Source organism: Mycobacterium sp. IDUB_39, assembly GCF_055419205.1.
This window is the reverse complement of the sequence record NZ_JBVAXF010000004.1, coordinates 230,080-673,833: the sequence shown is the minus strand read 5'-3', so window position 1 is coordinate 673,833 and position 443,754 is coordinate 230,080. Positions and strand designations below refer to the sequence as shown.

At 66.4% G+C, this 443,754-nt stretch carries 426 protein-coding genes, 12 tRNA genes, 1 other RNA gene, 5 pseudogenes and 1 riboswitch (1 of these 445 only partly in view); of the genes and pseudogenes, 202 read left to right on the top strand and 242 right to left on the bottom strand.

Going from position 1 to position 443,754, the window contains the following annotated elements:
- Positions 1-175: 175 nt before the first annotated feature.
- Positions 176-460, bottom strand: a pseudogene (locus ACZY0X_RS18640) (HNH endonuclease family protein); the annotation flags it as partial.
- 186 nt (positions 461-646) lie between these two features.
- Here ACZY0X_RS18640 and ACZY0X_RS18635 point away from each other — a divergent pair.
- From ACZY0X_RS18635 to ACZY0X_RS18620, 4 genes are all read left to right on the top strand, one after another.
- Positions 647-1,822: a tyrosine-type recombinase/integrase gene (locus tag ACZY0X_RS18635; protein ID WP_463772441.1), complete on the top strand. Its 1,176-nt coding sequence runs from the start codon at positions 647-649 to the stop codon at positions 1,820-1,822.
- A 73-nt stretch (positions 1,823-1,895) separates the two neighbouring features.
- Positions 1,896-4,001, top strand: coding sequence for a tyrosine-type recombinase/integrase (locus ACZY0X_RS18630; protein WP_463772439.1), 2,106 nt, complete (start codon positions 1,896-1,898; stop codon positions 3,999-4,001).
- A gap of 8 nt (positions 4,002-4,009) precedes the next feature.
- Entirely contained in the window at positions 4,010-4,396 is a 387-nt protein-coding gene (locus ACZY0X_RS18625; RefSeq protein ID WP_463772438.1) for a DUF6262 family protein, read from the top strand.
- A gap of 23 nt (positions 4,397-4,419) precedes the next feature.
- Positions 4,420-5,424: a hypothetical protein gene (locus ACZY0X_RS18620; protein ID WP_463772436.1), complete on the top strand. Its 1,005-nt coding sequence runs from the start codon at positions 4,420-4,422 to the stop codon at positions 5,422-5,424.
- A gap of 157 nt (positions 5,425-5,581) precedes the next feature.
- Here ACZY0X_RS18620 and ACZY0X_RS18615 read toward each other — a convergent pair whose 3' ends face one another.
- The 8 genes and pseudogenes from ACZY0X_RS18615 to ACZY0X_RS18580 all read right to left on the bottom strand — a co-directional run bounded on the left by ACZY0X_RS18615 (position 5,582) and on the right by ACZY0X_RS18580 (position 12,884).
- Positions 5,582-6,010 (bottom strand): hypothetical protein, encoded by a 429-nt coding sequence (locus ACZY0X_RS18615; RefSeq protein ID WP_463772507.1) that lies wholly within the window; start codon positions 6,008-6,010, stop codon positions 5,582-5,584.
- A gap of 93 nt (positions 6,011-6,103) precedes the next feature.
- Positions 6,104-6,169, bottom strand: a pseudogene (locus tag ACZY0X_RS18610) (DUF2510 domain-containing protein); the annotation flags it as partial.
- A 50-nt stretch (positions 6,170-6,219) separates the two neighbouring features.
- Positions 6,220-6,678, bottom strand: a complete 459-nt coding sequence (locus tag ACZY0X_RS18605) for a hypothetical protein (protein ID WP_463772434.1) — start codon at positions 6,676-6,678, stop codon at positions 6,220-6,222.
- 143 nt (positions 6,679-6,821) lie between these two features.
- On the bottom strand, positions 6,822-7,382 hold the full coding sequence (locus ACZY0X_RS18600; protein ID WP_463772433.1) for an LppP/LprE family lipoprotein: 561 nt from the start codon (positions 7,380-7,382) through the stop codon (positions 6,822-6,824).
- Between the two features lie 357 nt (positions 7,383-7,739).
- On the bottom strand, positions 7,740-8,450 hold the full coding sequence (locus ACZY0X_RS18595; RefSeq protein WP_463772431.1) for an HNH endonuclease family protein: 711 nt from the start codon (positions 8,448-8,450) through the stop codon (positions 7,740-7,742).
- A 92-nt stretch (positions 8,451-8,542) separates the two neighbouring features.
- A pseudogene (locus tag ACZY0X_RS18590) lies at positions 8,543-8,980 on the bottom strand (hypothetical protein); the annotation flags it as partial.
- The gene (gene recG / locus ACZY0X_RS18585; RefSeq protein WP_463772430.1) at positions 8,977-11,226 is read right to left on the bottom strand and encodes an ATP-dependent DNA helicase RecG; all 2,250 of its coding nucleotides are present in this window, start codon (positions 11,224-11,226) and stop codon (positions 8,977-8,979) included. The gene recG and the pseudogene ACZY0X_RS18590, both read right to left, overlap by 4 nt.
- Positions 11,227-11,228: 2 nt before the next feature.
- Positions 11,229-12,884: a DAK2 domain-containing protein gene (locus ACZY0X_RS18580; protein WP_463772429.1), complete on the bottom strand. Its 1,656-nt coding sequence runs from the start codon at positions 12,882-12,884 to the stop codon at positions 11,229-11,231.
- A 191-nt stretch (positions 12,885-13,075) separates the two neighbouring features.
- Here ACZY0X_RS18580 and rpmB point away from each other — a divergent pair, with 191 nt between their 5' ends.
- Complete coding sequence (gene rpmB, locus ACZY0X_RS18575) at positions 13,076-13,270, top strand: 50S ribosomal protein L28 (protein WP_241399851.1); 195 nt, start codon at positions 13,076-13,078, stop codon at positions 13,268-13,270.
- A 54-nt stretch (positions 13,271-13,324) separates the two neighbouring features.
- On the opposite strand, the gene ACZY0X_RS18570 is transcribed toward rpmB, so the two are convergent.
- Together ACZY0X_RS18570 and ACZY0X_RS18565 are read right to left on the bottom strand one after the other, a co-directional pair.
- A complete protein-coding gene (locus ACZY0X_RS18570; protein ID WP_463772427.1) occupies positions 13,325-14,008 on the bottom strand; it encodes a uracil-DNA glycosylase in 684 nt (227 codons plus the stop codon).
- 28 nt (positions 14,009-14,036) lie between these two features.
- The gene (locus ACZY0X_RS18565) at positions 14,037-15,026 is read right to left on the bottom strand and encodes a thiamine-phosphate kinase (RefSeq protein ID WP_463772426.1); all 990 of its coding nucleotides are present in this window, start codon (positions 15,024-15,026) and stop codon (positions 14,037-14,039) included.
- Between the two features lie 105 nt (positions 15,027-15,131).
- On the opposite strand from ACZY0X_RS18565, the gene ACZY0X_RS18560 reads away from it, so the two are divergent.
- Positions 15,132-15,374 (top strand): Lrp/AsnC ligand binding domain-containing protein, encoded by a 243-nt coding sequence (locus tag ACZY0X_RS18560; RefSeq protein WP_463772424.1) that lies wholly within the window; start codon positions 15,132-15,134, stop codon positions 15,372-15,374.
- Between the two features lie 68 nt (positions 15,375-15,442).
- The gene (locus tag ACZY0X_RS18555) at positions 15,443-15,943 is read left to right on the top strand and encodes a DUF3515 domain-containing protein (protein ID WP_463772506.1); all 501 of its coding nucleotides are present in this window, start codon (positions 15,443-15,445) and stop codon (positions 15,941-15,943) included.
- Here the strand turns inward: ACZY0X_RS18555 and ACZY0X_RS18550 are convergent.
- Genes ACZY0X_RS18550 through ACZY0X_RS18540 form a run of 3 tightly spaced genes read right to left on the bottom strand, consistent with a single transcriptional unit; the run spans position 15,940 to position 19,201 of the window.
- Entirely contained in the window at positions 15,940-17,043 is a 1,104-nt protein-coding gene (locus tag ACZY0X_RS18550; protein WP_463772422.1) for a D-alanine--D-alanine ligase family protein, read from the bottom strand. The two genes, ACZY0X_RS18555 and ACZY0X_RS18550, sit on opposite strands and share 4 nt — an antisense overlap.
- A 20-nt stretch (positions 17,044-17,063) precedes the next feature.
- Entirely contained in the window at positions 17,064-18,173 is a 1,110-nt protein-coding gene (locus tag ACZY0X_RS18545; protein WP_463772421.1) for a cystathionine gamma-lyase, read from the bottom strand.
- Positions 18,174-18,175: 2 nt separating this feature from the next.
- Complete coding sequence (locus ACZY0X_RS18540) at positions 18,176-19,201, bottom strand: NAD(P)H-dependent glycerol-3-phosphate dehydrogenase (RefSeq protein WP_463772420.1); 1,026 nt, start codon at positions 19,199-19,201, stop codon at positions 18,176-18,178.
- 40 nt (positions 19,202-19,241) lie between these two features.
- On the opposite strand from ACZY0X_RS18540, the gene cofC reads away from it, so the two are divergent.
- The 3 genes from cofC (at position 19,242) to mutT1 (ending at position 23,147) form a co-directional block, all read left to right on the top strand.
- Entirely contained in the window at positions 19,242-19,922 is a 681-nt protein-coding gene (cofC, locus tag ACZY0X_RS18535; protein ID WP_463772418.1) for a 2-phospho-L-lactate guanylyltransferase, read from the top strand.
- 36 nt (positions 19,923-19,958) lie between these two features.
- Positions 19,959-22,133, top strand: a complete 2,175-nt coding sequence (locus tag ACZY0X_RS18530) for an RNA degradosome polyphosphate kinase (protein WP_463772417.1) — start codon at positions 19,959-19,961, stop codon at positions 22,131-22,133.
- A gap of 72 nt (positions 22,134-22,205) precedes the next feature.
- Complete coding sequence (gene mutT1 / locus ACZY0X_RS18525; protein WP_463772416.1) at positions 22,206-23,147, top strand: 8-oxo-(d)GTP phosphatase MutT1; 942 nt, start codon at positions 22,206-22,208, stop codon at positions 23,145-23,147.
- 87 nt (positions 23,148-23,234) lie between these two features.
- Here mutT1 and ACZY0X_RS18520 read toward each other — a convergent pair whose 3' ends face one another.
- The 3 genes from ACZY0X_RS18520 to leuC form a co-directional block, all read right to left on the bottom strand.
- Entirely contained in the window at positions 23,235-23,861 is a 627-nt protein-coding gene (locus tag ACZY0X_RS18520) for an HU family DNA-binding protein (RefSeq protein WP_463772414.1), read from the bottom strand.
- A gap of 203 nt (positions 23,862-24,064) precedes the next feature.
- The gene (gene leuD, locus ACZY0X_RS18515) at positions 24,065-24,658 is read right to left on the bottom strand and encodes a 3-isopropylmalate dehydratase small subunit (RefSeq protein ID WP_463772413.1); all 594 of its coding nucleotides are present in this window, start codon (positions 24,656-24,658) and stop codon (positions 24,065-24,067) included.
- A 10-nt stretch (positions 24,659-24,668) separates the two neighbouring features.
- Positions 24,669-26,102: a 3-isopropylmalate dehydratase large subunit gene (gene leuC / locus ACZY0X_RS18510; protein WP_463772411.1), complete on the bottom strand. Its 1,434-nt coding sequence runs from the start codon at positions 26,100-26,102 to the stop codon at positions 24,669-24,671.
- Positions 26,103-26,191: 89 nt separating this feature from the next.
- Here leuC and ACZY0X_RS18505 point away from each other — a divergent pair, with 89 nt between their 5' ends.
- The gene (locus ACZY0X_RS18505; protein WP_241399869.1) at positions 26,192-26,893 is read left to right on the top strand and encodes an IclR family transcriptional regulator; all 702 of its coding nucleotides are present in this window, start codon (positions 26,192-26,194) and stop codon (positions 26,891-26,893) included.
- 60 nt (positions 26,894-26,953) lie between these two features.
- On the opposite strand, the gene ACZY0X_RS18500 is transcribed toward ACZY0X_RS18505, so the two are convergent.
- The 5 genes from ACZY0X_RS18500 to ACZY0X_RS18480 form a co-directional block, all read right to left on the bottom strand.
- A tRNA-Glu gene (locus tag ACZY0X_RS18500) sits at positions 26,954-27,026 on the bottom strand.
- A gap of 61 nt (positions 27,027-27,087) precedes the next feature.
- Positions 27,088-27,162, bottom strand: a tRNA-Gln gene (locus tag ACZY0X_RS18495).
- A gap of 118 nt (positions 27,163-27,280) precedes the next feature.
- Positions 27,281-28,762 carry a glutamate--tRNA ligase gene (gene gltX / locus ACZY0X_RS18490; RefSeq protein WP_463772410.1) on the bottom strand — a complete coding sequence of 494 codons (1,482 nt, stop codon included), beginning with the start codon at positions 28,760-28,762 and terminating at the stop codon, positions 27,281-27,283.
- Between the two features lie 32 nt (positions 28,763-28,794).
- A complete protein-coding gene (locus tag ACZY0X_RS18485) occupies positions 28,795-29,577 on the bottom strand; it encodes a fumarylacetoacetate hydrolase family protein (RefSeq protein ID WP_463772408.1) in 783 nt (260 codons plus the stop codon).
- A 36-nt stretch (positions 29,578-29,613) separates the two neighbouring features.
- Positions 29,614-30,792: an alpha/beta hydrolase family protein gene (locus ACZY0X_RS18480; protein ID WP_463772407.1), complete on the bottom strand. Its 1,179-nt coding sequence runs from the start codon at positions 30,790-30,792 to the stop codon at positions 29,614-29,616.
- A gap of 86 nt (positions 30,793-30,878) precedes the next feature.
- Between ACZY0X_RS18480 and ACZY0X_RS18475 the strand changes: the two genes are divergently transcribed.
- The 3 genes from ACZY0X_RS18475 to ahpD all read left to right on the top strand — a co-directional run bounded on the left by ACZY0X_RS18475 (position 30,879) and on the right by ahpD (position 33,361).
- Positions 30,879-32,066 carry an MFS transporter gene (locus ACZY0X_RS18475; protein WP_463772406.1) on the top strand — a complete coding sequence of 396 codons (1,188 nt, stop codon included), beginning with the start codon at positions 30,879-30,881 and terminating at the stop codon, positions 32,064-32,066.
- Positions 32,067-32,201: 135 nt separating this feature from the next.
- A complete protein-coding gene (locus ACZY0X_RS18470; protein WP_241405742.1) occupies positions 32,202-32,789 on the top strand; it encodes a peroxiredoxin in 588 nt (195 codons plus the stop codon).
- Between the two features lie 38 nt (positions 32,790-32,827).
- Positions 32,828-33,361, top strand: a complete 534-nt coding sequence (gene ahpD, locus ACZY0X_RS18465) for an alkyl hydroperoxide reductase AhpD (protein ID WP_463772405.1) — start codon at positions 32,828-32,830, stop codon at positions 33,359-33,361.
- Between the two features lie 46 nt (positions 33,362-33,407).
- On the opposite strand, the gene ACZY0X_RS18460 is transcribed toward ahpD, so the two are convergent.
- The 3 genes from ACZY0X_RS18460 to serA are packed head-to-tail and all read right to left on the bottom strand — an operon-like array spanning position 33,408 to position 36,625.
- On the bottom strand, positions 33,408-34,019 hold the full coding sequence (locus ACZY0X_RS18460) for a hypothetical protein (RefSeq protein WP_463772404.1): 612 nt from the start codon (positions 34,017-34,019) through the stop codon (positions 33,408-33,410).
- Positions 34,020-34,031: 12 nt separating this feature from the next.
- A complete protein-coding gene (locus ACZY0X_RS18455; RefSeq protein ID WP_463772403.1) occupies positions 34,032-35,042 on the bottom strand; it encodes a 3-isopropylmalate dehydrogenase in 1,011 nt (336 codons plus the stop codon).
- Positions 35,039-36,625 carry a phosphoglycerate dehydrogenase gene (gene serA / locus ACZY0X_RS18450; protein WP_463772401.1) on the bottom strand — a complete coding sequence of 529 codons (1,587 nt, stop codon included), beginning with the start codon at positions 36,623-36,625 and terminating at the stop codon, positions 35,039-35,041. The genes ACZY0X_RS18455 and serA overlap by 4 nt, the downstream gene beginning before the upstream one ends.
- A gap of 30 nt (positions 36,626-36,655) precedes the next feature.
- Between serA and ACZY0X_RS18445 the strand changes: the two genes are divergently transcribed.
- Together ACZY0X_RS18445 and wrbA are read left to right on the top strand one after the other, a co-directional pair.
- Entirely contained in the window at positions 36,656-38,086 is a 1,431-nt protein-coding gene (locus tag ACZY0X_RS18445) for a phytoene desaturase family protein (protein ID WP_463772400.1), read from the top strand.
- Between the two features lie 27 nt (positions 38,087-38,113).
- Positions 38,114-38,713 carry an NAD(P)H:quinone oxidoreductase gene (gene wrbA / locus ACZY0X_RS18440; protein WP_463772398.1) on the top strand — a complete coding sequence of 200 codons (600 nt, stop codon included), beginning with the start codon at positions 38,114-38,116 and terminating at the stop codon, positions 38,711-38,713.
- Positions 38,714-38,776: 63 nt separating this feature from the next.
- On the opposite strand, the gene ilvC is transcribed toward wrbA, so the two are convergent.
- The 3 genes from ilvC to ACZY0X_RS18425 all read right to left on the bottom strand — a co-directional run bounded on the left by ilvC (position 38,777) and on the right by ACZY0X_RS18425 (position 42,200).
- Positions 38,777-39,778: a ketol-acid reductoisomerase gene (ilvC, locus tag ACZY0X_RS18435; RefSeq protein WP_463772504.1), complete on the bottom strand. Its 1,002-nt coding sequence runs from the start codon at positions 39,776-39,778 to the stop codon at positions 38,777-38,779.
- Positions 39,779-39,846: 68 nt separating this feature from the next.
- On the bottom strand, positions 39,847-40,350 hold the full coding sequence (ilvN, locus tag ACZY0X_RS18430; protein WP_463772397.1) for an acetolactate synthase small subunit: 504 nt from the start codon (positions 40,348-40,350) through the stop codon (positions 39,847-39,849).
- Complete coding sequence (locus ACZY0X_RS18425; RefSeq protein WP_463772395.1) at positions 40,350-42,200, bottom strand: acetolactate synthase large subunit; 1,851 nt, start codon at positions 42,198-42,200, stop codon at positions 40,350-40,352. The genes ilvN and ACZY0X_RS18425 overlap by 1 nt, the downstream gene beginning before the upstream one ends.
- A 321-nt stretch (positions 42,201-42,521) precedes the next feature.
- On the opposite strand from ACZY0X_RS18425, the gene ACZY0X_RS18420 reads away from it, so the two are divergent.
- On the top strand, positions 42,522-42,863 hold the full coding sequence (locus ACZY0X_RS18420; protein ID WP_463772503.1) for a PH domain-containing protein: 342 nt from the start codon (positions 42,522-42,524) through the stop codon (positions 42,861-42,863).
- Positions 42,864-42,874: 11 nt separating this feature from the next.
- Here the strand turns inward: ACZY0X_RS18420 and ACZY0X_RS18415 are convergent, their stop codons facing one another.
- Positions 42,875-43,753 (bottom strand): DoxX family protein, encoded by an 879-nt coding sequence (locus ACZY0X_RS18415; RefSeq protein ID WP_463772394.1) that lies wholly within the window; start codon positions 43,751-43,753, stop codon positions 42,875-42,877.
- A 138-nt stretch (positions 43,754-43,891) separates the two neighbouring features.
- Between ACZY0X_RS18415 and ACZY0X_RS18410 the strand changes: the two genes are divergently transcribed.
- Complete coding sequence (locus ACZY0X_RS18410; protein WP_463772501.1) at positions 43,892-45,010, top strand: PQQ-dependent sugar dehydrogenase; 1,119 nt, start codon at positions 43,892-43,894, stop codon at positions 45,008-45,010.
- A 13-nt stretch (positions 45,011-45,023) separates the two neighbouring features.
- On the opposite strand, the gene ACZY0X_RS18405 is transcribed toward ACZY0X_RS18410, so the two are convergent.
- From ACZY0X_RS18405 to ACZY0X_RS18365, 9 genes are all read right to left on the bottom strand, one after another.
- A complete protein-coding gene (locus tag ACZY0X_RS18405; protein WP_463772393.1) occupies positions 45,024-46,403 on the bottom strand; it encodes a sensor histidine kinase in 1,380 nt (459 codons plus the stop codon).
- A complete protein-coding gene (locus tag ACZY0X_RS18400) occupies positions 46,400-47,161 on the bottom strand; it encodes a pyrimidine reductase family protein (RefSeq protein WP_463772391.1) in 762 nt (253 codons plus the stop codon). The genes ACZY0X_RS18405 and ACZY0X_RS18400 overlap by 4 nt, the downstream gene beginning before the upstream one ends.
- A 2-nt stretch (positions 47,162-47,163) precedes the next feature.
- Positions 47,164-48,666 carry an Asp-tRNA(Asn)/Glu-tRNA(Gln) amidotransferase subunit GatB gene (gene gatB, locus ACZY0X_RS18395; protein ID WP_463772389.1) on the bottom strand — a complete coding sequence of 501 codons (1,503 nt, stop codon included), beginning with the start codon at positions 48,664-48,666 and terminating at the stop codon, positions 47,164-47,166.
- A 61-nt stretch (positions 48,667-48,727) separates the two neighbouring features.
- Positions 48,728-49,759 carry an ATP-dependent 6-phosphofructokinase gene (locus tag ACZY0X_RS18390; RefSeq protein WP_463772388.1) on the bottom strand — a complete coding sequence of 344 codons (1,032 nt, stop codon included), beginning with the start codon at positions 49,757-49,759 and terminating at the stop codon, positions 48,728-48,730.
- A gap of 72 nt (positions 49,760-49,831) precedes the next feature.
- Entirely contained in the window at positions 49,832-50,488 is a 657-nt protein-coding gene (locus tag ACZY0X_RS18385) for a response regulator (protein ID WP_463772500.1), read from the bottom strand.
- Positions 50,489-50,537: 49 nt separating this feature from the next.
- Entirely contained in the window at positions 50,538-51,695 is a 1,158-nt protein-coding gene (locus ACZY0X_RS18380; protein WP_463772387.1) for a sensor histidine kinase, read from the bottom strand.
- A gap of 101 nt (positions 51,696-51,796) precedes the next feature.
- Positions 51,797-51,988: a hypothetical protein gene (locus tag ACZY0X_RS18375; protein WP_463772386.1), complete on the bottom strand. Its 192-nt coding sequence runs from the start codon at positions 51,986-51,988 to the stop codon at positions 51,797-51,799.
- On the bottom strand, positions 51,985-52,851 hold the full coding sequence (locus tag ACZY0X_RS18370; RefSeq protein WP_463772385.1) for an MbnB/TglH/ChrH family RiPP precursor modification enzyme: 867 nt from the start codon (positions 52,849-52,851) through the stop codon (positions 51,985-51,987). Before ACZY0X_RS18370 ends, ACZY0X_RS18375 begins: the two co-directional genes overlap by 4 nt.
- Entirely contained in the window at positions 52,848-53,756 is a 909-nt protein-coding gene (locus ACZY0X_RS18365) for a TIGR04222 domain-containing membrane protein (protein WP_463772498.1), read from the bottom strand. Before ACZY0X_RS18365 ends, ACZY0X_RS18370 begins: the two co-directional genes overlap by 4 nt.
- 164 nt (positions 53,757-53,920) lie before the next feature.
- Between ACZY0X_RS18365 and ACZY0X_RS18360 the strand changes: the two genes are divergently transcribed.
- Entirely contained in the window at positions 53,921-55,180 is a 1,260-nt protein-coding gene (locus ACZY0X_RS18360) for an HNH endonuclease signature motif containing protein (RefSeq protein WP_463772384.1), read from the top strand.
- Between the two features lie 49 nt (positions 55,181-55,229).
- Here the strand turns inward: ACZY0X_RS18360 and gatA are convergent, their stop codons facing one another.
- Together gatA and gatC are read right to left on the bottom strand one after the other, a co-directional pair.
- Entirely contained in the window at positions 55,230-56,714 is a 1,485-nt protein-coding gene (gene gatA, locus ACZY0X_RS18355; RefSeq protein WP_463772383.1) for an Asp-tRNA(Asn)/Glu-tRNA(Gln) amidotransferase subunit GatA, read from the bottom strand.
- Positions 56,711-57,046: an Asp-tRNA(Asn)/Glu-tRNA(Gln) amidotransferase subunit GatC gene (gatC, locus tag ACZY0X_RS18350; RefSeq protein WP_463772381.1), complete on the bottom strand. Its 336-nt coding sequence runs from the start codon at positions 57,044-57,046 to the stop codon at positions 56,711-56,713. The genes gatA and gatC overlap by 4 nt, the downstream gene beginning before the upstream one ends.
- A 105-nt stretch (positions 57,047-57,151) precedes the next feature.
- Between gatC and ACZY0X_RS18345 the strand changes: the two genes are divergently transcribed.
- The 6 genes from ACZY0X_RS18345 (at position 57,152) to ACZY0X_RS18320 (ending at position 61,502) form a co-directional block, all read left to right on the top strand.
- Entirely contained in the window at positions 57,152-57,811 is a 660-nt protein-coding gene (locus tag ACZY0X_RS18345; protein ID WP_463772380.1) for an ACT domain-containing protein, read from the top strand.
- Between the two features lie 69 nt (positions 57,812-57,880).
- The gene (locus tag ACZY0X_RS18340) at positions 57,881-58,492 is read left to right on the top strand and encodes a DUF4178 domain-containing protein (RefSeq protein ID WP_463772378.1); all 612 of its coding nucleotides are present in this window, start codon (positions 57,881-57,883) and stop codon (positions 58,490-58,492) included.
- 9 nt (positions 58,493-58,501) lie between these two features.
- Positions 58,502-59,005, top strand: a complete 504-nt coding sequence (locus ACZY0X_RS18335) for a DUF2617 family protein (RefSeq protein ID WP_463772377.1) — start codon at positions 58,502-58,504, stop codon at positions 59,003-59,005.
- Positions 59,002-59,430 (top strand): DUF4247 domain-containing protein, encoded by a 429-nt coding sequence (locus ACZY0X_RS18330; protein WP_463772375.1) that lies wholly within the window; start codon positions 59,002-59,004, stop codon positions 59,428-59,430. The genes ACZY0X_RS18335 and ACZY0X_RS18330 overlap by 4 nt, the downstream gene beginning before the upstream one ends.
- 33 nt (positions 59,431-59,463) lie before the next feature.
- Positions 59,464-59,922 (top strand): DUF350 domain-containing protein, encoded by a 459-nt coding sequence (locus ACZY0X_RS18325; protein ID WP_463772374.1) that lies wholly within the window; start codon positions 59,464-59,466, stop codon positions 59,920-59,922.
- Positions 59,919-61,502 carry a polyamine aminopropyltransferase gene (locus ACZY0X_RS18320; RefSeq protein ID WP_463772373.1) on the top strand — a complete coding sequence of 528 codons (1,584 nt, stop codon included), beginning with the start codon at positions 59,919-59,921 and terminating at the stop codon, positions 61,500-61,502. Before ACZY0X_RS18325 ends, ACZY0X_RS18320 begins: the two co-directional genes overlap by 4 nt.
- A gap of 3 nt (positions 61,503-61,505) precedes the next feature.
- Here ACZY0X_RS18320 and ligA read toward each other — a convergent pair whose 3' ends face one another.
- The 3 genes from ligA to ACZY0X_RS18305 all read right to left on the bottom strand — a co-directional run bounded on the left by ligA (position 61,506) and on the right by ACZY0X_RS18305 (position 64,828).
- Positions 61,506-63,569 (bottom strand): NAD-dependent DNA ligase LigA, encoded by a 2,064-nt coding sequence (gene ligA / locus ACZY0X_RS18315; RefSeq protein ID WP_463772497.1) that lies wholly within the window; start codon positions 63,567-63,569, stop codon positions 61,506-61,508.
- Positions 63,570-63,629: 60 nt separating this feature from the next.
- On the bottom strand, positions 63,630-64,157 hold the full coding sequence (locus ACZY0X_RS18310) for a class I SAM-dependent methyltransferase (RefSeq protein WP_463772495.1): 528 nt from the start codon (positions 64,155-64,157) through the stop codon (positions 63,630-63,632).
- A gap of 68 nt (positions 64,158-64,225) precedes the next feature.
- Positions 64,226-64,828 carry a class I SAM-dependent methyltransferase gene (locus ACZY0X_RS18305; protein WP_463772494.1) on the bottom strand — a complete coding sequence of 201 codons (603 nt, stop codon included), beginning with the start codon at positions 64,826-64,828 and terminating at the stop codon, positions 64,226-64,228.
- An 86-nt stretch (positions 64,829-64,914) separates the two neighbouring features.
- Here ACZY0X_RS18305 and ACZY0X_RS18300 point away from each other — a divergent pair, with 86 nt between their 5' ends.
- Together ACZY0X_RS18300 and ACZY0X_RS18295 are read left to right on the top strand one after the other, a co-directional pair.
- Entirely contained in the window at positions 64,915-65,340 is a 426-nt protein-coding gene (locus ACZY0X_RS18300; RefSeq protein ID WP_463772371.1) for an MmcQ/YjbR family DNA-binding protein, read from the top strand.
- A gap of 52 nt (positions 65,341-65,392) precedes the next feature.
- Entirely contained in the window at positions 65,393-67,003 is a 1,611-nt protein-coding gene (locus ACZY0X_RS18295) for a 4-coumarate--CoA ligase family protein (protein ID WP_463772370.1), read from the top strand.
- 70 nt (positions 67,004-67,073) lie between these two features.
- On the opposite strand, the gene ACZY0X_RS18290 is transcribed toward ACZY0X_RS18295, so the two are convergent.
- Together ACZY0X_RS18290 and ACZY0X_RS18285 are read right to left on the bottom strand one after the other, a co-directional pair.
- On the bottom strand, positions 67,074-67,952 hold the full coding sequence (locus ACZY0X_RS18290; RefSeq protein ID WP_463772369.1) for a hypothetical protein: 879 nt from the start codon (positions 67,950-67,952) through the stop codon (positions 67,074-67,076).
- A 133-nt stretch (positions 67,953-68,085) separates the two neighbouring features.
- A complete protein-coding gene (locus ACZY0X_RS18285) occupies positions 68,086-69,096 on the bottom strand; it encodes a uroporphyrinogen decarboxylase/cobalamine-independent methonine synthase family protein (protein WP_463772367.1) in 1,011 nt (336 codons plus the stop codon).
- Positions 69,097-69,143: 47 nt separating this feature from the next.
- Between ACZY0X_RS18285 and ACZY0X_RS18280 the strand changes: the two genes are divergently transcribed.
- Complete coding sequence (locus ACZY0X_RS18280) at positions 69,144-69,785, top strand: sensor domain-containing protein (RefSeq protein WP_463772366.1); 642 nt, start codon at positions 69,144-69,146, stop codon at positions 69,783-69,785.
- A gap of 8 nt (positions 69,786-69,793) precedes the next feature.
- On the opposite strand, the gene ACZY0X_RS18275 is transcribed toward ACZY0X_RS18280, so the two are convergent.
- Entirely contained in the window at positions 69,794-70,474 is a 681-nt protein-coding gene (locus ACZY0X_RS18275; protein ID WP_463772364.1) for a TetR/AcrR family transcriptional regulator, read from the bottom strand.
- Between the two features lie 2 nt (positions 70,475-70,476).
- Positions 70,477-71,574 carry a TIGR03857 family LLM class F420-dependent oxidoreductase gene (locus ACZY0X_RS18270; protein ID WP_463772363.1) on the bottom strand — a complete coding sequence of 366 codons (1,098 nt, stop codon included), beginning with the start codon at positions 71,572-71,574 and terminating at the stop codon, positions 70,477-70,479.
- Between the two features lie 218 nt (positions 71,575-71,792).
- Here ACZY0X_RS18270 and ACZY0X_RS18265 point away from each other — a divergent pair, with 218 nt between their 5' ends.
- The 3 genes from ACZY0X_RS18265 (at position 71,793) to ACZY0X_RS18255 (ending at position 74,970) form a co-directional block, all read left to right on the top strand.
- Positions 71,793-72,830, top strand: a complete 1,038-nt coding sequence (locus ACZY0X_RS18265; RefSeq protein ID WP_463772493.1) for an alpha/beta hydrolase family protein — start codon at positions 71,793-71,795, stop codon at positions 72,828-72,830.
- A complete protein-coding gene (locus tag ACZY0X_RS18260; protein ID WP_463772362.1) occupies positions 72,827-74,065 on the top strand; it encodes a saccharopine dehydrogenase family protein in 1,239 nt (412 codons plus the stop codon). Before ACZY0X_RS18265 ends, ACZY0X_RS18260 begins: the two co-directional genes overlap by 4 nt.
- An 80-nt stretch (positions 74,066-74,145) precedes the next feature.
- Positions 74,146-74,970: a PaaX family transcriptional regulator C-terminal domain-containing protein gene (locus ACZY0X_RS18255; RefSeq protein WP_463772491.1), complete on the top strand. Its 825-nt coding sequence runs from the start codon at positions 74,146-74,148 to the stop codon at positions 74,968-74,970.
- A 10-nt stretch (positions 74,971-74,980) separates the two neighbouring features.
- Here the strand turns inward: ACZY0X_RS18255 and mnmA are convergent, their stop codons facing one another.
- The 9 genes from mnmA to ACZY0X_RS18210 form a co-directional block, all read right to left on the bottom strand.
- Positions 74,981-76,057 (bottom strand): tRNA 2-thiouridine(34) synthase MnmA, encoded by a 1,077-nt coding sequence (gene mnmA, locus ACZY0X_RS18250; protein ID WP_463772360.1) that lies wholly within the window; start codon positions 76,055-76,057, stop codon positions 74,981-74,983.
- 2 nt (positions 76,058-76,059) lie between these two features.
- On the bottom strand, positions 76,060-77,247 hold the full coding sequence (locus tag ACZY0X_RS18245) for a cysteine desulfurase family protein (protein ID WP_463772359.1): 1,188 nt from the start codon (positions 77,245-77,247) through the stop codon (positions 76,060-76,062).
- A gap of 33 nt (positions 77,248-77,280) precedes the next feature.
- Positions 77,281-78,138, bottom strand: a complete 858-nt coding sequence (locus tag ACZY0X_RS18240; RefSeq protein ID WP_463772357.1) for a lysophospholipid acyltransferase family protein — start codon at positions 78,136-78,138, stop codon at positions 77,281-77,283.
- On the bottom strand, positions 78,135-78,977 hold the full coding sequence (locus ACZY0X_RS18235; RefSeq protein WP_463772356.1) for a GNAT family N-acetyltransferase: 843 nt from the start codon (positions 78,975-78,977) through the stop codon (positions 78,135-78,137). The genes ACZY0X_RS18240 and ACZY0X_RS18235 overlap by 4 nt, the downstream gene beginning before the upstream one ends.
- A 96-nt stretch (positions 78,978-79,073) precedes the next feature.
- Entirely contained in the window at positions 79,074-79,730 is a 657-nt protein-coding gene (locus ACZY0X_RS18230; RefSeq protein ID WP_463772489.1) for a nitroreductase, read from the bottom strand.
- A gap of 5 nt (positions 79,731-79,735) precedes the next feature.
- Positions 79,736-80,461 (bottom strand): SDR family NAD(P)-dependent oxidoreductase, encoded by a 726-nt coding sequence (locus ACZY0X_RS18225; RefSeq protein ID WP_463772354.1) that lies wholly within the window; start codon positions 80,459-80,461, stop codon positions 79,736-79,738.
- On the bottom strand, positions 80,458-81,204 hold the full coding sequence (locus ACZY0X_RS18220) for an SDR family oxidoreductase (RefSeq protein ID WP_463772352.1): 747 nt from the start codon (positions 81,202-81,204) through the stop codon (positions 80,458-80,460). Before ACZY0X_RS18220 ends, ACZY0X_RS18225 begins: the two co-directional genes overlap by 4 nt.
- Before the next feature lie 131 nt (positions 81,205-81,335).
- Positions 81,336-82,289, bottom strand: coding sequence for an electron transfer flavoprotein subunit alpha/FixB family protein (locus ACZY0X_RS18215; RefSeq protein WP_463772351.1), 954 nt, complete (start codon positions 82,287-82,289; stop codon positions 81,336-81,338).
- A 36-nt stretch (positions 82,290-82,325) separates the two neighbouring features.
- Positions 82,326-83,117 carry an electron transfer flavoprotein subunit beta/FixA family protein gene (locus tag ACZY0X_RS18210; protein WP_463772349.1) on the bottom strand — a complete coding sequence of 264 codons (792 nt, stop codon included), beginning with the start codon at positions 83,115-83,117 and terminating at the stop codon, positions 82,326-82,328.
- A 218-nt stretch (positions 83,118-83,335) separates the two neighbouring features.
- Here ACZY0X_RS18210 and ACZY0X_RS18205 point away from each other — a divergent pair, with 218 nt between their 5' ends.
- The 3 genes from ACZY0X_RS18205 to ACZY0X_RS18195 are packed head-to-tail and all read left to right on the top strand — an operon-like array spanning position 83,336 to position 86,953.
- Positions 83,336-84,130, top strand: a complete 795-nt coding sequence (locus tag ACZY0X_RS18205) for a class I SAM-dependent methyltransferase (protein WP_463772348.1) — start codon at positions 83,336-83,338, stop codon at positions 84,128-84,130.
- Entirely contained in the window at positions 84,123-85,706 is a 1,584-nt protein-coding gene (locus ACZY0X_RS18200; RefSeq protein WP_463772346.1) for a 1,4-alpha-glucan branching protein domain-containing protein, read from the top strand. The genes ACZY0X_RS18205 and ACZY0X_RS18200 overlap by 8 nt, the downstream gene beginning before the upstream one ends.
- Positions 85,703-86,953 carry a glycosyltransferase family 4 protein gene (locus ACZY0X_RS18195; RefSeq protein ID WP_463772344.1) on the top strand — a complete coding sequence of 417 codons (1,251 nt, stop codon included), beginning with the start codon at positions 85,703-85,705 and terminating at the stop codon, positions 86,951-86,953. Before ACZY0X_RS18200 ends, ACZY0X_RS18195 begins: the two co-directional genes overlap by 4 nt.
- Before the next feature lie 148 nt (positions 86,954-87,101).
- Here ACZY0X_RS18195 and ACZY0X_RS18190 read toward each other — a convergent pair whose 3' ends face one another.
- Positions 87,102-87,839, bottom strand: a complete 738-nt coding sequence (locus ACZY0X_RS18190; RefSeq protein WP_463772343.1) for an acyltransferase — start codon at positions 87,837-87,839, stop codon at positions 87,102-87,104.
- 170 nt (positions 87,840-88,009) lie between these two features.
- Between ACZY0X_RS18190 and ACZY0X_RS18185 the strand changes: the two genes are divergently transcribed.
- Entirely contained in the window at positions 88,010-89,287 is a 1,278-nt protein-coding gene (locus ACZY0X_RS18185; RefSeq protein WP_463772341.1) for an outer membrane protein assembly factor BamB family protein, read from the top strand.
- 18 nt (positions 89,288-89,305) lie between these two features.
- On the opposite strand, the gene ACZY0X_RS18180 is transcribed toward ACZY0X_RS18185, so the two are convergent.
- Genes ACZY0X_RS18180 through ACZY0X_RS18145 form a run of 8 tightly spaced genes read right to left on the bottom strand, consistent with a single transcriptional unit; the run spans position 89,306 to position 95,402 of the window.
- Positions 89,306-90,001, bottom strand: a complete 696-nt coding sequence (locus ACZY0X_RS18180; protein ID WP_463772339.1) for an esterase — start codon at positions 89,999-90,001, stop codon at positions 89,306-89,308.
- A 59-nt stretch (positions 90,002-90,060) separates the two neighbouring features.
- Positions 90,061-91,230, bottom strand: a complete 1,170-nt coding sequence (locus tag ACZY0X_RS18175; protein ID WP_463772488.1) for a THUMP-like domain-containing protein — start codon at positions 91,228-91,230, stop codon at positions 90,061-90,063.
- Positions 91,227-92,195: a class I SAM-dependent methyltransferase gene (locus ACZY0X_RS18170; RefSeq protein ID WP_241399944.1), complete on the bottom strand. Its 969-nt coding sequence runs from the start codon at positions 92,193-92,195 to the stop codon at positions 91,227-91,229. The genes ACZY0X_RS18175 and ACZY0X_RS18170 overlap by 4 nt, the downstream gene beginning before the upstream one ends.
- A 10-nt stretch (positions 92,196-92,205) precedes the next feature.
- Positions 92,206-92,862, bottom strand: a complete 657-nt coding sequence (locus tag ACZY0X_RS18165; protein WP_463772337.1) for an enoyl-CoA hydratase — start codon at positions 92,860-92,862, stop codon at positions 92,206-92,208.
- Positions 92,859-93,752 carry an NUDIX hydrolase gene (locus ACZY0X_RS18160; protein WP_463772336.1) on the bottom strand — a complete coding sequence of 298 codons (894 nt, stop codon included), beginning with the start codon at positions 93,750-93,752 and terminating at the stop codon, positions 92,859-92,861. The genes ACZY0X_RS18165 and ACZY0X_RS18160 overlap by 4 nt, the downstream gene beginning before the upstream one ends.
- On the bottom strand, positions 93,749-94,639 hold the full coding sequence (locus ACZY0X_RS18155; protein ID WP_463772334.1) for an ABC transporter ATP-binding protein: 891 nt from the start codon (positions 94,637-94,639) through the stop codon (positions 93,749-93,751). The genes ACZY0X_RS18160 and ACZY0X_RS18155 overlap by 4 nt, the downstream gene beginning before the upstream one ends.
- The gene (yczE, locus tag ACZY0X_RS18150; protein WP_463772332.1) at positions 94,549-95,235 is read right to left on the bottom strand and encodes a membrane protein YczE; all 687 of its coding nucleotides are present in this window, start codon (positions 95,233-95,235) and stop codon (positions 94,549-94,551) included. The genes ACZY0X_RS18155 and yczE overlap by 91 nt, the downstream gene beginning before the upstream one ends.
- Positions 95,232-95,402 carry a hypothetical protein gene (locus ACZY0X_RS18145; RefSeq protein ID WP_463772331.1) on the bottom strand — a complete coding sequence of 57 codons (171 nt, stop codon included), beginning with the start codon at positions 95,400-95,402 and terminating at the stop codon, positions 95,232-95,234. Before ACZY0X_RS18145 ends, yczE begins: the two co-directional genes overlap by 4 nt.
- 61 nt (positions 95,403-95,463) lie before the next feature.
- Between ACZY0X_RS18145 and yczR the strand changes: the two genes are divergently transcribed.
- The gene (gene yczR, locus ACZY0X_RS18140) at positions 95,464-96,906 is read left to right on the top strand and encodes a MocR-like transcription factor YczR (RefSeq protein WP_463772329.1); all 1,443 of its coding nucleotides are present in this window, start codon (positions 95,464-95,466) and stop codon (positions 96,904-96,906) included.
- 8 nt (positions 96,907-96,914) lie between these two features.
- On the opposite strand, the gene serB is transcribed toward yczR, so the two are convergent.
- The gene (serB, locus tag ACZY0X_RS18135; RefSeq protein ID WP_463772328.1) at positions 96,915-98,147 is read right to left on the bottom strand and encodes a phosphoserine phosphatase SerB; all 1,233 of its coding nucleotides are present in this window, start codon (positions 98,145-98,147) and stop codon (positions 96,915-96,917) included.
- 26 nt (positions 98,148-98,173) lie between these two features.
- Complete coding sequence (ctaD, locus tag ACZY0X_RS18130; RefSeq protein ID WP_241399956.1) at positions 98,174-99,919, bottom strand: aa3-type cytochrome oxidase subunit I; 1,746 nt, start codon at positions 99,917-99,919, stop codon at positions 98,174-98,176.
- Positions 99,920-100,099: 180 nt separating this feature from the next.
- Between ctaD and ACZY0X_RS18125 the strand changes: the two genes are divergently transcribed.
- Positions 100,100-101,200, top strand: a complete 1,101-nt coding sequence (locus ACZY0X_RS18125) for an iron-siderophore ABC transporter substrate-binding protein (RefSeq protein ID WP_463772326.1) — start codon at positions 100,100-100,102, stop codon at positions 101,198-101,200.
- Positions 101,201-101,292: 92 nt separating this feature from the next.
- Positions 101,293-101,925: a dihydrofolate reductase family protein gene (locus tag ACZY0X_RS18120; protein WP_463772325.1), complete on the top strand. Its 633-nt coding sequence runs from the start codon at positions 101,293-101,295 to the stop codon at positions 101,923-101,925.
- 19 nt (positions 101,926-101,944) lie between these two features.
- Here ACZY0X_RS18120 and ACZY0X_RS18115 read toward each other — a convergent pair whose 3' ends face one another.
- Genes ACZY0X_RS18115 through ACZY0X_RS18080 form a run of 8 tightly spaced genes read right to left on the bottom strand, consistent with a single transcriptional unit; the run spans position 101,945 to position 110,541 of the window.
- On the bottom strand, positions 101,945-102,991 hold the full coding sequence (locus ACZY0X_RS18115) for an isopenicillin N synthase family dioxygenase (protein WP_463772324.1): 1,047 nt from the start codon (positions 102,989-102,991) through the stop codon (positions 101,945-101,947).
- Positions 102,988-103,521: a hypothetical protein gene (locus ACZY0X_RS18110; protein ID WP_463772323.1), complete on the bottom strand. Its 534-nt coding sequence runs from the start codon at positions 103,519-103,521 to the stop codon at positions 102,988-102,990. The genes ACZY0X_RS18115 and ACZY0X_RS18110 overlap by 4 nt, the downstream gene beginning before the upstream one ends.
- Positions 103,518-104,348, bottom strand: coding sequence for an N-acyl homoserine lactonase family protein (locus ACZY0X_RS18105; RefSeq protein ID WP_463772321.1), 831 nt, complete (start codon positions 104,346-104,348; stop codon positions 103,518-103,520). Before ACZY0X_RS18105 ends, ACZY0X_RS18110 begins: the two co-directional genes overlap by 4 nt.
- Positions 104,348-105,937, bottom strand: coding sequence for an ABC transporter substrate-binding protein (locus tag ACZY0X_RS18100; RefSeq protein ID WP_463772319.1), 1,590 nt, complete (start codon positions 105,935-105,937; stop codon positions 104,348-104,350). Before ACZY0X_RS18100 ends, ACZY0X_RS18105 begins: the two co-directional genes overlap by 1 nt.
- Positions 105,934-106,581, bottom strand: a complete 648-nt coding sequence (locus ACZY0X_RS18095) for a cysteine hydrolase family protein (RefSeq protein WP_463772317.1) — start codon at positions 106,579-106,581, stop codon at positions 105,934-105,936. The genes ACZY0X_RS18100 and ACZY0X_RS18095 overlap by 4 nt, the downstream gene beginning before the upstream one ends.
- Positions 106,582-107,586 carry an ABC transporter permease gene (locus ACZY0X_RS18090; RefSeq protein WP_463772316.1) on the bottom strand — a complete coding sequence of 335 codons (1,005 nt, stop codon included), beginning with the start codon at positions 107,584-107,586 and terminating at the stop codon, positions 106,582-106,584.
- Positions 107,587-107,614: 28 nt separating this feature from the next.
- The gene (locus ACZY0X_RS18085; RefSeq protein ID WP_463772314.1) at positions 107,615-108,493 is read right to left on the bottom strand and encodes an ABC transporter permease; all 879 of its coding nucleotides are present in this window, start codon (positions 108,491-108,493) and stop codon (positions 107,615-107,617) included.
- The gene (locus ACZY0X_RS18080; RefSeq protein WP_463772313.1) at positions 108,493-110,541 is read right to left on the bottom strand and encodes an ABC transporter ATP-binding protein; all 2,049 of its coding nucleotides are present in this window, start codon (positions 110,539-110,541) and stop codon (positions 108,493-108,495) included. The genes ACZY0X_RS18085 and ACZY0X_RS18080 overlap by 1 nt, the downstream gene beginning before the upstream one ends.
- Positions 110,542-110,754: 213 nt before the next feature.
- Between ACZY0X_RS18080 and ACZY0X_RS18075 the strand changes: the two genes are divergently transcribed.
- Complete coding sequence (locus tag ACZY0X_RS18075; RefSeq protein WP_463772311.1) at positions 110,755-111,477, top strand: TetR/AcrR family transcriptional regulator; 723 nt, start codon at positions 110,755-110,757, stop codon at positions 111,475-111,477.
- Here the strand turns inward: ACZY0X_RS18075 and atzF are convergent.
- From atzF to ACZY0X_RS18055, 4 genes are read right to left on the bottom strand one after another with little or no spacing between them, the layout of a single operon-like run.
- A complete protein-coding gene (gene atzF / locus ACZY0X_RS18070; protein WP_463772310.1) occupies positions 111,414-113,198 on the bottom strand; it encodes an allophanate hydrolase in 1,785 nt (594 codons plus the stop codon). The genes ACZY0X_RS18075 and atzF overlap by 64 nt on opposite strands.
- Positions 113,195-116,857 carry an urea carboxylase gene (gene uca, locus ACZY0X_RS18065; RefSeq protein WP_463772309.1) on the bottom strand — a complete coding sequence of 1,221 codons (3,663 nt, stop codon included), beginning with the start codon at positions 116,855-116,857 and terminating at the stop codon, positions 113,195-113,197. Before uca ends, atzF begins: the two co-directional genes overlap by 4 nt.
- Positions 116,854-117,489 (bottom strand): urea amidolyase associated protein UAAP2, encoded by a 636-nt coding sequence (locus tag ACZY0X_RS18060; protein ID WP_463772487.1) that lies wholly within the window; start codon positions 117,487-117,489, stop codon positions 116,854-116,856. The genes uca and ACZY0X_RS18060 overlap by 4 nt, the downstream gene beginning before the upstream one ends.
- Positions 117,490-117,491: 2 nt before the next feature.
- Positions 117,492-118,340 carry an urea amidolyase associated protein UAAP1 gene (locus tag ACZY0X_RS18055; protein ID WP_463772307.1) on the bottom strand — a complete coding sequence of 283 codons (849 nt, stop codon included), beginning with the start codon at positions 118,338-118,340 and terminating at the stop codon, positions 117,492-117,494.
- Positions 118,341-118,525: 185 nt separating this feature from the next.
- Between ACZY0X_RS18055 and ACZY0X_RS18050 the strand changes: the two genes are divergently transcribed.
- Both ACZY0X_RS18050 and ACZY0X_RS18045 read left to right on the top strand, forming a co-directional pair.
- Complete coding sequence (locus ACZY0X_RS18050) at positions 118,526-118,801, top strand: YciI family protein (protein ID WP_463772306.1); 276 nt, start codon at positions 118,526-118,528, stop codon at positions 118,799-118,801.
- A 153-nt stretch (positions 118,802-118,954) separates the two neighbouring features.
- A complete protein-coding gene (locus ACZY0X_RS18045) occupies positions 118,955-120,001 on the top strand; it encodes an NAD(P)-dependent alcohol dehydrogenase (RefSeq protein WP_463772304.1) in 1,047 nt (348 codons plus the stop codon).
- 12 nt (positions 120,002-120,013) lie between these two features.
- On the opposite strand, the gene ACZY0X_RS18040 is transcribed toward ACZY0X_RS18045, so the two are convergent.
- From ACZY0X_RS18040 to ACZY0X_RS18010, 7 genes are all read right to left on the bottom strand, one after another.
- Complete coding sequence (locus tag ACZY0X_RS18040) at positions 120,014-120,418, bottom strand: DUF3349 domain-containing protein (RefSeq protein WP_463772302.1); 405 nt, start codon at positions 120,416-120,418, stop codon at positions 120,014-120,016.
- Between the two features lie 79 nt (positions 120,419-120,497).
- Complete coding sequence (locus ACZY0X_RS18035; RefSeq protein ID WP_463772300.1) at positions 120,498-121,280, bottom strand: SDR family NAD(P)-dependent oxidoreductase; 783 nt, start codon at positions 121,278-121,280, stop codon at positions 120,498-120,500.
- 105 nt (positions 121,281-121,385) lie between these two features.
- Entirely contained in the window at positions 121,386-122,348 is a 963-nt protein-coding gene (gene nrdF / locus ACZY0X_RS18030) for a class 1b ribonucleoside-diphosphate reductase subunit beta (RefSeq protein ID WP_463772485.1), read from the bottom strand.
- Between the two features lie 127 nt (positions 122,349-122,475).
- The gene (locus ACZY0X_RS18025; RefSeq protein WP_463772297.1) at positions 122,476-123,978 is read right to left on the bottom strand and encodes a flavin-containing monooxygenase; all 1,503 of its coding nucleotides are present in this window, start codon (positions 123,976-123,978) and stop codon (positions 122,476-122,478) included.
- A gap of 40 nt (positions 123,979-124,018) precedes the next feature.
- Positions 124,019-125,587: an HD domain-containing phosphohydrolase gene (locus ACZY0X_RS18020; RefSeq protein WP_463772296.1), complete on the bottom strand. Its 1,569-nt coding sequence runs from the start codon at positions 125,585-125,587 to the stop codon at positions 124,019-124,021.
- 18 nt (positions 125,588-125,605) lie between these two features.
- Positions 125,606-126,349 (bottom strand): hypothetical protein, encoded by a 744-nt coding sequence (locus ACZY0X_RS18015; RefSeq protein ID WP_463772295.1) that lies wholly within the window; start codon positions 126,347-126,349, stop codon positions 125,606-125,608.
- Positions 126,350-126,434: 85 nt separating this feature from the next.
- Positions 126,435-127,175, bottom strand: coding sequence for a TetR/AcrR family transcriptional regulator (locus ACZY0X_RS18010; protein WP_463772294.1), 741 nt, complete (start codon positions 127,173-127,175; stop codon positions 126,435-126,437).
- Positions 127,176-127,294: 119 nt separating this feature from the next.
- On the opposite strand from ACZY0X_RS18010, the gene ACZY0X_RS18005 reads away from it, so the two are divergent.
- The 3 genes from ACZY0X_RS18005 to ACZY0X_RS17995 all read left to right on the top strand — a co-directional run bounded on the left by ACZY0X_RS18005 (position 127,295) and on the right by ACZY0X_RS17995 (position 129,715).
- A complete protein-coding gene (locus ACZY0X_RS18005; protein WP_463772293.1) occupies positions 127,295-128,473 on the top strand; it encodes an NAD(P)/FAD-dependent oxidoreductase in 1,179 nt (392 codons plus the stop codon).
- Between the two features lie 323 nt (positions 128,474-128,796).
- Entirely contained in the window at positions 128,797-129,216 is a 420-nt protein-coding gene (locus ACZY0X_RS18000) for a CDGP domain-containing protein (RefSeq protein ID WP_463772291.1), read from the top strand.
- Between the two features lie 58 nt (positions 129,217-129,274).
- Positions 129,275-129,715 carry a CDGP domain-containing protein gene (locus tag ACZY0X_RS17995; RefSeq protein WP_463772290.1) on the top strand — a complete coding sequence of 147 codons (441 nt, stop codon included), beginning with the start codon at positions 129,275-129,277 and terminating at the stop codon, positions 129,713-129,715.
- A gap of 24 nt (positions 129,716-129,739) precedes the next feature.
- Here the strand turns inward: ACZY0X_RS17995 and ACZY0X_RS17990 are convergent, their stop codons facing one another.
- Both ACZY0X_RS17990 and ACZY0X_RS17985 read right to left on the bottom strand, forming a co-directional pair.
- Positions 129,740-130,093 carry a cupin domain-containing protein gene (locus tag ACZY0X_RS17990; protein WP_463772289.1) on the bottom strand — a complete coding sequence of 118 codons (354 nt, stop codon included), beginning with the start codon at positions 130,091-130,093 and terminating at the stop codon, positions 129,740-129,742.
- Positions 130,094-130,178: 85 nt separating this feature from the next.
- Entirely contained in the window at positions 130,179-130,892 is a 714-nt protein-coding gene (locus tag ACZY0X_RS17985; RefSeq protein ID WP_463772288.1) for a LysR family substrate-binding domain-containing protein, read from the bottom strand.
- A 28-nt stretch (positions 130,893-130,920) separates the two neighbouring features.
- On the opposite strand from ACZY0X_RS17985, the gene ACZY0X_RS17980 reads away from it, so the two are divergent.
- Positions 130,921-131,307 carry a DUF5997 family protein gene (locus ACZY0X_RS17980; RefSeq protein WP_463772287.1) on the top strand — a complete coding sequence of 129 codons (387 nt, stop codon included), beginning with the start codon at positions 130,921-130,923 and terminating at the stop codon, positions 131,305-131,307.
- A gap of 38 nt (positions 131,308-131,345) precedes the next feature.
- Here ACZY0X_RS17980 and ACZY0X_RS17975 read toward each other — a convergent pair whose 3' ends face one another.
- The 5 genes from ACZY0X_RS17975 to ACZY0X_RS17955 form a co-directional block, all read right to left on the bottom strand.
- Positions 131,346-131,510 carry a hypothetical protein gene (locus ACZY0X_RS17975; protein WP_463772286.1) on the bottom strand — a complete coding sequence of 55 codons (165 nt, stop codon included), beginning with the start codon at positions 131,508-131,510 and terminating at the stop codon, positions 131,346-131,348.
- 29 nt (positions 131,511-131,539) lie between these two features.
- Complete coding sequence (gene nrdE, locus ACZY0X_RS17970) at positions 131,540-133,708, bottom strand: class 1b ribonucleoside-diphosphate reductase subunit alpha (RefSeq protein ID WP_463772285.1); 2,169 nt, start codon at positions 133,706-133,708, stop codon at positions 131,540-131,542.
- A complete protein-coding gene (gene nrdI, locus ACZY0X_RS17965) occupies positions 133,675-134,121 on the bottom strand; it encodes a class Ib ribonucleoside-diphosphate reductase assembly flavoprotein NrdI (RefSeq protein WP_354524562.1) in 447 nt (148 codons plus the stop codon). Before nrdI ends, nrdE begins: the two co-directional genes overlap by 34 nt.
- 60 nt (positions 134,122-134,181) lie before the next feature.
- Complete coding sequence (locus ACZY0X_RS17960) at positions 134,182-134,442, bottom strand: redoxin NrdH (protein WP_463772283.1); 261 nt, start codon at positions 134,440-134,442, stop codon at positions 134,182-134,184.
- Positions 134,443-134,937: 495 nt separating this feature from the next.
- Complete coding sequence (locus ACZY0X_RS17955; protein ID WP_463772282.1) at positions 134,938-135,489, bottom strand: NAD(P)H-dependent oxidoreductase; 552 nt, start codon at positions 135,487-135,489, stop codon at positions 134,938-134,940.
- A gap of 92 nt (positions 135,490-135,581) precedes the next feature.
- Between ACZY0X_RS17955 and ACZY0X_RS17950 the strand changes: the two genes are divergently transcribed.
- The 3 genes from ACZY0X_RS17950 to ACZY0X_RS17940 all read left to right on the top strand — a co-directional run bounded on the left by ACZY0X_RS17950 (position 135,582) and on the right by ACZY0X_RS17940 (position 138,551).
- Positions 135,582-136,208, top strand: coding sequence for a TetR/AcrR family transcriptional regulator (locus ACZY0X_RS17950; protein ID WP_463772280.1), 627 nt, complete (start codon positions 135,582-135,584; stop codon positions 136,206-136,208).
- 102 nt (positions 136,209-136,310) lie between these two features.
- Complete coding sequence (locus ACZY0X_RS17945) at positions 136,311-137,351, top strand: DNA polymerase IV (protein ID WP_463772279.1); 1,041 nt, start codon at positions 136,311-136,313, stop codon at positions 137,349-137,351.
- A 39-nt stretch (positions 137,352-137,390) separates the two neighbouring features.
- On the top strand, positions 137,391-138,551 hold the full coding sequence (locus tag ACZY0X_RS17940) for an AAA family ATPase (protein WP_463772277.1): 1,161 nt from the start codon (positions 137,391-137,393) through the stop codon (positions 138,549-138,551).
- Between the two features lie 3 nt (positions 138,552-138,554).
- Here ACZY0X_RS17940 and ACZY0X_RS17935 read toward each other — a convergent pair whose 3' ends face one another.
- Together ACZY0X_RS17935 and ACZY0X_RS17930 are read right to left on the bottom strand one after the other, a co-directional pair.
- A complete protein-coding gene (locus ACZY0X_RS17935; protein ID WP_354524558.1) occupies positions 138,555-139,409 on the bottom strand; it encodes an SDR family oxidoreductase in 855 nt (284 codons plus the stop codon).
- Positions 139,410-139,429: 20 nt separating this feature from the next.
- The gene (locus tag ACZY0X_RS17930) at positions 139,430-140,065 is read right to left on the bottom strand and encodes a TetR/AcrR family transcriptional regulator (RefSeq protein WP_463772276.1); all 636 of its coding nucleotides are present in this window, start codon (positions 140,063-140,065) and stop codon (positions 139,430-139,432) included.
- A 141-nt stretch (positions 140,066-140,206) separates the two neighbouring features.
- On the opposite strand from ACZY0X_RS17930, the gene ACZY0X_RS17925 reads away from it, so the two are divergent.
- Positions 140,207-141,688 (top strand): cytochrome P450, encoded by a 1,482-nt coding sequence (locus ACZY0X_RS17925; protein WP_463772275.1) that lies wholly within the window; start codon positions 140,207-140,209, stop codon positions 141,686-141,688.
- Position 141,689: 1 nt separating this feature from the next.
- Here ACZY0X_RS17925 and ACZY0X_RS17920 read toward each other — a convergent pair.
- Positions 141,690-142,343 (bottom strand): annotated as a pseudogene (locus ACZY0X_RS17920) (NADPH-dependent F420 reductase); the annotation flags it as partial.
- 105 nt (positions 142,344-142,448) lie between these two features.
- On the opposite strand from ACZY0X_RS17920, the gene ACZY0X_RS17915 reads away from it, so the two are divergent.
- A complete protein-coding gene (locus tag ACZY0X_RS17915; protein WP_463772274.1) occupies positions 142,449-142,817 on the top strand; it encodes a winged helix-turn-helix transcriptional regulator in 369 nt (122 codons plus the stop codon).
- Here the strand turns inward: ACZY0X_RS17915 and ACZY0X_RS17910 are convergent.
- The gene (locus ACZY0X_RS17910; RefSeq protein ID WP_463772272.1) at positions 142,814-143,308 is read right to left on the bottom strand and encodes a homocitrate synthase; all 495 of its coding nucleotides are present in this window, start codon (positions 143,306-143,308) and stop codon (positions 142,814-142,816) included. The genes ACZY0X_RS17915 and ACZY0X_RS17910 overlap by 4 nt on opposite strands.
- 240 nt (positions 143,309-143,548) lie before the next feature.
- Between ACZY0X_RS17910 and ACZY0X_RS17905 the strand changes: the two genes are divergently transcribed.
- The 3 genes from ACZY0X_RS17905 to ACZY0X_RS17895 are packed head-to-tail and all read left to right on the top strand — an operon-like array spanning position 143,549 to position 146,354.
- A complete protein-coding gene (locus ACZY0X_RS17905; protein ID WP_463772271.1) occupies positions 143,549-143,923 on the top strand; it encodes an ArsR/SmtB family transcription factor in 375 nt (124 codons plus the stop codon).
- Complete coding sequence (locus ACZY0X_RS17900) at positions 143,920-145,572, top strand: SulP family inorganic anion transporter (protein ID WP_463772270.1); 1,653 nt, start codon at positions 143,920-143,922, stop codon at positions 145,570-145,572. Before ACZY0X_RS17905 ends, ACZY0X_RS17900 begins: the two co-directional genes overlap by 4 nt.
- A gap of 20 nt (positions 145,573-145,592) precedes the next feature.
- Positions 145,593-146,354 carry a sulfite exporter TauE/SafE family protein gene (locus tag ACZY0X_RS17895; RefSeq protein WP_463772269.1) on the top strand — a complete coding sequence of 254 codons (762 nt, stop codon included), beginning with the start codon at positions 145,593-145,595 and terminating at the stop codon, positions 146,352-146,354.
- Positions 146,355-146,357: 3 nt separating this feature from the next.
- On the opposite strand, the gene ACZY0X_RS17890 is transcribed toward ACZY0X_RS17895, so the two are convergent.
- Positions 146,358-147,413 carry a phosphotransferase family protein gene (locus ACZY0X_RS17890; RefSeq protein WP_463772268.1) on the bottom strand — a complete coding sequence of 352 codons (1,056 nt, stop codon included), beginning with the start codon at positions 147,411-147,413 and terminating at the stop codon, positions 146,358-146,360.
- A 104-nt stretch (positions 147,414-147,517) separates the two neighbouring features.
- On the opposite strand from ACZY0X_RS17890, the gene ACZY0X_RS17885 reads away from it, so the two are divergent.
- Positions 147,518-147,904 carry a DUF2237 family protein gene (locus tag ACZY0X_RS17885; RefSeq protein WP_463772266.1) on the top strand — a complete coding sequence of 129 codons (387 nt, stop codon included), beginning with the start codon at positions 147,518-147,520 and terminating at the stop codon, positions 147,902-147,904.
- Positions 147,905-147,919: 15 nt separating this feature from the next.
- Here ACZY0X_RS17885 and ACZY0X_RS17880 read toward each other — a convergent pair whose 3' ends face one another.
- Positions 147,920-148,738, bottom strand: coding sequence for a class I SAM-dependent methyltransferase (locus ACZY0X_RS17880; RefSeq protein WP_463772264.1), 819 nt, complete (start codon positions 148,736-148,738; stop codon positions 147,920-147,922).
- A 149-nt stretch (positions 148,739-148,887) separates the two neighbouring features.
- On the opposite strand from ACZY0X_RS17880, the gene ACZY0X_RS17875 reads away from it, so the two are divergent.
- Positions 148,888-149,562 (top strand): winged helix-turn-helix transcriptional regulator, encoded by a 675-nt coding sequence (locus ACZY0X_RS17875; protein WP_463772484.1) that lies wholly within the window; start codon positions 148,888-148,890, stop codon positions 149,560-149,562.
- A 13-nt stretch (positions 149,563-149,575) separates the two neighbouring features.
- Here ACZY0X_RS17875 and poxB read toward each other — a convergent pair whose 3' ends face one another.
- Entirely contained in the window at positions 149,576-151,312 is a 1,737-nt protein-coding gene (gene poxB, locus ACZY0X_RS17870; protein ID WP_463772262.1) for a ubiquinone-dependent pyruvate dehydrogenase, read from the bottom strand.
- Positions 151,313-151,399: 87 nt separating this feature from the next.
- Positions 151,400-152,167, bottom strand: coding sequence for an SDR family NAD(P)-dependent oxidoreductase (locus tag ACZY0X_RS17865; RefSeq protein ID WP_463772261.1), 768 nt, complete (start codon positions 152,165-152,167; stop codon positions 151,400-151,402).
- A 97-nt stretch (positions 152,168-152,264) separates the two neighbouring features.
- Here ACZY0X_RS17865 and ACZY0X_RS17860 point away from each other — a divergent pair, with 97 nt between their 5' ends.
- From ACZY0X_RS17860 to ACZY0X_RS17850, 3 genes are all read left to right on the top strand, one after another.
- On the top strand, positions 152,265-153,836 hold the full coding sequence (locus tag ACZY0X_RS17860; RefSeq protein ID WP_463772260.1) for a molybdopterin-dependent oxidoreductase: 1,572 nt from the start codon (positions 152,265-152,267) through the stop codon (positions 153,834-153,836).
- Positions 153,837-153,878: 42 nt separating this feature from the next.
- Positions 153,879-154,019: a hypothetical protein gene (locus tag ACZY0X_RS17855; protein WP_463772258.1), complete on the top strand. Its 141-nt coding sequence runs from the start codon at positions 153,879-153,881 to the stop codon at positions 154,017-154,019.
- A gap of 213 nt (positions 154,020-154,232) precedes the next feature.
- The gene (locus ACZY0X_RS17850) at positions 154,233-157,493 is read left to right on the top strand and encodes an NAD-glutamate dehydrogenase domain-containing protein (protein ID WP_463772256.1); all 3,261 of its coding nucleotides are present in this window, start codon (positions 154,233-154,235) and stop codon (positions 157,491-157,493) included.
- A gap of 21 nt (positions 157,494-157,514) precedes the next feature.
- Here ACZY0X_RS17850 and ACZY0X_RS17845 read toward each other — a convergent pair whose 3' ends face one another.
- Positions 157,515-158,534 (bottom strand): AraC family transcriptional regulator, encoded by a 1,020-nt coding sequence (locus ACZY0X_RS17845; RefSeq protein ID WP_463772483.1) that lies wholly within the window; start codon positions 158,532-158,534, stop codon positions 157,515-157,517.
- A gap of 110 nt (positions 158,535-158,644) precedes the next feature.
- Between ACZY0X_RS17845 and ACZY0X_RS17840 the strand changes: the two genes are divergently transcribed.
- Genes ACZY0X_RS17840 through ACZY0X_RS17820 form a run of 5 tightly spaced genes read left to right on the top strand, consistent with a single transcriptional unit; the run spans position 158,645 to position 164,574 of the window.
- Entirely contained in the window at positions 158,645-160,099 is a 1,455-nt protein-coding gene (locus ACZY0X_RS17840) for a DUF1254 domain-containing protein (RefSeq protein WP_463772255.1), read from the top strand.
- A 37-nt stretch (positions 160,100-160,136) separates the two neighbouring features.
- Positions 160,137-160,493 (top strand): GatB/YqeY domain-containing protein, encoded by a 357-nt coding sequence (locus tag ACZY0X_RS17835; RefSeq protein WP_463772254.1) that lies wholly within the window; start codon positions 160,137-160,139, stop codon positions 160,491-160,493.
- 36 nt (positions 160,494-160,529) lie between these two features.
- Positions 160,530-162,086, top strand: coding sequence for an ATP-dependent DNA ligase (locus ACZY0X_RS17830; RefSeq protein WP_463772252.1), 1,557 nt, complete (start codon positions 160,530-160,532; stop codon positions 162,084-162,086).
- A 53-nt stretch (positions 162,087-162,139) separates the two neighbouring features.
- Positions 162,140-164,437: a carbon starvation CstA family protein gene (locus ACZY0X_RS17825; RefSeq protein ID WP_463772251.1), complete on the top strand. Its 2,298-nt coding sequence runs from the start codon at positions 162,140-162,142 to the stop codon at positions 164,435-164,437.
- Positions 164,437-164,574, top strand: a complete 138-nt coding sequence (locus ACZY0X_RS17820) for a YbdD/YjiX family protein (RefSeq protein WP_463772249.1) — start codon at positions 164,437-164,439, stop codon at positions 164,572-164,574. Before ACZY0X_RS17825 ends, ACZY0X_RS17820 begins: the two co-directional genes overlap by 1 nt.
- Before the next feature lie 64 nt (positions 164,575-164,638).
- Here the strand turns inward: ACZY0X_RS17820 and ACZY0X_RS17815 are convergent, their stop codons facing one another.
- A complete protein-coding gene (locus ACZY0X_RS17815) occupies positions 164,639-165,514 on the bottom strand; it encodes a DMT family transporter (protein WP_463772248.1) in 876 nt (291 codons plus the stop codon).
- Between the two features lie 1,173 nt (positions 165,515-166,687).
- Here ACZY0X_RS17815 and ACZY0X_RS17810 point away from each other — a divergent pair.
- The 4 genes from ACZY0X_RS17810 (at position 166,688) to ACZY0X_RS17795 (ending at position 170,419) form a co-directional block, all read left to right on the top strand.
- Entirely contained in the window at positions 166,688-167,695 is a 1,008-nt protein-coding gene (locus ACZY0X_RS17810; RefSeq protein WP_463772246.1) for a cation diffusion facilitator family transporter, read from the top strand.
- Between the two features lie 191 nt (positions 167,696-167,886).
- Positions 167,887-168,210 carry an ArsR/SmtB family transcription factor gene (locus ACZY0X_RS17805; protein ID WP_463772245.1) on the top strand — a complete coding sequence of 108 codons (324 nt, stop codon included), beginning with the start codon at positions 167,887-167,889 and terminating at the stop codon, positions 168,208-168,210.
- A gap of 98 nt (positions 168,211-168,308) precedes the next feature.
- The gene (locus tag ACZY0X_RS17800; protein WP_463772243.1) at positions 168,309-168,689 is read left to right on the top strand and encodes an ArsR/SmtB family transcription factor; all 381 of its coding nucleotides are present in this window, start codon (positions 168,309-168,311) and stop codon (positions 168,687-168,689) included.
- Between the two features lie 431 nt (positions 168,690-169,120).
- Positions 169,121-170,419: an amidohydrolase family protein gene (locus ACZY0X_RS17795; protein ID WP_463772242.1), complete on the top strand. Its 1,299-nt coding sequence runs from the start codon at positions 169,121-169,123 to the stop codon at positions 170,417-170,419.
- Between the two features lie 245 nt (positions 170,420-170,664).
- Here the strand turns inward: ACZY0X_RS17795 and ACZY0X_RS17790 are convergent, their stop codons facing one another.
- Genes ACZY0X_RS17790 through ACZY0X_RS17780 form a run of 3 tightly spaced genes read right to left on the bottom strand, consistent with a single transcriptional unit; the run spans position 170,665 to position 173,856 of the window.
- Complete coding sequence (locus tag ACZY0X_RS17790; protein ID WP_463772240.1) at positions 170,665-171,900, bottom strand: cytochrome P450; 1,236 nt, start codon at positions 171,898-171,900, stop codon at positions 170,665-170,667.
- Positions 171,897-172,778, bottom strand: coding sequence for an SDR family oxidoreductase (locus ACZY0X_RS17785; protein WP_463772239.1), 882 nt, complete (start codon positions 172,776-172,778; stop codon positions 171,897-171,899). The genes ACZY0X_RS17790 and ACZY0X_RS17785 overlap by 4 nt, the downstream gene beginning before the upstream one ends.
- Before the next feature lie 10 nt (positions 172,779-172,788).
- Complete coding sequence (locus ACZY0X_RS17780; protein WP_463772237.1) at positions 172,789-173,856, bottom strand: LLM class F420-dependent oxidoreductase; 1,068 nt, start codon at positions 173,854-173,856, stop codon at positions 172,789-172,791.
- 142 nt (positions 173,857-173,998) lie between these two features.
- Here ACZY0X_RS17780 and ACZY0X_RS17775 point away from each other — a divergent pair, with 142 nt between their 5' ends.
- Positions 173,999-175,495, top strand: coding sequence for an acyl-CoA carboxylase subunit beta (locus ACZY0X_RS17775; protein ID WP_463772235.1), 1,497 nt, complete (start codon positions 173,999-174,001; stop codon positions 175,493-175,495).
- Between the two features lie 37 nt (positions 175,496-175,532).
- Here the strand turns inward: ACZY0X_RS17775 and ACZY0X_RS17770 are convergent, their stop codons facing one another.
- Complete coding sequence (locus tag ACZY0X_RS17770; protein ID WP_463772233.1) at positions 175,533-176,768, bottom strand: cytochrome P450; 1,236 nt, start codon at positions 176,766-176,768, stop codon at positions 175,533-175,535.
- A gap of 129 nt (positions 176,769-176,897) precedes the next feature.
- Here ACZY0X_RS17770 and ACZY0X_RS17765 point away from each other — a divergent pair, with 129 nt between their 5' ends.
- Positions 176,898-177,215: a hypothetical protein gene (locus ACZY0X_RS17765; protein WP_463772231.1), complete on the top strand. Its 318-nt coding sequence runs from the start codon at positions 176,898-176,900 to the stop codon at positions 177,213-177,215.
- Between the two features lie 22 nt (positions 177,216-177,237).
- Here ACZY0X_RS17765 and ACZY0X_RS17760 read toward each other — a convergent pair whose 3' ends face one another.
- From ACZY0X_RS17760 to ACZY0X_RS17750, 3 genes are read right to left on the bottom strand one after another with little or no spacing between them, the layout of a single operon-like run.
- The gene (locus tag ACZY0X_RS17760) at positions 177,238-178,284 is read right to left on the bottom strand and encodes a TIGR03857 family LLM class F420-dependent oxidoreductase (protein ID WP_463772230.1); all 1,047 of its coding nucleotides are present in this window, start codon (positions 178,282-178,284) and stop codon (positions 177,238-177,240) included.
- Positions 178,281-178,664, bottom strand: a complete 384-nt coding sequence (locus ACZY0X_RS17755) for a nuclear transport factor 2 family protein (protein ID WP_463772228.1) — start codon at positions 178,662-178,664, stop codon at positions 178,281-178,283. Before ACZY0X_RS17755 ends, ACZY0X_RS17760 begins: the two co-directional genes overlap by 4 nt.
- Complete coding sequence (locus ACZY0X_RS17750) at positions 178,657-179,724, bottom strand: phosphotransferase (protein WP_463772227.1); 1,068 nt, start codon at positions 179,722-179,724, stop codon at positions 178,657-178,659. The genes ACZY0X_RS17755 and ACZY0X_RS17750 overlap by 8 nt, the downstream gene beginning before the upstream one ends.
- An 85-nt stretch (positions 179,725-179,809) precedes the next feature.
- Between ACZY0X_RS17750 and ACZY0X_RS17745 the strand changes: the two genes are divergently transcribed.
- Entirely contained in the window at positions 179,810-180,427 is a 618-nt protein-coding gene (locus ACZY0X_RS17745) for a TetR/AcrR family transcriptional regulator (RefSeq protein ID WP_463772226.1), read from the top strand.
- On the opposite strand, the gene ACZY0X_RS17740 is transcribed toward ACZY0X_RS17745, so the two are convergent.
- On the bottom strand, positions 180,399-181,913 hold the full coding sequence (locus ACZY0X_RS17740; protein WP_463772224.1) for a carboxylesterase/lipase family protein: 1,515 nt from the start codon (positions 181,911-181,913) through the stop codon (positions 180,399-180,401). The genes ACZY0X_RS17745 and ACZY0X_RS17740 overlap by 29 nt on opposite strands.
- Entirely contained in the window at positions 181,910-182,974 is a 1,065-nt protein-coding gene (locus tag ACZY0X_RS17735; RefSeq protein WP_463772223.1) for an NAD-dependent epimerase/dehydratase family protein, read from the bottom strand. The genes ACZY0X_RS17740 and ACZY0X_RS17735 overlap by 4 nt, the downstream gene beginning before the upstream one ends.
- 90 nt (positions 182,975-183,064) lie before the next feature.
- Here ACZY0X_RS17735 and ACZY0X_RS17730 point away from each other — a divergent pair, with 90 nt between their 5' ends.
- From ACZY0X_RS17730 to ACZY0X_RS17710, 5 genes are all read left to right on the top strand, one after another.
- Positions 183,065-184,081 (top strand): aromatic ring-hydroxylating oxygenase subunit alpha, encoded by a 1,017-nt coding sequence (locus tag ACZY0X_RS17730; RefSeq protein ID WP_463772222.1) that lies wholly within the window; start codon positions 183,065-183,067, stop codon positions 184,079-184,081.
- On the top strand, positions 184,078-184,710 hold the full coding sequence (locus tag ACZY0X_RS17725) for a cysteine hydrolase family protein (protein WP_463772220.1): 633 nt from the start codon (positions 184,078-184,080) through the stop codon (positions 184,708-184,710). The genes ACZY0X_RS17730 and ACZY0X_RS17725 overlap by 4 nt, the downstream gene beginning before the upstream one ends.
- Positions 184,707-185,324: a PaaI family thioesterase gene (locus ACZY0X_RS17720; protein WP_463772219.1), complete on the top strand. Its 618-nt coding sequence runs from the start codon at positions 184,707-184,709 to the stop codon at positions 185,322-185,324. The genes ACZY0X_RS17725 and ACZY0X_RS17720 overlap by 4 nt, the downstream gene beginning before the upstream one ends.
- Before the next feature lie 32 nt (positions 185,325-185,356).
- On the top strand, positions 185,357-186,985 hold the full coding sequence (locus tag ACZY0X_RS17715) for an acyl-CoA synthetase (protein ID WP_463772217.1): 1,629 nt from the start codon (positions 185,357-185,359) through the stop codon (positions 186,983-186,985).
- Positions 186,986-187,095: 110 nt separating this feature from the next.
- A complete protein-coding gene (locus tag ACZY0X_RS17710) occupies positions 187,096-189,228 on the top strand; it encodes an elongation factor G-like protein EF-G2 (RefSeq protein WP_463772216.1) in 2,133 nt (710 codons plus the stop codon).
- On the opposite strand, the gene ACZY0X_RS17705 is transcribed toward ACZY0X_RS17710, so the two are convergent.
- Positions 189,225-190,724 carry an aldehyde dehydrogenase family protein gene (locus tag ACZY0X_RS17705; protein WP_463772215.1) on the bottom strand — a complete coding sequence of 500 codons (1,500 nt, stop codon included), beginning with the start codon at positions 190,722-190,724 and terminating at the stop codon, positions 189,225-189,227. The two genes, ACZY0X_RS17710 and ACZY0X_RS17705, sit on opposite strands and share 4 nt — an antisense overlap.
- Before the next feature lie 117 nt (positions 190,725-190,841).
- Between ACZY0X_RS17705 and ACZY0X_RS17700 the strand changes: the two genes are divergently transcribed.
- On the top strand, positions 190,842-192,050 hold the full coding sequence (locus tag ACZY0X_RS17700; protein WP_463772482.1) for a cytochrome P450: 1,209 nt from the start codon (positions 190,842-190,844) through the stop codon (positions 192,048-192,050).
- 21 nt (positions 192,051-192,071) lie between these two features.
- On the opposite strand, the gene ACZY0X_RS17695 is transcribed toward ACZY0X_RS17700, so the two are convergent.
- Positions 192,072-192,920: a mycofactocin-coupled SDR family oxidoreductase gene (locus ACZY0X_RS17695; protein WP_463772214.1), complete on the bottom strand. Its 849-nt coding sequence runs from the start codon at positions 192,918-192,920 to the stop codon at positions 192,072-192,074.
- Positions 192,921-192,934: 14 nt separating this feature from the next.
- Complete coding sequence (locus tag ACZY0X_RS17690; RefSeq protein WP_463772480.1) at positions 192,935-194,398, bottom strand: aldehyde dehydrogenase family protein; 1,464 nt, start codon at positions 194,396-194,398, stop codon at positions 192,935-192,937.
- A gap of 235 nt (positions 194,399-194,633) precedes the next feature.
- On the opposite strand from ACZY0X_RS17690, the gene ACZY0X_RS17685 reads away from it, so the two are divergent.
- On the top strand, positions 194,634-195,116 hold the full coding sequence (locus ACZY0X_RS17685) for a histidine kinase (protein ID WP_463772212.1): 483 nt from the start codon (positions 194,634-194,636) through the stop codon (positions 195,114-195,116).
- A 39-nt stretch (positions 195,117-195,155) separates the two neighbouring features.
- Positions 195,156-195,962, top strand: coding sequence for a DUF4097 family beta strand repeat-containing protein (locus ACZY0X_RS17680; protein ID WP_463772211.1), 807 nt, complete (start codon positions 195,156-195,158; stop codon positions 195,960-195,962).
- 12 nt (positions 195,963-195,974) lie between these two features.
- On the opposite strand, the gene ACZY0X_RS17675 is transcribed toward ACZY0X_RS17680, so the two are convergent.
- On the bottom strand, positions 195,975-198,149 hold the full coding sequence (locus tag ACZY0X_RS17675) for a molybdopterin-containing oxidoreductase family protein (RefSeq protein WP_463772210.1): 2,175 nt from the start codon (positions 198,147-198,149) through the stop codon (positions 195,975-195,977).
- Positions 198,150-198,210: 61 nt separating this feature from the next.
- Here ACZY0X_RS17675 and ACZY0X_RS17670 point away from each other — a divergent pair, with 61 nt between their 5' ends.
- The 3 genes from ACZY0X_RS17670 (at position 198,211) to ACZY0X_RS17660 (ending at position 201,123) form a co-directional block, all read left to right on the top strand.
- Positions 198,211-198,660: a Zn-ribbon domain-containing OB-fold protein gene (locus tag ACZY0X_RS17670; RefSeq protein ID WP_463772208.1), complete on the top strand. Its 450-nt coding sequence runs from the start codon at positions 198,211-198,213 to the stop codon at positions 198,658-198,660.
- A complete protein-coding gene (locus ACZY0X_RS17665) occupies positions 198,657-199,805 on the top strand; it encodes a thiolase family protein (protein ID WP_463772207.1) in 1,149 nt (382 codons plus the stop codon). Before ACZY0X_RS17670 ends, ACZY0X_RS17665 begins: the two co-directional genes overlap by 4 nt.
- Positions 199,806-199,890: 85 nt before the next feature.
- A complete protein-coding gene (locus ACZY0X_RS17660; RefSeq protein ID WP_463772205.1) occupies positions 199,891-201,123 on the top strand; it encodes an amidohydrolase family protein in 1,233 nt (410 codons plus the stop codon).
- Positions 201,124-201,211: 88 nt separating this feature from the next.
- Here the strand turns inward: ACZY0X_RS17660 and ACZY0X_RS17655 are convergent, their stop codons facing one another.
- The 8 genes from ACZY0X_RS17655 to ACZY0X_RS17620 all read right to left on the bottom strand — a co-directional run bounded on the left by ACZY0X_RS17655 (position 201,212) and on the right by ACZY0X_RS17620 (position 209,512).
- Positions 201,212-201,472, bottom strand: a complete 261-nt coding sequence (locus ACZY0X_RS17655; protein ID WP_463772204.1) for a hypothetical protein — start codon at positions 201,470-201,472, stop codon at positions 201,212-201,214.
- Positions 201,473-201,579: 107 nt separating this feature from the next.
- Entirely contained in the window at positions 201,580-202,623 is a 1,044-nt protein-coding gene (locus ACZY0X_RS17650; RefSeq protein ID WP_463772202.1) for an NAD(P)H-dependent amine dehydrogenase family protein, read from the bottom strand.
- Positions 202,620-203,816 carry an acyl-CoA dehydrogenase family protein gene (locus ACZY0X_RS17645; RefSeq protein ID WP_463772201.1) on the bottom strand — a complete coding sequence of 399 codons (1,197 nt, stop codon included), beginning with the start codon at positions 203,814-203,816 and terminating at the stop codon, positions 202,620-202,622. The genes ACZY0X_RS17650 and ACZY0X_RS17645 overlap by 4 nt, the downstream gene beginning before the upstream one ends.
- A gap of 26 nt (positions 203,817-203,842) precedes the next feature.
- Positions 203,843-204,889 carry an acyl-CoA dehydrogenase family protein gene (locus ACZY0X_RS17640; RefSeq protein ID WP_463772199.1) on the bottom strand — a complete coding sequence of 349 codons (1,047 nt, stop codon included), beginning with the start codon at positions 204,887-204,889 and terminating at the stop codon, positions 203,843-203,845.
- Positions 204,890-204,891: 2 nt separating this feature from the next.
- Entirely contained in the window at positions 204,892-205,773 is an 882-nt protein-coding gene (locus tag ACZY0X_RS17635; RefSeq protein WP_463772198.1) for an amidohydrolase family protein, read from the bottom strand.
- 12 nt (positions 205,774-205,785) lie between these two features.
- Positions 205,786-207,456: an acyl-CoA synthetase gene (locus tag ACZY0X_RS17630; RefSeq protein ID WP_463772197.1), complete on the bottom strand. Its 1,671-nt coding sequence runs from the start codon at positions 207,454-207,456 to the stop codon at positions 205,786-205,788.
- A gap of 2 nt (positions 207,457-207,458) precedes the next feature.
- Positions 207,459-208,673 (bottom strand): amidohydrolase family protein, encoded by a 1,215-nt coding sequence (locus tag ACZY0X_RS17625; RefSeq protein WP_463772195.1) that lies wholly within the window; start codon positions 208,671-208,673, stop codon positions 207,459-207,461.
- Positions 208,670-209,512, bottom strand: a complete 843-nt coding sequence (locus ACZY0X_RS17620; protein WP_463772194.1) for an enoyl-CoA hydratase — start codon at positions 209,510-209,512, stop codon at positions 208,670-208,672. Before ACZY0X_RS17620 ends, ACZY0X_RS17625 begins: the two co-directional genes overlap by 4 nt.
- Positions 209,513-209,848: 336 nt before the next feature.
- Here ACZY0X_RS17620 and ACZY0X_RS17615 point away from each other — a divergent pair, with 336 nt between their 5' ends.
- Positions 209,849-211,462, top strand: a complete 1,614-nt coding sequence (locus ACZY0X_RS17615) for a hypothetical protein (protein WP_463772193.1) — start codon at positions 209,849-209,851, stop codon at positions 211,460-211,462.
- A 64-nt stretch (positions 211,463-211,526) separates the two neighbouring features.
- Here the strand turns inward: ACZY0X_RS17615 and ACZY0X_RS17610 are convergent, their stop codons facing one another.
- The 3 genes from ACZY0X_RS17610 to ACZY0X_RS17600 are packed head-to-tail and all read right to left on the bottom strand — an operon-like array spanning position 211,527 to position 214,147.
- Positions 211,527-212,534, bottom strand: a complete 1,008-nt coding sequence (locus ACZY0X_RS17610; RefSeq protein ID WP_463772191.1) for a dihydrodipicolinate synthase family protein — start codon at positions 212,532-212,534, stop codon at positions 211,527-211,529.
- A 34-nt stretch (positions 212,535-212,568) separates the two neighbouring features.
- Positions 212,569-213,366, bottom strand: a complete 798-nt coding sequence (locus ACZY0X_RS17605; protein ID WP_463772190.1) for an SDR family NAD(P)-dependent oxidoreductase — start codon at positions 213,364-213,366, stop codon at positions 212,569-212,571.
- 16 nt (positions 213,367-213,382) lie between these two features.
- Positions 213,383-214,147: a crotonase/enoyl-CoA hydratase family protein gene (locus ACZY0X_RS17600; RefSeq protein ID WP_463772189.1), complete on the bottom strand. Its 765-nt coding sequence runs from the start codon at positions 214,145-214,147 to the stop codon at positions 213,383-213,385.
- Between the two features lie 364 nt (positions 214,148-214,511).
- Between ACZY0X_RS17600 and ACZY0X_RS17595 the strand changes: the two genes are divergently transcribed.
- The gene (locus ACZY0X_RS17595) at positions 214,512-215,273 is read left to right on the top strand and encodes a TetR/AcrR family transcriptional regulator (RefSeq protein WP_463772188.1); all 762 of its coding nucleotides are present in this window, start codon (positions 214,512-214,514) and stop codon (positions 215,271-215,273) included.
- Positions 215,274-215,326: 53 nt separating this feature from the next.
- Here the strand turns inward: ACZY0X_RS17595 and ACZY0X_RS17590 are convergent, their stop codons facing one another.
- The 4 genes from ACZY0X_RS17590 to ACZY0X_RS17575 form a co-directional block, all read right to left on the bottom strand.
- The gene (locus ACZY0X_RS17590) at positions 215,327-216,502 is read right to left on the bottom strand and encodes a thiolase family protein (protein WP_463772186.1); all 1,176 of its coding nucleotides are present in this window, start codon (positions 216,500-216,502) and stop codon (positions 215,327-215,329) included.
- A gap of 88 nt (positions 216,503-216,590) precedes the next feature.
- Positions 216,591-217,481: an enoyl-CoA hydratase/isomerase family protein gene (locus ACZY0X_RS17585; RefSeq protein WP_463772184.1), complete on the bottom strand. Its 891-nt coding sequence runs from the start codon at positions 217,479-217,481 to the stop codon at positions 216,591-216,593.
- Between the two features lie 27 nt (positions 217,482-217,508).
- Positions 217,509-218,297, bottom strand: a complete 789-nt coding sequence (locus ACZY0X_RS17580) for a FadR/GntR family transcriptional regulator (RefSeq protein WP_463772183.1) — start codon at positions 218,295-218,297, stop codon at positions 217,509-217,511.
- Complete coding sequence (locus ACZY0X_RS17575; RefSeq protein ID WP_463772181.1) at positions 218,294-218,947, bottom strand: hotdog family protein; 654 nt, start codon at positions 218,945-218,947, stop codon at positions 218,294-218,296. The genes ACZY0X_RS17580 and ACZY0X_RS17575 overlap by 4 nt, the downstream gene beginning before the upstream one ends.
- Before the next feature lie 109 nt (positions 218,948-219,056).
- Here ACZY0X_RS17575 and ACZY0X_RS17570 point away from each other — a divergent pair, with 109 nt between their 5' ends.
- The 8 genes from ACZY0X_RS17570 (at position 219,057) to ACZY0X_RS17535 (ending at position 228,208) form a co-directional block, all read left to right on the top strand.
- Positions 219,057-219,911, top strand: a complete 855-nt coding sequence (locus tag ACZY0X_RS17570) for an enoyl-CoA hydratase/isomerase family protein (RefSeq protein WP_463772180.1) — start codon at positions 219,057-219,059, stop codon at positions 219,909-219,911.
- Positions 219,912-219,925: 14 nt separating this feature from the next.
- A complete protein-coding gene (locus ACZY0X_RS17565) occupies positions 219,926-220,729 on the top strand; it encodes an enoyl-CoA hydratase/isomerase family protein (RefSeq protein WP_463772178.1) in 804 nt (267 codons plus the stop codon).
- Positions 220,729-221,517: an enoyl-CoA hydratase/isomerase family protein gene (locus tag ACZY0X_RS17560; RefSeq protein ID WP_463772176.1), complete on the top strand. Its 789-nt coding sequence runs from the start codon at positions 220,729-220,731 to the stop codon at positions 221,515-221,517. The genes ACZY0X_RS17565 and ACZY0X_RS17560 overlap by 1 nt, the downstream gene beginning before the upstream one ends.
- A complete protein-coding gene (locus tag ACZY0X_RS17555; protein WP_463772175.1) occupies positions 221,517-223,001 on the top strand; it encodes a class I adenylate-forming enzyme family protein in 1,485 nt (494 codons plus the stop codon). Before ACZY0X_RS17560 ends, ACZY0X_RS17555 begins: the two co-directional genes overlap by 1 nt.
- Positions 222,991-224,562, top strand: a complete 1,572-nt coding sequence (locus ACZY0X_RS17550; protein ID WP_463772173.1) for a class I adenylate-forming enzyme family protein — start codon at positions 222,991-222,993, stop codon at positions 224,560-224,562. Before ACZY0X_RS17555 ends, ACZY0X_RS17550 begins: the two co-directional genes overlap by 11 nt.
- Complete coding sequence (locus tag ACZY0X_RS17545; RefSeq protein WP_463772172.1) at positions 224,555-226,159, top strand: class I adenylate-forming enzyme family protein; 1,605 nt, start codon at positions 224,555-224,557, stop codon at positions 226,157-226,159. The genes ACZY0X_RS17550 and ACZY0X_RS17545 overlap by 8 nt, the downstream gene beginning before the upstream one ends.
- Positions 226,156-227,292: an NDMA-dependent alcohol dehydrogenase gene (locus ACZY0X_RS17540; protein ID WP_463772170.1), complete on the top strand. Its 1,137-nt coding sequence runs from the start codon at positions 226,156-226,158 to the stop codon at positions 227,290-227,292. The genes ACZY0X_RS17545 and ACZY0X_RS17540 overlap by 4 nt, the downstream gene beginning before the upstream one ends.
- Before the next feature lie 94 nt (positions 227,293-227,386).
- The gene (locus ACZY0X_RS17535) at positions 227,387-228,208 is read left to right on the top strand and encodes a mycofactocin-coupled SDR family oxidoreductase (protein WP_463772169.1); all 822 of its coding nucleotides are present in this window, start codon (positions 227,387-227,389) and stop codon (positions 228,206-228,208) included.
- Positions 228,209-228,242: 34 nt separating this feature from the next.
- Here ACZY0X_RS17535 and ACZY0X_RS17530 read toward each other — a convergent pair whose 3' ends face one another.
- Entirely contained in the window at positions 228,243-228,578 is a 336-nt protein-coding gene (locus ACZY0X_RS17530; protein WP_241405760.1) for a DUF732 domain-containing protein, read from the bottom strand.
- Between the two features lie 32 nt (positions 228,579-228,610).
- Here ACZY0X_RS17530 and ACZY0X_RS17525 point away from each other — a divergent pair, with 32 nt between their 5' ends.
- The gene (locus ACZY0X_RS17525; RefSeq protein WP_463772168.1) at positions 228,611-230,089 is read left to right on the top strand and encodes a class I adenylate-forming enzyme family protein; all 1,479 of its coding nucleotides are present in this window, start codon (positions 228,611-228,613) and stop codon (positions 230,087-230,089) included.
- Here ACZY0X_RS17525 and ACZY0X_RS17520 read toward each other — a convergent pair.
- From ACZY0X_RS17520 to ACZY0X_RS17510, 3 genes are read right to left on the bottom strand one after another with little or no spacing between them, the layout of a single operon-like run.
- Positions 230,040-231,002 carry an alpha/beta hydrolase gene (locus ACZY0X_RS17520; RefSeq protein WP_463772166.1) on the bottom strand — a complete coding sequence of 321 codons (963 nt, stop codon included), beginning with the start codon at positions 231,000-231,002 and terminating at the stop codon, positions 230,040-230,042. The genes ACZY0X_RS17525 and ACZY0X_RS17520 overlap by 50 nt on opposite strands.
- A gap of 8 nt (positions 231,003-231,010) precedes the next feature.
- Complete coding sequence (locus ACZY0X_RS17515; protein ID WP_463772165.1) at positions 231,011-231,637, bottom strand: TetR/AcrR family transcriptional regulator; 627 nt, start codon at positions 231,635-231,637, stop codon at positions 231,011-231,013.
- Positions 231,634-232,986, bottom strand: coding sequence for a flavin-containing monooxygenase (locus ACZY0X_RS17510; RefSeq protein ID WP_463772164.1), 1,353 nt, complete (start codon positions 232,984-232,986; stop codon positions 231,634-231,636). The genes ACZY0X_RS17515 and ACZY0X_RS17510 overlap by 4 nt, the downstream gene beginning before the upstream one ends.
- A gap of 241 nt (positions 232,987-233,227) precedes the next feature.
- On the opposite strand from ACZY0X_RS17510, the gene ACZY0X_RS17505 reads away from it, so the two are divergent.
- The gene (locus ACZY0X_RS17505) at positions 233,228-234,496 is read left to right on the top strand and encodes a ClC family H(+)/Cl(-) exchange transporter (RefSeq protein ID WP_463772478.1); all 1,269 of its coding nucleotides are present in this window, start codon (positions 233,228-233,230) and stop codon (positions 234,494-234,496) included.
- Positions 234,497-234,580: 84 nt separating this feature from the next.
- Here the strand turns inward: ACZY0X_RS17505 and ACZY0X_RS17500 are convergent, their stop codons facing one another.
- A complete protein-coding gene (locus ACZY0X_RS17500; RefSeq protein WP_463772163.1) occupies positions 234,581-235,033 on the bottom strand; it encodes a MaoC family dehydratase in 453 nt (150 codons plus the stop codon).
- Positions 235,034-235,416: 383 nt separating this feature from the next.
- Between ACZY0X_RS17500 and ACZY0X_RS17495 the strand changes: the two genes are divergently transcribed.
- From ACZY0X_RS17495 to ACZY0X_RS17485, 3 genes are read left to right on the top strand one after another with little or no spacing between them, the layout of a single operon-like run.
- On the top strand, positions 235,417-236,136 hold the full coding sequence (locus ACZY0X_RS17495) for a hypothetical protein (protein ID WP_463772162.1): 720 nt from the start codon (positions 235,417-235,419) through the stop codon (positions 236,134-236,136).
- Positions 236,133-238,319 carry an Rv1355c family protein gene (locus ACZY0X_RS17490; protein WP_463772160.1) on the top strand — a complete coding sequence of 729 codons (2,187 nt, stop codon included), beginning with the start codon at positions 236,133-236,135 and terminating at the stop codon, positions 238,317-238,319. The genes ACZY0X_RS17495 and ACZY0X_RS17490 overlap by 4 nt, the downstream gene beginning before the upstream one ends.
- A complete protein-coding gene (locus ACZY0X_RS17485) occupies positions 238,288-240,141 on the top strand; it encodes a sensor domain-containing phosphodiesterase (protein WP_463772158.1) in 1,854 nt (617 codons plus the stop codon). The genes ACZY0X_RS17490 and ACZY0X_RS17485 overlap by 32 nt, the downstream gene beginning before the upstream one ends.
- On the opposite strand, the gene ACZY0X_RS17480 is transcribed toward ACZY0X_RS17485, so the two are convergent.
- A complete protein-coding gene (locus ACZY0X_RS17480; protein ID WP_463772157.1) occupies positions 240,088-241,017 on the bottom strand; it encodes an FAD-binding protein in 930 nt (309 codons plus the stop codon). The two genes, ACZY0X_RS17485 and ACZY0X_RS17480, sit on opposite strands and share 54 nt — an antisense overlap.
- A 525-nt stretch (positions 241,018-241,542) precedes the next feature.
- Between ACZY0X_RS17480 and ACZY0X_RS17475 the strand changes: the two genes are divergently transcribed.
- The 9 genes from ACZY0X_RS17475 to ACZY0X_RS17435 all read left to right on the top strand — a co-directional run bounded on the left by ACZY0X_RS17475 (position 241,543) and on the right by ACZY0X_RS17435 (position 250,488).
- Entirely contained in the window at positions 241,543-242,226 is a 684-nt protein-coding gene (locus ACZY0X_RS17475) for a ScbR family autoregulator-binding transcription factor (protein WP_463772155.1), read from the top strand.
- 86 nt (positions 242,227-242,312) lie between these two features.
- Complete coding sequence (locus ACZY0X_RS17470; RefSeq protein ID WP_463772154.1) at positions 242,313-243,545, top strand: acyl-CoA dehydrogenase family protein; 1,233 nt, start codon at positions 242,313-242,315, stop codon at positions 243,543-243,545.
- 12 nt (positions 243,546-243,557) lie between these two features.
- A complete protein-coding gene (locus ACZY0X_RS17465; RefSeq protein ID WP_463772153.1) occupies positions 243,558-244,682 on the top strand; it encodes an acyl-CoA dehydrogenase family protein in 1,125 nt (374 codons plus the stop codon).
- A complete protein-coding gene (locus ACZY0X_RS17460) occupies positions 244,679-245,569 on the top strand; it encodes a DMT family transporter (RefSeq protein ID WP_463772151.1) in 891 nt (296 codons plus the stop codon). The genes ACZY0X_RS17465 and ACZY0X_RS17460 overlap by 4 nt, the downstream gene beginning before the upstream one ends.
- A gap of 38 nt (positions 245,570-245,607) precedes the next feature.
- The gene (locus tag ACZY0X_RS17455; RefSeq protein ID WP_463772149.1) at positions 245,608-246,483 is read left to right on the top strand and encodes a siderophore-interacting protein; all 876 of its coding nucleotides are present in this window, start codon (positions 245,608-245,610) and stop codon (positions 246,481-246,483) included.
- A 5-nt stretch (positions 246,484-246,488) separates the two neighbouring features.
- Positions 246,489-247,523 (top strand): FecCD family ABC transporter permease, encoded by a 1,035-nt coding sequence (locus ACZY0X_RS17450; protein WP_463772148.1) that lies wholly within the window; start codon positions 246,489-246,491, stop codon positions 247,521-247,523.
- A complete protein-coding gene (locus tag ACZY0X_RS17445; RefSeq protein WP_463772146.1) occupies positions 247,520-248,593 on the top strand; it encodes a FecCD family ABC transporter permease in 1,074 nt (357 codons plus the stop codon). The genes ACZY0X_RS17450 and ACZY0X_RS17445 overlap by 4 nt, the downstream gene beginning before the upstream one ends.
- Complete coding sequence (locus tag ACZY0X_RS17440) at positions 248,590-249,393, top strand: ABC transporter ATP-binding protein (protein ID WP_463772144.1); 804 nt, start codon at positions 248,590-248,592, stop codon at positions 249,391-249,393. Before ACZY0X_RS17445 ends, ACZY0X_RS17440 begins: the two co-directional genes overlap by 4 nt.
- Positions 249,394-249,489: 96 nt before the next feature.
- Positions 249,490-250,488, top strand: a complete 999-nt coding sequence (locus ACZY0X_RS17435; protein ID WP_463772142.1) for an ABC transporter substrate-binding protein — start codon at positions 249,490-249,492, stop codon at positions 250,486-250,488.
- A 32-nt stretch (positions 250,489-250,520) separates the two neighbouring features.
- Here the strand turns inward: ACZY0X_RS17435 and ACZY0X_RS17430 are convergent, their stop codons facing one another.
- The 4 genes from ACZY0X_RS17430 to ACZY0X_RS17415 form a co-directional block, all read right to left on the bottom strand.
- A complete protein-coding gene (locus tag ACZY0X_RS17430; RefSeq protein ID WP_463772141.1) occupies positions 250,521-250,943 on the bottom strand; it encodes a PIN domain-containing protein in 423 nt (140 codons plus the stop codon).
- Positions 250,934-251,140, bottom strand: a complete 207-nt coding sequence (locus ACZY0X_RS17425; protein ID WP_463772139.1) for a DUF2191 domain-containing protein — start codon at positions 251,138-251,140, stop codon at positions 250,934-250,936. The genes ACZY0X_RS17430 and ACZY0X_RS17425 overlap by 10 nt, the downstream gene beginning before the upstream one ends.
- Before the next feature lie 20 nt (positions 251,141-251,160).
- A complete protein-coding gene (locus ACZY0X_RS17420; protein WP_463772138.1) occupies positions 251,161-252,153 on the bottom strand; it encodes a hypothetical protein in 993 nt (330 codons plus the stop codon).
- A 129-nt stretch (positions 252,154-252,282) separates the two neighbouring features.
- The gene (locus ACZY0X_RS17415) at positions 252,283-253,545 is read right to left on the bottom strand and encodes an amidohydrolase family protein (protein WP_463772136.1); all 1,263 of its coding nucleotides are present in this window, start codon (positions 253,543-253,545) and stop codon (positions 252,283-252,285) included.
- A 24-nt stretch (positions 253,546-253,569) separates the two neighbouring features.
- Here ACZY0X_RS17415 and ACZY0X_RS17410 point away from each other — a divergent pair, with 24 nt between their 5' ends.
- Both ACZY0X_RS17410 and ACZY0X_RS17405 read left to right on the top strand, forming a co-directional pair.
- The gene (locus ACZY0X_RS17410; protein ID WP_463772135.1) at positions 253,570-254,415 is read left to right on the top strand and encodes an AraC family transcriptional regulator; all 846 of its coding nucleotides are present in this window, start codon (positions 253,570-253,572) and stop codon (positions 254,413-254,415) included.
- A 20-nt stretch (positions 254,416-254,435) separates the two neighbouring features.
- The gene (locus tag ACZY0X_RS17405) at positions 254,436-255,926 is read left to right on the top strand and encodes an AMP-binding protein (RefSeq protein ID WP_463772133.1); all 1,491 of its coding nucleotides are present in this window, start codon (positions 254,436-254,438) and stop codon (positions 255,924-255,926) included.
- A 7-nt stretch (positions 255,927-255,933) separates the two neighbouring features.
- On the opposite strand, the gene ACZY0X_RS17400 is transcribed toward ACZY0X_RS17405, so the two are convergent.
- Together ACZY0X_RS17400 and ACZY0X_RS17395 are read right to left on the bottom strand one after the other, a co-directional pair.
- The gene (locus ACZY0X_RS17400) at positions 255,934-256,683 is read right to left on the bottom strand and encodes a sensor domain-containing protein (protein ID WP_463772131.1); all 750 of its coding nucleotides are present in this window, start codon (positions 256,681-256,683) and stop codon (positions 255,934-255,936) included.
- Positions 256,631-257,176 carry a hypothetical protein gene (locus tag ACZY0X_RS17395; RefSeq protein WP_463772129.1) on the bottom strand — a complete coding sequence of 182 codons (546 nt, stop codon included), beginning with the start codon at positions 257,174-257,176 and terminating at the stop codon, positions 256,631-256,633. Before ACZY0X_RS17395 ends, ACZY0X_RS17400 begins: the two co-directional genes overlap by 53 nt.
- 309 nt (positions 257,177-257,485) lie before the next feature.
- On the opposite strand from ACZY0X_RS17395, the gene ACZY0X_RS17390 reads away from it, so the two are divergent.
- Genes ACZY0X_RS17390 through ACZY0X_RS17380 form a run of 3 tightly spaced genes read left to right on the top strand, consistent with a single transcriptional unit; the run spans position 257,486 to position 259,529 of the window.
- On the top strand, positions 257,486-258,166 hold the full coding sequence (locus ACZY0X_RS17390; protein ID WP_463772128.1) for an MspA family porin: 681 nt from the start codon (positions 257,486-257,488) through the stop codon (positions 258,164-258,166).
- 29 nt (positions 258,167-258,195) lie between these two features.
- Positions 258,196-258,873, top strand: a complete 678-nt coding sequence (locus ACZY0X_RS17385) for an MspA family porin (protein ID WP_463772126.1) — start codon at positions 258,196-258,198, stop codon at positions 258,871-258,873.
- Between the two features lie 8 nt (positions 258,874-258,881).
- A complete protein-coding gene (locus ACZY0X_RS17380) occupies positions 258,882-259,529 on the top strand; it encodes a hypothetical protein (RefSeq protein ID WP_463772125.1) in 648 nt (215 codons plus the stop codon).
- A gap of 24 nt (positions 259,530-259,553) precedes the next feature.
- On the opposite strand, the gene mbtM (ACZY0X_RS17375) is transcribed toward ACZY0X_RS17380, so the two are convergent.
- The 3 genes from mbtM (ACZY0X_RS17375) to ACZY0X_RS17365 form a co-directional block, all read right to left on the bottom strand.
- Entirely contained in the window at positions 259,554-261,122 is a 1,569-nt protein-coding gene (gene mbtM / locus ACZY0X_RS17375) for a long-chain-fatty acid--ACP ligase MbtM (protein WP_463772123.1), read from the bottom strand.
- Positions 261,123-261,424: 302 nt separating this feature from the next.
- Positions 261,425-262,630, bottom strand: coding sequence for an acyl-CoA dehydrogenase family protein (locus ACZY0X_RS17370; protein WP_463772122.1), 1,206 nt, complete (start codon positions 262,628-262,630; stop codon positions 261,425-261,427).
- Positions 262,630-263,664, bottom strand: a complete 1,035-nt coding sequence (locus ACZY0X_RS17365; protein WP_463772121.1) for a phosphotransferase family protein — start codon at positions 263,662-263,664, stop codon at positions 262,630-262,632. The genes ACZY0X_RS17370 and ACZY0X_RS17365 overlap by 1 nt, the downstream gene beginning before the upstream one ends.
- Before the next feature lie 94 nt (positions 263,665-263,758).
- Here ACZY0X_RS17365 and ACZY0X_RS17360 point away from each other — a divergent pair, with 94 nt between their 5' ends.
- Both ACZY0X_RS17360 and ACZY0X_RS17355 read left to right on the top strand, forming a co-directional pair.
- On the top strand, positions 263,759-264,613 hold the full coding sequence (locus ACZY0X_RS17360) for a TetR family transcriptional regulator (RefSeq protein ID WP_463772119.1): 855 nt from the start codon (positions 263,759-263,761) through the stop codon (positions 264,611-264,613).
- Entirely contained in the window at positions 264,610-265,374 is a 765-nt protein-coding gene (locus ACZY0X_RS17355) for an SDR family NAD(P)-dependent oxidoreductase (protein WP_463772118.1), read from the top strand. Before ACZY0X_RS17360 ends, ACZY0X_RS17355 begins: the two co-directional genes overlap by 4 nt.
- Positions 265,375-265,383: 9 nt before the next feature.
- Here ACZY0X_RS17355 and ACZY0X_RS17350 read toward each other — a convergent pair whose 3' ends face one another.
- Genes ACZY0X_RS17350 through ccrA form a run of 7 tightly spaced genes read right to left on the bottom strand, consistent with a single transcriptional unit; the run spans position 265,384 to position 273,760 of the window.
- Positions 265,384-266,631, bottom strand: a complete 1,248-nt coding sequence (locus tag ACZY0X_RS17350; protein ID WP_463772116.1) for an MFS transporter — start codon at positions 266,629-266,631, stop codon at positions 265,384-265,386.
- Positions 266,628-268,706, bottom strand: coding sequence for an acetate--CoA ligase family protein (locus tag ACZY0X_RS17345; protein WP_463772115.1), 2,079 nt, complete (start codon positions 268,704-268,706; stop codon positions 266,628-266,630). Before ACZY0X_RS17345 ends, ACZY0X_RS17350 begins: the two co-directional genes overlap by 4 nt.
- Positions 268,703-269,515, bottom strand: coding sequence for an enoyl-CoA hydratase/isomerase family protein (locus ACZY0X_RS17340; RefSeq protein ID WP_463772113.1), 813 nt, complete (start codon positions 269,513-269,515; stop codon positions 268,703-268,705). Before ACZY0X_RS17340 ends, ACZY0X_RS17345 begins: the two co-directional genes overlap by 4 nt.
- Positions 269,516-269,534: 19 nt before the next feature.
- Positions 269,535-271,139, bottom strand: a complete 1,605-nt coding sequence (gene mctP, locus ACZY0X_RS17335) for a monocarboxylate uptake permease MctP (protein ID WP_463772112.1) — start codon at positions 271,137-271,139, stop codon at positions 269,535-269,537.
- Positions 271,136-271,411 carry a DUF3311 domain-containing protein gene (locus ACZY0X_RS17330; RefSeq protein WP_463772110.1) on the bottom strand — a complete coding sequence of 92 codons (276 nt, stop codon included), beginning with the start codon at positions 271,409-271,411 and terminating at the stop codon, positions 271,136-271,138. Before ACZY0X_RS17330 ends, mctP begins: the two co-directional genes overlap by 4 nt.
- Before the next feature lie 57 nt (positions 271,412-271,468).
- Positions 271,469-272,452 (bottom strand): NADPH:quinone oxidoreductase family protein, encoded by a 984-nt coding sequence (locus ACZY0X_RS17325; protein ID WP_463772108.1) that lies wholly within the window; start codon positions 272,450-272,452, stop codon positions 271,469-271,471.
- Positions 272,453-272,494: 42 nt separating this feature from the next.
- Positions 272,495-273,760, bottom strand: coding sequence for a crotonyl-CoA carboxylase/reductase (gene ccrA / locus ACZY0X_RS17320; protein WP_463772107.1), 1,266 nt, complete (start codon positions 273,758-273,760; stop codon positions 272,495-272,497).
- A 307-nt stretch (positions 273,761-274,067) separates the two neighbouring features.
- On the opposite strand from ccrA, the gene ACZY0X_RS17315 reads away from it, so the two are divergent.
- Complete coding sequence (locus tag ACZY0X_RS17315; protein ID WP_463772106.1) at positions 274,068-274,997, top strand: LysR family transcriptional regulator; 930 nt, start codon at positions 274,068-274,070, stop codon at positions 274,995-274,997.
- Positions 274,998-275,099: 102 nt separating this feature from the next.
- Positions 275,100-277,445 carry a putative bifunctional diguanylate cyclase/phosphodiesterase gene (locus tag ACZY0X_RS17310; RefSeq protein ID WP_463772104.1) on the top strand — a complete coding sequence of 782 codons (2,346 nt, stop codon included), beginning with the start codon at positions 275,100-275,102 and terminating at the stop codon, positions 277,443-277,445.
- Between the two features lie 34 nt (positions 277,446-277,479).
- Here the strand turns inward: ACZY0X_RS17310 and ACZY0X_RS17305 are convergent, their stop codons facing one another.
- Genes ACZY0X_RS17305 through ACZY0X_RS17290 form a run of 4 tightly spaced genes read right to left on the bottom strand, consistent with a single transcriptional unit; the run spans position 277,480 to position 281,649 of the window.
- Entirely contained in the window at positions 277,480-277,962 is a 483-nt protein-coding gene (locus ACZY0X_RS17305) for a DUF5078 domain-containing protein (RefSeq protein WP_463772103.1), read from the bottom strand.
- Between the two features lie 10 nt (positions 277,963-277,972).
- Positions 277,973-278,308, bottom strand: a complete 336-nt coding sequence (locus ACZY0X_RS17300; protein WP_463772102.1) for a DUF732 domain-containing protein — start codon at positions 278,306-278,308, stop codon at positions 277,973-277,975.
- Between the two features lie 15 nt (positions 278,309-278,323).
- Positions 278,324-281,224 carry an MMPL/RND family transporter gene (locus ACZY0X_RS17295; protein WP_463772100.1) on the bottom strand — a complete coding sequence of 967 codons (2,901 nt, stop codon included), beginning with the start codon at positions 281,222-281,224 and terminating at the stop codon, positions 278,324-278,326.
- Positions 281,221-281,649, bottom strand: coding sequence for an MmpS family transport accessory protein (locus tag ACZY0X_RS17290; RefSeq protein WP_241400152.1), 429 nt, complete (start codon positions 281,647-281,649; stop codon positions 281,221-281,223). The genes ACZY0X_RS17295 and ACZY0X_RS17290 overlap by 4 nt, the downstream gene beginning before the upstream one ends.
- Positions 281,650-281,821: 172 nt before the next feature.
- Here ACZY0X_RS17290 and ACZY0X_RS17285 point away from each other — a divergent pair, with 172 nt between their 5' ends.
- A complete protein-coding gene (locus tag ACZY0X_RS17285; RefSeq protein WP_463772099.1) occupies positions 281,822-282,379 on the top strand; it encodes a TetR/AcrR family transcriptional regulator in 558 nt (185 codons plus the stop codon).
- A gap of 182 nt (positions 282,380-282,561) precedes the next feature.
- Entirely contained in the window at positions 282,562-282,825 is a 264-nt protein-coding gene (locus tag ACZY0X_RS17280; RefSeq protein WP_463772098.1) for a hypothetical protein, read from the top strand.
- A gap of 71 nt (positions 282,826-282,896) precedes the next feature.
- On the opposite strand, the gene ACZY0X_RS17275 is transcribed toward ACZY0X_RS17280, so the two are convergent.
- Together ACZY0X_RS17275 and ACZY0X_RS17270 are read right to left on the bottom strand one after the other, a co-directional pair.
- Positions 282,897-283,784 carry a hypothetical protein gene (locus tag ACZY0X_RS17275; protein WP_463772096.1) on the bottom strand — a complete coding sequence of 296 codons (888 nt, stop codon included), beginning with the start codon at positions 283,782-283,784 and terminating at the stop codon, positions 282,897-282,899.
- Between the two features lie 49 nt (positions 283,785-283,833).
- Positions 283,834-284,976 carry a zinc-binding dehydrogenase gene (locus ACZY0X_RS17270; protein WP_463772095.1) on the bottom strand — a complete coding sequence of 381 codons (1,143 nt, stop codon included), beginning with the start codon at positions 284,974-284,976 and terminating at the stop codon, positions 283,834-283,836.
- Positions 284,977-285,027: 51 nt separating this feature from the next.
- Between ACZY0X_RS17270 and ACZY0X_RS17265 the strand changes: the two genes are divergently transcribed.
- The 3 genes from ACZY0X_RS17265 (at position 285,028) to ACZY0X_RS17255 (ending at position 286,748) form a co-directional block, all read left to right on the top strand.
- Complete coding sequence (locus ACZY0X_RS17265) at positions 285,028-285,717, top strand: glyoxalase (RefSeq protein WP_463772094.1); 690 nt, start codon at positions 285,028-285,030, stop codon at positions 285,715-285,717.
- A 37-nt stretch (positions 285,718-285,754) separates the two neighbouring features.
- A complete protein-coding gene (gene rnhA, locus ACZY0X_RS17260) occupies positions 285,755-286,219 on the top strand; it encodes a ribonuclease HI (protein WP_463772093.1) in 465 nt (154 codons plus the stop codon).
- 376 nt (positions 286,220-286,595) lie between these two features.
- Positions 286,596-286,748 carry a hypothetical protein gene (locus ACZY0X_RS17255; RefSeq protein WP_463772091.1) on the top strand — a complete coding sequence of 51 codons (153 nt, stop codon included), beginning with the start codon at positions 286,596-286,598 and terminating at the stop codon, positions 286,746-286,748.
- A gap of 33 nt (positions 286,749-286,781) precedes the next feature.
- On the opposite strand, the gene ACZY0X_RS17250 is transcribed toward ACZY0X_RS17255, so the two are convergent.
- Positions 286,782-287,624, bottom strand: a complete 843-nt coding sequence (locus tag ACZY0X_RS17250) for a hypothetical protein (protein ID WP_463772090.1) — start codon at positions 287,622-287,624, stop codon at positions 286,782-286,784.
- A gap of 336 nt (positions 287,625-287,960) precedes the next feature.
- Between ACZY0X_RS17250 and ACZY0X_RS17245 the strand changes: the two genes are divergently transcribed.
- Positions 287,961-288,437: an NADAR family protein gene (locus ACZY0X_RS17245; RefSeq protein WP_463772088.1), complete on the top strand. Its 477-nt coding sequence runs from the start codon at positions 287,961-287,963 to the stop codon at positions 288,435-288,437.
- Between the two features lie 252 nt (positions 288,438-288,689).
- On the opposite strand, the gene ACZY0X_RS17240 is transcribed toward ACZY0X_RS17245, so the two are convergent.
- From ACZY0X_RS17240 to ACZY0X_RS17215, 6 genes are all read right to left on the bottom strand, one after another.
- A tRNA-Ala gene (locus ACZY0X_RS17240) sits at positions 288,690-288,762 on the bottom strand.
- 55 nt (positions 288,763-288,817) lie between these two features.
- Positions 288,818-290,104: an MFS transporter gene (locus ACZY0X_RS17235; RefSeq protein ID WP_463772087.1), complete on the bottom strand. Its 1,287-nt coding sequence runs from the start codon at positions 290,102-290,104 to the stop codon at positions 288,818-288,820.
- Positions 290,101-291,735, bottom strand: coding sequence for a phosphoglucomutase (alpha-D-glucose-1,6-bisphosphate-dependent) (pgm, locus tag ACZY0X_RS17230; RefSeq protein ID WP_463772085.1), 1,635 nt, complete (start codon positions 291,733-291,735; stop codon positions 290,101-290,103). The genes ACZY0X_RS17235 and pgm overlap by 4 nt, the downstream gene beginning before the upstream one ends.
- Before the next feature lie 52 nt (positions 291,736-291,787).
- Entirely contained in the window at positions 291,788-292,303 is a 516-nt protein-coding gene (locus ACZY0X_RS17225) for a universal stress protein (RefSeq protein ID WP_463772084.1), read from the bottom strand.
- Between the two features lie 15 nt (positions 292,304-292,318).
- Positions 292,319-292,690, bottom strand: coding sequence for a fluoride efflux transporter CrcB (gene crcB / locus ACZY0X_RS17220; protein WP_463772082.1), 372 nt, complete (start codon positions 292,688-292,690; stop codon positions 292,319-292,321).
- Positions 292,687-293,169: a fluoride efflux transporter FluC gene (locus ACZY0X_RS17215; RefSeq protein WP_463772080.1), complete on the bottom strand. Its 483-nt coding sequence runs from the start codon at positions 293,167-293,169 to the stop codon at positions 292,687-292,689. The genes crcB and ACZY0X_RS17215 overlap by 4 nt, the downstream gene beginning before the upstream one ends.
- A 20-nt stretch (positions 293,170-293,189) precedes the next feature.
- Positions 293,190-293,261: riboswitch (Fluoride riboswitch) on the bottom strand.
- Positions 293,262-293,345: 84 nt separating this feature from the next.
- Between ACZY0X_RS17215 and ACZY0X_RS17210 the strand changes: the two genes are divergently transcribed.
- Genes ACZY0X_RS17210 through mbtN form a run of 3 tightly spaced genes read left to right on the top strand, consistent with a single transcriptional unit; the run spans position 293,346 to position 296,355 of the window.
- Positions 293,346-293,615, top strand: a complete 270-nt coding sequence (locus ACZY0X_RS17210) for an acyl carrier protein (protein WP_241400175.1) — start codon at positions 293,346-293,348, stop codon at positions 293,613-293,615.
- On the top strand, positions 293,612-295,195 hold the full coding sequence (gene mbtM, locus ACZY0X_RS17205; protein ID WP_463772079.1) for a long-chain-fatty acid--ACP ligase MbtM: 1,584 nt from the start codon (positions 293,612-293,614) through the stop codon (positions 295,193-295,195). The genes ACZY0X_RS17210 and mbtM (ACZY0X_RS17205) overlap by 4 nt, the downstream gene beginning before the upstream one ends.
- Complete coding sequence (gene mbtN, locus ACZY0X_RS17200; protein ID WP_463772077.1) at positions 295,192-296,355, top strand: mycobactin biosynthesis acyl-ACP dehydrogenase MbtN; 1,164 nt, start codon at positions 295,192-295,194, stop codon at positions 296,353-296,355. Before mbtM (ACZY0X_RS17205) ends, mbtN begins: the two co-directional genes overlap by 4 nt.
- On the opposite strand, the gene ACZY0X_RS17195 is transcribed toward mbtN, so the two are convergent.
- Positions 296,352-296,984, bottom strand: a complete 633-nt coding sequence (locus ACZY0X_RS17195; RefSeq protein ID WP_463772076.1) for a GNAT family N-acetyltransferase — start codon at positions 296,982-296,984, stop codon at positions 296,352-296,354. The genes mbtN and ACZY0X_RS17195 overlap by 4 nt on opposite strands.
- Positions 296,985-299,961: 2,977 nt before the next feature.
- Here ACZY0X_RS17195 and ACZY0X_RS17190 point away from each other — a divergent pair.
- On the top strand, positions 299,962-300,150 hold the full coding sequence (locus ACZY0X_RS17190) for a hypothetical protein (protein WP_463772477.1): 189 nt from the start codon (positions 299,962-299,964) through the stop codon (positions 300,148-300,150).
- Here ACZY0X_RS17190 and ACZY0X_RS17185 read toward each other — a convergent pair.
- The 5 genes from ACZY0X_RS17185 to ACZY0X_RS17165 are packed head-to-tail and all read right to left on the bottom strand — an operon-like array spanning position 300,147 to position 304,122.
- Positions 300,147-300,680: an LOG family protein gene (locus ACZY0X_RS17185; RefSeq protein WP_463772074.1), complete on the bottom strand. Its 534-nt coding sequence runs from the start codon at positions 300,678-300,680 to the stop codon at positions 300,147-300,149. The genes ACZY0X_RS17190 and ACZY0X_RS17185 overlap by 4 nt on opposite strands.
- The gene (locus tag ACZY0X_RS17180; RefSeq protein WP_463772073.1) at positions 300,677-301,297 is read right to left on the bottom strand and encodes an NAD-dependent epimerase/dehydratase family protein; all 621 of its coding nucleotides are present in this window, start codon (positions 301,295-301,297) and stop codon (positions 300,677-300,679) included. Before ACZY0X_RS17180 ends, ACZY0X_RS17185 begins: the two co-directional genes overlap by 4 nt.
- Positions 301,294-301,530: a hypothetical protein gene (locus ACZY0X_RS17175; protein WP_463772072.1), complete on the bottom strand. Its 237-nt coding sequence runs from the start codon at positions 301,528-301,530 to the stop codon at positions 301,294-301,296. The genes ACZY0X_RS17180 and ACZY0X_RS17175 overlap by 4 nt, the downstream gene beginning before the upstream one ends.
- Positions 301,531-301,585: 55 nt before the next feature.
- Positions 301,586-303,016: an APC family permease gene (locus ACZY0X_RS17170; RefSeq protein ID WP_463772071.1), complete on the bottom strand. Its 1,431-nt coding sequence runs from the start codon at positions 303,014-303,016 to the stop codon at positions 301,586-301,588.
- On the bottom strand, positions 303,013-304,122 hold the full coding sequence (locus ACZY0X_RS17165; RefSeq protein ID WP_463772069.1) for a DmpA family aminopeptidase: 1,110 nt from the start codon (positions 304,120-304,122) through the stop codon (positions 303,013-303,015). Before ACZY0X_RS17165 ends, ACZY0X_RS17170 begins: the two co-directional genes overlap by 4 nt.
- A 122-nt stretch (positions 304,123-304,244) precedes the next feature.
- Here ACZY0X_RS17165 and ACZY0X_RS17160 point away from each other — a divergent pair, with 122 nt between their 5' ends.
- The 4 genes from ACZY0X_RS17160 to ACZY0X_RS17145 all read left to right on the top strand — a co-directional run bounded on the left by ACZY0X_RS17160 (position 304,245) and on the right by ACZY0X_RS17145 (position 306,190).
- Positions 304,245-304,865: a TetR/AcrR family transcriptional regulator gene (locus ACZY0X_RS17160; RefSeq protein WP_463772068.1), complete on the top strand. Its 621-nt coding sequence runs from the start codon at positions 304,245-304,247 to the stop codon at positions 304,863-304,865.
- Positions 304,866-304,994: 129 nt separating this feature from the next.
- Positions 304,995-305,510 (top strand): SEC-C metal-binding domain-containing protein, encoded by a 516-nt coding sequence (locus ACZY0X_RS17155; protein ID WP_463772067.1) that lies wholly within the window; start codon positions 304,995-304,997, stop codon positions 305,508-305,510.
- A gap of 70 nt (positions 305,511-305,580) precedes the next feature.
- Positions 305,581-305,703, top strand: a complete 123-nt coding sequence (locus ACZY0X_RS17150; RefSeq protein WP_463772066.1) for a hypothetical protein — start codon at positions 305,581-305,583, stop codon at positions 305,701-305,703.
- Positions 305,690-306,190 carry a DUF302 domain-containing protein gene (locus tag ACZY0X_RS17145; RefSeq protein WP_463772064.1) on the top strand — a complete coding sequence of 167 codons (501 nt, stop codon included), beginning with the start codon at positions 305,690-305,692 and terminating at the stop codon, positions 306,188-306,190. Before ACZY0X_RS17150 ends, ACZY0X_RS17145 begins: the two co-directional genes overlap by 14 nt.
- A 24-nt stretch (positions 306,191-306,214) precedes the next feature.
- Here ACZY0X_RS17145 and purU read toward each other — a convergent pair whose 3' ends face one another.
- The gene (gene purU / locus ACZY0X_RS17140) at positions 306,215-307,084 is read right to left on the bottom strand and encodes a formyltetrahydrofolate deformylase (protein WP_463772063.1); all 870 of its coding nucleotides are present in this window, start codon (positions 307,082-307,084) and stop codon (positions 306,215-306,217) included.
- A 169-nt stretch (positions 307,085-307,253) separates the two neighbouring features.
- On the opposite strand from purU, the gene ACZY0X_RS17135 reads away from it, so the two are divergent.
- From ACZY0X_RS17135 to ACZY0X_RS17125, 3 genes are all read left to right on the top strand, one after another.
- Positions 307,254-309,620 (top strand): arylsulfatase, encoded by a 2,367-nt coding sequence (locus tag ACZY0X_RS17135; protein ID WP_463772062.1) that lies wholly within the window; start codon positions 307,254-307,256, stop codon positions 309,618-309,620.
- Positions 309,621-309,637: 17 nt separating this feature from the next.
- Complete coding sequence (locus ACZY0X_RS17130) at positions 309,638-312,112, top strand: sulfatase-like hydrolase/transferase (RefSeq protein ID WP_463772060.1); 2,475 nt, start codon at positions 309,638-309,640, stop codon at positions 312,110-312,112.
- Between the two features lie 90 nt (positions 312,113-312,202).
- The gene (locus tag ACZY0X_RS17125) at positions 312,203-312,628 is read left to right on the top strand and encodes an ester cyclase (RefSeq protein ID WP_463772059.1); all 426 of its coding nucleotides are present in this window, start codon (positions 312,203-312,205) and stop codon (positions 312,626-312,628) included.
- Here the strand turns inward: ACZY0X_RS17125 and ACZY0X_RS17120 are convergent.
- Positions 312,613-313,500, bottom strand: a complete 888-nt coding sequence (locus ACZY0X_RS17120; protein WP_463772058.1) for a helix-turn-helix domain-containing protein — start codon at positions 313,498-313,500, stop codon at positions 312,613-312,615. The two genes, ACZY0X_RS17125 and ACZY0X_RS17120, sit on opposite strands and share 16 nt — an antisense overlap.
- A 155-nt stretch (positions 313,501-313,655) precedes the next feature.
- On the opposite strand from ACZY0X_RS17120, the gene ACZY0X_RS17115 reads away from it, so the two are divergent.
- Positions 313,656-314,447, top strand: a complete 792-nt coding sequence (locus tag ACZY0X_RS17115; RefSeq protein ID WP_463772056.1) for an SDR family oxidoreductase — start codon at positions 313,656-313,658, stop codon at positions 314,445-314,447.
- A gap of 16 nt (positions 314,448-314,463) precedes the next feature.
- Complete coding sequence (locus ACZY0X_RS17110; RefSeq protein WP_463772054.1) at positions 314,464-315,198, top strand: SDR family oxidoreductase; 735 nt, start codon at positions 314,464-314,466, stop codon at positions 315,196-315,198.
- An 89-nt stretch (positions 315,199-315,287) separates the two neighbouring features.
- Here the strand turns inward: ACZY0X_RS17110 and ACZY0X_RS17105 are convergent, their stop codons facing one another.
- Genes ACZY0X_RS17105 through ACZY0X_RS17095 form a run of 3 tightly spaced genes read right to left on the bottom strand, consistent with a single transcriptional unit; the run spans position 315,288 to position 317,655 of the window.
- Positions 315,288-316,043 carry an ABC transporter permease gene (locus ACZY0X_RS17105; protein WP_463772052.1) on the bottom strand — a complete coding sequence of 252 codons (756 nt, stop codon included), beginning with the start codon at positions 316,041-316,043 and terminating at the stop codon, positions 315,288-315,290.
- A complete protein-coding gene (locus ACZY0X_RS17100) occupies positions 316,043-316,753 on the bottom strand; it encodes a fluoroquinolone export ABC transporter permease subunit (protein WP_463772051.1) in 711 nt (236 codons plus the stop codon). Before ACZY0X_RS17100 ends, ACZY0X_RS17105 begins: the two co-directional genes overlap by 1 nt.
- Positions 316,750-317,655, bottom strand: a complete 906-nt coding sequence (locus ACZY0X_RS17095) for an ABC transporter ATP-binding protein (RefSeq protein ID WP_463772049.1) — start codon at positions 317,653-317,655, stop codon at positions 316,750-316,752. The genes ACZY0X_RS17100 and ACZY0X_RS17095 overlap by 4 nt, the downstream gene beginning before the upstream one ends.
- Before the next feature lie 231 nt (positions 317,656-317,886).
- Here ACZY0X_RS17095 and ACZY0X_RS17090 point away from each other — a divergent pair, with 231 nt between their 5' ends.
- The 3 genes from ACZY0X_RS17090 (at position 317,887) to ACZY0X_RS17080 (ending at position 320,798) form a co-directional block, all read left to right on the top strand.
- Positions 317,887-318,273, top strand: coding sequence for a GbsR/MarR family transcriptional regulator (locus tag ACZY0X_RS17090; RefSeq protein ID WP_463772476.1), 387 nt, complete (start codon positions 317,887-317,889; stop codon positions 318,271-318,273).
- Positions 318,270-319,562 (top strand): alpha/beta fold hydrolase, encoded by a 1,293-nt coding sequence (locus tag ACZY0X_RS17085; RefSeq protein ID WP_463772048.1) that lies wholly within the window; start codon positions 318,270-318,272, stop codon positions 319,560-319,562. The genes ACZY0X_RS17090 and ACZY0X_RS17085 overlap by 4 nt, the downstream gene beginning before the upstream one ends.
- A gap of 69 nt (positions 319,563-319,631) precedes the next feature.
- On the top strand, positions 319,632-320,798 hold the full coding sequence (locus ACZY0X_RS17080; protein WP_463772046.1) for an LLM class flavin-dependent oxidoreductase: 1,167 nt from the start codon (positions 319,632-319,634) through the stop codon (positions 320,796-320,798).
- Position 320,799: 1 nt separating this feature from the next.
- On the opposite strand, the gene ACZY0X_RS17075 is transcribed toward ACZY0X_RS17080, so the two are convergent.
- On the bottom strand, positions 320,800-323,205 hold the full coding sequence (locus tag ACZY0X_RS17075) for an AAA family ATPase (RefSeq protein WP_463772045.1): 2,406 nt from the start codon (positions 323,203-323,205) through the stop codon (positions 320,800-320,802).
- 136 nt (positions 323,206-323,341) lie between these two features.
- On the opposite strand from ACZY0X_RS17075, the gene ACZY0X_RS17070 reads away from it, so the two are divergent.
- Both ACZY0X_RS17070 and ACZY0X_RS17065 read left to right on the top strand, forming a co-directional pair.
- Positions 323,342-324,781: a selenium-binding protein SBP56-related protein gene (locus ACZY0X_RS17070; RefSeq protein ID WP_463772044.1), complete on the top strand. Its 1,440-nt coding sequence runs from the start codon at positions 323,342-323,344 to the stop codon at positions 324,779-324,781.
- A 122-nt stretch (positions 324,782-324,903) separates the two neighbouring features.
- Entirely contained in the window at positions 324,904-326,889 is a 1,986-nt protein-coding gene (locus ACZY0X_RS17065; RefSeq protein ID WP_463772042.1) for a GNAT family N-acetyltransferase, read from the top strand.
- Here ACZY0X_RS17065 and ACZY0X_RS17060 read toward each other — a convergent pair.
- Entirely contained in the window at positions 326,878-327,945 is a 1,068-nt protein-coding gene (locus ACZY0X_RS17060; RefSeq protein WP_463772041.1) for a fatty acid desaturase family protein, read from the bottom strand. The two genes, ACZY0X_RS17065 and ACZY0X_RS17060, sit on opposite strands and share 12 nt — an antisense overlap.
- A 491-nt stretch (positions 327,946-328,436) precedes the next feature.
- Between ACZY0X_RS17060 and ACZY0X_RS17055 the strand changes: the two genes are divergently transcribed.
- From ACZY0X_RS17055 to ACZY0X_RS17030, 6 genes are read left to right on the top strand one after another with little or no spacing between them, the layout of a single operon-like run.
- The gene (locus tag ACZY0X_RS17055; RefSeq protein WP_463772039.1) at positions 328,437-328,841 is read left to right on the top strand and encodes a YciI family protein; all 405 of its coding nucleotides are present in this window, start codon (positions 328,437-328,439) and stop codon (positions 328,839-328,841) included.
- Positions 328,842-328,845: 4 nt separating this feature from the next.
- Positions 328,846-330,009 carry an RNA polymerase sigma factor gene (locus ACZY0X_RS17050; protein ID WP_463772037.1) on the top strand — a complete coding sequence of 388 codons (1,164 nt, stop codon included), beginning with the start codon at positions 328,846-328,848 and terminating at the stop codon, positions 330,007-330,009.
- A 26-nt stretch (positions 330,010-330,035) separates the two neighbouring features.
- On the top strand, positions 330,036-331,217 hold the full coding sequence (locus ACZY0X_RS17045; protein ID WP_463772036.1) for an acyl-CoA dehydrogenase family protein: 1,182 nt from the start codon (positions 330,036-330,038) through the stop codon (positions 331,215-331,217).
- A 7-nt stretch (positions 331,218-331,224) separates the two neighbouring features.
- Positions 331,225-332,328, top strand: coding sequence for an acyl-CoA dehydrogenase family protein (locus tag ACZY0X_RS17040; protein WP_463772035.1), 1,104 nt, complete (start codon positions 331,225-331,227; stop codon positions 332,326-332,328).
- A 29-nt stretch (positions 332,329-332,357) separates the two neighbouring features.
- The gene (locus tag ACZY0X_RS17035) at positions 332,358-332,870 is read left to right on the top strand and encodes a nuclear transport factor 2 family protein (RefSeq protein WP_463772474.1); all 513 of its coding nucleotides are present in this window, start codon (positions 332,358-332,360) and stop codon (positions 332,868-332,870) included.
- Positions 332,870-333,130, top strand: coding sequence for a hypothetical protein (locus ACZY0X_RS17030; RefSeq protein ID WP_463772033.1), 261 nt, complete (start codon positions 332,870-332,872; stop codon positions 333,128-333,130). Before ACZY0X_RS17035 ends, ACZY0X_RS17030 begins: the two co-directional genes overlap by 1 nt.
- Positions 333,131-333,137: 7 nt before the next feature.
- On the opposite strand, the gene ACZY0X_RS17025 is transcribed toward ACZY0X_RS17030, so the two are convergent.
- Positions 333,138-335,390 carry an alkaline phosphatase family protein gene (locus ACZY0X_RS17025; protein WP_463772032.1) on the bottom strand — a complete coding sequence of 751 codons (2,253 nt, stop codon included), beginning with the start codon at positions 335,388-335,390 and terminating at the stop codon, positions 333,138-333,140.
- Positions 335,391-335,717: 327 nt separating this feature from the next.
- On the opposite strand from ACZY0X_RS17025, the gene ACZY0X_RS17020 reads away from it, so the two are divergent.
- Together ACZY0X_RS17020 and ACZY0X_RS17015 are read left to right on the top strand one after the other, a co-directional pair.
- Positions 335,718-336,653, top strand: a complete 936-nt coding sequence (locus ACZY0X_RS17020) for an esterase family protein (protein ID WP_463772473.1) — start codon at positions 335,718-335,720, stop codon at positions 336,651-336,653.
- A 115-nt stretch (positions 336,654-336,768) separates the two neighbouring features.
- Positions 336,769-337,473 (top strand): hypothetical protein, encoded by a 705-nt coding sequence (locus ACZY0X_RS17015; protein ID WP_463772030.1) that lies wholly within the window; start codon positions 336,769-336,771, stop codon positions 337,471-337,473.
- A 21-nt stretch (positions 337,474-337,494) separates the two neighbouring features.
- Here ACZY0X_RS17015 and ACZY0X_RS17010 read toward each other — a convergent pair whose 3' ends face one another.
- From ACZY0X_RS17010 to ACZY0X_RS17000, 3 genes are all read right to left on the bottom strand, one after another.
- Positions 337,495-338,178, bottom strand: a complete 684-nt coding sequence (locus tag ACZY0X_RS17010; protein ID WP_463772028.1) for a sensor domain-containing protein — start codon at positions 338,176-338,178, stop codon at positions 337,495-337,497.
- Positions 338,179-338,370: 192 nt separating this feature from the next.
- The gene (locus tag ACZY0X_RS17005; RefSeq protein ID WP_463772027.1) at positions 338,371-339,087 is read right to left on the bottom strand and encodes a DUF4189 domain-containing protein; all 717 of its coding nucleotides are present in this window, start codon (positions 339,085-339,087) and stop codon (positions 338,371-338,373) included.
- A gap of 409 nt (positions 339,088-339,496) precedes the next feature.
- Positions 339,497-340,153, bottom strand: coding sequence for a hypothetical protein (locus tag ACZY0X_RS17000; protein WP_463772026.1), 657 nt, complete (start codon positions 340,151-340,153; stop codon positions 339,497-339,499).
- Positions 340,154-340,162: 9 nt separating this feature from the next.
- On the opposite strand from ACZY0X_RS17000, the pseudogene ACZY0X_RS16995 reads away from it, so the two are divergent.
- Together ACZY0X_RS16995 and ACZY0X_RS16990 are read left to right on the top strand one after the other, a co-directional pair.
- Positions 340,163-340,333 (top strand): annotated as a pseudogene (locus ACZY0X_RS16995) (MspA family porin); the annotation flags it as partial.
- A 223-nt stretch (positions 340,334-340,556) separates the two neighbouring features.
- Complete coding sequence (locus tag ACZY0X_RS16990) at positions 340,557-341,615, top strand: M48 family metallopeptidase (protein WP_463772024.1); 1,059 nt, start codon at positions 340,557-340,559, stop codon at positions 341,613-341,615.
- 86 nt (positions 341,616-341,701) lie between these two features.
- Here the strand turns inward: ACZY0X_RS16990 and ACZY0X_RS16985 are convergent, their stop codons facing one another.
- From ACZY0X_RS16985 to ACZY0X_RS16935, 11 genes are all read right to left on the bottom strand, one after another.
- Positions 341,702-342,160 carry a phosphatase domain-containing protein gene (locus ACZY0X_RS16985; protein ID WP_463772022.1) on the bottom strand — a complete coding sequence of 153 codons (459 nt, stop codon included), beginning with the start codon at positions 342,158-342,160 and terminating at the stop codon, positions 341,702-341,704.
- A gap of 9 nt (positions 342,161-342,169) precedes the next feature.
- Positions 342,170-342,454, bottom strand: coding sequence for a hypothetical protein (locus tag ACZY0X_RS16980; RefSeq protein ID WP_463772021.1), 285 nt, complete (start codon positions 342,452-342,454; stop codon positions 342,170-342,172).
- Positions 342,455-342,584: 130 nt separating this feature from the next.
- Positions 342,585-342,668, bottom strand: a tRNA-OTHER gene (locus ACZY0X_RS16975).
- A 24-nt stretch (positions 342,669-342,692) separates the two neighbouring features.
- Positions 342,693-342,763 (bottom strand) — tRNA-Trp (locus ACZY0X_RS16970).
- A 1-nt stretch (position 342,764) separates the two neighbouring features.
- A tRNA-Pro gene (locus ACZY0X_RS16965) sits at positions 342,765-342,843 on the bottom strand.
- 370 nt (positions 342,844-343,213) lie between these two features.
- Positions 343,214-343,287 (bottom strand) — tRNA-Arg (locus ACZY0X_RS16960).
- A 48-nt stretch (positions 343,288-343,335) separates the two neighbouring features.
- Positions 343,336-343,409, bottom strand: a tRNA-Asn gene (locus ACZY0X_RS16955).
- Between the two features lie 13 nt (positions 343,410-343,422).
- Positions 343,423-343,493, bottom strand: a tRNA-Glu gene (locus ACZY0X_RS16950).
- A gap of 4 nt (positions 343,494-343,497) precedes the next feature.
- Positions 343,498-343,568: transfer RNA gene (locus ACZY0X_RS16945), tRNA-Glu, on the bottom strand.
- 1 nt (position 343,569) lies between these two features.
- Positions 343,570-343,647 (bottom strand) — tRNA-Lys (locus ACZY0X_RS16940).
- Between the two features lie 215 nt (positions 343,648-343,862).
- Positions 343,863-343,944, bottom strand: a tRNA-Ser gene (locus tag ACZY0X_RS16935).
- A 607-nt stretch (positions 343,945-344,551) separates the two neighbouring features.
- Here ACZY0X_RS16935 and ACZY0X_RS16930 point away from each other — a divergent pair.
- Positions 344,552-345,343: an Rv2253/PknI dimerization domain-containing protein gene (locus ACZY0X_RS16930; protein ID WP_463772020.1), complete on the top strand. Its 792-nt coding sequence runs from the start codon at positions 344,552-344,554 to the stop codon at positions 345,341-345,343.
- Positions 345,344-345,404: 61 nt separating this feature from the next.
- Here the strand turns inward: ACZY0X_RS16930 and ACZY0X_RS16925 are convergent, their stop codons facing one another.
- The 3 genes from ACZY0X_RS16925 to ssrA all read right to left on the bottom strand — a co-directional run bounded on the left by ACZY0X_RS16925 (position 345,405) and on the right by ssrA (position 347,376).
- A complete protein-coding gene (locus tag ACZY0X_RS16925) occupies positions 345,405-345,650 on the bottom strand; it encodes a hypothetical protein (protein ID WP_463772019.1) in 246 nt (81 codons plus the stop codon).
- 306 nt (positions 345,651-345,956) lie between these two features.
- Entirely contained in the window at positions 345,957-346,823 is an 867-nt protein-coding gene (locus tag ACZY0X_RS16920) for a cutinase family protein (RefSeq protein WP_371747130.1), read from the bottom strand.
- A gap of 184 nt (positions 346,824-347,007) precedes the next feature.
- Positions 347,008-347,376: a transfer-messenger RNA gene (gene ssrA / locus ACZY0X_RS16915) on the bottom strand.
- A 129-nt stretch (positions 347,377-347,505) separates the two neighbouring features.
- Here ssrA and ACZY0X_RS16910 point away from each other — a divergent pair.
- The gene (locus ACZY0X_RS16910) at positions 347,506-347,850 is read left to right on the top strand and encodes an intersectin-EH binding protein Ibp1 (RefSeq protein ID WP_463772017.1); all 345 of its coding nucleotides are present in this window, start codon (positions 347,506-347,508) and stop codon (positions 347,848-347,850) included.
- A gap of 12 nt (positions 347,851-347,862) precedes the next feature.
- On the opposite strand, the gene ACZY0X_RS16905 is transcribed toward ACZY0X_RS16910, so the two are convergent.
- From ACZY0X_RS16905 to prfB, 7 genes are read right to left on the bottom strand one after another with little or no spacing between them, the layout of a single operon-like run.
- Positions 347,863-348,714 carry a maleylpyruvate isomerase family mycothiol-dependent enzyme gene (locus ACZY0X_RS16905; protein ID WP_463772016.1) on the bottom strand — a complete coding sequence of 284 codons (852 nt, stop codon included), beginning with the start codon at positions 348,712-348,714 and terminating at the stop codon, positions 347,863-347,865.
- Positions 348,715-348,760: 46 nt separating this feature from the next.
- Positions 348,761-349,243 carry an SsrA-binding protein SmpB gene (smpB, locus tag ACZY0X_RS16900; protein WP_463772471.1) on the bottom strand — a complete coding sequence of 161 codons (483 nt, stop codon included), beginning with the start codon at positions 349,241-349,243 and terminating at the stop codon, positions 348,761-348,763.
- 19 nt (positions 349,244-349,262) lie between these two features.
- The gene (gene ftsX, locus ACZY0X_RS16895) at positions 349,263-350,156 is read right to left on the bottom strand and encodes a permease-like cell division protein FtsX (protein ID WP_463772014.1); all 894 of its coding nucleotides are present in this window, start codon (positions 350,154-350,156) and stop codon (positions 349,263-349,265) included.
- A complete protein-coding gene (gene ftsE, locus ACZY0X_RS16890; RefSeq protein WP_241405769.1) occupies positions 350,157-350,846 on the bottom strand; it encodes a cell division ATP-binding protein FtsE in 690 nt (229 codons plus the stop codon). It abuts the gene before it with no gap.
- 40 nt (positions 350,847-350,886) lie between these two features.
- On the bottom strand, positions 350,887-351,432 hold the full coding sequence (locus ACZY0X_RS16885) for a hypothetical protein (RefSeq protein ID WP_463772013.1): 546 nt from the start codon (positions 351,430-351,432) through the stop codon (positions 350,887-350,889).
- Complete coding sequence (locus ACZY0X_RS16880) at positions 351,429-352,418, bottom strand: mechanosensitive ion channel family protein (protein WP_463772012.1); 990 nt, start codon at positions 352,416-352,418, stop codon at positions 351,429-351,431. Before ACZY0X_RS16880 ends, ACZY0X_RS16885 begins: the two co-directional genes overlap by 4 nt.
- Complete coding sequence (gene prfB / locus ACZY0X_RS16875) at positions 352,408-353,523, bottom strand: peptide chain release factor 2 (protein WP_463772010.1); 1,116 nt, start codon at positions 353,521-353,523, stop codon at positions 352,408-352,410. The genes ACZY0X_RS16880 and prfB overlap by 11 nt, the downstream gene beginning before the upstream one ends.
- 176 nt (positions 353,524-353,699) lie before the next feature.
- Here prfB and ACZY0X_RS16870 point away from each other — a divergent pair, with 176 nt between their 5' ends.
- On the top strand, positions 353,700-355,082 hold the full coding sequence (locus ACZY0X_RS16870) for an FAD-dependent oxidoreductase (protein WP_463772008.1): 1,383 nt from the start codon (positions 353,700-353,702) through the stop codon (positions 355,080-355,082).
- Positions 355,083-355,093: 11 nt separating this feature from the next.
- On the opposite strand, the gene ACZY0X_RS16865 is transcribed toward ACZY0X_RS16870, so the two are convergent.
- On the bottom strand, positions 355,094-355,504 hold the full coding sequence (locus ACZY0X_RS16865; protein WP_463772006.1) for a TIGR03618 family F420-dependent PPOX class oxidoreductase: 411 nt from the start codon (positions 355,502-355,504) through the stop codon (positions 355,094-355,096).
- A 337-nt stretch (positions 355,505-355,841) separates the two neighbouring features.
- On the bottom strand, positions 355,842-356,189 hold the full coding sequence (locus tag ACZY0X_RS16860) for a hypothetical protein (protein WP_463772005.1): 348 nt from the start codon (positions 356,187-356,189) through the stop codon (positions 355,842-355,844).
- A 24-nt stretch (positions 356,190-356,213) separates the two neighbouring features.
- Here ACZY0X_RS16860 and hisN point away from each other — a divergent pair, with 24 nt between their 5' ends.
- The 4 genes from hisN (at position 356,214) to ACZY0X_RS16840 (ending at position 360,745) form a co-directional block, all read left to right on the top strand.
- The gene (gene hisN / locus ACZY0X_RS16855; RefSeq protein WP_463772003.1) at positions 356,214-356,984 is read left to right on the top strand and encodes a histidinol-phosphatase; all 771 of its coding nucleotides are present in this window, start codon (positions 356,214-356,216) and stop codon (positions 356,982-356,984) included.
- A gap of 88 nt (positions 356,985-357,072) precedes the next feature.
- Positions 357,073-358,470 carry an acyl-CoA dehydrogenase family protein gene (locus tag ACZY0X_RS16850; protein ID WP_463772001.1) on the top strand — a complete coding sequence of 466 codons (1,398 nt, stop codon included), beginning with the start codon at positions 357,073-357,075 and terminating at the stop codon, positions 358,468-358,470.
- A 31-nt stretch (positions 358,471-358,501) separates the two neighbouring features.
- Positions 358,502-359,710 carry an acyl-CoA dehydrogenase family protein gene (locus ACZY0X_RS16845; RefSeq protein WP_463772000.1) on the top strand — a complete coding sequence of 403 codons (1,209 nt, stop codon included), beginning with the start codon at positions 358,502-358,504 and terminating at the stop codon, positions 359,708-359,710.
- Positions 359,711-359,746: 36 nt separating this feature from the next.
- Positions 359,747-360,745, top strand: a complete 999-nt coding sequence (locus tag ACZY0X_RS16840; protein WP_463771999.1) for an oxidoreductase — start codon at positions 359,747-359,749, stop codon at positions 360,743-360,745.
- Between the two features lie 110 nt (positions 360,746-360,855).
- Here ACZY0X_RS16840 and ACZY0X_RS16835 read toward each other — a convergent pair whose 3' ends face one another.
- The gene (locus tag ACZY0X_RS16835) at positions 360,856-361,836 is read right to left on the bottom strand and encodes an esterase family protein (RefSeq protein ID WP_463771997.1); all 981 of its coding nucleotides are present in this window, start codon (positions 361,834-361,836) and stop codon (positions 360,856-360,858) included.
- A gap of 283 nt (positions 361,837-362,119) precedes the next feature.
- Here ACZY0X_RS16835 and ACZY0X_RS16830 point away from each other — a divergent pair, with 283 nt between their 5' ends.
- Genes ACZY0X_RS16830 through ACZY0X_RS16820 form a run of 3 tightly spaced genes read left to right on the top strand, consistent with a single transcriptional unit; the run spans position 362,120 to position 364,304 of the window.
- Positions 362,120-362,698, top strand: coding sequence for a TetR/AcrR family transcriptional regulator (locus ACZY0X_RS16830; RefSeq protein ID WP_463771996.1), 579 nt, complete (start codon positions 362,120-362,122; stop codon positions 362,696-362,698).
- A gap of 50 nt (positions 362,699-362,748) precedes the next feature.
- On the top strand, positions 362,749-363,897 hold the full coding sequence (locus ACZY0X_RS16825) for an acyl-CoA dehydrogenase family protein (RefSeq protein ID WP_463771994.1): 1,149 nt from the start codon (positions 362,749-362,751) through the stop codon (positions 363,895-363,897).
- A gap of 26 nt (positions 363,898-363,923) precedes the next feature.
- Positions 363,924-364,304, top strand: a complete 381-nt coding sequence (locus tag ACZY0X_RS16820) for a nitroreductase/quinone reductase family protein (RefSeq protein ID WP_463771993.1) — start codon at positions 363,924-363,926, stop codon at positions 364,302-364,304.
- Between the two features lie 24 nt (positions 364,305-364,328).
- Here the strand turns inward: ACZY0X_RS16820 and ACZY0X_RS16815 are convergent, their stop codons facing one another.
- Entirely contained in the window at positions 364,329-364,622 is a 294-nt protein-coding gene (locus ACZY0X_RS16815; protein ID WP_463772470.1) for a helix-turn-helix domain-containing protein, read from the bottom strand.
- 641 nt (positions 364,623-365,263) lie between these two features.
- On the opposite strand from ACZY0X_RS16815, the gene ACZY0X_RS16810 reads away from it, so the two are divergent.
- From ACZY0X_RS16810 to ACZY0X_RS16775, 8 genes are read left to right on the top strand one after another with little or no spacing between them, the layout of a single operon-like run.
- On the top strand, positions 365,264-366,370 hold the full coding sequence (locus tag ACZY0X_RS16810) for a homogentisate 1,2-dioxygenase (RefSeq protein ID WP_463771992.1): 1,107 nt from the start codon (positions 365,264-365,266) through the stop codon (positions 366,368-366,370).
- Positions 366,367-367,593 carry an alpha/beta hydrolase family protein gene (locus ACZY0X_RS16805; protein ID WP_463771991.1) on the top strand — a complete coding sequence of 409 codons (1,227 nt, stop codon included), beginning with the start codon at positions 366,367-366,369 and terminating at the stop codon, positions 367,591-367,593. Before ACZY0X_RS16810 ends, ACZY0X_RS16805 begins: the two co-directional genes overlap by 4 nt.
- On the top strand, positions 367,590-368,801 hold the full coding sequence (locus ACZY0X_RS16800; protein ID WP_463771989.1) for a CaiB/BaiF CoA transferase family protein: 1,212 nt from the start codon (positions 367,590-367,592) through the stop codon (positions 368,799-368,801). Before ACZY0X_RS16805 ends, ACZY0X_RS16800 begins: the two co-directional genes overlap by 4 nt.
- Before the next feature lie 14 nt (positions 368,802-368,815).
- A complete protein-coding gene (locus ACZY0X_RS16795) occupies positions 368,816-369,736 on the top strand; it encodes a hydroxymethylglutaryl-CoA lyase (RefSeq protein WP_463771988.1) in 921 nt (306 codons plus the stop codon).
- Between the two features lie 6 nt (positions 369,737-369,742).
- Complete coding sequence (locus tag ACZY0X_RS16790) at positions 369,743-370,360, top strand: TetR/AcrR family transcriptional regulator (protein ID WP_463771986.1); 618 nt, start codon at positions 369,743-369,745, stop codon at positions 370,358-370,360.
- Between the two features lie 11 nt (positions 370,361-370,371).
- On the top strand, positions 370,372-371,613 hold the full coding sequence (locus ACZY0X_RS16785) for an acyl-CoA dehydrogenase family protein (RefSeq protein WP_463771985.1): 1,242 nt from the start codon (positions 370,372-370,374) through the stop codon (positions 371,611-371,613).
- The gene (locus ACZY0X_RS16780; protein ID WP_463771984.1) at positions 371,610-372,587 is read left to right on the top strand and encodes a phosphotransferase family protein; all 978 of its coding nucleotides are present in this window, start codon (positions 371,610-371,612) and stop codon (positions 372,585-372,587) included. The genes ACZY0X_RS16785 and ACZY0X_RS16780 overlap by 4 nt, the downstream gene beginning before the upstream one ends.
- Entirely contained in the window at positions 372,584-372,979 is a 396-nt protein-coding gene (locus tag ACZY0X_RS16775) for a DUF6285 domain-containing protein (protein ID WP_463771982.1), read from the top strand. The genes ACZY0X_RS16780 and ACZY0X_RS16775 overlap by 4 nt, the downstream gene beginning before the upstream one ends.
- 4 nt (positions 372,980-372,983) lie before the next feature.
- Here ACZY0X_RS16775 and ACZY0X_RS16770 read toward each other — a convergent pair whose 3' ends face one another.
- Positions 372,984-373,610, bottom strand: coding sequence for a class I SAM-dependent methyltransferase (locus tag ACZY0X_RS16770; protein WP_463771981.1), 627 nt, complete (start codon positions 373,608-373,610; stop codon positions 372,984-372,986).
- Between the two features lie 53 nt (positions 373,611-373,663).
- Between ACZY0X_RS16770 and ACZY0X_RS16765 the strand changes: the two genes are divergently transcribed.
- The 17 genes from ACZY0X_RS16765 to nuoN all read left to right on the top strand — a co-directional run bounded on the left by ACZY0X_RS16765 (position 373,664) and on the right by nuoN (position 390,510).
- Entirely contained in the window at positions 373,664-374,035 is a 372-nt protein-coding gene (locus ACZY0X_RS16765; protein ID WP_463771979.1) for a nuclear transport factor 2 family protein, read from the top strand.
- Positions 374,036-374,045: 10 nt separating this feature from the next.
- Positions 374,046-374,558, top strand: coding sequence for a YceI family protein (locus tag ACZY0X_RS16760; protein ID WP_463771978.1), 513 nt, complete (start codon positions 374,046-374,048; stop codon positions 374,556-374,558).
- A 10-nt stretch (positions 374,559-374,568) separates the two neighbouring features.
- On the top strand, positions 374,569-374,991 hold the full coding sequence (locus tag ACZY0X_RS16755; RefSeq protein ID WP_463771977.1) for an Rv3143 family two-component system response regulator: 423 nt from the start codon (positions 374,569-374,571) through the stop codon (positions 374,989-374,991).
- A gap of 170 nt (positions 374,992-375,161) precedes the next feature.
- Positions 375,162-375,536 (top strand): NADH-quinone oxidoreductase subunit A, encoded by a 375-nt coding sequence (locus ACZY0X_RS16750; RefSeq protein WP_241400267.1) that lies wholly within the window; start codon positions 375,162-375,164, stop codon positions 375,534-375,536.
- A 4-nt stretch (positions 375,537-375,540) separates the two neighbouring features.
- Entirely contained in the window at positions 375,541-376,098 is a 558-nt protein-coding gene (locus tag ACZY0X_RS16745; protein WP_241400268.1) for a NuoB/complex I 20 kDa subunit family protein, read from the top strand.
- On the top strand, positions 376,095-376,796 hold the full coding sequence (locus ACZY0X_RS16740; RefSeq protein WP_463771975.1) for an NADH-quinone oxidoreductase subunit C: 702 nt from the start codon (positions 376,095-376,097) through the stop codon (positions 376,794-376,796). Before ACZY0X_RS16745 ends, ACZY0X_RS16740 begins: the two co-directional genes overlap by 4 nt.
- Entirely contained in the window at positions 376,796-378,112 is a 1,317-nt protein-coding gene (nuoD, locus tag ACZY0X_RS16735; RefSeq protein ID WP_463771973.1) for an NADH dehydrogenase (quinone) subunit D, read from the top strand. Before ACZY0X_RS16740 ends, nuoD begins: the two co-directional genes overlap by 1 nt.
- The gene (gene nuoE, locus ACZY0X_RS16730; RefSeq protein ID WP_463771971.1) at positions 378,109-378,951 is read left to right on the top strand and encodes an NADH-quinone oxidoreductase subunit NuoE; all 843 of its coding nucleotides are present in this window, start codon (positions 378,109-378,111) and stop codon (positions 378,949-378,951) included. The genes nuoD and nuoE overlap by 4 nt, the downstream gene beginning before the upstream one ends.
- Positions 378,951-380,264 carry an NADH-quinone oxidoreductase subunit NuoF gene (nuoF, locus tag ACZY0X_RS16725; RefSeq protein ID WP_463771969.1) on the top strand — a complete coding sequence of 438 codons (1,314 nt, stop codon included), beginning with the start codon at positions 378,951-378,953 and terminating at the stop codon, positions 380,262-380,264. The genes nuoE and nuoF overlap by 1 nt, the downstream gene beginning before the upstream one ends.
- Positions 380,261-382,657: an NADH-quinone oxidoreductase subunit G gene (locus ACZY0X_RS16720; protein ID WP_463771968.1), complete on the top strand. Its 2,397-nt coding sequence runs from the start codon at positions 380,261-380,263 to the stop codon at positions 382,655-382,657. Before nuoF ends, ACZY0X_RS16720 begins: the two co-directional genes overlap by 4 nt.
- Positions 382,654-383,880 carry an NADH-quinone oxidoreductase subunit NuoH gene (gene nuoH, locus ACZY0X_RS16715; RefSeq protein ID WP_463771966.1) on the top strand — a complete coding sequence of 409 codons (1,227 nt, stop codon included), beginning with the start codon at positions 382,654-382,656 and terminating at the stop codon, positions 383,878-383,880. The genes ACZY0X_RS16720 and nuoH overlap by 4 nt, the downstream gene beginning before the upstream one ends.
- Entirely contained in the window at positions 383,870-384,424 is a 555-nt protein-coding gene (gene nuoI / locus ACZY0X_RS16710) for an NADH-quinone oxidoreductase subunit NuoI (RefSeq protein WP_463771964.1), read from the top strand. Before nuoH ends, nuoI begins: the two co-directional genes overlap by 11 nt.
- The gene (locus ACZY0X_RS16705; protein ID WP_463771963.1) at positions 384,421-385,164 is read left to right on the top strand and encodes an NADH-quinone oxidoreductase subunit J; all 744 of its coding nucleotides are present in this window, start codon (positions 384,421-384,423) and stop codon (positions 385,162-385,164) included. Before nuoI ends, ACZY0X_RS16705 begins: the two co-directional genes overlap by 4 nt.
- A 22-nt stretch (positions 385,165-385,186) precedes the next feature.
- Entirely contained in the window at positions 385,187-385,486 is a 300-nt protein-coding gene (gene nuoK, locus ACZY0X_RS16700; protein WP_241400276.1) for an NADH-quinone oxidoreductase subunit NuoK, read from the top strand.
- Between the two features lie 4 nt (positions 385,487-385,490).
- Entirely contained in the window at positions 385,491-387,377 is a 1,887-nt protein-coding gene (gene nuoL / locus ACZY0X_RS16695) for an NADH-quinone oxidoreductase subunit L (RefSeq protein WP_463771961.1), read from the top strand.
- 5 nt (positions 387,378-387,382) lie between these two features.
- Positions 387,383-388,936, top strand: coding sequence for an NADH-quinone oxidoreductase subunit M (locus tag ACZY0X_RS16690; protein ID WP_463772468.1), 1,554 nt, complete (start codon positions 387,383-387,385; stop codon positions 388,934-388,936).
- The gene (gene nuoN, locus ACZY0X_RS16685) at positions 388,933-390,510 is read left to right on the top strand and encodes an NADH-quinone oxidoreductase subunit NuoN (RefSeq protein ID WP_463771960.1); all 1,578 of its coding nucleotides are present in this window, start codon (positions 388,933-388,935) and stop codon (positions 390,508-390,510) included. Before ACZY0X_RS16690 ends, nuoN begins: the two co-directional genes overlap by 4 nt.
- Positions 390,511-390,515: 5 nt before the next feature.
- On the opposite strand, the gene ACZY0X_RS16680 is transcribed toward nuoN, so the two are convergent.
- Together ACZY0X_RS16680 and ACZY0X_RS16675 are read right to left on the bottom strand one after the other, a co-directional pair.
- Positions 390,516-391,115 carry a TetR/AcrR family transcriptional regulator gene (locus ACZY0X_RS16680; RefSeq protein ID WP_463771958.1) on the bottom strand — a complete coding sequence of 200 codons (600 nt, stop codon included), beginning with the start codon at positions 391,113-391,115 and terminating at the stop codon, positions 390,516-390,518.
- Positions 391,112-392,623, bottom strand: a complete 1,512-nt coding sequence (locus ACZY0X_RS16675) for an FAD-dependent monooxygenase (RefSeq protein WP_463771956.1) — start codon at positions 392,621-392,623, stop codon at positions 391,112-391,114. The genes ACZY0X_RS16680 and ACZY0X_RS16675 overlap by 4 nt, the downstream gene beginning before the upstream one ends.
- A 75-nt stretch (positions 392,624-392,698) precedes the next feature.
- On the opposite strand from ACZY0X_RS16675, the gene ACZY0X_RS16670 reads away from it, so the two are divergent.
- Positions 392,699-393,508 carry an enoyl-CoA hydratase gene (locus ACZY0X_RS16670; RefSeq protein WP_463771954.1) on the top strand — a complete coding sequence of 270 codons (810 nt, stop codon included), beginning with the start codon at positions 392,699-392,701 and terminating at the stop codon, positions 393,506-393,508.
- On the opposite strand, the gene ACZY0X_RS16665 is transcribed toward ACZY0X_RS16670, so the two are convergent.
- Together ACZY0X_RS16665 and ACZY0X_RS16660 are read right to left on the bottom strand one after the other, a co-directional pair.
- Positions 393,505-394,194, bottom strand: coding sequence for a PIG-L deacetylase family protein (locus ACZY0X_RS16665; protein WP_463771952.1), 690 nt, complete (start codon positions 394,192-394,194; stop codon positions 393,505-393,507). The genes ACZY0X_RS16670 and ACZY0X_RS16665 overlap by 4 nt on opposite strands.
- Positions 394,191-394,820: a TetR/AcrR family transcriptional regulator gene (locus ACZY0X_RS16660; protein WP_463771951.1), complete on the bottom strand. Its 630-nt coding sequence runs from the start codon at positions 394,818-394,820 to the stop codon at positions 394,191-394,193. Before ACZY0X_RS16660 ends, ACZY0X_RS16665 begins: the two co-directional genes overlap by 4 nt.
- Positions 394,821-394,861: 41 nt before the next feature.
- On the opposite strand from ACZY0X_RS16660, the gene ACZY0X_RS16655 reads away from it, so the two are divergent.
- Together ACZY0X_RS16655 and ACZY0X_RS16650 are read left to right on the top strand one after the other, a co-directional pair.
- The gene (locus ACZY0X_RS16655) at positions 394,862-396,001 is read left to right on the top strand and encodes a phosphotransferase family protein (protein WP_463771950.1); all 1,140 of its coding nucleotides are present in this window, start codon (positions 394,862-394,864) and stop codon (positions 395,999-396,001) included.
- Positions 396,001-397,116, top strand: a complete 1,116-nt coding sequence (locus ACZY0X_RS16650; protein WP_463771949.1) for an Rv3169 family protein — start codon at positions 396,001-396,003, stop codon at positions 397,114-397,116. Before ACZY0X_RS16655 ends, ACZY0X_RS16650 begins: the two co-directional genes overlap by 1 nt.
- A 68-nt stretch (positions 397,117-397,184) precedes the next feature.
- Here the strand turns inward: ACZY0X_RS16650 and ACZY0X_RS16645 are convergent, their stop codons facing one another.
- Together ACZY0X_RS16645 and ACZY0X_RS16640 are read right to left on the bottom strand one after the other, a co-directional pair.
- Positions 397,185-397,352: a hypothetical protein gene (locus ACZY0X_RS16645; RefSeq protein ID WP_241400284.1), complete on the bottom strand. Its 168-nt coding sequence runs from the start codon at positions 397,350-397,352 to the stop codon at positions 397,185-397,187.
- A 127-nt stretch (positions 397,353-397,479) separates the two neighbouring features.
- The gene (locus tag ACZY0X_RS16640) at positions 397,480-397,851 is read right to left on the bottom strand and encodes a DUF4345 family protein (RefSeq protein WP_463771948.1); all 372 of its coding nucleotides are present in this window, start codon (positions 397,849-397,851) and stop codon (positions 397,480-397,482) included.
- Between the two features lie 33 nt (positions 397,852-397,884).
- On the opposite strand from ACZY0X_RS16640, the gene ACZY0X_RS16635 reads away from it, so the two are divergent.
- The gene (locus tag ACZY0X_RS16635) at positions 397,885-398,640 is read left to right on the top strand and encodes a helix-turn-helix transcriptional regulator (protein WP_463771946.1); all 756 of its coding nucleotides are present in this window, start codon (positions 397,885-397,887) and stop codon (positions 398,638-398,640) included.
- Here the strand turns inward: ACZY0X_RS16635 and ACZY0X_RS16630 are convergent.
- Positions 398,628-400,175, bottom strand: a complete 1,548-nt coding sequence (locus ACZY0X_RS16630; protein WP_463771945.1) for a flavin-containing monooxygenase — start codon at positions 400,173-400,175, stop codon at positions 398,628-398,630. The two genes, ACZY0X_RS16635 and ACZY0X_RS16630, sit on opposite strands and share 13 nt — an antisense overlap.
- A gap of 79 nt (positions 400,176-400,254) precedes the next feature.
- On the bottom strand, positions 400,255-401,247 hold the full coding sequence (locus tag ACZY0X_RS16625) for a TIGR03617 family F420-dependent LLM class oxidoreductase (RefSeq protein WP_463771943.1): 993 nt from the start codon (positions 401,245-401,247) through the stop codon (positions 400,255-400,257).
- 19 nt (positions 401,248-401,266) lie between these two features.
- Between ACZY0X_RS16625 and ACZY0X_RS16620 the strand changes: the two genes are divergently transcribed.
- Positions 401,267-402,622 carry a flavin monoamine oxidase family protein gene (locus ACZY0X_RS16620; RefSeq protein WP_463771942.1) on the top strand — a complete coding sequence of 452 codons (1,356 nt, stop codon included), beginning with the start codon at positions 401,267-401,269 and terminating at the stop codon, positions 402,620-402,622.
- On the opposite strand, the gene ACZY0X_RS16615 is transcribed toward ACZY0X_RS16620, so the two are convergent.
- Positions 402,612-403,565 carry an alpha/beta fold hydrolase gene (locus tag ACZY0X_RS16615; protein WP_463771941.1) on the bottom strand — a complete coding sequence of 318 codons (954 nt, stop codon included), beginning with the start codon at positions 403,563-403,565 and terminating at the stop codon, positions 402,612-402,614. The two genes, ACZY0X_RS16620 and ACZY0X_RS16615, sit on opposite strands and share 11 nt — an antisense overlap.
- 353 nt (positions 403,566-403,918) lie before the next feature.
- Here ACZY0X_RS16615 and ACZY0X_RS16610 point away from each other — a divergent pair, with 353 nt between their 5' ends.
- Positions 403,919-405,352: a hypothetical protein gene (locus tag ACZY0X_RS16610; protein ID WP_463771939.1), complete on the top strand. Its 1,434-nt coding sequence runs from the start codon at positions 403,919-403,921 to the stop codon at positions 405,350-405,352.
- A 52-nt stretch (positions 405,353-405,404) separates the two neighbouring features.
- Here the strand turns inward: ACZY0X_RS16610 and ACZY0X_RS16605 are convergent, their stop codons facing one another.
- Together ACZY0X_RS16605 and ACZY0X_RS16600 are read right to left on the bottom strand one after the other, a co-directional pair.
- Positions 405,405-407,042: an FAD-dependent oxidoreductase gene (locus tag ACZY0X_RS16605; RefSeq protein WP_463771938.1), complete on the bottom strand. Its 1,638-nt coding sequence runs from the start codon at positions 407,040-407,042 to the stop codon at positions 405,405-405,407.
- A gap of 17 nt (positions 407,043-407,059) precedes the next feature.
- Entirely contained in the window at positions 407,060-408,157 is a 1,098-nt protein-coding gene (locus tag ACZY0X_RS16600) for an NAD(P)-dependent alcohol dehydrogenase (RefSeq protein WP_463771937.1), read from the bottom strand.
- A 22-nt stretch (positions 408,158-408,179) separates the two neighbouring features.
- On the opposite strand from ACZY0X_RS16600, the gene ACZY0X_RS16595 reads away from it, so the two are divergent.
- Together ACZY0X_RS16595 and ACZY0X_RS16590 are read left to right on the top strand one after the other, a co-directional pair.
- Entirely contained in the window at positions 408,180-409,151 is a 972-nt protein-coding gene (locus ACZY0X_RS16595; RefSeq protein WP_463772467.1) for an NADPH:quinone oxidoreductase family protein, read from the top strand.
- 89 nt (positions 409,152-409,240) lie between these two features.
- Positions 409,241-409,531 carry a DUF4235 domain-containing protein gene (locus ACZY0X_RS16590; RefSeq protein ID WP_463771935.1) on the top strand — a complete coding sequence of 97 codons (291 nt, stop codon included), beginning with the start codon at positions 409,241-409,243 and terminating at the stop codon, positions 409,529-409,531.
- 14 nt (positions 409,532-409,545) lie between these two features.
- Here ACZY0X_RS16590 and ACZY0X_RS16585 read toward each other — a convergent pair whose 3' ends face one another.
- From ACZY0X_RS16585 to ACZY0X_RS16570, 4 genes are read right to left on the bottom strand one after another with little or no spacing between them, the layout of a single operon-like run.
- Entirely contained in the window at positions 409,546-410,571 is a 1,026-nt protein-coding gene (locus tag ACZY0X_RS16585; RefSeq protein ID WP_463771933.1) for an alcohol dehydrogenase catalytic domain-containing protein, read from the bottom strand.
- A 6-nt stretch (positions 410,572-410,577) separates the two neighbouring features.
- Entirely contained in the window at positions 410,578-411,717 is a 1,140-nt protein-coding gene (gene nagA, locus ACZY0X_RS16580; RefSeq protein WP_463771932.1) for an N-acetylglucosamine-6-phosphate deacetylase, read from the bottom strand.
- 1 nt (position 411,718) lies between these two features.
- Positions 411,719-412,504, bottom strand: coding sequence for a glucosamine-6-phosphate deaminase (gene nagB, locus ACZY0X_RS16575; protein WP_463771930.1), 786 nt, complete (start codon positions 412,502-412,504; stop codon positions 411,719-411,721).
- Positions 412,505-412,975, bottom strand: coding sequence for a PTS sugar transporter subunit IIA (locus ACZY0X_RS16570; protein WP_463771929.1), 471 nt, complete (start codon positions 412,973-412,975; stop codon positions 412,505-412,507). It abuts the gene before it with no gap.
- 152 nt (positions 412,976-413,127) lie between these two features.
- Here ACZY0X_RS16570 and ACZY0X_RS16565 point away from each other — a divergent pair, with 152 nt between their 5' ends.
- The 3 genes from ACZY0X_RS16565 (at position 413,128) to aceA (ending at position 417,833) form a co-directional block, all read left to right on the top strand.
- On the top strand, positions 413,128-414,699 hold the full coding sequence (locus tag ACZY0X_RS16565; RefSeq protein WP_463771927.1) for a PTS transporter subunit EIIC: 1,572 nt from the start codon (positions 413,128-413,130) through the stop codon (positions 414,697-414,699).
- Positions 414,700-414,796: 97 nt separating this feature from the next.
- Positions 414,797-415,348 (top strand): hypothetical protein, encoded by a 552-nt coding sequence (locus ACZY0X_RS16560; RefSeq protein WP_463771926.1) that lies wholly within the window; start codon positions 414,797-414,799, stop codon positions 415,346-415,348.
- 148 nt (positions 415,349-415,496) lie between these two features.
- A complete protein-coding gene (gene aceA / locus ACZY0X_RS16555; protein WP_463771925.1) occupies positions 415,497-417,833 on the top strand; it encodes an isocitrate lyase ICL2 in 2,337 nt (778 codons plus the stop codon).
- A gap of 35 nt (positions 417,834-417,868) precedes the next feature.
- Here the strand turns inward: aceA and ACZY0X_RS16550 are convergent, their stop codons facing one another.
- From ACZY0X_RS16550 to ACZY0X_RS16530, 5 genes are all read right to left on the bottom strand, one after another.
- Complete coding sequence (locus tag ACZY0X_RS16550) at positions 417,869-418,120, bottom strand: CDGP domain-containing protein (protein WP_463772466.1); 252 nt, start codon at positions 418,118-418,120, stop codon at positions 417,869-417,871.
- 150 nt (positions 418,121-418,270) lie between these two features.
- Entirely contained in the window at positions 418,271-418,774 is a 504-nt protein-coding gene (locus tag ACZY0X_RS16545; protein WP_463771923.1) for an acyl-CoA-like ligand-binding transcription factor, read from the bottom strand.
- 67 nt (positions 418,775-418,841) lie between these two features.
- Entirely contained in the window at positions 418,842-419,456 is a 615-nt protein-coding gene (locus ACZY0X_RS16540) for a TetR family transcriptional regulator (RefSeq protein WP_463771922.1), read from the bottom strand.
- 47 nt (positions 419,457-419,503) lie between these two features.
- Complete coding sequence (locus tag ACZY0X_RS16535) at positions 419,504-421,780, bottom strand: heavy metal translocating P-type ATPase (protein WP_463771920.1); 2,277 nt, start codon at positions 421,778-421,780, stop codon at positions 419,504-419,506.
- 138 nt (positions 421,781-421,918) lie between these two features.
- A complete protein-coding gene (locus tag ACZY0X_RS16530; RefSeq protein ID WP_463771918.1) occupies positions 421,919-422,125 on the bottom strand; it encodes a heavy-metal-associated domain-containing protein in 207 nt (68 codons plus the stop codon).
- 528 nt (positions 422,126-422,653) lie between these two features.
- On the opposite strand from ACZY0X_RS16530, the gene ACZY0X_RS16525 reads away from it, so the two are divergent.
- From ACZY0X_RS16525 to ACZY0X_RS16510, 4 genes are all read left to right on the top strand, one after another.
- Positions 422,654-424,414 (top strand): N-acyl-D-amino-acid deacylase family protein, encoded by a 1,761-nt coding sequence (locus ACZY0X_RS16525; protein ID WP_463771917.1) that lies wholly within the window; start codon positions 422,654-422,656, stop codon positions 424,412-424,414.
- The gene (locus ACZY0X_RS16520; RefSeq protein WP_463771915.1) at positions 424,414-425,022 is read left to right on the top strand and encodes a TetR/AcrR family transcriptional regulator; all 609 of its coding nucleotides are present in this window, start codon (positions 424,414-424,416) and stop codon (positions 425,020-425,022) included. The genes ACZY0X_RS16525 and ACZY0X_RS16520 overlap by 1 nt, the downstream gene beginning before the upstream one ends.
- Before the next feature lie 83 nt (positions 425,023-425,105).
- Complete coding sequence (locus tag ACZY0X_RS16515; protein ID WP_463771914.1) at positions 425,106-425,861, top strand: response regulator; 756 nt, start codon at positions 425,106-425,108, stop codon at positions 425,859-425,861.
- On the top strand, positions 425,858-427,063 hold the full coding sequence (locus tag ACZY0X_RS16510; RefSeq protein ID WP_463771912.1) for a sensor histidine kinase: 1,206 nt from the start codon (positions 425,858-425,860) through the stop codon (positions 427,061-427,063). The genes ACZY0X_RS16515 and ACZY0X_RS16510 overlap by 4 nt, the downstream gene beginning before the upstream one ends.
- A 12-nt stretch (positions 427,064-427,075) precedes the next feature.
- On the opposite strand, the gene ACZY0X_RS16505 is transcribed toward ACZY0X_RS16510, so the two are convergent.
- From ACZY0X_RS16505 to lpqS, 5 genes are all read right to left on the bottom strand, one after another.
- Complete coding sequence (locus ACZY0X_RS16505; protein WP_463771910.1) at positions 427,076-427,819, bottom strand: DUF305 domain-containing protein; 744 nt, start codon at positions 427,817-427,819, stop codon at positions 427,076-427,078.
- Positions 427,820-428,049: 230 nt separating this feature from the next.
- Positions 428,050-428,352, bottom strand: coding sequence for a hypothetical protein (locus ACZY0X_RS16500; protein WP_463771908.1), 303 nt, complete (start codon positions 428,350-428,352; stop codon positions 428,050-428,052).
- Positions 428,353-428,364: 12 nt separating this feature from the next.
- Positions 428,365-429,645, bottom strand: a complete 1,281-nt coding sequence (locus ACZY0X_RS16495; RefSeq protein ID WP_463771906.1) for an MFS transporter — start codon at positions 429,643-429,645, stop codon at positions 428,365-428,367.
- Positions 429,642-430,721 carry a PLP-dependent cysteine synthase family protein gene (locus ACZY0X_RS16490; protein ID WP_463771905.1) on the bottom strand — a complete coding sequence of 360 codons (1,080 nt, stop codon included), beginning with the start codon at positions 430,719-430,721 and terminating at the stop codon, positions 429,642-429,644. Before ACZY0X_RS16490 ends, ACZY0X_RS16495 begins: the two co-directional genes overlap by 4 nt.
- Positions 430,722-430,831: 110 nt before the next feature.
- The gene (gene lpqS, locus ACZY0X_RS16485; protein WP_463771903.1) at positions 430,832-431,260 is read right to left on the bottom strand and encodes a putative copper homeostasis (lipo)protein LpqS; all 429 of its coding nucleotides are present in this window, start codon (positions 431,258-431,260) and stop codon (positions 430,832-430,834) included.
- A gap of 212 nt (positions 431,261-431,472) precedes the next feature.
- On the opposite strand from lpqS, the gene ACZY0X_RS16480 reads away from it, so the two are divergent.
- Together ACZY0X_RS16480 and ACZY0X_RS16475 are read left to right on the top strand one after the other, a co-directional pair.
- Positions 431,473-432,273 (top strand): alpha/beta fold hydrolase, encoded by an 801-nt coding sequence (locus ACZY0X_RS16480; RefSeq protein WP_463771902.1) that lies wholly within the window; start codon positions 431,473-431,475, stop codon positions 432,271-432,273.
- A gap of 57 nt (positions 432,274-432,330) precedes the next feature.
- Positions 432,331-433,284, top strand: coding sequence for a DUF5996 family protein (locus tag ACZY0X_RS16475; RefSeq protein WP_463771901.1), 954 nt, complete (start codon positions 432,331-432,333; stop codon positions 433,282-433,284).
- A 24-nt stretch (positions 433,285-433,308) separates the two neighbouring features.
- Here ACZY0X_RS16475 and ACZY0X_RS16470 read toward each other — a convergent pair whose 3' ends face one another.
- Genes ACZY0X_RS16470 through ACZY0X_RS16445 form a run of 6 tightly spaced genes read right to left on the bottom strand, consistent with a single transcriptional unit; the run spans position 433,309 to position 440,082 of the window.
- Positions 433,309-434,523, bottom strand: coding sequence for a fumarylacetoacetate hydrolase family protein (locus ACZY0X_RS16470; RefSeq protein ID WP_463771900.1), 1,215 nt, complete (start codon positions 434,521-434,523; stop codon positions 433,309-433,311).
- The gene (locus ACZY0X_RS16465; RefSeq protein WP_463771899.1) at positions 434,520-435,638 is read right to left on the bottom strand and encodes a hypothetical protein; all 1,119 of its coding nucleotides are present in this window, start codon (positions 435,636-435,638) and stop codon (positions 434,520-434,522) included. Before ACZY0X_RS16465 ends, ACZY0X_RS16470 begins: the two co-directional genes overlap by 4 nt.
- Positions 435,635-437,014, bottom strand: coding sequence for an aldehyde dehydrogenase (NADP(+)) (locus tag ACZY0X_RS16460; RefSeq protein WP_463771898.1), 1,380 nt, complete (start codon positions 437,012-437,014; stop codon positions 435,635-435,637). Before ACZY0X_RS16460 ends, ACZY0X_RS16465 begins: the two co-directional genes overlap by 4 nt.
- A complete protein-coding gene (locus ACZY0X_RS16455; protein ID WP_463771897.1) occupies positions 437,011-437,487 on the bottom strand; it encodes a MaoC family dehydratase in 477 nt (158 codons plus the stop codon). Before ACZY0X_RS16455 ends, ACZY0X_RS16460 begins: the two co-directional genes overlap by 4 nt.
- The gene (locus ACZY0X_RS16450) at positions 437,484-438,848 is read right to left on the bottom strand and encodes an MFS transporter (RefSeq protein ID WP_463771895.1); all 1,365 of its coding nucleotides are present in this window, start codon (positions 438,846-438,848) and stop codon (positions 437,484-437,486) included. The genes ACZY0X_RS16455 and ACZY0X_RS16450 overlap by 4 nt, the downstream gene beginning before the upstream one ends.
- A 7-nt stretch (positions 438,849-438,855) precedes the next feature.
- The gene (locus ACZY0X_RS16445) at positions 438,856-440,082 is read right to left on the bottom strand and encodes a CaiB/BaiF CoA transferase family protein (RefSeq protein ID WP_463771894.1); all 1,227 of its coding nucleotides are present in this window, start codon (positions 440,080-440,082) and stop codon (positions 438,856-438,858) included.
- A 264-nt stretch (positions 440,083-440,346) separates the two neighbouring features.
- On the opposite strand from ACZY0X_RS16445, the gene ACZY0X_RS16440 reads away from it, so the two are divergent.
- Positions 440,347-441,336, top strand: coding sequence for a LacI family DNA-binding transcriptional regulator (locus tag ACZY0X_RS16440; protein ID WP_463771892.1), 990 nt, complete (start codon positions 440,347-440,349; stop codon positions 441,334-441,336).
- Between the two features lie 34 nt (positions 441,337-441,370).
- On the opposite strand, the gene ACZY0X_RS16435 is transcribed toward ACZY0X_RS16440, so the two are convergent.
- Positions 441,371-442,342, bottom strand: coding sequence for a Bug family tripartite tricarboxylate transporter substrate binding protein (locus ACZY0X_RS16435; protein ID WP_463771891.1), 972 nt, complete (start codon positions 442,340-442,342; stop codon positions 441,371-441,373).
- Between the two features lie 123 nt (positions 442,343-442,465).
- Between ACZY0X_RS16435 and ACZY0X_RS16430 the strand changes: the two genes are divergently transcribed.
- Positions 442,466-443,353: a hypothetical protein gene (locus ACZY0X_RS16430; RefSeq protein WP_463771890.1), complete on the top strand. Its 888-nt coding sequence runs from the start codon at positions 442,466-442,468 to the stop codon at positions 443,351-443,353.
- A gap of 1 nt (position 443,354) precedes the next feature.
- On the opposite strand, the gene ACZY0X_RS16425 is transcribed toward ACZY0X_RS16430, so the two are convergent.
- Positions 443,355-443,754, bottom strand: partial view of an acyltransferase family protein gene (locus tag ACZY0X_RS16425; RefSeq protein ID WP_463771888.1) — the 3' portion only. 1,685 nt of this gene lie beyond the right edge of the window; the window shows 400 of its 2,085 coding nt (coding positions 1,686-2,085); the start codon falls outside the window, past its right edge — the gene reads right to left on this strand; its stop codon occupies positions 443,355-443,357.

Here is a 443,754-nt window from a genome sequence, read left to right as displayed (position 1 = left end):
CAAGGAATCAGTTACCGATCCCTTCCTGACACCTCCGGAGGCATTTGAGAAGGACTACCTCGATCTATATCAGCCGCAGTCCAGCGCCCCGCAGGCCCTCCGCGCGCTAGTAGCGCCGGGCGTTCTAGATCGGGGCGGACGCTATAACCAGTACGTAGCCGACCCGTGGGGTATCTCAGCCCACCGGGCAGGTGGCCGCACCCTCGCGCAGCACCACCGCCGAGCGCTGGTCGATCGGCAGCCCGTATCCGCGTAGCACCTCGGCGAACTGCACCGAGTACTGGCACCAGAAGGCCCGATTGGGCGGCATCCAGTCCGCGGGCTCGGAATCGCCCTTGTCCTGGTTCGCGCCGCCCGCGACCGCCAGCAGATTGGCCGGGTCGTTGGCGAACCGCACCCGCATCTCGTCGGTCCAGTCCCTGGCGCCGAGATCCCACGCCAACGCCAACGGGACGAGGTGGTATCCGTAACTGGTTCCCGGTGGCGACGACGTCATCGACTGGTCATAGATTGTCGGATTCTTGGCGTCGAAGACACTGTTATCCGTGACTGACTGGCAATGCCGTCGACGTCAGCACCGCACCCGAGCGTTCCGCCGAGATGTCAGACGGTGGAGGTACCTTGACCGCAACCGAGAGGGGGCAGCGTGGCAACGACGCAGCGGGTGATCCTCGACGGCACGACGACGTGGACCGTCGTATCGGAATCCTTATCGGTGGTCGAGCCCGCCGAGAAGTACCTCGAGTTTGGCCGCCAGACCGGATTCGCGCCCAACACGATCAAGGCATATGCTCGCGGGCTCGCGCAATGGTGGACCTACCTTGAAACGAGCTCGAAATCCTGGGATGCAGTCCGAATCCACGACTTCGGCAACTTCCTCGCTGCCGTCCGGCACAACGAGTTCGATAAAACCGTTCAAACGTTGCGGCCGGAACCAGCAGTCGGCGAGGCCACCGTCCAGCTTCGACTCCGGGCAGTCCTCGGGTTCTACCGCTACCAAGCTGGTTGCGGCAGTGACGTGGCACCGTTTCTGTACGACCAGGTCCGCGGCCGATCCGGCAGATACCTGTCCTTTCTCGAGCACGTCGCCAGCCGCAGTCCTCAACGCAAAGTTGCGGTACGAGTGCGCCAGCCGCGCAGAGAGATTCCAGTCCTCACCCCCGACCTAATCACAGACTTGCTCGATTCCGAAGCCGTCCACTCCCCTGACGACGGCGAGTGGCACGGCGATCTCCGATACCGACTGTTGTGGTCACTTCTGGCCGAAACCGGAATGCGCATCGGCGAAGCACTATCGTTGCAGCACCGCGACTGGAACACGGGGCGGTCATCGACTGCAACGGTGTCAGTGGTCGACAGGCCACACCCATACGGCATCGCGACGAAGTCAGGCAGTCGCCGCGTCCACATCGGCAGCCGTCTTGATCGGCTCTACGGGGACTACGTGTGGTGGCTCTGCGATCAGGGTGCTGACGCACTCATCGACGACTGGGACACCGGCTACATCTTCTGCAACACTCGCCGCCAGCCCCTGTACGGGCCACTTCGCCCTGAATCTGTCTATGCGCACCTGCGGTCGGTGAAGCGGCGACTGCCGCAGCTTCCGTCCGCCATGACACCACACTGGTTCCGCCACACGCACGCAACCGCGCTGTTACTGGCCAATACGCCATTGCATGTCGTGAGCCGACGGCTCGGTCACCAGAGCGTTCAGACGACGATCAACACATACGGACACGTCACCCAGGACGCTGAGCTCGAAGCTCTCGCCAACTGGCGTGACGTCGTCGCCGGATGGGAGGCAGGCCAAGATGAGCGCTGAGACGACAAGTGGAAGTATTCCCCGCGCACCGCGTCGGACGGATCGACGCGATCCCCGATTGCCACTTGCAGATATGTTCGATCACGCAATTGCGCAACGGCTTTGGGAGTCATTGCCTGATGACTGCCGGGTCGATCACATCGACAAGAAGAACATGCCCGGGGTCTATCGCGGCGCAATCAAACACGTCTCTTCCGGCGGTCGACCTGTCAAGAAGGAAACCGCCCCTTGGACAAGCTGCTCCATCAACTTTCGTGATTTGCCGGAGACTATGATTTGGGAGATTGCGTGGCTGATCCACCGCGAGATCAAACTGGGCCGATACATTCACCCGAACATGTTCAACGCCGCGACACGCGTTCTACGCATCGCCACCGCGCATGGCACCAAACAGGGACGCAACGCAACTTCGTTGCTCCACCTCACGCCCGAGGAATGGATACGCGAAGTTCACTTCGCTCGCATGCGTGGAATTGACTTCGGCTCAAGCAACGACAAACACGCGGAACAACGGCTCCGGCAGTTGCAGGACGTCCTCGTCTACCCCTATCACCAAGGTCAGTGGTGGGAACTCAACGTGTGGAATCCTCAACTCGATCCGCGGATTCCGCAACGTGATCATGAGCCGAACGGGCGCAGTGTACTGAATTTGAGCCACCTGACGAGCGTCTGGCTGCGCGAGGGCGCGAAGCTATGGCTATCGGCAAGCTTGGCCAACGGCACGATGTCGTGGAGTTCGCTAAGGGTACGACTCGATAATCTCAAGTGGCTGCAGCGACACATCGACAAACGCGGCGATCAAGGGCCATGCCTGACAACCGATCCTCATCAGCTGCGCCCGTTCATCCGCAGCTTCTGCGAGATGCTTCTGACACACCGCATTTCAGACGGACAGCTCAACGCAGGTCAGCTGCTGGGGAAGAATCCTCGCCGTCAGATCATGGTTGGCATCGAGCAGTTCTACCAGTGGATGTACGACCATCGCGACGAGGCAACCGCGGCGCATGCCGAGTGGGCGGCGTTGCGTGCAGAGCACTGTGTCCTGTTTCGCCCCGAAGACAAGCCGAGGCTGACCAACAAGAAGAACAACGATGACATGATCCTCGACGACGACGTCGTGCAACGTATCGCCGAGGGCTGTGACCTGCTGGCCCTCCCACGAACCGAAGGAGGCTGCGGGGATATCCAGGCCTTCCACGCCCTGATGCTGCTGATCCGCACGGGCCGGCGGGTCAACGAGGTCTTGATGATGGACTTCGACCCGCTCGTAGCGCTGCACCGACAACCAGACAGTCCTATCACCGACGACTCCGAATCGCGCGACTTCGTGGCCCGAATGCGGTACCAGCAGACGAAGATTGAATCAAACCTGCCCAACTCCATCCCCGTCGATGCCGAGGTCGTCGCAATCATCAAGGCCCAACAACAGGTGGCCCGCGACTTCATGGCCGCCATGGGCTCGCCTGAGATCCAGCCCCGGTACCTTTTCATGCGCACGCGGGCCAACCGTCGGGGTACAGCCCCCTACTCCCTGGCGACCATGCACCTGCACCTCAACCAACTGACGGAGAAGTTGGCGATCACTGACGCCGCCGGTCGACCCGTTGCGATCAGCAAGACGCATCGCTTCCGCCACACCGCCGCCACCAACCTGATCAACGCGGGTGTTCCCCTCCACGTCGTGATGCGCTACTTCGGCCACATCAGCCCCCAGATGACACTGCACTACGCCGTGACACGATCCCAGACGATGGAAGAGGAATTCCTCAAGTACAAGAAGGTCACCCGCGACGGGCGTACCGCCGAGATCGACGGCACCGACCTCTACGACCTGATCCAGCTCGACAAGCGTGCCGACCGGGTCCTGCCCAATGGCTGGTGCACGCTTCCACCGAAGCAGCTGTGCGACAAGGGCAACGCCTGCCTCACGTGTGCCAAGTTCGTCACCGACGTCACCCATGGCCCCGAGTTGCGCCGCCAACTCGAGGACACGGAACGCTTGGTGACAAGCCGCCAGGAGGCCTTCAGCGCCAAGTACGGCGCTCCCATGGGTGAGGACAATGTTTGGCTGCAGGGCCGCCGAGAGGAGATCGGTTCCCTGAACCGCATCTTGCTGTCGATCACCGATGTCACCGACCGCGCAGTGCGTGGTGCCGGCGTCACCGACCAACCCGCATAGGAGGACAAGTGCCGCAACATCTTCGCGAAGCCGCTCAACGCCGACATGATCAAGCAGCCGAACGAGCGACCGCCGCGCTGGCACGGCTGTCCACCGGTGGAGCCGCGATCAGCTTCGCCAGCGTCGCTCGGGAGGCTGACGTCTCCACCGACTTTCTCTACCGCCAGCCCCAGTTGCGTCAACGTATCCAGGAGCTTCGAACCACCGGCATTCGGCGTGATTCCCCACCCGTCGCAGATATCAACAACGGGTCAGCTCCCGTCCGGGCCCTCTCTGCACAGATAAAAGAGCTGCGGCGGCGCCACCATGAAGAGGTCACCCAGCTCAGGAGCGCACTCGCCGTCGCTCAGGGCGAGAACCTCGCGCTCCGAAGGAAACTTGCGACCTACGAATAGTCTTCCAGCCTGATGATCAACCCATGCGAGGCACGACGATGAAGGAAGTTGCAATGCAAAGCCCTGCCGACGACGGCGCGGAAATTGAGGGTTTCTACGACTGGGGTCCAGGCGTCGTCCTCTCCGCCGACTGCCTCGGCCGCTCGTTTCAGACGAACCTGTCCGAGCGGCAATTAACAGTCACGATGCCGTCGTTCGACGGCGCTGCCATTTCGGAGCCACCACGTCGCTTCAAGCGGCCAGAGAACTGGGTCAACGTGGATCCGCCGAACCCGTGGGGCGAGCTGCGTGTCACAAGTACCGCCGACGACGGGTCCATTCTGCCCCTCACGGTTTGCATCAAGCGGGTACGAATCATGTTGGGGGTCAGTCCAGACGATGCCCTGGACCAAAACTTGGGGCCACAACTCGATGAAGCGCTTTCCCCGTGGTGGGATGCGTTGAGTACATGGATCGAGGTAGTGACGGGTCAAGACCTGGCACGCCTCGGGGACCGGCGACCGAAGCAACCGCAGACCTTTCACCTTTGGGGAGGAAACCCGGACGGCACGATGCGTCCACTCTCGATGATGTTCTACGCCACCTTCTACCCAACCAACATTCAAGTCCTAACCCCGGACGGCTTGCAGGCATGCTTGTCCGCGGTGGCACGCGGCCAGACACCTGCTCCAGAGCGTCTTCATCTCAGCGACGCACGCTCCCTGCACAACGACGGTCAGTGGCGGCGGGCAGTGATCGACGCCGCCACGGCGGCGGAGGTCGCCATCACGTCGTGGCTCGATAACCGTTTAAGCACCGCAGAACCAGACGTCAAGGCCGCCTTGCTGGACACGCCGCTAACCCTCGGACGGCTCCACCGCCTCTACACCAAACTCGGCGGCGAACTGCCCGGAAATTTCGACAAACTGGTGGTCACACCGAGGAACCACGCCGCTCATCGCGGTCTGGCACTGACCGAAGAACAGTCCGCAGCGGCGATCGATACCACGTCAGCGTTGCTTAACGCCGCTAGTCCCGTCGTGTTGTAGGCGAACCGCAGTCCTATGTGCGCGTCTGAGCAGTGCCGACGCTGACTGCGAGAGATACGCACTGCCTCCGACATTATCGGCTAATCTCACACCACGACAACCTATTTCAAAAGAAGAAGATTCAAGTGAACGAATTCGGGTATCGACCGTGACACGCTTATCGCCGAACTGCGAATCCAAAATCTCGTAATGGAGTCAAGGTGTCGCCCTTCTCCTGCCATGACGAGATGAACAGCCAAACTGTGCCCGCGCTGTCCACCCCAGTCGCGTAGCTGCCACCCTGCTTCGTGTACATGGCAGCCGCATTCTCTGCAGCGAATTCGGTGTCGAACGAGCCGATCGAGACGGGGCTTCCGTCCGCACTCGACATGCAGATCCCGGCGCTCAGAGAATCCGGCAGGCTGACCCCGCCATCCATGTACTTGCCCGGCTCACACACGCTGGCCATCCACTCATCATCGTTGCCCGACAATGTCGGCTTCTCTGAAGCGGGAGTCGTCGATGAACCGGACTGGTCGCTCGAGTCGAACAGAGCGACGATGCCGAGTACCAAGAGGATTACAGCAGCCGCCAGTGCAGCACTCAATCCAACGATTAGACCACGTCCGGGTCGAGGTACGACGCCGCGCGGCCGAGTAGCTGGGTCTTCTCCCACGGTTCGGAGGTGGGTAGTCCACGCATTGCCATCCCAGTAGCGCTCAGTACCCGTCCCACCGGGATCTGGGTACCAATCGGGAACTACCATCGCCATCCCTTCATCAGCGTTTGCGGCCGTAGTCCGCGACTTTCGTCGTGTCACCCACGATGCAATGCGAACCCAAAGTCGGTTAATGGCGAGAAGTCCGCTGTTCCGTCGTAAGAGTAGAAGACCCATAATTGCCCAGAATCATCGGTGAGCGTGGCGTACTCCGACTGCTTGGCGAAGTTGGCGGCCGCGTTCTCGAAGCGGAATTCCGACTCGTATGTACCAATAAGGATTGTGCCCCGCGGATCCCCATAACACAGGGCAGATCCTGCGGAGCCGGTCAAGGTGTTGCCGCCTTTTCCGTTCTGGTATGTGCCTCGTTTGCAGACGGATCCAATCCATTCCTGCGACGTCGAGGCGGCGCGTGACTGGGCCGGTGCGGCTGCTTCCGTCTGATGCTTGGTTATGAGTGCAACTGCTACCACGGCCAGCGCGACGACTGCGACTGCTAGAGAGACAAGCAGCCAGAACACTACTGGTGAGACGTACCGCCCGAGCAATCGTTTCATGGGTGCTGTCAAAGCGAGTTACCACCTTCACCTAGCTTTGCTGCTGGGCGTTCACGCTACCTGGCATGCGACTGCCTTCGGCGATTGAAGCACCTTCTGCGCTGGCTCACCCACCCATTCAGAATGACACCCGCGCAGTCGCGTCACTGCTGTGGCGGCGGAGGGTCAAGCATCTGCACTTTTTCGCCATCCCAGTAGTAGCGAACGCTGGTCGAGATGCCGTCATCACACGCGGTGCAACTCTGCCCGCTGCGGTAGTCCAGCACCACGGTGTCACGGGTCGAAGCTGCCGTATTGACGGACGTTGAACCGTAAGCCTTGATCGTGCCGGTGCCGAGGTAGGTGCCGCGGTGAAACATCATCGCCTGTATGGGCGAACTTCCCGTTCCACCTGCGACGGTGACAAGGATGGTCGACAAATCCGCGCACGGATCGAAATTGCTGTCGACCGGAGTGTCATCCCAACCCAGACCGGTAATTGGCTCAGCAGGCAACATTGACAGCCCCTCGCGTAGCGCCGCTGTCATGTCTTGCCCGCAAGATACGGGAGTGATCGTTGCCGGTGTTTCGGCGCGTGCTGGCGGCAGGGAACCACCGCTTGTGGGCGACGGTGCTTCAGACGTGATCGTGACAGTAGGCACCTGCGAAGCGGAGGTACGACCCGAGTGAGAAATGGTGACTACGGCAATGCCGACGACGGCCACCAGGACCACCGCTGCGGCCGCAATTGCGATCCACCACCCGTTTACCGAACGCGCGGACTTCTGTCTGGGTGGACACTCGGGGTGCTCGTGCCACTGAGAAATTGGTTCCTGGGCGGGTGAACTCTTCGCCGAATGTCCCTCATTCGGAATCGGTTTCGGAGTGGGCGGAGGCCAACTGGGGTCAACTGCACCACTGTCGAACGTCTTAGGGTTCGGCGCAGGCCAGCTCGGGTCCACCTCGTCATTTGCCATCTGACTCCCTCCGTGACCTGAGCGAATCGTAGCGGCGTGAACCCGCATCAGATACGCGAATTGATCGGCGGACCAGGTGTTCAAGCGTCCTTACGTCACTCACGATCAGCCCTTGGGACACGTCTCGGCCGCGTCACGCAGCACAGACGCAGACGGCGCATCGATCGGCAACCCGTAGCCGCGCATCACCGCGACGAACTGCACCGAGTACTGGCACCAGAACGCGCGGTTCGGCGGCATCCAGACCGCCGGCTCTCCGTCGCTCTTGTCCGCGTTGGTCGGTCCGTCCACTGCAAGGAGATTGGCCGGATCGTTCGCGAATCGCATGCGCATTTCGTCCGTCCAATTCCGCGCCCCTTGGTCCCATGCGTAGGCCAATGGCACGAGATGGTCTATTTGCACGGCCGCGCCCGTTTGATTGCCGCGCACAAGGTTGATGGTTTCACTTGTGTACGGATCGCGCAGCGTGCCCGTCGCTACCGCGTTGGGGCAGCGGCTAATTGAGACATACGTTTTGTCGATAAGGTCGCGATCGAGAATGTCGTTACGGGTGTCGCAGCCGTTGTGTCCGCCGGGAGCGTCGTTGTCGTCGGTCCAGCTCTCGCCAAACGCTGCGCGGCGGTAGTCGTATCCGCGCATTCGTGCCGGCACCTCCGCGACACCAGACAGCACGTCGGCACCAGGCGCAACGGTGGGAATGTCAGCCTCCGCGACGAACATTGCCGATCGCTCGGATGACGTCGCCATCGTTTGGTAGGCCACGACGATCGCGAGCGCCACCGCTAGCGCCAGCCACAACAACCGCATTCTGTTCACGGGGACCGACCTCGTCACAGCCGTGGCCCCGATACTGTCAGCGGCATGTCTTCTATGTCCTGAACTGCATAGATAGTGCCTAGAGACGTGACGGCTGCGGATAAGAGGTGATCGATCTGCACCGACGCGCCCACCTGATTGCCACGCGTGAACGAGATCACCGCATTGGTGTACGGGTCATGCAGCGCCCCGGTCGCCACGGCACTCGGGCACCGCTTGATGTCGACGTAGACCTTGTCGATGAGGTCGCGATCGAGGATGTCATTGCGGGTGTCGCACCCGTTGTGACCGCCGGGCGCGCTGTTGTCATCGGTCCACGATTCGCCGAACGCGGCCCGGCGGTAGTCGTGGCCACGGGTGCGGGTCGGGATCACCGCCACCCCAGCCAGCACGTCGGCACCGGCGGTGACGGTGGGCAGATCGGCCGACGCGACGAACATCTCGGAGCGCTCACGGGAGGCGGCCACCGTTTGATAGGCGACGGCCACCGAGAGGATCACCGCCGCCGTGAGCCAGGCCAGCCGCTTCACGCCTTGTCCAGGTACTCGACGCGCTCGGTGTCGGTGAATGGGGCCGCGAGACCCTGAAGTCCCCGGTGCTGCACAAGCCTCGGATCCTGCGCGTAGACGGACTGCGCGAACTCGCGCGCCGCCTCGATGACCGCCTGGTGCTCGGCCAGAGAAAGCAGCCGCAATGTGATGGGCCTGCCGGACTGGTTGAGCCCCAACACATCACCCTCACGCCGCTCGGCGAGGTCGAGGTCGGCCAACTCGAATCCGTCCAGCGTGCCCGCGACCGCACGTAGGCGCGTGCCTGCCTTGGAACCCTCCGGCAGGTTGGTGACGAGCAGGCACAGGCTCGGATGCTCACCGCGGCCGATGCGTCCCCGCAACTGGTGCAGCTGGCTGATACCGAACCGGTCGGCGTCCATCACCACCATGACGGTGGCATTGGGCACGTCGACGCCGACCTCGATCACGGTGGTGCACACCAGCACATCGATGTCACCGGCGCGGAAGGCCGACATCACCGCATCCTTCTCGTCACCGGAGAGCCTGCCGTGCATCAGCCCAAGACGCAGTCCGGCCAACTCGCCGCCCCGCAGCCCCTCGTACATCTCGATAACGGTCTTGGCGGGTGGCCCGGGCGGCGCCTTGCCGTCCCTGCCCGGCGCGGCCCCGTCGTCGTCGGCCTCGTCGATACGGGAGGCGACCACGTACGCCTGGCGCCCCGCGGCGACCTCCTCGCGGATGCGCTGCCAGGCCCTTCCCAGCCACGTCTTCTGCCGCTCCTCGCGCATGAAGATCGTGTTGGTGGAGATGGGCTGGCGCCCACGCGGCAGCTCACGCAGCACCGACGTCTCGAGATCGCCGTAGACGGTCAGTGCGACCGTACGCGGGATGGGTGTCGCCGTCATCACCAGAAGATGCGGGGTGATACCGCCAGTGGCTTTGGCGCGCAGTCGATCCCGCTGCGCGACCCCGAATCGGTGCTGTTCGTCGACGACGACGAGGCCGAGATTGTGGAACTCGACGTCGTCCTGGATCAACGCATGCGTGCCGATGACGATGCCGGCCTCACCACTGGCGATCTCGTCGCGCGCGCGCCGCTTCTGTTGTGCGGTCATCGATCCGGTGAGCAGAGCGATGCGGGTGCCGTCGGTATCGCCGCCGAGTTCGCCTGCCATGGCCAGCGGACCGAGGACCTGGCGGATGGACCGGGCATGTTGGACTGCAAGCACTTCCGTGGGAGCCAGCAGGGCGCACTGGTATCCGCTGTCCACCATCTGGGCCATCGCGAGAACCGACACGATGGTCTTACCGGAGCCGACTTCACCCTGCAGCATCCGATGCATCGGTTTGGTGTCGGCCAGTTCGGTCGAGAGCACCTCCAGCACGGAGCGCTGTCCGGCGGTCAGTTCGAACGGCAACTGCTCGCCCAGCGCGGCCAGGACACCGCCGGCGCGCGCCGCGGCCGGCGGGCCTGTCTCACCGAGTTCGCCATTGCGGCGCACCACAAGCGCCCACTGCAGGCCGACGGCCTCGTCGAACGCCAGACGATCCTTGGCGCGTTCCCGCTCATCGGGACTCTCGGCGAGGTGGATGGCACGAAGTGCCTCGTCCTCCGACATCAGATCCCAGTGCTCCCGAATCGATTCCGGCAGCGGATCATCGATGGGGTCGAGCACGTCGAGGACCTGGCGGACACACGCGTAGATGTCCCAGCTCTGCACCTTGGCGCTCGCGGGATAGATCGGGAAGTAGTCCCGTTCGAACGCCGACATGTCGAGTTCGCCGTCGTCCGTCTTCGATGACGCGGCGATCGTCGCCAGATTCTTGGAACCTCTGCCCTGGCCCGCTCCCTCGAGGATCAGAAACGCCGGATGCGTCAACTGCATGGCGCCCCTGAAGAATCCGACCTCACCCGACAGCATCAGTCGGGTGCCCTCCACGAGCGTCTTCTTGGTGTACTTGGCGTTGAAGAAGGTGGCGGTCACCTTGGGGCTGCGGTCGCGCAGCGTCACCACCAGGTACTCACGCCTCGGCTGCCGGTTGGTGTACCGGATGTCAGCGCGCTCAATGGTGTCAACGAACGTGATGTGCTCGCCCTCCTCGGGCAACTCCCCGTCGTCGCCGAGCACCGACATGCCGTGGCTGTACTTGCGCGGGTAATGCCGCAACAGGTCGTCCACGGTGACGATGCCGAAGTGCTCCTCGAGGGCCTTCGCCGACTTGGCGCCGATCACGTGCGTCAGGGCGTCGGTGAGCGCAACCACGTCTACTCCACTCCGATCAGCAGCACGTCGCCTCGATGTCCTGTGTGGTAGATGACGATCTCGGCGCCGAGATGCTGACGATGGACGTGCTCCTGCAGTGCAGGTCCGACGTCGGCGCCGACGTCCGCGCCAGTGAGAACGGTGACGAGTTCACCACCGGCGACCAGCAGGAGGTCGATGAGCCCCGCTCCGGCGGCGACCACGTCATCTCCGACGATCAGTACCTCGTCACCCGCGATGCCGAGACCGTCACCGGGCTTGCATGCCCCGGCCCACGTCAGCGCCTCCTCCGTCGCCAGCCGCACCGAGCCGAGCCGCGCCCCGCCAGCGGCGCGCGCCATGGTGTAGCCGTCGTCGACGGCCTCGCGGGCGGGATCGTGCACGGCCAACGCGGCCAGACCCGCCACCATGGATCCGGTCGGCACCGGGACGACGTCGATACCCCATCCGATGGCCGCCGTGCAGCCGGCGACCAATTCCTCCGCGGCCACATAACCGTTGGGCAGCACCATGACCTGCCCGGCCCCGGTGTCGATGAGTGCGTGCAGTAGATCGTGCGCTGTGACGGGTCCCTGTCCGTCGGGTTGCAGCACCCCAGCCCCCTCGCCGGCGAACAGTTCCCGCGCCCCGTCCCCGTCGGTGACCGCGAGCACCGCCCGGCTGCGGCTCCAGACCCCTGCGGGCCGGCCGGCCGAGCCGACCGAGAGCGCGGTGACCTGGATACGACTTGGCGTGCCGAGGTCAAGCGCCGCCTCGATGGCAGCACCGCCGTCATCGGCGTGGACGTGCACCGAGTACTGCGCCGCGGTGTGTCCGCCCGCACCCGATGCGGCGATCACCACGGAGTCGCCGAGACGCTCGAGGCGCTGGCGGAGTGCTTCGACGCCCGCGTGATCGCATCCACTCAGCAGATACATCACCTCGAACTGCGGCGGCGCCCCGACGGATCGCGGACTGGGGGCAGCTCCAGTGAACTCGGCCGAGGCTCCCCCATAGACACGGCGGTGCGGCGCCTGACCGGTCACGATGGCAGTCAGCGCATCGAGGAGCACCAGCAGTCCGCGGCCTCCCGCGTCCACCACGCCGGCTGCGGCGAGCACGTCGAGTTGCTGTGTGGTCTGTTCCAGGGCGGTCGCCGCCGCATCGGATGCCGCGACGACCATCACGGCCAGGTCGGCGCCCTCTGCGGCGACGGACTCGGCGGCACTCGCCGCGGCCTGCAGGACCGACAGAATGGTGCCATCGACGCTTCCGCCCACCGACGCGACGACCAGCTCGACGGCGTGCCGCAGACCTGCACGCAATGCGGCGGTGTCCAGGGTTGAGCGGGTACCGGAGGATTCCGGGGTGGACTGGGCGGTCGCCTCCGCGAGCCCGCGCAGGATCTGCGACAGGATCACCCCGGAATTACCGCGCGCGCCGCGCAATGCGCCGTCTGCCAGCGCCGCGATGACGGCCGTCGAGTCATCGCCCACCTCGGGTGCGTCTGCCTGGACACATGCCGAACGCATGGTGAACAGCATGTTCGTGCCGGTGTCGGCATCGGCGACAGGGAAGACGTTGAGCCGGTTGATCTCGTCCGTGTGCGCGATCAGTCCGTCGAGTGCGCAGTGAGCCCAGGCACGCAAGGCGGCCGCATCCAGCAGACGACCCGACATGCCACCTCCAACACTTCGCGGTGGGGTTGAGCCTAACCTCGGTCGCTGACACCACTACGCGCGTCGGTGTCCGCAGCGGTCGCGGTGACAGCCATTTTGGCGATAACCGGGGCGCCCGGTATCCTGGTCAGGTTGTTGGGTCACCCGCGTTGCGGTTGTTGACCCCCCAAGTACTGATTGAGGAGTTCGAGATGGCTGCCGTGTGCGATATCTGCAACAAGGGCCCTGGCTTCGGTAAGTCCGTGTCGCACTCTCACCGTCGGACCAGCCGTCGCTGGAACCCGAACATCCAGACAGTGCGCGCCGTGGACCGCCCGGGCGGCAACAAGAAGCGCGTCAACGTCTGCACGTCCTGCATCAAGGCCGGCAAGGTCGCCCGGGGCTAAGTGCCCCACAGCTGGGCGCCCGACATCTGGGTGCCCGCTCTTCTGCACGCCAAGCTACGGCAGTTGCCAGTCGATCTGCTCTGACCCCAACCGGGTGAGCAGCTCGTTGGCTCGGCTGAACGGCCGCGATCCGAAGAATCCTCGCGACGCTGAGAGCGGCGACGGGTGCACCGACTCGATCGTCGCGCACCGCTCACCGCTCAACATGGGTTTCAGGGTCGCCGCATCGCGTCCCCACAGCACCGCCACCAGCGGCTGTGGACGCGCCACGAGCGCTCGGATCGCGCATTCGGTCACCGCCTCCCACCCCTTACCCCGGTGCGACGCCGGTGTGCCGGGGCGCACCGTGAGCACTCTGTTCAGCATCATCACGCCGCGCTGTGACCATGGCGTCAGATCCCCCGTCGACGGCGCCGGATGGCCCAGGTCGGTGGCGTACTCCTTGAAGATGTTGGTCAGGCTCCTCGGCAGCGGACGTACGTCGGGCGCGACCGAGAAGCTCAACCCGATCGCGTGGCCCGGTGTCGGGTACGGGTCCTGCCCCACGATCAGCACCCGCACCTCATCGAATGGAAACGTGAACGCGCGCAGCACGTTCTCGCCCGCGGGGAGGTATCCCTGACCGGCGGCGATCTCGGCGCGTAGGAACTCCCCCATCTCGGCGACGCGACCGGCCACGGGTTGTAGTGCACGGGCCCAGCCCGATTCGACGACTTCGTGAAGGGGACGCGCGGTCATGGTGGGTCAACCTATCTGGTGGCGACGATCAGAACGACTGCCAGCCCGGACTTCCGCGCCACACCGAACCATCGACCAGCACGCGGGCGGGGCCGTCGAGAACCACCCCGATACGACGCCATCCCGCCGGTGGCGCTGCCGGGAACGTCGCGACGAGCGCGTGGTCCTCGCCGCCGCCGAGCACCCAGGTCCATGGATCGTGACCCGTCACCGTGGCCAGCGCGGCGAGAGCGTCGTGATCAGCCGCCAACGCCGCCGTCGCCACGTCGATCCCGACACCTGACGCGTCGGCGATGTGTCCGAGGTCGGCGATGAGACCGTCGGAGACGTCGGTCATCGCGGTGGCTCCGGCATCCGCGGCAGCCCGTCCCTGCCCGTAGGGCACCTCCGGCACCAGATGCCTGCGCCGCAGCTCCTCGAAGTCGGCTTCGCCACCGGAGCCGTCCACATCGCCCGCGCCCGTGAGACACACCTGATAGCCCGCGGCGGACCGGCCGAGATCCCCTGCCACGGCCAGCGTGTCCCCCGGTCGTGCACCCCGCAGCAGGACGGGCGCGCGGCCGGCGAGGTCGCCCAGCGCTGTCACCGAAACCACCCACTGCGGCGCCGTCACCAGGTCGCCACCGGCGATCCCGGCTCCGCTGCGGTCCGCCTCGGCCCACATGCCGTCTGACAGAGCAAGCGCGTCCTCGGCCGCTGTGTCACCCGGTGCGCCGAAGGACACCACGAACGCCGTTGCGACCGCGCCCATTGCCTCGATATCCGCGGCGTTCTGGGCGATGGCCTTGCGGCCGATGTCATGCGGTGTCGACCAGTCGAGCCGGAAGTGCCTGCCCTCCACGAGCATGTCGGTGGACACGACGGCACGACCGTCGGCGGCCGTCACCACCGCGGCGTCATCACCCGGTCCGACCACCACCGAACTCGGTTGGCGGCGGTTGGCGATCAGCCGGTCGATGACCCCGAACTCGCCGAGACCTGCCAATGTCGGCGTGCCGCCGTCTGTGTCGTCGCTCATATGCCCTCCCGCGTGCGATCTTCCTGCCCTGAACACCGGCGCGACCTGCGGTACCTTTGGTCCCTGCGGCGTGGAGTCTATGCAGCGACACGGAGGTGATAGCGGGTGGTCGAGGCTTTCATGCTGATCCAGACCGAGGTGGGTCGCGCTGAGATCGTCGCCAAAACCCTGGCGAGCCTGCCCGGGGTGCTGTCCTCCGAATACGTCACCGGCCCCTACGACGTCATCGTGCGCATCGGCGCCGCCTCCCTGGCGGAGTTGACGTCGACTATCGCGCCGAGCGTGCAACAGGTGACCGGAATCACCCGCACGCTGACCTGTCCGGTGGCCGGCGGAGCGCGGCCCTAGCCTCGTCTTAGAGTTGCCTGGTGACCGACAACGGACCCGACGAACACGATGGACCGCCAAGGGCTCTGATGATCGCCGCGCTGGCCGTCGCCGCGCTCGCGGTGGTCGCCTTGCTCGTCGTCGCGGCGGTCCGGGAGGTACCGGAGCAGCCCCGTCCCGTGGCCCTCGCGGGGGTGCCCGCGCCACAGGCCGACGACGACGCGTGCCGGGCCCTGCACGATGCGCTGCCCGAGAGCCTCGGTGAGTACCAGCGCGCGACGCTCGTCGATCCCGCACCCGTCGGCGCCGCCGCATGGCAGAGCGAGTCCCAACCGGAGCCGGTCGTCCTGCGCTGTGGATTGGAGCGGCCGGTCGACTTCGTGGCGGGCACGCCGGTGCAGGCCGTGGACGATGTGGACTGGTTCCGCATCGGCGAGCAGGATCGCAGCACCTGGATCGCGGTGGACCGGCCGGTCTACGTCGCCCTGACGCTGCCCGACGGCTCGGGACCCACCCCGATTCAGCTGATCTCGGCGGCCATCGCCGGCGCGATGCCGGAGGTCCCGATCAATCCCGGCCCGGTTCGCTAGCGCAAGCCGGTGCCGCGGACCATCGCGGTGTCGACCATGGTGGCCAGCAGCGTCGGATAGTCGACTCCGCTCGCGGCCCACATCCGGGGGTACATCGAGATGGTGGTGAACCCGGGCATCGTGTTGATCTCGTTGATCACCGGTCCGTCGTCGGTGAGGAAGAAGTCGACGCGGGCCAGCCCCTGGCAGTCGATGGCGCGGAACGCCCGAATCGCCAATTGCCGGATCTCATCGGCGATGTCGTCGTCAACCTTGGCGGGCACGTCGAGTTCCGCGGCGTCATCGAGATACTTGGTCTCGAAGTCGTAGAACCCGTCCTCGCGGCCCCGCACCCCGGCCACCCGGATCTCGCCGACGATGCTGGCTTCGAGTGAGCCATCGGGCAATTCGAGTACACCGCACTCGAGTTCGCGTCCCGGGATGGCCGCCTCGACAATGACCTTCGGGTCGTGTCTGCGGGCGAGTTCGATCGCTGAGGGAAGCTGGTCCCACGCCGTCACGCGGCTGACGCCGATCGACGAGCCGCCGCGTGCGGGCTTGACGAACACGGGAAGACCGAGGCGTTCACGGTCCTCGAGTTGCACCGTTTGGTCACCGGACCGCAGTACCACCTGATCGCCGATCGGAAGGCCCTCGGCGGCCAGGAGCTTCTTGGTGAACTCCTTGTCCATTCCCGCGGCACTGGCCAGTACGCCGGCCCCGACATAGGGCACGCCGGCGAGTTCGAGCAGCCCCTGAATGGTGCCGTCCTCCCCGTACGGGCCGTGCAGAACCGGGAACACCACGTCGACGGCGGCCAGCATCTCCCCCGCGCCCTCACCGACGGACAGCAGCTGTCCGCGTCGGGCTGGATCGGCGGTCAGGGCCAGCTCGGCGCCTGAGTTCGCGCTCACATGCGGAAGTTGGCCGTCGGTGATCGCGAGGGTCTCGGGTCGACCGTCGGTGAGCACCCAAGCCCCGTCCGGCGTTATGCCGACGGCGACCACCTCGAATCGCTCTGGATCGAGGTTGCGCAGGATGCTGCCTGCGGAAACGCAGGAGATCGCGTGCTCTGAGCTGCGTCCGCCGTAGACGACGGCGACGCGGGTGCGGGCAGTCACAACCTAGAGAGGCTACCGGGTCAGGACGACGGGAGCGTCCGCTCGAGGTCGGCAAGCAGGTCATCGGTGTCCTCGATCCCCATCGACAGCCGCGCGAAACCCTCGCTCACCGGGTCGCCCCAGCGCGCCCGTCGGTCGACTGACGTGTGGATACCGCCGAAACTCGTCGCCGCCACTAGCAGCGCGCTGCGTTCGGCGAGGGCGTGCACGGCGGCCGCATCGGCGAGTTCGATGGCGACCAGGGAACCGAAGCGCTTCATCTGGGCACGTGCGACATCGTGAGACGGATCGTCGGGCAACCCCGGGTACCGCACGGCGCGCACCGCGGGGTGCGCCCGCAGCATGGTGGCGACCGCCATCGCGTTGTGGCACTGCCGTTCGAAGCGCAGCCCCGCGGTGCCGATGCTGCGCAGCGCCAGCCACGCCTCGAAGGGTCCCAGGATCGCGCCCGCCAGCAGTCGCTCGCGTTCGACCGCCGCCATCAACGCAGGCTGGCTGCCCGCGACGTAGCCGGCGACCAGATCACTGTGCCCTGACAGCCCCTTGGTGGCGCTGGCCACCACGAGGTCGGCACCCAGCGAGAGTGGTTGCTGGCCAAGCGGAGTCGGCGCGGTGTTGTCCACGACCAGTACCGCACCCTTGCCACGGCAGACGGTTGCGAGGCGGTACAGATCCACGACATCGAGGGTCGGATTCACAGGGGTCTCGGCCAACACCACATCCGCGCTCTGCGCCGCGGCGCACATGTCGGTGGCCGCCGCCTCGATAACCGTGACTCCCAGTGCCGCAAGGTTTTCGCTGGCGTATCGCCGGACCTGGTAGTAGCCGTCGGCGGGCACGACGAGCGTCGTACCGGGTTTGGCGAGCACCCGCAGCACAGACGTGATCGCGGCCATTCCCGAACCGAACACCAACGCCGAGGTGGCGCTCTCGAGCGCTGCGAGCGCCGATTCCAGCAGCCGCCAGGTGGGATTGGACGCACGACCGTAGTAGTCCAGCGGCGCGGACTCGTCCGCCGACAGGTGATAGGCGGCTGCGGGCACCGGTGGTGGTGTCACGGTGTCGCCAGGGACTGCTGGCGCGCCGGATGCGGTCACGCTGCGCGTGGAGTCCCCGTAGCGGCCGTCCATCACTACTCCGGTTTCGTGCTGCGTCCCAGCAGCAGTACAACGGCCTCGTCGACGGACAATCCCTTGTGGCAGACCCGGTTCACCGCGTCCGTCAGGGGCATCTCGACGTCGTAGCTCGATGCCAGGGCGAGCACCGACTCCGACGACGTCACACCCTCGGCGACGTGCCCACCCGCGGCCAGCAGTGCAGATTCCATGGTGCCGCCCCGGCCAAGGCGCTCGCCGAAGCCGCGGTTGCGCGAATGCGGTGACGTGCATGTGGCGACCAGGTCACCCACGCCGGCGAGACCGGCGAGAGTTGCGCCCTTTGCACCCAACGCGATACCCAGCCTCATGATCTCCGCCAGGCCCCGGGTGATGATGGCCGCCGCGGTGTTCTCTCCGAGCCCGACACCCGCCGCCATGCCGCAGGCGAGGGCGATGACGTTCTTGCAGGCCCCACCGATTTCGGCCCCGACCACGTCGGCATTGGTGTAGGGCCGGAAGTATCCGGTCGAGAGAGCGCGCTGAAGTGCGACGGCGCGGCCGGAGTCCGTACACGCGACCACCGTCGCCGCGGGTTGCTCATCGGCGATCTCACTGGCGAGATTCGGGCCAGTGACGACCGCGACCCGGTCCGGGGTGACATTGGTGACCGCGACGATGACCTGACTCATTCGCATGAGCGTGTTCAGTTCGATGCCCTTAGCCACGCTCACCAGCGTGGCGTCGTCGCCGATGTGCCCGCGCCACCCCTCGAGGTTGCCGCGCAACGTCTGGGACGGTACGGCGAGCAGTACCGTGCACGCGCCCTGTAGCGCGTCGGCTGGGTCGCTGGTGGCGCGAATGCCCGCGGGAAGCTCGACGTCGCCGAGGTAGGCCGAGTTCCGGCGGGTGCCGTTGATCTCGTCGGCCAGCTCAGGACGCCGCGTCCACAACCTGACGTCATTCCCCGCATCCGCGAGCACCTTCGCGAGCGCCGTCCCCCACGCTCCCGCACCCATCACTGCCGCTTCGACCACGGGAACAAATCTAGCCTCCTGGCACATTGTTCTTCGCGTGACCGCTCATCACCACGCTACTGGCAGGATGGCAGGCATGAGCGGCAACACGGCCCGCGCCTCGACCGACGTCGGGGTGATCATCGCGGTCAAGCGGCTGTCTCATGCCAAGACGAGACTCACCCCGCTGTTCCCCGCCCCAGACCGAAGCGCACTGGTGCTGGCCATGCTGGTCGACACCATCACGGCGGCCGCTGCGGTCCCCGCCGTGAGCACGATCACCGTCGTGACACCCGATGCTGCTGCGGCGGACGCCGCGCGCAGGCTCGGCGCCCGCATCGTCGCGGATCCGACGCCCGACGGACACCCGGACCCGCTCAACACCGCGCTGACGACGGCCGAGGCGGCCGTCCGGGAAACCACATCGAACGTCGCCGTGCTTCAGGGTGATCTACCCGCGCTGCAGGCACGCGAGTTGGCTCAGGCACTCACAGCCGCCCGCGCCAACGCCCGCAGCTTCGTCAGCGACCGACATGGCAGCGGTACCGCCGCACTGTTCGCATTCGGAGTTCCGCTCGACCCCAGGTTCGGCTCCAATTCCGCACGGCGGCATGAGGATTCGGGCGCGATAGCACTCGTCAGAGAGTGGCCCGGATTGCGTTGCGATATCGACACTCCCGAGGACCTCGCGGCAGCGCTGCGGCTCGGTGTCGGCACCGCGACGAAGCGGACCGTCGCCGATCTGGAGGTGCCGGGCGGCGATCGGTGATTCCGCACACCTAGCACTGCGTGTGGACCATGGGGGATGATCGGTGGTGTGACCGACGCCGAGACCCGAATCGCCGATACCGAGTGGTTGTCGGGAAGCACGGCCCCCAACGTGCCGCCCGCCGCCACCGCGGACGCGACGACGCACCAACTCGATCGACTGCCCGATGACCGGTACCTCAATCGGGAGCTGAGCTGGCTCGACTTCAACGCGCGCGTGCTCTCACTGGCCGCAGATCCGTCACTGCCCCTGTTGGAGCGCGCCAAGTTCCTGGCGATCTTCGCCTCCAACCTCGATGAGTTCTACATGGTGCGAGTCGCCGGCCTCAAGCGTCGCGACGAGATGGGGCTGTCCGTCCGCTCCGCCGACGGTCTCTCACCGCGTGAGCAGTTGCGCCGCATCGGTGAACGGACCCAGCAGATCGCCACCCGGCACGCCAAGGTCTTCGGCGAGCTGATCCGGCCCGCGCTCGCCGAGCAGGGCATCTCCATCGTTACGTGGAGCGAACTCGACGAATCCGAGCGCCAGCGCCTGTCCACCTACTTCCACGAGCAGGTGTTCCCGGTGTTGACACCGCTGGCCGTGGACCCGGCCCACCCGTTCCCGTTCGTGAGCGGGCTCAGCCTGAACCTGGCGATCACGGTCAAACACCCCGATGACGGCGGACAGCACTTCGCCCGAATCAAGGTGCCGGACAACGTCGATCGATTCGTCGAACTCCGTCCGCGCGAGGACGAGCCCGGCGGCGCGCGGTTCCTGCCCATGGAGGAACTGATCGCCGCGTTCCTCTCGGTGCTGTTCCCGGGGCTCGAGATCGTCGAGCATCATGCCTTCCGGATCACCCGAAACGCGGACTTCGAGGTCGAGGAGGACCGCGACGAGGATCTGCTGCAGGCACTGGAGCGAGAACTCGCGCGGCGCAGGTTCGGTTCACCGGTGCGGCTCGAGATCGCCGACGACATGACCGAGAACATGCTCGAACTCCTACTGCGCGAACTCGACGTCCACCCCGGCGATGTCATCGAGGTGGCAGGCCTGCTCGATCTCTCGTCGCTATGGCAGATCTACGGCGTGGACCGGCCCGACCTCAAGGATCCACCGTTCGTGCCCGCCACACCGCCGGCGTTCGGCGAACGCGAGACACCCAAGAGCATCTTCTCGACCCTGCGCGACGGAGACGTCCTCGTGCACCACCCATACGACTCGTTCTCAACCACCGTGCAGCGTTTCATCGAGCAGGCCGCAGCGGACCCGAACGTGCTGGCCATCAAGCAGACTCTGTATCGCACCTCCGGCGACTCCCCCATCGTCAACGCGCTCATCGACGCGGCCGAAGCGGGCAAGCAGGTGGTCGCCCTGGTGGAGATCAAGGCCCGCTTCGACGAACAGGCCAACATCAAGTGGGCTCGCGCACTTGAGCAGGCCGGCGTGCACGTGGTGTACGGCCTCATCGGGCTCAAGACGCACTGCAAGACCTGCCTGGTGGTGCGTCGCGAGGGTTCAACGATCCGCCGCTACTGCCATATAGGCACCGGTAACTACAACCCGAAGACGGCGCGACTCTATGAGGATGTCGGCCTGTTGACGGCCTCACCCGATATCGGCGCCGATCTGACCGATCTGTTCAATTCGCTGACCGGATACTCCCGCAAGGTCTCCTACCGCAACCTTCTGGTCGCGCCGCACAGTGTGCGCAGGGGCATCATCGAGCGCATCGACCGCGAGATCGCCGCGCACCGCGACGGCGCCGAGGCCCGGATCAGGTTGAAGGCCAACGCACTGGTGGACGAACAGGTGATCGACGCCCTGTACCGGGCATCGCAGGCCGGTGTGCGCGTCGAGGTCGTGGTGCGCGGGATCTGCGCACTGCGCCCCGGTGAGCCCGGCTTCTCCGAGAACATCTCGGTGCGATCGATTCTGGGCCGCTTCCTAGAGCACTCGCGAATTATTCACTTCCGCGCCATCGATGAGTTCTGGATCGGCAGTGCCGACATGATGCATCGTAATCTCGACCGTCGAGTCGAGGTCATGGCACAGGTGAAGGATCCGAGGTTGACCGCTCAGCTCAACGACATGTTCGAGTCGGCGATGGATCCCGCAACCAGGTGCTGGGAACTCGGTACCGACGGCCGTTGGACGGCGTTGCCGCTCGCCGGCCAGACGGTTCGCGATCACCAGGTGTCGATGATGGAGCGTCACCGTCAGCGGTGATGTGACGGTGTGGCCTAGGGCCGGTCTGGGAGCGTGGCTTCCAGTGGCCCCTGATGACCTGCAGGAGTAGAGGTGTCGAAGAAGTCTGGGGCCACCGGCAAGGACGGCTCGGGCGTCGCGATACCCGCCGCTGGCGCGGTGTTGTGGCGGAACAGCACGGCTGACGGTGCGGCCACCGATGCGGTGGAGGTCGCTCTGGTTCACCGACCTCGCTACGACGACTGGTCATTGCCCAAGGGCAAGCTAGATCCCGGTGAGACCGAGCCTGTCGCCGCCGTGCGCGAGGTCGAGGAGGAGACCGGCTACGCCGCAGAGCTCGGCAGGCGTTTGGCGTCGGTGAGCTATCCCACCGAGCAGGGCACCAAGAGGGTGCGCTACTGGGCGGCTCGCGCGCTGGGCGGAGAGTTCGTGCCCAACTCGGAGGTCGACGAACTGCTCTGGTTGCCGGTCAGCGCGGCGATGAAGCGCCTTCAGTACCCGCACGATCGGAAGGTGCTGCGCCGCTTCGCCAAGCATCCGGCCGACACTCGAACCGTGCTGATCGTTCGGCACGCGGTCGCAGGCAACAAGGCCCGCTACAAGGGCAACGACGACGAGCGACCGCTCGACAAGAGAGGCCGGGCACAGGCCGAGTCACTGGTCGGACTGTTATTGGCGTTCGGCGCCACCGATCTCCACGCCGCCCCGCGCACGCGCTGCCACCAAACGCTCGAGCCGATGGCCGAGGAGTTGGGTGTGACGATCGCCGACGAGCCCACGTTGTCGGAGGAGGCCTACGCCGATGACCCCGAGGCGGGGCGCCTGCGGCTGGCCGAGATCGCGAAGTCCGATGCAACACCGGTGATCTGTACCCAGGGCAAGGTGATCCCGGATCTCATCGCGTGGTGGTGCGACCGTGATGGTGTGCGGCCGGACAAGTCGCGAAATCGAAAGGGCAGCACCTGGGTGCTGACGCTGGCGAACGACACCCTCGTGGCTGCTGACCACATCGGCAGCCCGCTGGCGCGCGGTTAGTCAGCCTTCACCAAGAAACGCGCCGCGGATCAAATGATCCACGGCGCGTTCCCTGCCGGAACTGAATCCGGGCTGATGTCTGCCGGTTTAGCGGCGGCCCTTCTTGGCCGGAGCCTTCTTGGCGACAGCCTTCTTGACTGCGGCCTTCTTGGCGGCCGGAGCCGCCTTCTTGGCAACGGCCTTCTTGACTGCAGCCTTCTTGACGGCCGGAGCCGCCTTCTTGGCGACAGCCTTCTTGACTGCAGCCTTCTTGACGGCCGGAGCCGCCTTCTTGGCAACGGCCTTCTTGACTGCAGCCTTCTTGACGGCCGGAGCCGCCTTCTTGGCAACGGCCTTCTTGACGACCGCCTTCTTGACGGCCTTCTTCACCGCCGCCTTGCGGGCCGGTGCAGCCGTGGCGCCACGCTTCACAGCAGGTCCTTCCGCCGGGAGACGCTGCGCCCCAGACACAACTGCCTTGAACTGAGCGCCCGGGCGGAATGCCGGAACTGATGTGGGCTTGACCTTGACGGTCTCGCCGGTGCGCGGGTTACGCGCAACGCGAGCCGCACGACGACGCTGCTCAAAAACGCCAAACCCTGTGATCGTCACGCTGTCGCCCTTATGGACGGCGCGCACGATGGTGTCGACGACGTTCTCCACGGCGGCAGTTGCCTGCCGCCGATCGGTGCCCAACTTGTCCGTGAGGACGTCGATGAGCTCTGCCTTGTTCATGCAAAACCTCCGAAGCCAGTGGTCCGCCTTGGACCGACTAGTGCACACGGTAAACCCTTAAGCTGCTGATTTCCAAGAGCCACGCCCAATTTCAGGCATTGCTGAGTGGCGTGTCGGCAATCCGATTGCCCCACATAGGCGGTGGTACGCCAGTGCTAGAACTGGTTGCGGGGAGGGGATTTCGACCCCCTCCCCGCCCATTCTCAGGCCGGTAGAGTGCGCGGCTTCCAGCTCGGCCGACGCTTCTCAAACTCCTCGATTTCAGCCTGTTTCCGCAGCGTAAGGCCTATATCGTCGAGACCCTCGAGCAGCCGCCAAGCGGTGTAGTCGTCAATCGTGAACGGCAACAGGACCGTTCCGGCGGCAATGGTGCGATCTTGAAGATTCACAGTGATTTCCAGCCCCGGATTCTGCTCAATGAGCTTCCAAAGCAATTCCACATCATCTTGGGCAACTTCGGCCGCCAGGAGTCCCGCCTTGCCCGAATTGCCGCGAAAGATGTCGGCGAAGCGCGACGATATGACGACCCGGAAGCCGTAGTCCATTAGCGCCCAGACGGCATGCTCCCGCGATGAGCCGGTGCCGAAATCTGGTCCGGCCACCAGAACCGAGCCCTTGTCGAAAGGCGGGAGATTGAGGATGAAGGACGGATCATTCCGCCAGGCGGCGAATAGACCGTCCTCGAAACCCGTTCGGGTGACCCGCTTGAGGTAGACCGCGGGGATGATCTGGTCGGTGTCGACGTTCGACCGCCGCAGCGGAACGCCAATACCGGTGTGAGTGTGGAAGGCATCCATGGCTTTCTCCCTATCGAGTTTCGAGCAGATCGGCGGGCGAGGACAAGGTGCCACGGATCGCGGTGGCCGCCGCGACGGCGGGCGAAACTAGGTGCGTGCGCCCACCCTTACCCTGCCTACCCTCGAAGTTTCGGTTGGACGTGGCTGCGCAGCGCTCGCCTGGCGCCAGCTGATCAGGGTTCATGCCGAGGCACATCGAGCACCCGGCCTGGCGCCATTCGGCGCCGGCGGCGGTGAATATGTCGCCCAGACCCTCGGATTCGGCCTGCGCACGCACCCGCATCGATCCGGGCACCACGAGCATCCGAACGCCATCGGCCACTGTGTGACCCTGCAGGACCTCGGCGACCACGCGTAGATCCTCGATACGGCCATTGGTGCAGGAGCCGACGAACACCGTGTCGATGGCCACGTCGCGCATGGCGGTGCCCGGCACCAAATCCATGTAGGCCAAGGCCTTTTCCGCGGCCTGCCGCTCACCTTCATCGAACATCTGTTCGGGGTGGGGCACCGAATCGGCCAGTGGCACACCCTGACCGGGGTTGGTACCCCATGTCACGAACGGGCTGAGGCTGGCGGCGTCGATGTGAATCTCGGTGTCGAACTCGGCGCCGTCGTCGGTGCGCAGATTGCTCCACGCCTCGACCGCGGCGTCCCAGTCCGCACCCGTCGGCGCGTGCGGCCGACCCCGTAGGTACTCGAAGGTGGTCTCGTCCGGAGCGATCATGCCTGCGCGAGCGCCCGCCTCGATGCTCATGTTGCAGACCGTCATACGACCCTCCATCGACAGCGCCTCGATGGCGCTGCCGCGGTACTCCAGGACGTGGCCCTGCCCACCGCCGGTGCCGATCTTGGCGATCACGGCGAGGATGATGTCCTTGGCGCTCACCCCCGGCGGCAGTTCACCGTCGACGTTGATCGCCATCGTCTTGAATGGCCGAAGCGCAAGTGTCTGCGTCGCGAGCACGTGCTCGACCTCGGACGTGCCGATCCCCATCGCCAGTGCGCCGAACGCGCCGTGGGTGGAGGTGTGACTGTCGCCGCAGACGACGGTGGTGCCCGGCTGGGTCAGTCCGAGTTGCGGTCCGATGATGTGCACGATGCCCTGCTCGACGTCACCCATCGAATGCAGGCGAATGCCGAACTCCGCACAGTTTCGGCGCAGCGTCTCGACCTGGGTCCGCGACACCGGGTCGGCGATGGGCTTGTCGATGTCGATCGTCGGAACGTTGTGGTCCTCCGTGGCGATCGTCAGATCGGGCCTGCGCACCGGCCGCCCGGCCAACCTCAGGCCGTCGAACGCCTGCGGGCTGGTGACTTCGTGGACGAGGTGCAGATCGATGTAGATCAGGTCCGGCTCCTTGGCCGATCCCTCTCCGGGGCCGCTGAACACAACGTGGTCGGCCCACACCTTCTCTGCCATGGTGCGTGGTTTGTCGTTCATGACGTCTCAATTCCCTCGGACCACCCACATGGGCTGATGCGGGTGGCGACTCTTTGTTATCTCAGCATTCGGGACGCTAGTATCTCCCTGTGAGACAGGATAGCGGCATCGGCGTGCTCGACAAAGCCGTGGGGGTACTGCATTCGGTAGCCCAGTCCCCTTGCGGGCTGGCCGAACTCTGCGAACGCACCGGCCTGCCTCGGGCGACCGCGCACAGGCTGGCCGCGGGCCTCGAGGTGCACCGACTACTGGCACGTGACGGCGAGGGGCGCTGGCTACTGGGGCCCGCGCTCACCGAGCTGGCCGGCCAGGTCAATGACCCACTGCTGGCCGCGGGCGCCGCAATACTGCCCCGACTGCGCGAGATCACCGGCGAGAGCGTGCAGCTGTACCGGCGGGAGGGCACAGCCAGGGTGTGTGTGGCGGCCCTGGAACCGCCTGTGGGCCTTCGTGACACCGTTCCGGTGGGCACCCACCTGCCGATGACCGCGGGGTCCGGCGCCAAGGTGCTGCTGGCCTACAGCGACGCGGCGACCCAACAGGCGGTACTGCCGCACGCGAAGTTCACCGACCGGACGCTGGCCGAGGTTCGCAAGCGTGGCTGGGCGCAGAGTGCTGCCGAGCGCGAGGCGGGTGTGGCGAGTATCTCAGCGCCGGTTCGCGACGGCCGCGGCACGGTGATCGCGGCAGTGTCGGTGTCCGGGCCCATCGACCGAATGGGCCGACGCCCCGGCGAGCGCTGGGCAGCCGATCTACTGGCGGCGGCCGAGGCACTGACGCGGCGTTTGTAGAACTCCACCCCGCAAATGCAAGAACGCCCGTCCTCGATGAGGACGGGCGTTTCTCGTTTGTACCCCCGATGGGATTCGAACCCACGCTACCGCCGTGAGAGGGCGGCGTCCTAGGCCGCTAGACGACGGGGGCTAGAACTTATTCCGGTTGGAAAGCATAGCTCAGCGAGCAATGCCTACCTAATCACCACGATTGGCTGGGGTACCAGGACTCGAACCTAGAATGGCGGTACCAGAAACCGCTGTGTTGCCAATTACACCATACCCCATGGGCTGTCTATAACCGCTGGTCATAGACCTTGTCGAAGTCCGGCGCATCTCGGTGGCCACCGCTGCATTCCGTTCTCCGGCCGACAGGCAGACTATCAAAGATTCCGGCGCCGATTTTCACGCAGGTGCCGTAACGGCCGCCGCGTGGTCACGACCGGCGCGCAGCCTGGCCAAACTCCTCTCGCGACCCAGCAGTTCCAGCGACTCGAACAGCGGCGGGCTGACGGTCGCGCCGGTGGCCGCGACCCGGATGGGACCGAACGCCTTGCGAGGCTTGAGTTCGAGACCGTCGATCAGCGCCGCCTTCAGGGCCGCCTCGATATCCGCCGTCGTCCACTGGCCGACCTCCTCGAGCGCGGCCACCGCGGCGTCGAGGACCGCGACAGCCTCGGCACGCAGTTCCTTGCCCGCGGACTTCTCGTCGAGCGCGAAAGAACCCTCGTCGAGGAACTTCAGCAGATCCCACGCGTCGCCGAGCACGACGATGCGGGTCTGCACGAGATCGGCCGCCACGGCGAACGAGGCGTCGTCCAGGCCGGTGTCGTGCCCGTGAGCGACGAAGTAGTCGCGCAGTCGAGCCACGAAGTCGCCGGCGGACAGCAGTCGGATGTGCTCGGCGTTGATCGCGTCGGCCTTCTTCTGGTCGAACCGCGCCGGGTTGGAGTTGACGTTGCGGACGTCGAACGCGGCAACCATCTCATCGAGGCTGAACACGTCGTGGTCGTCTGCGATGCCCCAGCCCAGCAGCGCGAGGTAGTTCAGCAGTCCCTCCGGGATGAACCCGCGGTCGCGGTGCAGGAACAGATTGGACTGCGGGTCGCGCTTGGACAGCTTCTTGTTGCCCTCCCCCAGGACGCTGGGCAGGTGGGCGAACTCGGGCACCCGCTGCGCCACCCCGATCCGGATCAGCGCGCGATACAAGGCGATCTGGCGCGGTGTCGACGGCATGATGTCCTCACCACGAAGCACGTGGGTGATATTCATCACGGCGTCGTCGACCGGATTGACCAACGTGTACAGCGGATCTCCGTTACCCCGGGTGATCGCGAAGTCCGGAACCGATCCGGCCGCGAACGTGACGGGCCCGCGCACCAGATCGTTCCACGTGAGGTCCTCGTCGGGCATCCGCAGCCGCAGAACGGGATTACGCCCCTGTGCACGGAACGCCGCCCGCTGCTCGTCGGTCAGGTCGCGGTCGTGGTTGTCGTATCCGAGCTTGGGATTGCGATCGGCGGCGACGTGGCGGGCCTCGACCTCCTCGGGTGTCGAGTAGGCCTCGTACACCTCACCGGCGGCCAGCAGTCGCGCGATCACGTCACGGTAGATGTCACCGCGCTCGGACTGCCGATACGGCGCGTGCGGACCACCGACCTCGGGCCCCTCGTCCCAATCCAGACCCAGCCACCGCAACGCGTCCAGGATTGCCGCGTAGCTCTCCGCGCTGTCGCGCGCCGCGTCGGTGTCCTCGATGCGGAAGACGAAGGTGCCTCCGGTGTGTCGGGCGTAGGCCCAGTTGAACAACGCGGTGCGCACCAGCCCGACGTGTGGTGTGCCTGTGGGTGAGGGACAGAACCGGACTCTTACACGCTCAGCAGTCATTTCGCTCCTCGCGTCCGCAGTGGCGTCGTTCATCATTTTCCTTTGCGCACAACGGGATTGGAGAGGGTGCCGATGCCATCGATGGTGACGCTGACAGTGTCACCATCCTCGATCGGCCCGACACCCTCGGGCGTACCGGTCAGGATCAGATCTCCCGGCAGCAGCGTCATCACCGCCGAAGCCCATTCGATGATCGCACCGACGTCGTGCAGCAGAAGCGAGGTGTTGCTGTGCTGGCGCACTTCGCCGTTGACCTCGGTTCGCAGATCCAGGTTTGCGGGGTCGACAGCGGTCTCGATCCAGGGACCGACAGGGCAGAAGGTGTCATGACCCTTGGCCCGCATCCACTGCCCGTCCTTCTTCTGCTGATCGCGGGCGGACACGTCATTGGCGATGGTGTAGCCGAGGATGACCTCGGCGGCCTTGGCGGCCGGCACGTCCTTACAGGGCCGCTCGATGACGATGACCAACTCGCCCTCGTGATGCACGGGATTGGCATCGGCAGGCAGTTGGATCGCGACATTGGGCCCGATGATCGCGGTGTTGGGCTTGAGGAAGATCACCGGATCCTCCGGTGGCTCGCCGCCCATCTCGCGGGCGTGGGCCGCGTAGTTCTTGCCCATGCAGATCACCTTGCTGGCCAGGATCGGGGCCAGCAGCCGAACGTCGGCCAACGGCCACGAACGACCCGTGAAAGTGGGGTTGCGCGAGAGATACTGCTCGGCGATCTCGCGGCACACGGCATCGGAGTTCGGGTCGCCCTCGATGACTACGAAGGCGACCCCGTCTGGACTGGCAATTCGACCGAGGCGCATGGCCTCAGCCTAATGACGCGCAGGCGGCATCCTTAATCAGCCCGCGAACTGGGCAACCAGGAACGGGGTGGAGTCCGGCAGCGACGCCAGCACCGCGCCGGAGTGGTCAGCGTCGGGGTAGACCTTCAGCGTCACGTCCTGACCGTTGGCCACCAGCTGATCGGCGAACTGCAGCGTCAGCTTCGGCGGCACGTCGGTGTCCTTGGAGCCCACCCCAAGAAAGATCGGCCGGTCATATCCACTGACCGCGGTGCCCATGTAGGCGTCCAGCGCCTCGGCGATCTCGGGCAGCGACGCCAGCGGTGCGCGGAAGAAGTCGGTCGGCGTCATGTGTCCCAGCGCCCGATCCAGATCGGGTTTGCACAGTGTCTCGCCCTTTTCGACCGCATCCAGACCAGCAGGTGTGAGGACGCTGTTCACGTCGAGGTCGGGTCGCGCGTCGCGCAGACCGGCGAGGATGTAGGCGGTGTAGCTGTTGGCCGCGGGTCCGGTGCCCGCGGGCAGGACCATGTCCGGCCCGGCGGTCTTGACGATGCTCTGGACGTTGGCCGGTGTGCCGGTCGCCACCACCCCGCGAAAGTCCAGGCCGGTGCCGCGACTGAACTCGGTGGCGCGCCAGGCAGTGTCGACCGCGGCCGCACCGCCCTGGGACTGGCCGACGACGGCCCACTTCGGCGACAGTGGCAGGCCCATCTCGTGCATGGCGATCACGGAGTCCACCACGCTGTGCGCGGTGGCGGTGCCGTTGAGGTAACTCATCAAACCGGGCGTCCCGAGACCGGCGTAATCGGAGCCGACGACGGCGTAGCCCTGCTCAAGCCAGTGCGACAGATACTCGTCATCACGCTCGCTGCGGGGCCGCGCTGAGGGCGCGCAATCGTCGCCGAGCCCCACCGTGCCGTGTGCCCATGCGATGACCGGCCAGCCGCCGGCGGGGGCGGTACCGTGCGGCAGAAAGACCGCGGCCGTGCTGACCGCTGGCGAGTTGTGTTGATCGATAGTGGAATACAGAATCCGGTATGCCGCAGCGGCACCTGACACCGACAGTGCCGGCTCAAGTGGCACCGAGGCGATGAGGCCGCCGGGAGGCGGGATCGGTCCATCGTGGAGGCGGGCGTCCAGGCCCGACCAGTTCGGCTCCGCGGCCACCGCCACCGGTGCCACACCCATCGCCATCACGAACGCCAACGCCACGCAGGTCACCCATCTCCACATCACCGGGACAGACTAACCACTCACGACGCGTCTTATATAATGAGACATAAGTTCGATATTTTGGGATGACATGGCACGATGCCGACATGACGATTTCGTCGATTGGGACGGCTCGCCGCTGGTCCATGCTCGTCATCGCACTGACCTCGACCACGTGCGCCAACGTGTTCATCAATGGCGCGGCATTTCTCATCCCCACCCTGCACGCCGACCGCGGCCTCGATCTCGCCAAAGCCGGTCTCCTGTCCTCGATGCCGAGCTTCGGACTGGTCATCACGCTGATCGCGTGGGGATACCTGGTCGATAGATTCGGTGAGCGGATCGTGCTGACCGTGGGCTCGGCACTGACGGCCGCGGCCGCGTTCGCCGCGGCGTCTGCCGACTCCCTCATCGCCGTCGGCGCGTTTCTACTGCTCGGCGGTATGGCCGCAGCCAGCAGCAATTCGGCCAGCGGCCGCCTCGTGGTCGGCTGGTTCCCGCCCGAACAGCGCGGGCTGGTCATGGGCATCCGCCAGACCGCCACCCCGCTCGGCGTCGGCCTGGGCGCGTTGGTCATACCGCGCCTGGCCGAATCCCACGGCGTCACCGCCGCCCTGCTGTTTCCCGCGGCGGTGTGCGCGTTGGCCGCTGTGATGTGCGCGCTCGGTGTCATCGATCCGCCGCGCCCGCCGCGGCACGAGGCCCCGCAGGAGCACCTCGCCAACCCCTACCGCGGCTCATCTCTGCTGTGGCGGATCCATGCCGTCTCGGTACTGCTGGTGGTGCCCCAGGCCGTGCTGTGGACGTTCATGCTGGTGTGGCTGATGACCGACCGTGGCTGGACGGCCGCGTCGGCAGGCCTGCTCGTGACGATGACCCAGGTTCTCGGCGCGGCGGGGCGGATCGCCGCCGGGCGGTGGTCAGATGTCACCGGATCGCGGCTCAAACCCATCAGGGCCATCGCGGCGGCCGCCGCCACAGCCATGGCGCTGCTGGCCCTCACCGACTGGCTCGATTCGCCGATCAGCGTCGCGTTGATCGTCATCGCCTCGGTTATCACGGTGTCCGACAACGGCTTGGCATTCACCGCCATCGCCGAGATTGCAGGCCCGTTCTGGAGCGGACGCGCGCTGGGCACCCAGAACACCAGCCAGCACCTGGCGTCGGCAATCGCCTCACCGCTCTTCGGCGCCGTGATCGGAGTGTTGGGCTTCCCCGCGGCGTTCGCGGTGAGCGCAATGCTGCCGCTCGCCGCTCTGCCACTGGTCCCCGACGACCCCGCATCGGTGAAATAGCCCACCAAAAAACATCTTTCACGCCACATGTGTGTCGACCATCACGTGGGGGCGGGTTGTCCAAACACGTCCGATCAGACATGATTGAGAGGCGTTATTGGAATGATTCAAGTTTCTAGAAGGGTTTGTGTGACGATGACACTGCTGACGATCGGCGACCAGTTCCCGGCCTACGACCTCACCGCCGTCATCGGAGGTGACCTCTCCAAGGTGGACGCCAAGCAGCCCGACGACTACTTCACTCGGGTGACCAGCTCGGACCACGACGGCAAGTGGCGCGTCGTGTTCTTCTGGCCCAAGGATTTCACCTTTATCTGCCCGACCGAAATCGCGGCCTTCGGCAAGCTCAACGAGGACTTCGAGGATCGCGACACCAAGGTGCTCGGCGTTTCCACCGATAACGAATTCGTGCACTTCCAGTGGCGTGCCCAGCACGATGAGCTGAAGACGCTGCCGTTCCCGATGGTATCGGACCTCAAGCGCGAGCTGGCTCTGGCCACCGGTGTCCTCAACGCCGACGGTGTCGCCGACCGCGCCACCTTCATCATCGACCCCAACAATGAGATCCAGTTCGTCTCGGTCACAGCGGGTTCGGTCGGGCGCAACGTCGACGAGGTGCTGCGCGTGCTCGATGCGCTGCAGTCCGACGAGCTGTGCGCCTGCAACTGGCGCAAGGGCGACCCGACCATCGATGCAGGCGAGCTGCTCGCGGAAGCGGTCTGACGCATGAGCATCAAGCGAGGAACGGAGTGGGATCGCGCATGAGTATTGAGAACGTCAAGGATGCGCTGCCCGAGTACGCCAAGGACCTCAAGCTCAACCTGGGCACCATCGCACGTACCACCGAGTTGAGCGAGCAACAGCTCTGGGGTGCACTGGTTGCCACGGCCGCCGCCACGAAATCACAGCGGCTGCTTCGGGAGATCTCCGAGGACGCCTTGGACATCCTGTCCGAGGATGCCTACCACGCAGCACTCGGCGCTGCCGCCATCATGGGCATGAACAACGTGTTCTACCGCACGAAGGGGCAGCTCGACGGCCGCTACGACGACCTGCGGGCCGGCCTGCGGATGAACATCATCGGTAACCCCGGTGTGGCCAAGGAGGATTTCGAGCTGTGGTCGCTGGCGGTATCGGCGATCAACGGCTGCGGCCACTGCCTCTCGGCGCATGAGACGGTGCTGCGGGATGCCAATGTCGATCGCACCGCGATCTTCGAGGCAATCCGGCTGGCATCGATCATCTCCGGTGTGGCACAGGCACTGTCGACCGTGGACGCTCTGGCTACGGTCTAATCAGGCTACGGTCTGATCAATTGTGTTGGACGGCGCGCTGCCGGGCTTACCGCCCGGCAGCGCGTTTTCGTGGCAGCACCAGTAGTGCCGCAAAGAGAAAACACAACGCGCCGACGAAAGTGCCGAGGTTGGCGATCCGCTCGTCGATGATGACCCCGGCCCTGGTGACGAAGGCCGCCAGCGCGGAGAGGCCGAACGCGAGGCACCCGATCAGGTTGATCCAGCCGGCACGCCAGTCAACCGATTTCGGCGCCCACCAGCCCACCGCCACAACCGCCAGCACGCCGCTGACGAGGAAGGCGGTCGACCCCGCTGCGTCCGGCGCCCACACCAGGCGGCGTTCCGCCACCACCTGATGCGCCCACACCGCCGACCCGGTGCTGACGTTGAACAGGACCGTTCCGCCGAATTGCGTTGCCGCCGAGAGCCAGCCAATGCTGCCCTCGGGCCCAGACCGAACGAGCTGAATCCACGCCGCAGTGGTGAAGAACCACGACCCGACGAAGCACAGTGCGTTGGCCGCCAACTCCCCCGCTGCCTCGGCGAAGCCGGGTGCGGTGGCCGTGGCGAACAGCGTGGAACCGACCGCGAACAACCAGCATTGGTGAGTCAGCGTGACGGCATCCCGTACACGCCCCACCTGCAGCTGGTCACTCACCCGGAAGCGAAGCTAGAGAAGGCCCACGATCCGGTCGCCGGCCTGACTGGTCGACAGAACCTCGTCACCGCGCGTTGCGAGGTGCTTGGCGACGGCCGCGTCCACCCGTGCGGCGGCCTCGTCCTCGCCGACATGTGCCAGCAGCAGTGCCACCGACATGATCGCCGCCGTGGGATCGGCGATGCCCTGCCCGGCGATATCGGGAGCGCTGCCGTGAACGGGTTCGAACATCGACGGGTTGGTGCGCGTGGCGTCGATGTTGCCGCTCGCCGCCAGACCAATACCGCCCGACACCGCGGCCGCGAGGTCGGTGATGATGTCGCCGAAGAGGTTGTCGGTCACGATGACGTCGAATCGCCCGGGGTCGGTGACCATGTGGATGGTCGCCGCATCGATGTGTTGATAGGCGACCTCGACGTCACTGAACTCCTCGCCCACCTGCGCGACGATGCGAGACCAGAGCTTGCCTGCGAATGTCAGCACGTTCGTCTTGTGCACCAGCGTGAGGTGCTTGCGCCGCTGTGCGGCACGGGCGAAGGCGTAGCGAACGACCCGCTCGATCCCGAACGCCGTGTTCAGACTCACCTCGGTGGCCACCTCGTGCGGCGTGCCGACGCGAATGGCCCCACCGGTGCCGGTGTAGGGGCCCTCGGTGCCCTCGCGGACGACGACGAAGTCGATGGCGGGATCGCCTGCCAGCGGGCTACTGGTACCGGAGTGCAGCTTCGATGGCCGAAGGTTGACGTGATGGTCGAGTGCGAAGCGCAGCGTCAGCAGCAGCCCGCGCTCAAGCACACCGCTGGGCACCGACGGATCCCCGATGGCACCCAGCAGGATCGCGTCGTGCCCACGCAGTTCGTCCACGACGCCGTCGGGCAGGGTCTCCCCCGTCGCGTGATAGCGCTTCGCACCGAGGTCGTACTCGGTCTTCTCGACTCCGGGCAGAACGACGTCGAGCACCTTGAGGGCCTCGGCGATGACCTCGGGTCCGATGCCGTCGCCGGCGATGACAGCTAGCTTCACGACAGGTCCACCAATTCCAGCGTTCCGGCGGCCACATCGGTGCCGATGGCTGAGAGCACGTCGGCGGGCACCGCACGGTCCAGCCGCAGCATGATCGTCGCGCCCTCGCCGTCGGCGTCCTGGCTGAGCTGAGCGGCCAGGATGTTGACTCCCGCGCCGCCGAGGAGGGTGCCGATCTTGCCGAGCGCGCCCGGTTGGTCGTCGTAGTTGATGATCAGATTGACGCCCTCGGCGCGCAGCTCGAGGTTACGGCCGTTGATCTGCACGATCTTCTCCACCAACTGCGGACCGGTCAGCGTGCCCGCCACGTTCACGGTCGAGCCGTCGGAGGCAACCGCGCGGACGTCGACGACGCTGCGGTGGTTGGGGCTCTCCGACTCGGTGTCGATACTCGCCTCGACACCCCGCTCAGCGGCCAGCGCGGGCGCGTTCACGAACGTGACCTGGTCCTCGATGACTGCGGAGAAAAGCCCGCGCAGCGCCGAGAGCCGCAGCACCTCAACCTCTTCGGAGGCCAGCTCGCCGCGCACCTGTACGCACAGGTTGGTGGGCAGCTCGGTCGACAGGGCACCGACCAGCACGCCCAGCTTACGAACCAGGTCGAGCCACGGCGCGACCTCCTCGCCGACCACGCCGCCACCGACGTTGACCGCGTCGGGCACGAACTCGCCGGCCAGCGCCAGGCGCACGCTGGCGGCAACATCGGTGCCCGCTCGGTCCTGTGCCTCGGCGGTCGATGCACCCAGGTGCGGTGTGACGACCACCTGGGGCAGGTCGAACAGCGGGCTGTCGGTGCACGGTTCAGTGGAGAACACGTCCAGGCCTGCGCCGCGGACGTGACCGCTCTTGATCGCATCGGCAAGCGCCTGCTCGTCGATCAGGCCGCCGCGGGCGGCGTTGACGATGATCACGCCTGGCTTGACCTTGGTCAGGGCGTCCTTGCCGATCAGACCCGCCGTCTCCTTGGTCTTGGGCAGGTGAATGGAGATGAAGTCGGCGCGGCCGAGGAGATCATCGAGCGGCAGCAGCTCGATGCCGAGCTGGGCGGCGCGCGCCTGTGAGACGTACGGGTCGTAGGCGGTGACGTGCGCACCGAATGCGGCCAGCCGCTGGGCCACCAACTGGCCGATGCGGCCCAGCCCCACGACGCCGACGGTCTTGCCGAAGATCTCGGTGCCCGAGAACGACGAGCGCTTCCAGGTGCGCTCCCGCAGCGTCGCGTCGGCGGCGGGGATCTGCCGCGCAGCCGAGAGCAGGAGCGCGAGCGCATGCTCGGCGGCACTGTGGATGTTCGAGGTGGGCGCGTTGACGACCAGGACACCGCGGGCGGTGGCGGCGTCGACGTCGACGTTGTCCAGCCCGACACCCGCGCGGGCGACAATCTTGAGTTTGGGCGCCGCGGCCAGTACCTCAGCGTCCACGGTGGTCGCCGAGCGCACCAGCAGCGCGTCGGCCTCCGGCACCGCGGCCAGCAGCTTCGGCCGGTCTGGGCCATCGACCCAACGCACTTCTACCTGGTCTCCCAGGGCGGCGACGGTGGACTCAGCGAGTTTGTCGGCAATAAGAACGACGGGAAGGCTCACCCGACGATCCTAATGGGCTGTAATCGACGAGTGGACATCACCATCGTCGGGAGTGGACCCAATGGGCTGAGCGCAGCCGTGATCTGTGCCCGTGCCGGCTTGTCGGTGCGGGTCATCGAGGCACAGCCCACGGCGGGGGGTGGCGCGCGCACCCTCGCCGACCCCGAGTTCGGTGATGTTCACCACGACATCTGCTCGGCGGTGCACCCGCTTGCGCTGGCGTCGCCGTTCTTCGCCGAGTTCGATCTGCCGGCCCGCGGTGTCACCCTGGCCGTCCCGGACGTCTCCTACGCCAACCCACTGCCCGACCGCCCCGCCGCCGTCGGCTACCTCGACATCGAACGCACGTGCGCCGAACTCGACGACGGGGCGTCATGGCGCAGACTGCTGGGCCCGCTGACGGCCGACTGCCACGGGGTGGTCGGTCTGATGCTCGGCGACAAGCGCTCGATACCGCCGTCCATCCCCGCCGCCCTTCGGGTTGCGCCCCGGCTGCTGGCCCAGGGCACCCCGCTGTGGCGCTCACTGCGGGGCGAGGACGCCCGAGCGTTATTCAGCGGCGTTGCGGCGCACACGATCTCGCAGATGCCGTCACTGGTGTCCTCGGGTGCCGGACTGATGCTGGCCACCCTCGCCCACGCGGTGGGCTGGCCCATTCCTGTCGGCGGCTCCCAAGCCATCCCTGACGCACTGATCGCCGACCTGCGCGCGCACGGCGGCGAACTCGTCGTCGGCGAGGAGGTGAGCAGCCCGCCCGGTGGAGTCGTGCTGTATGACACCGCGCCGACCGCGCTGCTCCGGATCTACGGTGACGCCATCCCCGAGAGCTACGCGAAGGCGTTGCGTCGCTACCGGTACGGCCCGGGAGTCGCCAAGGTCGATTTCGTCTTGTCCGACGAGATCCCGTGGCGCGACTCACGATTGGCCCTTGCCCCCACGCTTCACCTCGGAGGCAGCCGCGCCCAGATGGCATTGGCCGAGAGTCAGATCGCCCACGGACGCCACGCCGACTGGCCGATGGTGCTCGCGGCGCTGCCCCATGTCGCCGATCCCGGCCGCATCGACAGGCAGGGACGACGCCCGCTGTGGACCTACGCCCACGTGCCGTCTGGATCAACCGTTGACATGGCCGAGACCGTGACCCGCGTGTTCGAGCGCCTCGCCCCGGGGTTCCGCGACATCGTGCTGGGCGTGCGCAGCGTGCCCGCAGCGCAGCTGTCCCATCACAACGCCAACCTCGTCGGCGGCGACATCGGTGTCGGCGGTAACAACATGTTCAGCGCGTTGACCGGCCCCGCCCTGCAGTGGAACCCGTGGACGACGCCGATCCCGAAGGCCTACCTGTGCTCGTCAGCGGCCCCGCCCGGCGGCGGCGTGCACGGTATGGCTGGCTACTACGCCGCGCGCACCGTGCTGCGCCGTGAATTCGGCATCAAGAAGGTTCCCGCACTGGCCCCGTAGCCCTCGCCGACGTGTTTGGCTCGAGGTATGACGAAACTCGCGATCATCTACTACTCCGCCACGGGGCACGGCACCACGATGGCGAAACGAATCGAGGCGGCGGCCACGGCTGCGGGCGCCGAGGTCAGGTTGCGGCACATCGCCGAGACGCTTGACCCGGAGTCGTTCGCCGGGAACCCGGCGTGGACGGCCAACTACGAGGCCACCAGGGATCTGCCCGCCGCCACCGGTGATGACATCGTCTGGGCCGATGCGGTGATATTCGGGTCTCCCACGCGATTCGGTTCGGTGACAGCGCAATTCCGCACGTTCATCGACTCGCTGGGTGGTCTGTGGTCGGAGGGCAAGCTGGCGGACAAGGTCTACGCGGGCTTCACCTCGTCGAACACGGCGCACGGCGGTCAGGAAACCACCCTGCTCACGTTGTACGTCACGCTCATGCACTTCGGCGGCATCATCGTGGCGCCGGGCTACACCGATGCGCTCAAGTTCGTCGACGGCAACCCGTACGGCGCCAGCCTTATCGCCAGCCGGGACAACATCAGCGAATTCGACGACGCCACCTCCAACGCCCTCGACCACCTGGCGCGTCGCGTCGTGCAGGTCACTTCCCGGCTGGTTGCCTAGAGAGCGATTTCGGCGCGTTCAGCCGCGGTGACCGCGGCTGAACGCGCCGAATTCGTGGTGAGACTAAGCGGTCTCGGTGATCGGCCGATCGACCCAGCTCATCAGGTCGCGCAGTTTCTTGCCGGTGACCTCGATCGGGTGCTCGGCGTTCTCCTTGCGCAGTGCCTCGAGTTCCTTGTTGCCGCCCTCGACGTTCGCGACCAGGCGCTTGACGAAGGTGCCGTCCTGAATGTCCTTGAGGATGGCGCGCATCCGCTCCTTGGTGCCCTCGTCGATGACGCGCGGACCTGAGATGTAACCGCCGAACTCCGCGGTGTCAGACACCGAGTAGTTCATCCGGGCGATGCCACCTTCGTACATCAGGTCGACGATCAGCTTGAGCTCGTGCAGCACCTCGAAGTAGGCCATCTCGGGGGCGTAGCCCGCCTCGACCATGATCTCGAAACCGGCCTTGACCAGTTCCTCGGTGCCGCCGCACAGCACGGCCTGCTCACCGAACAGGTCGGTCTCGGTCTCTTCCTTGAAGTCGGTCTTGATGACGCCCGCGCGGGTGCCGCCGATGGCCTTGGCGTAGGACAGCGCCAGCGCCTGTCCCTCACCCTTGGGGTCCTGGTCGACGGCGATCAGGCAGGGCACGCCCTTGCCGTCGACGAACTGACGACGCACGAGGTGGCCGGGGCCCTTCGGCGCAACCATGCCGATGGTGACGTTGGCCGGCGGCTTGATCAGACCGAAGTGGATGTTGAGGCCGTGGCCAAAGAACAGCGCGTTGCCGTCCTCCAGGTTCGGCTCGATGTCGTTCTTGAAGATCTCTGCCTGCGCGGTGTCGGGCGCCAGCAGCATGATGACGTCGGCCCACTTGGCGACCTCAGCCGGGGTGTCGACCTCGAGGCCCTGCTCGGTGACCTTCTCGCGTGACTTCGAGCCCTCCTTGAGGCCCACCTTCACCTGCACGCCGGAGTCGCGCAGGCTCAGCGAGTGCGCGTGACCCTGGCTGCCGTAGCCGATCACGGCGACCTTGCGGCCCGCGATGATCGACAGGTCCGCGTCGTCGTCGTAAAACATCTCAACTGCCACTTCGATATTCCTTCTCTGTTTCGTGTTGCATTGGAACGTTGCGATGAAAAAGTGCGTTACTTGGCGCCCATGCCGCGGGGACCGCGGGAGAGCGTCACCATGCCGGACTGTGCGATCTCGCGGACACCGTACGGCTCGAGGAGGTTCAACAGCGCCTCCAGCTTGCCCGACGTGCCGGTGGCCTCCACGACCATCGACTCCGCCGACACGTCAACCACCTTTGCGCGGAACAGGTTCACCGTCTCGATGATCTGACCGCGGGTAGTGGCATCGGCGCGCACCTTGATCAGTGCCAGCTCACGCGACACCGAGTTGTCCTCGTCCTGCTCGACGATCTTGATCACGTTGATGAGCTTGTTGAGCTGTTTGGTGATCTGTTCGAGCGCGGAGTCCTCGACGGCCACCACGATCGTCATGCGGGACAAGTGTTTCTGCTCGGTGGCACCAACGGCGAGGCTCTGGATGTTGAAGCCGCGCCGCGAGAACAGCGACGCGACGCGCGCGAGCACGCCGGGCTTGTCCTCGACCAGCACCGACAGAGTGTGCGTCGTCGTTGTCATTAGACCTGTTCCTCGTTGTCGAACAGCGGCCGGATGTTGAGCGCCGCCATGATCTCGTCGTTACTGGTGCCTGCGGCGACCATCGGCCACACCTGCGCATCGGCGCCCACGATGAAGTCGATGACCACCGGGCGGTCGTTGATGGCCCGCGCCTGGTTGATCACATCCTCGACGTCTTCGGCACGCTCGCAACGCAATCCGACGCAGCCAAGCGCCTCGGCCAGCTTGACGAAGTCGGGGATGCGGTGGCTGTGCGTGGACAGATTCGTCTGGCTGTAGCGCTCCTCGTAGAAGAGTGTCTGCCACTGCCGGACCATGCCCAGGTTGCCGTTGTTGATCAGCGCCACCTTGATGGGTGCGCCCTCGACCGCACACGTGGCGAGTTCCTGATTGGTCATCTGGAAGCAGCCGTCACCGTCGATCGCCCACACCTCGGCCTCGGGGCGGCCGAACTTGGCACCCATCGCCGCGGGCACCGCGTAGCCCATGGTGCCGAGGCCACCCGAGTTCAGCCACGTCTTCGGATTCTCGTACTTGATGAACTGGGCGGCCCACATCTGGTGCTGGCCAACACCCGCCGCGTACACCGCATCCGGTCCGACGATCCGGCCCAGCGTCTCGATGACGTACTCGGGACTCAGGCTGCCGTCGCTCTGCGGCCCGTAGCTCAGCGGGTAGGTGGACTGCATGTCGCGCAGGTACTCCCACCACCCGCCGATGTTCAGCGTGGCCTCGGACGTGCCGTTCTTGGCCAACGCCTCGATCAGATCGGTGATGACGGCCTTGACGTCACCCACGATCGGGACGTCGGCGTGCCGGTTCTTGCCGATCTCAGCCGGGTCGATATCGGCGTGGATGACCTTGGCCTCGGGTGCGAACGACGACAGCTGGCCGGTCACTCGGTCGTCGAACCGAGTGCCCAGCGCGATCAGCAGATCGCTGCGCTGCAGGGCGCCGACAGCGGCCACGGTGCCGTGCATACCGGGCATGCCGAGGTTCTGCGAATGGGAGTCCGGGAACGCGCCCCGCGCCATCAAGGTGGTGACGACGGGGATGCCGGTCAGCTCGGCCAGCTTGAGCAGTTCCTCGCTGGCCGCGCCGCGGATGATGCCACCGCCGACGTACAGCACGGGCTTGCTGGCCGCGGCGATCAGCTTGGCGGCCTCACGGATCTGCCTGCTGTGGGGCTTGGTGTTGGGCTTGTACCCCGGCAGGTCGAACACCGGCGGCCAGCTGAACGTGCACTGTGCCTGCAGCACGTCCTTCGGGATGTCGACGAGGACGGCGCCGGGCCGACCGGAGCGCGCGATGTGGAAGGCCTCGGCGATCATCTGGGCGATGTCGTCACCGTTGCGGACCAGGAAGTTGTGCTTGGTGATCGGCATGGTGATGCCGGAGATGTCGGCTTCCTGGAAGGCGTCTGTGCCGATGAGACCGCGGCCGACCTGACCGGTGATGGCGACCACGGGGATCGAGTCCATCTGCGCGTCGGCCAGCGGCGTGACCAGGTTGGTGGCGCCGGGACCCGACGTCGCCATCATCACGCCGACCTTGCCGGTCGCGTGCGCGTACCCGCTGGCGGCGTGTCCGGCGCCCTGCTCATGGCGGACCAACACGTGGCGCAGCTTCTCCGAGTCGAAAAGCGGGTCGTACACCGGCAGAACCGCGCCACCGGGGATGCCGAAGATCACGTCGACATCGAGTTCCTCGAGCGATCTGATCACTGCCTGCGCACCGGTCATCTGTTGCGGGGCAACCGTTCTCGGCTGAGAAACAGGCGCTGACGCAACGGCCGGTGTGCCATTGCTCTGGTGCGTGGGTTCCGGCGATCGCGTGGTCGGTGCGCTCACGGTGTCCTCTTCAGTCTGTTCGTTGGCTGGTCGGTCGTGCTGGTCGTGTTCTGGGGCAACAAAAAACCCCCGTCAGCTTCCGCTGTACGAGGGTGCGCGTCGGTGCTCGTAGGCCTCCTGACTGATCACTCAGGCCGGGTTACGCACCAACGCGCGAACCAATTACTACGAGCATGCCGATCGTGTACATAGCTGACGACGGTAGTCCTCGCACAGGTCAATGGTCAAATTCCCCAGGAGTGCAAGGATGGTCGGGTGAATGCAGCGAATGACGGGTCCGGTCCTTCCACCAGCCAGCCGCTCGTCATCAAGATCTCGCCGATGGCCCACCTGGGCGTTGGGTTCCTCACGCTCGCGGCGCTGAGCCTGGTGCTGGCCGAGCCGAAGTGGTTCACCGCGATCCTGATCGTGCCGGTGCTCGTGTCCTTCGCGATCGTCCGCTACCGCACCATCGCCGACCGGAACACTGTGACCGCCCGCACCTTGTTCGGTAGCCGCACGGTGCCGTGGACGGATATCGACGGGCTGCGTTTCGACAGGCGGTCCTGGGCACTGGCGTGCCTCAAGGACGGCACTGAGTTCCGGTTGCCCGCGGTGACCTTCGCGACACTGCCGGAATTGACCGCCGCCAGCGGCGGCCGCGTACCCAACCCCTACGAGTAGGGCTGTGAGCGCTACGCCAGCGGGTTGACACCGTTGAGCAGCGCCCACACGGCGATGCCCACGCCGAGACCGAGCAGCAGTGCCGCCAGCGATCCGATGAACGGCCTGCGAGCCCACCCGCGCCCTGCGTCGAACCCGTAGCGGCCAGGACCGGTCAGGCACAGCGCGGCGGCCACGACGATCAGCGTGACCTGGTATTCGTGGCCCTCGGGCAGGAAGAACGGGAAGTACCCCGAGTCCTGCTGCGCGACGACGGCGGCCAGCAGGGAGTTGACCAGGTAGGCCAGCGCGCCGGCGGCAGCCAACGGCGTGAAGAGCCCGAGTACCAACAGGACGCCGACCGCGACCTGGGCGCCCACGCCCGCGTAGGTCAGAAGTCCGGCGTGCTGGTAGCCCAGGTCTGCCAGCGACTGCTCGAAACCGTTCAGGCCAGCGCCGCCCCACCAGCCGAACGCCTTCTGCAGGCCGTGCGCGATGAACAGTGCGCCCAGACCGACGCGCAGCAGCATCAGGCCGAGATCCTGTGTGCCACGTCGCCCCGCTGCGCGCACGCGGTCGTCCAGCACGGGATCGGTGCCAACCTCTGTGGGTTCGGCCTGGTGAGTGGAGTGCCGGCCGCCGGGCTGGACGTATGGCAGCGGCTCGGGCTCGCCGAGCAGGCCGTATGCGGACTGCTGCGGTGTGGAGTCGTAGCGCGGTATCGCGGTGGTCTCGCCCTCGCCGTAGGTCGGCAGGGCATCACTGTAGGTGGACGAGGTGTCGCCGCCACCGTAGGTCGAGGGGACGTCGTCTTCGGGGTCGACCAGGCGTGCCGACGCGGGCCGAACGGCCGAGCCTTCGAGACCTTCTGGTCTCTGCCAAGCGCGCGGGTCGTGAGAGGTACTGGTCACGAAACTCAGCGTAAGTGCTAGTTACCCGCGAATCGTGGATTGGCGCGGCGCGTTCGGTTGCCGTTGCACAGCCGTGACACGCCGGTTCGCACTGCCCGACGTGGCGAGGACTGCATGACGATCCGTAACCTGGCCAGCATGACATTGCGCCGGCAGATGCTTGGTGTGCTGGTGCTGGTGTGCACCGCGTTGCTGGTCGGGTCCGGATGTGCGCGCTTCGACTCCGCACAGTCCGAGCCCTTCACCACTGATCCGGAGATGGCGCCCGGGTCGAGCACGACCCCTCCGCCGCCACCGCCGCTGCCGGGCGAGCCGTTCCCGAAGGCGTGTCCCGCGCCAGGGGTGATGCAGGGCTGCCTGGAGAGCACCAGCGGGCTGATTATGGGCAAGGACAGCAAGTCCGCCCTTGTCGCCGAACGGGTGACCGGCGCGGTCAAGGAAGTCGCCGTGAACGCCGAACCCAAGGTCAAGGTGGTTATCCCTGTCGACCCCGCGGGCGACGGCGGGCTGCTGGACATCGTGCTGTCCCCCACCTACACGCAGGATCGCCTGATGTACGCCTACGTCAGCACCCCCACCGACAACCGGGTGATCCGCATCGCCGACGGTGACGTGCCCAAGCCCATCCTGACCGGCATTCCGAAGGGCGCGGTCGGCAACAGCGGTGCGCTGATCTTCACTAGCCCCACCACCCTGACGGTGCTCACCGGCGACGCGGGCGACCCCGCCGCTGGCGGCGACCCGGCTTCGCTGGCCGGCAAGCTCCTCCGCATCGAGCAGCCCACCACGGTCAACCAGGCACCCCAGACCACCGCGCTGAGCGGCCTGGGTGGCGCAGGCGGGCTGTGCACCGACCCCTCCGACGGATCGCTGTACGTCACCGACCGCACACCCACCGGTGACCGGTTGCAGCGCATCACCAAGGACTCCAAGGTCTCGACGGTCTGGTCGTGGTCCGACCGTCCCGGTGTGGCGGGCTGCGCCGCTCAGGACGGCACCGTGCTGGTCAACCTTGTCAACACCAAGCAGACCGTCGCGGTCCGGCTGGCCCCCGACACCGGAGCGGTGACGGGCGACCCCGAGGTGGTCCGTCAGGACCTGCGCGGACACGTGTGGGCGCTGCAGCTGTCACCCGACGGCAACGTGTGGGGCGCGACCATCAATAAAACGGTCGGTGACGCCGAGAACTTCGACGACGTCGTGTTCCCACTGTTCCCGCAGGGCGGCTTCCCGCGCAGCAGCGACGAGAAGACCTAGAAGACAGACAGAGTCAGCGCGGCGGTTGCTGTTGCTGTTGCGGCCCGGGCAGTCGCAGCATCAACCGGGTTCCGCCCATCGGGCTGACCTCCAGCGAGGCCGTCCCACCGTGCAGTTCGGCCTGCTGGGCGACCAGGGCCAGTCCCAGGCCCGAGCCCGAACGCGAGGCCGTCGTGCCGCGGTGGAACCGCTCGAAGACCTCGGCGCGCTCCTCCTCGGGAACTCCGGAACCGTCGTCGTCGACGGTGATCTCGACACCGTGCGCCGAGCTGAGCACGCTGAGCCGGACCTGGCTGGCGTCACCGTGTTTCACGGCGTTGGCGATGGCGTTGTCGATGACCAGACGCAGCCCCGCGGGCAACCCCAGCATCAGCACCGTCGTCGAGGACGCCAGCGAGACGTCCACGCCCGGGAAGTTGTGCATCGCGTCATGCGCGGCCCTGTCGAGCAGATCGGTGACGTCCACCGGGACGAAGTCGTCGGCCGTGGTGAGTTCACCCTGGGCAAGGCGCTCCAGCGCCGTCAGCATCGCCTCGATCCGGCCCTGCGTGCGCATGACGTCGCCGATCACCTCATTGCGCTGCTCGGCGCCAAGATCCAGCGTCGAGAGCACCTCAAGGTTGGTGCGCATGGCGGTCAGCGGTGTCCGCAGTTCGTGCGAGGCCACGGCGGCGAAGTCGCGCGCTGACTCGAGCGCGGCACGGGTGCGCTGTTGCTCGTCACCGATGCGGGCCAGCATGCCCTCGACGGCCTCGGAGATCTCCACGGCCTCCCACACCCCGCGCACTTGAACCTCGTCGGGGTTGGACTGCGCGTTGATGGCACGCGCCTGGCGTGCCAGCATGCGGAACGGGTTGACCATGATCAGCGCGATCACCCAGCCCACCAGCAGCGTCCCGACGATCACGCCCGCACAGATCCAGAAGACGCGCCAGTGCAGCGCGTCGACGGCAGCCTGGGTCTCGGCCGTCGGCGCCCCGAGCGCGATCGACGCGATGCCCGTCGTGATGGTGCGCACCCGGTACTCGACGCCGTCGATTGTGGTGAAGGCGTAGCCGTTGGGCAGCTCCGGCAGGACGACGTCGGCGGGGATGGACACCGTGGTGGGACCGATACGCGCCGTGCGCACCAGACCGCTCTCCGTCGGCTCCGGCCCCTGGCCGGGATCCTGTGCGCTGCGAATCAGCGTGTTGACATCGCCGAGGCTGCTCAACGAGTCCAACCGCCGATCCAGCTGGTTGTACTGGTCGTTGGTGACGCCGACCCACACCCAGACGCCGAGGACCAGCACCAGGATGATGACGCTGAGCTGCCCGACGATGACGATCGACCGCAGCGATAGCAGCCGCAGCGGTTTAGCCAGCAGGCGGTACACCAGATCAGCAACCTTCATCGCACTATCACCGTGCCTTCGCCTGTGCTGCGCCGCCAGCGTGTGTAGAGGAATCCCCCGTCGTCACCGAGGACGTGGACCGGTTGCATCGGCGGCCCGTCGTTCTCGACCGATGAGTGCAGTATCCGGCCGCCCTCGCCGCCCACCAGGTGGGGGCTGTAGGTCAGGCAGATCTCGTCGAGCAGGTCGTCGACCACCATCGACCCCAGCAGGGACGGGCCGCCCTCGCACAGCACACGCCAGAGTCCACGTTCGGCGAGAATCCGCAATGCCTCGTGCAGATCGACCGTGTCCGTACCGCAGTCGATGACGTCGGCGCCGGCGGCCACCAGGGCACGTCGGCGATCCTCGGGTGCGGTGGCACACGTGAGAACCAGGGTGCCGGGGGCTCGGGCCACCGGCGACTCGGGGTCCAGGCTCAACCTGCCCGTGACGACCGCGAGAACCGGTGCAGGCCGCTGCCCGCAGGCCTCCCGCTGCCCGGCGAGGGCGGCGTTCGGTTCCGCGGGGCCGTAGTGCTCGGCGGCCACCGTGCCCGCAGCCACCAGCACCACATCGGCGAGCCCGCGCAGCACATCGAAGACGGCCTTGTCACCCGGCGACCCCAGCGCGGTCGAGGTGCCCTTCAGGGCGGACGCCCCGTCCAACGACGACACCATGTTCGCGCGGACCAGACAGCCGCCCGGCGGTTCCGCCGGATACGCGTAGAGGGCGGCGAGTTCAGCCGGCGCCGTGGGCAGGGTGGCTGGAGACGTCATGCCTAGCTACAGGCCGCTAGGACCAGCTCGCGCACCCGCGCCGCGTCGGCCTGTCCCTTGGTGGTTTTCATGACTGCGCCGACTATCGCACCGGCCGCCTGGACCTTGCCACCGCGGATCTTCTCCGCCACATCAGGATTGGCTGCCAGCGCCTCGTCGACGGCGGCCTGGATCACCGAGTCGTCACGGACCACTGCCAGTCCCCGGTCGGCCATCACCTGCTCGGGTTCGCCCTCGCCGGCGAGCACACCCTCGATAACCTGTCGGGCCAACTTGTTCGACAGCTTGCCCTCATCGACGAGTTTGACCACCGCGGCAACCTGCGCGGGAGTGATCGCCAGCGCGTCGAGTTCCACCTGTGCCTCGTTGGCCTTCTGCACCAGGAAGTTTCCCCACCAGGCGCGGGCGGACTCACTGGAGGCGCCCTGTTCGACCGTCGCCGCGACAAGATCGATGGCACCGTTGTTGACCAGGTCGCGCATCACCTCATCCGAGATGCCCCACTCGTCCTGGATTCGCTTGCGCGACAACCACGGAAACTCCGGGATGGTCGCCCGAAGCCGTTCGACCCACTCATCGCTTGGCGCGACGGGTTCGAGGTCGGGTTCGGGGAAGTAGCGGTAGTCCTCCGCGGTCTCCTTGCTGCGCCCCGAGGTGGTGTGTCCGTCCTCGTGGAAGTGCCGGGTCTCCTGGACGATCCGGCCGCCGGACTCGAGAACCGCTGCCTGACGCCGCATCTCGTATCGGACAGCCACCTCGACGCTCTTGAGCGAGTTGACGTTCTTGGTTTCGGTGCGGGTACCGAACTCGGTCGTGCCGACGGGGCGCAGGCTCAGGTTGGAGTCACAGCGCATCGAGCCCTGGTCCATCCGCACGTCCGAGACACCCAGCGCACGCAGCAGGTCCCGCAGCGCGGTGACGTACGCACGGGCGATCTCCGGTGCGCGTTCCCCGGTGCCCTCGATCGGCTTGGTGACGATCTCGACCAGGGGAACACCGGACCGGTTGAAGTCCAGCAGCGACGTCGTCGCGCCCTCGATGCGGCCGGTGTCGCTGCCCAGGTGGGTCAGCTTGCCGGTGTCCTCCTCCATGTGGGCGCGCTCGATCTCGACTCGCCACGTCGTACCGTCCTCGAGCGGGACGTCGAGGTAGCCGTCGATGGCGATCGGCTCGTCGTACTGACTGATCTGGTAGTTCTTCGGCTGGTCCGGGTAGAAGTAGTTCTTGCGGGCGAACCGGCCCCACGGGGCGATCCGGCAGTTCAGCGCCAGCCCGATCCGGATGGCCGATTCGACCGCGGCGTTGTTCAGCACGGGCAGCGCGCCTGGCAGGCCAAGGCACACCGGGCACACCTGCGTGTTGGGCTCGCCGCCGAACTCATTGGCGCAGCCACAGAACATCTTGGTCGCAGTCGACAGCTCGACGTGGACCTCCATCCCCATCACCGGGTCATAGCGCGAGATGACCTCGTCGTAGGTGAGGAGCTCGGCGGGGGCGGCAGTCATGGCGCCAATCCTAATGAGTGGCACACTTCCCCTCGCCAGCAGTCCGCTGCGCTGGGGCAACTCAGCCGAAGAACTCCGCGGCGTCGTCGTAGCGGCTCTGCGGCACCAGCTTGAGCTGTCGCACGGCGTCGGCAAGCGGCACGCGGCCGATGTCCTGTCCACGCAGCGACACCATCATCCCGTATTCGCCCGCGTGCGCGGCGTCGGCGGCGTTCACCCCGAACCGCGTCGCCAGCACCCGGTCATAGGCGGTGGGAGTTCCGCCGCGTTGCACGTGACCGAGCACCGTGGTGCGAACCTCCTTGTTGATCCGCTTCTCGATCTCGACGGCGAGCTGCTGGGCCACACCGGTGAAGCGAACGTGACCGAACTCGTCGATACCGCCGTCACGTAGCTGCATCGAACCCTGGGCGGGTTTGGCACCCTCGGCCACGACACAGATGAAGTGCGAGTCGCCGCGGATGAAGCGCTGCTTGACCAGTCGGCAGACCTCCTCGACGTCGAACGGCTGCTCGGGGATCAGCGTCATGTGCGCGCCCGAGGCCAACCCGGCGTTCAGCGCGATCCAGCCTGCGTGCCGGCCCATGACCTCGACCAGCATCACCCGCTGATGGGACTCGGCGGTGCTGTGCAGCCGGTCGATCGCGTCGGTGGCCACCTGCAGTGCGGTGTCGTGGCCGAAAGTGACGTCGGTGCAGTCGATGTCGTTGTCGATGGTCTTGGGCACGCCGACGACGGGAACGTTCTCCTCGGACAGCCAGTGCGCCGCGGTCAGTGTGCCCTCACCGCCGATGGGGATCAGCACGTCGATGCCGTTGTTCTCTAGCGTCTGCTTGATCTGGTCCAGACCTGCCCGCAGCGCGTCGGGGTTGACCCGCGCGGTGCCGAGCATCGTGCCGCCTTTGCCCAGCAGCCGGTCGTTGCGGTCGTCGTTGCGCAGCTGGACGCGGCGGTCCTCCAACAGGCCCCGCCAGCCGTCCTGGAACCCCACCACGGTCGAGCCGTAGCGCGCGTCACATGTCCGTACCACCGCCCGGATCACCGCGTTCAGGCCAGGACAGTCACCGCCACCGGTGAGAACTCCGATCCGCATGCTTTATTCCGCTCCTCGTATCCGCCGACCCACGATCTTGCCAGCTTCGTCCAGTCGGGGCTTGACAGCCGCTCAACGGGCAAACGGGGACACCAGACCGGATTCGTACGCGATCACCACGGCCTGCGCCCGGTCTCGGAGGCCTAGTTTCGAAAACACCTTGCCGACATGGGTTTTCACGGTCTCCTCGGACACGAACAACTCGGTGGCGATCTCGGCGTTGGACAATCCGCGGGCCATCAGTTCAAGAACCTCGGTCTCCCGCGGGGTCAGCCGCGCCAGCTGCTCGGCATTACGACGTGGGGCGGGACGCCGACTCACCAGGTCGGTGATGAGCCTGCGGGTGACCGATGGCGCGAGCAGCGCCTCGCCGGCGTGGACGACTCGCACGGCGCGGATGAGTTCCTCGGCTGGCGCATCCTTCAGCAGGAAACCACTGGCACCCGCACGTAACGCGGAATAGACGTAGTCGTCGATGTCGAACGTGGTCAGCATGAGCACCTTCGAGGTGGTCTGCGCCAGAATCTCGCGCGCGGCATCCAAGCCGTTCAGCTCGGGCATGCGCACGTCCATCAACACCACGTCGGGCACCAGCTCACACACGCCCGTCACCGCGTCACGCCCGTTGGCCGCATCACCGAGCACGCGGATATCGGGTTGCGCGTTGAGCAGCGCGCCGAACCCCTGACGAACCATCGCCTGGTCATCGGCGATGAAGGCGGTGATCATCGGCGCGCCGGACGTCGCAGGATCGATCGGGCCGGACACCCCGTAAACGCTAACCGGCGATCAACGCGGCTGGGACGCTTGGCAGATAAGTCCAGACCACGAACTCTCCGTCGGCATCGTGCACGGCGACCGTGCCGCCGACCGCAGCGGCCCGTTCCCGCATTCCGGCAATGCCCAGACCGGGTTCCGCCGATGCCGTCACCATCCTGTTGCGGACCTCGATACCCACGCCATCGGTGGTGACGATGACCTCGGCGACCACAGGAGAACCCGGCGCGTGCCGCGACGCGTTCGCCAGGCATTCCTGCACGATCCGGTACGCGGTCGCCCCGATCAGCTCCCCCACCAACGCCGTCGAACCGTCGAACTGCCACGTCAGGGGAACGCCGGCACGCTGTGTCGAGGTGAACAGATCGGGCAGGTCCGCCAGCGTCGGGGCGGGTGCCAGCTCGGCCAGTTCGGCGTCGCTGCGCAGCACCCCGAGCAGGCCGCGGATCTCATTGAGCGCCTGGCGACCGGTCGCGGCGATCGTCTCGAACTCGGCCTGCAGACTCGGCGGCACATCGGTATGGCGATACGGCGCGGTCTGCGCCGACACCACCACCATCGACATGTGGTGAGCGACGATGTCGTGGAGGTCGCGCGCAATTCTGGTGCGCTCCTGCAACACCGTCCGCTTGGCCCGCTCCAGCTCGCTGACCTCCTCCAGCGCGGCGACCTGCCGGCGCGATAGCACCAACCAGCGCACCAGCAGTACCGCGAACACGATGGCGGTGACACCGAAAGCCCAGCCGGCGTCCGCGTCAGCAGGCATCGCGATGAGGAACAGCACCGCCGACGCCAGCCACACCTTGAGCACAGTCGGCAGCGAACGGGTCCAGGCCACCGCGACGATCAGCACCAGCAGTTCGAGGAGGTGCACCACCTGCCACGGATAACTCCAGCCCGGCAGCCTGTCGAATATCAGCGGTATCAATACCGCCGATGCGGCCGAAATCGACCATCCCAGAAGCGGATTGACCAGAATGAGCAGGAGCGGGAACGCGGCGAATGCCGCCACGATCGGGGCCAGCTCCGCCGGTACCTGGTGTGTCAGGAACAGCGTCGGCCAGGCCACCGCGTAGAGGATCCCGGTGACGGCGAAGAGAAACCACGCCGTCCAGTGCCCGCTCCGCATCCAACTCTTGAATCCCCTGGGCTTGTCCACTGACCAAATGTAGGACGGATTGACCACGAAGCACTCCCCCTACGGGGTGATTTACCGACTAGCCCGCCAGAGCTAGCCGGAGAGCCCGAAACCGGTCATCGTCATCTCCTCAGCCGAGCCCACCACCGGGGCCGACGAACGGCGGTACGCGAATGCGCATCCCGCTTGTGGCGGCACACCTCGCCGGCCGCGGCCACGGCCGCTGGATCGAAACCGTCCGGCACCGGGCCCCCAGCCACCAGCGCCCACACCAGAGCCTCCTGACGTCGCGCCAACGTGTCGTGCCCGGTCATCTCCACACCTTCCGGGCTCCGCTGGTGATCGGCGCGGCCCCCGCAGCCGCGGCGATCGCGTCCAGCTCGTCGAACAGTTCCGCAGCCGGCGGGTACAGTCCGTCGCGCTCCAGCATGAACGGCGAGTCCACCCGCTCACGCAATGCCGTGACCAGTTCCAACACCTCCGGCGGAGTCCGGTCGGTGTGGGTGTCGTGATAGATGCCATCGCGCTGGTGTCCGCCCGCGACGTGGCTGTAGGCGACCCGCTCAACCGGTAGCCGCGCCAGCTCCCGTTGCGGATCGAGCCCGCGGTTGCGGGCGTTGGCGTAGACGTTCGCCACATCCAGCACCAGCAGTACTCCGGTGCGCTGCACCAACTCGGTGAGGAACTCCGATTCGCTGAGATTGGATTCCGGCCACTCCACGAACGCCGCGATGTTCTCCACTGCCAGCGGCACATCCAGCTCGCTGCGGGTGCGTTCGATGTTGCGCGCCAGCACGTCCAGCGCCTCTCGGGTGCGAGGCACTGGCAGCAGATGGCCTGCCTCGATCCCGCCTGCCCGGACGAACGCGATGTGCTCGCTGACCATCGGGGCGTCGAGTGTCTCCGCACACGCCGCCAGCCGTCGCACCCGTGCGGGCTGCATCGGTTCCACACCGCCAAGTGACAGTGCGACGCCGTGCGGGATGACCGGCACCCCACGTGCCACCAGCTCTGCCAGGGCGGGATCCGGTCGTACCCCGCGGCGGCGCATCGGCACCGACTCGGCGATCACCTCGCAGAAGCCGGGCCGCAGATCGGCGATGACTCCGGCGATCTCGCGGCGCCAGCCCAGGCCTATGTCGCCCAACGCGGGCACGGTGCGGGTCGCGGTCGTCATCCGCCGCACCCGCCGCCGCAACCACCACCGCATCCGCCGCCGCCGCAGCCACCACCGCCATCGCCCCCGCAGGACGCGCCGCACCCGGCCCCGTCGGTCCCGCCCGAGGAGTCCCCAGCCACTTCCACCGAGGTCGCGTAGTCGGTATCGATCGCCCACAGTGCGCCGGTGCCGAACAGCGCGACCGACAACGCAACCGCCGCCGGACCGTAGGTGGCGAAGGCCGGGCGCTCGGCTGGCTTCAAGTAGCTCAGGCGTTCTTGCTCGGCCTCCAGCAGACGGCGACCCGCCCGGGTCAGTCGGTTCACCGCGAGCAGCACGGGAAGCACCACCGCCGCATACAGGACCGTGGCGACGCAGACCACCGCGAACCGCACCGCGCTGTCGGGGTGATCGAACAGCTGAATCCCCATGTACACGCAGTAGCCGACCCCGAAGGCCAGCACCAGCACCGACGGTGCCGTTCCCCAGCGCATCCGGGCCCGTTTAGCACGGCTCCGGACCAGCCCGCGCCGGCTCAGTCCTCGCTCCAGGGCGAGCAGGTCGCCCCGTGAGGCATCGAACAGGCCCGACACGGTGTGCTTGGAATCGGTGGCGGCCTGCTCCAACACCTGGCCGGTGAACGGGTCGATCTCGGGGCCGGCCTGCACCGCGCGGTCCACCCGTCTGTTCCCGTTGATAAGCCCTGCGGCGCGCAGACCCGCCAGCGCGGTCACCACCGGAGCGACGTCTGACCGCAGGAAGGCCAGCTCGGTCGCGCTGATGGGTTCGGTCACCGCGCGCCGGCGGGGCGTCGTCGCGATCCGCCAGACCACCCCGAAGACCGCCGCCGCGGCCAACACGATCAGATACCCGTATCCCTCTGCGATTGCGCGGGTGGACATCTCGATCACCTGATCGATCATCAGCACATCACCTCCTGGGGGTGTTCGGTTCACGGTCATCCTGTCCGAGTGCTGCCGGCTACCGATCCCAACTTTCTTGCATTATCAACAACTGCAGTTGGGATGCTGGGTCGGCGAGTTGTGGGCCCATCATCAATGTCGGACCCCGTTGCGATAATGGAGTTATGTCTTCAGCCGCAGCCTCTTTGGCCGGCGAGCAGCTGCGTCCCGATGAGCGTCTTGAGGTGTTGTTCGAGGAGTTGGCCGAACTGTCCGGTCAGCGCAACGCCATCGACAGTCGTGTGGTGGAGATCGTGGCGGAGTTGGACCGCGACGACTTGTGCGGGTCCACCGGTGCGAAGTCGATCCCGGCGTTGGTGGCCTGGAAGACCGGCACCTCACTGAGAAACGCCCACACCATCGCCGCCGTCGCCCACCGGCTTGAGGAGTTCCCGCGCTGCGCTGAGGGCATGCGTGAGGGCAGGCTGTCACTGGATCAGGTCGGGGTCATCGCCGAGCGCGCAGCCGAGGGCTCTGATGAGCACTACGCGCAGCTGGCGGCTGTGGCCACGGTCAGCCAACTGCACACCGCGGTCAAGCTCGAACCGCGCCCCGACCCCGATCCGAAGCCCGAACCCCAGCGCTGCATCACCAAGACCGCCGGCCCCGACGATGAGTACACGACGTGGCGGATCCGGTTACCGCGCGTGGACGCCGCCAAGTTCGACGCCGCCCTGGCCTCTCATCGTGACGCGCAGATCGCGGCGTGGAAACACGACCACGACAACCAGGACGGTGATGGGGTTGAGGTGCCGCCGTTCCCCGACGGGGTCGACGCATTCATGGGCCTGATCGAGGCGGGTTGGGATGCCGAGGTGGCGCGTCGCCCGCACGGCCAGCACACCACCGTGGTCGTGCACGTCGATGTCGAGACACCCGTGGCCGCACTGCATCTGGGCCCACTGCTCACCGATGACGAGCGCCGCTACCTGACCTGCGATGCGACCTGTGAGGTCTGGTTCCAACAGCACGGCCGTGTCATCGGGTCGGGGCGAGCCACCCGGACGGTCAACCGGCGGCTACGCCGCGCACTGGAGCATCGTGACCGCTGCTGTGTGATGCCCGGGTGTGGGGCCACCCGTGGTCTGCATGCCCATCACATCACCCACTGGCAGGACGGTGGCCTGACCGAGCTGGCCAACCTGGTACTGGTGTGCCCGTATCACCACCGGCTGCATCATCGCGGCGGGATCACCATCACCGGACCCGCACATCGGCTCGTGATCACCGATCACGAGGGGCGAAACCTGCACGCGGCGTCGCTTGCTCGCCCACCGACCACAGACCCACCCGAGGTAGCGCCCTATCCCGGGCCGACCGGCGAACGCGCCGACTGGTGGTGGTACCAACCCTTCCAACCACAACCCCCACCAACAACGAACTAACCCCGCGCGTCAGCGCACGTGGTAGTCCGTCGATGGATGCGCCGAAGGACTACAGCGCCGTCGGCAACGCACCTCGCGCCGCCTCGTATGCCGCTCCCACGCGGTAGAGCCGGTCATCGGCCAAAGCGGGGGCCATGATCTGAAGTCCGACGGGCAGGCCGTCGTCCGGCGAAAGACCCGATGGCACCGACATTCCGCAGTGCCCGGCGAGGTTCAACGGCAACGTGCACAGGTCGAAGAGGTACATCGCCAGCGGATCGTCGACCTTCTCCCCCAACGGGAACGCCGTGGTGGGCGTGGCAGGCGAGACCAGCACATCGACGCGCTCGTAGGCGGCGTCAAGGTCACGCGCGATCAGCGTGCGCACCTTCTGCGCCTGGTTGTAGTACGCGTCGTAATACCCTGCAGACAGCGCATAGGTACCAATCATGATGCGGCGCTTGACCTCTGGACCGAAACCGGCATCCCGCGTCAGCGCCATCACCTCCTCGGCGCTGTGCGTGCCGTCATCGCCGACACGCAGGCCGAATCGCATCGCGTCGAACCGCGCCAGGTTGGAGGACACCTCCGAGGGCAGGATCAGGTAGTAGGCGGCCATCGAGTGGTCGAAGTGCGGGCAGTCGACCTCGACCACCTCGGCACCCAGCGCGGTGAGCTGGTCAACGGCGGCGTCGAACGAGGACAGCACGCCGGGCTGGTAGCCCTCACCGCTGCGCAGCTGCTTGACCACGCCGACCCGGACGCCCTTGAGGTCACCGCCGGCACCGGCGCGCGCCGCGGCGACGACGTCGGGCACCGGGGCGTCAACCGATGTCGAGTCCCGCGGGTCGTGGCCCGCGATCACCTGATGCAGCAGGGCCGTGTCGAGCACCGTGCGGGCGCATGGTCCGCCCTGGTCCAGTGATGACGCGCAGGCGATCAGCCCGTACCGCGACACCGTGCCGTAGGTGGGTTTGACGCCGACCGTCGCGGTCAGCGCGGCGGGCTGGCGGATGGAGCCGCCGGTGTCTGTACCGATGGCCAGTGGCGCCTGGAAAGCCGCCAGGGCCGCCGCACTGCCGCCACCCGAACCACCGGGGACGCGCTCGACGTTCCACGGGTTGCGGGTGGGGCCGTAGGCGGAGTTCTCCGTCGAGCTGCCCATGGCGAACTCGTCCATATTGGTCTTGCCCAGGATCGGGATACCCGCCGCACGCAGTCGAGCCGTCACGGTCGCGTCGTACGGCGAACGCCACCCCTCCAGGATCTTCGACCCGGCCGTCGTCGGCATGTCGGTCGTGGTGAAGACGTCCTTGAGTGCTAACGGCACCCCCGCCAGCGGCGACGCTGGTGTCTCACCGGCGGCCAGCGCGGCGTCGACGCGGCCGGCCGTGGCCAACGCCTGCTCGCCCGCGACGTGCAGGAACGCGTGGTAGCTGTCGTCAGTCGCGGCGATCTGGTCCAGGTGGGCCTGGGTGACCTCGGTCGAGGACACCTCCTTGGCCGCTATCCGGGCCGCCAGCGTCGCGGCGTCGGTGCGGATCAACTCGCTCATTCGGCCTCTCCCAGGATTCTCGGCACCGCGAACCGACCGTCGACCGCATTGGGGGCACCCGATAGCGCCTCGTCCTGGGTCAGACTGGGTACGACAGTGTCGGGGCGCGTGACGTTGACGATCCCGGAGGTCTCCCCGGGCTGCTGCTCTGCCCGTCGGGACAGCGGGTTATCCGTTGCCTCGACGCCCGTCACGTCCACCGCCTGGATCTGGCCGACGTGGGCCAGGATGGCATCGAGTTGGCCGGCGAAACTAGTCAGCTCGCCGTCGGTCAGGGAGAGCCGGGCAAGACGCGCCAAGTGGGCGATGTCATCCCGGGATATCTGCGACACGACTGGCAAGCCTAGTCACCGCGTCGAGTGCGGGCTGCGCCGGAGTGCTGGCAGCGTCGCTGTGAGAAAGTGCTGGCCCCGCCAGCGTGTGAAACAGTAATGCGCGTGCCGTCATATCTGCTGCGGGTCCAGCTGGATGACCGACCGGGCAGCCTCGGGTCGCTCGCCGTGGCGCTCGGGTCCGTCGGCGCCGACATCCTGTCTCTCGACGTCGTCGAGCGTGCGCCGGGCTACGCCATCGATGACCTGGTGGTGGATCTTCCCGCCGGGGCCATGCCCGACATGCTCATCACGGCCGCGGAGAACCTCAGCGGCGTCTATGTCGACAGCATCAGACCCCACACCGGACTGCTCGAGGCCCACCGCGAACTCGAACTGATCGACCACATCGCCGCCGCGCGGGGCAAAGACAGCAAGCTGCAGGTGCTCGTCGATGAGGCGCCCAAGGTGTTGCGGGTCGGCTGGTGCACGGTGCTCCGACTCACCGATTCGGGTCTGCAACGCCTGGCGGGTAGCGCCGGAGCGCCCGAGACGCAGCCGACATCGGCCCCCTGGCTCCCGCTGGAGCACGCCGAGGCCCTCGACGGCACCGGCGACTGGCTGCCTCAGGTGTTGCGCGATATGGACACCACGCTGGCGGCCGCACCGCTTGGCGATCACCACACCGCGGTGGTGCTGGGCCGACCGGGTGGGCCTCAGTTCCGCCCGTCGGAGGTGGCGCGGTTGGGCTACCTCGCGGGCATCGTGGCGACGATCATTCGCTGAACTTCGCTCACCCACAAGGCTGTTACGGTGGAACGAAATCCATTGGCCACGTAGCAGGGGGTTTACCACGTGGGAGAACTCCTCATCATCCTGGCCATCGTGCTGTTGGTGGCCGCTGTCGGCGTCGCCGTCATCGCATTCCGACGGCCCAAGACACCGAAAGCACCCGCGCAGCGTCAGGATCCGCTCAAGTTCGGCGAGATGCCGCGTTTCGGCCCACGTGAACTCGGCCCGGGCGCGATCGTCAGCCACGGCGGAGTCGACTACGTGGTCCGCGGTAGCGTCACCCTGCGCCAGGGACCGTTCGTCTGGTGGGAGCACCTGCTCGAGGGCGGCGGCGGGGAACCCCTCTGGTTCAGCGTCGAGGAGGACGAGGGCCGACTCGAGCTGGCCACCTGGACCCGCCGCAACGACCTTCGTCTCGAACCGGGCGGCGAGCAACTCGTCGACGGTGTGCGGTTCCGCGAGTCCGAACGCGGTCGGGCCTCCTACACCACCGAGGGCACGACGGGACTGCCCGCAGGTGGTGACGTCGACTTCGTCGACTACGCAGGAGACGACGAGACCCTCCTGCTGGGCTTCGAGCGCTGGGCGGACGGAATGGGCTGGGAGATCTCCCTCGGCCGAACGGTGCTACCGGGTGAGCTCACGGTCTACCCGGCGCCGCCGGCGGGCACCTAGGACACGGCGGTGCCACTGCACGAACTCGCGGTGACCCCCGCCGACACCAGCGGTGCGCGCCTGCGCCTGTCACTGAATGCCCCCGCGCCCGAGCCACTGGCCAGCCACCAACTGCGCCATCCCGACGGCGGCACACTGATATTGGGTGTTCTGGGGGCATCGCACGTCATCACCGTCGAACATCCCGGCACAGTTTTCTCCGAGCAGATCTCGTGCACCGCGCACACCGACCGTTCGACGCTGCCCACCGAGGCCGATGCGCCGGGCTATCGGCTCACCTCGAGCACGGTCGACCACGACCAGGCGACGTTTCGCGCCCTGGCCGCCGACCTCCGCGACCGCTGCGCACGGGATCAGGGCTGGCTCGGCGGCTCGTTTCCCGGCGATGACGCCGCACTGACGGCGATCCGCGCAAGCCCCGACGGCACCGGCTGGCACTGGCAGACCTGGCATCTGTATCCGTCGGATGCAGGTGGAACCGTCGTGCACACCGAGAGCCGGTGGTACCCGTGACGCGCGGCGGCCTCTTCCTGCTGGCGGCGATGCTCGGCGCCGGAGCGTTGCTGTGCCTCGTCATCGGGGTGTCGATGCTTCCGAACCTCAAATCCCATGTGGCCGAGCGCTACCCGCACTACGCCACGACGTCCGACGGTGACCGCTACGAGTGCAGCGGGTCGGCGCAGGCCGTGGCCGATGAACTCGCGGGCGTGGACAAGCCGGAGGCCCGCGCGTCCGACCGCGGCAAGGAGTACCTGCGCTATGACGACGATGTCGTGACGGTGGGGCCCGACGGCAACCGCCCCTGCACCATCCACATCGAGGACGTCGACGCCGGATACAACGGGGGCGCCTTCATTTTCCTCGGGCCCGGATTCACTCCCGGGTCACCGGCAGGCGGATCCGGCGGCAGCTCCGGCGGCCCCGGCGGTAGCAAGTGATCACCACAGACCCCAAATCCTAGGAGATACACCATGTACCTGGCCCTCGTGGAGTTCGGTTCCGTCAGTGCCGGTTCCGTGCTGCAGAACGTCATCGCCGCGGTGCTGTACTTCATCGTCGGGGTGGCGGTGTTGACCCTCGGATTCCTGATGGTCGACGTGCTGACCCCCGGCAGCCTGCGACACCTGGTGTTCGTCGAGCACCGCCCCAACGCCGTCGCGGTGGCATCGGCCATGTACGCCGCACTGGCCCTGGTTGTGGTGTCGGCCATCATCGCCAGCTCCACCGAACTCGGCCAGGGCCTCGTCGACGCGCTGGTGTACGGATTGGTGGGCGTGGTCCTGCAGGGTGTGGCGCTCGTGGTCCTCGAAGCGGTGGTGCCGGGCCGGTTCCGCGATCTCATCGACTCCGACCGGCTGCACCCCTCGGCGATCGCCACCGCAGTGGTGCTGCTGGCCGTGGGAGGGGTCAACGCCGCCGCGCTGTCATGACGACGACTGACGCGCACACCGCGACCGCGATGCCCGTGCCGTCGGGTTCCACCCGGTGGCGGGCGCTGCTGCTCGCCGCGGTGGCCGCGTGCGCGGCATGCGGAATCGTCTACGAGCTTGCGCTGCTGACACTTTCCGCGAGCCTGCACGGCGGCGGAATCGTCTCGACATCGTTGATCGTGGCGGGCTACGTGGCCGCGCTGGGCGTGGGCGGGCTGCTGGTCAAACCCCTGCTGGGGCGGGCGGCGATCACCTTCATCGGGGTCGAGACACTTCTCGGGATCATCGGCGGCCTCTCCGCGGCGGCGCTGTATGTCTCATTCGCGTTCATCGGCGGCTCGCCTTGGGTGCTGGCGGCGGCCACCGCGGTGATCGGTGCCCTGGTGGGCGCCGAGGTTCCGCTGCTGATGACGCTTCTGCAGCGCGGACGGACCACGGGAGCCACGGACGCGGGCCGGGTGCTGGCCAATCTCAACGCCGCCGACTACCTGGGTGCACTGCTCGGCGGGCTGGCCTGGCCGTTCCTGGTCCTACCGCAACTCGGCATGATCCGCGGCGCCGCCGTGACGGGCATGATCAACCTCGTCGCCGCGGCGGTGGTGGCCGTGTTCGTGCTGCGCACCGTGGTCAGTGTCCGCGAACTCCTTGGGGCACTGTGTGTTCTGGCGATCGCATTCACCACGCTGGCCGCCCTGCTGGCGAGCGCGGCAGGGATCGAGACCACCAGCCGACAACGGCTCTACGCCGACCCGATCATCGCCTACCAGCACTCCGCCTATCAGGAGATCGTCGTAACACGTCGTGGAGACGACACCCGGCTGTATCTCGATGGCGGCCTTCAGTTCTCGACCCGTGACGAGTACCGCTACACCGAGAGCCTGGTCTATCCGGCGATCAGCGCCGGCGCACGCTCAGCACTGATCCTCGGCGGCGGGGACGGCCTCGCCGCACGGGAACTGCTCCGCGCGGAGGGAATCGACGTCATCGTCCAGGTCGAACTCGATCCGGCGGTGATCAACCTGGCCCGCACCGTCATGAGCGACGCCAACGCAGGGGCTCTCGAGGACCCGCGTGTACGCGTGATCATCGACGATGCGATGACCTGGCTTCGGGAACCGACTCCGGATCTGATGCCGGCCAACGGCTTCGACGCAGTGATTGTCGACATGCCCGACCCCGACAACCCGGTGTTGGGACGGCTCTACTCGACGGAGTTCTACGCGCTGGTCGCCCGGGCCCTCGCACCCGACGGGCTGATGGTCGTGCAGGCCGGCAGTCCGTACTCCACTCCGACAGCATTCTGGCGCACAGTGTCGACCATCGCGTCGGCCGGTTTCGCGGTGACCCCGTACCACGTGGACGTACCGACATTCGGCGACTGGGGCTTCGCCCTTGCCCGACGCGGTACCGAGCCTCCGACGCCGACCATGCCGCGTGACACTCCACCACTGAGATTCCTGGATCAACGCGTGCTCGATGCCGCGACCGTGTTCTCCAGCGACATCGCCCCGATGACACTCGAGCCGTCCACCCTGGACCATCCGCGGGTCGTGGAAGACATGCGCCTCGGCTATCGCTGAGACTCAGACGGCATCCGGGCCACCCTCGAGAAGCCGCCTGAAGCCGTCCTCGTCGAGCACGGTCACCCCGAGTTCAACGGCCTTGTCGTACTTCGATCCCGGCGCATCACCCGCCACCACATAGGCCGTCTTCTTCGACACCGAACTCGCGGCCTTGCCGCCCCGAACCAGGATCGCTTCCTTGGCCTGGTCACGGGAGAACCCCGTCAGCGACCCGGTCACCACGATCGACATGCCCTCAAGCGTCCGTTCGATCGACACGTCACGCTCGTCGGCCATTCGCACGCCCGCAGCACGCCACTTGTCGACGATGGCGCGGTGCCAGTCGACGGTGAACCACTCGATGACGGCGGCGGCGATCGTCGGCCCGACACCCTCGGTGGCCGCCAACTGCTCCTCGGAGGCAGCCTCGACGGCCTCGAGGCTGCCGAACTCACTTGCGAGCGCCCGTGCAGCGGTGGGCCCGACGTGGCGAATCGACAGCGCGACGAGCACCCGCCAGAGTGCCTGCGACTTGGCCTTGCCCAGGTTGGCCAACAGCCGCTTGCCGTTAGCCGACAGCGTGCCGCCCTTCGTCGTGAAGAGCTCCGTACGCAACAGGTCGTCCTCGGTGAGGGTGAACAGGTCACCCTCGTCGGTGATGACACCTGCCTGCAGGAGCGCGATGCCTGCCTCGTAGCCCAGTCCCTCGATGTCGAACGCGCCGCGGCCCGCGACGTGAAACACGCGCTCGCGCAACTGCGCCGGGCAGGTACGCGAGTTCGGGCAGCGGATGTCGGCGTCACCCTCCTTGGCCGGTGCCAGCGTGGTACCGCACTCGGGGCACTGCGTGGGCATGACGAACTCGCGCTCGGTGCCGTCCCGCACGTCGACGACGGGGCCCAGCACCTCCGGGATCACGTCGCCCGCCTTGCGGATCACCACGGTGTCGCCGATCAGCACGCCCTTGCGTTTGACCTCTGACGCGTTGTGCAGCGTTGCCTGGCTGACCGTTGAACCGGCGATCTTCACGGGTTCCATGAACGCGTACGGCGTGACACGGCCGGTGCGGCCGACGCCGACCTTGATGTCGAGGAGCTTGGTGGTGGCCTCCTCGGGCGGGTACTTGTAGGCGATCGCCCAGCGCGGCGCGCGTGAGGTGGCACCGAGTCGACGTTGCAGCGCGACGGAGTCGACCTTCACCACCAGACCGTCGATCTCGTGCTCGACGTCGTGGCGGTGCTCACCCCAGTAGGTGACGCGCTCGGCGACCGCTGCGATACCCGTGACACGCGTCGTGTGATCGGACACCGGCAGACCCCACGCCTTCAGCGCCAGGTAGGCGTCGTGCAGCGTCGGCGGGGTGAAACCCTCGGCGTGACCCAGGCCGTGGCAGATCATCCGGAGCCGTCGGCGCGCGGTGACCGCCGGGTTCTTCTGGCGCAGTGAACCCGCCGCACTGTTGCGCGGGTTGGCGAACGGAGGCTTGCCCTCGGCGACCAGTCCGGCGTTGAGATCCTCGAAGTCGGTCAGCCGGAAGAACACCTCGCCACGCACCTCGAGCACCCGCGGCAGGGGGTACTCGTCACTCGCAGTGAGCCTTTCGGGGATGTCCTCGATGGTGCGGGCGTTGAGCGTGACGTCCTCGCCGGTGCGCCCGTCGCCACGCGTCGCCGCCCGATCGAGCTTGCCGTCGCGGTAGACCAGAGCCAGCGCGACGCCGTCGATCTTCAACTCGCACAGGAACTCCGGGTCATCACCGACCTCACCGGTCAACCTGTCCGCCCACGCCACCAGCTCGTCGGCGTCGAACGCGTTGTCCAGGCTGAGCATCCGCTCGAGGTGATCGGCGGAGCCGAAGTCCGTGGCGAACCCGGCGCCACCGACCAGCTGCGTCGGCGAATCGGGCACGCGCAGCTCGGGGTGCGCCTCCTCGAGCGCGGTCAGCTGGCCGAGCAGCTCGTCGAACTCGCCGTCGGAGACGATCGGCGCGTCCTTGACGTAGTAGCGGAACTGGTGGCCGCGGACTTCCTCGGCCAGTTCCTGCCACTCACGCCGAACGTCCGGTGGAACGGGGTCGGTGGGCACGTCGGAGTCGGCAGAGTTCACGCTGGCAGATTATCCGAGTGCGCCGACACCCCGGTGCACCTACACAGGTGGCGGCGGACGCCGGAACCGCACGACGTCGTGCCAGTTGTCGGCGACGGTGTCGCAATACCAGAAGCCGGCTTCCTCGGCGAGTTCGCGCAGCTCGTTGACCTCCAGCCGGTCCGGGTCGGGGAAGCCCTCGAGGAGCACCAGCAGACCGCCCGGGCGGACGATCCTCGCCAGCGACTCCAGGCATGTCCGCTTGTCGGGCACCTCACTGAGCACCATGGCGAGGAACGCCACGTCGAACGCGTTATCCGGCAGGGGAATTCCCTCACCCGCGTCACCGCTGTGAAAACCGACGTCGATGAAGCCGTTCCTGGCGAGCTTGCGCCGCGCACGGTCGAGCATCTGTGGTGCACGATCGAACAGATGCAGGTGCCCGGTGGTGAGCCGCTGTGCAATCGCGACGCTGTAGAAGCCCGGTCCCGGGCCGACCTCGAGCACCCTCTCACGTCCGGTGAGCGCCAGGTGTTGCACCCTCCGGCGGGGGTCGGTGACGAGCCGGCGCACAGGGTTGTCCAGCATGAACGCCGACCGGTACGGAATGAGTTCGACCGTCCGTGGTGGCCTCAGCCGATCCGCCCACGTCGTCGTCACCCCGGGATCCCGTCGACCGGCAACCGGCGGAACCGCACGACATCGCGCCACGACGTGCCGGCATGGCTCTCATAGGCGAATCCCTCGGACTCGACGAGATCACGCAGCATCGCCACACTCAGGCGGTCGGGGTCGGGGAACGCCTCCACGAAGATCAGCAGGCCACCGGGGCGCAGCACGCGTTGCAGGGCGCGGATACATGCCTGTTTGTCCGGCACCTCACCGAGCACGGCCGCGAGGAACGCGACGTCGAACTGAGCGTCCGCAAAGGGCATTTCGGCGCCGGCGTCGCCGGCGTGAAAGCCCACGCCATGGAAGCCTGCGGCATCGAGTGTCCGACGCGCCTTCTGGAGCATCTCGGGCTGCAGGTCGAACAGATCGAGACTCCCGGTCGCCAGTCGACGAGCGAGTTCGACACTGAAGTAACCCGGACCCGGACCGAGTTCGAGCACCTTCTCGTCGCCGGTGAGACCGAGCCTCTCGATCACGGCGCCGGGCCTGCCGAGGCGACGCCTGATCGGGTTGTTCAGGAACACCGCCGCCCAGTGCGGATACGGGAAGTCACCGGCGCGGCGCGTCTGCCGGAGAACGGTGTCCAGCCATGTGGTGGGCATAGCCCCTCCTCGTCGCCGTTTCAATAGGTAAGGCTAGCCTAACTTATTGCGGGCATCGCTAGGGTCGTCCCATGCCGCACCCGATCATGTTCCGCGACGACGACTTGGGCCTGGCGCAGCTGCGTGAGATCGCGCTGGCCCTGCCCGAGGCCCACGAGAAGGTCACGCACGGGCGACCGGGGTTCTTCGCAGCCAAGATGTTCGCGAGCTACGGCGGCAACTCGAAGGTGACCCGTCCGCCGGGAGTCACCGTCGCGGCCGGCGAAATGGTCGCCTACCCCCATTCGCTGCTGGTCAAGGTCGACGAATCCGAACGCAAGGCACTCGAGAACGACACCCGCTTCTTCTACCCCGCCTATATGGGCCCGTCGGGGTGGTTGGGCCTGGACTTCACCGCCGCCACCGTGGACTGGGATGAGGTTGCCGAACTCGTCGACGCGTCCTACCGGAACGTCGCGCCGGCGAAACTGCTCAGACAGCTCGACGAACTCAAGTAGCTCGACATATGGCGGCCCCGCGCGACCCCGGCATGGTTCGATCAGAGGTGCCATGAGTTTCGAGAGCCCATTCCCCCAGGTCCAGATTCCGCCGACGAGCTTGTACGACTATCTGTTCGCCGACCTCTCCGACGACGACGCCGACCGGGTCGCCCTCGTCGACACGAAGTCCGGCGCGCAGACCACCTATCGCGACATGATCGCCCGCATCGACGCCTTCGCCGGTGCGCTCGCATCGCGCGGCATCGGGGTCGGCGACGTCGTGGGGCTATTGGCCCCGAACAGTTCGGCGTTCGCCGTCGCCTTCCACGGCATCCTGCGGGCGGGAGCGACGGCCACCACCATCAATGCGCTGTTCACCGCCAAGGACATCGTCAAACAGCTGACCGACTCACGGGCCACCCTGCTCGTCACGGTGACACCGCTGCTGCCCCAGGCGGCCCAGGCCGCCGCCGAGATCGGGCTGGACAATGAGCGACTCATCGTGCTGGATGGGCCCGGCCTCGACGCCGACGGGCACCCCAATGCCGCGGATCTGCTGGGCCCCGCGCTGCCCCCACCGGACGTGACATTCGACCCCGCGACGCATCTGGCGGCCCTGCCCTACAGCTCGGGAACTACGGGAAATCCCAAGGGCGTCATGCTGACTCACCGGAACCTCGTCGCGAACGTGGCACAGATCCGGCCGCTGCAGGGCATGACCACCGATGACCGGATCCTGGCCGTCCTGCCGTTCTTCCACATCTACGGCATGACCGTCCTGCTCAACGCCGCACTGCACGCGCGCGCGACGCTGACCATCATGCCCAGCTTCGACCTCGCCGAGTTCCTCGGCAACATCGCCGAGCACAAGTGCACGCACGCGTACATCGCGCCACCCGTGGCCGTCGCGCTGGCCAAGCACCCCCTGGTCGAGCGCTACGACCTGTCCAGCCTGCGCGGCATCATGTCGGGTGCGGCGCCGCTCGACGAGGACCTCGGACGGGCGGTGGCCGACCGGATCGGCTGCGCGCTGGTGCAGGGATATGGCATGAGTGAGCTGAGCCCCGTCAGCCACGTGGCGCCCTTCGACGGCGGACGCGAACTGCTGGGCACCACTGCCCCGCTCAGCTCATGCGGGTGGACCGTGCCGAATGCCGTCAGCAGGATCGTCGATTCCGAGACTGGCGCCGAGATCGACCCTCCCGCATCAGGTCTCAGCGATGCGGGTGAACTGTGGTTCAAGGGCCCCAACGTGATGGCCGGTTACCTCAACAACGCCACGGCCACCGACGAGACCATCGATGGCGACGGGTTCCTACACACCGGCGACATCGCGCGCGTCGACTCGACGGGTTGCGTATACATCGTCGACCGGCTCAAGGAACTCATCAAGTACAAGGGCTACCAGGTGCCGCCCGCCGAACTCGAGGCCGTGCTGCTCAGCCATCCGCAGATCGCCGACGCCGCCGTGATCGGAGTGCGCGACCCCGACTCGGGCGAGGAGGTGCCGAAGGCGTTCGTGGTCAAACAGTCCGACGATGCGGCCGAACTCACCGAGACCGCGGTGATGGACTTCGTGGCCGGTCAAGTGGCTGCGTACAAGAAGGTCCGCCAAGTGGCGTTCATCGACGCGATCCCCAAGTCCGCGTCGGGCAAGATCCTGCGCAAGGACCTGAAGTAACCCGCGAACGTGAACTAGATGGCGAGGTCTCGCGAACTTCTCGCCATCGACTTCACGTTCGGCGCTCGAATTAGCGAGACAGCGAGGACTTCAGTTCCGCCGCAGCCTTATTCGCGCGGGCCTGGCGATAACCCAGCACGATCCCGCCCAGCGGCGCTAGGAGTAACCCGGCCAGACCCCACAGCAAGCTGAGGCTCGAGGTCGGCCCCACCGGTGTCAGCGGCGGAGCCATCATGCGCTCAACGATCGTCGACGCCGACTCGTGCGGTGGTGCTGGCGGGGGTGGCGCGCTCACCACAGCGGGAGCCGGCACCTCATTCGTGGGCCCCATGACCGGGGCAGTGCCCAGCGACGGCGTCTCTGCTGGTTCGGCGAGCGTCCCCAGTGTGCGCCCGTTGCCGAAGACCACGCGCGGCGGTTCCGCGGACGGCGCGGCGGCAGCCACGTCGACGCCACCACCTCCTCCGCTCTCTGCGGCGGGCCGGATTTCGGGCACCGCTATCGCCGGTTCAACCAGCTCGACCGATGGGCTGCCCTGCTCGCTGGTTTCGGGGCGGCCCTCGGGCACGAGGAAGACGGGCTCGTCCTTGGCGCTCTTGGAGACGGTGTTCTTCGAGCCAGTGCTCTTTGAGCCGCTGCCCTTGGAGTCGGTGTCCCGCGAGTCGGCATCCCGCCAGCCCCGGCCCGTGCTCGACCCTCGGGAGTCCCCGCGATTGCCGGTGCGGCCGTCGCGCTGGCCACCGCGCTGGCCGTCGTTATCGCGGTCCCGCCGAGACTCGCCGCGATCACCACGGCGGTCACCGGAATTGTTGCGCTGAGATCCGTCGCGAGATTGCGAGGAGTGTGAGCCGGGGTCAGCGGCGGCGACCACCACGCCAGGGCCCCCGATTGCCACCAAGGCAGCCAGCGCCCCAGCCAATACGGCCGAGCTGAGTGTCGAGCCGGTCACTGTCCTCCCTCACCCAGCATCTGCACATGCCTTCGCGGGTTAAACCCATGTTCGCATGCGTGAAACGTCTCGGGAACCCCGAATCTCGAAATATTATCGGCGGCGTCGATTTTTGCTGGGCAAATGCCGCCCACTACACCGAATCCGGGTCAAGGGCGATTCCGTCGGCCACCTTCTGAGCCAGATCGATCGCGGTGCGGGCCCACTCAATCGTCGCGCCCGCCAACCCACAGGCCGGGGTGATGCCGACACGCTCGCGCAGGACCGTGCGGGCGAAACCCAGGCGATCGGTGATCGACGCGGCACTGGTTGCGATCTGTTCGGGGACGGGCCGCTTCGCGGGCTCGGTCGCGGGCACCACGCCGAGCATCACCACCCGGCCGGACTCGATGAACTCCCCGATCCCGTCCAGATCGGCGGCGACCAGACGCGACGCGTCCAGGCTGACCGCATGGAATTTGCTGCGCTGCAACAATCTCCACGGCAGGTCCGCGGCACAGCAGTGCAGCGCCACCTCGCCGCCAACACCCTCGATGCAATCGTCAAGAAGGCTCGTCGCGACGGCCTCATCGACGGGGTGCACCGCCGATATTCCGGTGACGCCAGTCAAGCGGCCGGCCAACGCGACAGGCAGCAGCGGCTCGTCGAACTGAACCACCACCTGCGCGTCAAGTCGTCGGGCCAGCTGTGCGCGGTACACCGCCAGCCCCTCGGTGAGCGAGGCGGCCAGATCCCGAACTGCACCAGAGTCGGTGATGGCCCGGTGGCCACCCGTCCGCTCGAGTTCGGCCGCCAACGTGATCGGCCCGCAAGCCTGCACCTTCACCGTTCTGCCGCTGCCCCGCAGCCCGGCCCTCTCCCACGCCTCCTCCAGCGCGTCGGTGTCCTCGTCGAGCAGGCTGACGGCCCGGCGCGCTGCGGCACTGCGCCGCGATGCGATCCGGTAGCCGCGAGGAACCGTGTCCACACCGATGTCGACGAGCAGTGCGGCCGCGCGGCCGATCATGTCCGCGCCCACCCCGCGGGCCGGTAACTCGACCAGATGGGGCAGGGTGGTCAGCTGACCGACCACCACCTCGGACGCCTCGCGTGGGGAGGTACCCGGCCAAGAGCCGATGCCGGTCGCCGCAGCGAAAATACTCACGCGGCCAACACTATTCGATACACCCGGTAAAAGCGTTAATCTCAACCATGCCCGGAACCGTCAGACACGTGCTGCTCGGGCTGGCCGCGGCGGTGTGCATGACGGCGTGCGCACAGACGACAGCGGGTACGGCGGTGCGGTCGGTGCCGGGTATCGACGACGACTCTCGGTCCCCGATCGACGTCGACACCGTCCTACTCGAGCAGTCTCAGATGCGCGCCATCACCGGTGCGGGCGACGACCTGACGATCATTCCGAGCATGGACGGCAAGTTGCCCGTCGACATCGACCAACTCGCCAAGGCCGCTCCCCCGCAGTGCCGGTGGTACTTCACCGAGTCGCAGACCTTCGGACTCGACGTCGAGGAGTTTCACAAGACGACCTATCAGTACCCGCCGGGCGCCGCACTGATCTCCCAGGGTGCGGCGGCATACCGCGATCCCGAGACCGCGCGCCGGGCCTTCGACGGTCTGGTCGGTTACATCGACGCCTGCGGGTCCACGGACGCCGGCGCGATCTACGTGGGTGATTGGACGGCCAGTTCAGACGCCATCTCGACTCGCACCGACGGCTGCGGACGTGACTACCGGCTCAAGTCAGTCGTGCTCGTTGAGGTCACGTTCTGCGCCTTCGGGGACAACGTGTCCGACATCGTGGTGACCAACATCCTGGCCAAGGTGCCCGGCTAGGTACGGGCTCAGCTCAGGTATGCCACGAGCACTTCGGCGAGTGTGCGGCGGGCGACGTCGAGTTCTGTCGTGAAGCCGATCTCCCGCTCATTGCTGAGGCCTCGCACCGCAGCCGGGAGCAGACACCGAACCTGATACAGCTTGTCTGCGGCGAGGTCCAGACCGTCCATCAGGTAGTCGAAGCCCTCAATCCAGTCATGTTCGCGAGCCGTGAGAGCCGCTGCCGTGCGGGGATATTCGGCGACGACGTCCGAGCGCTGCGGTGGCAGCAGAGTGCGCAGTGCGGTGAGCGCCCGCCCCTCCGTTGTCTCGAGGTAGATCCACACGGAGTCGACGGCGGCCTCGACCCGTTCGCGCAGCGATCCGGTCAGGGCGGGCCATGGACCCGGGTTCTCGGCCCAACTGCGGGCGTGGATCTCGGTGACGACGGCAACCCACAGGCCGTCCATGTCGCCGAACTGGTGTTGCACTGTGCCCCAGGTGACTCCCGCCTCCTTGGCGATGCGGTTCGCGGAGACGGGTTCGCTGCTGCTGTCGGCCAGGCATCCGATGGCGATGTCGAGAAGACGCGCTCGGGTTTCGCGACCACGTTTGTTCAGTTTTGTGCCCGCTGCCGACTCCGTGACCGGGGGCGGGACCGCCACCAGCCACTGCGCGAGGGCGCGGGCGGCGTGCGGCGACTCGGTCATGTTCAGGCGAATCGCCCGGGATTCACCGCGACGGCCCGGCGCAGCGTCGGCCGATCGGCGCGATAGGCGGTCACCACCGGGGCGAGTTCGCGCGGGGTGGCTCCGTGCATGATGACGGAGTCCACGCCCAGCTCGAACTGACGCGCCACGGTTGACGCGCAGTCCTCGGGCGATCCCGAGGCCGCGGCGGCCAGCCATTCGGCGGGGATCATCGCGTCGAGTTGTTCGAGGGTCTCGACCGAGGCGCTTGCATCGATCGGACCGGCGGCCGCCGCGTTGGCGAACAACTCAGTCGCCCGCATCCGCTCCCATACCACCGGATCCCAGCCATTGGCGTTGATCAGCACATCCGCGTAGGCCTGCAGATAGGTCGCGAGTCGTCCGGCCCGGCGGCGCAGCCGGTCCTCCTCGGGCAGGGTGTCGCTGACCGTTGCCAGGCACGCCCAGATCCGGACGCTGTCGGGGTCCTTGCCTGCCCGCTCGGCGCCGCGGCGCACGGCTGCGACTGAATTCGCGGTCGCCTCGTCGGAGAAGAAGGTATGCAGCACAACGAAATCGCAGATCTCACCCGCGAACTCCATCGTCTTCGGCCCCACGGCGACCATGCCGATGGGCGGGGCGTCCTCCAGCCCGTTCACATGCCGCAGCATCGGCCATTTCCCGGCTGGCCCATCGTGATCGAGGATTATCTCGCCATCCCATAGGCGGCGCAGAATGCCGATGAAATCGCGCAACCGAGCCTCGGTCACCACGGGCAGACCGATGGCCTTCCAATACGCGCCCATACCGCGGCCGAACGCCATCGCGAAGCGACCGTCGGTCAGCGCGTGCATGGTCGATCCGATCGTCGCGGTGACCGTGGGATGCCGGGTGTGGTGGTTGGTGGACGGGGCGATACCCAAATCCGTGGTGCAGCCCGCCAGCGCCCCAGACAGCACTCCCGCGTCCTTCACCGTGAAACGCTCGCCGACATGGCACGAGCCCAGGCCGAGTGCCTCGGCGTCGCGCGCCTCGGTGAAGACGACCTTCGCATCGGCCGGATGCCGGGTCACGGCGTAGTAGCCGAGTTCGTTCAGTTGGTCAGTCGTGCGGTTGGTCATTGAAGGTGTCACCATTCCCAATTCGTTGACGCCGGCGGTGGTGTGCGGATGCGGTAGCGACCGCGTCAACAATCGGGGTTCAGCTCGCAATTGTCAATGAACCCTCTCAAAGAATGCTTGCGTCGCCTCACACCCGGACCATCCATGCCCGGATGGCCAATATCTATCAATTCACATACGATCGTTTTGTGTTCAATAGAACTGCCGAGCGCAAACCCCTGTCGCGCTGGCGGCGCCGCGCCTGTATCGCCCTTGGCTGCGTCGCCGCGCTGGTGCTGACGGCCGGGGCCTGGGTGACCTATCAGAATGACTTCGCGATCCGCGAACAACGCGTCACGATTCCCGGCCCGCAACAGCCTCTCGACGGAGTGCTGGCGCTGCCGAAATCGGGCAACGGACCATTCGGACTGGTGGTGTTCGTCCACGGCGACGGGCCCGCCGACGCCACCCGCGATTCGTTCTATCGGCCGATCTGGGAGACGTTCGCGCGGGCGGGCTACGCGTCGCTGTCCTGGAACAAGCCGGGTATCGAGGGCGCGCCCGGCAACTGGCTGAACCAGAGCATGCAAGACCGTGCGGCGGAGGTGACCGCCGCCATCGACTGGGCGCGCGGACGCTCGGATATCGACCCTCACCGCATCGGCGGGTGGGGCATCAGCCAGGGCGGCTGGGTGCTGCCCGAGGTGGCCGCGCGCAGGCCCGATATGCAGTTCGTGATCCTGGTCGGGGTGGCCGTCAACTGGCTGCGCCAGGGTGAATACAACCTGCGCGCCGAGCTGCGGGCCCGCAACGCCCCGCAGTCCGAACTCGCCACGGCACTCGCGCACCGCGACCGGACAAACCAGCTGCTGCGCGACAACGTCGGATACGACCGATACCTCGCGGCCGGCATCGACTCATCACCGATGTCCGCCGACCGGTGGGGATTCGTCGCCCGCAACTACCTGTCCGACGTCAGCTCCAGCCTTCCCCAGATCAGGATTCCGGTGCTGCTGGAACTCGGCGAGGGCGACCTCAACGTCGACGTGGCCGAGACCGAGCGCGTCTACCGCAAGCTGGTGCGCCCCGATCTGCTGACGGTCCAGACGTATCCACACGCATCGCACAGCATCGCCAGGGAGAACCTGGACAACGACCGCGACAGTGTGGCGTCGTTCCTGGTTGCCGTGTTCGCGCCGCGACAGATCTACGCGCCCGGCTATCTCGACAACCTGTGCCGCTACGTCGAACAACAACCAGCGAGGAGCACACCATGAGGATTCTTGCCCTGGGTGGGCCCGGCGCGATGGGCGCCGTCGCCGTCCGGGTCGCGACACATCTGCCCGGCGTCGACGAGATCGTCATCGCGGACCGCGACCGCAACGCGGCCGAACGGCTGTCCCGCCAGCTCGCCGACGCACCGGTGCCGGTCCGCGCCATCACGGTGGACGTCACCGACGACGCCGAGCTGCACGACGCGCTCGGACCGGCGGACCTCGTCGTCAACACCGTTGGCCCGTACTACCGTTTCGGACTCACGGTGTTGCGAGCGGCGATCACAACCGGAACGCACTACATCGACATCTGCGACGACTGGGAACCAACGGTGCAGATGCTCGAACTCGACGACACCGCCCGCAGCGCGGGTGTGTGCGCGGTCATCGGCATGGGCGCGAGCCCCGGCGTGAGCAATCTGCTCGCCGCGACCGCAGCCGCCGGACTCGACTCGGTGCACGACGCGTACACCGCGTGGCCCGTCGATGTTTCAGCCGAGGGCAATAACGTTGCAGGCGAGGGCAATTCGGATTACGGTGCCGAGGCGTTGCTGGGACCCGACGGACAACCCTCCGCCGCCGCCGTGCACTGGATGCAGCAGAGCAGCGGGACGATCTCGACCGTGAGTGGGGGTCGACTCGCGATGCAACGCCCACTGCGCCCGGTCGCATTGACACTCCCCGGCGGCCGCACGGGCACCGCGTACTCGATCGGCCATCCCGAGCCGATCACGCTGCACCGCACCCTCGGCCTGACCGGCGAGGCCGTCAACCTGATGGTGATCGCCCCGCAGACACTTGCCTACCTCGACGTTCTGCGCCGCGATATCGACCGCGGCCGGCTTACCAACGAGACCGCTGCCGCGCAGTTCGCGAGGCCAAACCCACTGCGCTACATCCGATCCCTGCCGACCGCACTGCGATGCAAGGGCCCGGGAACGCTGCCACCGTTCTTCGCCGCGGTGTCCGGGCCGAGAAAGGGGCGTGATCACACGGTATTGGCTCACCTGAACCTGGCGGGCCCCGCCGGCGGGTTATTCGGCGATATGGCCCGCGCGACGGGAATTCCACTCGCCGTCGGCATGTCACAGATCATCGACGGTACGGCCCGGCGCCCAGGTGTGCATCCACCGGATGCCGTCATCGACCCGAGACGGTTTTTCACAGACCTGGACCGTCACCTCGGACTGTCTGCCGACACCCCGCTGCTCATCGTCGAATCCGAGCCCGTTGCCTAGAATCGTCGTATCGCACTCGCCGCGGCTGGCGGACAAGGAGTCAACCGTTGGACATCCCCACCCGCACACTCGTCGAGAGCATGATCCGCGAAGACGCCACGATCGACAGCGGCGCGCTGTACGACGTCGCGAACGCGCTCGACATGACCGATCAGCAAGTGCGGCTGTGCATCAAACGTCTGATCGCCGACGGGCAGTTCACTCAGGAGGGTCGCGGACGCAAGGCGGTGCTGCGAGCGACGGATCGGGTGCGCAACACCATCACGCCCGATCGCGAGTACGTGCGGTACATGTTCGCCCAGGATCGGGGTGACGCGACCTGGGACGGCGTGTGGCACCTCGTGGCGTTCGGGGTCCCCGAGTCGACTCGCGCGGCGCGCGACGCGATGCGCGATGCCATCGTGGGTCTCGGCGGCGCACCGATTCAGGGCGGCCTGTATGTCTCACCGAACCGGTGGGAGGACAGGATATCCTCGGCAGCAACAGAATTGGCGATCATCGAACACGTAACCACGCTGACCACGACCAACTTGTCGGTGGGTGGTATCGAGGCGCCCCGCGCACTTGCCGACCACCTGTGGCCGCTAGACCGGATCGCCGAGAGGCATCGACGACTACTTGCGGTCGCCGAACGATCACTGGCGGCGCTGGGGAAAGCCTCACCGATCGAGCGTCTGACCATCGCGATCGACCTCGCTGCCGAGTTCACCCAGGCCGTCGAACCCGATCCGTTGCTTCCGCCGGAGCTTCTTCCACAGCCCTGGGTCGGCACCGCAGCGCGTTCGGCGGTCGCGGCCTGTTGGACCGAGCTGTTGAAATCCGATCCCTCACAACCGATCCGGTTGTTCCGATGGTATTCCGACGTGATCGCGGAGATCACTCAAGCGGCGCCGACGACGTCCTGACTCACACCGCTCAGGGTGTCGCAGCGCTGATGGTCGCGCTGGCCAGGACCACGTCACCGTCGGGGTCGGGGTCATAGAGCACCATCGTCTGGCCGGGTGCCACGCCACGAAGCGGGCTGGCCAGCTCGGCGACCAGGTGCCCGTCGCGCACCTGCGCGACCGCACGCATGAGACCACCGTGCGCCCGAACCTGGACCTCGCACTCGACGGGTCCGTCCAGGACGGTGCCCGCGGCGAGCACTGGCCGCTCGCCGGTCAGCGTCCGCACCTCGAGGTCGGCGACGGCACCGACGTGCACCGTCGCGGTGTCGGCGTCGATCGAGGTCACGTACCGCGGCTGACCGTCTGGTCCGGGGCCCTCGATGCCCAGTCCCTTGCGCTGGCCAATGGTGAAGCCGTGCACGCCGTCGTGCTCGGCAAGCACCGTCCCGCCCGAATCGACGACGTTGCCGCGGCGGACGCCGATTCGGGCGCCGAGGAATGCCTGGGTGTCACCGGACGGGATGAAGCAGATGTCGTATGAGTCGGGCTTGTCGGCGACCGCGAGTCCACGCTCGGCGGCCTCGCTGCGGATCTGATCCTTAGGGGTGTCGCCGATCGGGAACAGCGAGTGCTCCAGCTGCTCGGCGGTCAACACTCCGAGCACATAGGACTGATCCTTGTCGTGGTCGACGGCGCGCCGCAGCCGACCATCCGACAGGCGGGCGTAGTGGCCGGTCGCGATGGCGTCGAAGCCCAGCGCAAGGGCGCGCGCCGCGAGCGCGGAGAACTTGATCCGCTCATTGCACCGGACACACGGGTTGGGTGTCTCACCGCGGGCGTAGGACGACACGAAGTCGTCGATCACGTCGGCCTTGAAGCGGTCGGCGAAATCCCAGACATAGAAGGGAATCTCGAGGATGTCGGCGACCCGGCGGGCATCACCGGCGTCCTCCTTGGAGCAGCATCCGCGCGAGCCCGTCCGCAGCGTGCCGGGGGCCGACGACAACGCCAGGTGCACGCCGACGACGTCATGGCCGGCGTCGACCATCCGCGCGGCGGCGACCGATGAGTCCACCCCGCCGCTCATCGCGACCAGAACACGCATGACTACTTCCCGTACCCTGCGCTCGCGAGGGCGGCCTGCCGGGCCCGCTCGACAGCTGTGGGCAAAACCTCCAATGCCGCCTCGACGTCGGCATTGGTACTGGTGTGCCCCAAGGACAGACGCAGCGATCCGCGCGCGCTCGCCGGGTCAGCACCCATGGCGATCAGCACGTGCGACGGCTGCGCCACACCCGCGGTGCAGGCCGAGCCGGTCGAACACTCGATTCCCTTGGCGTCCAACAACATCAATAGCGCGTCACCCTCGCATCCGCGAAAGGTGAAGTGCGTGTTGCCCGGCAGACGGTCGACACCGGTGCAGCCGTTGACATCGACATCGTCGATAGCCGCGAGCACACCGTCGATCAGCTTGTCCCGCAGCGCGGAAATCCGCGCGCGCTGGACGTCGAGACCCTCGACCGCTACGCTCGCCGCGGTCGCCATGGCGACGACACCGGCGACATCCGGTGTGCCCGAACGCACGTCACGCTCTTGGCCACCACCGTGCAGTAGCGGCACGCAGGCGGTGTCGCGACGCAGCAGCAGCGCGCCCACACCGGTGGGACCACCGAACTTGTGGGCGGCGATGCTCATCGCCGATAGGCCGCTTGCGGTGAAGTCCACCGGAATCTGGCCCACCGCCTGGATGGCGTCACTGTGCATCGGGATGTCGAATTCGGCTGCCACGGCAGCAAGTTCGGCAATCGGCAGAATGGTGCCGACCTCGTTGTTGGCCCACATCACCGTCACCAGGGCGACATCGTCGTGATCGCTGAGCGCCTCGCGCAGCGCGGCGGCCGTCACCATGCCGTCGGCACCGACCGGCAGCCACGTCACCTCGGCGCCCTCGTGCTCGACCAGCCACTCCACCGCGTCCAGCACCGCGTGGTGCTCGACCGGGGTGGTCACGATCCTGCGCCGCTGCGGCGCCGCGTCGCGGCGGGCCCAGTAGATACCCTTGATCGCCAGATTGTCGCTCTCGGTCCCGCCGGCGGTGAAGATGATCTCCGACGGCCGGGCCCCGAGCAGACCGGCCAGCTCCTCGCGCGCCTCCTCCATGCGGCGGCGCGCGGCGCGGCCCGTGGTGTGCAGCGACGAGGCATTGCCCACCGTCGCCAGAGCAGCCGCCATTGCCTCGATCGCAGTGGGGTGCATCGGTGTGGTGGCGGCATGATCCAGGTAGACGGAGCGCATAGCCCAACCAGGATACCGGCAGGCCGGATGACCTCAGGCGACCAGCGCATGCCCGTGAGCGCCGCGGGCCGGTGCGGGGGCGTCGGATACCCCCCGCACAGCGGCCTCACACCGTGCCGCGAGGTCGCGGCGGTCGGTGCCGGGGAGCTGCAGTGACTGCACCTGAACGTGGCACACCGTCATCCGGGCGGTGATGACGCGCCGCACCGACGCCAGCAGCGAGTCGTCGCCGATGAACGCCGGAATCGTCGATGGTCGACCGTCCCGGTGGTGGTAGGTCATCCGCAGCGGCTGCACGGGCCTGCCCGCGTCGATCGCCCCCTGAAACATCGCGGGCCGGAACCGTCCGTATCCCAGGCCACACCACGTCGTGCCCTCCGGGAACGCGACGACGGTCTGCCCCGCGGTCAGCCGTGCGGCCACGGTGCGCACCACGTCCGGCAGCCGACGGAGGTTGGCTCGCTCGATCGGAATGACCTTGAGCAGGCGCGCGACGAGCCCGAGCGCGGGCCAGTCGATGAGGTCGGCGCGCGCGACGAACGACCCCGGCAGCACCGACCCGATGATGAAGATGTCCACCCACGACACGTGACCGCTGACCACCAACACACCGCTCAGGTTGCGGATCGGACCTCCCGAGGTGGTGATTCGCACGCCGAGGCAGCGCAGCATCAGGCGGCAGTAGACGCGCTGCACCCTCGAGCGACCGGGCAGCGGGACCGCCAGCAGCGGTAGCGCGGGAAGCAGCAGCAGCGCACACGCGATGCGCGCGGCTGTCCTCAGCACGACGATCGCCGGACGAGAGGCGGTCGCGACGTCGACCCCGATGCACGACGCGTCACACGACGCGCGCGGCAGCCAGGGACTCGCGGTGAGCCCGTGGCTGCTCATCGGGCCGACCCGTCACCCAGGGCTTCAGCCTGCGCCACCGAGCGCAGGCGTTTCAGGTAGCGCACGTCGGCGTCGGCCTTGTCCATCAGCGCCGGGAAGTCGCCGACGCCGAAGTCTGGGTCGTGAGCCGGTTCGCCGCACACCTTGGCACCCAGCCGCAGGTAGCCCCGCATCAACGGCGGAATACTCACCCGGGCCGGGGCATCGATATCGTCCAGTCCCCTACCGTCGAGCAGCACCGGCCGGTATGGGCGCACCTCGTACTTCGCAGGGTGCCGCTGGCGGACGAAGTCACGCACGCCCCGCAGTTGGCTGCCTGGCGGCTCGTCGGGTGCCCCCTGGACCGGTACCGAGACGCATCCGGTGACGTAGTCGTATCCGCAGCGATCGAGGTAGGCCAGGATGCCGGCCCACATCAGCAGCACCACGGCGCCGTTGCGATGGTCCTCGCGCACCACTGCACGACCCATCTCGACCAGTGACGGCCGCAGCGTGTCCAGGGCGCTGACGTCGAACTCGGTGGCGGTGTAGAGCCCGCCGGCGGCGATGGCACCCGGTGGCGGCAGCATTCGGTAGCAGCCGACCAGCTCGCCGGATCCGTCCTCGCGGACCAGCAGGTGATCGCAGTACTCGTCGAACCGGTCGGCGTCGCGACCGTCGGCCGAGGCGACTAGGCCGAACCCGGGTTCGGAGGTGAACACCTCGTGGCGCAGCCGCTGAGCGGCGTCGATCAGATCCGGATCGGTGGACAGCAGCAGGGTGTAGCGCGGCGTTGTCGGGCTGGTCGGGCCGCCGGGGGCGGCAGCGTCGGCGGCGATGAGTACGGATGCAGTGCTCATGGCCTGAACGGTCGCCCAGCCGTCGGACCGGATGCCAACGGCTACGTGACGCGTCCGTGCACGCTTGGTGACGAGTTGTGTGCGGTGCCCGCTTCCTCAGTGGTCGAGAAACACCACGTGCTCAGCCACCGGGTTGCGCGGAATGTCCAGGTGGTTGGCGGCGAACAGCGGATCGGCGTAGCCGATCGACATGCCACACAGGATTGTCAGCTCCTCGGGGATGCCGAGCTGTTCGCGCAGCACGTCGGGATACAGGGCTATCGACACCTGGACGCAGCTGCCAATCCCGCGCTCGGTCAGCGCCAGCAACAGGGTTTGCAGGAACATGCCGACCCCCACCGCATCCACGTTCCCGAACTCCCGATGCATGCACACCACCCCGGCCACCGGTGCGTGGAAGAACTCCCAGTTGCGCAGCTGCGCGTTCCACCGGCCCTCGGCGTCGCTGCGCTCGATGCCCATCGCGCCATAGATCAGGGCGCCGCTCTGCCTGCGCCGATCAGCGAAGCGCGGCGGTAGGCCCGCCGATCCGATCGCAGGCGGATTCGCGTCGACGGCGGCCAGCAGCGCGTCGACCAGCCGCGCGCGCCGCTGGCCCGTGGCCAGGAAGACATGCCACGGTTGGGTGTTGGAGTTCGACGGTGCCCGCATCGCCAACGCCAACGCCTCATCGAGCAGCTCACGGGGAACGGGCTTGTCCGGCAGGAACATCCGCGATGACCGGCGCGCCCGGATCGCCTCGTCGAGCCCCATCTCGGTCATGCCGCCGCGCCACCGCCGTCGGCGTGCAGCGTCGACCCGGTGATGAAACTGGACCGCGGTGAGGCCAGGAACAGGATCGCCTCGGCGATCTCCGCCGGCTTCGCGGTCCGTCCCAGCGGCAGCGCGCGGCCCAGTTCCTCGTTGGTGTCACCCCATTCGGCGACGACGCCCTCGGTCGCGGTCGGGCCCGGTGCGACGCTGTTCACGCGGACGCCGCGGGGCCCGAACTCGGCAGCCCAGGTGCGGGTCAGCGATTCCACCGCCGCCTTGGAGGCGCTGTAGGCCGAGGCCCCGGCGACACCCTTGAACGCCACCATCGAGGTGACGTTGACGATGCTGCCGCCCCCGCGTGCGAGCATCCCCGGCACCAACGCCGCCACCAGGAAGTACGTCCCACGAACGTTGGTGTCAAACGTCCGCTCGAATGACGCGAGATCCTGATCCACCGTCAACGCACCCGGGAACGAGGCCGCGTTGTTGACGATGACGTCGACGTCGCCGCACTGCGCGACAAGCGCACTCACCGACTCGACGTCGGACAGGTCGGCGGCGACGAACCGCACGCCGAGCTGCGCCGCCGCGGCGGCACCGCGGTCACGATCGCGGCCGGTGATGACAACGTCGGCGCCGGCCGCGGCCAGCAGTCGGGCCGCCTCGAGGCCTATGCCCGCCGTTCCGCCTGTGACAAGCGCTCGGCGGCCCGCCAACTCCCGCGCGGTCACGCGCGAGTCGCCAGCCAGTCGGCGAAGTGGGTGCTCGCCAGCGTCGCGCCGTCTCCGGTGACGAGGCTGTTCTGGGTGAGCGGCGTACCGAAGTACGTGGCGGCCGGGTCGACGGAGACCGGTGTGTCAGCGCCCTTGGCGGCGAGCACCGCGCGCGCCATATCGGCGAACGGCATCTTGTCGGGGCCCCCGAAGTCCCGCGTGCCATTGATGGGCTCGGCCGTCGCCGCGCGGGCCACCTCGGCGGACACCTCGGCCGCGGCGACCGGTTGGATCAGCGCGTCGGGTGCATGCACCTCGTCGCCTACCTGCAGCGTCTGTGTGATCGAGTCGGCGAACTCGTGGAACTGGGTGGCGCGCAGGATGGTGTGGGGCAGGCCCGACTCCGAGATCGTGCGCTCCTGCACGACCTTGGCCCGCAGGTAGCCGCTCTCGGGTAGCCCGTCGACACCGACGATCGACAGCGCCACATAGTGCCCGACACCGGCAGCCTTGGCCGCGGCGACCAGGTTGGCCGCGGACGCGGTGAAGAAGGCCAGCACCGCATCGTCTGCGAACGACGGCGAGTTGACGACGTCGACGAGTACCTGTGCGCCCGCGACGGCCTCGGCAAGGCCCTCACCGGTCACCACATCGGCCCCGCTGCCGCGTGACGCGGCGACGACATCGTGGCCCTGCGCGGTGAGCAGTTCGACGACCTTTGTACCGATGAGACCACTGGCCCCGATAACTGCGATTCTCATGGGAAAACTCTCCCACTGCGCAGGCCATCGCGGCACCCTGGAAAGTCCGTAGTTCTGCGCGCCGATCGTCGAAAACACAGAACCCCGACGCCACAAGGGCGCCGGGGTTCTGCGGTGGATCTGCCGGTGGGTCAGCCCTTGCGAGCCTTGACCGCGTCCGTCAGCTGCGGGGTCACCTTGAACAGGTCACCCACGATGCCCAAGTCGGCGATCTCGAAGATCGGCGCCTCTTCGTCCTTGTTGACGACGACGATCGTCTTGGACGTCTGCATGCCTGCACGGTGCTGGATCGCGCCGGAAATGCCCAACGCGATGTACAGCTGCGGTGCCACCGTCTTGCCAGTCTGACCGATCTGGAACTGGCCTTCGTAGAAGCCCGAGTCGACGGCCGCACGCGAGGCGCCCACGGCGCCGCCGAGTGCGTCTGCGAGATCCTCGACGACGCTGAAGTTCTCCTTGCTGCCGACACCGCGGCCGCCGGACACGACGACCTTCGCCTCGGTCAGCTCCGGACGCGCGCTCTTCGCAGCGGGCTGACGGGAGATGATCTTGGTGGCGTTCTCCGCGGGAGCGGGCACCTCGGCGCTGACCACTTCACCGGCACCGGCGACGGGCTCGGCCTCGACTGCACCGGGGCGCAGCGCGATGATCGGGGTGTCGCCTGCGGTCGCCTCGACGGTGTAGGCACCGCCGAACACGGAGTGCACCGCGACTCCACCCTCCTTGATGCCGACGACGTCCCACAGCACGCCAAGACCGGCCTCAGCGGCAAGTCGCCCAGCGACCTCCCTGCCCTCGGCGGTCGAGGCCACCAGCACGGCTGCCGGGCTGGCGGACTCGGCCAGCGCGACCAGCACGGCGACCTTGGGGGTGACCAGGAACTGGTCGGCGGTGTCGGACTCGGCCGCGTAGATCTTGGCCGCACCCGCTGCCTTGAGTGCGTCGGTCAGCGGCGCCGCGGTGCCCGGGGCACCGACGACGACGGCCGACGGCTCACCCAGCGCACGCGCCGCGGTGATCAACTCGGCGGTGATGCTCTTCAGATTGCCTTCTGCGTGCTCGACGAGCACGAGTACTTCTGCCATTGCCTCTTGTTCGCTCTCTGCGTCTGGGGGTGGGGGTTAGATGAGCTTCTGCGCGACCAGGTACTCGGCGATCTTCTGACCACCCTCGCCCTCGTCCGTGATCTTCTCGCCTGCGGACTTCGGCGGCTTGGGGGTAACCAGCTTCACCTGCGTCTCGGCCACATCGCCACCCACGACGCCGCTCTCGATGCCGACGCCCTCGAGCGTCAGCGGGGTGACCGTCTTCTTCTTGGCGGCCATGATGCCCTTGAAGGACGGGAACCGGGGATCCTCGACGATCTTCTCGCTGACGCTGACCACTGCGGGCAGAGTCGCCTCGAGTTCGAAGACGCCATCGTCGGTCTCGCGCTCACCGGTCACCTTGCCGTCGGCCACGTCGAGGCTGCGCATGTGCGTCAGCTGCGGTACGCCGAGGTAGTAGCTCAGGATGGCCGGGACGGCGCCACCGACACCGTCGCTGGACTCGTTGCCCGCGATGACGAGTTCGATGTCCTCGATCTGTCCCAGCGCACTCGCCAGCGCGTATCCGGTCTGGACGACATCGGAGCCGTGCAGGCCCTCATCCGAGAGGTGGTAGGCCTCGTCGGCGCCCATGGAGAGCGCCTTGCGGATCGCCGTCTCGGCGCCTGCGGGCCCCGCGGTGAGCACAACGACGTTGTAGTTCGCGTCGGCGTGCTTCTCCTTGAGCTGCAGAGCTACTTCGACCGCCCGCTCGTTGATCTCGTCCAACACGGAATCGCTACCTGCGCGATCCAGCGTGTGGTCGTCCGCGAGCTTGCGATCCTCGTAGTCAGGGACCTGCTTGATCAGGACCACGATGTTCGTCATGAGTCTGGTTCGTCCTCCTCGATGAGGCCGTTGACCGGCCTGCATTACCACGATTTCGCTTTCGCCTACATGTTACTCGACGGTAACTTAAGCAGACGCGCAGGAACACCATAACCTGACCGAAGATGACCTTCTGACCTCCCCTTAACTCCGGTTAACTCGGAGCGAACCGTCCGCGAAGCCCTGACGACACCCCCGCTGCGTTAGCCTGCCTTCCAATGAGCGCAATTTCTCCTCGGCAGCCGTCGGCTGAGCCGACCTCCGACGTGCTTCCCCTCACCGGCGAACGCACGATCCCCGGCCTGGCCGAGGAGAATTACTGGTTCCGCCGTCATGAGGTGGTCTACGAATTCCTCGCGGGGCGCTGCGCGCAACGCGATGTGCTCGAGGCGGGATGCGGCGAGGGCTACGGCGCCGATCTTCTCGCCGACGTCGCACACCGCGTGGTCGGCCTCGACTACGACGAGTCAGCTGTGGCGCACGTGCGGTCTCGCTACCCGCGCGTGGACATGCGGCACGGCAACCTGGCGGAGCTCCCTCTGGCTGACGGCGAGGTCGACGTCGTGGTCAACTTCCAGGTCATCGAACACCTCTGGGATCAGGGGCAGTTCGTGACGGAGTGCGCTCGCGTACTGCGCCCGGGCGGAGCGCTGCTCATGTCCACCCCGAACCGGATCACGTTCTCCCCCGGTCTGGACACCCCTCTCAACCCTTTCCACACCCGCGAGCTCAACGCTGACGAACTCACCGAACTGTTGACCGACAACGGTTTTGAACTCGAGGCGATGCTCGGCGTCTTCCACGGACCGGGCCTTCTCGACCGAGACGCGCGGCACGGCGGATCGATCATCGGCGCCCAGATCGACCGCGCGGTCGCGAATGCACCGTGGCCCGCCGATCTGCTGGCCGACGTGGCTTCTATCTCCACCGCCGACTTCGAGCTGCTGGACGCCGGGGTCCGGGACATCGACGAGAGCCTCGATCTGGTGGCGATCGCGGTGCGGCGTGACTGACTCCGAAGGACCGGAGTCGGTACCCGGACTCTTCACCCTGGTTCTGCACACCCACCTGCCATGGCTGGCCCATCACGGGCGCTGGCCCGTCGGCGAGGAGTGGCTCTACCAGTCCTGGGCGGCGTCCTATCTGCCGTTGATGCGTGTGCTGAGCACGCTGGCCGCCGAGAATCGCCGTGGCCTGGTCACACTCGGCATGACACCGGTGGTCACCGCCCAACTCGACGACCCGTACTGCCTGACCGGCATGGATCACTGGCTGACGAACTGGCAGTTGCGCGCAACCGAGGCCACCACAGCGCGCACCGGCGACGGCACCGGCTACGCCGCGCCTGAGGCCTTGCGCGCATTCGGTGTTCGTGAGCGTGCCGAGGCCGAGCGCGCGCTCGAGGACTTCGCGGTGGCGTGGCGACACGGCGGCAGTCCGCTGCTGCGCTCGCTCATTGACGCCGGCACCATCGAGCTGCTCGGCGGACCGCTGGCGCACCCGTTCCAGCCGCTGCTCAACCCCCGCCTGCGCGAGTTCGCCCTACGTGAGGGCCTCGCCGATGCGGGCGCGCGCTTCGCCCACACCCCACGCGGCATCTGGGCGCCGGAGTGCGCGTACGCGCCGGGAATGGAGACCGGCTACGCCGCCGCGGGTGTGACGCATTTCATGGTCGACGGGCCGTCGCTGCACGGCGACACCACCCTAGGCCGGCCCGTCGCCGACTCGGACGTCATCGCCTTCGGCCGCGATCTACAGGTCAGTTACCGGGTCTGGTCACCCAAGTCGGGCTATCCCGGAAACGCCGCCTACCGCGACTTCCACACCTACGACCACGTCACGGGTCTCAAGCCGGCCCGGGTGACCGGGCGCAACGTGCCGTCCGAGGAGAAGGCGCCCTACGATCCGGCCCGCGCGGATGCCGCCATCGACAGCCACGTCGCCGACTTCGTGGACGTGGTGCGCTCGCGGCTTATCGCCGAGTCCGACCGCATCGGACGACCCGCGCATGTGATCGCCGCTTTCGACACCGAACTGTTCGGGCACTGGTGGTATGAGGGTCCGGTCTGGCTGGAGCGCGTGCTGCGGGCTCTGCCCGAGGCCGGCGTCCGTGTCGGCACGCTGTCCGACGCCATCGCCGACGGTTACGTCGGCTCCCCCGTTGAGCTTCCACCCAGCTCCTGGGGATCGGGCAAGAACTGGCAGGTGTGGTCGGGCGAACAGGTCGCCGACCTCGTCGCGCTGAACGCCGAAGTGGTCGACACCGCGCTCGCCACGGTCGACAAGGCGCTGGCCCACAACGCATCTGGCGGCTCGACTGCGTCGACCTGGGCACCGCGCGATATCGTCGCCGACCAGATCCTGCGGGAGACGCTCCTGACGGTGTCGAGCGACTGGCCGTTCATGGTCAGCAAGGACACCGCAGCGGAATACGCGCGCTACCGCGCACATCTGCACGCGCACGCCGCCCGTGAGATCTCGAGCGCCTACGCGTCGGGACGACGAGACAACGCCGAGCGGTTGGCGCAGGACTGGAATCGCGCCGACGGGCTGTTCGGCGCTCTGGACGCGAGGCGGCTACCCCGATGAGAATCCTGCTGGTGTCCTGGGAGTATCCGCCGGTGGTGGTCGGCGGACTCGGTCGCCACGTCCACCACCTGGCCACCGCGCTGGCCGACGCCGGACACGAGGTGGTGGTGCTCAGCCGTCGCCCGTCGGGCACCGACCCCAGCACGCACCCCTCCACCGACGAGATGAGCGAGGGCGTGCGGGTTATCGCCGCAGCCCAGGATCCGCACGAGTTCGAGTTCGGCACCGACATGATGGCCTGGACGATGGCGATGGGTCATGCCCTGGTCCGCGCCGGGTTGGCGATCAAGTCGACTGGTCGTCACGCGGACAAGCCGTGGCGGCCCGACGTCGTCCACGCCCACGACTGGCTGGTGGCCCATCCGGCGATAACCCTCGCCGAATACTTCGACGTCCCACTGGTTTCCACCATCCATGCCACCGAGGCCGGACGGCACTCGGGCTGGGTATCGGGCCGCATCAGCCGTCAGGTTCACGCCGTCGAGTCCTGGCTCGTGCACGAATCCGATTCGCTCATCACGTGTTCGGCGTCGATGCGCGACGAGATCACCGAACTGTTCGGCCCCGGATTGGCCGAGAACAGGGTGATCCCCAACGGTATCGATGCCAACCTATGGCCGTTCGCCCGCCGCAAGGCCCACGCGGGTCCGCCCCGGCTGCTCTATCTCGGCCGCCTGGAGTACGAGAAGGGTGTGCACGACGCGATCGCCGCGCTGCCGCGCATCCGCCGGACCCATCCCGGCACCACGCTGACCATCGCGGGCAGCGGCACGCAGCATGAGTGGCTCATCGAGCAGGCCCGAAAGCACAAGGTGCTCAAGGCGATCACGTTCGTCGGGCAGGTCGACCACGAGCAACTCGTCACCCTGCTGCACGACACCGATGCCGCCGTCCTACCGAGCCACTACGAACCGTTCGGCATCGTCGCGCTCGAGGCGGCCGCCACCGGCGCCCCGTTGGTCGCGGCCAATGTCGGCGGCCTGGGCGAGGCCGTCATCGACGGGCAGACCGGGGTGTCCTTCCCGCCCCGCGACATCGCGGCACTGGCGACGGCGGTGCGGTCGGTGCTCGACGACCCGGACACGGCGCAGACCATGGCCATCGCGGCGCGTGACCGGCTCACCTCGGAGTTCGACTGGCACACTGTGGCGGCCGAGACCGCACAGGTCTATCTGGCCGCCAAACGCGGTGAGCGCGAACCGCACCGGCGCCGCATGATCGTCGAGCACGCGCTGCCCGACCGGTAGTCGCGCGCCCGTCGCGGCCGCGCGCTGGCGGATAGGCCCGCCCAGCGTGACGCCACTGCGAAGATTCGGCGATTTTCTCGCAGCAGCGGCACGTTCGGCGTGTTGGTGACCTATTGACCACCAAGGGCGCCGCGCCTGGGGCGGCGGGCTAGTGGGACGCCTTCTTGCGCTCGATATCGGCCAGTGCGGCCGCGAGTTCGGCACGTTCGGCCGCCGAGGTCTCCCATGCCAGCTTGCGGTTCTTGACCACCTTCGCCGGCGCACCGACGGCGATGGAGTAGTCGGGCACCTCGCCCTTGACCACCGCGTGTGCCCCGAGCACGCATCCACGCCCGACCGAGGTGCCCCGCAGCACGGTGACCTTGGCGGCCACCCACGTGTCGGGACCGATCCGCACCGGCGCCTTCACGATGCCCTGGTCCTTGATGGGCAACTCGACGCTGTCCATCCTGTGGTCGAAGTCGCAGACGTAGCACCAGTCGGCCATCAGAACCGAGTCGCCGAGTTCGATGTCGAGGTAGGTGTTGATGACGTTGTCACGGCCGAGGACCACCTTGTCCCCGATGCGCAGTGACCCCTCGTGCGCGCGGATGGTGTTCTTGTCACCGATGTGGACCCAGCGGCCAATCTCCATGGTGGACAGCTCCGGGGTGGACTGGATCTCCACGTTCTTGCCGAGGAACACCATGCCGCGCGTGACGATGTGCGGATTGGCCAGCTTGAACTTCAGCAGCCGGAAGTACCGCACCAGGTACCACGGCGTGTAGGCCTTGTTGTTCAGCACCCACTTCAATGAGGCCAGTGTGAGGAACCGGGCCTGGCGGGGGTCGCGCAGTCGGGAGCCCCGCCAGCGAACGTGCAACGGAGAGCCCCACATCGTCGTCATGGCGGGAAAGCCTACGCGAGCCCGATCGTGGGTTTTCCGGGTCGCGCACGACTCTCTCGCGTCGCTTCGCTCGCCCCGGGCGCTCCCACGGGTGGGAGGTCCCCCGGCGCCCCGACACCGCGGGCTAGTCTCGGGACTCGATGTCTGCTCGACGAACGACCGCGCGCCGAATGACTGCCGTGACGGCCACAACACTGGTGGCGCTGCTGATGAGCGCGTGCGGCGCCGATACCAGCTCGTGGGTCGAGGCGGTCCCCGCAACGGGATGGGCCGCCCAGTACGCCGACGCGGCCAACAGCAGCTCCACCACGGTCTCCGGCGCCGAGTCGCTCGCGCTGGACTGGACCCGCTCGGTCAAGGGCGAACTCGCCGCGCAGGTGGCGTTGGGCTCGGGGAACTACCTCGCCGCCAACGCCCAGACCGCCGCGGGGTGCTCGCTGATGGTGTGGGAGACCGACAATGAGGGCAGACAGCGTTGGTGTGGCCGGCTGTGGCAGGGCGGCGGGTTGTCCGGACCACTGTTCGACGGCTTTGACAACCTGTACGTGGGGCAGCCGGGCGCGATGCTGTCCTACCCGCCGACGCAGTGGATCCGGTGGCGCCAGCCGGTGATCGGCCTGCCGCTCACACCACGCGTCCTGGCTCCCGGCCAGCTGTTGGTGACGACGCACCTCGGGCAGGTCCTGGTGTTCGACGCGCACCGCGGCGTGGTCGTCGGTACCCCGGTCGACCTCGTCAGCGGGCTCGACCCCAAGGATTCCCAACGCGGGCTCGGCGACTGCCAGCCCGCCAGGGCACGCTGTCCGGTGGCTGCGGCGCCCGCGTTCTCACCCGAGACGCAGATGGTGGTCCTCGGGTTGTGGGAACCCGATGCCGACGCGCCGGTCCTGATCGGGATGCGGTACCGCCAGGGTCAGAAGCCGCTGCTCAACCGGGAGTGGACCAGCACGGCCGTCGGCGGTGGGCCGCTGTCGAGCCCCGTGATGTCCGCCGATGGCCAGACGGTCTACGTCAACGGCCGCGATAACCGGCTGTGGGCGCTCGACACCGCCAACGGTGAGGCCAGGTGGTCGGTTGACCTCGGGTTCCAGCCGCAGACCCCGCCTTCGGTGACACCGGACGGATTGATCGTGGCGGGCGGCGGCCCGGATGCGCGGCTGACCGCCGTGCGCGATGACGGGGACGGCGGCGAGGTGGTTTGGACCCGCGATGACGTCGAGCCCCTCTCGACATCTTCTCGAGCGGGCGCCGACGTCGGCTACACCGTCGCGCGCGACGGCGAGAACGGTATGACGCTGCTGGTGTTCGATCCCGCCGACGGCCACACGCTCAACGCCTACCCGCTGCCGCACGCGACGGGGTATCCCGTTGGTGTGTCGGTGGGCCATGACCGGCGCGTGGTGACCGCAACCAGCGACGGTCAGGTGTACGCGTTCGCTCCCGCCTGACGAGTCAGGTGATCGTCCTCAGGCGATCATGGCGTCGATGGGAGCGCGCGGCACGGTGACCTCGAGCGCCCCGACCGACTCCGGCATCATCTCGCCCTGACTGAAGAAGAAGATCAGCGAGTCGTTGGTGATGGCGAAGTTCTCGTAGTTCGTCGGGTCCAGGCCCACCGCGGGGGCAATCGCCACCGCCTGACCCGACTGCTTCTCCAGCTCGGCGGCCACGATGGGTGCGATCACCGGGAACGGCTCGGTGCCCTCGCGGAACAGGTTGCCGATCGTGATGGGCTTGCGCATGCCCTGATCCCAGTTGAACGACTTGTAGAAGGTCTGGGGGTGCGCACCACCGACGTCCTGGAATGTCTTGAACACCACGGTTTGCGTGCCGCGCGGTGGGACCGCGGAGTTGTACTCCGTTGCCACGGTGTCCAGTTGGTAGGGCATATCGCGTGGCCCGGGCATCTTGGCCACGTTGAGGAAGCCGTCGCGAGTCTGCTTGATGTAGTCGGCGACGTTCTGTTGGTCAGGGAAGTCGACCGGATAGCTGACGTCGAGGGTGTAGGCGGGATCGGTCGCGGCGATGCGGCACATCTGGTCACCGTCCAGCACACCAGAGAAGTCAGCGCACTTGGGTGGGGCCGCCGATGCGACGGCCACGGTCGACCAGCCGAGCGCCGTGGTGGCCGCCACCGCCAGCGCAAGTGTCGCAACGCGCATTTCAAGCCCTCCAGCCACCGGGCGGCACCGGCGCCGCACTCGACACAATACCTGCGACATCAGTGCGTGGGTCGGCAAAGATATGCCACCGCCCGGCTCGCCCGGCCTGCGCCGATCCTGGTGATAACCACCGACAGCCGCTGGGTTCCGCGCAACCGCAGGCGCGGGCGCAGCACATCGGGGTCGACGTCGACGCCACGCACCAGGATCTCGACCGCCCCGACCTCGCGGGTCGAGAGCAGTTGCCGCAGGCCCCGTTCGCTGTAGGTGATCTCGTCGAGCACCTCGAACCCCCGGACACCGTCAGGCAGCTGGTCACCCGACAGATAGGCGATCTCGGGGTCGAGTTGCCACAGTCCGTGGCGCGCGGCGTAATGGCGCACCAGACCGGCACGCACGACGGCTCCGTCGGGGTCGATGATCCATCGACCCGCGGCAGCGACAGCGCAGTCGTCGGGATCCGCGTCGGTGATCTGTTCGGCACGGTCGAGGACGGTCGCGCGCCGCGTGACGCCTGGATGGGCGAGGCCCGCCGACCACAGGCAGGCCTCACGGACACCGCCCGCCAGCGATGTCACCTCGATCTCGCCGATGAACCCGAGCTGACCGATGGCCGCGAAATCGATTCCGGGCGCGCACTTCACGACGATGTCTCGCCCGGCATACACCTCGAGCAGCGCATCGAGCGCGGGCGCATAGGACCGCGGATCGAACCGGCGCCGCCCACCGCTGCGCCGGGCAGGATCGGCGACTATGACCGTGTCACGCGTGACGGGGCGCAGTGCGTCGGCCAACAGCAGGTCCACGCCCGCGACGTTGTTGGCGGCCATCGCCAAGCGCACGGAATCGATATCGCTGCCGACGACCATGGCCGCAGACCTGCTCAGCGCATCGAGCTCCGCACCGATCGAGCACGTGACATCGTGCACCACCGCTCCGGCCAGCCGCCGGGCACGGTGTGCCGCAACGGGTTCCGGGGTGGCCTGTTGTAACGCCTCATCGGTGAAAAGCCACGTCTGCGCGGTGTCGAACTTGCCGGCCGCCCGCCGCCGCAGCAGCGCCGTCTCGATCAGGACGGCCGCGCGGTCGCCGAAACTCTTTCGCGCCGAACCGATGTCGGCGATGCGCGTGGCATCGCTCAACGGGTATGCGGCAACCTCGTCGATCGCCCTGCGTCCCTGCTCGCTGCGCAGGTACGCGACGTCGTCGAGGGTGAACTGCAGAGTCAGGAGGGTTTGACCCCGGTGACCATGACGTTGTAGAACCAGCCCTTCGGCACGACACGACGCCACACATTGGCGTCCACCCAACTCAGGGTGGTCCAGCTCTTGAACGCGAACCTCGCCCAGCCCCAGCCCAGCCGGCCCGGGGGTACCGACGCCTCGAAGGTGCGCACAGGCCAGCCCAGCATCGCGGCGGTGAACTCCTCGCTGGCGGTCTCGACCTCGGTGGCGCCGGCATTGCGGGCCATCCGCTCGAGGTCGCCCGGTTCGAAGGTGTGCAGGTCGACGATCGCCTCAAGCGCGGCCGCGCGCGAGGACTCGTCGAGTTCGGTCTGCGAGCGTCGCCAGCCCTCGAGGAAGGGCAGCTTCGTGACGTTGGTCGACACGTGCCAGGTCAGTGTGGACAGGTTGCGCGCGTAGACGTTGCCCTTGGTCGTCGGCTCGCCCGCGAACACGAAGCGGCCGCCGGGCTTGAGCACGCGCACGACCTCGCGCAGCGACAGCTCGACGTCGGGGATGTGGTGCAGGACCGCGTGGCCGACGACCAGATCGAAGGTGTTGTCCTCGTACGGGATGCCCTCGGCGTCGGCGACCCGACCGTCGACGTCAAGGCCAAGCGACTGACCGTTGCGGGTCGCCACCTTGACCATGCCCGGGGACAGGTCGGTGACCGAGCCGCGACGGGCCACACCCGACTGGATGAGGTTGAGCAGGAAGAAGCCGGTACCGCAGCCCAGCTCCAGCGCCCGGTCGTAGGGCACCTCGCGCTGGACCTCGTCGGGCACGATCGCGTCGAACCGGCCACGCGCGTAGTCGATGCAGCGCTGGTCGTAGCTGATCGACCACTTGTCGTCGTAGCTCTCGGCCTCCCAGTCGTGGTAGAGCACCTGCGCCAGCTTGGTGTCGTGCCGTGCGGCCTCCACCTCCTCAGCGGTGGCGTGGGGGTTCGGAGCCGGGTCGAAACTGGTCATGAAGGGCAGCCTAACGGGCTGCGAACGAAGCTTTGGCGGCAGCCAACGCCGCGGGCGAGGAGTCAGCGAACCGACGGGCCCACGCCAGTGCGGCGTCGAACACGTGATCGGGTGCCACGGTCTCGTCGACAAGCCCCATCGCCAACGCTTCCTCGGCGCCGACGAAGCGTCCGCTGAACACCATCTCCTTGGCCCTGCTCTCCCCCACCGCGCGGGCCAACCGGTGCGTCGCGCCCTCGACGGGAGCCCGGCCGTCGAGGATCTCGGTGGCGCCGACCTTGACGTTGTCACCGCTGATCCGCCAGTCGGCGGCCAGTGCCAGGGTCAGACCGCTGCCCAGCGCGTAACCGGTGACGGCGGCCGCCGTCGGCTTGGGAATCGCCGCGACGGCGTCGATCGCGTGACGGCACACCTCACCCGCGACGCGGGTCTCGGCGGGGTTCAGGGTCTGCAGTTCGGGCAGGTCATCGCCGATGGAGAAGATCTCGTGCCCACCGAACACGATGACGACGGTGACGTCGTCACGCGCACCGAGCTCGGTCGCCGCGGACGCGATCTCACGGCACACCTGGCGGGTCAGCGCGTTGGTCGGCGGGCGCGACAGCAGCAGAGTGCCGATCCCGTCGCCGACGTGGACGCCCACGAACTCCCTGGCGGTGTCGCTCATGCCAGTGGAGTGTCGGCGCTGTAGCCCTGCGGTGCGCGACGGTTGCGCGCCTCGTTGTAGCGGTCGCTGTTGAAGAACTCGATCTCCCAGTTGCCGGTGTCCTTGTTGGCGGTCAGGTGGGGTTCGACGGCGACGATCTTGCGTTCGACGGCGAGCACCTCGGCGACGGTCCGACCGTTCAACGAGTCCAGCTGGGTCCAGGTCGGCGGGAGCAGGAACGAGCGGCCCTCGGCGAACTCGTCGAGACCGGCCTGTGGCGTGCTCCAGAACGCCCGGTCCGTCTCGGTGTTCTCACCGTCGGCACGCTGGCCCTCCGGCATGGCGCCGACGAAGAAGTAGGTGTCATACCGGCGGGTGCGCTCCTCCTTCGGCGTGACCCAGTTCGCCCAGGGGCGCAGCAGGTCGGCGCGCAGCACCAGTTTCTCGGTACGCAGGAAGTCGGCGAAGGACAGCGAGTGGTTGGCCAGCGCCGCGCGCTCCGCGGAGTACACCGAGGCGTCGTCCACCAGCAGGTCAGCGTCGTCGGCGGGCCCGGCGAACAGCACACCGGACTCCTCGAACGTCTCCCGTGCCGCCGCGCACACCAATGCCTCGGCGAGGTCGGTGTCCACGCCGAGTCGCTCGGCCCACCATGACGGCTCGGGTCCGTACCAGGCGATGTCGGCGTTCCGGTCACGGTCGTCGACGCCGCCACCGGGGAACACCATCACGCCGGCGACGAAGTCCATCTCGGAGTGCCGCCGCATGAGGAACACCTCAATCTGACTGGCGAGGCCCTTGCCCTGGTCCCGGACCAGCATCACGGTCGAGGCCGGCCGTGGCACGAGCGGATCGGTGGGATCGGACTTTTCCGGTGCGCGATCCGCCTTCGGCTCTTCGCTGAGTGTCATGCACGCCTCCTATGGGCCGCGCGGGTGCGAGTGCGCCGCGCGAAATAGCGGCCGTCGATCATCTCCAGGGCGATCGACTGGCCGAATGCCTTCGACAGGTTCTCCGAGGTGAGGACATCGGTGAGCAGCCCGGAGGCCACCACGGTGCCCTCCGAGAGCAGCAGGCAGTGGCTGAAGCCCTGCGGGATCTCCTCGACGTGGTGGGTGACCAGCACGGTCGCCGGTGCGTCGGGGTCCGCGGCGAGGTCGGCGAGGCGTGCCACGAGTTCCTCGCGGCCACCCAGGTCCAGACCCGCGGCGGGTTCGTCGAGGAGCAGCAGTTCAGGGTCGGTCATCATCGACCGCGCGATCAGCACGCGCTTGCGCTCCCCCTCGGACAGCGTGCCGTAGGTGCGCTCGGCGAGATGCTCGGCGCCGACGCTCTCCAGCATGTCGACGGCCTGCGCGTAGTCGACGTCGTCGTACTGCTCGCGCCAACGGCCCATGACCGCGTAGCCGGCCGAGACGACGACGTCGCGCACCACCTCGCCGTCGGGCACGCGCTGGCTCAGTGCGGAACTGCTGAGGCCGACCCGGGCGCGGAGCTCGGACATGTCGGTCTTGCCCAGCCGCTCACCCAGTACGTAGGCGGTTCCCGACGAGGGGTGCTCCATGGCGGCGGCCATCCGCAGCAGTGAGGTCTTGCCCGCGCCGTTGGGGCCCACCACAACCCAGCGTTCGTCGAGTTCGACCGCCCAGGTGATGGGTCCGACGAGTGTCGTGCCGCCGCGCCGCAGCGTGACCCCCGCGAAGTCGATCAGCAGGTCTGGGTCGACTGTCTCGGATCCATCGTCTCCTGCCGTGGGCACTCGCTCATCGTAGTCAGGCGCGGTGTGACGGTCGCCCACCCGCTGGCGGCGAGCCACCTCTTCGGCGTCAGATACAGCACCAGTTGAACCAGTGGGCCGATGCCGAGCGCGTAGATGACGGTGCCGATTCCCACCGTGCCGCCAAGCAGCCAGCCGGCGGCCAGGACGGTCGCCTCGATCGTTGTGCGCACCAAACGCACCGACAGTCCGGTCCGCACAACTAGTCCTGTCATCAGCCCGTCCCTTGGCCCAGGGCCCAGGCCGGCGCCGATGTAGAGCACAGTGCTCACGGCGTTGAGGATGACGGCGCCCAGCATCATCGCGACCCGCACCGCGAGGTCCGATGGTTCGGGCAGGATCGCCAGGCTCGCGTCCACAGTCACCGCGATGACGATGACGTTGGCCACCGTGCCGATGCCCGGCCGGTTACGCAGTGGGATCCACGCCAACAGGACGACCACGCCGACCGCGGCCGAGGCCACGCCGATCGTCACGCCGGTGCGCTCAGCCAGGCCCTGATGAAAGACGTCCCAGGGGTCCAGTCCGAGGCCGGCCCGCACCATCATCGCCATCGAGAGGCCGTAGCCGGTCAAGCCGACCAGCAGCGCCGTCCCGCGGCCGAGGGCGCGCCTCACGCATGGTCCGGGAAACGGGCGCGGATCGCGTCGAGGTCGGCACTCATCCGGCGGGCATCGGCGTCGTCGGCGCAGCCGGCCGAACCGGCCATGCGGGGACTGGTGCGGAAGACCCGGCCCAGTTGCCGAGCCGATCGCGTAACCCGAGAGGTCCAGTTGAGTGCCATGGCTCAATACTGGCTATTGATTTCCTTGCCATCAATAGCCAGTTGGGGCAAACTGGCTGGAATGATCGAGGATCTAGCAGGCCGAAAGCTGGATGTGGACCTCTTGGTTCGCGAGCTGGGAAACTGGCGCACATCCAATGCCAGCGGCCCGGCCTATCAGGGCCTCTCCAATGGTCTGCGCATGCTGATCGTCGACGGCCAGCTGCCGGTCGGCGCCCAACTCCCCAGCGAGCGCGCCCTGGCCGATGCCCTTCGCGTGTCCCGCACCACCGTCACCGCCGCCTACTCCGAGATGCGTGACGACGGCTACCTCAGCGGCCGCCGGGGGGCGCGCAGCGTCACGGCATTGCCGATCAGACGGGGCGGTGCCGTGGTCCCGACGCCGGCGACGGTGACGCTCGCCGCGGCCACCCTCGCCGCACCCGCGGCCCTCGCGGCACAGGCCTTCGCCGAGGCCGCCGAGCAGGTCACGCCGTATCTGCACGATATCGGCATCGAGTTGGCCGGCGTCGCGCCTCTGCGGACCGCGTTGGCCGAAAGATACAGTGCGCGTGGGCTTCCCACCGATCCCGACGAGATCATGGTGACCACCGGCGCCCTGCACGCGATCGGCCTCATCCTGGCCACCTACACCCAGCCCGGCGATCGGGTGCTCGTCGAACAACCCACCTATCACGGCGCGCTGTCAGCCATGGCGACCCGCGGGCTGCGACCGATCCCCGTCGCGGTGACCAGCGACGGCTGGGAGGTCGACGCCATCGACGCCGCGATGCGGCAACTGGCCCCCAATCTGGCCTATTTGATCCCCGACAACCAGAACCCGACCGGTCTGACGCTGCCCGTGCCGAGCCGCGAGCATCTGGCCCGCGTCATCGCCGAGACGCGAACCCGCACCATCATTGACGAGACGATCACCGACATGTGGCTCGACGAGGCCGTCCCCGCTCCGTTGGCGGCTTCGATGACCGCCCGGCGCGAGCTGGTGCTGACCGTCGGGTCGATGTCGAAGTCGTTCTGGGGCGGCTTGCGTATCGGCTGGATCCGCGCCGACCGCGCCACGCTGGCCACCATCGCAGCGCAGCGCCCGTCGATCGACATGGGCACGCCCATCTTCGAACAACTCGCCGCGGCAAGGCTTCTCGCCGTCGAGGACGAGGTTCTCCCCGAACGCCGCGACATCCTGCGTCGGCGTCGCGCGCTGCTGTTGTCGATGCTGAACGACCTTCTGCCCGACTGGCAGCCCCTGCCCGGCACAGGTGGCCTGTCACTGTGGGTGCGGCTGCCCGCGCCGATGAGTTCCGCGCTGTCGGCGGCGGCATCGCGGATGGGGCTGGAGATTCCGCCGGGTCCACGTTTCGGCGTGGACGGCACGCTGGAGCGGTTCATCCGAGTCCCCTACGCGTTACCCGAACCCCAGCTGACCGAGGCGATCGAACTGCTCGCACACGCATGGCGTTCGGTCACCGGAAGCGCAGGCACCGACCACGGCGCCGTGGTCGTCTAACCCGCGGGCTACTCGGGGATGTCGACGCGGCGCAGTGTCCCGTCGGTGGCGTCGGCGGCCTCGATCTCACCGCGCGTCACACCCAGCAGGAACAGCACGGTGTCCAGATACGGGTGACTCAGCGAGGCGTCGGCGACCTCTCGCAGCGCAGGCTTGGCGTTGAACGCGACGCCCAACCCTGCCGCGGCGAGCATGTCGATATCGTTCGCACCGTCGCCGACGGCCACGGTCTGCTCCATCGGCACACCGACCTGCTGCGCGAAGTCCCTCAGCGCCTTGGCCTTTCCGGGCCGGTCGATGACCTGTCCGATCACCCGGCCGGTGAGCTTGCCGTCGACGATCTCGAGTTCGTTCGCAGCGACGAAGTCCATCATCAACTCGTGCGCCAGCGGCTCGATCACCTGCCGGAAGCCGCCGGAGACGATGCCACAGTGATAGCCCAGGCGGCGCAACGTCCGAATGGTGGTACGCGCGCCGGGGGTCAGCTCAATCTGCTCGGCGACGTCATCGAGCACCTCAGCGGGCAGGCCCGCCAGTGTCGCCACCCGGCGGTGCAGTGACTCGGCGAAGTCGAGTTCGCCGCGCATGGCCGCCTCGGTGACCTCGGCGACCGCGGCCTCCGCACCCACACGCGCGGCCAGCATCTCGATCACCTCACCCTGGATCAGCGTCGAGTCGACGTCGAACACGATGAGCCGCTTGGCTCGTCGCGACAGGCTGTAGTCCTCGAGTGCGATGTCGACAGCCTCGTCGACACCCACCCGTGCCAGTGCGGTCTGCAGCTGGGCGTAGGCGGCTCCGGCCGGCACCGACACCCGCAGTTCCAACCCCGTGACCGGATAGTCGGAGACACCGCGGATGGTGTCGATATTGACCCCGAGTGCGGCCACCTCACGGGCGACCACGCCGAACGCCTCGGCGCTGATGGGCCGGCCCAGCACCACGATCGTGTGGGTCGACGGCTCACGCAGCACGGCGAGGTCGTCACTGCGTTCGATGGTGACGTCCAGGCCGACGCTGTGGATGGCGTTGGTCACCGCATCGCGCAGCTCGGTGCCGCCTGCGATATCAGCTGCGCCGGCGACCAACACGGCCAGCGTCAGGCGTCCCCTGACGACAACCTGTTCGACATTGAGCAGTTCGACGGAGTGACCCGACAGCACCTCGAAGAGTGCTGAGGTCACACCTGGTTGATCGACTCCGGTGACGGTGATCAACACCGACACCTTTGACGTGTTCACCCCTGCGAACCGCCCCGACTGCCCGCTCAGGTGCGAACGTGCTCGTCGTCGAGCCGCGTGACGTCCCCGTCATCGGGTCCGTGCGAGCGACCGACGTGTGCCTCGGCACGCATCCGTTCGACCATGTGCGGGTAGTGCAGCTCGAACGCCGGGCGCTCCGAACGGATCCGGGGCAGCTCGGTGAAGTTGTGCCGCGGCGGCGGGCAGGACGTGGCCCACTCCAGCGAGTTGCCGTAACCCCACGGATCGTCGACGACCACGGGCTCGCCGTAGCGCCAGCTCTTGAACACGTTCCACACGAACGGCAGCGTCGAGACGCCGAGGATGAACGCACCGGCAGTCGAGATCACGTTCAACGTGGTGAACCCGTCGGTGGGCAGGTAGTCCGCGTAGCGACGCGGCATGCCCTCGTCACCGACCCAGTGCTGCACGAGGAACGTGGTGTGGAAGCCGATGAACGTCAGCCAGAAGTGCAGCTTGCCGAGGCGCTCGTCGAGCAGTCGGCCCGTCATCTTCGGGAACCAGAAGTAGATGCCCGCGTAGGTGGCGAACACGATGGTGCCGAAGAGCACGTAGTGGAAGTGCGCGATGACGAAGTAGCTGTCGGTGACGTGGAAGTCCAGCGGCGGGCTGGCCAGCAGCACACCCGACAGACCACCCAGCAGGAACGTGATCAGGAAGCCAACCGAGAACAACATGGGTGTCTCGAACGTCAACTGGCCCTTCCACATCGTGCCTATCCAGTTGAAGAACTTGATGCCCGTCGGTACGGCGATCAGGAACGTCATGAAGGAGAAGAACGGCAGCAGCACCGCGCCGGTGGCGTACATGTGGTGCGCCCACACCGCGATGGACAGCGCAGCGATGGCCAGCGTCGCGTAGATCAGCGTGGTGTAGCCGAAGATCGGCTTACGGCTGAACACCGGGAAGATCTCACTGACGATGCCGAAGAACGGCAGCGCGATGATGTACACCTCGGGGTGCCCGAAGAACCAGAACAGGTGTTGCCACAGCAGAACGCCGCCGTTGGCGGGGTCATAGATGTGAGCGCCCAGGTGTCGGTCGGCGGCCAGGCCGAACAGCGCCGCGGTGAGCAGCGGGAAGGCCAGCAGCACCAGGATCGACGTCACCAGGATGTTCCAGGTGAAGATCGGCATCCGGAACATCGTCATACCCGGGGCACGCATGCAGACACACGTCGTGATCATGTTGACCGCGCCGAGGATGGTGCCAAGACCACCGACTGCCAGGCCCATGATCCACAGGTCACCGCCCGCTCCCGGGGAGTGGATGGCGTCGGTCAGCGGCGAGTAGGCGGTCCAGCCGAAGTCAGCAGCGCCGCCGGGCGTGATGAACCCGCCGAGGGCGATGAGCGCACCGAACAGGAACAGCCAGAACGAGAACGCGTTGAGCCGCGGGAACGCCACGTCGGGCGCGCCGATCTGCAGCGGCAGCACCAGGTTGGCGAAGCCGAACACGATGGGCGTCGCGTAGAACAGCAGCATCACCGTGCCGTGCATGGTGAAGAGCTGGTTGAACTGCTCGTTGGACAGGAACTGCAGCCCCGGCAGGGCGAGTTCGGTGCGCATGAACAGCGCCATCAGTCCGCCGATGAAGAAGAAGATGAAGCAGGCGACGCAGTACATCATGCCGATCACCTTGTGATCGGTCGTCGTTACCAGCTTGTAGATCAGGTTGCCCTTGGGACCCATCCGCGCCGGAAACGGACGCCGTGCCTCGAGTTCTCCGATTGGGGGCGCTTCGGCTACCAACAGATCCTCCAATAAGTTTCGACGGCCCGATGCCGTCGTGCCCAGGGATGCTCGAGTGAATCTTATCCCCCGAACCCCCGCCCGACACCATGGGTCCTACGAACTGTCGTATTTCGTGCCGTCGCGTCGATCGACGACGCCTGACCGACTGCGCTGTCGCTGAATGTTACCGTCGGCGACGTGCAGTTATTCCGACGCCGGACGGGTTTGATCGCCGCGACGGCCGCGGTCGCGACGGCCGTCACAATCACACTGGTGAGCGGCTGCGGCGGCGCCGACGGTGACCAGAATCCACCCGCGCTCAACGCCGCCGACGCACCCGTCACCAGCACCACCAGAATCGCGGGTGCCAACGTCCTGGGCAACCAGCGCAGGCCCGACGAGTCCTGCGCACCCGACCCCGCGCCGCTGGACGACGGGCCCGACCGGCGCGAGGTCCGGCATGCGGCGGGTAGTACCGAGGTCCCCGCTGACCCCCAGCGCATCGTCGTGCTGTCCGGCGACCAACTCGACGCCCTGTGCGCGCTGGGGTTGCAGTCGCGCATCGTGGCTGCCGCCGTGCCCGACGGGACGCAGAGCCAACCGTCCTACCTGGGCACCGTCGTGCACGAGGTGCCTGCCGTGGGTGAGCGCACCGCGCCCGACCTGGACGCGATCAGGGCCGCGACACCCGATCTCATCCTGGGTTCCGAGTCGCTGACCCCGCAGGACTTCGGTTCGCTGTCGGAGATCGCACCGACGGTGTTCACCGGTCCGCCAGGTTCGGCGTGGCGGGACACGCTGCGGACGGTGGCCGAGGCCACCGGGCGTGGCGGTGCGGCGAGTCGCCTGATCGAGGGCTTCGACACCGACGCCACCGACACGGGCAACCAGAACGACGCCACCCACTTCCAGGCGTCGGTGGTGCGGCTCACCGACAAGACGCTGCAGGTCTACGGCAGAGAGGACTTCGCGGGCAGTGTGCTGACCGCGGCGGGCGCCGATCGCCCCGCTGCCCAGCGGTTCACCGACAAGCCGTACCTCGAGATCTCCATCTCCGACCTGTCCGACGCCGACTTCTCGGCCGCCGACGGCGACATCGTCTATATGTCGTTCGACTCCCCCACCGCGCGGGATAGGGCGCCCGAGGTGCTCGAGAGTGACGCCTGGCGACGGTTGTCGGCGGCCAACGACAACCGCGTGTTCGCCGTCAACGACGAGGTGTGGCATACCGGCCAGGGCATCATCGCGGCCCGCGGGATACTCGACGACCTTCGGTCGCTCAACACACCGATCAACTAGTACGCGTCAACTAGTACCCGGCTCAGCGATGAGTCTGGCGGCGCCTGCAGGTCTATCTTCCGACCGGAATCACCAATACCTCGGGAGTGGGCATGGGCCTCATCCATATCGAACTGTTCGCAACCCTCGACCTCGTCGGGCAGGCGCCCGGCGGCCCCGACGAGGACCCCGTGGGGTTCCCGTTCGGCGGCTGGCAGGCACCCCTGGTTGACGAGGTCGCCGGGGCGCAGATCGGCGCCGCGTATGAGGGCACCGACGCCCTGCTGCTCGGCAGGCGGACCTATGACATCTTCGCCGCCCACTGGCCACACCAGGAGGCCGACGGTGAGGACGGGGCGATCGCCACGCTCTTCAACAGCGTCCCGAAGTACGTGGCCTCCCGCGGCACGCCCGACCTGTCGTGGGCCGGGTCCACGCAGCTCGGCCCGGATCTCGCCGACGCGGTACGCGAGATCGGTGACCGACACGAGCACGTGAAGGTCGTCGGGAGCCTGAACCTGGTGCAGACCCTGCTGCGCGAGAAGCTCTTCGACCGTCTCGACCTCTGGGTGCACCCGATCGTGCTCGGCGTCGGCAAGAAGGTGTTCGACGGTGGCGAGGTGCCCACCAACCTCACACTCCTCGAGCCGCCGGCGGCCAGCCCCAAGGGCACGGTGTACCTGCGCTACGGGCTCGCCGATGGCACTCCGGGGACGGGAGACATGGGCGCACCCGATCGCGGCTAGCCGCCGTATCCGATCGCGGCTAGCCGCCGTGCCCGACCTCGTGCAGCGCCTGCTGGCCGAACTGGCCGAGTGCCAGCGCATCCTCTGGCAGCACCAGATCGCCACTGTCGATGCGATTTCGCAGGTAGGCGAAGGTCTGCGCGGTCTGCGCGAAGAGGTGCTCGCCAGCGCGCAGCGTGGGACGCTGCGGGCCGTCGGAGGTGGCGAACTGAGGTAGCGGCTTGACCTCGGTGTCGTAGTCGACGTTGAAGAACAGCGGAAACGAGTACCGCTCCTCGCGCACCCTTCGCACGCGATGACTGGTGGCGACGAACGCGCCGTTGGTCCACAGTTCGAGCAGGTCTCCGATGTTGACGACGAACGTTCCGTCCACCGGGGGCACGTCGATCCACTCCCCCTCGCCGTTCATCACCTCCAGACCGGGCGCGGTCGGCTTCAGGAGCGTGAAGCACTCGTAGTCGGTGTGGGCACCGATCCCCAGGCCGTCGGTGGCATCGGGGTTATACGGATAGTGCACGAGGCGCAACTGACTCGGTGTCTTGGATGCATGTCGGGAGAACACATCTGGGTCCTCGCCAAGCGCGACCGCGAACGCCCACAGCAGCTGCTGCCCCACCTCGAGAACCGCGCCGTAATACTCCGTGACCGCGGTGGCGAAACCCGGCAGGTCCGGCCACGCATTCGGGCCGAGCATCGGGTTGCCTGCAACGTAGTCGGGGTCGTCCTCGGGCAGGTCCAGCGCCGTGTCGAACGCCTCCTTGAAGTCGGGCGGGCCGGTCTCCATCCCCTCCTCCCCGACCGGTACGTAGCCGCGGTGACAGCGCGACAACCCGATGTAGGTGCGCATCTTCTCCTCGACCGGAAGCGCGAAGAAGGCCTTGGTGGCCTCGAGCATCCGGTCGAACAGTGACTCGTCGATACCGGTGCCGCGGATGTAGAGGAAGCCGACATCGCGTGCCGCCCGGCCGATCTCGGCGGCGACGCGTTCCCGCTCGGCCCGATCCGGTGACCGAAGCCCGCTGATGTCGACGATCGGCACCGAGGTGAATGCTGTTGTGCCACTCATATATCGACGTCTCCTTCAGTTCGATCGATGGCCCACCGCGCACCGTTGGCCTGGACCTGATTCTCAAAGCACCCGATGCCGAGGGCCTGCCACCTCACCCCACCCACCGTGTCGATCACCACCGCACCGCCGCCGGCCCAGCCGAAGAGCGCGCCCGCCCGAACCAGTAGCGCCGGGGAACCGTCGGGTGCACGCAGGAACCAGGCGCCGCACGGTGACGACGGTCCGTCATCGCGGACCCAGTGCTCCACGTAGTTCTCGTGTATGCCCGTCTCGACCAATGTGTCACCGTCCCAGACCATCCTGCCCACGTCGGGAAACGGGCCCGGCGGTTCGAGGTCGATCTCGCGGTGCCATTCGAAGATGTCACCACCTACCCCCAGCGTGCCCGCGAAACCACGTGAGTCGACGTATGCGGTTGGGCCCTGCAACCAGGTGACGTCGGTTCCCGTGTCGCGGGAGCCATCGGCGTTCACCAGAAGCGTCCGCCGCCACAGGCCCACGTAGTCGGATGCCACGAGAACCGTCACGGGTGACCGAACCGGTCGTGGAAGTGCTGCGTCAGCTCCGGCCACACGTGCGGGTCGTGGCCCGGGATCAACTGATAGCCCTTGTCACTGGCCAACTTCTTGAGCCTGCGGATCGGCTCAATCGTCTCCTCGGGCTCGACGTCGATGAACCCGCCGATCGCCAGTTCCTGTTCGATGTTCTCGGTCAGATCGGCTGCGTCGAACGCGAACACGAACCCATCGCCGCCGACCGACTCGTCGAGTTCCACGACGAAACTCTGGTGACCCGGGGTGTGGCCGTAGGTCGGCACCGCCGTGATACCCGGCGCGACCTGCGCCTCCCCGTCGGCGAGGCGCCACTCGATATTCGGATCGTCGAAGTCCACCCGGACTATGGCGTTGCGCTCCGGCTCGGGGTGGTTGGACAGCCCGTACTCGAGTTCGCGGCGCTGAGCGTGCACCGGGACCTTGCCTGCGAACAGCTTCAGTCCCCCGGCATGGTCATGGTGCAGATGGCTGACCGCGACGGTGTGGATATCGTCGAAGTCGACGCCGACCTCGGCCAACCGCTGCTCGATGGGCTCGCCGGGACCGGGCAGCACCGGCCGGTACTCGACGGTCGGGAAGAACCGCCGATACAGCGCGGGATCCCGCACCAGCGCGGTGTTGAAACCGGTGTCGAGCAGCACCCAACCGCCGTCGGTCTGCAGCAGCACGCCGGGCACCGGTTCGCGCATGCGTTCCTCGGCCGGCGCCCCGTACACCGACACCGACTTCGGCAGTTCCTCCCAGCCCAGCGTCAGCAGGATGATCCGGCGTACGCCGCTCCTGCGGATCAGGGTCGCCATCAGCCCACCGACAGTTTGAACAGCCGCAGCGAGTTCGGGTTCGTCACGACATGCGCCTCCTCCACGCCCTTCAGCCAGGGCTGGGTGACCATGAAGTCATCGACGTCGGCCATGTTCAGCCAGCAACCCGTCTTGATCGCCTCCTCGGCGGCGGCCGAGAATGGCTGTGGTGCACCACTGTTCAAACCCTCTGCCAGCGCCGCCGTGATCGGCGGTGCGGAGCAGCCCAGGTAGTTCAGCCCGCCGTCGGGGTCGAAGGTGATGTGTCCCCACGTGTACGGCGAGGGGGCGTCCGGCCAGGCGGTGGCTGAGAAGATCTCCGGTGCCGACTGCCCGTCGGTGCCGATCCAGCCGTAGATCTCCGAGGTCGGATAGCTCTGCACCTTCGCGGTCAGCCCGGCCGCAGCGAGCTGAGTCTGAATCAGGTTGCTGATCAGCTGGTTGTCCGGATTCGACGAGTCATACCCGATGGTGATCGACTTCTGGTCGGCGGGCAGGCTCGCCGCGATGTTGGTCAGTGTCGACGGATCGTGCGTCACGGACTGCTTGGCGAACTCCGGTGCCATCATGTTCGGCGGGTAGACCTGCTCGGCCTTCTTGCCGCGGCCGAAGTAGGTCTGCTTGACCAGGGCGTCGACGTCGATCGCCGCCACCACTGCGTTTCGGTTCACGACGTCGGTCAGCATGCCCTTGCGAGGGTTCAGGTAGAGGTAGTTCGACATCATCGACGGCAGCGAGTAGTGCGCATAGGTGTCGTCGTCGAGATACTGCTCGACGGCCGAGGACGGCAGGTCGTGCATGATCGCGGCGATCTGACCATTGTTGAACTGCAGCTGCTGCGCCGAGACGTCGGTGATGACGGGGATCTCGACCTTCTCGAAATACGGCTTCTCGCCCCAGTATTCGGGATATGCGGCCAGCGCGTAACGGGACCCGACCTCCGCGGCGGTCAACGTGTACGGGCCGGTGCCCAGATCGTGGTTGGTGAGGTAGGTCTGCGCGTCGTCACCACCGGCGTTCTTCGCCAGGCCCTCGGGGCTGACCATGCGGGGCCCGTAGGGTGACGCGAGATAGTCGAGGAATGCCGAGTTGGGCGCCTTGAGGGTGATGGTGGCGGCGTAATCACCCTGTGTTGTCACCGATTCGACGTCCTTGACCATATACGCCGGCCCCTGGTTCACCGCCGCGCGCCGGTCGAACGACGCCTTGATGGCCGCCGACGTGAACGGGGTCCCGTCATGGAACGTGACACCCTCGCGCAGCTTGAAGGTGAAAACCCTGTGGTCGGGTGACTCGGTCCACTCGGTCGCGAGCAGCGGCTCGATCTCGGGCTTGGCCGTACCGCCCTTGTACTGCAGCAGGCCCTCGTAGGTGTTCGTGGTCAGGAGCAGACCCTGACTGGCGTAGAAGATATCGGGATCCGGCGGCTGCCCGGGGTCCTGCAGGAACGACACGTGCAGCACCTTGTCCGTCGGCGCGGCGCTCGGGGTGCCACCCCCGGAGTCCGAACCCCCACATCCGCTCAGGGTCAGCACGGCTGCGAAGCCGAGCGCCGACAGAGCATGAAATTTCATACGCTTCAACGTCATCGGGTGGCTCCTTCGAGAACGGGGGTGGTCAGGCTGCGCGCCGCGAACGCGTCCAGGATCTCGTCGGTGCTACGCACCGCACCTGCCTGCAGGTACTCCATCGCGTCGAGTGCGGCGTCGTGGCGGTACTGCGACGAGCCGCCCACGCAGTCGGCGACCACCCTGACGTAGAAGTCGCGCTGATGGGCGTCGGCGAACGTGTAGTGGACACACACGTCGGTCAGTCCGCCGACGAGGATCAACGTGGACGCCTTCAAGCCGGACAGCACGATCTCGAACTCGGTGCCGATGAAGCCCGAGTAGCGACGCTTGACGATGTGGAACTCCAGGTTCGGTCCGTCCAGATCGGGTAGCAGTGATGGGTGCAACGCCGTGCCGGGTCTGCCGTCGACGCAGTGCACGCCCTCAGTGCCGTCCAGTTCGCGACCGAAGTCGATTCCACTGGGGCGGTGGACTTCCTGGAAGAACACGATCGGAATGCTGGCGGCCCGCGCCGCGGCGATCAGGCGCTGTGCGCGTTCGATCCGGCCGTCGTAGCCGGGCATGTGGGCGATACCCACCTCGTCGGCCGGCATGTCACCGGCCTCCTGCATGTCGACGACGACCAGAACGGGGTTGTCCACGATGAGTGGCTGTTTCGGCACCTATCCTCCTGTGATTGCGATACGTGGGTCGGCGGCCGCCTGGAGTAGGTCCACGGCGGTGTTGATGAAGACGTAGATGGCGCCGAGCATGATGGTGACGCCGGCGATCGCCGGGAAGTCGGCGACCGGGATGCTCTGCGCGATGTACTGGCCGATGCCGGGCCACCCGAAGACCTGCTCGACGACGAGAACGCCCGAGAACATCAGGCCCACCTGCAGACCTGTCATCGAAAGCGCGGCACCGACGGAGTTCCGCAGCACGTGCCGTGCCATGATTCCGCCCTCCGAGAGTCCCTTGGCGCGCGCGGTTCTGGCGTAGTCGCTGTCGATGTCGCCGAGCAGGCTGCTGCGCAGCACCCGGCCGATCGCCACGGCAGGCCCGATGGCAATGACGAGAGCGGGCAGGATCAGGTGGTGCAGGGCGTCGGCCACGACATCGAACCGTCCGTGCAAAAGGCCGTCCAACGTCAGTAGGCCAGTGGGCCCGTCGGTCGGGTTCGGCAACCCGGTGCGACCGTTGGCCGGAAGCCAGCCGAAGCTCTGATAGAAGACGATGAGCCCGAGGATCCCGAGCAGGAACATCGGCGCCGATGATCCGGTGAACAGCACCGCGCGCAGCAGGCTGGCACCGCGCCACCGCAGTGTCGTGCTGAAGGCCAGCAGCACCGCGAGCAGGATCGCGATGGCCAGTCCGACCATCGCGAGTTCCAGTGTGGCGGGCAGAAAGTCACCGAGATCGGACAGCACCGGGTGACGGGTGCGGTAGGACGTGCCGAGGTCGCCGGTCGCCGCACCGGTGACGTAGTGCCAGAACTGCACCAGCACGGGCTCGTTGAGTCCAAGCGCCTCCCGGCGGGCGGCCACGGCGTCGGCCGAGGCCTGCGCACCCAGCTGCGCCTTGACGGGGTCCAGCGGCGAGATGTGTTGCAGGATGAACATCACTCCCGTGAGCGCGATCAGGATCGCGATCATCGCGCCCAGCCGGGCCGCCACGAATGTCTTCACTCAGGCGCCTTTCTCTTCGCGCAAGCGCTCATCGGCCCCCGCCGCCCTTCATCAGATTGCGCAGACAGTCCCCCGCGATGTTTCCCACCAGCGCCAGAACGAGTACACCGAGACCGGGCATCACCGGAATCCACCACTGCTGCAGGAAGTAACTGAGGTTGCGAGCGGAGTCAGCACCCAGCTCCGGTGCGGGAGCGGACTGCCCCAGACCCAGGAACGACAGTGCTGCCAGTGTGAGGATCAGCGTCCCGATGTCCAGGCTGGCTGCCACGATCGCGTTGGGCACCGCACCGGGAAGGAGGTGCCGCCCCGCGAGCCGAAATGGGCTCACGCCAGCGAGTTTCGCGGCCTCGACGTGCGGGCGCGCGGCCAGCCTGGCCACCTCGCCGCGCACCAGCCGTGCATAGAACGGCCACCACACGATGGACACGGCGATCAGCGTGTGGGCGAACCCGGGGCCGAGTGCGGCCACGACAGCGATCGCCAGCACCGGTGCGGGTAGCGACAGGAACGCGTCGGTGATACGCATCAGCACCGTGTCCACCCAGCCGCCGGTCGCGCCAGCGATCAGACCGACCAGGCCACCGATGAACAGTCCGACGGCGACCACCACCAGTGCGGCGAACCAGCTCGAGCGGGCCCCATAGAGCACCCGGGACAGGATGTCGCGTCCGATGCTGTCGGTGCCGAGCAGGAAGCCGTTCTTCCCGGGCGCCTGCAGCGGCATACCGACCGGTGTCAACGGGTCGTATGGCGCAAGAATCGGCACCGCCAGGACTATCAGCGTCACGACGATGACGAGTGAGAAGCCGATCCAGTTCACCACCATCGAGTTGACCCGTGGAAGTGCCGGGATCCGGCGCTCGCGCTGACGCGCCAGGGGCACATCGGACAGTGCAATTGCCATCAGAGCGCCCGCCTCTCGATACATGCCACCTGATGCGGATTGCCCGGTATGCCCTCGAGGCGGACGTCGAGTTCGGCCCCGCTGCACGCGTCGATCGAGATCGGGCAGCGCGGATGGAATGCGCAACCGGCGGGAGGTGACAACGGGCTCGCGGGTTCACCTGCCAGCGCCCGGGGTTCACGACCGAGATCCGGGATCGAGTCGACGAGCGCCTGCGTGTACGGATGAGCGGGGTCCCGTATCACCCTGTCCGCAGGTCCGATCTCGACGATGCGACCGAGGTACATCACCGCGATCCGGTCGGCGACCACGCGGGCCACCGACAGGTCGTGGGTCACGAACACCACTGACATGTCCAGGCTTCGGCGAAGGTCACCGATGAGGTTGAGCACCGAGGCCGCCAGCGACACGTCGAGCGCACTGGTCGGCTCGTCGCACAGCAGAACGGACGGGGGGACGACGGTGGCCCGTGCCAACGACACTCGCTGGCGCTGACCACCCGACAGCTGGCCGGCACGCGACTTCGCGACGTCGGCGGGCAGCCCGACCCGTGTCAGCACCTCGGTCACCGCGTCCCGGCGCTGCGCACGCGACATGGACGTGCCGCGCAGACGTTCGGCGATGAGTTCGCCCACCGACAGCCACGGGGTCAGCGAGGCGCCGGCATCCTGGAACACCATCTGCGGCCTGCGGCCTGCCAGCTCAACCGAACCGGATGTGGCCGTCTCGAGTCCGGCGATCACCCGTAGCAGCGTCGACTTGCCCGACCCGCTCTCACCGACCAGTGCCACCGACTCGCCGTGCCCAACCGTCAGCGAGACTCCGCGCAGCGCATGCAGTTTGCCGTGATCGCCCGCGGAGCGGTCCAGCCAGCGCCTGGCCACCGTGAACGTCTTGGTCACGCCATGGCACACCACCGACGGCGGTTGCGCGGCGCGGTCGGAGGATGGCGCGGCGAACGGCTCTGGCGTATCTGTCGAGGGCGCTCCGGTCGAGGTCGCTGCGGTCAAGGTCGCTTCGAGGTGCTCGACGACGGAGACACCGTCTGCCTGGTCGAGCGCCACGATGCACGCGCTGACCCGATCCGGCGCGACGGCGACAGGTTCCGGTGGCGTCTGCGCGCAGTCGTCGGTGGCGAGCGTGCAGCGCGGCACGAACGCGCATCCCGGTAGCGGGTCGGTAGGGCTGGGCACCGAGCCGGCGAGCGCGGTGAGCCGTCGGTCCCTCGGTGTGTCCAACGTCAGTCGCGAGCGCAGCAAGCCGTGGGTGTAGGGGTGGCTCGGCGCACCGAGCACGTCGGCGGTGGGACCGATCTCTGCGATGCGGCCCGCGTACAGGACGGCGATGCGGTCGGAGATCGCAGCGGCCACCCCGAGGTCGTGGGTGATCAGCACGATGCTGCAGCCGATCTCGTCGCGCAGCCGTTGTAGCAGCCGCAGAACCTGTGCCTGCACCGTGACATCGAGTGCGGTTGTCGGTTCATCGGCAATGATCAGCTCAGGATCACCCGCGATGGCCATCGCGATCATGACGCGCTGGCGCAGTCCGCCGGAGAGTTCGTGGGGAAACGCGCGCATCCGGCGCTTGGGGTCGGGTATGCCGACTGCGGTGAGCAGGCGAAGGGCCTCCGCGTCGCTGCCCGCGGCCTCGGCAACCTGCTTTCCGATGCGCATGGTGGGGTTCAGCGACGTCATCGGATCCTGGAACACCGCACCGAGATCGAGCCGTCTGACCTTTCGCAGCGCCTTCGCGTCACCGGAGACCATGTCCGAACCGGTCACGGAGGCGGTGCCGTCGACCTTCGCGTGCTTGGGCAGCAGACCCAGCAGGGTGAAGCCCAACACGCTCTTACCGGAACCCGACTCGCCGACCAGCCCGAGAATCTCACCGGGGGCGATCGCCAGCGACACACCTCGGAGCGCACACACGTCACGGCCGTTGCGGCGGAACGTGACCCGAAGGTCATTGACTGTCGCGACGGGATCCGGCGTCGGCGGGACCGCAGCTCGCACGGCAGGCGCGTCGACTGTGGAGACGGCGATTCCCATCGAAGCACTCCCCGGTGTGTGTGGTGGGTGGCCGCGGCACCACCTCGTGCCGCTGGCCTGTCAGTTGACAGTTTTCACGGCGCGTGACCCCGACGGGTGTCGCTGGCGTAACCAATTGACGCCGTACGTAACCGCTACGTATCGCGCGTTTCTATCGTGTGACAGAATTCGGAGGGCTACCGAAGGTGGTCCCCCATGGTCCACCATGGGGGCATGCCACTCGCCAAGGCCGGACGCCCACGCCTGCATGACCAGCGGCGTCCGGGAACCACTGCGCGTGACGAAATCCTCGATGCCGCAGGTGAATTGTTCACCACGATGGGCTACACCGGCACCTCGACCAGGACCATCGCCGACTCGGTCGGCATCCGCCAGGCGTCTCTCTACCACTACTTCAAGACCAAGGACGACATTCTCTGCGCGCTGTTGAGCCAGACCGTCGCGCCAACGCTGGGCTTCATCCCGAGCCTCCTCGGTGCCGATCCCGCACTCACCGCCGCCGAACACCTGCACGCGCTTGCCGCGTTCGATGGCAACCAATTACTCAGCGGCCGTTGGAATCTGGGTGCGCTGTACCTGCTGCCAGAGCTTCGCGACGCCAGGCTGGAGCCGTTCTGGTCGGACCGCGAGCGGCTGCGACTTCACTACTTGGCGCTCAGCCGTGCGGTGATCGATCAGACCGGCGTGCACGAGGCCGCCGCGGACCTGCCATTCCGCCTCGTCGAATCGCTGGTCAACATGTGGTCGGTGCCCGCGGGACTAGAGCGTGCGGAGCTGCCCGTCCACGTCGCCGACGCGTGTATGCGGGTGTTGGGCATCCCCGACGTCGCGGCGACGGGGATACGGGCACGCAGCCTCGACGAGATGGAGCGCTATACCCGCGCCGCGTCCGACGACGACGTCGACGGTGAGCCGGCATTGACGTACCCCAGGTAGGTCGGCCAGTCGCCGTGGTGCGAGATGTCCTCGCCATCACGCCATGCCTGCAGGGCACAGCCGAACCCGACCACCTCGGTGCCGTCGGCGAGCGTGACGGCACCCAGTGACATGGGGGCCGGCAGCGCCGCCAGGAAGTCACCCAACATGGCCGTGCCGATGAGCCACAGCTCGCCGCCTATCGCGGTGCCGCCTTCGTGGCCCACGCGCACCAGCCCAGGCTTGGGCGGCGTGGTGTCCAGCGCCGCGAGTCGGTACAACGGCGCGGTGCGGGACGGCCCGATCCAACGCGCACCGCGGTCGGTCAGCTGCCACGCCAGTGGTTGGCCACGCAGGTGCGCGCCCACCACCAGGAGCTTTACCGCAGTCAAACCGGCGCTCGTCGGCCAGGGCGCCGACGCAGAGGCCGGTGCGAGTGCGGTGCCCGGAGCGGCCACCGACACCGACTGCTCGATGACAAGCCGCGCGATATCGAGGGCGACGGCATCGGCACCAGGCCGCGCGATGACCGACACCCCGAACTGGTCCTCCCCCGCGGTGCCCGACGGCACGGCGACGGCGCACAGATCCATCAGGTTGCAGAAATTGGTGTAGGTGCCCAACCGCGCGTTCACGGTGACCGGTTCGGCGGCGACCTCGGCGATCGTCGGATGCTCCGTGGTGGTCGGGATCAGCAGCGCGTCGCAGCCCTCGAGTTCTGCCATCGCCGTTGCTGTCAGCGCCGCGAGGCGGGCACGGTCGGCCAGCAGGGTGCTCGCGGTGACCTCACCGGCCGCCGCCACGATCGCACCGACGGTGGGGTCGACCTCGTCGCGGTGGGCGTCGACGAATGCGCCGACGGCCTCGTGTCGTTCGGCAACCAGCCCGCCGTCGTACAGCAGCCTCGCGGCGGACAGGAACGGGCCGAGGTCGATCTCCTTCAGTGTCACACCGTGATTGGCGAGCCGCTCGCACGCCGTCCGGAACGCGGCCTGCCACGGGACGGACAGTGCCGGAAGCTCCCGCGGCACCGCCACGACCGGGGCGTCGGGCGCGGCAAGCGGCGCGTCGGGCGGGAACGGCCGTGCACCGCTCGTCTCGTCCGGGCCGGCCATCACACCCATCGCGGCAGATGCCGTGTCGAGGTCACGCGCGAAGATCGTCACGCAGTCATATGACCGGCAGGCCGGCACGACGCCGTCGGTCGGCACCACACCGTAGGTGGGCTTGATGCCGACGATGCCCTGCAATGCTGCGGGCACCCGCCCCGATCCCGCCGTGTCCGTGCCGACCGCCACGTCGACGAGGCCAAGGGCCACCGCGACAGCGGATCCCGCGCTGGATCCCCCCGAGATCCGGTCGGGCCTGCGGGCGTCGCGGACGGCGCCGTGCGGGCTGCGTGTTCCGACCAGACCGGTGGCGAACTGATCGAGGTTGGTTGCGCCGATCACGACCGCACCCGCCGCTCGCAGACGAGCGACCGCGACGGCGTCCTCCGTCGCGGGCGTCGACGAGTAGGACGGACAGCCCGCGGTGGTGGGCAGGCCGGCGACGTCGACGTTGTTCTTGACCGCCGCCACCAGGCCAGCCAACGGGAGTTCAGCACCCGCGGCGACCAAGACGTCGACAGCCTCTGCATCGGCAAGCGATTCCGCCATGGGGCGCAGGAAGATCCAGACTTCGGGACGTTGTCCGGCCTCGATCGCGGCGTACGCCGCGCGAACCCGCTCGACCGCCGTCATGCCGGGATGCCCGCCGCGTCGCGGCCCGCCGAGGGCGGACCGACCACCACCAACGGCGCGCCCGGGTCCACCTGATGGCCCGCCTGGACGAGGATCTGCGTCACGATGCCGTCAGTCGGCGCCCTCAACACCGTCTCCATCTTCATGGCCTCCAATGCCAGCAGCGACTGTCCGGCCACCACACACTCACCCACCTCGACGTCGACCTTCCACACACTCGATGCGAACGGCGCATCGACCCGTTGTTCACCGTCGTCGAGGACGAGATCGGCGGTCAGCGGCTCGGCTCGCGACTCCGCCCGTTCGGCACGGTCGAACTCGCCGGCCGCGGCCCATGCCGCACGCTCGGTGGCGAATGCCGCACCCTGGCGCTCACGGAAGTCCGCGATCGACGCGGCGTGCTCGTCCAGGAACCGTTCGTGTTCGGCCAGCGAGAAGGTGCCCTCGGTGATGTCGATCGAACCCCGCCCGGCGGCGAGATCCGCACGCATGTCGAGCAGTTCGTCGGGCGACACCGGATACCAGGAGATGCGGTCGAAGAAGCGCAGCAGCCAGGGGCTGTCCGGCTCGAACGGCGTCGTGTGCCGGTAGCGGCTCCAGACCTGCGTAGTGCGTCCCACGAACTGGTAGCCGCCGGGACCCTCCATGCCGTAGATACACAGGTAGGCGCCGCCGATGCCGACCGAGTTCTCCGCAGTCCATGTGCGGGCCGGGTTGTACTTGGTGGTGACCAGTCGATGTCGGGGATCCAGTGGGGTGGCGACCGGCGCCCCCAGGTACACGTCCCCGAGCCCGAGCGTCAGGTACTCCGCCGAGAAGACGACGTCCATGACATCGGCCTGTGATGCCAGACCGTTGACGCGGCGGATGAACTCGATGTTCGACGGGCACCACGGCGCGTCGTCGCGCACGCCGGAGGTGTAGCGGGCGATGGCCTCCCGCGTCGCCGGGTCATCCCATGACAGCGGCAGCCGCACCGAACGGCTGGGCACGACGAGTTCGGATGTCCCTGGGAGATCGTCCTCCAACTCGAACAGCAGGCCAAGCAGGCGGTCGATCGGTAGCACGTCGGGGTCGACGTGCACCTGCAGCGACCGGATCCCCGGCGTCAGGTCGACGATGCCGTGCACGGATCCGCCTGCGATCTCTGCCTGAAGCCGGCCGTGCAACGCGTGCACACGTGCCCGCAGCGCGAGGTCGAGAACCATGTCGCCGTACTCGACGAGCACGTTGTCATCCCCATTGCGGCGGTAGGTGACGCTGGGCGCGCCGTCGTCCGCGCGCCGGGCGAGCACGCCGTCATCCCCGTCGCCTCCGGTCCGCACCACCGATGCCGTTGCACCACGGGTGATTCCGAGGTCGCTGCGCGACGGTGCCTCCGCTGTGAGGATGGGCACGAATCGCACGGTGTCACCGGGGCGCAGCTGACCGAGCTTCCATCTGTCGGCGGTGACGACGGTCACCGGGCACACGAAGCCACCCAGGCTGGGCCCGTCGGGTCCGAGCAGGATCGGGGTGTCTCCGGTGAAGTCCAGGGCACCGACGGAGTAGGCGGTGTCGTGGATGTTGGACGGGTGCAGCCCCGCGTTCCCGCCGTCGGGTCGGGCCCACTGCGGCCGTGGTCCCTCGAGTCGGACCCCGGTGCGCGCCGAGTTGAAGTGCACGCGGTAACTGGCGCCGAACAGTGTCTGGATATCGGAGCGGGTGAAGAACTCCGGTGCCCCGTGCGGACCCTCGGTGACCGCCAGGTCCCAGTCCGACGGAATCGCAGGACGCACCTCGGGTGCGACCGGCCCCGTTGGTTCGGCGTCTCCTGACCGCGGCGCGGCGCGCAGGACGTCACCGACGACCAGTTGGCGGCCGCCGTGGCCACCGAACCGTCCGAGCGTGAACGTCGATGCGCTGCCCAGATATTCGGGCACGTCGAAACCGCCCGCGACGAGCAGGTAGGTCCGCAGTCCGGTCGTCTCGGCCGCGCCGATGTCGAGAAGTGCGCCGGCTGCGACCTCGATCGGCTCCCACATCGGGACAGCCGAACCGTCGACGGTCACGGCACACTGGGCACCCGTGACACACACCGTGGTCGGGTGCGTGACGCGCAGCGCCGGACCCGAGGCGGTGCACTCGAGGCCGGGTGCCCCCTCGGCGTTGCCCAACGCCAGGTTGCCGAGCCGAAACGACAGATCGTCCATCGGCCCGCTCGGCGGAACTCCGACGCCCCAGAGCCCGAGCCGGCCGGGCAGATCCTGCACCGTCGTCAGTAGGCCCGGCCGTTCGACGGTTATCCGCGGCCGCGGATCGGCGACCTCGGCGAGGGTGGACGTACTGTGCGCGGCTGCCCGGACATCGGCACTGTCCACGGCCGCGCGGAGAAGCCCGACGTTGACCTCGATACCGTGCAGGACCGTCCCGTCCAACGCACGACCCAACCGATCGAGCGCCTCGTCACGGTCGGCGCCGGCGGTGATCACCTTGGCCAGCAGCGGGTCATACGATGCCGAGACCTCGGTGCCCTGCTCGATCCAGGTGTCGACGCGGACGTCGTCGTCGGTCGGGAAGGTCACGGCGGTCAGGGTTCCCGTGCTCGGGCGGTAGTCACGCGAGGGATCCTCGGCGTACACCCGCGCCTCGACGGCGTGTCCCCGAACAGCCACCGCGCCGCTGGTCACTCCCGGGCCCAGGTACGGGGCAAGGACGTCACCCTCACCACGCGCTAGCCGAAACATCCAGCCCGCCAGGTCGACTCCCGTCACGGCCTCGGTGACGGGATGCTCGACCTGCAGACGTGCGTTGACCTCGAGAAAGGACGCCTCCTGCCGCCTCGGATCGTAGATGAACTCGACGGTGCCCGCGGACCGGTAGTCAACCGATCCCGCCAACCTCCGAGACGACGAATGCAGTTGGCTTCGAATGGCATCGGGTAGCGCGGGTGCGGGCGCCTCCTCCATCACCTTCTGGTTGCGGCGTTGCAGCGAGCAGTCGCGGTCGCCGAGGGAGACGACGCGACCCGCACCGTCGCCGAAGATCTGGACCTCGACGTGGCGCGCGTACTCGACGAATCGCTCGACGAAGACACCTGCCGCTCCGAAGCTTCGGGCGGCAAGGCGTGTCACGCGGTCGAACGCCGCGCGCATATCGTCGGCGCTGCGACAGACCTGCATGCCTATCCCACCACCGCCACCGGTCGCCTTGAGCATCACCGGATAGCCGATCGCCTCCGCCGCGGCGACAGCCTCGTCGGCGGAGTCGAGCAGACCGGATCCGGGGAACACCGGAACACCCGCGGCGACGGCCGCCGACCGTGCGGTGTGCTTGGTGCCGAACACGCGTAGTTGATGCGGCGTCGGACCCACGAACACCAGGCCCGCACGTTCGACCGCGTCGCCGAATTCGGCGTCCTCGGAGAGGAAGCCGTAACCGGGGTGCACCATGTCGACGCCATTCGCCAGTGCGGCAGCGACTATGGCGTCGGCCCGCAGGTAGCTCTCGCTCGGCGCGGCCGGGCCCAGCAGTACGGCCTCGTCGGCGAGACGCACGTGCGGTGCGCCACGGTCGGCCTCGGAGAACACGGCCACGGTGCGAAGACCGAGGGTTTGTGCGGCACGCAACAACCTGACTGCGATCTCACCGCGGTTGGCGATCAGGACAGTCTCGCTCATGCGACTCCCTCCGGCCGGGTGACGATCATGCGCACGGGTGTCGGATCGAAGGCATTGCACGGGTTGTTGATCTGCGGGCAGTTGGACACCAGAACAAGGGTGTCGACCTCAGCCCGCAGCGCCACGCGCTTGCCCGGTGCGGACAAGCCGTCGACGATTCCCAACGCGCCATCGGGATCGACGGGCACGTTCATGAACCAGTTGATGTTGCTGGCCAGATCGCGCGCACCGAGCCCGTATCTGGCGCCCTCGATGAGGAAGTTCTCCATACATCCGTGTTGTGCGCGGGTGTGCTGCCCGTAGCGCAGCGTGTTCGACTCCTTCGAACAGGCGCCGCCGAGGGTGTCGTGCACGCCGACCTCGTCATCGACGACCGTCATGAGCGCCACGCCGGTGTCGGCACGCAGGACCGATCCGGTGCTCAGCGCGATCCTGCCCTGCCGCGCAACCGTTTCCGACGCCGAGTAGCGCACCGTCGTGTCGGAGGCGTCATACAGCAGGCAGTCGGCAGCCTGGTTTCCGGCCAGATCGACGATCGTGAGGACGTCGCCGGCGGCAACGACGGCCGACCAGGGGGCACGCGCGGCGACCCCCTGATCGAGCACGACCGTGCCGGGGACGAGGGCGGTGATACTCACAGGACTCCTCTGGCGTGAAGATCGGCGTCGGTGTTGGCGATGGCCTGGCGGTGTTCCGGTCCGAGCGGGCCGACGAGCTCACCCGCAGCCAGTCGGTCGAGATCGCCTGCGGCGGGCCAGGCGTGCACGAGCAGCGGCGAACAGGTGAAGTCGGGTCTCGGGTCCAGGGGATGCGCGGTGTTCGCGAGGAGGACGATCGCGTCGACGTGCAGCAGGAGATCGACTGTGCCGCCAGGGCCTGCCGATCCCCGCCACTGCAGGGAGCCGTTGTTATCGACGCGCACGGCCTTGAAGAACGACACCGATGGCGGCAGATCACGGTGTCCGAGACCGTGTTTGAGCGCTCCGAGCAGCAGCAGATCTCGTCCCGCAGGCGATGTCGACTCCGGTGCCGACACACCGTACTTCTCGTCGTTGCCTGCCCGCGTCGTGGTGCCGGTGAGCGCGTCGTGGGCCGTCGACGTGTCGGCGACCACGCTCGCGAGCACGCGCCCGAATCCGCTCAGCAGCGGATGGCCCACCCCGAGGTATGCCTGCCACGGCACCTTGACGGTGTCGGCGACGTTGAGGCGCTCGTGCGGTCCGTCGGCGCGGTGCAGCAGTAGGTGCGCGCACGCGTCACCGTCGGGGTCGGCGAGGCGGATGCGGGTGCCACGGGCCATCACCGCGGCCGTGTATCCGCCTGGTGCAACGGTTTCCGACCACACCAGCCGGTCGGCCGAGACGTCCTCGGGTGCCGTCGAACTGCTCGATGCTGGCACGTGGCGCATGAAGTCGGTGGCGCGCCCGTGCTGTGCGCGGGCGTGGGCCTTGGCCCCCGCGGTGGTGGCGGTGTCGCTCGTCACAACTCTCCCCGGTATCGCGATATCGCTTCAGCGAATATTTCTGTCGATTGACAGTTTTCGGGAGAACGCGGGGTCCGTGGTTGCCCCGGTGTAACCGATCACCGGGCGTTCGTTAACAACACGCGTCGCATGTGTCTGTCGTGTGACAGGTATCGCACCGACCGTGGTGCCGTAGTCTTCGTGGCGTGTTTCACGTCCTCACGCTGACCTACGTGCAGCCACTCGATGTCGTCGACCAGACGCGTCCCGCCCACCTCGAGTGGATCGCTCGCGAGGTGGCCGCAGGCCGCCTGATCCTGGCCGGGCGCCAGGAGTCGCAGAAGGGTGGCGTGCTGGTGACCGGCGATATCAGCACCGAGGACGCCGAGGACCTCATCGCCACCGACCCCTATCAGGTGGCCGGACTCGTCAGCTACGAGCGCGTCGGCTTCAACGCCGGTTTCCGCGCGCCAGGTCTGTAGATCCGCGCGATCATGTATCCGCGGGATTAAACCCGCGCCGACGACCGTTGAACTAGGTCGCAGGGCCCGCTGCTGCGCCCGATTCCGTTACCTTCGCTAAGCTTTTTGGTGGGGGTTTGAATTGCAACACGATATGAAGAGGCAGTTAGAGCTATGACCACGACCGTTACCGCCTACGCCGCGACGTCGGCCACTGAGCCACTCACCAAGACCACCATCGAGCGCCGTGACGTCGGCCCGCACGATGTCGCGTTCGACATCGCGTTCGCGGGCATCTGCCACTCCGACCTGCACACCGTGCGCGAGGAGTGGGGCAACGTGACGTTCCCGCTGGTACCCGGCCACGAGATCGCGGGCGTCGTCACCGAGGTCGGCTCGGAGGTGACCAAGTACAAGGTCGGCGACCGCGTCGGCGTCGGCTGTTTCGTCGACTCCTGTCGCGAGTGCGACAACTGCCGCGCCGGCGAGGAGCAGTACTGCACCAAACCGGGCATGGTCGGCACCTACAACGGCAAGGGCCGCGACGGCAAGTCCACCCAGGGCGGATACAGCCAGGCCATCGTCGTCGACGAGAACTACGTGCTGCGCATCCCCGACGCCATTCCGCTGGACAAGGCCGCACCGCTGCTATGCGCCGGCATCACCACCTACTCGCCGCTGCGGCACTGGAATGCGGGCCCGGGCAAGCGCGTCGCCGTCATCGGACTGGGCGGCCTCGGCCACCTCGCCGTGAAGCTGGCCGTCGCGATGGGCGCAGAGGTCGCCGTGCTGAGCCAGTCGCTCAAGAAGATGGAGGACGGGCTGCGGCTCGGCGCAGGCGAGTACTACGCCACCAGCGACCCCGACACCTTCAAGAAGCTGCGGGGCTCGTTCGACCTGATCATCAACACGGTGTCGGCGAACCTCGACATGGCCGCCTACCTCGGACTACTGAACCTCGACGGCACGCTGGTCGAACTCGGCATGCCCGAGAACCCGATGCCGATCCCCGCCGGGGCATTGATCTTCGGGCGCAAGAGCATCTCGGGCTCGTTGATCGGCGGTATTCGCGAGACCCAGGAGATGCTGGACTTCTGCGCCGAACACGACGTGACCCCCGAGATCGAGGTCATCGAGGCGTCCTACGTCAACGAGGCCTACGAGCGGATGCTCGCCAGCGACGTGCGGTACCGCTTCGTCATCGATAACTCGACGCTGTAGTCAATCCCGATCTCACGCGGGCGGGGTCCCCTCGGGGGCCTCGCCCGCTTTCGTGTCGGCAGCAGTCGTCTCCGCAGCAGCCAGGGCGGTGTCCTCCTCTGCCGCCTCGAAACCCTCCACCGACCAGCCCGCCGCAGCGAGCTTGGCCGCCACCCGCTCGACGTTCTCCGGACCGGCGTCGTGCTGGGTCACCTCGGAGATGAAGGTCTCGATCTCATCGGTGTTGATCGCGCCGTCCACGATCGCGGGCGAGTCCGCGGCGGTGATGTTGCGGATGACCTCTCTGACCTGGTCCTCGGTCAATGGCGTGGCCCGCAGCAGCGCCAGCAGCGGCACACGGTCGGGTCCCGGCACTCCCTCGGGGTAGCCGGCGCGCAGCCAGTCGATGACGGACGCGAAGAGCGTCTTGGCGTTCATCCGACCAGTGTGGCGGCACGGAATCGGGCACGCCAGCGCGACCCGGCCTCACGGTCGAATTCGAGACCTCAGTCGGCCATCACCCACCGAGGGAGTTACCGCCGTCGATCACCAGGGTGGTGCCGGTGACGTACGAGGCGCCCGGTGTCGCGAGGAAGGCGACGCCGGCAGCGACCTCGGCCGCCGTCGCCGACCGGCCTATCGGCGTCGCGTTGCCCGCCTCGACCTCGGAGGGATACTGGGCAGCCGTGGCGATCCAGCCGGGTATCACGAGGTTGATCGTCACCCCGTCCTTGGCGAAGTCGACGGCGACCGACCGCGTCATCCCCAACATTGCGGCCTTGGCGGTGTGATATCCGACATCACCGGTGTAGGCGGTGAGCACCCCGGCGGTCGAGCCCACGTTGATGATTCGGCCGTAACCACGCTCGGCCATCCCGGGCAGCGCCGCCCGGGTGACGAAGAAGGCACTGTCCAGGTTGCGCCGCAGCGCGAGCGCCCACTCGTCGTCGGTCATGACGGTGACGAGGTTGGGCCGCTCGGGGATGTTGACTGACGCCAGCCCGGCGTTGTTGACCACGATGTCGACCTTGCCGAAGGCCGCCTCGGTGGCCGCCACCAGTCCACGCGCGGCATCGGGGTCCATCAGGTCGGCGATATGGGCTGCCGCGGCGATGCCCTCGGCCCGCAACTCGTCGGCTCGTTCGGATGCACGGCTGGTGGTCCCGGTGACCATCACTGACGCACCCAGTTGACCCAACAGCCGGGCTGAGGCGAACCCGATACCGCGCTCGCTGCTCGATCCGGTGACGAGTGCCACCTGACCGGTTAGATCGAACACTGCGGGCAGCACTGGAGACATTGTGTTTCTTCCGTTCGCATTTGAGCCCTGAGTAAACTCGGTCGACCCAGCGAGGCAATTCCGATGTCGTGCAGGAGCTTTGCCGGTCAGGCGGTTACCGGAGGTCTAGAAGTCCCAGTCCTCGTCCTCGGTGACGACGGCCTTGCCGATCACATACGACGAGCCCGAGCCGGAGAAGAAGTCGTGGTTCTCGTCGGCGTTGGGGCTCAGCGCCGACAGGATGGCGGGGTTGACGTCGGTTTCGTCGCGCGGGAACAGTGCCTCGTAGCCGAGGTTCATCAGCGCCTTGTTGGCGTTGTAGCGCAGGAACTTCTTGACGTCCTCGGTGAGGCCGACCTCGTCGTAAAGGTCCTGGGTGTACTCGGTCTCGTTCTCGTACAGCTCGAACAGCAGCTCGTAGGTGTACTCCTTGAGCTCGGCCTTGCGGGCCTCACTCTCGAGTGCCAGACCCTTCTGGAACTTGTAGCCGATGTAGTAACCGTGCACGGCCTCGTCACGAATGATCAGCCGGATCATGTCGGCGGTGTTGGTCAGCTTGGCGCGGCTGCTCCAGTACATCGGCAGGTAGAAGCCCGAGTAGAACAGGAAGCTCTCCAGCAGCGTGCTGGCCACCTTGCGCTTGAGCGGGTCATCGCCCTTGTAGAAGTTCATGACGATCTGCGCCTTGCGCTGCAGGTTCGGATTCTCCTCCGACCAGCGGAACGCCTCGTCGATCTCGGACGTCGAGCACAGCGTCGAGAAGATGTTGCTGTAGCTCTTGGCGTGCACCGACTCCATGAACGCGATGTTGGTGTACACCGCCTCCTCGTGGGGTGTCAGCGCGTCGGGGATCAGACTGACCGCGCCGACGGTGCCCTGGATGGTGTCGAGCAGCGTCAGACCGGTGAAGACCCGCATCGTGAGCTGCTTCTCGTGGGCGTTGAGCGTGCCCCAGGACGGGATGTCGTTGGACACCGGCACCTTCTCCGGCAACCAGAAGTTGCCCGTGAGGCGCTCCCACACCTCGGCGTCCTTCTCGTCCTGCAGGCGATTCCAGTTGATGGCCGAGACCCGGTCGACCAGCTTCATTCCATCGGACACTGGAACCTCATTTCACCTGCGAAAGTCTGTTTGCCGGAGCGGCATTGATGACACTACCCCTGGTGTCCCACATCGAACGCCAGCACAACCACTGGTGTTGGCGTGTCGTGGCGCATCATCGTAGAACGTCATATTCCGACCGTCGAAATCGTCGTGTCGACAGCCAGTACTGCCAGGTCATTCCGCTCCACAGCGTGCGGTTGACGCCGTGGTCGTCGAGGTACCAACTCCGGCAACCGCCGGTGTTCCACACCGTGTCCGCGAGTTCACCCTGCAAGCCGCGATTGAACTCGTCCTGGGCGGCCCTGCTCGGCGCCAGCGCCTTCGCCTTGGCCCTGTCGACGGCGGCGATCGCCTTGGCGACGTAGCGGATCTGCGACTCGATCATGAACACCACCGAGTTGTGGCCGAGCGCGGTGTTGGGGCCCAAGAGGAAGAAGAGGTTGGGCATGCCCGCCACGGTGATGCCGCGGTGCGCCTGGATGCCCTCGCGGCTCCAGCGGTCCACCAGATCCTCACCGCCTGCGCCCTTGATATCGACGTAGGTATAGGAGTCGGTGACGTGGAACCCAGTCGCGAAGACCACCACGTCCACCGGGCGTTCGACGCCGTCGGCGGTCACGATGCCGGTGGGTGTCATCCGCGCGATGCCCTCGGTGATGACCTTGGTCTTGGGATCGGCGATACCGCGGTAGTAGGTGTTGGAGTTGAGGATTCGCTTGCACCCCGCGCGGTAGTTCGGGGTGAGCTTACGACGCAGTTCGCGGTCCTTCACGCTGTGCCGAATGTTCCACGTGCCCAGCAGGTCGCCGATCTTGAGCAGTCGGGGCTGCTTGGTCATCGCGAAGCCGACGGACTCGTGCACCCAGTAGATCGCGGCCCGCATCAGCGCACGGGTGCCCGGCACGTTGCTGAACATGTCGCGCATCCACTCAGGGAAGGCGTTGTTGACGCGCGGCATCACCCAGGGCGGAGTCCGTTGGTAGACCTGCAGTTCCGCGACGTCGTCGACGATCTCCGGGACGATCTGGATGGCGCTGGCACCGGTTCCGATGACCGCCACGCGCTTGCCGGTGATGTCGACGGAGTGGTCCCACTGCGCGGAGTGGAAGGTCGCACCCTCGAAGGTGTCGATGCCCTCGATATCGGGAATCGACGGGATGTGCAGGCCACCGGCCCCCGAGACCAGGAACTGCGCGACATACTCCTGGCCCGTGGTGGTGAAGACGTGCCAGCACTTCTCCTCGTCGTCCCAGTGGGCGCGGTCCACGCAGGAGCCGAAGCGTACGTGGCGCCGCAATCCGTACTTGTCGGCCACTCCCTTGAGGTAGTCGAAGATCTCCGGCTGGTAGGACCACATGTGCCGCCAGTCCGGCTTCGGCTCGAAGGAGAACGAGTACATGTGCGACGGGATGTCGCAGGCGCAGCCGGGGTAGGTGTTGTCCCGCCAGGTGCCGCCTATCTCGTCGGCCTTCTCCAGGATGAGGAAGTCGACGCCCTGGCCCTGCAGGGCAATGGCCATGCCGAGCCCGGAGAACCCCGAGCCGATGATCAACGCTCGGGTCCGGACGGGGGCGCTGTGGAGGACGGCGTCGTCGGCCTGTTCGGCAATCGTCATGACATCAACGATACCTGGGAACGCTGGTACCGGGTTCTGCTCAGGGCGTGACGGGGTGAGCCAACCCGTGGTCCAGCGCATACATGCTCGCGCCAATCCGGTTCGAGACGCCGATCTTCGCGTAGATCCGCTCGACATGATTGCGGGCCGTCTTCTCCGAGATCACCAACCTCGCGGCGATCTCCTTGTTCGACGCCCCGCGGGCCACCAGCCCCAACACCTCGACCTCGCGGGGGGACAGCTTGTCCGGCCGCGCCGCTCTTCGCGCCGTGGGATGGCCAGCCGCGTGCAGTACCGCGTCGACGGCGACGGGGTCGAGCGTGCCCGCCCGGACCCGGTCACGAAGACGGTGTGCGGCGGCATCGGCGGACAGCGCCTCTCGGTACGGCCTGGGCTCACGTGCCGATTGGTAGGCCACCGCGGCGGCGAGCACGCGGTCAGCCAGACTCAAGCCGGCGCTGGCGAGCCCGCGCGGATACCCCGAGCCGTCGATGCACTCATGATGGTTGCCCGCGAGTTCGGCCACCTTCCCCAGTCCGGCGACCTGGGACAGGATGCGCACCGTCAAGTACGGGTGCAGCCGCACGCGTTCGGCCTCGGCCGACGTCAAACTGCTTGGCTTGGACCAGATCTGGTTCGAGACGCCGATCCGGCCAAGGTCATGGACGTGACCGGCCCGACGGACCGTCGTGACGGAGTCGGCGTCGAGGCCGGCGGCAATTGCGGCATCGGCGGCCAGCGCCGCGACGGCCTGGGAGTGCCCGAGGGTGAACGGACACTTCAGGTCGACGAAGTCACCGAGCGCGACGAGCAACGTGTCGAGTTCGGCCGGGCCAAGCGGCTCGCGGCGGTCGGGCGCCTCGCCGAGCGCGGCCGCCCAGGTGTCACCGCCCGGCGGGCTCGCGAGGATCTGCTGTGCGCCGTCGACGAACGCGTCGACGACGGCGGGATCGAACTGCCCGCCGCGTCGGCTCTTGGCCATGACGACGGCACCGTCCACACCGTAGGACCGCGCGTGCACCTCCACCATCTCGGCGAGTTGGGCGACCCGCATCGCGATCGGGATGGCCGCGCCGCTCACCCCGCCCGGTAGACCGCCGCCGTCGAAACGCTCGAACGCGTACGCCAGTGCGTCGCGCACAGCGCCGTCAACGCCAAGCCGGTCGGCCAGCGTGCCCGCCGACGTGCAGTGCGAATGGATGAGCGCAGACAGCTGGCCACGCGCGTTCGCGACCATCGCCGCCATCGTGTTGACGCGGGCCAGCAGCGGTCGGCCGCGACCAACGTTGCCCATCAGGAAGCGCAGGTACGGAAGTCCCGACCAGTCGACCAGGTACGAGTCGTGCCGAACCGCGATGTCGTCACCGAACCACTGCGCGTACTCGTGCGAGTCGGCGTGACAGCCGATCCACATGATGAGCGTCGTGTAGTACGCGGTGTCGCGGTCTGCGCGGCTGAGTCCGAGCCGGTCGGCGATGCGGGTGGCGATGAGCGCCGACCGCAGCATGTGCTCGGCAGGCTGACCCAGCCCCAGATCCACCGCCACCGACAGGGCGGCGAGTATCTCGGCGCGGCTGGGCGTCGCAGGCCGGGCGGCGAGCGGGACCATCAGCCGATTGTGCCTGACTCAGCCCAGCTCGACTGTGCGCTCAGAGCTCCGGTGGCGCTCCGGGTCGAAGTTCTCGAAGTGCCCGTTCGCGACCACCGCGATCCCCCGCTGGGGCAGCCGGAAGTCGCCGAGCCGTGCCTGCGTCTGCAGTGGTCCGGTTGGACCGAGCGCCTCGCCGCGCAGAGTGGCGTGCGACGCGGTCACGGCCCACACCGTCCGCGGCGCGACCATGAAGGACTGGCCGTTGGAGGCCGCCCCGGCCAGGCGCATCTCACCGACGCCGAGGACGCGGCCCGCGACCCGGCTGATGACACCGAGTGCGGTGCGGTTGGTCCACGCCCGTTCCGGCAGTCGCGGCCCGACCCGGCTGATCAACCGGGTGGCCGGGGTCTCGCCGAGCTGAACGGTCCAGTCCAACAGTCCGTCGATGCGAATACGAACTGCCCACTCCGTCACCCAGGTGACGTCGATGTCGCACTGCACCGCGTCGGTCGACGTCGAGGAACTGAAGTACCGCGCGCAGCTCTGCTGACCCGGCGTCGTCGCATAGAACGTCCAGGTGCCGGCCGGGTCGCGGTGCCACACCGAGGCGTAGGCCGGGGCGAACGTCGCGGTCGGGAACTGGCGCAAACCCAGGTAGTGGCCATTGGCGAAGGGCAGCCCCATGATGCCGAATCCGGCGAAGCGTTCGTCTGCCCCCGCGGGGAGTTCAGGTTGTTCGTTGAGCGCCGCGACGATGGCGGCGGGTGTTGTGTTTGTCATACTCCGATGCTCGCCGGGGCACCGTGCTCACCGCATGAGGCGGACGCCTCAAATAGCGAGTGCGAAAGTCAGCACAGCTAGCGGATCAGGCCACGGACTCGCGGCGGCGAACACCCTCGTGCACCGGCAGCTCGGGGTCGATCTTGATGCCCAGCAGCTCACAGGTGCTTTTGATCGCGCCGAGCATGATCGTGGTCATGTAGCCGATGAACTCCTCGGCGGGCATCCGCCGGGGGCTGTCGACTTCGGGACCCAGCCACCAGTCCGTCGCGGCTGCGGCCGAACCGTATGTGGTGAACGCGGCGAGTTCGATGGCTGCGCGATCGAGTTCCATCTCACGCAGTTCATTGCTGAACATCGCGGCCATCGCCAGCGTGACCCCGCGACCCTCGTTGAGCGCGCGCATGGTCGACTCGCTCTGCTCGGCGAACCGGCCCTGAATCAGGAAGCGGCAGACGTTGGGATGCTCGTCGACCAGCAGGACGTACTGCTCGACGCTGCGGCGGATCACCTCACGGGCCGAGTCGGAGGCGAGGTCGATCTGCGGGAAGATGGCCGCTCCAAGCATGTCGCGCAACCGCTCGCCGATCGCCTGGAACAGGTCCGACTTGTCGGTGAAATGCCGGTAGATCTTCGGCTTGGCGGTGCCTGCCTCCTCGGCGATCTCACGCAGGCTCAGCTCTGGGCCGAGCCGGTCGATCGCCCGGAAAGCGGCGTCCACGATCTCGCTGCGGACCTTCTTGCGGTGCTCGCGCCACCGCTCGCTGCGCGCATCGACCTTCACACCGGGTTGGGCACCCGGACGAGGGATCGACGGTCGACGCACGCGTTTACTGTACCCGCTGGTACCGCCTGACCTGCCAAGACCGCGCCGCTCGTCCGGGCCCCGATCGATACCGCCGAGTAACATTGATCCAGGGCCAAGGAGCAAAAAGAGAGAGGCGCATGACCCAGCGATACGACCTGGTAATCGCCGGCGGAGGGCCTTCTGGCTCTGCCGCGGCATGGCAGGCGGCGCGAACCGGCGCGAAGGTGATCGTCCTGGACAAGGCCGAGTTCCCTCGGGACAAACCGTGTGGCGACGGACTCACCGCACGCGCGGTGAGTTACCTGCAGAAGATGGGGTTGGCCGACGAGGTCGCCACCTATCACCGGGTCAACCGGGTGACGGTGTTCAGTCCCAGCGCCTGGGAGCTGTCCTTCCCGAAGCGCCCCGGTATGCCCGATCACGGGCACACCGTGAGCCGCACCCACCTGGACACCGTGCTGCTCAAGCACGCCGAGTCCGCAGGTGCCGAGGTGCGCCAGGGAGCGGAGGTCGCCGGTCCGGAGTTCGACGCGACCGGCCGAGTGGTCGGCGTCGTGCTCAAGAGTGGCGAGAAGATCCACGGCGATGCGGTCATCGCCGCCGACGGTGCCTACTCCCCCATCAAGCGAGCCCTGAAGATCGACTCGGAGTACAACGGCTACTCGGCGATCGCGATCCGCTCGGAGATGCACGCCAACCGGGCCGACTCCGATTCCCTGGACATCTACCTGAAGCTGGTCTTCGAGGGTGACCAGCTGCCCGGCTACGGCTGGGTGTTCCCGATGGGCAACGGCCTGTTCAACATCGGCCTGGGCTACGTCAACAGCTACAAGAACTGGCAGTCGATCAACGCCACGCAATTCCTCGGCGAGTTCCTGCGCTCGCTGCCGCGCGACTGGGAGCTGCCCGCCATCGAGGAACTCAAGAAGAACAAGAGCGTGCGGGCGTGGCGTCTGCCGATGGGCTTCACCGCATGGCCGCCGTGGCGGCCGGGTGTGCTGTTCACCGGTGACGCGTTGGGCGCGGGCAAGCCGGCGTCGGGCGCGGGCATCTCCAAGGCCCTCGAGTCCGGGCTGGCCGCAGGCGAATGCGCGATCGCGGCGCTGACCAACGGTGGCCCCAACGACTTCACGAACTACGCGCAGCGGATGGAGGCGGCGTGGGGCCGGGAGTACCGGCGTGGCCGCTACATGCACAAGCTGATCGGGCAGCCGAGGCTGGCCAGCGCCGGCGTGAAGCTGATCGACAAGGCCGCGTTCCGCGACCGGCTGCTGCGGGCGATGTACAAGAAGGAACAGGGCCCGCAGCACACCTAGCCGAGTTGGGCTCGCCGACTGTGAATCTGACGACGTCTCAGGCTCCGGAGCGTCGTCAGGTTCACAATCGGCGCCCGCTGTCATTGCGAACTATCTGCTTCCTGCGCTCGCGGCCCAGCCCGGCTTGTGGGCGACCTTCCCGGGAGCGCCAACCGTGAGGCCGACGCAGGATCAACTGGCGAATTTCTCCGTCGAGCCAACGCCAACCCAGGCGCCACAAGCGACCTAAGTCACTAATTCGCGTGCCGATTCGCAAACAGCAAACATCACGATCAGGTAAATTAACGCTGTCTTAAATTTTTTGACACGTGAAGAGGATTGCTATGACCGTCAACGGCACCGGCCGTACGCTTTTCTTGCTCGGACTAGGAACCGTCATCGGCGCGGCGACCATCCTCGCGCCCGCCGCCAACGCCGAGGTCGAGGCTCCTCCCAGCTGCGAAGTCCGAGCCTGGGGCTTCCTGGGCTCGGAGACGCGTCTCATCTGCGACCAGCCGATCCGACCAGATGGGTCGTGGACACGGCGTCGAACTATCGGGGTTCCCACCCGCTATCAGAACCCAACCAGCAGCTGCTCCCGCGGCTACTGGGGCACCAACTGCACCCACTACCCGGGCGGCTGGACCAAAGACAAGGTCTTGAGTGACGACACCTACGAGGTGCGTGCGGAGACCGTCCTTCCCGACGAGCCAGGGCACATGCCGGATCCGGCACCGGCACCGGCGGCCCCGCCAGCGCCCTAATGCTGACGTCGCGGTTACACCGCACACCTTCAATTCTTGACACTCGAAAAGGATCGCCATGACCGTCATCGGCACCGGCCGTACGCTTCTCTTGCTCGGACTGGGAACGGTCATCAGCGCGGCGACCGTCCTCGCGCCCGCCGCCAATGCCGAGATGCCGGCGAACTGCGAGAGCCGCCCGTGGGGCTTCCTGGGTTCGGAGAACCGTTTCATCTGCGACGACCCGATCCGAGCGGACGGGTCGTGGACACGCCGCCGGGTCATCGGGGTTCCCCGGCACTATAAGAACGCAACCAGCAGCTGCTCCGACTCCTATTGGGGCACCAACTGCACCTACTACCCGGGCGGCTGGGTCGACGACAAGATCACGAGTCTGGACACCTACGAGGTGCGCGCGGACACCGTGCTCCCCGACGAGCCTGGACACATGCCGGATCCGGCACCGGCCCCGCCGGCTCCAGCGGAACTGCCAGCCCCACCGGCGCCCCCAGCGCCATAGCGCTGACGCCTGACCCGGGGAACGTCAGCCTTCCGGGTAGAAGAGGAACAACACACAACCCTGCGTGGACTGCGGTACGTGCCATGATCCGGCCGGGGCGTGCAGGAACGTGCCTGCGGCATAGTCGTTGACGCCGTCGTTGAGCACACCGGAGACCACGTAGACCTCCTCGGGACCTGGGTCATGGAGGTCTTCACCTACCCAGACCGCGCCTGGAGCGATTGTTGTGACAGCGGCGTGGGCACCGTTGGCACCCCGCCAGAGCGGTTGGACGGTGATTCCGGGAGACACTTCGATCGATTCGACGTCTGCCGTCGACTTCCACACATATCCAGACGCGTTGGGTCCGAACGACGCAACATCACCACCAGTTGTCATATGTGCACGAACCGTGCGCACATGCTCGCAATTCCCGAATCGTCCGGTGCGCCAGGTAGACGCACTCCGGTACCGCGTCGTTGCGTTAGCGTCGACCGCGTTTGGCCGGACTCGGCTTGCGGGCGACCTTGCCCGCAGCGGCGCGGGCGGCCTGCTTCGCGAGTGTCTTCTCCCGTGCCGTGCGTTTAGGCACCGGCTCGGCCTGCCCACGCGACGAACTCGGTTTGCGGCCCCGCACAATCCCGATGAACTCCTCGACCAGTTCAGCCTGCGGCCCATCCGGGAAGGCGAGCGCCACAGGGCAGGTGGGCGCATCGGCGATCGGGCGGTACGTGAGGTCCTTGCGGTGATACAGCCGCGCCAGCGACTGCGGAACGACGAGCGCACCGACACCTGCGGCAGCGAGTTCTATTGCGTCCTCGGTGGTCTCGGGCCGGTGATCGACCGGGGTGCCGCGAGCGCCCACCCAGTCAACGACGTCGTCAAGTGGGAGCAGCATCGGCTCGCCGTCGAGATCTGCGGCGGTGATCTCGTCGACGGCGGTGAGAATGTGATCGGCCGGCACCACGGCCACCGTCGTCTCCTCATAGAGCGGGATGACGGCCAGCCCGGACGTGTCAGCCGGCAACCGGAGCAACGCCACGTCGACGGTGCCGGCCCGCACGGCGTCGGCCGCGTCTGCCGCAGCGACGGCCCGCAACTGCAGCGGCACCGCAGGGTGACGCTCCGCCCAGGTCCGAGCCCACTTCGCGGGTGTCACGCCAGGGACGTACCCGACGGTGAGGCGGAGCGAGGTCACCGCATCAGGCTACCGATACGCTGGTGCCATGAGCAGGCCTAACGCGCAGTCCATGAAACCCGCCACAGCGGCGAAGAAGCTGGACGTGTACTTGCCGGCGACGCCTGCCGAGTTCCAGGAGAACCCGATCACCCGCGCCGAGCTCACCGCCCTGCAGGCGGACCCGCCGCAGTGGCTCAAGGACCTCCGCAAGAACGGGCCGCACCCGAAGAACCTGGTGGCCGCCAAGCTCGGCGTCTCGATCGCCGGGCTCGCGCGCAGCGGCGTCACGGATGCGCTCACCACCGAACAGATCAACGCGCTGCTCGAGGAGAAGCCCGAGTGGTTGGTCGCGGAACGCGAGAGCTACCAGAGCGTGCTGCGCGAGGAACGACGCCTGAAGGCGCTGCATGCGGAGCAGGCTCGCGAGAGCTGATTCTGCACCGCACGCAGCTGAGGAAAGCAGGCGCGACACTACCGGTCGAACATGTCGCTGACGCGATCGAAGAAGCGATCGATGCGCTGCTCCAGTCGAGTGCCTTTGACCCACGTCTCCCACACGTAGATCAAGCCGAACATCGCGACAACGATGCCGAGGACCAGAGCGGTGATGAGGATCGCCTCAACGGTCGTCGACATCGGAGGTCTCGGCTGTCAGAGACCCGGCGTCACAACATGCAGCTGACGCAGTTCTCCACCTCAGTGCCTTCCAGCGCCATCTGGCGAAGCCTGATGTAGTACAGCGTCTTGATGCCCTTGCGCCAGGCGTAGATCTGCGCCTTGTTCACGTCACGCGTGCTGGCGGTGTCCTTGAAGAACAGCGTCAGCGACAGACCCTGATCCACGTGCTGGGTGGCCGCGGCGTAGGTGTCGATGATCTTCTCGAAGCCGATCTCGTACGCGTCCTGGTAGTACTCCAGGTTGTCGTTCGTCAGATACGGCGCCGGGTAGTACGCGCGGCCGATCTTGCCTTCCTTGCGGATCTCGATCCGAGACGCCACCGGGTGGATCGAGCTCGTCGAGTGGTTGATGTAGCTGATCGACCCCGTCGGCGGGACGGCCTGCAGGTTCTGGTTGTAGATGCCGTGCTTCTGCACCGACTCCTTCAACCGCACCCAATCCTCTTGTGTCGGAATGTGAATGCCCGCATCGTCGAACAGCTCGCGCACCCGCGGGGTGGCCGGCTCCCACACCTGATCGGTGTACTTGTCGAAGAACTCGCCCGACTTGTACTTCGACCGCTCGAAGCCACCGAAGGCCCTGCCCCGCTCGATCGCGATGTTGTTGCTCGCCTGCAGCGCGTGGAAGAGCACCGTGTAGAAGTAAATGTTGGTGAAGTCGATGCCCTCTTCGGAGCCGTAGTGGATCCGCTCGCGGGCCAGGTAACCGTGCAGGTTCATCTGCCCCAGCCCGATGGCGTGAGAGTCGTTGTTGCCCTGCTCGATTGACGGCACCGACCAGATGTGCGTCTGATCACTCACCGCGGTCAACGCGCGGATGGACACCTCGATGGTCTGGGCGAAGTCCGGTGAGTCCATCGCCTTGGCGATGTTGAGCGAGCCGAGGTTGCACGAGATGTCCTTGCCCACCTTGGCGTAGGTCAGGTCCTCGTTGAACAGCGACGGCGTCGACACCTGCAGGATCTCCGAGCACAGGTTGCTGTGCGTGATCTTGCCCTCGATCGGGTTCGACCGGTTCACCGTGTCCTCGTACATGATGTACGGGTAGCCGGACTCGAACTGCAGCTCGGCCAGCGTCTGGAAGAACTCGCGCGCCTTGATCTTCGTCTTGCGGATCCGCGCGTCATCGACCATCTCGTAGTACTTCTCGGTGATCGAGATGTCGGCGAACGCCACGCCGTAGACCTTCTCCACGTCGTACGGCGAGAACAGGTACATGTCCTCGTTGCGCTTCGCCAGCTCGAACGTGATGTCCGGGATGACGACGCCCAGCGAGAGCGTCTTGATGCGGATCTTCTCGTCGGCGTTCTCGCGCTTGGTGTCGAGGAACCGGTAGATGTCGGGGTGATGCGCCTGCAGGTACACCGCGCCGGCACCCTGGCGGGCCCCGAGCTGATTGGCGTAGGAGAACGAATCCTCCAGCAGCTTCATGATCGGGATAACACCCGAACTCTGGTTCTCGATGTTCTTGATCGGTGCGCCATGCTCGCGAATGTTGCTCAGCAGCAATGCGACTCCGCCGCCACGCTTGGACAGCTGCAGCGCAGAGTTGATGGAGCGACCGATGGACTCCATGTTGTCCTCGATACGCAACAGGAAGCACGACACGGGCTCGCCGCGTTGCTTCTTGCCCGAGTTGAGGAACGTCGGGGTGGCCGGCTGGAACCGGCCGTCGATGATCTCGTCGACAAGCTTCTCGGCCAACTCGGTGTCACCGGCGGCCAGCGTGAGGGCGACCATGACGACACGGTCCTCGAAGCGCTCCAGGTAGCGCTTCCCGTCGAACGTCTTCAGCGTGTAGGAGGTGTAGTACTTGAACGCGCCCAGGAACGTCGGGAACCGGAACTTCTTGGCGTACGCGCGATCCAGGAGCGACTTGACGAAGTTGCGCGAGTACTGGTCGAGGACCTCGCGCTCGTAGTACTCCTTCTGGACGAGGTAGTCGAGCTTCTCGTCCTGATTGTGGAAGAACACCGTGTTCTGGTTGACGTGCTGCAGGAAGTACTGATTCGCAGCTTCACGGTCCTTGTCGAACTGAATCTTGCCGTCCGCGTCGTACAGGTTCAGCATCGCGTTGAGGGCGTGATAGTCCGTCTCGCCCGGCAACGCGTGAGCCCCGGTGGTTACAGGCTCTGCAGCTGTGACGGTTGGTGGCATGTCTGGTCCTTCCAGAAGTCGGCGAGACCCGCACGGACGGCTTCCACGTCGTCCGGGGTTCCCATCAGTTCGAATCGGTAGAGGTAGGGCACGCCGCACTTACGGGAGACCACTTCACCCGCGTAAGCGAACTCGGCGCCGAAGTTGTTGTTGCCCGCGGCGATGACACCGCGGATCAGCGACCGGTTGTGTTTGTTGTTGAGGAATGCGATGACCTGCTTGGGGACGTAGCCCCCGGCATCGGGATCGGGCTCGTTCGCGTGCCCGCCGCCGTAGGTGGGCAGGACCAGGACGAAGGGCTCGGCGACCTCGATGCGCTCGCGGAGCGGGATGCGGATGGCGGGCAGACCCAGCTTCTCGACGAACCGGTGAGTGTTCTCCGAGACGCTGGAGAAGTAGACGAGATTGCTCACGAGATCGCTCCCTTCTACCGCCGTGATGCCTGCCCTCTGCGCTCCTGGTGTGCGCGTCCGCTAGGCCGTGGCCGTGACCGCGTCCGATGCCGCAACCGCACCGGCCAGTGCCTTGATGCGATCCGGGCGGAAGCCCGACCAGTGCTCGGCACCTGCGACCACGACGGGCGCCTGGAGGTAACCCAGCGCCATGACGTAGTCACGGGCCTCGGTGTCCAGGGTGATGTCGACCAGCTCGTAGGCAATGCCCTGCTTGTCGAGCGCCTTGTAGGTGGCGTTGCACTGCACACATGCCGGCTTGGTGTACACGGTGACGGTCATCTCGGTACGGCTCCTCTGTGGAATCTTGGACGCGGAACTGCGACGTGATCTGAACTTGGACTGGCAACTGACCCGGGACCTGCATCTCACTGAGTTTCAGCGAGCCGCGGACCCTCGAAATTCCCTCGATCCCAGTCGTCGGAGACTGCGAATCCGACTGGGTCTGGGACCAGACACTGCCGGATCGTGTGCCTCCGGCTGACCCTGAAACGCTTCGGAACTGTGGGGGCCTGTCGGTGGTCAAGACACTACACCTAGTGTCCGACAATCAGAAGACATACAAGATGTTCTGAACAACATTGATGAAATTCCCAGGTCGCACACGCAGCGACGCGGTTTTCCTCCGGCGTGTCGCACATCACACCGCCCTCGTGTGTCCGATCATGACCTCAGGTCTATCACCGGGCACTGACAACTACACGATTGCGCGCCCGACAGCAAAGCCGCCGACGTGTCCCTTTCGGGCGTGTCGGCGGCCTTTGAGTTGCTGTGGTGTCAGCCGACCTCGGCGGCCAGCTTCGCGACGACGTCACGGAGGTCGGCGGCGACGTCGGCGTTCTCTCTCGGGTGTTTGCCATCAAGCGTCTTGAACGGCACGGAGAGCTTCAGGTCCTCGATCACCCGCGGTCCGGCGATGCCGAACGACTTGCGCGTCTCGTCGTGCGCCCACACCCCGCCGAACTGGCCATACGACCCGCCAATGACCACTGCCGGCTTGCCCTTCAGCGCGCCGTTCCCGAACGGCCGCGACAGCCAGTCGATCGCGTTCTTCAGCACGCCGGGGATGCTGCCGTTGTACTCCGGGGTCACGACCAGTGCGGCGTCGGCGTCACCCGCGGCGGCGCGCAGGGCCTGAACCGACTCGGCCACGTCGTCGCCGTCGATGTCCTCGTTGTAGTGCGGAAGCTCACCCAGGCGATCAAAGAACTCCAGGGTGACACCCGGGGGCGCCACCTCGGCGGCGAGTTCGACGAGCTGCCGGTTCACCGACTCCCGCCGCAGACTCCCCAGCAGTACCAAGACCTTGACGTCGCTGCCCTCAGACATATCCCCAGATTCCTCTCATTTGGCCACTGCGATGCTCGCACAGGCCAACCGGACCGCGGTCCGAATTATTCCGGCTGAGTTAAAGTGCGAACGTGAGTGCCACAGAAGAGGCGGCCGAGTCGGCCGGATTCACCAACCTGCCGGTCACTGACGCAGCGCCGACCGAGCGGGGTGACGCCGCCCGTAATCGCACTCTGCTCCTGGACGCGGCCCGCCGCCTCGTCGCCGAACGCGGTGCCGACGCCGTCACCATGGACGACGTCGCGACGACAGCGGGAGTCGGCAAGGGCACCCTGTTCCGGCGTTTCGGCAGCCGCTCGGGGCTGATGCTCGTACTGCTCGACGAGGACGAGAAGGCCGAGCAGCGCGCCTTCATGTTCGGGCCCCCGCCGCTGGGCCCGGACGCGCCGCCGCTGGACCGCCTGATCGCCTACGGGCGCGAGCGGCTGCAGTTCGTGTGGAACCATTTCGCACTGCTGTCCGACGTCAGCCGCGACCCTGCGATGCGGTTCAACTCCCCCGCCACCCTGCATCGCACGCACGTGAGGATGCTGCTGGGCAAGGCGGGCACCACGGGCGATCTCGACGCGCAGGCCGATGCGCTGATGGCCCTCCTCGACGCCGACTACGTCGCCCATCAAATCACCGACCTCGACCGCGATCTGGACCTGCAGGCCGATGCGTGGGAGGACCTGGCCCGCAAGCTGTGCGGCCGATGAGCGCTCGCGCGAAGAGCGACGGGCGCCGATGAGCGCTCGCGCGAAGAGCGACGGGCTCCGATGAGCGCTTGCGCGAAGAGCAATGGACTCAGGTGATCGCCCATGAGCAAGTGGGTCCTGCACGTCGATCTCGACCAGTTTCTGGCGTCGGTGGAACTGCGTCGCCATCCCGAGCTGGTGGGCCTGCCTGTCATCGTGGGCGGCAGCGGCGACCCGACCGAGCCCCGAAAGGTCGTCACGTGCGCGTCGTATGAGGCGCGCGAGTTCGGGGTTCACGCCGGCATGCCCTTGCGCATCGCGGCCCGCAAGTGTCCCGACGCCACGTTCCTGCCGTCCGACTCAGCCGCCTACGACGAGGCATCCGAGGAGGTCATGGGGCTGCTGCGCGACCTCGGCCATCCGGTCGAGGTGTGGGGCTGGGACGAGGCCTACCTCGGGCTGGACGGCGACACCGATCCCTTCGACCTCGCCGAGCGGATCCGCACGGTGATATCGGCCGAGACGGGCCTGTCGTGCTCGGTGGGCATCAGCGATAACAAGCAGCGGGCCAAGGTGGCAACGGGGTTCGGCAAGCCCGCCGGTATTTTTGCGCTCACCGACGAGAACTGGATGACGGTGATGGGCGACCGCGGCGTCGACGCCCTGTGGGGCGTCGGCCCCAAGACCGCCAAACGCCTTGATGGCCTTGGCATCACCACCGTCGCCGATCTCGCCGCCACTGACCCGACCCTGCTGACGTCGACGTTCGGTCCGTCCACCGGCCTAGGAATCCTGCTGCTGGCCAAGGGCGGCGGTGACACGACGGTCAGCGCGGAACCGTGGGTCCCGCGGTCCCGCAGCCACGTCGTGACGTTTCCCGCCGACCTGACCGACCGCGCCGAGATGGACTCGGCGATAACGCAGCTGGCCATCCAGACGCTCGCCGAGATCGTCGAACAGGGCCGCATCGTGACCCGGGTTGCCGTGACGGTGCGCACCAAGACCTTCTTCACCAGGACCAAGATCCGCAAGCTCGCGGCGCCGACCACCGACGAGCAGACGATCGTGGACACCGCACTGGCGGTGTTCGACCAGTTCGACCTCGACCGACCGGTGCGCCTGCTCGGGGTTCGGCTGGAACTCGCAATGCCAGACGATGTCTGAGTAGCCCAGCATGTCTGAGCAGCCGACTACGGTGCAGTGGTGCTCCACACCGTCGCCGTACGCGGTTACCGCTCACTTCGCGAGGTCGTCATCCCCCTGACTGGTCTCACAGTCGTCACCGGCGCCAACGGCACCGGCAAGTCCTCGGTGTACCGGTCGTTGCGTCTACTCGCCGACTGCGCCCGCAATGAGGTGATCGGCTCGCTGGCGCGCGAAGGTGGCCTCGAGTCGGTGCTGTGGGCAGGCCCCGAGGGCCTCGGCGGTGCCCGCCGCACGGGTAGTGCGCAGGGCACCACCCGAACCCGCCCCGTCGCACTGGAACTCGGCTTCGCCTCCGATGACTTCGGCTATCTGATCGACCTCGGGTTGCCGCAGTTCGCCGGCCCCGGTTCCTCGTTCACCCGCGACCCCGAGATCAAGCGCGAGGTGGTGTTCGCCGGTCCGCGGCTGCGGCCAAGCGCGACGTTGGTCAGCCGCGGCCGGGACTACGCAGAGGCCGCCTCGGAGTCGGGCCGCGGCTTCGAGGAGATCACGCGCTCACTGCCCGCCTATCGCAGCGTGCTCGCCGAGTACGCCCACCCGGGAGCGCTACCCGAACTCGCGGCCGTCCGGGACCGGTTGCGCGGCTGGCGGTTCTACGACGGTTTCCGGGTCGACGCCGACGCGCCCGCCCGACAGCCGCGGATCGGTACCCGGACACCGGTGCTGAGCGATGACGGTGCGGACCTTGCGGCCGCCGTGCAGACCATCATCGAAGCCGGGTTCGACGACCTGGCTCGGGCTGTCGCCGACGCGTTCGACGATGCCACGGTGTCGGTCGCGGTCACCGACGGGCTGTTCGAGCTTCAGTTGCACCAGAAGGGCATGCTACGACCGCTGCGAACGGCCGAATTGTCTGACGGCACACTGCGATTCCTGCTGTGGGGCGCTGCGCTGCTGAGCCCGGCTCCGCCGTCGCTCATGGTGCTCAACGAGCCCGAGACCTCGCTGCATCCCGATCTCGTCGGACCGCTGGCGGCGATGATCCGCGCGGCGGCCGCCAATACTCAGGTCGTGGTGGTCACCCACTCGGCCGCGATGCGCAAGCACCTAGCCGACGACGGCTCCACCGAGATCGAACTGCACAAGGACTGGGGCGAAACGCGGATCACCGGTCAGACCAACCTCAGCGCACCACCATGGGACTGGGGCAAGCGGTGAGCGCTAGCCGGCCCGCGGGGGCCGCAGTGCGCGGGTGAAGATGACGTTGACCCGACGCATCGCGACGCTGTAGGGCCACCACGCGAACCGCTTGAAGGCGTACAGCGCGCGGATGTCAGACGACGTGTAGATCAGGTAGCGGTTGCGCGCGACGCCCGCCAGGATCTTGTCGGCCGCGCGTTCGGGCGAGACGGCGTGCCCGCCGAACCGGTCGACCCACTTCGCCACCTGCGGGTGGTCACGGTCCACGCCTGCGATCTCGACAGTCTGCACCAGCGGCGTCTTCACGGCGCCGGGCACAACGACGGACACCCCGATCCGGTGCCGCGCGAGGTCGAAGCGCAGGACTTCACTCAGGCCGCGCAGGCCGTACTTGCTGGCGCTGTAGGCGGCGTGCCAGGGCAGCGCGACAATTCCTGCCGCCGAGGACACATTCACCAGGCTGCCGCCGCGGCCGGCCGCGACCATCGGCGGCACGAACGCCTCGATGACGTGGATCGGCCCCATCAGGTTGACCGAGACCATCTGCTCCCAGTGGCGGTGGCTCAGGTGGCTCACCGTGCCCCACGCCGAGATGCCGGCGATGTTCATCACGACGTCCATGCTCTGGTTCGCCGCGTGGATGTCTGCGGCGAACGCCGACACCTGGTCGTTGTCGGAGATGTCGAGGGCCCGGTGCGCACTGACCTGCCCACCGAGGGCACGGGCATCGGCGACGGTCTCGGCGAGCCCCTCCTCGTTGCGGTCGGTGAGGAACAACTCGGCACCTTCAGCGGCGAGTTTGAGTGCCGTCGCCCGCCCGATGCCGCTCGCGGCCCCTGTCAGGAAGCACCGTTTACCTGCAAACTTCGCCGTCATGGCGCAGACGATACCGGCGGTTACGGGTGGGGATGCGCGTTACCGCCCCAGAGTGCGTTGAGCCAGAGCCGCTCGACCACGTCGATGGCCCGGACGGGGTCGGTCCCCCGTCCGACGAAGCCACTGTCGTGCGACAGCGTCATGGCGGTCGTCGCGGTCAGCATGCGAACCAGCGCGGGCAGGTCGTCGGTGATGGGACGCGCACCGGAGTCCTGGCGGACCAGCCCGACGATCTTGTCGATCACCGTGTCCTCGAAGTCGTTCATGATCTCGCGGATCTGGGCGTCGGTGTTCTGGGCCAATGTGCAGGCCTGCATGATCGGGTCGTTGCTCGCGAACACCGCCGCGGCACTTCCCACCATGCGCTTGGCGAACTCGGCGGGGGTCTCCCCGGGTTCGCGTGGCGCGAAGTCGTGGGTGAGCTTGTCGAGTTCGTCCAGGGCGTCGGCCACGATGACCGCGAGCACGGCGTACTTCGAGTCGAAGTAGAAGTAGAAACCCGACCGCGCGACACCCGCGCGCTCGCTGATCATGCTGACCGAGAGGTCGGCGAACGCCTTTACCTCAAGTAGCTCGCGCACAGCCGACATGATCGCGTCACGCTGCCGGTCACCACGACTGCGGCGCGCCTCGCCGGGTACGGATTCGACACTCATCCCGTCAACCTTCGCACCCGCGACGCGCCACTTCAAAACTTGACATGCGTCAAGTGTGACGGTCAGGATGGGCCTAGTTCACAAATTCAGTGAGATCGACCACAGCCCGGCCACCCAGCCCACAGACGCGCAGGAGCTTTCATGGCGACCATCAACACCCCGGAGTATCTCCTCGGAGAGGCGAAACGGCGGCTCACGCCGTCGATCAACAACCTCCCCGGAATGGGTGCGGTCGAGAAGCGCCTCCGCAAACGCGATTGGCCGCAGTTCGAACTCGCCAAGCCGCCCGCAGGCAGCGACCTCAAGCCCGTGATGGGCGACGCCGGCCTACCGGTCCTCGGCCACATGATCGAGACGTTCCGCAGCGGCCCCGACTACATGCTGCAGGTCTACCGCGAGCACGGCCCGGTGCACTACGCACACTCGCCCGCCCTGCCGTCGATCCTGGCCTTGGGTCCTGACGCCACGCAGACCGTGTTCTCCAATCGCAACAAGGACTACAGCCAGGGCGGCTGGCATCCGGTGATCGGCCCGTTCTTCAACCGCGGCCTGATGCTGCTCGACTTCGACGAGCACATGTACCACCGCCGCATCATGCAGGAGGCGTTCACGCGCAGCCGGCTGACTGGCTACGTCGAGCACATCGACCGCGTGGCCTCGGACGTCGTTGCCAACGACTGGGTCGCCAACGACGGACGCTTCCTGTTCTATCCGGCAGTCAAGGAACTCACCCTCGACATCGCCTCGGTGGTGTTCATGGGCCACGAGCACGGTGGCGACAAGGAACTGGTGACCAAGGTCAATGACGCGTTCACCATGACCACCCGGGCAGGCGGTGCCATCATTCGCACGGCGGTGCCGCCGTTCAAGTGGTGGCGCGGGCTTCAGGCGCGCAAGGTGCTCGACGACTACTTCGCCGCTCGGGTGAAGGAGAAGCGCGGGTCCGACGGCACCGACATGTTGACGGTGCTCTGTCAGACCGAGGACGAGGACGGCAACAGCTTCTCCGATCAGGACATCGTCAACCACATGATCTTCCTGATGATGGCCGCGCACGACACGTCGACGTCCACGCTGACCACCATGGCGTATCACCTGGCCGCCAACCAGGAGTGGCAGGACCGGGTCCGCGACGAGTCTGACCGCCTGGGTGACGGACCGCTCGACATCGAGGCGCTCGACAAGCTCGAGACACTCGACCTCGTCATCAATGAGTCGCTGCGCCTGGTCACGCCGCTGCCGTTCAATGTGCGCTCCACCGTGCGCGACACCGAGCTGTGCGGTCACCACGTCCCGGCCAACACCACGGTGGTGACGTGGCCGTCGATGAATCATCACCTCCCCGAGCTGTGGACGGATCCGGAGAAGTTCGACCCGGCCCGGTTCGACGAGCCGCGCAACGAGCACAAGCAGCACCGGTACGCGTTCGCCCCGTTCGGCGGTGGCGCGCACAAGTGCATCGGCATGGTCTTCGGCCAGCTCGAGATCAAGACCGTCATGCACCGGCTGTTGCGCAAGTACCGCCTCGAGCTGGCTCGCCCCGGCTACAAGGCGCACTGGGACTACGGCGGCATGCCGATCCCGATGGACGGCATGCCGATAGTCCTTCGCCCGCTGCGCTGACTCACGCTGACGGTTGTACTGACGGCACCGCGGTGACGGGGTTGTGTCCCGCGGCCACAACGGAAATGACGAATCCGGCGACGTCCTCGAGTTGACGGGCGTGGTCGAGTCCGCCGATCACAGCGGCGGACGCCCCCAGGTCCCGGATGAGAGCCGACGTGGTGTCCAGCGACCGCTGATCGTCACCGCAGATCGCCACGGTCCTCGGCGCGAGGTCGGTGGCGTGCGGGTCGAGCCAGCTCTGCCCGGCATACAGGTGCAGCGCCTTGACGACGTGTGCGCCCGTGGCGACGTCGGAGATGTGTTGTGCCGCTGATCCTGTCGAGGGGATCAGCAGCCCGGTGGTGAAGTCGAGCGCGTTGGTGCAGTCGATGACGGTCTTGTCGGCGAACGCGCCCTCGGGGGCGTGCGCGACGGTGAGCGCGGTGCCCAGACCCTCCCACGCCACCGCGATCACGATGACGTCCGATTGCGCGGCGAGATCCTCGGCTGCCACGGCTCGCGCCTGATCACCAATCACGTTGGCGGTCAGCTCAGCCCGTGCTGGCGACCGCCCGGCAATGATCACGTGATGACCGGAACGTGCCCACGCCTGCCCAAGCGTGGCGGCCAAGTTACCCGTTCCCAGAATTCCGATGCGCATGGTGCCGAATCTCCTATCGTGGCTGCGATGACGTTGCGCGAACTACGCTAGGGACCGCTCGCCTACCAATTGGTAGGCGAGAACGGGCGGCTGCACGACAGGAGCGGACGGACGATCGTGGACAGTCACTGTGAACCCTTCGTGGCGGACTGCCAGCTGCGTCTGGCGACCGATCTGGTCGCCCACGCCTGGGACCCGGTTGTGTTGTCCGCGTTGCGCTCCGGCCCTCGTCGACGCCGAGACCTGCTGGCCGGCATCGGAGGCATCAGCGACAAGGTGCTCAGTCAGGCCATCACGCGGCTGGCGATGAGCGGTTTGATCGATCGGGCGACCGTCCCGGGCACCCGCGGCGTCGAGTACCGACTCTCAGAGCTGGGCGCCTCCCTTGCCAACGGTCCACTGACGGCCCTTGCGCAATGGGTGGCGCAGTACGGAGGCGCCGTGCGAGAGGCGCAGGAGCGGAACGCAGCGGCGGCAGGCGGTTAGTCCTGCAGCCGGTTGGCGCAGGCGACGAGCGCGCGCAACGCCGACTGAATCGGGTCATCGGACAGCCCCAACGCCCAGGCATCGTGGCTGCCATCGGTGCCGCGGATGAACGTCGCGACACCACCGTCGGCTTGCAGTTGATGAAACTTCAGCATCTCGACGGCAATACCGCGCTGGTGCAGCATCTCCGTCAGCGCCGCGACGGGTCCCGAGGCGGTCGCCGTCGACGTGCCGATGCGCTCGCCCACGCTGATGGTGGCCTCATAGTGACGGGCCTGCGGCCCCAGACGGGTGCCACCACGCTCGGTATCGGTGCACTGCCAGTGGCCGAGCCGCACGGGTCCAGACGTCGGGGCGTAGGTGCTTTGAAAGGCCTCTGTGGTCATCGTTTGAGCCTCCTCGCGCAGGTCCGGGGGCAGCGGCGCGTCGAACTGGGCCGCGAACAGAGGGACTGCGCTGGTTGCGATGTGTGTCGATGAGATGGAGTACATGTGCCGGTCTTCTCTTGCCAGAGGAAACGACCGACGAAGTAGCGACCACCCACAGCGGGGGGTCGGTCTGGATCAGACCCCGCTGCGGGTTGCTACTACGAGTCGCTTCGGCACGTCCGCGATGTTAGGCGCTCGCCGCGCGACGACGCAACCGGATTTCGGACGTGAGTGCCGTTTTCCGGGGCTGTCCCATATGATGGATTGATAATTCGTTCAATCCATCATTCGAAGGATCTGGTCGTGCCCTTTCCCACCGGCGCAGAACAGCCGCTGTACGAGATCAAGGCCAACCTGTTCAAGGCACTGGCCCACCCGGCCCGAATACGGGTGCTGGAGATCTTGTCGGCCGCGACTGAACCCACCCCGGTCAGCGAGATCCTGGCGGTCACCGACATCGAACCGACTCTGCTGTCACAGCACCTCGCGGTGTTGCGCCGGCATCATGTCGTCACGGCCGAACGAAACGGCAACGCTGTCTTCTACCGCCTCGCACACCCCAAGATCTTCGAGCTGCTGCAGATCGCGCGGACGTTCCTCACCGACACCCTCGCCGCCAGCCGCGACCACCTCGACGCTGTGCAGTCGCTACCGCCCATTGGAACAACCACTCAATGATCACGGCGCGGCGCGCCGCACGCCTGCTACCGCAGCGGTCGGATTACGCCGATGTCGGCAGGTCGTGGCGACGCGATGCGCTGGCCGGGGTCACCGTCGGCGTGGTGGCCATGCCCCTGGCCCTGGCGTTCGGCATCAGTTCGGGCGTCGGAGCGGCCGCCGGATTGGTGACAGCCGTTGTCGCCGGTGTGGTGGCAGCCGTATTCGGTGGCTCACACGTCCAGGTCTCAGGACCCACCGGAGCCATGGCCGTTGTGCTCGCACCGATCGTGGCCGCGTACGGGATCGGCAGCGTCGCACTGGTGACGGTGCTGGCCGGACTGATCGTGCTCGCGGCCGGCATCACGGGCTTGGGTCGCGCCGTGACATTCATCCCCTGGCCCGTGATCGAGGGGTTCACCCTCGGGATCGCCACGATCATCTTCCTGCAGCAGGTCCCCGCCGCCCTGGGGCAGGAAGGCCGGCAGGGCCAGCGACCCCTCATCGCGGCGTGGAGCGCCCTGACGTCCCCGGACTGGTCGACGGCCAGATGGTCGCTTGCGGTGGTAGCGGTGGCGGCCGCGCTGATGATCGGGTTGCCCCGCCTGCATCGATCGATTCCTGGATCGCTCATCGCCGTGGTTGCGGCAACGATCCTGGTCGGGGTCCTCGCAGTGCCGGTGGCACGGATCGGTGCGCTGCCCTCGCACCTGCCGACGCCCGTACTTCCCCATGCCGACCTCGGGGCGATACAGCCCCTTCTCGGGGCGGCCCTGGCGATCGCCGCATTGGCAGCCATCGAATCGTTGCTGTCGGCACGGGTGGCCGCGACCATGTCACCAACCGGCCCGTACGACCCGGACCGGGAGCTGGTCGGCCAGGGTCTGGCGTCGGTCGCCTCGGGTGTCTTCGGCGGCATGCCGGCCACCGGGGCCATCGCGCGCACGGCGGTCAACGTGCGATCGGGGGCGCGCACCCGCCTCGCGTCGATCGTGCACTCAGTGCTGCTTCTCGGCGTGGTCTACCTGGCGACCGGGCCGGTATCGGCCATTCCCCTGGCGGCCCTGTCAGCCGTGCTGATGGTGACGTCGTTTCGCATGATCTCGGCCGGCACCATCTCCAAGATCATGCGGTCCACGCGGTCGGATGCGCTGACCTTCGTACTCACCGCAGTCGTGACGGTGTGCTTCGACCTAGTCGAGGCGGTCGAGATAGGCGTGCTGGTGGCGGCGTTCTTCGCGCTTCGTACTGTCGCCCGACGCAGCAGCGTGCACCGAGAGGAACTCCCCGCGCCACCACAGCCGGGCGACCAGCACATTGTGTTGCTGCGACTGGACGGCGCGATGTTCTTCGGTGCGGCAGAACGGATCTCGAACGTGATCACCGACGCCGACCACCACGACATACGGGTGGTTGTGATTCGGATGTCACAGCTGGGGATGCTCGACGCCACAGGCGCGCACACACTCGCCCGCATAGTGGACGAACTCGAGGCGCGCGGGATCACGGTGATCGTCAAGGGGGTGCAGCCCGACCATCTGCCGTTGCTGACAGCCGTCGGGATCCTTGAGTCCCTGCGTCACGAGAACCATCTGATCGATTCCCTCGACGACGCCGTCGCGCATGCGCGCGCTCATGCTGCTGCGCCGCCACGCGCCTCCCGCAACTGATCGCCTAGTGTTCATCGCCAATGGCGGCGCTGAGTTGGTGGGACGTGATACTCCTGGCCCTCGCCGGCATCGGCGGCGGCCTTGCCGGCAGTATCGCCGGCCTGGCCTCGGTGTCGACATATCCCGCCCTCCTGCTGGTGGGCCTGCCACCTGTGACGGCCAACGTCACGAACACCGTCGCGCTGGTGTTCAACGGGGTCGGCTCGGTGTGGGGATCACTGCCCGAACTCGAGGGTCAGGGCACACGGCTCAAGAAGGTGGTGCCCACCGCTCTGGCCGGGGGCGCGGCGGGCGCTGTGCTTCTGCTGTCGATTCCCTCGGAGGGGTTCGAGAGAGCCGTCCCGGTGCTGCTCGCTGGAGCCGCGATTCTGATCGCGCTGCCTCGTCGTCGCACCGTGCGAACCGGACCCCGCAGCACGGGTCGCACCGTCCTGCTCGGCGCGACGATCCTGGCGATCTGCGTCTACGGCGGCTTCTTCGGGGCCGCCGCGGGCGTGCTGCTGCTCGCGCTCTTTCTGACCATGGGCAGCGAGTCGCTGGCGCGTGCCAACGCCACCAAGAACGTGGTCCTCGGCACCGCCAACGGTGCTGCCGCGCTGGTGTTCCTGGTGTTCGGTCCGGTCAGCTGGGCGGCCGCCGTCCCGCTCGGTATCGGCTGCCTGATCGGCTCACGGCTGGGACCGGTGGTCGTTCGGCGCGCCCCCGCAACACCGCTACGCCTGCTCATCGCGATGGCCGGTCTGGCACTGGCCGTCAAGCTCGGATTCGACGCGTACCGCTGAGCGTCAGGCGAACGGGTTGTCCCCCTTGGCCACCGCGATACCCAAATCGATGAGCGAGGCCGCCGAGGTGTGCAGCCGCTCCCCCGCGTCCCGACTCGCCCGCCCGGCCAGATAACGCGACCAGGTGCCCTCGATGACGATGCCGAGCTTGAAGCAGGCCAGCGCCTCGTACCAGTCCAGGCGTGACGTGGGACGGCCGCCCGCGGCGGTGTAGGCGGCGAGTAGTTCGCTCCGATCAGCAAGCCCACCCAGCGCCGACAGTTGCGAGCCCGCGTTGATGGTGTCGGGCTCGGTGGGCCAGCACACCATCATCCAGCCGAGATCGAGCAGCGGATCGCCGATGGTGCACATCTCCCAGTCGATGAACGCGGCCAGCTCGGGTCGCTCCCGATGCAACAGCACGTTGTTGAGGTGGGCGTCGCCGTGCATGATGCCTGGCTCGCCGTCCTCGGGCCGGTTGGTCTCCAACCAATCCGCCAGCTCGGTCACCGCGGGCAGTGACGCCGGGTCATACGATTCGTGGCGGTAGCTCTCCAGCAGCCCGAGAAACTGCGGAACCTGGCGCGCCAGAAACGATCCCGGACGTCGGATTGCGGCAAGGGGACTGCCCGACCAGGCCACGTTGCCCAGCTCGGCGAGGCTGGCGGCGTACGCCAGCCCGACGTCGTGGCGCATCCGCGGATCCTCGTAGGCCGGTGCCATCTCGTTGCCCGGGTTGAACCCGTCCACCTCCTCCATGAGGTAGAACACCACGCCCAGGACGTCGAGGTCCTCACAGCCGGCGATGAATCCCGGGTGCGGCACCGAGGTTCCGGCGAGCGTGCGCAGGACCGCGATCTCGCGCAGCATCGTCTTGTCGCTCGTCGGACGGGGGTGCAACGGTGGCCGGCGCAGCACCATCGGACGGTCGTCGATCCGTAACCGCACCACGATGTTCTGGGTTCCGCCTGCCAGCGGCGCCACATCGGCGACGCGGGATCCGAGCCCGGTTGCGCGCACCCAGTCCTGCAATGCGATTCGGTCGTCGTCGGTGAGCGTCGGTAGCGCTTCATCGGCCATGGCTGACATCGTCGCGGTAGCGCGCCGCGCAGGTGACCGGTTCGACGGAAGTCATCGCAGGGCACAGCGCAGGCTCTGTGATCTGGCTCTGTGATACTGAACCGATGGCTGACCGCAACGTCCTGGGCGAACCGCTGCAGCCCTGCGGTACCGACCCGCTCACCGGCTTCTACCGCGACGGCTGCTGCTCCACCGGCCCCGAGGATGCCGGCAGCCACACCATCTGCGCCGTCGTCACCACGGAGTTCCTGACCCACCAGCGCTCCATCGGCAACGACCTGTCGACGCCGCGACCCGAGTACCGATTCCCTGGGCTGAGCCCCGGCGACCGGTGGTGCGTCACCGCGGTGAACTGGCTACGGGCGCACGCCGACGGCTGTGCCGCCCCGGTGGTCCTGGCCGCCACGCACGAACGCGCGATCGACGTGGTGCCGCTCGAGATACTCCAACAACACGCCGTCGACGTACCCGACGATCTGGGCGGCCTCTGATCGCCTTACCCGACGTCAGCGTCGGCGGGCGGTCACCAGCAGGTACTCCCAGGGCATCGTCGACGTACCGTTGCGCGTCCGGTCTCCGAGGGCGGCGATATCGGCGTCGAGCGCCGCGACGCGTTGCGGGTCGTCGCCGATGGCCCGGTACGCCGTGATGGTCGGTCCGTACACCGCTTTGAAGTAGTCCCGGAACTCAGCCCCGTCGGCGAACGCGGTGACCATCAGCTCACCGCGCGTCACCTCGACATCGGTTACCCTGTCCCCCAGCAGTTCTCGCACGTGGTCCTCATCGCCCCACAGCGGTGGCGGCGAGACACCCGGTGGCGGTGGCGGGACATGGGGCTTCATCGCCGCGAAGAGCTGGCCGATGTGCCCCTCGGGTGTCCAGCTGAGCAATCCCACCGTCCCGCCCGGCCGGCACACGCGTACCAGTTCGTCGGCGGCGGCCTGGTGGTGCGGTGCGAACATCACTCCGATGCACGACATCACGACGTCGAACTCGCCGTCGCCGAACGGCAGTGCCTCGGCGTTGGCCTCCCGCCACTCCAACTCCAGGCCACGTTCTTGCGCCAGCGTCCGGCCGTGGGCCAGCAGGTCGGTCACCAGGTCACTGGCGACGACGCTCGCGCCCATCGCAGCCGCCGGTATTGACGCGTTACCGGTACCGGCCGCCACATCGAGTACCCGATCGTCCGGACCGATGCCGCAGGCCTCGACCAGGATGGGTCCCAGCGGCGAGACCAGTTCGGCGGCGACCTTCGGATAGTCCCCCGTCGCCCAGATGGCGCGGTGTTTGGCCTCCAGCGCCCGATCGTCAACAGGTGCGGACATGTTTGACCCCCTTCGTCCTTCGATTCCCGCTTCCCTCCATTAGGCAAGGGTCGCGCCGATCGATGTGGCGATCTAGTACCAAATCTGTAGCGGTGCTGGTTCCATATCTGTACGCCATCTGTACGCCGATGTTCTCGGAGGTGATGAACGTGTCCGGATACGGCCAGTTCTGCCCGGTGTCGAAGGCGATGGAGCTGCTCGACGAGCGATGGACGATCCTCGTCGTGCGCGAGCTTCTGCTCGGAAGCAGACATTTCAACGACCTGCGGCGCGGGCTGCCCAAGATGTCGCCGGCCCTGCTGTCGAAACGGCTGAAGTCGCTGACCAGGGCCGGGGTGGTGGAACGCACCGAGGTCGACGGGCGGACCGCGTACGCACTGACGCAGTGCGGCCTCGAACTCGGCGAGGTGGTGGACGCACTGGGCACCTGGGGCACTCGCTGGATCGGCCAACTAGGTGAGGAGGACCTCGACCCGCACCTGCTGATGTGGGACATTCACCGGTCTGTCCCTATCGACGCCTGGCCCCGGTCACGCACCACCATCGCGTTCCAATTCGACGGCGTCATACCGAAGGCCTCGCGGTGGTGGCTGGTGGTCGCCGAGGGTGACACCGATGTGTGCGACTTCGACCCGGGCTATGACGTGACGGCCACCGTCGCAACGAGTCTTCGCACGCTGACTCGTATCTGGCGCGGTGACGTGGGCTGGCCGCAGGCTCTGCTCGACGGCAGCGTCTCCGTCTCGGGGCCGGCCGACGTGCGGCGCGCGATCCCCGCGTGGATCGGCCAGGGCGCCAAGGCCGCAGTACCGCGACCCGCCTAGTACCGCGACCCGCCTAGTCCAGCAACCGGCGCGCCACATTGGTCGAGACCAGGTCGAGCAGCTCATCCGCGCGCCCAGCCAGGATGGTCCGAATCGCGTACAGCGAGAAGCCCTTCGCCTGCTCGGCGGTGATGGCAGGCGGGATGGAGAGTTCCTGGCGGGCGGTCACCACGTCCACGACGGCGGGGCCGTCGTGAGCAAACGCCTCGCTCATCGCGGCCTCGAGTTCGCCCGGGTGCTCGACGCGACGGCCGAAAAGGCCCATCGAGCGGGCGACCGCAGCGAAGTCCGGGTTGACCAGATCAGTGCCGAAGTTGACGATGCCCGCGGCCTTCATCTCCAGCTCGACGAAGTTCAACGACGAGTTGTTGAACACGACGAGCTTCACCGGCAGCCGGTTCTGGATGAGCGTGATGAGTTCACCGAATAGCATGGTAAGTCCGCCGTCGCCTGCCAGCGCCACGATCTGCCGTCCGGGGAACGCCGTCTGCGCGCCGATCGCGTGGGGCAGCGCGCACGCCATGGTGCCGTGGTTGAAGGATCCGACCAGGCGCCGCTTTCCGTTCATGGAGAGATAGCGCGCCGCCCAGACGACGGGCGATCCGACGTCGACGGTGAACACCGCGTCGTCGGACGCCAGCCGATCGACCAGTCCCGCAACGTATTCCGGTCGGATCGGGGTCTTGTCCCGGTCGTTGACAGCGAGTGCGTCCAGGTTCTGCCGGGTCTTGCGGTAGTGCCGCAGCGAGCGGTCGAGGTGCTCACGCGCGGACTTCTGCACCAGCAGGGGTTGCAGCGCCTCCAGCGTATCGGCGACCGTGCCGACCAGTCCGAGGTCGATGGGGGTGCGCCGACCGAGATGGCGCCCCCTCGTGTCGACCTGGATCACGCGCGCCTGGTCGGGATAGAACTGCTGATACGGGAAGTCCGTGCCGAGCATCAGGAGGGTGTCGGCCTCCTTGATGGCTTTGTAACCAGACGAGAAACCGAGCAGACCCGTCATGCCGACGTCGAACGGATTGTCGTACTCCACGAACTCCTTGCCGCGCAGTGCATGCACGACCGGCGCGTTGAGCGTGCCCGCGATTCGGATCAACGCGTCATGGGCGCCGGCCACCCCCGCTCCACCGAGGATCGTGACGTTCTGCGCTGAGTTCAGGATGTCGGCGGCGCGGCGCAGCGAGTCGTCATCTGGCCGGGTCACCGAGCTGGTCGGCACTATCGCGCGGGTCAGCCAATGGGAGTCCGGCGCCGAGGCCAGGAATATCTCGCCGGGGATGACGACGACGGCGACACCGTTCTCCTCGACGGCGGCGCGCATGGCCATCTCGATGATCCGCGGCGCCATCTCCGGCGTGCTGACCAGCTCGCAGTAGACGCTGCACTCGCGGAACAGGTCCTGCGGGTGCGTTTCCTGGAAGTAGTCCGAGCCGATTTCGTTTCGCGGTATGTGCGCTGCGATGGCCAGCACGGGAACGCGGCTGCGCTGTGCGTCGAACAGCCCGTTGATGAGGTGCAGGTTGCCAGGTCCGCAGCTGCCTGCGCAGACCGCCAGACCTCCGGTCAGTGCGGCATCAGCCGCCGCGGCGAACGCCGCCGTCTCCTCGTGCCGGACGTGTTCCCACGTGACGTCTCCGGAACGGCGGATCGCGTCGGTGAAGCCGTTGAGGCTGTCCCCCGGCAGTCCGTAGACGCGGCGTACACCGCTGTTGTGCAAGGCGGCGATGACCTTGGCCGCAACGGTTGCCATCGAGGCACCCCTTCCCCTGCGATTTCGGCGCGCTTTCGTTCGCTGAGCGATCGAAAGCGCGCCGAAGTCACATTACTTGGGGAGGATCTACTTGGGGGCGAAGCGCTGGCCCGCGTCCAGACGCAGGCACTGGCCGTTGAGCATCGGGTTGTCGACGATCGCGACGGCGAGCTTGGCGTACTCCTCGGGCTTGCCGAGCCGCTTCGGGAAGGCCGCATCCTTGGTCAACGCGGAGGCGAACTCGTCGGGGATGCCCTGAGTCAGGCCGGTCGCGAACAGGCTCGGGGCGATGGCCAGCACCCGGATGCCCAGGCTGCCGAGGTCGCGCGCCATCGTGAGGCACATGCCCGCGATACCCGCCTTGGACGCGGTGTAGGCGACCTGACCGATCTGGCCCTCGAATGCGGCGATGGACGCCGTGTTGATGATGACGCCGCGCTCTTCGGCGTCGTCGTCGACGGGTTCCTGCTTGCTCATGTGGAACGCCGCGAGCCGGCTGATGTTGAAGGTGCCGACGAGGTTGAGGTCAATCGACTGGCGGAACGACTCCAGGCTGTGGGGCCCGTCCTTCTTGATGGTGCGCTCGCCGATGCCGCCACCCGCGGTGGTCACGATGATGTGCAGGGCACCGAGTTCGTCGACGGCGTTGGCGAGCACCTGCTCGGTGCCGTCGAAGTCCGTCACGTCGACCTCGTGGAAGGTGCCACCGATCGCGGCGGCGACCTCCTTGCCGTTCGACTGCGGACGGTCCAGGATCGCCACGCTCGCGCCACGCTGGGCGAGCGCCTCGGCGGTGGCCTTGCCGAAGCCCGATGCCCCACCGACGACGACGGCCTTCTTCCCGGATATCTCCATCTAGCTACCTTTCCAAAAAGTGGTCAGTTTGTAATGCGACTGGCATGGTCACCTTACGGTAAGGCCCACGGGTCACCGATTGGGTACCTTGGCTCACATGGCCGATCGGGCATTTGCTCGCCCGCGGGCGCTGGCCGGTGTCGCCGCCGCCGCGGTCGCACTGGGCGTCACCGCGCTGACTGCTGCACTGGTGGGTCCGGAGGCCGACTCGCGTACGGCCGTCGGGTCGGCCGTCATCGATCTCACGCCCGGACCCGTCAAGGAATGGGCGATCCAGACGTTCGGCACCGCCGACAAGCTGATGCTGATGGTGTTGATCCTGATCACCATCGCGGTGCTCGCCGGGATCACTGCCAAGCTCGAGACGCGGCGAGTGCCGTTGGGCAGCATCACCATCGCGCTAGCGGGTGTCGCCGGATGCGCCGCGGTTCTCCTCCGCGCCGGGGCGACACCCATCGCCGTGCTGCCCACCGTGATCGGCACGGTGTGCGGCATCGCCGTCCTGCGCCTGCTCGTATCGGGCAGGTTCAGCGACGGCAAACCTGCCGAGCCCGGCCCGCGCGACGGCGAGTTCGGCGCCGCACCCGACCCAGGGCGACGGTTGTCGCTGGTGACGCTCGGCTTCCTGGCCGCTGGAACCCTGACCGGCGTGCTGGGTGCGGTGCTGACTCGCGCGCGTTCGTCGGTGGCCGGTGACCGCAATGCATTCGCGCTGCCCAAGCCAGCCGTGCCCGCACCCGCCGTGCCCGCCGCCGTGCAGCCCGTCGGCGTCGACCTGCCACCCTTCATCACACCCAACGCCGACTTCTACCGAATTGACACCGCACTGTCGGTACCACAGCTCAGCAGACCCGACTGGAAGCTGAGGATCCACGGCATGGTCGACCGCGAGGTCACTCTCGAGTTCGAAGACCTCGATCAGTTCGAGGTCATCGACAAGGTGGCGACACTGACCTGTGTGTCCAACCCGGTGGGTGGTGACCTCATCTCGACCGCGAAGTGGACGGGTTACCGCGTCCGGGACCTGTTGGCGCGGGCCGGTGTTCACTCGGACGCGGACATGGTGCTGTCGACGTCGATCGACGGATTCACCGCGGGAACACCCGCCGAAGCGCTGACAGATGCCCGCGACTCGTTGTTGGCCATCGGCATGAACGACGCCCCGCTGCCCACCGAGCACGGCTACCCGGCACGTCTCGTGGTGCCGGGCCTTTACGGGTACGTGTCGGCGACCAAGTGGGTCGTCGACCTCGAGGTCACCAAATTCGACCTCGCGCAGGCGTACTGGACCAAGCTCGGATGGGCCGAACGCGGACCGATCAAGACGCAGTCGCGCATCGACGTCCCCCGCAGCGGCCAGGACGTGGCCCGCGGCCCGGTGACGTTCGGCGGTGTTGCGTGGGCGCAGAACCGCGGCGTGCGTGCGGTGGAGGTACGCGTCGACGGCCCGAACGGACAGGGCCAGTGGCAGCCCGCGGAGTTGGGCGAGGCCTACTCGAATGAGACCTGGCGACTGTGGAGCTTCCGCTGGCAGGCCGATGTTCCGGGACCCCATGAGATAAGTGTCCGAGCCACCGACGGCACCGGTGCGGTGCAGACCTCGCAGCTCGCCGACGTTGTGCCCGACGGTGCATCGGGTTGGCACACCGTGTCATTCGCAGTGGAGTAGTGGGCAGCCGGCTGGAGCACAGGACTACTGGCATATGGCGCCGTGATCAATCCGTTGCTGTTCCTTCCGCTAGCCTTCGAGGGGCGAGGGCTCAACTCGGATCCCCGACAGGCCGCGATGTTCAGCTCATTCGGCGCGCTGAGCATCGGCTTCACAGCGCTCGCGATATACGCGCTGGGGTAGCTGGCTGGCCGGACGAGCCCATTACACAGTGTCCGCATTGGCCGTGATCACGTGACACTGTGATCCGGCTCCGGGCCGTCCTGGAACGAGACGATGGACACACATCGGGCCGCACCTAAGGATGACTCTGTCTTGAATACCCACAGCGCCAGCATGTTTCAACGCCAACTCCCGGGAGGACATGCGCACCACCGCCCGGGTGCCGCCTCGCCCGTGGATTCCGGCCGTTTCGCGGCGCTCACGGCCGGTGGCATCGCCGTCGATATCATCCGATCCGACGATGGCAGCAGCCAGCTACTCTTCAGCCTCTACGCCAATGAGGCGGTGCCGCTGCGCCGGGTACTGCCCGCGCTGCAGAGCATGGATCTGGAAACGCTCAACGAACACACCACAGAGCTGATCCAACCGGATGGAACACCCGGCTACATCTACGATTTCGTGCTCCAGGCGGGCGCTGACGCAGCCGTGGCCATCGCACGTGAGGGCTCAGACGCCGATCAGCACATCCACGACACCTTCCACGCCCTATGGGACGGGCTGGCCGACGTCGACGCCTTGAACACACTGGTTGTCAGCGCAGGGTTGACCTGGCAGCAGGTCAGCGTCCTGCGGAGTTACAGCTGCTACCTCCGCCAGACACAATTGCCATACGGCCAGAACCGCATCGAGCGGGTACTCCTGGACCATCCGGGGGCAGCGCGCGCGACCGTCGACCTCTTCGAGGCCCGTTTCGGTTCACCGGGTGAACCCGTCGATCATCCGCGCCGGATCGCGGCCGTGGAGTCAGCCCAGACGGCACTCAACGAGCAGATCGACCAGGTCGTCACGATCGACGCAGATCGGATACTGCAGGCCTTCCGGGGCGTCGTCACCGCCACGGTACGAACGAACAGCTTCGCTCCCCGGGCCCTGAGTGCGGACATGCCCTATCTGGCGCACAAGATCCGTGCGCAGGACGTCGCCGAACTTCCCGAGCCACGGCCAGTTTCGGAGATCTTCGTGTGCTCACCCACGGTGGAGGGCGTCCACTTGCGATTCGGCCTCGTGGCCCGCGGCGGGCTGCGCTGGTCGGAGCGGTTGGACGACTACCGGACAGAGGTACTCGGCCTGGCCAAGGCACAGGCGGTGAAGAACGCCGTGATCGTTCCAGCCGGAGCGAAGGGCGCATTCGTCGTCAAGCGTGCACCCACATCGATCGGAGGCGTCGCCGCAGACCCCGAAACCGTTCGCGCGCACACCCTCGCCTGCTACCGGCAGTTCATCGCCGGCCTACTCGACATGGCCGACAACCTCCCCGCCTCCGGGACAGCACCGCATTCCCCGGCGGACATCGTTTGCTATGACGGCGCGGATCCCTATCTGGTGGTGGCCGCCGACAAGGGCACGGCCACGTTCTCCGACACCGCCAACAGCGTCGCACTGGAGCGCAACTACTGGCTGGGAGACGCGTTCGCATCCGGTGGATCTGCGGGTTACGACCACAAGGCGATGGGAATCACCGCTCGCGGTGCATGGGTGAGCGCGGACAGCCACCTGCGTGAACTCGGAATCGACACCGGTACAGATGAATTCACCGTGGTCGGCATCGGGGACATGAGCGGTGATGTGTTCGGCAATGGCATGCTGTTGCGTAGCGGCATCAAACTCGTTGGCGCTTTCGACCATCGCCACATATTCATCGACCCGACTCCGGTGGCCGAGACGGCCTACCGGGAGCGACGCCGCCTCTTCGATCTGCCCCGGTCGTCCTGGGCCGACTACGACCGAACCCTGTTGAGCGCCGGCGGCGGAATCTGGCCGCGCTCAGCCAAGCGCATTCCCGTGTCCGCTCAGATGCGTGCCGCGCTGGGCATCGACGACGCGGCCGGCCAGCTGACGCCGACAGAGCTCATCCGCCACATCCTGTCGGCACCGGTCGACCTGCTGTGGAACGGCGGAGTCGGCACCTACGTCAAATCCAGCACTGAACAACACGCAGATGTCGGCGACAAGGTGAACGACGCGGTCCGCATCGACGCGTCGGATGTCAGGGCGAGGGTCGTCGCCGAAGGCGGGAACCTCGGTATCTCGCCGCAGGCGCGAATCGACTTCTCCCGCAACGGCGGCCTGATCAACTCCGACGCCATCGACAACGCTGCCGGTGTCGACTGCTCTGACCACGAGGTCAACATCAAGATCCTGCTGGATTGTGCGCCGGCAACGAGCGATCTCTCCTCGACCGACCGCGGTGATCTTCTCGCTCAGATGACCGACGAAGTACGCGAACTCGTTCTGGCCAACAACCGCGCGCACAACCGGTTGCTGAGTGACTCCCGTTTCAACGCGGCACAGATGGTCGACGTTCATGCCCGAATGACCACATCGCTCGAGGAACGCCGGGGACTGCACCGCGATCGCGAACACCTGCCCAGCAAGAAGCAGTATGGCGAACTCTCGAAGAACGACAGCGGGCTGACGACACCGCAGCTCGCGACCTTGATGGCCCATGTCAAGCTCGATCTCAAGGCCGACCTGATCGCCGACGAGCAGTTTGACGACACTGCCTACTCCGACGTCCTCGAGGGCTACTTTCCCTCGACGCTTCAGGATCGACTCGGCAGCACGATCAATGCGCATCCGCTGCATCGCGAGATCGTCGCCACCGCGCTCGTGAACCGGGTTGTCGGGACGTCAGGTATCACCTACGCATTTCGTCTCGCGGACGAGATAGGCGCCACCACAGCCGATATCGTCCGCGCCCACACCATTGCGTCGCGCGTCTTCAAACTCGACGGACTGTGGGACGCAATTTACGACTCGCCCATTTCGGCGGCGACAGCCAACGCACTCATCCTCGAGAGCCGTCGACTCCTCGACCGCGCCTCGCGATGGTTGCTGCTCAACCGGCCACAACCACTGGCCATCGGCGCCGAGGTGACCCGGTTCGCCGGCCCTCTCGGCTCGCTGAGTGGCCAAGTCGGGTCCATGTTGCGTGGCGCCGAGAAGGCGGCGCTCGATAACGCCTACGACCGCCTCGTCGAGCAAGGTGTCGACGCATCAATCGCACAACGCATCAGCGAGGCACTGTACGTCTTCAGCCTCCTCGATATCGTCGAGGTCGCCGATGCCCACGATGGCGATCTCGCCATGCTGGCGCAGACCTACTTCGCGCTATCCGATCATCTCGGTATCGACCGGCTTCTCATCGCCGTCTCCGCCCTTCCGCGAGGACGCCGCTGGCATGCGCTGTCGAGACTGGCGCTGCGCGAGGACCTCTACCGGGCGCTTCGGACCTTGGCCATCGACGTTGTCGCGTTCGTGGCGGATTCTCCGGGCGTTGCCGAGGGCATCGAGGAATGGGAGCAGTTCAACCGGCCACGACTCGCGCGAGCACGGGCAACCTTGCAGGAACTCCTGAATTCCGGTACTCCCGACCTTGCCGCGCTGTCGGTCGCGACCGCCCAGATCCGCCGGCTCACAGCGTCACCGGGATAGCCCGGTCCGTCGCGAACGCTGTCACGGAAAGCCTTGCCGCGGAGCACCTTCTGATCCTCGATAGGCGGTGGGGGTCGCGCTGAACCACCGCTTGCAGGATCGGGTCAGCACGCTCTGTTCGGAGTAGCCGAGTTGAGCACAGATCTGGCCCAGGCTGAGGTCGGTGGTGAGGAGCAGGCGTTGAGCGGTGTCGCGTCGGGTCTGATCAACGAGGTCGGCGAAGGTGGTGTTCTCGGCGGCCAGTCGACGTTGCAGAGTCTTGGGGTGTAAGCCGAATTGGCGCGCGGCCAGGTCCGCGGTGAGGTTTCCGGTGGGCAGCAGTTGACGGATAACACTGCGCAGGGTGTCCGCCAGTCCACGGCTGTGCTGGCCCTTGGTGCTGGACAGGTAGTTCAGGGCGACTTGGTGGGCGAGCACGTCGTGGCTGAGCGGCCGTTGCAGATCGGTGACGCGCACGCTGAATCCGGCGGTTGGCTCGTTGAAGTGCGGTGGGCAGCCGAAGTAGCGGCGGTAGTCGATCTTGGCACCCAGCGCGGGGTGAGGCAGGTGCACGGCCACCGGCCGGTAGGTAGTTCCCAGATACAGGTGCAGCACGCGCAGCGTGACTCCGAGAGCCAGTTCGATGGCCTGGGCCTGCGGGGGTGGCGGATTGAGTAGGAAATCGAATTCGAAGCGCCCCAGGGCGGGATCCTGATGGTCACTGATGCGCGTGGCGATACCGGGGCTGTAAGCGCTCATGTAGTTGTCCACGATCACGAAGGCATCGGCGACGGTGGCGGCGGTGCGAGCCGCGACCCCGACCGGGCCGAGGATGTCGATGCTCTGTCGCAACGCAAGTTGGCGGCCGAAGTCGGCCACGTTGAGCACCGCGGCCGCGTCCTCGACCGCGGCAATGGCGTTGCGCAGCGAGACGAACCGATCGCGCTGCCCGACATCGCCTGGGTCGATCCTGGCCAGCTCCAGAAGAGCATCGGGGTCGCCGCCATGCGCGGTCACCAGCGGCGAAAACCCTGTCAGCGACGAACCCCGGATCAGCAGCATGTCCACCACGGTCAAGAAGATGTCCTGAAATGTCAAGACGCCAACGGTAGCGGGCGGCAATGATGGTCGGGCGCGTCATGCGGCGCGCCCGAGCGTTCCAGGTGAAGGGTATGTCGTTGAGGGTTCACGGTTCGTGGTGGCGCTGGTCGAGTGTTGTTGTCGCGGTGACGTTGTCGGCGGTGATGACAGCATGCAGCAGTGGTGGCGGATCAGCCGATCGCGATGACGTGAGCGCGGAGGGCGAGATGAGCGTGGAGCAGATTCACGAGATCGCGAAGCAGGCCTACATCTACGGATATCCGATGGTCGACAACTATCGGATTCAACACTCCTACTTCGTCGACCAGCAGGATCCGAACTACAAGGGGGAATGGAACCAGATCCACAGCCTCGCCGGGGTCGCCACACCCGCCGACACCGCAGTCCAGACACCCAACTCCGACACTCCCTATTCCTTCGTGGGCGCCGATCTGCGGACCGAGCCGCTGGTGCTCACCATCCCACCCATCGAAGCCGGCCGCTACTTCTCCGTTCAGTTCGTCGACGCCTACACCTACAACTTCGCCTACGTCGGTAGCCGCACCACCGGCAACGGCGGCGGGAAATACCTGTTGGCCGGTCCCGGCTGGACGGGCGACAAGCCCGAGGGTGTCGATCAGATCCTGCGTGCTGACACCGATTTCGTGTTTGCGCTGTATCGGACTCAGTTGTTCAGCCCCGAGGACATCGACAACGTCAAGGCCATCCAGGCTGGCTACACGGCGCAGCCACTGTCGGCGTTCCTGGGCGAGCAGCCGCCTGCCGCCGCGCCGAAGGTCGACTTCGTCACGCCGCTGAGTGTCGACGAGCAGAAGAGTTCCCTGAAGTTCTTTGAGGTTCTCGACTTCGTCCTGAGGTATGTGCCAGTACTGGATTCGGAGAAGGATCTGCGCGCCAAGTTCGCCTCCATCGGAATCGGCTCGGACGGCGATTTCAACGCCGAGAAACTGAGCCCGCAAGAGCGCGACGCGTTCCAGGGGGCGATCACCGACGCCTGGAAGGAGTTCGACGGGCTGCAGGCCAAGATCGACGACGGCGCCGTCAGCGCCGCTGACCTGTTCGGCAGCCGGGAGTCGCTCGGGGATAACTACCTCTACCGGATGTCGGGCGCGGTCAACGGGATCTACGGCAACACCAAGGCCGAGGCGATGTATCCGATCTTCACCAACGATGCCGCCGGTGCACCCCTGGATGGGGCCAACAAGTACGTCTACCGGTTCGCGCCGGGACAGCTGCCGCCGGTGCACGCGTTCTGGTCACTGACCATGTATCGGATGCCGGAAAGCCTGCTGGTGGCCAACCCGATCAATCGGTACCTGATCAACTCACCGATGCTGCCCAGCCTCAAGCCCGATGCCGACGGCGGTTACACCATCTACGTCCAGAACCAATCACCCGGCCCGGACAAGGAATCCAACTGGCTGCCCGCACCGGAGGGATCGTTCCGTCTCCTCGAACGGCTCTACTGGCCCAAGGAAGCCGCGTTGGACGGCACCTGGCAGACCCCCAAACCACAGAAGGTGTAGCGGGCGGATCCAAGCCGCCATCTAATAGCCTGGGCACATGACCGAGCCCGCCACGCGGTGGCGCGATGCCCTGCGCGCGAAGCTGCTCACCGCCCGCAAGGAGCGCGACGCGATACGCGTGTCGGCGCTGCGCAGCGCACTCAGCGCCATCGACAACGCCGAGACACCGGACGGCCCTGTCCCCTCAGCCGGCGCTCTCGCCGAGAGTGCGGTCGGTCCCGGTGCCGCCGAGGTGGCGCGCCGCGTGCTGTCCGACGCCGAGATCCGCGCGCTGCTTACCGCCGAGATTGATGAACGCCAAGCTGCCGCCACACAACTGACCGCGAACGGCGCCGACGAACGCGCCGGGACGGTACGTGCCGAGGCGGCGGTGCTGAGCGACCTTCTCCGTTGACGCCATAATGTCCGACCTCCGTGGCACGGTGGCATCGTGTTACTTCATGACGTCTTCCTGAACGACGTCGCTGCGGCCTCAGCCGACGTCGGGGCGGTCTCGGCGCGGTCGGCCAAGATCAGCCGGATCGCCGACCTTCTGACCGGCGCCGCCGCAGCCGGAGACCCGGCGATCGTCGCGATCATCGTGGCGTGGCTGTCGGGTGAACTGCCGCAGCGCCAGATCGGCGTGGGGTGGGCCGCACTGCGTTCACTCCCCCAGCCCGCCGACGCCGCGACGCTGACGGTGCGGGGCGTTGATGCCGCGTTCACCGCAATCGGTGCCGTCGCGGGCAAGGGGTCACAGTCCCGGCGCGCGGAATTGGTGACGGCGTTGTTCGCGGCAGCCACCGATGTCGAGCAGACATTCCTGCGCCGCCTACTCAGTGGTGAACTGCGCCAGGGTGCGCTGGTGGGAGTGATGGCCGACGCGGTCGCCAAGGCGGCCGGTGCGCCGGCGCCCGACGTCCGGCGGGCGGCAATGCTGGGCGGCGATCTGCCTGCCGTGGCTGCGGCGGTTCTCACCGAGGGCCAAGACGCGCTGCCGCGGTTCACGCTGCAGGTGGGCCGACCGGTTGGACCGATGCTGGCCCAGACCTCCACCGGCGTCGCCGATGCGCTCAAACGTCTCGGCGGTACGGCGATGTTCGAGGCGAAGCTGGACGGCGCACGCGTGCAGATCCATCGTGACGGCGACCAGGTGTCCATCTACACCCGCAGCCTCGACGATGTCACGGACCGCCTGCCCGAGGTGGTCGAGGCGACACTGATGCTTCCGGTTCGGACGCTGATCGCTGATGGTGAGGCGATCGCACTACGCCCCGACGGGCGGCCGCAGCGCTTCCAGGTGACGGCGTCACGGTTCGGCCGCACCGCCGACGTGGCCGCCGCCAGGGCCGCTCAGCCGCTGTCGGTGTTCTACTTCGACGTGCTGCACCTCGACGGCGTCGATCTGCTCGACGAACCCGCCGTCGACCGGCTCGCGGCCCTGGACTCCGTGGTCGGGCGCGACGCGAGGGTGGACCGTCTCCTCACGTCATCGGCCGACGAGGCTGTCGCCTTCTCCGAACGCACCCTGGCCGCCGGTCATGAGGGTGTGATGGCGAAGTCGCCCACCGCGCCGTATGAGGCCGGGCGCCGCGGCGCGGGCTGGCTCAAGGTCAAACCCGTACACACCCTCGATCTGGTGGTGCTCGCCGTGGAGTGGGGCTCAGGGCGTCGAACCGGCAAGTTATCCAATATCCACCTCGGCGCGCGAGATCCGGCCACCGGCGGGTTCGTGATGCTGGGCAAGACCTTCAAGGGCATGACCGACGAGATGCTGGCCTGGCAGACCACCCGATTCACCGAACTCGCCAGCGGCCCCACCGACGGTTATGTGGTGACGGTGCGGCCCGAGCAGGTGGTGGAGATCGCCATCGACGGCGTGCAGGGATCGACCCGCTACCCAGCGGGAATGGCGCTGCGTTTCGCTCGCGTGGTCCGCTACCGCGACGATAAGGCGGCCGCCGAGGCGGACACCGTGGACACGGTGCGTGCCATCTACCAGCCCTGAACGAAAGGGCGTGTTTTCGCCAACGCGGCTGCTCGCGGTGACAGGATCGGCGTATGGCTTCATCTCCCGCCCCCACCTCGTTTGAGCGATCCGAGGAGACCGTCGGCGATATCACCTACGTTCGCACCGACCCAGATCTGCCACCGGTGGCGATCATCGACCGTTCACCCATCACCGCCAAACACCGGATCGTCTTCGCCGCGATCGCCCTGCTCGGTGCCGTCGCGTGGGCGATCATCGCGTTCTTCCGTGGTGAAACCGTCAGTGCCGTCTGGTTCGTCGTCGCGGCGATCTGTACCTACGTCATCGGGTTCCGGTTCTATGCGCGCCTGATCGAGATGAAGATCGTCAAGCCGCGCGATGACATAGCCACGCCCGCAGAGACTTTCGAGAACGCCACGGATTACATGCCGACCGACCGGCGGGTGCTGTTCGGGCATCACTTCGCCGCCATCGCCGGCGCCGGGCCGCTCGTCGGACCGGTTCTGGCCATGCAGATGGGCTATCTACCCGGCACCATCTGGATCATCGTCGGCGCTGTGGTCGCCGGATGCGTGCAGGACTACCTGGTGCTGTCGATATCGGTGCGTCGACGTGGTCGGTCGCTCGGGCAGATGGCACGGGACGAACTCGGCACGGTCGGCGGTGTCGCGGCGATCGTCGGCGTGCTGGTCATTATGGTCATCCTGCTCGCGGTGCTCGCCCTGGTCGTCGTCAACGCGCTCGCGGAGAGCCCCTGGGGCGTGTTCTCGATCGCGATGACCATCCCGATCGCGATCTTCATGGGCCTCTACCTACGATTCCTGCGGCCGGGCCGCGTCTCCGAGGTGTCCCTGATCGGCGTCGCCCTGCTCCTGCTGGCCGTCGTGTCCGGCGGTTGGGTGGCCGAAACCGCCTGGGGTACCGACTGGTTCACGCTCTCCAAGGTGACGCTGTCGTGGTGCATCATCATCTACGGCCTCGCCGCATCGGTCTTGCCTGTGTGGCTGCTGCTCGCACCGCGTGACTATCTCTCCACCTTCATGAAGGTGGGGACCATTGCCCTGCTGGCGGTCGGCATCGTGCTGGCCCGCCCGATCATGGAGGCGCCGGCGGTCTCGTCATTCGCCACGAGCGGCACGGGCCCGGTGTTCGCCGGATCGTTGTTCCCGTTCCTGTTCATCACCATCGCCTGTGGTGCGCTGTCGGGCTTTCACTCGCTGATCTCATCGGGCACAACCCCGAAGCTCCTCGAGAAGGAAAGCCAGATGCGGCTGATCGGCTACGGCGGCATGCTCACCGAGTCGTTCGTCGCGATCATGGCACTGATCACCGCCGCGATCCTCAACCAGCACCTGTACTTCGTGATGAACGCGCCCACCGCGGCCACCGGCACCACCGCACAGACGGCCGCCGACTACGTCAACGGCCTCGGCCTGTCCGGGCCCGACATCACCGCAGCCGAGATCACCGCGGCGGCCGAGAGTGTCGGCGAGGAGTCGATCGTGTCGCGCACCGGCGGCGCACCGACTCTGGCCTTCGGCATGTCGGAGGTTCTGCACCAGGTCTTCGGCGGTGCGGGCCTCAAGGCCTTCTGGTACCACTTCGCGATCATGTTCGAGGCGCTGTTCATCCTGACCACCGTCGACGCGGGCACCCGCGTGGCACGATTCATGCTCTCGGACGGTCTTGCCAATCTTGGTGGGCCACTACGCAAGCTGCGCAACCCAAGTTGGCGGATCGGCGCATGGACGTGCAGCGTCATCGTCGTCGCCGCATGGGGCAGCATTCTGCTGATGGGTGTCACCGATCCGCTCGGCGGCATCAACACGCTGTTCCCGTTGTTCGGCATCGCGAACCAGTTGCTCGCCGCGATCGCCCTGACGGTCGTGACCGTCGTGATCATCAAACGTGGTCTGCTGAAATGGGCCTGGATACCCGGGGTTCCACTGCTGTGGGACCTCGTCGTCACCATGACGGCGTCGTGGCAGAAGATCTTCTCCGGCGATCCCAAGGTCGGCTACTGGACGCAGCACTTCCAGTACCGCAACGCCAGGGATGCCGGCCAGACCGCCTTCGGGGCGGCCAAGGACGCAGGCCAGCTCGACGCGGTCATCCGCAACACATTCATTCAGGGCACGCTGTCGGTCGTTTTTGCCGTACTGGTGTGCATCGTGTTCGTCGCCGGCGTCATCGTGGCATTGAAGACCATCCGCGGCCGCACGGTGACGCTGTCGGAGGACGAACCCACACCGTCACGGATCTTCGCCCCGTCGGGCCTGATCCCGACCGCAACTGAGAGGGAGGTGCAGAAGCAGTGGGACGATTTGCCGAGGTCGGGCGTCACGTCAGTTGGTACTGGAGTTCACTGATGGGCGACAACCACTACCGGCGTTACCTCGAGTATCACGAACGTAACTGTCCAGGTGAGCCGGTTCTCTCCGAGAGGGACTACTGGCGCATGCGACACCAGGCGGTCGAGGCCAACCCGCAGACCCGCTGTTGCTGAACCCGTTCACGTGGAGATTGCCGCCCCTGAGACTGCGTTCACTGAAACCACATCAGTGCCACAGCTATTCGAGCTGCCTTTGTGGATTCGTCGCCCGCGGCAGATCCATGAGTAGGCCGACTCCGGCGAGGATGATCACCAGTCCGACGATGAGGCCGAACGTAGCGGGCTCGTGCAACCAGAGCACGCCGATTGCTGACGCAGACACGGGAACAAGAAGAGTAACGGCGGATGCGGCGACCGGCCCCGCCTCGCGAATGATCCAGAAGTACACCAAGTAGCCACCAGCGGTAGCTCCCAAACCAAGCACTACCACCGCGATCAGCGGGCCGGCTTCAATTGACCCTGGCGGCGGCACGACCGCCATCGCAGGCATCAATAGAGCAACAGCAGCAAGCTGCTGGCCGAGGGCTAACGCCACGGGAGGTGTGCCCTGAAACGCTTTACGGGTGTATACCCCGCCCAGTGCGTACAGCAGTGCCGCGGCCAAAGATGCGCCGACGGCTAGCAACGCGCGGCTATCAATCTCCAGGGGGGCCCCGCCGACGAGCACCGTGACTCCGAGGACGCCGATGATCACCCCCAGCAGCTTTCGCCGAGTAATCTTCTGCTGAAGCCAGAAGGCGGCGACGAATACCGTGAACATCGGCGTGGTTGCGTTCAGAATCGATGCCATCGACGAGTTGAGACCGACGATTGCGGTTGCGACGAGCGTTAAGGGACCGGCGACGTTGAGCGCCGACAGCAGAAGGAAAGCAGGAAAGCGTTGCCCGACGACTCGCCACGTCGCCCTGCTGGAACCCACTATCAGCGCAAGTACGGTCGCCGCGACAACGAACCGTCCAAGGGTCGTCCCAACAGCTCCGAAGGCCGGGGCCGCTATAGCAATCAGGGGGAACGAGCTTCCCCACAACAGACCGACTAACAGCAAGGCCCCCACGATTCCGAGTCGATTGCTCAACATCGTCGGCCGCTGTCTAAGCCGCCCACAACAGCCCGCCCATCACATCTGACGTCTGCCGCGGAATTACCCTGGTTGCGCTGGAGCATCTACTACCTCTCGCAATTGGCTACGGCTGCTTACAAATGCTGGGCGAGACCAAGCGATGGGACGGTCGGCGCCCCGGCCGATACTTCGGCTGTCGATGAGTGCCACAACCCCTTGCCCATAGTCAGAGCGGCATCTGACATCGCGGCTAGATCACTCCGAGGCACGCGACCTGCGACTGTCCTACAACGATCCCTAAGAAGGCATTTCGGTGTATCCATCCAATGTGCTTGGCGCACATCATCTCCGCTGCGGGCTCGACCCTCTTCGTTCAACCGCACCCACTTAGGTACCCCTACCCCGTACCCATGACCGTAACAGAAGTGGCTTTGCGTCCAAAATGGCTACATTCGGTTTCCTTAGCATCGCCTCGGCCGGATGCCAGGGACACAGCGCAACACACCCCCCTGGTCAGCGGCACAACACCACCGCAATGGTTGTGACTACTGGCCGCCTACGGCCTGAGCGCAATGCTCCCGGCGGGCGCTGGCCCAGCGATCAGAGCGACCCCGGATCATTCTGTGATGCAACGGCTTTAATCGGTAGCAATGCATCCTGTCGCCATCCGTACGGCTTGGCCCAGTCGTCCTTTCTAAGCACACCTCGCAGTACTCGACGCGCGATGCCGTTCGGCCGGATGTACAGGCTGATGTCATCAGCACGCTCCACTGAGGCCGACTGGCCTCCCTCGAGATTCAGAGACGAGGAAAGGCTCGACCGCCCATACATTAGATACAATACCCCGCTATGGTATGTACGAACCAGCGAGGATGCAGCTCCCCGCGCAACGGCCACGGAGTGCACGCACAATATTCACAATATCGTCACGATGCGATAGCATCGCTAAATGGCGATGATTCAGTCCTCACTGGACCGGCTGAACGATGCGGCTGTGGACGTGTAGGCGCACCCGTTCTGTCCACCGACCGACCCCGACGCGCCTAGCCCTGAGGTTGGCAGTCGGCAGGGCCGCTCAGCTGGACGGGCCTTGTGCTCGCTTGCCGTGCTGTGTGCCCACCTTGCGAACCCCAAGACTCACACCACCCTCGAAAAGGAGAACAGCCAATGGGTATTGGACACAATCACGATCACGGTGGTGGCCACGCCGGTGCGCAGACCGCCACCGCCACCGGCGCTCACCGCCGCCGCCTCATGATGGTGCTGGGCATCTACGCCACGATCATCATCGCTCAGGTCATCGGCGCGGTGGTCACCAACAGCCTCGCCCTGATGGCCGAATCGATGCACATGGCTGTGGACGCCAGCGGCATCCTCATTGCCTTGATCGCGACATTCCTGGCGACTCGCAAGGCCAACAAGAAGCGTACCTACGGGATGATGCGTGCGGAGATCGTCGCCGTGCTCATCAACTGCCTGCTTCTCTTCGCCCTGGGCGGGTACATCCTCTTCGAGGCTGTCGAGCGCTGGTTCAACCCGCCGGAGGTCGCCGGTGGCGGTGTGATCCTGTTCGCGATCGTCGGCTTGGTTGGCGCATCGATCTCGCTGATCCTCCTCAGCCGCGGCGCGAAGGAGAGCCTGAACGTCAAGGCTGCCTTCCTCGAAGTGATGAGCGACGGAATCGGCGCGGGTGCCATCATCGTGTCGGGCATCCTCAATGTCACCATTGGTTGGACCCGGGGCGACGCGGTCGCTGCCGCGGCGATCGGCGTGATCATCCTCCCGCGCGCGTTCATGCTGCTCAAGCAGGGCATCAACCTCATCATGCAGGGTGTCCCGGCAGGCATCGACATCGAGGAAGTCCGCCGTGGTGTCAAGGACACCGACGGAGTCAGCGACGTGCACAGCCTCCACGTGTGGGGCCTCACCAGTGGGGTCTCGGTGATGTCTGCGCACGTCGTGCTCGAGGAGCAGGCCCAGCGCACGGGAGCAGGCGCTCAGATCCTGGACGAACTCACCGCGGGCATGCGCGAGCGCTTCAACATCGAGCACTGCACCTTTCAGTTTGAAGAGGCCGGGCACCTGGAACACGAGGGAGCCATGCACCGCGACCTCGCAGGCCTTACCGCGACCCCGTCGGTGAGTGGCGGCCAGCACGTCGGGCACAGCCACTGAGGCTCGCGAGGTGAGGTAGTTGCGTGGTCCGTGTGTGTGGTGGGGCGGCCGACCTGACCGCCCCACCAGCGCGGCCTCTGGAGTGGGAGATCGAACGTCCCGGACGCACGCTCGGGCAAGCAGCCTTCACCAATGGTCACGTCGCCAGATGCCGAATGCCGAATGCAACTCACCGCGAGGAGGAGAGTCAGTTGGATGTCGAGGCACCGAAGCCGCAGTTAGATGACGTCGCGATCCTTTTCGGGTTACTCGGAATACCAACTCGCCTAAAGATCTTCGTCCTCATCGCCGATGATGAACATTCCGTCGGCTATCTGGCCCAAGCAACTGGCGTCGCTGCCACCGTAGCCAGTCAGCACCTGCGCAAACTGCGCGTGGCAGGGATAGTGGACGTTCGTCGGGACGGCCGCCGCCGCTACTACGTCATCAACCACTCTCCCCATGCGTTGATGCTCCGGCGGATCATGCACTGCTACCAGGCCAATGCGCTCCATGCACGACGACCCTCGCCATGAAGATCGCACACATTCGCGATGCTCCGCTTCTCCTTCGAGGGCCTACGGCTGACCGCATCTCGGATTCTGGCGATCAGAAGCGGCGGTATCATCGATATATGGCGATGAAAACGCGAGAACCAAACACGGGCTTAAAGGAAGTATCAGCCTTGACGCCGGCCGCCTGCCTGTTCCACAGCTTCAGCGATCCCTCCCGACTGGTGATCCTCCAGCACCTGCAGCTCGGCGAGCACCGCGTGGTCGACCTGATCGAGCACCTCGGACTGTCTCAGAGCACGGTGTCCAAGCATCTGGCCTGCCTCAAGGAGACCGGCCTGGTCACCTCGCGCCCAAAGGGCCGCGCCTCGATTTACTCCCTGCAACATTCCGAAACACTCGTCGAGTTGCTCTCGGCTGCCGAAAAGCTACTCGCCCTGACCGGCGACGCGGTGACACTGTGCCCGCTGCACGGCACGGACGTGGTTACAAAGTCCGAGTGAGGCACCGAGTTGCCGCTTCCGCCTTGGTCGTGGCGGACGGCGAGGATGGGCGTTCGCGTGCCCCTATGCTGCCGATCTGAGTGCATGCTGTGCTCATGCGAGAACCGCTGACTGCGTTGAGAATTGGCGAGACATGCCGACAACGTGCCGGACGGCACGCGCGTCGGCGGCCACGCGGTCGAAGATCTGGGCGGCGAAGGTCCATTGCCAGGGTCCGAGGGCGGGCTTCAGCGCGCGCCCAGGACGGGGTCGAGTAGGCCGTTCTCGACGCTGTCGGCCAATCGCGCGGAGACGTGCTCGAAGGTCGATGCCAGCACTCCGCATGCGACGTTCAAGTGACCAGCCGTTCGTCCCAGGCGTAGTAGGCGGCCACGAACACCCGCCGTGTACTGTCGAACTTACCGTAAGGCCCATCGACCGGAAGGTTCGTCGTGCACAAGGACGACATGATCTTGATCAGCGTGGATGACCACATCATCGAGCCGCCGGACATGTTCAAGAACCACCTCCCTGCGAAGTACGCCGACGAGGCACCGCGGTTGGTGCACAACGCCGACGGGTCCGACACCTGGCAGTTCCGTGACGTCGTGATCCCGAATGTGGCGCTCAATGCCGTCGCCGGCCGCCCCAAGGAGGAGTACGGCCTTGAGCCCCAAGGCCTGGACGAGATCCGCAAGGGGTGTTACGACCCCGCCGAGCGCGTCAAGGACATGAACGCCGGCGGCGTACTGGCGACGATGAACTTCCCGTCATTCCCGGGGTTCGCAGCCCGGTTGTTCGCCACCGAGGACGCCGACTTCTCACTCGCCCTGGTGCAGGCCTACAACGACTGGCACATCGACGAGTGGTGCGGCAGCCACCCCGGGCGGTTCATCCCGATGGCGATCCCGGCGATCTGGGACCCGAACCTCGCCGCCGCCGAAGTCCGCCGCGTCGCCGACAAGGGTGTGCACTCGCTGACGTTCACAGAGAACCCATCCGCGCTGGGCTATCCGTCCTTCCACGACCAGGAGTACTGGGCGCCCCTGTGGGAGGCGTTGGTGGACACCGAGACCGTGATGAACGTGCACATCGGGTCCTCGGGTCGGTTGGCGATCACCGCGCCCGATGCGCCGATGGACGTGATGATCACGTTGCAGCCGATGAACATCGTGCAGGCCGCGGCCGATCTGCTGTGGTCGGCCCCGATCAAGAAGTACCCGACGCTCAAGATCGCGCTGAGCGAGGGCGGCACCGGGTGGATTCCCTACTTCCTGGATCGCGTGGACCGCACCTACGAGATGCACTCGACGTGGACGGGTCAGGACTTCGGCGACAAGGTGCCCAGCCAGGTCTTCAAGGATCACTTCATGATGTGTTTCATCTCGGATCCGATCGGCGTGAAGAACCGGCACGAGATCGGCGTCGAGAACATCTGCTGGGAGATGGACTACCCGCATAGCGACTCGATGTGGCCCGGTGCGCCCGAGGAACTCTCGGCGGTATTCGACACCTATGACGTCCCCGATGACGAGATCAACAAGATGACTCACGAGAACGCGATGAAGCTGTACCACTTCGAGCCGTTCAAGCACATCGCCAGGGAACAGGCCACCGTCGGAGCCCTGCGCAAGGCCGCCGAGGGCCACGATGTGACCATCCGCGCCCTCAGCCACGACCGCACCGGCGAGAAGACCAATTTCAGCGACTGGGCCGCGAATCTGGACAAGGCCACCGCGTCACAGAAGTAGCCATCCGCGCCATCACGAAATCTGTCACTGTGATGTCTCAGGACATCGGTGACAGTTCTGCATCAAGACACTGGTGACGGTTGGTGTGTCAGGACTTCGGTGACGGTACCCACCAAAGTCGGTGGACCCCAGCAGACAACCCCGCCCCAACCGCTTCCACCGCAGGCCCAACCCACCCCATCCCGAGCACGACGCCGCGTAGGCGGTCGCCCCCGTCTCCGCGGTGACCAGATGCAACTCAGAGCTCAGCTCAGCGAGTACCGGATCGGCAGGTGCTTGAGCCCGCCGACGAACGTCGTGGCCACATGCGCCGCCGGTCCGGCCAGCTCGACTGACGTCAGCCGAGGCAGGAGCGCCGAGAAGAAGCTGTTGATCTCCAGCCGGGCCAGCGCTGCGCCCAGGCAGAAGTGCACGCCATACCCGAAGGCGATGTGCTTGTTCGGATCTCGCCCGATGTCGAGCTGGAAGGGGTCGGAGAACACCTCTTCATCGCGGTTACCGGACACGTAGGACAACAGCACCGACTCTCCTGCCGCGATCCGCACTCCCCGAATCTCGTAGTCCCGCTGCGCGGTACGCATGAACTCCTTGACCGGGGTCGTCCAGCGGATCATCTCCTCGACTGCCAACGGCATCAGGCTCATGTCGCGCTGCAGTCGAGCTAGCTGCTCGGGATACTCGAGTAGGGCCTGCATGCCACCGGAGATGCTGGCGCTGGACGTGTCGTGACCGGCCGCGGCGATGATGGCGTAGTACGACACGGTCTCGATATCGGACAGGGGCTCACCATTGATCGTCGCGTTGGCGATCGTCGAACCCAGGTCATCGGTCGGGTTCGCGCGCCGAGTGGCGGTCAACTCCGTGAAGTACTGGAACATCTCGAGCAGCGCTGTCATCTGCTCCTCGGGGCTCTTGCCGCGTTGGAACTCCTCGTCGTCGCTGCCGAACAACTCCTGCGTCCAGCGCAGCATCGATGCGAAGTCGGCCTCGGGCACACCGAGCAGGGTCATGATCATGTACAGCGGGTAGTTGACCGCCACCTGTTGCACGAAATCGCACTCCGGGCCCTCGGCCATCATCTTGTCGACGAACTGTGCAGCCAGCTCGTCCGCACGATCCTTCAAGGCACGCATGGCCTTTGGCCGGAAGAAGTTCGTTCCGATAGCCCGAAAGTCACGGTGCTGCGGGTCGTCCATGTGGATCAGCGTCTTGATGCCCACGGCGGCCTGTTGCTCGTCACCCTCCCTGGTGACCAGAACCGGTCGCGGCGAGTTTGTGAAGACGTCGTTGGCGCGCTCGATCTCCATGATGTCGGCGTGCTTGGTGATTGCCCAGAACGGCGCGTAGTTGGGGACGTCCACCCATGACACCGGCGCGTGCGCGCGCAGGTGGCTCAATGCCTGATGCAGACCGGCCTCGTCGGTGTACGCCTTGGGGTCCGCCAACAACTTTGCGGCCTCGTCCATGATGGGTGTGCTCATGGTGTGGTCCCTTCTTCAGCGGGCGCGAGACCCGTTGCGTGTTGTGCACGGTCCTCGTACTGCTGCCGCGCGCCCGGATCGAAGTCGAGGAAGACGCGGTCGCTGCCCGTGCGCCGCTGGACCCAGCGTCGCCCGCGCGGGCCGAGCATCGCGATGAGCGTCAGCGGGAGCCGGACCCCGGCGGGCACCGACACGTGGGTCTTGGGTTTGTCGAGGACCTTCACGATGGCCGCGGCGATGTCCTCGGGCTCGACGGGCCGGTTGGCGGCGGCGGGTTTGGTGCCGCTGATGAGTTCGGTGTTGGTGAACGGTGGCATCACGACGGACACCTCGACGCCCTGCGGCGCGACCTCGTCGGCCAGCGCGGTCGACAGCCCGACGACGGCGAACTTGGTTCCCGCGTACACGACTTGACCTGGAACTGCCATGACTCCCGCCAGCGACGCGACGTTGATGATGTGCCCGGCATGCCGCTCGACCATCTCGGGCAGGACGAGCTGGCAGCCGGTGAGCACGCCATAGAGGTTCACCTCGATCGACGTCCGGATCGCCTCATCGGTCTGCGAGAGAAAATTGCCGATGGGCATAACACCCGCATTGTTGATCAGCACGTCAACGCGGCCAGCCGAATCCCCGAAGCCGTCGCCGCGGGCCTTGTCCAGGAATGCCGCGAACGACTCGCGATCGGTCACGTCCAGCGGATAGCCACTCACCATCCCGACGCCGGCCAGGCTCGCCACCGCCGACTCAAGACGGGCGATGTCCCGGTCGCCGATGACGACGCGGGCGCCGCGCGCGAGCAGCGCCCGTGCCGTGGCATATCCGATTCCGCGTGCGGCACCGGTGATCGCGACCGTCCGGCCCTTGATCTTGTCCACGGTGACACTCCTAGCCATTCTTGGTCCTATCCCCCAACGCATTCGACGCGCTGCGCACGTCCTCGAGGACCGCGGTGACGGCATCCACGGGCAGGCTTGCGGGTAATGCGGGCATAACCCGGTCGATAGCCCCCGTACAGCGCACGATCAGTGCCTTGGCGACCTCGGGCAGCGGCGCGACCACGGCGAACGTGCTCAGCACCTCATCGTCGACGAGGTCGCCCATGGCATCCCACTGCCCCAGCCTGGACAGGCGGTGAAGTTCGGTGTGCAGGTCACCCCAGCCGTGCAGGTCCAGCACGCCGCGATAGGCAGGCGTCGACCCGTAGAAGGCGATCTGCTTGCGGACGCCAGCGGCCGCCTGCGCCATCGCGGTCTCGTCCTCGCCGGTGACGACGAATACCGGACACGACACCACGATGTCCTCGCGGCTGCGTCCCGCGCGCTGCAGGCCGGCCAGCAGCGCGGGGGTGGTGACCTCGTCGGCGTAGCGCTTGGTGGTGAAAGCGTGCGCGAGCAGACCGTCGGCGACCTCCCCGCACATCTGCGTCATCGCCTCCCCGACAGCGGCGACGAACACGCGCGGAGTGCCGTACGGCATGGGTTCGGGAGTGAACATCGGCGTCATCAGCGTGTGGCTGTAGAAGTCGCCCTCGAAGGCGAGCCGGGTTCCGTCGTGCCAGCACCCCCAGATCGCCCGGAGCGCAGCGATGAACTCGCGCATGCGCGGCACCGGACGACTCCACGGCATGCTGAATCGTCGCTCGATGTGCGCAGCCACCTGCGAGCCGAGGCCAAGATTGAACCGGCCTCGGGAGTACGCCTGCAGATCCCACCCGAGGTTGGCTACCGTCATCGGACTACGCGCGAAGGCCACCGCGATGCTGGTGCCGATCTCAAGGCGCGACGTGTGTTCCGCCGCGAGCAGTAGTGGAAGGAAGGGGTCGTGGTTGATCTCACCCGTCCAGCAGCCGTCGTAGCCCTGCCGTTCAATGGCACTCGCGACCGCGGGGACCCGCGAGAGGTCGCTGGGGATTCCCGTGTCGACCTTCAGTCGCGGAGCCGTGTCACTCGACAACGGTCATCGCGGCGGCTTGCCCTTCGGCGCCTCGCCCCTCGTCACCGCTACCCATGCGGCAGACGCTACAGTAAGCACTTCAGTATGGTCAACGACTTTGGGCTTCAGCCCCGCGTTACGAACGTTCGAGATTGAGGACAGCATGAGCAAGCCCCCGGACTGGGACGAGACTCTCGAGGATCTCGAGCAGCGCCGTCAGCGCACCCTGGCGATGGGCGGGCCCGACCGCCTCGCCAAGCATCACGGCAAGGGCAAGCTCGATGCCCGCGCGCGGATCGACCGTCTGGTGGACAAGGGCTCGTTCCGAGAGATCGGCTCCCTGGTCGGCGGTGAGATCGCCGCCGACGGCATCGTGGTCGGCTCCGGCTCGATCAACGGCTCCCCGATCATGGTGGGCGCCGAGGACTTCACCACACTGGCGGGCAGCATCGGGCCCGGCGGCAACGCCAAGCGGTATCGAATCGCCGAACTCGCTGTGCGGGACCGCATTCCGCTGGTGATGCTGCTCGAGGGCGCAGGCTTTCGTCCCACCGGCGGCCACTACGGCCGCACTCCCACCGACCTGCTGGCCCAAGCCAACTGCTCCGGCAAGGTGCCCACAGTCGGTGCCGTCCTCGGCCCGTCGGCCGGACACGGCGCACTCGTCGCGCCGGTGTGCGACTTCCGGATCATGAGTGCCACGGGCGCGATCTTCACCGCCGGACCGCCGGTGGTGCGCGAGTCGACCGGCGAGGAGATCACCAAGGAGGAACTCGGTGGCCCCACGGTCGCTCTGCCGAGCGGGGTGATCCACAACCTCGCCGACTCCGACGAGGACGTCATCGACGACATCAAGCGGTACCTGTCCTACTTCCCGCCGAGCGCATGGTCGTACCCGACCCCGCGGCCCGCCGACGAGACCACGGCGCCGCGACCGACCCCCGAGCTGCTCGACATCGTCTCGCGCGACAACAAGCGCGTGTACGACATGCGCAAGGTCCTTGACGTGGTCTTCGACGACCCGAACTGGTTCGAGGTGCAACCCAAGTACGGACGCGCCATCATCTGCGCGCTGGCCCACCTCGGCGGGCACCCGGTGGCGGTGGTCGCCAATCAACCGCAGGTGATGGCCGGTTCGATCGACGCCGACGCCGCCGACAAGGCCGCGCACTTCATCATGGTGGCCGACTCGTTCCATCTGCCGATCGTGTTCCTTGCCGACAACCCGGGCATGATGCCGGGCAGCCGTTCGGAGCGAACCGGCGTATTGCGGGCGGGCGCAAGGATGTTCGCCGCGCAGACCGCGGCGACGACTCTGAAGCTCCATGTCACGCTGCGTAAGGCCTACGGTTTCGGTTCGATGGTGATGTCGCTGCTGGGCTTCGACTCGCAGGTGGCGACGTACGCCTACCCCGGCGCGACGATGGGTGCCATGAGTGCGGCCGCGTTGACCCGCGCCACAAACGCCGAGGAGGATCTGAGCGCCAAGCTGCGCGATGCCGAACTCCAGGCGTCCTACCGCTCCGCCGAGAACCTCGGGTTCGACGAGCTGATCGATCCACGCGAAACCCGCGATGCCCTGCTGGCCGGCCTGCAGCGCGGTCTGTTCAGCCGGCAGGTCGCCGCCGAGCCAGTGAGTCGGACGGTCATCCTGCCCTGACGCCAGAAATTGCGCCGGGCGCAACACGATTGCGGATTCAGCGCAAGACCCGCACCGGGACACGGGACCACCCGGCGACGTTCTGCATGCTGACGCGTTCACACCCCTCCCAGTCGACCTCGTAGCGAGGCATGAACTCGAGCATCTTCTCCAGGGCAATGGTGCTCTCCAACCGCGCCAGCGCCGCACCGAGGCAGCTGTGAATGCCGTAGCCGAAGGCCACGTTCTGCGCCTCGCTGCGGTCGCGGTCAATGTCGAAGACGTCCGGGTCGGTCCACGCGTCAGGATCGCGATTGGCCGACGCACCCAGCAGGAACACAGGGGCGCCCGCCGGAATGGTGGTGCCGTGCAGGGTGACATCGGTGACCGAGCGGCGCACGTTGTACTGCACGGGGGCGTCGTAGCGAAGCAGTTCCTCGATGGCGACGGGAACCTTACTGCGGTCGGCGAGCAGCGCCTGCCACTGACCGGGATGCTGCGCGAAGGTGACGGCGGCGCCGCCGACCAGCTTCGTGACAGTCTCCGCGCCCGCGCCGCCGAGAAGCGTGGCGAATCCGGCGATCTCGGAATCCTTCAGCTGCGTGCGGGCACCGTCCTCACGGTCAACCTCGGCCGCGATCAGCTGGCTGATCATGTCGTCCTGCGGGTCGGCCCGACGCTTCTGGATGAGCTCGTAGTACATCACCCACATCTGCGCCATGGCGTCGATGCCTGCGGCGGACATGTCGATCTGGCCCGGCTCCCGGTGCAGTGACTCGTCGATCCACAGTCGGACCTGCTGCCGGTACTCGGGTGGGACGCCGAGCATCTGGGTGATGACGTCGACAGGAAAGAACACCGAGAAGTCCTCCACCACATCGAATTCCACGTTCCCCCCGCCATTGCCCGCAGCACCGAGGAACTGCTCGATCGTCGCGGTGATCATGTCGGTGAGCGCCCCGATGGCGCGTGGGGTGAACACCTTGTTGACCAGACTGCGCATCACCCGGTGCTCGGGCGGATCGATGGAGATGATCATCTTCACCGGCACCTTCTCACCACGGCGCACCATGCCGAGATCGACCCCGTACGCCGACGAGTACGTCTCGAAGTCCCGCAAACCCGCGGCGACATCGGCATGCCGGCTCAGCGCGTAGAAGTCGTACTCCTCGCTGTAGTACACCGGCGCTTCCCGACGCAGCCTCGGATAGATCGCGTGCGGGTCTCTGTAGAAGTCGGCCGAGAAGGGATCGAACACGATCGCTCCTGCCTGCCCTGGTTCCATGAGGGTCATGGCACCCCTTCCTGAAGGGCCTCCCGTTGGCCTTTCGATAAGGGCGACTATAGCGCCCTCGACCACACCGTTGCACCGTGACGCCGGGTGGAGGATCGTGAAGGCATGCCAGGTTGCCCTCGGTCGTTCGTGGCAGCACTGTCGTTCGTGGCAGGCGCCACCGCAGTGGCGATGATCGGTGCGCCGATCGCGTCTGGTGCCGGCGCGGATGCAGAGATTGCCGATCTAGAGGCACAGGGCTACAGCGTTCAGATCAACTGGCTCAATGGATTCAACACCCAACCCCTGTCGCAGTGCACCGTGGTCGGTGTCAACAACCCCGATCACTCGGGTGCGCCACCCGAGGTCGGTGACACCGTGTACGTGGACGTCAGGTGCCCGAATCATCCAGACGAGGGTGGTGACGTCTCCATTGGGGTCGGCGGCATCGGAGTCGGCATCGGCTGAGCGCCGCCACCGTACTGGCGGCTCAGTCGACGGTCGCGCGGTACGCCGACACGATGGGCTCGAGTTCGTCGGGGGTGGCGCCGTGCATGATCAGCGCGTCCGCCCCGTAGTCGAACTCCTTGCGGATGCGGTCCACGCACTGCTGCGCGGACCCCGTGGCCGACGGTTCGAGCCACTCGTCGGGAATGAGGGTGGCGATGTGCTCGATCTGTTCGGCGCTGGCCTTGTGATCGATGCCGCCTCCAATCGACTGCACCACTTTGTCATCCCGGAAGCGCTGCAGGACTTCCGGATCCCACCCGTTCGTGTTGACCAGCAGATCGCCGTAGCCCTGCAGGTAGGTGGCCAGCCGTGCGACGGTCTTCTTCAGCCGCAGCTCCTCGGGCAGATGGTCACCGACGGTGGCGAAACACGACCACACCTTGACATCGTCGGGGTTGCGGCCGGCCTGCTCGGCGGCATCCTTCACGGTCTTCACGGCACGTTTCAGCGTCTCTGGAGTGAAGTACGTGTGCAGGATGACATCGTCGAACTCGCGGCCGCCAAGCGCCAGGGTCTGCGGACCGAAGGCCACGATCGCCAGCCGGATGTCCTCGTTGAAGTCCGGGTCGAGAAACAGCAACTGGTACTTACCGATCGGCCCGTCGTGATTGAAGATCAGCTCCCCGTGCCAGAGCTTGCGCATCACCTGCGCGAAGTCCTCCATCTGGGCGGTGGTTACCGGCGGTACGCCGAAGGCTCCGTACATGGCCGCCACCCCGCGGCCTATTCCGAGGGTGAAACGCCCCTTCGACAACCGGTGCATCGTGGTGGCGTACGACCCTGTGATGAGCGGGTGTCGGGTGTTGTGATTGGTTGCGGCGGTGGCGATCTGCATTCGATTGGTCACCGCGCACGCCGCTCCGGTGAGCGATGACGCCTCCTTGACGTTCCACCGCTCGGAGATGAACGCCGTGCCGAAGCCCAGCTCCTCGCCGCGCCTGGCCTCATCCATTAGCCCCGCCGGGCCCTCGCCGCCAGCTCCGGCCAACAGGTAATAGCCGAGTTCATCCAACACGCGTTCAGTCACTGCCAAACCCCTTGCTTGTAGCCACAATTCCAGACTTCGGCGATACGCCCCTCGACGACACGGAAGATCTCCATGCTGCCGACGGTGGTCTCCGTGCCATCCTTCAGCGCCATCGGCGACTGATAGACGATCGCCACGTGCTCGCCGTCGTCACCGGCGACGACGAGGTTCAGATCGAATCGAATCGTGGAGAACATTGCCCAGTGGTCCACGATGCGCGCGACGGCCTGCTCGTGCGTGAGCACCGTCGCCTCACCGACGTCGTGCCGAGTCACCGTGTCGCCCATCAACTCCTCGGCCAGCGCGAAGTCGCGCTGATTCCAGACCACGAGGTTGTAGGCCTCCACCACCTCGCGCGCGGTCCGCACCGTGCTAGTCATCGAACACCTCCGTTGCTCCGATCTCGTCGAAGGTGGCCGCGGCCCGATCGGTGAGCGTCAGGCACAGCCGACGCGAGCGCTCTGGGAGCATGTCCCAGCCCACCAAAGCCACGACAGGCAGCACCATCATGTACGCGACGGCGAACCGGTAGTGTCGCCAGGCCGCGTCGAACCCGTAGTCCCGCACGCCACGTGACGTGATGCCGTCCAGGTAGTGCCTGACCAACTCCTCGTCGCGACCCGACCTGACCGACGTCGCCAGTCCCTGGCTCACCAGGTAGCCGATGTCGATGGCGCCCACCCCACGTGCCGTCATCTGATAGTCGACGATCTTGCAGCGATCTCCGGAGAAGAACACGTTATCGGCTCGGATGTCACCGTGTACCAGCATGTCTCGCTCAGTCAGCGCGCTCAGCGCAGGTGCTGCCCGTTGTGCGAATCGCTCGGCGTGGCGGGCGACCGAGACCGGGATGTCGGCACCGGACCGATCGCGGTAGACCTGCCAGCCCTGGCCGAACACCGCGGGCAGCACATCGCGCATCATCGGGGTGTCGAGACTCGGGAAGAGCTGCCCGAAAACAGCATTCGCCGGCTCAACCGACCAGGCGTGCAGACTCGCCAGCTCCGCGATGATCAGCCGAGTCTGATCCAGCGTAAGCCCGGCGAGGTGGTCGACGTTGTCCCAGTCGCCCAGATCCTCCAGGACGATGACGAAGTCCAGACCGTTCTGTGCCGTCCGCGCGGCGAGCACCGCCGGCGTCCCTGTGGGCACCCGGCCCGCCACCTCGCTGTAGAAGGCCACCTCGCGGGTGTAGCCACCCATCATCTCCATGGCGCCGCGGGCGTCGGAGTCCGCGGGCAGCTTCACGATGACACTGTCCGGAAGGCCACCGTCCGGAACACTGCCCCCGGTCAGGTGCACCCGGTACAGCCGCGACGAGAACCCCGTGTCGAGCGCGATCTGTTCTGCCCGAACCTCACTGACCGGCGCGCCGAGCACCTCACCGAGCCACTGCGCCGTCACGTCCTCGATGCCGGATGGCACGGTGGCTACGGACATCGGGGCTCCCCTTCGAGCAATGTGACCCGTCGAGCTATTTGACACTGCGCAATTAAGTTAGTTGTCGATCGTCTAATATGCAAGGGTGCCCTCCCCCACCCGCGGGCTGACTCAACCGCAGCGCGTCGAGACATCAAACCGACGGCTCGTCGAGGCGGCCGCCGAACTCATTGCCGAAAAGGGCTGGGAGGCAACCACGGCAGCCGAGATCGGTCGACGCGCGGGCTACAGCCGGGCGATGGTGCACGCGCGGTACGGCAGCAAGGACGCCATCCTGGAAGCGTTCTTCGAGCACGGGGACGTGCAACGGCTCCTCCCCGCCGCCCAGCCCGGTGCCACCGGTATGGAGAACGCGGTGGCGCACTTCGGGCGGATTCAGGAGATGTACGCCCAGGACCGCGACTTCCTGCGGGCGATGTTCGTGATGACGTTCGAAGCGGTCAAGACCACCTCGCCTGTGCGGACCCTGCTTCAAACCTGGTTCGATCGCGGCGTCGAGGCCGTTGAGGTTGGTCTGCGAAACGGCATCGTCGACGGATCCGTGCGACCCGATATCGACGTTGAGCGGGCCGTGAACGACATCAGCGCAGCGGCATTCGGTATCGCGTTCCACTGGATCGTGCAATTCGCGAACTACGACCTCGCACGCGAACTGGACTACGCCCACGCTCGGATCATTTCCGATTACGGGGCACCGCACTGAGTGCCGCCCATGCCTCGCGCCGGGTGGCGACCGGATCGGACTCCACACGCGAGCGCCGATCGAAGATCATCGTCGCGCGACCGGCTTGAGTCGTGTAGCGCGGCCAGTTGTCACCGGGCACCCCGGTCTGGCTGAATGACCGCCACCGACGCTGCACGTCACGGCTGACCCGCCGCGCCGACGCGCGGTCACCGGCGAGGGTGAGCAGCCCGCCGATCCGGGTGTCATAGACATCGAACACTGCGAGCAACTCGCTGGCGTGTGTCGCGCCGAAGCCCGACCACTGCAGCGGACGCGGTGCGTAGTCGTAGCGGTAGTGATACGTCGGGGCATGGGTGCTATGCGCCTCCGCCAGTTCCCACGCCCTGGCGCCGAAGGTGAAATCGCTGCCGAAGGACAGGCAGGCGGGCCGACTCGGATAGCCCGGGTAGGCGTCCCTCAGCTGCTGAGCCTCAGCGGGTTCCGCGCTCGCCAGGAAGCGTTCAATGACGGGCTCGTTGGTCGGCAGATAGTCCATGAACCGGGCGAACAGAGTCGCCTCGGTGGCATTGCTGCCAATGATCAGCGGTACCCGGTGACCGAGCCCGCGCGCCATCGCCTCGACGTGGCTGTGCGGCAGGTAGTCACCGCCCGCGGTCGCCCCTATGCCGAACGAGTCGGGAGTCGCCCGAATAGTGTCGGTCATGATCCGTTCGAGGGTGCGGACGAGCTGCGACGGTCGCGCTGTCATCACCGCCCGCGCCCCATCGGCGGGGTCGGCACCGAGACCGGCAACCAGCCTGCGCGCCACGTCGGCCGACGCCTCGGGTGTGTGGATCAGTCCACCCGGCGGGCTCTCCGAGATCGCCTGGTGAAACAGCCCGGCGGCGGCGGGGACGGCCAACAGGGTGGCCACGGCATGCGCCCCCGCGCTCTCGCCGAAAATCGTGACATTGTCGGGATCACCACCGAACTCCGCGATGTTGTCGCGTACCCACCGCAGCGCCATCACCAGGTCGCGAAGGAACAGGTTCGCCTGCAGCGGGTACTCCGCCGTCGACAACGACGACAGGTCGAGACACCCCAGCGCTCCCAGCCGGTAGTTCGCCGACACGAAGACCGCACCGCGCCGGGCGATGGACGCACCGTCGTACACCGAGGTGGCCGAGCTGCCGAACATGTAACCGCCGCCATGGATGAAGAACATCACCGGCAGCGGCTCGTCATGCGGTTCAGCTGACTTGGTGACATTGAGAGTCAGACAGTCCTCGCCCATGGACTGACGGCCACTGCGTCCCACGTACGTGTACCGGGGATCCTGCGGCGCGCAGTTGCCGAACTCCTCGCAGAACCGCACGCCACGCCACGGCTGCGGCGGCTCGGGCGCCCGGAAACGCAACGCGCCCACGGGTGGTCGCGCGTACGGGATGGACCGCCACCGGACCACACGGTCGCGGGCGAATCCCTGGACCGTGCCGCTCGCCGTGGCGACCCTCGTCGCCGTCACGACTGGTGCCGCTCCGGGGAGAGCTTGGTAGTGAGGGACTTGGTGGTGAAGAACTTGGTAGTGAAGAACTGGGCCGCACGCCTGACCGCATCGGTGGTCGGACTGGGCTGCCACCCGAGTTCGCGGGTAGCCTTGCCGTGGTCCAGGGACGACGTCAGATGCAGCAGGCGCACCGACGTCAACGTGAGCGGCGAGTCCCGTCGCAGCACTCTGCCCACCAGGGTTCCGGCCAGCCCCGCCGCATACAACAGCGCAATGGGAATGCCGAACCGCGGTGGCTTGACCCCGGTCTCGTCCGCGGCGGTCTCGAACAGAGTGCGCATCGGCAGGTAGCTCTCGGAGACGATGTAGCGTTCGCCGTCACGGCCCTTGTCCGCGGCCAGCAGCAGCGCCTCGGCGGCATCCTCGATGCCGACCACCTCGGCCGCCACGCCGCGGACGTAACCGGGCATCTTGCCGCGAGCCGCGGCCTTGACCATCGCCCCGTGCGGTGTGGGCTGCCAGTCCCGCGGACCGTAGGTGTTGGACACGCACATGGCCACCGCGGGCAGACCGCGTTCGCGGGCGTAGCGCAGGACGAGATCCTCGGCCTGACGCCGAGATTCGATGTACGGACCGCCCTTTCCCGCCCAGTTGAACGGCGTCTCCTCGGTGACGCCCGCACCGACTGCGATCGTCCCGATGGTGCCGGTGAACACGAATTTGCTCAGGCCGGCCTCGCACGCGATGTCGAGCACGCCGCGCAGCGCCTCGACATTGGTCGCGAACAGGGGTGCCGGGTCGCGCAGCCACGCGCGGGTGTCGACGACGCAGTAGTACACGACGTCACGATCAGCCATGGCCGCGCGCACAGCGTCCACGTCATCGATATCGCCGTAGTGCCGCGTCACGTTCAGATCGTCGATGCCGATGGTCGAACTGGTCTGACGCAGCAACACCCGGACGTCATCGCCGCGTTCGGCGAGGCGACGGGTGACATGACTGCCGACGAAGCCGCTGGCCCCCATCACGAGGGCCCGCTGCGGTGCCACTTGTTCGTCGGCCGCGTTCACGCTGGTCATCCATTGCTCCGTCCCAGAGTTTCAGCCAGTTGCCGAAGCCTCTACTGTAATGTATTCCGTTAGTTCCATGTCGACGAGGAAGGGGGACCCGTGAAGGTCCCGTTCACCTGGAAGGTGACCGGCTGGTTCATGATCGGCTGGTCGGCGGAGTTCGAGGTCGGCGACGTCAAGGCGCTCAAGTACTTCGGCGAGGATCTGGCCGGCTACCGCGACGAGGATGGCACGCTGCACGTACTCGAGGCGCACTGCAAGCACCTCGGCGCGCATATCGGGCACGGCGGCAAGGTCGTCGGCGACTGCGTGGAGTGCCCGTTCCACGGCTGGCGCTGGGGACCTGATGGCACCAACCGCTACATCCCCTACCAGCCCGACAAACCCAACCGGGGCCTGAGACTGCGTTCCTACCCGGTCAAGGAGCAGTACGGGTGCATCTTCATGTGGTACCAGCCCAACGGTGAGCCGCCGCGCTGGGAGCTCCCGGACATCTTTCACAAGTTCCCCCAGTTCGACACCGATCCCGATGCCTACTACCGGCCCTACCCGGAGTTCTCCAGCCGGGCGAACGCGATTCCGGTGCACCCGCAGATCGTCGCCGAGAACGGACCCGACAGCAGCCACTTTCGCTACGTCCACGGCGCGACGGTGACTCCGGTGTGCCTGGAGTGGGAGCACGTCGATGAGGAGTGGCGATTCCTCACCGGTTGGCCCGACGCTCGCAGCGACGACCCGAACAAGATGGCCCTGCGCATCCACAGCCACTTCTCCGGACTGGGATTCGCCATGAGCGCCTTCGAGGGCTCGTCGAACCACCGCCTGATATTCGCCTGCACCCCGGTCGACGACGAGGTGTCGGACATGTTCTATTCCATCTGGTGGCCCAAGGTTGCCGGCGAGACCTCCGACATCCCGCCGGACCACGTGCGCGCGAAGGTGGAAAAGCAATACCTCAAGACGGTGTGGGAGGACTGCGACATCTGGCGCTACCAGAAGTACATCGAGCGCCCATCGCTGTCCAAGGTCGACGCCAAGCCATATATGGCGATGCGCAAGTGGGCGACCCAGTTCTACGACATTCCCGCCACCCCGCCCGGCGACATTCCGGCGTGAAACCCGATCTCGCCGACCTGGTGGCACCTGGGCACACCGCGGTCGTCACCCAGGAGTGCCAGGGTGCGGTCATGGGTGCCAATGCGGGACTGGCAGTTCTGGCCGCCGAGGCCCGGCGCGAGGCCTTGCCGAACATCGTCGCGCTCCTGCCTGCCGCGCGCGAAGCCGGTGTGGCGGTGGTGCACTGCCTTGTCCAGCGCAGACCCGACGGACGCGGCTCCAACCACAACGCCCGGATATTCGCCGGCGCGGGGAAGGCGTCCGGGAGGGGAATAGACATCACTCCCGGCAGCGAGGGCGCGACACTCCTCCCCGAACTCGGGCCCCAGCCAAGCGATCTGCTGCTGACCCGCTGGCACGGAGTGGGGCCGATGGGTGGCACCGACCTCGACTCCGTCCTGCGCAACCTCGGAGTGACGACGATCGTGGCGGTCGGCGTGTCACTGAACATCGCGATCCCCAACCTCGTCATGGACGCGGTCAACCGTGGCTACCGCGTGGTGCTCCCCCGCGACGGCGTCGCCGGTTATCCCGCCGAGTACGGTGCTGCGATGATCGACAACAGTCTCTCGCTGCTGGCCACGGTGACCACCACCGAGGAACTCATCGCCACGTGGCAGCCCCGATGACGAGCGACCCAACAGCGGAGACCCGCGGTTTCCCCGAACTCAAACCCATCAGGGCGCCAGCGGAATTGGAGCGCTTCACCGCCGCGGTACGCCGGTTGCAGGACCTTGCGGTGGCGATCCACCCGCCGAGCGAGGTGTGGGCCACCACCACCGAGCAGATCGAGCGCATCTGCGACCAGCTCGACCCCCATGTGGTGCCCGACGAAAGGGCCCCCGCGGGCCGGGCCATCGAGCTGCCCGGACTGGGGTCACCGCTGATGCCGCCGTGGACCATTCGCTCCTCGGACGAGGGCGGCGTCACCATGGAGGGGCGCTTCACCCGCTACCACGTCGGCGGCAACATGGCCGTCCACGGTGGAGTCATCCCACTGTTCTATGACTGGCACTTCGGCATGATCGTGTCCGCGGCCGGCCGACCCATCAGCCGGACCGCCTACCTTCACGTCGAGTACCGTGCGGTCACCCCCATTGACGTGCCGCTGATCAGCCGCGGGCACATCGAGCGCATCGACGGACGCAAGGCGTTCATCACCGCGACAATGACAGATCCCGAGGGCACGGTCTTGAGCGAGGCCACCGGGCTCATGATCAAACTCCTCCCCCATCAGCCCTGACTTGGAGTAGCGCCCCCGATTTGGAGTAGCACATGCAATTCACCGTTCCCGCCGCGCTCGACGCCGTCGCCGCCGCGATCCCCGATCGCGTCCTCCTCATCCAGGGCGACCGCCGGTACACCTACGCCGACGTCGTCGAGCGCTCCAATCGACTGGCGTCGTATCTGCACTCCCGGGGCCTGGGCTGCCACACCCCCCGATCCAGCCTGGCCGGTCACGAGGTGGGACAGGATCTGTTGGGGATCTACGCCTACAACGGCAACGAGTTCGTCGAGACGCTGCTCGGTTCGTTCCGGGCACGCGTCGCGCCATTCAACGTCAACTACCGCTACGTCAAGAGTGAGCTGCAGTACCTCCTGGCCGATGCCGGGACGACGGCACTCGTCTATCACGCCGCGTTCGCGCCCCGGGTGGCCGAGATCCTGCCCGACCTTCCGCTGTTGAAGGTGCTGATCCAGATCGCCGACGACTCCGGCAACGATCTACTCGAGGGTGCGGTGGATTACGAGGTGGCGCTGGCGTCCAGCACCGCCGAACCACCGCCGGTGGAACCGTCCCCCGACGACCTCTACGTGCTCTACACCGGCGGCACCACCGGGATGCCCAAGGGTGTGCTGTGGCGCCAGCACGACATCTTCGTGACGTCCTTCGGCGGCCGGAATCTGTTCGACGGCAGCGTGATCGAGTCGTATCCGGCTCTCGCCGAACGGGCGGCGGCCGGGCCAGGCACCAAGATGATGATCCTCCCGCCGCTGATCCACGGCGCCGCGCAGTGGGGTGTCATGACGGCGCTCACCACCGGCCAGTCGGTGGTGTTCGCCTCTGTCGTCGACCACCTCGACGCCGACGAAGTGGTCGCGACCATCGAACGCGAGCAGGTCATGGTCGCGACCGTGGTCGGCGACGCGATGGCCCGGCCCCTTGCCGCGGCCATCGAGAAGGTGGGCACCACCCCGCTTGCGGCGGTCGCCAACGGCGGCGCGCTGCTGACGCCGACCACCAAGCAACGGCTGATCGACGCCAAGCCCGGGATGGTGGTGATCGACGGAGTCGGCTCCTCGGAGACCGGCGCCCAGCTCACCCACATGTCGGCGCCGGGTGCGGTGTCGACCGGTCAGTTCAAGCCGGGCCCCGACACCGTTGTCGTCTCCGAGGACTTGGGCACCGTGCTGGCGCCCGGGCACGACGGGATCGGCTGGCTGGGCCAACGTGGTTACGTGCCAATGGGTTACAAGGGTGACGCGAAGAAGACCGAGGCGACATTCCCGGTCGTCGACGGTGTGCGCTATGCGGTGCCCGGCGACCGTGCACGCCACCTGGAGGTCGAGGTCATCGAACTTCTGGGTCGGGACTCGGTGACCATCAACTCCGGCGGCGAGAAGATCTTCGCCGAGGAGGTCGAGGCGGCCATCGCAGCCCATCCCGCAGTGGCGGACGTCGTGGTCGCGGGACGGCCGAGCGAGCGCTGGGGTCAGGAGGTCGTGGCAGTGGTGGCGCTGGAAGACGGTGCCGCCGTGGAGGCCGACGAGCTGATCGCCCATGCGGCAACGTCGTTGGCGCGCTACAAGCTGCCCAAAGCCATAGTGTTCCGGCCCGTCATCGAGCGCAGCCCAGCCGGTAAGGCCGACTACCGCTGGGCCCGCGAGCAAGCCGGCGCCTAGCTCAGGGCCGCGACGTGTGCGAGTTTGCCCTGGCTCATATCCGCTGGGCGTCCTCGCGAGCGTGACCGGCGGGGGTTGTGCCGTAGGTCACATCGGGGAATGGTGGATGCATGGCGGAAAGGACGAGTTCTTCAGCAGCCGGCGTCCCGACCGCGGACAGTCCGGACGCCATCCGCAACGTGGCACTGGTGGGCCCGTCCGGGGCGGGAAAAACCACTCTGGTCGAGGCGCTGTTGGTGGCGGCCGGGGTACTGCCCCGAATGGGCTCGGTGACCGAGGGTTCCACGGTGTGCGACTTCGACGATGCCGAGATCGCCCAGCAGCGCTCGGTGAGCCTGGCGCTGGCTCCGTTGGAGCACAACGGGATCAAGGTGAACCTGATCGACACGCCCGGCTATGCCGATTTCATCGGCGAGCTGCGAGCCGGGCTGCGGGCCGCCGATTGCGCGATGTTCGTGATCGCTGCGAACGAGAACGTGGACGAACCGACCAAGGCGCTGTGGCTGGAATGCGCCCAGATCGGTATGCCGCGTGCGGTGGTGATCACCAAGCTCGACCACGCCCGGGCGAACTACACCAACGCGTTGGCCGGCGCGCAGCAGGCGTTCGGCGACAAGGTGGCACCGCTGTACTTCCCGGCCGCGGAGGGGGTGGTCGGGTTGTTGACGCGCACCCACTACGAGTACGCCGACGGCAAGCGCAGCACACATGCACCCGCGGAGGACTACGCCGATGAGATCGCCGAGCTGCGCGGCACCCTGATCGAGGGAATCATCGAGGAATCCGAGGACGAGACGCTGATGGAGCGCTACCTCGGCGGTGAGGAGATCGACCAGGAGGTGCTCATCGGGGATCTGGAGAAGGCGGTGGCCCACGGCTCGTTCTTCCCGGTGATCCCGGTGTGCGCCGGAACCGGCATCGGCACCCTGGAGTTGTTGGAGGTCGTCACCCGCGGCTTCCCGTCACCCCCGGAACACCAGCTGCCCGAGGTGTTCACTCCACAGGGTGCGCCACGCCGGCCGTTACCCTGCGATCCGGACGGGCCGTTGCTGGCCGAGGTGGTGAAGACGACATCGGATCCCTATGTCGGCAGGGTCAGTCTGGTCCGGGTGTTCTCCGGCACCATCAGGCCCGACGCCACCGTGCACGTGTCGGGCCATCTTTCTGCCTTCACCGAGAGACGCACCCACGCCGACCACGACGAAGACGAACGGCTCGGCACGCTGTCGTTCCCGCTCGGTAAGCAGCAGCGTCCCGCGCCCGCGGTGGTGGCCGGTGACATCTGTGCGATCGGGCGGCTCAGCCGGGCCGAAACCGGGGACACGCTGAGCGACAAGGCCGACCCACTGCTGTTGCGGCCGTGGACGATGCCGGACCCGCTGCTGCCGGTTGCCGTGCAACCGCGGGCGAAGACCGATGAGGACAAGCTGTCGGTGGGCTTGGCACGGCTGGCCGCCGAGGATCCGACGCTGCGCATCGAGCAGAACCCCGAAACCCACCAGATCGTGTTGTGGTGCATGGGTGAGGCGCACGCCGGGGTGGTGCTCGACGCGTTGACGCGGCGCTACGGGGCATCGGTGGACACCGTCGAACTGCGGACGCCGCTGCGGGAAACCTTCGGCGGCAAGGCCAAAGGCCACGGGCGTCATGTCAAACAGTCCGGCGGGCACGGCCAGTACGCGGTGTGCGATATCGAGGTGGAGCCGCTGCCCGAGGGCAGTGGTTTCGAGTTCGTCGACAAGGTGGTGGGCGGCGCGGTGCCGCGGCAGTTCATCGGAAGCGTCGAGAAGGGGATCCGGGCGCAGATGGAACGGGGGCTGGGGGCCGACGCCGGGTATCCGGTGGTCGACATCCGGGTCACCCTGTACGACGGCAAGGCGCACAGTGTGGACTCCTCGGATTTCGCCTTTCAGATGGCCGGCGGGCTGGCGTTGAGGGAAGCCGCCGCGGCCACCACGGTCAACCTGCTGGAGCCGGTGGACGAGATCATCGTGCTGATCCCCGACGATCTGGTCGGGGCCGTGATGAGCGATCTGTCCAGCCGTCGCGCGCGGGTGGTGGGTACCGATAAGGCCGACGAGGACCGCACTCTGGTGCGCGCCGAGATCCCCCAGGTGGAGCTGGCCCGGTACGCCATCGACCTGCGGTCGTTGTCGCACGGCGCGGGTTCGTTCACCCGATCCTTCGTCCGCTACGAACCGATGCCGGATGCTGCAGCGGCCCGGGTGCGTCGCGCGGTCTAGGCGTTGCCGCCACTCGCCCGCAGGCGGCGGTTGGTCCGGCGCCGGGCCATCCGCAGTGACAGGTCGGCGTAGGCCCTCATTGGCCGGCTGAACGGTGGTGCGGCAGAACCCGTCATGCTGAACGGCAGGTCGGTTCCCACCACGGTGCGTTGGTGGCTGAACGTGTCAAAGCCCGCCTTGCCGTGATAGGCGCCCATACCGCTGCGGCCGACGCCACCGAATGGTGCCGCCGACGGAATCATCTGGGCGGCAAAGTCGTTGCGGGCCACCCCACCGCTCCGGGTGTTCCTGACGAAGTGACGGAAGTCGTCGCCATCGGGTCCGTACCAGTAGGCGACCAGCGGTGCTGGCCGCCCGTTGATGTGGTCGATGACGTCGGTGAGGTGCGAGTAGCCCAGCACGGTCAGGACAGGACCGAACACCTCCTCTGCCGCGATCCTCATCGTGTCGTCAATGCCCCGCACAATGGTGGGGGCGATCTTTCGGGTCGTGCGGTCCGGTAGCGCCTCGCCGGGCGGTGCGATGACGTCGACACGGGCGCCATTGGCACGGGCGTCGTCGATCAGACCGACAACGCGGTCGAAGTTGGCCTCATTCACCGATGAGCAATAGTCGGCGTTGCTGATGATCGCGGGAAACATGCCGCGCCAGGTCGCCACGGCGACGTCGACGAACGACTCCACGCGGTCATCGGGCACGAACACGTAGTCGGGGCACACGCACACCTGACCACCGTTGACCATGCGGGCCTGAGCGATTCGGGTCGCCGACCGGGTGACATCGGCGCCGGGGGCGACCACCACGGGGTTCTTTCCGCCGAGTTCCAGTGTCACCGGGACCAGGTTCTGCGCGGCGGCCCTCTGCACCAGTGCGCCGACCGACGGTGAACCGGTGAAGAACAGGTGATCGAAGGGCAGTGTCGAGAACGCCGCCGCCACGTCCGGGCCGCCGGTCGTCACGTCGAGTTCAAGGGCGTCGAAGTACTTCGGCGCGGTGATTCGCATCAGCTCGGCCGTGCGAGGGGTCACCTCGGACATCTTGATCATCACGCGGTTGCCCGCGGCGAACGCGGCCGATGCGGGCAGCACGACGAGGTTCAGCGGGAAGTTCCACGGGCCGATGATGCCGACGACACCCAGCGGCGCCACCTCGACCTCGGCGCGCAATCCGAACAGCCGGCCCGCACGCATCATCGTGGTCGGTCGCATCCACTTGGCAACGTTGGCTCGGGTGTGCTCGATCACGGGGATCATGCCGACGACTTCGGTGAACAGCGACGCCGCTCGGGATCGGGTGCCGAAGTCGGCCGCCATCGCATCGACGAAGGCGTCGGTGTTGTCGAGCACCATGGCCAACAGCCGATCGATGCGATTGAGCCGAGTGGCCAGGCTTGCGGGGCCGTCTCCGACGAACGCCTTGCGTTGGCGATCCAGGACTGCTGTCAACGCGCCATGGCCGACGGGGACGGTGTCGAGTGGTCGTTCCGCTGTGCTCATCTGCCATGCCACCTTCACAGTCGGTCTTCGGTAGGCCCGACAGATACGATACTGTAATCCATACAGTAGGAACATGTAGCAGTGCTGTCGACGTTGTTCAGCAGCGGAAAGGGCACCGTGGAAACCCAGGTAGACGTCCCATGGTCGGCCGAGGAACGGGCCGAGCGGATCCGCAACCCGTACCCCTTCTTCGCCACCAAGCGCAACGAGTCGGGCGTCTTCCGCGGCTCGGTCATGGACTACTCCAAACTGCCCGAGAGCATGCGTCCCAAGCAGAACTACGCGGCGATGTCCTTCGATTCCGTCAACGTGGTGTTCCGCGACGGCAAGGTGTTCAACTCGGCGATGTATGACGCCACGATCGGCCTGTTCATCGGACCCACCATTCTGGCGATGGGCGGCACCACGCATCGCGAGCACCGCAACCTGGTGTCTGCGGCGTTCAAGTCCAGGTCGCTGGTGCGGTGGGAGCCCGAGATCGTCCGGCCGATCGTCAACGACCTGATCGATGAGTTCATCGGTAGCGGCGAGGCAGATCTGGTGAAGGACTTCACCTTCGAGTTCCCGACCCGGGTCATCGCGAAGCTCCTCGGGCTACCCGAGGACGATCTGCCGATGTTCCGGCAGTGGGCGGTCGACCTGATCAGCTACACCGTCAAGTACAAGCAGGCGTTCGAATCGTCAGCGGCGCTGAAGGATTACTTCCTCAACCAGATGGACAAGCGCAAATCTCACCCCACCGAGGACATCATCGGCGATCTCGTCACCGCTGAGATCGACGGTGAGCGACTGACCGACGAGGCCATCTACTCGTTCCTGCGCCTGCTGCTGCCCGCCGGGCTGGAGACCACCTACCGATCGTCGGGCAACCTGATCTACCTTCTGCTGACTCACCGCGAGCAGTTCGAGGCGGTGCGCGACGATCACGAGCTCATCGCCCCCGCCATCGAGGAGGGGCTGCGCTTCGAGACCCCGCTGACCACCGTGCAGCGTTTCTCAACCGAGGACACCGAACTCGAGGGCGTCGAGATACCGGCGAACTCCGTGATCGACGTGTGCATGGGTTCGGCGAACCGCGACGAGGCGCGTTGGGAGAACCCCGAGCAGTTCGACATCTTCCGCAAGCGCACACCGCACATCACGTTCGCGGCCGGCGAGCACACCTGCCTCGGTCTGCATCTGGCGCGCCTGGAGACACGAGTCGCGCTGGAGTGCATCCTCGAACGGCTCGGTGATTTGACCCTGCTCGACGATGGCGACCCGCACATACACGGGCAGCCGTTCCGGTCACCGACCGTGCTGCCGGTGACCTTCAGCGCCAGATGACACTCACGCCTGCTGGCCCCACTACCCCTTCCAGGGGACAGACTTGACGTACCCGCCTGCATCGATGCGCAGCTGCGTTCCGGTGATGTAGCGCGACGAGTCGCTGGCGAGGAACACCACCGCCTCGGACACGTCCTGCGGCTCGATGTACGGCACCGGCATCGCCTGCATCATCGAGAAGGTCGCCTCGGCGTCCTCACGGGTCGGTGACTCAAGATCCGGCCGGAACACCTTGTACATGCCCTCGTTCTGCAGCATGTCGGTGTTGACGTTGGTCGGGTGAACCGCGTTGACGCGGATCATCCGCTTCGCCAACTGGATCGAGAGGTCGTTGACGTAGCGCGCGACAATCTGCTTGGCCAAGCTGTAGGCCGATCCGCCCGGACCCTGATTGGTGGCGCTACCCAACTGGGCCGCAAGCGATCCCGTCGCGATGATCGATCCACCGTCGCTGATGTGGGGCAGGCTGGCCTGGATCACGTTGAAGACGCCGACCAGGTCGGTGTCGATGGTGTCCGACCACGACTGGATCGTCTGATTCTTGCCCATCGCGCAGATCCCGGCATTGGCCACCACAACGTCGAGTCCACCGAGTTCGGCGACGCCGTCGGCGATCGCCTTCCACACCGCACCACGCTCCCGGACATCCACGATCGCGGTGTGGCACCGGACCGCTTCCTTCTCGACCATGCGCGCGGTCTCGTCGAGGTCCTCTGGACGCGACAGTGGGTAGGTGTTGCCCTCGAGGTCAGCGCAGATGTCGAGCGCGATGATGCTGGCGCCCTCGGCCGCCAGGTTGACCGCATGCGAGCGACCCTGCCCCCGCGCCGCTCCGGACACGACCGCGATCTTGTTGTCCAGCTTGCCCATCCGCTGTCCTCTCATCAGTTGGGCCGGGGCATCCGGCAGCCAATGGTCTTGGTCTCCAGGTACTGCTGGAAACCCTCGATACCGCACTGCCGGCCCATGCCGGAGCTCTTGTACCCGCCGAACGGTGCGTCGGCGCCGTAGAACATCCCGCCGTTGACGCCGATGGATCCTGTCCGAATCCGCCGGGCGATCGCCATTCCGCGCTCCACCGACCCCGACAGCACGGCACCGGCCAGGCCGAACGCGCTGTCGTTGGCGATCCGCACGGCGTCGTCGTCATCGTCGAACGGCAGCATCACCAGCACCGGACCGAAGATCTCCTCCTGCGCGATGGCAGCGGAGTTGTCGACGCCCACCACCACCGTGGGCTGGACGAAGAAGCCACCTGCCAACTCAGCGGGCAGATCATCGTATGAGCCACCGCCGACGGTGATCTCGGCACCGCTGCGGCGAGCACGCTCGCACGCGTCCAGCACCCGCTCCTTCTGCCGCGCGCTGATCACGGGACCGACAAGGGTCTGCGGCGACGCGGGATCGCCGACGGGCACCATCCCGAAGGCGGCCGTCACACCGGCCACCGCGTCGTCGAACAGCGATCGGTGGATCAGCATTCTGGTGGTGAGCGCACAGGCCTGTCCCGCGTGCACGCACACCCCGATGGCGCTCGGAATGATCTTGGCCGGGTTGACGTCCTCGGTGACGATGAGTGCCGACTTACCGCCCAGTTCCAGGAACGTCCGCTTCATCGTCTCGGCGCCCTGGCGGATCAACAGCTTTCCGACGGCGGTCGATCCGGTGAACGAGATCATGTCGACGCGGGGGTCGGTGGCGAGCAGCTCGGCCACCGCGTTGTCCGGCGTCGGCACGACGCTCACGACGCCCGCGGGAATGTCGGTGTGCTCGGCGATGAGCCTTCCCAACCGGGTGGCGTTCCACGGTGTGTGCGGGTCGGGCTTGAGCACGACGGTGTTGCCCGTCGCCAGAGCTGGCCCCAGCTTGTTGAGGATGACCTCGATCGGGAAGTTGGACGGCGTGATGGCACCCACGACGCCGACGGGTTCCTGAACGACGGTGCGGACGTTGCGATCACCGAACAGACCGCCGCCGTCGAGTGTGCGCTCCCAATCGAATTCGTCGATCAGACGGGAGGGGTACCGCAGCGAGTCGGCCAGCGGCCAGTCCAGCTGTGCGGTGGCGATCGTCACGTCAGGGCATCCGACCTCGGCGATCAGCTCCGCGCGCAGCTCGTCGCGCTCGGACTCCAGCGCCGTCTGCAGCTGCTGCAGGCACCGCTGACGTAGTGCGCCGTTGGTCGACCAGTCCGTCTCGTCGAACGCCCGTCGCGCGGATCCGATGGCTCTCGACATATCCTCGGCGCCTGCGGCGGACGTCGCTCCGAGCACCAGACCCGTTGCCGGGGAGAGATTGTCGAATTCCGCGCCGGACGCCGCAGCGACCAGTTCACCGTCGATCAGCATGCGCTTCTCGGCGGCCTGCGCGGCCAGATGGCCCAACTCGACGCTCGACGCCGACGGCGCCTCGATGGCTTCGCTCACTGCGCTCCCTCGGTCCGGGCGTTCGGAAGCGCGTCACCGCACCACCAACGGTAAAGATTACAGTATCGCAGTTCGGCATCGCAGCTTGACCGCGTCCCGACGCGGGTGCGTCACTTTGACGGTTGCCATGACACCATTGTGGTGTCATAGTGATGTCATGGAACTGCAACCGTTCGTCGACAGCGTGCGGCACGAGCTGAGTGTCGCCGCGGCGGCCGGCGGCGATGACGCCGTCGCTCTGGCCGATCGCCTTACCGCTCCGCTGGAGTCGGCCATCCGGCTGGCGCTGCTCGAAGCGCTGTCCGCGGCAGCCGAGGAGATCACCCGCGACCTGGCCCCCCGATCGGTCGACGTGCGGTTACGCGGTCGCGACCCGGAATTCACCGTGACGCCCGGGGTGGACGACATGCTCGACGATGCTGCGTTCCCAGCCCCGGAAACAGACGCTGACGGCGGCACCTGGCGGGTGACACTGCGCCTACCCGAGAACCTTCGGGCCGGAGTCGACGCCTCAGCTCAGGACGCCGGGGTATCGGTGAACGCCTGGCTGGTTCGTGCCGTCACCACCGCACTGAGTGGCAATCGCCGGCAGCGACAGCGCCCCGGTGGCGACAAGCACTTCAGCGGCTGGGTCCGCTGAGAACTCTCACCCATCCCTACGAAACGACGAGGACAGCCGATGCCCACTTTTCCGACCCCCGACCCCATCACCGCGATACTCGAGGTGGTTGCCGGCTCTGTCCGGCTGATCGCGACCGATCGCGATGACACCGATGTCGAGATCCGACCCCGCGACCCCTCGCGTGCCTCCGATATCAAGGCCGCCGAGCAGGCGCGCGTCGACTTCCACAACGGCACCCTGACTGTCACGGCCGGCAGAAAGTTCATATCGCTGGGCCGCGGCGGAGCGGTGACCATCGACATCGCATTGCCCTCGGGCTCTCGGCTACGGGCGTCGACGGTATCCGCCGAGGTGCACGCCGAGGGCGAGTACTCCGAATGCAAACTGGCATCGGCCAGCGGTGCGTTCGCCGTGGATTCTGTGACCGGAAGGCTCAAGGCGGACACGGCCTCTGGTCGCATGACCGTTCGGGCCATCAAGGGTTCGGCAGCGATCGCTTCGGCGTCCGGTGACACGTCGGTCGGCGGTCTCGTCGGCGATGTGAAGTTCCAGTCGGCCAGTGGCAGGCTGTCGGTCGGGCGACTCGACGGTGCCGTCGACATGCAGACCGCCTCTGGTGCCATCACCGTCGCCACCGCCGTCAAGGGCCGTGTCTCCGTGCAGACCGGCAGCGGCGACGTCGAGCTGGGGATCGCGGAAGGCACTGCGGCACAACTCGATGTGCGAACCCGGTCGGGCGAGATACGAAACGCGCTCGCAGCGTCGGACGGGCCTGCCGATGGCGACGAAACCCTGGCCGTACACGTGCGCACCGGATCGGGTGACATCACCGTGGCGCGCGCCGCGGTCGAGGCCCTGTCCTAGTCGAGGCCCGTCCTAGAGCTGCCCCACCTGGACCGGTACGCCCGTAAGCCAGGACATGCCCGCCAGCGCCTCGACATCGTCGGGATCGCTTGACATCAGCTGATTCACGTTGACCCCGCCGGCCTTGTTGGCGACTCGCCATCCCCCGGTGCCCTTGTGACCCCAACCGTGCGGGATCGCGATGGTGCCCACCACGATGTCGGCGGTCAGCGACACCGGCAGCGCGATCTTGCCGTGCGCCGAACTGACCTCGATCACGTCACCATCGGCAATCCGCCTCGCCGCCGCGTCATCGAGGTGCATGAGCGCCCGGTTGGTCCGCTCCCCCCGCATCAACAAGGGCGAGTTGTGCATCCAGGAGTTCTCCGACCGGGGTTCCCGCATCCCGATCATGCGCATCGGATAGTCCGCGGGCGGCTGCCTGCGCACCATCGCGGTGATCTCGGCGGCGATATCGTCGTGCACCAGCTTCACGCGCCCGTGGGGGTAGACAACGACCTCGTCGAGCACCGGTGTGCGGATGTGCGGCGAGACCACCACTCCGTGCGGGTGGTCGCGACTCAGGCGGGCGAACGTCAAGCCGCCTCGGCGTAGCCCGAATCGGTCACCGCCGTCGGAGAGCCGGATCATGCCGTCCGCCAGCGGGCGCGGTGTCAGTCGGGCACCGAACGCCCCCAGTGCCTTTCGCAGGACGCCGAGCGCGGCGAACGCCGGCGTGCGGGTGGCCATCCGCGCGGTCAGGTCGTCGACGATCTCCCACTCGGTGCGTGCCTCACCGCGCGGCGCGATGACCGCCTCGGTGGCCTGCCGGAACGGAGTCGCCTGAAACTGCTGGAACGTCAGGGCGAAGTCGTCGCGCTCGTACATCGTGGTGACGGGTAGGACGTAATCGCAGTGCGCCGTCGTCTCGTTGACATAGAGGTCGAGCCCGACCATCAGGTCGAGCGTCTCGAGCGCTCCCTCCAACTCGTCGCCGTTGGGCACCGACAGCACCGGGTTACCCGCCGCGACGAACATGGCCTTGATCTGCCGTGCGCCCGGCGTGGCGATCTCCTTGGCCATCAGCGCCGCGGGCTCGGCTCCGACGACGGGCCCGAAGCCGCCGATGCGGCTTCGCTTGCGGCGGTAGGCCCGTCGCATCGACCACCCCATCGCCTTGATTCCCCACCTCTGTCCCGAGATGCCGAGGGTGCTGAACACGCTGCCGCCGGGCCGGTCGAGGTTTCCCGCCACCAGGTTCACCGCGTCGATCAGGTAGGTCGTCAACGTGCCGTTGCGGCCCACACACGTTCCGAGTCGACCGTAGATCGCGGCGCGCGGCGTCGCGACGAGGTCGCGGGCCAGCGCCCGAACCGCCTCCGGCGCGATGCCCGTGTGCTGCTCGGTGCGCTCGGGGGTGAACGGCTCGCAGTGCGTCGCCAACCACTGCACACCGTCGGCCTGCCTCGCCACCGTGGCGGGATCCACCAGCGCCTCGGCGAACATCACGGACAACAGCGACAGGAGAAGGTAGGCGTCGGAGTCGGGCACGATGCCCATCCACTCGAACTGCGCGGCGGTCTCTGACCTGCGCGGGTCCACGACGACGACCCGTCCGCCACGCTTGACGACGTCGTGCATGCGGTCCTTGATCCGCGGCGCGGTGAGGAAACTGCCGTGGGACACCACGGGATTGGCGCCCATCAACACCAGAAGATCGGTGCGCATCAGATCCGGGATCGGCACCGACATCGGTGTGCCGTACAGGAACTGGCTGGCCAGCAGTCTGCTGCTGGTGTCCTGCGAGGATGACGTGAAGAAGTGACTGTGGCGGCCGATGCCCTTGATGAAGGTCATCGCGCCCATCACGTGCGAGTAGCTGAAGGCCGCCGGATTGCCCATGTACCAGCCGACCGCGCCGGAGCCGTGTCTGCGGTGGATGTCGGACAGCCGCCCCGCAATGTCGTCGAGCGCCTCGTCCCACGAGACCGGCTCGAAGCCGTCAGGGCCCTTTCGCAGCGGTGTCGTGACACGGTCGGGATCGTTGACCACCTCGGCGAACGCAATGCCCTTCTGGCAGGCGAAACCCGCTGACAGCGGATGGTCCTTGTCGGGCCGCAACGACACCAGACGACCGTCCTCGACGGTGGCCACCATGCCGCACAGCGGCTCGCAGATACGGCAGAAGGTGGGCTTGTGATCGATCACCGGAACTAGGTTACTGTAATGGTTACAGTTGCAGACCAGATTCGATGATGGAGGCTGCCACGTGCAGAAGGCGATCGACCCCGGTATCTCCACCTGGCCGGATGAGAATCCGCAGCTGATCGGTAGCGGCTGCGGGGCGTGTGGGGCGACCGTGTTTCCGCGCCAGTCACACTGTCCAAGGTGCAGCAAGGCGGACATGAGCGACGTGCTGTTGCCGCGCCGCGGCACGGTGATCGCGTGGACCACGCAGGGCTTCCCGCCGGGGCCGCCCTATGCAGGCCCCACCGGCAAGGACTTCGTACCGTTCGGCGTGGGCCTGGTGCAGTTGGGTTTGGGCGAGGACGCGGTGGTGCGTGTCGAGGGTCGGCTCACCGAGAGCGATCCGGCCAAGCTCGAGTTCGGCATGGAGGTCGAGCTGACGTTCCTGCCGTTCGCCACGGACTCCTCTGACCCAGACAACCCGGTCGACATCGTCACCTTCGCGTTCCAGCCGACAGGAGCCCAGACATGAGCAATGAAGTGGCGATCATCGGTGTCGGGCTGCATCCGTTCGGCCGGTTCGAGGGCAAGAGCGCCATGGAGATGTGCGTCGACGCCATCGACGCGGCAGTCACCGACGCCGGTGTGGCATGGGGCGATATCGGCGCCGCGGCGGGCGGCAGCTGGACGGTCGCCAATCCCGACGCCATCGTCGGCATGGTCGGCCTCTCAGGCATCCCGTTCACCAACGTCTTCAACGCATGCGCCACCGCGGCCAGCGCCGCGAAGGTGTGCGCCGACGGAATTCGGCTGGGCGACTACGACATCGGCATCGCCGTGGGCCTGGACAAGCATCCACGCGGCGCCTTCACCGAGGATCCGGGGCTGGTCGGCATGCCGCAGTGGTACGCCGAGAACGGCCAGTACCTGACCACACAGTTCTTCGGCATGAAGGCCAACCGCTACCTGCACGAGCACAACATCTCGCAGCGCACGCTGGCCAAGGTGGCCAACAAGAACCTGCGCAACGGCGCCCTTAACCCGAATGCCTTCCGCCGCAAGCCGATCGCCGAGGATGACATCCTCAACTCGCCGATGCTCAACTACCCGCTCACGCAGTACATGTTCTGCGCACCCGACGAGGGGGCCGCGGCAGTGGTCATGTGCCGGGCCGATATCGCGCACCGCTACACCACCAAGCCGGTATACCTGCGCGCCGTGGAGATCCGCACGCGCACGTACGGCGCACACGAGGTGAACACCACCTTCGCGCCCGTCGACGAGATGCCGGCGCCCACGGTGTACGCCGCCCGCGCCGCATTCGAGAAGGCGGGCATATCACCGCAGGACGTCGACGTCATCCAGTTGCAGGACACCGACGCGGGTGCCGAGATCATCCACATGGCCGAGTGCGGGTTCTGCCCCGACGGAGACCAGGAGAAGCTCCTCGCCGACGGTGCCACCGAGATCGGCGGCTCCATGCCGATCAATACCGACGGTGGCCTGATCGCCAACGGTGAGCCCATCGGCGCATCGGGCCTGCGGCAGATCCACGAACTCGTCCACCAGCTACGCGGCGAGGCAGGCGACCGCCAGGTGCCCGGCAATCCACGGGTGGGCTTCGCCCAGCTCTACGGCGCCCCGGGAACTGCGGGCGCCACCATCCTCACGCTCTAGTCCCCCGCCGAGCAGACATAAACCTGCCCAATAGTCGCCTGAATTGGACAGGTTTATGTCTGTTCGCGGGGAGGAAGGAACCACCATGACCGAACAGTTCAGGGACGCGCCGGTGTTCGACGCCGATCAGCACATGTACGAGACGGGCGACGCGCTGATCAAGTACCTACCCGAGAAGTACAGCCGCGCCGTGCAGTACGCGCAGTTCGGCAGGCAGACCCGGATCGTGATCAACAACCGGGTCACCGATTTCATCCCCAACCCCACCTTCGAGCGGGTCGCCGCCCCGGGGGCACACGAGAAGTTCTTCGCCGGCGAGAACACCGAGGGCCAGACGCTGCGCGAGATGCAGGGCAAGGCGATCGAGGCACCGGCGGCCACCCGCAATCCCGAGGACCGGGTCGCCGAACTCGATCGCCAGGGTGTCGTCGAGGCGCTGAACTATCCGACCCTGGGCAGCCTGGTGGAACACTCCAGCGCCGACGATCCAGCGCTGACGCTGGCGATCATTCACGCGCTCAACGAGTGGATTCACGAACACTGGTCGTTCAACTACGACAACCGGGTGTTCACCACGCCGATCATCAACCTGTCCGAGGTCGACGCGGCGCAGCGTGAACTGGCCTGGCTCCTGGAGCGCGGTGCCAAGGTGGCCTTGATCAAGCCGGGCCCGGTCAACGGCCTGCACGGCTGGCGCTCCCCCGCGCTAAGCGAGTTCGACCCGTTCTGGCGTGATGTGGAGGCCGCCGGACTGCCCATCGTCCTGCACGCGAGCTATCCGCCGCTCGACGACTACGTCAGCCGGTGGGAGCCGCCGCACACCCAGAACTTCATGGCGCAGAGCGCGTTCCGATGGATGGCGCTCGGCCACCGCGAGATCGCCGACATGATCACCAGCCTGATCTGCCACGGCACGCTCACGCGCTTCCCGAAACTGCGGATCGCCAGTGTGGAGAACGGAAGCGGGTGGATCTTCCCGCTGTTCAACGACTTCGAGGACCTGCAGAAGAAGATGCCGCAGAACTTCCCCGAGCATCCGCACGATGTGTTCCGCCGCAACATCTGGGTCAGCCCGTTCTGGGAGGGCTGCGTGTCCGACGTCGTCAACACGGTCGGGTGGGACAAGGTGATGTTCGGCTCGGACTATCCGCATCCCGAGGGGCTCGCCGAACCGAACGGGTTCTGGAAGTACGCCGAGGGCATGGACGTGCGTCGCACCTATGACTTCATGGGCGACAACGCGCGACGCTTCATGGGACTGCCCATCGCCAACCCCGACCCGCAGGCGGTCAACCCGCCGGCGATGGCCAAGATCTGAGTCACCAACATCCCCCGAGACTGCTGTGAGATCGCGATTTAGCGAGGAAACCCGATCTCACAGCAGTTTCGGCGCTGCGATGTGACCCTTAGGGCCACTCGAAGCAACCGACGTTGGGAATGCAGCCGCCACCGCCGCCCGGGCCGCCGTGGCCGCAGATTCCGTCGGCCGTGCAGCCGCCGCCACCATTGGGGCCTCCGTGACCGCATGTGCCGTCGGCTGTACACCCGCTGCCACCGTCGGGGCCGAACACACCCGGGCTTGCTGCTGCAATCGGTGCCACGGCTATCGCCGTCGCGGCCGCACCCGCCATGACCAGCGGCCCGATGAGTCTCATGATCGCCTTCATGCACTCGGTTCTACCACTAAGACCGGCTAAGTAAAAGGCTGCAATCTCAGCGAAATCTGTGAGGTCGCTGAACGGCGGAAACGCGCCTTCTAGCAAGTTCGCCAGGCTTAGAGCCGGACCAGACCCCTTGGTAGCGGCAGGATGTCAGCGTAGGTGACGATGCCCGGCGCCGCCGCGACCACCTTCGGGATGGCGTTGACCGCAGGCATCGCCGTGAGGATCATCGGCAGCCGCATGAAGTCGTTCATCGTGGTGCCCTTGAAGTCCGCGGGCGGTGAGATGTCGACCTTGATTGCGACGTTGGGGTTGCCGTCGACCCTGATGCGGTGACCCGTGTCGATCGGCCAGTCCGGCTCGAGCGTCTGGCCCTTGCGCCACACGAAGCGAAGCTCGACGATGCTGCGCCCGTTGACCTTCCCGTGCCAGCTGAAGGCGATGCCTGCCACGCATCCCGCCTTGATGCTCCACGAGCCGAGATCGACGTCAGCGGTGGTCTTGGCGTACTCGGCCTCGCAGACGACCTCGTCGAACTCCACCCCCAGCGCATCACCGAGCAGGTGGACGGCGTCGATGAACACGTCGGTCGCCTTGGCCGTCATGGCCGGCAGGTTCGGATCGTCGATGGGATGGGAGAAGCCGACCGGAATCTCGGTGGCCGGCGAGTCGTAGCCGCTGATATCGGCTTCCTCGATGACTGTGACCTTGTCGATGCGGTCGCATCCGCCTGCGGCCACGATCGCCAGCAGATCGACGAAGCCGGGGTTGATGCCCGACCCGAAGATCGAGGCGCCACCCTGCTCGCAGGCCAGCGCGATCCGATCCCGTCGATCACCGAGCGAGTGTCCGGTGATGAAGGCCGCGGTGGTCACGATGTTGACGCCGGCCTCCAGGATGCGGACGACCTCGTCGACGTCGATCCACATCGGGTTGTAGACAACGCAATCCGGCTTGAGCGCGAGGAGCGCCTCGACGTCGTTGGTGGCGGTGACACCCGTCGGAGCAAGACCGCACAGTTCGCCGACGTCACGGCCCGCCTTGTCGGGTGACCACGCATAACACCCGACGAGGTCCAGGTCCGGGTGCGCCAGCGCGGCCTCGACCGACTGGCTGCCGACGTTACCGGTCGTCCACTGGACGACGCGCGTGGTCACGACGCGGACTTGGCGGGCGAGTAGTTGGGCTTGCCGAGCCCGAGCATGTACTGGCCGATCATGTTGCGGAACACCTCCAGTGTGCCGCCGTAGATTCCGACCAGCGGGGCGAACCGGTAGACGTACTCCGCGGCACCACCGTCGATGGCGCCGTCGGTGTCGATCGGCAGCGCCGACGCCTCACCCAGCAGGTCCATCAAATCGGGTGAGACGTCACGCATGGTCTGCGCGAGGGCGACCCGGCCGAAGATGTTCGGGGTGCTGATCGCCACCTCCATACGGGCGACGCTGCGGCCCAGTCGATAGGCCACCGATCCATCGTCCACCGGGCGGCGGCCGCTTGGATCGGCGGTACCGACGATCGCGGCGGCCCTGTCGCACGCCGCGACCATGAAGCCGCCCTGGTGCATCATGATCGAGACGTCCTGCAGGCCATCAGCACTGGCGTCCACGGCGCCGTGCTCGGCGTTGAGCGGTTCGCGCAATACTGTCCAGCCGCCGTTGACCTCACCCAGTCGGTAACGGTCATCGACCCGGACGTCGCTGTAGTAGACGATGTTGGTTCGGTCGCCGTCGACGGTGCGAATGCCCTGGATCTCGATGCCCGGTGTGTCGAGCGGCACCAGGAACATGGTCAGGCTCTTGTGCTTTGGCGCATCCGGATCGGTGTTGGTGATGAGGAAGACGTACTGGCAGTTGTGCGCACCGGTGGTGAACATCTTCGAGCCATTGATGATCCAGCTCGACCCATCCGCTTCGCGGACGGCGCGCGTCTTGCATGTCGCGATGTCGGAGCCGCCATCGGGTTCGGTGTAGCCCAGACACAACCGGATGTGTCCGGAGAAGACGCCCGGCAGCACCTCCTCCTGCACCTCGGGCGAGCCGAACCTCTTCACCGACTTGGCGATCATCGACGTGGTGCCCGCCGTCACCCACGGCACGTGGTAGCGGCGCTTCTCCAGCTGCCACAGCCGGTTGCGCAGCCGGCTGAACCCGCCCTCGTCCTCGCTGTGCCACTCGCCCGCGATGTAGCCGCCCGCGCCGAGTGCGAGGTGGACGTCCTCGTCGAAGTTGTCGCCCGTCTCGCGATCCCGCCGGAGCACCTCATCGGTGACCTGTGTCGACAGCAGTGCGCGCGCCTCGTCGAGGAAGTCGTGGTCCTCGTCGGACAGCTCGACTCGTGAGAAATCCATGTTCTTGTCTCCTATTAGCCGGTGTCCTAGGCGCTTTCCCGGGCGGCGACGATGTGGGCGATCCGGACCGCGGTAGCACCCGGATCGCCACCTGCCAGCGGCCAGCCCCTGGCGCGAACCAGATAGGCCGTTGCGGCCGCCTCGGCCGACACGCCAAGGCCACCCTGAATGTGGACCGCCATGGTCGCGGCCTTCGCGGATTCCTCCGCCATGAACACGAACGCCGACGGCCCGAGTTCCGGACGCGCGTCGGGCTCGTTGTCCAGATACCACGCCGCCCGCCGGGCCAGCGCCCGCCCACCCTGGACGACGATCGCCATATTGGCCAGCGGGTGCGAGATGCCCTGCAGCGTCGCGATCGGGACGCCGAGGGTGTAGCGCGTCTTGGCAAACTCCGCGGCGATGGTCATCGTCTCCTCGACCAGACCGGCGAGCGCGGCGGCGGTCAGCAGACGCCACTCATCTAGCGCCAGTTGGTAGGCCGCCAGTGCCTGCGGTCCGCTGGCCAGCACGGTCGCGGTGTCTGCGGCGGCGGGGTCCACCCAGGCCATGGGCAGCCGTCCGATGTTGTCCACGTGGGGCGGCCGGGTGTCGAACGTCAGACGGACCACGTCGTCACCGTCGCGCACGACGATGTGGTCGGCGATCGAGCCGCACGGAACAAGCCGTCGACCGCTCGCATCGACCTGACGTGGGTCCAGGCCGACGATCTGCTCTCCGGACACGATCGCACCGTCGTCGGAGTCCAACGCGCCCAACCGGGCGAGAAGCCTTGCCGCACACACATGATCGATCCACGGTACCGGGGCGAGCGAACGCCCGATCTCCTCGGCGACCAGTGCGAGGTCGACCATTGTGGCTCCGTCGCCGCCGACGGACTCCGACAGGGCCATCGACGTCGCGCCGGTGGCGCACAACCGCTCCCACAGACCCTTGTCGAAGCCGGTGGCCTCGGCAGCACGAACGGACTCGATCGAGCAGTTCGCCTTGAAGAACTTCTGATACGCGCTCAGCAGGTCCGTCTGGTCCTCGGAGAGGCTGTAGTCCTCCCTGCGTAGTTCGTAACGATCCATGATCACTGCCCCTCTCGATCGCCGAAGAAGAACGCTTGCGCGTTGTTGTACAGATAGTTGTCGAGCACATCAGGTGGCAGGTCCAGGGCGAGCGCCTCGGGCACGACGCGACTCTGCCGCAGCACCGGCCAGTCCGAGGCGAAGATCACCTTGTCCTTGCCGCGGGTGCGCATGAAGTGCAACAGGCTGTCCGGCAACCGCTTCGGCGACCACGCCGAGGTCATCAGGCGCAGGTTCGAGTACTTGATCAGCATCCGGATGGCCACGTCCCACCACGGGTCGGCGCCGTGGATCATGCACAGCCGCAGCTCTGGAAACCGCACGCATACCCGGTCGAGGTGAATCGGGTTCTGCACCTCGCCGGGGATCGGCGGACCAGGTATGCCGGTGTTGACGCACAGCGGCAGGTCGATCTCGGCACACTTGGCATATAGCGGGTAGTACACGGCGTCACTCGGCGGGTACTGACCGTCGCCCCAGAAACTCGGTCCCACTGCGGTGTACGCCACGGGCAGATCCTTGGTGAGTGCCACGAGTTCACGTAACGCCGGGACGGGCCGCAGCAGGTTGATGCCACCGACGGCCAACGCGAACCTGTCGGGCCGCTCGGCCACGAACTTGCGTGCCGTCACCGAGGGCTTGACCAGGTTGTCCATCAGGATCGCCTTGGCGACACCGTGCTCATCCATCTCATCGAGCAGCGCGGGCAGCTCGACCTGGTCGTACAGCGACTGCGGACCCTTGAAGTAGTCGTCACGCACCTTGAGCATGAACTCGGGTTGCTTCTTGGTCTCGCCGAAGTGCACGTTGACCAGACAGTCAATCGCCCTGTGTCCAGTGGCCCTGCGTTGAGCGTCCGCGTCTTGAGTGTCGCTGTGTGACATCGCTTCCCTTGCTCAGGTGGACTTCGGTGCTTGAAATGTCAGCAGTGCTTGTCGGACCGCCTGGCTCTTGGCCCAGCGGTAGTCGGCCTTACCGTTGCCGAGGCGGCGGACCCTGTCAACGACGATGAACTCCTTGGGCGCCTTGAAGCGAGCCAGCTGCTCGACGCACGCCGCATGCAGCGCGTCTGGATCAACGCTCTCTCCGGCGTGCGGTTGCACGAGCGCGACGACCTCCTGGCCCCACCGTTCACTGTCGCGGCCCACGACGAGCGCATCGGCGACGCCGCCCTGGGCCCGGATAACCGCCTCCACCTCCTCGACGAAGACCTTCTCGCCTCCAGTGTTGACCACCAGTGAGTCACGACCGAACAGGCGCAGCGTGCCGTCGGACTCCAGGGACGCCCGGTCCCCCGAGACCACCACCCGTTGCCCCTGCACGACGGGAAAGGTCTTACGGGTGGCCTCGGAATCGTCGAAGTACCCCAACGGGATCCGGCCGGTCCGGACCACCCAACCGACCTCGTCTTCCCCCGGCGCCAGGAAGCGGGTGAGGTCCTCGGACACCACGGTGCCACCCTCGCGTAGGTCGAACGTATCGCGATGCGAGCCACGCTGGTTGTGACCGAAGCCCATGTTTCCGGTCTCTGAGGACCCGTAGCCATTGATGATGGTGAGCTGCGGCAGTCTCTCCAACAGCGCGCTCACATGCTTGGGATTGGTCGCCGCGCCGCCCGTTCCGATGGCGTAGAGCGAAGAGAGCTCGTATGCGCTGCGCTCGAGTTCCTCGACCAGCGGTGCCGCGTAGGCGTCGCCGACCATGGTCATCAGGCCAACCCTCTCGCGTTCGACGGTCTGCCAGACGGTGGGTGGGTTGAACTTGCTTCGATCGTCGTAGAGCACGACCGGCAGCCCGGCGAGCGTTCCCGAGAAGAACGTCCACAGTCCGGCGGCGTGCATCAGAGGTGAGACGGCGAACCACGGCGAACCCTCGTTGGCGCGCACCCTGTCGTGGATCTCCTCGGCCGACGCATGGTCGGCACCCACCATCGATGAGACGTAGGTGTCGCTCTGCCTCCAGAGCACGCCCTTGGGGCGCCCGGTGGTTCCACCGGTGCAGTACATGATGAGATCGTCGGGCGAGCCTGCAATTCTGCGGTCCGGATCACCCTGCGCGATAGCGTCTTCCAACCTCACCGCACCCGCCAGCTGCGGCGCGTCGCTGCCGTCGTCGACCTCGATCAACAGATCGGCGCTGAAACCGGCATTGCTCCTCGCGTCCGCACCGGGCGACAGCACGTCGGCGAACTTCGCGCCCAGTGCGCGGTGATAGATCACCGCCCGCGGCTTGACGTAGTCCAGTAGGTCGGCGACCTCGCGTGGCGTGTAGTGGTGGTTGACGTTGACCGGGATCGTCCGCGCCTTCAGCGCGCCCAGCACCATCTCCGGATAGCGATCGTTGTACATGACCAACGCCACCCGGTCCTGTCCGCACTCCCAGTTCTGCAGGCCGGCACGGTCGCCGTGCACGCCGAACCCCCTGTCCGCCAGGAAGTTCGCCAGCCGTCGAGTCCGTGTGGCCATCTCGCCGTAGGTGGTTCGACGCTCGCCGCACACCGTCATCGTGCGGTCGCCGACCGCGTCAGCGATGGCGTCGACGACGTCGCCGAGGGTCCATTCACCCATGGCTAGGCGTTGACCGAGACGCCGAGCAGGGTAAGGGCGTTGTCGCGCATGACCTTGCGGGTGTCCTCGGCGCTGAACTCGGGGAACTGCGGGATGTCGGCGGTGAAGGTCATCGGATCCGCAAGCCCCTCACCGTGTGGCCAGTCCGAGCCGAACAGGATCTTGTCGACGCCAATGGTGTCGGCGAGAAGCTTCACGTCGTCCTCGTAGTACGGGGCGATCCAGACGTTGTTCCTGATCTGCTCGACCGGGTCCACCTTGAAGTGGTGCGGCGCGGTGTTGGCGGCCTTCTTCAGCCGCTTGATCAGCCGGTAGACGAAGTAGGAACCGTTCTCGATGCTGGCGACCCTGAGCTTCGGGTGCCGCGTGAAAACCTGGTGCACCACCATAGAGGCCATGGTGTCGTGGATCGCCCGGTCGTCGAGCAGGATCTGATCCAGCGGATCCTTCTTGCCGAATCCCTCGAACTTCGCCTGGCCGCCCCATAGCGCCGCGATCGCCAGATAACCGCTGTCGGACAGATGAAAACCGACCGGAATGCCGGCCTCGGCCAACCGGGCCCAGACCGGATCGTGCAGCGGATCACCCAGGGACCGCGGCTTGACGAGCCCGGGTACCGGCGCCGGCCGGACCAACACCATCTTGGCCCCGCGCGCCAGCACGAACTCGACTTCCTCGACAGCCTTGTCGGGATCGGCCAACGAGATGATGGGCGCCGAGATGATTCGGTGGTCGGGTCGGTCGAAACCCCAGTCCTCGTCGAGCCATAGGTTGAATGCGTGCACCGAGGCCATCGTCGCCTCGATATCGGCCTTGAGCGCCTCCTCGACACCGCAGGCGAATGTCGGCAGCATGAACACCGTCTCGAGGTTCTGGCGGTCCAGGACCTTCACTCGCGCGTCGCGGTTCTGGTACTCGGGGTGGTCTGCCATCCGATCGACCTTCATCAGGGAGGCCGGGTCGACACCCTCGGGGATCTCGCCGCGGAACAACAGATCCAGACAGCCCGGTTCGATGATCGGATCGAACGTCGGATTGGGGATGAACTGATTGATCTCACCGCCCATGACGGCGAAGGTGCGCTTGCCCTCGGTGAGCATCTGCACGCCGCGGCGCTTGAACTCCTTGGGCAGATGCCGAGTGAACGAGTCGACCGGCTCGTAGTAGTGGTTGTCGACGTCGATCGCACGATAGTCGAGCGTGGCCTTGTCCGTCATGATCGGTCCTCCTGCTCTGGCGCCAGCGGCGGAAAGCTGGGCTGTCTCTTCTCGAAGAAGGCGGTGATGCCCTCAATGAAGTCGGGGCGCCGCATCGACTCGTGCATGAGTCTCTCGGCGTGGTCACTGGTGGCCACCAGATCCCGCAGCGCGTCGTCGTACATCTGACGCTTGATCACGGCCATGGAACTCGGCGCGCAATGGGCCGCCATGTCCTGCGCGTAGGCCAGCGCTCTGGGCAGCAGATCCTCGGGGGCGACGACTTCCTTGACGAGTCCGAGTTCGGCCGCCTCTTCGGCGTAGAAGGTGCGCCCACTCAGGAGAAGGTCGAGCGCCGCACTCCACCCCACCAGCCGGGGCAGGATCCAGGAGATGCCGTACTCGCCGATGAGTCCACGTCGGGCGAACGCGGTGGTGAGCTTCGCTCCCGCAGCAACGAACCGGACGTCGCACATCAGCGCGTGCGTGAGGCCGATACCGGCGCAGGCTCCGTTGATGGCCGCGATAATGGGCTTGCGCATGTCGGTGAGGAAATGCGGGTGCCGCTCACCGACGAGATGCGACATGTCGCTGTCTTCTTCTCCGGTGGATTCACTTGCGCCGCTTATGGTGTCGAGGTCACCCATATCGGCACCGGCGCAGAACGCCCGCCCGTTTCCGGTGAGCACGATGACCCGAACGTCCGGGTCCGCCTCGGCCGCGTCCATACAGCGGTAGAAGGCCGCGGCAAGTCCGCCACCCCAGGCGTTCATGCGCTCGGGGCGGTTCAGTGTCACCACTGCCACGCCATTTTCGAGTGCCTCATAGAGCACCGGACTCTTCTGATCGGTGGCTGTCACTGTGACTTCATCGCGTCGTCGACTCCCGGAATGCCCCAAGCTGAATGTATGCACATACTGTATACCTATCGGTAGCGCTCTCCGCCATAGGGCTGGGAACACAATCGCCGACGCGGCCAACCTCCGCCGACCGGCGTCGAACCGGCCCGTGGCTCACGCCCGTTCACCGTGCGCACATGAATCTAGATTCGCTAAGCACCCAGCCGAACTCGCCGATCCGCAAATTCCTGTGAGCCCGCTGAGAGAAGGCAAGCCTTACCTGTTGTTACACAGGTAAGGCTCAGCTAACGTCCAGGCGACTCACAGGCAACTTCGCCACATTGATCAGGAGAAACCGTGCAACTAGCTCTTCGTGCCGACTCGGTGGATTGCGACTACACGTCGCAACGCCCAGCGTCGCCAACCCGCAGCACCAAGTTTCTGGTGGTTGGCGTCGCAATGGCCAGCGCCGGTGTCATCGCCGTCAATCCCGTGATTGCGACACCGGCCATGCCCGACGTGCGAGCGGCAGCCGTTGAACTCTCGGCGTTCGCCAATCCGATCACCGAGTGGCAGAAGACCTTCACCAACACGTTCACCGCTCTGGGTACGCTGGGCACCGGCGTCTCGGCCTCCGCGGCCGCGCTGACGCAGGCGCTCAGCAATCCGGCGGTCCAGGCCCAGTTCGCCGGCATGTTCACCGGCTTCAACCCGCACCGCATGCTGAACGCACTGGCAACACTTCCGGAGTTCGGGGGGCGCCTCGGCGCCGCGGCTGCAGGTTTTACCGGGCAGCTCCAGGAGGCGCTCGGAGCCCTTCCGGGAGTCCTGCAGACCTCGGCGGGCCTCCTCGCACAGGGCAAGTTCCTCGAGTCGTTTGCCGAGGTCAACTACTGGTTCTTGACGGCCGGTTTGTCTGACTTCCGTGGCCAGATGCTGGACGCCTTCAGGGTTCCTGGCGATTTCCTGGACTCCATCGGCCTCGAGCCGCTCGCCCGCATCCTCGGCACCTCCTGGATGGTCACATCTGCGCCCGGAGCCCAGATCGCCGGCCCCGGCTTGCTGTCACGCGCTGTGATCGGCAATCTCGCAAGGGCATTGCTGGGCCCGCCAGTCACCGCGATGTTCCAAACCATGGAGATTTTCGACGCTTTCGGGGCCGCGGTCCAGGCCGGCGACATCCAGACCGCGATCAGCGAGCTGATCAACGCACCGGCAAGGATCGTCAACGCCTTCGTCAACGGGTACATTCCGGCATTCGTTGGCGACCCCGACGGTCCCTTCCCTCCCGGCCCCGGACAGACGTTCCCTGGCCTCCTCTCCCCGACGGGGACCTTCGACTTCTTCTTCCGCCAAGTGCCGGAGGAGATCGCCAAGGCTCTGCAGTTCCCACGGCCCGCTCCGCCGGTTGCACCGGCAGTGGTCACCACCTCCGTGGCAGACGCGACCCTGGTATCGGCGTCGCCGAGCGACATCCCCAGCAGCGGTACCCTCCAGCTCACGCTCGAGACTCCAACTGCTGCAGTCGAAACCGCCCCGGCTGTCGACGAGGGCGCAACCACCGACGGTTCGACCGACGCCGTGGTCACCTCACCCGAGCCTGAGGGTGCGGGCAACGGTAGCGGCACCACCCCCGTCGATGAGACGGATGGTGGCACCGACAGCGAGACTGGAGCCACCGATGGTGGCGAAAGCGAAGGCGCGCAGGGCGGCACGGACAACGGCACCAAGCCGTCCGACACCAAGCCCAGCGACACCAAGCCGTCGGACACCAAGTCCGACAACAGCAAGTCGGATGACAGCAAGTCCGACAACAGCAAGTCGGATGACACCAAGTCAGACGACAAGAAGTCCAATGACAGCAAGTCGGACAACGCCAAGTCCGACGACAGCAAGTCCAACGAGAGCAAGTCCAAGTCCAGCGACAACAAGTCGGGTGGCAGTGACAACAAGTCCAGCGGCGGTGAGTGAGCTGCGCTGACATGAACTGAGCCTCCGGGGCCTGACGACGCGACCGTGTCGTCAGGCCCCGGATTCAGTTCTCCAGCAGGCCAATACGCGCGTAGGCCTCACGAATCTGAGTCTTTGCCTCATGCGGCAAGTGCGCCTGCGGCGGTCGCGAGTGCGGGTAGTCACCGATCGGCAGACCCAGCAGCGAAGCCGCGTACTTGAACGCGCCACCCCAGTGCGTGAAGTAGTCCGCGCGGCCGGGATAGCAGGTGAACCACGGGCCGCGGTCCAGCTCGAACTGGTCCAGTCCCGACGTGCGCGCGTAGTCCATCGCCTCGACGAGTTTGTCGTCCCACACCAGGTTCCAGTACTCGCTGAAGATACGGCGCTGCGGTGTCTCGAACAGGTAGCCGCTTGTCCCGAGGAGCGCGGGGACCACAATGCCATCGCGCAGCCACCCGGCCCGGTAGACCGTCGTGTCGCACTCCCAGATCAACAACTCGGGGGCGAGTTCGTGCAGCATCCGACTGCTGCCCGGGCGGAAGGCACCCTCCTTGGTGGCGCACACCGCGGGGATCTCGGCGGCGATACGCGCACCCTCGGCCGGTGTCAGCACATATCCAGATGACGGTGAGTTGAACATCCCGAGCGCGATGTCGGTGCGATCGGCGACGTAACGGAAGAAGTCCAGCACGCCGTGTCCTCCGTGCGCCTCCATCATCGGTGTCTGGATGTAGACGATGTCGGCACCCACCTCCTGCGCGTGCCGGGTCAGCTCGACGCAGTCCTTGGCCGCGGTGGCCGATGTGCACGCCTGGATCACGACATCGGGTTTGATCACGCGCGCCTCGGCGATCGCCACCTCGAGCAGACGCTTGCGCTCTCCGATGGTCAGCGCCCAGAACTCGGCCAACCCGCTTGTGCACCAGAGCATCTGATGGTCGAGCGTGCCGATGCAATGCCGCACCAGGGCCCGGTAGGCGTCCCAGTCGATGTCATCGCCGTCGGTGCCGCAGAACGGTGTGTAGAGGGAGTCACCTATCCCCCGCAGCGCGGTGCGGGCCCACTCGCGTGCATCCCTTGCATTCGCCATGCGCCGCTCCCTGCAGAGTTGATCTGGTGAAACCTCAGGTGAAGTCGCTACCGCCGTCGACGTTGACGTTCGCGCCGGTCATGTAGGAATTGCGGCGTGACGCCAGGAATGCCGCGACCGGTCCGATCTCGTCGGGCAGGCCCGCGCGGGGCAGGTGCGCCGGATGGCCGAAGTGTTCGTCGATCGCCTGCATCAGGCGGTACGGGTCGGAGCCGTCGACGCCGACCGAGTCGGCCCAGCCGAGTAGAGCCTCGGATGCGATGCTGCCGGGCGAGACGACGTTGACCAGGATCGCATCCGGCGCAAGCAGCAGCGACAGGTTCTTCGAGACGCTGTTCACCATCGCCTTGGCCGCGGTGTAGGCAGGGAGCCTGGTGCTCTGGCGTTGCGTCGAGTGTGCGGAGAAGTTCACGATTCGGGCCCACTGCGCCTTGCGCAGCAGCGGAAGCGCGGCGCGCACGCACCGCACCATGCCCATCGCGCCGTCGTCGACGGCCGCATGCCACTGATCGTCGGTGAGTTCCTCGAACGAGCCGGCCGCGCCTGGGCCCACGGTGTTGATCAGGACGTTGAGTTCACCGTCCCAACGCCGTCCGATGTCGGCGAACACCCGCTCCACTTGGTCGGCGTCCGAGATGTCGGCGACCACGGCAACCGAATCGGGGCTACCGCACCGACTCAGTTCGGCCGCGGCCGCCTCGAGCACCTCGGCGGAGCGTCCGACGACGGCCACCCTGGCGCCGTCCTGCGCCAGGCACCGGGCCGTCGCCAGACCCATTCCACGACCACCGCCGACGACGACGGCGGTCGCGTTGGTGAAACCTAGGTCCACGCCACCACCCCGTCGGTCAGGAACCGGTCCAGTTCGGCGCGCGCTTCTCAGCGAAGGCGGTGGCACCCTCCATCGCGTCCTTGGACGAGAACACCGGCAGGATCAGCTCCTGCTGCTTGGCCCACATCTCGTCCTCGCTCCAGCTGGCGGACTTGGCGATGATCTCCTTGGTCACCGCCACGGCCAGCGGACCGTTCTTGGTGATGCGCTCGGCCAGTGCCAGGGCTCCGTCGAGTGCGCCGCCCGCCTCGGTCAGGACGTTGACGAAGCCCCATTGCGCAGCGTCCTCGGCCGTGAAGCTGTCACCTGTGAGCGCCAGCTCGAGCGCCTTCTGGTACGGAATGCGGTGCGGCAGCCGCAGCAGTCCGCCACCCGCTGCCACCAGGCCACGCTTCACCTCGGGGATACCGAACTTCGCGTTCTTGGCAGCGACGACAAGGTCGGTGGCCAGCACGATCTCGGTGCCTCCGGCCAGCGCGTACCCCTCCACCGCGGCGATCAGCGGCTTGCGCGGTGGACGCTCGGTGAAGCCGATCCCGCGTCCGGGGATCGCGGGCACCTCGCCGGCCATGAATGCCTTGAGGTCCATCCCCGCACAGAAGTTTCCGCCGGCGCCGGTGATGATGGCGACCGAGAGTTCCGGGGTGTCGTCGAGTTCGTCCACCGCGTCGGCGAGCCCCTGCGCGACGGCAAGGTTGAACGCGTTACGCGCCTCGGGACGGTTGATGGTGACGACGAGAGTCCGTCCCCGTCGCTCTGTGAGGACTACTTCTTCGGACACGTGGGCCCCTTCGCGAGATGGTTATCGTGATTCACGACACGGTAAGTGCACCGTGAAACCTACTATAGGTGTTTCAGTACCGTCCGACAGGCCATTGCTCGATTGAACTGCCATCGAGCTAATCCCTTGCTCAACAAGGCATTAGGGCCCGACAGCGCGAACGTGAAGAAGTGTTCGACGTCTCGTCGATTTCTCGCCAATACCTTCACGCACGCGCACGCCCAGGCGTAACGAGACCCCGACCGTATGCCTACCGGTAAGGTCTACGGTGACGTGTGCACCGGGACACGCAGATTCTAGCCGCGGTTCACACGGCCGTTGCCGGTAGATTGACGTCCGCCGCGAACCCGATGGAGGTGCCCCAGTGGCCAAGCAAGTGACCGGCGAGAAGCGGCAACGCCGCGAACGCGGCTCCATCAATCCCGACGACATTATCAAGGGCGCCTTCGAACTCGCCGAGGACGTCGGGATCGACAACCTGAGCATGCCCCTGCTGGGCAAACACCTCGGTGTCGGCGTCACCAGCATCTACTGGTACTTCCGCAAGAAGGACGATCTGCTCAACGCGATGACGGACCGCGCGCTGAAGCAGTACGTCTTCGCGACCCCCTACGTCGAGGCCAAGGATTGGCGCGAGACATTGCGCAACCACGCCTGGACCATGCGCAAGACATTCATGGGGAACCCCATCCTGTGCGACCTGATCCTGATCCGCTCGGCGCTGTCTCCTCGCGCGGCCAAGATGGGCGTCGCCGCTGTGGAGAAGGCGATCGAGAGCCTGGCGGAGGCCGGCCTCTCCCCCGAGGACGCCTTCGACACGTACTCCGCGGTGTCGGTTCACGTGCGTGGATCTGTCGTCCTGCAGCGGCTCTACGACAAGAACCGCTCGGTCGACGGCGGACCAGGCGACTTCGAGGAGGTCATGGTCATCGACGCCGAGACCGCGCCCCTTCTCGCCAAGGTGACCGAGGAGGGCCACCGCATCGGCGCATCGGATGACAAGAGCTTCGAGTACGGACTCAACTGCATCCTCGATCACGCCGCTCGGCTCATCGCCGAGCAGGCGGACGGGCCCGCTCCGCGGCGGGCGGCCGCCGCGCCGCGACGCAAGGCCACGGCGCGGTAGCGCCCATTTAGCCCGGCGCGGTAGCGCCCATTTAACCCGGCGCGGTAGCTGGCTTACACCTCGATGACGACGGCGCCGCCCTGGCCGCCGCCTGCGCACATCGCCGCGACACCGATACCGCCGCCGCGGCGACGCAGCTCGTAGATCAGGGTCGTCACCATCCGGGCGCCCGACGCCGAGATGGGATGGCCGAGGCTGCATCCGCTGCCGGAGAAGTTGACGAGATCCTCGTCGAGGCCGTACTCCTTGCACGCTGCGATCGGCACCGACGCGAACGCCTCGTTGATCTCCCACAGCGTGACATCCGACGGCTTCAGGCCTGCGCGCTGAAGAACCTTGCCGATGACCTTCACGCCGCCGAGCCCGGTGTCGCGCGGCGCGACGCCGATGGACGCCCACGCCTTGACGGTCGCCATGACGTCCAGGTTCTCCGCAAGGGCGAGATCGCGCTCTGCGACCGCTACCGCGGCGCATGCGTCATTGGTGCCGCTGGCGTTGCCGGCGGTGATGGAGAAGCCCTCGATCTCGGGATGCAGCACCTTGAGCCCGGCGAGCTTCTCGACTGTGGTGTCACGCCGCGGATGCTCGTCGACGGCGAACTCGGTGACCGAGCCGTCGAACTGGGTGATCTTCAGCGGCAGGATCTCGTCGGCGAACTTGCCTGCGTCCTGGGCTGCGACGGCGCGCTGATGGCTGCGAGCTGCCCAGGCGTCCATCTCCTCACGGCTGATACCCGCGGCCTGCGCGGTGTTCCAGCCGACCGTGATCGACATGTCCTTCATCGGAGCGTCCGGCGTCTCGACGTGCGTGGGTGTCATCCAGCGCTCCTCGAACTTCAGCTCGGGGCCGGGGATGCGCCAGTTGGTCAACGGTGTCATCGACAGCGACTGGACGCCACCGGCGATCAGGGCGCGCTCCATGCCGGAGCCGATCTGCGCCGACGCGTTGCCGATCGCGGTCAGGCTGCCCGCGCAGTGCCGGTTCACCGACTGGCCGGGGACGTGCTCGAGGCCCGTCGCCGTCGCCGCGTAGCGCGCGAGATCGCCACCACCGTAGTTGGATTCGGCGAAGATGAGGTCGTCGATGACCGCAGGATCCAGGCCTGAGCGGCGGATCACCTCGGGCAGCACGGCGGTGATGAGGGTCTCCGGCGGCGTATTGACCAGCGTGCCCTTGAAGGACCGCCCGATGGCAGTCCGGACCGCTCCGACGATGACAGGTGTGGGCATGTCTCAAACCTCAGTTCTTGGGCCGCCTCCGGCGGTGGATTAACTGCGTTACAAAACTAGCAGAAACTGTAGCGCTGACGGGAGGTGGTCAGCGAACGTCGGGTTCGGGCACGTGGAAGTGCTCGTCACGCAGCCGAAACGCCTCCTTCGTGCCGTGCTGGGCACGGGTCTTGACGAAATTGAACTCACCCGGCGCGAACTGCAGGTTCGTCCCGTAGGCGTGGAACAGGTAGCTGGCCACTTCCTCACCCTGATAGGCCTGACTCTGCTCGACCATGCGGAAGGCCTCCTTGGCGATCACGACGCCGTCGGCGGGCATCTTGGCCGCCTTCTCCGCCCAGTACCGGGCCCTGGCGGTGACGGCTTCCGGGGAGCACGTCTCGGTGAAGACCCCGAGGTGCTCGACCTCACCGGCCGCGATGATGTCGCCGGTCAGCAGCATCCGTCGCGCGAGCACGGGCCCGAGGCGGTGAAAGAACATGTGCAGGCTACCCAGCGCCGGGCCGAGGAAGCGCGTGGCGGGCATGCCGATGCGGGTGTCGCGGGCGATCACGGAGATATCGGTCATCAACGCCATCTCGAAGCCGCCGCCCAGGGCGTAGCCGCCGATCTCCCCCACTGTGATCTTCGGGAACCCCATGAGGTTGTGATAGAAGCTGAATGACTTGCGGTCCACGGTGAGTCGCCTGCGTTGGCTGGGCCGACGCCTGGCCGCCTCCTCACCCTTGTCGCCATACCAGCCGTACGCGTTGTTCATGTCCGCACCGGTGGAGAAGACGCCCTCGACGCCGCGGAGGATCACCACCGTGATGTCGTCGTCCTCGGCGACCTGATCGAGACACCGCTCGATGGCGTCGCGCATCGCTGCGTCATAGGAGTTGCGCTGCTTGGGGTTGTTCAGTGTGATGGTCGCGATTCGGCGATCTGGGTCGACGTCGAACAGCACGCGGTCGTCGGTCGTCGTCGTGTCTGTGGTCATAGTGGAACCCCTCTATCCGTGGTCGGCTTATCCGTGGTCGACGTTCGAGATCAGCCGAGCCTCGATGGTCTTGTCGGTGCCAAAGGCGATGGTGTGCCGCCGGGCGGCGGCGAGGTGGTCTGCCGCGATGCGCATGGCGCGGTCGCGATTGCCATCACGGATGGCGTCGGTCATGCGTTGGTGGTCGCGCAGGGCCGCACGCATCGTCTTGTCCCGCATGGGTGAGTCCATCGGGGACGACTCGTCGCTCCACACCGCGGACTCGTGTGCCGACCAGATCAGCTCAAGGGACCCGATCAGCAGAATCATCGGTTCGTTGCCGCACCGCGCCACCAGCGCCTCGTGGAATCGACGCGCGTTGGGAACGTAGCCGGCCACATCATCGAATTGCTCGCTCTGGTTGCGGATCTCGGCTTCGAGGTACGGGACCACCTCGGTCAACCGGTCCTCGCGGGCGGCGCACATTCCGGCACAGATGGGCTCCAGGTACAGCAGCGCCGCGCTGACGTCGGCAGGCGTCGAGTCGCGTGACTGCAACACCATGCCGATCATGTGCGCGGTCCGCTCCGAGGACGGCAGGTGCACCACGGCGCCGCCCACGTTCCCTCGCCGCACCGACACCAGCCCGTCGGTCTCCAGGATGTGGATGGCCTCGCGAAGCGCCGGCGGACTCACCCTGAACTCGGCCAGCAGCTGCTCCTGAGAGGGCAGGATGTCGCCCTGCTTCAGCCGTCCCGACAGGATGTCGTTGCGCAGGCGTGCCGCGAGGATCTCGGCGACCCTTGGCTGGCGAATCCGGTGCTCGACCACTGTCATCGCTGCTGCCTGGCGCCGAAAGCGGCGCCGGTGAGTCTCTCGGGTGGCAGCGCCACGGTGTCCACCAGTCCGATGCACAGCACCTCGTCGTCGAGCCGCAGTCTGGCCGTCGAGGTCAGACCGCGCTCGGTCTCACAACGCTGCACGTCAAAGGTCAACTCGGTCAGAAGTGGCGTCGGTCGGCGGTACTTCACGGTGAGCGATCGCGTCTTCCCCGACAGTCGGGTGGCGCAATTGTGGTGCTGTGTCACGCAATCGAAGAACACGCCGAGGAAGCCGCCGTGCACCAGGCCCGGCGGTCCCTCGAAGTTCAGCGGGAACGTGACGGTGCCGGTCGCGGTGTCCGGGTCGCCGTCGACGACGTCGAGGCGGTACTCGGGAAAGCTCGGGTTGTAGGCACCGACGTCGAATGCGTGGTCTAGGTAGAGCCTGCGCAGACCGTCCGGATCGGCACCTATGCGGGGCGCGACATCAGGTGGTGCCGCCTCGGCGAGGTCGGCCTCCCACTGCGCGAATCGGACCAGCATGTCGTCGACGGCGGGATGCTCGTTCTCGATGGACAGCAGCAGACCCGTCAGTCGCCGGATGGCGGCGGCAGCTTCCACGGTCTGTGGCAGCGGCTTCTCGCCAAACCGCGGTGCGTCGGCCACGGACCACCCCCTCCGTCGACTCGGGCGCCGGCGCTTCCGCAGGCGGCCTTTCCTTGCTAACTTGTACAAGATAGCAATCGTAGCGCCTACTGTATGGGTAACCGTAACGATGCGGAAGGGGCGATCCACGGTGAGTCAAGAGAGCGGCGAGGTTGTCGGTGAGAGCCAGGCCGCCGGCTCGGTGACCGTGTCTCACGACGGTGCGATCCTGCGTCTCGTACTCGACCGTCCCGATCGACGGAACTCCCTGAGCCACACAATGATCGACACGCTGGTTCAGGTACTTACGGACGCCACCACCGACGATGCCCTGCGCGCCATCCACATTCGGGGAGCCGGCGACGACTTCTGCGCGGGTGCCGACTGGGTGGCCACCAACGCATCAGGCGGGACACGCCCCCGCACCGGGGACCTGGTCCGCCGCATCCCCCTGACCTCGCACCGCATCATCGAACTCGTCGGGGCAATCGCACTTCCCGTCGTGTGCACGGTTCGCGGCTGGGCAGTCGGCCTGGGCTGCAACCTCGCGCTTGCCGCCGACTTCACCGTCGCCGCCGACGACGCGGTGTTCTGGGAACCGTTCCTGGACCGCGGATTCAGCCCCGACTCGGGCGCCACCTGGCTGTTGCCCCGCCTGGTCGGCGTGGCCAGGGCGCGGCGCATGCTGTTGCTGGGCGAGAGGGTCTCGGGCGCCGACGCCGCCGACTGGGGCATGATCCACCAGGCCACGACCGCGCAGGACGCGGACGATGTGGCCGAGGCCCTGCTGGCCCGGCTAGCCGCTGGTCCAACGGTCGCGCTGGGGTTGGCCAAGTCGGCGATGCGGGCCAATCAGCACGCCACCCTGGAGCAGGCCATGACCCAGGAGCTGTACAACCTCGAACTGTCGTGCCGGACAGCAGACTTCAAGGAGGGACTCGCGGCCTTCCGCGAGCGCCGCGCACCGGACTTCACCGGCCGATGACCGAAGGGAAATCCATGGCATTCGACGCGATCACGTATGAGGTCACCGGCCACACCGCGACCATCACGCTCAACCGGCCCGAAGCGCTCAACGCGCTGAGCCCGCACATGATCACCGAGCTGAGGACCGCGTATGACGCGGCGGAGAACGATGACGAAGTCTGGATCCTCATCGTCACCGCCAATGGTCGCGCGTTCTGCACGGGCGCGGACGTCTCGGAGATCCCCGGTGACGGCAAGGTCATCAACGAGCGGCCCTACCTGTCGACGTATGAACAGTGGGAGGCTCCGCAGGAGGGCACACCGCCGTTCCGCCGGATGGCCAAGCCGGTGCTGGCCGCGATCAACGGGATCTGCTGTGGCGCAGGGCTGGACTGGGTCACCACCGGCGACGTGGTCATCGCCTCGGATCGGGCGACGTTCTTCGACCCGCATGTGAGCATCGGCCTGGTCGCCGGCCGCGAGATGGTCCGCCTGGCTCGGGTCCTGCCTCGCAACATCGCGTTGCGCATGTCACTGATGGGCAAGCACGAGCGGATGACCGCACAGCGCGCGTATGACCTCGGCATGATCAGCGAGGTCGTCGAGCACGACCGACTGCTCGAACGGGCCCACGAGATCGCCGACGTGATCAACTCCAACGCCCCACTGGCCGTCCGGGGAACACGCCTGGCCATCCACAAGACGTTGGACCTTCCCCTGCACGAGGCCGAGATCCTGGCCGAGACATTCCGGGAAAGGGTCGTGCGGACGGAGGACGCGCTCGAGGGGCCACGCGCGTTCATGGAGAAGCGGACGCCGAACTGGCAGTGCCGGTGATGCCAACCTTCGAGACAGTCCTCCTCGACGTCGACGAGGCGGCGCGAGTCGCCACCGTGACATTGAACCGACCGGACCGGCTGAACTCGTTCGACAGGCGCATGTGCCACGAGATGGCCGACGTCTGGCGCACGGTGAAACTCGACGACCGGGTCAACGCGGTGGTACTGCGCGGGGCCGGCGAGAAGGCGTTCTCCGCGGGCCTCGACGTCAAGACCCCCTACGGTCAGCCGTCGAATGTGTGGAACCACGAGGATCCCGGCGAGTTCCTCAGCCCGAAGTGGCAGAAGATGTGGAAGCCCGTCGTGTGTGCTGTGCAGGGCATGTGCACCGCCGGGGCGTTCTACTACGTCAACGAGTCCGATGTCGTGATCTGCTCCGCCGACGCCACGTTCTTCGACTCCCATGTCAGCTTCGGCCGGGTCTGTGCGCTGGAGCCGATCGGGCTGATGCGCCGCATCGGGCTCGGTGAGACACTGCGAATCGCCTTGACCGGCAACGACGAACGCGTCAGCGCGCAGACCGCACTGCGGATCGGTTTGGTGTCCGAGATCGTGGAGGGAACAGGGACCGAGCAGCTGTGGGCCCGCGCGCACGAGATCGCGAGCATGATTGCCGCGCACCCGACATCGGCGACCCAGGGCACCGTCAAGGCCATCTGGGAGTCGCTCGACAAACCGTACCGCGCAGCGCTCGAGCAGGGCTTGATCTACACCCGACTCGGCAATGCCATCGGAGACTCCGAGCTGGATCCGAGTCGTCGTCCGCCGACGCCGAGGATTCGTTGATGGCGAATCCGCTGACCCGGCGAATCACCGAAGTCCTCGCTCTCGCACCACAGTCCCGCGCCATCGAGTTCGAGGGCGACTGGTCGACATGGGCCGAGGTGGGCGACCATGCGAGGCGTATCGCCGCGGTCGTGGCACAACACGGGGGGTCGCACCCGCAGGTGGGTGTCCTGCTGCGCAACACACCCGCCCACGTCGCGACGTTCCTGGGGCTGATGCTCGCCGAGGCGACGCTCGTGGTCATCAATCCGGCACGCGGCGATGACCGCACCAGGGATGACATCGCGGCACTGGGACTGTCCATCGTCATCGGGACGGCCGACGACCTGGCCGCACTGGTCAGACCGTCAGACTCCATGACCGCTGTCACGGTGTCGACGCTGACCGAACCGCCGCGGCTATCACCCTGTCCGACACACACATCGGCAGATACCCGACCCGGTGTCGCGGTCCGCATGCTGACCAGCGGCACCACCGGTCCGCCCAAGCGGATCGACCTGACCTACGACATGTTGGCGCGCAGCGCACTCGGCGCCAACCCCGAGGCCGCCACCGCCCCAGGAGAACCGCGGCGCGGTGTCGCCATCGTCAACGCGCCCCTGGTGCACATCGGCGGTGTCTACCGGGTACTGCAGTGCGTCACCGAGGCCCGCCCGTTCGTCCTACTCCCCCGCTTCGAGTTGCAGCGCTGGGCACAGGTGGTGCGCGAACACCGGCCAAAGGCGGTGTCACTGGTGCCCGCCGCGCTGCGCATGGTGCTGCACTCCGACCTGACCCGCGACGACCTCGCGGGCGTACTCGCGGTGACCTCAGGTACCGCGCCGCTGTCGGCCGAGGACGCCGATGCGTTCACCGACAAGTTCGGCATCCCGGTGCTGACGTCCTATGCAGCAACTGAATTCGGTGGTGGCGTCGCCGGTTGGAGCCTCGCCGACCACACCCGTTACTGGCACGACAAGCGGGGCAGCGTGGGCCGCGCCACCCTCGGCGCGAAGCTGCGGGTCATCGACGACGACGGTAACCCCGTCGACCCGGGCGTGCCCGGCCTGCTCGAGGTCAAGCCCGGCCAGCTCGGCCCAGGAACGGGCTGGATCCGCACGACGGACCTGGCCCGTATCGACGAGGACGGCTTCCTGTGGGTCCTCGGTCGCGCCGATCAGGCGATCATCCGGGGCGGGTTCAAGGTCATGCCCGACGATGTGCGCCTGGCATTGGAAGCCCATCCCGCCGTGGCCGGTGCTGCCGTGGTGGCGCGCCCCGATGAGCGACTCGGCGAGACACCGGTGGCGATGGTCGAGTTGCGCACCGAAGCCAACACCGGCACGGAGGAGATCGCCGACTTTCTGCGGACCAGGCTGGCCCGCTACGAGGTCCCGACCGAGATCGCGATCGTCGACACCATCCCGAGAACACCTTCGGGCAAGGCCGATCTGGGCGCGGTGCGGGCACACTTCGCCGCGTCCCGAGGTGGGCATGGCGCCTGACATCGCGACCAGCACAGAGACGACCGCGTCCGTCCTGATCCGTCAGGCGCGGACGAGGACCACTCACCCACTGCTGATCTGCGATGCCGAGCGGTTGAGTTACGAAGACGCCGAGCGTCGTTCGGCACTGCTCGCGCGGGGGCTCATCGCGCTCGGGGTCGGCAAGGGCAGCCACGTCGGACTGCTCTACCCCAACGGCGCCCACTTCGTCATCGGCATACTGGCCGTCACCCGCATCGGTGCTGTCGCAGTTCCGTTCACCACGTTCGCCACGGCGCGTGAACTCGGTGAGCAACTCGCCCACGCCGACATCACGGTGTTGCTCGCCGCACCGTCGTATCGCTCACACGACTACGTCGGCCGCCTGACCGAGGCCCTCGGCGTGCGGGAGTTCCCGCCGTCGCGGCCGTTGTTCATCGCGAGAGCACCGCAACTACGCCATATCGTTTTCGACCAGAGTGAGGTCGCGAACCTGGCCGACGGCGTGCACGACGACCTGCTGTCCGCGCTTCAGGACGACGTCGACGGGTCGGATCCGCTGGCGATCGTCTACACATCGGGATCCACGGACGTTCCCAAGGGGGCCGTGCACACCCACGCAAGCGTCCTCGGCCACCAGCGCAACCTCAATGAGATTCGCGGCCTGGCTGCCGATGACCGGCTGTTCTGCAACTCACCGTTCTTCTGGGTGGGCGGTCTGGCCTTCGGCCTGCTCGCCACCCTCGTCGCCGGCGCCACCCTGGTATGTTCCAACGCGATCGACGCGGGTGCCACCCTCGATCTACTGGAGACCGAACGGCCCACGCTGACCAATGGTTTCGCGGCAGCGGTCGCCCACCTCGCCCGTCACGACAGCTTTCAGGGGCGCGACCTGTCATCCATGCGACGCGGCAACCTGTACCCGATCATGCCCGCCGACGTGCGCCCCGCCGATCCCGACCGCCGACACAACATGCTGGGGATCACCGAGGCGGGCGGCACATTCCTGCTACACGCCGACGAATCGGATCAGCCCGAGGCGCGCCGCGGCTCATTCGGGCGACCGGCACCCGGATTCGAGACGAGGGTCGTCGACCCCGACACCGGCGCGGTGGTCGAACACGGCACGGTCGGCGAACTGCTCATCCGCGGCCCGTATCTCATGCAGCGCTACCACCGGCGCAGCCGTGAGGAGTGCTTCGACCCCGACGGGTGGTTTCACACCGGAGACAACGTCCGTACGGATGAGGACGGCTACGTCTACTACCTGGGTCGGCGCGGCGCGATGATCAAGACCGCCGGCGCCAACGTGTCACCCGTCGAGGTGGAGAAGGCCATCGCGCGGGTCACCGACGGCACGGTCGCCCACGTCGTCGGTCTGCCCGACCTCGAACGCGGTGAGATCGTTGCCGCAGTCCTCGTCACCGAACACCACGTCGACCCGTCGGCACTGCGCGACCTGCTCGCCTCGGAGTTGTCGGCGTTCAAACTGCCGCGCCGAGTCGCCACCGTCACCGAGGTGCCGCTGCTCTCGAGCGGCAAGGTCGACCTCCGCCGCCTTCGCGAGGTGTTCGATGACTGACCCCCCTGAGACACCTGACACCCTTGACACTCTCGACGCCCTCGTCCGTCGCGGGTGCGCGGAGTACGGCACGAAACCGGCGGTCATCGATCCCACCGAGCGGATCGACTACGCCACACTCGATTCCACGACGTTGGAGTTGGCCGCCGCCTTCGTCGCAGCGGGTGTCGGCAAGGGCACCCGCGTCGGCCTGATCATGCCCAACGGCATCCGCTGGGTGCAGATCGCCGTGGCCCTCGGCCGTATCGGGGCGGTGCTGGTGCCGCTGAGTACGCTTCTCGCGCCGCGGGAACTGGTCGCGCAACTGCGCGCCGCGTCAGTCCAGACGCTGATCACCGTCACCGAGTTCCGCGGTCACCGCTACCCCGACGAACTCGCCGCGGAGTTGGACACCACCAGCGTGCTCGGTCGCACGCTGTACCACCCGGTGCTGCCCGCCCTGCGCACGGTGTGGGCGGCGCAGGCGCTCCCCGCGGCGGCCGCGGGCGATGACATGCGCGCCGTCGTGGAGGCCATGACCGCCGCGCTCACCCCGAGCGACCCGCTGGTGATCATGTTCACCTCGGGCAGCAGCGGAACACCGAAAGGTGTTGTGCACTCGCATGGCAACGCATTGCGTGCGGTGGCCTCAAGCCTGGCGCCACGCTGCATCGACACTGGCACCCGGCTGTACCTTCCGATGCCGTTCTTCTGGGTCGGGGGCTTCGGCGCTGGCGTATTGTCAGCCCTGCTGGCGGGTGCGACGCTGGTCACCGAACCCGCTCCACAACCAGACTCCACGCTGGAGCTACTCGAGCGCGAACGCGTCACACTGTTCCGCGGATGGCCCGATCAGGCCGAGGCGTTGGCCCGCCAATCGGGTTCGACCGGCGTCGATCTGTCTGCGCTGCGACCGGGAAGCCTCGACGCACTGCTACCGCAGGCACTGCGCGGACGCCCGGGGACGCGGGCCAAGCTGTTCGGCATGACCGAGGCGTTCGGTCCGTACTGCGGCTACCCCGCCGACACCGATATGCCCGAATCCGCCTGGGGCAGTTGCGGTCGCCCCTTCGAGGGCATGGAGATCCGCGTCGTCGACGTCGACGACCGCGCGCCGGTGCCCGCCGGGACCGTCGGCGAGATCGAGATCCGCGGACCGCACACTCTGCGGGGTATCTGCAGACGCAGTCGCGAGGACCTGTTCACCCCCGATGGCTTCTACCCCACTGGCGACCTGGCCCACCTCGACGATGACGGGTTCATGTTCTATCACGGCAGGTCCGATGACATGTTCAAGGTGAGCGGGGCCACCGTCTATCCGAGCGAGGTCGAGGCGGCGCTGCGGACCATCTCCGGTGTCGACGGCGCCTTCGTCACCAACGTGGTCGGTGGTGGCGGCGACCGGGTGGGCGCCGCTGTGGTCTGCGACGCCGCGAACACCACCAAAGCCGGCCTGCGGAGCGCCGCGCGAGAACTGCTCAGCTCGTTCAAGATTCCGACAGTGTGGCTGCTGCTGGACTCCGACGACCCCATCCCCCGCGGCACCACCGGCAAGGTCGACGTCCGTCGGCTTCGCGACATGCTCACCGATGCGGCGACACTGGAGGACAGTCGATGAAGACCAAGGGGGCCCTCGTCTGGGGCTTCAACCAGCCCTGGTCGATCGAGGAGATCGACATCGGCGATCCTCGTCGCGGCGAGGTCAAGGTGCAGATGGAGGCGGCCGGGCTGTGCCATTCGGACCATCACCTGATGACCGGTGACATTCCAATGGCCGCGTTCCCCATCCTCGGCGGGCACGAGGGCGCAGGCGTCATCACCGAGGTCGGGCCCGACGTGCGCGATCTGGCCGTAGGCGACCATGTCGTGATGTCGTTCATCCCGTCGTGCGGCACGTGCCGGTCCTGTCAGACCGGGATGCGAAACCTGTGCGACCTCGGCATGGGACTGCTTGCGGGCGCGTCGGTCTCAGACGGGTCATTCCGCATCCACACCGGCGAGCACGCCACGGACGTCGTCGCCATGTCGCTGCTCGGCACGTTCGCCCCGTATGCCGTCGTGCACCAGTCGTCGGTCGTGAGGATCGACAAGGACATCCCCTTCGCGGTGGCCTGCCTCGTCGGCTGCGGGGTCACCACCGGCTACGGTTCAGCCATCCGCAGCGCGGCCGTCAAGGCTGGCGAGGACGTCGCCATCATCGGCATCGGCGGTGTCGGCACCGCCGCGCTCCAGGGCGCGGCCATCGCGGGCGCGCGCCGCGTGTTCGCCATCGACCCCGTGGAGTGGAAGCGTCAGAAGGCCCTCGAGTTCGGTGCCACCCACGTCTTCGCGGACATCGAGAGTGCGATGGCACCGATCGCCGAGGCAACCCGAGGCGTCATGTGCCGCAAGGTGATCGTCACCGTCGGCCGTGCCGAGGGCAGCGCGGTCGAGTCCTGGCTGGGTCTCACGGCCAAGGGCGGCACGTGCGTGCTGACCGCGATGGGCAACGTGCTGGACACCGACACGACCTTGAACCTGGCCGGGTTGACGCTGCTGCAGAAGAGCCTGCAGGGCAGCCTGTTCGGCGGCGGCAACCCCCAGTTCGACATCCCCGAACTGCTGTCGCTCTACCGGCTCGGCCGCCTCAACCTCGACGATATGGTGACACGCGAGTACACCCTGGAGCAGATCAACGACGGCTACCGGGACATGCTGGAGGGCCGCAACATTCGCGGCGTCATCAGGTTCACCGAGGCGGACCGCTCATGACCGGGGGGCGACAGCTCTGCGCGATAGCTACTGTTAGCTTCACTAAGATTCACCGTGGCACCGCTCACGGCAATGGCACGGGAACGGAGAACGGATGACGGGTCGGTTGGCAGGCAAGGTGGCGTTCATCACCGGAGCGGCGCGCGGACAGGGGCGGGCCCACGCGGTCCGGATGGCCACCGAGGGTGCCGACATCATCGCCGTGGACATCGCGGGCAAGCTGCCCGACTGCGTCCCCTACGACTCGGCCAGTCCTGAGCAGCTCGAGGAGACGGCCAGCCTGGTGAGGGCCACCGGTCAGCGCATCCTCACGTCGGTGACCGACACCCGCGACTATGACGGGCTTCGTGAGGTGGTCAACGCCGGTGTCGCCGAGTTCGGCCGCCTCGACGTCATCGTGGCCAACGCGGGTATCGCCGCGCCGCAGATCTGGGACGAGATCACGCCCGAGTCGTTCCGCGACGTCATGGACATCAACGTGACCGGCACGTGGAACGCCGTGATGGCCGGTGCGCAGCACATCATCGACGGTGGCCGCGGCGGGTCAGTGATCCTGATCAGCTCTGCGGCGGGCGTCAAGATGCAGCCGTTCATGATCCACTACACCACCAGCAAGCACGCCGTCACCGGCATGGCGCGGGCGTTCGCCGCCGAGCTGGGCAAGCACGCCATTCGCGTCAACAGCGTCCACCCGGGCGCGGTGAACTCCGATATGGGATCGGGCGACATGATCGGCGCGATCGGCAGGACCATGGAGAGCAATCCGCAGCTCGCTCACATGATCACACCATTCCTGCCGACCTGGATGGCCGAGCCCGAGGACATCGCCGACGCCGTGCTGTGGCTTGCCAGTGACGAGTCAAAACTCGTCACCGCCACGGCGATGTCGATCGACCAGGGCGCCACGCAGTACTGAGAGAGGCGCGCGATACCGAGGAGATGGAGTGGAGTCAGGGTGCGCGATAGCCAACCGCGGACTGGCGCAACTGCCAGATCTGTCCGGGGCACAGTTCCTGGGTGGCCTGGCTCAGCAGGTAGGACACCATGTGTTCGTCAGAGGTGCGGAAGTCCGACTTGATCGCGGCCGCCATATCGGCGTAGCTCTGCTTGGCCTCGACGCGGCCACACAGGCCGTAGCCGTAGTCCAGCGCGGCCTGACCGTTGGCGAAGTTGTAGCCCGGCCGCACCGTCACATTGACGAGGTAGCCGATCTGGTCGGCGCCCGCGGGTGCGGCCTGCACCACCCCGGCCAGCCCCATGCCCACTGCCAGGCCGATAAGGCCCATCGATCGCTTCACAAACAGCACCTTAGCGGCCGATGAGTACGCCCGCGCCGTTTACCGAGCGCCTTGCTGCCGGCCTGGCCGGCTACGGCAAGCGGCCGTTCATCGAGTTCGACCGGTGGTGGTACTCGGGAGACGACATCGCGGACTACCGCCGCCGGATCGTGCGGGCCCTCGACGACGCAGGCGTGCCGGCCGGTGAACCGGTGGGCGTCGTCGTCCGCAACCGGGTGCCCCACGCCGCGGCGCTGCTTGGGTTCATCGCCGATGGCAGGCCCGTCGTGATGATCTACTCCTATCAGTCCGCAGCGGCGATCGCTGCCGACGTCGAGAGACTCCATCTGGGCGCCGTCGTCGCCGATACGCAGGACTGGACCAACCCCGTCATCGAGGCGGCGCACCGTGCCGGCACCGCCGCGGTGTCGCTGTCGCCCGACTCCATAGCTGTCCTCCGCGCGCATCGCGGCGCGCGGGCCGATCGAAGCCTGGCGCAGGCCGGCATCCACATCCTCACCAGCGGCACCACCGGGGCACCCAAGCGGATTCCGATCCGGACCGAGGTGCTCGCCCACACCGTGGGCAGCATGATCCACGGCCACGTGCCATCCCCCGATGACCCGCCGGATCTGGTGTTCTGGCCGTTCGGCAGCATCGGTGTCTGCCAGCTGCTGGCCGTCCCGTGCGTGGGCAAGTCGATGGTGCTGCTCGAGAAGTTCTCCGTGTCGGAGTGGGTCCGCGTCGTGCAGACCTACCGACTCAGGCGAACCGCAGTTCAACCCGCCATCGTGCGGATGCTGCTCGACTCCGATGTCACCCGCGACGACGTTCCCTCCCTGGAGTGCGTCGTCGGCGGGTCCGGCCCGCTGGAGCGCGATCTCCGCGTGGAGTTCGAGCGACGCTTCGGCATCCCCGTGTTGTGGGCCTATGGCGCAACGGAGTTCGCCGGATCAATATGCGCGTGGACCCCGGATCTGCGCGCCCGGTTCGGCGACACCAAGCCCGACAGCTCGGGTCGGGCGCTGCCGGGTGTGCACGTTCGGATCGTCGACGCCGACACCGGCCAGATAGTGCCAACGGGCGGCACCGGACTGTTGGAGGCCCGCGTCGAGGTGATGGGTGGCGACTGGCTGCGCACAACCGATCTGGCGTCGATCGACGAGGACGGATTCATCACGCTGCACGGTCGCAACGACGGCGCGATCAACCGCGGCGGCTTCAAGATCCTGCCCGAGTCGGTGCGCCGGGTGCTGATCACGCACCCCGCGGTTCTCGACGCGTGTGTGGTGGGCGTACCGGATCACCGCCTCGGCGAAGTACCCTTCGCAGCAGTCGAACTGCGCCGCAATGCGAGCCCGCCGTCGGAGGCGGAGCTGAAGGATCTGGTGCGCGAGACACTGCCGAGTCACCACGTGCCCGTTGCGATCACCATCGTCGAGGCGTTGCCCCGCAATGCGGCGATGAAGGTCAGACCGAGCGAAGTGGCTGCGTGGTATCGGCCGCCGGATTCGCGCTAGCGCCCACACCGGGGGCGAACACGCGCGTCAGGAACGCCACCTGATCGGCGGCCACTCTGTCGTGCCACTCGTGACCGGGCCAGACGTCGAAGTGGTCGCACGGGTAGTGGTGGACCTCGCCCCTGCCGTGCACGGCCGTCTTGGCGACGGACTCGGCGGGGACGTAGCGGTCGAAGTCGGCGATCTGCACCAGCAGTCTCGCACGCATCCGCTTGGCCGCAGCCGTAGTACGGATCGCGCCGATCTCCATGCCCACCGCGGCGTCAATCTCGTTGCGCCACGTGGGTCCCGCGATCGAGGTGTAGCTCTCGTAGGCGCCGTCCAGCGCCAGCGCCCCACGCTGGCCTGGCAGCGCCACCAACGGCATCATCGTGGGGCTCGCGCCGCGTGCGACAGCCACCTTGCTCGCCATCCCGGTGAGCGTCCAGCTCAGCGCTGTCAGGACGCTGCGTTCACCGACCGACGCCCGCCCAGCCGCCAACCCACTTGTCAGCGGTGTCATCGCGATGACCGCCTTGACCTCGGGGCGGCCGGCGGCAACCTGGAACACGTGGGCTCCCGACATCGAGGATCCCCACAACGCGATCCGGTCGCCGTCCACGCCGGGTAGGCGCTTGGCAGCATCCATCGCCGAGTGGTAGTCCCGCTGCTGCCGTTTGATCGAAATGGACTGGCGTGGTTGACCTTCCGACGCCCCGAACCCGCGATAGTCGAAGACCAGCACGTCGGCGCCCGCGGCGCTGAGCTGCTCGGCGAACGGTTCCAACCCCGAGTCCTTCGTCCCGCCAAAGCCATGCGCCATCACCACGACCGGTCGGCCGCCGGGGCCCGCGAGCCGGTCGGAGTTGGCGCCGAAATGCCATCCGCTGCAGGCCACACCCTCTGAGGTGAAGGTGACGTCGGTATGGGTCATGCCATCTCCTATGACTGCTGGGCGGTATCGGTGGTGCCGTAGATGGAACGCAGCCAGACGGTTGCCGCGCCGTCCATCAACTGCTCACGCGTCAGCGTTCCGCCCAGCGTCAGCCGTTCCAGCAGGCGGTCATTGAACTCCAGCAGGACCGAGGCCAAGACCTCTGCGTCCACGCCGGCGGGCGCCCGCCCCGCCGCTCGTTCCGCGCGGATCATCTCCGCGACCGACTCGACGAACGACTCGCGGGCCTCGTCCCAGATATCGCGCACCGAGGCGCTCGTGCCACGCGCATCGAGCATCGCCTTGAACATGTGCCGGTGGCCCTCCCAGCTGGAGAACAGCCCGTCGAGCATTGCGTGGATGCGTCCGCCCGGCGAATCCTCTGCCATGGTGAAGGCGTCATTGACCGCGAACACCTCATCGACCATCCGGCCCATCAATGCGGCCACCGCCGCGCCCTTGTTCTCGAAGTAGAAGTAGAACGCCGAACGAGTCACCCCAGCCTGCTTGGAGATCTCCGCGATGTTGACCGCCTCGAGGCTCTCCTCGCGCAGCCAGCCGTCGAGTGCGTCGAGAATGGCCTCACGACGGTGGTCGCTGCGCTGAGGGGGCCGACGATCGGTCGCAGACCTCACGCCGGGACCAGCCTCGACGGTCGGCCATCTGCACGCTTGATCCCCGCGGGGATCTCCCGGGTCCGCAGGTCGTGCTCGTAGACGTAGTAGTCGACTTGCTGTGTGTGGCGCGCACTTTCGGTGCAGTGCCCGGTGTAACGCTGCTGGTCGGCGTCGATGACGCGTTCCATCTCGGCGACCGACGGCAGCGCGTAGCGGCCGACCGCGTAGGCCGCCAGCAGCCGGGACTGGCACTCCACGAATGGGAACAGCGTGGGGACTGCCTGCGCGAATCCGATGAACACGGCATCGTCGATACCCGGGGAGAACATCCGTTTGTACAACCGGATCTGGTTGTCGGGCGCGCTGAGGAACTCCGGATCGAAGAATGGGAACGTGATGTTGTAGCCGGTCGCGTAGATGATCACATCGAAGTCGCTGCTGGTGCCGTCGACGAATCGCACGGTGTCGCCGTCGAGGCGTTCGATGTTCGGCTTGGGTGTCACGTCGCCTGAGCCGAGGCGTAGGGGCAGTTCGACCGACTGAGTTGGATGCGCTTCGAAGAGCTTGTGATTCGGCTGCGGCAGGCCGTACATGGTCGGGTCCACCCCCATGACGGGCGCGACGAGTTGAAGTGCCTTGCGTTGCCAGGACAGTGGCAGATGCGGGGTGGTGCGCCACAGGGTGTCACCCGGGCGTCCGGCGATGTACTTGGGTACGATCCAGGCACTCGACCGCGTCGAGAGTGTCACCTGGTTCTGCAGCGCCTTCGACGACAACTCGACGGTGATGTCGGCCGCGCTGTTACCCAGGCCCACGACCAGAATCCGCTTACCGGTCAGGTCGAGAGGCTGTCGAGGGTCGATGTAGTGGTGCGAGTGAAACGACTCTCCCGCGAACGTGCCGGGGAAGTTCGGCAGTCTCGGATCCCAGTGGTGCCCGTTGGCGACAACCAGCAGATCGAACTCGCGATGCTCGCCGGCCTGGTCGGTGATGTCCCAACCGCCGCCGTCGCGGCGACGTGCGTTCGCCACGCCATTACCGAACTCGATGTTCTCCAGTAAGCCGAATGCGTCAGCGTAGGAATCGAGGTAGGTCTTGATATCGGAGTGATGCGGGAACGACGGATAGTGCTCCGGCATCGGGAAGTCCTTGAAGCACAACCGTTGGCGCGAGGTGTCGATGTGCAACGACCGGTACGCACTGCTGTGCCCGTTGGGGTTGCCGAACGCCCAGTTGCCGCCGATCCGGTCCGACGTCTCGAACGTCGTATGGGGAATGCCGTAATCCTTCAGCATCTTTCCCGCAGTCAAACCGCTGATGCCGGCACCGATCACGGCGGTGCGCGGCGTCGTGCGCGAAAAGGTCATGTTCAAGGCCGCTCCTCACGGTATGCGGCGGGACACTATCAGCGGGTTTGACGTACGTCAATGAATTCTGACAACTGTCAAATGCTGGGTGTAGTTAGTCTTGCTCGCCCACGCTCCTGATCTAGCGACGTCTCCCCCACAATGGTCGGATGACAGCCACAGACGACGGACTGGCGCGTGCGACAGGATGACGAATTCGACGGCTGATCCGACACCGCCGCCCGACTCCACCCACGGCATCATGCTCATATGCGTCACCGCGATGGTCGCGGGCGTGCTCATAGGCTTCGTCGGCGGCGCATTCCGTTGGTGCCTCACGGCAGCGGATGGGTTGCGCGTCGACCTCGCCGACTGGGCGCACCGGCTACCCGGCCCGGGCTGGCTCGTCGTGATGGCCGCCGCTGCGGCCGGCGCAACACTCGCGGCTTTGATCGTGCGGTGGCTGCCGATGGCCGCCGGCAGCGGCATCCAGCACGTTGAGGCCGTTCACCGAGGCGACGCCGCGCCCCCACTGCTGCGCTTGCTTCCCGCGAAATTCGTCGGCGGCGTGCTGGCGATCGGCTCGGGACTTGTATTGGGCCGCGAGGGGCCGACGGTGCACATGGGTGCGGCGATCGGAGCAGAGGCGGCACGACGCGCCCGGCTTCCCGATTCCGAGGTCAGAATGCTGCAAACCGCTCTGGGCGGCGCGGGTCTTGCGGTCGCATTCAACGCACCCATCGGAGGCGCCCTCTTCACCCTTGAGGAGGTGACGAAGTCCTTCCGGCTCCGAACCGTTCTGGCCACGGTTCTCGCCACGGCCACGGCGGTCGGATGCTCGCGGCTCATCAACGGCAACCATGCCGACTTTCGGGTCGAACCGGTTGCGTCCCCGGCACTTTCCTGGCTACCCCTGTTCATCGTCTTCGGTCTGCTGACCGGATGCCTCGGCGTGTTCTACAACCGGTTGGTGCTGACCTTCCTCGACCGTGTCAAAGCGGTGCCCCGGGTTCCCGCGGTTGCGAAAGCCGCCGTGATCGGTGCGCTGATTGGGTTGGTGACGTTCATCCAGCCACTGGCGACCGGCGGTGGCGACACCCTGAACCAGTTGATTCTCGGCGGAAACAGCATGGTCCTGGCTGCGATAGCCGGATTGCTCGCATTGCGGTTCATTGCCGGCCCGCTGTCGTACGCCGCAGCCGTACCCGGGGGATTGTTCGCCCCGCTGCTGGCGATAGGCACGCTATGGGGAGTGCTGTTCGTCGGCGGCTTTGACGCCGTGTGGCCCGGAGACCACGCATCGATGGCAATTCCCATGGCGATCGTCGGGATGGCGGCATTCTTCGGAGCGACTGTCCGAGCGCCATTGACGGGCATCGTCATCGTTATCGAGATGACGGCCACGACATCGGTGGCGGTACCGATGCTGGCTGCCACCGCCGCGGCAGTTCTCGTCGCCGAATTGTTGAGATCGCCGCCGATCTACGACAGCCTCCGGGAGCGGATGCCCGCCAATCCCACGACAGACTGACTGCGACTTTCCATCCCCGTGCGCCGCCACGGCGCGCGGGGATGGAAAAGCTTGGTGGAAGCTATATTTCGCCGTCCGCCTCAATCAAGCGATGTAGCGAATAATGCTCTCAGCGACCGCGGCGGGCTTCTCGGATCCCTCGATCTCCACGGTGATGGTGGTGGTCGCCTGCACCGCACCCTCGAGCTTGTTGATGGCCGTGACCTCACCGCGCGCCCGGATCCTGGCCCCCACCTTGACCGGCGTGATGAAGCGAACCTTGTTGTAGCCGTAGTTGACGGCCAGGGTGATGCCGTCGACCCGGTAGAGCTGATGGGAGAAGTGCGGAAGCAGCGACAGTGTCAGCAGGCCGTGGGCGATGGTGCCGCCGAAGGGGCCGTCAGCCGCCCTCTTCGGATCGATGTGGATCCACTGGTGATCGTCGGTGGCGTCGGCGAACAGGTTCACGCGGTCTTGGCTGATCTCCATCCACTCGGTGGGTCCGAGTTGGCTGCCATGGGCCGCTGCAAACTCGTTCAGATCATTGAAGACTTTCACGCGTACTCCTCTCGGTGGGTTGGCGGAGATGGATGCCGCCCGTAATAGATCTAGTCGCTGGGGCCTTGGAACACAACGACTCATTTGCTGAAACGACGCAAACAGGGCTGCGAGTTCGCCTCGAGTTCGCCACAGGCCGGGGTGATGAGTCACATGCAGGGACTTCCCCAGATTTAACAATTGCGATATTCGCAAATTCACGCGCAAACGGGCCCACTTAGCCCCTGCGACCTGCAACGAAATGGTCTTCGATCGGTCTCAAAAGGTTGGTTCAGCGCGCGAAACGGCCCAATACTGACTTTGCTACACGCATCACAAATGCGAATGACGCCAGTTAGCGGCGCCATGTCTTGGCGCCGGACCGCCACACGAATAGGACCAGAATGAGCGTACCTTCCCTCGAATTCCAGACCTCCGCTGCGTTTCGGATGACCGAAAACATCAGTTGGTGGGACTCGGACTCAGAGGCCACGATGGTGTTGTCGACACCTGACCTCGACCCCGGCCTGTGGACGGAATACCTGCAGGGCGCCGACCTAAGCTATCGCCGCCACGGCGTCGAGGACGCACTCGACATCGCCGCGATCAGCGACGGCCACGACACCGCGATGTTCTGGGCCCTGGTCGACGACTCGGGCCGAGTCACCGGCGGCGTCCGCGCGATCGGACCGCTGACGTGTGCCGACGACTCGCACGCGGTGGTCGAGTGGGACAACCACGAAGGACTGCCCGCGGTGCGCAAGATGATCGACGACAGGGTGCCGTTCGGCATTCTCGAGATGAAGTCGGCTTGGACCACCAACGACCGCAACCGTGCTCGCCCGGTATCCAATGCACTGGCACGCAGCGGATTCCATGCCATGGAACTCATGGGGATTCAGTTCTGCATGGCCACGTCCGCCCCGCATGTGCTGGAACGTTGGGGCACGTCGGGGGGCGTTGTGGCCCCCATCCCGGCGGCCCCCTATCCTGATGAGCGCTATCGAACCAAGATGATGTGGTGGGATCGTCGAACGTTCTCCAAACTTGCCGAGCCGGAACAGGTATCAAAGATCTTGCGTGAGATTGCCGTGGTGTCGCGCCGCGCGGCCTTGGTGTCATGAGCCCAAGCCGAGACAGAGTTACCTTCGGTGCTGTCGTCCTGGACGACTCGCGCGCCGAGGACGCCGGTGCCCTGGCAGATTTGCGGGCCGACGCCACCATCGAGACCATCGACACCTGGGCGGTCCAGCACGAAGCACTGCTTCGCGCGCTGACCACGGACGAATCCGAACTGGCCGACGAGGCACCCCGGTGGGCCTACTACTCATGGCGCAGATCGCTGGTCAAGATCCTTGGCCCACAGTCCTTCCGGCGCCTTCGACTCGATCGCAACCGAAACCTGATCACGATCGACGAACAGGATCGACTCGGCCAGCTCCGAGTGGGAGTGGTGGGGCTTAGCTCCGGTCACGTCATCGCGCACACACTCGCCGCACAGGGCCTTTGCGGCGAGTTGCGACTGGCCGACTTCGATGAACTGGAACTGTCCAATCTCAATCGCGTACCCGCCAGCGTGTTCGACCTCGGTCTCAACAAGGCGATCGCCACCGCTCGCAGGCTCGCCGAACTCGACCCGTACCTGTCGGTGCACCCGTGGCCGGCGGGCCTCGTCGGCGACAATGTCGAGGAGTTCCTCGACGGGCTGGACGTGGTGATCGAGGAGTGCGACTCGCTGGACGTGAAGGCATTGGTCCGCCAGGAGTCACGGGCACGCCAGCTACCGGTGGTGATGGCCACCAGCGATCGAGGACGCATCGACGTCGAGAGGTTCGACCTCGAACCCGACCGGCCGCTGTTCCATGGCCTGCTCGGTGCCCTCGATGTTGCGGGGCTGAGCGCGTTGAACAGTCAGCAGAAGATCCCGCACGTGATGCGACTCGTCGAGCACACCGGGCTGTCGGCCCGGGCGGCGGCCTCGCTGCTCGAGGTTGGGCAGTCACTGGCGACGTGGCCACAGTTGGCGGGCGATGTCACGCTCGGCGCCGGCGGAGTTGCCGAGGCCGTCAGACGGATCGGTCTCGCCGAGCCGTTGTCCTCGGGTCGGGTGCAGCTCGACGTGGGTGCAGCACTCGACCGGATCGAGGAACCGCCGATCCCGCAACCGCCCGTGCCACCTGAGGAGCCCGAGGAGAACAGACCCGAGGATCTGATCGGGATTGTCGTCACGGCGGCTCTCCGGGCGCCCTCGGGTGGAAACAGCCAGCCCTGGGCGATCGAGGCTCACGACCAGTCCGTCGAGATCATGCTCAACCCGGAGCTGACCTCGACGATGGATCTGGGCTTCCGCGGCAGCGCTGTGGCGATCGGGGCGGCCGTCTTCAACGCGTCGGCAGCCATCGCTGCCGTCGGCAACGACGTCATCGCGCAGGTCGACTACCACGAACCCGCCGGGGCCGAGCCGGCCGAGCAGTGGCCCCTGCGGGCGACGGTGCGCTTCGTGCCGGGGACCGACCCGGCCCGTGCTGCGTTCTATCCCGCGCTGCTGCACCGCGAGACGAATCGTCACCTCGGTGCTCCCACCAGCCTCGCCGACGACGTCCAAGAGGCGCTTGCGAGGGCAGCCGACCGCGAGGGGGCGCGGCTGTGCCTGCTGACTGAGCGTGCTCAGATCGACAGCGCGGCAGACATTCTCGCCGCCGCAGATCGGATCAGGTATCTGACGCCCGCGCTGCACGCCGAAATGATGTCGGAGCTGCGCTGGCCGGGCGCCGACGACATGGATTCCGGTATCGAAGTGCGCAGCCTCGAGCTGGACGCGGGAACACTGCCTGTCCTGGACCTCCTTGCGCGCCCCGATGTGATGGCGGCGCTGGCCGCGTGGGACGCCGGTCGTGTGCTCGGCGCCGACACCCGGGCCCGTGTCGCCTCGAGCAGCGCGCTGGCCGTGATTACCGTGGCCGGCACCGAGTTGACCGACTACGCCCGCGGCGGAGCTGCGGCCGAAGCCGTGTGGGTCACCGCGCAGGACCGCGGATTGTCGGTGCAGCCCATCTCACCGGCATTCCTGTACGCGCAGTCCGATGGCGATTTCCTCGAGGTCTCGCGTGACCATGCCACCGAGCTGTCCGACCTCAGCACGCGTTTCGGAGCCCTCTCGGGGGTCGCAGGTGACGCGCCGGCGCTCATCCTGCGGCTCGCGGCGACACCCCCGGCCACGGTCAAGAGCCGGAGACGCAATATGAATTCCGGCGTGCGGCGATATTCTGATTCAAATGTCTCCAACGACTCCCCGCGTCAGCCTTGACCGACTGGTGACCAACGTCGCCGTCGACCTGATGGCGTCCAATGCCGCGACGTCGGTGAAAGTGGCACAAGGCGTCCTCGCGGTGATGGTCGAGTACTTCGACGTGGACGTCAGCTTCCTGCGCTACAACGACCATTCAATCCGTGCATCGCTGTTGGTCGCCGAGTGGCCCGAGCGGCCGGGCGTCCCCGTTCCGGATCCGTTGGGTGTGGTGTATTTCGCCGACGCGGATCCCGTGTTCGCAGAATCTGAGCACGGCAAGAAGCCGTTGGTGTTCCGACCCGACGACGCGGACTATCAGCGCCGCATCGAGGAGGGCCGCAACATCCCCACGACGTCCATGGCGGCCGCACCTCTGGTGTCCGGCGACACCACCACCGGTGTACTCGGCTTCGTGAAGTTCGGTGATCGCGAGTGGCTCCCTGCCGAACTCAATGCGCTGGAGGCCATCGGGTCGCTGTTCGCACAGGTGCAGGCCAGAGTGGCGGCAGAGGATCGGCTTCGCTTTCTCGCCGAGCATGACGATCTGACCGGTCTGTTCAACCGGCGGGCACTGCTCGATCATCTCGACGCCCGGCTGGCGCCCAACAGTCCCGGCCCCGTCGCGACGTTGTTCTTCGATCTCGATCGGCTCAAGACGGTCAACGACTACCTGGGCCACAACGCGGGCGACTGGTTCATCCGCGTCCTCGCAGACCGTCTGAAACGGGGCACCAAGGGTTCGAGCATGATCGCCCGCCTCGGCGGGGACGAGTTCGTCGTCGTGCCGGCTGCACCGACCACGGCCACCGACGCCGAGGACCTCGCCAATCACCTGCTGGGGGTGTTGCGCGAGCGCGTGTCGATCGATGGCGAGATGCTGGCACGCACGGTGAGCATCGGTGTGGCGCTCGGCGAGCCAGGCAAGGACACCAACGAAGACCTACTTCGGCGCGCCGACCAGGCGGTTCTCGAGGCCAAGGCCGCAGGCGGAAACCGCGTCGCGGTGTTCACCGATGAGATGTCGTTGCAGGCGGCGTTGCGCAACGACATCGAACTGCATCTTCAGAACGTCATCGAGAGCGGTGCCCTGTTCCTGCGCTATCTGCCCGAGGTTGATATGCGCACCGGCGAGGTCCTGGCGGCGGAGGCGTTGGTCAGGTGGGAGCATCCGACCCGCGGACTGCTGTCCCCCGCATCGTTCATCGGTGTCGCCGAATCCATCAATCTGGCCGGTGAACTCGACCGTTGGGTGATGCGGACGGCGTGCGCAGAGTTCGCGCGGTGGCGCTCGCATGCCGTTCGAGGCATTGTGCTGCGGCTGAACGTCTCACCGGTGCAACTCGTTACAGCCGGCTTCGTCGAATCAGTGGCGAGCATCCTGGCAGAGTTCCACCTGGATCCTGCGTGGGTGTGCCTGGAGATCACCGAGAGCGTGGTGGTCCAGGACATCGAGACCACCACCGTCACCCTGGAGGGGCTGCGGGATGTCGGCGTGCAGGTCGCCATCGACGACTTCGGCACTGGGTACAGCGTCTTCTCGCACCTGAAGTCACTACCGGTCGACGTGCTGAAGATCGACCGCAGCTTTGTGACCGATCTGGGCAACAATCCCGACGATCTGGCGATCGTGACGGCGATCATCGCGTTGGCTGACGCCTTCGGTCTGCAACTGGTGGCCGAGGGTGTCGAGACCGCCGTCGCAGCGGCCACCCTGCTGCGGCTGGGATGCAGCAGCGCTCAGGGCTTCCTGCTGTCACATCCGCTATCGGGTGACGAGATGCTGGAGCTATTGGCCGAAGGCCGGGTGCCGGTGCACTTTCCCGTATCGCCAGAGGCTTGAGGGTGACTGCCGCGATTCGTGCAGCCCGGCGAGGAACGCGTCCGCGTCCACGGGACCCAGGCACATCGGGCGGCTAGCCGCCTCGGCCGCAACAGTCCTGAGCAGTTCGACACGCCCGAAGCGGCTCGCAGAACGACGGACGAGACATACGTCCCGTTGCTCCTCCCCAACGGGTGCAATGCCGACAGTGGTGCGATCGACCTCGACGGGCGCGATGGTCACGCCCCGGCGAGCACGCACGGCGAGCGGGCCGTCAGTCGTCCACAGCACGACACCGACGACGCGGCCACCGTCGAACACGAGCCGTTCCATCCCGGTGTCGGTGAGCATCTCGATCTCGCGCTCCCGCGCACGATCGAGCATCCAGTCCCGCAGGACAGGTTCGCCCAGCCCATGACACCAGTCGAGCGTGCCGATCGGGACGACCTCGATGGTTTCGCCGTCAGTGGAACGCATCCTGGTTCCGTCCCATCCGAACACGCTGGAGCTGAGCATTCCGTAGGGAGTGCTCAGGCACTGGCCGGCCCAGTCCATCAATGTCGACCCCAGGAAGGGCTCGACGCCACGCCCGTCAGGGAGCGCGGAGGCCACGCGCGTCGGAACCGGCATATTGCGGTTGAGATAGACCGGCGCCGGCACGCCCTCTGCGAGTGACGCCAGGAACCGGTCGGTCTCGGTGTCCGTCACCACGTGCTGAAGCCACCCGCACGCGGGGTGGACACGTCGGCCAGTCGCGACCCCTGATGCCCCACGATCACGGCTAGGCGACGGGGCGGCGATAAGAACTGTGCCACCGGCATCCGCGGTGGCGATGGCACCCGCTAGCCCACCGGAGCCCGCCCCCACGGACACCACGTCGACTTCGATATCCCACATGTGCTTCTACCCCTGAATTGCTAGTCCAGCTGAAAGGGGTCATCGGCGCCTCAGTGAAGTGTCAGCCAATGACCCCCGCCTGCCATCCCGAACGACAACGTCGCATGTGACGGCTCTTTCCCCCTGCATAGCGAATCTCGCGCGTACGGGAGTGACACACCACGCACCGCTGACAACCGATCTCGACAAAATTTGCCAACACAGAGCCGAGTCGGCTGCAACACCAAACCGCGAGCCGCCATGGCGTTACTTTACATACCTTTAGATTGATATGCGGGCCAGAATGTGACCGAAGGTCTGCGATGTTGGCGGGCGCATTCATGGCCAAACGGCGGCCTGGAATCGGTATCACCCTTGGTCGCTTCGGGCTTCGCGAATGCCGAGCGCTTAGCGATTCTGACGACGCCCACACGCCACGGGACGGCACTGGAGAACTGGAATGCCGCATCCTTCGGAACTGACAATCTATGATTCCGTTAAGAACGTAGCGTTTTTCCGAAAAGTCAACGGAGGTATTCGACGGTGGTGCGCCAGGCTAGGTCCGAGGCGACCCGACGAAGGATCATCGACTCGGCGATTGATCTCATCAACGAGATCGGATATCCCGCCGCCGGTTTGGCGGACATCATCGAGCGCGCGGAGCTGACCAAGGGTGCGCTCTACTACCACTTCGACTCCAAAGAGGCACTGGCGACAGCGATCATCGAGGAGGGCGCGGCGACAGTGCTCGACACGTTCCGTGCCGCGAGCAGGTCGAGTTCGCCCGCGATGGAGAACATCGTCCACGGGCTGTTCATGGTCACAGACGTCCTCAGCGGAGATCGGGTGGCACAGGCGGCGAGTCGGCTGTTGCGCACCTTCGGTGGCTTCAACGCGAGCGCCAAGCAGACGTACGTGGCGCTGCTGGACGAGATGACGCAGATGACGGCGAACGCTGTCGCCGAGGGAGACCTTCGCCCTGGCCTCGGCGCGGAGGAATCCAGCAACGTAATCGTGGGCGCCATGCTCGGTGCCGAATTGTTCTCCAGCGCACTGGCCAACGGTAAAGATCTGCGGGCACGCTTCACGCGCGCCCTGGAAATCATGTTGCCCGCAATCGTTTCCGATGAGTCATTGGCCTATTACCGCGAATTCGTTGCTCGCCAATCAATGCACGGCAGTGCCCCCAATCGCGAGGCCGCCACACGGGAATCCAGGCCCACCCCCTAAACCGCGAGCGGTCCCCGGCCGAAGTTGAACTAGGTTTACTATCTGGTTCAGGCATCCAAAAGCGGGACGACGAACGGGACGTATTCATGGACCTGAACTGGTCGCCGGCCGACCTTGAGTTCCGCGACGAGGTGCGCGCGTTTCTGCGCGAAAAGCTGACTCCCGATCTGCAACGGGCGGGCCGCCTCGCGACGAGCGTCTACAGCGATCACGCGGCCAGTCTGAAATGGCAGGCTCTCCTTCACGAGCGCGGATGGGCCGCGCCTGCCTGGCCGGTCGAGTACGGCGGCTGCGACTGGAGCCTGACGCAGCACTACGTGTTCAGCCGTGAGTCGACCCTGGCCGGCGCTCCGTCACTGTCGCCGATGGGCATCCGAATGGTGGCCCACGCGATCGTCGCCTACGGCACGCCGCAGCAGAAGGAGTACTTCCTGCCGCGGATCCTGACCGGTGAGGTGTTCTTCTGCCAGGGCTACTCGGAGCCCGAATCCGGTTCCGACCTCGCATCCTTGACGATGGCGGCGGTCGATGACGGTAACGACCTGGTGTGCACCGGAAGCAAGATCTGGACCACGCACGCGCAGGAGGCCAACTGGATGTTCGCCCTGGTCCGCACGACACGGTCGGCCAAGAAGCAGCAGGGCATCACATTCGTTCTGATCGATATGAGCGCGCCCGGGATTGAGATCCGCCCGTTGGTGATGACATCGGGCGAGGAGATCCAGAACCAGGTCTTCTTCGACGACGTACGGGTGCCCAAGTCCAACGTCATCGGTCGTATCGACGACGGGTGGACCGTCGCCAAATACCTCCTCGAGTTCGAACGTGGCGGCGGAGCCAATGCGCCGGCGCTGCAAGTGGCTGCCGAGAATGTCGCCACCAGCGCAGCATCTGCCCCGGGCCCCTCTGGTGGGCGGCTCATCGACGACCCGGGATTCGCCCGCAGACTGGCCGAGGCCAGAATTCGCACCGACGTGCTCGAGATCCTCGAGTACCGGGTGCTGGCGGCTCTGGCCGGCGGTGGGCACCCCGGATCGGACTCCTCGATGCTGAAGATCCTGAGCACCGAGCTGAGTCAGACGCTCACCGGGTTGGCGATGGAGGCCGCGGGACCGCGGGGTCGTGTGTACCAGCCACACGCCACGTGCCCGGGCGGACCGGTGGCCGAGTTCGAGCCGCCGTCCGACGGATACGTCAGCGGCCAGCCGTGGCAGGCGGTGGCCCCGCTGCGGTACTTCAACGACCGCGCCGGGTCGATCTATGCGGGAAGCAACGAGATTCAGCGCAACATCCTGGCCAAGGCCGCTCTCGGACTCTAGGTAGGAATTCCAATGGACTTCACCATCTCCAATGAGCAGACGTTGCTGCGCGACGGGCTCACCAAGTTTCTGGCGACCCGCTACGACCTGGCGAGCAGCCGGGAGGCAGCCAAGACCGGCACCGGGTGGCAGACCGACATCTGGCGCGCGTTCGCCGACGAACTCGGCATCATCGGCGCCGCACTTCCCGAAGAGGTCGGCGGCATCGGCGGCGGGCCCGTCGAGGTAATGGTGATCGCTGAGGCACTGGGCCACGCGTTGGTCATCGAACCGTACGTGGAAACCGCCGTGGTGGCCGCGGGCCTGCTGCTGCGGGCCGGCGGCAGCACCGCCACGAACCTGCTGGAGCGGTTGGCCGCTGGAGAGGCGATCGTGGCACTGGCCGCCGCCGAGGCCGAGTCCGGTGACGACTGGCATCAGATCACCACCACCGCCCGACGCGACGGTGACGAGTGGGTGCTCGACGGCGGCAAGATCGTGGCCGTGGCCGCACCGCTGGCGACCCACCTTCTGGTCACCGCGACGAGCCCGGCGGGCCCCTCGCTGTTCCTCGTCGACGTCGCGCACGCCGGGCCGGGCTTGGAAATGCACTCCTACCGCACGATTGACGACCGTCGCGCCGCCGATCTCACTCTGACCGGCCTACGCCTGCCCTCAGCGGCACTCCTGGGTGACGACGGCAAGGCGTGGCCGTCACTCGAGCAGGCGCGTGACGAGGGCGCGACCGCGGTGTGCGCCGAAGCCGTCGGATGCATGCGAAGGGTTCTGGCCGACACGGTCGAGTACAGCAAGCAGCGCCATCAGTTCGGCCAGCCGATCGGCAGCTTCCAGGTCCTGCAACACCGGATGGTGGACATGTACATGGAGGTTGAGCAGTCGGTGGCCGCTGTCTACCTCGCGGTCCTGAACCTCGAGGCCGACGCGCCGACACGCGCCCGTGCGGTGTCTGCCGCGAAGGCCACTATCGGTCGCGCTGCGCGGTTCGTCGGAGAGAACGCGGTTCAGCTGCACGGCGGTATGGGCATGACCGAGGAACTGGCGATCGGCCACTACTTCAAGCGGCTCACCGCAGTTCAGTACGAGTTCGGCTCGACTGACTATCACGTCGCGCGGTACGCGGAGCTGACTTCGGTGTGAGCCCGCGGGCGTGGGCGCTGTTCGCTGCGATGAGCGTCATCTGGGGTATCCCATACCTGCTCATCAAGGTTGCGGTCGAGGGTGTTTCGGTACCGGTCCTGGTACTGGCCCGCACGGCGATCGGAGCCGCCGTGCTGCTTCCATTGACGCTGCGCCGTTCCGCATGGGCACCGGTGCTGCGGCATTGGCGTCCGGCACTTGTGTTCGCGTTCTTCGAGATCATCGCGGCTTGGCTACTGCTGTCGGACGCCGAGCGGCACATCTCAAGTTCGTTGACCGGTCTGCTGATCGCCGCGTCACCGATCATCGCGGCGGTGCTGAGTCGGCTCACCGGCGGCGAATCACGGCTCGGCCCAATGCGTATCGCCGGCCTCGCAGTTGGGTTCACGGGTGTGGCGGTACTCGCGGGGCCGGGTCTCACTGGTGGGAGCGCCTGGCCCGTGGCCGAGGTACTCCTGGTGGCCACCTGCTACGCCATTGCGCCACTGGTGGCCGCCCGCTATCTCGGTGACGTGCCGACGTTGCCACTGACCGCGGGCTGCCTGACGGTCGCCGCGCTGGTCTACGCCGGGCCGGCCGCCGCCACCTGGCCGGACGAAATGCCCACCACCCGTGTGCTGGTGGCCCTCGCTGCGCTGGCAGTGGTCTGCACGGCGCTGGCCTTCATCGTGTTCTTCGCGTTGATTCGCGAGGTGGGCGGATCCCGCGCGTTGGTGTTCACCTACGTCAATCCCGCCGTCGCGCTGGCCGCGGGCGTGATCATCCTCAACGAGCCGCTGACCGCCTTCAACGTGGCCGGTCTCGCACTGATCCTCACGGGGTCGGTGCTGGCGACAAGACGACCGACCGGCGAGCAGGTCGCTGTCGCCGATCCTGCCCGACGCTGAGTCCCCTCCGACCGTCGAGTGAGGCTACCCTTAGTTCGATGAACTTCGCACGGGCCGCAGTGGCAGAGATCTCGGCGCTGAGCGCTCGGCTGCGCAGGATCGTGTTCGAGGTACCTGACCTGCCGCACATCGGGCTCCCCGACGTCGCCGACGCCGCGGTGGGTATCTATCTCCCGAGCGACGGTCAGCGGCACACCCCGGACGCGCAGTGCATCGATGGCGTATGGGGCTATCACGACGAGAAGACCGCGCCCCAGGGTCGCAACTACTCGGTGCGATTCCACGACGCACGGGCCAACCGCATCACGGTCGACGCCGTCCTGCACGCCCGCGGACCCGGCAGCGACTGGGCCCGGCGCGCCGCTCCCGGTGACACCGTGGTCATCAGCCACGCGCGGTCCTGGTACCGGCCGCCGGAGGACGCGGACTGGCAACTGCTCGTCGCCGACCTCGCCGGACTTCCGGCACTCGCCCGCATCATCGCCGAGTCCTCCTCACGGGAGCGGATTCTGGCGATCGTCGAGGTGCACGATGAGACCGACCTGGCGTATCTGCCGAACCGTTCCAACGTGTCACCGGTGTCCGCGGTCGGGTCCGGCAACGGCCGCCCGGGCAGCAGGCTCTCCCAACTCGTCGCCGACCAGCCGCTCCCGCCGGGCCGCGGCTACTGCTGGTTCGCCGGCGAGGCCGCCCAGTCGCGCGCCGTTCGCAAGCACGTCCGAGCGCTCGGCTGGACCACCGAGCAGTTCGACATCGTCGGGTACTGGCGTCAAGACTCGGAGTCCTGGGACGCGAAGTTCGCCGACGTCGGCACCGAACTGGTGGCGGTTTACGAAAAGGCCCTGGCCGATGGCAAGGGTGACAAGATCGCCTCCGAGGAGTTCGACGAGGCGCTTGAGCGGGCCGGGCTCTAGCGGGCGTGACAGCGACCACTGCGCTCCCCTCGGGCGTGGCAGGCACCCACCGACGAAGACTCCTCGGCCTAGCAGTCGCCGCCGCGCTCGTCGTGATCGCCTGCGCCGCAAGCCTTGCGATCGGCACGGAGAATATCGCTCCGTCCGTCGTATGGGATGCCCTCACCGACTACCGCGATGTCGGCGACCAGTGGGTGGTCCACGACCTTCGCATCCCTCGGACCGCGCTGGCTTTGGTCGTCGGCGTAGCACTGGGCCTGTCGGGTGCGGTCATCCAAGCCGTCGCGCGCAATCCGCTGGCCGACACTGGCGTCCTCGGAATCAACTCGGGCGCCAGTCTGTTCGTCGTGGCGGCGGTGGCCTTCCTCGGCCTGCACGACGTCTGGTCCTACATCTGGTTCGCGTTCGCGGGCGCACTCGTCGCCATGGTGCTGGTGTACCTGATCGGCTGGTCCGGCCGGTCGACGGCCAACCCGGTGCGCGTCCTGCTCGCAGGCGTCGCGGTCGGGGCCGTACTGGACGGCATCTCGTTCACCGTTAGGCTGCGCAACCCACGCGCCTTCGACAACATGCGGTTCTGGGACACCGGCGCACTCGACGGCCGTGGTCTCGAGGTGACCGCGGCCATCGCACCGTTCATCGCCGTCGGCGTGGTGCTGTGCATCGTCATCAGCCGATCGCTGAACGCGACCTCGTTGGGCGATGAACTCGCGGCTTCACTGGGCGGCAACGTCGTTCGCGTCCAGGCGCTGAGCCTGGTTGCGGTCACGTTGCTGGCCGGTGCGGCGACCGCAGGAGCCGGACCCATCGGATTCGTCGGCCTGATGGTGCCGCACCTGGTACGCCGGTTCGTCGGCCCCGACTGGCGCTGGATCATGGCGTACTCGACGCTTGCCGCACCCGCTCTGCTGCTGGCCGCGGATATCGTCGGCCGGGTCGTGGTGCGTCCGGCAGAGTTACCCGCCGGCATCGTGACGGCGTTCATCGGGGCACCAGTGCTGATCTGGGTGATCCGGCGCCGCGGGGACTGGCAGCGATGACGACCGCGCCGACCACTCCCCCCGATGCGGACACACGTCGGGAACGCCGTCACGTGATGGCACGCGGGCGGTCGTGGTCACTGCGCGTGACGTTGCGCACCGCCGTGGTGGTCGCAGTGCTGACTGTCGCCGGACTCGGCCTTGTCATCGTGGCGACCTCGACGGGCACCTATCCGGTGGCCCCCGCCGACGTCCTCGGCGTCCTCGTCGGCTCCAACACCGGTTTCGATCGCGTCGTCGTCCTGGAGTGGCGGTTGCCGCGTGCCTCGATGGCGGTACTCGTCGGCGCCGCACTCGGCGTGTCCGGAGCTATCTTTCAGGCGCTTACCCGAAACCCGCTGGGCAGTCCGGACATAATCGGTCTCAACGTCGGCGCGTACACGGGTGCCCTGATCGGCATCGTCGTTCTGGGCGGCGGGTACTACGCAACGGCCGGCAGCGCGCTCGTCGGCGGGTTGGTCACCGCACTGGTGGTCTACCTGTTGTCCTTCAAGGGCGGCATCTCGGGATTTCGGCTCATCATCGTCGGCATCGCCGTCGGTGCCGTGCTCAGTTCGGTGAACCAGTGGATCATCATCCGGATTGACCTACATGCGGCCGTCACCGCCGCCGTCTGGCAGCAGGGCAGCCTCAACGGTCTGACGTGGAGCCAGGCGGGACCGATGGCAGCACTAGTGTGTGTGTCCACGATTGCCCTGGTCGCCATGGGCCTTCGGTTACAGATCCTGCAGATGGGCGATGACGTGGCCGGTGGTCTTGGCGTCAACGCCAACCAGGCCAGGATCGGCTACCTGCTGGTCGGAACCGCACTGGTCGCCGTCGCCGCCGCGGCCGCGGGCCCCATCACGTTCATCGCACTGGCCGCACCGCAGATCGGCCGCCGGCTCACCGGGGGCGCCGGAGTCTCGATGGTGCCGTCAGCGGCAACGGGTGCCTTCCTGCTATTGGCCAGTGACGTTCTCGCGCAACGGGCGTTCGCACCCACCGAGTTGCCGGTCGGGGCGGTGACCGTAGTGTTCGGCGGGATGTACCTGGTGTATCTGCTCGTCGCGCAGGGGCGGCGCACGTGACCGAGACCTCCAGGCTCGCGGCGTCGCGCCTGTCCATCGGGTACGACGGGCGTCCCGTCATCGATGACCTCTCCGTGGACATCCCCGACCACGCACTGACAGCGATCGTCGGACCCAACGCTTGCGGCAAGTCGACGCTACTGCGGGGCCTGGCTCGCCTATTGAAACCTGCGGGCGGGCAAGTGCTGCTCGACGGTGGCGACATCCGGGCGTTGCACACCAAGGAGGTAGCCCGCCGCCTGGGTCTGATGCCACAGAGTTCCACTGCACCCGACGGCATAACCGTGGCGGACCTGGTGTCGCGGGGCAGATTCCCCCACCAACGCGTGTTCCGGCAATGGTCCACCGACGACGAACGCGCTGTCGCTTCGGCTATGGCCGCAACGGGCACCGCGGACCTGGGCGAACGCCTCGTCGACGAACTGTCCGGCGGCCAGCGCCAGCGGGTGTGGATCGCGATGGTGCTGGCACAGGAGACCCCGCTGGTCCTGCTCGATGAGCCAACCACCTTCCTCGACATCGCACACCAGATCGATGTGCTCGACCTGTGCGTTGACTTGTGCCACGAACAGGGCAGGACAGTCGTGGCTGTGCTGCACGATCTCAACCACGCCTGCCGGTTCGCCGACCACGTCATCGCCATGAAGTCCGGACACGTTGTCGCCCAGGGCGATCCGAATGAGATCGTGACACCTGAGCTGGTCGAGCAGGTGTACGGTCTCGCGTGCCAGATCATCGTCGACCCGCAGACCGGCACGCCTCTGGTGATCCCGCTGGCATCGCGCGCCAGGAAATCATGAAGCCCGCAGCACCCGCTAACTGAGACCGGGGCGCTGACCGAATCCCCCCAATGCGTTAGGTTAGCCTTACTTTCCTGCGAGATTGATGGGGTGTCGATGTCGAAGACGCGAAGCTGGCGGAACGCCCAGACAGTGCCGGCGATACTGGCTGTGGTTCTGCTCGCGATGGGTCTGATGACCGCGTGCGGTAGCGGCAAGACCGACGACGCGGCCAGTGGCACCGAAGCGGGTGCTGTCACCGTCTCACACAAGTTCGGCGAGACCGTGGTCCCCGCTGACCCGAAGCGGGTCGTGACGGTCGGCTGGAACGACCAGGACTTCGCGCTGGCCCTCGGTGTGGTCCCCGTCGCCGCGCGCTCGTTCTTCGACAACTACGACAAGTTCCCGTGGGTGGAGAAGGCGACCGATGGCAAGGCCATCCCGACGTGGGGCTCCGACACGATCGACTTCGAGGCGATCGCCAAGGAGAAGCCCGACCTGATCTTCGCGATCTACGAGACCATCGACCGGCCGACCTATGACCGGTTGTCACAGATCGCCCCCACTGTCATCCAGTCGGACGAGTACCCCGATGAGGAGACGCCGTGGAACGTTCAGCTGTCGACCACAGGTAAGGCCCTGGGCAGGGAGTCTCAGGCACAGGCCCTGCTCGATCAGGTCAACTCGCGCATCGAGGAGGCCAAGGCAGCCAACCCGGAGTTCGCGGGCAAGGTTCTGGTCGAGGACTTCGGCCCAGAGGACGGCGGGCACTACCTGTTGGGTGCCAACGATCCGCGCCGGTCGCTGTTCAGCGCGCTCGGATTCGCGACACAGGACGTCACCGGAGACCTCAGTGAGGAGAAGCTCGCACTGCTCGACCACGACGTGCTGTTCGTCAACGGAGCCGCCAAGGAACAGATGCTTGCCTCACCCGCATTCGCCCGTCTCAACGTGGTGAAGGAGGACCGCACGCTCTACACGTCGTTCGACTCGAACCTCAGTGGCGCGCTGACCTACAGCGGCCCCGACGCGTTGCTCTACGCGATGGACAAACTGGTGCCGCAGTTGGGCAATGCGCTCAACGGCAGGCCCGTTGCGGACCTCGCCAACGCCTGAGGCTCAGACGGTTTGGCCGATCCGGCACCGAGTCACAGCGTGCCCCGATCGGCGACCCAACGATGCTCGAAGTCCACAACGTCTGCGGCCGTGTCAAAGTCGCGGTCGTAGTGCAGAATCGTCAGGCCGTGGCGCCCGGCGAGCACGGCATTGAGTAGATCCGCGACGCCTACCGACCTGTGCCGCCCGGACAGCGCCAGGTTGTACTGGGCATCGATCGCGCTCTGCCAGTCCTCGTCATTCGTGGGGATGTACTCGAAGGCCTTCCGACGGTCATCGCGCAGGCGCGCGAACTCGTCGGCCGAGCGCGCGCGATAGAAGGCTTCGGCGTCCAGTGCAGCGGTTGTTGCCACCAGTCCGGCCTCGACGAGTTCGCCGAGCACTCCCCCGACATGCGGATACTGCATACGTGCGGCCGCGCTCGTGTCGATGAGGAAGCGCGCCGTCAACGCCACACGTCGTCCCTCGCGTCCTTATCGGCCATCTCCGCCATTCCGCCCGACACCAGCCATTCGACCTGGCGGACACGTGCGGACCGGTTCGCGGCGAGCGTCAACGCAGACCGCACCGTATCCGCGATGCCAGTGGTTCCGAGCTCTTGCCGGGCGCCGTTCAATAGGTCGTCCTCGATGTCAATCAAGCGCTTGGTCACTCGGACACCTCCTATATACATCACGCACTCCGAGTATATAGCTCACGCACCTGGCCGCACGCAGCTTCGAACCGGTCCCACGATGCCCGGTCGGGCTGCAGCGGCGAACGCAAGACATCGTCCGAACCGAGCTCGGGCTGCGGGAGCCCAGCCTCGCTGAAGAGTCCCATCATCTTCACGATGGCCCCTGCCGGGCTGTCTTCGAAGCTCTGAAACACGCGCTTCTGCAACCAATTCAACGCTTCCGCGACCCCAGCGGAAACATCGAGTTCAGGCACCCGCAACGCGCCGTCGCAGCGCCGCATCTGCTCCTCGTAGCGGTCCTCCCAGAACTCGGCGTGCCATCCGGACCATCGGCTGGACATGAAGTCGCCCAGCCCCCGCGCCTCCGTGGTGACCCACGCACCGACCTGTTGCTTAGGCACGTCGATGTGCACCCCGCTCTCGGGAATCATTTCCCGACGGGTCCGACCAACACCCTTGCCGGGCAGCGCGTGCCGCAGCGAGGGCCCGAGCCATGCCACGCTGTAACCCCAGTACAGTGGCCACAGCCGAACCGTGCCATCGGCGCCGACGACGGACACGAGTTGACACAGCCCGTCCCGCCCACGCGCGAGTTTGGGCGGTTGTCCATCTCGGCCAAGAGGCCAACAACGTTCTGCACCAACGTATGTCGCGATTTCATCAGTGCCGCCATAGGCCCAACCCACGGAGTAGTCCGGCCACATCAGCGGGATTACGTCAAGCATCGCGCGGCGTTCCGACATCGTCGACATCAGCTCATCCCCAAAGAACAGCAGCTTGTGCCTGTCCACGTCGACCACCGCGCCGCCATCCGCCCAGAGCGGATCAGTCCAATGGTCCTTCGGGCACAACCGGTGAGCCTTGATGTACCGCAACGCATGTTCCGGCCCGAACGCAAGCGCGTCGAGCATCCGACAGCCCGCCCAATGCGCGTAGTACAGCTGCCACTGACCGTTCTCCACGATCACCAGGTTGGCCCGATTACCCATCGCGTAACTCCTCGTCGTGTTATTACGACGAGGTTCGCCCTACTCACCGACAGGCAGGGCTCCGCCGACGGCGCTCATCAACAGTGCGGAGTCCATCCACAGGGTCACCTCGCGCCGGCGAGCTGGCAGTTAGGCCTGCGCGAGCTGCTTCTCCTCATACAGGCGCGCCCACTCCTTGCGCGGCCGGATCGAGACGTCGACGTCGGCGCCGTTGGCGCGCAACGCCCCGACGGTGGCCTGGTCTCTCGCCATGCGCGCGAACGGATCCCAGCCGAAGAACCGGCAGGAGTTCTCCCAGGTGATCTTGTTGATGTCGGAGTCGTCAGCACCGGCGGCGTTGAGTTCGGCCAGCACCTGTTCGGGCGCATCGGGCCAGAAGCAGTCCGAGTGCGGGTAGTCGCACTCCCAGGCGATGATGTCGATGCCGATCTCGTGCCGCAGTTTGAGCGAGGTCTTGTCGGTGACGTAGCAGGCGAGTGAGTGCTCACGGAACACGTCGCTGGGCAGCTTGTCGCCGAAGTCGCGGCGCAGCCACTTCTGGTTCGTGTAGTGCCGGTCGCTGCGGTCCAGGTAGAACGGAATCCAGCCGATCCCACCCTCGGAGAACGCGAACTTCAGGTCCGGGTAGTTGCGCATTGCGGGACCCCACAACAGATCCTGGGCACACATCGCCGAGATCTGGGTGGCCAAGATGATCAGATTGTCGATGGGGGCATTGGGCGCCATGCTGATCGCACCGAAGCCCGTGCCGATATGCAGGCACATCACCACGTTCTCCTCCGACAGCGTCCGGAAGACCGGGCCCCAGTAGTCCTCGTCGTGGTAGCTCGGCAGACCCTCGAGGTGTGGCAGTTCGGGCATCGTGACCGCCCGACAGCCCTTGGCCGCGACGCGTCGAATCTCGGCGCACATGGCCTCGGGGCTCCACGTCGGGAGGATCGCAATCGGGATGAACCGGTCCGGGTAGGACCCGACCCACTCGTCGATGTGCCAGTCGTTGTAGGCCGACACCATCACCAGGGTGACGTCCTCGCGTGTCATGTTGAGGTGACGGGCCGAGAAACCGGTGAAGGTCGGGAAACACATCGACGCCAGGATGCCGTTGCGGTTCATATCGCGGACGCGTTCGTGCACGTCGTACACACCCGGGCGCATCTCGGCGAAACCTGCGGGGTCACGCCCCCACTCCTCGGGCGGCCACGACACCACGGCGTTCAAACCGCTCACACCCTGCGGCCGACCCTGATACATCCACTGGTCGACGCCCTTGTCGTCGGTGACGACGATGGGTGCCTCGGCCTTGTACCTGGCCGGGACGTGATTGAGGAACATATCGGGCGGCTCGACGACGTGGTCATCGATGCTCACCAGGATCAGGTCGTCGGTATTCATACCTAACTAGTACCCTCGAACAGCATGACCGTCTCTGCGACTTCGGACAGAGATTTGTCCGAATCGGCCAAAGCCAGGCACATCGACCTGCGCAGGGGTGGGCTCGCACCCGCTGGGAGCTATCTCTACGAGGGCGAGGGGCTGATCACCGGCTGGCATTTTCACGACGTGCACCAGATCGAGTACGCGCTGCACGGTGTCGTCGAAGTGGAGACCGAGGCCGCGCACTATCTGCTTCCGCCGCAACAGGCGGCCTGGATCCCGGCCGGGCTGGAGCACCAGGCCGTGATGAGCCCTGACATCAAGACCGTCGCGGTGATGTTCGACAGCCAACTCATCCCCGACGGTGGTGATCGCGCCCGCATCATCGCGGTGTCACCGCTGATCCGGGAGATGATGATCTACGCACTGCGCTGGTCGATCGAGCGGGGGCCGGGCTCCGCCCAGGATGAGGCCGCGTCCGACAACTTCTTCCACACCCTGGCCGACCTGGTGGTCGAAGCGCTCGACCATGAGGCGCCGCTGAGCCTTCCCACCTCGGACCACCCCATCGTGGCCGCCGCACTGGCCTACACCAAGGCGCACCTCGACTCGGTCAGCGCCGATGAGGTCGCCCGCGCAGTGTCGGTGTCCGAGCGGACATTACGACGACTGTTCTCCGACACCCTCGGATTGTCCTGGCGGACATACGTTCTGCACGCAAGAATGCTGCGGGCCATGGCACTGCTTGCCGCACCCGGGCAGTCCGTACAGGCAACGTCGACGTCAGTCGGCTTCGAGAGCCTCAGTTCGTTCACACGCTGTTTCACCCAGTTCTGCGGTGAGACACCCTCGGCGTACCGTCGCCGAGTGAGTCTGACGACGTACTGAAGGGTGATGACCGCACCGATATGACCGCACGCATCGACCTCATCCACGCGCTCATCTCGTCGGCCGCCGCGGCCGTACCCGAGCGGCCAGCCATCATCTCGGCGGACGGAGCCGTCACCAGCTTCGCCGAGTTCGACCGCAGGGTGGCCGCGGTGTCGGGGTGGGTGACCGAGCGCACCCACCGCGGCGACCGGGTTGCGGTCATCGCCGACAACGGCCCCGAGTACGCCGTGGCGTACTACGCGGTGCCGCGCAGCGGCCGGATTCTGCTGCTGATCAACCAGCGCCTCAGCCCCGCCGAGCAGGTCGCCCAGCTCGCGTCGACCGACCCCGCATTGGTCATCGGCGACACCCGGTACCTGCAGGCACTGCCATCGGTCGCCGACCGCGCCGTCAGTTTCGACGGGCCGGAATGGCTACGGGCCAAGCACGGTTCGCCCGTGACCGCCGAACCGGTGGCCCCCGACGACCCCGCGTGGTTGTTGTTCACCAGCGGGTCAACGGGCGCACCCAAGGGGGTCCTGCACACGCACCGGTCGATCACCGCGGCGGTGTGGGGCACCGTGGCCGGGAGGTCGGTCGCCTCGGGCGGCGTCTACCTGCTGCCGTTTCCCATGTGTCACATCGCGGGCTACAACATGCTGGTCCACCACGCAGCGCACTCGACGGTCCTGCCCGTGGCCGCCTTTCGGCCCGAGACGTTCGTCGCGGCCGTCAACGCCCACGGCGTCACATCGTGCTCACTGGCCCCCACGATGCTGCACAGCCTTCTTAGCCACCTCGACGACACGGACACCGCGTTGCCGACACTGCGCGACGTCGCCTACGGGTCCGCCGCCATCCCAGCCGATCTGTTGCGCCGGGCACTCAGCCGCCTGGACGTCGGGTTCCATCAGGGCTACGGGATGACCGAAACCGGCGGCAACGTCACATTTCTCGGGCCTGCCGAACACCGGGCCGGGGCCGCGGGCGAGGACGCCGTGCTCGCCAGTGCGGGCCGGCCACACGCCGGTGTGGAGGTTCGCATCGCCGGGGCGGGCTCCGGCGTCGGCGAGATTCTGATCCGCGGTGCACAGGTCGCGGCGGGGTTGTGGCCCGACCTCTCCCCCTGCACGGTCGACGGCTGGCTGCACACCGGCGATGTCGGCCGCTTCGACGACGACGGGCGCCTCGTCGTACTCGACCGCAGCAAGGACGTCATCATCACCGGCGGTGAGAATGTCACCTCACGCGAGGTGGAGGACGCGCTGTCGGCGCACCCCGACGTCGAGCACGTCGCGGTGGTCGGCGTACCCGATGAGTACTGGGGCGAGGCGATTTGCGCAGTCATCGTGGCCGCCGAGCACCGACGACCCCAACCCGACGAACTCATCGACCACGTTCGGTCCCGTATCGCCGCGTTCAAACGACCGCGTCACGTGCTCTTCGTCGATGCGCTGCCGCTGACCACCAACGGCAAGGTCGCCAAGGATGCCGTGCGCGCCTATGCGAGGACCTCACTCGATCGGTGACCGAGTGTCAGGCCAGCAGACCTGTCTCGATCTTTCCTGCGATGATCGCGGCCTGCGTGACGATTCGAGTGGGCGGGCGACAGGCCTCAACGTCGATGATCACGTTGGATGCCACCGACAGTGAGTGCTGGCACATCCGGCTCTCGTCGCCGACGCCACGGGCGATGGGTATCGCGAGGCGGGTGTCGGTCCGACTGAGATCACCGCTCAACCACTTCGGGAGTGGTCGATCGTTGAGCGTGATGTTGACGTGGTGGTCAGTGCACTTCGACCAGCGCTCCGCCGACTCGTCGAAGAATCGCTGCGCTGCCTGCGCCGACGGGTAGGAGACGACGGACTGAACCACCAGAACGGACCAATCGTCACCATTCGGCGTGCGGAACATGTTCTGGCGCAATGCCTGCCAACCATCGTCGCCGCCGGCGGGCCCGTAGATCGCCGCCTGATCCACCTGCCAGACGCCCAGACAGTTCAGATTGGGCAGCAGATTGCGGTCGTCGCTCATGGCCGTGATCATCGGGGACTGCGCCATCTGCGTGGTGCCCATGACGGTGTTGACCTCGGCGGCACTCAGCAGTAGCCCCTCAAGCGCAGAATCCGGGATGAGGCTCGGCGCGCTCGAACTCTGCGTTCTGGCGGCTGAGCATCCTGTGATCGACAGGCCGAGGACAAGCAGCGCGATCAGCGCTCCTCGGGCCGTCGACTCACGCATGAGTGCCCGCGGCGGCGCACGCCTCTTGCACACCGAGGGCGTCATTGTTCATCTCGTTGGCCGTCGAGTTGAGCGACTCGCCACCGCCACGCAGACCCATCTTGACGAGCAGTTTCGTTGCGCCCCATGACCACGAGCGCATCGGGTTGGCGATCTCGGGTGTCAAGCCCGGTGTGTTCGCCGCGCTCATCGTGACACCAGCTCCCTGCCGTAGAGCGGTGCGGCCGGTGACATTGCTGGTGGACACCGCGGGGTCCTGGTAGTCGGGCTGGGCATAGGTCTCGAGTGCGTCGGCGAAGTCACCGTAGTAGACCGCGGTGGCATCCAATACGTCGGCGAACTGACCGCACGCCGCGACCGCCGCGGGGTTCGCGTCGCCCGACACGGGCGCCGAGAACTCGACGGGGCCCGGTGCGGGCACAGCGGGCTGCCCGGCGTCATCGGGTTCCGCGGACGCGACGGGGAGCGCCGCCAGCCCCAGTCCGATCGCAAGAATGGGGGCGAGCATCGCACGCCGGATCGCAATTGATTGCCTCACAACAGGTTCCTCCCAAGTCAGTCCGCTCACACCGTCGGGGCATCACATGTCGGGAATGTGAACAGCTGCCCCTCAATAACTTTCGCTGCGCCACCAATCGCATGTCGGTCAGCTGGGAGATTCCTGTACGCAATCGAGCCTGTCGGAGTCGGCGGCAGGTCGCGGCGCCTCAGCGCTCACTCGACGCGATTGCGGCCTGATGTGTTCGTTGCCCGTTCACCGAATCGCCATCCCATCCGTGGATGCTCCGTCGCGACAGATCGCTTGAATCCCAGCGGGATTCAGACTACGAGAGGTGCCCCTACCACCATGCTCAATCGCTTCGCCACCCTGGCAGTCGCCTGTGTGTTGGCTTCCGTCGGCACCACACCCCTGGCCCTGGCGGACCCCGTGCCCGCGGATCCCGTGACGCCGGTCAACGCCACCAACCCCCTTCCCCCCGAGGGCGCCGTGCCGTCGGGCCCTGCCGGAGTCCTCGACACCCCGGACGGCTGGAAGCTCACGGTGGTCGGCAGTAATGAGACCCAGCTCCCGGTGGCACCGCTGACGACGGCCATCTCGTCGCGGGAGTACCTGGTGGCGGGCACGTTCACCGGGACCATCACCGGCGGAGGCAAGACCAAGCTCACAGGCGGATCGATGGAGGCCGGCGAGCAGATCGGCTGCGGCATCATCGCCGACGAGACCGAGATCAACCCCGGCGCGAGCTTCACCCCGGGTATCGGACTCCCGTTCACCGGCAACGCCACCGGTGCCTTCGGCGTCAGCCTCCAGGGCAAGGTGTACCTGAAGCCGGGCACGGTGACCACCGTCGCGATCGACAAGAAGAAGTTCAAGGGCACCTCGACGCGTATCACCATCACCGGAGTCCGCATCAAGACGGATCAGTGTGCAGGTCAGTCGTTCATCCGCTCGTACGCGACGCTGACCAGCTCGACCGACAACACCGACGACGTCATCACCTACCTCGGCGTCACCAAGTCCGTCTAACTCCAGCCTAATTCGAACGAGAGAACCCCATGTTGAATCGCCTTGCCATGGTGACGGCTGCCTGCCTCGCCATCCCGTTCGCCGCCATCTCACCGCTCGCGATGGCGGAGCCCCCAATTGACCCGGCCGGCGATGTCGGTCCGCCGCCGGACACCGGCGTCGTCGCGTCGGCCCCTCCGGGCGTCGTGACGACACCCGACGGCTGGACGTTGACCGTCGTGGCCAGCAACGAGACGCAACTTCCGGTTGCCCCGCTGACCACCGCGACCTCATCACGTGAGTACCTCGTCGGCGCGACGTTCATGGGCACTGTCACCGGTAGCGGCAGCACGACGCTGTCCGGCGGAACGTTGGACGCCGGCTACCAGGTCGGCTGCGGTATCGAACTCGGCCAGGTCCGCCTGATCGGGTCGATCGGTATCGGCACCTCGGGATCGTCGATAACCGGCGGTCTCATCCCGACGGGCGTGACGATGCCCATCTCGGGCACCATCGAGATCCACGCCAAGCCGGGCACGGTCACCCAGGTCTCCGTCAACAAGAAAGAGTACAAGGCGGCGCCTGTTCGCGTGACGCTCAAGGACACTCACATCAAGGTCGACGGTTGCGTCGGACAGTCCTTCCTGCGGTCCTACGCCACGCTGACGAGTTCGACCACCGACACCGATGACGTTGTCGCGTACTACGGCGTCACCAAGGCCGTGTGAGGACTGACATGACACGGGGCAGGCTTGCGGGTCTCATCGTCGGCGCCCTCTCGGTTGGAGCGGCGGTCGCCTTCCCGGCGGCCGCCGCGGCCGACCCTCTGCCACCGCCGCCCGTCGAACCGGGGCTGGCTCCGGCCGCACCACCGCCACCGGCGCCGGCGGTTCCCGTCATCGGGATGCCGCTGGGGCCCAACGGGCTTGCGGTCCTGGCACAAACCGGCGCACCGGAGGCCGGGCCTCTGGGCATGCCGCCGGTGACCGGCCTGGACTCGTCCACGGTGCTCGGCCAGAACCTCGTGCCATCCGGGCCGGGAGGCGGGCCCGGCATCTCGCCGAGCCTCAACGTGTTCAACAACGCCTACGGCCTGCCGCAGAACGAGGTGCCCTCGGCACCCGGGCAGGGCACACAGTTCGACGTGGCTCCCGGGCAGGAGAACTCCGACGTGTCGCGCCGGGAGTGGCTAGGGCGCTACGTCGACATGTACCGCGACGGCCGACTCAGGGGTGGACTGCTCGGCCAGTCGCCGCAGGAGCAGCTTGGCCAACCGCTGCCGGGTACCGCACCGCCGCCCGGAACCAACATTCCCCCGGGCCTGGTTCAGTTCCTGCCGGAGCCGCCACCGCCTCCCGGGGAGCTGCCGCCACCGCCCGGCTGACGCCGGATTCGTTGACTGCCAGCGCTACTGGACCTCGAGGCTCTGCTTCACCTCGAGTCGGCGCAGCTTGCCCGACGACGTCCTGGGTAGGGTGCCTGGTCTGACGAAGCTCACATCCGATGGCACCACGCCGCACTCGGACGCGACCTGTTGGATCAGCGTGGACCGGGCCTCAGCCTCGTCGGGTCCACGGAATTCGGCAATGATCACCAGGGACGGGCGGATGGTGCGCTCCCCGATGCCGACCGCCACAACGGCTCCCTCCCGGACGCCGGCCACCTGCGCGGCAACTCGCTCGACGTCGGCGGGAAAGACGTTGCGTCCAGCGACGGTGATGATCTCCTTAGCCCGCCCGCACACGACCAGGCCACCGTCAACGAGGTACCCCAGATCACCTGTGGGGTACCAACTCCCTGGTTCGTGCGACTCGCCGCCGTGGTAGCCGGACATCATCGACGTACCGCGGATGAGGACTTCCCCGATGTCGCGCTCGCCCTTGGTGGTGACGCCGTCGCGCGGTTCGATACACACCTCCATACCGGGCACGGCATTGCCCAGTATCGCGTGCCTGCGCGGCGAGGCGCCGGCATCGGTGTGCGCCACGACTTCGTCGAACCGCAGGCCGACGCCGGGTTCGGGAACGGTCACCGCACAGGTCGCCTCGGCAAGTCCGTACGACGGCGAGAGTGCGCCCGCGGAGAACCCGAAGCGCGCCATCTCCTCGGCGAAGCGCCCCGTGAGTTCACAGTCGACCGGTTCGCCGCCGTTGAGCGCGAACCGGACCGCACTGAGGTCAACGTCGGTGACGCGCCGCGAGTACTTCCCGATCAGCCCGTAGGCCATGTTGGGTCCCGCGGTGACAGTGGCACCGGACTCGGTGAGCCAGTTGAGCCACCGAAACGGTGAGGCCTGAAATGCCTTGGTCGGCGCCAGCCACACATCGGAGCCGCTGACCGCGCCCGACAGCAGGAAGCTCAGCCCCATGTCGTGGTAGAGCGGGAGCCAGGAGCAGCCGGTGTCCGCGGACGTGACACCGACGCGGGCATTCAGGGCACGCGCGTTCGACAACACCGCGTCGGGCGAGAGTTGCACCGTCCGAGGCGTTCCGGTCGACCCGGCAGTGCCCTGCAGGACCGCCACCGGCGCTGCGGTGTCGGGCAACGAGAAGGTCGTCGAGCGGTCAGCGAGGGCGATGCCCGCGACGTCGTTGATCCGCGTCGGTCCCTCGCTCGCTAACAGTCCCTCGAGATACGTTCCGTTGCTCAGGACATGGCCCACTCCGATTCCGGTGAACCGGTTCACTGTGCTGTGGGCCCACTGATCCGCATCGGCGCCGCGCACCGGCCCCGGCAGGATCGACAGGCCGGCCCCCGCGAGGAAGGCCCCGAGAATCGCCGAGATGAACTCGACCGTGGGCTCGCCCACCAGTCCGACGGCGGTGGCCTCCTCGTTGAGCAACCAGTCGGCGACGTTCTCTGCCCGGGCGTACACCTCGGGCCACGGATGGTGCGCCCAGGTCCCGTCGTTGAGCACGACGAGGTCATTGCCACTCGCGGGTAGGACCTCGGTGAGCGCTGCCGCCAAGGAGTTCATGACGTACCCGTGCCGTTTGGCAGGCTATGCCGTATTTGTTCGCTATCGGTGCGCTTCGCTGCAACGACGATCGACGACAAAAATACGGGCTCACCATGGGCGATGGTCAACGATGCGACCTCTCGATACGGGCCGCCACCGGCTACTGGCAACATGCTGAGAAAATACCTGGCGAATTGTCCGTAATGTCAGTTACCCCCGGCGAGCACGCTGCCTCGGGCCACGGGAACGAGGAAACTGACGGCCTACGCCAGCCCTGATCAGCAGGCTTGCGTGCGGCCCGACTGGGTAGCTCAGGCTTCCTAGCCAACGTAGGGACGCTCGCGCTTGAGTTCCAGCCGCGCAATGGTCCGGCGGTGCACGGCGTCTGGACCGTCGACGATCCGCAGGATGCGAGCCCACGCGTAGAAGTACGCCAGCGGGGTGTCATCGCTGACACCCGTCGCGCCAAATATCTCGATGGCACGGTCGATGACGGCCGTGGCCACTGCGGGGGCCGCGACCTTGATACCGGAGATCTCGCTGCGGGCGTTCGCCGCTCCGTCGCGGTCAATCAGCCACGCCGTCTTCTGTACGTACAGCCGAACCTGGTCGATCTCGATACGCGATTTGGCGATGGCCTCTTGCACCACACCCTGATTGGCCAGCGCGGTGCCGAATGCGACGCGATTCTGTGCCCGATCGACCATGAGCGCCAGCGCCCGTTCGGCCATTCCGACAGCGCGCATCGCGTGGTGAATTCGGCCCGGGCCCAGCCGCGCCTGGGCGATGCTGAATCCGTCTCCCTCGTCACCGAGCAGATTGCTCACCGGGACGCGTACGTCGTCGAACACGATCTCCGAGTGTCCGTGCTGGTCCTGGTAACCGAAGATCGGCAGGTGCCGGATGATCTCGACTCCCGGGGTGTCACGGGGCACCAGCACCATCGACTGCTGACGGTGGGTGGCCGCAGTCGGGTCGGTCTTACCCATGACGATGAAGATCACGCAGCGCTCATCGGCGACCCCGGTGATCCACGCCTTGCGGCCATTTATGACGTACTCGTCTCCCTCGCGCACGATGGAGGTCTGGATGTTGGTCGCATCCGAGGACGCGACGGCCGGTTCGGTCATCGCGAATGCAGACCTGATGTGTCCGTCGCGCAACGGGGTCAACCAGCGCGCCTGCTGCTCCGGGGTACCGAAGAGATCCAACGTCTCCATGTTTCCGGTGTCGGGTGCCTGACAGTTGATCGCTTCGGGCGCGATGACAGGCGACCACCCGGAGATCTCGGCGACAGCGCTGTAGTCGACATTGGACAGTCCGCCGTACTCCGGCATGAACAGGTTCCACAGTCCGCGAGCACGTGCCGAGGCCTTGAGTTCCTCCATGACCGGCGGGTAGGAGTGCTGTCCGTGGGTCTGCAGATGTTCGCGCCATACCGACTCAGCCGCGAACACCTCCTCGCGCATGAATGACCACATCTTCTCGGATGCGTCTTGGCCGGCAGCAGAGAGTGCGAAGTCCATCAGTGTTGTCCTTTCAGGGCGGCCAGACCGGCCGCCGCAATCCGGTCGATCTCGGCGTCGAGGTCGCCGAAGTCCTGGCCCGCCATCTGGCCGCGGGCTACACGCTGGGCCATTCCCTGGGCTATCCCCACCAACTTGAAGTGCGCGAGTCCGACATACGCGTCGAGATCGCCGAGGTCGCATCCCGACGTCCTGGCGTAGCGATCCGCGATCTCGGCTCTTGTCGGAAACCCGGGGCTCGCCGTGAGAGAGGGGGTCAACAAGGGTTTGGGATCGCTGGCCTCAATCCAGTAGACGAGAAATGTGCCCAGGTCGCACAACGGGTCACCCAGCGTCGACAACTCCCAGTCCAGCACGCCGCAGACCGCAGGCCGCTCGCCGAGCTCGATCACGCAGTTGTCCAGTCGGTAGTCACCGTGCACCAGCGAGGGCTTCGCCGAGGGGCGCCAAGCATGCTCGACCAGCCGACGGTGAAGGTCGGCGACGTCGGCGACGTCACGGGTTTGGGCCGCCTCGTACTGTCGCCACCACGTGCGGACCGTGCGCTCGGCGTGATTGTCAGGACGTCCGAAGTCCGCCAACCCTATATCGGCGACATCGAGCGCGTGGAGCGCCGCCAGAGTGTCGACGAGGCTTTCCGCGACGGCCGCGATCGCGGCCGTGTCGAAGGCCGAACCGGGCGGCAACTCATCGCGCAGCACGAGTCCGGGAATTCGCTCCATGACGTAGAAGGGCACGTCGAGAAGTCCTGGTTCAGGTTCGACCAGGACGATCGCCGGAACGGGAACGGTCGATCCAACAAGCGCCTCCTGCACGCGGACCTCTCGGCCCATGTCGTGCGCGCGCGGGAGCAGCTCGCCCGTGGGAGGCCGCCGGAGGATCAATTCACCGGCCGGGCTGGACAGACCGAACGTCAGATTCGACTTCCCACCGGTGATCAGCTGCGCTTCTAGCGCCATCCAGCGATCGTCGCCCAACTGTGACGCAAGAGCCCTGCCCAGGAGTGCGGGCCGCACGAGTGTGTCGACGTTCATGTTTAGATAATAGAACGTTCGATCGGTCCGGTGCGCAGCTACACCCCAATTGATCGCCTAGACAGCGCTATACCTGGTCCTTTACCCTGAACACATGAGGCGTCCGGTAAACATCGCGCACGTCGGCCAACAGGTGCTGTCGCTGCGCACCGCCCGTGGCTGGTCAATGCGCGAACTCGCCAGCCGCCTCGATGTCAGTGCCGCCACCGTGAATGCGATCGAACACGGCCGCACCGGCATATCGGCCGACCGCCTCAACGATCTCGCGCGCACGTTCGATGTGCCCACGGCCACCTTGCTCGGCTCGCATACCAGCCCCGAGTCCATCGACGGTGACCCCGCGATCAGCGCGGCGATCAGCGCGTTCGTGGAGGCCGGCTATCACGGTTCGAGCATGCGCACCATCGCCGAACGGGCTGGCATGAGCCTCGCCAGCATCTACCACTACTACCCCAGCAAGCAGTCGCTCCTGGTCAAGATCCTTGACATGACGATGGACGAACTCGACTGGCGCTGCGCCGTCGCGATCGATGGCCCCGGCGGCCCGCTGGACAGGCTGTACCGCGTGGTGGAGGCGTTGGCCCTGTTCCATACCTTGCGCGCCGATGTCGCCTACATCGGCGCAAGCGAGATGCGAAGTTTCGAGGAACCTGAACGAACGCGGATTGCAGCGCGGCGCAGTGCCATTCAGCACTTGGTCGACCATGAGATTCTCAGTGCAGTGCGCGAGGGGTCCGCTGGCTGCGAGCGCCCGCGCGAGATCGGGCGCGCCATCGCCACGATGTGCACCTCACTGCCCCAGTGGTTCGACAAGACGGGCCCCACCGGACCAGAAGCCATCGCCAGGACATACGCAGAACTGGCGCTTCGGATGATCGACACCAACCCCGATCGCCTGCACGACGTTCTGGCCGCAGCCAACAAATCAACGAAAGGCCCTGCGCAATGACAGTTTTGGATCGATTCCGACTCGATGACAAGGTCGTCATCATCACCGGCGCCTCATCGGGTCTGGGCGTGTCATTCGCCGAAGCCTTCGCGCAGGCCGGCGCCGATGTGGTGCTGGCCGCCCGGCGTGCCGACAAGCTCAGTGATACAGCTGAACTCGTCCACTCGGCAGGTCGGCGCGCACTCTGCGTGGCGACCGACGTCACAGACTCCGACCAATGCGACGCACTTGTCGATGCCGCGATCAAGGAGTTCGGCCGCGTCGATGTCCTCGTGAACAACGCCGGTGTGGGCACCGCGGTGCCCGCTGTCCGTGAGACCGATGAGCAGTTTCGCTCGGTCATCGACATCAACCTGAACGGCTCGTTCTGGGCCGCGCGGGCGTGCGGTCGGGTCATGCAGCCTGGCAGCTCCGTCATCAACGTCTCGAGCATCCTGGGCTTGACCACCGCGGGCCTGCCGCAGGCCGCATACAGCGCGAGCAAGGCTGCCATCGTTGGCCTCACCCGCGACCTCGCGCAGCAATGGGGTGCGCGAAAGGGAATACGCGTCAACGCCGTCGCCCCGGGATTCTTCAAGTCGGAGATGACCGACGAGTACGCCCCCGAATACCTTGAGACCGTGATGGCCAGTCGCGTCATCATGGGACGGATGGGTGACCCCGGCGAACTCGCGGCGACGCTGGTGTGGCTCGCCTCCGATGCGGGTGGCTACGTCACCGGCCAGACCATCGTCGTCGACGGCGGCATCACGATCACCTAATTCGCCACGCTAGACGGGTGAGCCTTGCCGCCGCGTTCGGATGAGGGTAACCATGGCGACGGCACCGACGCCGGGTCCGATAGCCAACGCGGCAAGCGCCGCCGTCCACGACCAGTGCTCCACGACAACCGGAACGATCCACACGCTGATCGCGGTGGTGAGATAACCGAGTGCCAGTTGGATGGACACCGCACCACCGACGTAAACCGGGTCGGCATGTTCGGTGACCAGCGCCGAGAACTGAGCCGAATCCGCGATGACCCAGAAACCCCAGAACGCACAGAGCGGCAACACGATCAGCAGGGGCCCGGTTCCCAGAACGGCGAGTGCCAACGCGGCCAACCCCGAACACACCAGCGACGTCAACGCAGCCTCAGCACGGCCGAACCGGTCACTGAGACGGCCACCGACCAAACACCCCAGGGCGCCTACCCCGATGCACACGAACGCCAACGCCGCGGCCGTGGCTTGTGCGTTCGGAAGCGCCGCGATCCCCGGCAGGGCGGCGATGAACGCCCCGACCCAGGCCCACATCGCATACAGCTCCCACATGTGGCCGATGTAGCCGACGTTGGCCAAGGCCACATTCCTGTTGCGCAGGCTGGCGATCGCGGCGCCAAAGGTGAACGGCCGCCGAGGGAATGGGTACGGGCCGGGCCCACGGAGCAGAAGGATCAGCGCGCCCCCGGCCGCGGTCATGAGCGTCGTCGCGACAATGACATGCTGCCAGGGCACGTCACCGAACGATCGGACCAGATGCGGAAGTGCGGATCCCAGGGTCAGAGCGCCGATCATCACACCGAGCGCGGTGCCACGCCCAGTGCGAAACCAGGTGGACACCTCCTTGAGTGCGGGTGGGTAGATGGCCGCCAGACAGATCCCGGTGAGCAGCCGCAGGGGCAGCGCAGTTTCAATTCCGTCTGCCCACAACAGCGCCATGTTGACCGCTGCCGCACCGAATGCGCCCACGCACATCAACCGCCTGGGTGAGATCGCATCGGCCAGACCCGTTGCGGCCGAGGCGATCGCGCCGACGACAAACCCGACCTGCACTGCGATGGTCAGCAACGACGCGCCCGTGGGAGAGAGCTCCCAGGCACCCACCAGTTGCGGCGCGACGAAGGACGCCGAGAACCACACGCTCATCGACAGAAACGTGCTTGCGGCGATAAGCGTCAGCGCCACGCCGGGACGCTGACGAGGTGCTACGGGCGACGCCGGGTGAGCCGGCGCCACCGTCACCTCCTCCTTGGTCACGATTGGATGCCTCGTGACCTCTTTCCGTGCCGGGTCATCCATCGGACACCGCCGATCGCGTCGATCGCACGTTCCGCCGAGTCGAACATCGCCACCCTGGCACCAGCAGCGACCGGTCGGAGATCACGGACGAGCGCGTCCTGGTTTGCGTCGAAACCGCTGCGCAGCACCAATACCAGCGGCGTGCTACCCCGTTCGGCGTTGACCAGACCCTCGGTCAGGGCCCACACCAGCTTGTTGCCCGCTTCGGTCGCCTTCATGTCGAACACGGTGCCGAGGTCGAGGAACGCACACATCACGTCGATGGACTCGTCATCGGCAACGGCGGAGGCGATGGCGCCTGTGAAGGTGCCGGTGTCGTCGAACAGCGACCACACGGGGATGTCAATCGGATTCGACAGGCTGGTGCCCGGTGCCTCGAACCTCTGGAGCCGGGCTCGGGTGTTCTCCGAGAACGGCGCCATCCGGAGACCCCACCGATCAGCCCGATCTGATCCGACCACGGCCACGCCTCCGCCGCTGCCGAGCAGTGCGAGGTTGTCGCCGTCGATGCCGGGAACGAATTGCAGAGCGGTAAGGACGTCCATCAACTGGTCGAGATCGTCGACCAGCAGCACACCGGCCTGCCGCGCGGCGTCCAAGAGCAACTGTGGGTCGCTGGCGAGAGCCCCTGTATGCGAGGCCGCCGCTGCTCCCCCCGCTGCAGTTCGTCCACCCTTGAAGACGATGACGGGCTTGGTCATTGTCCTTGCCAGTCGCAGAAACTCACCGGCCCAGCGGTCATCTTCGAGATAGAACGCCGCTGCGTGGGTCCGCGGGTCGGCTTCACAGAACGCCAGTAGTTCAGCGGGGCTGACATCGTCACAGTTGCCGACCGAGCTGACGAAACTGAACTGCAACCCCAACTCTGTACCGCGCCGCAACACGTCGCCCGCATAGGTGCCAGATTGGGAGACGAAGGCGATGTGGCCGGGGGTGGTGGCCGAGGCGGCGGGCGAGATCAACGTGATGCCCTCATACGCCGTGTAATGACCCATACAGTTCGGCCCAAGTACGCGCATCCCCGCCCCGTCGAGTCGCGGCGTATCCGCGGTGTACACGTGAGCGGTGCGGGTGCCCCGTTCAGCGAGAGCCAGCAGTGCGGCGGGAACGGCCGACGCGGGTAGTGCGACAACGGCGCGGTCCACTGCCGCTGGCAGATCGGCGACGCTGGCGACCGTGGCGACACCGCACAGGCTGTCGTTCTTACTGCTGACCGGCAGGATCTGGCCGGTGTAGCCGAAGTCAACCAGGCTGCTGACCGCTCGGTAGCCCATCTTGTGCTCATCGGCTGACGCACCGACGATGGCGATCGACCGAGGGTAGATCGCTGGCCGCAGCGCTTCGTAGGCCCGACCCGGTTCCGGTATCGGGGGCACCTGCGCAGTGGCTGGATCGAGTTCGGTGGCACGCGCATCGACGGCGACGATGCGCTCAGCGGTGACCACGACCGGGTTGAAGTCGACCTCGGTGATGTCCTCGCTCAGCAGGAGTCCACCGGCACCCCCGACCGCCACGAGCATCGCGACGATATCGTCCACCCGATCCGGAAATCGCTTCTCCACAATCCGGCCGAGGCGAGTACCCGACACCATCCGTCGGGCGTCCTCGGCATCGATCGGCGCCAGCGCGAACACGACGTCATCGAGTGTTTCGATGTCTACTCCGCCGTGACCGAACATCACCACGTGCCCGAAACCAGGTGCGCGCAAGCCCCCGACGACCGCTTCGATACCGGCGTCGACCATTGCCTCGACAGTCACGCCGCGCACCTGCGCACCGTTCGTTCGTTGCTGCGACAGAAGCGCATCGGTGCGCGTTCGGACGTCGTCCGGCGACACAGCGAGCAGCACGCCACCGGCCTTGCTCTTGTGCACGACATTGTCGGCAACGAGTTTGATCGCCACCGGACGTCCGATCGCGTGTGCGATGCGGCTGGCGTCATCACTTGTTTCGGCGAAGGTGACCACGTTGGCGGGGACACCGTAGCGGATCGCGAGATCTCGCACGACGTCCTCACGCAGACGTCGACTCATCGATGAGCCCCCGCCTTGTCGAGCTTGTCCTGCAGATCACTGGGCGCGTCCGGATAGCGAGGCGGCCGCTTCTCCAGGAACGACCGCACTCCCTCGTCACCATCGGGCAGGTCTCGGACAATTGCTGCCAGTTGCGGTTCGAGGGACGCTCCCGCCTCCAGGCCGTTGTGCAGCGTTGCCCGTAGACCGGTCTTGATCGCCCGCACCACGGCCGGTGAGACCTCGGAGATCTCGGTTGCCAGCGAGATGGCGCGATCGAGAGTGTCGTCGGGATCGCACACCTCGCTGACGAAACCGGATGCGAGTGCCTCAGCCGCCCCAACGGGCGCCGCACTGGCCAGCATCTTGAAGGCGGCCGGGTAGCCGACCACATCAAGCAGGCGGCTGAGTTGACCTCCGACCGGCACCAGTCCGATTCGGGCGCCCACGGCGCAGAACCGCGCATTGTCGCCGGCGATCCTGATATCGCAGTTGAGCGCAAGGATGAATCCGGCCGCGTACGCCGGTCCGTTCACCGCGCCAATCACTGGGGTACCGAGTTCCGTAGGCAGGGTGAAGGCCGCGTTCGCCTCGGGATCACCTGCCGTCTCCGGCTTCTCGAGGACCTCCTGCAGGTCGTGGCCCGACGAGAACATGTCGCGGTCGCCAGTGACGACGATGCACCTAACGGCGGGATCGCGGTCGGCCTCGAGCAGCAGGTCTCGCAGCCGCGGTGCCATGTCGCCGCTGAAGGCGTTGCGCTTGGCCCGGTTGGTGATCGACAAGATCCGTACCGGTCCCCGATCGGTGGGGTTGATGGTGGCGGTCATGAGAGTTCTCCTTGGGCAGTTAGTTGGCGGAGGCCGTTGTCGCGGTGCCGATCTCATCGCGTTCAGCCGGGCGATCGGACTGCGGCGTACCGGGCCGTGGCCGGTCTCGTCGCAGGGTGGTGGCGACCAGGCTCCAGGTCAGAGTGATCACCAGGTTGAGGATCAGCGCGGAGATCGCGATGTACATCGGTGATGACATGAAGAACGGGACGGCGGTTGATCCACCGAAGTGACTGGCGGTGGGCGATGTGACGTTGTAGGCGGCGATAGTTCCGTATGCGATTCCGACGGCCCAACCGGCGAGCAGTGCGTGCCTGTTGGCGAATCGCACGGTGAACAGACCCAGCAGCACGGTCGGAATCGTCTGCAGGATCCAGATACCGCCGAGCAGTTGGAAGTTCAATGCGAACTGGCTATCGAGGGTCAGGACGAACACCAGCGCGCCGACCTTGATGAGCACGGACACGATCTTGGAGATCGTCGTCTCACGATGGTTGGAGATGTCCTTTCGGGAGAACTGCCGGATGATGTTGCGACTCACCAGGTTGCCCGCTCCAATTGCCATGATGGCCGCAGGCACCAGTGCGCTCATCGCGATGGCGGCGAAGGCGACGCCGACGAACCAGGACGGGAACATCTCAATCAGCAGCTGTGGCACAGCGAACTGCGGATTCCCATTCAGTGGCGTGATTCCGGCCGCGAGGGCCATCATTCCGAGCAGCGCGACGAGTCCAAGCAAGACGGTGTAGATCGGCAGAACGGACATGTTGCGTCGGACGGTCTTGGCGCCGCGAGCGGCGAACACTCCGGTAATGGCGTGGGGGTAGAGGAAGAACGCCATGCCAGAGCCAAGCGCGAGCGTCATGTAGATACTGGCATTCACACTGATGGCAGCGGCATCGGGATCAGTCGTGTTGTTGCGTGCGGCAATAACCTCGCCAGCATCGGCGAAGATGTTGCCGAACCCGCCGAGCTTGATCGGAATGACGATGACCGCGACGATGACCACGATGTAGGTCAGACCGTCCTTGAGGAAGGCAATCAGCGCGGGAGCCCGGATCCCGGAGGAGTAGGTGTAGGCAGCGAGCACACCGAAGGCCACGAACAGCGGCAGGTGGTTGAGGAACCAGCTCGCCTGCGGCCCGAAATTGAGGCCCATGGAGGTGAATATGACCTCAAGACCGATGAGCTGCAAAGCCAGGTAGGGCAGCGTCGCCAATAGACCTGTTAGGGTGATCGCCAGCCCGAGGGTCGGCGACTTGAACCGATCGTTGACGAAATCGGTGAGCGTCACATACCCCTTCTCGTGCGCCAGCCGAACGAGTTTCGGCAGGAACAGGAAGCCCAGCGAGTAGAGCACGACAGCGTTTGGCACGGCGTAGAAGCCGAAGGCACCGATGCTGAAGATGGCTGCGGGAACGGCGATCAGTGTGTAGGCGGAGTAGAGGTCACCGCCGAGCAGGAACCACGTCACGAACCCTCCGAAACCACGACCACCGAGCGCCCACTCATCGAGATGGTTCAGGTCGTTGGCGCGTCGCCAACGGCTAGCGACGAATCCCATACCGGTGACGAGGAGAAAGAGTGACAGAAACACCCCGAAGGTGACCGCATTGAAACTCACTGTTCAGCACCACCTTCGGGCTCGTTGCGGAACGCAATGAGATAGCTGGCTCCGCAACCGCAGGCGGCCGCGACTGCCATGGTCATCTGGAACCAGTAGAAGAACGGAATGCCCATGAGGGTCGGCTCGGTGCGCTGGTACACCGGCACCGCGAGCGCCAGTATCACGGGGACCGCGATGAGGACGGCACACGTGATCCGCTTCGGCCAGGACAGCGATGCCTGGACGGCGACACTGTCCGGCGGACTGTCGGGCGGGGGGTTACTGGTCATGTCGACACTCCAATGTGAGGAACTGCGATACCGGAAAGCTGTTCATGTGACTCATGTTCAGAGCCTGATCACGGTCTTTCCTCTGCTCCGACCACCGCCGAGTTCCTCCAGTGCGGCGGGCACGCCATCGATGCCGACACAGGAGGCGATCAGCGGCTTGATCCACCCGGCGGCCGCCATATCGAAGATCTCGTTTTGTGCGGCTCGCACCAATTCGGGGTTGTGCCGGCGATACAGGCTCCAGTGCAGACCGGCAATGGTGTAGTTCTTGACGAACGCGTGGTTGAGTCGCGGTTGAGGGATAGCTCCGCTGGCGAAGCCAACCACGACAATGGTGCCCTCGAAGGCGATGTACTTCGTCGCGGCCTCGTAGGCGTGGCCACCGACGGGATCGAAGACGATGTCGACTCCGTCTGGCGCGACGTGGCGAACCCTGGCGATGACGTCCTCTGCCGCCCCGTCAATGACGACATCCGCACCGAGATCGGAGACGGTCTCCACTTTGCCTGGCCCAGAGGCGATGCCGATCACGGTAGCGCCCGCCGCACGAGCCAACTGAACGGCGGCCGATCCGACGCCACCGGCGGCAGCAGTGACGACGACGGTGTCGCCCGGTCGCACCGATGCCCGGCGGTGCAGACCGAGCCAAGCCGTCAGGTAGGTCAAGTGCAGCGTCGCCGCCGTGACGTCGTCGAGCGCTGACGGGACGACGGCAGCGTCGGCAGCCGCCATCAGTGCGAACTCAGCGAAGCCCCCATGCGGCAGATGTGGTTGACCCACGATCCGCGATCCGACCAGCGCCGGCGCCACGCCGCTGCCGACCTCGTCGACGATCCCGCACAGCTCAAGGCCGGGCGTGAACGGCATCGTCGGCTTCTGCTGGTACTCGCCGCGGCACAGCAGCACGTCGGCGAAGTTGCACGAGGTGGCGGCGACTCGCACGCGGATCTCGCCAGCAGCGGGATGCGGATCGGGCAACGTCTCCCATCGCAGCACTGCACCTGGTTCGCCATATTCGCGTGCCGTCCACGCGCCTGCCATCCGTAATCCTCCTCTCGACCTGACTCGACGTGCTGCCTGCGATCAGCTGCGACCGGTGTCTGGGCTCGGTGCTCCGATGAGATGTACGGTGTTGCCGAAAACCTCTTCTCCCCTGCCCATCTGGGCGTGCGACAGTGCGATATCACCCATCGGCAGGACACGTCCCACACAGGGGTCGATGCGGCCGTCGATCACCATCTGGTTGTAGGCGATGGCCTGCGCGTCGTTGGTGCCGTGTGATCCCTGCAGGCGCTTCTGGCGGGTCCAGTGGTAACGCAGGTCGACCATCGCGTCGAACCCGGTGGTACCGGCACAGATAACCACCATGCCGCCGGGCTGGCAGAGGAACACACTGGTCGGAATCGTCGCGGCGCCAGGGTGTTCGAACACAATCGCCGGATCTTCCCGGCCGCCGGCGACCTCCCAGAGACGCTTGCCGAATGCGCGGGCACCCGCGGTCCATGCCTTCTGGCCCGCCGTGTCGTCAACCAGAGGAGGAACGCCCCAGTGGTCGAACTCCTTGCGGTTGATGTAACCGACGGCCCCATACTTCATGGCGAACGCGCCGCGGTCCTCGTCGGAAACCACTGCAACTGCGCGTCCGCCGGCCTCGCGCACCAGTTGGCAAGCCTGTGTGCCTAGGCCGCCCGAACCGCCCCACACCAGCACCAGATCGCCCTCAGCGACGGTGTTACCCGCCCAACCGTGCAGCATGCGGTACGCGGTCGTGCCGACAAGTGTTGGCGCAGCGGCCTCGGCCCAACTCAGGTGAGGGGCCTTCGGTAGAACCTGGTGCGCCTGCGCGCGAGCGAACTGTCCGAACGAGCCGTAGTTGGTGTCGTACCCCCAGATCTTGGCACTGGGCGCGATCATCGGATCGCGTCCTGCCGCAATCCACTGGTCATCGGCGTCCCACACTCCTGGGTGTACGACGACCTCGTCGCCGACCTGGATCGACTCGACGCCGGGGCCGACGGCATAGACGATTCCCGCCGCGTCGGAGCCACCGACGTGGAAGTCCTCGGTCTCACCGCGACGCTGCCTCGTGGCGACCTGATCGACCGGGTACCCCCGTGCCGCCCACACGTTGTTGTAGTTGACGCCGGCGGCCATGACCGCGATCAGGACCTCGCCGGCCCCCAACGATGGTGTGTCGATCACCTCGTGCGCGAACGCTGTCGCAGGATCCCCGTAGCGAGCGGGTCGCACGACCTGGGCGTGCATGTTCTTCGGCACCACACCGAGGGGTGGCAAGGTTCCTATGTCAACCGCGCCGACGTTGGGATCCGACACAGACTGTCGTTCCATGGCCTCGCTCACGAATGATCACTCCTACTCGATAGTTGTATTGCGATGAATCTGTTGGAAGCCGCGTCATCCGCCAGGCTTCTTCCTGCGACTTTTGGAGCCTCCTGGGGCGACGCCCTCGGGCTCCATTTCGGTGTGGTCCGAGTCTCAGTCATGACCTAGATGTGAGCAATGACCAATACAGAGGAAGCCTCTGCAGATCTGCACACCCGCTGCTTGACAGCGTTTTTGTGCCGCGGCGCCAAGGGGATTGGCTATAGTTGACCGAGCGATTGCCGCAGGACTATCGAAGGATTTGGCTTGTCCGATGATCTCGGCTGACGATCTGAGGGTTTTTCTCGAAGTCGCACGGCGACGGCGCCTCACTGAGGCGGCCAAGTACCTCCAGGTCAACCACACGACGGTCAGCCGGCACGTCACACGTTTGGAGCAAGCCGCGGGCAACCGCCTGTTCGACCGGCAGGTCGACGGCTGGACACTGACCGAGGCCGGCACTCACCTTGTTGTGCATGCGGAGGCGATCGAAGCCGCACTCCTTGCCGCACAAGAGGAATGCTCGTCGATTGGACCGTCGCTCACGGGGCATGTGCGAGTGATCGCTCCCGACGGATTCGGCACGTATATGTTGCTGCCCGAACTGGGCGACCTCCGGCGCCACCACCCCGGGCTCATCGTGGAGGTTGTCACCGCCAATCGGCACGAGTCCCTGACCCCGCGGGAGTTCGACGTGGCTGTCACGATCGAGCGGCCTCGGGCTCGAGCGGTCGACGTCCACAAACTCACGGATTTCACCCTCGCCTTCTATGCCTCCCCCGACTACCTGGCACGCCACAACAAGATCACCAAGGTCGACGATCTCTATGAACATCCCCTGATCTGGTACGTCGACGACGCTCTGGAGGACAGCACATTCAATTTGCTCTACGAATTGCTGCCTCGTGCGCAGGCACACATTCAAACGAATTACATCGCCGGCCATATTGAAGCCGCTGCCGCCGGGTTGGGTATCGCCTTTCTCCCGACATTTATCGGCGACGTCAGCCCCCACCTTCGCCGACTGCACCAGATCGAGGCGAAAGTCGAACGAAGCTACTGGATGTCAATACCGCGCGATCTCGTCCGGTTACCCCGAGTTCGACTAGTTGGCGCGCATCTCACCAAGCTGATCGCCGAGAACAGAGTCGGCAGTGGTGACGCAGCCCGCCTCGGACCTCGGACTACGAGCCGACTCGCATAGAGGCTCATGACAGCACCATCGGGCGACATTCCGCTCCTGAGTAGTCCAGCTCGGCGGTCGGGATAACATTGTCGATCGCTGCACGCCGATCGAGGGAGCTTAATGTCACGGTCGAGGTTCTACCTCACGTGCGGCGCACTCGGGATTGCCTTCATTGTGTTCGCTGCGTGGTTGATCAGCGGGTGGGGTGGACCGTCGACCGTGGTGATGGTCAGCAATGTCGGTACGTTACTGGCCGGTGGGTTCGCGGCGACGTGCGCGGGCATCACGGCGCGATCGAGTCACGGCCGTCAGCGATGGGCCTGGAGCGCCCTGGCCGTCGCACTGACGGGCTGGTTCTTCGGCGATGCGATCTGGGTGTACTACGAGTTGGTGCTCGCGGTGGGCACTCCGTTCCCGTCCCCGGCCGACGCGGGGTATCTGCTCTTCTCGATCGCGGCGTGCGTCTCACTGATCCTGCTGCCGATCGGCAGCGTCGGACAGTCGCAGACACGGCTGATCCTTGACGGGCTGACGGTTGCCTGCTCACTGTTGGTGATCCTATGGACGCTCGGTCTCGACGACGTCTTCCACCGCGGTGGCGAGAGCCGGTTCGTGTTCGCCGTGTCGGTGGCCTATCCGATTTTCGATCTGGTGCTCCTGACGGTGGCACTGCTCATCCTGACTCGTGCCCGCGTGGGTCAGCGTGCGGTGATCACGGTGTTCACCCTGGCCATGGGCGTGATGGCCTTGTCGGACAGCGCATTCGTGCTCATCAACGCCGACCAGCGATACGTCAGCGGCGGCCTGCTCGATATCGGCTGGGTGGCCGGACTGCTACTGCTCGGCGTCGCGGCGTTGGTCGGACTACGTTCCAAGCACATCGAATTCGGACTAGCCAGACCCCCCTCCCGAACAGCCTTATGGCTGCCGTACCTGCTGTTACCAGTCGTCACGATATGCACCGTCCTGAGCGAGGGCTCTGCGACGCTGCTGATCACGGCGCTATTGCTCGTATTGGCCGTCGTGATCCGGCAGTTCCTCATGGCTGACGAGAATCGGCGACTGTTGGCGACGGTCGCCGAGCAGGCGTTCCGGGATCCACTGACGAAGCTGGCGAACCGGGCCCTCTTCCAGGATCGCCTCAGCCATGCGGTGGCCCTGCAGATCCGGGATGAACGCAGCGTCGCGGTGCTGTCAATCGATCTGGACGACTTCAAACTCGTGAACGACTCTCTCGGGCACCCATCCGGCGACGCCCTCCTGAAAGCGGTCGCCGACCGCATCGTTGGCTGCGTGGGCGCCGGCGATACCGTCGCCCGGGTCGGTGGCGACGAGTTCGCCGTCCTGATCGAAGACGGTCCTGAGCCATCGCTGGTCGTCGCGCACCGCATCTTCGACGCATTCGATGCGCCGTTCACGGTCGACGGACACGACGTTTTCATGCGCCCCAGCGTCGGCGTGGCGTCCGGCGTCGCCCACGGCGATGCCGAAGCATCTGCCGACACCCTGCTCAAACACGCGGATCTCGCGATGTACGCGGCGAAGCGAAGCCAGCACGGCGGCGTCGCGGCCTTCACCACGGATATGCAGCTGATCGATCTACGGGAGGTGGATCCGCCGCGAGACCGCGACATCGCACCGCGTCGAAACGGCTCGGCGGGACTTCAACTCTTCGCGCAGCTTCGCCGCGCCATCGACCACGGTGAGCTGAATTTGGTCTATCAGCCGAAGTTCACCGTCGCGACGGGACGTATGACGGGCGTGGAGGCGCTCGTGCGGTGGGAGCATCCGGAACGCGGACTGATGCTCCCGGGTCAGTTCCTTCCGCTCGCGCGGCAGAACGGCCTCATGGGTGCGCTCACCGATGCAGTGGTCCATCGAGCGGTTCAGGACGCGACCGGATGGCGCGCCGCCGGCACCGACGTACCGTTCGCCGTCAATCTGTTCCCACCGTCGCTCGGCGACCTTGAGCTACCGAGCCGGCTCACCCGGATCATCACGGACGGCGGACTCAACACGGACTGTCTGACCGTGGAAATCACCGAGGACTTCCTGCTCGGCAACACCCGGCGCGCACGCAAGGTCTTGGAGATGTTGCGTGAGTTGAATATTCGCGTGTCGATCGATGATTTCGGCAGCGGCTACTCAGCGCTGAGCTACCTCCGAGAGTTGCCGATCGATGAGTTGAAGCTCGATCGGGAGTTCATCGCGCCGATGCTGTCCGACGACCGAGCAGAGGCGATCGTGTGCGCGATAATCGACTTGACGCACAGACTCGGCATGACGTGCGTCGCCGAGGGCGTCGAGGACGCGACCACTGCAGCCAGGCTCGCTGAACACGGCTGCGACATCATTCAGGGCTACTACTGCAGTCCGCCGATAGGCGCCTCGAGTGTCCTGGGCATAGGACCGCTCTGGCTCGAAGCCATTGGGCGAGCGAAACCTGCCCTCAGTCCGCAGACCTGATCTCACTGAATCGTGTGTTCCCGTCACTCTCCAGTCAGCGAGTGACGGGCCAGGCCCACACCGACATATCGCCGCGGGGGTACTCCATGCACACGTCGGTGGCCTTGGCCACCACGCCCTTGTTGTTGAAGAAGATCTTCGCCCAGTTACCCCACCGGGTGGCCACCTGCTCGTAGTACACGTTGGTGGCGGTGTTCTCGGAGTACTGGCGACGACCGGCGGCGTCGAGCGAGTAGAACCAGTGGATGCGGTCGACGGCCATCTGCTGGATCTCCGGCGGTCGGTTGTTCTTGTCGATGATGTAGCGCTCGAAGTACACCGGGCTGGTGTCACGCGCGGCAGCCAGGAACTGCTCGGCGTCACACTGGGTTTCGATCTGCCGCTTCGGGATCGGGTAGTCATCGGTCGAGTCAGCGGCCGCCGGCCTGGCGGGCGTTGCGAGGATCGCGGCCGAGGCGGCTGCGGCCACCGTCAGCACACCGGCCCGCAGCAACCATCGAGCGGTCTTCCCTCTCATCGGGTTCTCCTCATCGGATCGTAGGCGCGGCCGCCGCTTGCAGCGCCGGCGTCTGGTCGGGGCAGTACGTGGAGATCGCCGCACCAAGGAACTGCCACGTCTGGTCGGTAGTTGTCGTTCGCGGCAGGTTCGTGGACAGGAACGACGCCGCGTCGAACGCGTTGCGATCCAGCTGTGTTGCCAGACGCTTGCACGTCAGCTTGCCCAACCACGCGTTGTAGTCCCGCTGGCCGTAGATGCCGTGCGTGTGCAGCTGATTCGCGAAGTCCGTGTCGGCGTCGGCTGCCGCCGGCGCGGCGGGCGTGATCGCGATCGTGGCGAGCAAAGACCCAATCACCACACTCATTCGCACACTCATCTCCTAGCTTCCGAGCGACTGTTGTGGGTGCTGCTGAATGGACGGCCACGGCTGGGGTTTGGGCACGGTCCGCACGTTGCGCGGCCACCAGAACCAGCGGCCGAGAAGCGTTGCAACCGAGGGCGTCATGAAGGACCGGATGACCAGGGTGTCGAACAGCAGGCCCAGTCCGATGGTGGTACCGACCTGTCCCATGACGGTGAGATCACTGACCACCATGGTCATCATCGTGAACGCGAAGACCAGTCCAGCGATGGTCACCACGGAGCCCGAACCGCCCATGGTCCGGATGAGACCGGTGCGCATCCCGGCATGGACCTCCTCCTTGAGCCGGGAGACGACCAGCAGGTTGTAGTCGGCACCCACGGCGAGCAGGATGATGACGGCCATCGGCAGCACCATCCAGTGCAGGTTGATGCCCAGTAGGTACTGCCACAGCAGGACCGACATTCCGAAAGACGCACCCAGCGAAAGCACGACGGTGCCAACGATCACCGCCGCCGCGACTACGGCGCGGGTGAGAATCAACATGATGATGAAGATCAGGATGACGGCCGCGATGCCGGCGATAATCAGATCGTACTGCGTGCCGTCGGCCATGTCCTTGAACGTGGCCGCCGTGCCGCCGAGGTAGATGCTCGACCCCTCCAGCGGCGTGCCCTTGATGGCCTCCTTCGCCGCGAACTTGATGGCATCGATCCGCTCGAGGCTCTCGGGCGCCATCGGGTCACCCTCGTGGTTGATGATGAACCGCACGGCATGTCCGTTGGGCGAAAGGAATTGTTCCAGACCGCGTTTGAAGTCGGGGTTGGTGAACGCCTCCGGCGGCAGATAGAACGAGTCGTCGTTCTTGGCCTTGTCGAACGCCTCCCCCATCGCGGTGGAGTTCTCCTGCATCTCGCCCATCTGTTGCTGCATGTTGTTCTGCGACTGATGCATCGTCAGCATCATCGACTTCATCGACTTCATCGTCTCGACCATGGGCGGCATCAGCGCAACCATCTTCGGCATCAACTCGTTGAGCCGATCCATGTTGGGCATCATGGCCTGGATATCGTCGGTCATCGAGTTGACGCCATCGATGGCGTCGAACATCGACCGAAGCGTCCAGCAGACCGGGATGTCGTAGCAGTGCGGTTCCCAGTAGAAGTAGTTGCGCAGCGGCCGGAAGAAGTCGTCCAGGACCGAGATCTGGTCTCGCAGTTGGGCGACGGTTACCGTCATGTCCTTCATGCTCGCCACCATGCTGCTGGTGGTCTCGGCCATCTCGGTGGTGATCGCCGACATCTTCTCCATGGTGTCGATGGTCTTCTGCATGTCCTCGGCCTGGACGAGCATGTCGTCCATCCGCTCCAGCATGTACTGCTGGTTGAGCACCTGAGTCGTGCTCTGCTGGCTCATCGCGAACGGGATCGAGGAGTGCTCGATCGGCGTGCCCTTGGGCCGCGTGATGGTCTGCACACGTCCGATGCCCGGTACACCGAAGACAGCCTTGGCGATTCGCTCGATGACCAGGAAGTCGGCCGGATTCCGTAGGTCGCGGTCACTTTCGATCATCAGCATCTCGGGATTGAGACGCGCCGGCGAGAAGTGCCGGGCGGCAGCGGCGTGACCCAGATTGGACTCGGAGTCGGCGGGGAGGTACTTGCGGTCGTCGTAGCTGGACTGATAGCCGATCAGCGCCAGCAGACCGACCAGCGACACCACGATCGTGGAGACGAGGATCGGAGCGGGCCAGCGGACCACTGCCGCACCCATCCTGCGCCAGGTTCGGACCGCCATCTGCCGTTTCGGTTCCATCAGGCCGAACCTGCTGGCGACGGTGACGACGGCCGGTCCGAAAGTCATCGCCGTGGCGATCAGCACCAGCATCCCCAGCCCCAGCGGGACGCCCAGTGTCTGGAAGTACGGCAGCCTGGTGAAGGACAGGCAGAACGTAGCGCCGGCGATCGTCAACCCGGAGCCGACGATCACGTGGGCGGTACCGCCGAACATGGTGTAGTAGGACACTTCTCGGTCCTCACCGGCACCGCGCGCTTCCTGATATCGGCCGGTCAGGAATATCGCGTAGTCCACGGCAATCGCGATCGCCAGCGTCACCAACAAACCGGTGGCGAACGTCGAGAGACCGATCAGTTCGTGGTAACCCAGGAAGGAGATCACCCCGCGCACGGTCAGCAGGCTGACCACGACCATGACCAGGATCAACAGGGTGGTGACAATCGATCGGAAGAAGAACAGCAGCATCACCGTGATGACCAGGAAGGTGAGCGCTTCGACCACTCGAGTACTGGAGTGGCCTGCCTCCTCCTGTTCGGCTGACAGCGCTGAGGCGCCGGTCAGGAAGGCCGACACACCGTCGGGTGCCGGCATGGTCTCCAGGAGGTCGCGTACGACGTTGACCGACTCGTTGGCCTTGGCCTCGCCCTGATCACCGGCCAGGTTGACCTGCAGGTACACCGCCTTGCCATCGGCGCTCTGCACACCGGAGGCGGTCAGCGGATCGCTCCACAGGTCCTGGACGTGTTCAACGTGCTCGGGGTCGGCGAGCAAGCGTTCGATGAGGTCCGAATAGTACTGCCGCGCAGGTTCTCCGAGCGGATCCTGGCCCTCCAGCACGATCATCACCGAGCTGTTGGACTCGTACTCATCGAACACCGAGCCGATGCGCTGCATCGCGATGACCGCAGGCGCCTCCTGGGGGCTCATCGACACCGAGCGCAGCTTGCCCACTTCTTCGAGCTGGGGCACTGAGATGTTGAGGAATGCGGCGAGCGCAACCCATCCGATGATGATCGGCACGGATAGCTTGCGGATCAGACCGGCCACCCGGCCGAAGTGAAGGTGCGTGGGCTTGGCCACCTGTAACTGATCGGTGGGCGTGTCAGCGCTGTGGGCACTCACGCGGACTTCACAATGCAGTAGGTGGCGGCGTTGGTGCCCTTGGTCACGCGTTCCTCGCGGAGTTCGTCATCGACGAACACTCGGCAGCCGAGATAGTCCGTCCGTCCCTGCGCCACGATGTTGGCCGCCGCCGACGGTGCGGTGGTCGACAGCGTGATCGACCACGGCAGGACGACACCCTTCGCCTTCTGTGGCTTGCTCTCCAGGTCGACGTAGTTCACGTCGACCAATTCGCCTTCGGGACCGAAGATCTCGTAGCGCACAACCTTGGGGTCGAATGGCTCGGCGTCGTCGGCGAAATTGGTCGGGGCGACGAGAACACCCTCGGAACCGAAGATCCCGCGCACCTTCTGAACGGCGAATGCCCCGACGGCAAGAACCACCACGACGAGCAGTGGAAGCCACGCCCGTTTCACCGCTCGCATATGCGCTCCTTCAAGGATTCGAGATCAGTCGCGCTCCCCACCCAGAGTGAGTCTGCCTTACGACTGATTAAATCTGACCGATTGGCAGACTATAGCGTAGTCAAGCGGCTGGCAAAGGGTGAGCTGAGTTACAGTCTTTTGACGACAGAGACACCGCGACGCTGGGAGGGACATGGCAAAGCCCGTGGCTGCCCGCGGCCTGGCACGCGAAAGAGTTCTCGCAGCGGCAATCGAATTGTTCGCCGAGCACGGGGTGACCGGCACCTCGCTGCAGATGATCGCCGACCGTCTCGGTATCAGCAAAGCCTCGGTGTACTACCAGTTCCCGTCGAAGGACGACATCGCGCTGGCGGTCGTCATGCCGATGTTCGAGGACGTCGACCACGTGGTCAGAATCGCCGAGACCGTGCCGTCACCGGAGACGCGCCGCGAGGTGGCCATCGGCGGCCTGGTCGAACTCGTCATCCGGCACCGGCGCACGTCGGCGGTCTTCCACGGCGACCCGGCAATCGTTCACATCTTCGAAGCGCACGAAGAACTCAAGCGCCCGGTGAACAGGCTCAATGACCTCATCGTGGGCCCCGAGCCCGACACGGCGACAAGGGTTTCGGTGGCGATGGCGATCGCCGGGATCTACACGATCGTCGGCGACCCGCAGCTCGCCGAGATAGACGACGCGGAACTGCGCGACATCATGCTTGCCTGCGCCAAGCGGTGCATCGCCAGCTGATTGCGACGTGCGATCGCACGCCATGCACCTCGCGTCTTGACGGCGTCACCATATGTTGACGCGAGCCAGCCGCATCAATCCCAGGTCCGAGACGAATTCTTGGGATCGGTAGCCGCTTCGGATGGCTGTACTTGCTGCCATGCCGACGCCGCCCAAGGCGCGCACGATGGAAGGAACAAGCAATGAACACCGTTCTCGCCCGTATCCAAGAACAGACCAACCGGGTCGATCGCTCACGCAGCCTGCTGATCGGCATCTCCGCCGGCCTCATCGCCCTGTGGTCGCTCTACCGCGTGTTCTGGCTGTTCTACTCGATATCCGTGCTCTCCGGTGTCGGCTACTCCTCCGGTTCCCTGGTCTTCTCCACACTCTTCTGGGGCGCAGTGGGCGTCGCCACGGCAGCCGTCTCAGCCGCCTTCCTCATCCGCTACCTCAAGCACACCTGACCGCCAACCTCCAGAATCGCCGGTCGTGGACGGACGCACGCGGGGGCGTCCGTCCACGGTCGCGTGACGGCTCAGTCCGCGCTCCGGTCATCGGCGAGGAACTTGCTCATGTGGACGAACCCGTCTTGCCGCCGTGCCATATAGGCCCACAGCCCGACGATGAGCGGCAGCGGGCCCAGGGCGGCCCACCACCGCGCCGAAGCGGGCAGCAGCTCAGCGATGAACTGCTGTCGCGGAGTCTCATTGACCATGGGTGGTAGCCAGTCGTTCAACAGAATCGCGAGTATCCGGGTGGTCTCGAACGGGCCGACAACGGTGGACAGCGACCACCCCAACGATGCGATGAGCAGTGCCCACGGCCACGCGAGCAACAGCGACTGGTCATCGACGATGTCGGCGGCACAACGAATGGACTCGGCGACGAACGCAATCGACAACGCCGCCACCAGACACGCCACCTGGGCGGTCAGGAGGTCGTCGAGCACGCTGTTCGCGCGGTCGGCCTCAGTCCTGTTCGGCAGTCCGATGGCCACCGACAACAACCCCGCCACGACGGCGAGAAGCGCGATGCGTCCGGTGATGTCCTCAATCCGGTAGAAGGATTCGACCATGGTCCGCACCACGAGTCGAGACGCCGCCCGCGAGTTCGTGCGATAGAGCACCATGACGACGACGCCCGACAACACGTTGGCCGTCAGCCAAGCGACAACTGCCGTGCAGATCGCGGTCAGCGCGAACGACCCCGCCAGCGGCACGAGCACTGAGTCGGTGTCGGCGCTGTTTCGAACAACTATCAGAGGCACCGCACCAATGGCGAGAACCCCGAGCAGACCGAGCAGCAATGGGAGGCTGAAGACGGTGAGCTGTGCAGCGTCCAGGTCCGGATCGCGATGGCGGATCGCCGCGAACTCCCCCGACAGCACGGCACGCGCGTGTCGAAATGACGCTCTGCCAGGCACAACGCGATCGTAGGGAATTGCGGGACTTACGTTGCCTTTACCGAGAACGTCACTCCGACTGGGGAGTGACGAGGAACTTCTCCCCCGTCGCCCGCCTGACGTATGAGGTGAACGCGTCGGGGGCGAGCATGCCGGCCAATGACACCTCTCGGGTATAGGTACTGGCGAACGTCGTCGTGAGTTCCGCGGCCACCCGGGCTCGGAGTCGGCCGATGGTCTCGGCACCGGCGCTGGCAAGGAACGGGGTGAGCAGCCATCCGCCGAGACCCCACGCCATGCCGAAGTTCCTGGTCAGGATTGTCGGGCCCGTGTCGAGGCCGCCATAGATGTAGACCTGCTTGTGGACACTCGACCCGTAGCGTGAGTACTCCGCAACGGTCGAGTTGGCCGCTTCCTCCATGCCATTGAGGATTTGGCTCGCCAGTGTCCCTCCGCCCGTGGCATCGAACCCGATCGTCGCGGATGTCGCCTTGAGCGCCTCGACGAGATCCGTCGAGAACGACGGCGCCGCGGTGTTGCAGACGTGAACCGCGCCCAGCGCGCGCAGCAGCTGCTCTTGATCGGGCTTGCGGACGATGTTGACCAGCGGCACCCCGTCCTTCTGGCACGCCTTCACGAGCATCTGGCCGAGGTTCGAGGCCGCAGCGGTGTGCACCAAACCCGAATGGCCCTCGCGGCGCATCGTTTCCAGCATCCCGAGCGCCGTCAGAGGATTGACGAAGGACGACGCCCCCTCTCTCGCCGTCGCGCCGTCGGGCAGGACCAGGCACGACGCGGCGTCGACCGCGCGGTACTGCGCGTACATCGCACCACCCGCGATGCCCACGGTCTTGCCGAGGAGTGCCTGCGCCGCCGGCGATGACCCCGCCGCCACGACGGTGCCCGCCCCCTCATTGCCCACGGGAAGCGGGACGTCGACGCGCGCCGACAGTCCCGCCAAGGCGCCCTCGCTCAGCGGTGCCGTGACGACGGGACGCTCCGGGGTGCCCCCGACCGTCGCGTTGGCCATGTCCGCGCCGGCTGTCAGCAGAGCCAGGTCCGACGGATTGATCGGCGAAGCTTCCACGCGGACCAACACCTCGTTGGCAGCGAGTGTGGGCACCGGGACGTCCTGCAGCGACAGTTCCAGCGTGCCCTCCGACGTCACCAACGAACGCAATTGGAGGGCAGTATCAGGCAAGTCTGCGGTCATGAACAGTGTCTCGTTCCTGTCGTGGACGTCTCATGACAGTGTGAACCCACGATGGAGTCGCAGATCCTTTTCGAGCCAGAGGTCGCGGAGTTCGAGGTGGCTGATCCGGCGGCCGCGTGGACGCAAGCCGGGTTCAGTGTCAATTCCGGCGGAGACGCCGCTGCCGTCTGCTGGGTAGGCGGCGTCGGCATCCGCCTCGTTGGGCGTGACCGCGGCACCGGCATCGTCGGGTGGTCGTTGCGCGGCCTGCCACCGGACGGCTCGGTGCACGATCTCGACGGCATCCCGACGACGAGTCCGAGCGAGGACGCCGCCACGGCGGCCACGCACCCGAACGGCGTCGTCGCGATCGACCACGTCGTACTGCTGTCACCCGATCTGGGTCGGACGGTCGAGACGCTTGCCGCGATCGGCGTGAACCCGCGCCGGGAACGCGACACTCACCTCGCGGGACGATCGATGCGACAGATCTTCTTCCGGCTCGGCGAGGTAATCGTCGAGGTCGTCGGTTCGCCCGAGTCGGCGAACGAGGGTCCATCCACTCTGTGGGGGATGACGTACACGGTCGCGGACATCGACGCCACGGCGTCGTACTTCGGTGACCGCACGGCACCGGTCAAGGAGGCGGTGCAACGCGGACGCCGTATCACCACGCTGCGGCATCACGAGTTCGGGATGTCGGTCCCGACGGCGCTGATCTCACCGACGCCGTCGTCCTCGTCTCATGCCGCGCGTCGCTGAGCCGACCGCCCGCCCGCAGTGCCTATCCTCTGAGCTCATGGGCGAGTCCATTGAAGACACAGTCGTCATTCACACCGACGGCGGATGCCGACCCAACCCCGGCCCCGGCGGCTGGGGCGCGGTGCTGCGTCAGCGGGGCCACGTCCGGGAGATGAGCGGTGGAGAGCCCGGCGAGACCAGCAACAACCGGATGGAGCTGACCGCGCCGATCATGGCGCTGGAGGCGCTCACCCGACCGGTGATCGTGCACCTCTACACCGACAGCACCTATGTCCGAAACGGCATCACCAAGTGGATCCTCGGCTGGGAGCGCAACGGCTGGATGACCTCTGCTAAGCAGCCGGTGAAGAACGTCGACCTCTGGCAGCGCCTCCAGGCGGCCTGCGCACAGCACCAGGTGGAGTGGTTCTGGGTGAAGGGCCACGCGGGCATCGCCGACAACGAGCTGGCCGATGAACTGGCGACTCGGGGCATGCTGGAGGCGATCAGCGCCTCGCGTTGAAACCCGGTGGCACTGAACCGTAGCGGATAATCGGGGGCGATCCGTCCGACGGCGTTGTTACAGTGACTTCATGGATGCAGGACACCGGAGGCCACGGGACTCGATAGAGACACCGTGGCCCCTGTCCGTCCTCAACCAGGGGTAGCGGGCAGGGGCCTTTGTCCCTGGAGGCCTTGCCTTGTCCCGTACCGATGCTCACGCTCCGCTGTGGGTCCGTCTCGCTCGCGAAGAACTCGCGGCCGAAGCATGCCACGCGGCCGACCACGCTCACTGCGACCTTCCGCCGCGACCGCCGTTCGACGTGCCGGCAGGCGACCGAAGGACGGAATGCTACTGGGTATTCCGCTACACCGGCACCCCTGTGTGTTCTTGCTGGATGTGTCATTCCGGGTGGGAGTTTCGCCGCGCCAACCGCACCCAGCGCCACCGCGACCGGGTGGCGCTTGCTGCCGCCAAGCAGCACTGGGACCGCGGTGACGGATTCGCGTTCGATGACCTCACCGTGCCGAATCGGAGGCTTTTCTGGTAGCCCGCACACCACCACAGCGAGAAACCGTCACTGCTACAGGCGATTCCCGAGCGCGAGCCAGACGACAAGCAATCCGATGACGAGCCAGTTGCTGCAAGCGTGGACCGCGGCGACCTTCGCGACGGCAACTTCCCGAAGGTTGTCCAATTGATCCTCGCGCTGCACGTCCACTTCGGCACGCTCCTCTAACCAGTCCTCTAGAAGCTGTGCGTTCTGTTCACCTACTCGACGCACCTTCTCCTGATGCGCTTCCCAAGCACGTGGGTCATACCGCCCTTCCGGAGCTGACGGATAGTCCACGCGCGGGGCCGACTGTGGAATCGGCACAAGGTCGGCTCGGGCGTGGAGCCGGCTCCACGCCGCCAGGTAGACGTATTGGTAAAAGATCCCGCTGCCAATGATTGCCACACCGGCAGCAATCGGCACACCCATGACTAGTGAGTGCCCGAGCCCAAACACCACCTGCAGACGCAACCGCTCCCACCACGAATCATCCTCACTGCCATATCGAAATGTCAGTTCCTCCTGGTGGGCCAGATAGGGAATCAGCACAAGCACGATTAGTGGGATGACCATGGCGATCAGATGCCACCAAGGCCCGTCACGGCCAGTCTGGCCCAGTGCAATGTTGCCGTGACCGCCGAGCAGCATCCACCAGCCCACCCTCAGCGGAGGAACTGCGATGAGGAGAAGCGTTGCGACAGCGAGAATGACGGCGATATGACCGACGGCCGCTGGCAGCATCCACCAGCGGACCGCGCGCACTGTTGCGACGTATTCCTGCCGGACGCTGTCATCGCGGGCGAGCCGAACCGCGGCAATCACCAGCGACAGAGCTACAGCGACAACAACGGCGGTGACCAGTCCACCAGCCATAGTGCGTCCTCCTTAACCGAGACGCGATCATGGCACCCCGCACCGACAGCGCCGACGGCCTGATCGTTCCGGGAAGCAGATGTGTCGGTACACGGTGTAACGATGGCGAGATGGACGATTTCGAACTGCCGGATGGCCGAAAGGTGCGGTTCACAGATCGTGAGTTCCGCGAGATTCAGTCGACTGGTACGAGACCGACTACGGGTTGTGGGATGCCGGACACTCCCTCGGCTCCACGGAACCAGGCGGACTGTTGTGGTTCGAGCAACCAAACCGCGCGCCAAATTCCTGACGCTTCAACCGTGCTCGTCGGATGCTCGCCGTAGCGTCACCGTCATGAAGCTTCGGGTTCCCACCATTGACTCGTTCCGCGGTGAGTACTACTTCCTGTCGAACTTCTATCCCGCGACGACTCCGCACCGTGGTCGCGTTTTCCCCACCAGCGAGCACGCCTATCACGCTGCGAAGACTCTCGACACCAACGTTATCGACGCAATCTGCGCCACCGCCGATCCTGCTGAGGCCAAAGCGATTGCCCGGAAATCTCCGCTCGTCGATGACTGGGACATCCATCGGTTCGGTGTCATGGAGGAGATCGTCACTGCCAAGTTCGCGCACAGCCAAGCCCTCACGGATCAGCTCATCGCGACGCGCGGCACAGTGCTGGTTGAAGGCAACAACTGGCACGATCAAACATGGGGATCATGTACCTGCCCAGAGCATTACGACATCCCTGGCGATAACTCACTCGGCGTGATTCTGATGAGCGTACGGATGCGGCTGGCAGCGACGAACGCGCGGGCGCCGACGTGATTGCAGGAGTCAGTCTTGGCACGATGCTTCTCAATCTGCATTTGACACGGTGTGTGCCCGACTTGTGGCGGGGTACACCGACGGCTGCGAAGCAAACAAGGATGAGATGACCCCCGTTCGCCAAACTCGGCGAGGGCACACAGGCAGTGCGTGCTGCACAACACAGCACTCCGAACCCAGAATACGGGCGAGCCCGGGAGTCCCGCTAACGAGAAACCCGCCCTGACCGAGGTCAGAGCGGGTCTTCGTACGTGGAGCTAAGGGGATTCGAACCCCTGACCCCCACACTGCCAGTGTGGTGCGCTACCAACTGCGCCATAGCCCCTCAAGTGGTGCCTGTCGAAGTTACACCAACTGGATCCACGGTTCAAAACAGCTGGTCACGGGACCTCTCCACCGGCCTCCGGACCCAGTGGGCGGGCCGGAGTGTGCTCCGTATCGGTGCGTGGCCGCGTCTCCGGTGCGAAAACCCAGAACACCGCCGCGGCCAGCAGGATGACACCGCTGACCGCGAACGCGGCCCCGTAGGAGAAGTGCAGCGCGATCTGCCCGACCGCGAGCGAACCGAGGATCGCACCGAAGTCCGACGTCATCTGGAATGTCGCAATGGCCGTGCCTCCGCGCGACTTGTTGCCCACGATGTCGGCGACCGCGGCCTGCTGCGGCGAGATGAAGATGCCGGTCGCCGCACCGGTGACGAACGCCGCGGCCAGGAAGACCGGCAGCGAATCCGTGTAACCCACCAGCACGGTAGCGGCCGCGGCCACCGGCAGCCCGATCAGCAGAGGAATCCGCCTGCCGACCCGGTCGGATAGATACCCACTGGGCAACACCACCGCCACGTTCCCGATGGCGAACGTCGCCAGCGCCAATCCCGCCATGCCCGCGCCACGGCCGAGGACCTCGACGACGAACAGCGGGATCAACGCAACGCGCAGGCCGAACGCCGACCAGCCCGTCGCGAAGTTCGACGCCAGCGCCGCGCGGTAGGCACGGTTGCGCAACGCGGCACGCACGCTGAGGGCCGGCTCGGTCTGCTCGTCCGGCGTCGCGAGCGACGACTTGCGCAGCGTGACGAACACCACCGCGGCGGCGACCAGTAGCGCGACGCCGTAGATGACGAACGGCATCGACAGGCCCAGGCCCGCGGTCAGGCTGCCCAGCACGGGCCCGCACACCGAGCCGACCAGAAACGCCGAGGTGAACATGCCCGACACCCGGCCGCGCGCATCGGGCGGCGAGATCCTGATCATCAACCCCAGCGACGACACCGTGAACATCGCCGATCCGAGCCCGCCCAGCGAGCGGAACAGGAGCAGCTGCCAGTAGGTGTCGGCGAAGGCACACGCGCCGGTGGACAGCGCCACGATCAGCAGGCCACTGACGTAGACGGGCCGCTCCCCCAGCCGCTGCACCAGCAGGCCCGCGGGCGGGGCCCCGACGAGGCGCATCAGCGCGAAGGCCGTGATGACGAAGGTGGCCGCCGCGATGCTGACGCCGAAGTGGCGCGCGTACTGCGGCAGCACCGGCGCCACCACGCCATAGCCGAGCGCGACGACCGCGTTGCAGAAGATCAGGACCCAGACCTCGCGGGGCAGCTTCGCCTTCAGCTCCTGCTGACCCGAGTCGGTGGCCTGCGAACAGTCGGCCTCCGCGTCAGAACTCACGCTATGACTGTATTCACCACCTCGCGGGCCGCCTCCTGCACCTCCGCCAGATGCTCCGGCCCCAGAAAGGACTCGGCGTAGATCTTGTAGACGTCCTCGGTGCCCGACGGGCGTGCGGCGAACCAGGCGTTCTCCGTGGTCACCTTCAGCCCACCCAGCGGGGCGCCATTACCCGGTGCCGCGGTGAGCTTGGCGGTGATGGGCTCACCGGCGAGTTCGGTGGCGCTCACCTGCTCGGGTGCCAGCTTGGCCAGCCGCGCCTTCTGCTCCCGGTTCGCCGGCGCGTCGATGCGGGCGTACGTCGGCGCCCCGTATTGCTGCGCCAGCTCGGTGTAGCGCTGTGACGGCGTGGAGCCGGTCACCGCCAGGATCTCCGAGGCAAGCAGCGCCAGGATGATGCCGTCCTTGTCGGTCGACCACACCGTGCCGTCGGTGCGCAGGAATGACGCTCCCGCGCTCTCCTCGCCGCCGAATCCGATGGTGCCGCCGAGCAGTCCGTCGACGAACCACTTGAACCCGACGGGCACCTCGATCAGCTTGCGGTCCAGTCCCGCCACCACCCGGTCGATGATGGAACTGCTCACCGCCGTCTTGCCGACGGCCGTGGCACCCGGCCACCCGGGCCGGTGGGTGTAGAGGTAGTCGATCGCCACCGCCAGATAGTGGTTGGGATTCATCAGCCCACCGTCGGGTGTGACGATCCCGTGCCGGTCCGAGTCGGCGTCGTTGCCCGTGGCGATCTGGTAGTCGCCGATCTTTCCGATGAGTGAGGCCATCGCGTTCGGCGAGCTGCAGTCCATCCGGATCTTGCCGTCGGTGTCGAGGGTCATGAATCGCCACGTCGCGTCGACCAGTGGGTTGACCACGGTCAGTTCGAGTCCGTGCGTCTCGGCGATGGCGCCCCAGTAGTCGACGCTGGCACCGCCGAGTGGATCGGCGCCGATGCGCACACCCTCTGCCCGGATGGCATGCATGTCGACGACGTTGGGCAGGTCCTGGACGTAGGCGTTGAGGTAGTCGTGGCGCTCCGCCATCTGCATCGCGCGCGACAGCGGGATGCGCTTCACGTCGGCGAGCCCGCCGCGCAGGATCTCATTGGCCCGCTTGGCGATAACCCCGGTCGCATCGGTGTCTGCGGGCCCGCCGTTGGGCGGGTTGTACTTGAAGCCGCCATCGCGGGGCGGGTTGTGCGACGGCGTGACGACGATGCCGTCGGCCAGATCACTGTCCCGCCCGCGGTTGAACGCCAGGATCGCGTGGCTGACCGCCGGCGTCGGCGTGTACCGGTCGGCGGCGTCGACCATCGCCACCACGTCGTTGGCGGCCAGCACCTCCAGGGCCGACCCCCACGCCGGCTCCGACAGCGCATGGGTGTCGCGGCCGATGAACAGTGGGCCCGTGGTGCCCTGCGCTGCGCGGTACTCGACGATCGCCTGGGTGGTGGCCAGGATGTGCGCCTCGTTGAACGCGGCGTCCAGGCTGGAGCCGCGGTGCCCCGACGTCCCGAACGTCACCTGCTGGGCGATGTCGTCCGGGTCGGGTGCCACCGTGTAGTAGGCGGTGACCACATGGGCCACGTCGATCAGGTCCTCGGAGCGCGCCGGTTGGCCGGCACGCGGATTGGCAGCCATGGGCACGATTCTGCCCCTCATCGGGCGGTCGCACCGTCCCGTCACCGAGAATTCAACTGGCCATGGTGTCCGCAGGGACGATCAGCAGCGGAGTTTTGCGAATCCCGATCAGGCGGTGTGCCACCGACTGGCCGAGTACGGTGTCGAGTAATGAGATCAGGCCACCGCGCGGACTCCCGATGACGACCATCAGCGCCGAGTACTCGTCGGCGACCTTGGCGAGGAGCTCGGCTGGGTCGCCGTGGCCGCCGTGATAGGTCCACGATGCGGCCAGCCCGTCTAGGAGCCGACGAGCCTCTGTCGCCTCGTCAGCGAGCGCGGCCTCCAGTTGCTGCTCCCAGTCGGCGGAATCAGGGTCAACGGGTGTGTCGTCGAGGTCGATGATGTGGACCACGTGGATGTGCGCCGTCAGTCGCCGTGCCAACTCGACGGAGTACCGCAATGCGCCGGTGCTCGGTCGATGCCCATCCCATCCGAGGACTATCGCGGCCCTCGGCTCTAGCCGTGGCTCTGGCCCCGGGCGGAATCGTGTGAGGGGGCCGGCGATTGACCGGTAGTCGTCGCTCATGTGATGGCTCCTTACCTAGGACAGGGTCCAGGCCAATACCAACCCCGCGATACACGCGCTCACTGAGGCCACCAGCGAACCGACGGCGTTGGCGAGCGCCTTGATCGAATGCCTCTGTTCAGCGAGTCGCACCGTCTCGAAGCTGGCGGTGCTGAATGTCGTGTAACCGCCGCAGAATCCGGTGCCGACGATCTGTTGCATGCTGCTGGGGGCTCCGTCGAAGATCACCAGCCCGGCCAGAATCCCCAGCAGCAGTGACCCGGTCACGTTGATGATGACGGTGGCCCACGGAAACGACACGGTCCGGCGATGCTTCACCGCGGCGTCGATGAGGAATCTGAGGAGTGCTCCCGTGGCGCCGGCCAGCATCATGGCGAGGACCGTCACGACACCGACTCCGACCACGTTCTGCTGAGTCGGCCGGCGGCAACGATGCCCGTCCACGCGGCGATGACCCCTAAGAGCACGGTGCACACGCCGTACACGACACCGAGCAGCACGTCACCATGACGCCCCAGTAGCGAGACCTCGAGTGCCAGTGTGCTGTAGGTGGTGAAGGCGCCGCAGAGACCAGTGCCTCCGAACAGTCGGATGCGCTGTCGCCAGCCGGCGTCGGGACCGACCATGGCGAGGGTCTCCAGCAGCGCCCCGAGAACGAAGGCGCCGGTGATGTTGATGACGAAGGTCGCCCATGGCCAGGCCCCTGGCGAGGTGGGTACCGCCTGCTCGATCAGCCAGCGCAGTCCTGTTCCGATGACCCCGCCTGCGAAGACCCACGCCCACGCGGTCGGCCGAAGGTGAAGCGGACGCGCCGAGTCAGGGTCCAGGGGAAGCTCTGTGTGGGAATCCTGCCGCTCTGCGCCCATCAAGAATCCTCTCCGTCGGTATCGGAGTAGGAGCTATCAGCCGTCATCGGCGGTTCGGGCGCACCCAGGCGAGATCCATCGCCGCGAATCAGGCTATCAGTTCCCCTGTCCGGTGGGCAGGTTCGACAGGGGGTAAGCCTAGCCTTGCCTAAAGCGGGCATGTACGGTTTCTCGCCATGGGAACCTCTACGCCCGAGTCGGTCAGCGCTGCCCTGACCGAGATCTTGCGCGACGACATGAACGTCGACGTCAGCCGGATCACCCGCGAGTCTCACCTGATCGACGACGTGGGCCTTGATTCGGTGGCGTTCGCCGTCGGAATGGTGGCCATCGAGGACAAGCTCGGTGTCGCGCTGTCCGAGGAGGATCTGCTGAGTTCCGAGACTGTCGGCGACCTCGAGGCTGCAATTCTCGCGAAGATCCCTGCTGCGCAGAACAACTCATGAACGTCCTCGCGTCGGCCCTGTCGGAGGCGATGCGAGGAGCCAGGACAGACCTGGTCGTTCTGGATTCCGACGACGGTTCGTGGGCGCACCATCCCTGGCAGGAGGTGCATACCCGGGCGGAGAACGTCGCAGCACACCTCACCGACGGCGACACCGACGCGGTGGGCCTGATCGGTGAGCCCAATGTCGAGTTCCTCGCCGCCATTCCCGGCGCGTTCTTCGCAGGCGCGGCACTGTCCATCCTGCCCGGGCCGGTGCGTGGCGCCGCTCCCGCGCAGTGGGCCCAGGCCACGTTGGCGCGATTCCGTTCCATCGGAGTGCGCACGGTGTTGAGCCACGGCACGTACCTGGACCTGTTGCGTGGGCACACGGACTCCATCGAGCTGCGCGACGTGACTGAGATCGCCAACCCGCATCGTTCGACGACCTTCCACGGCGCGGATGGCGGTGACGTCGCGATCCTGCAGGGCACGGCGGGCTCCACCGGTACCCCCAAGGCCGCCCGGATATCGCCCGCCGCGGCACTCGCGAACTACCGCGGGCTCACTCAACGGGTCAACGTCGATCACAACAGTCGTGCCCACAGCTGGCTGCCCATCTACCACGACATGGGCCTGGCCTTCCTGCTGACGACCATGCTGGCCGGCGCCGACCTCTGGCAGGCCCCGACGACGGCGTTCGCAGGAAACCCGTTCGGCTGGCTGAAGTGGCTGACCGAGAGCCGCGCCACCATGACCGCGGCACCGAACATGGCCTACAACATCGTCGGCAAGTACGCCAAGATCGTCAGCGACGACGTCGATTTGAGCCATGTGGGGTTCGCGCTCAACGGCGGCGAACCGGTCGACTGCGCGGGCACGCAGCGCTTCGCCACCGAGATGGCCCGCTTCGGCTTCGACCCCACGGCACTCTCCCCGTCCTACGGACTCGCCGAATCAACCTGCGCGGTAACCGTTCCCACCCCGTTCTCGGGTCTGGTGATCGATGAGCCCACGGTCCGCTCCGACAGCGGTCAATCGACCCGAACGTTCGCGGTGCTCGGTGAGGCCATCCCCGGCATGGAGGTCCGCATCAACACCGAACAGCCGCGGGACACCGAGGTCGAGGGACGCGAGGTCGGCGACGTCGAGGTGCGCGGCACGTCGCTCATGACCGGCTATGTCGGCGAGGCACACATCGACCCGACTGTGTGGCTGCCCACCGGTGACCTCGGCTATCTCGTGGCCGGTGGCCTCGTCGTCTGCGGGCGGGTCAAGGAACTCATCACGGTGGCGGGTCGCAACCTGTTCCCCACCGAGATCGAACGGGTCGCCGCACAGGTCACGGGTGTCCGCGAGGGTGGCGTCGTCGCAGTCGGCACCGACGAGACCTCGGCACGCCCCGGCCTGGTGATTGCCGCCGAGTTCAAGGGCACCGACGAGTCCGCCGCCCGCAGCGACCTGGTTGCCCGGGTCGCATCGGAATGCGGCGTGGTGCCAGCCGATGTCATCTTCATGAAGCCGGGAGCACTGCCCCGGACATCGTCGGGCAAGCTGCGCCGACTGGAAGTCAAGCGAAACCTCGAGGGAGCAGGCCGATGACGCTCACCGAAGCAATGCCCATCCAGGACTTCAACGAGTTGCTCGACCGCGTGTTCGACGACCGCGTCACGCAGTGGACCGCGGAAGCCGAGGAGAAGGAACGCTTCCCGCGCCAACTGATTGAATACCTGGGCGAGACTGGGGTCTTCGCGGCCAAGTGGCCGGCCGGCCAACAGCAGTCCGACGTCGCGAAGGTCATCGCGCTGGCCAGGAAACTCGGGCACCTTGGCTCAGCCGGCATCGGAGTCGGTGTGGGACTGCATGACTCGGCCATCGCAATCCTGCGACGCTTCGGCAAGTCGGACTACCTCAAGGACATCGCCGAGCAGGCCATTCGCGGCGAGGTGGTGCTCTGCATCGGCGCCTCCGAACAGTCAGGTGGATCCGACCTGCAGATCGTCGGCACCGAGATGCGGTCCGCGCGTGATGGCTTCGAGGTCAAGGGCATCAAGAAGTTCGTGTCGCTCTCCCCGATCGCCGATCACGTCATGTGCGTGGCGCGCAGCATAGATCGCGACCCGAACAGCAAGCACGGCAGCGTTGTCGTCATCGCTGTCCCGTTGGCGCAGTGCGATATTCAGACTCCGTACCGCAAGGTCGGCGCCGGACCGCTGGACACCGCCGCCGTGCATATCGACACCTGGGTGCCCGCCGACGCCCTGGTCGCCCGCGCGGGCATCGGCCTGGCCGCGATCTCGTGGGGCCTGGCACAGGAGCGGATGTCGGTGGCCGGCCTGGTGTCGTCGTCCGCGCAGCGCGTCCTCGGAATCACGCTGGCGCGCATGATGGCCAGACGACAGTTCGGCCACACGCTCTACGAACATCAGGCGCTGCGCCTGCGCATGGCGGACCTGCAGGCGCGCGTCGACATGCTGCGCTACGCCCTCGACGGTATCGCCGCGACGGGCAAGCTGGACCTGCGCACCTCCGCGGCGATGAAGGTCAGCGCCGCCCGCCTCGGCGAGGAGGTGGTCAACGAGTGCATGCACATCTTCGGCGGGTCCGGCTACCTGGTTGACGAGACCCCGCTCGGAAGATGGTGGCGGGACATGAAATTGGCGCGCGTGGGCGGCGGCACCGACGAGGTGCTGTGGGAACTGGTCGCTTCGGCGATGAAGCCCGACTACGACGGATACGCCGAGTTCAACCAGCTGCCCTAGTCGGGCAGCTGGGGAGCGTCCTCCGGCGTCCGCGGCAGCGCGTACAGCGCCATCCGCCGGTTCGCCATATCGTGTTCACCGAGGAACGTGCAGTTCGCCCACTCGCAGATGGCCCGGGCGCCCGTGTTGCGGTGATCGGGGTCGAACATGATGCGCCTGCACTGCGGCTCGAGTTCGAAAAGGCTGGCCACCACGCGGGGTAGCAGGATCGGGGCGAACCCCCGGTTGACGAAGCGCATGTCGGCGATCGCGGCGTGGAGCCCCAGGTCATACGGATCCGCGGTGTAGCGCGGCGCGATGGAGTCCTTGGCGGCTCGGTACACCTCGAGATAGGCGACGTCCTTGCCGCGGAACGCAACGATGAACGGACGCGAATACTCCCCGGCGAGCTGAGCGCGCAGGTAGCCGCGCCACCAGCTCGGCGGGTTGTCGTACTCCCACGCCTCCGCGAGGTGCGGACGGTTCATCCACTCCGAGATCGGCTCGGCATCGGTGTCGGCGTCCGCGAGCCGGAAGTGATACGGCTCGGCCAGCACCGGAGTGGGAGGCGCTGGGACTGAAGCCACCTGCGCGGTGATCGACGTCAGCTCACGCGGCAGGACGGGCACCGCTTCCTCAATTTCAGTCATCTCGACACTCGAGAATACCGGACCAGGTAAGGGTAGCTTTACCTACCTTCCAGTTGCCATCAGCCGCGCCGGTGAATCCAGCCCGTAGCCGCGGCGAGCGTCGGTAATCTGCAGTTCGGCGGCATTTGGGGGGACCGTGACCAACGAACGGCAAGTGCTCGAACTCCGGATTCACGGGGTGAACAATACGTCGCCCGAATCAATGCTGGGGCTTGAGTCCAACCTCATCGAGAAGACCGCGGGCGATGCGCTGGGGAGCTTCTGGCGTCCCACCGAACAGGGTCGGACCAAGTCCGAGATTCCAGACGACATCGAGCGCGAGGCCTACTCGTGGGGCAGCATGGCACGCAGTTCCCTGGGTGGATCTTCGGGCTTCGGCAAGGTCCTCAGCGGACTGGCACGCGTCGGCTGGACACTGCTGCTGCCGTTCGGTCTGGTGAACGTCGCCTACTGGACCCGCAGGTTCGACAAGGCACCACAACAAGGACGACAACCGGGACCACAATCGACGCCCCCCGCGACCACAGACGGGGACGAGAACGCGGACGAGGAGGGCTGGACCCGTGGCCACGGCGCGGCATCGCTGCGTGTGGCCGGGCTGTTGATCACGCTGATGATGGCGGTCACCGCTTCGGTCATTGCCCTCGACCTCATCGCCGTCCAGTGCTATGTCGACCTCAGAACGACCACCGCGGGCGCGGTCGTGTTCGACCCGACGAAGGTATGCACCGTCCTACCGTCGTGGCTGGACTTCCTGACGGGTATGGGTCAGGCCAGGCGGCTCGCATTGCTCAGCCTGGTGCCGGTGCTGCTGATCGGCGCCCTGCTCGTCCTGAGCACCGCCACTCGGCTCCGCTACGAACAGCCCGATCCCAAGTCGCTCGACGCCGAGGCGGCCAATGCGACCACCACCTGGCCGTTGCTGTCCGCCAAGGGATTCTGGGCGCACCGGGCCATCACCCGCGTGACGGCCCGGCTGCACGTCGCCGCCACGCTGACGCTCGTCACGCTCAGCACCGCCTGGCACTACGCCTTCGGTTTCGGATCGGAGTGCACGCGCCGCGGCCAGCTCTTCGGCACGGCCTGTCTCGAACAGGTCATGGCGGGTGACACTCGCGTTCGGGGTGAGGCACTCATCGTGGTGGCCGGGGTCCTCGTGCTCGTGCTCGTGGTGGTGAGCATCGTCAAGCGCAGCGACTACGCCGTCGACGTCCCCATGCCGAAGAACGCCAGCCGCACCCGAAGCCGAAAACCGCACGCGGACATCTTCTGGTCGGACTGGTTGCCGCTGCTGCTGAGCATCGCACTGTTCGTCATTCAGTCAGCCGTACTGGGGTTCACCCCGCCGACAGTCGAGCCGACCGTCGCATTCCTCATGGGGGGTTCGGCGACACCCGCGATCATCCTCACCACGCTGCTGGCACTCGGTCTTTCGGCATTGATATGGCGGCCCTTGACCGACACGTACTTTCGGCACGTGCCCGTCGTGCTCGCGCTGGTGTTGATCGTATTGACGGGGCTCCTCGCGTCCTGGCACTCGACGACCGCCCGATGGGTCGTCGGCCTGCTGATCCTCGCGGTCGTCGGACTCGTGCTGGGGATCCTGTACGCGCGCCGTAACCCCTACGAGGCGTGGGGCGGTGCCGCACCGGGAGTCTTCGTGCTACTGGCCGCGCTGATGGCGATGCTGCTGTCGAGCGCGGTGGCGACGGCGGCGGGAAACTGGTTCAACGGGGCCAATTCCGCGGCATCCCTTGCCGACACGCTGGCGCCCAGGGCTGTCGAGAGGGGGCCGTGCCCGTTTCCCTGCATCACCGAGCTCAAGCCGCCGAACCTCGAAGTGCCGCTTCCCTATGCGTGGTTCGGTGCGGCCTGTGTGCCGATCGCACTGCTGTTCGGCGGTGTCATCGCCGTGGTCGTGTACAGGTCGCTGCGCACGTGGAGTGGTCAGGCGACGGTGCCGGCCGGATCGGCCGGCGCGGGTGCCGGACTGCTCGACGACCCGCGCCCGTCGGTGCTGCAGCGTCGCAAGCTCGTCGCGATTGCCCACCGGGCAGAGCCAATGGTCAAGTGGCTGGCCCTGTTTGGGACTGCCGGAATGATGACTGCGGTCGCACTGTCGGCGTTCGGCGACAAGCTGCAATCCCCCGACCGGCAGCTTCCCGAGTATCTGCAGGCCAGCATCAACTTGGGCATGTGGGTGCTGGCGGCAGGCGGTCTTGGGGTCATCGGCCTGGCGGCGGGTGGCGCACTCGTCGGCGGTACTCGACCATTGGGCCTGGCCTGGGATCTGATGTGCTTCCTGCCCCGAGCCGGGCATCCGTTGGCACCGCCGTGCTATGCCGAGCGTGTGGTGCCCGAACTCTCCGAACGGTGCAGGGAATGGCTGTCAGGGGCGGACGGGCGCACGATTGTGCTGTCCGCGCATAGCCTCGGCTCAGTGCTCGCGGTGGGCGTGCTGCTCTCGGAGCGCATGTTGCAGTCGCGGACCACGGCCCCGCAGACCCAATGGATCGACGATGCGTCGCTGTTGTCCTATGGGAGCCAATTGCGTGCCTACTTCGGTCGGATCTTCCCAGAACTGTTGGGAACCGCGGTGCTTGGCATCCCCGCCTGCCGGTCGAGCCGCCTCGCGTCACCAGATCCCTGGCAGGACGAGGTCGACGCGGCGAACGCCGTGTCACCACCGCCGCGCCCCAAAGTGGACAGGAAGTCGCTGCTCGGCCGACTGGGCGCAACAACGGATGTCCCGGCGACCCCGCCACGATGGAAGAGCCTCTGGCGGCGCACCGACTATCTGGGCTTCCCGGTCTGGCGATACCCGGTGGCCCCGAGTGCCGAACAGAACCCACTCGACGTCGTCGCCGCTGAAGTGGTGACCGTCGGCTATCTCGCCGAGATCCAAACGCACAGTGACTATCCGCGAACGCGCGCCTACGAAACTGCGTTCACCGAACTCACCGGGAAGGCCAGCGCTGTGAGCACCGATTCCGAACGAGACCGGGTGGCGGAACTTCGCCGGTGGGAGGACGCGGGCGCCACCTGGCAGGTGGTCGCACGAAACCGCCATGGCGTCACGGTGGCGATGCTGCGCTGCGACGGCGGCGAGGAGGTCGACCGGTTCACGTCGAACGACCCTCGGCTAGTCGAGTTCGTCGGCAGCTAGCCGCTCGCGCGCTCCAGGTAGGCGATTGCACCGGCGGCGTCGTCAGCGGAATGCACCAGATCAGCCAGGGGCACGGGCAGGAAACCCTCGTCCTCCATGCGCCGAAGCTGCAGCATCAAACCGTCGTAGAAGCCCGCAGTGTTCAGCAGCACGACGGGCTTGTCGTGCAGCTTGTGCTTGCGCAGCTCGAGGATCTCGGTCGCCTCGTCCAGCGTCCCCAGGCCGCCCGGCATCACGACAATCACATCCGACTTCGCGAGCAACTGCGCCTTGCGCTCGGTGAGATCCCGGGTGATCACCATCTCGTCGGCGTCCGTCCTCGCGAAACTGCGCAGGAACTCGACCGAGACACCGACCAGTCGTCCCCCGGACTCCCGGACACCGTCGGCGACCACCTTCATCAGCCCGGCATCAGACCCTCCCCACACCAGGGTGTGACCACCCCCGCCGATGAGTTCGGCGAATTCGCGCGCGGGCAGGGTGTAGCGCTCATCGAGGTCGGCGGCTGACAGGAAGACGCAGACGTTCACGTCGAGGGGCTATCGTCCACGATCGCCACAATGCCAGACGCCGCGTCCAAGGCCGCGAGGGTCCGCGCGGCGGCCGTGTCAATGTGGACACGCGGTGCAGGGGGAAGGTCGGACTCGTAGAACGTTCCCGGGCCGTAGAACCTGCCATATCGCACGACGACGCCGCGCACCGCGAGCACGGCATGCTCCAGTGAGGCGACCGCGTCGGACTCGGGACCCGGGCTCATCGTCCACGCGATGCTCTGGGCCACCACCTTCGTGTGGTGCCAGTCCTCAACGGCATCGAGGAGGTTGCGTGTGCCCTCGGTCCTAATCCGTGCATTGAGCGACGAGTGCTTCGGCAGATCCTCGAGATCGTCGGGGAGGTCGGTCAGTTCGTGCAGCAGCAGGTCGGGTTCGAACGTGCGAACGGCTTGCACCAGCCCCGGACGGTCGAAGACATCGCAGATGATCGGTTCCGCGCCTGCGGCGGCCAGTCGGCCAGCCTTGTCCGCCGACCGGCTCATGGCGCCGACCGTGTAGCCGGCGTCGACGAGCAGTGGGACAAGGCGAGTGCCGATAACACCGGTGGCACCGGCGAGGTAGATCCGCCTGCCTGACCGCGTCGCCGTGCTCATCGGTGACCGATGACCGGGATGGGCGGATAGCCGTAGGGATAGAGCCGCACGGCCTCCGGGAAGTCGCCGAGGGCGGGTGGCGCGGGCGACGGGCACGCGACCGCCTCGCCGGCCACGACGCAGACCTTGGGCAGCGGGCTCGGAGCGGCCTGCGCCGCCGGTGCGGCGCCAACCGCGATGGCGGCGGCTACCGATGCCGCCGCCGTCGCGATGCGGATTGACCTGATGTCCATGGCAATGACGCTACGCCGCAATGGCCTACGTTACTGGGCCACTTACGGAGCCATTTCATGGGCCATTCTGCCGGCTCGCTGCGGCCGCCCGGCCACCGACGAGGACACCAATGAGCAACCCGACGAAGGGAACTGCGGCCAGGGCGGTGCTCAACGCGACGCTGCCCCCGGTGACGAGCGTGAAGTTCGACAACACCAACCACAGGCTAGCGAGCAAACCAAGGCAGGCCAGCCCGGGTGCGATGCGGGTCTGCCACGGCCGGCCACCGGCCGCGGTGCGGTGACGCGCGAAGTAGACCAGCACCGCCACCGAGGTGGTGAGCATCAGCAGCACCATCCCGACGGTTGCCACACCGGCCATCGACCCGAACACCCCGACCAGCGGATCGACGCCGAACATCGCCAGCAGGCCCACGATGATGGCCGCGGTGGCCGTCTGCACCACCGACGAGAACGCAGGCGAGTGATGCGTCGGGTGCACGGTGCCCAGTCTGCGCGGGAGCAGACCCCGGCCCGACAACACGAACTGGTAGCGGGCGATCACGTTGTGGAAGGACAGCACGCAGGCGAACAGGCTGGTCAGCAGAAGCACGTTGACGACGTCACGGCCCACCCGCCCGAGGGTCGCGTCAGTCGTGTCCAACAGCATGTTCGCGTCGCCGTTCAGCGTCCGCTGCGCGGTCTCGGCCACCATGTCGGGGCCGATCGCCACCACGAACGCCCAGCACGTCAGCGCATAGAACCCACCGATGATGAGCACGGCCGCGTAGGTGGCGCGCGGAATCGTGCGCTCGGGGTCGCGCGCCTCGTCCCGGAACACCGCGGTCGCCTCGAAGCCGATGAATCCGGTCAGAGCGAACAGCACGGCTATGCCAAGCGTGCCGTCGGTGAACACCTCCGGGCGAAACGACTCCAGCGTCAGGCCGGAGGGGCCGGGATTGGCGACGATGACCAGGTCGAGCAGCACGACGATGCCGATCTCGAGGGCCAGCGCGACACCGAGCACCTTGGCGCTGAGGTCGATGTGGCGGTAACCGAGCAAGGCGACGATCGCCAGAATCACCAATGAGTAGACGGGCCAGGGCACTTCGGGGCCACCATAGAACCGCACCGTGTCACCGATCGCCCACCCGATGTAGCCGTAGATGCCGACCTGGATCGCCGTGTAGGCAATGAGCGCCACGACCGCGATACCGGTGCCCATCCGGTGTCCGAGTCCCACTGTGACGTAGGAGAAGAACGCGCCTGCCTCCGGCACGTGTGGCGTCATCGCGACGAAGCCGATGCTGAAGAGGAGCAACACGAGCGCCGCGATGAGGAAGCCGACCGGCGCACCCGCACCATTGCCCAGGCCCATGGCCAGCGGCATGTTGCCGCCGATGACGGTCAGTGGTGCGGCCGCGGCGACCACCATGAAGACGACAGCGACGCTGCCTAGGCGCCCGGTGAGGCGTTGTCCCGCTTGGGGTGTGACATTCGTGGTCATCGGTGCTCCCCGATCTTGGTGTCTGCGAGGGCCTGCCGCAGCAGGTCGTGGTCAAGGGCGTGCGCGGTCATGCCGTTGCGGCCGCGCAGCGTGGTGGCGGCCACCATCGCGTTGAGGATCGCCTCCTCGGTGGCCTCGATCGTCAGGTCGAACAGGCGCGTCATGAGCTGTGGCGCAACCATTCGCAGCGCGATCTCGGGGCGCTGCACGTTCGCGTCCTCATCCCACGCGTACGGCGGGATGCCGCGATTGCCCGTCGCGAACGCCAGCATGAGGTCACCGCTGTACTGCTCGCCGGTGCCACCCAGGTTCGCCACCGCGAGGGCGGCTCGCTGCGCCAACCGGGTGCATTGGTGTGGCAGCAGCGGGGCGTCGGTGCCGACGATCACGATGATCGAGCCCGAGCCCGGTTCGTATCCGGCGGGGGCACCGGGCAGGGGCACGCGGTCGGGTCCGATCCGCTCGCCAACGGCGACCCCGTTGACGCGGAGTCGCTCCCGGCGCCCGTGGTTGGCCTGCACCAGGACACCGACGGTGTAGCTGCCCGTCGCGACGTCGGTGACCCGGGACGCGGTGCCGATGCCGCCCTTGAACTCGTGGCAGATCATGCCGGTTCCGCCACCGACATTGCCCTCCTCGACCGGCCCACCGCTCGCGACGCGCAGGGCCTCGTGGACGTGCTCGGCGCGCACGTGGTGTCCGTTGATGTCATTGAGCAGACCGTCGTAGGTCTCCCCGACCACCGGCAGCGACCAGTAGACGCCCTCACCGCGCGCCTCGACCTGGGCGTCGACGAGTGCATCGCGCACCACCCCGACGCTGTGAGTGTTCGTCAGCCCGATCGCCGTGGTGAGTTCGCCCGACTCCCGGATCCACTCGAGGCCGGTCATCTCGCCACTGCCGTTGAGCCGGTGTGCACCGGCGAAGACAGGTTCGCTCCAGATGCCGGCGTGGGGAACCACCACGGTGACACCAGTGTGGACGTCGGGTGGGCCCTCACCATGGAGCGTGACGTGGCCGACGCGCACGTCGTCCACGTCGGTGATCGCGTTGTTCGGCCCCGTGGGGTGTCGACCGACGATGACGCCGAGATCTCGGGCGCGCATGGCATCCTCCGTGGCAGTGAGTTTTTTTCTCAGTTGGAAAATAATGCGCCTCGGTGGGCCCTCCCGCAAGCGAACGGCCAAAATCGAGTCGCTTCGCGGTCTCGGCACAACGACCGTGGATCATGGGACGCGTGGCCCGACCGAACCGGCAGATCGAACGACGCGAGGAGATCCTCGACGCGGCGATCGGCCTGATCGAGCGCCATGACCTCGCCACTCTGCGCATCGCCGACGTGGCCGCCGAGCTCGACCTCACCGCCAATGCCGTGCGCTACTACTTCAAGGACATGCCCGAACTCCTGACCGAGTTGGCGCTGCGCTCAGACGTTCGGTTCTACGACGACCGCATCGCGACTGCCGAACGCACCGCCGACGTCCGCGAGCAACTGGCCCTCACCATCGCCGCCGGGCTGCCCACCGGTCCCGAGGACGCTGAGTGGCGGGCGATCTGGCGCGCCGTCCTCTCGGCCGGCTTCGAACTCGACCATCGGCGGGACGTGCAGGGGATCTACCACCGCCAGGTGAGCCTCTACACCCAGATCCTGAACGACGGCGCTACCGCCGGGACGTTTCAGCTCGAGACCCCCGCCCGCGACGTCGCGATGACGCTGATGTCACTGGAGGACTATCTCGGCTACCGAATCGTGGCCCGCGATCCGGACATGGACCGCCCAACCGCGTTGCGGCTCATGCGCGACTACGCACAGCTCGCCACCGGCGCGCGGCTGCCGGCAACGGTCTGACCAAGGGTCTCATTCGAGGGTTTTCCCCCTTATCTGTCGCGAGCCCCGTGTGTCACGCTCGTCTTCTGGCTGCGTACACACGCACACATCGCGAGTCGGGGGGCAAGCGAGATGAGGAATGGGGCGGACGTGCGCACGCGCGTCGACATGCAGGATTCAACGGGGACCGATGCGGGGGCTGGAGCTCTCGCCGCTTATACCGAGGCCACTGTCGGCCACCTCGACGTGGTGTTCCACGATCTCGAGTTAGAGCAACTATGCGACCTGCAAGACGCGCTGCACGCGCTCGTGCGGGACGTGCTGCACGGCGCGCTCGTCGACGGCGCACCGTCGATCGCCGATGTGGCTGACATGGTCGAGATCCACTCCCCGGGGACCGCCGAGTGGGTGCGGACCCACGGCCACGGCGAGGCCTCCGACGTCGTCATGATGCTGTTGAGCGCCGTCGCGGTGGCGATCGCGTGGTGGACACACCGACACCTGCGGCCGCCGGTCGACAGCATGCGGACCCTCGTGATGGACATCGACGACGGCGACGCCTACCTGCTGCCGATCCCGGGTGGCGAACCATGCTTCTGCGACAGCGGCATGACCTTCGAGTCGTGCCACGGCCGCCGGACTCTGGGTATAGTTATCAATACTTAGGAATAAGGAGGCCGACCTGCGACTTGTTCTCATTGACCGATGATGAGCCGACAAGCGAGGGAGACCCCCGATGACCGTCGTGAAAGCCGCTGCAGTGCAAATGAGTCCGGTGCTCTACAGCCGCCCGGGACTCCTCAGTCTGTTGATCGACCACTCCGCAACCCAGAATGGGCACGAGCATGTCGAGGCCTGATCCACAGAAGATCCCCTTTCACGGCGTCCGCATTCGGATCGAGAGCACCAAGAGTTTCGAGGATGCGCTCAACGCGCTGCTCGATGCCGTCGGCCATGAGCCGGTGCCCCTCGACGACATCGCCACGAGATTCCCGGACTGGGAATCGTACGAACGCGAGGTGCGGTCTCGCGTCGGGCCGGGCGGCTTCATGCTGTTAGCCGTCTGGAACCACGGCGGGTGGTTCAAGAAGGCCGGCATCGACCGCAAACTGATGCGGATCGTGATCGGCAATCCGCTGATCGCGATAACGATGCTGCGGCACGACGTGACCGCAGGCCTCTTCGCACCCGTTGAGCTTCTCCTCTCCGAGGAGCCGGACGGTCGAAGTGCCCTCACCTACGTGGTGCCCTCCTCACTGATGGTGGTCGAACCCAACCCGCCGCTGCGTGAAGCGGCGACGGCGCTGGACGCCAAACTGGCAGCGCTGGCAGAGGCGGTGACATAGCGCTGAGCGATCACCCGGTCGGGATCAGTCCCGAAACACCACGGTGGTCGTCCCGTTGAGCAGGATCCGCCCCGTGAGGTGATATCCCACCGCGGCCGCCAGCACTCGTCGCTCGATATCTCGCCCCTTGCGGACGAGCTGCTCGGGGGTATCACGATGCGACACCGGCTCGACGTCCTGAACGATGATCGGTCCCTCGTCCAGATCTGCGGTCACGTAGTGGGCGGTGGCACCGATGAGCTTGACGCCGCGAGCGTGTGCCTGGTGATAGGGCCTGGCGCCCTTGAAACCGGGCAGGAACGAGTGGTGGATGTTGATGGCCCGTCCGGCCAGTTGGGCGCACAGGTCAGCCGAGAGGACCTGCATGTAACGGGCCAGAACCACGAGATCGACGTCGTACTCACGTATCAGAGCCGTGAGCTGCTCCTCCTGGACAGCTTTGGACTCCGCGGTGACAGGCAGGTGATGGAACGGCACATCACCGAGGAGCACCCGCTCGAAGGCACTCTTCGGGTGATTGGACACTACGGCGACGACATCCATCTTGAGATCGTCTGTGCGCCAGCGGTAGAGGAGATCCACCAGACAGTGGTCCTGCTGTGACACCAGGATCATCACCCGCATCCGATAGTCACTCGGGCGTAGCGTCCACTCGGCGTGCAGCGACTCAAGCACACCCGACAGCGCAGTGGTCTCGAAATCCGCCCCCTCGGAACTGAACTCGATTCGCGCGAAGAACCGCCCGGAGAACTCGTCGTTGAACTGTTGAGCGTCGGTGATGTTGCAGCGCGCTTCGAACAGCGACGTCGTGACCGCGCTGACAATTCCTCTACGGTCATCGCAGTGCAGCGTGAGGATGTGCGAACGACTCGTGTCGGTGGGGCTCGGGTCCATATGCCAATTGTCCGGTGTCGACCAGCTTCGGCGCCACCTGGTCCCGCCCCATGGTCTCGCGGCGATCGGCAATGCCGCGAGTCTGCTGTGCGAAATGCCAAAGCGCCAGCGGTCGGTCAGTGATTCATGAAGTATTGACTTCGAAATCCACCGTCGAAGGGCGCGCATCATGAGCTTGACGGAATACACGCCGGGCACCACGTTCGCGGGCCGGATCGGCCGCACCGTCGGCGAGTCGGAACCGGCCTGGCCGGCACCCATTCGCTCCGCCCCTGGCGCGCCGAATGTCGTCTACATCGTGCTGGATGACACCGGCTACGGGCAGTTTGGTTGCTACGGATCACCGATCGCCACGCCCAACTTGGATCGGTTGGCGGACAACGGTTTGCGGTACACGAATATGCACACCACCGCCCTGTGTTCGCCGTCCCGCTCCTGCATGTTGACGGGACGTAACCACCACTCCAACGCGATGTCCTGCATCACCGAGGGGTCGACGGGCTTCCCCGGCGCGAACGGTGCGATCCCGTTCGAGAACGGCTTTCTCTCCGAGATCCTTCGGCCCCACGGCTACGCCACCCTGTGCGTCGGGAAGTGGCATCTCACGCCCGCAGAGCAGATCAGCGCGGCCGGACCCTACGACCGTTGGCCACTGGGCCGCGGCTTCGACCGCTACTACGGTTTCCTGGGCGGCGACACGCACCAGTACTACCCGGACCTCGTCTTCGACAATCACCAGGTCGAGCCCCCCAAGACTCCAGAGGAGGGCTACCACCTCAGCGTCGACCTGGCTGACAAGGCCATCGAGTTCATCGCCGACCTCAAGCAGGTCGCCCCCGAGAAGCCCTTCTTCCTGTACTTCGCCACCGGCGCCAACCACGCACCGCACCAGGTGCCCAAGGAATGGGCCGACAAGTACAAGGGCAAGTTCGATGACGGCTGGGACGCCTATCGCGAGCGGGTTTTCGCGCGTCAGAAGGAGATGGGAATCGTCGCCCAGGACGCCGTGCTGTCGAGGCATGACCCCGACGTTGCGCAGTGGGACGATCTCTCCGCTGACGAGCGCAGGCTCTACGCCCGCATGATGGAGGTGTTCGCCGGGTTCTTCGAGTACACCGATCACCAGATTGGGCGACTTCTCGACTTCCTGGACAAGACCGGCCAGATGGACAACACGCTCATCATGGTCATCTCGGATAACGGCGCCAGCGCCGAGGGTGGGCCGCACGGCTCGGTCAACGAGAACAAGTTCTTCAACAACGTGCCCGATGACCTGCAGCAGAACCTCGAGGCGCTTGACGACCTCGGCGGACCCAAGTACTTCAACCACTATCCGTGGGGCTGGACCTTCGCAGGCAACACCCCGTTCCGGCGGTGGAAGCGGGAGACCTACCGCGGTGGCGTGTCCGACCCGTTCCTGGTGCACTGGCCCGCGCGCATCACCGCCAGGGGCGAGATCAGGGACCAGTACGCGCACGCGATCGACATGGTGCCCACGGTGCTCGAATCATTCGGGCTGGTGCCACCGGCCGAGATCCGCGGTGTGTCGCAGTCCCCCATCGAGGGCGTCAGCTTCTCGCACTCGTTCGACGACGCCGCCGCGCCCACCAAACACCACACCCAGTACTTCGAGATGTTCGCCCACCGCTCGCTCTATCACGACGGCTGGCGCGCGGTATGCCCTTTCCCGGGAACGTCATTCGCCGAGGCGGGCGTGAGTTTCGGCATGCTCGAACTGTCCGAGGACAAGCTGCGTGAACTCGACGCCGCCGGATGGGAGCTCTATAACGTCGAGGTCGACCCGGCCGAGACGGTCAATCTGGCGGAGACGGAGCGCGCGAAGCTCATCGAGATGATCGCGCTCTGGTACACCGAGGCCGGCAAGTACAACGTGCTGCCACTCGACAGCCGCGGCACCATGCGCTTCGCCGACGAACGCCCGCAGATCGCCGCCGAACGCGATACCTACGTCTACTTCCCCAACACTCAGAGCGTGCCGGAGAACGTCGCCGCCAAGGTCCTCAACCGCGCGCACTCCATCACCGTGGACGCCGATCTGAAGGCCGGAGACGAAGGCGTACTGGCCTGCCACGGAAGCAACGTCGGTGGGTACGTGCTGTTCATTCAGGACGGCAAGCTGCACTACGTGCACAACTACGTCGGCGCGCAGGAACTCCGAGTGTCCTCAGATCAACCGGTGCCGCCCGGAAGGCATGCCCTGCGTTACGAATTCGAGCCGACTGGCACACCGGACCTCAGGTCAGGCAAGGGCACACCCGGTGTCGCGAAACTGTTCGTCGACGACGAGCAGGTCGGACAGGCACAGTTCCCGGTGACCATACCGCTGGCCCTGGGTTTGGGCAGCGGCTTCGCCGTCGGCCGCAACCCGGGGTCGTCGGTCTCGGTGATGTACGCGCCTCCGTTCGCCTTCACCGGCGCGATCGACACCGCCACGGTGAGTGTTGCCGTCGACTCCCAGCACGATCCCGAAGAGGCCAAGAAGGCCGAGGCTCGCGTCGCCATGGCGCGCCAGTGACAAGGACGAACTGACTGATGGCGAAGACATCCAAGAAGAGCGCGGGACGCAAGCCGACCACGAAGCAGTCCGCGGCCAAGAAGGCGGCGAAGGCCGGTCCCATACAGAAGGTTTCCGCACAGAAGGTGGCCGAACCGAAGGCAGCAGAACCGCATCTCGCCCGTGAGCAGCTACCCATCCCAGACGCCAAGTACGTCGGGCTGACCACCTTCGACGCCAAGGATCCGAACACCAAGTACCCGCCGATCAGAGAGCTTCGTCCGCCCAAGGACGCACCGAATGTCCTGATCGTGCTGATCGACGACGTCGGATTCGGCGCGGCCTCCGCGTTCGGCGGACCCTGCAGCACTCCGGTCACCGAACGGCTCGCCGCGAACGGGTTAAAGCTCAACCGTTTTCACACGACCGCGCTCTGCTCGCCCACCCGCCAGGCTCTGCTGACCGGACGCAATCATCACTCAGTGGGGATGGGCGCGATCACCGAGATGGCGACGTCGGCGCCGGGCAACAACAGCATCCGGCCCAAGGAGAAGGCGCCAATCGCCGAGACCCTCAAGCTGAACGGCTACTCGACCGCGCAGTTCGGCAAGTGCCACGAGGTGCCGGGCTGGGAGGTGACTCCCGTCGGGCCGTTCCACCAGTGGCCCACCGGTTCGGGGTTCGAGTACTTCTACGGTTTCGTCGGCGGTGAGGCCAATCAGTACTACCCCGGCCTCTACGAGGGAACCACCGCGGTCGAACCACCACGCTCCCCCGAGGACGGCTACACCCTGACCGAGGACCTCGCCGATCACGCGATCACCTGGGTGCGCCAGCAAAAGGCGCTGATGCCCGACAAGCCGTTCTTCATGTACTTCGCACCTGGGGCCACCCACGCCCCGCATCAGGTCTCCAAGGAATGGTCGGACAAGTACAAGGGAAAGTTCGACGACGGATGGGATGCCCTGCGGGAGAAGACCTTCAAGCAACAGAAGAAGCTGGGAGTCGTGCCTAAGGACGCCGAACTCACCGCGCGCCACGACGAGATTCCCGCGTGGGAGGACATGCCCGACGAACTCAAGCCGGTGCTGGCCCGTCAGATGGAGATCTACGCAGGTTTCCTCGAGCAGACCGATCACGAGATGGGACGGCTGGTCGACGCGATCGGCGATCTCGGGGTGCTCGATGACACCCTCGTCTACGTGATCATCGGGGATAACGGCGCGTCCGCCGAGGGCACCATCAACGGCTGTTTCAACGAGATGACCACGCTCAACGGGATGCCCGGGATCGAGACCACCGAGTTCCTACTCTCGAAGATCGACGACTTCGGAACCCCTGACGCCTACAACCACTACGCGGTCGGTTGGGCACACGCACTGTGCGCGCCGTATCAGTGGACCAAGCAGGTGGCATCGCACTGGGGTGGCACCCGCAATGGAACGATTGTGCACTGGCCCAATGGGCTGAAGGACAAGGGTAAGTCCCGCAACCAGTTCCACCACGTGATCGACGTCGCCCCCACAATTCTGGAGGCTGCCGGCCTGCCCGCACCGACACTGGTGAACGGGATTGCGCAGGCCCCGCTGGAGGGCGTCAGCATGTTGGGCACGCTGCGCGACGCGAAGGCCCCGGAGACCCACGAGGTGCAGTACTTCGAGATGATGGGCAACCGTGGCGTCTACCACCAGGGTTGGACGGCCGTCACCAAACACCGCACCCCGTGGAAGGCCGACACTCCACCGCCGTTCGATGACGACGTCTGGGAGCTGTACGGTCCCGACGACTGGACGCAGTCGCGCGATCTGGCCGCCGAGAATCCCGGGAAGCTCGCTGAACTGCAGCGCCTTTGGCTCATCGAGGCCGTCAAGTACAACGTCGTCCCGCTGGATGACCGCGGCTTCGAGCGGATCAACCCCGATATCGCCGGTCGCCCGCAGTTGATCCGCGGGAACTCGCAGCTGCTGTTCCCGGGGATGCGCGTGAGCGAGTGGTGCGTGTTGACCCTCAAGAACAAGTCGCACTCCGTGACCGCGAACGTCGTGGTGCCGGAGTCCGGTGTCAACGGGGTGATCATCACGCAGGGTGGCAGCGTGGGTGGCTGGTCGTTGTACGCACACGAGGGCACATTGAGGTACTGCTTCAACTTCTTCGGTATCGAGCACTACATCATCACCGCGGACAAGCCGATTCCGGCAGGAAAGCACCAGGTGCGGATGGAGTTCGCCTACGACGGCGGCGGGCTGGCCAAGGGCGGTACCGTCACGCTCTACTACGACGGCAAACTGGTCGGGACGGGACGTGTCGAGCAGACCATACCCATGGGCTACTCGGCCGACGAGGCGTGTGACGTGGGTTCCGACACGGGTTCCCCGGCATCACCCGATTACGGCCCCACCGGCAACCGGTTCACCGGTGAGATCGAGTGGGTGCAACTCGACATTGGCGAGGACGGCCACGATCACCTGATCACCGCAGAGGACCGGTTCAACATCGCCATGGCGCGCCAGTAGCGCCGCGCACTTCTCGGCTGGGTCGGGAACGAACCGAACGGAAACGTTGTTCTGCTTCATCAGACACAGCAGAAGCGAGGCACGAGGAAGATGATCCCCAGCGACGCCGAGGCGGCCAAGGCAGTGGTCCGCCGCAACACCGAAAAAGTCCAGGGCCAAGGCGATTTCGCCCTATTCGACGAGCTGTTCGCCGATGACTTCGTCGACCACACCCCACAACCGGGCACCACCCCCGACAAGGCCGGCGTTCGCATCCTCTACCACCGCATGCGCGACGCGTTCACCGACTTCCGGCCCGAGATCCACTGGCAGACCGCCGAGGGCGACATCGTCACCACCTACAAGACCTACCACGGCACCCACACCGGCGATTTCCTCGGCATTTCCGGCACCGGTAAGACCATTCGATTCGAAACCGTCGACGCCATGCGCGTCCGAAACGGAAAGATCACCGACCACTGGGGAGTGGCCAACCTCTACTCCGTCCTCCAACAACTCGGTCAACTACCCACCTGACCTCGTGGGCTGCTCATGCGATGTTCATCGTTGTGCCAGTTCGCCAGCAGCCGCAGCGACGTCTCGTCCGCCGAACCGGCTTCGGTGGTGTAGACGATGAGAACCTGATCCGGGTCGCCAGATGGGTTCAGCGCCTGGTATTTGACCGTGAGGTCCCCCACCAGTGGATGGTGGTAGGCCTTGGTTCCCGTGGTCCGGCGCTCCACGTTGTGGTTTGACCACCAGGAGCGAAACTCGACCGACCGTATCGACAGCTCGCCGACCAGTGCCGACAGCTTCTCGTCATCGGGGTAGCGGCCCGCATCCAGACGCAGCATCGCCACGGTGTCAGCGGCCACCTCCTTCCAGTCCGCGTACAGCTCACGCGCGTGCGGATCGAAGAACACGAACCGAGCCTGATTGCGCAGTGGGGCAGGAAGCTGCCGAAACTCGGTGATCAGGGCACCCGCCAACCGGTTGTGCGCCAGCACGTCGAGTCGCCTGCCGAGCACGAACGCCGGTGACCACACCTGGTCGAAGAGATCCAGGAGTCGCAGCGTCGCCACATCCACCGACTGCGGCCGTGCCCGCCGTTTCCGTTGCGCGGCTTGTGGCTTCGCCAGCAGGTGCAGATGCTGGCGTTCGGCGTCGTTGAGTTGCAGGGCAGCGGCCAACGCGTCGAGCACATCGGTAGATGCACTGCGGCTGCGCCCCTGCTCCAGTCGGGTGTAGTAGTCGACACTGACGCCGGCCAGCCTGGCCAGTTCCTCGCGCCTCAGCCCGGGGACGCGTCTACGCGCGACGGACCCGTCCAGCCCGACGTCGTGCGGGGTCAGCTGGGCGCGTCGCGCGCTGAGGAATTCGGCCAGCTCCGTCGGCTTCCGGTCACTCATGTCTGCCAGTCTGCCGTGTTGCGGCCGCCAGGCCGGGGCCTAGGGTGGCCCATCTTGTCCCTGGATACTTCGGGCCAGGTTGACCCCTCAAATGCGCTGTTGAGAGCTGTTGTCTGGGATGCACACAACCACGCACTCTCGAAGGGAACGACCACATGTCCAATGACCAGAGGCACACAGTCATCACCACGACCCCGCTGACGGGACGCGTCGCTATCGTCACCGGTGCCTCCAGCGGTATCGGCGAGGCCACCGCTGCCCGGCTGGCGACCCTGGGTGCGAAAGTCGCCATCGCCGCCCGACGCTCGGACAACCTCGACGCGCTCGCGGCGCGCATCACCGCCGCTGGGGGCACCGCGTTTGCGCTGCCGCTCGACGTCACCGACCGGGCTGCGGTCACGGCGGCCGCCCAGCAGGTCGCCGATCGGCTCGGGCCGGTTGATCTGGTGTTCAACAACGCCGGTGTGCAGCTGATCTCAGCGATAGAGGACCTCAGGTTCGACGACTGGCAGCGGCAAATCGACCTCAACATCACCGGGGTCATGAATGTCATCGGCGCGTTCGTCCCTCAGCTCATCAACTCGGCCGCCGAGGGTAAGCCGGCGGACCTCATCACCACATCGTCGATCGCGGCGACTCGCGTGTTGGAGAAGTTCTCGGTGTACTCGGGGACCAAGGCCTATATCAGTCAGCTGACCCGGCTGCTGCGCGTCGAACTCGGCCGCAAGATGGTCCGCGTCTCCACCATCGAACCGGGGATGGTGGATACCGAACTCCCACAACATGTCACCGATCCCGACGCCTCCAAGTTGATGGCCGACCTCATCAACGACATCGACGTGCTCACCGCCGCCGACGTGGCCGAGACCGTCGCGTTCATCGCCTCGGTGCCCCGACACGTCAACCTCACCGAGATCACCATCCTGCCCACCCAGCAAGCCGTCTAGGAGTAGGAACACCACCATGAGCAAGCACCCGAAGACAGTCCTGATCACCGGCGCCAGCAGTGGTATCGGCGAGGCCACCGCACTGCGGCTCGCCGGAGACGGTCACCGACTCTTCCTCGGCGCCCGCCGCACCGAACGTCTCGAAGCCCTGGTCGAGCGGATCGAGGCGGCAGGCGGCACCGCGTCGTTTCGCCGTCTCGATGTCACTGACGCCGCCGACGTGCACCGCTTCGTCGCCGACGCCGTGGCTGCCTACGGCGGGGTGGACGTCATGATCAACAACGCCGGCGTGATGCCGCTTTCAGCTCTGGCCGAGGACAAGGTCGACGAGTGGAACCAGATGATCGACGTGAACATCCGTGGCGTGCTGCACGGCATCAGCGCCGCCCTTCCCGTGATGCGGGCCAACGGTGGCGGGCACGTCGTCAACGTCGCATCCATCGGCGCCCATGAGGTGGAGCCGACCGCCGCCGTGTACTGCGCCACGAAATTCGCGGTCTGGGCCATCTCGGAGGGGCTGCGCAAGGAGCAGTCCGGCGACATCAGGGTCACCGTCATATCCCCGGGCGTCACCGAATCCGAACTCGCCGAGTCGATCTCAGATGAACACGCCCGCGACGCCATGCGGGAGTACCGGGCGCTCGCCATTCCGCCTTCGGCGATCGCCGATGCCATCGCGTTCGCGATCGGTCAGCCGCCCGAGGTGGATGTCAACGAGATAATCGTGCGACCGGCGGCCAGCACGCACTGATCAGGAACAACACGTCTACCAGCGGAGCATCGGCCCGGCGAGTCCGATCTCGTCGGGAATCGTGCCCACCAAACGAATGCGGTGTTTCATCACGTGTTCTTGGCGACGAAGCGTCGGAACAGCGGCCACGCGATGGCGAGGTTGTAGAACACGCCGCCTAGCAGATAGGGCCACCACGTGCCGTGATCGGACGCGACCCAGAAGGCCTTGGCCGCCCAGTATGGCGGCAGCACACCGAATGCGAGATTCCAGGCGGAGTCCACGAACCACGGCAGCAACGGCAGCCCTGCGATGACGATGCCCAGCAGTCGCACCATCGCGATGCCCTGGATCTTGTTGCTCGCGACCGACACGATCAGCAGCAGCGTCACCACCGCCGACAGTCCGGCGACCATTCCGATCGGGATGAGTGCCGGCACCAGCGCTGGTGGCACGACTCCGCTGAACGCCATCGTGGCCACCACGTAGACGGTGGTGACGGCGACGACCGTCGCCGCCCGGTAGGTGAAGAATGTCGGCAGCTGCACCGGAGTGACGCGCAACGCGGTCAGGGTGCCGGCGTCGATCTCATCGAGGACCAGGAACGCCGCGAGTGCGCCTGCGATGATGACGCTGGTCAGCAACAGCAGCGCGGTGACCACCAGCGGGTAGTAGGGCACCAGGTCGAATCCGTAGCGGCGGGCCAGTGTCTCGGTGAGTCGTGGTGTCAGGACGACGGTGCCGACCGTCCAGATCACCGGAGCGACCACAACCATCACCAGCAGAGGGTCACGGTAGGTGCCGCGAATGTCGTTGCGGCCAAATGATGCCCAGGCCCGCAGGTTCACCAGCGCGGATGTGGTCATCACAGCACCCCCGAGCGTTCAATCACGAAGCGGCCGAACAACACCTTGGCCAGCCAGTAGAGCCCGGCTGCGCAGAGCAGCGGATACAACACGGCGTAGGCGATCTGCCACGGTGCCAGTGTCACCTGGTCGAACACCGCCGCGAACAACAGCAGTGGCCCCTGAGTGGGAATGAGATACAGCACCGGGTTGGGCCACATGCCGGACAGGTGCAGCACGGGGAGGGACAGAATCGACAGCGGCACCGTTGTCGCAAGGAACCAGTCACTGACCGAGGCGAATGGCAGCGAGGATGCGAAACCCGCCAACAACATCACCAGCGTTCCCACCACGACCCCGACCACCAGAGGCAGCGCGTTGTAGGCGGTGCCGTGGGACACGGTGACCACAGTGAGGGCGACGAACAATGAAATCGCCATGAGAACTGTGACTTTGACCGACACGTACTCCCAGAACCTCAGTGGGCTACAGATCACAGCGCCCAGGGTGCGTTCCTGCTTCTCGAAGAACACCGATCCGCCGATGAAGAAGAAGCCGATGATCGTGATGTCACCGACCAACACGTACGGCTCGATGATCGGCCGCAGATGTGGCGGCATCGGCACCAGCACGGTCAGCCACAGCAGCCCGGAGACCACCGCGGCGTGGGCGAAGCGTTGGCGCACCAGCGTGGTGACCTCCAGCCTCAGTGCGCTTGCCCACCTCTTCATGACAGGCTCCGGCCGGTGACGTCGACGAACACGTCGTCGAGGCTGGCTTCCCTGCTGTGGATGGTCTCGACGTGGTGGTTACGCAGCACGGCACGAAACTCGACGTCCTCGGCGAGGCCCTCCATGGGGAACTCCGCGCTCTGCAGTGCGCCGCCTGAGGTGCGGTACTCCACCCGCACCAGCCGGTTGCTGCGGGCGATCTTGAGTTCGGCTGGGTTGTCGAGGGCCACGATGCGGCCATCGACCACGAACGCGACCCGGTCGCAGAGCTCATCGGCAGTGGCCATGTCATGGGTGGTGAGAAAGATGGTGCGCCCCCGCGCCTTCAGGTCCAGGATCATGTCCTTGACCGTGCGGGCATTGACCGGATCCAGCCCGGATGTCGGTTCGTCCAGAAACAGCAGTTCGGGCTCGTTGATCAGCGACCGCACGAATGTCAGGCGCATCTGCATTCCCTTGGAGTACTTGCCGACTCGCGTGTCAGCGGCATCGCCAAGGCCGACCGCGCCGAGCAGGTCCCGCGGATCCAGCGTGGTTCCGTCATACAGGGATGCGAAGAAGCGCAGGTTCTCCGCACCGGTGAGCTTCAGGTAGTGGTTGGGCAGTTCGAAGGAGACCCCGATGCGCTGGTAGTAGTCGGGCCCCCAGTCCAGTGGGTCTCTCCCCCACACCGTCGCGTGACCGCCGTGCCCGCGTAATAGCCCAATGAGCAGCTTCTGCGTGGTGGACTTGCCGGCGCCGCTGGGGCCCAGGAACCCGAAGATCTCCCCGCGCCCCACGGTGAAGTCCATGCCGCGGACGGCTGGCTCGGTCGACTTCGGATACGAATAGGTAAGCCCCCGAACGTCAATGACGTCAGTCACTGTGCCCGGTGGTGTGATTGCAGCTGAATTCGTGCGCATTGGTGTCTCGGTCGCCCGTCGGTCGTGCGCGGCGGCCGATCGGAGTCCCGACCGTCACCGCGCAGGTGGATATCACGTTTCCGACCAGACTTCCCGGAGCACCAGAGGTGACTGTACTAAACTTTCAGTAATAATTGAAGGGTATTGGCAAGAGGAGTATTTGGCGTGATCTCGTCGTCTGATCCGCAGCACACCGCCGAGGAGCTCGCGCTGGTGCTGACCAGCCACGGAATGCAGCGGATGACAGCACGAGTGCTGGCGACACTGCTGTTTACGGAGCAACCCAGTGTGACCATGAGTGAGCTGGCGCAGAGCCTGCAGGCAAGCGCCGGGGCAATCTCGGGGGCGTTGAAGATGCTCACGTCGGTCGGGCTCGCTGAGCGGGTCCCCGCTCCAGCGAGCCGCCGTGACCACTTCCGCCTTCGGCAGGACGCCTGGGCCACGCTGTTCACCAGCCAGAACGAGACCATCGTGGCGATGCAGGACGCCGCCAACGCCGGTATTGCGGCCACCGACGACCACAGCCTGGCCCGGAAGCGCCTGACCGAGATGCGCGACTTCTACGCGTTCCTGATGTCCGAACTTCCCGCACTGCTGGATAGATGGCGTCAACGGTGAAGACGACGCGGCGCGCCGCACTTGGAGCGGTGACGTTTGTCCTCGGCGTCGCCGTGGCACTCGTTGTGGGAGTGGTCACCGTGGGCGTGGCCGCTGCTGTCGTGGACGTTCCTGCCATGTTCCTCGGTGCCGGATTGCTTGCAGTCGTCAACGTGACATTTCTGTTGGCCCTGTGGGGGTTTCGCCTCCTAGGCGTGCAGCGCCGGACGGCAGCTGCGGCGATCCTGAGCGGCGTGGTCGGCATCATGGTGGTCGTCGTGGCTGCGTCGACGATCCTTGTGCCGTTCCGGCTTCAGCCGCCTACGGAGACGCCGGCCAGCGTCATGTTCTGGGACCTGCCGTCGGGATCGCGGATAGCGTACGCACACGCCGCGGCGGGTGCGAACACGACCAGCGAACCGCCGGTGATCTTTCTCCACGGCGGACCGGGGACGCCAGGTGAGGGCATCCCGATCGGTGGCGCCGAACTCGCAGCCCGGGGATACGACGTCTACGCCTACGACCAGGTTGGTGCCGGCCGGTCCACCCGACTCGACAACGTCAACGAATACACAGTGCAGAGGCAGGTGGACGACCTCGACGAGATCCGACAGATCCTTGGCGCTGAGCAACTCATTCTCGTCGGCCGCTCATGGGGAGGGTCGCTGGCCGCCCAGTACCTGGCGGCGCATCCAGACCGGGTGGCAAAGGCGGTCTTCGTGGTGCCAGGAGCCATCTGGCCGTCGGCGTACCCCGATGGCATCGGTGAACCCTGGCACTCAATGACCCCCTCAACACAATCGCGCTACGACGAACTGACGAGCAGCCTTCGAGTGCTCGTTCAGTCACTGTTGCTTAGCATCAGTCCGACCGCTGCCCACGCCTTCGTTCCGGATGCTGAGGCCGACTCATGGATGCACGAAGTCGCTTTGACCGGTCAAGACGGCGCATCATGCGCACGCGGTGCCACGGCGGAGGCGCACGACAATCCTCAGGGTTTCTACGTGAACCAAATGACCACTGCGGATTTTGACTCCATACCTGATCCGCGTCCGCGTCTGAGCGCAGTACAGGTGCCGGTACTGGTCATCGGAGCGCAATGCGACTTCATCCGCTGGCCGGTCACCCGTGAGTATCGGGACGTGTTCCCCAGCTCGACGCTGGTGGAGGTCCAGGGTGCTGGTCACGCGGTCTCCGCGGAGCAGCCTGCGCTCTACACGGAATTGCTGGAGGCCTTCCTCGACGGTCGACAGCTGCCGCTGCCGGCCTATACATCCGAAGACCCCCCTGCCGGGCGGTGGACGCGCTAACGCAGTGTCGCCGCGGCGACTCAGCCGGAAGTCACCCCAAAAACGTAGGCGCCGGACAAGAATCAGCGGATGCGCTTCGGAAACTTCATGGCTCCCTTCCACCCGACCGGTCAGAACCCCACACTCGCCATCGAGCGGGACCTCGATCTGATCGTGACGATGGACCGTCTCGGATTCGACGAGGCATGGATCGGCGAGCACCACTCCGCCGGGTTCGAGATCATCGCGTCGCCGGAAGTCGTCATCGCCGTCGCAGCGGAGCGCACCAAGCACATCAAGCTCGGTACAGGCGTCAGCTCGCTGCCCTACCACCACCCCTTGATGCTCGCCGATCGGATGGTCCTGCTGGACCACCTCACCCGCGGTCGTGTGATGCTGGGTTGCGGCCCTGGCCAACTCACCTCCGACGCGCACATGCTCGGCATCCCGGCCGACGAGCAGCGGCCGCGTATGGAGCAGTGCCTCGACGCCATCATGCGCCTGCTTCGCGGCGAGACCGTCACCATGCACACCGACGGGTTCACCCTGCAGGATGCCCGCCTGCAGCTCAAGCCGTACAGCGACCCGTGCTTCGACGTCGCGGTCGCGGCGTCCTTCTCCCCCACCGGCCCGCGTGGCGCGGGAAAGCACGGGATCGGCATGCTGTCGATTGCCGCCACCGCCAAACAGGGCATGAATCTGCTTGCGCACCACTGGACTACGTGGGAGGAGGTCGCGCTCGAGAACGGCCATGTCGCCGACCGCTCGAAGTGGCGGCTCGTAGGCCCGATGCACCTCGCCGAGACCCGCGAACAGGCCGAGCGCGATGTTGAGTACGGAATCGCGGAGTTCTCCCGCTACTTCTCACACATCCTGCCTGCGGGCCCGGTACAGGGTGAGACGCCGGCCGAGATCATCGCCAACAACCGCGAGTCGGGATTCGCCGTGATCGGCACCCCCGAGGACGCGATCGCGAAGATCGAAGAACTCGTCGAGGCGAGTGACGGTGGCTTCGGGGCCTTCCTCCTCTTTGACCACGACTGGGCGCCCCCGGCCGCGAAACTGCACAGCTACGAGCTTTTCGCGCAGTATGTGATGCCGCACTTCACCGGCCAACTCGCGGGGCCGGCCGCCTCGTGCGAATGGGTGACTGAGAGCGGGACCGAGTTCGTCGACCGCGCCGCGCACGCCATCGGCAAGGCGATCGAGGACCACGCCGCGGAGCAGAGCGCCAAGCAGGCGCCCGCGATCGACTGACTCATCGCCTTCCGTGCCGGGCCGCCCACGCGAGGAACTCGGCAGCGGAGAACACGGGCTTGCCCCACTCGCGAGCCTTGCGGGCCTTACCGGACTGGCTGCCGACCTCCGCGGTGATCAGCACCTCGCAGCGCGTCTTGGACACCGTCGCCACCGGCACCAGCCCGGCCCGCGCCGCCAAGTCCTGCATGTCGTCGCGCTCGACGATCCGGCCTGCCTCGTCCTCGGCGGTTCCGGTGAAGCACACCCGCGCGCCGGGCACCAGGACCGAGGCGATGTCGTCGCCGGCGAGGACGGACTCGAGCGTCTCGTCCACGATCGCGATCCCCAGGAACCGCTCGGCCTCGCGCAGGCGGCCCAGTACCTCCACGGTCACGGGTGTCCGCGATGCAGCAGAACGCAATTGGTCAGCAACTGTGTGCCGAGCGGCCGAATGCCAGGGCGTGTCGGTGTCCACACCGGATCCGGTGTCCATCGGTTGGGAGGTGTCGTGTCCCAGCAGGGTCGCGCCGACGCGGCAACTGATGTCCAGCAGTGCCGACAGCCCCGGGAGGTGAGCCGATGCCGGGGTCGGCTCACCGGGGGTTCGGCTGACGAGGTGCCCCGAGAGCGACTCCAACTCGGCGTCCTCGAACGGCGACGAATCGGGATCCTCGCAATCCGAACCGGAGAACGCGTCGAGGACAGCCCGAGCGCGCTCGAGCGCCGTGGTCGCCGACAGGCCGCGACGGTGTTCCGGGGCGAGAGCCGACATCGGCACGTCGGCGCCCAGTGGCATGGGCATGACGAGCCCGAGGCGCTTGAGTTCGAAGTCGATGAGGCCCAGCACGTCATCGATACCGACGCCGACCGGTGTGCAGCCAGCCAACATCGGCGCGACGATCCCCCAGACTTCGGCCAAGGTGGGCGCCAACAACACGTCGGACACCGTGATTCCGTAGGCCTGCCGGGCGTCGGCGAGATCGCGCTGCGGGTTGACCAGCGTGCTCAGCGAGGTTCCGTCGTCGAACGCGACGGCGAACTCCACCGGCCGTGGCCGTGACATCCGGCCCTCGTCGCCGACTGTCAACATGCCGATCCCGCAGTAACGCCGGGCCCGGTCGTCACGCATTGCCTGGCGCAGAAACCGGACCACCCGTCGGTCAGTCTTCAGATCCTTGGGGAGCACCGGCCGTTTGAGCACCAGTCCGCTCATCGAGGTACACCGGCTCAGCGCGACGTACAGCTGACCGGACGAGAACATTCCGCCACTCAGGTCGACGACCATGCGCTCCAGTGTCTGCCCCTGGCTCTTGTGGATGGTGATGGCCCACGCCAGCTTGAATGGCAGCTGCGTGTAGGTGCCGATCACCTCGCGGCGCAGCGAACCGCCGTCGACGACCGGCGTCGTCGCCTCCCAGGTGTAGGGCCGCACATCCGCGGTGTCCCCATCGGCGAACTCGACGGTGACCACCAGGCCGTCATCCATTCGTGCGGCGGTCACACGTCCCAGCGTGCCGTTGACCCAGCGATCGAATTGGTCGTTGGTCAGCATCATGATCTGTGCGCCGATCTTGAATCGCAGCGTCTCCTCGACTGGCGGGTCGAACAGGCTCAGATCACCGGATCGTGTCGCAATGTAGGCGATTTCGTCGCCCGGCAACCGCTCCAGGCGTTCGCGGTTCCTGGCGGTGACGATTCGATTTGTGGGCGCGAGCGTCAGCCAGAACTCGTCGTCGGGTGGGACGAAGTTCGGGTCCGTTCGGGCGTTCAGCTGCTCGCGGGCATGCCCCACCAGCACGCCCTCTCGAATCTCGTTCAGAATAGCCGCCATTCGGTCGTCGCCCTGCTGACGGAAGACGGTGGTGAGGGCGACCGTCGGGAAGTCATCGGCATGAAAGCTGTCGGCGGAGAAGAAGTACGGGGTGGCATATCGCGCCTTGAGGTAGCCCGCCTCGGCTTCATGGACCACGGGCGGCAGCTGATAGAGGTCACCGACGAGGACCACCTGAACGCCCCCGAACGGTGCTCCCGGTACGGGACCGAATCTGGTCAGCGCCGCCGCGACCTGGTCGAAGAGGTCGGCCCGAACCATCGACGACTCATCGATGATCAGAGTGTCGAGTGACCCGAGGAGCTTGGCGAAACGGCCCGGGTAGTACCGGCCCGTGCGGACTTCGTCGAGCGTCGTCGTCGTGGAGAAGCTGAATAGCCGGTGGATGGTGTAACCGTCGACGTTGAGCGCGGCGATGCCGGTCGGGGCGACGACGACCACGTTTCGGTCGGTCTCGGCGATAAAGCGCCGGATCAGCGTCGACTTGCCCGTGCCCGCCTTTCCGGTCAGAAACAAGTGCCTGCCACCGCCGAGCAGTGTGAGCGCGTCCTTGAACTCGTCGGTCAGGACGAGTTCGCGGTTCGGCCCGGTCATCCGGGTCATTCAACACGTTGAGGAGACCATCGAGGCATATGGGCCGCCTCGAAATGCGCCCGGCAAGGGATGGACATCCCCACACTCCCGGCGAAAGATCAAGTGAGCCGCTGAGTCCGCGCGCCTAGGAGGAGTCATGACCACGACTGATCCGACGTTTTACCGCAGCCCAGGCCAGGCGGGCGCCGCCGCCCCCGAACAACTCGCCTACGTGGCCGCGTTCGACCCGACGAGCGAGCAGAACGACGCGCTTGCCGTGGTCGACTGCGACCCCGAGTCCACGACTTTTGGCGGCGTCGTCGGCTGGACCGAGCTGCCGACGGCCGGCAACGAACTACACCACTTCGGCTGGAACGCGTGCTCGAGCGCACTCTGCCACGATGGGCATGGAGAACACGGGCATGGCGCACACGGGCAGGGCGATCACGAGGCGCTCGAACGGCGGTATCTACTCGTTCCGGGTCTGCGCTCGTCGACGACCTACGTCCTCGACACCAAGCCCGACCCTCGCCATCCGGTGGTGACTCACAAGATCGAGGCCGATGAGCTCGCTGCCAAGGCCGGGTACTCGCGCCCGCACACGGTCCACTGCGGACCCGGCGGCATCTTCATGTCAGCTCTAGGAGGTGCCAACGGCTCCGATGGTCCCGGCGGCATCGCCCTGATCGACCACGACACTTTCGAGGTCATCGGAGCCTGGGAGGTCGACCGCGGACCGCAAGTCCTGGCGTACGACGTCTGGTGGCACCTCGACTACGACACCGTGATCACATCGGAGTGGGCCTCACCGTCGATGATCGAGGACGGGCTCAACCCGGAGGACTTGCTCGGGCACAAGTTCGGCCACCACATCGACTTCTGGAGCATGTCGGAGCGGAAGCTAACTCAGCGCGTCGACCTCGGCGAGCAGCATCAGATGGTGCTCGAGCTGCGACCCGCGCACGACCCCTCCAAAGCGTGGGGCTTCGTTGACACGGTCATCAGCACTGAGGACCTGTCGGCGTCGGTGTGGCTGTGGCACAAGGACGGTGATCAGTGGGCGGTAGATAAGGTCATCACGATCCCGGCTGAACCGGCCAACCCCGATGACCTGCCGCCGCTGTTGAAGTCCTTCGGTGCGGTTCCGCCGCTGGTCACCGATATCGATCTGTCAGTCGATGACCAATGGCTGTACGTATCATGCTGGGGTACAGGTGAACTCAAGCAGTTCGACGTCAGCGACCCGTCCCATCCGCGGGAGACGGCGTCGGTGCACCTAGGCGGAATCGTGCGACGCGAGCCGCACCCGGCGGCTCCCGAGCTGCCGCTGGTCGGTGGGCCGCAGATGGTGGAGATCAGCCGCGACGGCCGGCGGGTGTACCTGACGAACTCGCTGTATTCGTCGTGGGACGACGTGTTCTATCCCGATGGCGTCGGGGCCTGGATGGCGAAACTCGACGCCGACACCTCAGCAGGAGGCCTCGTTCCCGACAGCAAGTTCTTTCTGCACGGCGACGACTTTCGTGGTCGCCGAGTGCACCAGACCCGACTCCAGGGTGGCGACGCCTCAAGCGATTCGTACTGCTACACCCGCTAAACGTCAGCCCTCCCCAGCACGCCGCAGTTGAGGCGGATGCCCCATGTGCCGCCATCGATGCCCGGTGGACGATTTCCTCATGGCTCTTGGAACGCCATACGCGAAAAGCATGGGAGGCAGTCATGTTCACCACCGAGGAGCTGGCAGGAATTCCGCTGTTCTCGGGTCTTGAGGACAAGGCTCTCGAATACCTTGCCGGCGAGGTTGAGGACATCCATCTCACGCCTGGGGAGTACGTGGCCCACGAGGGCGAGGGTCGCGCCCTGGCGATCGTCGTCGAGGGCCGCGCAGAGCTGACGAAACTCGTGAATGGCGTCGAGCAGGTGATCGGCGTCCGACATCCCGGGGAGCTTGCGGGCGAGATCCCGATGACGCTCGGTACTCCCCTGCCCGCCAGCATGCGGGCCGCCGAGGTGTCGCGCGTCCTGAAGGTGACTACGGAGGTGTTCCACACCCTTGCGGCGATGGCGCCCGAGATCTCCCCAGCCGTCGGTGCTGCCGCGATGGATCGCATCGAGATGCTCAAGGGCGCCGCCGCACAGCAGCCCGAGCCGGGGGTCTTCGTCATTGGTCCGCGCCTGGATCCAGGCGTGCACAGCTGTGACAGCTTTCTGCGCCGCAACCAGATTCCGTACGAGCGCCTTGACCCAGACGATCCCGGCGCTATCGCACGGGCCGGGGGTCGTGTCTCCGCAGCCGCCCCGTATCCGGTGGTGGTGCTCCGCGACGGCACCCGGTTGATCGCGCCGACGATGCGTGACGTCGCCACGGGCGCTGGACTGACAGTCGCGCCGGGCTCGGCCCGATATGACCTGGTGATCGTGGGTGGTGGGCCGGCGGGCCTGACGGCAGCGGTCAACGGCGCTTCCGAGGGGCTGCAGACCGGGCTGATCGAGTCCTTCGCCCCGGGCGGGCAGGCCGGCACCTCGACCAGGATCGAGAACTACACGGGCTTCCCATTCGGCGTCTCCGGAGACGAACTCGCGAGCCGGGCACTGCAACAGGCGAGACGTTTGGGCGCTGAGATCGTCGTGACCCGACGGGTCGAGGCCATCGACCCCGCCGAGATGACCGTCACGCTGGATGGCGGCGACGTACTTCAGACGAGGTCGATCGTTCTCGCGATGGGCGTGCAATGGCGGCGCCTCGAAGTCGATTCCATCGATCGATTCGTCGGCTCCGGTGTCTATTACGGTGCGGCACGCAGCGATGCCAACGTGGCGCAGGGTAACGATGTGTACCTGATCGGCGGGGGCAACTCGGCTGGCCAGGCCGCCATCTTCCTCTCCAGCCACGCCCGATCGGTGACGCTTCTCGTGCGTGGTGAATCGCTGGCGGCGGGCATGTCCACCTACCTCGTTGAGCAGATCGCGACGAAGGCCAATATTCGGGTGGAAACCGGATCCGAGGTTGTCGCGGTGCACGGAGACGATCACCTCGAGGCGATCGACGTCCTCGATCGCACGACCGGCCTCAAATCCCGACGGGACACGGGGGTGCTCTTCGTCCTCATTGGCGCTCAGGCATCGACCGACTGGCTCCCCTCGCAGATCGCCCGCGACGAGCACGGTTTCGTCTTGACGGGAGTCGACGCAGCGAGGGCCGAACAGTGGAGGGCCGACCGCGAGCCGTTCGACCTCGAGACGAGCGCCCCGGGAGTGTTCGCCGTCGGCGACATCCGTTCCGGATCGGTGAAGCGTGTGGCGGCATCTGTGGGTGAGGGCGGCGTGGCGGTCGCTCTCGTACATCGCTACCTGCAACTCCTGCCACCTGTGCACGCACAGTCGGATGCGTTGGCGCCGAACGTCACCGACGTGCCAGACCGGAGGCGTTTTGAGATCACGACCGACGGGGTGGTCCTCGGCTTCGCCGAGTATCGACGCCGTCCCGGAGTCATCGCCTTCACTCACACCGAGATCGACCCGTCGCACGAGGGCGAGGGCCTGGGGACCCTGCTCGTCAAGGCCGCGCTGGACACCGCACGGGCTCAGCGGCTAGCGGTGTTACCCATCTGTCCGTTCGTCCAGAGCTTCATCGCCCGCCATCGCGAGTACCTCGATCTCGTGCCGGCAGCACGCCGCGGGAAGTTCGAGCTCCTAGTCGCGTAGCAACCGGAGCGCGACGAGGGCGGCGAAACGCGCCGCCTTGGGCCGACGCGTTGTGCTCGCGATCGCCTGCGCACGAATGGCGATCGCGGTGCTCAATCCGTGTCGTCGAGTGCCGACGACGTGCAGGGGAAGGATTCGAGGCTGCTTCGCCACGGTCCGGAACCTCTCCTCAGACGCCGTCTCCGGCGCGTCATCGGAGGTCGCGGTCAGGAAGCGATCCGGCAGCGAGAGCTTGCAGATCGTGCGCACGGTGTGCCAGAACTGACGGGTCAGGGGACCCGTCGTGTACGGCAGGTCGTACTCGGCAAGGAGTGCCTGAACTCGTCCCGAGATCTCGGGGAGCCTGTTGCTCGGCAGGTCGGGGAACAGGTGGTGCTCGATCTGGTAGCAGAGGCTTCCGCTCATCAACCTCATGACCGGACCGGCGTTGAAGTTCGCGGTTCCCAGCATCTGCCGCAGGTACCACTCCGACTTCGTCTCGTTCGCGACGGCTTCGGGAGTGAATTTCTCCGCGCCGTCGGCGAAGTGCCCGCAGACGATGACGATGTACGCCCACCCATTGCGGAATCCGCCCGCGACCAGATTCGCCAGGAACGTCCGGAAGAAGCGTCGTCCACTAAGCGCCGGGAAGAACAGGTAGTCCTTGCTCGCCTGGCGAACCATCTTGCGAACCATCGCCCGGTGAAGTTCTGCCTTGACCTCTTCACTCGTCTCGTGGTCCTGCTCGGTGGCCAGGTCGTGTAGTGCGATGCCCCACTCAAAGACGATGGACAGCAGCAATGCCCACAGGGGCGCCCACCGGTGGCCGGGCTTCCACTCCTGGTCGCGGCTGACGCGCAGCACGCCGTAGCCGAGGTCCTCGTCCATGCCGATCACATTGGTGAAGACATGGTGGCGATAGTTGTGGGCGTGCCGCCATTGGGAGGACGGACCCACCATGTCCCACTCCCAGGTGTTGGAGTGGATCTCCGGGTCGTTCATCCAATCCCACTGCCCGTGGATGATGTTGTGGCCGAGTTCCATGTTCTCGATGACCTTGGACACCAGCAGGCCCACGGTTCCGGCCGTCCAGCCGGCCTTGCCCCTGCTGCCGAAGATCGTCAGCCGGGAGCCGATCTCAAGGCACCGTTGAAGTCGGATGACGCGCTTGATGTACGCGCGATCGTCCGTGCCGAGTGACGCCTCGACGTCGCGACGGATCTCGTCGAGCGAACGCCCGAGTGCCTCGACGTCGGCGTCGCTCAGGTGCGCGTACTCAGTTACTTCGGTGATGGCAACGGTGCATCACACCCCAACGACGCGGAGCGGATGCGGACGGAGCAACCGGGCCTGACAGGCACGGACAATGACTCACTCCATCCTGGATTTACGGCGACTTCCTCACCGCGATCCCACAATGTATCCGTAACCGGTGGTGCCGCACAATCAGTGCAGTCCGAATGCTGCGCCGAAAAACAAGATGGGCCGAGGGTGTCGAGACTGGAGTCACGGCTCCGTCCCAGGGTTGAATGCGGCCACCGAGGCCGCTCCACAGAGAGGAACCCAACATGAAGTACCTGCTGCTCAAGCACTACCGCGGCGCCCCCGAGGCCGTGAACGGCGTGCCGATGGACCAGTGGACGCCGCAGGAGATCGACGACCACGTCCAGTACATGAACGACTTCGCCGCGAGACTCGAGGGCACCGGTGAGTTCGTCGACGGCCAGGCGCTCGCGCCCGAGGGGGCGTGGGTCCGGTACGACGGGGAGGGCCGCCCACCCGTCACTGACGGGCCATTCGCGGAGACCAAGGACCTGATCGCCGGCTGGATGATCATCGACGTCGACACCTATGAGCGCGCTGTCGCCCTGGCAGGCGAGTTGTCGGCGGCCCCCGGCGCCGGTGGCAAGCCGATCCACGAGTGGCTCGAGGTGCGCCCGTTCCTCACCGCACCCCCGACGGTCACCGAGTGACGTGATGGACGACCTGCTGCTGCGGGAGTTGACGCCCGCGGTGATCGGCGTCCTCGTCCGTCGCGGAGTTGACTTCGCGACGGCCGAGGACGCCGTGCAGGAGGCGCTCGTTGCGGCAGCGCTGGCCTGGCCCGACCAGCAGCCCGCCGACCCGAAGGGCTGGCTCATCACGGTCGCCTGGCGCAAGTTCCTCGACGCGCACCGCTCGGAGAACTCGCGCCGTGACCGGGAGCAGCGGGTCGCCGTCGAGCCAGCGCCCGGACCGACGGAATCCGCGGACGACACGTTGCAGCTCTTCTTCCTGTGCGCGCATCCATCGCTGTCCTCGGCCTCCGCGGTGGCGCTCACGCTGCGCGCCGTCGGAGGCCTGACCACCCGGCAGATCGCCCAGGCATACCTCGTACCGGAAACGACGATGGCGCAACGGATCAGCCGCGCCAAGCGCACGGTCCGCGACGTGCGCTTCTCCGAGCCGGGCGACCTGGGCACCGTTCGGCGGGTGCTGTATCTGGTCTTCAACGAGGGCTACACCGGCGACGTCGACCTGGCCGCCGAGTCGATCCGGCTCGCGCGTGAATTGGCGTCGAGGACCGAGTCCGCTGGCGACCACCCGGAGACTGCGGGGCTATTGGCGCTGATGCTGCTGCACCATGCCCGGCGGCCGGCTCGGACCCGAGACGACGGCAGCCTGGTCCCCCTGGTAGAGCAGGACCGCTCCCGCTGGAACACCTCGCTCATCGCCGAAGGCGTCGCCATCCTGCAGAAGGCATTGAGTCGCGATCGGCTCGGCGAGTTCCAGGCGCAGGCGGCCATCGCCGCCCTGCACGCCGATGCGCCGCGCGCCGAGGAGACCGACTGGGTGCAGATCGTCAGCTGGTACGACGAGCTGCTCCGACTCACCGAAAGCCCGGTCGTGGCGCTCAACCGGGCCATCGCTGTCGGCGAGGCCGACGGCCCGAAAGCGGGCCTCGCGGCCCTGGCCGAGGTCGACCCGGGCCTGCCCCGCTACCCCGCCGCGTCGGCCTATCTCCACGAGCGGGCCGGCGACCTGGCGACCGCGGCACGGTTGTATGCCGAAGCCGCCCAGTCTGCTCCAAATCTGGCAGAACGCCACCACCTCACCAAGCAGGCGGCGCGGATCGGTCGGGCCCTTCGCGACATCGACTAGACGACTGTGGCCTACCGTCGGGCAGTATGAAGTTGACGCTCAGTGAGGCCGACGCCGCCTTCCGTGACGAGTTGCGAGAGTTCTTCACCACGCAGATTCCCGCGGACATTCGCGAGCGGGTGCGAGCGGGCCAGGTCCGCTTCCCCGACGACGTGACCACGGCGCAGCGAATCATGAACCAGCGCGGCCTCGCGGTACCGAACTGGCCGGTGGAATGGGGCGGCCAGGACTGGACGCCGCTTCAGCGACAGATCTGGTCCGACGAGATGCGGCTGGCGTGTGTGCCCGAGCCGCTGGCGTTCAACGCCAGCATGGTCGGCCCGGTGATCGCCGCCTTCGGTTCGCAGGATCTCAAGGAGCGGTTCCTGGCGCCGACCGCCAACCTCGACATCTGGTGGTGCCAGGGCTTCTCCGAGCCGGAAGCCGGTTCGGATCTGGCATCGGTCCGCACCACCGCAGTCCGTGACGGCGATTCCTACGTGATCAACGGCCAGAAGACGTGGACCACGTTGGGCCAGTACGCCGACTGGATCTTCGTTCTCGCGCGCACCGACCCGGACGCGCCCAAGCGGCAGGCAGGCATCTCCTTTCTGCTCGCCGAGATGTCGACGCCGGGCATCACGCTGCGCCCCATCAAGACGATCGATGGCGGCTATGAGGTCAATGAGGTCTTCTTCGAGGACGTCCGTGTCCCCGCCGATCAACTCGTCGGCGAGGAGAACAGCGGCTGGACATACGCCAAGTTCCTTCTGAGCAACGAGCGCACCGGCATCGCCAGGATCGGCACGACGAAGGTGTGGCTGGCCCAAGTCAAGGAGCACGCCGCGAACACACCAACCGAAGACGGCACGCTGCTGGACGATCCGCTGTTCGCGGCCCGCGTCGCGGAGGTGGAGAACGAACTGCTGGCTCTGGAGCTCACGCAGCTAAGAGTTAGTGGATCCGAGGGCTCAGGCGTCGGTGGCAAGCCGAACCCGGCGTCATCGATCCTCAAGTTGAAGGGCAGTCAGCTTCAGCAGGCGGTCACCGAGTTGCTGATCGACGTCGCGGGCCCCGACGCGTTGCCAGTCGGCGCCGGCGATATCGACTCGCCAACGTGGGCCCAACTCGGCGCGCCGAAGTATCTCAACTACCGCAAGGTCTCGATATACGGCGGGACCAACGAAGTGCAACGCAATATCGTCGCCGCGACGATTCTTGGACTGTGAGGACGCCATGAACTTCGACTTGACCGACGAGCAGGGCATGCTGCGTGACGTCACGCGTGAGGCGCTGGCGCGCACCTACGACATCGACACGCTCCTCAAGGTCGGCGAGACCGAACTCGGCTGGAGCCGCGACGTCTGGTCAGCGCTCGCCGAGATCGGAATCCTCGGGCTCGGTTTCGACCCGGAGGAGGCCGGCCAGATCGAGTTGATGGTGGTACTCACCGAGATCGGGCGGCGACTGGCGCCCGAACCCGTCGCGCAGGCGGCACTGATTCCCGGCGGACTGATCGCCGAACTCGGAAACGATGAACAGCGGGGATTGCTCGACGCGGTGTCGGAGGGTGAGACGCTGCTGGCCCTGGCACACCAGGAGCCCGGCATGCGCGGGCTGTCGACGCACGTGACCACCCGCGCTGAGCGCCAAGGTGATTCGTGGACCGTCACCGGCCGCAAGAACCCGGTGCTCTCCGGTGATTGCGCCGATGTGTTCGTCGTGAGCGCGGCACTGGAGACTGGGGTCGGGCTGTTCGTCATCGACGCCGACGCCGTCAGCAGACACGCCTTCCGAACCTTCGACAGCCAGCGCGCCGCACAGCTGAACCTCGAATCCGTTGCAGCGCAACCACTCGGGGCCGGCGGTGACGCGACATCTGGCCTGCAGAGAGCGCTGATCCGACATCAGTCGGCGCTGTGCGCAGAAGCGGTGGGCGCGATGGAGGAGGCCCTGCGCCTCACCACCGAGTACCTGAAGAACCGCAAGCAGTTCGGCGTGCCGTTGAGCAAGTTCCAGGCACTGACCCAACGCGCCGCGGACATGTACGTCTCGCTCGAACTGGCGCGCAGCATGAGCCTGTACGCCGCGATATCGATCGCCGACGGCAACTACGACCTCGTCATCGCCGCCAGGGCCAAGCTGCAGATCTGTCGGTCGGGGCGCCACATCGCCCAGGAGGCGATTCAGCTGCACGGCGGGATAGGCGTCACCGCCGAGTATCCGGTGGGGCACTACGCCGCCCGCCTCACCGCGATCGGCCAGACGCTGGGCTCGGCCGACGATCAGCTGCGCACGCTGATCGGTGCGCTCGGGTCCTACGAGACCGTGTCGCTGTGAGTCCACCGTCAGATGCCCAGTTGCAGGAGATGTTCGACGAGTTTCAGTTGCGAAAGCTCGTGCACGCCTACTGCCGCGCCGTGGATCGTGGTGACATCGATGCGCTGCGCAGCCTCTATCACGACGGCGCCGAGGACGACCACGGCAGCTTCTCCACAGGTGGGGTCGACGACTTCCTCAGCCAGCTCGAGGCCGCCCGCCCCTACATTCGATCGATGCAGCACAACATCACCACGGTGAACTTCGCCATCAGCGGCAACACCGCCGAAGGCGAGATCTACACCTTGGCGACGCACACGTTCGGCGCGGGCGATCGCGACATCGACGTCATCGTCGGCGGCCGCTACCTCGACAAGTACGAGAAGCGATCCGACACATGGAAGTTCATCGAGCGAAGGATCGTCACCGACTGGGCTCACATCAACGACCCGTCCTCGGTGGACCTGAGCCATCCGATCACCAAGGACACACCGGTAGGCTCTCCGGACGCGAACGATCCTTCGTACCAATTCTTCTCGCTGCTACAAAGGGATGTGGAGTGATGACGTCGTCAGCCCAGGATTCAGTGTTCGGTCAGCAGTTCCAGACCCCCGACGGGGCCACCGTCATCCCGGTCACGAAGCCGGTCGGTGTGTTCGTCATCAAGGACGGCAAGCCGACCTGGTCTCCCGCGGCGGATGCCTCTCGCATCGCGCTGATGGGAATTCTGGTCGGGCTGGTATCGGCAACCCTGGCCGGGATCACCATGGTTCGCCGCCCGCCGTGGCCAGACCTGCATATCGACGTGTCAAGGCAGATCTAGCGCCTCGTCACGCGACACTGGCCGCGCCGCACCATGAGTCGGCGACCGAGCTGGTGATACCGCAGCCGGCCAAGAGGACGGCGTCCGGCAGAATCGCGTCCTGTTCCGGCGTGAACGCGGGCGGCGCCGGTGGCAGCAGCGGGAAGATGCGGGCGCCCGACACGCCGGTCAGGAACGACACGATCTGGGCGGGGATGTTGGTGATCACATACAGGCCGTCGATGACAATCTGCGCCGGTCCTGACAGGAAGCTCGGCAGCGCCGCGACGATGTCCTTGCCAAAGGTCAACACGTAGTAGGGCACCGAGGCGAAGACCGTACGCACGCCCAACGCCACCTGGGTGCCGATATCGGGATAGCCGTTCGTGGCGATCGCATCCTTGAGTGCCTGCTTCAGGTCGACGGGGTCGAGATCACTGCCGCCGAGCGTCGTCAGCGACACACCGTCGGAACCGGCTCGTGGTGTGCCGCCGAACAGAGTCACGACCGTGGGCGTGATGTCGACGATCTCGTACCGCGGGTTGATCAGTCCGTCGCCGAAATCTGTCCCCTCGGCGATGACGAATGTCCCTGTCTCGGCCGGTGATTGGAAACCGTGACCGAAGCCCACCTGCGGCTGGTGACCGTGGTCGGTCACCACGAGGATGGTCCACTCCTCGCCCATGGCCTCGCGGGCGGCCACCGCGTCCAAGATCTCACCGAGGTTGTCGTCCATGTTCCGGATGGCCAGTTTGTACTCCTCCGAGGCGGAACCGTACATGTGGCCGTTCTCGTCGACACCGACGAAGTAACTGAAGAGAAAGTTCGGGGTCGGACCGTTCAGGCCGGAGATCGAGTCGACGGTCCAGTCGGCGACCGCGTCATCGGTTGCCAGCCAGTTCTTGTCCCCCGCGACCTGACCGATGAAGACGTTCTGATCGGCGGGGATCGATCCCGCCCCGGCGATGCCGTTGATGACGTCCCAGTTCCCGACGGCCACCGTCTGGATGTCTCGATCGATCGACTCGAGTTGGTTGAACACCGTCGGCCACGTGTTGTACGTCCACGGGGTGAAGACGTTGTTGATCACGCCGGTCCGCTCGCCCCACACCCCGGTCAGAATCGCCGTCCATGACGGATTGGAGATGGTGGTGTGCCCGACGATGCTCGACGCCGAGGTGGTGCTGACGCCCATCAGGTCGAAGAAGTTCTGGTTGTAATCGTCGGCCAGGATCCTGCTCAGGTTGGCGCCGTCGATGGCGATCACCAGCACGCGCGGCTTCGTGGGATCCGCCAGCACCGACGGTGGTGGCGTGGGATTGGGGACCAGAGCGACCGTTTGTTGGGCCATGAAGTTCGCCCTGGCGGGAGCGAGGATCCGCTCGAACTCGTTTCGCACCAACGCCAGCGCCGCCGACAGAATCGGCATCTGGATCGGCGACCCCTCCCCCAGGTTCAGCAGCGGCTGCAGCACCGAGGCGACGATCTCCGTGACGACGCCGACCAGGGTCTTCGGCCGGACCGGCACCGCCGGCGGCGGCGCAACGACCGAATTCGATGCCGCCGCAACCGTTGTGACGTCATCGGCCGCGAGCTGCGTGGCGATTTCGCCAACGGCGGCAAGGATGGACGCCCGCGGCTTTTGCTCGACGTCGTCGGCGGCGTTGACCGTCGCGTCGACGTCGGTCGCCTGCTCGTGGGTGGCGGGGGGCTTGGCCGAATTGCCCTTCGTCGGGTCCTGCCCTGAGTCGTTGCCCTTCACCGGGTCCTGCACCGGCGGAGTCACGAGCGGGGTGCCCTCATCGATGACGACCGGTGGGACTACCTCGTCAACGACCACGGGCGGCGTTTCCTCGGCGTCCACGACGTCGGTCGGCGCCTCGGCGTCGGCGACCTCGGTGTCCGCAGGTGTGTCAGCGTCGGCGGCGCCATCAGCAGCTGGCTCATCGGCAGCGGGGGCGTCGATATCCTTCGCGGTCTTATCGGCCGCGCTCGTTGCCGGCTTCGGATCCGACTCTGATGTGTCGGCGTCGGCGTCTGCGTTGGCCGAGGATTTCAATGCGGACTTCAACGACGACTTGAGGGACGACTTCAGCGACGACTTCGGGGCCGACTTCGGAGATGACGACTCCCCCGCAGAAGCCGATGACGTGGCGTCGGACGATGCCCCGCCCTCCGATGGGTCTGCGTACGCGATGCCCGGCGAGGACGCCACGGCGGCGCCCACTCCCAACGCCACTGCCAGCGCTCCGACGCGACCGACGTGCCTCGCATAACCCATGGACGGTTCCTCTCGTTGACCCGCGCGGATGGGGCGGCGGAATACTCTGCGCCGGAAGTTACGCGGGTCGTCGACCTCGTTCTTGAGGAATCAATGAATTGGGGCTACGTGCGTCCGCCAGCGGTGGGCCCGACGCTCGGAGGATGTAGCGCTCGCCACACTTCGATACTTTGATGCACTAATAATGACGGAAAGGCGATACCCTCGCCCCGGCCTCATTTGGCGCGCGCCCGGCACCATCGGCGCCCCTGCAAGAGGCGCATCGGATCGATCGAACGTCCAGGAGGACCCCCCTTGTCGAGTCTCGCCCGCACGCTTCGTCGGCTGATGTCCGGTGCGCTCGTCGCGATGGTGCTGCCCGCGCTGATCACGATTGCCGGCACGCACGCCACCGCGAACGCGTTCTCCCGTGAGGGCCTGCCGATCGAGTACCTCAGCGTCCCGTCGGCGGCCATGGGCCGTGATATCCGCGTCCAGTTTCAGGGCGGCGGCCCGCACGCGGTCTACCTGCTCGACGGCCTGCGCGCGCAGGACGACTTCAACGGCTGGGACATCAACACCGCGGCATTCGAGTGGTTCTACGAGTCCGGCCTGTCGGTTGTCATGCCGGTCGGCGGCATGTCGAGCTTCTACACCGACTGGTACCAACCCGCCGTCGGCAACGGCACCACCCAGACCTACAAGTGGGAAACCTTCCTGACCCAGGAACTGCCCGCCTGGCTCGCCGAGAACAAGGGTGTCTCGCAGAGCGGCAACGCCGTCGTAGGGCTGTCGATGGGCGGTGCACCCGCGCTGACCTACGCCACCTACCACCCGGACCGGTTCGTGTACGCCGCTTCGCTGTCGGGATTCCTGAACCTGTCGCAGGGCCTCTGGCCGAGGCTTGTCGGCATCGCCATGAATGACGGAGGCGGATTCAAGGCCGACGCCATGTGGGGCCCGCCCGGCGACCCTGCGTGGGCACGCAACGATCCCACGGTCAACGTCGCCAAGCTGGTCGCCAACGGCACCCGGCTCTGGGTGTACTGCGGTAACGGCACTGCGAACGAGCTGGGCGCGGGCAACCCGGGCGGTGGCCTGCTGGAGACTTCGACACTCAAGAGCAACATCGCCTTCCAAGATGCGTACGTGGCCGCCGGAGGCAACAACGCCGTCTTCAACTTCCCACCCAGTGGCACACACGGCTGGGGCTATTGGGGAGATCAGCTGCTGGCGATGAAGCCGGACTTGCAACGCGCGCTCGGCGCGGAACCGACTAGCTGATCCGCGGCGCCGACCGGCGTCGGCGTCGACGCCCTTATCGCCTGTAGTTGACGCCAACACGCCACGGCATCCCCAAAATCCCGCCATCATCAGTACTGGCGGGAGGGGCCCTGACATGGCGGCGATGAACACCACGTTGATCGCATTGGCGACGGTCATGGGGTTGACCGCATGCTCGGCGGCCACGGACACGACCAGCACCGGTGCCTCGACAGTCACCGTGACCGCGCCCACGACGAGTACAGCGTCACCGCCACCAACTGCGGCGAGCGAGCCGTCATCGACTGCCGCCCGTCCCCGCGCCGACAGCAGCGACTGCGAACTCAACCCGTCTGACGCCCCTGTCGAGACGGCCGATCCCTACCAATGGGTTCCGGAGATCGGCCGAATCTCGGTCACGATGAGCGGATTGCCCTCGGGCACCATCAAACCCGGTGATCCGCCGGTCGTGGTTGATGTGACGGCCTGCAACGACTCACCCGTCTCCTACTCGGAGGTCGGCGTCGTGGTTGTACTCGACCACTGCAGCTGCGCACCGGGCCCGTTGGAGATTCCCGTGGGCACCGTCGAGTACTTCGACCAGGCCACCGGCGGCTGGACCCAGGTCGACCATCCGGCTGCCGGTACGGGCATGGACTACCTCGGGCAGTTCGCCAACGCGCAGGAGCTGTCCAAGGGCCAGGCCTTCACGGTTCGGTACCGGATCGCGCTCGACACCTCCATGACTGCCGGCCAGGGCGGATTGTCGGCGGCTGTCGTCACCCCGTACCCGCTGAACCAGATCGGCTCGGCGAATCTGCCCTTCACCGTTGTGCAGTAGCGACGATGGCCTGAGTGATTGCTACCACCGCGAAGTTACATCGTCGGCGATCTGGCCTGCGATCCTCGATGCCGAGTCAGCTGGGTCGGCGCTGCACGTGTTGATGTCGACGATGATGTTGTTTCGCAACGCCAACGCGCGTCCGCAGGCCCAGCCGGGGCTACCCGCGTCCTGTTCGGTCGCAACCACACTTAGTACTGCGTTGGTGTTCGAGATCTGTCCCACGATCCAGTGCGTGCCGCTCTGCGCGTGGGAGTACTCATGGCAGGCCGGCCACTGCTGAGCCGAGGTGTCGAAGAACGCGCCCGCCAGCTCCCTAGTCGGAAACAGCACCACGGCCTGCTTGAGATAGTGCGTGAAGGCATCGCCGTTGTTGAGGCTCTCATCGCGCTCGGACCAGTAGCCGCTGTTGCCGTACACGGCAGCCTCTGCCGCACCATCGATAGCGAGACACTCCGGCGGCGACATGGTGGCACTGTTGTCAGCCATCGCGGACTGGCTATCCGTGACTGCCATCCCGGACGTCGCCATAGCAGCATTGACCTGGTCGGGGCTCAGCAACAAGCTGGCCAGTTCCCGCTCGACCAGAGGACGCGGAATCCTCGACCGGGTCGGTGTCGGCGGCTCGGCGCTACCCGTACTCACACACCCCGCGGTAAGAACACAGATCACTGCAGCTGCGAGTGTGACCGTTGACCGTCGCATGTAATGCTCCCCCTTCGAGCCGAGACCGGACCTTTCAACGTGGCGCGACTCCCCCCGGAGCGCTTCTATAGAAAAATGGTGCAGCAGTGTCGCCGACACCATTCGAATATCGCTGGTGTTTCGTGGTCACGATGAGCCGCGCTTCTTGATAACGATTGGTGGGTCGCGCCCGCCGCCTGCGTTTCTCATCGCTCAGAAGTACGTCGTCGCCGTCGTGGTGGTTCCGTTGTCACAGGCGATCGTGACGGTCCAGTCCCGGAAGCGCGGAACCGCGGGGACGATCCTCATGTCGTAACTGCCGTTCGCCGGTAGGGCGAAACTGCGGTCGAAGTTGTCCGTCGTATATGTGCACTGCGACGAGACTCCACTGCGGTCGGTGATGTGAGCCACCAGACCGCCCACAACCGTGTCGAACGAGACCGTCGGCCCCTGCAACGGCGCGGGCGGCGGCGGCTCATTCGGCGGTGGCGGAGTGGCTCCGCTGGCACAGCCCGAGACGATGACCTTCGCGCCCTGCTGGTTCTGCAGCATGCCCTTGGCCTTGCTCTGGGCGGCGGACAGCGACGGGTCAGATGCTCCCGTCATCTCGCCGAAGTCATTCGAGGCGGCCGCGGCGCATTCGTTCTTGGCGATCACCTGAGTCACGCAGTGACCCCCGCCGTTGTTCGAGCAGTTCGTCAGCGCCCCTGTGCCAGCCTGGTCCTGGGTGGCACTGATCGCCGACCCGCCGGCCATCGTGACGGGAGGATTCTCGTTGATGAATCCGAGGGCCAGTCCGATGTACTGATCAGCCGCGTGCGCCGGGGCGGGTGCGCCAACCATGCCGGCGACGATCGCGATCGCGGCTAGCAGGATGGCAGCAGTGGTCCGGCCCCGCCAGCGGGTGTGGCCTTGGTAAGCACGTGTCATGGTCTTCTCCTGTGTGATCGCTGCCCCGGGGGCCGCACTCAGGAGTTGGAAGCTGCGCACCGCCCAGACGAGGCATGGTTTCGTCGACTGATCGCTCGCCCCTTCCTCATCGGTGTTGCGTCTTCTTGTTGACTATTCGCGCCTTCCCCGGCTCGTTCACCCGTTCCGCAATAGTCGGACACGGTCATCGATACCGTGGAAGACGCCGAACAAGCGAGAGGTGTCATCATGGCCGACCCCAAGCAGGGCAACACTTACGACCCCAAGAAGGGTGGCAAGTTTTCGCCCACCACCAAGGCCACACCACCGCCACCCCCGAGGCCGGGACGCAAGGACAAGTAAACACAGCTCAGGACGACCTCCGCTTCCTGGTGCGGCCAGGTTGCCGGGTGGAGCGCGCGCTCGAGGCCTAGGCCGTCGGCGGCGGACTGGCCGCCGGGCCCAACAGATCGGCGCTGGTGTTCGACGACGTGCGCCGCCACCGCCCGTACAGAGGCAACTCACGCACCGACTCCCCTGCCGGCACCGACCAGCGTCGGGCAACGAAGCGAATCATGGTCCGCACGTAGCGGGTGGTCTCGGAGTACCACCGCCATTCGTAGAGGCAGCCGGTCAGCAACCATTGCGCGAGTGCCTCAGACTCGACGCCCTGTAGGTACGGCCGGACCCACGTCACCATCACCCACGCCCGCTCGGTCGCTTCATGGGGAAGCCTGAAGGCCCACTCGATCGGACTGTCACCGGCGGCCATGGTGTGCCGCAGCGCGGGCGGTTGCAACTCAGCACTCTCGCTCAATTCCGGCACACCGAGCAGCTGCACCGTGACGTTGTGAAAGACGCCTGGCCCGCCCACCTCGAACCGCACGCGGTGGAGGCCGCCGTGGGCGTCGGTCGAGTCGTCGCGGTCGGTGAAGTCGTCGCGGTCGGTGGAGAACGCCACCAACCCGCCGACGGCGACATAGCGGGAGAACACCAACTGGCTTCCCACCATGAAGAACCGGCGCACCGCGAGCCCCACCGTCAACGTCGCGACCGTCACCGCGACGACACCCCACATCAGATCCACCCGCACAGAGTGTCAGAGCATGAACACGAAACCGGTGAAAACGCTCCGACACAGACAAAGGCCAATGCCCACTGCACGGTCACCGGTGCTGCCGGTGGTGTGTTGCTACGTCCGTTCGCGCGCTTGATCGCCTCTACCAGCGACAGTGTCACCACCTACGGCGAACCCTGGAGCATGAACTGCACCCTTCCTGCTGCGACGAACCTCCCAAATCCCATGAATAACAACGTCGTTAGTCAATCCTTGGGAGCAGCGACCGCTACGCAGGCGCCTGCGGGCAACCGACGATCACCCGACTGCTGCTCGAAGCCCAACACCTCGCCACCACGCCACGGGGCCTTCATGCCCTTGTCGAGGGCGATTGGTGCATCGCAGCATTGCGATGTGGATTAGCGTTGTGGGTGTGACCAAGGAAGCCGTCGGCCGAACAGCGTTCCCCGACATCAGCTCGCGCGCGTGGGAGCACCCCGCGGACCGGACTGCGCTCACGGCGCTGCGTCGGCTCAAGGGATTCGATCAGATCCTGAAGGTGCTGTCGGGCATGCTGCGAGAACGCCAGCACCGTCTCCTGTACTTGGCAAGCGCTGCACGCGTGGGACCGCGCCAGTTCGCCGATCTCGACGTGATACTGCAGGAGTGTGTCTCAGTGCTGGACGCCCCAGTCAAACCTGAGCTGTTCGTGGTGCAGTCGCCGACCGTCAACGCTTACACAATCGGGATGGAGCAGCCGTTCATCGTTCTCACATCGGGGATGTGTGACTTGATGAGCGAAGCCGAAATGCGTTTCGTCATCGGGCACGAACTCGGCCACGCCCTCAGCGGTCATGCCGTGTATCGGACCATGCTGATGCACCTCATGCGACTGTCGTCGGCACTTGGCTTCCTACCTGTCGGCGGCTGGGCATTGCGTGCCATCGTCGCCGCACTTATGGAGTGGCAGCGAAAGTCGGAGCTGTCCGGTGACCGCGCCGGCCTGTTGTGCGGGCAGGACTTCGATGCCGGCATCCGAGTGCAACTGAAGCTGGCTGGAGGCGGCCGGCTCGACAAGATGGACTCGCAGGCCTTCCTTGCCCAAGCCGCCGAGTACGACCGCAGCGGCGACATGCGCGACGGAGTGCTCAAGCTGCTCAACCTCGAGCTTCAGACCCATCCGTTCTCGGTGCTTAGGGCCGCCGCGCTGACGAAGTGGGTCGACTCCGGAGGATACGGCGCAATCCTGGCCGGGGACTATCCCGTGCGGTCGAACGACGAAGACCATTCCTGGAGTGACGATGTAGCCGCCGCCGCGCGGGTGTACCGCGAAGGCTTCGACCAGTCCGATGATCCGTTGATTCGCGGACTGCGAGATGGGTTGTCGGGCGTCGTCGACGGAGTGGGGCGCACTGCCACAAGTGCTGCAGACACGCTGGGGCGCAAGATCACCGATTGGCGCCGCGGCAGCAGCGACAGCCCCGAGCACTGACTCAGAATCAGCGTTTGGTCCCGCGCGGCCTTCGAACTTACTGGACCAGGGACGAAATGGCGCCCGGCTGGCATAGCGTCGCGCGGTCACCAGCCCGGCACGATCGTCACCGGAATGCCTTGCGACTCCCATAGTGCGATCACTTCGGGGTTGTCGTCAATCGCCCCTCGGATGTCGTAGTGCCGGCGCAGGTACCGCAGGATCTCCAATTTCACGATGCGATCAGAACGGCGATCACCCTCGGCGCGGTGGAACGGGCCGTCGAAATCGACCGGCATGTGCTTGGCTAGCCATTGTCGGGTCAGTTCCGCCCACGCCTCCATGCGCGCAGTCACCACGACCGGCGTCATGCCCAGGCTGACGGTTTCGATGGCGTAGTCGATCGCCATCTGATTGGGCGGGCAGTGGAGGCTGCCGCCGTGGAAAGCGTCGAAGTCCTTCTCGTCGCGGGGCTTGAGGACATGGTGGCGCACCGAAGAGACGTCACACAGCGTTCCGTCGACGTCGAGAATGCGGGCGCGTTTCCTTAGGAGCTTGTCGTGCATGACGTCTCCTCAGTCCCAGTAGGGGCGGCGGTATCTGATGGTCAGGTTGTCGTAGTCGTGGCACTCGCGCAGCGCACGCTTGGCGCTCGCGCGTTCGGCCTGACGCTCGTTGCGGTTCCACGCGGGCTTGCCCTCGATGGAGCACCAAAACTTGCGGGGTGGTTCGGTCTTGCAGATGTCGCAGCGCCTGGTGGTCCAATCACCCGTGGCACGACGGGCCCAGGCGTTGGGGCACTCCTCGCCGTGATGACGACTCCAGAAGATGCGTTCGTCGTCTCTGTCTGTGTGGGCCATCTGTGGCCTCCTCTCATGTCGTTACGTCGGCATGAGGCACCTCCTCGGTCAGTTGAAAAGCCCTACAGCATACGACAAAGCCGCCCCGATCGCACCGGAGCTGACTGGTTCGGTTCGTCGTGCACTGCCGTGCGGGCCGAGAGGATCGAACTCTCCATGCCGCTTTCGCGGCGAGGGATTTACAGCCCCTCTGCGACACCAGTTGCTGACCCGCATGTGGTGATGAAGGGTCCTTGCGCACGCCCCGAGAGAATCGAACTCCCGCCAACGGGTTTGGAAGCCGTTGTGCTGCCACTACACCAGAGGCGCATGGTCGGGGTGGTGGGATTTGAACCCACGACATCCGGTACCCAAAACCGGCACTCTGGTCCAAGCTGAGCTACACCCCGTGAGACCGGGGGTGCTGGCAGGAATGCGCGCCTAGACCCCGGCGGTATATCGCCAGAGCCACGGTCGGCGCGCTGCAGTCATGCGATAACCGTAGCAGGCCAACCCAACTCGCAGCGAGGGCTTTTTGCGCAAAGCTGGTTCGCCAGGATTAGATCCCGAACTTCCTGGATTCAAGCCCTGCGGGACGACTGACTACGCCACAAGCCATCGGCGCCCCCGGCGCGAGTCGAACGCGCACACCGAGCTTCGGAAGCTCAGGGCCAGATCCGCTGGCGAGGGCTGGGAGCCGCCAGCTGATCCGTCTCAGCAACAGCGGTATGACGAAACATGTTGTTGTGTACGCCTTTATCTACGCCGTCGCAAATCACGTTCCCCTGGCAGGATTCGAACCTGCAATCTTCGGCTTCGTAGGCCGACGCCCTGTCCAGTTGGGCCACAGAGGATTGGTTCCCGATCAAGGGTTTGAAAGGTAATGTTCAGGTGTTGTCGCGCTGACCCGAGAGGATTCGAACCTCCATCTACCTACTTAACAGGAAGGTGTTCTGCCGGATTGAACTACGGGCCACTGGATTTGCATGCACTCGATACGGGGATCGAACCCGTGCCAACGATCTGAGAAACCGTCGTGCTACCACTACACCAATCGAGCTTCGCAGTCCCACCGAGAATCGAACTCGGGCAACGAAAGTGAAAATCTCGCGGGCTACCACTACCCCATAGGACCGTGGTGCGCCCGGGGAGAGTTGAACTCCCGACCCGCGGCTTAAAAGGAAGCTGCTCTACCTCGACTGAGCTACGGGCGCACGATTTAGTTGCATGCGTTCTCGCTCAGCGGGTTTGCGCTGTCGTCGCATGATCGGCTCCTTCCGTAGCTCGGCAATCAGTTGTTCAGATCGTAGCATCGGCGTGCGACACCGTCACTAGATTTCTGCGGAGGGTGGAGGACTCGAACCCCTACGTTTCACCGCACCCTGGTATTCGACGCCAGTTGCAGACCATTCCGCGGCACCCTCCTTCGCGGAGGGTTGAGGAATCGAACCTCAAGGACGTGCCTCGCAGCCGCTAGCAACGGCGCTCCAGCCCAGCCGAATTAACCCTCCAACGCAGCTAGCGCGAGGTACTGGATGATCGGCGGGCGAAACGCATGATCCGACGGTAGCAATGGATACTGCTAGGGCACAACGACTTAATCGCCCCAAGCAGCCGAAGCAAGTTGAGGTCGGAAGTTCAGAGCCCAGTCGGACGCCCTGGAGCGGACCGCCCTTGATTGGGGCGAACAGCCACTCCCCCTCGTAGTCACGGTCACGCGAACGGGGTCGACGTCGCGAGGCCGGAGCGCAGACACCTCGCCGACGCGCGCTCGAGGCCACCATTAATTCAAGCAGCGGCCGCCAGCGATCAGCGGAGCCCTAGGCTGCGACATAGTCGCGTGACCGCAGTTCGAGCGGGATCGGCCGACCGCCGAGGCCGCGTTGTTGCGGAGGTAGGACGGTAGTCCTACAGGGTGCTGTTTCGCGACGCCGGATCGGGCGGCGATATGTCATCGATTCGTTCACGGCATGCAGCACTCCCATGCGGCGGTCCCATTACTCGAACACGTAGCGAGGTGAGGCCATGCCACCGCGGAACTGATCACTCTCCTTCGTCGTAGCTACGCCCTGTGAATCTGCTGCGATCCTGTCGGGGGCGCCACTACACTGCCCCCGCATGGGGGATACGCCGGAAGTCGATGCCGCGGCGCCGACGGAGCTGGCGGGCATAGCTGATGCTGACACCCGACCGGAGCGCGCGTGGGGGCTGGCCGAAGATCGCTTCGACGAAGTCCGGCCGCGCCGCTTTACGCCAGCCCAGATCACCGCTGCGGCGGTAGCCGCCAGCCTGGTCGCCACCGCCTGCGCCGGGACAATCGCCTACACGAAGCTGCGCGACAGCCCGCCCGAGCCGGCGCCCGTTGCAGTGGAGCCAACTACGTCTGAGGTACCCGTGGTCGCGCCAGCGCCACCCGTAGCCGCACCCGATGTGCCCAGGCTGCGTGACGGCGTGTACCGCATCGACTACGACTGGCCGAATTCGAAGCACCGCGAGGAAGATGACTTCTGGAGTTCGCTGACCAACACCCCGCCGTCATCCATAGTGATGGCATTGGCGACCCATTGCACACCGGCGGATTGTGTCGTCACTCTGACGCGGATGACCGAGGCCCTCACTGTCATGACTGATCTGCGGGGAAGTCAGATGCGGTTCGCCGGGGGTGCGTGGCGTGAGAGCGCTGGCACTGAAATGGTGACCTACCCATGCAGGGACCCCGACGGGAGCCTGCATGGGGCAAATCAGGTTTCGGCGGTGGGGCAGGTCTATCCCAGTGCGGGATCTGTCTATCAGGGCAACCTGACGCAGTTTGTCGAGGAGAGCGCCTGCGGCAATGAGTGGCGCAACGTTGAGACGCCCATCACGTTGACGAGGATCGGGGAATTGCCGCCATCCCTGGGAGGCCCCTGACGGAACCGCTGAGCCCCTCGCGCCTCACCGTCGCCATCGAACCCCTTTGGCTGCTGGACGATCAGCCCTTGTCGTCGAAGTCGTGCAACTCTGTCGCTGCCCGAATCTCACGCTGGGCCACCTGCTCCGGCGTCTGACAATCCGGGCAGATCACCTGAAACGTGCGCTCCTGAAAGGTCTGAGCCAACCAATCGCCGCGCTCATCCGGGTCGGCAGGGTACGGCCGTTTGCACTTGCCGCACGTGCTCAGATGGTGCAGAAGCGCCAACCTGAGCCCGCGCAGGAACACTCGGCTCTGCTTACTCATCGCCACCCTCCCCATCACCAGCCGCCAGGGCCCGCACCTTGTAGACCGTAGCCCGCGACGCCCCGAACTCATGGGCAAAATCCGTCGCCGACTCGCCGTGCGTGAGGAACCCATGCTCATGGCGATCGCCCTCACCGCGTTGCTTGTCGTCTTCACGTAGTAAGAGACGTGAAAAAAGTAGGACCCGGGAATCGAAACCGGTACGAATTTCGCGCGGCGATGAACACCACGGTGGCGCGACACGCTCCGCAGGCGGCCACTGACTGACAACGACAGCGGGCCACGGCTTTCGCCGGCCCGCGAGCGTCACGGCAACCCGGTCGCCAACGACGGATCGAATCCCGGCGCCGACTCGTCCCACCCCGGCGGCATGTGGTCGGAGCCCCGCGGCTGCGACGCGTAGATCGGCACCTGAGGAGCGGGCCCCGGCAGCGACGTGTCATACCCCGGCAGCTGTCCGTAACCCGTCGGCGGTCCGATACCGGGGGCCACCTGGTCCGTGCCGGCCAACAACTTGGACGCCACGAAAGCGGCTGCCTGCGTGGTGTACCCGGGCACATAGCCGTCGGTGTGACCGCTCCACTCGTTGCCGGGCCCTGCGTGACAGATCGGATCGGCGGGGTTACAGAGGTCGATCCCCTTCCCAGCGAACATCTCGGACTGGGAAGGCAGCTTCGTGCCCGAGCGGTTCGCGACGTTGCCGAAGGTGGCGATCGCCGCGACGTTGGTCGCGAACGAAGAAGGCAGAGAAGCGCCCCACGCAATCCCGACGATGGGATTGCCGGCGACGATGTTGATGACGTTCGCCCCCTGCGAGTATCCGCCCAACACGATCTTGGTGTCGGGGCACGATGTCGCCGTGGCTTTGATGCGCTTGATCGCGTCCTTGGCGCCGTCCCCGCTGCCCAGCTGCAGCTTGCCCGCGTCGTAGTCCACCGCGTAAGTCGCGATGTTCAGGCCGACGGCCTGCTCGCGCAACGCGTCGACGAAGGCGTTGCCAACGGCGCCCATGCCCTTCGGCTCGTCGGTGCCCCGTGCGAAAACCACCTCGGCGTCGGCGCAGTCGGCGGCGGCCGCAAGCGGCACGCCGTTCGGAGTCCACAGCTGAACGGCGGCGATGCTGAGCGCGGCAGCGCCGCGGCCGACCCAGCGACCCGCCGATCGCAGGCCCATCGCGCGCGAGCTACGCCCACAATGAGGAGACATGTCTCGAATTTATCGCTTCGCAAGGAGAAACGCACAAGCCGTGGCTTTTCAGCGAAGTCCGAGGGCGGCGCTTTGGCGCCCGCCCGACATGCGTGCTCGCGCGGCGACGTCAACGAGAGCGGGCCAGAGCTTTCGCTCTGGCCCGCTCGTCCGGTGGAGCTGCCGGGAATCGAACCCGGGTCCTACGGCATTCCCTCAAGGCTTCTCCGTGCGCAGTTCGCTATGTCTCTACTTGGATCTCTCAGTCACGCGAACAAGCTGAGATGACGATCCCAGTCGCTGTTTGATGTCCCCGTACATCCCGCGACCGGACGTATGGGTTTGTCCCTCTTGCTGATGCCAGGGTCCGGGCCGAGGGCGCTCCCGGTCTGACAGACACGCAGTCGCTTAGGCAGCGAGTGCGTAGTCGCGCTGATTGGAATCGGCGCTTAATTGGTTGCAACGACGCTTACGGTGGTCAATTGCCTGCACCGGCACGCTTCCCTTGATTCGATGCGCGAAGTCGAAACCGTTCAGCCCCTCGCATCCCAGCCGAGTTTCGGCCGGACATCCCATCATACCGAGCGCTACGACAACGGCCAACGCGTTTAGGTTCCGGTCCGGTCACGTAGTCGGGCCGACGACCATTCGCCGACCTAGAATAGGACGCATGGTGCACTCGCTGATCCCGTCAAAACGACTCATGCTCACCGGTGGTCTCGCGCTGGCCGCCCTCGCGGCGCCGGCCATCATGGCCACGACGGCCGTGTCCACTCCCCTCGCGGCGTGCACCAGCGGTGAGGAATCCGACGTGTTCACCACGACGTGCGTGCCGTACCTGGTGCCGACCTCGAACCAGGGCTTCACCTCAACCGCGGCCAATCCCGACATCCCCGAGATCGACGGTATCCCGCTCACCGGGACCAACAGCGGAACCGCCATCGGGTTGGAAGAGGACCAGCAGGCCGCGGGACCACAGGCGATTCCGCGCTCGACCTTCAGCTCCAGCCCGTAACCTGGCAGGCCGTCAGATCACGTAGTTCAGGTTGGCGACGATCCGTCGGCCGACTTCCTCGTCACCGCGGTAGCCGATCTCTTGGGATCGTGCCGTCGTCATCGGCCGCCCGCCGCACAGCCTGGTGAACTGCAGGCCGTCCAACGTGATGGTCGTCGTCGGCTCCGCTCCGCCGAAGTCATCGACCACCGCAGCCCTGCCGTCGACGGCCACCGCGATGCTGCGCTCCACCGGACCGGTCAGCTCGATCGCCACCCGCGCGCCGTCGGGCGCCTTGCCGCGCTTACCGACCACAAACGCCATGCTGCTGGTCATCTCGTCGAGCGCGAGGCGTGACGCGGACCCGGCTAAGTCGGCGTCGGAGGCTGGGCGCGACAACGCGTCGCGAATGTCGTGCTCATGCATCCAGCAGTCGAATATCCGGATGCGCATGAAGCGGCCGTAGGTGTCTGGCCCGGCAGGCGTGACCGACGGCGCGTTCCAGTCCTCATCGCTCATCGCGGTCAGCACCTCGCGGCGCTGCGCCGTCACGCTGCGAAAGCGCTGCAGCACATCGGCTCCGGTTTCACCGCTCAGGTGTTGTACCCAGCACTCGTTCATCGCGCCGATCGGGTTCCGGACGTGCTCCAGCGTCGACACGTCGACGTCGGATTCGGGCGTCGCGGTACCGCGCAACATCTCCTCGGTGCCGATCACATGCGCGACGACGTCGTGGACACACCAACCCGGAAGTGAGGTCGGCAATCGCCACCCGTCATCGGGCACGTCGGCCATCAGACGGTCGATGTCGTCCCAGGACGTGAAGAGGCCGTCGAGGACATCGTTCTTGTCGAGCACGGTCAGTGGGCGTGAAGGGCTGTTCACCAGACGACCGTATCGCCCGCTGTGGCCCGCGCGGTGAGAATCCCGCTCAGTGCATTCCCTTGATCCGGCGGCCCAGCTCCCGTGTCACTTCCCGATTCGCGTCCCGGGTAGCGATGTCCTGACGCTTGTCGTGGGCTTGCTTGCCGCGCGCCAGCGCGAGTTCGACCTTGACCTTGCCGTCGGTGAAGTACAGCTTCAGGGGCACCAGGGTGAGGTTGCCATCACGGATCTTGCCGATGAGGTTGTCGATCTCGCTGCGGTGCAACAGCAGTTTTCGATTGCGGCGCGGCGCGTGATTGGTCCAGCTGCCGTGGTGATACTCCGGGATGTGCAGGTTGCGCAGCCAGATCTCACCGTCGTCGACCGTGGCGAAGGCGTCGGCCAGCGAAGCCTGCCCGTCACGCAGGCTCTTCACCTCGGTGCCCATGAGAGCGACGCCGGCCTCGTAGGTCTCAAGGATCGTGTAGTTGTGCCGCGCCTTGCGATTGGTCGCGACGACCTGGTTGTTGCGCCGCGTCTGCTCGTCGATCTTCTTCTTGTTGACCACGCTAACGCCGCACGTACAGGCGCAGCGTGACGTACCCGGTCACACCGGCCATGGCCACACCGACGAACAGCAGGAACGGCGATATGAAGAGGATGTCCGCATAGTCGATCCTGGCGATCAGGTTCGCTTGATAGAACTGGTTCAGCGCCTTCTCGAGGAAGAACGCACGCACCACTATCAGCCCGATAATCGAAATCACCACGCCGATGAGCGCGGCCAGCATCGCCTCCACCAGGAACGGCAGCTGCGTGTACCAGCGACTGGCGCCGACGAGTCGCATGATGCCGACTTCGGTCCGGCGGGTGTACGCCGCGACTTGAACCATGTTGGCTATCAACAGGATCGCACCGATCGCCTGTACCAGCGCCACCGCGAACGCGACGGCGCTCAGGCCGTCCAGGACCGCGAACAATCGGTCTATCAGGTCCTTCTGGTTGAGCACGTTGAGCACGCCCGGTTGACCGACCATGGCCTCGTCGAAGGCCTTGTGCTGTTCGGGGTTATCCAGCTTGACGATGAACGACGCCGGAAACGCGTCCTTGCCCGCGACGTCCTTGTACTGCGGGAACTTCTTGATCGCGTCGGCGTAGGCCTCGTCGCGGTTCAGGAAGCGCACCGACCGGACGTCGTCGCGATCCTCGATCTGCGCGCGCAGGCTCTTGCAGGGGTCCGCGTCGCACGTCGGATCGTTGGCCGAGAGGTCGTTGGTCAGGAAGACCTGACTCTCCACCCGGTCCAGGTAGATGGTGCGGGAGCTGTCGGCCAGCCGGACCACCAGCAGACCACCGCCGAGCAGCCCGATCGAGATGGCGGTCGTCAGAATCATGGCGACCGTCATCGTGACGTTGCGACGAAGTCCGGTGAAGACCTCGTTGATGAGAAAGCCGAAGCGCACTTAGCGATCCATTCCGTAGACACCGCGTTGTTCGTCGCGGATCAGCCGTCCCAGCTCGAGTTCGATGACCCGCTGGCGCATCGAGTCGACGATGTGATGGTCATGGGTTGCCATCAGGACCGTCGTCCCCGTGCGGTTGATCCGCTCGAGCAGATCCATGATGTCCTTGCTGGTGTCCGGGTCCAGGTTGCCGGTCGGCTCATCGGCCAGCAACACCAGCGGACGGTTGACGAACGCGCGGGCGATGGCCACACGCTGCTGCTCACCGCCCGAGAGTTCGGTGGGCAGCCGGTTGGACTTGCCCGACAGGCCCACCATCTCTAGCACGTCGGGCACAACCCGGTTGATGACGTCGGCACGCTTGCCGATCACCTCGAGCGCGAACGCGACGTTCTCGAACACCGTCTTCTGCTGCAGCAGGCGGAAGTCCTGGAACACGCAGCCCAAAACCTGCCGCAGGCTCGGGATGTGCCGGTTCGCCAACTTGTTGACGTGAAACTTCGAGACCTGGATGTCACCCGAGGACGGATGCTCCTCAGCTAACAGCAGCCGCATGAACGTCGACTTGCCCGATCCGGACGGGCCAATGAGGAAGACGAACTCACCTTTGTCGATCTTGAGCGACACATTGTCCAGGGCCGGGCGGGCCGAGGACTTGTACTGCTTGCTCACGTGGTCGAGGGTGATCATCACGGCACGCCAGTGTAGCGGTGCACGCTCCGATACCCCGTTACCGCGGTGGCGCAGGAGTGGTGGGCGCTGGTGCGGGCCCCGGTCCGAAGGGCGGGGGCAGCGGCGGCAGAGTCGGCAGCGTGAAGCCCGGCGCCGGGGGCATCGTCGTCGTCACCGTGCTCGGCGGCAGTGGCCCCGGACCGTCTGGGTCGACGACGGTCGTCGGCACCTCGTCCGTCGGCGGCACGGGTGTCGTGGGCGTCGTGGGTGACGGCGTGTCAGTCGGGCTGGGCTCCGTCGTGGTGGTCGTCGTCGTGGTTGTCGGTGTCGTCGTCCGTGGCCGCTCCTGGACGTTGGTACGGGGCACCCAGGTGTACTCCGGGTCGGGCATGAAGCCCGGTGGCACCACCTGCGAGGGCTGCCGCTCCACGGGAGGCGGGGGCGGCGGCCGATAGGTCTGATACAGCCAGTTGACGGCGAAGAACGCGATGATCAACGCGACCGTCGACGTCCTGACCCGTCCCCATAGCAGGTAATCGGGCCAGCCGTTTCCCGCCTCGCGCGTACGAAGCGGCTTCCACCAACTCCGATTGGTCGGTTTCATCGGCTGCTCACCGGACCCTGGGTCTCCTCCTCCGCGCCGCCCGCGGTGGACGGGTGCACGATGGCTCCCACCGTGGGCGAGGACGTGGCGGGGCTCGCGATGCCCGCGCGGCCGAGCGCACGCACGACGAGCATGCGTAGCCGTCGGCCCACCTCGAACTGCTTGCCGGGCAAGGTGCGCGCGACCATACGCAGGTTGACGGTGTCGAGTTCGATGCTCTCGACACCCATCAGCTGGGGCGCATCAAGCAGCAGCGGGGCCATCAGCTTGTCGTCCATCGCGGTGCTGCACACCCCGTGCAGTACCTCGTTGACCTTGTTCAGATCCGCCGTCGTCGGCACTGGGATGTCCACAACGGCACGCGCCCAGTCCTTGGACAGGTTGACGGTCTTGACGATCTGGCCGTTGGGAAGAGTGAACACCTCGCCCTCGCTGGAACGCAGCTTGGTCACGCGCAGCGTCACGTCCTCGACGGTCCCCTCCGCCGGCGTGGCGATGCCCGTGACGGTCAGCGACACCAGGTCACCGAAGCCGTACTGCTTCTCGGTGATGATGAAGAAACCGGCCAGCAGGTCCTGCACGATGCGTTGCGCACCGAAACCGAGCGCGGCACCGAGCACGGCCGCCGGCGCGACCAGCGATCCGACCGGGATGGCGATGATGTCGGTGATCTCGACGATCACGACCACGAACAGCACCGCGATCGACACCCAGGAGATCACCGATGCGACCGCCTGGCGGTGCTTGGCACTCTCGGTGCGCACCAGCTGGTCGCTCTCGAGGTACTCGGCGTCGATGCGGCGGGTGATCTTTCGGGCCGCCCAGGTGATGAAGCGAGCCATCAGTACCGCGGCGATGATCAGCATCACGATCCGCAGACCGCGCGTGATGATCCACTCGCCGATGTCACCCCGCCAGAAATCGTGCCAGCCCTGGGCCCACCCGATCGCGTGGTAGCTCACCGCTTGGACGCTACTAGTCGTCATCTTTCCTATTGCGCCAACGGATTCCCGCCTCCAGGAATCCGTCGATGTCTCCGTCGAGTACCGCGGCCGGATTCCCGACCTCGTATTCGTTACGCAGGTCCTTGACCATCTGATACGGGTGCAAAACGTATGACCGCATCTGGTTGCCCCAGGAGCTTCCGGAATCACTCTTGAGCGCATCCATCTCGGCGCGCTCCTCCAAACGCTTGCGCTCCAGCAACTTCGCCTGCAAAACCCGCATGGCGGACACCTTGTTCTGCAACTGCGACTTCTCGTTCTGACAGGTCACCACGATCCCGGTGGGAATGTGGGTGAGTCGAACCGCGGAGTCGGTGGTGTTGACCGACTGCCCGCCGGGACCGCTGGACCGGTAGACGTCGACGCGCAGATCGCCTTCCGGAATCTCGATGTGATCGGTTGTCTCGACCACGGGAAGCACCTCGACCTCGGCGAACGACGTCTGCCGTCGACCCTGGTTGTCGAATGGACTGATCCGCACCAGGCGATGGGTGCCCTGCTCCACCGACAACGTGCCGTAGGCGTAGGGCGCGTGCACCGCGAACGTGGCGCTCTTGATGCCGGCCTCCTCGGCATACGACGTGTCGAACACCTCGACCCCGTAGTCGTGCTTCTCGGCCCAGCGGATGTACATCCGCATCAACATCTCGGCCCAGTCGGCGGCGTCCACCCCGCCCGCGCCCGAGCGGATCGTCACGACGGCCTCGCGCTCGTCGTACTCTCCGGACAGCAGCGTGCGGACCTCCATGGCCTCGATGTCCTCGCGCAGCTTCGCGAGTTCGGCATCGGCTTCGGCCGTGGCAGTCTCGCCGTCCTGGCCCTCCTCCTCCGCGGCGATCTCATACAGCACCGGGAGGTCGTCGACCCGTTGCCTCAACGCCTCCACGCGGCGCAGCTCACCCTGGGCGTGGGACAGCTCGCTGGTGACCTTCTGGGCCCGCGTCTGGTCGTCCCACAGCTTGGGATCTGAGGCATCCTGCTCGAGACCCGCGATGCGCGTGCGCAGACCGTCGACGTCCAGCACCCGCTCCACCGTCGTCAGGGTGGTGTCAAGGGCTGCTATGTCGGCTTGCTGGTCGGGATCCACGGGAAATCAGCGTACCCACCGCTTCACCTAACACTTCCCACTTCCCCCATCACATGTTCCTACTTCCCCCAGGACATGGCGGCCAATTCCGGGGCTAGCATGCCTGTGTGACCAGCCCATCGGCGATGCGACAGCCCCTTGCACGCCCGGGACAGTGCTTGAAAGAAAGCTGAAGAATGCGCCCCTATCACGTCGCGATCGTCGGTTCCGGTCCTTCGGGCTACTTCGCCGCCGCCTCGCTGTTGAAGTTTGCCGACGCCTCGGACGGCACCGACGACGCGAACCGGCGCGACGTCCGCATCGACATGCTCGACATGCTGCCGACGCCGTGGGGGCTCGTGCGGTCCGGCGTGGCACCCGACCACCCGAAGATCAAGACCATCAGCGCGCAGTTCGCCAAGACATCGGCGGACCCACGCTTTCGCTTCTTCGGCAACATCGAGGTCGGCAAGCACGTGCAGGCCGACGAGTTGGCCGAACGCTACGACGCGGTGGTCTACGCCATCGGCGCGCAGTCGGACCGGCCGCTGAGCATTCCCGGCGAGGATCTGGTCGGCAGCGTCGCCGCCGTCGACTTCGTCGGCTGGTACAACGCGCACCCACACTTCGAGGAGATGCTGCCCGACCTCTCCTGCGGGCGGGCCGTGGTGATCGGCAATGGCAACGTCGCGCTTGACGTGGCGCGCATCCTGGTCAGCGACCCCGACCTGCTGGCCACCACCGACATCGCCGACCACGCACTGAATGCGCTGCACGCGCGCGGCGTCGAAGAGGTCGTGGTGGTCGGGCGTCGTGGCCCGCTGCAGGCCCCGTTCACCACGCTGGAACTGCGTGAACTCGGTGATCTCGAGGCGATGGCGGATGTGGACGTCATTGTCGACCCCGCGGACTTCGCCGACATCTCCGACGAGGACCTCGAGGCCGCGCCGAAGGCCGTCAAGCAGAACATCAAGGTGTTGCGCGGGTACGCCGCGCAGGAGCCGCGGGGCGCCAAGCGCCGCATCATCTTCCGCTTCGCGACGTCGCCGATCGAACTCAAGGGTGACGGTCGAGTCGAGTCGATCGTGTTGGGCACCAACGAACTCGTCGACGACGGGGAGCGCGTGGTCGCCAAGGACACCGGCGTGCGCGAGGAGTTGCCCGCCCAATTGGTGGTGCGCGCGGTCGGATACCGCGGCGTGCCGACACCTGGGATTCCGTTCGACGAGCGGTCGGGCACCATCCCCCACACCATGGGCCACGTCGAGGGGGCCCGTAACGCCTACGTGGTGGGCTGGATCAAGCGCGGCCCGTCAGGCGTCATCGGCAGCAACAAGAAGGACTCCCAGGAGACCGTCGACACCCTCGTCGCCGACCTCGCGGCGGGCGAGGTGGCCGACTTCGCGGCCGACCACTCCGAGACCCTCGCCGCGTGGCTTCTGGAGCGCCAACCCAAACTCGTCACCGGCGACCACTGGAAGCTGATCGACGATCATGAGAAGGCGGCCGGCGAGAAGCTCGGACGGCCGCGGGTGAAGTTGACCAACATCGCCGACATGCTGCGAGTCGGCCACCGCTGACGGCAGGCCCGTCAGTCGCTCACCGGTGGGGTGACCTTGTCGGCGGCGATCGTGACCAGAACCCGGGTCTCCGGCCGGCCGGTGAAACCGGGATACGGAACACCCAGGTACTTCTGCGATATCTCATCGATGCTCTCGGCGCCGCCTTCGGTGGTCCTGGAGATCACCCGGCCGCGCACGCCGTAGTAGCGGAAGACGTTGTCCGGGTCGACGACATTGACGGCGATGCGTCCGTCACGCACGAGATTCCTGTCCTTCTGACTGCCCTCGACGATGTTGATCACGACGTTCTCGCCGTCGGTGGTCACCCACGTCTGCGTCAGCTGCGGCGAGCCATCGGGCATCAGCGTGGTGACGAAACATGGGCTCGGCCGGCGAAGGAGATCGAGCAGATCGGCGGGTAGCGGTGGGGTTTGGCGCATCGTTCTGTCATACCCATCCGAGACGACACCTGCAGCACCCCGTACTGCGATGCCCCGATCCGTCATCACGACCACGCCGAGCCTGCCGCGCACGGAGGATGCACCAACGCCGTCAACGGACGCGGGACGTGTGCGGCCTGCAACTACGCCAAGGAAGCCGCCGGTTGGCGAGCGAACGGCAGGTTTGACCACTCGGGTTGTCACACAGTGCATCTCGTCACACCACCGGCTCGACCTACGCCTCCAAGGCGCCGCCACTACCGGGGACCTACCGTCTCATACTCAGCGAGACCGAGATCAACTTCGCCTTCGACGTCGGCGATTTCGGCCACGCCGCCTAGTACGGCGGCGCAGGCGGCGGCTGGATGGGCTCGGGCGGCGCGAAGCTCCAGTTGTCCGGGTTCTTCGGCGAGTAGACCACCGGGATCAACTGGCCCATGGTGGGCCAGTTACCGACGTCGACGGCCATCCGTTGGTAGACGACGTGCTCGGTGACGGTCGGGCCGTTGATCACGCCACTGATCGTGACGAACTGCTCCCCCTCGGCGTCGGGTCGGGGACTCACGCCCGTGACCAGCAGCGTGCCGTGCGCGACCTCACCGCGGGGTCCACCCTTCCGCATGCGGGGAATCACAATCATCGCGATCACACCGACCAGGATCACCAGCGCCATAAATTCCAACACACCGCCATGGTAGGACTGCTTGCCATGAGCACCGTTGCAGATGACGTCGAACTGGCACTGCGATTGGCCGACAAGGCCGACGCCCTCACCCTGGACCGCTTCGGCGCCCAAGACCTGCGGATCGAGACCAAGCCCGATCTGACGCCGGTCACAGACGCCGACCGGTCGGCCGAGGAGACTCTGCGCGCACTGCTCACCGCGAGTCGGCCCGGGGATGCGCTGTTCGGCGAGGAGTACGGCGGCACCGCGGTCTTCGAGGGCCGGCAGTGGGTGCTCGACCCGATCGACGGCACCAAGAACTTCGTCCGCGGAGTTCCCGTCTGGTCGACGCTCATCGCGCTTCTGGAGGACGGTGTTCCCACCGTCGGCGTGGTGAGCGCGCCTGCGCTGAACCGCCGATGGTGGGCCGGCGCGGGCCAGGGCGCGTTCACGTCGTTCCGTGGCACCACCCGCCGCATCTCGGTGTCCGCCGTCGCCGACATCGGATCCGCGAGCCTGTCCTACTCGGACTTGATCGGTTGGGACGATCGGCGGGCACGCTTCCTCGACCTCGCCGACGCCGCGTGGCGGGTGCGCGGATACGGCGACTTCTGGTCGTACTGCCTACTCGCCGAGGGCGCGGTCGACATCGTCGCGGAGCCCGAGGTGAAGCTGTGGGACCTCGCCCCCCTGGACATCCTGATCCGCGAGGCGGGCGGCACGTTCACCAATCTCGACGGCGCACCCGGACCGCACGGCGGCAGTGCGGTGGCCACCAACGGCCTTCTGCACGAGCAGGTGCTGGGGCTCCTGTAACCCATGTGAGCTGCCTAACAGTCCACTTATCTTACTCCGGAGTAAGATAGGGTCATATTGCACTGCCCCAACGACGCGAGGCTGCGACATGACCAACACCCTGCCGTCCAAGTCCGGCACCAAGCAGCGGCCGCGCCGCTCCGGTTCGGAGAGCGCCGTCGGCGTCCGCAAGCACAAGAGGACGCCGACCGACATCGGACTGGCGCTACTCACACCGCTGTTGGGCCTTAGCTTCCTGGACCGCTACAACCTGCGCGAGCCGCTGAACCGCGGCCTGCGCTTCGGCGTGAAGACGAGCTTCTCCGCAGTCGGCGCCTCGACCCGGCAGTTCAAACGCGTACAGGGCCTGGGCAAGCCGGCGACCCGGCTGCGACCCAGTGGAGCCGACTACTTCGACCTCACCCCCGACGACGATCAGAAGATGATCGTCGAGACCGTCGACGATTTCGCGGCCGAGATCCTGCGGCCAGCGGCCCACGACGCCGACGAGGCCGCCACCTACCCGACGGACCTGATCGTCAAGGCCGCCGAACTCGGCATCACGGCGTTCCACGTTCCCGAGGACTTCGACGGCATCGCCGAACACCGCAGCACGGTGACCAACGCGCTGGTGGCCGAGGCGCTCGCCTACGGCGATATGGGTCTGGCACTGCCGATTCTCGCTCCGGGCGGTGTGGCGTCAGCGCTGACGCACTGGGGCAGCGCCAATCAGCAGGCCACCTACCTGAAGGAGTTCTCGGGCGAGGACGTCCCACAGGCCTGCGTAGCCATCGCCGAGCCGCAGGCGCTGTTCGATCCGACCGCGCTGAAGACCACCGCTGTGCGCACCCCCAGCGGTTACCGCCTGTCGGGCGTGAAGTCGCTGGTGCCCGCCGCCGCCGATGCCGAGATCTTCATCATCGGAGCCCAACTCAACGGTAAGCCAACCCTTTTCATCGTCGAGTCCGCCTCGCAGGGTCTGACCGTCAAGGCCGACCCGAGCATGGGCGTGCGCGCTGCAGCGCTCGGCCGGATCGAGCTCGACAACGTCGCCGTACCGCTGCACAACCGCCTCGGCGAGGACGACGCATCCGATTCCGACTACTCCGAGGCGATCGCACTGGCCCGCCTGGGCTGGGCCGCGCTGGCAGTCGGCACCTCGCACGCCGTACTCGACTACGTCGTGCCCTACGTCAAGGAACGCGAGGCCTTCGGTGAGCCGGTGGCCCACCGTCAGTCGGTGGCGTTCATGTGCGCCAACATCGCGATCGAACTCGACGGCCTGCGTCTGATCACCTGGCGCGGCGCCGCCCGCGCCGAGCAGGGGCTGTCATTCGCGCGAGAAGCCGCCCTGGCCAAGAAGTTCGGTGCCGACAAGGCGATGCAGATCGGCCTCGATGGCGTTCAGTTGCTCGGTGGTCACGGCTTCACAAAGGAACATCCCGTCGAACGCTGGTATCGCGACCTTCGCGTGCTCGGCGTCGCCGAGGGCGTCGTAGTCCTCTAACGGTGCGTGAGAAGAAGAACGGATAATCGACATGGCAATCAATCTGGAAATGCCGAAGAAGCTCCAGGCCGTCATCGACAAGGGCCACGCCGGAGCCGCCGAGATGCTGCGCCCGATCTCGCGCAAGTACGACCTCGCCGAGCACGCCTACCCCGTCGAATTGGACACGCTGGCCGACCTGTTCGAGGGCATGTCGGAGGCCAAGACCATCTCGTTCGCCGGGGCGGAGGCATTCCGGGCGACCGACGGACCACAGGGAAACATCAACGGCGGCAACATGTCCGCAGTGCTCAACGTGATCGAGGTCAGTTGGGGCGACGTCGCCCTGATGCTGTCCGTGCCCTACCAGGGCCTGGGCAACGCGGCGATCTCCGGCGTGGCGACCGACGAGCAGCTCGAACGCCTCGGCAAGGTGTGGGCCGCGATGGCCATCACCGAGCCGAGCTTCGGCTCAGACTCGGCGGCGGTGTCCACGACCGCCAAGCTCGATGGTGACGAGTACGTCATCAACGGCGAGAAGATCTTCGTCACCGCCGGTTCGCGTGCCTCCCACATCGTCGTCTGGGCCACGCTGGACAAGTCCAAGGGCAGGGCTGCGATCAAGTCGTTCATCGTGCCGCGTGAGCACCCCGGGGTCACGGTGGAGCGCCTCGAGCACAAGCTCGGCATCAAGGCCTCCGACACCGCTGTCATCCGCTTCGACAACGCCCGCATCCCCAAGGAGAACCTCCTGGGAGATCCGGACATCCACGTGGACAAGGGTTTTGCCGGCGTCATGGAGACGTTCGACAACACCCGTCCGATCGTGGCCGCCATGGCCGTCGGCATCGCACGTGCCGCCCTGGAGGAGCTGCGGAAGATCCTGACCGACGCAGGCGTCGAGATCTCGTACGACAAGCCCGCTCACGCCCAGAACGCCGCGGCCGCGGAGTTCCTGCGCATGGAGGCCGACTGGGAGGCCGGCTACCTGCTGACCATGAAGTCGGCGTGGCAGGCGGACAACAGGATTCCGAACTCCAAGGAGGCGTCGATGGGCAAGGCCAAGTCCGCCCGCGTCGCCAGTGACATCACGCTCAAGACCGTCGAGTTGGCGGGCACCGCGGGCTACTCCGAGGAGACGCTGCTCGAGAAGTGGGCCCGCGACAGCAAGATCCTCGACATCTTCGAGGGCACTCAACAGATTCAGCAGCTCGTGATTGCCCGCCGGCTGCTGGGGCTGTCATCGGCCGAACTGAAGTAGGAGACCTCACGAGCCCGACGCGCTAGCGTCGGCGGAATGAACTCCTTCCACGCACTCCTAGCGCGCCAGGACGGCGATCAGATCGTCACGGCAGTCGAGACATTGGAGCCCGCCGACCTACCCCCGGGCGACGTCACCATCCGGGTGGCGTACTCCAGCGTGAACTTCAAGGACGCACTGGCCGTCACGCCCAAGGGTGGTGTGGTGCGTGAGTATCCGATCGTGCCGGGCATCGATCTGGCCGGTGAGGTGATCGAGTCCCAGTCGCAGGAGTTCGCCCCCGGCGATCAGGTGCTGGCCCACGGCTACGACATCGGCACGGGGCGTCACGGCGGGTACGCCGAGATCGCCCGGGTCCCGGCCGATCAGGTGGTCCGCCTGGGCGCTCTGAGCGCCCAGGACGCCATGGCGATCGGCACGGCCGGCTTCACTGCGGCGATGAGCGTGCAGGCGCTCATCGCACGCGGTATCACCCCGGGCGACGGTCCCATCCTGGTCACCGGTGCCACCGGCGGCGTCGGCTCGGTGGCCATTGACCTCCTCGCAGCCACCGGCTACACCGTCGTCGCCTCCACCGGCAAGCCCGACGCCACCAACCATCTGAAGCAGCTCGGCGCATCCGAGGTGATCGGGCGCCTGCCCGAGGATCCCGACGCCAAGCCGCGCCCCCTTGGCCGGACGAAATGGGCCGCGGCGGTGGACTGTGTGGGCGGCGCGACCCTGGCCGACGTGCTGAGCACGATCTCCTACGGCGGCGCTGTGGCCGCCAGCGGCCTGACCGGTGGCCCGGCGCTGAACACCACCGTGATGCCGTTCATCCTGCGCGGTGTCGCCCTTCTGGGTATCGACTCGGTGCAGCTACCCATCGAACCGCGCCGCGAGCTGTGGCGCCGACTTGGCGCCGCGCTGCGGCCACGTCACCTCGCGGAGGTGTCTCACATCGTCGACGTCAAGGACGTGGTGTCGGTGATCGATGAGGTCCGGGCGGGCCGCCACTCGGGTCGGGCCGTCGTGCGGGTGGCCGGCGGCTTCTGAGCCGTCCACACCGAACGACCCGTCACGCCAACGAAAACGGCACCGATGCCGACACCCGGAGGTGTCATGCATCGGTGCCGTTTTACGAGCTAAACCGATTTACGAGCTGACTAGCCGATCAGGACGCGCTGGAGGTCAGGCTTCATCTGCTGAAGCTGCTGTCCCCAGTACGACCAGGTGTGCGTGCCGGCTTCCGGGAAGTTGAACACGCCGTTGCGGCCACCCGCAGCGATGTAGTTCTCCTGGAAGGTCCGGTTGGTGCGGATGGTCAGGCCCTCGAGGAACTTCGCGGGGACGTCGCCGCCACCGAGCTCGTTGGGCTGGCCGTTACCGCAGTAGATCCAGATCCGGGTGTTGTTGGCGACGAGGCGGTCCATGTTGACCATCGGGTCGTTGCGCTTCCAGCCGCTGTTCGGGTCTTCCGTCTTGCCCCACATGTCCTCGGACTTGAAGCCGCCCGCGTCACCCATGGAGACGTTGATCAGGAAGGGCCACCAGCCCTCGGAGGGGTTCAGGAAGCCGGACATCGAACCCGCGTAGATGAACTGCTCCGGGTGCCAGATCGCCAGGGTCAGTGCGGCCGAGCCGGCCATCGACAGACCGATCGCGGCGCTACCGGTGGGCTTCACCGCGTGGTTGGCCTGCAGGTAGGCCGGCAGCTCCTGAGTCAGGAACGTCTCCCACTTGTAGGTGACGGGCGGGCCCGCCTTGTTGCGGGCCGGGGCGTACCAGTCGGCGTAGAAGCTGGACTGGCCACCGACGGGCATCACGACCGACAGGCCCGAGTCGACGTACCACTCGAACGCGGCGGTCTCGATGTCCCAGCCATTGAAGTCATCACGAGCACGAAGGCCGTCGAGCAGGTACACCGCGGGCGAGTTCTCGCCACCGCTCTGGAACTGCACCTTGATGTCGCGGCCCATACCGGCCGACGGCACCATCAGATACTCGACCGGCAGACCGGGACGTGAGAACGCCCCTGCGGTCGCGCTGCCTGCCGTCAGCCCGACCAGTCCTGGCAGCACCAGCGCTGCCATGGTCGCAACCAACAAGCGGCGGGCCCAACGGCCGCCAATTCTGTCAACGAACATCTATCAAATTCCCATTCAGTCCCGGTTACCTGGTAACCCGTGCATTCTATGATCGGATTGATCGCGCACCCCGCCGCTTTTGTTACTCCCGCGGCAGCGCCCGCTCTACCCAACCATAGTGGGGGAAGAGCGGACCAGAAGAATTCAGTTGTACTGGGCAGTAAAACACGTCGGACGTACCTCCTGAAAGTTAGGGACGGTCCGCGACACCCATTCGTAACGACTATCACCCGGTGACGCGAGCGTCAGTTGACGTGCACATTCGACCCGTAGGCTGCTGCTCGTGGCGACTTCTCGCGGCGTTTCCGGCAGCAAGGCGGCGAGCCGGCTCAGCATCGACGACTGGGTCCAGGCGGGTTTTGTGATTCTCGCCGAGGACGGCATCAAGGCGCTCAAGATCGACCGGCTCTGCGCGCGGCTCGGAGTCACCAAGGGCAGCTTCTACTGGCATTTCGACGGCATGCCCAGTTATCGCGCCGCGCTCGTCGAGTCGTGGGGCCAGCTGCGCGACGAGGATCGGCGCACATTCGACGACATGGACGACCTCACACCCGCCGACCGGCTCTCCCAGATGATGGCGGCACTGGTCAGCCCTCGGCACTGGACCCTGGAGCGCGCCATGCGCGAATGGGCACGGTCGGATGAAGCGGTCGCGACCAGCGTGCGCTCATCTGACCGCCGGGTCGTGGAGGCGGTGCGCCGGACGTTCCTGGAGTACGGATTCGACGCCGAGGAGGCCGACCTGCGCGCCAACGTGGTCTTCGCGGCCGGAATCGGCTTCCTGCATCTGTCCGGGGCGACGCCCGGCGCGATGGATGCCGTTCGCCGCGAGCGATTCGTCGAGCTGATGCTCACGAACTGAGAGCCGACAGCTCACGGCTTCCATACTAAAAAGTATGGTACTTTCGGCGCATGGACAGCGCCATCACCGATGAGTTCGTCGAACGGCTGGCCGAACGCGCCCGCCACGCCGAGGACATCCGCAGACTCCCGGACGACACCCTGATCGATCTGGCCGCATCGGGTTTCACCGAACTTCTGGTCCCCAAGCGGTTTGGCGGCGAGCAGGCGGCCTTCCCGGAGATCCTCGATCCCGTCCGACGTATGGCGCACGGCTGCACCTCCAGCGCCTGGACGATCGGCTTCTACACCCTGCACAACTGGATGCTGGCCCTGTTCGGCGAGCAGGCCCAGCAGGAGGCGTTCTCCAACCGTCCGTTCCTGGCCCCCGCTCCCCTGGCCCCCACGGGCCGCGGCGTCCCCGTCGATGGCGGCATCCGACTCACGGGCAAGTGGTCATGGGCCACCGGCGTGATGCACGGCAACTGGATCATGGTGGGCGCACTGTGCGGGCCGGACGACGGCATCTATCCCGCCATGGCTCTGGTGCCCATCTCGGAGATCGTCGTCGAGGACGTCTGGCACACCGACGGGATGTGTGCCACCGGATCCAACGACGCGGTCATCAACGACGTCTTCGTGCCCGAGCACCGCCTGGTGCGCGTCATCGACATCTACCGCGGCACCGCGCCCGGTGCGGGCCTGCACGACTCGGCGACCTACCGCTGGCCCATGGTGCCCGCACTGGCCCTTCTGGCGGCGATGCCCGCGCTCGGCAGCGCCGAGCGTGTCACCGAGCTGTACGCCGAACGCGTCGCGCAGCGCGTGCTGGCCTATGAGGGCGTGATGCAGAGGGACAAGCCCATCGCCCAGGCCCGCCTCGCCGAGGCCAAGGTGCGGCTGCGTGCACTGCACGGCCTGCTCGATGACACCGTCGGCCAGATCGAGACGATCGTCGCCAGCGGTGACGAGGTGCCCCAGCCGGTGCGCGGCGACGCCCGGATGGCCGCCGCCCACATCGTGCACGAGTCACGGGCCGTGATCGCGATGCTCTTCGAGGCCTCCGGAGCCAGCGTGCACTTCCTGGACAGTCCCCTGCAGCGGTTCAAGCGCGACGTCGACGTCCTCTCGGGCCACGTGGTGTTCGACTACGACACCAGCCGCGAACTGGCCGGCGCGCTGAGCCTGGGCATGAAGATTCCGCGAACGGCGATGGTGTGACCCTCAGGCGTTGTGGAATGGGAAACATGCCAAGCGCCGCAGTGACCCAGTTCTTCCAGAAGCGGATCGCCAACCCCGTGATGCGACACATCCCGACGCAGACGCTGCTCGAGACCGTCGGCCGCAAGTCCGGTGAGCCCCGCCGCACCCCACTGGGAGGCAAGCGGATCGACAAGCAGTTCTGGTTCGTGTCCGAGTTCGGCGAGCAGTCCCAGTACGTGCGCAACATCCAGGCCAACCCGCGTGTGCGCGTGCGCCTGCGCGGTCGGTGGCACAGCGGCACAGCGCATCTGGTTCCCGGGGACGACCCTCATGCGCGACTTCGAGAACTACCGCAGTTCAACAGCTTCGGCGTGCGCACCTTCGGAACCAATCTGCTGACCGTGCGCGTCGACCTCGACGGTTAATCCGGGTCGATCTCGTCGGGTGTCTCACTGGGTTTCGTCGGCGTTGGTATCCGCACGTCGATTATCGATGGTGCGGTGAAGTTCCGCGTTGTCGGCCTGTGCGCCGGCGAGTTGGTCTTCGAGGACGATGATGCGACACGCCGCCTCGAGGGCCGTGCCGTTATCCACCAGTTCGCGGACCCGTGCCGCGATCCGCAGTTGGTCTCGGGAGTAACGGCGGTGCCCGCCCTCCGAACGCTGCGGCGCAAGCAACTTCGCCTCATCGAGGCTTCTCAAGAATCCTGGCGTCGTACCGAGAATCCGTGCGGCGCTACCCATGCTGTAAGCCGGGTAACTCTCGTCGTCGAATCTCTCCTCGGCGCTTCCTTCGGTCAAATCCTTCGTTTTCCCACAACACCTTTCACGGTCACCCCCCACTGCAAGTGAAGGGCCGGCGGCCCGGGCAACGATCGCACCGGGGCCGCCGGCCCTGAGGAGTGATTACTACCATCCATCTGTATTGCTGATGAAATTGCTGCATCGGCCCAACACACACTCGATCAACAACGGGCGATGCAGCGGGTATGCGACTCCTCCCTTCTTCCAACTTGTACTGCACTTGCTGGGTAATTCACTTGCTGGGTAATTCACATGCTCGGTACTGCGTCTTGCTTGTACTGCGTCTTGCTTGTACTGCACCTACAGACGGTCCGACAACAACGCCCTACATGTCTCGGGCGTGTGGACCGCCACCATCCATGCTCTCCGCGGGTAGTTCATCTCCCGCGCCATCACTCTCTTGGTTACGAGAGATAACTTAACCAACCCAAATCCAAATGTCTACCCCCGCTGAGTGAGATTTTCTGTGCGGAGTTCTGAACCTTTCCGGACCCACGGAACCGCGACACGACGGAGCGTTGACACCGCCACATAAGTGAAACTAATGTCACTTTTAGTTATCGGCACTCGAGGAGTTGACGATGGAATCGTTCGTGCACCTGCGCAAGGGCAACACCCCGCGGCGACTGCATGCGGATCTCAACGGCCTGAAGGATGACGAACTCGGCCGCGCCGGGTTCACCGGCCGCACCGCAAACATGTTCCGGCGCAACGACCCAACCGCCTATCGGTCGGTCGGTCCGCTGCGCCCGCTCGACGTGTTGTCCAGTGAGCTCAAGCCCAGTGACGCCACCGATGCGCACGGCGGTCCGCTGCTGATGTTCTCCAACGCCGACTGCCTTGTGCTGCTGTCTCGCCGCAGTCAGGAGATGCCGTTCTTCGTGCGCTACGTCGATGGTGACGTGTTGGCGTTCGTGCACACGGGTGCCGGCCTGCTGGAGACCGAGTTCGGCCCCTTGCGCTACCGCGCGGGCGACTGGGTCTACATCCCCAAGGCGTGCACATGGCGCCAGATCCCCGACCAGGAGAGCACCTGGCTCATGATCCAGGCGACCGACGAGTTCCGGGTCCCGCCGGCCGGTTACCTGGGCAGGCACTTCCCGTTCGATCCGTCGCAGGCCGTCATTCCCGATCCCGCACCCATCGACGACGGCGTCGGTCCGCAGGTCGACGGCGAGTACGAGGTCCGGCTGATTCACGACGGCGGCCCGACAACGCTGTACTACCAACATCATCCGCTCGACGTCGAGGGGTGGCGTGGGGACAACTTCCCCTTCACCTTCAACATCGACGACTACAACGTCATCACCTCCGACAGCGTTCACCTGCCGCCGACCGTGCACCTGTTCATGGAGGCGACCGGCGTCTACATCATGAACTTCCTGCCCAAGCCCGCCGAGGGCGTCGCGGGAACCGAGCGCACCCCCTGGTACCACCGCAACGTCGACTACGACGAGATTGCGTTCTTCCACTCCGGCTCGCTGTACGGCATCCCGATGCCACCCGGCCTGGTATCCCATGCGCCACAAGGGGTTCACCACGGCGCACCCGAGAAGGCACGCGAACGAGCGCGCCGCAAGTTCGACGACTACGACCGGGTGGACTGGTCGGTGATCGCGATCGACACCAGGCGTCGACTCATCCCATCCGAAGAAGTTCTGGCCAACGATCTGGGGCAGCACCAGTGACGACGACACAGCAGCCGGCGAAGCACGACTACGAGCGCATCCCGTATCTCGTTGCCTACCAGAACACCTCGGGTGTTCGCGACGTGTACGGCGGCGTCGCCGAACTGGTGGTGCTGGAGAGCTACCTGCTCAAACCGAAGGACAAGCCCTCCGACACCGTGCTGGTGTTCATGCACCCCATCGGCGGCGGCGCCTACCTGCCGATGATCAACGGGCTGGCGCGCGCGGGGCACCACGTCATCTACTGCAACAGCCGCTTCCGCGGCACCGACTCCGCCCTGCTCATGGAGAAGGTCGTCGAGGATCTGGGTGAGTGCATCAAGGACGCCAAGAACCGGCTGGGCTACTCCAAGGTGGTGCTGGCAGGCTGGAGCGGCGGCGGCTCGCTGTCGGTGTTCTACCAGCAGCAGGCGCAGAACCCCACAGTCACCGCGAGCCCGTCCGGCGACGGCCCCGACCTGACGAAGCTGGGGCTTATCCCCGCCGATGCGATCATGCTGCTGGCCGCGCACATCAGCCGCCACGGCACCATGACCGAGTGGATGGACGCGTCGATACTCGACGAGTCCGACCCGGGAAAACGAGATCCAGAACTCGATCTGTACAACCCGGACAACCCCAACCATCCGCCTTACACGCGCGAGTTCCTGGACCGCTACCACGCGGCACAGATCGCGCGGAACCGTCGAATCACGGCCTGGGTCAAGGACAAACTGGCCGAGTTCAGGAACTCCGGACGGCCCGATGACGAGTTCGCGTTCGTCGTGCACGGCACCATGGCCGATCCCCGTTGGCTCGACCCGACCGTGGACCCCAACGACCGCGCCCCTGGCACCTGCTACCTGGGTGACCCGCAGGTGGTGAACAACAGCCCCGTCGGACTGGCCCGGTTCTGCACGCTGCGCAGCTGGCTGTCGCAGTGGAGCTACGACGACGCCAACGGTGACGCCGTCAAGGCGGGCCCCGACATCGCCGTGCCCGCCTTGGTCATCGGCAATCTGGCCGATGACGCCTGTACTCCCAGCCACACCCGGCGGCTGTTCGAGGCGATCGGACATCCTGACAAGGAGATGCACGAGATCCCCGGCGCCAACCACTACTACGTGGGCCCCGACCAACGGGACACGCTGCGCCAGGCCGTCGGGGTCATCACCGATTGGCTGCACCGGCACGGATTCGGCGGGCAGGAGCGTAGCGACCCGGGATCGATGGAGTCCCGATGAGTGAGAATGTCACCGGTCCGCTGGACGGTATCCGCGTCATCGAGGTCGGCACGTTGATCTCGGGTCCGTTCGCCGGCCGACTCCTGGGTGACATGGGCGCCGAGGTGGTCAAGATCGAGCCGCCCGGTGCGCCCGACCCGCTGCGGACGTGGGGTCAGGCCGAACTCGACGGGCACCACTTCTTCTGGACCGTGCACGCCCGAAACAAGAAGGCCGTCACGCTCAACCTGCGCGAGGCCCGGGGTCGCGAGCTCTTCCTCGACCTCGTCGAGCGCAGCGACATCATCGTGGAGAACTTCCGGCCGGGCACGCTGGAGAAGTGGAATCTCGGCTATGACGTTCTGCGCGAGCGTAACCGCGGCATCATCCTGGTGCGCGTCTCCGGTTACGGGCAGACCGGGCCGGACGCGCACAAGGCGGGTTACGCATCGGTGGCCGAGGCGGCCAGCGGGCTGCGCCACATGAACGGCTTCCCCGGTGGGCCTCCCCCACGTCTGGCGCTGTCCCTGGGAGACAGCCTGGCGGGCATGTTCGCCGCGCAGGGCGCACTGGCCGCGCTTTACCGGCGCACCGTCACCGGTGAGGGGCAGATCGTCGACGCCGCGCTGACCGAGGCCTGTCTGGCGGTGCAGGAGTCGACCATCCCCGACTACGACGTCGGCGGCGTGGTGCGCGGGCCGTCCGGCACCCGGCTCGAGGGCATCGCCCCGTCCAACATCTACCCAACCGCCGACGGCAGCTGGGTGGTCATCGCCGCCAACCAGGACACCGTGTTCCGCAGGCTCTGCGGCGCCATGGGCCAGCCCGAACTCGCCACCGACGATCGTTTCGCCAACCACGTCGCGCGCGGCCGCAACCAGGACGAGCTGGACAAGATCATCGGTGACTGGGCGGCGCAGCGGCAGCCTGCCGACGTCATCTCGACACTGTCGGAGGCCGGCGTGATCAGTGGACCCATCAACACTGTCGCCGAGGTCGTCACCGATCCACAGCTGCAGGCCCGCGGCATGATCGCCGATCACTGGGACGAACGCATCGGACGAAATGTGAAGGGTCCCGGTGTGATTCCCGTGCTGTCGCAGACACCGGGCACCATCCGCCGGGCCGGGTCGGCACGGCCCGGCCAGCACAACGATGAGGTCTACGGCGATCTGCTCGGGCGGTCGGCCGAGGAACTCGATGCGTTGCGGGCGGAGGGAGTGCTGTGAACGCGCAGGGTTCAATGAGCGGCCTGCCGCTGCCCCATCACGTGACGATCCGCGAGGTCTGTCTGCGCGACGGGCTGCAGATCGAGGACCCGATCCCATTGTCGGCCAAGCTCGAGCTGCTCGAGGCCGTGGTCGCCACCGGCGTCCGCGAGATCGAGGCGACGGCGTTCGTATCGCCGTCGAAGGTGCCCGCGCTGGCGGACGCTGCCGCGCTGGCCGCCGAACTCGACCGCTTCCGGCAGTCCCACGACGTCGAGTTCTCCGCGTTGGTCGCCGGTCCGGGGGGCGCCGGACGCGCCGTGGCGGCGGGCATCGCATCGATCGAATACGTCGTGTCGGCCGCCGACGGCCACAGTCAGGCCAATGTCGGACGCTCGACATCGGACTCCACTCACCTCATCGCCGACATCACCCGCATCGCCCACGAGAACGACGCCACCATCGAGGTGATCATCGCGACGGCCTGGGACTGCCCGTTCGACGGCCCCACCGATCCGCAACGCGTGGTCGACATCGTCACCGCCGCCGTTGAGATCGGCGCCGACCGGATCGCCATCGCCGACACCATCGGAACGACGACACCGCGGCGGGTGAGCACCCTGATCGAGACCATCCGCCCCATCGTCGGTGACCTGCCACTGGGGGCGCACTTCCACAACACCCGCGGAGCGGGCCTCGCCAGCGCGTACGCCGCCGTCTCGGCCGGGATCACCCGGCTGGACTCCTCGGTCGGCGGCCTGGGCGGCTGCCCGTTCGCGCCCGGCGCGAGCGGCAACATCGCCACCGAGGACCTCGTCTATATGTTGCGTGACAGCGGGATCGGTGTCGACGTCGACCTCGACGCGGCGATCGATGCCGCCGCCGTCGCCCAGCGCGTCGTCGGACACGACCTTCCCAGCGCGCTGCTGCGCGCCGGCGATCGCATCAGGGGCTGACCGACCGTGGCGCCGGACACGCTCACCGCGAAGGGCCGCCAGACCCGTGATGCCATTGAACTCGCGGCGCGAAAACTGTTCGCCGAACGCGGTTTCCATGGCACGACCCTGGCAGACATCACGTCGGCGGCGGGCAGGTCACCAGCGGCGTTCTACCGGTACTACGACGACAAGGAGGACTTGCTCGCGGTGCTGGCCGAGTCCTTCCTGCGCGATGTCGTTGCACCTCTCGGCGCGCAGGTGCATCTGCCGGACTCCCCCGAGGACACCGACTTCTTCGTCTCGGTGGTGACGGGTTACTGGAACATGTTCAAGCAGAACATCGGCATCATGGTCGCCGTCGATCAGCTCGCCTCCGCGCAGGAGCGGTTCTCCGCCGTGCAGAACGAGTTCCGCAGGTTCGGCATCGACATCGTGCGCGCCTCTGTCCTGCGGGCACAGGAGCAGGGTTACGGCACCGACCTCGACCCCGAGCACACCGCGCTGGCGATCTCGTTGCTCTTCGAGCGGTTCACCACCGTCTACCTCCGGTCAGACGCGCCGACGTTGGGGGTCCAGACCACCGACGCCGACGCCATCAAGACGCTCTCCACCATCTGGAAGAAAACCCTCTACGGCTTCTAAGGAGAATCACTGTGGATTTCGCTCTGCCCGAACATCTCCCCGCTCTGCTCGCCGAGATGGACGCCTTCATCGAGGCGGAGATCAAACCTCTCGAGGCCGAGCACATGCAGTACTTCGACCAGCGCCGGGAGTACGCGCGAACCGACTGGGAGAACGGCGGCATTCCGCAGCGGGCGTGGGAGGACCTGCTCGACGAGATGCGCCGCCGCGCCGACGCGGCGGGCTGGCTGCGCTATGGCCTGCCGTCGCGCTTCGGCGGACGCGATGGCACCAACCTCGACATGGCCGTGATCCGGGAGCACCTGGCGCACAGGGGGCTCGGCCTGCACAACGACCTGCAGGACGAGTCGTCGATCGTCGGCAACTTCCCGCAGGTCATCATGATGGACCGGTTCGGCACCGACGAGCAGAAGCGGGAGTGGGGTGAAGCACTGCTCACCGGCGAACGATCGATGGCGTTCGGGCTCTCCGAACCCGCCCACGGCTCGGATGCGACATGGCTGGAGACCACCGCCGTTGCCGATGGCGACGGTTGGGTGATCAACGGGACCAAGCGCTGGAACACCGGCGTGCACCGCGCCACCCATGACCTGGTGTTCGCGCGCACATCGGGTGAGGCGGGGCAGGCCACCGGCATCACGGCGTTCCTGGTGCCCTGCGACTCACCGGGTTTCACGGTGCCGTTCTACTGGTGGACGTTCAACATGCCCACCGACCATGCGGAGGTCGTGCTCTCCGACGTCCGGGTGCCGGCTGACGCCGTGCTGGGCGAGGTGGATCACGGTCTCGAGGTCGGCCAGACCTTCCTGCACGAGAACAGGATTCGGCAGGCAGCCAGCAGCCTGGGTGCCGCCCAGTACTGCATCGACCGGGCCGCGCAGTACGCCTCCGAACGCGTGGTGTTCGGCAAACCCCTCGCGGTGAACCAGGCCGTGCAGTGGCCGCTGGTGGAACTGCAGACCGAGGCGCAGATGGTGCGCCTTCTGGTCCGCTATGCCGCATGGCACCTGGACCGCGACCACCACATGGAGGTGTCGGACAAGGTGTCGATGGCCAACTACCGCGCCAACCGACTGGTGTGCGAGGCCGCCGACCGGGCCATGCAGGTGCACGGTGGCCTCGGCTACAGCCGGCACGAGCCGTTCGAGCACATCTACCGCCACCACCGCCGCTATCGGATCACCGAGGGAGCCGAGGAGATCCAGATCCGACGTGTCGCGCAGCGGATGTTCAAGTTCGGCTCGCGCAAGTGAGCCCCAAGGAACTCGCGCCCGCGCTGGCCGCGGTGCTGGCTCCCTCGCTCGGTGAGGTCCGGGTGGACAATCTGCGGGTGCTCACCGGTGGCGCCAGCCGGGCGACGTGGGCGTTCGACGCAGCGGCGGGTTCCGGTTCGCGCCCGCTGATCCTGCGCATCGGGCCACCCGACGAGCTCCACGCGGGTATGGAACTCGAAGCCGCGGCGCTGACCAGGGCAGGCACCGAAGGCGCGCCGGTGCCGACCGTGCTGGTCGCATCCAATTCCGATGCCGCGCTGGGTAATCCCTTCCTGGTCTGCGACTTCATCGGAGGCGAGACAATCGTCAGACGGATCCAGCGCGCGATCGACGACGCATCCCGCGACAGCCTGCTCACCCAGTGCGCCGACGCGCTGGCCGCCATCCACCGGGCGGACCCCAACGGGATCGGGCTGACGGCCGCCGACCCGCTGGAGGAGTGGCACGCCCAACTCGACGAGATGGCCGACACCACGGCCACATTCGAATGGGCCTTCCGGTGGCTCGCCGCCAACCGGCCGCCGGCGTCCCCGAAGGTGCTGGTGCACGGCGACTTCCGGATGGGCAACCTCATCATCGACACCGATGCCCGACCCGCCCGGCTCGCGGCGGTACTGGACTGGGAACTCACACACTCCGGCGAGGTCTACGAGGATCTCGCGTGGTTCTGTATCAGGGCCTGGCGATTCGGTGCCCCGCGCAGCCTCGGCGCGGGTGGTCTCGGCAGCATCGAGAACCTGCTACGCGCCTACGAGGCGGCGTCGGGCAGCACGCTGGACCGCGCGGCCATGCACTGGTGGCTGGTGCTGTCCACATTGCGATGGGGCGTCATCTGCCGATATCAGGCGCAGCGCCACCTCTCGGGCCAGACACCGTCGGTCGAACTCGCCGCAATCGGCCGCCGGGTGTGCGAGACCGAGTTCGATCTGCTGACCCTGCTGGAGGTGTCATGACGGGGCTGCACAACCGGCCCACAGCCGCTGAACTCGTCGCCGCGGTCGCCGAGTTCCTGGAGGGCGAGGTCCGGGATGCCACTAGGCCAGATGGTCGGCTCGCCGACGGGTCAGATCGTCGGCTCGCCGACGGGTCAGATGGTCGGCTCGCCGACGTCGGAGCCGTCCATTTCCACGCCCGGGTCGCCGCCAATGTGCTGCGCACGGTCGAGCGCGAACTGCTCGATGACAGTGCGGCGCCCGACCTACTCGGCTTCCCCGACGAGGCCGCGCTGGCCGCCGCGATCCGACGTGGTGACCTCGACGAGCGCAGCGCGGAGGTCGCACCCGCATTGCGCGAACTGGTGTTGTATCGGCTCGCCGTGTCTCATCCCGGATATGAGAACGAGTAGCGACTCACAGACGTCGGGCCCGCGCCAACCAGGCGGGCTCGTCGACGAGTGCGCCGACGGGAAGTTCTATCGCCTCGGTGTGGGCCTGGCCGACGACACCGCGGTAGGTAGTGGTGTCGAGCGCCTCCAGGTCCCAGCCGTGTGCGAACGCGGTGCGAATCTGCGCCTCGCTGACCTGAGGTCCAAAGCCGCGTCCCGCATCCGACAGTGCGAGCACGTGAGCGTGACCGCCCGGCTTGAGCGCGCCGTGCAGGCTCGCGACGTAGCGGGCTCGGTCGTCGTCGCCGAAGATGTGAAACAGTGCGCTGTCCAGGATCGTGTCGTAACCGCCGTCGGCGGGGAGGTTCATCGCGTCACCCACGTCGAAACGCGCCTCGACGTTCTTGGCCGCGGCGTTCGCACGCGCCTGCTCGACCGCGCTGGCGACGTAGTCGATGCCGAGCACGTCATAGCCCAGTCCGGTCAGCAGGATCGTGTGCTCGCCGAGGCCACAGCCGACGTCGAGAATCCTCCCGCTGATCCGGCCGCTGTGTTCGAGGGCGACAATCGCGGGTTGGGGCTCGCCGATGACCCAGGGCGCCGTCCGTGTCTCGTACGCCTCGCTGAACCTGTCCTTTGCTGGTGTGGTCATGAGACCAGTCTGCTTCCTCAACCAAACTTGAGGTCAACCAACGAGAGGAACACATGAGCACTGACGTGGCGGCCAAGCTCTTCAGCGCGATCGAGGCAGGCGACTACGAGACGGTCGCCGGCATGTGGGCCGACGACGTCCTGGTCTGGCACAGCGGCGACACCGCCGACAACGACCGCGTCAAGGCACTCAAGGTGATCCGCTGGTTCATCAACGTGACGACAGCGCGGCGCTACGAGATTCTCGACCGCCATCACTTCGACGGCGGATTCGTGCAGCAGCACCTACTCCACGCGGATGGGACCAACGGTGAATCGATCGATTTGCGGGTATGCATCGTGATCAAGGTGGGCGCCGACGACCTGATCACTCGTATCGACGAGTACTTCGATCCGGCCGATATGGCCCCCCTGATGAATCGGTGAGGAGCGAATCATGGCGATGAGCGACTGGGCGGGTAGCTGGCAGCTGGACCCGCAGAGGTCGGAGGTCACCTTCCGCAGCCCCACGATGTGGGGCCTGTCCAAGGTCAAGGGCACGTTCACCGAGGTCGACGGCACCGGGAGGGTAACGGCACCCGGTGCGGTCGACGGACGACTCCGCATACGCGCGGCATCTGTGCGCACCGGCATCCGCAAGCGCGACGAGCATCTGCGGTCGGCCGATTTCTTCGATGTGGCCGAACACCCGACCATCGACGTGGTGGTTCACGCCGACGGCGCGACCAGAACGAACACCGTCGAACTGCACGCCGGGATGACCATCAGAGGTATCGAGCGGCCGGTCGACCTGCAGGTCGACATCGAGGAACTGGCCGATGGTGCGTTGCGCGTGGTGGCGCGGGCGGAGCTCGACCGCAGCGAGTTCGGCGTGAACGGGAATCTGATCGGCATGATGGGCGACATCACGAAGGTCGAAGCGGCCGCGGTGTTCGTCAAGCAGTCGTAGCATCGAGGGCGTGCCCTCCGGACTGGACCCAGCCGCAGACCCTGCAGGCCGCATCCGGATTCTTGTCTACAGCGACAACGCCCGGACCCGTGACCAGGTGCGCTCCGCCCTGGGCAAGCGGGTGCACCCGGACCTACCGGAATTGACGTATCTCGACGTGGCCACCGCGCCCGTGGTGGTGTCCACGATCGGCGAGGGCGGCATCGACCTGGCGATCCTCGACGGTGAGGCCGCTCCGGCGGGCGGTATGGGATTGGCAAAACAGCTCAAGGACGAGGTGGCGGACTGCCCGCCGATCCTGGTGCTGACGGGCCGACCCGACGACGCCTGGCTGGCTTCCTGGTCCCGCGCGGAAGCTGCGGTCTCGCATCCGATCGACCCGATCCGACTCGGCGAGGCCGTCGCCGCGCTGCTCCGCACACTGGTCAATTAACCAGCACGAAACACTCTGCGGCCGTTCACTCTTCGCGTTCGTCGCGTTGAGGAATCCGGCCCCGCAGTGACACTTCCGATCCTATCCAAAATGCGTCGGGCCATCCGTTAACGAGACTAAGCTGTGTCGCAGCTCACATCGACAGCCCAACGAGGGAGCGACACGGCGGTATGAACTCATACATACCCATCCTGGTACTCGGTGCCATCGCGGCCGCATTCGCGGTCGGCTCGGTCGGCATCGCGGTTCTCATCGGCCCGAGGCGCTACAACCGCGCCAAGCTCGAGGCCTACGAGTGCGGTATCGAGCCCATCGAGCCGGGTTCGCCCAACAGCGAGGCCACCGGTCAACGATTCCCGGTGAAGTACTACCTGACTGCGATGTTGTTCATCGTCTTCGATATCGAGATCGTGTTCCTCTACCCGTGGGCGGTGTCCTTCGACTCCCTCGGACTGTTCGCCGTCATCGAGATGCTGCTGTTCATGCTGACCGTCTTCGTCGCGTACGCCTATGTCTGGCGGCGCGGCGGACTGAGCTGGGATTGATCTGATGGGACTCGAAGAACGCCTGCCGGGCGGGATCCTGCTGTCGACCGTAGAGAAGGTCGCCGGCTACGTGCGCAAGGGGTCACTGTGGCCCGCCACCTTCGGCCTGGCGTGCTGCGCCATCGAGATGATGGCCACCGCGGGGCCCAGATTCGACATCGCCCGGTTCGGTATGGAGCGCTTCTCTGCCACCCCCCGCCAAGCCGACCTCATGATCGTCGCGGGTCGTGTCAGCCAGAAGATGGCGCCGGTGCTGCGGCAGGTGTACGACCAGATGGCCGAGCCCAAATGGGTTCTCGCGATGGGTGTCTGCGCATCATCGGGCGGCATGTTCAACAACTACGCCGTGGTGCAGGGCGTCGACCATGTGGTGCCGGTGGACATCTACCTGCCGGGTTGCCCACCACGCCCGGAGATGCTGATGAACGCCATCCTCATGCTGCACGCCAAGATCGCCGAGATGCCGCTGGGCGTCAACCGAGCCGAGGCCATCGCGGCCGCCGAGCAGGCCGCGCTCGCCTCCCGACCGACCATCGAGTTCACGGGACTGCTGCGGCCATGACCGAGTCGAACGGCACTACCAACGGCAGCCGCGACGCCACGGAGCGCGAGGTGATCGACACGCGCCGAGGCATGTTCGGCGTGAGCGGCAGCGGTGACACATCTGGCTACGGCAGGCTCGTCAGGGAGATCTCGCTACCCGGCAGTTCCCCCCGGCCCTACGGCGGCTACTTCGACGAGGTCGTCGACGGACTCGCCGCGGCGCTCGGTGACGACACCTTCGAGGCTGCCGTCGAGCGCGTTGTCGTGTTCCGCGACGAACTCACCCTCGAGGTGCGGCGCGAGCACCTGGTCGCCGTCGCGCGCACACTGCGCAACGATCCCGCACTGAGATTCGAACTGTGCCTCGGCGTTTCGGGTGTGCACTACCCGAGTGACACCGATCGTGAACTGCACGCGGTGTACCCGTTGATGTCCATCACGCACAACCGCAGGATCCGCATCGAAGTGGCCGCACCCGACGCGGACCCGCACATGCCGTCGCTGTACTCGGTGTACCCCACCACCGATTGGCACGAACGCGAGACCTACGACTTCTTCGGCATCATCTTCGACGGCCACCCAGCGCTGACCCGAATCGAGATGCCCGACGACTGGGTCGGACACCCGCAACGCAAGGACTATCCGTTGGGCGGAATCCCGGTGGAGTACCACGGTGCCGAGATACCCCCGCCCGACGAGCGGAGGGCCTACAACTGATGACCACACACGACACAGACCGCGGCGAGACCGTCGTCACGGTCGGCGGAGAGGACTGGCAGGACGTTGTCGCCGCAGCACGGGAAGCGTCGGTGGCCGGTGAGCGGATCGTCGTCAACATGGGTCCGCAGCACCCGTCCACACATGGCGTGCTGCGACTGATCCTGGAGATCGAGGGCGAGACCATCACCGAGGCACGGTGCGGAATCGGCTACCTCCACACCGGGATCGAGAAGAACCTCGAGTACCGGAACTGGACCCAGGGCGTGACGTTCGTGACGCGGATGGACTATCTGTCGCCGTTCTTCAACGAGACGGCCTACTGCCTCGGCGTCGAGAAACTGCTTGGCGTGACCGACGACATCCCGGAGCGCGCCAACGTCATCCGCGTCCTGCTGATGGAACTCAATCGGATATCCAGTCACCTGGTGGCACTGGCCACCGGTGGTATGGAACTCGGCTCGATGTCGGCGATGTTCTTCGGGTTCCGTGAACGCGAGTTAGTGCTGTCGGTCTTCGAGACCATCACCGGACTGCGGATGAACCACGCCTACATCAGGCCCGGCGGCCTGGCCTCGGACCTGCCCGACGAGGCGATCCCGCAGCTCAAGGAGCTGATGGTGCTGTTGCCGAAACGTCTGCGGGACATGGAGAACCTGCTCAACGAGAACTACATCTGGAAGGCCCGCACCGTCGGCATCGGCTACCTCGACCTGACGGGGTGCATGGCGCTGGGCATCACCGGACCCGTGCTGCGCTCCACGGGGTTGCCACACGATCTGCGCCGCGCCCAGCCCTACTGCGGCTACGAGAACTACGAGTTCGACGTCATCACCACCGACGAGTGCGACTCCTACGGCCGGTACATGATCCGGGTCCGCGAGATGCGCGAGTCGATCAAGATTGTCGAGCAGTGCATGGACCGGCTCACGCCGGGACCGGTGATGATCACCGACAAGAAGCTGGCCTGGCCCGCCGATCTGAAACTGGGCCCCGACGGATTGGGAAACTCCCCCGATCACATCGCCAAGATCATGGGCTCCTCGATGGAGGCACTGATCCACCACTTCAAACTGGTCACCGAGGGTATTCGCGTACCGGCCGGCCAGGTGTACGTCGCCGTCGAGTCCCCCCGCGGCGAGCTCGGAGTGCACATGGTCAGCGATGGCGGCACTCGTCCCTACCGGGTGCACTACCGCGATCCCTCGTTCACGAATCTGCAGGCGGTGGCGGCGATGTGCGAGGGCGGCATGGTCGCCGACGCCATCGCGGCCGTGGCGTCGATAGACCCGGTGATGGGCGGTGTGGATAGATGACGGCAGTGGAACTTCGGCTTGGGCAGCGACCCGACGAGGCCGGACCGCCGATCGGTGGTGGCACGCAGGCATATCCGCCCCACGTCGCGGCGCGGCTGTCCGCGGACGCCGCGCAGATCATCGCCCGCTACCCCGAGGCTCGATCAGCCCTGCTGCCGCTGCTGCACCTGGTGCAGTCCGAGGACGGCTATCTCACCCCCGCCGGAATTACCTTCTGTGCTGCACAATTGGACCTCAGCGCCGCGGAGGTCACCGCCGTCGCGACGTTCTACTCGATGTATCGGCGTACCCCCACCGGCGAGTATCTGGTCGGAGTGTGCACCAACACGCTGTGCGCCGTGATGGGCGGTGACGCGATACTGGAGGTACTCGAGTATCACCTGGGCGTGCACGCCGGCCAGACCACCGCGGACGGCAAGGTCACCCTGGAGCACATCGAGTGCAACGCCGCATGCGATTACGCCCCGGTGCTGATGGTCAACTGGGAGTTCTTCGACAACCAGACACCCTCGTCGGCACGGGATCTCGTCGACGATCTGCGCTCGGACACCCCGGTGCGGCCGACCCGGGGTGCGCCACTGTGCACGTTCCGTCAGACCGCCCGCATCCTGGCGGGGTTTCCCGACGAGCGGCCGGGCGCCAATGACGGTGCGCCGGGTGCAGCCACGTTGGCCGGCCTTGAGGTGGCACGGCAGCGCGACATGTCGGCCCCAGCCGTCGGCGAGTCCGGCGCCGTCGCAGCCGGTCCCGATGACGAGCGGATCACACGGGAGACGCTTCGCAACGAGCCGGCACCCGCGCCGTCGGCCGACGTGCCCCCGACGAACGGACAGTCGTAGTGACCCTGACCCCCGTCCTCAGCAGTTACTGGGATCAGCCGTCGTCATGGACGCTGGACACCTATCGGCGCCACGATGGTTACCGGGCACTCGACAAGGCACTGTCGATGGCACCCGATGACGTCATCGCCCTGGTGAAGGACTCCGGTCTGCGCGGCCGCGGCGGCGCAGGCTTTCCGACCGGGCAGAAGTGGTCCTTCATCCCGCAGGGTGATGAGGGTGCCGGGGCCAAACCGCACTACCTGGTGATCAATGCCGATGAGTCCGAACCCGGGACGTGCAAGGACATGCCATTGATGATGGCGACACCGCACGTGCTGATCGAGGGCGCGATCATCGCCGCCTACGCGATCCGGGCACGGCACGCGTTCATCTACGTCCGCGGCGAGGTGGTTCCGGTGCTGCGACGGTTGCAGGTCGCCGTCGCCGAGGCGTACGACGCCGGGTACCTCGGTAATAACGTCGGCGGGTCGGGCTTCGACGTCGACCTCATCGTGCACGCCGGTGCGGGCGCCTACATCTGCGGTGAGGAGACCGCACTGCTCGACTCACTGGAGGGCAGGCGGGGCCAACCACGGCTGCGGCCACCATTTCCCGCTGTCGCGGGCCTGTACGCCTGTCCGACGGTGGTCAACAACGTCGAGTCCATCGCCAGCGTGCCCGCCGTCGTGCGCGGCGGCGTCGACTGGTTCAAGTCGATGGGGTCGGAGAAGTCACCGGGGTTCACGCTGTACTCGCTGTCGGGCCACGTCACCCGTCCCGGCCAGTACGAGGCGCCGCTGGGCATCACGCTGCGCGAGCTGCTGGACTACGCCGGTGGTGTCCGGGCCGGACACGAACTGAAGTTCTGGACCCCCGGCGGATCGTCCACACCGCTGCTGACCGCCGAACATCTCGACGTGCCACTCGATTACGAGAACGTGGCCAAGGCCGGGTCGATGCTGGGCACCAAGGCGCTGCAGATCTTCGACGAGACCACCTGCGTGGTGCGCGCCGTCCGGCGCTGGACCCAGTTCTACGCCCACGAGTCGTGCGGTAAGTGCACGCCGTGCCGCGAGGGCACCTACTGGCTGGCTCAGATCTACGCGCGACTTGAGGAGGGGTCCGGCGGGCAGGCCGATATCGACAAGCTCCTCGACATCTCCGACGCGATCAACGGTAAGTCGTTCTGCGCGCTCGGGGACGGTGCGGCCAGCCCGATCCTGTCGTCGGTCAAGCACTTCCGCGACGAGTACCTCGCCCATCTCGACGGTGGGTGCCCGTTCGACCCACACGCGTCGATGCTCGAAGTGCCGGAAGGAGTTGGGGTGTGACGACCGCGGAGGACAAGGCCGACAAGAAGGCGGCGGCCCTCACCGGCCAGCAGGTCAACGAGGAGATGGTGTCGCTCACCATCGATGACCATCCGATCAGCGTGCCCAAGGGCACGTTGGTGATTCGGGCCGCCGAGTTGATGGGCATTCAGATTCCGCGCTTCTGTGACCACCCCCTGCTCGACCCCGTCGGAGCCTGCCGCCAGTGTCTGGTGGAGGTGGAGGGTCAGCGCAAGCCGATGGCGTCGTGCACCATCACCGTCACCCCCGACATGGTGGTGCGCACGCAGCTGACGTCGGAAGCGGCGGACAAGGCTCAACACGGTGTGATGGAACTGCTGCTCATCAATCATCCGCTGGACTGCCCGGTGTGCGACAAGGGCGGCGAGTGCCCGCTGCAGAACCAGGCCATGTCCAACGGGCAGGCCGACTCGAGGTTCACCGACGTCAAACGCACGTTCCCCAAACCCATTAACCTATCGGCGCAGGTGCTGCTCGACCGGGAGCGTTGCGTGCTCTGCGCGCGGTGTACCCGATTCTCCAACCAGATCGCCGGCGACCCGTTCATCGAGCTGCTGGAACGTGGTGCGCTACAACAGGTCGGCATCGCGTCAGACACCCCGTTCGACTCGTACTTCTCCGGCAACACGGTGCAGATCTGCCCGGTCGGCGCGCTGACCGGCACCGCCTACCGATTCCGCGCCCGGCCGTTCGACCTGGTGTCCTCGCCGAGTGTGTGCGAGCACTGCGCGTCCGGCTGTGCACAGCGCACCGACCATCGCCGCGGAAAGGTGTTGCGCCGGCTCGCCGGTGACGACCCCGAGGTGAACGAGGAGTGGAACTGCGACAAGGGCCGCTGGGCGTTCACCTATGCCACGCAGGGTGACCGGATCACCACGCCCCTGATTCGCGACGCCGACGGCAGCCAGCGTCCTGCCTCATGGTCGGAGGCCGTCGCGGTCGCGGTCCGCGGTCTGATGGCGGCCGGCGCGAGGACCGGTGTGCTGGTCGGTGGGCGCAGCACCGTCGAGGACGCCTACGCCTACGCCAAGTTCGCCCGTATCGTGCTCGGCACCAACGACATCGACTTCCGCATCCGCGCGCACTCCGAGGAGGAGGCGCAGTTCCTGGCCGTCGCGGTCGCGGGCCGGCCGATGGCGGTCACCTACGCCGACCTCGAGTCCGCGCCCGCCGTGCTGCTGGCTGGCCTCGAGCCGGAGGAGGAGTCGCCGATCGTCTTCCTGCGGTTGCGCAAGGCGCACCGCAAGCGCGGACTGTCGGTGTCGGCGATCGCGCCGTTCCGCACGCGCGGCCTGGAGAAGATGGGCGGTCGTCTGATCGCGACGCCACCCGGTGGTGAGGCGGACGCCCTGGACGCACTCACCGAGGAACTCGCACCGGGCACGATAATCCTGGTCGGCGAGCGACTGGCGTCCGCGCCCGGCGCATACTCGGCGGCCCTTCGCCTGGCCGACGCGACGGGTGCCCGGCTGGGCTGGGTGCCGCGTCGCGCCGGTGACCGCGGTGCGCTGGAAGCCGGTGCCGCGCCCAACCTTCTACCGGGCGGCAGGCCTCTGGCCGACCCCCTCGCACGCGCCGAGACGGCCACTGGCTGGAACGTGGCAAGCCTGCCCGACGCGGACGGACGCGACACCGCGGGCATCCTCGCGGCCGCCTCCGACGGGACACTGCAGGCACTGCTGGTTGGGGGTGTCGACCTCGACGACCTCCCCGATCGGGACGCCGCCGTCGCGGCAGTCGACGCCGCGCCGTTCGTGGTCAGTCTCGAACTGCGCCACAGTGCGGTCACCGATCGTGCCGACGTCGTGTTCCCCGTCGCCCCCGTGACGGAGAAGGCGGGCGCGTTCGTCAACTGGGAGGGCCGGCCCCGCACGTTCGAGCCCGCGCTGTCCCCGAACGCCACCGCGGACATGCGGGTGCTGGCCGCACTCGCCGACGAGGTGGGTGTCGACCTCGGCCTGCGCGACGCCGCCGCGGTGCGCGACGAGCTCGGACGCCTCGGACCGTGGCAGGGCGCACCCGCCACGGCACCGGAGGTGCCCGCACCCGAGCTTGCGCATCCCGCTGCGGGCACCGCGGTACTGGCCGGCTGGCGGATGTTGTTGGACCCGGGTCCCCGTCGGGGCAGGCTGCAGGACGGCGAACCCCATCTCGCCGGAACCGCGCGGCCGGCGCTGGTGCACCTGTCCGCGGCCACCGCCGCCGAGATCGGCGCGGCCGACGGTGATCTGGTGACCGTCGGCGGGGTGGCCACACTGCCGTTGGCCATCACCCCCGATATGCCCAACCGGGTCGTCTGGCTTCCGCTGGGCGCAGTGGACTCCCCCGTCGGTTCCGTCGTGGGAATCGAACTCGGAGGTGGATCGGCGTGACGTATCCCGACCTGAGTTCGTTCGGCCACGACCCCTGGTGGTTGGTGCTGGCGAAGGCTCTTGGCATCTTCGTGTTCTGCCTGCTGACAGTCCTGGTGGCGATCCTCGTCGAACGGAAGGTGCTGGGCCGCATGCAGATGCGGTACGGCCCCAACCGCGTCGGCCCCTTCGGGCTGCTGCAGAGCCTGGCCGACGGCGTCAAGCTGGCCCTCAAGGAGGGTCTGATCCCAGCGGGTGTCGACAAGCCGATCTATCTGATGGCACCGGTGATCGCGGTGATCCCCGCGATCATGGCCTTCGCGGTCATCCCGATGGGCGGCATGGTCAGCGTTTTCGGCCACCAGACACCGCTGCAGTTGACCGACCTTCCGGTCGCCGTCCTCTACGTGTTGGCGGTGACCTCGATCGGCGTCTACGGAATCATTCTGGCGGGATGGGCATCAGGGTCGACCTATCCGCTGTTGGGCGGCCTGCGCTCGACGGCGCAGGTGATCTCATATGAGATCGCGATGGCGCTGTCCTTCGCCGCGGTGTTCCTCTACTCCGGCACCATGTCCACCTCGGAGATCGTCGCCAGCCAGCAGGGCGTCTGGTACGTGTTCCTGCTGCTGCCGTCGTTCCTCATCTACGTCACGTCGATGGTCGGCGAGACGAACAGGGCGCCTTTCGACCTTCCCGAGGCCGAGGGCGAACTCGTCGGCGGCTTCCACACCGAGTACTCGTCACTGAAGTTCGCGATGTTCATGCTCGCCGAGTACGTCAACATGACCACCGTCTCGGCGCTGGCCGCCACGCTGTTCCTCGGCGGCTGGCAGGCACCGTGGCCGCTGAGCATGATCGACGGCGCCAACAGTGGCTGGTGGCCACTGCTGTGGTTCGTCGGCAAGGTATGGGTGTTCATGTTCATGTTCATGTGGCTGCGCGCGACGCTGCCGCGCATGCGCTACGACCAGTTCATGAACATGGGCTGGAAGGTCCTCATTCCCATCTCGCTGGCGTGGATCATGACGGTGGCGATCGTCCGGACGCTGCGCATCGAGGGCTACGACGGATGGGCGGTCGCCCTCGTCATCGCCAGCGCGGTGGCCGGCATCGGTCTGCTCGCCTACCTGTCGAAGATCCTGCGCCGCAGACAGACCCGCCTTGACACGGGACCGGCGCCGGACTCCGGTGCGTTCCCGACACCCCCGCTCCCCACCAAGGAGGTCACCCATGCCGGTTGACAAGCCCAACTTCGTCGACGCGCTCGCCGGTTTCGGCGTGACCTTCAAGACGATGTTCCACAAACCGATCACCGAGCAGTATCCGGAGAAACCGGGCGCGACCGCGGCGAACTATCACGGCCGCCACCAGTTGAACCGGTATGAGGACGGCCTGGAGAAGTGCATCGGCTGTGAACTGTGCGCGTGGGCGTGTCCCGCCGACGCGATATTCGTCGAGGGCGCCGATAACACCGATGAGCAACGGTTCTCGCCGGGTGAGCGCTACGGCCGGGTGTACCAGATCAACTACCTGCGCTGCATCGGCTGCGGGTTGTGCATCGAGGCGTGTCCGACACGGGCGCTCACCATGACCAACGACTACGAAATGGCCGACGATAACCGGGCCGACCTGATCTACGGCAAGGACAAACTGCTCGCCCCGATGCAACCCGAGATGACGCCACCGCCCCACGCGATGGCCGAGGGCAGCACCGATGAGGACTACTACCGCGGAAACGTCACATCGGACGGTCTGAAGATCGCACCGAAGGAACCGATTCGGTGACAACGGAACTCGTCGCGCTGGCCGCCGATGCGGCCTATCGCACCTCCACCGGAGAGGCCGTGCTGTTCTGGACGCTGGGCACTCTCGCGGTGATCGGTGCGATCGCCATGGTGGCCGCGCCGAAGGCCGTGTACTCGGCGATCTTCCTGGCGTCGACGATGATCATCCTGGCCGTGCTCTACATCGCGCAGGACGCGGTGTTCCTCGGCGTCGTCCAGATCGTCGTCTACACCGGCGCGGTGATGATGCTGTTCCTCTTCGTGCTCATGCTGATCGGTGTCGACTCGTCGGACTCGCTGGTGGAAACCATTCGCGGCCAACGCCTTGCCGGCATCGTCGTCGGGATCGCGTTCGGCCTGCTGCTGATCGCCGGCATCGGCAACGTCAGCACCGCCGGATTCACGGGTCTGGCCCAGGCGAATGCGGGCGGTAACGTGGAGGGCCTGGCCGCGCTGATCTTCGTGCGGTATGTGTGGGCGTTCGAGTTGACGAGCGCACTGCTGATCACCGCTGCACTCGGCGCGATGGTGCTGGCGCACCGCGAGCGGATCGAGCGCCGCAAGACGCAACGCGAGATGTCCATCGAGCGCTTCGCCGAGGGCGGCCATCCCACACCCATGCCCAATCCCGGCGTCTACGCCCGGCACAACGCCGTCGACGTCGCCGCCCGACTGCCCGACGGGTCGGACTCTGAGCTGTCGGTGAGCGCGATCCTGGAGCCGAGGAGCGGGACGCGGTGAATCCGCGGACGCGAGGAGCAATATGAACCCAGCGAACTACCTGTATCTGTCGGCGCTGTTGTTCACCATCGGCGGCGCGGGAGTCCTGTTGCGGCGCAATGCGATCGTCATGTTCATGTGCGTCGAGCTGATGCTGAATGCGTGCAACCTGGCGTTCGTCACGTTCTCCCGCATGCACGGTCACCTCGACGGGCAGGTGGTGGCGTTCTTCACGATGGTGGTGGCCGCGTGCGAGGTGGTGGTGGGCCTGGCGATCATCATGTCCATCTTCCGGGCCAGGCGGTCGGCCTCGGTCGACGCGGCGAACCTCCTGAGGAACTGAGCGGATGACACTTCCCGTGTGGCTTCTGATCGCGCTCCCGCTGGCCGGTGCGGCGGTCCTGTTGCTCGGTGGGCGGGCCACCAATGCGTGGGGACACGTGCTCGGCTGCCTCACCGTGATCGCGTCGTTCGCCGTGGGTGTCGTGCTGTTCGTCGATCTGCTCAACCGCGGCGCAGACGACCGGGTGCTGCATGAGACGCTCTTCTCCTGGGTTCCGGTCGCGCAGCTACAAGTGGACTTCGGCCTGCAACTCGATCAACTCTCGGTGTGCTTCGTCCTGCTGATCACCGGTGTCGGCTCGCTGATCCACGTGTACTCAGTCGGCTACATGAAGGAGGATGCCGAACGCCGGCGGTTCTTCGGCTATCTCAACCTGTTCGTGGCCGCGATGCTGCTGCTGGTGCTCGCCGACAACTTCCTGGGCCTCTACGTCGGCTGGGAGGGCGTCGGCCTGGCGTCCTATCTGCTGATCGGCTTCTGGTCATTCAAGCCGTCGGCCGCGGCGGCCGCGAAGAAGGCGTTCGTCGTCAACCGCGTGGGAGACATCGGCCTCGCGTTGGCGCTGATGGTGATGTTCACCGAGGTCGGAAGTGTCTCGTACGAGGGCGTGTTCGGCGCCGCGAATGAGATGAGCCAGGGCACGCTCACCGCGATCGGCCTGCTACTGCTGTTGGCGGCGTGCGGGAAGTCCGCACAGGTGCCGCTGCAGTCGTGGCTCGGCGACGCCATGGAGGGCCCGACCCCGGTGTCGGCGCTGATCCACGCGGCCACGATGGTCACCGCCGGTGTGTACCTGATCGTGCGGTCGGGACCAATCTACGACCTGGCGCCCGACGCGCGCACCGGCGTGGTGATCGTGGGTGCGGTGACACTGCTGTTCGGCGCGATCATCGGGTGCGCCAAGGACGACATCAAGAAGGCGCTTGCCGCCTCGACCATGAGCCAGATCGGCTACATGGTGATGGCGGCCGGCCTCGGTCCCGCGGGCTACGCGATCGCGATCATGCACCTGCTGACCCACGGCTTCTTCAAGGCCGGGTTGTTCCTCGGTGCGGGCTCGGTGATGCACGGTATGAACGACGAGACCGATATGCGCCGGTACGGCGGGCTGCGCACCTTCATGCCGATCACGTTCGTGACGTTCGGACTCGGCTACCTCGCCATCATCGGTGTGCCGCCGTTCGCCGGGTTCTTCTCCAAGGACGCCATCATCGAAACCGCCTTCGCCGCAGGCGGAGTCCGGGGCCTACTGCTCGGCGGCGCGGCGCTGCTGGGCGCGGGCGTCACGGCGTTCTACATGACGCGGGTGATGCTGATGACGTTCTTCGGGGAGAGGCGCTGGAAGGACCCCACCGTGCATCCGCACGAGTCACCCGGCGTGATGACGGGCCCCATGGTGGTGTTGGCCATCGGCTCAGTCGGGGCGGGTGCGCTGCTGGCCATCGGCGGAACCCTGGAGCACTGGCTGGAACCCGTCGTGGGCAGCCAGGAAGTGCACCACGCGGTCCCGGTGTGGGTGATGACGATCATCACGCTCTCGGTGGTCGCGATCGGCGTCGGCATCGCCTACCGCATGTACGCCACCCGGCCGATCCCGGAGACCGCGCCCGACAATGTCTCCGCACTCACCGTCGCCGCCCGCAGCGACCTCTACGGTGACGCGTTCAACGAGGACGTGTTGATGCGCCCTGGCCAGCACGTCACCGCGGGGCTCGTCGAGATCGACGATGACGCCATCGACGGTGTCTCGCGGGGCCTCGGCGTGGTGGTGGGTGGCGCCTCGCGCCGGTTGGGTCTGCTGCAGACCGGTTACGCCCGCTCCTACGCACTGTCGATGTTCGCCGGTGCCGCCGTCGTGGTGGCCGCGATTCTGGCGGTGAGGGTCTGGTGACCGGCATGCCGTGGCTGACCGTGTTGTGGGCTGTGCCGATGATCGGCGCGGTCGTGGTGATGTTGTTGCCCTCGGCCGCACGGCATCTCGCGAAGTACGCAGCGCTGGGCTTCTCGCTGGTGGTCCTCGTCCTCGCCGCGCTGTTGGCGGTCGAGTTCGACCCCGCGGGCGCGCAGTACCAGTTCGTCGAGGACCACGAGTGGATCCCCTCGTTCGGAACGGGTTACATCCTGGGCCTGGACGGGATCGCTCTGGCACTGGTCGTGTTGACCGCGGTGCTGGTGCCGCTGCTCATCATCGCGGGCTGGAACGACAGCGGCGATCAGCCCCGTTCGGCGCACACGTACATGGCGTTGACGCTGGCCGTCGAGGGCATGGTGCTGATCTCGCTGACGGCGTTGGATGTGCTGCTGTTCTACGTGTTCTTCGAGGCGATGCTCATCCCGCTGTACTTCCTCATCGGCGGATTCGGCGCCGGGACCGCACAGGGCCGATCGAGGGCGGCGGTGAAGTTCCTGCTGTACAACCTCTTCGGCGGCCTGATCATGCTGGCCGCGGTCATCGGGTTGTACGTCGCGACCGCGACCAGTGGCGCGTTCGATGCGGGCACATTCGACTTCCGTGCCATCGTGGCGGCCGTCTCCAGTGGTGAGCTCGGCATCAGCCCCACCGTGCTCAACGCGCTCTTTCTCGGCTTCATGTTCGCCTTCGCCGTCAAGGCACCGCTGTGGCCGTTCCACCGCTGGTTGCCCGACGCGGCGGTGGAGTCCACACCCGCGACCGCCGTGCTGATGATGGCGGTGGTCGACAAGGTCGGCACGTTCGGCATGCTGCGGTACTGCCTGCAGCTGTTCCCCGACGCATCGATGACGTTCCGGCCCCTGATCATCACGCTCGCGGTGATCGGCATCATCTACGGTGCCGTCGTCGCGATCGGCCAGACCGATGTGATGCGGCTGATCGCCTACACGTCGATATCGCACTTCGGGTTCATCATCCTCGGCATCTTCGTGATGAACAGCCAAGGCCAGTCCGGCTCGACGTTGTATATGGTCAACCACGGCATATCGACCGCCGCGTTATTCCTGATCGCGGGGTTCCTGGTGTCGCGCGGGGGAACCCGAGCCATCGCCGCCTACGGCGGTGTCCAGAAGGTGGCGCCGGTGCTGGCTGGCACGTTCCTCGTTGCCGGCCTCGCCACGCTGTCACTACCGGGCCTGGCACCGTTCATCAGCGAGTTCCTGGTGCTGATCGGCACATTCACCGCGTATCCCGCCTTCGCGGTGTTCGCGGCTCTGGCGCTGGTGCTGTCGGCCATCTACATCCTGTGGGCGTATCAGCGGATGATGACCGGGCCCGTCACCGACGGTAACGAGAAGCTGCACGACCTGGTCCCCCGCGAGCTGCTGGTGGTCACCCCGTTGATCGCGATTCTGCTGGTTCTCGGGATCTATCCGAAGCTCGCGCTGGACGTGATCAATCCGGCGGTCACGCACACGCTCATCACGATCGACCAGCAGGACCCCGCTCCACGCGTTGCGGAAGGAGCCTCGAAATGAACCTGACCCCACCGACCGTCGAGTACGGACTGGTCTCGCCGATGCTCATCGTGCTCGGCGCGGCCATCGTCGGCGTGCTGGTCGAGGCGTTCCTGCCGCGGCGCATGCGCTACCCGGTGCAACTCGTGGTCGCCGTCGGCGCGCAGGTCGCCGCGCTGATAGCCGTGGCCAAGGAGTGTATCGACCTCGGCGCCTCTGCCGGTCAGACCACCGTCATGGGCGCTGTCGCCATCGACAAGCCGACACTGTTCCTGCAGGGCACCCTGCTGGCGGTTGGCATCCTCGGCACGCTGCTGATCGCCGAACGCAGGATCACCTCCGAGGTCGATGCGGATGACGGAGCGACGGGTCTGGACGCGTTCACCCCGCAGGCGTCGACCGTGCCGGGCAGCGTCGCCGAGAAACTCGCCACCAAAGCTGGTGTGGCACAGACTGAGGTCTTCCCGCTGACGATGTTCGCGCTGAGCGGCATGATGCTGTTCGGCGCGTCCGAGGATCTCCTCACGATGTTCATCGCGCTTGAGGTCTTCTCATTGCCGCTGTACCTGCTGTGCGGGATGGCGCGACGACGCCGACTCCTGTCTCAGGAGGCCGCACTGAAGTACTTCCTGCTTGGTGCGTTCTCCTCGGCGTTCTTCCTCTACGGCATAGCGCTGCTGTACGGCTATTCCGGCGGGTTGAGCCTGCGCGGTATCAACGACGCGGTCGCGACGAACCCCGACAACACCACCCTCGCGCTGGTCGGCGTGGGCTTGCTCTCCGTCGGTGTGCTGTTCAAAGTCGGTGCCGTGCCGTTCCATTCGTGGATCCCGGATGTCTATCAGGGTGCGCCCACACCGGTCACCGCGTTCATGGCCGCAGCCACGAAGATCGCCGCATTCGGTGCGATGCTGCGGATCTTCTACGTCGCGCTGCCCGGGTTGGAGGACGACTGGCGGCCCCTGATGTGGGCCATCGCGATCCTCACCATGGTGGTGGGCACCGTGGCCGCCGTGTCCCAGAACAACGTCAAGCGGATGCTGGCGTACTCATCGGTGTCGCATGCCGGATTCGTCTTGACCGGCGTCATCGCCTTGAACGACAGCGGATTGTCGGCCACCCTGTTCTACCTGGCGGCGTACGGCTTCAGCACGCTCGGCGCGTTCGCGGTCGTCAGTCTCGTGCGCAACGCGCAGGACGAGGAGGAGACCGACATGTTGCGCTGGGCCGGTCTCGGGCGGCGTCATCCGCTGGTGGGCGTGGTGTTCTCGCTGTTCCTGCTGGCCTTCGCCGGCATTCCGCTGACAAGTGGTTTCGTCAGCAAGTTCGCGGTGTTCAAGGCCGCCGCCGAGGGTGGTGCGGTGCCGCTGGTGATCGTCGGTGTCTGTGCCAGCGCGGTGGCCGCCTACTTCTACGTACGCGTCATCGTGCTGATGTTCTTCACCGAGCCGCCCGAGGATCCGCCCACCGTGGTGGTGCCGAGTTCGTTGAGTATGGCGACGGTGACATTGTCCGCGGCCATCACGCTGGCACTCGGCGCACTGCCCCAGCCTCTGCTGGACCTGGCCAACAGCGCCGCCGAATTCGTGCGCTAGCGCACCTAGTGCAGCAGTCCGACGCGGCGGTACGTCTCCTCCAGGAATCGTTGCATCTGTTGCACTGAGGGTGGATTCGGCTGCAGTACACGGTAGGTCGCGGCACCCGCGAGCATGTCGACGAGGACCTCGAGATCCGCGTCGGGGTCGACGTGCCCCTCGTCCTGCGCGCGGTGAAGCATCGCGATGATCAGGGTGCGTCGCGGGGCGATGTAGTGCGTCCAGTACGTCTCCATCAGTAGTGGGTGTGACACCGCGGAGCCGAAGATCGCGGCGATGAGTGCGCGGAATCTGGGATCAGCGGCGGTGCGGGCGGCACCGGCGATATTGCGCCGCACCAGTTCCGCAGCCGGGATCACGGCAACCTGCTCTGCTGTGGGCCAATCAATTTCGCCACGGACATGCACCTCGATCGCATCCGCGACGAGGCGTTCCTTCGACGACCATCGGCGATACACGGTGGGCTTCCCAACCCCCGCTCGCTTGGCGATCTGCTCGATGCTCGTCGCGGCGATGCCGTGCTCGATGAACGTCTCAAGTGCCGCATCGAGTATCGCCGTGTCACGGGTGGGGTCGCGTGGACGCCCACGTTCGCCGGCCGTCACCGCACGCGACCTATCATCAACACGTCTCGGATCCATCGCAACATGTCGTCGTGATCGCGCCCGCGCCAGGCCAGGTGACCGTCGGGCCTGACGAGGAAGTCATCGATCGGGTCGGGATCGGTTCGCCGGAGGGTCACCACGCCTGCGAGCCCGCGCGTCTGCGCGACGGCTTCCGCACCACCGGACCGCAGATGCACCCAGTGTCCGCGCAACTCGGCGTACAACCGGGTCGCATCACCGTCCGCGGTGATGCAGGGTTGGTCGGGCACCCGATCTCCCGGGCGGGGCTTGTGCCCAAAACCTGGTCGTGGACGTGGCCGATCCGCCAACGGGCCCCGGCGGTAGCTCACCCACAGTTGGGACGCCTGGTAGGTCGCCCAGCGCTGCAGGGCGGGCCGGTTGAAGACATGCACCAGGACGTGGTCGCGGATGAATCGACCCATCGGCCGGTCCGCGATGTTGAGCTTGGTGACCGCACTTGTGCTGCGCAGGACTTCGGTGGCGAGCGGGCGGCGCTCGGCCTGATAGGTGTCGAGAAGCGCGGCACTCGCCCCGCCCTTGACGATCAGTGCGAGCTTCCACGCCAGATTCTCCGCGTCTCCCAGCCCGGTGAGCATTCCCTGCCCGCCGAAGGGTGCATGCGTGTGCGCAGCGTCTCCCGCGATGAGGACGCGGCCATTGCGGTAGTCATCGGCGAGACGCCGGTGGACCTGGAAGACGGACAACCATTCGGGGTCGGTCACCGCCACGTCGAGGCCGGTGCGCTCGGGCAGTATCTCCGTGATCCGGGCGAGTATGGCCTCTTGGGAGGGTTTGTCGGATTCCTGGCCGGGATCGTAGGCGATGATGCGCCACAACCGATCCGAGTCGTCCGGCATCGGCATCGCCCCGATCATGCCGTCTCGGTGGATCCACCCGCTCGTGCCCGCGCGGTCAAGATCCCAGTCGAGGCGAACATCGGCGAGCAGGAACCGCTCAGACAGCTGTACTCCCGGGAAGGCGATGTCGACCAGACGCCGCGTCGCGCTCGACGCTCCGTCGCAACCGACGAGCCAGTGCGCCTCGATGCGCCGGCCGTCTTCGAGTTCGGCCACGACCCGAAGGTCGTCCTGTTCGACGCCGACCACCTTCGCGTTCCACTGGATGTCGCCGCCGAGCTCGGTCAGTCGGGCCCGCAGCTCCCCCTCGACGGCCGCCTGCGAGATCACCATGGGTGGCGCGGCGGTCCGCATGCCCGGGTCGCCGAAGCGCACCCTCATCACAGGATCTCCGCCGAGGTAGGTGGTGATGAGCATGGCGGACACGGATCGCGACGGCAGGTCACCGAGCGCTCCGAGCCGGTCGAGCACCTCCGCCCCGCGGGCGTGGACGAAGTTCGCCCGCGATGTCGTTGCGGGGCCGTCCGCTCGGTCGAGAACCCACACCGACACACCCTGGGCGCGAAGTCCGCATGCCAGGGCCAGCCCCGCCGGTCCGGCACCCGCCACCACAACGTCTACGTCGACCATGCCGCCTCCCATTAACGAAACGCCATCGTAACGAAATAGTGTTCGCGACACCAGGCAGCCCGCTAGATTGAGCAGATGCCCGCCAGCCAGCACGTGCTCATCGACGACGCCACCAGCGGCACCGGAGTGGTGCGCACGCTGACCCTGAACCGGCCGGACGCGCGAAATGCGCTCAACCGCGACCTGATCCGCGCCCTCTACGCCGCACTCAAGGAGGCCGACGCCGACGAGTCGGTGCGCGCCGTCGTGCTCACGGGCACCGACCCGGCGTTCTGCGCGGGTGTCGACCTCAAGGAGGCGGCGCGCGACGGGATGAAGTACTTCGAGGAGTTCAAGTCGCGCAGCTGCATCACCGCCGTCGCCGAGATGCGTACGCCCATCATCGGCGCCATCAACGGGGCGACGTTCACGGGAGGTCTGGAGCTGGCTCTGGGTTGTGACTTCCTGATCGCCTCGGAGCGTGCGGTATTCGCCGACACCCATGCCCGGGTCGGAATCCTGCCCGGCGGCGGGATGACCGCACGGCTGCCGCAGGTCGTCGGCGCGGCGATGGCACGCCGGCTGTCGATGACCGGTGAGGTGGTCAGCGCCGCGCACGCCGAGCGCATCGGGCTGGTCACCGAGGTGGTCGTCCACGATGACCTGATGACGCGGACCATCGAACTAGCGGGTCACGTCGCGGAGGTTCCCGGCCCGATCATGTTGGGTCTCAAGGAGATCTACGTACGCGGCACGTCGGCGGCGGTCGATCCGGCACTCGCCGCCGAGCGCGATATCGCAGGGTCCCAAGAGCACGACCTCGCCGGTCTGGGTGATCGCTTCGGTGAGGTCTCGGCACGCAACAAGTCGCAGCTCACCACGGCGTCAGGCGATGACGCGATCTAGGCCTGGCGCTTCAGGATGAACTCCACCGTCGGCCTGCCACCGAAGTCCGGGTGCGGTGCGGTGGACATCTGAACCTGGGCGCGCGCCTGCTCGATGACCGGCGTGTCAGGATCCAGCACCGACAGGTAGGTCTCGTGCGCGGTCAGCGATGCGACCGCCACCTCGACGAAGCCGTCGACCGTCTCACCGTGCGTGCCGTCCGGACCGTGCTCGAAAAGCCACCGCGGCTTGCCCTGCTGCTCGGCGCCGATGGCGTCGTACGCGTCGGCGACGGCGTTGGCGAACTCGATGTGGTCGCGCTGATTCGGTAGCCCCGGCGCCCACTGCGGCCCGCTGTAGATGGTGATCACGACGTCGGGCATGCACTCGGTGATGGTCTCGGTGATGCGGGCACGCAGCGCGGCGGTATTGCGGACGTCGCTGTCGGGGAAGTCCCAGAACCGCACGTCGTCGACGCCGACGACGGCGGCCGATCGGATCTGCTCACCCTCACGCAACGGGCCCGCCTGCTCGGGCGACATGCCCTGGATACCCCGCTCGCCCCTGGTGGCCAGGGCGTAGGTGACCGTGCGGCCCTGCACCGTCCACTTCGCGACGGCTGCACCGGTGCCGTACTCGGGATCGTCGGGGTGCGGAACGAGGACCAGCGCGGAGTGCCAGTCGGAGGGAAATGGCTGCAGGCTCATGCGAGCACTCCATGGATGACGATGGCCGTGGTCTGATCGACCCAAGCCTCGTCGAGATCGCGGTCGGGCTGCAACAGAAGCCGCAGCATGGTCGCGCCGCCAATGATCTCGATGAGCCGCTCGGGGTCGACGTCAGCGTGCACCTCCCCGCGCTCCACGGCGTGGCGCAGGCGGTCCTGCACGACCTCGAACAGGCCGACGAAGCGGCTCATAACTCGGGCGTTGAGATCGGAGTCGGCCGCCATGTCGGCGATCAGGCCCGGTAGCGCGGCCCGGACCACGGGGCTGATGAACACGTCGCGGGCGGCGGAGATCATGGCTCGCACATCGCCGGCGATGTCACCCTCGGGCATTGCCAGTGCCGACGGCGCGATCGGGAAGGCCGCCTCGTGCACCAGTTCGGCCTTGCTCGACCAGCGACGGTAGAGCGCGGTCTTGGTGGTTCCGGCCCGCTCGGCGACCGCGGCCATCGTGAGGTTGGCATAACCGATTTCGACGAGAAGGTCCGTCGTGGCGGCAACTATGGCAGCGTCGATCCGAGGGTCGCGTGGACGGCCCGCACTCGGGATCTGCCTCTGCTCATCGCGGCCGCGGGTCTTGTCATCCGCAGGTGCGTCTGCTTTCATAACGCTACTCACCGTATCGTAATTTCTGAGAGGGCGACACTGTGGTCAATGAACCGGCCGTCGAAGACGTCAGCCGCTTGCATCGCTCATCACGGGACGTCAGCGTGCTCCCGTCGGTGCTGTCGCAATGGCTGTCCACCTGCATGCCCGGCGGCGTGACGCCTGACGTGACCATCGAGAGTGGCGTCGAGTCCAATGGCATGTCGTCGGAGACCATTCTCCTGACCGGACGCTGGGAGGCGGACGGCAATCCAGTCGAGGAGCACTGGGTGGCGCGAGTCGCGCCCACCACCGAGGACGTCCCCGTCTTTCCGAGCTACCGGATGGACCATCAGTTCGAGGTGATCAGGCTCGTCGGCGAGCTGACCGACGTGCCAGTCCCCCGGGTCCGCTGGATCGACGACGAGGGCGCGGTGCTGGGCACGCCGTTCTTCCTCATGGACAAGGTCTCGGGTGTCGTGCCGCCCGATGTCATGCCCTACACGTTCGGCGACAACTGGTTCGCCGACGCTCCCGCCGAGAAGCGCCGCGAACTGCAGGACACGACCGTCGAGGTCCTGGCCAAACTCCACTCGATCCCCAACGCCGAGCAGACGTTCGCCTTCCTGTCCGAGGTCGACCCGCCCGGTGACACCGCGCTGCGTCGGCACTTCGGCTGGCTCAAGGACTGGTACGAGTTCGCGGTGCCCGATATCGGCCGCTCACCGACCGTGGAACGCGCCCTGGCCTGGCTGGAGGACAACTTCCCCACTGACGTCGCCGCCTCGCCGTCGGTCCTGGTCTGGGGCGACTCGCGGATCGGCAACGTGCTCTACGACGACTTCCGGCCCGTCGCCGTACTCGACTGGGAGATGGCGACCGTCGGACCGCGCGAGATGGACGTCTCATGGATCATCTTCGCGCACATGGTGTTCCAGGAACTCGCGGGGCTCGCCGGCCTGCCGGGCCTGCCTGATGTCATGCGCGAGGAGGACGTCCGGGCGACATATGAGAAGTTGACCGGCGCCACGCTGGGCGACCTGCGCTGGTTCTACATCTACTCCGGCGTGATCTGGTGCTGCGTGTTCATGCGCACGACCGCCCGCCGGGTGCGGTTCGGCGAGATGGACAAACCCGAGGACGTGGAGTCGGCGTTCTATCACGTGTCGCTGCTGAAGCGACTGATCGAGGAGGACAGCTGATGCTCGGCCCCATGGACGAATTCCCCGTCCACCAGGTTCCGCAGCCGATCGCCTGGCCGGCATCCTCGGACCGCAACTTCTACGACCGCTCGTATTTCAACGCCCATGACCGCACCGGCGACATCTTCGTCATCACCGGCCTCGGTTACTACCCCAACCTCGGGGTCAAGGACGCCTACTTCCTGGTACGACGCGGGGATGAGCAGACGGCCGTGCATCTGTCCGACGCGATCGATCAGGACCGGCTCAACCAGCACGTCGGTGGCTATCGGGTCGAGGTCACCGAGCCGCTCAAGAAGCTGCGCATCGTGCTCGACGAGACCGAGGGCGTCGCAGCGGATCTCACATGGGACGGACTGTTCGACGTGGTGCAGGAGCAGCCACACCTGATGCGTCAGGGCAACCGGGTGACCCTAGACGCCCAGCGGTTCGCTCAATTGGGTTCCTGGAGTGGCTATCTGGAGATCGACGGCCAGCGTATCGACGTTGACCCTGCCACCTGGGTCGGCTCCCGCGACCGGTCCTGGGGCATCCGGCCGATCGGTGAGGCCGAACCGGCCGGCCGGCCCGCCGACCCGCCGTTCGAGGGCATGTGGTGGCTGTACGTGCCGATGGCATTCGACGACTTCGCGCTGGTCCTCATCATCCAGGAGGAGCCCAACGGCTTCCGCTCACTGAACGACTGCTCGCGGATCTGGAAGGACGGCCGCATCGAGCAGCTCGGCTGGCCCAGGATCAAGATCCACTACCGATCCGGCACTCGTATCCCGACCGGCGCCACCATCGATGCCACCGCCCTCGACGGCACCCCCGTCCGGTTCGACGTGGAATCCAAACTGCCCGTGCCGATCCACGTCGGCGGCGGTTATGGCGGCGACGCCGACTGGATCCACGGCGTATGGAAGGGCGAGAAGTTCACCGAACGGCTCACCTACGACATGACCGATCCGGCGGTCATCGGCCGGACCGCGTTCGGTGTCATCGACCACGTCGGGCGTGCCGTCTGCACCGAGGGCACCGCGGCACCCGTCGAGGGTTGGGGTCTGTTCGAGCACGGCGCATTGGGCCGCCACGACCCGTCGGGCTTCGCCGACTGGCTCACCGTCGCGGAGTAACTCACGACAGACGGATTAACGCACACAGAAGGGCACCCGCGCGGCGGGTGCCCCTTCTGTCGTGTGGGTCAGCGTCCGTTGCCGACGGTAGAGGTGACGGCGCCGACGGTGGCCTGCTGCTGGATGTCCTGGATCCAGCCGTGGTGGGTCGAGTCGGCGGCGGCGGGGCCGGCCAAGCCCAACAGAGCGGCGGCGAAACCGGTGGCAATGATGCTGGCGAATCCGAACTTCTTCATGATGATCCCTCTTCCTTGACTGCTTCTGTTGTTGTCTGACACGTAGAACTAGCAGGTCAAGGGATACATTTCCGTTGGCAGAAATTGACCGACGGCTGGCAGGAATCAACCGCGCCGGGGGTAACCCTCACGCCACGGTCAGCGCCAGTACCGCTGCGCCGAGCGCCTCGACGAGGAAGTAGAACCAGTTGGGGTAGAAGGACGTCCGGTCGCCGAGAAGCAGGGACACGATGCGCCCGAACGCCATCCCGGCCAACGCAGCGGCGACGGTGATCACGATGCCCACGCGCACGTCACCCGTGCGTGTCACTGCCAGCGTCAGGATCGCCGCGATGGCGAGCCCGAAGCCGCCGTAGACGGCGCGGACCTCAGCCCGTGACGCGGGTTCGGGCAGCACCGTGCCGAACGGCCGCACCAACGCCGCCGGCGCGGCCAATCCGTACAGACCCATGCCAAGGAACAACACAGCGACGACCACTACGACGATGGTGCCGGTCACGATAGCCTCCTTGCGAAGTGGCAGGAGGCCAGCATGCCAAGCGAATCAGGCGCGACGCTTCCACAAACCTGCTGTCCCACGGTGTGGTTACGTCCCGGCGAGGCGCTGTACGCCGGGCCGGGACTGAACCTGTCGGCCCACTCGGGCTCGGTGTGGTGCCTCGCGGTCGGGGTCGACGGTCCGCTGACAGTGACCCTCGTCGACGGCGCACGTGCGGTCTCACGCAGCGTGCTGATCCCGCCCCGACTCTCCCACCACCTCGCCTCCGACGGCCGCATCGTGTCGTTCTACTTCGAGCATGGATCGCGGTGCGCGCGAGATTCGTTCACCGACCGTGTGGGGCCGCTCGCGGTCGACCACATCGAGGAGACCGGCCTCGTCGAGCCACCGACCGACGACGCCTCGGCGCAGCGGTGGCGTGAACTCGCCGTACCGGCGGGTGACGGTAGCGTCGATCCACGAATCACCGCTGCGTGCAAGCTGATTCGCGAGGATCCCGCCGCGGCGGTGAGCACCCCGGAGCTGGCGGCCCACGCAGCGCTGTCCGAATCCCGGTTCCTGCACCTGTTTCGCCAGGAGGTCGGAACCAGTGTGCGTCGCTATCGGATGTGGGTGCGCCTGGTACACGCCGGCTCGGCGATCGCACGGGGAGACAACCTGACCGCCGCCGCCGCGAGCGCGGGCTTCGCCAGCCCGTCGCATCTCTCCGACCGCTTCAAGTCCACTTTCGGCCTGAGTGCCACACAGCTGCTGGGCACCGGGGTGACCGTCCGCACCTACGCGGTCTGAATCTCGCTCTCCACCGCAGCGCGCGGGGCGATCCTGGTCGCCACGCGACCGAACACCATCGACTCCTCGATCCGGTCGAACCGGTGATCGATGAGGTCGAGCACGTAGTTGTGTCGGACGTGCCACGGCCGCTTGGTGCCCGACCGGGGAAGCGCGTGCGGGGCACGCTTGATGTAGCCGGCGTCGAGGTCGAACGTCGGCTTCTCCTTCATCCGCACGTCGCCGAGGTGCGGATAGGCGTGGGTGTAGCCGTGTTCGCCCATGTAGGTCAACAGCTTGGCGACCGCACGGGCGGTCATGTCGGCGCGCAGCGTCCAGGACGCATTGGTGTAGCCGATGCACCATGCCATGTTCGGCACGTCCTCGAGCAGGTACTCCTTGTAGACGAAGCGATCGGTCGGCTTGATCTCGGTACCGTCCATGCTCAGTGAGATGCCGCCGAGCGCCTGCAGCTGCAGGCCTGTCGCGGTGACGATCACGTCGGCGTCGATACGGTTCCCCGACTTCAGGACTATGCCCGAGGCGTCGACGTGGTCCACGTGGTCGGTGACCACCTCGACGCGCCCCTCCTTGATGCCGGTGTACAGATCGCCGTCGAGGATGACGCACAGTCGCTGGTCCCACGGCTTGTAGCGCGGCTTGAAGTGGGTATCGATGTCGTAGCCCGCGGGTAGGTACCGCAGCGCGGTGCGCCGAACCAGCTCGGTGAAGGTCTCCGGCGCCTTGCGCGCGACGACGAAGTTCAGCACGGTGATCACTGAGAACAGGAAACGGGCAATCGCGTGAGAGACGCTGCGCGGCAGCACCCTTCGGACGAAATCGAGGACCGGATTGATCCGTGACATCGACAACATGTAGGTGGGTGAGCGCTGCAGCATCGTGACGTGTGCGGCCTTCTCGGCAAGCGAGGGGATCATGCTGATCGCCGTGGCCCCACTGCCGATGACGACGATGTTCTTGTCGGTGTAATCCAGTGACTCGGGCCAGAACTGCGGATGCACGACGTCGCCGCGGAACTGCTCGATGCCGGGAAACTCGGGCGCGTAGGGCTCGTCGTAGTTGTAGTAGCCGGTACCGAAGAACAGGAAGCGCCCGCGGTAGACCTTCTCGGCGGGCCCGTCTGGGCCACCCTGGATGGTGCGAACGGTCCAGTAGTCGGTGGTTGAGTCCCAGTCCGCAGACTTGACGTGGGTCTCGAACCGGATGTGATCGTCGATGCCGTACTTGCGCGCCGTACCGGCCAGGTACTCGCGGATATCGGCACCGTCGGCCATGTTCTCGCGCCGCTTCCACGGCTCGTAGGCATAGCTCAGCGTGAAGATGTCGCTGTCCGACCGGATGCCCGGGTAGCGGAACAGGTCCCACGTGCCGCCGACGCGCGCGCGGCGCTCCAGGATGGCGTAGCGCAGCTTCGGGTTCTTCTCGTGAATTCGGTAGGCAGCCCCGATACCGGAGATACCGGCACCGATGATCAGCACGTCCACCGTCTCCGCTGCCTCAGTGGCCTCGGCATCCCGTCGCTCAGTGGCGTCCATGGCGAACCTCCTCATCGTGGTCCAGTGTCGCCGCCGGGGCGACTCCTGGTCCCGCGGCGTACCACCCCACGATAGGGCGTCAGCCCGCCAGGGCGTCAACGATCTGCGCCAACGAATCGGCCTCGATGGGCCCTGGCTGGTAGATGCACACCTGATCGGCGACACCGTCGATGCGATCGACGATGTGCGCCGCCACCTCCTTGGGCGTGCCGCAGGCGGCGATGGTGTGCAGCACGTCATCGTCGATCAGGGTGCCCATCTCCTGCCAGCGGCCCTGCTTCGACAGCGCACGCAGTTCGGGCTGCAGGTCACCCCAGCCGTGCACGTCCAGGACGGGCTTGTAGGCCGGCGTCGAGCCGTAGAACGCCAGCAGCTGGCGGGTCGAGGCGTGGTCCGGGTTCTCGTCGCTGACGACCGACACGATGACCTCGGGAACGATGGCCAGATCCGCGCGGGACCGCCCCGCCGCACTCAGCCCGTCGTCCACACCGAGCATCGTCACCTCGTGCAGGAACCGCTTCGACCCGAACGGCATGACCAGCAGCCCGTCGGCCACCGCGGCGGTGGCCCGCGTCAGCCGGGGCCCCAGCGCACCCAGGTAGATCGGCGGCAGCTTCTCGGGCATGGCCCGTGGCGCGAACGTGGGTGTCATCAGGGTGTGGCGGTAGTACTCGCCCTGGAAGTTCAGCGGCTCGCCGGTGCTCCACGCCGCGAAGATGGCCCGCAGGGCACCGACCAGTTCGGTCATGCGGTGCACCGGTCGGTCGAACTCGGCGCCGAAGCGCTTCTCGATCTGTGTGCGGATCTGGGTGCCCAGCCCCAACGTGAAGCGGCCCCCGGTGAGCAGCTGGTGGTCGATGGCCTGATGCGCGAGATGAATCGGGTTGCGGGGAAACGCGATCGCCACATTGGTCATCAGGTCCAGCCCGCCGACCGTCGACGCCAGGGTCAACGGCGCGAACACGTCGTGCGGCCCCTCGAAGGTGAACACCCCGCTCGCACCCGCGTCGCGCAGCACCCGGGCCCTCTCGATGGCATCGGTCGGGCCGAACAACGCTGTCATCACCTTCACACCATGAGAGCCTAGTGAGGTGAAGATCCCAGCCGGGGCAGAGGTGGTCGTGGTGGGCGCGGGTTTCGCCGGATTGTCGACGGCACGCGAACTGGACCGGCGAGGTCACGACGTGCTGGTGCTCGAGGGCCGCGACCGGGTTGGCGGCCGGGCACACACGACGACCGTCGCCGGTGTTCCGGTCGACCTGGGCGCCACTTTCGTCGGGCCGACGCAGGACGCCGTCACCGCACTGGCCGCCGAGCTCGGATGCCAGACGGTGCCCACCTACAGCCAGGGCAAGAACCTGATCCGCTGGCGAGGCCGGGTGCGCTCCTACCGCAGCACCATCCCGAAACTGTCCATCCTTGAGCTGCTTGATGTCTCGCGTATCCAATGGCGGTTCGAGCGGCTCAGCCGACAGGTGCCGTTGGCGGATCCGTGGACGTCGCCGATCGCGAGCCGACTGGACGACGGGACGCTGGAGGATTGGCTGCGCTCGGTGCACGCCAGCGCCGCGACCCGCGACCTGATGGCGGTCATGTCCAGGGTGACATGGGGGTGCGAGCCCGATCAGGTGTCGATGCTGCATGCCGTGCGCTACGTCAAGGCCGCCGGGGGTATCGGCCCGATGCTCGACGTCGAGAGCGGCGCACAGCAGGACCGGTTTCCCGAGGGCACGCAGCAGATCGCCACGCGCATGGCCGAGGCCCTTGGTGAGCGTGTGCATCTGGGCACACCTGTGCGGCGTATCGAGCGCACCCCCGACGGTGTCGTCGTGCACTACGACGGTGGCGTGACGACGGCACGGGCCATCGTGGTCGCGATCCCGCCGCAGCACCGCGGTGCGATCGACTTCGATCCGGCGCTGCCCGACGAGTACGCCCTGCTGGCGAAGAACTGGCCGCAGGGCAATCTGAGCAAGGCGTACGCCGCGTACGAGAAACCGTTCTGGCGCAATGACGGACGGTCTGGGGAGGCCCTCTCCGACGAGGGGCCGGTGTTCATCACATTCGACGTCAGCCCCGGCCGCGACGGTCCCGGCATCCTGCTCGGCTTCACCGACGCGCGCACGTTCGACCCGCTGCCCGCCGACCAACGCCGCGAGCAGGCGCTGGCGTGCTTCGCCACGCTGTTCGGCGAGCAGGCCCGCCACCCCATCGACTACGTCGATCACCGGTGGGGAACCGAGGAGTTCTCACCCGGCGGACCGACCGCGGCAGTGCCCCCGGGTTCCTGGACGCAGTACGGGCGCTGGCTGCGCGCACCGGTCGACGGCATCTTCTGGGCGGGTACCGAGACAGCCGACACCTGGACCGGATTCCTCGACGGTGCGGTGCGCTCCGGGCGCCGCGCGGCCGCCGAGGTCAAGGGCTATCTGTCAGCTACGAGCTGAGCCGGGTCTGCCGCACCGAGTCGACCAGGCCGCGCAGGTGCGCGTTGACCTCGTCGGGGCACTCGAGGATGGAGCAGTGCCCACCGGGCATCTCGACGAACGCCGCCAGATTCGGTGCGTCGGCGGCGATGCGGCGCGACGCGCCGATCGGCAGCAGCCGATCCCTGTGACTGCCGATCACCAGTGTCGGCACCACGAGGTTGGCCAACGAGATGTGCTTGCTGCCAAGCCCATCGACGAGGACTCGGGCCCAGCCACCCCGCCCGGCGGGCGGCGTCTCGGCGAACAACTGAAAGATGAAGTCGGTGACCGACGGGTCGGCGTCACGCCCGACCGCCAGCGCGGCAACGAAGCGCCGGCTCTGCTGCACCGACCCGGGCAGCAGCGGTGCGGAACCGAGTCGCTTGAGCAGTAGTCCGCCTGCGGCCACTCGACTCGTCGCCAGCGGCCGCGGCACCGGAATGAACTGCACGTCGCGGAGCAGGTCACCGGTCGTGGTGTTGATCAGGGCGACCGCGTCAGCGCAGTGCCGGACACGTGCCGGGTATCGCTGCGACCACGACGTGATCGCGATACCTCCCATCGAGTGGCCGGCGATGACGGCGCGCTCCCCCGGCGCGAGCGTCGCGTCCAGGACCGCGTCCAGATCAGCGGCCAGGAAGTCCAGGCTGTAGTTGCTGTGATTTCCCCGGCGCGGCGGCACGCCGCTGCGACCGTGGCCGCGGTGGTCATAGGCGATGACGCGGTAGTCCCGGGACAGGTCAGTGATCTGATTGGCCCATACCCGGATAGCGCACGTGATGCCGTGGGCCAGCACGATCGGATAACCGTCCTCGGGCCCGAAGACCTCGGCATGCAGTCGGGTGCCGTCCGCCGAGCGGACCAGCACGGGTCTGCCCTTCGGCAACGCGTCGACCGGGGCGTACGGCAGCAGATGCCTCACCACGGATCCTCCGATCTGCCGCAGCGCCCTTGCCGCGGCCCGAGAAGTCTAACTAGGTCGACTTGACGTGTGTCAAGAGTGTGCCGACTTTGCGGAGTGCCGCAGCCGACAGATGCCGTTGGGCCACCGGCAATGCCTGGTTCATGCGGTGAGTCGCACCTCGGGCAGGGCGTTCGGCATCCAGCCGGTGAATTCTTGGGGACCAATGGACTGTCGACTCGGCCAATTGCCTGCTCGCCGATCCCACGGCCCTAAAGTGCCTCTGCCACCGGGACTTTGGTGGCTAGTCGGGGGGTTGCACCTCAGCTATCTTCTGGCTGTCATTCTTTCCCTGCCGAGCCCCGGGGGCCACGTTGAAACTCCGCACATCCACTTCGCTGACTGCCGCGGCCTGCACGCTGTGCGTCGTCGCCGCGTCGGGCACCATGGCGCCACAGGCAATCGCCGCGACGCCCGTGGGGTCGGCCGTCACGCCGACGGTGTCCCGCAGCTATGAGCTGACTGCCCTGCCGAGTCCACTTCTGCTCGCCAGCCTCTCGCTGGGTTCGGCGGGCACACCTCCCGCCAGTGCGCTGGGACGTGCCGCCGCGTCCTCGGTTCAGTCGGTTGCGGCACCCGCCGCCACCGTCAACGACGTCCTCACGCTGGCCAGCCTGCCGGTGCAGAACCTATGGACCGTCCTGACCACGTTCGGGCAGCTGACCAACTTCGTCACACCGCTCAACAAGGCCATGGCACTGGTCGCGACCGGCCTGACCACCGGCAACTGGAACGTCGACGCGATCACCGCCCAGGTGCAGGCCGCCATCAACGTCACCATCACCGCCATTCGCAACATCATCAACCTGCCGGCCACGATCATCAACCACGACATCCAGGCCATCGGGAACGTCCTCAACCCGACGGCGCAGGTGGGTCTCATGCCGGCCACGACCCTCGCCCGCACCTTGGCCGCGCCGAACGCCGCACCCGCCCAGGCGAGCAACCCCATCAACGACTTCCTCAAGGTGGCGAGCCTGCCCGCGCAGAACGCGTGGACTGTCGTGACGACGTTCGGGCAGCTGACCAACTTCGTCACACCGCTCAACAAGGCCATGGCACTGGTCGCGACCGGCCTGACCACCGGCAACTGGAACGTCGACGCGATCGGCGCCCAGGTGCAGGCCGCCATCGACGTCACCGCCACCGCGGTCCGCAACATCATCAACCTGCCGGCCACGATCATCAACCACGACATCAAGACCATCGGCGGCATCTTCAACCCGCCGGCACAGGCCACAGCGGCGTTGGCCGTGCAGACACTGCGGACGGCCAATACGCCCGACGCGTCAACGTCCGCCGACGGCGCCGCTGCCGACGGTGCCGCCGCGGGCAAGGAGAAGCACAGCTGGGAGTCCTTGCAGAGTGCGGTGCGCTCCGCCTTCGAGTCGGAGGTCGCCGCGTTCGACGGGACCCTGCCTGCGGCCGAGCCCCCCGAAGAGGACGCTCCGGTCAAGGACGCCCCTGCAGAGGGGACTCCCGCCAAAGATGCGCCGGCCAAGGACACCCCCGCCAAGGACACCGAGGCGAAGGACCCCAACAAGGGCGAGACGACCAAGGACACCCCGGCCAAGGACGCCGATAAGGATCAGGCGGCCAAGGACGGCAAGGATTCCAGCGCCGACAAGAAGTCCGACGAGAAGCGCGCCGCGAAGCACGACACCGCCAAGAAGGACACCGGCACGAAGGACACCGGCACGAAGGACGGCGGCAAGGACAAGGACGGCGAGAAGTCTGCTGCCGCCTGATTGAACCGACGAGAAGCGGCTCCCGGCAACAGGTCCGGGAGCCGTTTCGACGTCAGGAGCCGATGCGGATCGTGGTCGTCGCGAGATGCGCGAGCAGACGGCCTTCATCCACCGCCGCCGAGCGGTAGGACACATAGCCGTCGGGCCGGATTAGATAGGCCGCCGGGGTCGTGGCGGCATCACCGAAACCGTATGCGGTGGCGAGGTTCCCGTCCGCATCGACCAGGGTCGCGCCAAACACCGCGGTATCCGACAGCGCCTCCGGGACCAGGACAGCCGCACGAACGCGGCCGCACGACCGGGTCATCACGTCCTCGGCGACGTCCATTGCCTCGGTCCAGGACGCCTCCGATGTCGCCCACAGCAGCAGGGTGTGGCCGGTGTGGCGGAACAACTCGTGACAGCGAATGGGGCCGGTCACTGCGCTGCGACGAAGGCCGGTGGCGTCCGGCGCCCGCTCCCCTGGACGTGGTCCGGCGGCGGGACCCGGTGCGTCCGGATCGTCGCCGACGATGGGGCTGTCGGCGTAGTGCACCAGGAGTTGCGCCGTGCGCAGCACCGTCGTCTGCAAGTCGTCGCCGGCGCCGATTCCCTCTCGGGCTGCACGCACCGTCCGGCCAACCACCTCCTCCCCCACGGGATGGCGTTCGGCGTGGTAACTGTCCAGCAGGTGCGGCGCGGCCACGCCCTGCACGGCGAGCGCGAGTTTCCAGCCCAGGTTGTAGGCGTCCTGGATACCGGTGTTCATGCCCTGGGCGCCTGTGGGCGGATGGATGTGGGCGGTATCCCCCGCCAGGAACGCCCGACCCTGCTGATACCGGTTGACCAACCGGTGACTGATCCGGAAGACCGATGACCAGCGCATGTTTGTCGCCGTCGTCGGCTCGGGCGCCAATCGATCGAGAACCGCCTGCACGTGGTGCAGCTCCGACTTCGGCGCATCGACTTGAATCCCGTGCGTGACAACGTCTTCCACGTGGGCGGCCGCAGACAACTCATCGGGCACCAGCATCGAAATTCGGTAGCGGCACCGGCCCGGCAGCGGGATGCACACCAGCAAATCGTCGACCACGCCGTCGGTCACATGCGAGCTGCGCACAGACAGGCCCGTGGGAAGACTCCAGTCGAGTTCGACGTCGGCCAGCATGTACTCCTCGGGGAACGCGTCGCCCTCGAAGGTCAGCCCCAGCGTCTTGCGCACCACGCTGTGCGCGCCCTCCGCGGCCACCAGATACTCGGCTGACACCTCGCGTTCGCCGTCGGCGTCGCGCAGGGTCGCCTTCACACCGGCGTCGTCGGCGGTGAAGGCAACCAGTTCCACGCCGCGGCGAACTGCGGTGCCGAGCCCCGCCAGATGCGCGCCGAGAATCTCCTCGGTGGTGTACTGCGGCAGGCAGACGAATCCGTACGGCACCTCATCCGGTATCGGGAAGACGAGTTCTCCGGTGCGCTCGCCATTGACGTACATGACCTGCCCGCGCATCGTGATCGACGCGTCGAGCGCGGTGTCGACGATTCCGGTCTGATCCCAGATCTCGAGGGTGCGGGGTTGGATCCCGACGGCTTTCGCCCACGGCGCCACACTGTCGCGTTTGTCGATGATGAGGACGTCAACTCCCCGGCGCGCCAACTCAATAGCAGCTGTGAGCCCCACCGGGCCTGCTCCGACGACGATCACCTGCACGTCCATGTGCGGAACTCTAGCGATTAGAACGGCATTACGAGCACGGGTTTCACCGCGCCACCCGTCGTCGCGGAATGCCATGCGTCGCCGAAGTCATCGAACGAGAAGGTGGTCACCAGCTCCTCCAGCGGCAGGTCGCCGCGGCGCCACATCTGAGCCAGCTGCGGGATGAACACGTGCGGGTCGCTGTCGCCCTCGACAACTCCGCGCACGCGAAGGCCACGGCCCATGATCAATCCGACCGCAAGCGGTGCGCTCAACGCGCCGAGACCGACCAGCGCAAGGGTGCCGCGGGCACGAAGGCAGGTCAGTGCCGTCGCGATGACGTCGGGTAGCGCGGTCGTGTCGACGGCCGCCGTCGCTCCCCCACCAGTCACCTCGACGAGGCGCGCCGCGACATCGCCGTCGGCCGGGTCGATAACGGCGGTGGCGCCCAGACTCGTCGCCAGGGCCCGTCGCTGCGGCACCGGATCGACGGCGACAATGGCCCGGCATCCCGCGATCCGCCCACCCATCACCGCCGAGAGCCCCACCGCACCCGCGCCGAAGACTGCCAGCACGTCGGCGGCACCCAGAGCCAGGGCGTTGAGCACGGTGCCGACACCGGTCTGGACGCTGCAACCCAACGGCGCCGCCAGCTCCGGGGCCATGGGTTCGGGCAGCACGACGGTGTTGGCCGGCCGCGCGATGGCGTGGGTGGCGAAGCTGGACTGCCCGAAGAACCCGCCGATCACCGGTGTGCCGTGCAGGCGCAGGGCGCTCGCCTCGTCGCCGCGATCACCGCGCATGTTCAGGCCGGTCGAGTGGTCACAGTAGGCGGGGGCGCCCTCGGAGCAGTTCGCACATTCGCCACAACTGGCGAACGTCAGGACCACCTGCTGGCCCACTGCCGCCTCTGCGTCGGGTCCGGCCTCGACAACGGTGCCGGTGCCCTCGTGGCCGAATGTCATCGGCAGCCTCGCGGCCGGAAACCGCGCGGACACGCTGACGTCGGTGTGACAGATGCCGACCGCGGCGATGCGCACCAGCACCTCATCGGTGACGGGCGGCCGGATCTGGACGTCGGTCAGTTGCGGAACCGCTCCCGGCTCGAGCACGACCGCAGCGCGTGCGTCTATCACCCTGGGATGTTAAATGGTCTGGATGCGAGCCATACAGGTACCACAGTTGGACGGTCCACACGCCGCGGAATTGGTGGACATCGACGAGCCGACATCGGCCGACGGCGTCGTCATCGACGTGTACGCCGCCGGGGTCGCCTTCCCCGATGCGCTGCAGACCCGCGGGCTCTACCAGCACAAGGCGGAACTGCCCTACGTGCCGGGAGCCGAGATCGCGGGCGTGGTGCGCAGCGCGCCCGCCGACGCGCACGTGTCCACCGGCGACCGGGTGGCCGGGCTGACGATGCTGACCGGCGGTATGGCCGAAGTCGTTGCGCTACCGGCGGATCGGGTGTTCGCGCTGCCGGACTCGGTGTCCTTCGAGGCGGGTGCGGGACTGCTCTTCAATGACCTGACGGTGCACTGCGCCCTGCGAACCCGGGGCAGGTTGGCTCCCGGCGAGACGGTTCTCGTGCACGGTGCCGCTGGCGGCATCGGAACATCGACGCTGCGACTGGCCGCGGCGTGGGGTGCCTCGCGCATCATCGCCGTGGTCAGTACCGAGGACAAGGCGGCCGTCGCCAGGGCCGCCGGCGCCACGGACGTGGTGTTGGCCGACCACTTCAAGGACGCAGTCAAGGAACTGACCGGCGGACGCGGCGTCGAGCTGATCGTCGACCCGGTGGGCGGTGACCGCTTCACCGACTCGCTGCGATCGTTGGCACCGGGCGGACGCCTGCTCGTCGTGGGGTTCACCGGCGGCGAGATCCCAACCGTCAAGGTCAACCGGCTGCTGCTGAACAACGTCGACGTGATCGGTGTCGGCTGGGGCGCTTGGGCCGCAACGCATCCCGGCTACCTACACGAGCAGTGGGCCGAACTCGAACCGCTGCTGGCCTCGGGCCTGATCACCGCACCCGATCCGGTCGTCTACCCGCTGGAGCGCGCCGGTGACGCCATCGCCTCGCTGGAGGACCGGTCAGCCAAGGGCAAGGTCGTCGTCAAGGTTCGGTGAGCGCAAGGTCGTCGTGAAGGGGCGGTGGCGGTTTCGCGGTCCCCGACAGCGGGCACTCCGGACTTCGAACGGAAGCGAGGAGACCACACATGGCCAAGAAGACGAGCAAATCAGCTGCGCTCCTGTATCGCCCCATAGGCCTGGCCAGCTCGGTGGTGGGCGGACTCATCGCCGGGCTCGTGTTCAAGCAGGTGTGGCGACTGGCGGCTCCCGGCCCCCAGTCCGACCCGCCGAAGGCCCTGGAGACCGAGTACCCCTTCAAGCAGATTCTGCTGGCCGCCGTCATACAGGGCGCGATCTTCTCGGCGGTCAAGACCATCATCGACCGGCAGGGCGCCCGACTCTTCGAGAAGGCGACCGGCGAGTGGCCGGGTAGCTGACCACCATCCCGCCGTCAGGTCGTCAGCACCACCTTGACGCAGTCGGCATCGCGGGCCGCCACTGCGGCGTAGGCGGCGGGCGCCTCGGCCAGCGGCATGGTGTGGGTGAAGATGTTGCTGACGTCGAGCCGGCCGGACTGCAGCAGGGGGACGAGTTCTGGCCAGGTGCGCTGCACGGGCGCCGTGGTGAACCGCAACGAGATGCTCCGAATCAGACTGAGCGTGGCGGGCAGCGGGAACGGGTTGAGGTCGTGCACGCCCACCACCGACACCGTGCCACCGGCCCGCACGCAGGCCAGCGCATCGTTCATCGACCCATCGCTGCCGACCGCATCGATCACGGACACCGCACCGCGACCACCGGTCGCATCCAACACCGCCTGCAGCGCCGGTGGCGCCAACCCGATGGCCCCGGCCTGCTCGGCACGCTGCCGCCGACCCTCCACGGGATCGACGGCGAAGACGGTGCCCGCGCCGAGTGCGATGGCGCTGTGTACCGCGCACAGTCCGACCGCACCCAGACCGATGACCACGACGGTGCCGCCGGGCGGAATGTCGGCACGCTGCGCGCCCGCCCACCCCGTGGCGAGATTGTCGGTCAACAACAGGGCTTCCTCGGTGTGAATGTCCTCGGGAAGCCGCAACAGCTGGAAGTCCGCGACGGGAACCGCCAGCAGTTCGGACTGCGCGCCGCCGAGTGCACCGGCACCGAAGATCCGGGGTCCGCCGACGCACGTCACCGGATCGTGTGTCGCACAACCGGCGCACGACCCGCAGCCGGCGACCGAGGAGACCAGCACGTCGTCACCGACCTTCACGGTCGTCACATCGGGACCGACCTCGACCACCGTGCCGACCGCCTCGTGACCAAGGGCCACCGGCGCAGCGAGCGGGTAGTCACCCTCGTAGAAGTGAAGATCGGAACCGCAGATCGCGGTCGACCGCACCTCGATGATGGCGCCGTCCGTGCCGGGCAGCGTCGGATCGGGCACCGTCTCTACCCGAACCTGACCCGGCGTATCGATCACGACGCTCTTCATCTGAACTCACTCTCCATAGATCCACTGCCCCCGGCGCAGCACACCGCGCACCGCGAGGTCACCATCCAGAACTACCAGGTCGGCATATGCACCCGGCGTCAGGCCATCTGACGGTAGTCCCAGTGCCCGCGCCGGATTGATCGAGGACTGCCGCACTGCCTGCAGCAGCGCCGCCTCCGGCGGCAGCCCGGCGTGGGTGACAGCGAACCGGAACACCCTGTCCATCGTCGCGGTGCTGCCTGCGATGGTGTCGGAGCCGCCGACACGCGCCACGCCAGCGACGACGTCGACAGCGATCGGACCGAGGCGGTACTCCCCGTCGGGCATGCCCGTGGCCGCCATCGCGTCGGTGATCAACGAGACCCGGTCTCCTCCGGCACTCATCGCGACATGTCGGTAGATGGCGGGCGCGACGTGCACGCCATCGGTGATGAGTTCGACGGTCACACTGGGATCTTCGAGCAGCGCGATGGCAGGCCCGGGCTCCCGCCGGTCGATCGGGCGCATCGCGTTGAACAGGTGCGTGCCCACGGTCGCGCCCGCCGCGATCGCCGCACGTGTCTGTTCATAGGTGGCCTCCGTGTGCCCGACCGCGGCGACGACTCCTGCATCGACGAACTGCCCGATCGCCGCGAGGCCACCGTCACGCTCGGGTGCGAGGGTGACCATCCGAATCGTTCCGGCGCCCGCCTCGAGCACACGATCGATCTCGTCTGGGTCGGGGTCGCGCATCAGCGATGGCTGATGCGCACCACAGCGACTGGTCGACAACCAGGGCCCCTCCAGGTGGATACCGTCGAGCAGTCCGGCGCGCACGTCGTCGGCCAATCCGTATACCTGGCGCAGCAATTCGTCCGGCCCGGCGGTCACCAGGGACGCGACCATCGCGGTCGTGCCGAAGCGGCGGTGAAACGCCACCGCGGTGGCGGTCTCGGACGCGACGGCGGCGGAGAAGTTCGCACCGGCCCCGCCGTGCAGATGGGTGTCGACGAACCCGGGCACCACCGTCACCGCCCCGAGGTCGCGGTCCGCGGGCCGCGGGGGAACGCCGCTGCCGACTGCCGCCACGGTGTCCTGGTGCACCTCGATCCACCCGGGCCGCAACAGTTCTGAGCCCGTGGCGATGGTGTCTGCCGTCAGTAACAACTCAGATGCCCTGCCAGTCCGGCTTGGAGCGGTAGGTCTCGCGGTAGTAGTCGACGAGCTGGAGGCGGCGTGCGGCGGCGTCGTCGAGCAGCACGGTCACGTGGGGATGGTGTTGCAGAATGGTCGCCGGCCACATCGCGCTGACCGCGCCCTCGACCAGGTGGTGCACGGCCTCGGCCTTGCTCCTGCCGGTGGCGACCAGGATCACGTGCCGGGCCGCCATGATGGTGGCGAGCCCCTGCGTGAGGCAGTGGGTCGGCACCGCGTCGATGTCGTCGCCGAAGAAGCGCGCGTTATCGCGGCGCGTCTGCATGGTCAGCGTCTTGATCCGGGTCCGCGACGCCAGCGACGATCCCGGCTCGTTGAAGGCGACATGTCCGTCGGTACCGATGCCGAGGATCTGCAGATCGACGCCACCCGCATCACTAATCGCGTTCTCGTACTGCGCGCATGCGGCCGGGATGTCGGCGGCCAGACCGTCGGGGCTCTGAACCGCCCCTGGCGCGAAGTCCACCCGGGACACGAACACGTTGTCGATCACGGTGCTGTACCGCTCGGGATGGTCGACGGGCAGGCCCACGTACTCGTCGAGGGTGAAACCCCGTGCTGAGGCGAAGGAGATGAGCCCGGCACCGCAGCGCGCCGCGAGTTGGTCGTAGATCGCCAACGGCGATGATCCGGTGGCCAGCCCCAGGACCGCCGTCGGTTTTCGAGCCAGCAGTGCGCCTATCGCGTCCGCGGCGAGGGCGCCGATCTCCTCGGCGTCGGCCAGGGTGATGACTTCCATCTACTTGGTCGCGGTGAAAAGGGTGGCACCGTAGTCGATCTCGGAGCCGGTGTTGACCGCGTCGGACGGCGTGACATTGTCGGATTCGCGTTCGTCCATGACCACGACGGGCACGATGGGATTGAGGCCCTTGGCCACGATGGCGGGGACGTCGTAGGTGATGACGGCCTGGCCCGCGGTGACGTCGTCGCCCTGGCTGACGTGAGAGGTGAAGCCCTCGCCGGACAACGCCACGGTGTCCAGGCCGAGATGGACCAGCACGCCGACGTTGTCCGGCGTCATCACGATGTAGGCGTGGGGCATCAGCTTGAGCAGCTTGCCACTGACGGGAGCGATCGCGTCGACCACCGCACGGGGCGGGTCGACGGCGGCACCGTAGCCGACCATGCCCTGCGAGAACACCGGGTCGGGGACGTCGGACAACGCAACTGCACGCCCCGCCACCGGGGCGAGGACTGGCGTCTTGCTCACGATGAGCGACTCCCTATCTAGCGGACAACATCGTCCGGCCTGGACCAACAATACGAGCGCAGCGCAAAGACGGCCTCCACTTCAGCGCTACTCGTTTAAGCTACCGCTGCGCTTCGACGGTCGGCGTGGGCGCCACAGGGAGGTCACCGATAATGGTCGATGCGACGAAACCCATAGGCGCACAGAAGAAATCGGGGATGCGCATACCCGGCTTCGCGCAGTTGCAGCGGCTGGGCAAGAGCCTCATGCTGCCGATCGCGGTACTGCCCGCGGCGGGCATCCTGCTGCGGTTGGGTCAGCCCGACCTGCTGGGCAGGATCGACGCGCCAGTCATCGGGGCGTTCTTCCAGGCGATGAGTGCGGCAGGTGACGCGGTATTCGCCAACCTGCCCCTGCTGTTCGCCGTCGGCGTGGCCATCGGATTCGCCAGAAAGGCCGACGGCTCGACCGCGCTGGCCGCCGTGGTGGGTTACCTGGTGGTGGAGGCGGTGTTCAAGACCATGTCGCCGATCGTTCTCGCCGGTGAGGTCGACAAGGCCGGTGACCAGGCACAGATCAACTACAGCGTGTTCGCGGGGATCGTGGTCGGCCTGCTCACCGCCTGGTTGTTCGACAAGTACCACACCATCGAGTTGCCGTCCTACCTCGGATTCTTCGGCGGGCGGCGGTTCGTGCCGATCGTGGTGTCGCTGGCCTCGCTGTTCCTCGCGTTCGCCATGAGCTACTGCTACCCGATCTTCGACGTGGGGCTGACGAGTCTCGGCCAGTTCATCGGCGGCGCAGGCGCGCTCGGTGCATTCGTCTACGGATTCGCCAACCGCATGCTCATACCGCTGGGTCTGCACCACATCCCGAACTCCTACGTCTGGTTCCTCTACGGCGACTACCAGACACCCGGCGGCGACGTCGTCACCGGTGAGCTGACCCGATTCGCGGCGGGCGACCCCTCGGCAGGCATCCTGACGTCGGGCTTCTACCCGATCCTGATGTTCGGCCTGCCTGCCGCCGCACTCGCGATGATCCACGTGGCCAACAAGAAACAGCGCAAAGTGGCGGTCGGCATCCTGTCTGCGGCGGCACTGACCGCGTTCCTGACCGGCGTGACCGAACCGCTGGAGTTCGCGTTCATGTTCGTGGCCTTCCCGCTGTACGTCATCCACGCTCTCCTGACCGGGCTGTCGCTGGCGGTGGCCTACCTGCTTGACATACACCTGGGCTTCTCGTTCTCCGCGGGGCTCATCGACCTGCTGCTCTACGGCACCGCGCCGGCCGCGAAGAACATCGGACTGTTGATCGCGATGGGCGTGGTGTTCTTCGTCGTCTACTACGTGCTGTTCCGGTTCGCGATCACGAAATGGAACATGCGCACTCCCGGCCGCGAGCCGGAGGCCGAGTTCGAGGCCGAGGAGCGGGCGAACGTCGGGGAGGGTGCGGAATCGGCGACCGCGGTGGCGGCAGGCGGTACGGCGACCGCGACGATCGCAGCTCCAGCGGACAGCCGAGCCGAACAGGTCATCGAGGCGTTCGGCGGCCGGGAGAACCTGGTCAATGTCGACGCCTGCATCACGCGTCTGCGCATGGAGGTCGCCGACAAGGGCAAGGTCGACCAGGCCCGGCTGAAGAGTCTGGGCGCAGCGGGTGTGGTCGAGGTCGGCAACAGCGTGCAGGCGGTGTTCGGCACCCAGGCCGAGGCACTCAAGAACGCCATCCTCGACGTCCTCTAGGCCAATTTCAGGCCTGTGGCCTGGGAATACCTAGACAATTCCTAGCCAATCTTGCTTTCGATGTTTTACCCGTGCGCCCAGGTGGTAATCGACTGTCATGTTCCTGAACGGCGATTTCTCAAAGCGATTGTTCATTGCTGGCGCAGCGACTGCTGCCCTGGCCATCACACCGCTTGGTGTGCCGACGGCGCTCGCTGAGCCGGCACCGCCGCCTCCGTGCGCCGACGTCAACGCACCGGGCTGCGCCACTGCCGGGCCCGGCGGCGTCCAGGCCACGGTTCCCGGTGCAGGTGCTGTGGCTGGCCCGGACGGGGCCGGAGCGACCGTTCCCGGTGCCGGTGCTGAAGCCGGACCCGGCGGCGCAGCAGCCACCGTTCCCGGCGCAGGTGCCACTGCAGGACCCGACGGAGCCCAAGCCACCGTTCCTGGTGCCGGTGCTGAAGCCGGACCCGGCGGCGCGGCAGCCACCGTTCCCGGCGCAGGTGCTGAAGCAGGTCCCGGCGGCGCCAGTGCCACCGTTCCCGGTGCCGGTGCCGAAGCCGGACCCGGCGGCGCCAGCGCCAATGTTCCAGGTGCCGACGCCAACGTCAGCCCCGGCGGTGGCCAGTTCTGTATCGACAACGTCGGTTGCGTCGGCGGTACGCGGTAACCACACCAGTCACAGCTGAACAGCATGCAGGCCAGGGCTCAGCCCTGGCCTGCATGCTGTGGTGGAGATGGCGATTTGAAACTCCATGCGCCACACCAGCCATACACTCGGGCAATCAGCGGAATCCGCTCAGCGAGGAGCACAGCCCATGTCGATCACCGAGCCTGTCAGCAAGTCCGTCACCCAGCCTGTGACCGAGTCGGTCGCGGTGTCGGTCACTGAGTCCGTCAACCGGGATGTGGCCGCCACGCAGCAGTACTTCGACAGTCCGCGCTTTGAGGGGATTACCCGCCTCTACACGGCCCGCCAGGTCGCCGAGCAGCGCGGCACGATCCCCATCGACTACACCGTCGCCCGGGAGACGGCGGCGGCGTTTCACGCCCGCCTGCGCGAACTCTTCTCCCAGCACAAGAGCATCACGACCTTCGGCCCGTACTCGCCAGGGCAGGCCGTCACGATCAAGCGCATGGGCATCGAGGGCATCTATCTCGGCGGGTGGGCGACCTCGGCCAAGGGGTCACTGAGCGAGGACCCCGGCCCCGACCTGGCCAGCTACCCGCTGAGCCAGGTGCCGGACGAGGCGGCCGGGCTGGTACGCGCGCTGCTCACCGCGGACCGCAATCAGCTGTACCTACGGCTGCGCATGACCGACGCTGAGCGCGCCGCGACCCCGGCAGTCGACTTCCGGCCGTTCATCATCGCCGACGCCGACACCGGCCACGGCGGAGATCCGCACGTCCGCAACCTGATCCGCCGATTCGTCGAGGTCGGCGTGCCGGGCTATCACATCGAGGACCAACGCCCCGGCACCAAGAAGTGCGGCCATCAGGGCGGCAAGGTGCTGGTGCCCTCCGACGAACAGATCAAGCGACTCAACACCGCCCGCTTCCAGCTCGACATCATGCGGGTGCCCGGCATCATCGTCGCGCGCACCGACGCAGAGGCGGCCAACCTGATCGACAGCCGTGCCGACGAACGCGACCAGCCGTTCGTCCTGGGTGTCACCAACCTGAGGATCCCGCCGTACAAGGCGTGCTTCCTGGCTCTGGTGCGCAGCTTCCACGACGCGGGTGTCACCGCCCTCAACGGCCACCTGCTCTACGCACTCCCCGACGACGAGTACGCCGCCGCCGACACGTGGCTCGAGCGACAGGGCATCAAGAAGGCCGTGGCCGAGGCCGCGTCCGGGTGGCAGGCCGACGGGGACCAGTCCGTCGACGATCTCTTCGACCGCGTCGAGTCACAGTTCGTCGAGGCCTGGCAGGAGGATGCCGGGCTGCAGACCTACGGCGAGGCCGTGGCGGAACTGCTCGAGTTCCGCGAGCGCGAGGGCGAACCGCAGGACATGAAGGCAGCGGACTGGCGCCTGTTCGCCAAGACCGCATCGCTGCACTCCGCGCGCGAGAGGGCACGGGAGCTGGGGGTTGACGCCCCGTGGGACTGCGAACGGTCCAAGACACCCGAGGGCTACTACCAGGTCCGCGGTGGCATCCCCTATGCGATCGCCAAATCACTTGCGGCAGCGCCGTTCGCCGACATCCTGTGGATGGAGACCAAGACCGCGGACCTCGAGGACGCGAAGCAGTTCGCCGACGCGATCCACAGCGTCTATCCCGACAAGATGCTGGCGTACAACCTGTCCCCCTCGTTCAACTGGGACACCACCGGCATGAGCGACGACCAGATGCGCGCCTTCCCCGAGGAGATCGGGAAGATGGGCTTCGTCTTCAACTTCATGACCTATGGCGGGCACCAGGTCGACGGCGTCGCCGCCGAGGAGTTCGCCAGCGCGCTACGCCAGGACGGCATGCTCGCCCTGGCCCGGCTGCAGCGCAAGATGCGGCTGGTCGAATCGCCCTACCGCACGCCGCAGACCCTGGTGGGCGGCCCGCGTAGCGACGCGGCGCTCGCCGCGTCGTCGGGGCGCACGGCGACCACCAAGTCGATGGGCAAGGGTTCGACTCAACATCAGCACCTGGTGCAGACCGAGGTGCCCAAGAAGCTGCTCGAGGAGTGGCTGGCGCTCTGGGGCGAGCACTACAACCTCGGCGAGTCCTTCCGCGTGCAGCTGCGGCCCCGGCGCGCGGGCGGGGAGGTGCTCGAACTCGGCATCTACGGCAAGCGCGACGAGGGCGAGGAACTGCTCGCCAATGTGCTGGTCGATCCCATCAAGGACCGGCACGGCCGCAGCATCCTGACGGTGCGCGACCAGAACACGTTCGCCGAGCAGTTGCGCCAGAAGCGCCTGATGACCCTGATCCATCTGTGGCTGATCCACCGGTTCAAGGCCGATGCCGTGTACTACGTCACTCCCACCGAGGACAACGTCTATCAAACGGAGAAGATGAAGTCGCACGGTATCTTCCGCGACGTTCATCAGGACGTCGGCGAGATCGTCGTCGCCGACGTGAATCACGACCGCATCGATGAGCTTCTCGCCCCCGATCGGGTGGCCCTGCAGCGCCTGATCCGCAAGGAGGACTAGCGGCCGGGGTCCTACGTGTTCAGGTGCCTATGCGTTCACGGACCGACGTAGGGAATCTGGTTGGCCAGGTTGTTGACGTTCAGCAGGTAGCAGTTGGTGCCGCCGAATCCCATCGCGCCAGCCGTGACGCAGCGCTGGAAAGTGCCGTCCTGCGCGATCGGTCCGTCACACGTGGTGCCACCGCCCCATGGGGTCCAGCCACCCTGACAGCCGGCGGTGGCGGGTGCCGCTCCGGTCACCGCGACACCTCCTGCGGTCAGAACACCGGCCATGACCAGCCCTGCCATGACCGCCACCCGGTGTCTATGCGGGATTGCGAGTTCAGGCTCCACCGCAACCTCCTCGAGGCGACGACGCAGACACTCTCAGGGTAGCGCCGATTCGGAATGCGAGGAAAGTGCTGATTTGCCCGCGGTCAGAACCCCCAGCGCTCGTCGCTAGGCAGCCAGGTCTCGAGTGTCATCGAGTTCTGCGGCGCACCAGCGGATTTCATCGTAGAGATTGACGCGGTTCGGATGTGATCCCCATCGCGTGAGGGCCACCCGGACTGCGGACATGAACGTCGCCGCGACCATTTGCACCCGTCGCGTGGAGACCTCGAGTCGAAGCCGTTCGGCGATCAGGTCAGCGAGCCGTCCCTCCAGGACCGCGAAATCCTGGAGAACTCGATAGGTCAGCGCGGGAACGTCCATGATGACCTTGGCGGCGGCCAGGAACTCCGCGTCACTGTCCAGATCCTCGGCAATCTGACTAGTCGCCAGCGCAGCCAAGTCCGCGTAGAGGTCCCGTGTTCCGCTGCCGGCGCGAAACAGCGCAATCGCCTCGGCGCTGAATGGCGGCATGCTGCCGATCTCGCCGACCAATTCCACTGCGGCACGATGAATCTCGGAGGAGGTCGCCGTTCGGGAACACTTCTGCTGACTGATCGTTGTTCTACCCATGAACAAATTGTTGCACAGACTGCAATAACTGCGGTATGTGCAGCGTCACACTTGGGCAACCCCGCGCTCAGCGCTCGGGGGCGGAGAAGAAGCCCTGCACCAAGCGGGCGGCGTGCTGCACGTGTGGCACCGGGCTGTCACTCTCGTCGGATTCGATGGTTGCCCAGCGGTCCATTCCCACCCGCACGACAGTGAGCGCGAGGGACGCGATCAGGACGGGAATGTCATCGTCGGGTTCCGCACCCGTCCGCTGCGCGACCAGGACCGCGAGCCTGCGCTGAAAGGCGTCGAACTCGGCGAGCACGGCCGAACTCACGGTCACACTGTGCAAAGCGACTGTGCGCAGGTCAGCCATCTGCTGTCGGCTGGGCGGGCTCTCCGCCAAGCCTGCACTGATCACGGCGATCGCGTCATCGAGGATCTCGGAGTGGCGGGTCCGCTCGGATGCAACGAAGTCGGCGGCCTGCTCCGCCGTGATATCCAGCGGCGCATGGACAATCGCGGATTCCTTGGTCGTGAAATAGTTGAAGAAGGTGCGCGGCGAGACACCCGCGGCATTCGCGATCTCCTCAACGGTCACATTGTCGAAGCCCCGCTTGCTGGCCAATTCCAGGGCAGCCCGATGGATCTCCAGACTCGTCTGGCGGCGGCGGCGCTCTCTCAAACCGACCGAATTCACCACATCCGACATCGTGACACATACCGCCCGAGATGATGCCGACCGGCCGCCTACGCGCTCTGTGACCGGAATCGCCGCAGCCGGAGGCTGTTCGTCACCACGAACACCGACGAGAACGCCATCGCGGCACCGGCCAGCATCGGGTTGAGCAGTCCGGCCGCCGCCAGTGGCAGGGCGGCCACGTTGTAGGCGAACGCCCAGAACAGGTTTCCCTTGATCGTGGCCAATGTTCTGCGCGAGAGCTGAATTGCGTCCGGCACGGCGCGTAGATCTGCGCGAACGAGCGTCAGGTCGCTCGCCTCGATGGCCACATCGGTACCCGATCCCATCGCCAGTCCGAGATCGGCTTGGGCCAGTGCCGCCGCGTCGTTGACGCCGTCGCCCACCATCGCGACCACCTTGCCCTGGGCCTGCAGATCTTTGATGGTGTCGACCTTGTCCCCGGGCAGTACGCCGGCGATGACCTCATCGATACCGACCTGGCGCGCGATCGTGGCTGCGGCGGCCTCGTTATCGCCGGTGAGCATGATCGGTGTCACGCCCAGTTTGCGCATTTGTCGAATCGCCTCTGCCGAGGTGGGTCTGACTGTGTCGGCCACCACCAGGACCGCGCGGGCCTTGCCGTCCCACGCGACCGCCACGGCCGTCTTGCCCTCACTTTCGGCCTGACGCATCGACGCCGTGAGGTCGGCGGGCAGCGGCACGGCCCAGTCGGCGAGCAGTCGCTCCCGACCGATCACGACGGCCTTACCGTCAACCACGCCCTGGGCGCCGAGTCCCTCGAGATTCGCGAAGTCCTCAACCGGCGGGAGGTCCTCGAACTTCTCACGGGCCGCTCGTGTGATCGCCTTGGCGATCGGGTGCTCAGAGGCGTCCTCCAGCGCGCCGGCGATTCGCAGCGCCTCGCTCGTCGGCGCCCCGTCGGCGGTGTGCACGTCGAGCAGCGTCATCGTGCCGGTGGTGATGGTGCCGGTCTTGTCCAGGACGATCGTGTCGATGCGCCGGGTGGACTCCAGCACCTCTGGTCCCTTGATCAGGATGCCCAGCTGGGCGCCGCGCCCGGTACCCACCATCAGAGCGGTCGGAGTGGCCAGCCCGAGTGCACACGGGCAGGCGATGATCAGCACCGCGACGGCCGCGGTGAACGCCGCCGCTACCGATCCCCCGGTGCCGATCCAAAATCCAAACGTTGCCACCGCCAGTGCGATCACCACGGGCACGAAGACGCCGGAGATTCGGTCGGCAAGCCGCTGGGCCTGTGCCTTGCCGCTCTGCGCGTCCTCCACCAGGCGAGCCATCTGGGCTAACTGGGTGTCCGAGCCGATCCTGGTGGCTTTCACCACCAGCCGGCCGCCCGCGTTGACCGTGGCACCGACCACGGGGTCGCCAGGGCCCACCTCGACCGGCACCGACTCACCGGTCAACATGGACTCGTCGACCGCCGAGTTGCCCTCGACCACAACGCCGTCGGTGGCGATCTTCTCGCCCGGGCGGCCCACGAACTCGTCGCCGACCACGAGCTGATCGATCGGAATCCGTTGTTCCACACCATCTCTGCGCACGGCGACGTCCTTGGCGCCCAGTTCGAGCAGTGCGCGCAGCGCGGCACCGGCACGACGCTTGGAGCGGGCCTCGAAGTAGCGGCCGGCCAGAATGAAGGTGGTGACACCGGCGGCGGCCTCGAGATAGATGTTGCCGCTACCGTCGGTGCGGGCGATCGTCAGCTCGAAGGAATGGGTCATCCCCGTCATCCCAGCGGTGCCCCAGAACAGGGCGTAGATCGACCAGCCCAGTGCTGCCAGCGTGCCCGTCGAGATCAGGGTGTCCATCGTCGCGGTGGCGTGTTTGAGATTCGCCCACGCCGCCTTGTGGAACGGCAGCGCACCCCACACCACGACCGGCGCCGCCAACGTCAGCGAGAGCCACTGCCAGTTGGGGAACTGCAGCGCGGGAATCATCGCCATGGCGATGACCGGCACGCTCAGCACCAGAGAGATCAGCAGCCGTTGGCGCAGTTCGCGGCTCGGGTCCTCGGCTGCGGCGGGGTCCTCGCCTGCGGCATTGGCGGGGTCGTCGTCGCCGGTATGCGCGGGCTTGGGCAGCGCTGCGGTGTATCCGGCCTGCTCGACGCTCGCCACCAGTTGCTCGGGTGACACATCACCGCGGTAGTCGACGTAGGCCTTCTCGGTCGAGTAGTTCACCGTGGCACTTACACCGGCGAGCTTGTTCAGCTTCTTCTCGATACGCGCCGCACAGGACGCGCACGTCATCCCGGCGATCTGCAGTTCGACGTGACCAGCCGTCGGTTCAGTGTCCGTGGAGGTCATGGCGTTCTCCATTCGGTGGGTGTGTGGGTCTGCGGGTCAGCCGACCGCCACGGCGAATACCACCGCCAGGCCAGCGATAAATCCGACGAACTTCTGCGCTGTGCTCATTGGCGTTTCCTCTGCGATTGGACGCGGTTCTCAGCTGGCAAGCTGATAGCCCGCCTCCTCGATGGCTTCCTTGACGGCCGCGGCGTCCAGTGGCACATCGGCCTTGATGACGACCTTTCCGCTGGCCAGGTCGACATCCACGGCCATGACGCCCGCGATATTGCCGATCTCCTCACGAACCGACGTTGCGCAGTGTCCGCAGGTCATTCCACTGACGGTGACGGTCTCGGTGTTCATCTCTGCCCTTTGTCTCGACTGTGTGCGTTCAGCTTCACTTCTACCATACCCCCCGAGGGTATAAATGTCGACCATTACGGCGGCGAGAGGCACGCACCGGACGGGCCCACCATAGGCGCTTTGCCCGGAGCAGTTTTCGACTGAATACTGCACGGAAACTCGCCAAGGAAACCGGGTGTGGACCTGTGTCAGCGATCACGCTCGTTATACCCTGCATGGGTATCTGGCACGGCGATCGGAGGAGTCAGCGATGTCCATCTCGCAGAAGGCAGCCCAGTGGGTTAGGCATCCCGCGGCGCGGTTTGTGATTCGGTGCGCCGTGATGTGCGCGCTCGAGCAATCGGGGCGCCGCCCGGTGTCGACCCCCTGCTGCCCAGAGCAAAGCTAGATCGAACCCAGCGGAGTCCGAGTGGTACACAACGCAACCGTCTATTGACTCGGTTCACCGCCTGGGCCTAGCTTCAGGTCATACACATGATCGTAGGTGTATGACCGACCTCGGGGGTCGGCACGAGTGAGGAGACAACCGTGTTCGATCTCAAAATCACCGGCGGCACCGTGGTCGACGGCACCGGCAGCGAGCGGTACCTCGCCGATATCGGCATCAAGGACGGCCGGATCGTCGAGGTGCACAGGCGCGGTGCAGGCGATGCCGGACTGGACGGCGATGCCACCGAAACGATCGACGCGACGGGCCGGATCGTCGCACCGGGGTTCGTCGACATCCACACCCACTACGACGGGCAGGTGAGCTGGGACAGCCTGCTCGAGCCGTCCAGCGGGCACGGCGTCACCACGGTCGTCACCGGCAATTGCGGTGTGGGCTTCGCACCGGTGCGACCGGGCAGCGAGGAATGGCTGATCAAGCTGATGGAGGGCGTCGAGGACATCCCGGGTACCGCGCTCACCGAGGGCATCTCGTGGGGCTGGGAGAGCTACCCCGACTATCTCGACGTCATCGGGCAACAGCAGTTCGCCGTCGACGTGGGCAGCCAGGTTGCCCACGGCGCGGTACGCGCCTACGCGATGGGAGATCGTGGGGCCCGCAATGAGGCCGCGACACCCGAGGACATCGCGGCAATGAGCCGATTGGTGCAGGAGGCGGTCGAGGCCGGCGCACTGGGGTTCTCCACGTCGCGCACCCTGGCCCATCGCGCGATGGACGGTGAACCCGTCCCCGGGACCTTCGCCGCCGAGGACGAACTGTTCGGGCTGGGTCGCGCCATGGCGGCCGGCGGTCAGGCGGTGTTCGAACTCGCCCCGCAGGGGGCTGCGGGCGAGGACATCGTCGCACCCAAGAAGGAGCTGGAGTGGATGCAGCGGCTGGGCGCCGAAATCGACCGCCCGGTGTCATTCGCGCTGATCCAGGTCGATGCCGACCCCAACCTGTGGCGGGAACAACTGGACATCTCGGCGGCCGCGCACCAGGCCGGCAGCCGACTGTATCCGCAGATCGCCGCGCGACCGTTCGGCATGCTGCTCGGTTTTCCCGGGCACCACGCGTTCACCCACCGCCCCACCTTCCGGCGATTGAAGGCCGAGTGCACGCTCGCGGAGCTTGCGGCCCGCCTTGCCGACCCGACCGTCAAGGCCGCCATCCTGTCCGAGGACGATCTGCCGCCCGACCCGGCTGTGCAGTTCGATGCGATGTTCGCCCTGGTGCAGCACTCGCTGCACCGGCTGTACGCCATGGGGGACCCACCCGACTACGAGCCGACGCCCGACCGCACCGTCGCGGCGATCGCGCGCGATCGGGGCGAGGACCCGCTCGCCACGCTTTATGACCTGATGCTCGAATCAGATGCCGGGTCCATGCTGATGCTGCCGTTCTTCAACTACGCCGACGGCAACCACGACGCCATCCGCGAGATGCTCACCCACCCGGCTGGGGTCTCGGGACTGTCCGACGGCGGCGCCCACTGCGGCATGATCTGCGATGCCTCCTACCCCACCTTCCTCCTCACGCACTGGGCCCGCGACCGGCACCGCGGCGAGAAGCTGCCCCTGGAATTCGTCATTCGCAAGCAGTGTCATGACACGGCCGAGCTGTTCGGCCTCACCGACCGCGGCACGATCGCGGTCGGCAAGAAGGCCGATATCAACGTCATCGACATGGAAGCGCTGACCCTGCACCCGCCGCGGATGGCCTACGACCTTCCGGCCGGGGGTCGACGGCTCATCCAGGGCGCCAGCGGCTACGTCGCCACCGTCGTCAGCGGGACGGTGACCCGCCGCCACGGTGTCGACACAGGTGCCCGCCCCGGCCGTTTGGTGCGCGGCGCGCGCTGATGCGGACCCGCGGGTGGGGCGGTGCGACGCCGGCGAGCGACGAGGAGGCCAGCGCGCGCATCCTGGCGGCCGCCAAATCCGCGATCGACACGCAAGGCATCGAGGTCAGCCTCGCCGACGTCGCGCGCGATCTCGGTGTGACGCGCCAGACCGTGTACCGGTACTACCCCAGCACCGAGGCACTGCTGGTGGCGGCGGCGATGGATTCGGCCAACGGATTCCTCGACGATCTCGCATGCCACCTGACCGGCATCACCGACCCTGCCGCAGCGATCGTCGAAGCCATGATCTTCACCCTCGATCTGCTCCAGCAGGACAAGTACATCCGACTGCTGCTCACGCCCGAACGCTCCGGAGCGTTCATTGCGTCGGTCACCTCCGATGCATCCCTCCAGCTCGGTAACTCGATGCTGCTGCGCTACGACGTCGACTGGCAGGCAGCAGGATTCGACGACGGCGACCTCCATGAGCTCAACGAACACGCGATGCGCATTCTGCAGTCGTTGATCGCCGACCCCGGGCGACCACCGCGCACCGACGACGCACTGCGGGGATACCTCCAGCGCTGGATTGGGGCGGCTGTCGAACACCGCATGTGTCGGCTCTGAACCGGTGAGGGTCGAGTGAAGATCTGCTCAAGACTTCACCGACAACGGGCGTCTGCGGCCGCCCCGCGCCGAGACCGGGCACGATGAAGACCATGGACGGCACATCAGCGCCACCGCCACGCGGAGCGCAGGGATACCGGGCGCTGGTAGTTGATGACGAGGCACCCCTGGCCGAGGTGGTGGCCAGCTATCTGGAGCGTGACCAGTTCGAGACGACCGTTGTCTTCAACGGTTCCGACGCCATCGCCGTGGCACGAGAGCTGGACCCCGACGTCGTCATCCTTGACCTCGGGCTCCCCGGCGTCGACGGGTTGGAGGTGTGTCGGCAGCTGCGCACCTTCTCCGATGCCTACGTGGTGATGCTGACCGCGCGCGACACCGAGATGGACACCATCGTGGGGCTCACTGTCGGTGCCGACGACTACGTCACCAAACCGTTCAGCCCGCGAGAACTGGTGGCGCGAATCAGGGCGATGCTGCGCCGGCCACGCGTAAAGAACCCCGCCGATGCCGCTGCTGTCGACGACAGGCCGCCCCCGCGGCAGTTCGGCCCACTCAGTATCGACGTTGCGGCACGGGACGTGACGATCGACGATGAACCGATCACGTTGACCCGCACCGAATTCGACATCCTCGAAGCACTGTCGGCCCGCCCTGGAGTGGTGTTGACGCGTCGCCAACTCCTTGAGACCGTCCGGGACGGGCCGTGGGTCGGTGACGACCACCTCATCGACGTCCACATCGGCCACCTCCGACGCAAACTGGGTGACGACGCCGCCCAGCCGCGCTACATCATCACGATCCGCGGCGTGGGCTACCGCATGGGATCCGGGCAATGACCCAAGCCACCCAACCCTCCCGCACGTCGAGGCGGCTATGGGTGCGGCCCGGCATCGGTTTGCGCCTCCTCTTCGCCCAAGCGCTGGTGCTGGCCGCTGGCGCGATGACCACCTTGATCCTCGCCGTAATCGTCGGTCCACCACTGTTTCGTGAACATCTGCACCGTGCCGGCGTTGCCGCCGACTCACTCGAGGAGGTACACGCAGAGGAGGCCTACCGATACGCCACCGTCCTGTCGGTTGGTGGCGCGCTGGCCGTCTCCGCGCTGACAGCGCTGGCGGTGAGTTGGTATGCCAGCCGGCGGCTGCAACGCTCCATCACTGAAGTCGCCTCCGCGGCCACCGCAGTCGCCGAGGGCCGATACGACATCCGGGTATCCACACCGCAGCTCGGTGACGACTTCGACGCGCTCGCACAGGCCTTCAACCAGATGGCCAGCCGACTTCAAACCGTCGACGCCACCCGTCGGCGACTGTTCGGCGATCTCGCCCACGAGATCCGCACACCGGTCTCGGTTCTCGAGGCGTACATGGAAGCTCTCGAGGACGGGGTGCGAACACTGACCCCGGACACCACCGCCATGCTGCGCGACCAGACCCGGCGCCTGGTGCGGTTCTCCGAGGACGTCGCCGCACTGGCTCAGGCCGAAGAGGGTGCCACCTCAATGGCATTCACGTCGATCGCTCTGCCCGATTCCATCAGCAGTGCGGTCGCCGCCGCTCAAGAGCGTTATGACGCCAAGGGCGTCGCCGTCACGACCGACGTCCCCGCTGGGCTCCCACCATTGTTCGGAGATCCGGAGCGACTCGCTCAAGTGCTGGGGAACCTGCTCGACAACGCGCTACGCCACACCTCGACCGGCGGGCGAGTTGGCTTGAGCGCCAAGGTGAACCGCGACAATCTGGTGCTGCAGGTGACCGATGACGGCGAAGGTATCGCCGCCGCGCACCTACCGCATCTGTTCGAACGGTTCTATCGCGCGGACATGGCCCGCGACCGCGAGCACGGCGGGGCGGGTATCGGTCTGGCCATCACGGCGGCACTCGTAGAAGCCCACGGTGGGCACATCACAGCCATGAGCGACGGCGTGGGCACCGGCGCCACCTTCACCATCGTCCTGCCGCTACGCGCACCGCAGGCCGCACGAGGGACACCGGCACCGGATCGCGCCACCGCCGGCACATTCCGAAGCCGGCGGTGACGCAGGATCCGACTACAGGGAGTCGACAATCCCCTGCATCGTGGTGATTTCACGCTGTTGTGTGTCGATGATCGAGCGGGCCAGCGCAACGGCCGCCGGATCCTGACCGCCGTCGACCTCCTGCTGCGCCATCGTGACCGCACCCTCGTGGTGCGCGATCATCTGAGTGAGGAACAGTCGGCTCGCCTCTGTCCCCTGGGCGGCCTCGAGTGCGGCCATGTCCTCAGCGGACATCATGCCGTGCCCGCTCATACCCGGCATATTGTGACCCGGCATACCCGGCATGTCACCGCCGGGCATGTCGTGACCCGGCATGCCCGGCATGCCCGGCATGCTGCTGGTCGGCATGTCGTGACGGGGCATGCCCGGCATACTGCTAGTCGGCATGTCGTGGCCCGGTGTCATTGCGGGAGTCGAGACACCCCACTGGCTCAGCCAACCCTGCAGCTGTTCGATCTCCGGGCCCTGAGCAGCCTTGATCTCGTTGGCCAGCGACACCACCCGCGGGTCGATGTCCTGCTTGCCCAGCAGCATGTCACTCATCTCAATCGCCTGCTGGTGGTGCGGGATCATGCCCTGCGCGAACGTCACGTCGGCGGCATTGTGGGCCTCGGCGCCGGCTGTCGGCGTTGACGTGGCCGTCACTGCGGGCGAGGTCTGCGACGCTTGCGTGTCGCCTCCCTCGCCGCTACAGGCACTGACCGTGAGCGCAGCCGCGGCCAGCGCCGCAATCGCTGCAATTCGCTTGTTGTACACGCGCGTTCCTCTCTCATTGAGCGACACTTAGGTCGTCTTGGTTTTCACCCTACGGAGATCAAATATGGGCCTGCTCGTCGTTCGATAAAGATTCAGTAAAGACGCGCGCAGCACTCCGAGGCCGGCGGCCGCGCACCTCGTCGCAGCAGGCGAATTCACACGCCGAGGAGTTGTCGACGGGGTTTTGAACTCTACCAGCGGACGTCAAACTCGAGTGTCCGCGATCTAGGTCATTGACATTCCGCATCTAGGTAAACGGTTGTGTACACGATCTTCTCGACGGTGCGGTCGCGACCATCGTTGCTCAACTCCGTGATCTTGCGTCCGGGTCGGATGGCACGGACGGTGCAATCCGCAAGTGCCGCATTGCCGACCTTGTTCACGATTACCGTGTAGCCCCTGTCTTGCAGCGAGGCGATGGTGTCGGCCGCTGATCCCGCCTCGTGCGGCGCTGCAGGTGCCGGCCCAGCTGCCGCGAGCGCTCCCCCGGCCACAATGGCCGCCGATATGACTGCCTTGATGATTGTTCTCATGCGCTTCCCTCCCTATTCGCCAACGGATTCGCGTGTGCCAGATGCGCTGGCGACAGCCGGTGCCGGTCGAAGTCGTCCGGCACGGTCAAGACCGTGCAACGCCGCGGCCGCGAGCAAGCCGATGACGCCCAACGCGATCCACACCAATTCGGGGGCTCCGACGTTCTGCGCCAACTGCATCAACGAGCCCGTCGCGAGATTGCCGACCAGGATTCCGACGCCCACGACAGTGTTGTAGAAGCCGTAGTGCGTACCGACGAGGCGGCCCCCCGCCAGCGACACCACGGTGTCCATCTCAAATGGGAAGACCGCCGCCGAGCCAACGGCGAGCACGCCCGCCGAGATCAAGAGCGCGACGATCGCGCCGGCCTGGCCCAGCACGTTGGCGTCAGGCAGCACCATCAGCGGTACGAACGCGGTGGCCATGATGACCACCCCGATCGCCAACGCCCGCCCGTGGCCGCAGCGCGCGGCGAACCATCGTGTGATCCTCAGCTGCCCCAAGACTGCCACGACACCTGAGACGACGAATATTCCAGCGACAGCCGCGTATTCGGCGTGGGGCACCAATTCCTTGGCCTGCAGCGGCAGTGCGAGATAGACCTGGAAGGACAGGACGTAGGAGCCGATCATGGCCGCGGAGAACAGGAGGAACGACCTGTTCGCCAACACTGCGCGCCAATCCTCGAGCACGGAGGTCCGACCCTCCTGTGGCCGCTGCGCACTACGGGGCAGCGCGAACAGTTGGCCGACCGTCAGCACAGCGAACACGACGGCAGCCACGACGGCGGTGATCCGGAAGTCGACCAGCATCAGCGCCAACCCGACCAGCGGGCCTGCGAGGATGCCGCCCTGATAGAAGACGTTGAACAGGGCGAAGGCCTCCACCCTGCGCTCGCCGGCGTCTGCGGCAAGGTAGGCGCGCACGGCGGGATTGAACAGTGCACCAGCGAAACCCGTTGCCGCGGACGCGATCAGAATCGCCGGCAGTGAATCGGCAAAGGCCAGCAGCGCGAAACCCGCGGTCCGCAACACGCAGCCCGCCACGATGAGCGGTTTGTAGCCCAGCCGGTCGGCAAGGGTGCCGCCCACGATGAACATGCCCTGCTGCGAGAAGTTGCGCACACCGAGCACGAGCCCGACCGCCCAGGCCGCAAGCCCCAACGGTCCCGCCAGATATCCGGCCAGGTACGGCATCAGCATGTAGAAGCCAAGGTTGATGCCGAACTGGTTGATCATCAGCAGTCGCGTCGGCCAGCCGAAACTGCGGAACTGGGTGAGGATGCCCGTCACTGCCCCATCTCCCGGGGATTGACGACCGTTGCACACCGCGTCCATGACTGCACAACGCGCTCACCTGGATGGCTGATCACAGCTGGTTCGCCGGGCGGGGCGACGTCGAGCAACCCATGGTGTCGGCAGTAGTCGTCGTTGTAGACGGTGTCGAAATAGCGCTGGGGGCCGTCCGGGAACACTGCCGCGATGGTGGCGCCGGCGGGGTGGTTGCGGGCCTCCCAGCTCGCTGCCAGCGCGACCGCCCCGACACTCCACCCGCCGGTGGCGTAGTGAGTGGCCGCCAGTGCTCGACACGCCCACACCGCTTCGGCTGCGGCGACCCAGTGCACTTCGTCGAACGCCTCGTAATCGACATTTCCGGGGTAGATGCTCGATCCCAGGCCCCGCATCAGCCGCGTACCCGCCGGTTGACCGAAGATCGTCGATCCGACGGTGTCCACCCCAATCAACCGCAGTTCGGGATTGAACCTGCGCAGTACTCGCGCGACGCCGGCCGAGTGCCCGCCGGTGCCGACCGAGCACACCAGCACGTCGATGAGCCCCAGTTGGTCGTGCAGTTCCTCGGCCAGCCCCTGGTACGCCGCAACATTGTCGGGGTTGTTGTACTGATCGGGGTACCAGGCATTGGCGTCCTCGGCGAGGATCGCCTGCACGCGATCGCGTCGCGCTTGCTGCCACCCGCCCTCGGGATGGGGCTCGGTGACGAGTTCGATATCGGCGCCGTAGGCAGCGAGCATGTTCTGGATGAGCGGCTCCATACCTGGATCGGTGACCAGCGTGACCGGATGGCCGTACACCGTGCCCGCTAGCGCGAGTCCCAATCCAAGTGTGCCACTCGTTGATTCAACGATACGGGCACCGGGAACTAAGTCACCGCGGGAACGCCCCCGTTCGACCATGTGCATGGCGGGCCGATCCTTCATGCCTCCGGGATTGAAGCCCTCCAGCTTGGCCCAGAAGCCGCGGTCATCGGTGGTGAACGGTGCGGCGATACGCAGCACCGGTGTGTGGCCCACCATGGTGCCGGGCCGGTCGTGTGCGTCCGACGATGAGACGGATAGGACGTGATTCATGTTTTGGTCGCTTCTGTTCTCAGCCGCGACCCGCTTGGGGCGCGACCAGCTGTCATGGGCAGCAGTCACCGACCGTGCGCACCAGAGGCGCACGATCTGGCGCTACCCGGTCAGCGGCGAGCGACACACAGACGGGTCAACAGCTGCTGGCCCGCGAGAACAACGGCCGGCGAGCACGGAGGGCCACGCACGAGCGTGGTGGCGCAGTGCCGCCATATGGTGAACACGGTCGTCAACGCGACAACCAGACCCAGTGCCGCAAGCACACCCGACACACGTGGCAAGACGGCGTGGGCAAGCGAATCGGGGCCAGTCGGCGCTGAACCGTCCTGAATGTGGGGATGCTCGGTGATGGCGGTGAAATCGCCGCCTGGAGCGGCCGCGAGTGCGTGTGGGCCGTGCGGAGTGGATGCCACGCCACCGACGAGCGCTCCCTCCGCGCCGATCACGGCGAGGGATAACACCAGGGCGAGGACCGCAAATGCTGCCCATCGCACCGAGGTGGGATGCGAGTACCCGTTGTCGGTGCACCGTTGCATGCTCGCTCGCACCTCCCCACTTCCTCCACACCTGTGCCACTCATGCTGATCCACGTTGCACACGGAATCGGTGTGGGTCAGATGAAGATTTGCTCAAGATGTCGGCGCTGCCCGTGTCGGGGTGTGCCCGCGCCGCTCTTGGACAGATTCGTCGAGGTCGTATATACCGGATGGGGGTATTAATAACTGCTCTCGAAGGGAACTGACACCATATGACTGCCGACCAACACTTTGCTGCCGACGGCGCGACCATTGCCTACGCGGCGAACGGCGCCGGTCACCCCGTGGGCTATGCCCATGGGGTGCTCCTCAGTCGTGCCGCGGTACGCGGTCTGGGCATCTACGATCTCGACGCGCTCGGGTCAGGGCGTCGCCTGCTCACCTATGACCAACGCGGGCACGGACATTCGACTGGCCGACCCAAGCCCGGCCACTATCGATTCGAACAGGCCGCCGACGATCTTCTGGGAGTTATCGACGCCAGTGGCACCGACGACCCCATCGACTTCGCCGGCTCGTCCCTCGGAGCGGCCGCGATCCTTCATGCCGCCGTGGACAGTCCACAGCGATTCCGTCGACTGACCCTTCTCATCCCGCCTGTCGCGTGGGAGTCAGGTTCCCAGCAGCTGCGGCAGTGGTACTTCGACACCGCCGACACCATCGACGCCACTGGCGCCGCCGCGTGGCGCCGACAGTGGGCCGATGCGCCACCCCTGCCGATCTTCGCCGACTACCCGCCAGCCAAGTTCGACCCCGACGTCGACGATGCGCTGGCGTCGGCGATCCTGCGCGGCGCCGGGCTCTCGGATCTGCCCGATCCCGCGAAGCTGGCAGCACTTACCCATCCCACGTTGATTTTGGCGTGGGACACCGACCCGCTGCATCCGGTGTCGACCGCCGAGCGGCTCGCCGAGATCATTCCCGACGCCACTCTGCACGTTGCCCGAACCGTCGACGAGGTGAGGACCTGGACACGACGCACCGTCGAGTTCTTCGCGCAGGGACGCGACTAGACCTGGTTGACGGCCGTTCCCGATCCGCACTCCACCACACGGGGTTACGCTCGCGATATGACCACTGCAACTGACAATGGTTGGCCGGCTCTGCGGGTGTCGGACTGGGAGCCGACCCGCGACACCCTGCACATGTGGACACAGATCGTCGGCAAGATCCGCCTGACGCAATCGCCGCTACTCAACCACTGGTGGCAGGTGACGCTGTATGTGAGCCCGCGCGGGTTGACCACATCATCGATTCCGTACCGAAACCGACTGTTCGACATGGAGTTCGACTTCATCGACCACGTTCTGTCGATCCGCACCAGCGACGGCGGGTCGCGCACCGTCGCGCTCACCCCGAAATCCGTCGCCGAGTTCTATGCCGAAACCACCGACGCGCTGGCACAATTGGGTATCGAGGCGACAATCTCTGCCCGGCCCAACGAGGTCGACCCGGCCATACCATTCGCCGAGGATCATCAACACGCGTCCTACGACCCGCAGGCCGCCCACCTGTTCTGGCGTCAACTGGTGCAGGCGCATCGGGTGATCAACGAGTTTCGCGCCCGTTTCATCGGCAAGGTCAGCCCCGTGCACTTCTTCTGGGGCTCCTTCGACATGGCCTGCACCAGGTTCTCCGGTCGCCCGGCGCCCAAACACCCCGGTGGGGCGCCCAACTGCGCCGACTGGGTGATGGTGGAGGGCTACTCGCACGAGTTGAGCAGTTGCGGCTTCTGGCCCGGCGGCGGCGAGGAAGGCGCGTTCTACGCGTACGCCTATCCCGAACCGGAGGGTTTCGCCGAGTACTCCGTCGGCCCGGACGCCGCGTTCTACCACCCCGACTACAAGCAGTTTCTGCTTCCCTATGAGGCGGTGCGCACCTCGGCCGACCCCGACCGTGACCTGCTGGAGTTCCTGCAGACCAGCTATGCCGCCGCCGCCGATCTCGCCGGCTGGAACCGGGCCGAACTGGAGGACGATCCGGAGCGCTGGCGCGGTGAGGCCAAACCCACACGACTCGAGTGAGGGCCGACAGGACTCACGTTCGTCTCACAACAGTCCCCGGCCAGCGAGGTTTCGCATCAGGTCTGCGATACCGAAGGTCCAGCGCTCGCAGACATCGCTAGTGCGAACCCGGTTGACGAGCGTTCCAAGACGACTGGCGCTGATCGCCACGATGTCGTCGAGATGATGTGTGAAACCCTCCCCCTCGGCGCCGCGGTCCTGCACCGGGGCGAACATGGTGCCGAGGAACAGCACCGCACCGTCCGGATACTGATGGGTGCTCCCCATCATCTGGCGCACGAGATCCTCAGGGTCACGGCTGATCTGGCTCATCGATGAGGTGGCCTGCAGCGTGAACTCGTCAGTGCCGCGGACGTCGAGGCGCACCTCCGTCTCACGCACATCATCGAGGGTGAAGATGTCGTCGAACAGACGGATGAACGGGCCCAGCGCTGCGGAGGCGTTGTTGTCCTTCGCCTTCGAGAGCAGCAGTGCCGAACGGCCCTCGAAATCGCGGAGGTTGACGTCGTTGCCGAGAGTCGCACCGACGATGCGCCCGCTCGACGATACGAGCAACACCACCTCGGGCTCGGGGTTGTTCCACGCCGACCCGGGGTGGACCCCCACGTCCATGGCCGTACCGACGGTGGACATCGGTGAGGCCTTGGTGAAGATCTCGGCGTCCGGGCCGAGACCCACCTCGAGGTACTGGCTCCAGGTCCCGGCGGCGACCATGACCTCCTTCAGCCGGGCTGCCTCGGGCGAGCCGGGCTGAAGCTCGGCGAGATCACCACCGATGAGATCGGCCATCTCGGTGCGCATCTGGGCAGCACGGGTGGAGTCGCCACCGCAGCGTTCCTCGATGACCCGCTCGACCATCGACACGACGAAGGTGACACCGGCGGCCTTGACGGTTTGCAGGTCGACCGGGCTGAGCAGGCGCACACCCGCCGTCGAGCGCTGATCCACCGGTGTGCCCGCGAGGATATCGGCAACGGTGCCGAGCACAGGACCGTCAGCGACCTTGACTGCACCGGCGGGGTTCGGGTGCTCAGCGAGGTCTCGAACGGTGGCGAACACACCGCTGATGTCGACCACATCACCACCGCGAACCGTGACCACGCAAGGGCCTTCGGGTCCGGAGACGCGTCCGACGAGGGTGGCGCGATCATGGTCGAGCGGAAGACACGTCTGCGAGGCCGGGGGCCAGGCGGTCAGCGCCCCGGAGGCGCGGTCGGTGGTGGCTGCAGCGGTGCTCATCGATCTCCTTGAGATGTGCGGTGTAGTCGCGTCAACTCCGCGGCGAGCAGGCGGGCGTCGCGGTGGCTCAGTACAGCCTCACGAACGCACTCGCTGGCACTGCGCTGGAAGGTGACCGCGCCGTCGAAGCGCGGTCGAATCCACGCCTCGTCGATGGTGTCGGCGGTACGCGAGTAGAAGCCCGTTGATGCCTTGTCCACGAGGGGATCTCGCCACGCCGCGATCGCCGACGGCTGGCCGGCATGCTGCGGTATGAACGTGCACTGGGTCGCATCGTCGAGCAGCCAGCGCAGATGTTGCACAAGACCGTCATCAGGACGGCAGCGACTGCTGATGGCGATGCCCGTCCCGCCGAGGACCGAGCCGCGTCGTCCACTGCGACCCGTGGGCGCGTCGGCGAACTGCAGCGGTCTCGGCAGACCGGCCTGCGCATAGTTGACGTAGCCGTAGACGTGCGGGCAGTAGACCGGCCCGCCCGGCTGAGACATCTGCTCCAACACGACGATCGGGTTGTGCAACGGGGGCGGTGGCCGATGCGGGTCGATGAAGGCAGTGATCGTCTGCAACCCCTCGCCCACCGCCTCGACCGTCAAGAACACATCGCCTCGACCCGGTTCCTCGCCATTGGCCAGGGCGATCGAGCACAGAGTCAGAAACAGGTGAGGCCCGCTGGTCGGCAGCACGGTGTCGACGTCCCGTGCGAGCGCGACCGCATCGGCCCACGTGGTTGGCATGTCGATTCCTGTATCAGCGGCGACCGAGACCTGCGTGGCCGCGTCCAGCGGCAACGCCCACGACCTGTCGTCCATCTGATACGAGGCGAACGACTCCCCCACCGTGCCGTGTTTCCACCTGTCGAGATCGGCTGAGGTGAAGACCTCCTCGAGCGGCAGCAGTGCGCCGCACCCAAGTGCCTCGCCGAGGTGCGGATGGTCCAGCACCAGCAGGTCGTAGCGGGCGGCGTTGTCGCATATGGGCGCTGACTCGAAGCCCTCGAGCGGCTGTGTTTCCCAGACGATCTCGCATCTGGGCGCCTCAGCTTCCATGACCGCACGGCGCAGGGCCTCCGCGCCGCGCGGGTGATCCCATGTCAGGCCCCGATAGGTACCCGTCATCGGCGAAGTCCCGGCGGGAGGATCTCCTCTGGCATGTTCTGGAACGCCACTGGCCGGGCGAACCGTTGAGCTGCAGCAGTTCCCACCGACGTGGTCGTTGGCGCCGTGGTGGCCGGCCAGGGTCCGCCATGCTGTTGCGCGTCGCTCACGGTGACGCCGGTCGGCCACTGGTTGTAGATCACGCGACCGGCAAGGGAGGACATGGCCTCGATGAGGCGCGGCGCATCCGGATCGGGCGCGATGGTGCCCTGGATTGTCGCGGTCAGGGCACCCTTGATCACCGCGAGCACGTCGATGGCCTGGCCGATGTCGCGGTAGCCCACGAGCACGGATGCGGGTCCGAACATCTCGGTGGTGACGATCGCGGGATCTGCGAGCACTGCGTCGGCACCGGTTCCCAGGACTGTGGCGGCCGGCGAGTTCGCCTCGCGGGGGCCGGTCATCAGGACTTTCACCGCCGGGTTGCCGCCGACCTCGTGTAGCGTCTGCTCGAATCCGCGCGCGATGCGCTCATCGAGCATCGGATGCACCGGCTGTAGAGCCATCTTGTCGGCGAAGGCATCGCGATCGGGGACGAGGACGACACCGGGTTTGGTGCAGAACTGTCCGCAACCCATCGTGAAGGACGCTGTGAAGCTATCGACGATGTCGTCCGCGCGTTCATTCCACCCCGCGGGGGTGACCACGACCGGATTCGTGCTTCCGAGCTCGCCATAGAACGGGATCGGGTCGGGCCGCGACGCCGCGAGGTCGTACAGCGCCCGTCCGCCGGCCTCCGAGCCGGTGAACCCGGCGGCCCTTATCCGAACGTCCTGGACCGCGCGGACACCGTCCTCGCGGTCGTGGATCGTCCCGAACATGCCCTCGGGGGCCCCAGCGGAAGTGAGTGCCGCAGTGACGATGTCAGCGGTCGCGCGCGCCAGTCTCGGGTGGGCGTCATGGGTCTTGACCACTACCGGACATCCGACGGCCAGAGCACTGACGGTGTCTCCGCCTACGACGGAGAACGCGAACGGGAAGTTACTCGCCGCGAAGACCAGGACCGGTCCGATCGGAACGTAGCCGCGGCGTAGTGCGGGTCGCGGACCCATCGGCCAGTCGGGATCGGCTGCGTCGACACGCACCTCGAGCAGGTCACCGGATTCGACGCGGTCGGCGAACAGGCGCGCCTGAAAGGTGGTGCGAGTGACCTCACCGCGCAGCCGCGGCTCGGGCAGGTGCGTCTCCTCCTGCGCGATCGCGACGAGCGTGTCACTGTGGGCGTCAAGCGCATCGGCGATGGCGCGCAACCAGGCAGCGCGTTCGGTCGCACTCGCTCGTGCAGCCGGAATCCGGGCTGTGTGGGCTGCCTCAAGAACGCTGTCCAGTGTGTTCATGTCATCTCCTCGGGGTTGCGCCGATCTACGGCCACAATGTGGTGGCACACCAGCACCGTCTTGCCGTGCTGATTCGTGCCGGTGTAGGCCTTGGTGACCAGACCGATGTTCGGATTTCGCTTATGCGGGCTGACGTCGACGACCTCGGCGGTGGCAACGACGGTGTCACCCGCCAGCACAGGAGCGGGAAAGCGGATGCGGTCGTAGCCGTACGCAACCAATCGGGGATTGCGCTCCATGGTCAGGCCGACGACGACGGCGAAGCTGAGCACACCGTGCGCCAGCAGACCACCGAAACGGTCCGTCGCGAACTCCGCGTCGGTGTGAGCGGGGTGGTCGTCGTGAGAGAGGCGCGCGAAGTCGGCGATGTCGCTCGCCGTGATGACCGCCGATCCCCCCTCCTCGACCTGTCCGACGACATAGTCCTCGAACCAGCGTTCCTGGAACGAATCCCGTGTCGCGGTGCCGGTCATGACTGGGCCTGCAGTCGTCGCGTGCTTGCGGTATCCGTGATGTGGTTGAAGCGGTCCACGTCATTCTGGTGCGCATCGGAGCGGTAGTTCTTGGACAGGTACACCGAGACGAACGCGACGACGGCCATGACGACCATCCACAAGGCGACCGGCCACCAACTGTCCGTCGCGGCGACCACCGCGGTTGCGACCAACGGAGTGGTGCCGCCCAACGCCGCCCCACTGACCTCGCGGGCGAAGGCCACTCCGGAGTACCGCTTTGCCGGGGGGAACAGCTCGGCGAGGAATGCCGCCTGGGCGGCGTAGCAGGTCGAGCCGGCACCGACGAAACAAATCGACAACGCCAGCACGATCAGGACGGTCTGGCCGGTGTTGATGAGCAGGAACATCGGGAATGCCCAGACGGCACCGAATGAGCAGCCGAACAGGAACAGCCGTCGGCGGCCGATCCTGTCGCCGATACGACCGAAGATCGGCATGAACAGGGCGCCGATCGTGAGCATGGCCGCGTTGATGCCAAGCGCCAGCGACGCGGCGACCGCGAGATTGTTGGTCAGGTAGCTCAACGCCCACACCTGCGGCACGTAGGTGAAACCCGACAACATGAAGTTCGACCCGAGCGCTACGGCCAGACGCCCCTTCTCGGTTCGCAGGAGCGATACCAGCGGTAGGGATTCGATCTGGTCGGATTTCGAGGTTTCCTCGAAGCTCTGCGTCTCCTCGACACTGCGACGGATGTAGAGGCTCACGGCCAGCATCGCGATACTGGCCAGGAAGGGGATCCGCCAACCCCACGTTTCGAAGTTGTCGCCGGTGAGCCACAGCGAGAGCTGCATGGCGCCGAGACCGAGTGCGGAGCCCAGCCAGACGCCACCGCCGGACCACGATGCGTAGAACCCTCGATGCGTGGGCGGTGCCGACTCGGAGGACAGCACGATCGCGCCCGCGTACTCGGCTCCCGCCCCCAGACCCTGCAGCACCCGCAGGAGGACGAGCAGCACTGGAGCGGCCAGCCCGATGCTCGCATAGCTGGGCAGCAGACCGATCAACGCAGTCGAGACACCCATGAGTGCCAGCGTGAAGATCATGACCGGCTTGCGGCCGACCTTGTCGCCGAGGTGGCCGAAGATGATGCCACCGAACGGTCGCGCGAAGTATCCGACAGCGAAAGTGGCGAAGGCTGCGAGAAGGCCGGCCGTGGGATTCTCCGCGGAGAAGAAGTAGGACTTGAAGATCAGCGCAGCGGCCGCACCGTAGAGAGCGAAGTCGTACCACTCGATGAGGCTGCCCACGGCGGAGGCGGACGCGGCACGGCGTGCATCCGCGTGTGAGGGCGCGTGTGAGGGAAGTTGTGTGCTCATGACATTCCTAGACGACGTTGGCTGTGGTTGATGGCGTCGTGAGCACGGCATCGCGGTGGATTACACCGTCGCGCTCGAACTCGTCGATGTCGTTGCCGCTGTAGCCGAGTTCGTTCAGCACCTCATGGGTGTGCTGACCGTTCAGCGGCGCCGGTCGGTAGATCTCCTGCGGCTGTGTGGCAAGCCGGAAGGCGAAGCCGGGTGTTTTCACGTGGCCTTCCGTGGGGTGGTCGTACTCGACGAACGATCCGTTGTGCCGCACTTGTGGGTCATCGACGACCTGGGTGTAGTCGTACACCGGTCCGACCCACACGCCAGCTGCACCGAGAACTTCGAGCCAGTGCTCGGTTGTGTTCTGCAACAGGTTCTCGGTAACCAACGCGGAGATGGCATCTCGATGGGTGAAGCCGTCACGCTCGGCGTCGAACGCGTTGAACCTCGGATCGTCGAAAACACTTGCCAGTACGTCCATCTCGGCGAAGGAGAGTGCTATGAAGTCGTCGGAGGTGGCGAAGACCCCGTATGGGGCGCGAATGTAGCTGTGCGCATGGATCTCGTCGCCAGGGGTCTGAGCGACGCCGCCGACTGTGGCGACGCTGAGTTCCTGCATCTGCGCGGCGATGATGGCATCGAGCATGTTGACCTCGACCAGTTGGCCCTCACCGGTGCGTTGGCGATGAAACAACGCGGCCAAGGCACCCTCGAACGCCGAGTAGGCGGTGAACGCATCAGCGAGGAAGAAGGGCCCGGGGCGCGGGGGCTCGTCGCCACGACGCGCACTCGCCAGGCCACCACTCATGGCCTGCAGGAGGACGTCCTGACCGGGACGGTTCGCGTACGGGCCGGTCTGGCCGTAGCCGGACATGCTCACATAGATCAGCTTCGGGTTGATCGCTCTCAAGGTCTCATAGTCAACGCCCAACCGGTCAGCGACACCTGGCCGGTAGTTCTGCAGGAAGATGTCGGCAGTCTCGACCAGCTTGGTGAGGACTCGCCGACCGGCCGGGTCCTTGAGGTTCAGTGACAGCGACCGCTTGTTGCGGTTCAAGGACAGGAACGAGGCGTTGACGGTGTTGCCCCGGGCTCCACCGGCGGATACGTGACGCTGCCACTCGCCGGCGACCGGTTCCACCTTGATAACGTCCGCGCCCAGGTCAGCCAGCTTCTGGGCGGCGAACGGTCCGGCCATCGCGATAGACACGTCGATCACGCGGACACCTTCCAAGACCTTCACGTTTGTACTCCTCAATGCTGCTGGCCGCGATGGCCGGGTTGTGTGGTGCCGGTTACGTTAGCGCTAACGTTAGCGCTAACACAACAGGTTCTCGCGAATTGGCGTTAGCGCTCACCCACTCGCCGCGCGTCGCCCTCGATGCCAGGGCCGACGCGGTAACCTGACGTCAGCGAAGGCGGGCTAGGCAGACGGGTGTCGACAGTGAACGAGCCGAACGGCCCTGTCCGGCGGCGGAGGTCTCGCGGGTCTTTCAAGAGCGTGACGATGGCCGATGTGAGCCTGGCCGCCGGAGTATCGATGCAGACCGTCTCGCGCGCACTGAGCCGACCAGAGTCCGTCACCGAAGAAACCCTCGAGCGGATAACCAAGGCCGTCGCAGATACCGGCTACGTCCCCAACCTCGCCGCAAGCCACCTGGCATCGAACCGCAGCCGTACCGTTGCGGCGATCCTGCCGGCCATCTCGACATCCGTCTTCTCGGATACGCTGCGATCCGCGACCACGCGCTTGGCGCCGCACGGATACCAGCTCGTCGTCGGATACACCGACTATCACCCCGAGCGTGAAGAAGAACTGGTCCGGAGCTTCATTCAGCGCCGACCCGACGGTTTCTTCATCGTCGGCACGCGGCACACGCCGGGAACCACTCGTCTGCTGAAGAGTTACGGCCACCCCGTCGTCGAGACCTGGGATTGGAACGATTCGCCGACGGACACATTGGTCGGATTCTCGAATCGAAATGCCCTCGCGGACATGGTGCGACATCTCGTCAAGCAGGGACACCGACGCATGGCCTTCGCCGGGGTGATCACCGGCGGTGACGAACGGGCACAGCGCCGCCTGGAGGGTTTCCAAGACGCAGTCGCAGAGCTGTTGCCCGACGAGCCGATTCGTGTGGTGGACCTGCCCGGCGAGCCGATCGCGATGGACACCGGGGTGCGGCTGCTGAAATTGGCGCTGGAGAGACACCCGGAGATCACCGCCCTGGTGTTCCCCACCGACGTATTCGCATCGGCAGCGGTGCTGGCCGCACCAGACCTGGGCGTGGAAGTGCCCGGACGTCTCGCGATCACCGGATTCGGCGACTTCGAGATGGCCCGTCACCTGCGTCCCGCTCTGACAACGGTGGCGGTCGACAGCCAGCAGATCGGTTCTCGCGCCGCCGATCTGCTGCTAGCGCGAATGCTCGATCAGCCGATTACCGAGCCGTGCGTTGACGTCGGATATCGCATCGAGGTTCGACAGAGCGCCTAGCGCCGTCGCGACGTTCTCCGGGATGCCAGCCTGCTTACTGACCCGCCTCAGCCAGGGCAGCCTTGACATCCGCTTGAGTCACCGCCAGGAAGGTGGCCAACTCGTCACCGGTCATGAAGGTGGTGGTGAAGTGATTACGTTCCGCAATCTGCTTCCAAGTGGGTGACTCCACCATCTCACCGAGTGCCTTCTGCCAGTACTGAACGGCGTACTCCGCCATGTCCGGCGGGCCGTAGAGGCCGCGCCAGTTCGAGAGTGTGACGTCGAGTCCCTGCTCCCGAGCGGTCGGAGCGTTCAGACCAGGCACCCTGTCCTCGCTCAGGACACCAAGTGCGGTAAGGCTTCCCGGCTTCAACTGGTTGATGAACTCGCTGACTCCGCCGATGGCAACGCTGATATCGCCATTGAGAAGCGCGGCGCTCTGATCACCGCCACCCTCGAAGCTGACGTAGTTGACCGAGGACGGTTCACCGCCCGCCGCCGACACCAGCAGGTCGAACGGGGCCTCGTCGTCTTGTGCGGCGCCGACCGCGACCCGCCCGGGGTCCGACTTGATCGCGGCCATGAGTTCATCGAGGCTCTTGAACGGCGAGTCGGGACCAGCGACGACAACGAAGTACTCCGTGATCAGCCGGGCGATCATGGTGACGTCGTCATATCCGTACTTGGACTTGCCGCGAAGCTCGTTCATCATCATGGCCAGCGATGTGACCGAGACCTGGTCGTCCTCGCCCTTGTACTGCTCCACCATGGTGGCCAGGAAATCCCCACCGCTGTTGCCCGGCTTATTCTCCACCGGGAGCGGCACATTGACGATCTTCTCCTTCTGCAGGGCGTCGACGACCGAGCGAATCGTGATGTCGAATCCACTCCCAGGGGTGGCCCCCGCCGTCATCGTCACCGGTCCTGAGGGGTAGTTCTCTGCGTCGGAGGCGGGCCCGGAGTCCTGGCACCCCGTCAGGATGAGCGACGCAGCCAGTACGGCGCCAATCGCGGACTTGATCATCACCAGATCTGTACACCACTTCAGCGCCACTGCCCCCGCGGCGCGCTCACGGTCGAGCGATCAGTCGCCTTCCCGGGGCTTGACGGTCACACTGAGGCCGTGGCGTTTTCGGGAGGGAGCGTGATGAGTACCGAACCGTCAGCTGCAGACTGGGCTCTGCGCCAGGTCGAAGCCGTGCGCGACGATCCCACGGCTCGCCTCGAACTGATCAATCGGACCTATCACGGTCCGCTCGGGAGCGCGCCCCGGCACTTGCCCTTCCGGCGGGCGGCCCTGTCTTTCATGCGCTGGCAGATCAGCCGCGGCGTACTGGCTCCGTGCAATTCCGCATCTCCGGGCAGTCCGTGGTGGCGCGCGGTCAACGAGCGACTGCTGCGCGATGGTTGCGAGGCCCTGGCCCGCAGCGCCGGCATGGTCGCTACCCCGTCTTCGCCTGCCGTTGGGCCGTGGATGTCCTTTATAGCCGAGCCAACCGCACGCACCTGGTACCGAGCCCACAACCGCAGCATTGTCTCGGCCTACCTCGACCATCGCGACTTGGCCACCGCCGAGAGCTATTCGGAACGTTTCTTCTTGAACGTCGTGCTGCTGCGCGTCCTCTACGCGCATGCCCTAGTGGCTGCGCCCCGCCTGGCGCTGGGGTCACTCAGGTGGCTGGGGCCCCTCGCCGGCGATCCCAGACTCGCGATGACCAGGATCTTCCTGTCGATCTCACGGGTGCTACCCGACCGATATCCGCTTGAGGACGACGTCGTCGCATACCTTGTCGCCGAGCACAGGCTCGGACAGACGCTGGACTACGGTGTCATCAGTCCACGCCTCCAACAACTCTACGAGTGGTCGGCGCACGAACTCGATGAGCCAGCGCTACTGGACTGCATCCGCGACGGCAGCCCCATCTATGCCTGGTCGTTCGAGGATCGGGATGTATGGCGCCCGACGCACCTGTCTCCCACGATGCGTGTCATCCACCGGTTTCTGCCCGCGCCTTCACCCGGCGAAAATCCTTGACTCACCACCACTTGGTGGCATCCGAGAGCTGACGTGCCAGCTCGTCGGTCAATGTCTGCACATAGGTCGATGTCAGGTGGTGCGCATCGTGATACACCAGCACGTTGCCCTCGACCGGTCGGCAGAAGTCGGGTCTGCAGACTGCATCGCTGAGGTCAATCGGGAACATTCCCGGATACCGGCCGAGGTAGTCCAGCGTGGGGTTGTAGCTCGCCAAGACCTCGGAGCGAGGGAGGCCGCAGCTCTCCGCGTCGCCACCATTGGCGAGGCAGTCAACCGGTGAGAACACCATGCCGTTCTGGTACATCCAGGGAGTGTCCCGAACCCCCAGGATGGCGATGTCGTTCGCGGCCAACGTGTCCCAGATGCCCAGGTAGTTCTCCGGGACGAAATCCCCCGGT

Excerpts from the sequence above, each read along its gene's own strand:
- ACZY0X_RS17015 (WP_463772030.1), top strand. The coding sequence starts at position 336,769 with ATGGCGGCGATGAACACCACGTTGATCGCATTGGCGACGGTCATGGGG.
- ACZY0X_RS17255 (WP_463772091.1), top strand. The coding sequence starts at position 286,596 with ATGTGTCATTCCGGGTGGGAGTTTCGCCGCGCCAACCGCACCCAGCGC.
- ACZY0X_RS17750 (WP_463772227.1), bottom strand. The coding sequence starts at position 179,724 with ATGTCCGTAGCCACCGTGCCATCCGGCATCGAGGACGTGACGGCGCAG.
- ACZY0X_RS17770 (WP_463772233.1), bottom strand. The coding sequence starts at position 176,768 with ATGACCCTCATGGAACCAGGGCAGGCAGGAGCGATCGTGTTCGATCCC.
- ACZY0X_RS17405 (WP_463772133.1), top strand. The coding sequence starts at position 254,436 with ATGACCGCACGCATCGACCTCATCCACGCGCTCATCTCGTCGGCCGCC.
- ACZY0X_RS17945 (WP_463772279.1), top strand. The coding sequence starts at position 136,311 with ATGAGCAAGTGGGTCCTGCACGTCGATCTCGACCAGTTTCTGGCGTCG.
- ACZY0X_RS17245 (WP_463772088.1), top strand. The coding sequence starts at position 287,961 with ATGAAGCTTCGGGTTCCCACCATTGACTCGTTCCGCGGTGAGTACTAC.
- ACZY0X_RS17210 (WP_241400175.1), top strand. The coding sequence starts at position 293,346 with ATGGGAACCTCTACGCCCGAGTCGGTCAGCGCTGCCCTGACCGAGATC.
- ACZY0X_RS18005 (WP_463772293.1), top strand. The coding sequence starts at position 127,295 with ATGACCCAGCGATACGACCTGGTAATCGCCGGCGGAGGGCCTTCTGGC.
- ACZY0X_RS17910 (WP_463772272.1), bottom strand. The coding sequence starts at position 143,308 with ATGTACTCCATCTCATCGACACACATCGCAACCAGCGCAGTCCCTCTG.
- ACZY0X_RS18255 (WP_463772491.1), top strand. The coding sequence starts at position 74,146 with ATGATCCGCGAAGACGCCACGATCGACAGCGGCGCGCTGTACGACGTC.
- ACZY0X_RS18180 (WP_463772339.1), bottom strand. The coding sequence starts at position 90,001 with ATGCGCGTTGCGACACTTGCGCTGGCGGTGGCGGCCACCACGGCGCTC.
- ACZY0X_RS17925 (WP_463772275.1), top strand. The coding sequence starts at position 140,207 with ATGGCGACCATCAACACCCCGGAGTATCTCCTCGGAGAGGCGAAACGG.
- ACZY0X_RS17885 (WP_463772266.1), top strand. The coding sequence starts at position 147,518 with ATGGCTGACCGCAACGTCCTGGGCGAACCGCTGCAGCCCTGCGGTACC.
- ACZY0X_RS18540 (WP_463772420.1), bottom strand. The coding sequence starts at position 19,201 with ATGTGCCAGGAGGCTAGATTTGTTCCCGTGGTCGAAGCGGCAGTGATG.
- ACZY0X_RS17955 (WP_463772282.1), bottom strand. The coding sequence starts at position 135,489 with ATGTCTGAGGGCAGCGACGTCAAGGTCTTGGTACTGCTGGGGAGTCTG.
- ACZY0X_RS18245 (WP_463772359.1), bottom strand. The coding sequence starts at position 77,247 with ATGCGCTCCGTCTACCTGGATCATGCCGCCACCACACCGATGCACCCC.
- ACZY0X_RS17035 (WP_463772474.1), top strand. The coding sequence starts at position 332,358 with ATGTTCGACGAGTTTCAGTTGCGAAAGCTCGTGCACGCCTACTGCCGC.
- ACZY0X_RS17840 (WP_463772255.1), top strand. The coding sequence starts at position 158,645 with ATGTCGTTGAGGGTTCACGGTTCGTGGTGGCGCTGGTCGAGTGTTGTT.
- ACZY0X_RS18000 (WP_463772291.1), top strand. The coding sequence starts at position 128,797 with ATGACCGTCAACGGCACCGGCCGTACGCTTTTCTTGCTCGGACTAGGA.
- ACZY0X_RS16870 (WP_463772008.1), top strand. The coding sequence starts at position 353,700 with ATGCGCCCCTATCACGTCGCGATCGTCGGTTCCGGTCCTTCGGGCTAC.
- ACZY0X_RS17570 (WP_463772180.1), top strand. The coding sequence starts at position 219,057 with ATGCGGAAGGGGCGATCCACGGTGAGTCAAGAGAGCGGCGAGGTTGTC.
- ACZY0X_RS16565 (WP_463771927.1), top strand. The coding sequence starts at position 413,128 with ATGGTCGATGCGACGAAACCCATAGGCGCACAGAAGAAATCGGGGATG.
- ACZY0X_RS17820 (WP_463772249.1), top strand. The coding sequence starts at position 164,437 with ATGGGCGACAACCACTACCGGCGTTACCTCGAGTATCACGAACGTAAC.
- nrdE (WP_463772285.1), bottom strand. The coding sequence starts at position 133,708 with ATGCCACCAACCGTCACAGCTGCAGAGCCTGTAACCACCGGGGCTCAC.
- ACZY0X_RS18160 (WP_463772336.1), bottom strand. The coding sequence starts at position 93,752 with ATGACACTCAGCGAAGAGCCGAAGGCGGATCGCGCACCGGAAAAGTCC.
- ACZY0X_RS18410 (WP_463772501.1), top strand. The coding sequence starts at position 43,892 with ATGACATTGCGCCGGCAGATGCTTGGTGTGCTGGTGCTGGTGTGCACC.
- ACZY0X_RS16510 (WP_463771912.1), top strand. The coding sequence starts at position 425,858 with ATGACCCAAGCCACCCAACCCTCCCGCACGTCGAGGCGGCTATGGGTG.
- ACZY0X_RS18080 (WP_463772313.1), bottom strand. The coding sequence starts at position 110,541 with ATGGGAATCGCCGTCTCCACAGTCGACGCGCCTGCCGTGCGAGCTGCG.
- ACZY0X_RS18545 (WP_463772421.1), bottom strand. The coding sequence starts at position 18,173 with ATGGACGGCCGCTACGGGGACTCCACGCGCAGCGTGACCGCATCCGGC.
- poxB (WP_463772262.1), bottom strand. The coding sequence starts at position 151,312 with ATGGCAACCGTTGCGGCCAAGGTCATCGCCGCCTTGCACAACAGCGGT.
- ACZY0X_RS17895 (WP_463772269.1), top strand. The coding sequence starts at position 145,593 with ATGGCGGCGCTGAGTTGGTGGGACGTGATACTCCTGGCCCTCGCCGGC.
- ACZY0X_RS16435 (WP_463771891.1), bottom strand. The coding sequence starts at position 442,342 with ATGATCAAGTCCGCGATTGGCGCCGTACTGGCTGCGTCGCTCATCCTG.
- ACZY0X_RS17030 (WP_463772033.1), top strand. The coding sequence starts at position 332,870 with ATGACGTCGTCAGCCCAGGATTCAGTGTTCGGTCAGCAGTTCCAGACC.
- ACZY0X_RS17145 (WP_463772064.1), top strand. The coding sequence starts at position 305,690 with ATGTCGAGGCCTGATCCACAGAAGATCCCCTTTCACGGCGTCCGCATT.
- ACZY0X_RS17110 (WP_463772054.1), top strand. The coding sequence starts at position 314,464 with ATGAGCAAGCACCCGAAGACAGTCCTGATCACCGGCGCCAGCAGTGGT.
- ilvC (WP_463772504.1), bottom strand. The coding sequence starts at position 39,778 with ATGTTTTACGACGACGACGCGGACCTGTCGATCATCGCGGGCCGCAAG.
- ACZY0X_RS18205 (WP_463772348.1), top strand. The coding sequence starts at position 83,336 with ATGAGCGCAATTTCTCCTCGGCAGCCGTCGGCTGAGCCGACCTCCGAC.
- ACZY0X_RS17025 (WP_463772032.1), bottom strand. The coding sequence starts at position 335,390 with ATGGGTTATGCGAGGCACGTCGGTCGCGTCGGAGCGCTGGCAGTGGCG.
- ACZY0X_RS16475 (WP_463771901.1), top strand. The coding sequence starts at position 432,331 with ATGACCACTGCAACTGACAATGGTTGGCCGGCTCTGCGGGTGTCGGAC.
- ACZY0X_RS16810 (WP_463771992.1), top strand. The coding sequence starts at position 365,264 with ATGGAATCGTTCGTGCACCTGCGCAAGGGCAACACCCCGCGGCGACTG.
- ACZY0X_RS17690 (WP_463772480.1), bottom strand. The coding sequence starts at position 194,398 with ATGCTGATCGACGGTGAACTGGTCGCTGCGGCGTCCGGCGCGGAATTC.
- ACZY0X_RS16760 (WP_463771978.1), top strand. The coding sequence starts at position 374,046 with ATGGCGATGAGCGACTGGGCGGGTAGCTGGCAGCTGGACCCGCAGAGG.
- ACZY0X_RS17640 (WP_463772199.1), bottom strand. The coding sequence starts at position 204,889 with ATGGATCGTTACGAACTACGCAGGGAGGACTACAGCCTCTCCGAGGAC.
- wrbA (WP_463772398.1), top strand. The coding sequence starts at position 38,114 with ATGACGAAACTCGCGATCATCTACTACTCCGCCACGGGGCACGGCACC.
- ACZY0X_RS16635 (WP_463771946.1), top strand. The coding sequence starts at position 397,885 with ATGCCAAGCGAATCAGGCGCGACGCTTCCACAAACCTGCTGTCCCACG.
- ACZY0X_RS17585 (WP_463772184.1), bottom strand. The coding sequence starts at position 217,481 with ATGACCACAGACACGACGACGACCGACGACCGCGTGCTGTTCGACGTC.
- gltX (WP_463772410.1), bottom strand. The coding sequence starts at position 28,762 with ATGACTGCTGAGCGTGTAAGAGTCCGGTTCTGTCCCTCACCCACAGGC.
- ACZY0X_RS18565 (WP_463772426.1), bottom strand. The coding sequence starts at position 15,026 with ATGAGCGACGACACAGACGGCGGCACGCCGACATTGGCAGGTCTCGGC.
- hisN (WP_463772003.1), top strand. The coding sequence starts at position 356,214 with ATGAGCACCGTTGCAGATGACGTCGAACTGGCACTGCGATTGGCCGAC.
- ACZY0X_RS18555 (WP_463772506.1), top strand. The coding sequence starts at position 15,443 with ATGATCGCCGCGCTGGCCGTCGCCGCGCTCGCGGTGGTCGCCTTGCTC.
- ACZY0X_RS17845 (WP_463772483.1), bottom strand. The coding sequence starts at position 158,534 with ATGCTGCTGATCCGGGGTTCGTCGCTGACAGGGTTTTCGCCGCTGGTG.
- ACZY0X_RS17545 (WP_463772172.1), top strand. The coding sequence starts at position 224,555 with ATGACTGACCCCCCTGAGACACCTGACACCCTTGACACTCTCGACGCC.
- ACZY0X_RS18025 (WP_463772297.1), bottom strand. The coding sequence starts at position 123,978 with ATGACGATTGCCGAACAGGCCGACGACGCCGTCCTCCACAGCGCCCCC.
- ACZY0X_RS17800 (WP_463772243.1), top strand. The coding sequence starts at position 168,309 with ATGGCGATGAAAACGCGAGAACCAAACACGGGCTTAAAGGAAGTATCA.
- ACZY0X_RS16980 (WP_463772021.1), bottom strand. The coding sequence starts at position 342,454 with ATGGCCCACACAGACAGAGACGACGAACGCATCTTCTGGAGTCGTCAT.
- ACZY0X_RS17790 (WP_463772240.1), bottom strand. The coding sequence starts at position 171,900 with ATGAGCACACCCATCATGGACGAGGCCGCAAAGTTGTTGGCGGACCCC.
- ACZY0X_RS17665 (WP_463772207.1), top strand. The coding sequence starts at position 198,657 with ATGAGCAATGAAGTGGCGATCATCGGTGTCGGGCTGCATCCGTTCGGC.
- ACZY0X_RS17080 (WP_463772046.1), top strand. The coding sequence starts at position 319,632 with ATGCGCTTCGGAAACTTCATGGCTCCCTTCCACCCGACCGGTCAGAAC.
- ACZY0X_RS16450 (WP_463771895.1), bottom strand. The coding sequence starts at position 438,848 with ATGAGCACACAACTTCCCTCACACGCGCCCTCACACGCGGATGCACGC.
- purU (WP_463772063.1), bottom strand. The coding sequence starts at position 307,084 with ATGGACCCGAGCCCCACCGACACGAGTCGTTCGCACATCCTCACGCTG.
- nuoI (WP_463771964.1), top strand. The coding sequence starts at position 383,870 with ATGCCGGTTGACAAGCCCAACTTCGTCGACGCGCTCGCCGGTTTCGGC.
- ACZY0X_RS17930 (WP_463772276.1), bottom strand. The coding sequence starts at position 140,065 with ATGAGTGTCGAATCCGTACCCGGCGAGGCGCGCCGCAGTCGTGGTGAC.
- ACZY0X_RS16590 (WP_463771935.1), top strand. The coding sequence starts at position 409,241 with ATGGCCAAGAAGACGAGCAAATCAGCTGCGCTCCTGTATCGCCCCATA.
- ACZY0X_RS17685 (WP_463772212.1), top strand. The coding sequence starts at position 194,634 with ATGGAACTGCAACCGTTCGTCGACAGCGTGCGGCACGAGCTGAGTGTC.
- nuoN (WP_463771960.1), top strand. The coding sequence starts at position 388,933 with ATGAACCTGACCCCACCGACCGTCGAGTACGGACTGGTCTCGCCGATG.
- ACZY0X_RS18570 (WP_463772427.1), bottom strand. The coding sequence starts at position 14,008 with ATGACCGCGCGTCCCCTTCACGAAGTCGTCGAATCGGGCTGGGCCCGT.
- gatA (WP_463772383.1), bottom strand. The coding sequence starts at position 56,714 with ATGAGCGAGTTGATCCGCACCGACGCCGCGACGCTGGCGGCCCGGATA.
- ACZY0X_RS17285 (WP_463772099.1), top strand. The coding sequence starts at position 281,822 with ATGGCAAAGCCCGTGGCTGCCCGCGGCCTGGCACGCGAAAGAGTTCTC.
- ACZY0X_RS18220 (WP_463772352.1), bottom strand. The coding sequence starts at position 81,204 with ATGAGAATCGCAGTTATCGGGGCCAGTGGTCTCATCGGTACAAAGGTC.
- ACZY0X_RS17560 (WP_463772176.1), top strand. The coding sequence starts at position 220,729 with ATGCCAACCTTCGAGACAGTCCTCCTCGACGTCGACGAGGCGGCGCGA.
- ACZY0X_RS17300 (WP_463772102.1), bottom strand. The coding sequence starts at position 278,308 with ATGAGTGTGGTGATTGGGTCTTTGCTCGCCACGATCGCGATCACGCCC.
- ACZY0X_RS16835 (WP_463771997.1), bottom strand. The coding sequence starts at position 361,836 with ATGTTCGTTGACAGAATTGGCGGCCGTTGGGCCCGCCGCTTGTTGGTT.
- ACZY0X_RS17735 (WP_463772223.1), bottom strand. The coding sequence starts at position 182,974 with ATGACCAGCGTGAACGCGGCCGACGAACAAGTGGCACCGCAGCGGGCC.
- ACZY0X_RS16440 (WP_463771892.1), top strand. The coding sequence starts at position 440,347 with ATGGCCGATGTGAGCCTGGCCGCCGGAGTATCGATGCAGACCGTCTCG.
- ACZY0X_RS17170 (WP_463772071.1), bottom strand. The coding sequence starts at position 303,016 with ATGACCACGAATGTCACACCCCAAGCGGGACAACGCCTCACCGGGCGC.
- ACZY0X_RS17070 (WP_463772044.1), top strand. The coding sequence starts at position 323,342 with ATGACCACGACTGATCCGACGTTTTACCGCAGCCCAGGCCAGGCGGGC.
- ACZY0X_RS18375 (WP_463772386.1), bottom strand. The coding sequence starts at position 51,988 with ATGACCGGGCACGACACGTTGGCGCGACGTCAGGAGGCTCTGGTGTGG.
- ACZY0X_RS17755 (WP_463772228.1), bottom strand. The coding sequence starts at position 178,664 with ATGACTAGCACGGTGCGGACCGCGCGCGAGGTGGTGGAGGCCTACAAC.
- ACZY0X_RS16500 (WP_463771908.1), bottom strand. The coding sequence starts at position 428,352 with ATGAGAACAATCATCAAGGCAGTCATATCGGCGGCCATTGTGGCCGGG.
- ACZY0X_RS16585 (WP_463771933.1), bottom strand. The coding sequence starts at position 410,571 with ATGAAGAGCGTCGTGATCGATACGCCGGGTCAGGTTCGGGTAGAGACG.
- ACZY0X_RS18100 (WP_463772319.1), bottom strand. The coding sequence starts at position 105,937 with ATGACGTTGAAGCGTATGAAATTTCATGCTCTGTCGGCGCTCGGCTTC.
- ACZY0X_RS16770 (WP_463771981.1), bottom strand. The coding sequence starts at position 373,610 with ATGACCACACCAGCAAAGGACAGGTTCAGCGAGGCGTACGAGACACGG.
- mbtM (WP_463772123.1), bottom strand. The coding sequence starts at position 261,122 with ATGAACTCCTTGGCGGCAGCGCTCACCGAGGTCCTACCCGCGAGTGGC.
- ACZY0X_RS18045 (WP_463772304.1), top strand. The coding sequence starts at position 118,955 with ATGACCACGACCGTTACCGCCTACGCCGCGACGTCGGCCACTGAGCCA.
- ACZY0X_RS17660 (WP_463772205.1), top strand. The coding sequence starts at position 199,891 with ATGACCGAACAGTTCAGGGACGCGCCGGTGTTCGACGCCGATCAGCAC.
- ACZY0X_RS17535 (WP_463772169.1), top strand. The coding sequence starts at position 227,387 with ATGACGGGTCGGTTGGCAGGCAAGGTGGCGTTCATCACCGGAGCGGCG.
- ACZY0X_RS16930 (WP_463772020.1), top strand. The coding sequence starts at position 344,552 with ATGGGGGATACGCCGGAAGTCGATGCCGCGGCGCCGACGGAGCTGGCG.
- ACZY0X_RS17330 (WP_463772110.1), bottom strand. The coding sequence starts at position 271,411 with ATGACCAGTAACCCCCCGCCCGACAGTCCGCCGGACAGTGTCGCCGTC.
- nuoD (WP_463771973.1), top strand. The coding sequence starts at position 376,796 with ATGACCACACACGACACAGACCGCGGCGAGACCGTCGTCACGGTCGGC.
- ACZY0X_RS18365 (WP_463772498.1), bottom strand. The coding sequence starts at position 53,756 with ATGATCGATCAGGTGATCGAGATGTCCACCCGCGCAATCGCAGAGGGA.
- ACZY0X_RS17480 (WP_463772157.1), bottom strand. The coding sequence starts at position 241,017 with ATGTGGGATATCGAAGTCGACGTGGTGTCCGTGGGGGCGGGCTCCGGT.
- ACZY0X_RS17825 (WP_463772251.1), top strand. The coding sequence starts at position 162,140 with ATGGCTTCATCTCCCGCCCCCACCTCGTTTGAGCGATCCGAGGAGACC.
- ACZY0X_RS18385 (WP_463772500.1), bottom strand. The coding sequence starts at position 50,488 with ATGATCACCGCCTTCATCGCCGATGACCAGGCGATGGTTCGTCAGGGG.
- ACZY0X_RS17540 (WP_463772170.1), top strand. The coding sequence starts at position 226,156 with ATGAAGACCAAGGGGGCCCTCGTCTGGGGCTTCAACCAGCCCTGGTCG.
- ACZY0X_RS16630 (WP_463771945.1), bottom strand. The coding sequence starts at position 400,175 with ATGGACGCCACTGAGCGACGGGATGCCGAGGCCACTGAGGCAGCGGAG.
- ACZY0X_RS18170 (WP_241399944.1), bottom strand. The coding sequence starts at position 92,195 with ATGACCAGTTTCGACCCGGCTCCGAACCCCCACGCCACCGCTGAGGAG.
- ACZY0X_RS16515 (WP_463771914.1), top strand. The coding sequence starts at position 425,106 with ATGAAGACCATGGACGGCACATCAGCGCCACCGCCACGCGGAGCGCAG.
- ACZY0X_RS17340 (WP_463772113.1), bottom strand. The coding sequence starts at position 269,515 with ATGACCGCCACCATCAACCCCACCGATCGGGGACCGGTACGGATCTTG.
- ACZY0X_RS18235 (WP_463772356.1), bottom strand. The coding sequence starts at position 78,977 with ATGAGCACTGCATCCGTACTCATCGCCGCCGACGCTGCCGCCCCCGGC.
- ACZY0X_RS18105 (WP_463772321.1), bottom strand. The coding sequence starts at position 104,348 with ATGGCGACCCTGATCCGCAGGAGCGGCGTACGCCGGATCATCCTGCTG.
- ACZY0X_RS16750 (WP_241400267.1), top strand. The coding sequence starts at position 375,162 with ATGAACTCATACATACCCATCCTGGTACTCGGTGCCATCGCGGCCGCA.
- ACZY0X_RS16455 (WP_463771897.1), bottom strand. The coding sequence starts at position 437,487 with ATGACCGGCACCGCGACACGGGATTCGTTCCAGGAACGCTGGTTCGAG.
- ACZY0X_RS17410 (WP_463772135.1), top strand. The coding sequence starts at position 253,570 with ATGACCGTCTCTGCGACTTCGGACAGAGATTTGTCCGAATCGGCCAAA.
- gatB (WP_463772389.1), bottom strand. The coding sequence starts at position 48,666 with ATGACTGCCGCCCCCGCCGAGCTCCTCACCTACGACGAGGTCATCTCG.
- ACZY0X_RS18325 (WP_463772374.1), top strand. The coding sequence starts at position 59,464 with ATGTACCTGGCCCTCGTGGAGTTCGGTTCCGTCAGTGCCGGTTCCGTG.
- ACZY0X_RS17680 (WP_463772211.1), top strand. The coding sequence starts at position 195,156 with ATGCCCACTTTTCCGACCCCCGACCCCATCACCGCGATACTCGAGGTG.
- ACZY0X_RS16460 (WP_463771898.1), bottom strand. The coding sequence starts at position 437,014 with ATGAACACACTGGACAGCGTTCTTGAGGCAGCCCACACAGCCCGGATT.
- ACZY0X_RS16595 (WP_463772467.1), top strand. The coding sequence starts at position 408,180 with ATGCGAGCCATACAGGTACCACAGTTGGACGGTCCACACGCCGCGGAA.
- ACZY0X_RS16465 (WP_463771899.1), bottom strand. The coding sequence starts at position 435,638 with ATGACGGGTACCTATCGGGGCCTGACATGGGATCACCCGCGCGGCGCG.
- ACZY0X_RS18275 (WP_463772364.1), bottom strand. The coding sequence starts at position 70,474 with ATGACCGAGTCGCCGCACGCCGCCCGCGCCCTCGCGCAGTGGCTGGTG.
- rpmB (WP_241399851.1), top strand. The coding sequence starts at position 13,076 with ATGGCTGCCGTGTGCGATATCTGCAACAAGGGCCCTGGCTTCGGTAAG.
- ACZY0X_RS18390 (WP_463772388.1), bottom strand. The coding sequence starts at position 49,759 with ATGCGGATCGGAGTTCTCACCGGTGGCGGTGACTGTCCTGGCCTGAAC.
- ACZY0X_RS17265 (WP_463772094.1), top strand. The coding sequence starts at position 285,028 with ATGGAGTCGCAGATCCTTTTCGAGCCAGAGGTCGCGGAGTTCGAGGTG.
- ACZY0X_RS17105 (WP_463772052.1), bottom strand. The coding sequence starts at position 316,043 with ATGACCACATCCGCGCTGGTGAACCTGCGGGCCTGGGCATCATTTGGC.
- ACZY0X_RS17935 (WP_354524558.1), bottom strand. The coding sequence starts at position 139,409 with ATGACGGCGAAGTTTGCAGGTAAACGGTGCTTCCTGACAGGGGCCGCG.
- ccrA (WP_463772107.1), bottom strand. The coding sequence starts at position 273,760 with ATGGAACGACAGTCTGTGTCGGATCCCAACGTCGGCGCGGTTGACATA.
- ACZY0X_RS17555 (WP_463772175.1), top strand. The coding sequence starts at position 221,517 with ATGGCGAATCCGCTGACCCGGCGAATCACCGAAGTCCTCGCTCTCGCA.
- ACZY0X_RS17520 (WP_463772166.1), bottom strand. The coding sequence starts at position 231,002 with ATGACCCATACCGACGTCACCTTCACCTCAGAGGGTGTGGCCTGCAGC.
- ACZY0X_RS18360 (WP_463772384.1), top strand. The coding sequence starts at position 53,921 with ATGTCTTCAGCCGCAGCCTCTTTGGCCGGCGAGCAGCTGCGTCCCGAT.
- leuC (WP_463772411.1), bottom strand. The coding sequence starts at position 26,102 with ATGAACGACAAACCACGCACCATGGCAGAGAAGGTGTGGGCCGACCAC.
- ACZY0X_RS17470 (WP_463772154.1), top strand. The coding sequence starts at position 242,313 with ATGGACCTGAACTGGTCGCCGGCCGACCTTGAGTTCCGCGACGAGGTG.
- ACZY0X_RS18520 (WP_463772414.1), bottom strand. The coding sequence starts at position 23,861 with ATGAACAAGGCAGAGCTCATCGACGTCCTCACGGACAAGTTGGGCACC.
- ACZY0X_RS17075 (WP_463772045.1), bottom strand. The coding sequence starts at position 323,205 with ATGACCGGGCCGAACCGCGAACTCGTCCTGACCGACGAGTTCAAGGAC.
- ACZY0X_RS17380 (WP_463772125.1), top strand. The coding sequence starts at position 258,882 with ATGACACGGGGCAGGCTTGCGGGTCTCATCGTCGGCGCCCTCTCGGTT.
- ACZY0X_RS18270 (WP_463772363.1), bottom strand. The coding sequence starts at position 71,574 with ATGACCAACCGCACGACTGACCAACTGAACGAACTCGGCTACTACGCC.
- ACZY0X_RS17655 (WP_463772204.1), bottom strand. The coding sequence starts at position 201,472 with ATGAAGGCGATCATGAGACTCATCGGGCCGCTGGTCATGGCGGGTGCG.
- ACZY0X_RS17370 (WP_463772122.1), bottom strand. The coding sequence starts at position 262,630 with ATGGACTTCGCACTCTCTGCTGCCGGCCAAGACGCATCCGAGAAGATG.
- ACZY0X_RS16650 (WP_463771949.1), top strand. The coding sequence starts at position 396,001 with ATGCTCGGCCCCATGGACGAATTCCCCGTCCACCAGGTTCCGCAGCCG.
- ACZY0X_RS18240 (WP_463772357.1), bottom strand. The coding sequence starts at position 78,138 with ATGAGCAGCCACGGGCTCACCGCGAGTCCCTGGCTGCCGCGCGCGTCG.
- ACZY0X_RS16430 (WP_463771890.1), top strand. The coding sequence starts at position 442,466 with ATGAGTACCGAACCGTCAGCTGCAGACTGGGCTCTGCGCCAGGTCGAA.
- ilvN (WP_463772397.1), bottom strand. The coding sequence starts at position 40,350 with ATGACAACGACGACGCACACTCTGTCGGTGCTGGTCGAGGACAAGCCC.
- ACZY0X_RS17625 (WP_463772195.1), bottom strand. The coding sequence starts at position 208,673 with ATGACGGACAAGGCCACGCTCGACTATCGTGCGATCGACGTCGACAAC.
- ACZY0X_RS16545 (WP_463771923.1), bottom strand. The coding sequence starts at position 418,774 with ATGGGTAGAACAACGATCAGTCAGCAGAAGTGTTCCCGAACGGCGACC.
- ACZY0X_RS18580 (WP_463772429.1), bottom strand. The coding sequence starts at position 12,884 with ATGTCGGGTCGTCTGCTGGATGCGGCCGCCTTGCGTGCCTGGGCTCAC.
- ACZY0X_RS18190 (WP_463772343.1), bottom strand. The coding sequence starts at position 87,839 with ATGACGACGATGTGGGGCTCTCCGTTGCACGTTCGCTGGCGGGGCTCC.
- ACZY0X_RS18470 (WP_241405742.1), top strand. The coding sequence starts at position 32,202 with ATGACACTGCTGACGATCGGCGACCAGTTCCCGGCCTACGACCTCACC.
- ACZY0X_RS17250 (WP_463772090.1), bottom strand. The coding sequence starts at position 287,624 with ATGGCTGGTGGACTGGTCACCGCCGTTGTTGTCGCTGTAGCTCTGTCG.
- ACZY0X_RS18145 (WP_463772331.1), bottom strand. The coding sequence starts at position 95,402 with ATGGCACTCAACTGGACCTCTCGGGTTACGCGATCGGCTCGGCAACTG.
- ACZY0X_RS16880 (WP_463772012.1), bottom strand. The coding sequence starts at position 352,418 with ATGACGACTAGTAGCGTCCAAGCGGTGAGCTACCACGCGATCGGGTGG.
- ACZY0X_RS17310 (WP_463772104.1), top strand. The coding sequence starts at position 275,100 with ATGTCACGGTCGAGGTTCTACCTCACGTGCGGCGCACTCGGGATTGCC.
- ACZY0X_RS17355 (WP_463772118.1), top strand. The coding sequence starts at position 264,610 with ATGACAGTTTTGGATCGATTCCGACTCGATGACAAGGTCGTCATCATC.
- ACZY0X_RS16490 (WP_463771905.1), bottom strand. The coding sequence starts at position 430,721 with ATGAATCACGTCCTATCCGTCTCATCGTCGGACGCACACGACCGGCCC.
- ACZY0X_RS17635 (WP_463772198.1), bottom strand. The coding sequence starts at position 205,773 with ATGTCACACAGCGACACTCAAGACGCGGACGCTCAACGCAGGGCCACT.
- ACZY0X_RS17890 (WP_463772268.1), bottom strand. The coding sequence starts at position 147,413 with ATGGCCGATGAAGCGCTACCGACGCTCACCGACGACGACCGAATCGCA.
- nagB (WP_463771930.1), bottom strand. The coding sequence starts at position 412,504 with ATGGAAGTCATCACCCTGGCCGACGCCGAGGAGATCGGCGCCCTCGCC.
- ACZY0X_RS17720 (WP_463772219.1), top strand. The coding sequence starts at position 184,707 with ATGACGAGCGACCCAACAGCGGAGACCCGCGGTTTCCCCGAACTCAAA.
- ACZY0X_RS17290 (WP_241400152.1), bottom strand. The coding sequence starts at position 281,649 with ATGCGAGCGGTGAAACGGGCGTGGCTTCCACTGCTCGTCGTGGTGGTT.
- ACZY0X_RS17385 (WP_463772126.1), top strand. The coding sequence starts at position 258,196 with ATGTTGAATCGCCTTGCCATGGTGACGGCTGCCTGCCTCGCCATCCCG.
- ACZY0X_RS17860 (WP_463772260.1), top strand. The coding sequence starts at position 152,265 with ATGGCCGATCGGGCATTTGCTCGCCCGCGGGCGCTGGCCGGTGTCGCC.
- ACZY0X_RS17465 (WP_463772153.1), top strand. The coding sequence starts at position 243,558 with ATGGACTTCACCATCTCCAATGAGCAGACGTTGCTGCGCGACGGGCTC.
- ACZY0X_RS17305 (WP_463772103.1), bottom strand. The coding sequence starts at position 277,962 with ATGAGAGGGAAGACCGCTCGATGGTTGCTGCGGGCCGGTGTGCTGACG.
- ACZY0X_RS17455 (WP_463772149.1), top strand. The coding sequence starts at position 245,608 with ATGAACTTCGCACGGGCCGCAGTGGCAGAGATCTCGGCGCTGAGCGCT.
- ACZY0X_RS17150 (WP_463772066.1), top strand. The coding sequence starts at position 305,581 with ATGACCGTCGTGAAAGCCGCTGCAGTGCAAATGAGTCCGGTGCTCTAC.
- ACZY0X_RS17590 (WP_463772186.1), bottom strand. The coding sequence starts at position 216,502 with ATGCCCACACCTGTCATCGTCGGAGCGGTCCGGACTGCCATCGGGCGG.
- ACZY0X_RS18185 (WP_463772341.1), top strand. The coding sequence starts at position 88,010 with ATGACTGCCGTGACGGCCACAACACTGGTGGCGCTGCTGATGAGCGCG.
- ACZY0X_RS18310 (WP_463772495.1), bottom strand. The coding sequence starts at position 64,157 with ATGCTGGACAACCCTGTGCGCCGGCTCGTCACCGACCCCCGCCGGAGG.
- ACZY0X_RS17095 (WP_463772049.1), bottom strand. The coding sequence starts at position 317,655 with ATGCGCACGAATTCAGCTGCAATCACACCACCGGGCACAGTGACTGAC.
- ACZY0X_RS17705 (WP_463772215.1), bottom strand. The coding sequence starts at position 190,724 with ATGAGCACAGCGGAACGACCACTCGACACCGTCCCCGTCGGCCATGGC.
- ACZY0X_RS18260 (WP_463772362.1), top strand. The coding sequence starts at position 72,827 with ATGAGGATTCTTGCCCTGGGTGGGCCCGGCGCGATGGGCGCCGTCGCC.
- ACZY0X_RS16520 (WP_463771915.1), top strand. The coding sequence starts at position 424,414 with ATGCGGACCCGCGGGTGGGGCGGTGCGACGCCGGCGAGCGACGAGGAG.
- ACZY0X_RS18475 (WP_463772406.1), top strand. The coding sequence starts at position 30,879 with ATGACGATTTCGTCGATTGGGACGGCTCGCCGCTGGTCCATGCTCGTC.
- ACZY0X_RS16560 (WP_463771926.1), top strand. The coding sequence starts at position 414,797 with ATGTTCCTGAACGGCGATTTCTCAAAGCGATTGTTCATTGCTGGCGCA.
- ACZY0X_RS17445 (WP_463772146.1), top strand. The coding sequence starts at position 247,520 with ATGACGACCGCGCCGACCACTCCCCCCGATGCGGACACACGTCGGGAA.
- ACZY0X_RS17880 (WP_463772264.1), bottom strand. The coding sequence starts at position 148,738 with ATGTCCGCACCTGTTGACGATCGGGCGCTGGAGGCCAAACACCGCGCC.
- ACZY0X_RS17505 (WP_463772478.1), top strand. The coding sequence starts at position 233,228 with ATGCTCATATGCGTCACCGCGATGGTCGCGGGCGTGCTCATAGGCTTC.
- ACZY0X_RS17565 (WP_463772178.1), top strand. The coding sequence starts at position 219,926 with ATGGCATTCGACGCGATCACGTATGAGGTCACCGGCCACACCGCGACC.
- ACZY0X_RS18370 (WP_463772385.1), bottom strand. The coding sequence starts at position 52,851 with ATGACGACCGCGACCCGCACCGTGCCCGCGTTGGGCGACATAGGCCTG.
- ACZY0X_RS17195 (WP_463772076.1), bottom strand. The coding sequence starts at position 296,984 with ATGACTGAAATTGAGGAAGCGGTGCCCGTCCTGCCGCGTGAGCTGACG.
- ACZY0X_RS18320 (WP_463772373.1), top strand. The coding sequence starts at position 59,919 with ATGACGACGACTGACGCGCACACCGCGACCGCGATGCCCGTGCCGTCG.
- ACZY0X_RS16820 (WP_463771993.1), top strand. The coding sequence starts at position 363,924 with ATGCCAAGCGCCGCAGTGACCCAGTTCTTCCAGAAGCGGATCGCCAAC.
- ACZY0X_RS17115 (WP_463772056.1), top strand. The coding sequence starts at position 313,656 with ATGTCCAATGACCAGAGGCACACAGTCATCACCACGACCCCGCTGACG.
- ACZY0X_RS18485 (WP_463772408.1), bottom strand. The coding sequence starts at position 29,577 with ATGCGCCTCGGTCGAATTGCCAGTCCAGACGGGGTCGCCTTCGTAGTC.
- ACZY0X_RS16765 (WP_463771979.1), top strand. The coding sequence starts at position 373,664 with ATGAGCACTGACGTGGCGGCCAAGCTCTTCAGCGCGATCGAGGCAGGC.
- mbtN (WP_463772077.1), top strand. The coding sequence starts at position 295,192 with ATGACGCTCACCGAAGCAATGCCCATCCAGGACTTCAACGAGTTGCTC.
- rnhA (WP_463772093.1), top strand. The coding sequence starts at position 285,755 with ATGGGCGAGTCCATTGAAGACACAGTCGTCATTCACACCGACGGCGGA.
- ahpD (WP_463772405.1), top strand. The coding sequence starts at position 32,828 with ATGAGTATTGAGAACGTCAAGGATGCGCTGCCCGAGTACGCCAAGGAC.
- mbtM (WP_463772079.1), top strand. The coding sequence starts at position 293,612 with ATGAACGTCCTCGCGTCGGCCCTGTCGGAGGCGATGCGAGGAGCCAGG.
- ACZY0X_RS17810 (WP_463772246.1), top strand. The coding sequence starts at position 166,688 with ATGGGTATTGGACACAATCACGATCACGGTGGTGGCCACGCCGGTGCG.
- ACZY0X_RS17315 (WP_463772106.1), top strand. The coding sequence starts at position 274,068 with ATGATCTCGGCTGACGATCTGAGGGTTTTTCTCGAAGTCGCACGGCGA.
- ACZY0X_RS17180 (WP_463772073.1), bottom strand. The coding sequence starts at position 301,297 with ATGAGCACGGCGACGCGGTCAGGCAGGCGGATCTACCTCGCCGGTGCC.
- ACZY0X_RS17975 (WP_463772286.1), bottom strand. The coding sequence starts at position 131,510 with ATGTCGACGACCGTTGAGGCGATCCTCATCACCGCTCTGGTCCTCGGC.
- ACZY0X_RS17580 (WP_463772183.1), bottom strand. The coding sequence starts at position 218,297 with ATGACAGTGGTCGAGCACCGGATTCGCCAGCCAAGGGTCGCCGAGATC.
- ACZY0X_RS17835 (WP_463772254.1), top strand. The coding sequence starts at position 160,137 with ATGACCGAGCCCGCCACGCGGTGGCGCGATGCCCTGCGCGCGAAGCTG.
- ACZY0X_RS17125 (WP_463772059.1), top strand. The coding sequence starts at position 312,203 with ATGATCCCCAGCGACGCCGAGGCGGCCAAGGCAGTGGTCCGCCGCAAC.
- ACZY0X_RS16690 (WP_463772468.1), top strand. The coding sequence starts at position 387,383 with ATGCCGTGGCTGACCGTGTTGTGGGCTGTGCCGATGATCGGCGCGGTC.
- ACZY0X_RS18605 (WP_463772434.1), bottom strand. The coding sequence starts at position 6,678 with ATGAAACGATTGCTCGGGCGGTACGTCTCACCAGTAGTGTTCTGGCTG.
- ACZY0X_RS17390 (WP_463772128.1), top strand. The coding sequence starts at position 257,486 with ATGCTCAATCGCTTCGCCACCCTGGCAGTCGCCTGTGTGTTGGCTTCC.
- ACZY0X_RS17420 (WP_463772138.1), bottom strand. The coding sequence starts at position 252,153 with ATGGGTAATCGGGCCAACCTGGTGATCGTGGAGAACGGTCAGTGGCAG.
- nuoL (WP_463771961.1), top strand. The coding sequence starts at position 385,491 with ATGACACTTCCCGTGTGGCTTCTGATCGCGCTCCCGCTGGCCGGTGCG.
- ACZY0X_RS17365 (WP_463772121.1), bottom strand. The coding sequence starts at position 263,664 with ATGAACGTCGACACACTCGTGCGGCCCGCACTCCTGGGCAGGGCTCTT.
- ACZY0X_RS16845 (WP_463772000.1), top strand. The coding sequence starts at position 358,502 with ATGGCAATCAATCTGGAAATGCCGAAGAAGCTCCAGGCCGTCATCGAC.
- ACZY0X_RS17065 (WP_463772042.1), top strand. The coding sequence starts at position 324,904 with ATGTTCACCACCGAGGAGCTGGCAGGAATTCCGCTGTTCTCGGGTCTT.
- ACZY0X_RS16740 (WP_463771975.1), top strand. The coding sequence starts at position 376,095 with ATGACCGAGTCGAACGGCACTACCAACGGCAGCCGCGACGCCACGGAG.
- ACZY0X_RS18195 (WP_463772344.1), top strand. The coding sequence starts at position 85,703 with ATGAGAATCCTGCTGGTGTCCTGGGAGTATCCGCCGGTGGTGGTCGGC.
- ACZY0X_RS17715 (WP_463772217.1), top strand. The coding sequence starts at position 185,357 with ATGCAATTCACCGTTCCCGCCGCGCTCGACGCCGTCGCCGCCGCGATC.
- ACZY0X_RS17175 (WP_463772072.1), bottom strand. The coding sequence starts at position 301,530 with ATGGACATCAGGTCAATCCGCATCGCGACGGCGGCGGCATCGGTAGCC.
- ACZY0X_RS16840 (WP_463771999.1), top strand. The coding sequence starts at position 359,747 with ATGAACTCCTTCCACGCACTCCTAGCGCGCCAGGACGGCGATCAGATC.
- ACZY0X_RS17160 (WP_463772068.1), top strand. The coding sequence starts at position 304,245 with ATGGGACGCGTGGCCCGACCGAACCGGCAGATCGAACGACGCGAGGAG.
- aceA (WP_463771925.1), top strand. The coding sequence starts at position 415,497 with ATGTCGATCACCGAGCCTGTCAGCAAGTCCGTCACCCAGCCTGTGACC.
- nrdF (WP_463772485.1), bottom strand. The coding sequence starts at position 122,348 with ATGAAGCTGGTCGACCGGGTCTCGGCCATCAACTGGAATCGCCTGCAG.
- ACZY0X_RS18075 (WP_463772311.1), top strand. The coding sequence starts at position 110,755 with ATGCCACTCGCCAAGGCCGGACGCCCACGCCTGCATGACCAGCGGCGT.
- ACZY0X_RS16910 (WP_463772017.1), top strand. The coding sequence starts at position 347,506 with ATGGTGCACTCGCTGATCCCGTCAAAACGACTCATGCTCACCGGTGGT.
- ACZY0X_RS17020 (WP_463772473.1), top strand. The coding sequence starts at position 335,718 with ATGTCCGGTGCGCTCGTCGCGATGGTGCTGCCCGCGCTGATCACGATT.
- ACZY0X_RS18085 (WP_463772314.1), bottom strand. The coding sequence starts at position 108,493 with ATGGCAATTGCACTGTCCGATGTGCCCCTGGCGCGTCAGCGCGAGCGC.
- ACZY0X_RS16550 (WP_463772466.1), bottom strand. The coding sequence starts at position 418,120 with ATGGCAGGGCTGGTCATGGCCGGTGTTCTGACCGCAGGAGGTGTCGCG.
- ACZY0X_RS17775 (WP_463772235.1), top strand. The coding sequence starts at position 173,999 with ATGAGCAAGCCCCCGGACTGGGACGAGACTCTCGAGGATCTCGAGCAG.
- ACZY0X_RS17900 (WP_463772270.1), top strand. The coding sequence starts at position 143,920 with ATGATCACGGCGCGGCGCGCCGCACGCCTGCTACCGCAGCGGTCGGAT.
- ACZY0X_RS17360 (WP_463772119.1), top strand. The coding sequence starts at position 263,759 with ATGAGGCGTCCGGTAAACATCGCGCACGTCGGCCAACAGGTGCTGTCG.
- ACZY0X_RS16775 (WP_463771982.1), top strand. The coding sequence starts at position 372,584 with ATGACGGGGCTGCACAACCGGCCCACAGCCGCTGAACTCGTCGCCGCG.
- ACZY0X_RS17510 (WP_463772164.1), bottom strand. The coding sequence starts at position 232,986 with ATGACCTTTTCGCGCACGACGCCGCGCACCGCCGTGATCGGTGCCGGC.
- ACZY0X_RS17270 (WP_463772095.1), bottom strand. The coding sequence starts at position 284,976 with ATGACCGCAGACTTGCCTGATACTGCCCTCCAATTGCGTTCGTTGGTG.
- ACZY0X_RS17345 (WP_463772115.1), bottom strand. The coding sequence starts at position 268,706 with ATGAGTCGACGTCTGCGTGAGGACGTCGTGCGAGATCTCGCGATCCGC.
- ACZY0X_RS17100 (WP_463772051.1), bottom strand. The coding sequence starts at position 316,753 with ATGAAGAGGTGGGCAAGCGCACTGAGGCTGGAGGTCACCACGCTGGTG.
- ftsE (WP_241405769.1), bottom strand. The coding sequence starts at position 350,846 with ATGATCACCCTCGACCACGTGAGCAAGCAGTACAAGTCCTCGGCCCGC.
- ACZY0X_RS18480 (WP_463772407.1), bottom strand. The coding sequence starts at position 30,792 with ATGTGGAGATGGGTGACCTGCGTGGCGTTGGCGTTCGTGATGGCGATG.
- ACZY0X_RS18215 (WP_463772351.1), bottom strand. The coding sequence starts at position 82,289 with ATGGCAGAAGTACTCGTGCTCGTCGAGCACGCAGAAGGCAATCTGAAG.
- ACZY0X_RS17980 (WP_463772287.1), top strand. The coding sequence starts at position 130,921 with ATGAGCAGGCCTAACGCGCAGTCCATGAAACCCGCCACAGCGGCGAAG.
- ACZY0X_RS16815 (WP_463772470.1), bottom strand. The coding sequence starts at position 364,622 with ATGGGTAGCGCCGCACGGATTCTCGGTACGACGCCAGGATTCTTGAGA.
- ACZY0X_RS16530 (WP_463771918.1), bottom strand. The coding sequence starts at position 422,125 with ATGAACACCGAGACCGTCACCGTCAGTGGAATGACCTGCGGACACTGC.
- ACZY0X_RS18405 (WP_463772393.1), bottom strand. The coding sequence starts at position 46,403 with ATGAAGGTTGCTGATCTGGTGTACCGCCTGCTGGCTAAACCGCTGCGG.
- ACZY0X_RS16670 (WP_463771954.1), top strand. The coding sequence starts at position 392,699 with ATGCCCGCCAGCCAGCACGTGCTCATCGACGACGCCACCAGCGGCACC.
- ACZY0X_RS16470 (WP_463771900.1), bottom strand. The coding sequence starts at position 434,523 with ATGAGCACCGCTGCAGCCACCACCGACCGCGCCTCCGGGGCGCTGACC.
- ACZY0X_RS16665 (WP_463771952.1), bottom strand. The coding sequence starts at position 394,194 with ATGAGCCTGCAGCCATTTCCCTCCGACTGGCACTCCGCGCTGGTCCTC.
- ACZY0X_RS17550 (WP_463772173.1), top strand. The coding sequence starts at position 222,991 with ATGGCGCCTGACATCGCGACCAGCACAGAGACGACCGCGTCCGTCCTG.
- ACZY0X_RS17490 (WP_463772160.1), top strand. The coding sequence starts at position 236,133 with ATGAGCCCAAGCCGAGACAGAGTTACCTTCGGTGCTGTCGTCCTGGAC.
- ACZY0X_RS17530 (WP_241405760.1), bottom strand. The coding sequence starts at position 228,578 with ATGGGCCTTATCGGCCTGGCAGTGGGCATGGGGCTGGCCGGGGTGGTG.
- mnmA (WP_463772360.1), bottom strand. The coding sequence starts at position 76,057 with ATGCGTGTTCTGGTCGCGATGAGCGGCGGGGTGGACTCATCGGTCGCC.
- ACZY0X_RS17695 (WP_463772214.1), bottom strand. The coding sequence starts at position 192,920 with ATGGGCAAGCTGGACAACAAGATCGCGGTCGTGTCCGGAGCGGCGCGG.
- ACZY0X_RS17055 (WP_463772039.1), top strand. The coding sequence starts at position 328,437 with ATGAAGTACCTGCTGCTCAAGCACTACCGCGGCGCCCCCGAGGCCGTG.
- ACZY0X_RS18165 (WP_463772337.1), bottom strand. The coding sequence starts at position 92,862 with ATGAGCGACACCGCCAGGGAGTTCGTGGGCGTCCACGTCGGCGACGGG.
- ACZY0X_RS16885 (WP_463772013.1), bottom strand. The coding sequence starts at position 351,432 with ATGAAACCGACCAATCGGAGTTGGTGGAAGCCGCTTCGTACGCGCGAG.
- ACZY0X_RS17710 (WP_463772216.1), top strand. The coding sequence starts at position 187,096 with ATGGCGGAAAGGACGAGTTCTTCAGCAGCCGGCGTCCCGACCGCGGAC.
- ACZY0X_RS17215 (WP_463772080.1), bottom strand. The coding sequence starts at position 293,169 with ATGGGCGCAGAGCGGCAGGATTCCCACACAGAGCTTCCCCTGGACCCT.
- nuoK (WP_241400276.1), top strand. The coding sequence starts at position 385,187 with ATGAACCCAGCGAACTACCTGTATCTGTCGGCGCTGTTGTTCACCATC.
- ACZY0X_RS16745 (WP_241400268.1), top strand. The coding sequence starts at position 375,541 with ATGGGACTCGAAGAACGCCTGCCGGGCGGGATCCTGCTGTCGACCGTA.
- ACZY0X_RS17090 (WP_463772476.1), top strand. The coding sequence starts at position 317,887 with ATGCAGCGGATGACAGCACGAGTGCTGGCGACACTGCTGTTTACGGAG.
- ACZY0X_RS18300 (WP_463772371.1), top strand. The coding sequence starts at position 64,915 with ATGCCGCACCCGATCATGTTCCGCGACGACGACTTGGGCCTGGCGCAG.
- atzF (WP_463772310.1), bottom strand. The coding sequence starts at position 113,198 with ATGACGGCGGTCGAGCGGGTTCGCGCGGCGTACGCCGCGATCGAGGCC.
- ACZY0X_RS18420 (WP_463772503.1), top strand. The coding sequence starts at position 42,522 with ATGGCCCACCTGGGCGTTGGGTTCCTCACGCTCGCGGCGCTGAGCCTG.
- leuD (WP_463772413.1), bottom strand. The coding sequence starts at position 24,658 with ATGGATGCCTTCCACACTCACACCGGTATTGGCGTTCCGCTGCGGCGG.
- ACZY0X_RS16660 (WP_463771951.1), bottom strand. The coding sequence starts at position 394,820 with ATGAAAGCAGACGCACCTGCGGATGACAAGACCCGCGGCCGCGATGAG.
- ACZY0X_RS17630 (WP_463772197.1), bottom strand. The coding sequence starts at position 207,456 with ATGGGTGAATGGACCCTCGGCGACGTCGTCGACGCCATCGCTGACGCG.
- ACZY0X_RS17645 (WP_463772201.1), bottom strand. The coding sequence starts at position 203,816 with ATGGATTTCTCACGAGTCGAGCTGTCCGACGAGGACCACGACTTCCTC.
- ACZY0X_RS17225 (WP_463772084.1), bottom strand. The coding sequence starts at position 292,303 with ATGAGCGACGACTACCGGTCAATCGCCGGCCCCCTCACACGATTCCGC.
- ACZY0X_RS17400 (WP_463772131.1), bottom strand. The coding sequence starts at position 256,683 with ATGACGCCCTCGGTGTGCAAGAGGCGTGCGCCGCCGCGGGCACTCATG.
- ACZY0X_RS18120 (WP_463772325.1), top strand. The coding sequence starts at position 101,293 with ATGGGCCTCATCCATATCGAACTGTTCGCAACCCTCGACCTCGTCGGG.
- ACZY0X_RS16825 (WP_463771994.1), top strand. The coding sequence starts at position 362,749 with ATGGACAGCGCCATCACCGATGAGTTCGTCGAACGGCTGGCCGAACGC.
- ACZY0X_RS17525 (WP_463772168.1), top strand. The coding sequence starts at position 228,611 with ATGAGTACGCCCGCGCCGTTTACCGAGCGCCTTGCTGCCGGCCTGGCC.
- ACZY0X_RS16795 (WP_463771988.1), top strand. The coding sequence starts at position 368,816 with ATGAGCGGCCTGCCGCTGCCCCATCACGTGACGATCCGCGAGGTCTGT.
- ACZY0X_RS18630 (WP_463772439.1), top strand. The coding sequence starts at position 1,896 with ATGTTCGATCACGCAATTGCGCAACGGCTTTGGGAGTCATTGCCTGAT.
- ACZY0X_RS17990 (WP_463772289.1), bottom strand. The coding sequence starts at position 130,093 with ATGACAACTGGTGGTGATGTTGCGTCGTTCGGACCCAACGCGTCTGGA.
- ACZY0X_RS18015 (WP_463772295.1), bottom strand. The coding sequence starts at position 126,349 with ATGACAAACACAACACCCGCCGCCATCGTCGCGGCGCTCAACGAACAA.
- ACZY0X_RS16645 (WP_241400284.1), bottom strand. The coding sequence starts at position 397,352 with ATGAAGAAGTTCGGATTCGCCAGCATCATTGCCACCGGTTTCGCCGCC.
- ACZY0X_RS16985 (WP_463772022.1), bottom strand. The coding sequence starts at position 342,160 with ATGCACGACAAGCTCCTAAGGAAACGCGCCCGCATTCTCGACGTCGAC.
- ACZY0X_RS18035 (WP_463772300.1), bottom strand. The coding sequence starts at position 121,280 with ATGTCTCCAGTGCTGCCCGCAGTGTTCGATCTAACCGGTCAGGTGGCA.
- ACZY0X_RS17165 (WP_463772069.1), bottom strand. The coding sequence starts at position 304,122 with ATGCGCGCCCGAGATCTCGGCGTCATCGTCGGTCGACACCCCACGGGG.
- ACZY0X_RS16865 (WP_463772006.1), bottom strand. The coding sequence starts at position 355,504 with ATGCGCCAAACCCCACCGCTACCCGCCGATCTGCTCGATCTCCTTCGC.
- ACZY0X_RS18040 (WP_463772302.1), bottom strand. The coding sequence starts at position 120,418 with ATGAACGCCAAGACGCTCTTCGCGTCCGTCATCGACTGGCTGCGCGCC.
- ACZY0X_RS17010 (WP_463772028.1), bottom strand. The coding sequence starts at position 338,178 with ATGCGACGGTCAACGGTCACACTCGCAGCTGCAGTGATCTGTGTTCTT.
- ACZY0X_RS16535 (WP_463771920.1), bottom strand. The coding sequence starts at position 421,780 with ATGACCTCCACGGACACTGAACCGACGGCTGGTCACGTCGAACTGCAG.
- ACZY0X_RS16675 (WP_463771956.1), bottom strand. The coding sequence starts at position 392,623 with ATGGTCGACGTAGACGTTGTGGTGGCGGGTGCCGGACCGGCGGGGCTG.
- ACZY0X_RS16925 (WP_463772019.1), bottom strand. The coding sequence starts at position 345,650 with ATGAGTAAGCAGAGCCGAGTGTTCCTGCGCGGGCTCAGGTTGGCGCTT.
- ACZY0X_RS17045 (WP_463772036.1), top strand. The coding sequence starts at position 330,036 with ATGAAGTTGACGCTCAGTGAGGCCGACGCCGCCTTCCGTGACGAGTTG.
- ACZY0X_RS18020 (WP_463772296.1), bottom strand. The coding sequence starts at position 125,587 with ATGGTCCCGCTCGCCGCCCGGCCTGCGACGCCCAGCCGCGCCGAGATA.
- ACZY0X_RS18115 (WP_463772324.1), bottom strand. The coding sequence starts at position 102,991 with ATGAGTGGCACAACAGCATTCACCTCGGTGCCGATCGTCGACATCAGC.
- ACZY0X_RS17865 (WP_463772261.1), bottom strand. The coding sequence starts at position 152,167 with ATGGAGATATCCGGGAAGAAGGCCGTCGTCGTCGGTGGGGCATCGGGC.
- ACZY0X_RS17960 (WP_463772283.1), bottom strand. The coding sequence starts at position 134,442 with ATGACCGTCACCGTGTACACCAAGCCGGCATGTGTGCAGTGCAACGCC.
- ACZY0X_RS18210 (WP_463772349.1), bottom strand. The coding sequence starts at position 83,117 with ATGACGAACATCGTGGTCCTGATCAAGCAGGTCCCTGACTACGAGGAT.
- ACZY0X_RS16850 (WP_463772001.1), top strand. The coding sequence starts at position 357,073 with ATGACCAACACCCTGCCGTCCAAGTCCGGCACCAAGCAGCGGCCGCGC.
- ACZY0X_RS18530 (WP_463772417.1), top strand. The coding sequence starts at position 19,959 with ATGATCGGTGGTGTGACCGACGCCGAGACCCGAATCGCCGATACCGAG.
- ACZY0X_RS17280 (WP_463772098.1), top strand. The coding sequence starts at position 282,562 with ATGAACACCGTTCTCGCCCGTATCCAAGAACAGACCAACCGGGTCGAT.
- ACZY0X_RS18230 (WP_463772489.1), bottom strand. The coding sequence starts at position 79,730 with ATGGGGCTCGACGAGGCGATCCGGGCGCGCCGGTCATCGCGGATGTTC.
- ACZY0X_RS16920 (WP_371747130.1), bottom strand. The coding sequence starts at position 346,823 with ATGGGCCTGCGATCGGCGGGTCGCTGGGTCGGCCGCGGCGCTGCCGCG.
- nuoE (WP_463771971.1), top strand. The coding sequence starts at position 378,109 with ATGACGGCAGTGGAACTTCGGCTTGGGCAGCGACCCGACGAGGCCGGA.
- ACZY0X_RS17050 (WP_463772037.1), top strand. The coding sequence starts at position 328,846 with ATGGACGACCTGCTGCTGCGGGAGTTGACGCCCGCGGTGATCGGCGTC.
- ACZY0X_RS17485 (WP_463772158.1), top strand. The coding sequence starts at position 238,288 with ATGTCTCCAACGACTCCCCGCGTCAGCCTTGACCGACTGGTGACCAAC.
- ACZY0X_RS16800 (WP_463771989.1), top strand. The coding sequence starts at position 367,590 with ATGAGTGAGAATGTCACCGGTCCGCTGGACGGTATCCGCGTCATCGAG.
- ACZY0X_RS16605 (WP_463771938.1), bottom strand. The coding sequence starts at position 407,042 with ATGGACGTGCAGGTGATCGTCGTCGGAGCAGGCCCGGTGGGGCTCACA.
- ACZY0X_RS16480 (WP_463771902.1), top strand. The coding sequence starts at position 431,473 with ATGACTGCCGACCAACACTTTGCTGCCGACGGCGCGACCATTGCCTAC.
- ACZY0X_RS17325 (WP_463772108.1), bottom strand. The coding sequence starts at position 272,452 with ATGGCAGGCGCGTGGACGGCACGCGAATATGGCGAACCAGGTGCAGTG.
- ACZY0X_RS17495 (WP_463772162.1), top strand. The coding sequence starts at position 235,417 with ATGAGCGTACCTTCCCTCGAATTCCAGACCTCCGCTGCGTTTCGGATG.
- ACZY0X_RS17040 (WP_463772035.1), top strand. The coding sequence starts at position 331,225 with ATGAACTTCGACTTGACCGACGAGCAGGGCATGCTGCGTGACGTCACG.
- ACZY0X_RS17435 (WP_463772142.1), top strand. The coding sequence starts at position 249,490 with ATGTCGAAGACGCGAAGCTGGCGGAACGCCCAGACAGTGCCGGCGATA.
- ACZY0X_RS18620 (WP_463772436.1), top strand. The coding sequence starts at position 4,420 with ATGCGAGGCACGACGATGAAGGAAGTTGCAATGCAAAGCCCTGCCGAC.
- ACZY0X_RS17995 (WP_463772290.1), top strand. The coding sequence starts at position 129,275 with ATGACCGTCATCGGCACCGGCCGTACGCTTCTCTTGCTCGGACTGGGA.
- pgm (WP_463772085.1), bottom strand. The coding sequence starts at position 291,735 with ATGGCTGCCAATCCGCGTGCCGGCCAACCGGCGCGCTCCGAGGACCTG.
- cofC (WP_463772418.1), top strand. The coding sequence starts at position 19,242 with ATGGCAGGCATGAGCGGCAACACGGCCCGCGCCTCGACCGACGTCGGG.
- ACZY0X_RS17130 (WP_463772060.1), top strand. The coding sequence starts at position 309,638 with ATGGCGAAGACATCCAAGAAGAGCGCGGGACGCAAGCCGACCACGAAG.
- uca (WP_463772309.1), bottom strand. The coding sequence starts at position 116,857 with ATGAGCGAGACTGTCCTGATCGCCAACCGCGGTGAGATCGCAGTCAGG.
- ACZY0X_RS17135 (WP_463772062.1), top strand. The coding sequence starts at position 307,254 with ATGAGCTTGACGGAATACACGCCGGGCACCACGTTCGCGGGCCGGATC.
- lpqS (WP_463771903.1), bottom strand. The coding sequence starts at position 431,260 with ATGCAACGGTGCACCGACAACGGGTACTCGCATCCCACCTCGGTGCGA.
- ACZY0X_RS18280 (WP_463772366.1), top strand. The coding sequence starts at position 69,144 with ATGCCCGGAACCGTCAGACACGTGCTGCTCGGGCTGGCCGCGGCGGTG.
- ACZY0X_RS17415 (WP_463772136.1), bottom strand. The coding sequence starts at position 253,545 with ATGAATACCGACGACCTGATCCTGGTGAGCATCGATGACCACGTCGTC.
- ACZY0X_RS17120 (WP_463772058.1), bottom strand. The coding sequence starts at position 313,500 with ATGAGTGACCGGAAGCCGACGGAGCTGGCCGAATTCCTCAGCGCGCGA.
- ACZY0X_RS17005 (WP_463772027.1), bottom strand. The coding sequence starts at position 339,087 with ATGACACGTGCTTACCAAGGCCACACCCGCTGGCGGGGCCGGACCACT.
- ACZY0X_RS18295 (WP_463772370.1), top strand. The coding sequence starts at position 65,393 with ATGAGTTTCGAGAGCCCATTCCCCCAGGTCCAGATTCCGCCGACGAGC.
- ACZY0X_RS18400 (WP_463772391.1), bottom strand. The coding sequence starts at position 47,161 with ATGACGTCTCCAGCCACCCTGCCCACGGCGCCGGCTGAACTCGCCGCC.
- ACZY0X_RS17610 (WP_463772191.1), bottom strand. The coding sequence starts at position 212,534 with ATGGCGAATGCAAGGGATGCACGCGAGTGGGCCCGCACCGCGCTGCGG.
- yczR (WP_463772329.1), top strand. The coding sequence starts at position 95,464 with ATGATCGAGGATCTAGCAGGCCGAAAGCTGGATGTGGACCTCTTGGTT.